At 65.6% G+C, this 453303-nt stretch carries 411 protein-coding genes, 2 tRNA genes and 7 pseudogenes (2 of these 420 cut by a window edge); 209 read left to right on the forward strand and 211 right to left on the reverse strand.

What is annotated here, in order from left to right; all coding sequences use genetic code 11:
* Together FA90_RS11735 and FA90_RS11740 are read left to right on the forward strand one after the other, a co-directional pair.
* Positions 1 to 412, forward strand: partial view of a TetR/AcrR family transcriptional regulator gene (locus tag FA90_RS11735; protein WP_051971728.1) — the 3' portion only. Its footprint begins 248 nt before the window's first position; the window shows 412 of its 660 coding nt (coding positions 249–660); its start codon lies beyond the left edge, outside the window; the stop codon is at positions 410 to 412.
* Positions 403 to 1095 (forward strand): SOS response-associated peptidase, encoded by a 693-nt coding sequence (locus FA90_RS11740; RefSeq protein WP_036168901.1) that lies wholly within the window; start codon positions 403 to 405, stop codon positions 1093 to 1095. The genes FA90_RS11735 and FA90_RS11740 overlap by 10 nt, the downstream gene beginning before the upstream one ends.
* Before the next feature lie 8 nt (positions 1096 to 1103).
* Here FA90_RS11740 and FA90_RS11745 read toward each other — a convergent pair whose 3' ends face one another.
* Positions 1104 to 2039 (reverse strand): DMT family transporter, encoded by a 936-nt coding sequence (locus FA90_RS11745; RefSeq protein WP_239700690.1) that lies wholly within the window; start codon positions 2037 to 2039, stop codon positions 1104 to 1106.
* A 166-nt stretch (positions 2040 to 2205) separates the two neighbouring features.
* Between FA90_RS11745 and FA90_RS11750 the strand changes: the two genes are divergently transcribed.
* From FA90_RS11750 to FA90_RS11760, 3 genes are all read left to right on the forward strand, one after another.
* Entirely contained in the window at positions 2206 to 2673 is a 468-nt protein-coding gene (locus FA90_RS11750; protein WP_036168903.1) for an Lrp/AsnC family transcriptional regulator, read from the forward strand.
* A gap of 113 nt (positions 2674 to 2786) precedes the next feature.
* Entirely contained in the window at positions 2787 to 3683 is an 897-nt protein-coding gene (locus FA90_RS26955; RefSeq protein WP_197065289.1) for a PEP-CTERM sorting domain-containing protein, read from the forward strand.
* Positions 3684 to 3765: 82 nt separating this feature from the next.
* The gene (locus tag FA90_RS11760) at positions 3766 to 4017 is read left to right on the forward strand and encodes a DUF3297 family protein (RefSeq protein WP_036168907.1); all 252 of its coding nucleotides are present in this window, start codon (positions 3766 to 3768) and stop codon (positions 4015 to 4017) included.
* A 155-nt stretch (positions 4018 to 4172) separates the two neighbouring features.
* Here FA90_RS11760 and gltA read toward each other — a convergent pair whose 3' ends face one another.
* From gltA to FA90_RS11795, 7 genes are all read right to left on the reverse strand, one after another.
* Positions 4173 to 5474, reverse strand: coding sequence for a citrate synthase (gene gltA / locus FA90_RS11765; protein WP_036168909.1), 1302 nt, complete (start codon positions 5472 to 5474; stop codon positions 4173 to 4175).
* Between the two features lie 45 nt (positions 5475 to 5519).
* Positions 5520 to 5786, reverse strand: a complete 267-nt coding sequence (locus FA90_RS11770) for a succinate dehydrogenase assembly factor 2 (protein WP_156116678.1) — start codon at positions 5784 to 5786, stop codon at positions 5520 to 5522.
* A gap of 184 nt (positions 5787 to 5970) precedes the next feature.
* Entirely contained in the window at positions 5971 to 6681 is a 711-nt protein-coding gene (locus FA90_RS11775; RefSeq protein WP_036168911.1) for a succinate dehydrogenase iron-sulfur subunit, read from the reverse strand.
* A 35-nt stretch (positions 6682 to 6716) separates the two neighbouring features.
* Positions 6717 to 8495, reverse strand: coding sequence for a succinate dehydrogenase flavoprotein subunit (sdhA, locus tag FA90_RS11780; protein ID WP_036168913.1), 1779 nt, complete (start codon positions 8493 to 8495; stop codon positions 6717 to 6719).
* A 3-nt stretch (positions 8496 to 8498) separates the two neighbouring features.
* On the reverse strand, positions 8499 to 8870 hold the full coding sequence (sdhD, locus tag FA90_RS26420; protein ID WP_036168916.1) for a succinate dehydrogenase, hydrophobic membrane anchor protein: 372 nt from the start codon (positions 8868 to 8870) through the stop codon (positions 8499 to 8501).
* Between the two features lies 1 nt (position 8871).
* Entirely contained in the window at positions 8872 to 9222 is a 351-nt protein-coding gene (gene sdhC, locus FA90_RS11790; RefSeq protein WP_239700692.1) for a succinate dehydrogenase, cytochrome b556 subunit, read from the reverse strand.
* 303 nt (positions 9223 to 9525) lie between these two features.
* The gene (locus FA90_RS11795) at positions 9526 to 10332 is read right to left on the reverse strand and encodes a GntR family transcriptional regulator (RefSeq protein WP_036168918.1); all 807 of its coding nucleotides are present in this window, start codon (positions 10330 to 10332) and stop codon (positions 9526 to 9528) included.
* 288 nt (positions 10333 to 10620) lie between these two features.
* Between FA90_RS11795 and FA90_RS11800 the strand changes: the two genes are divergently transcribed.
* From FA90_RS11800 to acnA, 4 genes are all read left to right on the forward strand, one after another.
* Positions 10621 to 11613: a malate dehydrogenase gene (locus FA90_RS11800; RefSeq protein WP_036168920.1), complete on the forward strand. Its 993-nt coding sequence runs from the start codon at positions 10621 to 10623 to the stop codon at positions 11611 to 11613.
* 91 nt (positions 11614 to 11704) lie between these two features.
* Positions 11705 to 12718 carry a CoA ester lyase gene (locus tag FA90_RS11805; RefSeq protein ID WP_036168922.1) on the forward strand — a complete coding sequence of 338 codons (1014 nt, stop codon included), beginning with the start codon at positions 11705 to 11707 and terminating at the stop codon, positions 12716 to 12718.
* The gene (locus tag FA90_RS11810) at positions 12703 to 13224 is read left to right on the forward strand and encodes a hypothetical protein (RefSeq protein WP_036168926.1); all 522 of its coding nucleotides are present in this window, start codon (positions 12703 to 12705) and stop codon (positions 13222 to 13224) included. The genes FA90_RS11805 and FA90_RS11810 overlap by 16 nt, the downstream gene beginning before the upstream one ends.
* 31 nt (positions 13225 to 13255) lie before the next feature.
* Positions 13256 to 15964 (forward strand): aconitate hydratase AcnA, encoded by a 2709-nt coding sequence (acnA, locus tag FA90_RS11815; protein ID WP_036168928.1) that lies wholly within the window; start codon positions 13256 to 13258, stop codon positions 15962 to 15964.
* Between the two features lie 118 nt (positions 15965 to 16082).
* On the opposite strand, the gene FA90_RS11820 is transcribed toward acnA, so the two are convergent.
* A complete protein-coding gene (locus FA90_RS11820; protein ID WP_036168930.1) occupies positions 16083 to 16781 on the reverse strand; it encodes a Fe2+-dependent dioxygenase in 699 nt (232 codons plus the stop codon).
* 13 nt (positions 16782 to 16794) lie between these two features.
* Complete coding sequence (locus tag FA90_RS11825; RefSeq protein WP_081933802.1) at positions 16795 to 19149, reverse strand: TonB-dependent siderophore receptor; 2355 nt, start codon at positions 19147 to 19149, stop codon at positions 16795 to 16797.
* A 224-nt stretch (positions 19150 to 19373) separates the two neighbouring features.
* Here FA90_RS11825 and FA90_RS11830 point away from each other — a divergent pair, with 224 nt between their 5' ends.
* The 6 genes from FA90_RS11830 (at position 19374) to FA90_RS25660 (ending at position 27108) form a co-directional block, all read left to right on the forward strand.
* On the forward strand, positions 19374 to 20633 hold the full coding sequence (locus FA90_RS11830) for a DUF2863 family protein (RefSeq protein WP_036168933.1): 1260 nt from the start codon (positions 19374 to 19376) through the stop codon (positions 20631 to 20633).
* Positions 20634 to 20826: 193 nt separating this feature from the next.
* The gene (locus tag FA90_RS11835; RefSeq protein ID WP_156116679.1) at positions 20827 to 23577 is read left to right on the forward strand and encodes a type VI secretion system Vgr family protein; all 2751 of its coding nucleotides are present in this window, start codon (positions 20827 to 20829) and stop codon (positions 23575 to 23577) included.
* Positions 23578 to 23593: 16 nt separating this feature from the next.
* Positions 23594 to 24367 carry a hypothetical protein gene (locus FA90_RS27265; protein ID WP_239700694.1) on the forward strand — a complete coding sequence of 258 codons (774 nt, stop codon included), beginning with the start codon at positions 23594 to 23596 and terminating at the stop codon, positions 24365 to 24367.
* Complete coding sequence (locus tag FA90_RS27270) at positions 24286 to 25344, forward strand: hypothetical protein (RefSeq protein ID WP_239700696.1); 1059 nt, start codon at positions 24286 to 24288, stop codon at positions 25342 to 25344. The genes FA90_RS27265 and FA90_RS27270 overlap by 82 nt, the downstream gene beginning before the upstream one ends.
* Positions 25345 to 25453: 109 nt before the next feature.
* Positions 25454 to 26839 (forward strand): T6SS immunity protein Tli4 family protein, encoded by a 1386-nt coding sequence (locus tag FA90_RS26425; RefSeq protein WP_156116680.1) that lies wholly within the window; start codon positions 25454 to 25456, stop codon positions 26837 to 26839.
* A 2-nt stretch (positions 26840 to 26841) separates the two neighbouring features.
* Positions 26842 to 27108 (forward strand): PAAR domain-containing protein, encoded by a 267-nt coding sequence (locus tag FA90_RS25660; protein ID WP_081933804.1) that lies wholly within the window; start codon positions 26842 to 26844, stop codon positions 27106 to 27108.
* A gap of 12 nt (positions 27109 to 27120) precedes the next feature.
* Here FA90_RS25660 and FA90_RS11840 read toward each other — a convergent pair whose 3' ends face one another.
* The 8 genes from FA90_RS11840 to FA90_RS11875 form a co-directional block, all read right to left on the reverse strand.
* Positions 27121 to 28821, reverse strand: coding sequence for an FAD-dependent oxidoreductase (locus FA90_RS11840; RefSeq protein ID WP_036168935.1), 1701 nt, complete (start codon positions 28819 to 28821; stop codon positions 27121 to 27123).
* Between the two features lie 81 nt (positions 28822 to 28902).
* Positions 28903 to 30285: a sorbosone dehydrogenase family protein gene (locus FA90_RS11845; RefSeq protein ID WP_051971729.1), complete on the reverse strand. Its 1383-nt coding sequence runs from the start codon at positions 30283 to 30285 to the stop codon at positions 28903 to 28905.
* Positions 30285 to 30758 (reverse strand): DUF2231 domain-containing protein, encoded by a 474-nt coding sequence (locus FA90_RS11850; RefSeq protein ID WP_051971730.1) that lies wholly within the window; start codon positions 30756 to 30758, stop codon positions 30285 to 30287. Before FA90_RS11850 ends, FA90_RS11845 begins: the two co-directional genes overlap by 1 nt.
* Before the next feature lie 188 nt (positions 30759 to 30946).
* Positions 30947 to 32146 (reverse strand): serine hydrolase, encoded by a 1200-nt coding sequence (locus tag FA90_RS11855; RefSeq protein WP_036168937.1) that lies wholly within the window; start codon positions 32144 to 32146, stop codon positions 30947 to 30949.
* The gene (locus FA90_RS11860; protein ID WP_036168939.1) at positions 32143 to 32619 is read right to left on the reverse strand and encodes a CYTH domain-containing protein; all 477 of its coding nucleotides are present in this window, start codon (positions 32617 to 32619) and stop codon (positions 32143 to 32145) included. Before FA90_RS11860 ends, FA90_RS11855 begins: the two co-directional genes overlap by 4 nt.
* A 45-nt stretch (positions 32620 to 32664) precedes the next feature.
* Positions 32665 to 33789, reverse strand: a complete 1125-nt coding sequence (locus FA90_RS11865; protein WP_036168941.1) for a M14-type cytosolic carboxypeptidase — start codon at positions 33787 to 33789, stop codon at positions 32665 to 32667.
* Positions 33790 to 33807: 18 nt separating this feature from the next.
* Complete coding sequence (locus FA90_RS11870; protein WP_036168944.1) at positions 33808 to 34176, reverse strand: hypothetical protein; 369 nt, start codon at positions 34174 to 34176, stop codon at positions 33808 to 33810.
* A gap of 198 nt (positions 34177 to 34374) precedes the next feature.
* The gene (locus FA90_RS11875; RefSeq protein ID WP_051971731.1) at positions 34375 to 34617 is read right to left on the reverse strand and encodes a KGG domain-containing protein; all 243 of its coding nucleotides are present in this window, start codon (positions 34615 to 34617) and stop codon (positions 34375 to 34377) included.
* Between the two features lie 326 nt (positions 34618 to 34943).
* Here FA90_RS11875 and FA90_RS11880 point away from each other — a divergent pair, with 326 nt between their 5' ends.
* From FA90_RS11880 to FA90_RS11905, 6 genes are all read left to right on the forward strand, one after another.
* Positions 34944 to 35999, forward strand: coding sequence for a hypothetical protein (locus tag FA90_RS11880; protein WP_036168946.1), 1056 nt, complete (start codon positions 34944 to 34946; stop codon positions 35997 to 35999).
* Between the two features lie 328 nt (positions 36000 to 36327).
* Positions 36328 to 37296: a glycosyltransferase gene (locus FA90_RS11885; protein ID WP_036168948.1), complete on the forward strand. Its 969-nt coding sequence runs from the start codon at positions 36328 to 36330 to the stop codon at positions 37294 to 37296.
* An 11-nt stretch (positions 37297 to 37307) separates the two neighbouring features.
* On the forward strand, positions 37308 to 38618 hold the full coding sequence (locus FA90_RS11890; RefSeq protein ID WP_081933805.1) for a glycosyltransferase: 1311 nt from the start codon (positions 37308 to 37310) through the stop codon (positions 38616 to 38618).
* Positions 38619 to 38626: 8 nt separating this feature from the next.
* Complete coding sequence (locus FA90_RS11895; protein ID WP_036168951.1) at positions 38627 to 39439, forward strand: SDR family oxidoreductase; 813 nt, start codon at positions 38627 to 38629, stop codon at positions 39437 to 39439.
* A 15-nt stretch (positions 39440 to 39454) separates the two neighbouring features.
* The gene (locus FA90_RS11900; RefSeq protein WP_036168954.1) at positions 39455 to 40018 is read left to right on the forward strand and encodes an HAD-IIIA family hydrolase; all 564 of its coding nucleotides are present in this window, start codon (positions 39455 to 39457) and stop codon (positions 40016 to 40018) included.
* Positions 40015 to 41250 (forward strand): glycosyltransferase family 9 protein, encoded by a 1236-nt coding sequence (locus FA90_RS11905; RefSeq protein ID WP_239700698.1) that lies wholly within the window; start codon positions 40015 to 40017, stop codon positions 41248 to 41250. Before FA90_RS11900 ends, FA90_RS11905 begins: the two co-directional genes overlap by 4 nt.
* Before the next feature lie 368 nt (positions 41251 to 41618).
* On the opposite strand, the gene FA90_RS11910 is transcribed toward FA90_RS11905, so the two are convergent.
* Positions 41619 to 42176, reverse strand: coding sequence for a TetR/AcrR family transcriptional regulator (locus FA90_RS11910; RefSeq protein WP_036168956.1), 558 nt, complete (start codon positions 42174 to 42176; stop codon positions 41619 to 41621).
* Between the two features lie 102 nt (positions 42177 to 42278).
* Here FA90_RS11910 and FA90_RS11915 point away from each other — a divergent pair, with 102 nt between their 5' ends.
* Both FA90_RS11915 and FA90_RS11920 read left to right on the forward strand, forming a co-directional pair.
* Positions 42279 to 43184 carry an SDR family oxidoreductase gene (locus tag FA90_RS11915; RefSeq protein ID WP_036168961.1) on the forward strand — a complete coding sequence of 302 codons (906 nt, stop codon included), beginning with the start codon at positions 42279 to 42281 and terminating at the stop codon, positions 43182 to 43184.
* Positions 43185 to 43617: 433 nt separating this feature from the next.
* On the forward strand, positions 43618 to 45822 hold the full coding sequence (locus FA90_RS11920; RefSeq protein WP_081933806.1) for an EAL domain-containing protein: 2205 nt from the start codon (positions 43618 to 43620) through the stop codon (positions 45820 to 45822).
* An 18-nt stretch (positions 45823 to 45840) separates the two neighbouring features.
* On the opposite strand, the gene FA90_RS11925 is transcribed toward FA90_RS11920, so the two are convergent.
* Complete coding sequence (locus FA90_RS11925; protein WP_051971732.1) at positions 45841 to 47079, reverse strand: DUF2252 family protein; 1239 nt, start codon at positions 47077 to 47079, stop codon at positions 45841 to 45843.
* 72 nt (positions 47080 to 47151) lie between these two features.
* The gene (locus FA90_RS11930; RefSeq protein WP_373994637.1) at positions 47152 to 49422 is read right to left on the reverse strand and encodes a putative bifunctional diguanylate cyclase/phosphodiesterase; all 2271 of its coding nucleotides are present in this window, start codon (positions 49420 to 49422) and stop codon (positions 47152 to 47154) included.
* On the opposite strand from FA90_RS11930, the gene FA90_RS27275 reads away from it, so the two are divergent.
* Positions 49319 to 49534 carry a hypothetical protein gene (locus FA90_RS27275; RefSeq protein ID WP_239700704.1) on the forward strand — a complete coding sequence of 72 codons (216 nt, stop codon included), beginning with the start codon at positions 49319 to 49321 and terminating at the stop codon, positions 49532 to 49534. The two genes, FA90_RS11930 and FA90_RS27275, sit on opposite strands and share 104 nt — an antisense overlap.
* Before the next feature lie 204 nt (positions 49535 to 49738).
* Entirely contained in the window at positions 49739 to 49975 is a 237-nt protein-coding gene (locus FA90_RS11935; protein WP_036168963.1) for a hypothetical protein, read from the forward strand.
* A gap of 62 nt (positions 49976 to 50037) precedes the next feature.
* Here the strand turns inward: FA90_RS11935 and FA90_RS11940 are convergent.
* Together FA90_RS11940 and FA90_RS11945 are read right to left on the reverse strand one after the other, a co-directional pair.
* Positions 50038 to 50114: transfer RNA gene (locus FA90_RS11940), tRNA-Pro, on the reverse strand.
* A 75-nt stretch (positions 50115 to 50189) separates the two neighbouring features.
* The gene (locus tag FA90_RS11945; protein ID WP_036168966.1) at positions 50190 to 52085 is read right to left on the reverse strand and encodes an MFS transporter; all 1896 of its coding nucleotides are present in this window, start codon (positions 52083 to 52085) and stop codon (positions 50190 to 50192) included.
* A 277-nt stretch (positions 52086 to 52362) separates the two neighbouring features.
* On the opposite strand from FA90_RS11945, the gene FA90_RS11950 reads away from it, so the two are divergent.
* Complete coding sequence (locus FA90_RS11950; protein ID WP_036168969.1) at positions 52363 to 52560, forward strand: hypothetical protein; 198 nt, start codon at positions 52363 to 52365, stop codon at positions 52558 to 52560.
* 36 nt (positions 52561 to 52596) lie between these two features.
* On the opposite strand, the gene FA90_RS11955 is transcribed toward FA90_RS11950, so the two are convergent.
* Positions 52597 to 53931, reverse strand: a complete 1335-nt coding sequence (locus FA90_RS11955) for a homoserine dehydrogenase (protein WP_036168971.1) — start codon at positions 53929 to 53931, stop codon at positions 52597 to 52599.
* A gap of 23 nt (positions 53932 to 53954) precedes the next feature.
* The gene (locus FA90_RS11960; protein ID WP_036168974.1) at positions 53955 to 55187 is read right to left on the reverse strand and encodes a pyridoxal phosphate-dependent aminotransferase; all 1233 of its coding nucleotides are present in this window, start codon (positions 55185 to 55187) and stop codon (positions 53955 to 53957) included.
* Between the two features lie 190 nt (positions 55188 to 55377).
* On the opposite strand from FA90_RS11960, the gene FA90_RS11965 reads away from it, so the two are divergent.
* From FA90_RS11965 to FA90_RS12020, 12 genes are all read left to right on the forward strand, one after another.
* The gene (locus tag FA90_RS11965; RefSeq protein WP_036168976.1) at positions 55378 to 55791 is read left to right on the forward strand and encodes an Mth938-like domain-containing protein; all 414 of its coding nucleotides are present in this window, start codon (positions 55378 to 55380) and stop codon (positions 55789 to 55791) included.
* Complete coding sequence (locus tag FA90_RS11970; protein WP_036168978.1) at positions 55788 to 57452, forward strand: glycosyltransferase family 39 protein; 1665 nt, start codon at positions 55788 to 55790, stop codon at positions 57450 to 57452. Before FA90_RS11965 ends, FA90_RS11970 begins: the two co-directional genes overlap by 4 nt.
* A 13-nt stretch (positions 57453 to 57465) precedes the next feature.
* Positions 57466 to 57840: a 4-amino-4-deoxy-L-arabinose transferase gene (locus tag FA90_RS11975; protein ID WP_036168980.1), complete on the forward strand. Its 375-nt coding sequence runs from the start codon at positions 57466 to 57468 to the stop codon at positions 57838 to 57840.
* 139 nt (positions 57841 to 57979) lie between these two features.
* Positions 57980 to 59134, forward strand: a complete 1155-nt coding sequence (locus FA90_RS11980; protein WP_036168982.1) for a DegT/DnrJ/EryC1/StrS aminotransferase family protein — start codon at positions 57980 to 57982, stop codon at positions 59132 to 59134.
* Positions 59131 to 60132, forward strand: coding sequence for a glycosyltransferase (locus FA90_RS11985; protein WP_197065291.1), 1002 nt, complete (start codon positions 59131 to 59133; stop codon positions 60130 to 60132). The genes FA90_RS11980 and FA90_RS11985 overlap by 4 nt, the downstream gene beginning before the upstream one ends.
* Before the next feature lie 11 nt (positions 60133 to 60143).
* Positions 60144 to 61061, forward strand: coding sequence for a formyltransferase (locus FA90_RS11990; RefSeq protein ID WP_036168985.1), 918 nt, complete (start codon positions 60144 to 60146; stop codon positions 61059 to 61061).
* Positions 61062 to 61136: 75 nt separating this feature from the next.
* On the forward strand, positions 61137 to 62177 hold the full coding sequence (locus FA90_RS11995) for a bifunctional UDP-4-keto-pentose/UDP-xylose synthase (RefSeq protein WP_036168987.1): 1041 nt from the start codon (positions 61137 to 61139) through the stop codon (positions 62175 to 62177).
* 10 nt (positions 62178 to 62187) lie between these two features.
* Positions 62188 to 63129, forward strand: a complete 942-nt coding sequence (locus FA90_RS12000) for a polysaccharide deacetylase family protein (RefSeq protein ID WP_036168988.1) — start codon at positions 62188 to 62190, stop codon at positions 63127 to 63129.
* 38 nt (positions 63130 to 63167) lie between these two features.
* Positions 63168 to 63665 (forward strand): peroxiredoxin, encoded by a 498-nt coding sequence (locus tag FA90_RS12005; RefSeq protein ID WP_275041315.1) that lies wholly within the window; start codon positions 63168 to 63170, stop codon positions 63663 to 63665.
* Positions 63666 to 63892: 227 nt separating this feature from the next.
* Positions 63893 to 65704 (forward strand): PhoH family protein, encoded by a 1812-nt coding sequence (locus FA90_RS12010; protein WP_036168991.1) that lies wholly within the window; start codon positions 63893 to 63895, stop codon positions 65702 to 65704.
* A gap of 203 nt (positions 65705 to 65907) precedes the next feature.
* Entirely contained in the window at positions 65908 to 66156 is a 249-nt protein-coding gene (locus FA90_RS12015; protein WP_156116681.1) for a hypothetical protein, read from the forward strand.
* Between the two features lie 43 nt (positions 66157 to 66199).
* Positions 66200 to 66454: a hypothetical protein gene (locus tag FA90_RS12020; protein WP_156116682.1), complete on the forward strand. Its 255-nt coding sequence runs from the start codon at positions 66200 to 66202 to the stop codon at positions 66452 to 66454.
* A 103-nt stretch (positions 66455 to 66557) separates the two neighbouring features.
* Here FA90_RS12020 and pulA read toward each other — a convergent pair whose 3' ends face one another.
* The 8 genes from pulA to rpsF all read right to left on the reverse strand — a co-directional run bounded on the left by pulA (position 66558) and on the right by rpsF (position 74956).
* Positions 66558 to 69677, reverse strand: a complete 3120-nt coding sequence (pulA, locus tag FA90_RS12025; protein WP_239700707.1) for a pullulanase-type alpha-1,6-glucosidase — start codon at positions 69675 to 69677, stop codon at positions 66558 to 66560.
* Between the two features lie 206 nt (positions 69678 to 69883).
* Positions 69884 to 70894 (reverse strand): inorganic phosphate transporter, encoded by a 1011-nt coding sequence (locus tag FA90_RS12030; protein ID WP_036168997.1) that lies wholly within the window; start codon positions 70892 to 70894, stop codon positions 69884 to 69886.
* A 24-nt stretch (positions 70895 to 70918) separates the two neighbouring features.
* Positions 70919 to 71545 carry a DUF47 domain-containing protein gene (locus tag FA90_RS12035; protein ID WP_036168999.1) on the reverse strand — a complete coding sequence of 209 codons (627 nt, stop codon included), beginning with the start codon at positions 71543 to 71545 and terminating at the stop codon, positions 70919 to 70921.
* A gap of 258 nt (positions 71546 to 71803) precedes the next feature.
* On the reverse strand, positions 71804 to 73189 hold the full coding sequence (locus FA90_RS12040; protein ID WP_036175427.1) for a replicative DNA helicase: 1386 nt from the start codon (positions 73187 to 73189) through the stop codon (positions 71804 to 71806).
* Between the two features lie 224 nt (positions 73190 to 73413).
* Complete coding sequence (gene rplI, locus FA90_RS12045) at positions 73414 to 73866, reverse strand: 50S ribosomal protein L9 (RefSeq protein ID WP_036169001.1); 453 nt, start codon at positions 73864 to 73866, stop codon at positions 73414 to 73416.
* Positions 73867 to 73915: 49 nt separating this feature from the next.
* On the reverse strand, positions 73916 to 74206 hold the full coding sequence (rpsR, locus tag FA90_RS12050) for a 30S ribosomal protein S18 (RefSeq protein ID WP_036169004.1): 291 nt from the start codon (positions 74204 to 74206) through the stop codon (positions 73916 to 73918).
* Between the two features lie 36 nt (positions 74207 to 74242).
* Complete coding sequence (gene priB / locus FA90_RS12055; RefSeq protein WP_036169006.1) at positions 74243 to 74536, reverse strand: primosomal replication protein N; 294 nt, start codon at positions 74534 to 74536, stop codon at positions 74243 to 74245.
* A gap of 36 nt (positions 74537 to 74572) precedes the next feature.
* Positions 74573 to 74956 carry a 30S ribosomal protein S6 gene (gene rpsF / locus FA90_RS12060; RefSeq protein ID WP_036169007.1) on the reverse strand — a complete coding sequence of 128 codons (384 nt, stop codon included), beginning with the start codon at positions 74954 to 74956 and terminating at the stop codon, positions 74573 to 74575.
* Positions 74957 to 75200: 244 nt separating this feature from the next.
* Here rpsF and lexA point away from each other — a divergent pair, with 244 nt between their 5' ends.
* Positions 75201 to 75848, forward strand: a complete 648-nt coding sequence (gene lexA / locus FA90_RS12065) for a transcriptional repressor LexA (protein ID WP_036169015.1) — start codon at positions 75201 to 75203, stop codon at positions 75846 to 75848.
* A 124-nt stretch (positions 75849 to 75972) separates the two neighbouring features.
* On the opposite strand, the gene FA90_RS12070 is transcribed toward lexA, so the two are convergent.
* Positions 75973 to 76698 carry a sel1 repeat family protein gene (locus FA90_RS12070; RefSeq protein ID WP_036175430.1) on the reverse strand — a complete coding sequence of 242 codons (726 nt, stop codon included), beginning with the start codon at positions 76696 to 76698 and terminating at the stop codon, positions 75973 to 75975.
* Between the two features lie 173 nt (positions 76699 to 76871).
* Between FA90_RS12070 and FA90_RS12075 the strand changes: the two genes are divergently transcribed.
* Complete coding sequence (locus tag FA90_RS12075) at positions 76872 to 77621, forward strand: hypothetical protein (RefSeq protein ID WP_156116683.1); 750 nt, start codon at positions 76872 to 76874, stop codon at positions 77619 to 77621.
* 13 nt (positions 77622 to 77634) lie between these two features.
* Here FA90_RS12075 and FA90_RS12080 read toward each other — a convergent pair whose 3' ends face one another.
* From FA90_RS12080 to FA90_RS12165, 19 genes are all read right to left on the reverse strand, one after another.
* Positions 77635 to 78876, reverse strand: coding sequence for a cystathionine gamma-synthase family protein (locus FA90_RS12080; RefSeq protein ID WP_036169019.1), 1242 nt, complete (start codon positions 78874 to 78876; stop codon positions 77635 to 77637).
* 43 nt (positions 78877 to 78919) lie between these two features.
* Positions 78920 to 80443 (reverse strand): amidophosphoribosyltransferase, encoded by a 1524-nt coding sequence (gene purF / locus FA90_RS12085; protein WP_036169021.1) that lies wholly within the window; start codon positions 80441 to 80443, stop codon positions 78920 to 78922.
* Positions 80444 to 80595: 152 nt separating this feature from the next.
* On the reverse strand, positions 80596 to 81084 hold the full coding sequence (locus tag FA90_RS12090) for a CvpA family protein (RefSeq protein ID WP_036169023.1): 489 nt from the start codon (positions 81082 to 81084) through the stop codon (positions 80596 to 80598).
* Positions 81085 to 81114: 30 nt separating this feature from the next.
* Positions 81115 to 82089, reverse strand: a complete 975-nt coding sequence (locus tag FA90_RS12095) for an SPOR domain-containing protein (protein WP_036169024.1) — start codon at positions 82087 to 82089, stop codon at positions 81115 to 81117.
* 15 nt (positions 82090 to 82104) lie between these two features.
* Positions 82105 to 83403, reverse strand: coding sequence for a bifunctional tetrahydrofolate synthase/dihydrofolate synthase (folC, locus tag FA90_RS12100; RefSeq protein ID WP_036169026.1), 1299 nt, complete (start codon positions 83401 to 83403; stop codon positions 82105 to 82107).
* Positions 83404 to 83488: 85 nt separating this feature from the next.
* Positions 83489 to 84361, reverse strand: a complete 873-nt coding sequence (gene accD / locus FA90_RS12105) for an acetyl-CoA carboxylase, carboxyltransferase subunit beta (RefSeq protein WP_036169027.1) — start codon at positions 84359 to 84361, stop codon at positions 83489 to 83491.
* A gap of 106 nt (positions 84362 to 84467) precedes the next feature.
* Positions 84468 to 85676 carry a hypothetical protein gene (locus FA90_RS12110; RefSeq protein WP_156116684.1) on the reverse strand — a complete coding sequence of 403 codons (1209 nt, stop codon included), beginning with the start codon at positions 85674 to 85676 and terminating at the stop codon, positions 84468 to 84470.
* A gap of 173 nt (positions 85677 to 85849) precedes the next feature.
* A complete protein-coding gene (gene trpA, locus FA90_RS12115; protein WP_036169029.1) occupies positions 85850 to 86650 on the reverse strand; it encodes a tryptophan synthase subunit alpha in 801 nt (266 codons plus the stop codon).
* 14 nt (positions 86651 to 86664) lie between these two features.
* Positions 86665 to 87888 carry a tryptophan synthase subunit beta gene (trpB, locus tag FA90_RS12120; RefSeq protein WP_036169031.1) on the reverse strand — a complete coding sequence of 408 codons (1224 nt, stop codon included), beginning with the start codon at positions 87886 to 87888 and terminating at the stop codon, positions 86665 to 86667.
* A 12-nt stretch (positions 87889 to 87900) separates the two neighbouring features.
* Positions 87901 to 88563, reverse strand: coding sequence for a phosphoribosylanthranilate isomerase (locus FA90_RS12125; RefSeq protein WP_036169035.1), 663 nt, complete (start codon positions 88561 to 88563; stop codon positions 87901 to 87903).
* Positions 88564 to 88578: 15 nt separating this feature from the next.
* Complete coding sequence (gene truA, locus FA90_RS12130; protein ID WP_036169038.1) at positions 88579 to 89379, reverse strand: tRNA pseudouridine(38-40) synthase TruA; 801 nt, start codon at positions 89377 to 89379, stop codon at positions 88579 to 88581.
* 27 nt (positions 89380 to 89406) lie between these two features.
* Positions 89407 to 92556 carry a FimV/HubP family polar landmark protein gene (locus FA90_RS12135; protein ID WP_081933808.1) on the reverse strand — a complete coding sequence of 1050 codons (3150 nt, stop codon included), beginning with the start codon at positions 92554 to 92556 and terminating at the stop codon, positions 89407 to 89409.
* A gap of 305 nt (positions 92557 to 92861) precedes the next feature.
* Positions 92862 to 93989 carry an aspartate-semialdehyde dehydrogenase gene (asd, locus tag FA90_RS12140; RefSeq protein ID WP_081933809.1) on the reverse strand — a complete coding sequence of 376 codons (1128 nt, stop codon included), beginning with the start codon at positions 93987 to 93989 and terminating at the stop codon, positions 92862 to 92864.
* A 248-nt stretch (positions 93990 to 94237) separates the two neighbouring features.
* Positions 94238 to 95308, reverse strand: a complete 1071-nt coding sequence (gene leuB / locus FA90_RS12145) for a 3-isopropylmalate dehydrogenase (protein ID WP_036169043.1) — start codon at positions 95306 to 95308, stop codon at positions 94238 to 94240.
* 15 nt (positions 95309 to 95323) lie between these two features.
* The gene (gene leuD / locus FA90_RS12150; RefSeq protein ID WP_036169047.1) at positions 95324 to 95971 is read right to left on the reverse strand and encodes a 3-isopropylmalate dehydratase small subunit; all 648 of its coding nucleotides are present in this window, start codon (positions 95969 to 95971) and stop codon (positions 95324 to 95326) included.
* A 51-nt stretch (positions 95972 to 96022) separates the two neighbouring features.
* Positions 96023 to 96145 carry an entericidin A/B family lipoprotein gene (locus tag FA90_RS25665; protein WP_081933810.1) on the reverse strand — a complete coding sequence of 41 codons (123 nt, stop codon included), beginning with the start codon at positions 96143 to 96145 and terminating at the stop codon, positions 96023 to 96025.
* A 104-nt stretch (positions 96146 to 96249) separates the two neighbouring features.
* The gene (leuC, locus tag FA90_RS12155; RefSeq protein ID WP_036169049.1) at positions 96250 to 97650 is read right to left on the reverse strand and encodes a 3-isopropylmalate dehydratase large subunit; all 1401 of its coding nucleotides are present in this window, start codon (positions 97648 to 97650) and stop codon (positions 96250 to 96252) included.
* A 279-nt stretch (positions 97651 to 97929) separates the two neighbouring features.
* The gene (locus FA90_RS12160) at positions 97930 to 99849 is read right to left on the reverse strand and encodes a chemotaxis protein CheA (RefSeq protein WP_036169051.1); all 1920 of its coding nucleotides are present in this window, start codon (positions 99847 to 99849) and stop codon (positions 97930 to 97932) included.
* The gene (locus FA90_RS12165) at positions 99849 to 100703 is read right to left on the reverse strand and encodes a protein phosphatase CheZ (RefSeq protein ID WP_036169053.1); all 855 of its coding nucleotides are present in this window, start codon (positions 100701 to 100703) and stop codon (positions 99849 to 99851) included. Before FA90_RS12165 ends, FA90_RS12160 begins: the two co-directional genes overlap by 1 nt.
* Positions 100704 to 101133: 430 nt before the next feature.
* Between FA90_RS12165 and FA90_RS12170 the strand changes: the two genes are divergently transcribed.
* The 3 genes from FA90_RS12170 (at position 101134) to FA90_RS12180 (ending at position 103596) form a co-directional block, all read left to right on the forward strand.
* Positions 101134 to 101598 carry a universal stress protein gene (locus tag FA90_RS12170; RefSeq protein ID WP_036169056.1) on the forward strand — a complete coding sequence of 155 codons (465 nt, stop codon included), beginning with the start codon at positions 101134 to 101136 and terminating at the stop codon, positions 101596 to 101598.
* 124 nt (positions 101599 to 101722) lie between these two features.
* A complete protein-coding gene (locus tag FA90_RS12175) occupies positions 101723 to 102367 on the forward strand; it encodes a response regulator transcription factor (protein ID WP_036169058.1) in 645 nt (214 codons plus the stop codon).
* A 437-nt stretch (positions 102368 to 102804) separates the two neighbouring features.
* Entirely contained in the window at positions 102805 to 103596 is a 792-nt protein-coding gene (locus FA90_RS12180; protein WP_036169061.1) for a Crp/Fnr family transcriptional regulator, read from the forward strand.
* 114 nt (positions 103597 to 103710) lie between these two features.
* Here FA90_RS12180 and FA90_RS25010 read toward each other — a convergent pair whose 3' ends face one another.
* The 6 genes from FA90_RS25010 to FA90_RS12210 all read right to left on the reverse strand — a co-directional run bounded on the left by FA90_RS25010 (position 103711) and on the right by FA90_RS12210 (position 112711).
* Positions 103711 to 104838, reverse strand: a complete 1128-nt coding sequence (locus FA90_RS25010; RefSeq protein WP_081933811.1) for a glycine zipper 2TM domain-containing protein — start codon at positions 104836 to 104838, stop codon at positions 103711 to 103713.
* 67 nt (positions 104839 to 104905) lie between these two features.
* Positions 104906 to 105577, reverse strand: a complete 672-nt coding sequence (pdeM, locus tag FA90_RS12190; protein ID WP_036169063.1) for a ligase-associated DNA damage response endonuclease PdeM — start codon at positions 105575 to 105577, stop codon at positions 104906 to 104908.
* On the reverse strand, positions 105574 to 108066 hold the full coding sequence (locus FA90_RS12195; RefSeq protein ID WP_036169065.1) for a ligase-associated DNA damage response DEXH box helicase: 2493 nt from the start codon (positions 108064 to 108066) through the stop codon (positions 105574 to 105576). The genes pdeM and FA90_RS12195 overlap by 4 nt, the downstream gene beginning before the upstream one ends.
* Complete coding sequence (locus FA90_RS12200; protein WP_036169067.1) at positions 108063 to 109742, reverse strand: ATP-dependent DNA ligase; 1680 nt, start codon at positions 109740 to 109742, stop codon at positions 108063 to 108065. The genes FA90_RS12195 and FA90_RS12200 overlap by 4 nt, the downstream gene beginning before the upstream one ends.
* Positions 109735 to 110847, reverse strand: a complete 1113-nt coding sequence (locus FA90_RS12205) for a ligase-associated DNA damage response exonuclease (RefSeq protein ID WP_081933812.1) — start codon at positions 110845 to 110847, stop codon at positions 109735 to 109737. The genes FA90_RS12200 and FA90_RS12205 overlap by 8 nt, the downstream gene beginning before the upstream one ends.
* A 142-nt stretch (positions 110848 to 110989) precedes the next feature.
* Positions 110990 to 112711: an ATP-dependent DNA helicase RecQ gene (locus tag FA90_RS12210; protein WP_036169070.1), complete on the reverse strand. Its 1722-nt coding sequence runs from the start codon at positions 112709 to 112711 to the stop codon at positions 110990 to 110992.
* A 684-nt stretch (positions 112712 to 113395) separates the two neighbouring features.
* On the opposite strand from FA90_RS12210, the gene FA90_RS12215 reads away from it, so the two are divergent.
* The gene (locus FA90_RS12215; protein ID WP_081934091.1) at positions 113396 to 114415 is read left to right on the forward strand and encodes a DUF535 family protein; all 1020 of its coding nucleotides are present in this window, start codon (positions 113396 to 113398) and stop codon (positions 114413 to 114415) included.
* Here the strand turns inward: FA90_RS12215 and FA90_RS26430 are convergent.
* From FA90_RS26430 to FA90_RS12270, 13 genes are all read right to left on the reverse strand, one after another.
* The gene (locus FA90_RS26430; RefSeq protein WP_156116686.1) at positions 114390 to 114566 is read right to left on the reverse strand and encodes a hypothetical protein; all 177 of its coding nucleotides are present in this window, start codon (positions 114564 to 114566) and stop codon (positions 114390 to 114392) included. The genes FA90_RS12215 and FA90_RS26430 overlap by 26 nt on opposite strands.
* A 174-nt stretch (positions 114567 to 114740) precedes the next feature.
* Positions 114741 to 115049, reverse strand: coding sequence for a protealysin inhibitor emfourin (locus FA90_RS12220; protein ID WP_051971735.1), 309 nt, complete (start codon positions 115047 to 115049; stop codon positions 114741 to 114743).
* Entirely contained in the window at positions 115049 to 116086 is a 1038-nt protein-coding gene (locus FA90_RS12225) for a M4 family metallopeptidase (protein WP_081933813.1), read from the reverse strand. Before FA90_RS12225 ends, FA90_RS12220 begins: the two co-directional genes overlap by 1 nt.
* A 116-nt stretch (positions 116087 to 116202) precedes the next feature.
* Positions 116203 to 116349, reverse strand: a complete 147-nt coding sequence (locus FA90_RS26435; protein WP_156116687.1) for a hypothetical protein — start codon at positions 116347 to 116349, stop codon at positions 116203 to 116205.
* Positions 116350 to 116463: 114 nt separating this feature from the next.
* The gene (gene ahpF / locus FA90_RS12230; RefSeq protein WP_036175445.1) at positions 116464 to 118041 is read right to left on the reverse strand and encodes an alkyl hydroperoxide reductase subunit F; all 1578 of its coding nucleotides are present in this window, start codon (positions 118039 to 118041) and stop codon (positions 116464 to 116466) included.
* A gap of 286 nt (positions 118042 to 118327) precedes the next feature.
* Positions 118328 to 118891 carry an alkyl hydroperoxide reductase subunit C gene (ahpC, locus tag FA90_RS12235; protein WP_036169077.1) on the reverse strand — a complete coding sequence of 188 codons (564 nt, stop codon included), beginning with the start codon at positions 118889 to 118891 and terminating at the stop codon, positions 118328 to 118330.
* Positions 118892 to 119077: 186 nt separating this feature from the next.
* On the reverse strand, positions 119078 to 120307 hold the full coding sequence (locus FA90_RS12240) for a hybrid sensor histidine kinase/response regulator (RefSeq protein WP_036169079.1): 1230 nt from the start codon (positions 120305 to 120307) through the stop codon (positions 119078 to 119080).
* A complete protein-coding gene (locus FA90_RS12245) occupies positions 120304 to 120975 on the reverse strand; it encodes a chemotaxis protein CheB (RefSeq protein WP_081933814.1) in 672 nt (223 codons plus the stop codon). The genes FA90_RS12240 and FA90_RS12245 overlap by 4 nt, the downstream gene beginning before the upstream one ends.
* Positions 120972 to 121790, reverse strand: a complete 819-nt coding sequence (locus FA90_RS12250; protein ID WP_036169081.1) for a protein-glutamate O-methyltransferase CheR — start codon at positions 121788 to 121790, stop codon at positions 120972 to 120974. The genes FA90_RS12245 and FA90_RS12250 overlap by 4 nt, the downstream gene beginning before the upstream one ends.
* 8 nt (positions 121791 to 121798) lie before the next feature.
* The gene (locus FA90_RS12255) at positions 121799 to 125272 is read right to left on the reverse strand and encodes a response regulator (RefSeq protein ID WP_036169083.1); all 3474 of its coding nucleotides are present in this window, start codon (positions 125270 to 125272) and stop codon (positions 121799 to 121801) included.
* 111 nt (positions 125273 to 125383) lie between these two features.
* Complete coding sequence (locus tag FA90_RS12260) at positions 125384 to 128005, reverse strand: excinuclease ABC subunit UvrA (RefSeq protein WP_081933815.1); 2622 nt, start codon at positions 128003 to 128005, stop codon at positions 125384 to 125386.
* A gap of 90 nt (positions 128006 to 128095) precedes the next feature.
* A complete protein-coding gene (locus tag FA90_RS12265; protein ID WP_036169086.1) occupies positions 128096 to 129163 on the reverse strand; it encodes an SDR family oxidoreductase in 1068 nt (355 codons plus the stop codon).
* Between the two features lie 107 nt (positions 129164 to 129270).
* On the reverse strand, positions 129271 to 130554 hold the full coding sequence (locus FA90_RS12270; RefSeq protein WP_036169089.1) for a glycosyltransferase: 1284 nt from the start codon (positions 130552 to 130554) through the stop codon (positions 129271 to 129273).
* Positions 130555 to 130739: 185 nt separating this feature from the next.
* Between FA90_RS12270 and FA90_RS12275 the strand changes: the two genes are divergently transcribed.
* On the forward strand, positions 130740 to 132011 hold the full coding sequence (locus FA90_RS12275) for a cyanophycinase (RefSeq protein ID WP_051971736.1): 1272 nt from the start codon (positions 130740 to 130742) through the stop codon (positions 132009 to 132011).
* Between the two features lie 70 nt (positions 132012 to 132081).
* Here the strand turns inward: FA90_RS12275 and FA90_RS12285 are convergent, their stop codons facing one another.
* The 3 genes from FA90_RS12285 to FA90_RS12295 form a co-directional block, all read right to left on the reverse strand.
* Positions 132082 to 133704 carry a methyl-accepting chemotaxis protein gene (locus FA90_RS12285; RefSeq protein WP_036169093.1) on the reverse strand — a complete coding sequence of 541 codons (1623 nt, stop codon included), beginning with the start codon at positions 133702 to 133704 and terminating at the stop codon, positions 132082 to 132084.
* Between the two features lie 358 nt (positions 133705 to 134062).
* Entirely contained in the window at positions 134063 to 134554 is a 492-nt protein-coding gene (locus FA90_RS12290; protein WP_036169095.1) for a DUF1854 domain-containing protein, read from the reverse strand.
* Positions 134555 to 134557: 3 nt separating this feature from the next.
* A complete protein-coding gene (locus FA90_RS12295; protein ID WP_081933816.1) occupies positions 134558 to 136840 on the reverse strand; it encodes an ABC transporter ATP-binding protein in 2283 nt (760 codons plus the stop codon).
* Positions 136841 to 137235: 395 nt separating this feature from the next.
* Between FA90_RS12295 and cphA (FA90_RS12300) the strand changes: the two genes are divergently transcribed.
* The 4 genes from cphA (FA90_RS12300) (at position 137236) to FA90_RS12315 (ending at position 144729) form a co-directional block, all read left to right on the forward strand.
* On the forward strand, positions 137236 to 139443 hold the full coding sequence (gene cphA / locus FA90_RS12300; RefSeq protein ID WP_036169097.1) for a cyanophycin synthetase: 2208 nt from the start codon (positions 137236 to 137238) through the stop codon (positions 139441 to 139443).
* Between the two features lie 115 nt (positions 139444 to 139558).
* The gene (gene cphA / locus FA90_RS12305; RefSeq protein ID WP_036169099.1) at positions 139559 to 142135 is read left to right on the forward strand and encodes a cyanophycin synthetase; all 2577 of its coding nucleotides are present in this window, start codon (positions 139559 to 139561) and stop codon (positions 142133 to 142135) included.
* 184 nt (positions 142136 to 142319) lie between these two features.
* Positions 142320 to 142721: a hypothetical protein gene (locus tag FA90_RS12310; protein WP_051971737.1), complete on the forward strand. Its 402-nt coding sequence runs from the start codon at positions 142320 to 142322 to the stop codon at positions 142719 to 142721.
* A 157-nt stretch (positions 142722 to 142878) separates the two neighbouring features.
* On the forward strand, positions 142879 to 144729 hold the full coding sequence (locus tag FA90_RS12315; protein WP_081933817.1) for a glycosyltransferase 87 family protein: 1851 nt from the start codon (positions 142879 to 142881) through the stop codon (positions 144727 to 144729).
* A 50-nt stretch (positions 144730 to 144779) separates the two neighbouring features.
* Here FA90_RS12315 and FA90_RS12320 read toward each other — a convergent pair whose 3' ends face one another.
* Complete coding sequence (locus FA90_RS12320) at positions 144780 to 146936, reverse strand: hybrid sensor histidine kinase/response regulator (protein WP_036169100.1); 2157 nt, start codon at positions 146934 to 146936, stop codon at positions 144780 to 144782.
* A 273-nt stretch (positions 146937 to 147209) separates the two neighbouring features.
* On the opposite strand from FA90_RS12320, the gene FA90_RS12325 reads away from it, so the two are divergent.
* The 3 genes from FA90_RS12325 (at position 147210) to FA90_RS12335 (ending at position 151360) form a co-directional block, all read left to right on the forward strand.
* Positions 147210 to 147518 (forward strand): hypothetical protein, encoded by a 309-nt coding sequence (locus FA90_RS12325; RefSeq protein ID WP_036169102.1) that lies wholly within the window; start codon positions 147210 to 147212, stop codon positions 147516 to 147518.
* 177 nt (positions 147519 to 147695) lie between these two features.
* A complete protein-coding gene (mutS, locus tag FA90_RS12330; protein WP_036169104.1) occupies positions 147696 to 150404 on the forward strand; it encodes a DNA mismatch repair protein MutS in 2709 nt (902 codons plus the stop codon).
* An 11-nt stretch (positions 150405 to 150415) separates the two neighbouring features.
* Positions 150416 to 151360 (forward strand): hypothetical protein, encoded by a 945-nt coding sequence (locus FA90_RS12335; protein WP_036169108.1) that lies wholly within the window; start codon positions 150416 to 150418, stop codon positions 151358 to 151360.
* Positions 151361 to 151417: 57 nt separating this feature from the next.
* Here the strand turns inward: FA90_RS12335 and FA90_RS12340 are convergent, their stop codons facing one another.
* Positions 151418 to 151960, reverse strand: a complete 543-nt coding sequence (locus tag FA90_RS12340) for a peptidylprolyl isomerase (RefSeq protein ID WP_036169110.1) — start codon at positions 151958 to 151960, stop codon at positions 151418 to 151420.
* A gap of 93 nt (positions 151961 to 152053) precedes the next feature.
* On the opposite strand from FA90_RS12340, the gene FA90_RS12345 reads away from it, so the two are divergent.
* The 4 genes from FA90_RS12345 to FA90_RS12355 all read left to right on the forward strand — a co-directional run bounded on the left by FA90_RS12345 (position 152054) and on the right by FA90_RS12355 (position 154941).
* The gene (locus FA90_RS12345; protein ID WP_036169113.1) at positions 152054 to 153175 is read left to right on the forward strand and encodes a cupin domain-containing protein; all 1122 of its coding nucleotides are present in this window, start codon (positions 152054 to 152056) and stop codon (positions 153173 to 153175) included.
* A 25-nt stretch (positions 153176 to 153200) separates the two neighbouring features.
* Positions 153201 to 153680, forward strand: coding sequence for a hypothetical protein (locus FA90_RS12350; RefSeq protein ID WP_036169115.1), 480 nt, complete (start codon positions 153201 to 153203; stop codon positions 153678 to 153680).
* Between the two features lie 262 nt (positions 153681 to 153942).
* Positions 153943 to 154233 (forward strand): hypothetical protein, encoded by a 291-nt coding sequence (locus FA90_RS25670; RefSeq protein WP_081933818.1) that lies wholly within the window; start codon positions 153943 to 153945, stop codon positions 154231 to 154233.
* Between the two features lie 75 nt (positions 154234 to 154308).
* Positions 154309 to 154941, forward strand: coding sequence for a Vat family streptogramin A O-acetyltransferase (locus FA90_RS12355; protein WP_036169116.1), 633 nt, complete (start codon positions 154309 to 154311; stop codon positions 154939 to 154941).
* An 87-nt stretch (positions 154942 to 155028) separates the two neighbouring features.
* On the opposite strand, the gene bamC is transcribed toward FA90_RS12355, so the two are convergent.
* From bamC to FA90_RS12390, 7 genes are all read right to left on the reverse strand, one after another.
* Positions 155029 to 156177 carry an outer membrane protein assembly factor BamC gene (bamC, locus tag FA90_RS12360; RefSeq protein ID WP_081933819.1) on the reverse strand — a complete coding sequence of 383 codons (1149 nt, stop codon included), beginning with the start codon at positions 156175 to 156177 and terminating at the stop codon, positions 155029 to 155031.
* Positions 156178 to 156196: 19 nt separating this feature from the next.
* Positions 156197 to 157090 carry a 4-hydroxy-tetrahydrodipicolinate synthase gene (gene dapA / locus FA90_RS12365; protein ID WP_036169118.1) on the reverse strand — a complete coding sequence of 298 codons (894 nt, stop codon included), beginning with the start codon at positions 157088 to 157090 and terminating at the stop codon, positions 156197 to 156199.
* A gap of 125 nt (positions 157091 to 157215) precedes the next feature.
* Positions 157216 to 157770: a bifunctional 2-polyprenyl-6-hydroxyphenol methylase/3-demethylubiquinol 3-O-methyltransferase UbiG gene (locus FA90_RS12370; RefSeq protein ID WP_036169120.1), complete on the reverse strand. Its 555-nt coding sequence runs from the start codon at positions 157768 to 157770 to the stop codon at positions 157216 to 157218.
* Positions 157763 to 158713 (reverse strand): tryptophan--tRNA ligase, encoded by a 951-nt coding sequence (locus FA90_RS12375; protein WP_036169123.1) that lies wholly within the window; start codon positions 158711 to 158713, stop codon positions 157763 to 157765. Before FA90_RS12375 ends, FA90_RS12370 begins: the two co-directional genes overlap by 8 nt.
* Before the next feature lie 4 nt (positions 158714 to 158717).
* Complete coding sequence (locus FA90_RS12380) at positions 158718 to 159371, reverse strand: site-2 protease family protein (protein ID WP_036169125.1); 654 nt, start codon at positions 159369 to 159371, stop codon at positions 158718 to 158720.
* A gap of 75 nt (positions 159372 to 159446) precedes the next feature.
* Positions 159447 to 160070, reverse strand: a complete 624-nt coding sequence (locus FA90_RS12385) for an L-threonylcarbamoyladenylate synthase (protein WP_036169126.1) — start codon at positions 160068 to 160070, stop codon at positions 159447 to 159449.
* Positions 160071 to 160124: 54 nt separating this feature from the next.
* A complete protein-coding gene (locus FA90_RS12390) occupies positions 160125 to 160958 on the reverse strand; it encodes a 3',5'-nucleoside bisphosphate phosphatase (RefSeq protein WP_036169127.1) in 834 nt (277 codons plus the stop codon).
* A gap of 267 nt (positions 160959 to 161225) precedes the next feature.
* On the opposite strand from FA90_RS12390, the gene pepA reads away from it, so the two are divergent.
* Entirely contained in the window at positions 161226 to 162068 is an 843-nt protein-coding gene (gene pepA, locus FA90_RS12395; RefSeq protein ID WP_036169128.1) for a flocculation-associated PEP-CTERM protein PepA, read from the forward strand.
* A 49-nt stretch (positions 162069 to 162117) separates the two neighbouring features.
* On the opposite strand, the gene FA90_RS12400 is transcribed toward pepA, so the two are convergent.
* Positions 162118 to 162993 carry an alpha/beta fold hydrolase gene (locus FA90_RS12400; RefSeq protein ID WP_036169130.1) on the reverse strand — a complete coding sequence of 292 codons (876 nt, stop codon included), beginning with the start codon at positions 162991 to 162993 and terminating at the stop codon, positions 162118 to 162120.
* Between the two features lie 160 nt (positions 162994 to 163153).
* Here FA90_RS12400 and FA90_RS12405 point away from each other — a divergent pair, with 160 nt between their 5' ends.
* The 5 genes from FA90_RS12405 (at position 163154) to FA90_RS26440 (ending at position 166483) form a co-directional block, all read left to right on the forward strand.
* Entirely contained in the window at positions 163154 to 163678 is a 525-nt protein-coding gene (locus FA90_RS12405; RefSeq protein ID WP_036169132.1) for a gamma carbonic anhydrase family protein, read from the forward strand.
* A gap of 3 nt (positions 163679 to 163681) precedes the next feature.
* Positions 163682 to 164638, forward strand: a complete 957-nt coding sequence (gene hslO / locus FA90_RS12410; RefSeq protein ID WP_036169135.1) for an Hsp33 family molecular chaperone HslO — start codon at positions 163682 to 163684, stop codon at positions 164636 to 164638.
* A 46-nt stretch (positions 164639 to 164684) separates the two neighbouring features.
* Positions 164685 to 164873: a hypothetical protein gene (locus tag FA90_RS12415; RefSeq protein ID WP_036169137.1), complete on the forward strand. Its 189-nt coding sequence runs from the start codon at positions 164685 to 164687 to the stop codon at positions 164871 to 164873.
* A 95-nt stretch (positions 164874 to 164968) separates the two neighbouring features.
* Positions 164969 to 165745, forward strand: coding sequence for a hypothetical protein (locus FA90_RS12420; RefSeq protein WP_036169138.1), 777 nt, complete (start codon positions 164969 to 164971; stop codon positions 165743 to 165745).
* Positions 165746 to 166093: 348 nt separating this feature from the next.
* A complete protein-coding gene (locus FA90_RS26440; protein WP_156116879.1) occupies positions 166094 to 166483 on the forward strand; it encodes a PAAR domain-containing protein in 390 nt (129 codons plus the stop codon).
* 28 nt (positions 166484 to 166511) lie between these two features.
* Here FA90_RS26440 and FA90_RS12430 read toward each other — a convergent pair whose 3' ends face one another.
* From FA90_RS12430 to FA90_RS12440, 3 genes are all read right to left on the reverse strand, one after another.
* Positions 166512 to 167996 carry a PEP-CTERM sorting domain-containing protein gene (locus FA90_RS12430; RefSeq protein ID WP_036169139.1) on the reverse strand — a complete coding sequence of 495 codons (1485 nt, stop codon included), beginning with the start codon at positions 167994 to 167996 and terminating at the stop codon, positions 166512 to 166514.
* Positions 167997 to 168081: 85 nt separating this feature from the next.
* Complete coding sequence (locus tag FA90_RS12435; RefSeq protein ID WP_036169141.1) at positions 168082 to 168996, reverse strand: hypothetical protein; 915 nt, start codon at positions 168994 to 168996, stop codon at positions 168082 to 168084.
* 33 nt (positions 168997 to 169029) lie between these two features.
* Positions 169030 to 169509 carry a hypothetical protein gene (locus tag FA90_RS12440; protein WP_036169143.1) on the reverse strand — a complete coding sequence of 160 codons (480 nt, stop codon included), beginning with the start codon at positions 169507 to 169509 and terminating at the stop codon, positions 169030 to 169032.
* 253 nt (positions 169510 to 169762) lie between these two features.
* Here FA90_RS12440 and FA90_RS12445 point away from each other — a divergent pair, with 253 nt between their 5' ends.
* Positions 169763 to 170479: a DNA-binding protein gene (locus FA90_RS12445; RefSeq protein ID WP_036169145.1), complete on the forward strand. Its 717-nt coding sequence runs from the start codon at positions 169763 to 169765 to the stop codon at positions 170477 to 170479.
* Positions 170480 to 170593: 114 nt separating this feature from the next.
* On the opposite strand, the gene FA90_RS26445 is transcribed toward FA90_RS12445, so the two are convergent.
* The 3 genes from FA90_RS26445 to FA90_RS12455 form a co-directional block, all read right to left on the reverse strand.
* Positions 170594 to 170839 carry a hypothetical protein gene (locus FA90_RS26445; protein ID WP_156116688.1) on the reverse strand — a complete coding sequence of 82 codons (246 nt, stop codon included), beginning with the start codon at positions 170837 to 170839 and terminating at the stop codon, positions 170594 to 170596.
* Between the two features lie 113 nt (positions 170840 to 170952).
* The gene (locus FA90_RS12450) at positions 170953 to 171357 is read right to left on the reverse strand and encodes a putative quinol monooxygenase (protein ID WP_239700710.1); all 405 of its coding nucleotides are present in this window, start codon (positions 171355 to 171357) and stop codon (positions 170953 to 170955) included.
* A gap of 98 nt (positions 171358 to 171455) precedes the next feature.
* Positions 171456 to 172034 carry a hypothetical protein gene (locus FA90_RS12455; RefSeq protein ID WP_051971739.1) on the reverse strand — a complete coding sequence of 193 codons (579 nt, stop codon included), beginning with the start codon at positions 172032 to 172034 and terminating at the stop codon, positions 171456 to 171458.
* Positions 172035 to 172315: 281 nt separating this feature from the next.
* Here FA90_RS12455 and FA90_RS12460 point away from each other — a divergent pair, with 281 nt between their 5' ends.
* The 3 genes from FA90_RS12460 (at position 172316) to FA90_RS12470 (ending at position 174249) form a co-directional block, all read left to right on the forward strand.
* Entirely contained in the window at positions 172316 to 172981 is a 666-nt protein-coding gene (locus FA90_RS12460; protein WP_051971740.1) for an OmpA family protein, read from the forward strand.
* 36 nt (positions 172982 to 173017) lie between these two features.
* Positions 173018 to 173917: a YsnF/AvaK domain-containing protein gene (locus FA90_RS12465; RefSeq protein WP_051971741.1), complete on the forward strand. Its 900-nt coding sequence runs from the start codon at positions 173018 to 173020 to the stop codon at positions 173915 to 173917.
* A 116-nt stretch (positions 173918 to 174033) separates the two neighbouring features.
* On the forward strand, positions 174034 to 174249 hold the full coding sequence (locus FA90_RS12470; protein WP_156116689.1) for a hypothetical protein: 216 nt from the start codon (positions 174034 to 174036) through the stop codon (positions 174247 to 174249).
* A gap of 81 nt (positions 174250 to 174330) precedes the next feature.
* On the opposite strand, the gene FA90_RS12475 is transcribed toward FA90_RS12470, so the two are convergent.
* The 5 genes from FA90_RS12475 to FA90_RS12495 form a co-directional block, all read right to left on the reverse strand.
* Positions 174331 to 174627 (reverse strand): hypothetical protein, encoded by a 297-nt coding sequence (locus tag FA90_RS12475; protein WP_051971742.1) that lies wholly within the window; start codon positions 174625 to 174627, stop codon positions 174331 to 174333.
* 6 nt (positions 174628 to 174633) lie between these two features.
* Entirely contained in the window at positions 174634 to 175017 is a 384-nt protein-coding gene (ftsB, locus tag FA90_RS12480) for a cell division protein FtsB (RefSeq protein ID WP_036169152.1), read from the reverse strand.
* A 51-nt stretch (positions 175018 to 175068) separates the two neighbouring features.
* A complete protein-coding gene (gene eno, locus FA90_RS12485) occupies positions 175069 to 176355 on the reverse strand; it encodes a phosphopyruvate hydratase (protein ID WP_036169154.1) in 1287 nt (428 codons plus the stop codon).
* A 102-nt stretch (positions 176356 to 176457) separates the two neighbouring features.
* Positions 176458 to 177312 carry a 3-deoxy-8-phosphooctulonate synthase gene (kdsA, locus tag FA90_RS12490; protein ID WP_036169162.1) on the reverse strand — a complete coding sequence of 285 codons (855 nt, stop codon included), beginning with the start codon at positions 177310 to 177312 and terminating at the stop codon, positions 176458 to 176460.
* A complete protein-coding gene (locus tag FA90_RS12495; RefSeq protein WP_036169164.1) occupies positions 177309 to 179000 on the reverse strand; it encodes a CTP synthase in 1692 nt (563 codons plus the stop codon). The genes kdsA and FA90_RS12495 overlap by 4 nt, the downstream gene beginning before the upstream one ends.
* Before the next feature lie 231 nt (positions 179001 to 179231).
* Between FA90_RS12495 and FA90_RS12500 the strand changes: the two genes are divergently transcribed.
* The 4 genes from FA90_RS12500 to FA90_RS12515 all read left to right on the forward strand — a co-directional run bounded on the left by FA90_RS12500 (position 179232) and on the right by FA90_RS12515 (position 182617).
* Positions 179232 to 180416, forward strand: coding sequence for a YjgN family protein (locus FA90_RS12500; RefSeq protein ID WP_051971743.1), 1185 nt, complete (start codon positions 179232 to 179234; stop codon positions 180414 to 180416).
* A 7-nt stretch (positions 180417 to 180423) separates the two neighbouring features.
* A complete protein-coding gene (locus FA90_RS12505) occupies positions 180424 to 181536 on the forward strand; it encodes a M48 family metallopeptidase (protein WP_036169166.1) in 1113 nt (370 codons plus the stop codon).
* Between the two features lie 125 nt (positions 181537 to 181661).
* Positions 181662 to 182063 (forward strand): PRC-barrel domain-containing protein, encoded by a 402-nt coding sequence (locus tag FA90_RS12510; RefSeq protein WP_036169169.1) that lies wholly within the window; start codon positions 181662 to 181664, stop codon positions 182061 to 182063.
* A 29-nt stretch (positions 182064 to 182092) separates the two neighbouring features.
* Positions 182093 to 182617 (forward strand): hypothetical protein, encoded by a 525-nt coding sequence (locus FA90_RS12515; protein WP_036169170.1) that lies wholly within the window; start codon positions 182093 to 182095, stop codon positions 182615 to 182617.
* 13 nt (positions 182618 to 182630) lie between these two features.
* Here the strand turns inward: FA90_RS12515 and FA90_RS12520 are convergent, their stop codons facing one another.
* Positions 182631 to 183974 (reverse strand): amidohydrolase, encoded by a 1344-nt coding sequence (locus tag FA90_RS12520; protein WP_036169172.1) that lies wholly within the window; start codon positions 183972 to 183974, stop codon positions 182631 to 182633.
* A gap of 360 nt (positions 183975 to 184334) precedes the next feature.
* On the opposite strand from FA90_RS12520, the pseudogene FA90_RS12525 reads away from it, so the two are divergent.
* The 4 genes and pseudogenes from FA90_RS12525 to FA90_RS12540 form a co-directional block, all read left to right on the forward strand.
* Positions 184335 to 185341 (forward strand): annotated as a pseudogene (locus tag FA90_RS12525) (methyl-accepting chemotaxis protein); the annotation flags it as partial.
* Complete coding sequence (locus FA90_RS12530) at positions 185326 to 186102, forward strand: NYN domain-containing protein (RefSeq protein WP_239700713.1); 777 nt, start codon at positions 185326 to 185328, stop codon at positions 186100 to 186102. The pseudogene FA90_RS12525 and the gene FA90_RS12530, both read left to right, overlap by 16 nt.
* A gap of 75 nt (positions 186103 to 186177) precedes the next feature.
* Complete coding sequence (locus FA90_RS12535) at positions 186178 to 186429, forward strand: AbrB/MazE/SpoVT family DNA-binding domain-containing protein (protein WP_036175489.1); 252 nt, start codon at positions 186178 to 186180, stop codon at positions 186427 to 186429.
* Complete coding sequence (locus FA90_RS12540) at positions 186423 to 186773, forward strand: type II toxin-antitoxin system ChpB family toxin (RefSeq protein WP_036169174.1); 351 nt, start codon at positions 186423 to 186425, stop codon at positions 186771 to 186773. Before FA90_RS12535 ends, FA90_RS12540 begins: the two co-directional genes overlap by 7 nt.
* A 24-nt stretch (positions 186774 to 186797) precedes the next feature.
* On the opposite strand, the gene FA90_RS12545 is transcribed toward FA90_RS12540, so the two are convergent.
* The gene (locus tag FA90_RS12545) at positions 186798 to 189947 is read right to left on the reverse strand and encodes an error-prone DNA polymerase (protein ID WP_036169176.1); all 3150 of its coding nucleotides are present in this window, start codon (positions 189945 to 189947) and stop codon (positions 186798 to 186800) included.
* 140 nt (positions 189948 to 190087) lie between these two features.
* Between FA90_RS12545 and FA90_RS12550 the strand changes: the two genes are divergently transcribed.
* Complete coding sequence (locus tag FA90_RS12550) at positions 190088 to 190948, forward strand: PhzF family phenazine biosynthesis protein (protein WP_081933823.1); 861 nt, start codon at positions 190088 to 190090, stop codon at positions 190946 to 190948.
* Positions 190949 to 191002: 54 nt separating this feature from the next.
* On the opposite strand, the gene FA90_RS12555 is transcribed toward FA90_RS12550, so the two are convergent.
* Positions 191003 to 191527 (reverse strand): MgtC/SapB family protein, encoded by a 525-nt coding sequence (locus FA90_RS12555; RefSeq protein ID WP_051971745.1) that lies wholly within the window; start codon positions 191525 to 191527, stop codon positions 191003 to 191005.
* A 166-nt stretch (positions 191528 to 191693) separates the two neighbouring features.
* Here FA90_RS12555 and FA90_RS12560 point away from each other — a divergent pair, with 166 nt between their 5' ends.
* Together FA90_RS12560 and FA90_RS12565 are read left to right on the forward strand one after the other, a co-directional pair.
* Positions 191694 to 192122, forward strand: a complete 429-nt coding sequence (locus FA90_RS12560) for a hypothetical protein (RefSeq protein ID WP_156116690.1) — start codon at positions 191694 to 191696, stop codon at positions 192120 to 192122.
* A 123-nt stretch (positions 192123 to 192245) separates the two neighbouring features.
* Positions 192246 to 192446, forward strand: a complete 201-nt coding sequence (locus FA90_RS12565) for a hypothetical protein (RefSeq protein ID WP_036169178.1) — start codon at positions 192246 to 192248, stop codon at positions 192444 to 192446.
* A gap of 33 nt (positions 192447 to 192479) precedes the next feature.
* Here FA90_RS12565 and FA90_RS12570 read toward each other — a convergent pair whose 3' ends face one another.
* Positions 192480 to 192836 (reverse strand): response regulator, encoded by a 357-nt coding sequence (locus FA90_RS12570; protein WP_036169180.1) that lies wholly within the window; start codon positions 192834 to 192836, stop codon positions 192480 to 192482.
* Positions 192837 to 192932: 96 nt separating this feature from the next.
* Here FA90_RS12570 and FA90_RS25675 point away from each other — a divergent pair, with 96 nt between their 5' ends.
* Complete coding sequence (locus FA90_RS25675) at positions 192933 to 193118, forward strand: nitronate monooxygenase (protein WP_275041316.1); 186 nt, start codon at positions 192933 to 192935, stop codon at positions 193116 to 193118.
* Positions 193119 to 193131: 13 nt separating this feature from the next.
* Here the strand turns inward: FA90_RS25675 and FA90_RS12575 are convergent, their stop codons facing one another.
* Together FA90_RS12575 and FA90_RS12580 are read right to left on the reverse strand one after the other, a co-directional pair.
* Entirely contained in the window at positions 193132 to 193683 is a 552-nt protein-coding gene (locus FA90_RS12575; RefSeq protein WP_081933826.1) for a metal-dependent hydrolase, read from the reverse strand.
* Between the two features lie 95 nt (positions 193684 to 193778).
* Positions 193779 to 196730, reverse strand: coding sequence for a pitrilysin family protein (locus FA90_RS12580; protein ID WP_239700715.1), 2952 nt, complete (start codon positions 196728 to 196730; stop codon positions 193779 to 193781).
* Positions 196731 to 196868: 138 nt separating this feature from the next.
* On the opposite strand from FA90_RS12580, the gene FA90_RS12585 reads away from it, so the two are divergent.
* On the forward strand, positions 196869 to 197705 hold the full coding sequence (locus FA90_RS12585; RefSeq protein WP_081934094.1) for a DJ-1/PfpI family protein: 837 nt from the start codon (positions 196869 to 196871) through the stop codon (positions 197703 to 197705).
* 160 nt (positions 197706 to 197865) lie between these two features.
* On the forward strand, positions 197866 to 198936 hold the full coding sequence (locus FA90_RS12590) for an AI-2E family transporter (protein WP_036169182.1): 1071 nt from the start codon (positions 197866 to 197868) through the stop codon (positions 198934 to 198936).
* A 48-nt stretch (positions 198937 to 198984) separates the two neighbouring features.
* On the opposite strand, the gene FA90_RS26450 is transcribed toward FA90_RS12590, so the two are convergent.
* The 3 genes from FA90_RS26450 to FA90_RS12600 form a co-directional block, all read right to left on the reverse strand.
* Positions 198985 to 199392, reverse strand: a complete 408-nt coding sequence (locus FA90_RS26450) for a hypothetical protein (RefSeq protein WP_156116691.1) — start codon at positions 199390 to 199392, stop codon at positions 198985 to 198987.
* 146 nt (positions 199393 to 199538) lie between these two features.
* On the reverse strand, positions 199539 to 200111 hold the full coding sequence (locus tag FA90_RS26455; RefSeq protein ID WP_156116692.1) for a hypothetical protein: 573 nt from the start codon (positions 200109 to 200111) through the stop codon (positions 199539 to 199541).
* A 35-nt stretch (positions 200112 to 200146) separates the two neighbouring features.
* Positions 200147 to 200581, reverse strand: a complete 435-nt coding sequence (locus FA90_RS12600) for a hypothetical protein (RefSeq protein WP_156116693.1) — start codon at positions 200579 to 200581, stop codon at positions 200147 to 200149.
* Positions 200582 to 201141: 560 nt separating this feature from the next.
* Between FA90_RS12600 and FA90_RS12605 the strand changes: the two genes are divergently transcribed.
* From FA90_RS12605 to FA90_RS12625, 5 genes are all read left to right on the forward strand, one after another.
* The gene (locus tag FA90_RS12605) at positions 201142 to 201753 is read left to right on the forward strand and encodes a hypothetical protein (RefSeq protein WP_156116694.1); all 612 of its coding nucleotides are present in this window, start codon (positions 201142 to 201144) and stop codon (positions 201751 to 201753) included.
* Between the two features lie 54 nt (positions 201754 to 201807).
* The gene (locus tag FA90_RS12610) at positions 201808 to 202197 is read left to right on the forward strand and encodes an NAD(P)/FAD-dependent oxidoreductase (protein ID WP_051971746.1); all 390 of its coding nucleotides are present in this window, start codon (positions 201808 to 201810) and stop codon (positions 202195 to 202197) included.
* Between the two features lie 186 nt (positions 202198 to 202383).
* A complete protein-coding gene (locus FA90_RS12615; RefSeq protein WP_051971747.1) occupies positions 202384 to 204822 on the forward strand; it encodes a TonB-dependent siderophore receptor in 2439 nt (812 codons plus the stop codon).
* 206 nt (positions 204823 to 205028) lie between these two features.
* Positions 205029 to 205991, forward strand: a complete 963-nt coding sequence (locus FA90_RS12620) for a glycosyltransferase family 2 protein (RefSeq protein WP_373994638.1) — start codon at positions 205029 to 205031, stop codon at positions 205989 to 205991.
* A complete protein-coding gene (locus FA90_RS12625) occupies positions 205984 to 207621 on the forward strand; it encodes a hypothetical protein (RefSeq protein WP_036169191.1) in 1638 nt (545 codons plus the stop codon). The genes FA90_RS12620 and FA90_RS12625 overlap by 8 nt, the downstream gene beginning before the upstream one ends.
* Here the strand turns inward: FA90_RS12625 and FA90_RS12630 are convergent.
* Genes FA90_RS12630 through FA90_RS12645 form a run of 4 tightly spaced genes read right to left on the reverse strand, consistent with a single transcriptional unit; the run spans position 207551 to position 211375 of the window.
* The gene (locus FA90_RS12630) at positions 207551 to 207940 is read right to left on the reverse strand and encodes a cytochrome o ubiquinol/quinol oxidase subunit IV (RefSeq protein WP_036169193.1); all 390 of its coding nucleotides are present in this window, start codon (positions 207938 to 207940) and stop codon (positions 207551 to 207553) included. The two genes, FA90_RS12625 and FA90_RS12630, sit on opposite strands and share 71 nt — an antisense overlap.
* On the reverse strand, positions 207937 to 208566 hold the full coding sequence (locus tag FA90_RS12635; protein ID WP_051971749.1) for a cytochrome c oxidase subunit 3: 630 nt from the start codon (positions 208564 to 208566) through the stop codon (positions 207937 to 207939). Before FA90_RS12635 ends, FA90_RS12630 begins: the two co-directional genes overlap by 4 nt.
* Complete coding sequence (gene cyoB / locus FA90_RS12640; protein ID WP_051971750.1) at positions 208563 to 210551, reverse strand: cytochrome o ubiquinol oxidase subunit I; 1989 nt, start codon at positions 210549 to 210551, stop codon at positions 208563 to 208565. The genes FA90_RS12635 and cyoB overlap by 4 nt, the downstream gene beginning before the upstream one ends.
* An 11-nt stretch (positions 210552 to 210562) precedes the next feature.
* A complete protein-coding gene (locus FA90_RS12645) occupies positions 210563 to 211375 on the reverse strand; it encodes a COX aromatic rich motif-containing protein (protein WP_036169195.1) in 813 nt (270 codons plus the stop codon).
* A gap of 259 nt (positions 211376 to 211634) precedes the next feature.
* Between FA90_RS12645 and FA90_RS12650 the strand changes: the two genes are divergently transcribed.
* The gene (locus FA90_RS12650; RefSeq protein ID WP_156116696.1) at positions 211635 to 211910 is read left to right on the forward strand and encodes a hypothetical protein; all 276 of its coding nucleotides are present in this window, start codon (positions 211635 to 211637) and stop codon (positions 211908 to 211910) included.
* A 36-nt stretch (positions 211911 to 211946) separates the two neighbouring features.
* Here the strand turns inward: FA90_RS12650 and FA90_RS12655 are convergent, their stop codons facing one another.
* From FA90_RS12655 to FA90_RS12670, 4 genes are all read right to left on the reverse strand, one after another.
* On the reverse strand, positions 211947 to 213302 hold the full coding sequence (locus FA90_RS12655) for an ATP-binding protein (RefSeq protein WP_036169197.1): 1356 nt from the start codon (positions 213300 to 213302) through the stop codon (positions 211947 to 211949).
* A complete protein-coding gene (locus tag FA90_RS12660) occupies positions 213299 to 213961 on the reverse strand; it encodes a response regulator transcription factor (RefSeq protein WP_036169199.1) in 663 nt (220 codons plus the stop codon). Before FA90_RS12660 ends, FA90_RS12655 begins: the two co-directional genes overlap by 4 nt.
* 83 nt (positions 213962 to 214044) lie before the next feature.
* Complete coding sequence (locus FA90_RS12665) at positions 214045 to 215589, reverse strand: Do family serine endopeptidase (RefSeq protein WP_036169202.1); 1545 nt, start codon at positions 215587 to 215589, stop codon at positions 214045 to 214047.
* 221 nt (positions 215590 to 215810) lie between these two features.
* Positions 215811 to 216287, reverse strand: a complete 477-nt coding sequence (locus FA90_RS12670; protein ID WP_036169204.1) for an Hsp20 family protein — start codon at positions 216285 to 216287, stop codon at positions 215811 to 215813.
* 229 nt (positions 216288 to 216516) lie between these two features.
* Between FA90_RS12670 and FA90_RS12680 the strand changes: the two genes are divergently transcribed.
* Both FA90_RS12680 and FA90_RS25015 read left to right on the forward strand, forming a co-directional pair.
* Entirely contained in the window at positions 216517 to 218448 is a 1932-nt protein-coding gene (locus FA90_RS12680) for a M61 family metallopeptidase (RefSeq protein ID WP_036169210.1), read from the forward strand.
* A 147-nt stretch (positions 218449 to 218595) separates the two neighbouring features.
* On the forward strand, positions 218596 to 219363 hold the full coding sequence (locus FA90_RS25015; RefSeq protein WP_156116697.1) for a hypothetical protein: 768 nt from the start codon (positions 218596 to 218598) through the stop codon (positions 219361 to 219363).
* Here the strand turns inward: FA90_RS25015 and FA90_RS12690 are convergent.
* Complete coding sequence (locus FA90_RS12690; RefSeq protein ID WP_036169212.1) at positions 219360 to 219995, reverse strand: CatA-like O-acetyltransferase; 636 nt, start codon at positions 219993 to 219995, stop codon at positions 219360 to 219362. The genes FA90_RS25015 and FA90_RS12690 overlap by 4 nt on opposite strands.
* 61 nt (positions 219996 to 220056) lie before the next feature.
* Entirely contained in the window at positions 220057 to 220839 is a 783-nt protein-coding gene (locus FA90_RS12695) for a S9 family peptidase (protein ID WP_036169214.1), read from the reverse strand.
* Between the two features lie 93 nt (positions 220840 to 220932).
* On the opposite strand from FA90_RS12695, the gene FA90_RS12700 reads away from it, so the two are divergent.
* Both FA90_RS12700 and FA90_RS12705 read left to right on the forward strand, forming a co-directional pair.
* Positions 220933 to 221871 carry an N-acetylmuramoyl-L-alanine amidase-like domain-containing protein gene (locus FA90_RS12700; protein WP_036169216.1) on the forward strand — a complete coding sequence of 313 codons (939 nt, stop codon included), beginning with the start codon at positions 220933 to 220935 and terminating at the stop codon, positions 221869 to 221871.
* Positions 221872 to 221989: 118 nt separating this feature from the next.
* A pseudogene (locus FA90_RS12705) lies at positions 221990 to 223395 on the forward strand (FAD-containing oxidoreductase).
* Here FA90_RS12705 and FA90_RS12710 read toward each other — a convergent pair.
* Positions 223392 to 224921 (reverse strand): DNA polymerase Y family protein, encoded by a 1530-nt coding sequence (locus tag FA90_RS12710; protein WP_036169218.1) that lies wholly within the window; start codon positions 224919 to 224921, stop codon positions 223392 to 223394. The pseudogene FA90_RS12705 and the gene FA90_RS12710 sit on opposite strands and share 4 nt — an antisense overlap.
* A complete protein-coding gene (imuA, locus tag FA90_RS12715) occupies positions 224851 to 225558 on the reverse strand; it encodes a translesion DNA synthesis-associated protein ImuA (RefSeq protein ID WP_036169220.1) in 708 nt (235 codons plus the stop codon). Before imuA ends, FA90_RS12710 begins: the two co-directional genes overlap by 71 nt.
* Before the next feature lie 583 nt (positions 225559 to 226141).
* Here imuA and FA90_RS12720 point away from each other — a divergent pair.
* The gene (locus FA90_RS12720; RefSeq protein ID WP_036169223.1) at positions 226142 to 227422 is read left to right on the forward strand and encodes a putative Na+/H+ antiporter; all 1281 of its coding nucleotides are present in this window, start codon (positions 226142 to 226144) and stop codon (positions 227420 to 227422) included.
* 38 nt (positions 227423 to 227460) lie between these two features.
* Here the strand turns inward: FA90_RS12720 and FA90_RS12725 are convergent, their stop codons facing one another.
* Positions 227461 to 227847 (reverse strand): EF-hand domain-containing protein, encoded by a 387-nt coding sequence (locus tag FA90_RS12725; RefSeq protein ID WP_239700720.1) that lies wholly within the window; start codon positions 227845 to 227847, stop codon positions 227461 to 227463.
* A gap of 244 nt (positions 227848 to 228091) precedes the next feature.
* Between FA90_RS12725 and FA90_RS12730 the strand changes: the two genes are divergently transcribed.
* The 4 genes and pseudogenes from FA90_RS12730 to FA90_RS12745 all read left to right on the forward strand — a co-directional run bounded on the left by FA90_RS12730 (position 228092) and on the right by FA90_RS12745 (position 234085).
* A complete protein-coding gene (locus tag FA90_RS12730) occupies positions 228092 to 228559 on the forward strand; it encodes a DUF86 domain-containing protein (RefSeq protein ID WP_239700723.1) in 468 nt (155 codons plus the stop codon).
* A gap of 130 nt (positions 228560 to 228689) precedes the next feature.
* A pseudogene (locus tag FA90_RS12735) lies at positions 228690 to 229279 on the forward strand (DUF2760 domain-containing protein).
* Complete coding sequence (locus tag FA90_RS12740) at positions 229276 to 231156, forward strand: Hsp70 family protein (protein WP_051971752.1); 1881 nt, start codon at positions 229276 to 229278, stop codon at positions 231154 to 231156. The pseudogene FA90_RS12735 and the gene FA90_RS12740 overlap by 4 nt, the downstream one beginning before the upstream one ends.
* Positions 231153 to 234085: pseudogene (locus tag FA90_RS12745) on the forward strand (Hsp70 family protein). Before FA90_RS12740 ends, FA90_RS12745 begins: the two are co-directional and overlap by 4 nt.
* 9 nt (positions 234086 to 234094) lie before the next feature.
* On the opposite strand, the gene FA90_RS12750 reads toward FA90_RS12745, so the two are convergent.
* A complete protein-coding gene (locus FA90_RS12750; RefSeq protein WP_036169224.1) occupies positions 234095 to 234529 on the reverse strand; it encodes a GNAT family N-acetyltransferase in 435 nt (144 codons plus the stop codon).
* Between the two features lie 215 nt (positions 234530 to 234744).
* Positions 234745 to 236280: an FAD-dependent oxidoreductase gene (locus tag FA90_RS12755; protein WP_239700725.1), complete on the reverse strand. Its 1536-nt coding sequence runs from the start codon at positions 236278 to 236280 to the stop codon at positions 234745 to 234747.
* An 84-nt stretch (positions 236281 to 236364) separates the two neighbouring features.
* Here FA90_RS12755 and FA90_RS12760 point away from each other — a divergent pair, with 84 nt between their 5' ends.
* The 3 genes from FA90_RS12760 (at position 236365) to FA90_RS12770 (ending at position 238982) form a co-directional block, all read left to right on the forward strand.
* Entirely contained in the window at positions 236365 to 236838 is a 474-nt protein-coding gene (locus tag FA90_RS12760) for a MarR family winged helix-turn-helix transcriptional regulator (protein ID WP_307171390.1), read from the forward strand.
* A gap of 82 nt (positions 236839 to 236920) precedes the next feature.
* Entirely contained in the window at positions 236921 to 237778 is an 858-nt protein-coding gene (gene yghU / locus FA90_RS12765; RefSeq protein WP_036169231.1) for a glutathione-dependent disulfide-bond oxidoreductase, read from the forward strand.
* A 187-nt stretch (positions 237779 to 237965) separates the two neighbouring features.
* Positions 237966 to 238982, forward strand: a complete 1017-nt coding sequence (locus FA90_RS12770) for an SDR family oxidoreductase (RefSeq protein ID WP_036169233.1) — start codon at positions 237966 to 237968, stop codon at positions 238980 to 238982.
* Between the two features lie 18 nt (positions 238983 to 239000).
* On the opposite strand, the gene FA90_RS27515 is transcribed toward FA90_RS12770, so the two are convergent.
* A complete protein-coding gene (locus tag FA90_RS27515; protein WP_275041317.1) occupies positions 239001 to 239135 on the reverse strand; it encodes a hypothetical protein in 135 nt (44 codons plus the stop codon).
* A gap of 225 nt (positions 239136 to 239360) precedes the next feature.
* Between FA90_RS27515 and FA90_RS12775 the strand changes: the two genes are divergently transcribed.
* Positions 239361 to 239888, forward strand: coding sequence for a PRC-barrel domain-containing protein (locus FA90_RS12775; protein ID WP_036169235.1), 528 nt, complete (start codon positions 239361 to 239363; stop codon positions 239886 to 239888).
* A gap of 89 nt (positions 239889 to 239977) precedes the next feature.
* Positions 239978 to 240418 (forward strand): GNAT family N-acetyltransferase, encoded by a 441-nt coding sequence (locus FA90_RS12780; RefSeq protein WP_036169237.1) that lies wholly within the window; start codon positions 239978 to 239980, stop codon positions 240416 to 240418.
* A gap of 20 nt (positions 240419 to 240438) precedes the next feature.
* Here FA90_RS12780 and FA90_RS12785 read toward each other — a convergent pair whose 3' ends face one another.
* The gene (locus tag FA90_RS12785) at positions 240439 to 242028 is read right to left on the reverse strand and encodes a DUF3443 family protein (protein ID WP_051971753.1); all 1590 of its coding nucleotides are present in this window, start codon (positions 242026 to 242028) and stop codon (positions 240439 to 240441) included.
* Positions 242025 to 242507, reverse strand: coding sequence for a DUF2844 domain-containing protein (locus FA90_RS12790; protein WP_036169239.1), 483 nt, complete (start codon positions 242505 to 242507; stop codon positions 242025 to 242027). The genes FA90_RS12785 and FA90_RS12790 overlap by 4 nt, the downstream gene beginning before the upstream one ends.
* 404 nt (positions 242508 to 242911) lie before the next feature.
* On the opposite strand from FA90_RS12790, the gene FA90_RS12795 reads away from it, so the two are divergent.
* A complete protein-coding gene (locus FA90_RS12795; protein WP_036169242.1) occupies positions 242912 to 243436 on the forward strand; it encodes a DUF6622 family protein in 525 nt (174 codons plus the stop codon).
* 1 nt (position 243437) lies between these two features.
* Here FA90_RS12795 and hrpA read toward each other — a convergent pair whose 3' ends face one another.
* Complete coding sequence (hrpA, locus tag FA90_RS12800; protein ID WP_036169245.1) at positions 243438 to 247538, reverse strand: ATP-dependent RNA helicase HrpA; 4101 nt, start codon at positions 247536 to 247538, stop codon at positions 243438 to 243440.
* Positions 247539 to 247591: 53 nt separating this feature from the next.
* Here hrpA and argA point away from each other — a divergent pair, with 53 nt between their 5' ends.
* The 3 genes from argA to FA90_RS12815 all read left to right on the forward strand — a co-directional run bounded on the left by argA (position 247592) and on the right by FA90_RS12815 (position 250018).
* The gene (gene argA, locus FA90_RS12805) at positions 247592 to 248905 is read left to right on the forward strand and encodes an amino-acid N-acetyltransferase (protein WP_081933827.1); all 1314 of its coding nucleotides are present in this window, start codon (positions 247592 to 247594) and stop codon (positions 248903 to 248905) included.
* Positions 248906 to 248973: 68 nt separating this feature from the next.
* On the forward strand, positions 248974 to 249246 hold the full coding sequence (locus FA90_RS12810; RefSeq protein ID WP_036169250.1) for an oxidative damage protection protein: 273 nt from the start codon (positions 248974 to 248976) through the stop codon (positions 249244 to 249246).
* 187 nt (positions 249247 to 249433) lie between these two features.
* Positions 249434 to 250018 carry a DUF4337 domain-containing protein gene (locus tag FA90_RS12815; RefSeq protein WP_051971754.1) on the forward strand — a complete coding sequence of 195 codons (585 nt, stop codon included), beginning with the start codon at positions 249434 to 249436 and terminating at the stop codon, positions 250016 to 250018.
* 91 nt (positions 250019 to 250109) lie between these two features.
* Here the strand turns inward: FA90_RS12815 and FA90_RS12820 are convergent, their stop codons facing one another.
* From FA90_RS12820 to FA90_RS12845, 6 genes are all read right to left on the reverse strand, one after another.
* Positions 250110 to 250475 (reverse strand): hypothetical protein, encoded by a 366-nt coding sequence (locus FA90_RS12820; protein WP_051971755.1) that lies wholly within the window; start codon positions 250473 to 250475, stop codon positions 250110 to 250112.
* A gap of 7 nt (positions 250476 to 250482) precedes the next feature.
* A complete protein-coding gene (gene rpiA, locus FA90_RS12825; RefSeq protein ID WP_036169252.1) occupies positions 250483 to 251166 on the reverse strand; it encodes a ribose-5-phosphate isomerase RpiA in 684 nt (227 codons plus the stop codon).
* 141 nt (positions 251167 to 251307) lie between these two features.
* Positions 251308 to 251631 carry a hypothetical protein gene (locus FA90_RS26460; RefSeq protein ID WP_051971756.1) on the reverse strand — a complete coding sequence of 108 codons (324 nt, stop codon included), beginning with the start codon at positions 251629 to 251631 and terminating at the stop codon, positions 251308 to 251310.
* Positions 251632 to 251764: 133 nt separating this feature from the next.
* Positions 251765 to 252058: a hypothetical protein gene (locus tag FA90_RS12835; protein WP_036169254.1), complete on the reverse strand. Its 294-nt coding sequence runs from the start codon at positions 252056 to 252058 to the stop codon at positions 251765 to 251767.
* 32 nt (positions 252059 to 252090) lie between these two features.
* Positions 252091 to 252354: a hypothetical protein gene (locus FA90_RS12840; protein WP_156116698.1), complete on the reverse strand. Its 264-nt coding sequence runs from the start codon at positions 252352 to 252354 to the stop codon at positions 252091 to 252093.
* Between the two features lie 137 nt (positions 252355 to 252491).
* The gene (locus FA90_RS12845; RefSeq protein ID WP_051971757.1) at positions 252492 to 252983 is read right to left on the reverse strand and encodes a phage regulatory CII family protein; all 492 of its coding nucleotides are present in this window, start codon (positions 252981 to 252983) and stop codon (positions 252492 to 252494) included.
* A gap of 82 nt (positions 252984 to 253065) precedes the next feature.
* Here FA90_RS12845 and FA90_RS12850 point away from each other — a divergent pair, with 82 nt between their 5' ends.
* Genes FA90_RS12850 through FA90_RS12860 form a run of 3 tightly spaced genes read left to right on the forward strand, consistent with a single transcriptional unit; the run spans position 253066 to position 255462 of the window.
* On the forward strand, positions 253066 to 253869 hold the full coding sequence (locus tag FA90_RS12850) for a hypothetical protein (protein ID WP_036169258.1): 804 nt from the start codon (positions 253066 to 253068) through the stop codon (positions 253867 to 253869).
* A gap of 4 nt (positions 253870 to 253873) precedes the next feature.
* Positions 253874 to 254671, forward strand: a complete 798-nt coding sequence (locus FA90_RS12855) for a hypothetical protein (protein WP_036169261.1) — start codon at positions 253874 to 253876, stop codon at positions 254669 to 254671.
* 26 nt (positions 254672 to 254697) lie between these two features.
* Complete coding sequence (locus tag FA90_RS12860; RefSeq protein WP_036169263.1) at positions 254698 to 255462, forward strand: hypothetical protein; 765 nt, start codon at positions 254698 to 254700, stop codon at positions 255460 to 255462.
* Positions 255463 to 255532: 70 nt separating this feature from the next.
* On the opposite strand, the gene FA90_RS12865 is transcribed toward FA90_RS12860, so the two are convergent.
* Complete coding sequence (locus tag FA90_RS12865; protein ID WP_036169265.1) at positions 255533 to 257605, reverse strand: TonB-dependent receptor; 2073 nt, start codon at positions 257603 to 257605, stop codon at positions 255533 to 255535.
* A gap of 193 nt (positions 257606 to 257798) precedes the next feature.
* Between FA90_RS12865 and FA90_RS12870 the strand changes: the two genes are divergently transcribed.
* A complete protein-coding gene (locus FA90_RS12870; protein WP_036169267.1) occupies positions 257799 to 258542 on the forward strand; it encodes an SDR family oxidoreductase in 744 nt (247 codons plus the stop codon).
* Between the two features lie 48 nt (positions 258543 to 258590).
* Here FA90_RS12870 and FA90_RS12875 read toward each other — a convergent pair whose 3' ends face one another.
* On the reverse strand, positions 258591 to 259337 hold the full coding sequence (locus tag FA90_RS12875) for an SDR family oxidoreductase (RefSeq protein WP_036169269.1): 747 nt from the start codon (positions 259335 to 259337) through the stop codon (positions 258591 to 258593).
* Between the two features lie 100 nt (positions 259338 to 259437).
* Entirely contained in the window at positions 259438 to 259770 is a 333-nt protein-coding gene (locus FA90_RS12880; protein WP_036169272.1) for a hypothetical protein, read from the reverse strand.
* A 40-nt stretch (positions 259771 to 259810) separates the two neighbouring features.
* Here FA90_RS12880 and FA90_RS12885 point away from each other — a divergent pair, with 40 nt between their 5' ends.
* Positions 259811 to 260878 carry a glycoside hydrolase family 43 protein gene (locus FA90_RS12885; protein WP_036169274.1) on the forward strand — a complete coding sequence of 356 codons (1068 nt, stop codon included), beginning with the start codon at positions 259811 to 259813 and terminating at the stop codon, positions 260876 to 260878.
* Between the two features lie 11 nt (positions 260879 to 260889).
* On the opposite strand, the gene FA90_RS12890 is transcribed toward FA90_RS12885, so the two are convergent.
* Positions 260890 to 262110, reverse strand: coding sequence for a YeeE/YedE family protein (locus tag FA90_RS12890; protein ID WP_036169276.1), 1221 nt, complete (start codon positions 262108 to 262110; stop codon positions 260890 to 260892).
* A gap of 59 nt (positions 262111 to 262169) precedes the next feature.
* Positions 262170 to 263141 carry an AraC family transcriptional regulator gene (locus FA90_RS12895; protein ID WP_051971758.1) on the reverse strand — a complete coding sequence of 324 codons (972 nt, stop codon included), beginning with the start codon at positions 263139 to 263141 and terminating at the stop codon, positions 262170 to 262172.
* A 97-nt stretch (positions 263142 to 263238) separates the two neighbouring features.
* Here FA90_RS12895 and FA90_RS12900 point away from each other — a divergent pair, with 97 nt between their 5' ends.
* Positions 263239 to 263985, forward strand: a complete 747-nt coding sequence (locus FA90_RS12900) for an SDR family oxidoreductase (protein ID WP_036169281.1) — start codon at positions 263239 to 263241, stop codon at positions 263983 to 263985.
* Positions 263986 to 264010: 25 nt separating this feature from the next.
* On the opposite strand, the gene FA90_RS12905 is transcribed toward FA90_RS12900, so the two are convergent.
* Positions 264011 to 264514 carry a hypothetical protein gene (locus tag FA90_RS12905; protein WP_036169284.1) on the reverse strand — a complete coding sequence of 168 codons (504 nt, stop codon included), beginning with the start codon at positions 264512 to 264514 and terminating at the stop codon, positions 264011 to 264013.
* 224 nt (positions 264515 to 264738) lie between these two features.
* Between FA90_RS12905 and FA90_RS12910 the strand changes: the two genes are divergently transcribed.
* The 3 genes from FA90_RS12910 (at position 264739) to FA90_RS25685 (ending at position 266981) form a co-directional block, all read left to right on the forward strand.
* Entirely contained in the window at positions 264739 to 265203 is a 465-nt protein-coding gene (locus tag FA90_RS12910; RefSeq protein ID WP_036169296.1) for a hypothetical protein, read from the forward strand.
* 175 nt (positions 265204 to 265378) lie between these two features.
* Complete coding sequence (locus FA90_RS12915; protein WP_051971759.1) at positions 265379 to 266356, forward strand: PEP-CTERM sorting domain-containing protein; 978 nt, start codon at positions 265379 to 265381, stop codon at positions 266354 to 266356.
* A 199-nt stretch (positions 266357 to 266555) separates the two neighbouring features.
* The gene (locus FA90_RS25685; protein WP_081933830.1) at positions 266556 to 266981 is read left to right on the forward strand and encodes a hypothetical protein; all 426 of its coding nucleotides are present in this window, start codon (positions 266556 to 266558) and stop codon (positions 266979 to 266981) included.
* A gap of 192 nt (positions 266982 to 267173) precedes the next feature.
* On the opposite strand, the gene FA90_RS12920 is transcribed toward FA90_RS25685, so the two are convergent.
* The 3 genes from FA90_RS12920 to edd form a co-directional block, all read right to left on the reverse strand.
* Positions 267174 to 267773 carry a Rhs element Vgr protein gene (locus FA90_RS12920; RefSeq protein ID WP_239700727.1) on the reverse strand — a complete coding sequence of 200 codons (600 nt, stop codon included), beginning with the start codon at positions 267771 to 267773 and terminating at the stop codon, positions 267174 to 267176.
* Between the two features lie 143 nt (positions 267774 to 267916).
* Positions 267917 to 268543: a bifunctional 4-hydroxy-2-oxoglutarate aldolase/2-dehydro-3-deoxy-phosphogluconate aldolase gene (eda, locus tag FA90_RS12925; protein ID WP_036175566.1), complete on the reverse strand. Its 627-nt coding sequence runs from the start codon at positions 268541 to 268543 to the stop codon at positions 267917 to 267919.
* A gap of 24 nt (positions 268544 to 268567) precedes the next feature.
* On the reverse strand, positions 268568 to 270493 hold the full coding sequence (edd, locus tag FA90_RS12930; RefSeq protein WP_036175569.1) for a phosphogluconate dehydratase: 1926 nt from the start codon (positions 270491 to 270493) through the stop codon (positions 268568 to 268570).
* 293 nt (positions 270494 to 270786) lie between these two features.
* Between edd and pgi the strand changes: the two genes are divergently transcribed.
* A complete protein-coding gene (pgi, locus tag FA90_RS12935; RefSeq protein ID WP_036169298.1) occupies positions 270787 to 272427 on the forward strand; it encodes a glucose-6-phosphate isomerase in 1641 nt (546 codons plus the stop codon).
* Between the two features lie 12 nt (positions 272428 to 272439).
* Positions 272440 to 273336 (forward strand): SMP-30/gluconolactonase/LRE family protein, encoded by an 897-nt coding sequence (locus FA90_RS12940; protein ID WP_036169299.1) that lies wholly within the window; start codon positions 272440 to 272442, stop codon positions 273334 to 273336.
* 88 nt (positions 273337 to 273424) lie between these two features.
* Here the strand turns inward: FA90_RS12940 and FA90_RS12945 are convergent, their stop codons facing one another.
* From FA90_RS12945 to FA90_RS12955, 5 genes are all read right to left on the reverse strand, one after another.
* A complete protein-coding gene (locus FA90_RS12945) occupies positions 273425 to 273928 on the reverse strand; it encodes a peptide-methionine (S)-S-oxide reductase (RefSeq protein ID WP_036169301.1) in 504 nt (167 codons plus the stop codon).
* 186 nt (positions 273929 to 274114) lie between these two features.
* Complete coding sequence (locus tag FA90_RS26465; RefSeq protein WP_156116699.1) at positions 274115 to 274633, reverse strand: hypothetical protein; 519 nt, start codon at positions 274631 to 274633, stop codon at positions 274115 to 274117.
* Between the two features lie 166 nt (positions 274634 to 274799).
* The gene (locus FA90_RS27705) at positions 274800 to 275210 is read right to left on the reverse strand and encodes a GFA family protein (RefSeq protein ID WP_081933831.1); all 411 of its coding nucleotides are present in this window, start codon (positions 275208 to 275210) and stop codon (positions 274800 to 274802) included.
* 111 nt (positions 275211 to 275321) lie between these two features.
* The gene (locus tag FA90_RS25695; protein WP_197065295.1) at positions 275322 to 275651 is read right to left on the reverse strand and encodes a hypothetical protein; all 330 of its coding nucleotides are present in this window, start codon (positions 275649 to 275651) and stop codon (positions 275322 to 275324) included.
* Positions 275652 to 275794: 143 nt separating this feature from the next.
* Entirely contained in the window at positions 275795 to 276235 is a 441-nt protein-coding gene (locus FA90_RS12955) for a hypothetical protein (RefSeq protein ID WP_036169305.1), read from the reverse strand.
* 958 nt (positions 276236 to 277193) lie between these two features.
* On the opposite strand from FA90_RS12955, the gene zwf reads away from it, so the two are divergent.
* Both zwf and FA90_RS12970 read left to right on the forward strand, forming a co-directional pair.
* A complete protein-coding gene (gene zwf, locus FA90_RS12965) occupies positions 277194 to 278687 on the forward strand; it encodes a glucose-6-phosphate dehydrogenase (RefSeq protein WP_036169310.1) in 1494 nt (497 codons plus the stop codon).
* 16 nt (positions 278688 to 278703) lie between these two features.
* The gene (locus tag FA90_RS12970) at positions 278704 to 279558 is read left to right on the forward strand and encodes an SIS domain-containing protein (RefSeq protein ID WP_036169312.1); all 855 of its coding nucleotides are present in this window, start codon (positions 278704 to 278706) and stop codon (positions 279556 to 279558) included.
* Positions 279559 to 279570: 12 nt separating this feature from the next.
* On the opposite strand, the pseudogene FA90_RS25700 reads toward FA90_RS12970, so the two are convergent.
* The 3 genes and pseudogenes from FA90_RS25700 to FA90_RS12980 all read right to left on the reverse strand — a co-directional run.
* A pseudogene (locus FA90_RS25700) lies at positions 279571 to 279663 on the reverse strand (NAD(P)-dependent oxidoreductase); the annotation flags it as partial.
* Positions 279664 to 279738: 75 nt separating this feature from the next.
* Positions 279739 to 280356 (reverse strand): porin family protein, encoded by a 618-nt coding sequence (locus tag FA90_RS12975; RefSeq protein WP_036169314.1) that lies wholly within the window; start codon positions 280354 to 280356, stop codon positions 279739 to 279741.
* 80 nt (positions 280357 to 280436) lie between these two features.
* Positions 280437 to 281606, reverse strand: a complete 1170-nt coding sequence (locus FA90_RS12980) for an epoxide hydrolase family protein (protein ID WP_036169316.1) — start codon at positions 281604 to 281606, stop codon at positions 280437 to 280439.
* Positions 281607 to 281753: 147 nt separating this feature from the next.
* Here FA90_RS12980 and FA90_RS12985 point away from each other — a divergent pair, with 147 nt between their 5' ends.
* Positions 281754 to 282251, forward strand: a complete 498-nt coding sequence (locus FA90_RS12985) for a GAF domain-containing protein (protein ID WP_051971761.1) — start codon at positions 281754 to 281756, stop codon at positions 282249 to 282251.
* Between the two features lie 178 nt (positions 282252 to 282429).
* Entirely contained in the window at positions 282430 to 283359 is a 930-nt protein-coding gene (tal, locus tag FA90_RS12990) for a transaldolase (protein WP_036169319.1), read from the forward strand.
* 75 nt (positions 283360 to 283434) lie between these two features.
* Here tal and FA90_RS12995 read toward each other — a convergent pair whose 3' ends face one another.
* From FA90_RS12995 to FA90_RS26965, 3 genes are all read right to left on the reverse strand, one after another.
* The gene (locus FA90_RS12995; RefSeq protein ID WP_036169321.1) at positions 283435 to 284496 is read right to left on the reverse strand and encodes a nitronate monooxygenase family protein; all 1062 of its coding nucleotides are present in this window, start codon (positions 284494 to 284496) and stop codon (positions 283435 to 283437) included.
* Between the two features lie 301 nt (positions 284497 to 284797).
* A complete protein-coding gene (locus tag FA90_RS27520) occupies positions 284798 to 286429 on the reverse strand; it encodes a methyl-accepting chemotaxis protein (RefSeq protein WP_081933833.1) in 1632 nt (543 codons plus the stop codon).
* Positions 286430 to 286697: 268 nt separating this feature from the next.
* Positions 286698 to 286874 (reverse strand): hypothetical protein, encoded by a 177-nt coding sequence (locus FA90_RS26965; protein ID WP_197065296.1) that lies wholly within the window; start codon positions 286872 to 286874, stop codon positions 286698 to 286700.
* A 6-nt stretch (positions 286875 to 286880) separates the two neighbouring features.
* Here FA90_RS26965 and FA90_RS13005 point away from each other — a divergent pair, with 6 nt between their 5' ends.
* Both FA90_RS13005 and FA90_RS13010 read left to right on the forward strand, forming a co-directional pair.
* Positions 286881 to 287645, forward strand: coding sequence for a TauD/TfdA family dioxygenase (locus tag FA90_RS13005; protein ID WP_197065297.1), 765 nt, complete (start codon positions 286881 to 286883; stop codon positions 287643 to 287645).
* A 2-nt stretch (positions 287646 to 287647) separates the two neighbouring features.
* Complete coding sequence (locus FA90_RS13010; protein ID WP_051971764.1) at positions 287648 to 289048, forward strand: MFS transporter; 1401 nt, start codon at positions 287648 to 287650, stop codon at positions 289046 to 289048.
* Here FA90_RS13010 and FA90_RS13015 read toward each other — a convergent pair.
* Positions 289008 to 289682 carry a TetR family transcriptional regulator gene (locus tag FA90_RS13015; RefSeq protein ID WP_081933835.1) on the reverse strand — a complete coding sequence of 225 codons (675 nt, stop codon included), beginning with the start codon at positions 289680 to 289682 and terminating at the stop codon, positions 289008 to 289010. The two genes, FA90_RS13010 and FA90_RS13015, sit on opposite strands and share 41 nt — an antisense overlap.
* Positions 289683 to 289839: 157 nt before the next feature.
* Between FA90_RS13015 and FA90_RS13020 the strand changes: the two genes are divergently transcribed.
* The 6 genes from FA90_RS13020 to FA90_RS13045 all read left to right on the forward strand — a co-directional run bounded on the left by FA90_RS13020 (position 289840) and on the right by FA90_RS13045 (position 299662).
* Positions 289840 to 291174 carry an efflux RND transporter periplasmic adaptor subunit gene (locus FA90_RS13020; RefSeq protein ID WP_036169326.1) on the forward strand — a complete coding sequence of 445 codons (1335 nt, stop codon included), beginning with the start codon at positions 289840 to 289842 and terminating at the stop codon, positions 291172 to 291174.
* Positions 291175 to 291192: 18 nt separating this feature from the next.
* Entirely contained in the window at positions 291193 to 294348 is a 3156-nt protein-coding gene (locus FA90_RS13025) for an efflux RND transporter permease subunit (RefSeq protein WP_036169329.1), read from the forward strand.
* Positions 294349 to 294356: 8 nt separating this feature from the next.
* Entirely contained in the window at positions 294357 to 295778 is a 1422-nt protein-coding gene (locus tag FA90_RS13030; protein WP_036175584.1) for an efflux transporter outer membrane subunit, read from the forward strand.
* A 174-nt stretch (positions 295779 to 295952) separates the two neighbouring features.
* Entirely contained in the window at positions 295953 to 296936 is a 984-nt protein-coding gene (locus FA90_RS13035; protein WP_081933836.1) for a M28 family peptidase, read from the forward strand.
* 11 nt (positions 296937 to 296947) lie between these two features.
* Positions 296948 to 297682: a haloacid dehalogenase type II gene (locus tag FA90_RS13040; protein ID WP_036169331.1), complete on the forward strand. Its 735-nt coding sequence runs from the start codon at positions 296948 to 296950 to the stop codon at positions 297680 to 297682.
* A gap of 249 nt (positions 297683 to 297931) precedes the next feature.
* On the forward strand, positions 297932 to 299662 hold the full coding sequence (locus FA90_RS13045) for a methyl-accepting chemotaxis protein (RefSeq protein ID WP_036169333.1): 1731 nt from the start codon (positions 297932 to 297934) through the stop codon (positions 299660 to 299662).
* 23 nt (positions 299663 to 299685) lie between these two features.
* Here the strand turns inward: FA90_RS13045 and hemW are convergent, their stop codons facing one another.
* From hemW to FA90_RS13065, 4 genes are read right to left on the reverse strand one after another with little or no spacing between them, the layout of a single operon-like run.
* On the reverse strand, positions 299686 to 300921 hold the full coding sequence (hemW, locus tag FA90_RS13050) for a radical SAM family heme chaperone HemW (RefSeq protein ID WP_036169335.1): 1236 nt from the start codon (positions 300919 to 300921) through the stop codon (positions 299686 to 299688).
* A 19-nt stretch (positions 300922 to 300940) separates the two neighbouring features.
* On the reverse strand, positions 300941 to 301525 hold the full coding sequence (gene rdgB, locus FA90_RS13055) for an RdgB/HAM1 family non-canonical purine NTP pyrophosphatase (RefSeq protein WP_036169336.1): 585 nt from the start codon (positions 301523 to 301525) through the stop codon (positions 300941 to 300943).
* A 52-nt stretch (positions 301526 to 301577) separates the two neighbouring features.
* Positions 301578 to 302942 carry a cell wall metabolism sensor histidine kinase WalK gene (locus FA90_RS13060; RefSeq protein WP_036169339.1) on the reverse strand — a complete coding sequence of 455 codons (1365 nt, stop codon included), beginning with the start codon at positions 302940 to 302942 and terminating at the stop codon, positions 301578 to 301580.
* Complete coding sequence (locus FA90_RS13065; RefSeq protein WP_036169341.1) at positions 302926 to 303624, reverse strand: response regulator transcription factor; 699 nt, start codon at positions 303622 to 303624, stop codon at positions 302926 to 302928. Before FA90_RS13065 ends, FA90_RS13060 begins: the two co-directional genes overlap by 17 nt.
* Before the next feature lie 200 nt (positions 303625 to 303824).
* Here FA90_RS13065 and FA90_RS13070 point away from each other — a divergent pair, with 200 nt between their 5' ends.
* From FA90_RS13070 to FA90_RS13085, 4 genes are read left to right on the forward strand one after another with little or no spacing between them, the layout of a single operon-like run.
* Entirely contained in the window at positions 303825 to 304196 is a 372-nt protein-coding gene (locus tag FA90_RS13070) for a hypothetical protein (RefSeq protein ID WP_156116700.1), read from the forward strand.
* A gap of 8 nt (positions 304197 to 304204) precedes the next feature.
* Complete coding sequence (locus FA90_RS13075) at positions 304205 to 305473, forward strand: TolC family protein (protein WP_081933837.1); 1269 nt, start codon at positions 304205 to 304207, stop codon at positions 305471 to 305473.
* Positions 305470 to 306621, forward strand: a complete 1152-nt coding sequence (locus tag FA90_RS13080) for an efflux RND transporter periplasmic adaptor subunit (protein WP_036169347.1) — start codon at positions 305470 to 305472, stop codon at positions 306619 to 306621. The genes FA90_RS13075 and FA90_RS13080 overlap by 4 nt, the downstream gene beginning before the upstream one ends.
* Positions 306611 to 309703 (forward strand): efflux RND transporter permease subunit, encoded by a 3093-nt coding sequence (locus FA90_RS13085; protein WP_036169349.1) that lies wholly within the window; start codon positions 306611 to 306613, stop codon positions 309701 to 309703. The genes FA90_RS13080 and FA90_RS13085 overlap by 11 nt, the downstream gene beginning before the upstream one ends.
* Before the next feature lie 21 nt (positions 309704 to 309724).
* On the opposite strand, the gene FA90_RS13090 is transcribed toward FA90_RS13085, so the two are convergent.
* From FA90_RS13090 to FA90_RS13100, 3 genes are all read right to left on the reverse strand, one after another.
* The gene (locus tag FA90_RS13090) at positions 309725 to 310810 is read right to left on the reverse strand and encodes a DUF4380 domain-containing protein (RefSeq protein WP_036169351.1); all 1086 of its coding nucleotides are present in this window, start codon (positions 310808 to 310810) and stop codon (positions 309725 to 309727) included.
* 51 nt (positions 310811 to 310861) lie between these two features.
* Positions 310862 to 312463 (reverse strand): DUF3943 domain-containing protein, encoded by a 1602-nt coding sequence (locus tag FA90_RS13095; protein WP_051971767.1) that lies wholly within the window; start codon positions 312461 to 312463, stop codon positions 310862 to 310864.
* A 109-nt stretch (positions 312464 to 312572) separates the two neighbouring features.
* A complete protein-coding gene (locus FA90_RS13100; protein WP_036169353.1) occupies positions 312573 to 313772 on the reverse strand; it encodes an aminotransferase class I/II-fold pyridoxal phosphate-dependent enzyme in 1200 nt (399 codons plus the stop codon).
* Between the two features lie 585 nt (positions 313773 to 314357).
* On the opposite strand from FA90_RS13100, the gene FA90_RS13105 reads away from it, so the two are divergent.
* The 3 genes from FA90_RS13105 to FA90_RS13115 are packed head-to-tail and all read left to right on the forward strand — an operon-like array spanning position 314358 to position 318810.
* Complete coding sequence (locus FA90_RS13105; protein ID WP_081933838.1) at positions 314358 to 315728, forward strand: carbohydrate porin; 1371 nt, start codon at positions 314358 to 314360, stop codon at positions 315726 to 315728.
* 15 nt (positions 315729 to 315743) lie between these two features.
* A complete protein-coding gene (locus tag FA90_RS13110; protein WP_036169354.1) occupies positions 315744 to 317477 on the forward strand; it encodes an ABC transporter permease subunit in 1734 nt (577 codons plus the stop codon).
* A gap of 19 nt (positions 317478 to 317496) precedes the next feature.
* Positions 317497 to 318810, forward strand: coding sequence for a nitrate/sulfonate/bicarbonate ABC transporter ATP-binding protein (locus tag FA90_RS13115; RefSeq protein ID WP_036169356.1), 1314 nt, complete (start codon positions 317497 to 317499; stop codon positions 318808 to 318810).
* Between the two features lie 16 nt (positions 318811 to 318826).
* Here FA90_RS13115 and FA90_RS13120 read toward each other — a convergent pair whose 3' ends face one another.
* Genes FA90_RS13120 through FA90_RS13135 form a run of 4 tightly spaced genes read right to left on the reverse strand, consistent with a single transcriptional unit; the run spans position 318827 to position 322046 of the window.
* Positions 318827 to 319273 carry a hypothetical protein gene (locus FA90_RS13120; RefSeq protein ID WP_239700729.1) on the reverse strand — a complete coding sequence of 149 codons (447 nt, stop codon included), beginning with the start codon at positions 319271 to 319273 and terminating at the stop codon, positions 318827 to 318829.
* Positions 319270 to 320016 (reverse strand): ribonuclease PH, encoded by a 747-nt coding sequence (rph, locus tag FA90_RS13125; protein WP_036169363.1) that lies wholly within the window; start codon positions 320014 to 320016, stop codon positions 319270 to 319272. The genes FA90_RS13120 and rph overlap by 4 nt, the downstream gene beginning before the upstream one ends.
* A 30-nt stretch (positions 320017 to 320046) precedes the next feature.
* The gene (locus FA90_RS13130) at positions 320047 to 320967 is read right to left on the reverse strand and encodes a PP2C family serine/threonine-protein phosphatase (RefSeq protein ID WP_036169366.1); all 921 of its coding nucleotides are present in this window, start codon (positions 320965 to 320967) and stop codon (positions 320047 to 320049) included.
* 20 nt (positions 320968 to 320987) lie between these two features.
* A complete protein-coding gene (locus tag FA90_RS13135; RefSeq protein ID WP_036169368.1) occupies positions 320988 to 322046 on the reverse strand; it encodes a serine/threonine-protein kinase in 1059 nt (352 codons plus the stop codon).
* 120 nt (positions 322047 to 322166) lie between these two features.
* Here FA90_RS13135 and FA90_RS13140 point away from each other — a divergent pair, with 120 nt between their 5' ends.
* The 4 genes from FA90_RS13140 to FA90_RS13155 all read left to right on the forward strand — a co-directional run bounded on the left by FA90_RS13140 (position 322167) and on the right by FA90_RS13155 (position 326515).
* On the forward strand, positions 322167 to 323054 hold the full coding sequence (locus FA90_RS13140) for a YicC/YloC family endoribonuclease (RefSeq protein WP_036169370.1): 888 nt from the start codon (positions 322167 to 322169) through the stop codon (positions 323052 to 323054).
* Between the two features lie 124 nt (positions 323055 to 323178).
* Positions 323179 to 323823 (forward strand): guanylate kinase, encoded by a 645-nt coding sequence (gene gmk / locus FA90_RS13145; protein WP_036169372.1) that lies wholly within the window; start codon positions 323179 to 323181, stop codon positions 323821 to 323823.
* 43 nt (positions 323824 to 323866) lie between these two features.
* Entirely contained in the window at positions 323867 to 324070 is a 204-nt protein-coding gene (rpoZ, locus tag FA90_RS13150) for a DNA-directed RNA polymerase subunit omega (RefSeq protein WP_036169375.1), read from the forward strand.
* A gap of 198 nt (positions 324071 to 324268) precedes the next feature.
* Positions 324269 to 326515 carry a bifunctional (p)ppGpp synthetase/guanosine-3',5'-bis(diphosphate) 3'-pyrophosphohydrolase gene (locus FA90_RS13155; protein WP_036169376.1) on the forward strand — a complete coding sequence of 749 codons (2247 nt, stop codon included), beginning with the start codon at positions 324269 to 324271 and terminating at the stop codon, positions 326513 to 326515.
* A 9-nt stretch (positions 326516 to 326524) separates the two neighbouring features.
* Here FA90_RS13155 and FA90_RS25025 read toward each other — a convergent pair whose 3' ends face one another.
* From FA90_RS25025 to greB, 4 genes are all read right to left on the reverse strand, one after another.
* On the reverse strand, positions 326525 to 326857 hold the full coding sequence (locus FA90_RS25025) for a response regulator (RefSeq protein WP_197065298.1): 333 nt from the start codon (positions 326855 to 326857) through the stop codon (positions 326525 to 326527).
* Positions 326844 to 328121, reverse strand: a complete 1278-nt coding sequence (locus FA90_RS25030; RefSeq protein WP_051971769.1) for a sensor histidine kinase KdpD — start codon at positions 328119 to 328121, stop codon at positions 326844 to 326846. Before FA90_RS25030 ends, FA90_RS25025 begins: the two co-directional genes overlap by 14 nt.
* A 114-nt stretch (positions 328122 to 328235) precedes the next feature.
* Entirely contained in the window at positions 328236 to 328871 is a 636-nt protein-coding gene (locus FA90_RS13165; protein ID WP_036175602.1) for a biliverdin-producing heme oxygenase, read from the reverse strand.
* A 79-nt stretch (positions 328872 to 328950) separates the two neighbouring features.
* Positions 328951 to 329517: a transcription elongation factor GreB gene (gene greB, locus FA90_RS13170; RefSeq protein ID WP_036169378.1), complete on the reverse strand. Its 567-nt coding sequence runs from the start codon at positions 329515 to 329517 to the stop codon at positions 328951 to 328953.
* Positions 329518 to 329618: 101 nt separating this feature from the next.
* Here greB and FA90_RS13175 point away from each other — a divergent pair, with 101 nt between their 5' ends.
* From FA90_RS13175 to FA90_RS27710, 4 genes are read left to right on the forward strand one after another with little or no spacing between them, the layout of a single operon-like run.
* Positions 329619 to 330227 (forward strand): hypothetical protein, encoded by a 609-nt coding sequence (locus FA90_RS13175; RefSeq protein WP_036169379.1) that lies wholly within the window; start codon positions 329619 to 329621, stop codon positions 330225 to 330227.
* 39 nt (positions 330228 to 330266) lie between these two features.
* A complete protein-coding gene (locus FA90_RS13180; RefSeq protein WP_239700732.1) occupies positions 330267 to 331730 on the forward strand; it encodes an ATP-binding protein in 1464 nt (487 codons plus the stop codon).
* Entirely contained in the window at positions 331727 to 332374 is a 648-nt protein-coding gene (locus tag FA90_RS13185; protein ID WP_036169383.1) for a response regulator transcription factor, read from the forward strand. The genes FA90_RS13180 and FA90_RS13185 overlap by 4 nt, the downstream gene beginning before the upstream one ends.
* A gap of 49 nt (positions 332375 to 332423) precedes the next feature.
* Positions 332424 to 332522 carry a VOC family protein gene (locus FA90_RS27710; protein ID WP_373994608.1) on the forward strand — a complete coding sequence of 33 codons (99 nt, stop codon included), beginning with the start codon at positions 332424 to 332426 and terminating at the stop codon, positions 332520 to 332522.
* A gap of 23 nt (positions 332523 to 332545) precedes the next feature.
* Here the strand turns inward: FA90_RS27710 and FA90_RS13190 are convergent, their stop codons facing one another.
* The gene (locus FA90_RS13190) at positions 332546 to 332770 is read right to left on the reverse strand and encodes a hypothetical protein (RefSeq protein ID WP_036169385.1); all 225 of its coding nucleotides are present in this window, start codon (positions 332768 to 332770) and stop codon (positions 332546 to 332548) included.
* A 335-nt stretch (positions 332771 to 333105) separates the two neighbouring features.
* Between FA90_RS13190 and FA90_RS13195 the strand changes: the two genes are divergently transcribed.
* The 10 genes from FA90_RS13195 (at position 333106) to FA90_RS13240 (ending at position 343805) form a co-directional block, all read left to right on the forward strand.
* Positions 333106 to 334665 carry a GGDEF domain-containing protein gene (locus FA90_RS13195; protein ID WP_239700734.1) on the forward strand — a complete coding sequence of 520 codons (1560 nt, stop codon included), beginning with the start codon at positions 333106 to 333108 and terminating at the stop codon, positions 334663 to 334665.
* 288 nt (positions 334666 to 334953) lie between these two features.
* The gene (locus FA90_RS13200; RefSeq protein WP_036169388.1) at positions 334954 to 336423 is read left to right on the forward strand and encodes a flagellin; all 1470 of its coding nucleotides are present in this window, start codon (positions 334954 to 334956) and stop codon (positions 336421 to 336423) included.
* An 86-nt stretch (positions 336424 to 336509) separates the two neighbouring features.
* On the forward strand, positions 336510 to 336884 hold the full coding sequence (locus tag FA90_RS13205; RefSeq protein WP_239700736.1) for a flagellar protein FlaG: 375 nt from the start codon (positions 336510 to 336512) through the stop codon (positions 336882 to 336884).
* A gap of 117 nt (positions 336885 to 337001) precedes the next feature.
* Positions 337002 to 339677: a flagellar filament capping protein FliD gene (gene fliD / locus FA90_RS13210; protein ID WP_036169391.1), complete on the forward strand. Its 2676-nt coding sequence runs from the start codon at positions 337002 to 337004 to the stop codon at positions 339675 to 339677.
* 37 nt (positions 339678 to 339714) lie between these two features.
* A complete protein-coding gene (gene fliS, locus FA90_RS13215; protein ID WP_036169393.1) occupies positions 339715 to 340176 on the forward strand; it encodes a flagellar export chaperone FliS in 462 nt (153 codons plus the stop codon).
* Entirely contained in the window at positions 340173 to 340517 is a 345-nt protein-coding gene (locus FA90_RS13220) for a flagellar protein FliT (protein ID WP_239700737.1), read from the forward strand. Before fliS ends, FA90_RS13220 begins: the two co-directional genes overlap by 4 nt.
* Positions 340518 to 340549: 32 nt before the next feature.
* A complete protein-coding gene (locus FA90_RS13225) occupies positions 340550 to 341710 on the forward strand; it encodes a flagellar hook-length control protein FliK (protein WP_051971770.1) in 1161 nt (386 codons plus the stop codon).
* Positions 341707 to 342084, forward strand: a complete 378-nt coding sequence (locus FA90_RS13230) for an EscU/YscU/HrcU family type III secretion system export apparatus switch protein (RefSeq protein ID WP_036169395.1) — start codon at positions 341707 to 341709, stop codon at positions 342082 to 342084. Before FA90_RS13225 ends, FA90_RS13230 begins: the two co-directional genes overlap by 4 nt.
* Positions 342068 to 342826: a flagellar brake protein gene (locus FA90_RS13235; protein WP_036169397.1), complete on the forward strand. Its 759-nt coding sequence runs from the start codon at positions 342068 to 342070 to the stop codon at positions 342824 to 342826. Before FA90_RS13230 ends, FA90_RS13235 begins: the two co-directional genes overlap by 17 nt.
* 91 nt (positions 342827 to 342917) lie before the next feature.
* Complete coding sequence (locus tag FA90_RS13240; protein ID WP_036169400.1) at positions 342918 to 343805, forward strand: SDR family oxidoreductase; 888 nt, start codon at positions 342918 to 342920, stop codon at positions 343803 to 343805.
* A gap of 26 nt (positions 343806 to 343831) precedes the next feature.
* On the opposite strand, the gene FA90_RS13245 is transcribed toward FA90_RS13240, so the two are convergent.
* Positions 343832 to 344737, reverse strand: coding sequence for a LysR family transcriptional regulator (locus tag FA90_RS13245; RefSeq protein ID WP_036169402.1), 906 nt, complete (start codon positions 344735 to 344737; stop codon positions 343832 to 343834).
* Between the two features lie 198 nt (positions 344738 to 344935).
* Here FA90_RS13245 and FA90_RS27715 point away from each other — a divergent pair.
* Together FA90_RS27715 and FA90_RS13255 are read left to right on the forward strand one after the other, a co-directional pair.
* A pseudogene (locus FA90_RS27715) lies at positions 344936 to 345046 on the forward strand (NADPH-dependent FMN reductase); the annotation flags it as partial.
* Position 345047: 1 nt separating this feature from the next.
* Positions 345048 to 345344 (forward strand): DUF1330 domain-containing protein, encoded by a 297-nt coding sequence (locus tag FA90_RS13255; RefSeq protein ID WP_036169409.1) that lies wholly within the window; start codon positions 345048 to 345050, stop codon positions 345342 to 345344.
* Between the two features lie 97 nt (positions 345345 to 345441).
* On the opposite strand, the gene FA90_RS13260 is transcribed toward FA90_RS13255, so the two are convergent.
* Positions 345442 to 346218, reverse strand: coding sequence for a class I SAM-dependent methyltransferase (locus tag FA90_RS13260; RefSeq protein WP_081933840.1), 777 nt, complete (start codon positions 346216 to 346218; stop codon positions 345442 to 345444).
* Positions 346219 to 347001: 783 nt separating this feature from the next.
* Here FA90_RS13260 and FA90_RS26970 point away from each other — a divergent pair.
* From FA90_RS26970 to FA90_RS13280, 5 genes and pseudogenes are all read left to right on the forward strand, one after another.
* Positions 347002 to 347337: a hypothetical protein gene (locus tag FA90_RS26970; RefSeq protein ID WP_197065299.1), complete on the forward strand. Its 336-nt coding sequence runs from the start codon at positions 347002 to 347004 to the stop codon at positions 347335 to 347337.
* Positions 347338 to 347418: 81 nt separating this feature from the next.
* Positions 347419 to 348579 (forward strand): annotated as a pseudogene (locus FA90_RS25710) (IS30 family transposase).
* Between the two features lie 86 nt (positions 348580 to 348665).
* Entirely contained in the window at positions 348666 to 349121 is a 456-nt protein-coding gene (locus FA90_RS26475; RefSeq protein WP_156116702.1) for a hypothetical protein, read from the forward strand.
* A gap of 185 nt (positions 349122 to 349306) precedes the next feature.
* Complete coding sequence (locus tag FA90_RS25715) at positions 349307 to 349825, forward strand: GNAT family N-acetyltransferase (protein ID WP_081933841.1); 519 nt, start codon at positions 349307 to 349309, stop codon at positions 349823 to 349825.
* 1240 nt (positions 349826 to 351065) lie between these two features.
* Positions 351066 to 351776 carry a CPBP family intramembrane glutamic endopeptidase gene (locus FA90_RS13280; protein WP_081933842.1) on the forward strand — a complete coding sequence of 237 codons (711 nt, stop codon included), beginning with the start codon at positions 351066 to 351068 and terminating at the stop codon, positions 351774 to 351776.
* 290 nt (positions 351777 to 352066) lie between these two features.
* Here the strand turns inward: FA90_RS13280 and FA90_RS13285 are convergent, their stop codons facing one another.
* The gene (locus FA90_RS13285) at positions 352067 to 352690 is read right to left on the reverse strand and encodes a TetR/AcrR family transcriptional regulator (protein WP_036169418.1); all 624 of its coding nucleotides are present in this window, start codon (positions 352688 to 352690) and stop codon (positions 352067 to 352069) included.
* 90 nt (positions 352691 to 352780) lie between these two features.
* On the opposite strand from FA90_RS13285, the gene FA90_RS13290 reads away from it, so the two are divergent.
* Positions 352781 to 353902, forward strand: a complete 1122-nt coding sequence (locus FA90_RS13290) for an FAD-dependent monooxygenase (RefSeq protein WP_036169420.1) — start codon at positions 352781 to 352783, stop codon at positions 353900 to 353902.
* A gap of 21 nt (positions 353903 to 353923) precedes the next feature.
* On the opposite strand, the gene fliE is transcribed toward FA90_RS13290, so the two are convergent.
* Positions 353924 to 354331, reverse strand: a complete 408-nt coding sequence (gene fliE / locus FA90_RS13295; RefSeq protein ID WP_036169422.1) for a flagellar hook-basal body complex protein FliE — start codon at positions 354329 to 354331, stop codon at positions 353924 to 353926.
* 188 nt (positions 354332 to 354519) lie between these two features.
* Between fliE and fliF the strand changes: the two genes are divergently transcribed.
* From fliF to fliR, 13 genes are all read left to right on the forward strand, one after another.
* Entirely contained in the window at positions 354520 to 356208 is a 1689-nt protein-coding gene (gene fliF / locus FA90_RS13300; RefSeq protein ID WP_036169425.1) for a flagellar basal-body MS-ring/collar protein FliF, read from the forward strand.
* Positions 356208 to 357212 carry a flagellar motor switch protein FliG gene (fliG, locus tag FA90_RS13305; RefSeq protein WP_036169428.1) on the forward strand — a complete coding sequence of 335 codons (1005 nt, stop codon included), beginning with the start codon at positions 356208 to 356210 and terminating at the stop codon, positions 357210 to 357212. Before fliF ends, fliG begins: the two co-directional genes overlap by 1 nt.
* The gene (fliH, locus tag FA90_RS13310) at positions 357212 to 357955 is read left to right on the forward strand and encodes a flagellar assembly protein FliH (protein WP_036169430.1); all 744 of its coding nucleotides are present in this window, start codon (positions 357212 to 357214) and stop codon (positions 357953 to 357955) included. Before fliG ends, fliH begins: the two co-directional genes overlap by 1 nt.
* The gene (fliI, locus tag FA90_RS13315) at positions 357952 to 359367 is read left to right on the forward strand and encodes a flagellar protein export ATPase FliI (RefSeq protein WP_275041318.1); all 1416 of its coding nucleotides are present in this window, start codon (positions 357952 to 357954) and stop codon (positions 359365 to 359367) included. Before fliH ends, fliI begins: the two co-directional genes overlap by 4 nt.
* A 36-nt stretch (positions 359368 to 359403) precedes the next feature.
* Positions 359404 to 359844 carry a flagellar export protein FliJ gene (fliJ, locus tag FA90_RS13320; RefSeq protein ID WP_036169439.1) on the forward strand — a complete coding sequence of 147 codons (441 nt, stop codon included), beginning with the start codon at positions 359404 to 359406 and terminating at the stop codon, positions 359842 to 359844.
* A gap of 26 nt (positions 359845 to 359870) precedes the next feature.
* Entirely contained in the window at positions 359871 to 361205 is a 1335-nt protein-coding gene (locus FA90_RS13325) for a flagellar hook-length control protein FliK (protein ID WP_036169442.1), read from the forward strand.
* A 227-nt stretch (positions 361206 to 361432) separates the two neighbouring features.
* The gene (gene fliL, locus FA90_RS13330) at positions 361433 to 361957 is read left to right on the forward strand and encodes a flagellar basal body-associated protein FliL (RefSeq protein ID WP_036169445.1); all 525 of its coding nucleotides are present in this window, start codon (positions 361433 to 361435) and stop codon (positions 361955 to 361957) included.
* A gap of 43 nt (positions 361958 to 362000) precedes the next feature.
* Complete coding sequence (fliM, locus tag FA90_RS13335; protein WP_036169448.1) at positions 362001 to 362999, forward strand: flagellar motor switch protein FliM; 999 nt, start codon at positions 362001 to 362003, stop codon at positions 362997 to 362999.
* A 38-nt stretch (positions 363000 to 363037) separates the two neighbouring features.
* Positions 363038 to 363463: a flagellar motor switch protein FliN gene (fliN, locus tag FA90_RS13340; protein ID WP_036169450.1), complete on the forward strand. Its 426-nt coding sequence runs from the start codon at positions 363038 to 363040 to the stop codon at positions 363461 to 363463.
* Between the two features lie 430 nt (positions 363464 to 363893).
* Positions 363894 to 364250 (forward strand): flagellar biosynthetic protein FliO, encoded by a 357-nt coding sequence (gene fliO, locus FA90_RS27290; protein ID WP_036169452.1) that lies wholly within the window; start codon positions 363894 to 363896, stop codon positions 364248 to 364250.
* Between the two features lie 11 nt (positions 364251 to 364261).
* Entirely contained in the window at positions 364262 to 365002 is a 741-nt protein-coding gene (fliP, locus tag FA90_RS13350; protein ID WP_051971772.1) for a flagellar type III secretion system pore protein FliP, read from the forward strand.
* 9 nt (positions 365003 to 365011) lie between these two features.
* Positions 365012 to 365281, forward strand: a complete 270-nt coding sequence (gene fliQ, locus FA90_RS13355; RefSeq protein ID WP_036169456.1) for a flagellar biosynthesis protein FliQ — start codon at positions 365012 to 365014, stop codon at positions 365279 to 365281.
* A gap of 36 nt (positions 365282 to 365317) precedes the next feature.
* Entirely contained in the window at positions 365318 to 366172 is an 855-nt protein-coding gene (gene fliR / locus FA90_RS13360) for a flagellar biosynthetic protein FliR (protein ID WP_036169458.1), read from the forward strand.
* A 690-nt stretch (positions 366173 to 366862) separates the two neighbouring features.
* On the opposite strand, the gene FA90_RS25035 is transcribed toward fliR, so the two are convergent.
* Together FA90_RS25035 and FA90_RS13370 are read right to left on the reverse strand one after the other, a co-directional pair.
* Complete coding sequence (locus FA90_RS25035; protein ID WP_081933843.1) at positions 366863 to 369706, reverse strand: PAS domain-containing protein; 2844 nt, start codon at positions 369704 to 369706, stop codon at positions 366863 to 366865.
* Positions 369707 to 369939: 233 nt separating this feature from the next.
* Positions 369940 to 371643, reverse strand: a complete 1704-nt coding sequence (locus tag FA90_RS13370) for a murein L,D-transpeptidase (RefSeq protein WP_051971774.1) — start codon at positions 371641 to 371643, stop codon at positions 369940 to 369942.
* A 112-nt stretch (positions 371644 to 371755) separates the two neighbouring features.
* On the opposite strand from FA90_RS13370, the gene FA90_RS13375 reads away from it, so the two are divergent.
* The 4 genes from FA90_RS13375 to FA90_RS13390 all read left to right on the forward strand — a co-directional run bounded on the left by FA90_RS13375 (position 371756) and on the right by FA90_RS13390 (position 377657).
* Positions 371756 to 373180 (forward strand): deoxyribodipyrimidine photo-lyase, encoded by a 1425-nt coding sequence (locus FA90_RS13375; protein ID WP_036169460.1) that lies wholly within the window; start codon positions 371756 to 371758, stop codon positions 373178 to 373180.
* 366 nt (positions 373181 to 373546) lie between these two features.
* A complete protein-coding gene (locus tag FA90_RS13380; RefSeq protein ID WP_036169464.1) occupies positions 373547 to 374950 on the forward strand; it encodes an agmatine deiminase family protein in 1404 nt (467 codons plus the stop codon).
* A 49-nt stretch (positions 374951 to 374999) separates the two neighbouring features.
* Entirely contained in the window at positions 375000 to 376250 is a 1251-nt protein-coding gene (locus FA90_RS13385) for a phosphatidylserine decarboxylase family protein (protein ID WP_036169466.1), read from the forward strand.
* Positions 376251 to 376271: 21 nt separating this feature from the next.
* Complete coding sequence (locus tag FA90_RS13390; RefSeq protein WP_051971776.1) at positions 376272 to 377657, forward strand: C69 family dipeptidase; 1386 nt, start codon at positions 376272 to 376274, stop codon at positions 377655 to 377657.
* 110 nt (positions 377658 to 377767) lie between these two features.
* Here FA90_RS13390 and flgL read toward each other — a convergent pair whose 3' ends face one another.
* The 11 genes from flgL to flgB form a co-directional block, all read right to left on the reverse strand.
* Positions 377768 to 378997: a flagellar hook-associated protein FlgL gene (flgL, locus tag FA90_RS13395; protein WP_036169468.1), complete on the reverse strand. Its 1230-nt coding sequence runs from the start codon at positions 378995 to 378997 to the stop codon at positions 377768 to 377770.
* A 21-nt stretch (positions 378998 to 379018) separates the two neighbouring features.
* Positions 379019 to 380971 carry a flagellar hook-associated protein FlgK gene (gene flgK, locus FA90_RS13400; protein WP_036169470.1) on the reverse strand — a complete coding sequence of 651 codons (1953 nt, stop codon included), beginning with the start codon at positions 380969 to 380971 and terminating at the stop codon, positions 379019 to 379021.
* A 50-nt stretch (positions 380972 to 381021) separates the two neighbouring features.
* Positions 381022 to 381969, reverse strand: a complete 948-nt coding sequence (flgJ, locus tag FA90_RS13405; protein WP_036169472.1) for a flagellar assembly peptidoglycan hydrolase FlgJ — start codon at positions 381967 to 381969, stop codon at positions 381022 to 381024.
* 13 nt (positions 381970 to 381982) lie between these two features.
* Entirely contained in the window at positions 381983 to 383119 is a 1137-nt protein-coding gene (locus FA90_RS13410) for a flagellar basal body P-ring protein FlgI (RefSeq protein ID WP_051972183.1), read from the reverse strand.
* Between the two features lie 45 nt (positions 383120 to 383164).
* Positions 383165 to 383818, reverse strand: coding sequence for a flagellar basal body L-ring protein FlgH (locus FA90_RS13415; RefSeq protein ID WP_036169473.1), 654 nt, complete (start codon positions 383816 to 383818; stop codon positions 383165 to 383167).
* Positions 383815 to 384597: a flagellar basal-body rod protein FlgG gene (flgG, locus tag FA90_RS13420; RefSeq protein ID WP_036175634.1), complete on the reverse strand. Its 783-nt coding sequence runs from the start codon at positions 384595 to 384597 to the stop codon at positions 383815 to 383817. The genes FA90_RS13415 and flgG overlap by 4 nt, the downstream gene beginning before the upstream one ends.
* A gap of 64 nt (positions 384598 to 384661) precedes the next feature.
* Complete coding sequence (flgF, locus tag FA90_RS13425; RefSeq protein WP_036169476.1) at positions 384662 to 385402, reverse strand: flagellar basal-body rod protein FlgF; 741 nt, start codon at positions 385400 to 385402, stop codon at positions 384662 to 384664.
* Between the two features lie 16 nt (positions 385403 to 385418).
* The gene (locus tag FA90_RS13430) at positions 385419 to 386945 is read right to left on the reverse strand and encodes a flagellar hook protein FlgE (protein ID WP_036169478.1); all 1527 of its coding nucleotides are present in this window, start codon (positions 386943 to 386945) and stop codon (positions 385419 to 385421) included.
* A gap of 17 nt (positions 386946 to 386962) precedes the next feature.
* A complete protein-coding gene (locus FA90_RS13435) occupies positions 386963 to 387691 on the reverse strand; it encodes a flagellar hook assembly protein FlgD (RefSeq protein WP_051971777.1) in 729 nt (242 codons plus the stop codon).
* A 25-nt stretch (positions 387692 to 387716) separates the two neighbouring features.
* A complete protein-coding gene (gene flgC, locus FA90_RS13440) occupies positions 387717 to 388118 on the reverse strand; it encodes a flagellar basal body rod protein FlgC (protein WP_036169481.1) in 402 nt (133 codons plus the stop codon).
* Positions 388119 to 388121: 3 nt separating this feature from the next.
* Complete coding sequence (gene flgB / locus FA90_RS13445; protein ID WP_036169483.1) at positions 388122 to 388544, reverse strand: flagellar basal body rod protein FlgB; 423 nt, start codon at positions 388542 to 388544, stop codon at positions 388122 to 388124.
* Positions 388545 to 388705: 161 nt separating this feature from the next.
* On the opposite strand from flgB, the gene flgA reads away from it, so the two are divergent.
* From flgA to FA90_RS13460, 3 genes are all read left to right on the forward strand, one after another.
* Complete coding sequence (gene flgA / locus FA90_RS13450) at positions 388706 to 389440, forward strand: flagellar basal body P-ring formation chaperone FlgA (RefSeq protein ID WP_036169485.1); 735 nt, start codon at positions 388706 to 388708, stop codon at positions 389438 to 389440.
* A gap of 112 nt (positions 389441 to 389552) precedes the next feature.
* The gene (gene flgM, locus FA90_RS13455; RefSeq protein ID WP_036169488.1) at positions 389553 to 389855 is read left to right on the forward strand and encodes a flagellar biosynthesis anti-sigma factor FlgM; all 303 of its coding nucleotides are present in this window, start codon (positions 389553 to 389555) and stop codon (positions 389853 to 389855) included.
* A 6-nt stretch (positions 389856 to 389861) separates the two neighbouring features.
* Positions 389862 to 390332 carry a flagella synthesis protein FlgN gene (locus FA90_RS13460; protein ID WP_036169490.1) on the forward strand — a complete coding sequence of 157 codons (471 nt, stop codon included), beginning with the start codon at positions 389862 to 389864 and terminating at the stop codon, positions 390330 to 390332.
* A gap of 136 nt (positions 390333 to 390468) precedes the next feature.
* Here FA90_RS13460 and FA90_RS13465 read toward each other — a convergent pair whose 3' ends face one another.
* On the reverse strand, positions 390469 to 391725 hold the full coding sequence (locus FA90_RS13465) for an MFS transporter (protein ID WP_036169492.1): 1257 nt from the start codon (positions 391723 to 391725) through the stop codon (positions 390469 to 390471).
* Between the two features lie 285 nt (positions 391726 to 392010).
* Here FA90_RS13465 and FA90_RS13470 point away from each other — a divergent pair, with 285 nt between their 5' ends.
* Positions 392011 to 392277 carry a hypothetical protein gene (locus tag FA90_RS13470; protein WP_036169494.1) on the forward strand — a complete coding sequence of 89 codons (267 nt, stop codon included), beginning with the start codon at positions 392011 to 392013 and terminating at the stop codon, positions 392275 to 392277.
* A gap of 47 nt (positions 392278 to 392324) precedes the next feature.
* Entirely contained in the window at positions 392325 to 392996 is a 672-nt protein-coding gene (locus FA90_RS13475; RefSeq protein ID WP_036169496.1) for an HAD family hydrolase, read from the forward strand.
* Between the two features lie 95 nt (positions 392997 to 393091).
* Here FA90_RS13475 and FA90_RS13480 read toward each other — a convergent pair whose 3' ends face one another.
* From FA90_RS13480 to FA90_RS13550, 15 genes are all read right to left on the reverse strand, one after another.
* A complete protein-coding gene (locus FA90_RS13480; RefSeq protein ID WP_051971778.1) occupies positions 393092 to 393508 on the reverse strand; it encodes a hypothetical protein in 417 nt (138 codons plus the stop codon).
* Positions 393509 to 393540: 32 nt separating this feature from the next.
* On the reverse strand, positions 393541 to 394275 hold the full coding sequence (gene motD / locus FA90_RS13485) for a flagellar motor protein MotD (protein ID WP_036169499.1): 735 nt from the start codon (positions 394273 to 394275) through the stop codon (positions 393541 to 393543).
* A gap of 10 nt (positions 394276 to 394285) precedes the next feature.
* On the reverse strand, positions 394286 to 395029 hold the full coding sequence (locus FA90_RS13490; protein WP_036169502.1) for a flagellar motor protein: 744 nt from the start codon (positions 395027 to 395029) through the stop codon (positions 394286 to 394288).
* Entirely contained in the window at positions 395020 to 395748 is a 729-nt protein-coding gene (locus FA90_RS13495) for an RNA polymerase sigma factor FliA (RefSeq protein WP_036169504.1), read from the reverse strand. Before FA90_RS13495 ends, FA90_RS13490 begins: the two co-directional genes overlap by 10 nt.
* Before the next feature lie 28 nt (positions 395749 to 395776).
* Positions 395777 to 396592, reverse strand: coding sequence for an antiactivator of flagellar biosynthesis FleN protein (locus FA90_RS13500; RefSeq protein WP_036169505.1), 816 nt, complete (start codon positions 396590 to 396592; stop codon positions 395777 to 395779).
* Positions 396585 to 398054, reverse strand: a complete 1470-nt coding sequence (gene flhF / locus FA90_RS13505) for a flagellar biosynthesis protein FlhF (RefSeq protein ID WP_036169508.1) — start codon at positions 398052 to 398054, stop codon at positions 396585 to 396587. Before flhF ends, FA90_RS13500 begins: the two co-directional genes overlap by 8 nt.
* 231 nt (positions 398055 to 398285) lie before the next feature.
* On the reverse strand, positions 398286 to 400424 hold the full coding sequence (gene flhA, locus FA90_RS13510; protein ID WP_036169509.1) for a flagellar biosynthesis protein FlhA: 2139 nt from the start codon (positions 400422 to 400424) through the stop codon (positions 398286 to 398288).
* Between the two features lie 28 nt (positions 400425 to 400452).
* Entirely contained in the window at positions 400453 to 401628 is a 1176-nt protein-coding gene (gene flhB, locus FA90_RS13515; RefSeq protein WP_036169513.1) for a flagellar biosynthesis protein FlhB, read from the reverse strand.
* 144 nt (positions 401629 to 401772) lie between these two features.
* Positions 401773 to 402324: a dTDP-4-dehydrorhamnose 3,5-epimerase gene (rfbC, locus tag FA90_RS13520; RefSeq protein ID WP_036169515.1), complete on the reverse strand. Its 552-nt coding sequence runs from the start codon at positions 402322 to 402324 to the stop codon at positions 401773 to 401775.
* A gap of 19 nt (positions 402325 to 402343) precedes the next feature.
* Positions 402344 to 403222, reverse strand: a complete 879-nt coding sequence (gene rfbA, locus FA90_RS13525; RefSeq protein ID WP_036169516.1) for a glucose-1-phosphate thymidylyltransferase RfbA — start codon at positions 403220 to 403222, stop codon at positions 402344 to 402346.
* 18 nt (positions 403223 to 403240) lie between these two features.
* Positions 403241 to 404131 (reverse strand): dTDP-4-dehydrorhamnose reductase, encoded by an 891-nt coding sequence (gene rfbD, locus FA90_RS13530; protein WP_036169518.1) that lies wholly within the window; start codon positions 404129 to 404131, stop codon positions 403241 to 403243.
* A 1-nt stretch (position 404132) separates the two neighbouring features.
* The gene (gene rfbB / locus FA90_RS13535; protein ID WP_036175643.1) at positions 404133 to 405191 is read right to left on the reverse strand and encodes a dTDP-glucose 4,6-dehydratase; all 1059 of its coding nucleotides are present in this window, start codon (positions 405189 to 405191) and stop codon (positions 404133 to 404135) included.
* Positions 405192 to 405240: 49 nt separating this feature from the next.
* A complete protein-coding gene (locus FA90_RS13540; protein WP_036169520.1) occupies positions 405241 to 406236 on the reverse strand; it encodes a fumarylacetoacetate hydrolase family protein in 996 nt (331 codons plus the stop codon).
* Between the two features lie 86 nt (positions 406237 to 406322).
* On the reverse strand, positions 406323 to 407447 hold the full coding sequence (locus FA90_RS13545; protein ID WP_051971779.1) for a phospholipase A: 1125 nt from the start codon (positions 407445 to 407447) through the stop codon (positions 406323 to 406325).
* A 164-nt stretch (positions 407448 to 407611) separates the two neighbouring features.
* Entirely contained in the window at positions 407612 to 408334 is a 723-nt protein-coding gene (locus tag FA90_RS13550; RefSeq protein ID WP_036169521.1) for a pseudouridine synthase, read from the reverse strand.
* 330 nt (positions 408335 to 408664) lie between these two features.
* On the opposite strand from FA90_RS13550, the gene FA90_RS26480 reads away from it, so the two are divergent.
* Positions 408665 to 408937: a hypothetical protein gene (locus tag FA90_RS26480; RefSeq protein WP_156116703.1), complete on the forward strand. Its 273-nt coding sequence runs from the start codon at positions 408665 to 408667 to the stop codon at positions 408935 to 408937.
* Positions 408938 to 409020: 83 nt separating this feature from the next.
* Here FA90_RS26480 and FA90_RS13555 read toward each other — a convergent pair whose 3' ends face one another.
* The 4 genes from FA90_RS13555 to FA90_RS13570 are packed head-to-tail and all read right to left on the reverse strand — an operon-like array spanning position 409021 to position 412126.
* The gene (locus tag FA90_RS13555) at positions 409021 to 410049 is read right to left on the reverse strand and encodes a S49 family peptidase (RefSeq protein WP_036169523.1); all 1029 of its coding nucleotides are present in this window, start codon (positions 410047 to 410049) and stop codon (positions 409021 to 409023) included.
* A 10-nt stretch (positions 410050 to 410059) separates the two neighbouring features.
* Positions 410060 to 410437, reverse strand: a complete 378-nt coding sequence (locus FA90_RS13560; protein ID WP_036169525.1) for a Rieske 2Fe-2S domain-containing protein — start codon at positions 410435 to 410437, stop codon at positions 410060 to 410062.
* Positions 410434 to 411093, reverse strand: coding sequence for an HAD-IIIA family hydrolase (locus tag FA90_RS13565; protein ID WP_036169527.1), 660 nt, complete (start codon positions 411091 to 411093; stop codon positions 410434 to 410436). The genes FA90_RS13560 and FA90_RS13565 overlap by 4 nt, the downstream gene beginning before the upstream one ends.
* 31 nt (positions 411094 to 411124) lie before the next feature.
* The gene (locus FA90_RS13570) at positions 411125 to 412126 is read right to left on the reverse strand and encodes an RluA family pseudouridine synthase (protein WP_036169529.1); all 1002 of its coding nucleotides are present in this window, start codon (positions 412124 to 412126) and stop codon (positions 411125 to 411127) included.
* 946 nt (positions 412127 to 413072) lie between these two features.
* Here FA90_RS13570 and FA90_RS13575 point away from each other — a divergent pair.
* The 5 genes from FA90_RS13575 (at position 413073) to glp (ending at position 421928) form a co-directional block, all read left to right on the forward strand.
* Positions 413073 to 416276 (forward strand): Rne/Rng family ribonuclease, encoded by a 3204-nt coding sequence (locus tag FA90_RS13575; RefSeq protein WP_036169531.1) that lies wholly within the window; start codon positions 413073 to 413075, stop codon positions 416274 to 416276.
* 149 nt (positions 416277 to 416425) lie between these two features.
* Positions 416426 to 417469 carry a patatin-like phospholipase family protein gene (locus tag FA90_RS13580; protein ID WP_051971780.1) on the forward strand — a complete coding sequence of 348 codons (1044 nt, stop codon included), beginning with the start codon at positions 416426 to 416428 and terminating at the stop codon, positions 417467 to 417469.
* 40 nt (positions 417470 to 417509) lie between these two features.
* The gene (gene chrA / locus FA90_RS13585; RefSeq protein ID WP_036175649.1) at positions 417510 to 418895 is read left to right on the forward strand and encodes a chromate efflux transporter; all 1386 of its coding nucleotides are present in this window, start codon (positions 417510 to 417512) and stop codon (positions 418893 to 418895) included.
* Positions 418888 to 420006, forward strand: coding sequence for a GTP 3',8-cyclase MoaA (gene moaA / locus FA90_RS13590; protein ID WP_036169535.1), 1119 nt, complete (start codon positions 418888 to 418890; stop codon positions 420004 to 420006). The genes chrA and moaA overlap by 8 nt, the downstream gene beginning before the upstream one ends.
* Positions 420007 to 420035: 29 nt before the next feature.
* A complete protein-coding gene (gene glp / locus FA90_RS13595; RefSeq protein ID WP_036169538.1) occupies positions 420036 to 421928 on the forward strand; it encodes a gephyrin-like molybdotransferase Glp in 1893 nt (630 codons plus the stop codon).
* A 7-nt stretch (positions 421929 to 421935) separates the two neighbouring features.
* Here the strand turns inward: glp and FA90_RS13600 are convergent, their stop codons facing one another.
* The 4 genes from FA90_RS13600 to FA90_RS13615 all read right to left on the reverse strand — a co-directional run bounded on the left by FA90_RS13600 (position 421936) and on the right by FA90_RS13615 (position 427515).
* Entirely contained in the window at positions 421936 to 423285 is a 1350-nt protein-coding gene (locus FA90_RS13600) for a DNA recombination protein RmuC (RefSeq protein WP_036169540.1), read from the reverse strand.
* A 146-nt stretch (positions 423286 to 423431) separates the two neighbouring features.
* On the reverse strand, positions 423432 to 423872 hold the full coding sequence (locus tag FA90_RS13605; protein WP_051971781.1) for a group II truncated hemoglobin: 441 nt from the start codon (positions 423870 to 423872) through the stop codon (positions 423432 to 423434).
* A 93-nt stretch (positions 423873 to 423965) separates the two neighbouring features.
* The gene (locus FA90_RS13610) at positions 423966 to 426500 is read right to left on the reverse strand and encodes an ABC transporter permease (protein ID WP_036169543.1); all 2535 of its coding nucleotides are present in this window, start codon (positions 426498 to 426500) and stop codon (positions 423966 to 423968) included.
* 4 nt (positions 426501 to 426504) lie between these two features.
* Entirely contained in the window at positions 426505 to 427515 is a 1011-nt protein-coding gene (locus tag FA90_RS13615; RefSeq protein WP_036169546.1) for an adenosine deaminase, read from the reverse strand.
* 648 nt (positions 427516 to 428163) lie between these two features.
* Between FA90_RS13615 and FA90_RS13620 the strand changes: the two genes are divergently transcribed.
* The 16 genes from FA90_RS13620 (at position 428164) to FA90_RS13695 (ending at position 447339) form a co-directional block, all read left to right on the forward strand.
* Entirely contained in the window at positions 428164 to 430086 is a 1923-nt protein-coding gene (locus FA90_RS13620; RefSeq protein ID WP_036169548.1) for a PrkA family serine protein kinase, read from the forward strand.
* Positions 430087 to 430360: 274 nt separating this feature from the next.
* Positions 430361 to 431632, forward strand: a complete 1272-nt coding sequence (locus FA90_RS13625; RefSeq protein WP_036169550.1) for a YeaH/YhbH family protein — start codon at positions 430361 to 430363, stop codon at positions 431630 to 431632.
* 18 nt (positions 431633 to 431650) lie between these two features.
* Positions 431651 to 433177, forward strand: coding sequence for a SpoVR family protein (locus FA90_RS13630; protein ID WP_036169552.1), 1527 nt, complete (start codon positions 431651 to 431653; stop codon positions 433175 to 433177).
* A gap of 567 nt (positions 433178 to 433744) precedes the next feature.
* Positions 433745 to 434410, forward strand: a complete 666-nt coding sequence (locus FA90_RS13635; RefSeq protein ID WP_036169553.1) for an energy transducer TonB — start codon at positions 433745 to 433747, stop codon at positions 434408 to 434410.
* An 82-nt stretch (positions 434411 to 434492) separates the two neighbouring features.
* The gene (locus tag FA90_RS13640; protein ID WP_081933846.1) at positions 434493 to 435416 is read left to right on the forward strand and encodes a MotA/TolQ/ExbB proton channel family protein; all 924 of its coding nucleotides are present in this window, start codon (positions 434493 to 434495) and stop codon (positions 435414 to 435416) included.
* Positions 435417 to 435419: 3 nt separating this feature from the next.
* Positions 435420 to 435848, forward strand: coding sequence for a biopolymer transporter ExbD (locus FA90_RS13645; protein ID WP_036169554.1), 429 nt, complete (start codon positions 435420 to 435422; stop codon positions 435846 to 435848).
* A gap of 74 nt (positions 435849 to 435922) precedes the next feature.
* The gene (locus FA90_RS13650; RefSeq protein ID WP_197065300.1) at positions 435923 to 436354 is read left to right on the forward strand and encodes a biopolymer transporter ExbD; all 432 of its coding nucleotides are present in this window, start codon (positions 435923 to 435925) and stop codon (positions 436352 to 436354) included.
* A 69-nt stretch (positions 436355 to 436423) separates the two neighbouring features.
* Positions 436424 to 437653 carry a lipopolysaccharide assembly protein LapB gene (locus FA90_RS13655; protein ID WP_036169556.1) on the forward strand — a complete coding sequence of 410 codons (1230 nt, stop codon included), beginning with the start codon at positions 436424 to 436426 and terminating at the stop codon, positions 437651 to 437653.
* 212 nt (positions 437654 to 437865) lie between these two features.
* Complete coding sequence (locus tag FA90_RS13660; protein ID WP_036169557.1) at positions 437866 to 438837, forward strand: bifunctional riboflavin kinase/FAD synthetase; 972 nt, start codon at positions 437866 to 437868, stop codon at positions 438835 to 438837.
* Positions 438838 to 438931: 94 nt separating this feature from the next.
* Positions 438932 to 441811, forward strand: a complete 2880-nt coding sequence (ileS, locus tag FA90_RS13665; protein WP_036169558.1) for an isoleucine--tRNA ligase — start codon at positions 438932 to 438934, stop codon at positions 441809 to 441811.
* 74 nt (positions 441812 to 441885) lie between these two features.
* The gene (lspA, locus tag FA90_RS13670) at positions 441886 to 442413 is read left to right on the forward strand and encodes a signal peptidase II (protein WP_036169559.1); all 528 of its coding nucleotides are present in this window, start codon (positions 441886 to 441888) and stop codon (positions 442411 to 442413) included.
* 24 nt (positions 442414 to 442437) lie between these two features.
* Positions 442438 to 443658, forward strand: coding sequence for a bifunctional phosphopantothenoylcysteine decarboxylase/phosphopantothenate--cysteine ligase CoaBC (gene coaBC / locus FA90_RS13675; RefSeq protein ID WP_036169560.1), 1221 nt, complete (start codon positions 442438 to 442440; stop codon positions 443656 to 443658).
* Positions 443659 to 443703: 45 nt separating this feature from the next.
* On the forward strand, positions 443704 to 444153 hold the full coding sequence (gene dut, locus FA90_RS13680) for a dUTP diphosphatase (RefSeq protein ID WP_036169563.1): 450 nt from the start codon (positions 443704 to 443706) through the stop codon (positions 444151 to 444153).
* An 88-nt stretch (positions 444154 to 444241) separates the two neighbouring features.
* Entirely contained in the window at positions 444242 to 445333 is a 1092-nt protein-coding gene (locus tag FA90_RS13685) for a M48 family metallopeptidase (protein WP_036169565.1), read from the forward strand.
* A 168-nt stretch (positions 445334 to 445501) separates the two neighbouring features.
* Positions 445502 to 446401, forward strand: a complete 900-nt coding sequence (locus FA90_RS13690; protein ID WP_036175657.1) for a DMT family transporter — start codon at positions 445502 to 445504, stop codon at positions 446399 to 446401.
* Positions 446398 to 447339: a DNA-3-methyladenine glycosylase 2 gene (locus FA90_RS13695; protein WP_036169567.1), complete on the forward strand. Its 942-nt coding sequence runs from the start codon at positions 446398 to 446400 to the stop codon at positions 447337 to 447339. Before FA90_RS13690 ends, FA90_RS13695 begins: the two co-directional genes overlap by 4 nt.
* Positions 447340 to 447486: 147 nt before the next feature.
* Here FA90_RS13695 and FA90_RS13700 read toward each other — a convergent pair whose 3' ends face one another.
* A complete protein-coding gene (locus FA90_RS13700; RefSeq protein WP_036169569.1) occupies positions 447487 to 447900 on the reverse strand; it encodes a T6SS immunity protein Tdi1 domain-containing protein in 414 nt (137 codons plus the stop codon).
* 208 nt (positions 447901 to 448108) lie between these two features.
* Positions 448109 to 448185: transfer RNA gene (locus FA90_RS13705), tRNA-Met, on the reverse strand.
* A gap of 127 nt (positions 448186 to 448312) precedes the next feature.
* Here FA90_RS13705 and FA90_RS13710 point away from each other — a divergent pair.
* The 5 genes from FA90_RS13710 to FA90_RS13730 all read left to right on the forward strand — a co-directional run bounded on the left by FA90_RS13710 (position 448313) and on the right by FA90_RS13730 (position 452614).
* On the forward strand, positions 448313 to 448909 hold the full coding sequence (locus FA90_RS13710; RefSeq protein ID WP_036169570.1) for an NUDIX hydrolase: 597 nt from the start codon (positions 448313 to 448315) through the stop codon (positions 448907 to 448909).
* A 25-nt stretch (positions 448910 to 448934) separates the two neighbouring features.
* Positions 448935 to 449657 carry a leucyl/phenylalanyl-tRNA--protein transferase gene (gene aat, locus FA90_RS13715; RefSeq protein WP_036169573.1) on the forward strand — a complete coding sequence of 241 codons (723 nt, stop codon included), beginning with the start codon at positions 448935 to 448937 and terminating at the stop codon, positions 449655 to 449657.
* 61 nt (positions 449658 to 449718) lie between these two features.
* Positions 449719 to 450447 (forward strand): arginyltransferase, encoded by a 729-nt coding sequence (locus tag FA90_RS13720; RefSeq protein ID WP_036169575.1) that lies wholly within the window; start codon positions 449719 to 449721, stop codon positions 450445 to 450447.
* A gap of 77 nt (positions 450448 to 450524) precedes the next feature.
* Positions 450525 to 451571, forward strand: coding sequence for a quinone-dependent dihydroorotate dehydrogenase (locus tag FA90_RS13725; RefSeq protein WP_036169577.1), 1047 nt, complete (start codon positions 450525 to 450527; stop codon positions 451569 to 451571).
* A complete protein-coding gene (locus tag FA90_RS13730; RefSeq protein WP_036169580.1) occupies positions 451568 to 452614 on the forward strand; it encodes an aldo/keto reductase in 1047 nt (348 codons plus the stop codon). The genes FA90_RS13725 and FA90_RS13730 overlap by 4 nt, the downstream gene beginning before the upstream one ends.
* A 14-nt stretch (positions 452615 to 452628) precedes the next feature.
* Here FA90_RS13730 and FA90_RS13735 read toward each other — a convergent pair whose 3' ends face one another.
* On the reverse strand, positions 452629 to 453303 hold the 3' portion of the coding sequence (locus tag FA90_RS13735) for an intradiol ring-cleavage dioxygenase (RefSeq protein ID WP_036169583.1). It continues 219 nt past the right edge of the window; the window shows 675 of its 894 coding nt (coding positions 220–894); the start codon falls outside the window, past its right edge; the stop codon is at positions 452629 to 452631.

A 453303-nucleotide genomic window follows, 5' to 3' on the forward strand; every position in this document is an offset into this window, starting at 1 on the left:
GGGCCTCGCACACGTGCGCGCGCGCGTGGACGCGCTCGCGCATCCCTTGCGCGCGCAGGCGCTGACCGATGCGCTGGTCGATTTCATGTCGGGGCTGCATGCCGAACGCGGCGTGGCGCTGGCGCTGGTCGACGCGCGCGGCCTGGACGACAGCCGGCGCGCATTGCGCGGCATGATGCTCGACAATTTGCGGGAACTGCTGGGCGCGGTGCTGACCGGCGCATCCGACGCGCATCTGGCGACGATGGCGCTGGCGGTGCTGCACGTGCTCAAGGGCGTGGCCCAGATGCCGGACGGCAGCGCCCCGGCGCCGGCCCTGCTCGACGAATACCGGCGCATGCTGCGCGCCTACCTGAAGGCCAGCGTGGAAACGACTGCGGAGCCGGACGTGGAGACGATGCGATGTGCGTGAACTACCGCCCGCCCCTGCCCGAGCAGATGGACATGGTGCTCGGCGTGCTGGTCGATTTATATCGCGACTGGGACTGGCCGGGCGAGACCTGGAAGGACTACCAGGCGCCGATCCTGCGTGCGGGCAGCCGGGGCCGGCGCGAGCTGTGCGTGGCCAGCTACGGCATGGTGCCGCGCCGCCACATCCCGGATGGCGTCAAGCCGTTCGACACCATGAATGCCCGGGCCGAATCGCTGGGCGAGCGGCGCTCGTTCGCACCGGCCTGGTATCGCACGCAGCTGTGCGCGGTGCCGATGACCTGCTTTTACGAGCCGAACTACGAAAGCGGACGCGCCGAGCGCTGGGGCATCGGCATGCGGGACGAATCGATGTTCTTCGTGGCGGGCCTGTGGCGCGAGTGGGGCGAGCCGGATGGCGGCCGTTCGACCGCTTTCACCCAGATCACGATCAACGCCGACACCCATCCCCTGATGCGGCGCTTCCACAAGCCGGGCGACGAGAAGCGTTCGCTGGTGGTGCTGCCGAATGACGAGGTCGACGCCTGGCTCGGCTGCCGCGACCCTGAACTGGCGCGCAGCTTCCTGCGGCCCTACCCGGCTGAGTCGATGAAGGCCTGGGCCGCGCCGCGCACGCCGCCGGCCCCGTCGAAGCCGGCCGGGCCGGTCAACCTGTCGCTGTTTTGATCAGATGATTATTTCTTGCGCATGCTGGACAGCGCGACGCCGGCCAGGATGACGCCGAAGCCGGCCACGTGATACAGGTGCGGGGCTTCGCCCAGCAGCGGCCAGGCGGTGAGCGTGGCGAACAGCGGGATCAGGTACAGGCTCATGCTGGCGCGCGCCGGACCGGCCACGGCCACCAGGCGGTCATAGAAATAATAGGCGCCCAGGCTCGGCACCACGGCCAGGAAACCGAGCGCCACATAGACGCGGCCATCCAGGAAGTTCGGCACGTCGCCGCTGAAGGCTTCCCAGGCAGCGAACGGCGCCAGCGCCAGCGCGCCGCCGAGAATCAGCGCCGCCAGCTTGACCGTGCTGCCCAGCGGCGGCAGCGGTACGCGCTTGTTGAACACCGTGTAGAAGGCCCAGCCGCAGGCGGCGACCACCACCCAGACGTCGCCGGCGCCGAATTCGATGCCGCCCAGCGCGCCGATGTGTCCCTTGGACAGCACCACCAGCACGCCCAGGATGGCCAGCAGCATGCCGCCCGCCTGGCCGCGCGAGACGCGCGCACGCCAGCCGAGCATCTCGACCAGCGTCACCAGCGCCGGCGTGGCCGCGAAAATGATCGCCACATTGGCCGCGTTGGTGTGGCGCACGCCGATGTATTGCGGTGCAACAGCCACGCCCATGCCGAGGCTGGCCAGCAGCAGGATGCGCGGCCAGTTGGCCAGCAGGACGGCGCGCTGCGCCCACAGTTTCGGACCGGTGCTCGGCAGCAGGATCAGGAACGCCAGCGCCCAGCGGCCGAAGGCGAGGAACACCGGCGGGATGCCGGCGCCCTGGGCCCAGCGGGCCACCACGAGGTTGGCCGCGAACAGCGCGGGGGCGAGCAACATCAGTGCGAACTCGGACGAGACGGCGCTGCCGCCGAGAGTCAATCCACCACGCGATACGGCTTGGGACACGACAAACTCCTGCTGGAAAATCAGGCCACGATATTAATGCGCCGCACAAAAAATGTGCTTCCATACACCGGCCAAAAACGCAGCCTCAACAGAAGGATCTTCTAGCGATACGCTAAAATATGGATGAGAATTTTACGGTTCCGCGAAAGCGAGGAAGGATAGCAGTATGAAAGATGGACAACTCGACGATATCGACCGCAAGATCCTGCGCACGCTCAGCCAGGACGGCCGCATCAGCAACCAGAAGCTGGCCGAAGTGGTCAACCTGTCGCCGACGCCGTGCTGGCACCGGGTCAAGGTGCTGGAAGAAGCCGGCTACGTGCAGGGCTACGTCGCCGTGCTCGACCAGCGTGCGCTCGGGGTGCCGGACACGGTCATCATCGAAGTCACGGTGGACCGTCACGATGACGAGATCTTCAAGGCATTTTCCGACGCGCTGGCCGAATTACCGGAAGTGATGGAGGCCTACCTGCTGTCGGGCGAATACGACTACCTGATCAAGGTGGCCGTCGCCGGTACCGAAGGTTACGAGCGCTTCCTGCGCCAGAAGCTCTACAAGCTGCCTGGCGTGCGCCATACGCGCTCGACCTTCACGCTGCGCTGCCTGAAGCGGGCGCCGTCCGTTACGCTGTAACAACAGCATCAATTCCGTCACTTCAGATCATTTCGCTTGAGTATTTGTTTCTGCTATGATGCAACTGGTAAATATAAGTTGCTTAATATCAAAAACATTCAAAGGAAATGACGATGATGAAAAAGCTGATGGGTTGCGCCAGCCTGGCGATCGCATGCCAGGCCTTGCCCGCGCACGCGACGCTGGTGAGCTACAACGGTTTCGCGGATGCCGCCAACCTCTCGACGGCGGGCAGCGCCAAGGCTACCAGCACCGCCGACGGCACCGTCATGCGCCTGACCAGCGCCACCGGCTACCAGGGCGGCGCGGCGTACAGCACGACGCCGATCACGCTGGGCGCCAACGCGACCTTCAGCACCACCTTCGATTTCCGCTTCACCAACCCGGGCGGCATCGCCCCGGCCGACGGCATCGCCTTCGTCCTGTCCAACAGCGCCACCGGCCTGGGCAACAATGGCTATGCGCTCGGCCTGCCGACCGCGAGCCAGGCGAAAAGCGTGGCGATCGAATTCGACACCTACAACAATGGCGCGATCGACGGCAACTCGAGCAACCACGTCGGCATCGACGTCAACGGCAACGCCGCCAGCGTCTACACCAACTCGGTGTACGGCGTCAGCAACTGCAGCACGTCCACCACCTACAAGGCGGCCGGCTGCATGGCCAACGGCGACCTGTGGAGCGTCAACATCAGCTACGACGGCAGCAAGCTGACCACCTACCTGACCGACCCGGCCAAGGGCGCCTCCTGGGTCGCCATCAACAGCTATGCGATCGACATCGCCAGCATCCTGGGCACCACGCAAGCCTACGTCGGCTTCACCGCCAGCACCGGCGGCGGCTACGAGAACCAGGACATCGTCAACTGGCAGTTCGCCAACACCACCCAGCTGGCGTCCAAGCCGGCCGCCACGGTGGCCGAGCCGTCGTCGCTGGCCCTGCTGGGGCTGGGTGCGCTCGGTCTGGGGCTGGCCAACCGCCGCCGCAATCGCCGCAAAAACGCCGCCTGAATCCCGTTTTACCGTTGTCCCTCGCGAGCGCGCGCATGCGCGCGTGCTCGCCTCCGGACCGGGAATCGTGGATAATCTTGCCATGAACGATACTACCCAAACCCCACCCCTGCCCGACCGCCTGTCCATCGACCCGAAGAGCCCGCACCACAACGCGGACGTCTTCAAGCACCCGGTCGGCATCCGCTTCAACGGCAAGGAACGCATCGACGTCGAGGAATATTGCATCAGCGAAGGCTGGATCAAGGTCGCCGCCGGCAAGACCCTGGACCGCAAGGGCAAGCCGATGCTGATCAAGCTGAAGGGTACGGTCGAGCCGTATTACCAGGACTGATTTCTCGTTTAACCGCCGAACATGCGAACGGCCGCCGGAGTGATCCGGCGGCCGTTTTTTGTTGGATCGGCGCCAGCAGGACGAACATGGCGCCGGAAACGCATCCATAAAAAAACGGGCCCGCAGGCCCGTTCATCATGGGAGAGGACAGCGAATCAACGCTTGTCCACTGCCGGCACGTCGCGGCGCTCCGAGCCCACGAACAGCTGGCGCGGACGGCCGATCTTCTGTTCCGGATCGGCGATCATCTCGTTCCACTGGGCGATCCAGCCCACGGTACGGGCCATCGCGAAGATGCCGGTGAACAGCGAGACCGGGATGCCCAGGGCCGACTGCACGATGCCCGAGTAGAAGTCGACGTTCGGGTACAGCTTGCGCGACACGAAGTATTCGTCGTTCAGGGCGATCTTCTCCAGCTCCATCGCCAGCTTGAACAGCGGGTCGTCGTGCAGGCCCAGCTCGTTCAGCACTTCGTGGCAGGTTTCGCGCATCAGCTTGGCGCGCGGGTCGAAGTTCTTGTAGACGCGGTGACCGAAGCCCATCAGCTTCACGCCCGAGGTCTTGTCCTTGACCTTCTCGATGAAGGCAGGGATGTTCTCGACGCTGCCGATTTCCTTCAGCATGTTCAGTGCGGCTTCGTTGGCGCCGCCGTGCGCCGGGCCCCACAGGCAGGCGATGCCGGCTGCGATACAGGCGAACGGGTTGGCGCCCGACGAACCGGCCAGGCGGACGGTCGAGGTCGATGCGTTCTGCTCGTGGTCGGCGTGCAGGATCAGGATGCGATCCAGGGCGCGCACCAGCACGTCGTTGACCTTGTACTCTTCGCACGGGTTCGAGAACATCATGTGCATGAAGTTCGCGCTGTACGACAGATCGTTGCGCGGGTACGCGAACGGTTGGCCGACGTTGTACTTGTATGCCATCGCGACCAGGGTCGGCAGCTTGGCGATCAGGCGGATCGCCGAGATCTCGCGCTGCTCGGGATCGTTGATGTCGAGCGAGTCGTGGTAGAACGACGACAGCGCGCCGACGGTGCCCACCAGCACGGCCATCGGGTGCGCGTCGCGGCGGAATCCACGGAAGAAGAATTGCATCTGCTCGTGCACCATGGTGTGCTTGGTGACGGTGTCGGTGAACTTGGTCTTTTGTTCAGCAGTCGGCAGCTCGCCGTTCAGCAGCAGGTAGCAGGTTTCCAGGAAGTCGCAGTTGACGGCCAGTTGCTCGATCGGATAGCCGCGGTACAGCAGCTCGCCCTTGTCGCCGTCGATGTAGGTGATGCTCGAGTTGCAAGCCGCGGTCGACATGAAGCCAGGGTCGTAGGTGAACTTGCCGGTCTGGCCGTACAGCTTGCGGATGTCGATGACGTCCGGGCCGATCGTGCCCTTGTAGATCGGCATGTCGACCGACGGGCTGCCGTCCGAGAACGACAGGGTGGCTTTGGTATCAGAGATGTTCATGGCACTTCCTTTTCTTGGAGGTGGGTCAAATTAAAAGAGGTTTTCCTATGCTTGCCGCAGGCGCTCTACCAAGGCGCGCACATGCGGCAGGTCGACCTCGCCCTCGGGTTCGCTGCGTCCCAGCATCAGGTCCATCAGCGGGTTGTCCGCCAGGTCCAGCAAGCGGGTCAGCGCATCGACTTCCTCGTCCGTCAGTTCCTCTTCGTGTGCGTCGAGGAAGCGCGTCAGGATCAAGTCGTTTTCGAGCAGGCCCCGCCGCGCGCGCCAGCGCAGGCGGGCGCGATTGGCAGGATCGGATTGATGCGTTTTCACTGGATTCCGTTGTTCGGTCAACACTATACTCTGGCTGCCGCAGCGCGGCAGTACCGTAGTTCTACTATATTTATTGCAACACTTTGGGCACCATGCCGCCAGAAATATACCTATTTAGCGACATCTGCGCCGCGCCGTAGGGTGGGCTCGCGGAACCCACCCTGCACGACCGGGCGACGCCGCCTTACAGCGCGCGGCGGATCAGCATTTCCTTGATCTTGCCGATCGCCTTGTTCGGATTCAGACCTTTCGGGCACACGTCCGTGCAGTTCATGATCGACTTGCAGCGGAACAGGCGGTACGGGTCTTCCAGGTTGTCCAGGCGGTCGTTGGTCGCTTCGTCGCGCGAGTCGGCGATGAAGCGGTAGGCCTGCAGCAGGCCGGCCGGGCCGACGAACTTATCCGGGTTCCACCAGAACGACGGGCACGAGGTCGAGCAGCAGGCGCACAGGATGCACTCGTACAGGCCGTCCAGCTCTTCGCGCTGTTCGGGCGACTGCAGACGCTCTTTCTCCGGCGGGATCGACTCGTTGATCAGGTAAGGCTTGACCGAGTGATACTGCTTGAAGAAGTTGGTCATGTCCACGATCAGGTCGCGGATGACCGGCAGGCCCGGCAGCGGACGCAGCACGATCGGCTGCTTCAGCTCGTTCAGGTTGGTGGTGCAGGCCAGGCCGTTCTTGCCGTTGATGTTCATTGCGTCCGAACCGCACACGCCTTCGCGGCAGGAACGGCGCAGTGCGATCGAATCGTCGACGTCGGACTTGATGCGCTGCAGGACGTCGAGCAGCATCTTGTCGGTGTCTTTCAGCTCGACCGTGTAGTCTTGCATGTAAGGCTTCGTATCCTTGTCCGGATCGTAGCGGTAAATCTTCAGTTGGACTGTGCGTGCCATTTGTTTTACCTAAATAATCTGTTGTACTCGAACGCTTAGAACGTACGGGGCTTCGGTTTGAAGGTGTCGACCGTCAGCGGCTTGGTCACGACCGGCTTGTACTCGAGGCGGTTGCCGTTCGAGTAGAACAGCGAGTGCTTCATCCAGTTGTCGTCGTCGCGGTTCGGGAAGTCGCTGTGGGCGTGGGCGCCGCGCGATTCCTTGCGCGCCGCGGCCGACACGATGGTCGCCTTGGCCACTTCGATCAGGTTGTCCAGCTCGATCGCTTCGATGCGCGCGGTGTTGAACACCTTCGACTTGTCCTTGAACGACACGTGCTTGCGGCGCTCGTCCAGCTTCATGATCTCGCGCACGCCTTCGTCCATCAGGGCCTGGGTACGGAACACGCCGCAGAACTTCTGCATCGTGGCGCGGATGTCGTTGGCGACGTGCTGCACCTTCTCGCCGCCGGTCGAGGTTTCCAGCGCATTCAGGCGGCCCAGCGCGTAGTCGGCGAAGTCGCCCGGCAGCGCGCGGTTGCCCTGCTCTTTCAGGTTCTGCGCGACGATGTGGTTGCCGGCCGCGCGGCCGAACACCACCAGGTCGAGCAGCGAGTTGGTGCCCAGGCGGTTGGCGCCGTGCACCGACACGCACGAGCATTCGCCGATCGCGTACAGGCCGTTGACGATCTTCTGGCCGCCGGTACCGTCCGGAGCCACGACCTGGCCGTGGATGTTGGTCGGGATGCCTCCCATCTGGTAGTGGATGGTCGGGACGACCGGGATCGGTTCCTTGGTCGCGTCGACGTTGGCGAACTTGTGGCCGATTTCCAGGATCGACGGCAGGCGCTTGCGGATCGTGTCCGCGCCGATGTGGCGCAGGTCCAGCAGCACGTGGTCCTTGTTCGGGCCGACGCCGCGGCCTTCCTTGATCTCCTGGTCCATCGAGCGCGACACGAAGTCGCGCGGCGCCAGGTCCTTCAGGGTCGGCGCGTAGCGCTCCATGAAGCGTTCGCCGTTGCTGTTGATCAGGATGCCGCCTTCGCCGCGCACGCCTTCGGTGATCAGCACGCCCGCGCCGGCCACGCCGGTCGGGTGGAATTGCCAGAACTCCATGTCTTCAAGCGGCAGGCCGGCGCGTGCCGCCATGCCCAGGCCGTCGCCGGTGTTGATGAAGGCGTTGGTCGAGGCCGCGAAGATACGGCCGGCGCCGCCGGTCGCGAACACGGTGGTCTTGGCTTGCAGCATCATCACGTCGCCGGTTTCCATTTCCAGCGCGATCACGCCGAGCACGTCGCCGTCGGCGTTGCGGACCAGGTCGAGCGCCTGCCATTCGACGAAGAATTTCGTGCGCGAGCGGACGTTGCGCTGGTACAGCGTGTGCAGCAGCGCGTGGCCGGTACGGTCGGCGGCGGCGCAGGCGCGCTGCACCGGCTTCTCGCCGAAGTTGGCGGTGTGGCCGCCGAACGGACGCTGGTAGATGGTGCCGTCCGGGTTACGGTCGAACGGCATGCCGAAGTGCTCGAGCTCATACACGACCTTCGGTGCTTCGCGGCACATGAATTCGATCGCATCCTGGTCGCCCAGGTAGTCCGAGCCCTTGACGGTGTCGAACATGTGCCAGTACCAGTCGTCTTCGCTCATGTTGCCCAGCGAGGCGCCGATGCCGCCCTGCGCGGCGACGGTGTGCGAGCGGGTTGGGAAGACCTTCGACAGCACAGCAACGTTCAGGCCGGCGTTGGACAGTTGCAGCGCGGCGCGCAGGCCGGAACCGCCGGCGCCGACGATCACCACATCGAAGTGGCGGGTGGGAATTGCAGATTTGATTGCTGCCACGATTTAAACGCTCCAGAGAATTTGCACGGACCAGACGGCGCAGGAAACCAGCCAGATGATCGAGAAGATCATCAGCACCAGGCGCACGCCGATGTTCTTGATGTAGTCCATGAAGATGTCACGCACGCCGACCCAGACGTGGTAGAAGATACCGAGCAGGGTCGCGGCGGTGAACAGCTTGAACCACTGGTGCGAGAACAGGCCGGCCCAGCCTTCGTAGCTGAAGTTGTGGGCGCCAAAGAACGAGACGAGCAGGATGACGGTGTAGATCGCCAGCACCAGGCCGGTCAGGCGCTGGATCAGCCAGTCGCCGATGCCGTAGTGGGCGCCGACGACCAGGCGGCGCGGTCCGATGTTGTTGTTATTGTTTGCCATTTCAAAAGACTCCAAACAGTTTCAGGGCCACCAGCAGGATCAGGATCACGTCGATCACCATCACCCAGCGCGCGGTGCGCTGCGAGTCGTCCTTGTCCAGGGCGATGTGGTTGTCCATGAACAGGTGGCGGATGCCGCCGATGAAATGGTGGATGTAGCCTGCGGCCAGCACCAGCACGATCAGCTTGACGAAGCCATTGCTCATGATGCCGGCAAAATGCGCGTACGTGGTTTCGGAGACCAGGCTCTGTTCCAGCAGGTACAGCAGGAACGGCAAGGCCAGGAACAGCACGAAGCCGCTGATGCGGTGCAGGATCGAGACGATCGCCGACGGCGGCTGCTTGTAGTTCATCGTGATATCCGTAATGTTGATATTACGGATCGGCTGCCCTCGCTTTTTTAGCTCAGTGATGGCTTCGGACATGCTACACCTCCCTCTAATACTGAATAGTTATCTACCCGCAATTTGGTCGCCTGGAAATCGCCGGCCGGGGCCTCTCCGACGCTTTCCGAAAAACAAAGCATTGTATCTGCTACAAGCGAAACATGCACCAGCATAGAGCTAGCTCAAAAGCTGTTCAAACGCCACACGAACTCTAGCGAACGGCAGCTGTGCTGTTGGCATGCAACGCACGCTCGGTGCGTGTGGCGTTTCTCATGACAGTTCGTTCTGGTAGTGGTGCTGCGCAGTCAGATACAAACCGCGCCGCAATTCCACCGCCTTGTCGCCATACGTGAACGACACCCGATCCACGCACAGCAGCGGCGCGCCTTCCGCGATCTTCAACAGCTGGGCATTCGCGGCGTCGGCCGCCACGGCGCGGATCTTCTCGGTCGCGCGGATCATGCGCGTGCCGAACTCGGACTCGAACAAGCCGTACATCGGTCCCTTGTATTCCGCCAGCCGCTCCGCCGTCAGGCCCTTGAACAGCTGCCCGGGCAGCCACAGCTCTTCCAGGATGGTCGGCGCGCCGTCGAAGGTCATCAGGCGCTTGATGTAGACCACCGCGTCGCCCGATTTCAGGTCGAGCAGGCGCGCCACCTCGGCCGGCGCACGGATGCGCTTGACTTCGAGGTAGTCGTGGTCGGGATGATGGGGCACGCCCTCGTCGGGCATCAGTTTCAGGAAGCGGAAGTGGGCGCGCGCCTCGTTGTGGCTGGCCACGAAGGTGCCTTTGCCCTGGCGCCGCACGACCAGGTGCTCGGCCGCCAGCTCGTCGATCGCCTTGCGCACCGTGCCCTGGCTGACCTTGTAGCGGCCGGCCAGCTCGACCTCGCTGGGGATCAGTTCGCCCGGCTTCCATTCGCCGGACTGCAGGCTCTGGGTGATCAGGGCCTTGATCTGCTGGTACAGCGGAGAGAACGTCGGCGATGGCGTCGCTCCGGAATTCACGCCACCGGCGCCGGCCGCATTGCTTGCCGCGGCGCCATTGCTGTTCGGATTTGACGGAGCTTGGTTCATGGACTGCGATTTTTTCACAAATCCCCCTCTGCGTCCAGTGCAGAGAGACCAAGATTATGTGTCTTATATAAGACATATGATATGAATTGACAGATGGATTACGCGAGGACTACACTCGCGGTCGATTGTGCGTGGGCGCGCCCGCAAGGCCACGCGCCACATGTTCAAATTGCGGATACGATTTTGGTATGATTGCAGTTTCATTCAACCGGCGTATCCTCGGCGTCGCTACTTATTTGCGTTACGTTTCCGTTTCGCTTTTCCGTTTCCCACACTTGGAGATTCATCATGGCTAAAACCCCAATGCGCGTTGCCGTCACCGGCGCGGCCGGCCAGATCGGCTATTCCCTGCTGTTCCGCATCGCCAACGGCGACATGCTGGGCAAGGACCAGCCGGTCATTCTGCAGCTGCTCGAAATCGATAACGAAAAAGCACAGAAAGCGCTCAAGGGCGTCATGATGGAAATCGACGACTGCGCATTCCCGCTGCTGGCCGGCATGACCGCGCACAGCGACCCGATGACCGCATTCAAGGACGCCGACGTGGCCCTGCTGGTCGGCGCGCGTCCGCGCGGCCCGGGCATGGAGCGCAAGGACCTGCTGGAAGCCAACGCCCAGATCTTTACCGTGCAGGGCAAGGCGCTGGACGCCGTCGCTTCGCGCGACGTCAAAGTGCTGGTGGTCGGCAACCCGGCCAACACCAACGCCTACATCGCGATGAAATCGGCGCCGAACCTGCCGGCCAAGAACTTCACCGCCATGCTGCGGCTGGACCACAACCGCGCGCTGTCGCAAGTGGCCGCCAAGGCCGGCAAGCCGGTCGGCTCGATCGAAAAGATGATCGTGTGGGGCAACCACTCGCCGACCATGTACGCCGACTACCGCTTCGCCACCGCCGACGGCCAGTCGCTGAAGGACATGATCAACGACCAGGAATGGAACGCCAACACCTTCCTGCCGACCGTGGGCAAGCGCGGCGCCGCCATCATCGACGCGCGCGGCGCCTCGTCGGCCGCTTCGGCCGCCAACGCCGCCATCGACCACGTGCGTGACTGGGTGCTGGGCACCAACGGCAAGTGGACCACGATGGGCATCCCGTCGGACGGTTCGTACGGCATCCCGGAAGGCATCGTGTTCGGCTTCCCGGTGACCACCGAAAACGGCGAGTACAAGATCGTGCAAGGCCTGGACATCGACCAGTTCTCGCAAGAGCGCATCAACAAGACGCTGGACGAGCTCAACGAAGAGCGCAACGGCGTGGCGCACCTGCTGGGCCAGTAATACCGCGCGCGCACCGCGCACGCTACATTGAGTCAAGACGTCGCCCCGGCGCAGGCCGGGGCGGCGATTCCCTTTACATTCATCCACTGACATGCACCCTTCCGAGGTTTTATTCCAGGGCCAACGCCAGCCGCTGCTGCTCCCCGTCTGCGACCATTACGCCGGCAGCGAGAAGCTCATGCGCAAGTCGATGGCTTTGCAACAAGAGCTTGGGCCCCTCTTCGACATCACCTTCGACTGCGAGGACGGCGCCAGCGCCGGCCGCGAGCGCGAGCACGCCGAGCTGGCCGCCAGCCTGCTGCGCTCCGGCGACAACGCATTCGGCCGCATCGGCGCGCGCCTGCACGACGTGGGGAGTGAGCATTTCTCGCGCGACGTCGAGACCGTCGTCGGCGCGGCCGGGCACGCCCTGGCCTACGTGGTGCTGCCGAAAGTCGAGGGCGTGGCCGACGTGCTGCGCGCCCAGGAGATCGTCAACCGCGCCGCCGCCGCGGCCGGACGCACGCCCGACAATCCGCTGCCGCTGCACGTGCTGATCGAGACCCACGGCGCGCTGCGCGAGGTGTTCCAGGTCGCCGCCCTGCCCCAGGTCGAGTGCCTGTCGTTCGGCATCATGGATTTCGTCTCAGCGCATTACGGCGCGATTCCCGACACCGCGATGCGCTCGCCGGGTCAATTTACCCATCCGCTGGTGGTGCGCGCCAAGCTGGAAATGGTTGCGGCATGTCATGCGTATGACAAAGTCCCTTCGCATAATGTGACGACCGAGATCAAGGACGGTGCGGTCATCGTCGATGACGCCCGCCGCGCCGCCCGCGAATTCGGCTTCACGCGCATGTGGAGCATCCATCCGGGGCAGATCCGGCCGATCGTCGATGCGTTCACGCCACGCCTGGAAGACGTCGACGCCGCGGCGCGCATCCTGCACGCTGCGATCGCCGCCGACTGGGGCCCGATCGCCCAGGATGGCCGCTTGCACGACCGCGCCAGCTACCGATATTATTGGACGGTGTTGCAGCGCGCGAAGCTGGCCGGCCTTGCGCTGCCGGAGACCGCGGCGGCACTCGTCAATCAACCGGAATCCATCCAATGGCCATCAACCTGAAACAACTTCTCGCCGCCTGCGCCGTCGCGCTCGCGGCCGCCGGCCTGTGCGCGCCCGCGGCCGCCGAAGACATCCACAAAACCCACCCGAAGGCCACCGAGGTCCTGAAAGCCAAGGCCAAGGCCAAGCACAAGAAGGCCAAGAAGGAAGAGGCGGAGGCCTCGCCGGTCGCCGACGACGAGCCGGAACCGGACATCACCGACACCGCCGTCACCGATTACTCGTGCGAATTGAACAACAAGGTCGTCATCTACACGAATGAGAAGGATGACGGCCACATCGCGCTGCGCTGGAAGAACCGCCTGCACCGCCTCGACCGCGTCGGCACCACCACCGGCGCCCAGCGCTTCGAGAACACCAAATTCGGCCTGATCTGGATCGGCATCCCGGCCAAGGGCATCCTGCTCGACTCCAAGCTGAACCGCCAGCTGGCCAACGAATGCAAGCCCGCCGAACCCAAGCCGATCGTCGCCGCTGCGCCGGCGCCGGCGGAAAAGAAGTCGTAAGTAACAACAAAATCCCACTGAAGGAGTCTTTATGTCTCACAATACGTTTAACACCCTCAAGGACTTCCCGCTCGCCGCGGGCCAGACCGGCCAGTTCTATTCGCTGCCGGCGCTGGGCGAAGCCCTGGGCGTGAACCTGTCGCGCCTGCCGGTGTCGATCCGTATCGTCCTCGAGTCCGTGCTGCGCAACTGCGACGGCAAGAAGGTCACCGAAGAGCACGTCCGCCAGCTGGCCAACTGGGGCCCGACCGCAGCCCGCACCGAAGAGATCCCGTTCGTGGTCGCCCGTGTCGTGCTGCAGGACTTCACCGGCGTGCCGCTGCTGGCCGACCTGGCCGCGATGCGCAACGTCGCCGCCAAGACCGGCGCCGACCCGAAGAAGATCGAGCCGCTGGTCCCGGTCGACCTGGTGGTCGACCACTCGGTCACCATCGACCACTTCCGCACCCCGGATTCGCTCGACCTGAACATGAAGATCGAGTTCCAGCGCAATAACGAGCGCTACCAGTTCATGAAGTGGGGCATGCAGGCCTTCGACACCTTCGGCGTCGTGCCCCCGGGCTTCGGCATCGTGCACCAGGTGAACCTGGAATACCTGGCCCGCGGCGTCATGAAGAACGGTTCGATGTACTACCCGGACACCCTGGTCGGCACCGACTCGCACACCACCATGATCAACGGCGTCGGCGTCGTCGGCTGGGGCGTGGGCGGCATCGAAGCCGAAGCCGGCATGCTGGGCCAGCCGGTGTACTTCCTGACCCCGGACGTGATCGGCGTGCACCTGACCGGCGCGCTGCGCGAAGGCTGCACCGCGACCGACCTGGTGCTGACCATCACCGAGATGCTGCGTAAAGAGAAGGTCGTCGGCAAGTTCGTCGAGTTCTTCGGCGAAGGCACCGCCTCGCTGTCGACCACCGACCGCGCCACCATCGGCAACATGGCCCCGGAATACGGCGCGACCATGGGCTTCTTCCCGGTCGACGAAAAGACCGTCGACTACTTCCGCGGCACCGGCCGCACCGACGAAGAGCTGGCCGCTTTCGAGAACTTCTTCAAGGCCCAGCAGCTGTTCGGCATCCCGCGCGAAGGCGAGATCGACTACACCCGCGTGGTGTCGCTCGACCTGTCGACCGTGACCCCGTCGCTGGCCGGCCCGAAGCGTCCGCAGGACCGTATCGAACTGGGCGCCGTCAAGTCGACCTTCGCCGACCTGTTCTCCAAGCCGACCAAGGACAACGGCTTCAACAAGCATGCCGAAGACCTGTCGAAAGTCTACGAGACCAGCGACGGCGTGCGCGTGAAAAACGGCGACGTGCTGATCGCCGCGATCACCTCGTGCACCAACACCTCGAACCCGAGCGTGATGCTGGCCGCCGGCCTGCTGGCCAAGAAGGCCGTCGAGAAGGGCCTGACCGTCGCCCCGCACATCAAGTCGTCGCTGGCCCCGGGATCGCGCGTGGTCACCAACTACCTGGAAGCCGCCGGCCTGCTGCCGTACATGACGCAACTGGGCTTCGGCGTGACCGCCTACGGCTGCACCACCTGCATCGGCAACGCCGGCGACCTGACCGCGGAACTGAACGACACGATCACTTCGAACGACATCATCGCCGCCGCGGTCCTGTCGGGCAACCGTAACTTCGAAGCGCGTATCCACCCGAACATCCGCTCGAACTTCCTGGCTTCGCCGCCGCTGGTGGTCGCCTACGCGATCGCCGGCAACGTCACGCGCGACCTGATGACCGAGCCGGTCGGCAAGGGCAAGGACGGCGTCGACGTCTACCTGGGCGACATCTGGCCGACTTCGCAGGAAGTCCAGGACCTGATGAAGCTGGCGATGAATTCGGAAGTGTTCAAGTCGAACTACGCCGACGTCAAGGGCAACCCGGGCCAGCTGTGGGAAGCCGTGTCGTCGGTCGAAGGCCAGGTCTACAACTGGCCTGAGTCGACCTACATCGCCGAGCCGCCGTTCTTCGGCGACTTCGAGATGACCCCGAAAGCCGCAGCGGCCGGCATCAGCAATGCGCGCGCGCTGGGCGTGTTCGGCGACTCGATCACCACCGACCACATCTCGCCGGCCGGTTCGATCAAGGAAGACGGCCCTGCGGGCAGGTACCTGAAAGAGCACGGCGTGCTCAAGGCCGACTTCAACTCCTACGGCTCGCGCCGCGGCAACCACGAGATCATGATGCGCGGCACCTTCGCCAACGTGCGCATCAAGAACAAGATGATCCCGCCGAAGGCCGACGGTTCCGCAGTCGAAGGCGGCATCACGATCCACCAGCCGAGCGGCGAACAGCTGTCGATCTACGACGCGGGCATGAAGTACATCGCGGAAGGCACCCCGACGATGATCTTCGCCGGTGAAGAGTACGGCACCGGCTCGTCGCGCGACTGGGCCGCCAAGGGCACCCAGCTGCTGGGCGTGAAGGCCGTGATCGCCCGTTCGTTCGAGCGCATCCACCGTTCGAACCTGGTCGGCATGGGCGTGCTGCCGCTGCAGTTCCTGGCCGACGACAGCGTCGACACCCTGGGCATCACCGGCAACGAGACCTTCGACCTGGAAGGCCTGGAAGGCGAGATCCGCCCGCAGATGCAAGCGGTGCTGGTGATCAAGCGCGCCGACGGCAGCGTCAAGAAGACCTCGGTCCTGCTGCGCATCGACACCCCGATCGAAGTCGACTACTACAAGCATGGCGGCATCCTGCCGTTCGTGCTGCGCCAGCTGCTGGCTGCTTAAACCGCCATCGCCCTCGCCCGCCCGCGCATGCGCGGGTGTGCGTGAGTGGCGTGGAGAAGCAAAAAGGCCGGAACCCGCAAAGGTTCCGGCCTTTTTTTATCGATGGGTTTCCAGCCGGTCAGGTCTCCGCCCACATCCTCAACAGGTTGTGATAATGCCCGGTCAGCCCCACCAGCTCCGGCGTGTCGCCCACGCGCGCGCGCAAGGCCTGGATGTGGGTGTCGAGTTCGAACAGCATCGCGCGGCGCGCATCGTCGCGCACCATGCTCTGCACCCACAGGAAGGAGGCGACGCGCTCGCCGCGCGTCACCGGCAGCACCTCGTGCACGCTGGTCGACGGATAGACGATGGCGTCGCCGGCCGCCAGCTTGACGTCGTGCGAGCCGTAGGCGTCGATCACCGACAGTTCGCCGCCGTCGTATTCGTGCGGTTCGCTCAGGAACACGGTGCAGGAGACGTCGGTGCGCACCGGCGCCGCGCCGCGCTGGCTGCGGATCGCGCCGTCCACGTGCGGCCCGTAATGTTCGCCGCCCTGGACACCGTCGACGCTGGCCGCGTAGCGGTTGAAGAACGGCGGCAGCACGCGCAACGGCAGCACGCTCGAGAAAAACAACGGATGCGCCATCAGGGCCGCGCTGACGGCCTGGCCCAGCTCGAGCGCCAGCGGCGAGCCTTCGGGCAGCTGGCGGTTGCGCTTGACCTGCGCGCCCTGGCTGCCGACGCTGGCGCGGCCGTCGACCCAGGCCGCCGCCTCGAGCTGCGCACGCATCGCCTTCACCTGAGCCGGCGTCAGCACGCCGGGGATGTGCAGCATCATGGCTGGCTCCCGGTCAGAACTTCAGGTTTGCGGTCAACATCGCCGAGCGCCCCGGCGCCACGCCGACGTAGTGCGGCGACGAGACCTTGTCGAAGTACAGCTTGTCGGTCAGGTTCTGCAAATTCAACTGCAGCGTGATGTCCTGGTTGACCGCGTAGCTGGCCATGGCGTCGAAGCGCGTGTAGCCCGGCGCCCACTTGTTGTTGTTGACGGTCGCGTAGACCTTGGACATCGTGTTCATGCCGAAGCCCGCGGTGAAGGCCTTGGTGAACGCGTAGGTCGTCCACAAGGTGGCGCTGTGGCGCGGCGTGGTCGGGAACACGTTGCCGTTGAACGGCGATGGGGCGTAGCGCGGATTGGCGGTCGTGCCGACGTTGACCGAGCCGTTGTCGGCGACGATGCCATGCAGGTAGGTGTAGCCGCCGAACACGCTCCACAGCGGCGTGATCTTGCCCGAGAAGCCGAACTCCGCGCCCTTGACTTCCTTGCGGCCGACGTTCTGCGTGGTCCCGTCAGGCGCGGTGACGCGGGCGTTGTTCATGTCGCTCTTGAAGATCGCGCCGGTCAGCGACAGGCGCCCTCCCGGCATCACGTCCCACTTGGTGCCCAGCTCGATGTTCTTGCTGCGCTGCGGCTGCAGGTTCTGGATGACGCTGGTGAGCGCATCCAGGCCGTCGCCGGCGTCGTTGCCCGGCGGCGTTGCGGACGTCGCCCAGGCGAGATACACGCTGCCGTTGGTGGCCGGCTTGAACACCAGGCCGGCCTGGTAGCTCCAGAAGGTGCTGTCGATCTCGGCGCGCGTGGCGGCCGTCGTCGTGCCCATGGTGGTGGGACCGGCGGCCGTGTCGAGCTTGCTGGTGAAGTCGTCGTAGCGCGCGCCCAGGTTCAGCTGCCACTGCGGCGTGAATTCGATCGTGTCGAAGGCATAGCCGGACTTGGTCTTGGTGGTCACGTGCGTGCGCGCGCTCGAGACGCTGCGCGTGTACACCCACGGATCGTAGGGATTCGGGTCGGCAAGCAGGGTGCAGTTGTACAGCGTGGCGGCGCCCGAGGTCGGGCAGCTCGAGGTGTTGCCGGTCAACGGGTTGTTGATGCCGGGCGCGAAGATGTAGCTGCTGCGATCGCTCGCCTCGCGGTCGAATTCGATGCCGGCGTTATAGCTGTGGTGGATGCCGGCGGTGTCGAACTTGCCGGTGAGGCTGGTCACGTTGGCGAAAGTGTTGGTTTGCGTGGTGCGCGTGTTGGCGCGGCGCCAGACGGTGCCGTAGTTGACCGTGTTGCCCTTGGAATCGTCGGGCTGGGTCCAGACGTAGTCGTTGTTCGACTTGCCGTAGCGGGTCACGTTGCGCAGTTCGGCGCCGTCCAAAGCGCCCTCCTGGAAGTTGTGGCGCAGGTCGACCGTGCCGATATCGCTCTTGGTGTCGCGGAAGTCGCGGTCCGCCAGGCCATAGAAGGTCGAGCGGTCGACGCCGAACGGCTCGCCGTTGCCGTTCCTGGCTAGGTTGCCGGTGGTGAGCGGGTTGTTGAACGGGATACCGGTGTCGGGAATCTCGTGCGTCGTCAGGTGGTACACGCTGACGATCGCCTGGTTCGGGCCACTCAGGCCGAAGGTGACGGTGGGGGCCACGCCCCAGCGCTTGCCGCCGACGACGTCGCGGCCCGGCACGTCGTTCTCGTGCGCCATCACGTTCAGGCGGAAAGCGCTGTCGCTGCCGATGTTGCGGTTGAGGTCGCCGGTGATGCGGCGGTACTTGTCGCTGCCGATACCGACCGTGGCGCGGTTGAAATCGTAGGCCTGCGCGGTCTTGCTGATCAGGTTGACGCCGCCGCCCGCCGACGAGCGCCCGCCCAGCGCCGAGTTCGGTCCCTTGACCACTTCGACCTGCTCGACGTCGAAGATCTCGCGCGATTGCGAACCCGGATCGCGGATGCCGTCGACGTAGGTGTCGGTCTGGGCGTTGTAGCCGCGGATGAACAGGTTGTCGCCGACCGGATTGCCGCCCTCGCCCGCGCCGATGGTGATGCCGGGCACGGTACGCAGCGCATCGGTCAGCGAGGTGGCGGCGGTCTGGGAAATGATCTCGGCCGGGACCACGGTGACGGATTTGGGCGTGTCGAGCAGCGGCGCGGTGAATTTCGCGTTGTTCGAAGTCTGCTGGGCCTGCTGGGCGCCGGTGACTTGCACCACGGGCACGGCCTTTTGCGCGGCGTCGGCAGCGTCATCAAAGGGGCCGGCGTGCGCGGCGAGCGGCAGGCCGAGGCCGGCCAGCATCGCCAGGGCGGAGCCAGGCAAGGCGCGGGCATGCTTGCGGCTGCGGATGAAGCCGGCGCCTTGGGCCGGGGTCGTGATGGATGTCGTGGTGGTCATGGAAGTGGTCGTGGGTCCGGTTCGTCTTTGCTCTCTCTCGCGAACCGTAACATTAATGAGAACGATTCGCATTATGATTATTGTTGACCCGTTTGACAAGCCGCGTCGCTCATCGTGCCCGTCTTGTATGAAGGCATGTGGCCGAATCAACTACAATACCGGGGATAAGGGTTTATCATGACCCTCCAACGACCGAATCACTACCAAAGAGACACCCAAGCGCTATGCGTCGCCCCTCCAAAGATTCATCCAGACTATCGGCAGAAAGCCAGCGTCTCATCAGCCTCAGCAAGGCCATCGTCCAGGCCGCCAGCCGTGTCGAAGAACGGACCTGGGAGCGCAACCTCGACGCGCAACTGCAGAAGTTACTCAAGACCAATCACCAGGAAAGCATCGACGCCGCCCTCAACGTCCTGTTCAAGGGCGACCTGGCCGTGTACGACGTGCTGATGGACGGCGTCGAGGCCGTCAGCGAATCGTCGACCATGGTCGAACAAGGCGCCGACGGCGCCGAGACCACCTGGCAAGCCCTGCTGGTCGCCGCGCCGATCCTGGCCTGGACCCGTTTCGCCATCGCCTCCGGCACGATCCCGAACGACATCCTGGGCGCGCTGACCGCGCACTTCTCGGCCCACCTGCTGGCCGAAGGCGCGCAGGCGGCGATCGCTCCGACCCTGTATTCGATCGACCAGCTGCCACGCACCCACGCCGACACCTATGCGCTGACCCACAAGCTGGCCCAGGCCGCGCACAAGAACGGCAAGAACGGCGTGAAGCCGGCCGAACCCGGCCCGGACACCTCGCAGTTCCTGGCCGACACCCGCTACCTGCTGGTGGCCGTGGTCGCGCCCCAGGGCGCCCCGCTGTTCCGCTGGCAGGAGCCGCAGCACCACGTCCACTTCGAAACCGAACGCGACGCCGCGCTCGAGCAATGGCGTGCCCAGGCCGGGCCGAACATCGGGCGCCTGCTGCCGGGCTGCGGCGTCGAGCTGCTGCTGCCGGAAGCGTATTACGTCGCCTGCCGCGAAGCCGACAAGGAGATCCGCCCAGTCTCCATCCGCGCCGCCGTGCATTACCTGACCCACACGCTTGGCGTCGAGCCGAACGACCTGCGCGCCGTGATCGCCGGCTTCGGCGACGAAGTCAACGACAACCAGGTCGACGAATACCGCGTCGGTTTCACGCTGCGCCAGCAGCCCGACGTGGTCTACGGCATCGTCTGGCCGCTGTACGGCCAGGAAGACGAGGAAGGCACGCCGATGGAAGGCCCGGCCGGCGGCGGCGAGCGTCCGACGGCGCCGATCGACGAGATCGTCAAGCACCTGAACGAGGTCGGCATCGCCCACGTCAAGCGCATCGGCGAACGTTACGTCGCCGAGTACTGCGACGACTGCGGCGCGCCCCTGTTCGCCGACCCGAGCGGCGAGCTGGTGCATGCGGAAATGCCCGAGGATACGCCGGCGGGGAATGAGCATTTTCACTAAATTCGGATCAGGAATGCCGGCTCCTTGACGGGCTGGTTTGTGCAGGAAACTAACGGATTCACGTGTCGCGTGAATCCGTTTTTTATTTAGCGTCGGATATTTATCGATATCAATGTCGAGCGGGAGGAGGTCCTTACCATTGATCTTTGCTGAACAGAGCAGCTAGCGAAATGTGCTTAGCGAGGATCGTTGAATGAATCTCAAGGACGTACTGGATTTATTTACCGGCATATCCGAAGCGAATCGTCCCATCCGCTTACGGCTGTCACAAGGACTGCGGGTACTCGACGATGTGCTGATGGTCAAGCGCCTGACCGGACGAGAGACGATGTGCGGCGGACTCGAATACAGGCTCTTGTGCCTGTCCGCTCGTGCCGATCTAGCGTTGAAAGAATTCATTGCATTACCGGCGGAGCTCCAGTTCGTGACCGATCGCGGCGACATCCGTGCCGTGTGTGGCATCGTGGCGCAAGCATCGGCCGGTCAAAGCGATGGCGGCCTTGCCACGTATGAGCTGGTGATACGCGATGCATTGGCCTTGATGGCGCATCGTACGAACACTCGGATTTTCCGCAATCGCAACGAGCTGGACATCACGCAAGTCATCCTGGACGAATGGCGCCAGAACAACCCGGTGCTGGCTAAAGCCTTTGACGTGGATTGGTCCAGCGTTTGCGGAACCTACCCCACCCGCGAATTCACGATGCAGCAGAACGAGTCCGATGCGGATTTCTTGCGTCGATTATGGAAACGGCGCGGTATCGCATGGTTTATACGTTCTGGACAAGCCAGCAATTTGCACAGCCAGGATACGCCGGCGCATGCCCTGGTGCTGTTCGATGATGCGTTCAAGCTGTCGCAAAACGCTGCTGGCGTCGTGCGCTATCACCGGGATGACGGAACCGAGCAACGCGACACTGTATTTGTGTGGAGTCCGGTACGCGTGCTCAAACCCGGCAACGCAACGCGCCAGAGCTGGGATTACCTTCAAGGGCGTCTCACGACCAACGTTACACCTTCGCGCGCTGATCAAGGCCCGTACGGTAATCGGTTCGCCGCCAGTCTCGACGACTACCTGATCGACGTACCACATGCAGGCGATGATGGCGCCGACTACCGCCGGCTCGGCGACTTGCGCATGCAGCGTCACGAATACGAATCCAAGTGTTTTCATGGCGAAGGCAGTGTACGCAGCTTGTGCGTCGGAGAATGGATCACCTTGAGCGGGCATCCGGAAATCGATACGCATTCTGACAACGAACGTGAATTCATCCTTACGTCGCTGGAAGTTGATGCGGAAAATAACCTTCCCAAGGCGGTCGAGAGCCGGGTGGAACGACTATTTTCTCTCAATCACTGGCATGACGGGCCGTCCGGCCACGCGCTACGGCAAGCCAGCGAAGAGCGACATATGCGCTATACCAATCGCTTTACTTGCATACGCCGTGGTATTCCAATCGTTCCGGCTTTCGATCCGCGCATCGACTTGCCGCGCCCACAGCTGCAAAGCGCAATTGTGGTAGGCCCGGCTGGCGAAGAAGTGCATTGTGACGAATATGGCCGGGTCAAGGTGCGCTTCCCCGGCACCAGACCGGAGGACCACGATCATGCACAAGGCGCCGGCGCCAGCGATAGCGACCGCGACTCGGCCTGGATACGTGTGTCCAGTACCTGGGCCAGCAATCAATGGGGAATGATCACGCTACCGCGCGTGGGCGATGAAGTCATTATCGATTTCCTGGGCGGCGATCCGGACAAGCCGATCATCGTTGGACAAGTCTACGGCGGCATAGCGCCGCCTCCTTCATTCAGCCATACCGGCACACTTCCTGGAAACCGATACCTGGCCGGTATCAAGAGCAAGGAAGTGCAAGGCCTGCGCTACAACCAGCTGAGGCTGGACGACACGCCTGCGCAGATCAACGCACAGCTTTCGTCGCAACACGGTCAAAGCGAGCTGAATCTGGGATGGCTCACTCACCCGCGCAACAATGGAAAAGGCAAGGCCCGAGGCGAAGGGGCTGAACTGCGCAGCGACAATGCCGTCGCACTCAGGGGTGCACAAGGCGTGCTCATCAGTGCTGCAGCAAGCCCAAAAGCCGGCGGTAAACAATTGGACCGTGCCGAACTGATCGGCTTGGTCGAGGCCATGCAAGGTGTACAAAAGCAGCTGGCCGCGCTCGCGGCGACACATCATGCGGACGATACCGACGACAAGGAGCTCAAGCAACTGGTCGAGTACCTCAAAGGCTGGGAAGCCGGCAGCAATACCGACAGTGACGGCTCGGGTCCAGGCGGCGGAGCTGTCGTAGCGGTCACAGCGCCAGCAGGTGTGGCGATGACGAGTCAGGACAACATCGCGATCGGCGCGCAGACACACGTTGACCTCGTCAGCATTGGGAATACGCAGCTGTCGGTCGGTAAAAAACTGCTCGCTCGTGTATCGGACAGTATCAGCCTGTTTGCCCATCGGCTTGGCATCAAGCTCATCACGGCCAGCGGCAAACTCGAGCTGCAAACGCATGGCGATGACATCGAACTTACGTCCGCCAAGCGCATCGTCCTGACTGCCAACGACGAAATCGTGCTGCAAGCCCCAAAGGTACGATTTGTAGCCAGAGGCGCGCAAATCGATCTCGGCGGTGGCGTCATCACGCAGCAAAGCAGTGGCGATCACACGATCAAGTCCTCGAAATTCGCACATGTCGGACCAGGCGACGGCAGTCCGGCGGGCGTAACGCTACCCGGCAGCGATCAGGCGCATGACCAGCAAACCGTGCTGCGCTGGATCGGCACCGACGAACCGATGAAAAACCAGCGTTATCGCATCGTTACCGAGGATGGGCGAACGTTGGAGGGACGTACCGATGCAAATGGCATGACTGAGCGTTTTACCAGCACGATTCCTTTTGGCCACTACACGATCGAAGCGCTCGACGATTGATTACAGGAGGAGAACAATGCCGACCGCAGAACATCCGTTACCCGCGAAACAAAACAAAGGGGCTGCGCGCAAGGCTGAAGGCTTTGCGACACCGAAGGAGGACAAGAAGCCGCAGTGCGCGCGTTTTTTGCCTACACGAGTGTTACCGATCATCTTTCTACCCGGGATTATGGGATCGAATTTGCGGATGAGTGAGCAGCGGCAGAAGGAATTGAAGCAGAAGGACAATATCGCTTGGCGACCAGATAGTCTTGGCGCATCAACCGTAGCTAAGAATGCGGATAGTTCGCCTCGCGAACGACAATTACGCCTAGACCCATTACAAACTACAGTGGACATTTATGATGCTTCCGCCCCAACCAAGATCAGCGGCGACGAAAGGAATGCAAATGTAAAGCTAAATAAATATCTTCGATCACCCCTCCTGATAGATGACCCAACTGGCGCAAAAAATGGGCGTACTGCGGTGCAAAAGGCTCGAGCAAGAGGCTGGGGCGAGGTATTTTTCGGAAGCTACGGGGAGCTGTTACAGCATCTAGAATCGCGCTTAAATAAACCTTTTTTTGAAGGCCAACTAAGGCAAGAATGGCGTGATGTTGTCAACGTTGATCCTCATTTCTGGTGTGCCGACCCAAGCCTACCTCAGCAGCCCTTGACAGAAGATGAGCTCAAAGCGGTTGTAAATAACTGCTGGTTTGCCGTATATGCTTGGGCTACAACTGGTTACAATGCAATGGGGTCAGCGCTCAGATTCTCGCCTCTCGGGTCAACAAAATCGTTGACGATTTAAAAAAACTTAACTACGAATGCGATAAAGTGATAATTGTCACTCATTCCATGGGAGGATTAGTTGGCAGAGCTTTAATCCATCCGGAATATGGAAACTTGCAGGACAAAGTTCTAGGAATCGTACACGGCGTAATGCCTGCGATAGGCGCTCCTGCAGCCTATAAAAGGATAAGAGCGGGCTTTGAAGACTCAGGCATAATGCACGGACCAACAGAAAGCCTGAGTGCCAAGGTAGCCGGCAATTACGGGGATGAAGTTACAGCGGTACTGGCAAATTCTCCAGGCGGACTGGAACTACTACCCAGCCAAGCCTACGGCAATGGATGGCTACGAGTCGTGCAAAATGGGCACGAGCTCGAAAGATGGCCAAAACAAGAAGACCCATACGAAGAGATCTACAAAGTAAAGGGAAAATGGTATTCACTTATCCGGACGGAATGGATTAATCCATCCAAATACGACCCGAGTCATGGGGGCGGAACATTCGATCGGACGTGCGAATATATTGACCAAGCTAAGGCTTTTCATCAGAAAATCACAGGCACTTATCATCCCAACAGCTACGCGCATTATGGTGAAGATCCAGAGCGGTTGAGCTTTGGCGAAGTAATATGGCAAATTAGCAGGAATTGCGCAGACATCAGTGATTGGAAGAACTGGCCTATTGTAAGCGACACAAAGCAAGGTAAGTTAGAGCTTGTTCGCTGGGATTGGAAGCATCCTGATAAGGCTTTTCCGCCACGTGTTGGAGCTGCTGTTCCCAACTCCATCTATGCCACGATTCTCCCACCCACAGCATCAGGCGACCAGACTGTTCCGACCAAGTCTGCTGAACACCAACTGAGAAGTAAAAAATTCAGGGGCATATTCCGCCAGCTTTGTTACGAACATCAGTCAAGTTACAAAGATCCCCGAGCAGTCGCATCCACTTTATATAGTATTGTGCGTATCGCTCAGACCGCAAAATGGGGCTGTTGAGGAGATCACTTCTATGATTGCGATACGATCGTATATCTTTTCTTTATTCTCTGGAATTTTGATGCTATCCGGATGTAATCACCATCAACAAAAATCAAAGAATCCGACTATGACCTCCATCTCTCCTAATGTTCAAAACATGCTCGAGAAGAACAAGACTGTCTGCTTTGGAAGATTCTTAATAGATTTACCGGAATCAGCGACAGTTGTTTGGGGCGACGTTGCTATCCCTCTTGGAATAGAGATCTACCAGAATGATGCGGCCCATGTAGAGCTTCTCGCACAAAAATTCATTGATGAACTCAACAACTCTAAAGCCATATACCACAATAACGTCTCTCTGCTCATATCCGTGGATGAAGTGAAACAACCTAAAGGAAAAATAATTACCGGATATGAGAATTCGGTATCAATTAATTCGCTAAAAATAAACGGTTACTTTACCTCGAGCGATGATGGCATAATTATAAATGCGCGACCGTTGAAGGATAAAAAGGATGTTAGCATATCGCTTATTAACAGTATGGCGCAGCGATTACGCCAACGCGCCAAGGAAAACATACCAATCAATCCAGGCAACTGCATCAATAAGGCATTTCTAGCAGATGACTTGAATCAAAACAATAACGATTTTGAGCACATCAGAATTGGATTTCGCTTAAAGGAATTTCCAGACGCTCATTTATCGATTTACGTCGCCCCTTCGAATTCCGATGACCTGGAGAGTGACTCGCTTGAAGCACAGTGGAAACGCATGAAAGAATACCCTGCCACTTCCGAATTCAAAAAGGCGCTCGCAAACACTAAATTTTTCCGTGAAAGTCCACGCCAGATATATGACTGGAAAACAGGCTATGAGGTATTGATGCGTTCACCCGATGAGGACGGTTCGTTCTCGCATCACGACTTCCAACTGAAATTCGTAGGCGTGCCGCATGATCCCTATAAACCCTACGCCGACATCCAATTCCAAACCGGCGTCGCCGACAACGCTGCCGGCGCCACCCAAGCCAGCCTGACTGACGACGAAGCGATCGCGGTTTGGGACAAGATCACCAGCACCATTCGCGTACGTCCAACGAGCGCTACACCAACCAAGACTGCAGGCACCGATACAGCACCACGACTACCGCTCGGCGAGCTCGCTGCCACCGGACGCACCTGCCCGCAAACCGGCTGGTGGGAGCCTAGCGAATCAGAAAGCATGAAAGGCGAGCGGCGCCAACACATCAAGGCCGGCGAACGCATGCCGCATGTGGTCTCGCTCGGCGAGCCATCGATCTGGCAAAAGCTCAGGAGAGAACGCCCCACCTACCGTAGCGGAACGGTATGGAAGCTGGTCAGCTACGATGACGCCGCGACCCACAACGATATGCCGATACCGAACCCGGCGATCGCGCAAGCGCCCTCATCAAGCGACATGTCGAAAGACGCATCGAACGGTACGATCGACGCCAGCGGGAATGAGAAGACGCCACCTCAACATAAAGGCTAAAGATGCCCAATGTGATTCGTGTGGGTGACCCAACTTCCCACGGCGGCAAAGTCGAAAGCGTGAGCGCAACCCATTTCACAGTAGCCGGTATCGCGGTCGCATGCGTCGGCGACAAGTGCAGTTGCCCGATCAAAGGACACGACAACTGCACGATCGCCGAAGGCGATCCGCATCACGTCATCAACGGCGTCGCGGTCGCATATGACGGCCACAAGACCACATGCGGCGCCACCTTGGGCACAACGATAGGCAACTTCAGCAAACAATAGATCAAAACAAACCTACTGCTGGGCCAAATACGCATGAATCTGCGCCACCGCCGCCGCCCCCTCCCCCGCGGCGGCCGCGACGCGCTTGGTCGATCCCGCGCGCAAGTCACCCACCGCGAACACCCCGTCCACGCTGGTCTCCAGCCCGAATGGCCCACGGTCGCGGCGCGCATCCGCGCCCGTGAGCACGAAACCTTTGGCGTCCGTTGCGACGCCGCATTCGCGCAGCCAGTCGCTGTTCGGGTCGGCGCCGATGAACAGGAACAGGCGGCGCGCGTCGAAATCGACCGGCGTGCCGTCGAGCCGGCCGCGGCAGCGCACGCGCGTCAAGCCGCCCTCGTCGCCTTCCAACCCGGCCAGCTCCAGGTGGGTGTGCAGCTTGATGTTGGCGGTGGCGGCGATGCGCTCGATCAGGTAGCTCGACATCGTCGCCGCCAGGCCCGGTCCACGCACCATCAGGTGCACTTCGGAGGCATAGCCCGCCAGGAACACCGCCGCCTGGCCGGCCGAGTTGCCGCCGCCGACCAGCACCACCGGCTCGTTGCGGCACAGCTTGGCTTCCACCGGCGAGGCCCAGTAATACACGCCGCGCCCTTCGTAGCGCGCCAGGTCCGGCAGGTCCGGCTTGCGGTAGCGCGCGCCGGTCGCCAGCACCACCGTGCGTGCGCGCAGGCAGCTGCCATCGTCGAGCTCGACCTTGAGCGGCCGCTCATGGCACAGCAGGCGCGTGGCCGGGGCCGGGATCGCGACCTCGGCGCCGAACTTCAGCGCCTGCACGTACGAGCGCCCGGCCAGCGCGCGGCCCGAGATACCGGTCGGGAAGCCGAGAAAGTTTTCGATCCTCGCGCTGGCGCCGGCCTGGCCGCCGTAGGCGCGCTGGTCGAGCACCATCACCGCCAGGCCCTCCGAGGCCGCGTACACGGCAGTCGCCAGGCCGGCCGGGCCGGCGCCGACCACCATCACGTCGACCACCTTGTCGCGATCGAGCTTGGGGAACAGGCCCAGGCAACGGCCGAGTTCGCCCAGGCTGGGATTGCGCAGTACGAAACCGTCCGGCAAGGCGACCAGCGGCCAGTCGGCATCGCTGCGCCAGTGCTGCTTGACCAGCTCGGCAGCCTCGGGATCGCGCGCCGGATCGCGCCGGGTGTAGGGATAGGCGTTACGGGATAAAAAATTCTCGAGCTCGAACAGGCCTGCGTGCGCGGCCGGGCCGACCAGGATCGGGCCGCCGGGATCGCGGTCGATCAATTGCACGCGGCGCAGGATGAAGGCGCGCATCAGGCGTTCGCCGAGTTCGGCTTCGGCCATCAGCAAAGCACGCAGCGGTTCGGCGGCCAGCACCAGCGCGTCGAGCTGCCCGACCGCGACGCCGTCGACCAGCGGCGGCCGCCCCGACAGCTGGGCAACCTCGCCGCTGAACTGGCCGGGGCCGTAGTCGACCACCTCGACGCGCTTGCCGAGCGCATCGGTGCGGCTGCACAGCAGGCGCCCGCGCAGCACCACGACCATGCCGGGCGAATCGAGGCAGGCGCGAAACACAGTGGCGCCATCCGGCCAGCTGCGCTCGACCGCGAAGCGGCCCAGGCGGCGGATCTCGTCGGCACTCAGGACGGGGTAGATCTGGTGGCCGCGGGTGGCCAGGTCGACCGCGGGACGCGGCGCCGGGTCGCCCGTCAGGCTATCGGGGATGAAATCGGGAACGTGATCGGACATCGGGCGCCTCGCATTCGTGTTGATCAAGGTCGTTATCTTTCAGACCTCATCGTAACCCGAATTCGAGGCGCCGCAACCTGCCTATTGGCGGGCCGTTTGCGTGGCTGCCTGGGCAACCTGCTGCGGCCCCGGCTGTGCAGCAGCCCCGGCTGCGCTGACGCGCCATACCGTGTCGCCGACGTCGTCGGCAATCAGCAACGCGCCGCTGCGGTCCAGCGCCAGGCCGACCGGACGGCCCTTGGCCTTGCCGTCGGCCAGGAAGCCGGTTACCACGTCGATCGGCTTACCGGCCGGCATGCCGTTGCGGAACGGCACGAACACGACCTTGTAGCCGCTCGGGGGATTGCGGTCCCAGCTGCCGTGCTCGCCCACGAACGCGCCTTCGCCCAGGCTGGCCGGCATGGCGCCATTGCCAGCGTTATTGAACACCAGGCCCAGCGGTGCGACGTGCGAGCCGAGCGCATAGTCGGGCGGGATCGCCTTGGCGACCATGTCCGGACGCTGCGGCTTGACGCGCACGTCGACGTGGTGGCCGTAATAGCTGTAGGGCCAGCCGTAGAAGGCGCCTTCGCGCACCGAAGTCAGGTAGTCGGGCACCAGGTCCGGGCCGATCTCGTCGCGCTCGTTGACGACAGTCCACATCGCCTTGCTGGTCGGCTCCCACTGCATCGAGTTCGGATTGCGCAAGCCGCTGGCAAAGATGCGCATCGCGCCGCTGGCACGGTCGAACTCGAGGATGTCGGCGCGGTTCATTTCGGCGCCGATGCCGTTTTCGGTGATGTTGCTGTTCGAGCCGACGCCCACGTACAGCTTGCTGCCGTCGGCATTGGCCAGCAGGCTCTTGGTCCAGTGGTGGTCGATCGGACCGCCCGGCAGGTCGGCGACCTTCGTGCCGGGGTCGGTGATTTTCGTGTCGCCGTCATGGTACGGGAAGCGCATCAGCGCATCGGTGTTGGCGACGTACAGGTCGTTGCCGACCAGCGCCACGCCGAACGGTGAATTCAGGTGGTCGAGGAATACCGTCTGCTGGGCCGGCGCGCCGTTGGCGCCAGGGCGCACCAGCGTGATGCGGTTGCCGCCCTTGGCCGTGCTGCCGCCGAAGCCCTGGATGATGCCCATGATGATGTCCTTGGGACGCAACACCGGCGCGGACGGGCCATTCGATTCGACGATCAGGACGTCGCCGTTGGGCAGCGCATACACGAAGCGCGGGTGCTGCAGGCCGGTGGCCAGCGCGCTGATCTTGAGCGGCGCCATCACCTGCGGCGCCTCGCCCTGCTTCCAGGCGCCCGCCGACGGGACCTTCATCGGCGGCAGCAGATAATTCCTGGGGCCCGGCAGTTGCGGTGCGTTGCCGTATTGCGCGGCCTGGCGCGCGGGGTCGCCGTGGTCGCAGGCGCTCAGCAGCAGCGCGGCGATCGCGCCCGCGATCAGCACGGCGCTTTTCTTAGGTTGGATATGCATCACGCGGCTCCGTTGTCGTTGGGGTTGTAGGTCGCGCGCAGGTGGGTGCGCGGCCAGCCGAGCCAGGTTGCCAGCAGCATCAATGCGACGACGATGCCCGACAGGATCAGGCCAGTCGGCATCACGGCGTAGGCGTCGCGGCTATGCACGAAAGCGTTGAAGATTGCCACGACGAGCGCGGCCAGCAGCACGGCGACGTGCAGGCCTGCCAGCGGCAGCGCGCGCACGTGACGGTGGTGCAGCCAGGTGATCAGGCCGGCGATGCCGGCCAAGCCGGCCATGATGCAGCCGACCGACACCAGCCATGCGGAAAAGTCGTTCCACATATAGTTGCCGCTGCGGTAGTAAGCGATATCGGTCAACAAGGCGCCGATGAAGCAAACGACAGGAAATTGCACTAGCGCGGCATAGACCGGCTGGCTTGCCAGGCCCAGGCGCGGGCCGGCGCTGGCGATGGTGGTGGGGTTATGCATGGCCAACCCCGCACTGACGTTGATTGCACATGGTATGTCCGTTCTCAGAGAGGTAATGCGCTCTACCGTATCCCTGCGGATCAAACCGTTCTGTGCTGCAGTTCGCATAGCGGCCTGCATGCGCCGACTGTTACTTTGCGCTAGAAAAGGCTACAAAGTGATACATGACTGACAATACGCGGCTCGGCTTACTTCGGCAGCGCGGCGATCACCCGTTTGCTGAACTCGGCCGTGTTGACCGCATGCGCATGCCAGCGCCAGACGACGACCAGCTCGTTCTCGGGCGAGATCACGATGTCGTTGTCGCCCGCGCCCAGCGCCGCAAATGCCGTCGATGGCAGGCCCGGCAAGTTCTTACCTTTGGTGTTGAGCCAGAACAGGTAGCCGTAGTCCGGGCCGTGTTCGCTCGGGGTGGTGGCCGCCTTGACGTAGCTCACGGGCAAGATCTGGCGTCCATTCCACACGCCGCCGCGCTGCCACAGCAGGCCGAAGCGCGCCATGTCCCACGAATCGATCCACATGCCGCCGCCCCAGCGCGTGCCACCGCTGACCGAAGCGACCGGCTTGCCGTGCAGGTCGACGTAGCTGTTGGTGTAGGGCACCCATTTCCACTGATGCGACGCACCGATCGGGTCCATCACCTCGTCCTGGAACACGTCCGGCACCGGCTTGTCGAACAGGCGCAGCAGCGACAGCGACAGGCGATTGATGCGCGTGTCGTTGTATTCGAAGTGGGTGCCCGGCGCCAGCAAGGCGCGCGGCTTGCGCTCGCCGGCGCCAAAGGCATCGTGGCCGACGAAGTCCGCGTTCTTGCCCCACAGGCTGCCTTCCCACTCGGACTCCTGCTGCAAGTGGTGTTTCCAGGTGATCGAGGCGTTGTGTGGCGAAGCGTAGCCGCCGTCCTTGATCGCCTGGCCAACCGGCTGGTCGAGGTCGGCGATCTTGCCGTCCCGCACCGCAATCGCCGCGACCGTCGAGAGCATGCTCTTGGCCACCGAATAGGTCGGGTCGACGAAATGGGTGTCGCCGAATTCCGCTACCACGTAACCCTTGTAGATCACCAGGCCGTTGGTGGCGGCGCGCTTGCTCGGCAGCGAACCGAGCGGCTCGCCGAAGGTCTTGCGCTGGTCGGAAAAGTCTTTCTCGCGTTCGGTCTCGTGCGCCTGCGCGAAGGCGACCGCCTCGCGCAGCCTGACCGGATCGATGCCGAGCCTGGCCGGATCCACGCGGGCCCAGTCGCCGGCGGGCGGATAGTAGACGCCTTGAACTGGCAACTGAAGCGGCGCTTGGCCAGGGGTGGCGCAGGCGCCCAGCAGCGCGCCGATGGAGACCGCAGCGCCCAGCGCCGCAAGGTTGGACAGCACGATGCGGCGCGAGGCAAGGGTCATGCGGAATCTTTCCAATCGGAGTATGGCAGCCGGATCAGGCTGGAATTGTAGTAGCGCTTGTCGCCGGTGACTTCGCGACCGACCCAGGCCGGGGTCTCGAACGCCTCGTCCTCGCTGTCGAGTTCGATTTCGGCGACCACCAGGCCGGCGTTATCGCCGTGGAACTCGTCGACTTCCCAGGTGTGGCCGGCGTGCTCGATGCGGTGGCGGGTCTTTTCGACCAGCGGCTGCTCGCACAGGCGCGCCAGCAGCTCGGACGCGTCCGACACCGGTATCTCGTATTCCCACTCGCCGCGGCTGATGCCGGTCGATTTGCTCTTGATCGTGATCACGGCGCGCTCGCCCTCGATGCGCACGCGCACGGTACGCACCGGGTCGGCCACCAGGTAGCCCTGGCGCATCAGCGTCGGCTGGCCGAGGCCGCGCCAGTCGTCGTTGGCCAGCAGGAACTTGCGTTCGATTTCGATACCCATCTTGCCGGCCTCCGCTCAGTTGCTCTCGGTTGCTCTCGGTTGCGCTCAGTCGTCCAGCGACTGCAGGATCGGCTGCAGCATCGCCGCGCCCAGCGCCGCGCTGCGGGCGCCGTTCCAGCCGACATGGGCGTCGGGCAGGTTGGCGTTGTCCTTGAACGGCATCTCCAGCGTCAGCGACAGGCATTTGTAGGTGTGGCCGATGTACTTCGAGGCCAGCGTCAGCAAGTCCTCGTTGTACTTGCTGGCCGCATAGCCGTAGACGTTCTGGAAGTCTGGACTGGACGCCATGTAGCGCTCGATGAAGGCGTTCTGGGCCGCCAGGCGCTCGGGCGTGAAATCGGTCAGCATTTCGCTGCCGGCCACGAAGTTGTAGGGCAGCGCTTCGTCGCCGTGGATGTCGAAGAACATGTCGACGCCGGTTTCCTCGATCTTGCGCTTGACGCACAGCACTTCCGGGCTGCGCTCGATCGACGGTGTCATCCACTCGCGGTTCAGGTTGGCGCCGGCGGCGTTGGTGCGCAGGTTGCCGCGCACCGAGCCGTCCGGGTTCATGTTCGGCACGATGTAGAACACGGCGCGCTGCAAGAGCTTGCGCGCGATCGGATTCGAATCGTCCAGCAGGCCATCCATCATGCCTTCGACGAACCACTCGGCCATCGTCTCGCCCGGGTGCTGGCGGGCGATCACCCAGATCTTCTTCTCCGCTTGCGGATTGCCGATCACGACCAGGTTCATATCGCGGCCGTCGACCGTGCTGCCGATGTCGTGCACGCGCGCGAGCGGGTTCTCGGCAACCTCGCCCAGCAGGCGCAGGTGGCGTTCCCAGGTGTAAGGCTCGAAGTAGGCGTAATAGATGCTGTCGAGCTCAGGCGTGTGCTTGACGGTCATCACCCGGCCGTCGAAGCTGGTCGGCACGCGGAACCAGTTCTCGGTGTCGTAGCTCGCCGCGACCTGGTAGCCCTCGAAGCCCTTCGGGTAAGTGGCCTGGCCCGCATTCAGGAAGCGGATCGTGCAGGCTTGATCGCGCGCGCCCTGCAGGCGGAAGTGGAACCATTGGTGGATGTCGGCGTTCGAGTCGCGGCGCAGCTTCAGGTCGATTTGATGCGGATCGGTGGCCTGGACGACCTCGATCGCGCCGGAGTCGAAATGCTGGCTGATCTTGATGGGCATGATGAATCCTTTAAAACGTCAACCTTCGAGGTCGATCAAGTCCTGAGTATAGTGCCCCATGATCTGGCGCATCATCTCGACGTTGCTACGATCGAGGATCACGGTCAGGTCGGGCTTGCGGTCGAGGTTGAAGGTCATGCTGATCTTGCCAGGCAAGACCTTGGCGTTGACCGTCAGGGCGCGCGGCACGTAGGGGCTGTCCCAGTCGGCCTGGGTGATCTGCGGCGGCGGCGGGGGCGGCTGCAGGCTCGGGTCCTGGTTCACCGGCAGGTGCTTGAGGAGCCAGAACACGATCGAGGCCGGAATGAACACGCACACGTCGGTCGAGCCCGTGGCCGAGAACTTGGCCAGCAAGAGATTGCCGACGCGGTCGCAGGACATCGACATGCTTTTGACTTGACGTATAACCGCTGATTTCACGACATTTCCTATGAGAAGGTTGGCAAAAAAGTCCCGGCGATTCTACCGCATCCCATTGGCAATTTGTGTGAAAGAAAAGTAAAACGGGGAGCCGAAGCTCCCCGCTGTTCGACAGGAGGAATGGCGCCGCCACCTTTCCCCTGTTGCCGGGCGATGCTGCCCAAATTATTGCTTGTTGCCGCGCGACGAGCTGCGCGACGACGCGTTGTTGGCCGACTGGCGGTTGCCATGGCTCATGCTGCCTGCACGGCGCGCTTCTTCCGAAGTGAACTCGTGTGCAGTGCCCTTCTGGTGAGCGGCCTTGCCGCCCTGGCTGGCGATCTCGCGTTGACGCTCCGGGTCCATCGAAGCGAATCCGCGATTTTTGGTGCCGCTGCTCTGTTTGTTGCCCTGGTTGTTCGATGCCATGATGTTCTCTCCTCGTTACATGTAAAACCGCCGCGTCCTGCGGCAGGCAGATTCCGACGTCGGCTAAGCGCCGTTGAGTCATCGGTGGGAATCATCTTATGCACGAAGGATGGGTGACACCATAGGACGTCTTCAGATGACTTTGTAGGACAATGTGAGACAGAAAATGCACATCTGAAATCTACTTCCAGTAGTAAATAACTCGTCAGTATTTCTCCTACAATCACCTGCACCGTCTTCCTATACTGAAGCCGCATCCAAACGCGCATGATGGCAGCATCAGGCGGGGTATCGCCCCGCACCATTCAGCATGCAAGGAGACGATCATGGACGCGAACCAACGCAGCGAGATCAACAACCAGACGAACAATGGCGCCAACGAAAAGTGGACGCCCGGCTCCAAGGGCAAGACCGCCGACAACGGCCAGCCGCTCGACCATACCTACCCGAACGGCAGCGGCACGCAGCAGCTGGGCAACCAGGGCATCGACACCATGGGCACCCAGCAGACCGGCGCCGGCCCCGGAGCGGCCGACGGCAGCTTCCAGCGCAGCGATGCGCTGAACCACAGCAGCGTGCCGGGCGGCTCGATGGAAACCCAGATCAATGGCGGCTCCGGCCCCGTGCAGGGCATCACCGACAGCCACCAGCGCCAGATGGAACAGAAGTCCGGCGCCTACGGCATGCTGGAACAGCCGGTCGGACATCGCCCGGCCGATTCGGGTGTCGACCTGAAACAGGAGCGCGACATGTCGCGCGACGTCGTGCGCGGCCAGATGGCTTCGCAGAACGCCAACCAGCCGGATCTGCAGGGCGGCTCGCTCGGCCCGCGCCACGGCAGCATGCAGTCGATGCAGTCCAGCCCGCAAGGCGGCAGCACGCAAGGAGGCGGCATGCCCGGCCCGCAGGGCAGCCTGCCGCCGCATGCGCCGAGCGGGTCCATGAACCGCAGCCAGGTGGGCAACTCGCAGTCGGGCGATGCGCGCAGTTTCGTATCGCAAGGCGACACCATCCCGTCGACCAATGGCGGCGGCATGGCCGGCCCGCAGGGCCATGACGGCGAGGAAGCCCAGCGCGGCAACACCCAGCTGGGCGTGACCGGTTCGCACTCGATGGCCAACCAGAATTCCGACTTCGGCGGCGTGCACGAGTCGAACGACGCCGCCGGCGGCCTGCCGCGCTCGCCGGGCAACGCCGGCGCGAATGCCGGCACCAGCACCGACCGCGCCGGCTCCCAGACCGGCGCCGGCGCGGCCGACAGCGGTCCCGCGGCGCACGACTCGAACGATGCCGCCGGCGGGTACCCGCGCAGCCCGGGCTTCGCCAATCGCCTGGCCGGCGACCAGGACATGGACGACGACACCGGGTTCAAGCGTAAATAAGCCGACGCAAGCAGGCTGAATCGAGCTGCCGCATCCGCAGCGCCTCCCACGCGCCCGCCGGGGCCGCCATCGTGCGGTCCGGCGGGCGCGTTTCATTTCCCGCCCTTCCCGCGCGCGTCGCGCGCACGTAGCCAACGCTCAGTTGACGCAGATTCAAGCCGGGCGCGTATCGCTGAACCGAGCAGCCCGGCATCGCTCCAAGTGGTCAGGTAGAACAACCACGAGCCAACGCGATGCCCTCGATGCCTTCGATGTCCTCGATGTCCCCGATGTGCCCGATGTCCACGGCGTTGCCGATACCGGCCGACACCAGCCCAGCGGTCACGCCATGCGCCGATTGAACGTCCTCACCTGGCACACGCACGGCAGCTACCTGTATTACCTGTCGCAGGCGCCGCACGAGTTCCACGTCCTGATGAAACCGGGCCGGCCGCCCGGTTATGGCGGGCGCTGCGGACCGTTTCCCTTCGGCCCCAATGTGCACGACCTGCCCGCCGAACAAGCGCGCACGCGCGCATTCGACTGCATCCTGTTCCAGGAAGACCATCACTGGGAAAAAGACCAGTTCGAGCTGCTCACGCCCGCGCAGCGCGCCCTGCCGCGCATCTACCTCGAGCACGATCCGCCGCGCGCGCATGCCGGCACCGCATCCCAGGCCTGGGTCAGCGACATCCGCCACCCGGTCGACGACCCAGGCGTGCTGCTGGTCCACGTCACGCGTTTCAACGACCTGATGTGGGACAGCGGCGCGACGCCCACGCGCGTGATCGAGCACGGGGTCATGCTGCCGGCCGGCGTGCGCTACAGCGGCGAACTCGAACGCGGATTGACGATCACCAACCACTTGGCGCGGCGCGGGCGGCGCATGGGCGCCGACCTGTTCGCCCAGCTGCGCACGCAGGCGCCGCTCGACCTGCTCGGCATGGACAGCGGCGCGCTGGGCGGCATCGGCGAGCTCGCGCATCCGCAGCTGCCGGCCTTCGCGGCGCGCTACCGCTTCCTGTTCAGTCCGATCCGCTATTCCAGCCTCAGCCTGTCCACCCTCGAGGCCATGATGGCCGGGATGCCGGTCGTCGCGCTGGCGACCACCGAGATGGCGAGCGTCGTGCGCGACGGCGAATCCGGTTTTGCGGCCCTCGATCCCGGCCAGCTGCTGGCGCCGATGCAGGCCCTGCTGCGCGATGCCGCCCTGGCGCGCCGGCTGGGGGCCAACGCGCGCCGCACCGCGCTCGAGCGCTTCTCCATCGGCCGCTTCAGCGCCGACTGGGACGCCGCGCTGCGTGACGTCACCCGCTAGCAGGAACCCACATGAAACTCAACGACCAAGTGCTGCCCGACACGCGTGTCCACGCCTTGCGCCGGATCGCCCTCATCAGCGACCACGCCTCGCCGCTCGCAGCGCCCGGCAGCATCGACTGCGGCGGCCAGAACGTCTACGTCGCCCACCTCGCGCGCGAACTGGCGCTGGCCGGCTACGGCGTGGACGTGTTCACCCGGCGCGACGCGGCCGGCCAGAAGCAGCTGGTGCGCTGGCGCGAGAACCTGCGCGTGGTCAACGTGCCGGCCGGACCGGCGCACTTCGTGCCCAAGGAGCAGATGCTGCCCCACGTCAGGGCGTTCGCCCGCTTCGCCACGCGCTTTGCGCGCCGCCAGGAGGCGGCCTATGACATCGTCCACGCCAATTTCTTCATGTCGGGCATGGTCGCCCAGCACCTCAAGCAGGCGCTCGGCATTCCCTTCGTCATCACCTTCCACGCCCTCGGCCAGGTGCGCCGCCTGGCCCAGGGCGCGGCCGATGCCTTCCCGCCCGCGCGCGTGCGCATCGAGAGCCTGCTGATGCGCCAGGCCGACCGCATCATCGCCGAATGCGCGCAGGACCGGCAGGACATGGAGCAGCTGTACGGCGCCAGCCCAGAGCGCATCGACGTCGCGCCGTGCGGCTTCGACCCCGCAGAGCTATGGCCGGCCGAGCAGGCCGAGGCGCGCCGCATGCTCGGCGTCGCGCCCGGGCGCTTCACCGTGCTGCAGCTCGGCCGCATCGTGCCGCGCAAGGGCGTCGACACCGTCATCCAGGCCACCGCCCTGCTGCGCAGCCTGCACGCCATCGACGCGCAGCTGCTGGTGGCAGGCGGCGAGGTGCATGCGGATGGCCGCCAGGGACTGGAACTGGCGCGCCTGCGTGCGCTCGCGGACACGCTGGGCATCGGCGAACACGTGCACTTCCTCGGCCAGCAGCCGCGCGCCGCGCTGCGCCACTGCTACGGCGCCGCCGACGTCTTCGTGACCACGCCCTGGTACGAGCCCTTCGGCATCACGCCGGTCGAAGCCATGGCCTGCGCGCGCCCCGTGATCGGGTCCGAAGTGGGCGGCATCAAGAGCACCGTGGTCGACGGCGGCACCGGTTTCCTGGTGCCGTCGCGCGACCCGCAGGCGGTCGCGGCCCGCCTCGCCACGCTGTACGCCAACCCTCGGCTCGCGCGCAGCATGGGCGAAGCCGGCCTGCGGCGCGCCTACCGCCACTACACCTGGCGCACCGTCGCCCAGCAGGTCGCCGCGGTCTACGGCGCCGTGCTGGACGAGGCGCGCAGCCCCTTTTTCATCGACCTGACCCAATCCTAGGAGCCCTCATGGCCGATCGCTTTGCCGACAGTCCCGACGCCGCCGCCGCATCCACCGCCGTCACCGCAGCCCCTGCCTCGCCCAGCCTGGCGGACAAGGTCGCCTTCGTCACCGGCGCAGCCAGCGGCCTGGGCGCCGCGCTGACCGACGTCCTCGCAGCTGCCGGCGCCCACATCGTGGCCGCCGATCTGCGCGCCGAGGCCCTGCAGGCGCGCATCACGTGCCTGCGCGAGCGCGGCGTGCGCGCGCACGGCCTGGCCTTCGACGTCGGCGATGCCGCCGCGGTCCGCGCCGCGGTCGACGAATGCCTCGCGCACATGGGCGGCCTGGACATCCTGGTCAACAACGCCGGCACCGACGTCACGCTGCCGATCGACGCGCTGTCCGAGCAGGACTGGCTGCGCGTGATCGGCACCAACCTGAACGGGCCCTTCCTGCTGTCCAGGGCCGCGGCCGGCCACATGCGCAGCCGCAGCGCCAACGGCGGCACCGGCGGCGGCGACATCGTCAACATCGCCTCCACCGCCGCCAAGCGCGCCTGGCCCAACGCCAGCGCCTACCACGCCAGCAAATGGGGCCTGCTCGGGCTGTCGCACGCGCTGCACGCCGAACTGCGCCCCCACGGCATCCGCGTCACCGCGGTCGTCGCCGGCGGCATGCGCACCCCATTCCTGCTCGAGCGCTTTCCCGACCTCGACGCCGCCCGGCTGCAGGACCCGGTCAACGTGGCGCGGGCGATCGTCCAGGTGCTGTTGCTGCCGCGCGAGACCGTCATCCCCGAACTGACCGTCCTGCCGATGCAGGAACCCTCCTGGCCCTGAGTCGCGCGACCGCCTATGAAAGCAGTCTTCATCGACAAGGACGGCACGCTGGTCGACGACATCCCGTACAACGTCGAGCCGCGCCGCATCCTGCTCAGCAGCGGCGCCGCGCCCGCATTACGCCTGCTGGCGCGGCTCGACTACCGCCTGTTCGTCATCACCAACCAGGCCGGGATCGCCCTCGGCCGCTTCCGGGAATCGGCCATGGAGGCGGTGCACGACCGGCTGCAGGACCTGTTGTTCCGCGAGGAGCTGACGCTGGCGGGGTTCTACTATTGTCCGCACCACCCGGAAGGCAAGGTGGCGCCCTACGCCGGCGACTGCCACTGCCGCAAGCCCAAGCCCGGCCTGTTGCTGCAGGCCGCGCTCGACCACGGTATCGACCTGCGCGCCTCGTGGATGATCGGCGACATCCTGCACGACGTCGAAGCCGGCAATCGCGCCGGCTGCCGCACCGTGCTGCTCGACAACGGCAACGAGACCGAATGGCGGCTCGGCCCGCGCCGCGTCCCGACGCGCATGGCGCCCGACCTGTATGCGGCGGCGGTGCTGATCGCCAGCCATGGAGAACAGGCATGAGCGCGCGCATGCGTCCGGGCATGAGCAACGGCATGAGTGCGCTCGCGAGTCCGCTCGTGAGTCCATGCCTGACCCCCGCCTGGCAAGCGGCGCGCAAGATCCTGTGCGTGCGCCTCGACTCGCTCGGCGACGTGCTGATGTGCACGCCCGCTTTGCGCGCGCTACGCGAGGGCGCGCCGGACCGGTCGCTGACCCTGCTCGGCTCGCCGTCCGGCGCCGCGGCCGCGCCGTTCATCCCCGAACTCGACGACGTCATCGTGTACCAGGCGCCATGGATGAAGGCCGGCGATCGGCCAGCGGAGGCGTCTCAGGCGGCGGACGCGACGGACGCAGGCATGGCGGCGAACATGGCGGCGACGCTGGCCGCACACCGCTTCGATGCCGCCGTCATCTTTACCGCCTACACGCAAAGCGCCTTGCCGGCTGCGCTACTGTGCCACCAGGCCGGTATCCCGCTGCGGCTCGCGCACTGCCGCGAAAATCCGTATGCCCTGCTGAGCGACTGGGTGGAGGAGCCGGAGCCTGCCAGCATGGTGCGCCACGAAGTGCAGCGCCAGCTCGACCTGGTCAGGAAAGTCGGTTGCCGCACTCCCGACATCGGCTTGTCGTTCGCGCCGCGCCCTGGCGACGCCGAAGCGGCGCAGGCCCGGCTGCGTTCGCTGGGCATCGCGCCCGGCCAGCGCTGGCTGCTGCTGCATCCGGGCGCCAGCGCGGCCTCGCGCCGCTATCCGGCCGATGCCTGGGCGGCGTCGATCCGCCTGCTGGCGCGCGGCACCGGGCTGCCGATGGTACTGACCGGCAGCAGTGCCGAGGTCGAGCTGGTCGAAGGCATCCGCGCCGCCTGCGGCATGCCGACGCATTCGCTGGCCGGCCGGCTCGATCTCGGCCAGCTGGGCGCCCTGCTGCGCATGGCCACGGTCGCCGTCACGAACAACACCGGGCCGGCCCACATCGCGGCGGCCGTGGGCACGCCGCTGGTCGACCTGTATGCGCTCACCAATCCACAGCACACGCCCTGGCACGTGCGCAACCGGGTGCTGTTCCAGGACGTGCCGTGCCGCTTCTGCTTCAAGAGCAGCTGCCCGGCCGGGCATCACGCCTGCCTGGTCGGGGTCGCGCCGGAGCGCGTGCTGGAGGCAGTGGCCAGCCTGCTGCAGCCGGCCCGACCGCGCATCGATATCGCCGACGAAGCGTGGCCCGACACCGAGAAACTCGATGTCAGCGCTGGCTGACCCGGGCTGTATTGCAAGCCTACGCGTTGTTGCCTACGTTGTTGCCCACGTTGTTGCCCACGTTGTTGCCCAGGTTATTACGCGCTTTGTTGGCGGCGCCGGACAAACCGCGGAACAGCTGGTGTGGTGTAGCCGGCCAAGGTCGTGCCCTCGAACGCCGTCAGCGTGCCGCCGTCGATGGCGATGCGCCTGGCCGCTTGCGATAAGCGGACTCGACGGCAGCGACAATCTATCTATGGAGGATGGGCTCAGCAAGTCGCTGCGAGTGCGAACTGTTGAGTTATATCGACGAGTTGCCAGAAACTTCGTTCAGTCTGGAACAAAATTGAGGAAATGCAATGCACTAACGGACGATTTCAGGCGCCTGTTCAGGCACACATCGCCTTCAGTTCGCGGTAGGCGTCGTCGAGCCGGCGCCCCAGCCCAATGCTATCGTCTTCGAGCCAGGCGACGGTGGCGTGTACGAACGCCGCCATGCCGGTGCGCGCTGCAAGTACCGCCTGCAGCCCGCCCACGCCGCGCGCCACCAGCGCCTCGGCCAGGGCGTCGGTCAAGGCGGCCAGCTTGGCCAGTTCGCGTTCGTACAAGGCAGGCGTGCTGAAAATGATGTCATGCCGCGGCTTCGCGAACGGCCGGTTTCCCTCCAGCAGCGTCTGCACGCCGTGGAACGCATGAAACAAGGTGTCGAGCGGCCCGGATGCAGGGGGCACCGCGGCGATCGCCTCGACCAGCGCCGCCCGCAGGATGGGCTCGCCATCGAACAGGACTTCTCGCTTGTCTGGAAATTGCCGGAAGAAAGTGCGCTCGGTCACCCCAGCGCGCGCCGCGATCTCCGCTGCCGTCGTTTGTTCGTACCCTTTTTCGCGAAACAGATCCAGCGCAGCCTGCTGCAGCCGGCTGCGCGCGTCGCCTTCGCTCTTCGCCACTTCAATCTCCTGTTGTCAGTCACTGACATCGTGATTATACTCGACCCACCGCAATGTCAGTCACTGACATCGCGTTCATCCCACCATCATGAAGGAGATACCATGCGAGTGTTTTTGACGGGAGCAAACGGCTGGGTCGGCTCAGCCATCACGCGCGAACTGCTCGGCGCCGGTCATTCGGTCGTCGGGCTGGTGCGTTCGCAACAGAATGCGCAGGCGTTCGCGGCCGCCGGCGGCACGCCCTTGCTCGGGTCGCTGAGCGATCTGGCGGTGCTGCGTAAGGGCGCCGGCGATGCCGACGGCATCATCCATACCGCTTTCGGCCTCGACCTCGCGCGCATCGCCGAATTGGCCGAGGAAGACCGCCAGGCCATCGAGATCTTCGGCGAGGTCTGCGCCGGGTCGACCCGGCCGATCGTCGTCACCAGCGGCGTGCTGCTGACGCCGCCCGGCGTGACGTTCACCGAAGACGCCAGGCCGCCGGTCGACCCCGCCTTCCCGCGGGCGTCCGAGCAGACCGCATTTGCGCTGGCCGAACGCGGACTGCACGCATCCGTGGTGAGGCTGCCGCGCTCCACGCACGGCAGCGGCGAACGCCATGGTTTCATTCCCATGCTGGCGGCCGTCGCACGCGAAAAAGGCGTGTCGGCGTATATCGGCGATGGCCAGAACCTGTGGCCTGCCGGGCACCGGCTGGACGCTGCGCGCGTATTCCGTCTTGCGCTCGAACACGGCGGGCGCAACGAATCGTTCCACGCCATCGCGGAAGAAGGCGTGCCGTTCAGGCTGATCGCCGAGGCGCTCGGACGCCAGCTTGGCGTACCGGCCAGGTCGCTATCGGATGACGAGGCGGCGGCGCATTTCGGCGGCCTGGCGATATTTGTTGGCGGGAATGGCCCGGCATCGAGCGCACGGACGCGGTCGGTGCTGGGCTGGACCCCGCGCCAACCCGGGCTCATCGCGGATATCGACCAGCCGGCCTATTTTCAGCCGACGCCGCACTACTGACCACGCCCACGGCGGCGCTCACGAACCGTGCGCCGCCGCGCCCTTCCGTCGCGCGGTTCCCGACGGATATCGCCAGCCGATCGCGCGCCGTCGCACATCCTCGCCGCAGTTGTCAACCCCGTTCACCTTTTGGAACGTGGCGCCGCACCATCTTTTTTTCCAAAAAATAGCGCGGCTGCGGTTGTTTCTTACACAAATCAGAAATATCATAATCATTACCAAACGCGCCAGAAAGAGCGCCGCCGGATCAGATGTTTTCCATCCGCTACGTCAATACATATTCATGAATTAACAGGATATAAACGTCAGAGATAGCCTCGAACGTTTGATGTGTCCGGTCTTTCCTGCGAAATAGATTGCGCTTTCCCCGCTTCTGCTGTGTCGATATCCAGCGGATTACCGCTGATGTCAAAAGCTTTACCGTATCTTTTCGATGACCACATTCCGATTTGACGTTCCCGTAAATAACGACCACGTTGCAATTCTTTCCGACGTCAATCGGTCATTCAAAGCGGACAGTGAGGAATACCGGCTTCTTCTGGTCGACGACGAAGTCAATGCCCTGACCTCGCTGTATGAATTGCTTCGCGACCGCGGTTTCCAGCTGACGGTGTCCTTGAATGGCGGCGAAGCGATCAGTCATCTGGCAACCCAGTCCTTCGACCTGATGCTGCTCGACCTGGGCCTCGAGGATATCGATGGGCATGACGTCATGGCCTACATCGGGGAGCGCAATATCGACACCGATGTCATTGTCATCAGCGGAAAGACGGATATCGATTCGGCCATCGGCGCCCTGCGCGGCGGTGCGCATGACTACGTGCGTAAACCTTACAGCCACGAGGAAGTGCTCAATACCGTGAGCAATGCGCTCAAGCAACGCGCCTTGGCCAGGGCGAATCGGACGATGGCGGATCAGCTGCAAAACTCGGAAAAGATGTATCGCTATCTGGTCGATTCATCGCCGGACATCATCTATACATTGAATTCCGAAAGTCATTTCACGTTCGTGAATGACCGCACCTGCCAATTGCTGGGCTATACCAGGGAAGAGCTGATTGGCCAGCATTATTCCAAGGTGGTGGTCGAGGCGGACCTGGAGCGGGCGCACCGCGTGTTCAACGAGCGGCGCGCGGACGAACGCGCATCGCGCAATGTCGAATTGCGCGTGAAATGCGGCGTCCACAGGAACAAGGCGCGCCGCTTCAACACCGACGTGGTGACGATTTCCCTGAACGCGACCGGGATGCATGCCCCCGGCCGCCAGTCGCGCCAGGCTCGCTTCATGGGCACGTATGGCGTCGCGCGCGACGTCACCGAGCGCAAGCAGGCCGAGGAACTGATCTACCACCAGGCCTATCACGATCCCTTGACCGACCTGCCGAACCGCACGCTTTTCAAGGATCGGCTCGGCTTGGCGATGATTCAGGCAAAGCGCTGCGATAGGGAACTGGCGGTCATGTTCATCGACCTCGACCGATTCAAGCTCGTCAACGATAATCTCGGCCACGTCATGGGCGACGAATTGCTGCAGCAAGTCGCGGCACGGCTGAAGGAATGCTTGCGCGAGAGCGACACCCTGGCGCGTCTTGGCGGCGACGAATTCACGGTCGTCCTGCCCGAATTGCGCACCCTGGACGATGCCCATGTGACGGCCGAGAAAGTCCTCGAGCGCCTGCATCGTCCATTCAACCTCGACGGCCACGAAGTCCATATTTCCGCGTCGATCGGCATTGCGGTGTATCCGCGCGATGGCCAGTCGATCGACGAGTTATTGCGCAACGCCGATATCGCCATGTACCAGGTCAAGGACCAGGGCAAGAATGGCTCGATGTTCTACGACCCGGCGATGCAGGACTTGTCGCATCAAAAGGTCGCGCTCGAACAAAGCCTGCGCAAGGCGCTGGAACGGGAAGAATTCGAAATCCATTATCAGCCGCAGGTGGACACAATGAGCGGCGCCGTGATCGGCGCGGAAGCCCTGCTGCGCTGGAACCACCCTTCGCGCGGCGTGGTGCCGCCGGCTGAATTCATTCCGTTCGCCGAAGAACACGGTTTGATGCTGCCGATCACCGACTGGATGATCGGTGCGCTGTGCCGCGACATGTCGCAATGGAGCGGCATCGGCCCGGCCGGCTTCAAATTGTCCGTGAATTTGTCGCCGCAATACCTGGGACGTGCCGATTTTCTCGACAGGCTGCAAAACAATCTGCTGTGTCACGCCGTGCAGCCCGGCCAGATCGAGGTCGACATCACCGAAAACGTATGCCTGCGCGATCCGCAGCACGCGATCGAACAGCTCAACAAGCTGGCCGCACTGGGCATTTCGGTTGCGATCGACGATTTCGGCACCGGCTATTCGTCGCTGGCTTACCTGCATCGTTTTCCGGTTCGCACCATCAAGATCGATCATTCCTTCGTGCGCGAGATCCATGACGCGGCGGGCCATTACCCGGTGGTGCTCGCGATCATCTCGATTGCGCGCGGCCTGCGTCTGAACCTGATTGCGGAAGGCGTCGAGACCGACATCCAGGCGCGCTATCTGCATGCGAATGGCTGCCTGGTCATGCAGGGACATCTTTTCTACCGGCCGATGCCGATCGCACGCTTCATCGAGACGCTGCGCACGCAGGCCTAGCCGCAACCAGCCAGCCGCTCAGGCCGGCTCGCCGTCGACCGCGAGTTCGCAGGCGCCCTGTCGGCGGCAATGCTCGAGGTAGCCGACTTCATGGTTGCCGAGCAGGTCGACCACGCTGCGCCATAGCCAGGACGGCGCGTCCAGGCTCTTGGTGTAGTTACGCCGCAATTCGGTCGCCCAGCGGCGCTGCGTGGCCGCATCCATCTGGCGCGCATGGGCGCGTCCGAGCACCGAGGCCAGGTACAGCGCGACAGCCCCCGCCTCGGTCGCGCTCAGCGATTCGATATCGATCTTGAGGTCCTGCGGCAGCAGTTCACGCACGAACGCCGCATGGCCGGCGACGCGGGTGGCGAACATGCGCTCGCCGAGGTAGGGCGAGAGCGCGCGCGCGCCCGTGACGACCCGTTCGCCGTTATCGCGCGGCATCGTGAATGCCTTGTCGCGCGGCGCCGCGGCGCGCGACGCCTCCTTGATGTCGATCAGGCAGAAATCGTCGCGGCGCGCGGCATCGCTGTCGATTTCGAGCAGGACGGCGTAGCGCAGCTTGCCCAGCGAGCTGCAGCCCTTGACCCAGTAGGCGGCGTCCAGCATGTGGATCGTGGCGTCGTCGGGACGATGCTTGAGCGAGGTCACCAGGTGGCGCAGCGCATCCTGTTCGCACAGCGCACGGATATCGTCCAGCTCGGCCGGCTCGAGCGGCCAGAAGCGGCGTCCCAGCGGCAGGTGTTCGCGCTCCCCTTCGGTTCGCTCCGCGCGCAGGTGCTTGAAGGAACGCGCCATCGCACTTTTCAGGACGATGCGCACCGGGTCCGGCTTCGGGATGCGCACCGGCGTTTCGGTGTCGCCGGCGAACGCGCTGGCATAACCGACCACCAGCTGTTCCAGCATCGTCGACGTGGTCTTGCCCGAGAGGTTGGAGCCGCGCGCGGCCGATGCCAGCGACAGTCCCAGGCGGATCAGGTCGTGCGCCGGATTGCCGATGACGGTCTGGTCGAAGTCGCGCAGCTGGATGTCGACCGCGCCATTGGCGTCGGCGACCGGTCCGAGGTTGCCGAGGTGGCAATCGCCGCAGATCCAGATCGGCGGCCCGGACGGGATCGCCTCGGCGCCGAATTCCGACAGCCAGTCGTAGAAGCGCGTCGTGGCGCCCCTGACGTAGGCGTGTGGACTGCGCGCCATCTTGCGATTGCGCAGCAGGGTGAGCAGGTCTAGACGCGCTTCCGGCGCGGCACGGTCGAAAAGCTTTTTCTTGGCCATGGACCGATTATGCAGATTTTCGCGATTTTACCGTGTTAGGCATTGCACAGAATATCGCATTGAACGCCGAATTCAGACCGCCAGCTCAGGCTCCAGGCTGGGCGCCATCCGAGGCGCCTTGTGCTCGGCCAAGCGGTCGATCAGGGCGTCCAGCGGCATCGGCCGGCCGAACAGGTAACCTTGCATGCAGGGGGCGCCGTTCGCTTCCAGGAAGCGCGCCTGCGCCGCCGTCTCGACGCCTTCGGCCATGACGCGCAGTCCGAGGTGGCCGGCCATCGCCAGGATCGACTGCACGATGGCGGTGCCGTTGATATCGTGCGGCGTGTCGCGCAGGAAGCTCCTGTCGATCTTGAGCTCGTACAGCGGCATCTTGCGCAGGTAGGCCAGGTTCGAATACCCGGTGCCGAAGTCGTCGATCGAGAAGCGCACGCCCAGCTGCGCCAGCTCGCGCATGCGCGCGGCGGTCTCGTCCAGGTCGTCGACCAGCAGGCCCTCGGTCACTTCGAGGATCAGCTGGTCCGGCGGCACGCCGGTCTCCATCAACGCGGCGCGCACCGTCGCCACGAAGTCCGGCTCGCGGAACTGGCGCGGGCTGACGTTGATCGAGAGCGGCAAGGGATAGCCGATGCGCTCCAGCTCCAGCCATGCCTTGAGCGACTGGCGCAGCACCCAGGCGCCGATCGGCACGATCAGCCCGCTCGCCTCGGCCACGGGGATGAAGACGTCGGGCGGCAGCAGCACGCCGTCGGCGCGGCGCCAGCGCAGCAGCACCTCGGCGCCGATCGGCGCGCCGTCGCGGCCGACCTGCAGCTGCAGGTGCAGCGCCAGCTGGCCCTTGTCCACCGCATGGGCCAGGTCGCGCTCCAGCGTCAGGGTATTCTCCGCCTCGGCCAGCATGGTCGTCTCGAACAGGGCCACGCCGTTGCGGCCGGCCGATTTGGCGTGGTACATCGCCGTATCGGCTTCGCGCAGCAGGTCCTGCACGGTATGGGTCGGACGCACCGGCAGGGCCACGCCGATGCTGCCGGACGACTGGTAGGTCTGGCCGTCAATCTCGACCGGGTGCGTGAGCGCGGCGCCCACCTGCCCGGCCAGCGCCAGCGCGGCGGCGGTGGCGGCGGCGCTGTCCGTGCCCAAGTCCTGGAGCAGCACGACGAACTCGTCGCCGCCCAGACGCGCCACGGTGTCGCACTTGCGCACGGTGGCGCTCAGGCGGGCGGCCACGTGCTTGAGCAGCGCGTCGCCGGTGGCGTGGCCGCGCGCATCGTTGACGCTCTTGAAGTTGTCGAGGTCGAGGTACAGCAGCGCGCCGAGGCCGTTGCCGGCATGCGCATCCGCGACCATGACGTTCAGGCGGTCCATCAACAGGCGCCGGTTCGGCAGGCCGGTCAACACGTCGAAGAAGGCCAGCTGGCGGATCGCTTCGGCGGAACGGCGCTGCTCGGTGATGTCGCGGCCGACCACCACCCAGTGCGTGATCGGTCCACCTTCGCTGGCGAACGGCACCATCTCCACTTCGACCCAGCACGGCGTGCCGGCCTTGGTGTAGTTCATCAGTTGCGTGCGCACCGGTGCGCGGCGCGCCATGGCGTCCACCAGCAGCTCGACGGCGGCCGGATCGGTGTCGGGGCCATGCAGCACGCGCATGCTGTGGCCGACGATCTCGTCGGCGCGATAACCGCTGTGGCGCTCGAAGGCGGCGTTGGCAAAGATGATCGGCTGGGTGCTGCCCTCTGCCACCTTGACGATCAGGACCATGTCGTTCAGGCTGGCCAGCGCGGCCGAGGTCAGGCCCAGTTCGCCGTTGGCCGCGTGCAGCGCCGCTTGCCCTTCTTCGAGCGAGCCGGCAAAGCCGCGTACGTCGTTGAGGGACTTCGACAGACCTTTCAGCAAGGTTCCGCAGGAAAGCGTGATGAAAACGCCCACGCAGGTGAAATTCAGCGTGAAAATGCCGACCCCTGCCAGCGAGTCCTTGGCGAAATCGGCGACGGCCAGGTCGCTGTGGCCGCTCAAGCCGAGCACCATCATCGACGCCGCGCTGAGCGCCAGCATGGCGAACGCCTCGCGCATGCCGAGCAGGATCACCGCCATGATGGGCAGGCCCATCAGGTAGCACAAGCCGAGCGCCCCGACGCTGATCATCGATCCGCTTGCGACACCGAACAGCATCGCCAGGAAGTTCCACACACGCACCCGATGCGACCACTGTTCCAGCCGGGAAATCGCAAGGATCCACGCCATGGCGATGACGTCCATCAACGCCACTGCCGGAACGCCATGGTGGATCGCAAGCGCGGCGCTGGGCACCGCGGCGACGAGTGCAACGGTGCGCACCGTCGACATCAGCGAGGTGAAAATGCGAAATCGCCACTGGCAGATATCGTCGAAGGTGATCATGATGAGTTCAGCGCGTCGAGTTGGCGGCGCCGTAATTATTATTACCAATGGGAAATAATAGCACCGGCGTTCAAAATTGCATGTACGCAATGATGTCGTTGCTTTGTAGTCCTAGTCCGACTCGATCGGCAACGAACGCACACCGACACGGTTAATTTGCCATAATGTCAACGGGCTCTTACACTGGGCCGCTCTGCCGGTCGGCGCTGCGCCGTGCACAGTGCTTAGCGTGACGCCACGCACCCGAATACAAGGAAACGAAATGAGCGAAAGAGGGAATAACACGGTTGCCGAGCTGCTGTTCGAGCTTGGCAAAGTCACGCGACGCGCAATCGATACCACGCACGGCAAGGCCGACGCGGCCGCGCTGTCGAAAATGGCGAACAGCTTGCTGGAAGCGGGCGACCAGAAAGTGGCCAACGACCTGCTGCTGGTGTTCGTCGCCGGCTTCGAGGAAGGCGATCCGCCCGAGCGGCGCTTGCATCCGGAAGACCGCTGAGCGGCACGGGACGCCGCAAACGAAAAAGGCCAGCTCGAAAGCTGGCCTCATTCAGATTCTATTGGTCGGGGCGAGAGGATTCGAACCTCCGACCACGTGCACCCCATGCACGTACGCTACCAGGCTGCGCTACGCCCCGACTCGGCCTGCAATTATAACAGAGGCGGCCGGGATGACTAGCCCTTTTGTCATGCAGCATGCCTGCTTTTGCTGATCACTTCCACTCGCCGCGCAGCGCCAGTACCTGTTCCTGCAAGAACTCCGGCGTCACCTGCTGCGGCGGGACCGGACGCCCGACCGCCAGCGCCAGGCGCGAGCGCCAGCCGCGCGCGAACGAGCGCTCGAAGACGTTGGACGGGCCGCGCGAAAACACGCTGCCCCACAGGCCGCACAGCGCCATCGGGATCACCGGCACCTGGCTGCGCTCGACGATCTTGGCGATGCCGCCGCGAAATTCGTTGAGCTCGCCGGTGCGGGTCAGCTTGCCCTCCGGGAAAATGCAGACCAGTTCGCCGTCGTGCAGCGCGTGCGCGATGTCGACGAAGGCTTTTTCCATCAGCCACGGGTCGTCCTTCGCCGGGGCGATCGGGATCGCCTTGCCGGTGCGGAAAATGAAACCGAGGACCGGCGTGTTGAAGATGCGGTGGTCCATCACGAAGCGGATCGGGCGCGGGCTGGCGGCCAGGATGACGATGGCGTCGACGTAGCTGACGTGGTTGCACACCAGCACCGCCGGGCCCGTTTCCGGGATGCGCTCGACATCGACGGTCGAGACGCGGTGGATGGTGTGGATCAGCAGCCAGGCCAGGAAGCGCATCAGGAATTCCGGCACCAGCGAGAAGATGTAGATCGCCACCACGGCATTGAGCAAGGCAGTGGTGAGGAAGATTTGCGGGATCGTAAAGCCCTGCCCGATCAGCACCATGGCCAGTCCGGCGGCTGCGACCATGAACAGGGCGTTCAAGATATTGGTGCCCGCAATCGTACGCGACATGTGCTCCGGGTCGCAGCGGGTTTGAATGAGCGCGAACAGCGGCACGATGAACAGGCCGCCAAAGACGCCCAGCAGCAGCAGGTCGGCCAGGATGCGCAGGCTGCCGGCCTGGTGCAGCACGCTGGCGGCATCGACCGGGGCCGTGTTCACGTAATGCAGGCTGGCGACATACAGATCGATGCCGAACAGCGACAGTCCGATCGCGCCGAACGGCACCAGCCCGATCTCGACCTTGTGACCGGACAGTTTCTCGCACAGCAGGGAACCGGCGCCGATGCCGAGCGAAAACGTGGTCAGCAGCAGCACGATCACGCTGTGGTCGCCGTGCAGGTAATCCTTGGCATACAGCGGGAACTGCGACAGCACCAGCGCACCATAAAACCAGAACCAGGAATTGCCGAGCATCGACAGGAACACCGTGCGGTTCTGGCGCGAATAGGCCAGGTTGCGCACCGACTCGGCGATGAAGTTGGCGCTGATCTTCAGGCCAGGTGCCGGCGCCGGCGAAGCCGGGATGCGCCAGCTGGTCGCCAGGCCGAGCAGCGCGACGCCCAAGGCGCCGAAGGCCACCATGTGCACGCCGGCCTCGCCTTGGCCGGCCAGCAGCGCGCCGATCACTTCCCCGAGCAGGATGCCGACGAAGGTCCCCATTTCGATCACACCGTTGCCGCCGATGAGTTCTTCTGCCTTCAGGTGCTGCGGCAGATAAGCATATTTGACCGGACCGAACACGGTCGAGTGCACGCCCATGCCGACCACGGCGGCGATCAGGAGCCACAGCGTATGGCTCAGCCAGCCGGCGGCGGCCACGCCCATGATGGCGATCTCGAACAGCTTGACCCAGCGCGCCAGCCTGCCCTTCTCCACCTTGTCGGCGATCTGGCCGGCGATGGCGGAAAACACGACGTAGGGCAGGATGAACAGCCCCGGTATGAGCTGGTTCAGCAGCGCCGGCGAGACATCGGTCCAGCTCCTGGCGTCGAACGTGATCGCCACCAGCAGCGCATTCTTGAACAGGTTGTCGTTGAAAGCGCCCAGGAACTGAGTCCAGAAGAAGGGGCCGAAACGCCGCTGGGTCAGCAGCGAAAACTGGCTCGGTCGTTGCGCTTGGCTCATGAAGGCGTCGTTTGTTGGTTGCAATGGAGGCGTAATCTACAGCACAACTCGGAGCTTGGAAACCTGTGTTGCCAGACCGCACGCCAAGCATCGGATTCCGATACTTCAGCGAGCAAGATCAGCCACCGCATTTAAAACGTTGCTCCGAAAGCGACCCTAGCACAACTACGAGACGGGCTGAAGAAGTAACCGGGACTGTCTTCCAGGGGGCTTGAGCCAACGCAAACTGGCCCACTGCCGGTCCTTTTGTGCACTGCAGCGCAGGTAGAATTTACGGATGAATTCTTTCAATCCATCCTCCAACCAGCGCAGCTCGCTTGATGCGCTGTTCGACAAGATCGAGCACGATCTGCTCGCCCTCACGACGGCATCGCTGGACGCGCCGGCGCCGCCGCGCCAGACGGTCGACGAATTCGCCAACGAATTCCTCGGCCACTGGTTGATGCCGCCGCGCCGGCGCCTGACTGGCATATGAGGACCACATCGGCGGCACCCGCGTGCCGCCCATGTCTCAGCTCAGTCCCTCGAGACGGATGCGCACCACCTTCCCCATCACGGCCGACAGTTGCTCGATGCGGTCGATCGCGGCGTTGACGTACTTTTCACGCGTCTGGTGGGTGATGATGATGATGTCGGTAAGCGCTTTCTCGCCCGGCTCCTTCTGCAGCACGGCGTCGATCGAGATGCCGGCTTCGGCCAGGATGCGGGTCAGGTCGGCCATCACGCCCAGCTGGTCCTTCACGGTCACGCGCAGGTAATAACTGGTGCGGATCTCGGCCATCGGCAGGATCGGCAGGTCGGCCAGTTCGCTCGGCTGGAAGGCCAGGTGCGGCACGCGCGAATACGGATCGACCGTGGCCGAACGGGTCACGTCGACCAGGTCGGCGATCACGGCCGATGCGGTCGGCTCGGCGCCCGCGCCCTTGCCGTAGTACAGCGTGGCGCCGACCGCGTCGGCCTGCACCAGCACCGCGTTCATCGCGCCTTCCACGTTGGCGATCAGGCGCGCCTGCGGGATCAGGGTCGGGTGCACGCGCAGTTCGATGCCCTCGCTGCCGTCGACCATGGTGCGGCGGGTGATGCCGAGCAGCTTGATGCGGTAGCCGAGCTGTTCGGCGTAGCGGATGTCGACCGCCTGCAGCTGGCTGATGCCCTCGATGTGCGCGCTGGCGAACTGCATCGGGATGCCGAACGCGATCGCGGCCATGATGGTCAGCTTGTGGGCGGCATCCACGCCTTCGATGTCGAAGGTCGGGTCGGCTTCGGCGTAGCCGAGTTCCTGCGCCTGCTTGAGCACGGTCGGGAAGTCCAGGCCCTTGTCGCGCATCTCGGACAGGATGAAGTTGGTGGTGCCGTTGATGATGCCGGCCACCGATTCGATGCGGTTGGCGCTCAGGCCTTCGCGCAGCGCCTTGATGATCGGCACGCCGCCGGCCACCGCCGCCTCGAACGCCACCATCACGCCCTTTTCCTGGGCGGCGGCGAAGATTTCGTTGCCGTGCAGGGCCAGCAGCGCCTTGTTGGCGGTGACCACGTGCTTGCCGTTGGCGATCGCCTTGAGCACCAGCTCGCGCGCCAGTTCGTAGCCGCCGATCAGCTCGACGACGATGTCGATGTCGGGGTTGTTCACGACCGCGAACGGATCGGCCACGACCTCGACCTCGGCGCCGAGGCCGCTGTCGGCGATGACCTTGCGCGCGCGCTCGAGGTTGCGCGCCGCGACCATCGTCACCTCGATGCCGCGGCCGGCGCGGCGGCGGATTTCTTCCTGGTTGCGCTGGAGGACGTGGAAGGTACCGGCGCCCACGGTGCCGATGCCCAATAAACCTGCTTTGATGGGTTTCATATGTTATTTGCTCAAACCATGACTCAGGCGCGCACCGCATGGCGGCGCCGGTAGCCGTCGAGGAAGCGTGCGATACGGCCGCAGGCATCCGTCAGGTCGTCGGAATTCGGAAGGAACACGAGCCGGAAATGGTCCGGGCTGTGCCAGTTGAAGCCGGTGCCTTGCACCAGCAGGACTTTTTCCTCGGACAACAGCTCACAGATGAATTGCTGGTCATCGGCGATCGGGTAGATCTTCGGGTCGAGGCGGGGGAACATGTACAGCGCCGCTTTTGGCTTGACGCAGGACACGCCCGGGATATCGGTCAGGAGTTTGTGGGCGAGGTCGCGCTGGCGCGCCAGGCGGCCGCCGGGCGCCACCAGGTCGGCGATGCTCTGGTAGCCGCCCAATGCGGTCTGGATCGCGAACTGGCCGGGCGCGTTGGCGCACAGGCGCATCGAAGCCAGCATGTTCAGGCCTTCGATATAACCTTTCGCATGGCGCTTCTCGCCGGATACCACCATCCAGCCGGCGCGGTAGCCGCACGAACGGTAATTCTTGGACAGGCCGTTGAGGGTCACGAACAGCACGTCGTCGGCCAGCGAGGCGATCGAGAGGTGCTCGGCGCCGTCGTACAGGGTCTTGTCGTAGATCTCGTCGGCGTAGATGATCAGGCCGTGCTGGCGCGCCAGCTCGACGATCTCGAGCAGCACGTCGCGCGAGTACAGCGCGCCGGTCGGGTTGTTCGGGTTGATGACCACGATCGCGCGCGTGTTCGGCGTGATCTTCTTGCGCATGTCGTCGATGTCCGGCATCCAGCCGGCCTGTTCGTCGCATACGTAATGCACCGGGTTGCCGCCGGCCAGGCTGACGGCCGCGGTCCACAGCGGGTAGTCGGGCGCCGGCACCAGCACCTCGTCGCCGCCGTTGAGCAGCCCCTGCATGCACATCACGATCAGTTCCGAGGCGCCATTGCCCAGGTAAATGTCGTCGATGCCGACCCCGCCGATCTTCTTTTCCTGGCTGTAGTGCATGACGGCCTTGCGCGGCGCGAACATGCCCTTCGAATCGGTGTAGCCGGCGGCGCCGTGCATGTTGCGGATCATGTCGCCGACGATCTCGTCGGGCGGGTCGAAACCGAACACGGCGAGGTTGCCGATGTTCAGCTTGATCAGCTTATGGCCGTCCTCTTCCATCTGGCGCGCCTGGTCCAGGGCCGGCCCGCGGATCTCGTAGCACACGTCGTCGAGCTTGTTCGATTTCAGAATCGGTCGCATTCTCACCCTGGCTGGCTTGTGGTCGCTGCTACAACGTATTTGTTGCGATGCGAAAAATTCCATTCTGCCCAAACGGGCTCGATTAAGCAACCCGACGACGCGGCCGCGCCCGGCGCAGCGGACTGCGGCTTGGCCACCATTCGGGGGTACAATACGCGGCTCGTGCCAACCCCGCGTTCGCCTTCCGACCATGAAGCTCCATACCAGCAGCACCGAAAAATACCAGACCGTCACCGGCTACGACCGCAGCGGCGTCGAGATCAACGCCCAGCGCTTCGACTACAGCGTGCTGGTCATGCCTGAAACCGCGCCGCGTCCCTGGCCCGTCACGCGCTTCGAGGACCTGAGCGCAGCGCACTTCGAGCAGATCGCCGTGGACAAGCCGGACGTGGTCATCCTCGGCACCGGCGAACGCCAGCGCTTCGTGCATCCGCGCCTGATCGCCAGCCTGTCGGGCCAGCGCATCGGCGTCGAGAGCATGGACAGCCACGCCGCCTGCCGCACCTACAACATCCTGATGGGCGAAGGCCGCAAGGTCACGCTCGCGCTGATCATCGAAGGCAAAGACGGTACGGACGGTACAGAAGGTGCGGGCGCTGCATGAACGAGCTGTACCGCAACAAGAGACTCGCCTGGACCCTGCTGATCGTTTTTATCGTCGCCCTGCTGTTCGCACTGGGCGCACGCACCCTCGTTCCGCCCGATGAAGGCCGCTACGCCGAGATGGCGCGCGAGATGTTCGCCAGCGGCGACTGGATCACCACGCGCCTGAACGGCATCAAATACTTCGAGAAGCCGCCGCTGCAGACCTGGATGAACGCGCTCACCTTCGAGCTGTTCGGCCTGGGCGAGTGGCAGGCGCGCCTGTGGACCGGGCTGTGCGGCCTGTTCGGCGTGCTGCTGACCGGCTACGCGGGGCGTCGCGTGTTCGGCGAGCGGGTCGGCTTTTACGCCGCGCTGGTGCTGGGCTCGTGCTTCTACTGGGTCGCCTGCAGCCAGATCGATTCGCTCGACATGGGCGTCTCCGGCATGATGACGCTGGCGCTGTGCGCCCTGCTGATCGCCCAGCGCGACGACGCCCCCCCCTCCGAACAGCGCAACTGGATGCTGGCCTGCTGGGCCGGCATGGCGCTGTCGATGCTGGCCAAGGGCCTGATCGGCATCGTGCTGCCGGGCGCCGTGCTGGTGGTCTACACGGTCGCGGCGCGCGACTGGAAGATCTGGACCCGGCTGCACATCGGCAAAGGCCTGCTGCTGTTCTTCGTCATCGGCGCGCCCTGGTTCGTGCTGGTCGGCCTGAAGAACCCCGAGCAGCCGCATTTCTTCTTCATCCACGAGCACTTCGAGCGCTTCCTGCTCAAGGAACACCACCGCGAGGCGGCCTGGTGGATCTTCTTCGCCCTGCTCGCCGCCGGCAGCGTGCCCTGGCTGGGCGTGCTGGTGCAGAGCCTGGTGCTGGGCGCGCGCGGCGAAGGCGCCAAGCAATTCCGCCCGCGCCTCATGGCCCTGGTGTGGGTGGCGGTCATCGTGCTGTTCTTCACCAAGTCGAATTCCAAGCTGCCCGGCTACATCCTGCCGGTGTTCCCGGGCGTGGCGCTGCTGGTCGCGAACTACCTGGACGCCGGCACCCGCCGCAGCCGCATGCTGACCGCCGGCTTGACGGCGCTGCTGGGCGTGGCCCTGCTCGTGACGGTGCCGAACATGCTCGAACTGGCCAAGCACCCGGGCGAAACCGCGCTGTACGCGGCCTACCAGCCGTGGGTGCTGGCGGCCGGCCTAGTGATGCTGATCGGCGGCGCCCTGGCCCTGTTGACCGCACGCCAGATGCAGCGCGACCTGACCGTGCTGGCGCTGGCGATCGCCGGTTTTGCCGGCACCGAGCTGATGCTGTCCGGCTTCGAGCCGATCGCCCAGGCGCGCGCCGGCACCACGATGCTGCCGGCCCTGGCGCGCGCGGGCGCGCTGGACCCGAAGACCAAGGTGTTCTCGGTCGGCATCTACGAACAATCGCTGACCTTTTACCTGAACCGCACCGTGACCCTGGTCGACTACTGGGACGAGTTCACCTTCGGCCTGCAGCAGCAGCCCGAGCTCTCGATCCCGACCATTCCGGCCTGGATCGAGGTGTGGCGCCGCGACGCCGCCCAAGGGGTGCATGACGTCGCCATCATCCGCCCCGAGCTCGTGGCCGGCCTGCAGGCCGCCGGCGTGCCGCTGCGCGTGGTCGCGGGCGATTCGCGCCGCACCGTCATCGTCAACCATTAACAGAACCACCAACATGAACCTCGCTACATTCGGCTTCATCCTGTGCGGCGTGCTGCTCAACGCCTGCGCCCAGCTGCTGCTCAAGGCCGGCACCAACGCCATGGGCGGCGCCATCCACCTGAGCGCCAGCAACCTGCTGCCGACGCTGATCAAGGTCGGCACCCAGCTGCCGATCCTGGGCGGCCTGGCCTGCTACGTCATCTCGGTATTCGTCTGGATCGTCGGCCTGTCGCGCGCCGACGTGACGGTCGCCTACCCGATGCTGTCGATGGGCTACGTGGTCTCGGCGGTCGGCGCCTGGCTGTTCCTGGGCGAGGTGATCACGGTCCAGCGCCTGGTGGCGATCGGCGTGATCCTGGTCGGCGTGACCCTGCTGGCACGCTCTTGAACCCGGCTGGACGAAAGATGACATCGGCGCAAGGCTGGCCGCGCCGCCCTCGCGCGCTGCTACAATGCGCGCTTGCCGCCGCAGCCGACCGCGCTGAGACAACCAAGAATACAACGCCAAAGAATACGACGAGCGTCCCATGACTACCGCTTCTGCCTTCCTGCCCTTCACCCGGCCCACCATCGACGAAGAGACCATCGCCGCCGTCGGCGAGGTGCTGCGCTCCGGCTGGATCACGACCGGCCCGAAAAACGCGGCCTTCGAAGCCCTGCTGTCCGAGTACTTCGGCGGCCGCCCGGTGCGCACCTTCAACTCGGGCACCTGCACGATGGAGATCGGCCTGCGCATCGCCGGCGTCAAGCCGGGCGACGAGGTCATCACCACCCCGATTTCCTGGCCGGCCACCGCCAACGTGATCATCGAAGTCGGCGCGACCCCGGTGTTCGCCGACATCGACCCGGTCACCCGCAACATCGACCTGGACAAGCTGGAAGCCGCGATCACCCCGCGCACGCGCGCGATCATCCCGGTGTTCCTGTCCGGCCTGCCGGTCGACATGGACCGCCTGTATGCCATCGCCGACAAACACAAGCTGCGCGTGATCGAGGACGCGGCCCAGGCGCTGGGTTCGACGTGGAAGGGAAAACGCATCGGTTCGTTCGGCGACCTGGTCTCGTTCAGCTTCCAGGTCAACAAGAACATCACCACCGGCGAAGGCGGCTGCCTGGTGCTGAACAACCTGGAAGAAGCACGCCTGGCGGAAAAATACCGCCTGCAGGGCGTGACGCGCAGCGGCGTGGACGGCATCGACGTCGACGTCCTGGGCGGCAAGTACAACATGAGCGACATCCTGGCCGTGATCGGCCTGGGCCAGATGAAGCACGTGGAGGCGGTCACCGCCAAGCGCGCCGAGCTGGCGCGCCACTACTTCGATTGCTTCGGCCCCGATTTCGAGGCGCGCACCGGCGCCCAGCTGCCGCTGCAGGCTTTCGACACCAGCAATTTCCACCTGTTCCAGATCATCCTGCCGGACCGCGGCCCGGGCACGCGCGCCGATTTCATGACGCGCATGCAGAAGGAACACAACATCGGCACCGGCTACCACTACGCGCCGATCCACTTGTTCACGCTGTACCGCGAGCGCGGCTTCAAGGAAGGCATGTTCCCGATCTCCGAAAAGATCGGCCGCCTGACCGTGACCCTGCCGATGTTCAATTCGATGACGAAGGACGAGGTCGAGCGCGTCGTGGCGGCGGTCAATGCGATCCTTACGGCGGAGGCGCCGGCGCAATGACGCTCATGGAAATCAAGCCGGAAGTGTCTGTCGTCATTCCGGTCTATAACGAACAAGCCGGCCTGGCCAACCTGTTCGCGCGCCTGTATCCGGCGATGGACAAGCTGGGCCTGCCCTACGAAATCATTTTCGTCAACGACGGCAGCCGCGACAACTCGGTGGCGATCCTGGCCGAGCAGTACCGCAAGCGCCCCGACGTCACGCGCGTGGTGCTGTTCAACGGCAACTACGGCCAGCACATGGCGATCCTGGCCGGTTTCGAGCAGACCCGCGGCGACATCACGATCACGCTCGACGCCGACCTGCAGAACCCGCCGGAAGAAATCGGCAAGCTGATCGAGAAGATGCGCGAAGGCTACGACTACGTCGGCTCGATCCGCCGCAAGCGCCAGGATTCGGCCTGGCGGACCTACGCGTCCAAGGCCATGAACCGGCTGCGCGAGAAGATCACCAACATCCACATCACCGACCAGGGCAACATGCTGCGCGCCTACGGGCGCAACGTGATCGACCTGGTCAACCAGTGCGGCGAGGTCAACACATTCGTGCCGGCGCTGGCCTATAAATTTTCGCGCCGCCCGACCGAGATCGTCGTCGAGCACGAGGAGCGCGCGGCCGGCGAATCGAAATACTCGCTGTACAGCCTGATCCGGCTGAACTTCGACCTGATGACCGGCTTCTCGCTGGTGCCGCTGCAGCTGTTCTCGCTGATGGGCATGGTGCTGTCGCTGGCGTCGGCGGCGCTGGTGGTGCTGCTGGTGCTGCGCAGACTGTTCGTCGGCGCCGAGGCCGACGGCGTGTTCACGCTGTTCGCGATCGCCTTCTTCTTCATGGGCGTGATCCTGTTCGGCATCGGCCTGGTCGGCGAATACGTCGGCCGCATCTACCAGCAAGTGCGCGCGCGCCCGCGCTACGTCATCCAGACCGTGCTGCAGGGCGTGCCCGGGCAGGAAGCCGACGAGATCAGCGCGCTGGAAAAGCGCAGAGTAACGAGATGATGATTGAAACCATGAACCAACCCCGCAAACGCGCCGTCGTCTTTGCCTACCACAACGTCGGCGTGCGCTGCCTGAAAGTGCTGCTGGCCGGGGGCGTCGACGTCGCCCTGGTCGTCACGCACCAGGACAGCGCCACCGAGAACATCTGGTTCGAGTCCGTGATCCAGGTCTGCGAGACCGAGGGCATCCCCTATGTCACGCCGGAGGACGGCAAGTCGCCCGACCTGCTGCAAGCGGTGCAGGCCGCCCGGCCCGACCTGATGTTCAGCTTCTATTTCCGCCACATGCTGCCGCAGGCGATCCTGGACGTGGCGCCGGCCTACAACATGCACGGTTCGCTGTTGCCGGCCTACCGCGGCCGCGCGCCGACCAACTGGGCGGTGCTGCATGGCGAACACGAGACCGGCGCCACGCTGCACGAGATGACCGTCAAGCCGGATGCCGGCGCCATCGTGGCCCAGCAGGCGGTGCCGATCCTGCCCGACGACACCGCCTTCGAAGTGTTCGGCAAGGTCACGGTGGCGGCCGAGCTGGCGCTGTACCGCGTACTGCCGGACCTGCTGGCCGGTACCGCGCCGCGCACCCCGAACGACCTGACCCAGGGCGGCTACTTCGGCGGGCGCAAGCCGGAAGACGGCCGTATCGACTGGACCCAGCCGGCGCGAGCCGTCTACAACCTGCACCGCGCGGTCGCCCCGCCCTACCCGGGCGCCTTTACCGACGTCGGGCCGCATCGCTACGTGATCGAGCGTGCGCGTTTGCATCACGGCAGCTTGCCAGGTTTGCCAGCAGGCTTGGCGGTGGTGGATAATGCGATATTCGGCGTCTGCGGCGACGGCCGCGCGCTGCGCATCCACAGCCTCCTGGCCAATGGCATGCGACTCTCCCCGGCCGAACTGCAGGCGCAACTCGCACAAACGCAAGCATAAGCATAAGTATAAGCAACCATAAGCAAGCCGGCACGGCAGGCGCTTACCCTATTCCCCAGCATTCACCAGTTCATCATGAAAAAAGTCCTCATCCTCGGCGTCAACGGTTTTATCGGCCATCACCTGTCCAAGCGCATCCTCGAGACGACCGATTGGCACGTCTACGGCATGGACATGAGCACCGACCGCATCTCGGACCTGCTGGGCCATCCGCGCATGCACTTCTTCGAGGGCGACATCACGATCAACAAGGAATGGGTCGAGTACCACGTCAAGAAGTGCGACGTGATCCTGCCGCTGGTGGCGATCGCGACGCCGTCGACCTACGTCAAGCAGCCGTTGAAAGTGTTCGAGCTGGATTTCGAGGCCAACCTGCCGATCGTGCGTTCGGCCGCCAAGTACGGCAAGCACCTGGTGTTCCCGTCGACCTCGGAAGTGTATGGCATGAGCCATGACGCCGAATTCGACCCGGAAAACTCCGAGCTGGTGTACGGCCCCATCAACAAGCCGCGCTGGATCTACGCCTGCTCGAAGCAGCTGATGGACCGCGTGATCTGGGGCTACGGCATGGAAGGCTTGAACTTCACGCTGTTCCGACCATTTAACTGGGTCGGCGCCGGCCTGGACTCGATCCACACCCCGAAAGAAGGTTCGTCGCGCGTGCTGACGCAGTTCTTCGGCCACATCGTGCGCGGCGAGACGATTTCTCTGGTCGACGGCGGCCACCAGAAGCGTGCCTTTACCTACATCGACGACGGCATCGACGCGCTGATGAAGATCATCGAGAACAAGGACGGCAAGGCCACCGGCCAGATCTACAACATCGGCAACCCGGGCAACAATTATTCGATCCGCGAACTGGCCGACATGATGCTGAAACTGGCCGCCGAGTACCCGGAATACGCCGAAGGCGCCAGGAAGGTGCAGATCGTGGAGACCAGCTCGGGCGCGTACTACGGCGCCGGCTACCAGGACGTGCAGAACCGCGTGCCGAAGATCGACAACACGAAAAACGATCTGGTGTGGGCCCCGACCACCTCGATGGCGGACGCATTGCGCGGCATTTTCGACGCCTACCGTGGCCAGGTCGCCGCGGCCCAGGCGCTGATGGACTAAGGGCCGGATCTTGGCGCCGCTGCTGGTTCTCAAGATCGACGTCGACACCTACCGCGGCACCCGCGAAGGCGTCCCCAACCTGGCGCGCATGCTCAAGTCGCACGGCGCCGGCGCGACCTTCCTGTTTTCGCTCGGACCGGACCACACCGGCTGGGCGATGCGGCGCGCGCTGCGGCCGGGCTTTTTCAAGAAGGTGTCGCGCACTTCGGTGGTCGAGCACTACGGCGTGAAGACGCTGATGTACGGCGTGCTGCTGCCCGGGCCGGACATCGGCGCGAAGACTGCAGATGAAATGCGCGGCGTCAAAGATGCCGGCTTCGAAGTCGGCATCCACACCTGGGACCACGTCTACTGGCAGGACAACGTCGCCAAACGCGATCCCGCCTGGACCGACGCCATCATGGCGAAATCGGAAGCGCGCCACGCCCAGGTGTTCGGCCAGGCGCCGCATACCCACGGCGCCGCCGGCTGGCAGATGAACGCGCATGCGTTCGCCCGCCACGACCGCATGGGCTACCGCTATGCCTCCGACGGCCGCGCGCTGCTCAACGACGACGGCTCGCTGCTTGACCCGGATGCCGGCCCCTATCGCCTGCAAGGCTTGCAGCACATCCAGATGCCGACCACGCTGCCGACGCTCGACGAGCTGCTCGGGCGCGAGATCGACGGCGTCACGATCGACGAATCGAATATCGCCGATCACCTGCTGAAGCTGACGGCGGCCAATCCGCGCGATCACGTCTACACGCTGCATGCTGAGCTTGAAGGACAAAAACTCGCCCCCATATTCGAGCGGCTATTGTCAGGTTGGAAAGCACAAGGCTATCAACTCGCCTCGATGGCCGACTATTATGAGAAGATAAAGCATGCTTCGTTGCCGGCGTATCCGCTGCAATGGGGCGAAGTACCCGGCCGGTCAGGCGAACTGGTCGTGCTCGATACGACAACATGAAGGCGGCTTCGGCCGCCTGTCTAGAACAGGAGAATTCCGTGGCCGAAAGCCTATCCGCAGCAGCTGCCGCCGTACAAGCCGCCGACGCGCACGTACCAAACTTTACCGCCGCCATGACCGGCGACCAGACGTTCGAGCTGGACGGCCGCCCGGCGAAGTACACGGTGCTGTATTTCTACCCCAAGGACAATACGCCCGGCTGCACCACGGAAGCCATGGCCTTTCGCGACCACCACGACGAATTCACCGCGCTCGGCGTGCAGGTGGTCGGTGTCAGCCGTGATTCGCTGCGCTCCCACGAGAACTTCAAGTCCAAGCTCGGCCTGCCGTTCGATCTCATCTCCGACCCCGAGGAACAGGTGTGCAACCAGTTCGACGTCATGAAGATGAAGAACATGTACGGCAAAAAAGTAAGGGGGGTCGAGCGCAGTACGTTTGTCATTGACGCTAACGGCAAAGTGGTGAAAGAATGGCGTGGCGTGAAAGTCAACGATCACGTCACGGAAATCCTCGATTTCCTGAAAAACCACTCTTGAGTCGTATGACGAGACGGCTCGGTTTTCAAACTGTTGCCGAGACTATTCCCACTATTTTGAGTCACAGTTTTACCTATCAGCATCACTCCAATCTGGCGCCGGCCGCGTCCCCGCACGGGACCGGTTCGCGCCGCGCAGCTCACCTCAAAGTTGCATCTGTCCAGCCCGGCGGAGCGTGTGCTCCGCAAGCGGCGTCCTTCCCGACTTTCTTTTAGATTGAGACCCTGATGCCACTGCCAAAAATACCGACCAAGCCGGCAACCATTCTGCTGGCAAAAGATTACCCCCAAGCCGAACCCGGCAAAACGCCTGTCCGCGCAGCCGCGAAGGCGCAAAACGACGAGGTCGAAGACCTGATCAGCGGCCCGGCCGTTGCAAGCAAGAGCACGCGCGCGCGCAAGTCCAAGGCGGCCCTGCTGGCCGAAGCGCCGGCGCGTGAAGAGACGCCGGTCGCCGCACCGGCAACGCTGCCTGCCCCGCCACGCACCGACATAACCAACAGGAAAGACGGCAAAGAAGAGAAACTGCGCGCCAAGCTGCGCGAAACCGACATGAACGAGCCGCATCCGGCCAAGCACAAGCCGGTCGAGGTCAACGTCAAGTCCCCGGCCAGCCGCAAGGCCGACAGTGCCGGCGGCGCCAAGATGTTCGTGCTCGACACCAACGTCCTGATGCATGACCCGACCTCGCTGTTCCGCTTCGAGGAACACGACGTCTACCTGCCGATGATGACGCTGGAAGAGCTCGACAACCACAAGAAGGGCATGTCCGAAGTCGCCCGCAACGCGCGCCAGGTGTCGCGCACGCTGGACGCCCTGATCGCCAACGTCGACGACGACGCGATCGAGGTCGGCATCCCGCTGGCCAAGCTGGGCAACAAGGACGCCAAGGGGCGCCTGTTCTTCCAGACGCGCCTGAACGGCGCGGCGCTGCCGGAAGGCCTGCCCTCGGGCAAGGCCGACAACCAGATCCTGGGCGTGGTGCGCGCACTCGAAGCCGACCAGTCCGGCCGCGCGATCGTACTGGTGTCGAAAGACATCAACATGCGCATCAAGGCGCGCGCGCTCGGCCTGGCTGCCGAGGATTACTTCAACGACCACGTGCTGGAAGACACCGACCTGCTGTACTCGGGCATCGTCCAGCTGCCGGACGACTTCTGGGCCAGGCACGGCAAGGGCATGGAATCGTGGCAGGAAATCCGCGGCGGCTATTCCTCGACCTATTACCGCGTCACCGGTCCGCTGGTCCCGACCCTGATGGTCAACCAGTTCGTGTTCATGGAGCCGAAAAACGGCGAGGCGCCGCTGTACGCGCAGGTGCGTGAGATCAACGGCAAGACCGCCGTGCTGCAGACGCTGCGCGACTACTCCAGCAACAAGAACAACGTCTGGGGCATCACTGCGCGCAACCGCGAGCAGAACTTCGCCTTGAACCTCCTGATGAACCCGGAGATCGATTTCGTCTCGCTGCTGGGCCAGGCCGGTACCGGCAAGACCCTGCTGGCGCTCGCCGCCGGCCTGGCGCAGGTGCTGGAAACCAAGGTCTACAACGAGATCATCGTCACCCGCGTGACGGTCCCGGTCGGCGAGGACATCGGCTTCCTGCCCGGCACCGAAGAGGAAAAGATGTCGCCGTGGATGGGCGCTTTCGACGACAACCTCGAAGTGCTGATGAAGTCGGACAACGACGGCGGCGACTGGGGCCGCGCCGCGACCCAGGACCTGATCCGTTCGCGCATCAAGATCAAGTCGCTCAACTTCATGCGCGGCCGTACCTTCGTGAACAAGTTCCTGATCATCGACGAGGCGCAGAATCTCACGCCCAAGCAGATGAAGACGCTGGTCACGCGCGCCGGTCCGGGCACCAAGATCCTGTGCCTGGGCAACATCGCGCAGATCGACACGCCCTACCTGACCGAAGGCTCGAGCGGCCTGACCTACGTGGTCGACCGTTTCAAGAGCTGGAGCCATGGCGGCCACGTGACCCTGGCGCGCGGCGAGCGTTCGCGCCTGGCCGACTTCGCGAGCGACGTGCTGTAAGCTTCGCTCCATCTCTCAAAGCCCGCGCGCCGCAAGGCCCGCGGGCTTTTTTCATGCAACGCGCATCGGCTGGGGATGAGACTGATGAAAAAATGCAAATGGAGAAAATTGGATACATTTGGGGTGCACGATCTGCTCTATATTGCTGGGTTGGGATAACGCAGTTCCCCAGCGTTTACCTCTACCTAACAGGAGTGAAGACCATGATGAAGTTCTTGTCGATCTGCGCCGCTGCGACTTGCCTGCTCGCAGCTTGCGCCCAGACCCCGAATGCCGACGGCCAGCAGCAGCGACTCGCGCGCGCGGATCGCGAAACGACGACCGGCAGCATGCTGCCACGCCGCAAAGGCGATCCGGGGGCCACGATGAGCGGTGGCCAGATCGATCCGAGCCAGATTCTGAACCCGGGCGCCAACCAGGCGCCCGCGCTGTCGGGCGGGCTCGGTCACTGACCTGCACACACTCCAACCCCGTGTCGTACAAGAAAGGAATTCGATGATTCGTCCAAGTTTGCTGTTCCCGCTCGCCTCGGCCGTGCTCGCCTGCGCCGCCCTGACAACCGGCTGCGCCGCCGATCCGACCAGACAGGGCGACACCGTCGCCGACGCGAGCTCCACCACGCTCGGCAGCTACATCCCGCGCAAGAAGTCGGCGGGCGCCGGGACAGGGAACGTCGGCACCGCCAACATGCAGTCGCTGGAAAACGACCGCATCAACGGCAACGGCGTCATCAACTTGCCGCAGAAGTAAGACCGGCAGACTTTCCACGGCGAAAAAAAGGCCGGGGCAGCGCTCCCGGCCTTTTGTCGTGCGCGTCAGAGGAGCTGGCCGCAGCCTCACCCCCCTGTCCGCATCAGTCGCCGGCGTTTTGCACGAACACGGCCGTGGTGCGCGCCGGGATCGTGAAGCTGCCGCTGGCCTTGTCGAAGGTCGACGACTTGACCACCTCGTCGGCGCCGTTGCGCTGGACGCGGTGCAGCTGCAGCTGGCGGCCTTTCAGTTCGGGCACGGCGACAGTCTTGGCGACCTTGTCGACGTTGAACATCACCACCACCGCCTTGTACTGCGCGCCGGCATACCTGCCCGGGTTGCTGCCGTCGATGCCCATCGCGATCACGCCCGGCACCTGGTTCGGGCCGACGTTATAGAACTTCAGGCGGTCGATCACGTCCTGGGCGGTGCGCAGGCGGAACAGCGAGCTGTCCTGGCGGATCTGCAGCATCTCCTCGAACCCGGCCTTGGCCTGCAGGATCGCGCGCGTGTCGGGCTTGATCAGCGGATTGGTCAGGATCGGCGTCATCATCGCCCAGTTGGCCTGGTTCGAGCCGGCTGGCGGAAGGCCGACCGCGAAGTTGTTGGACTGGTAACTGTAGTCCAGGCGATTGAACCAGTCGCCCGAGTTGTAGCCATTCGCGTCCATCGAACGCGAACGCAGCAGTTCCTGGCCGGCCTCGAAGAACGGGATGCCCTGCGCCAGCATGTTGATCGCATTGCCCAGGTTCTGCACGCGCACGCGGTCCGCCAGGCTGGTCGACTGCGGCAGGCGATAGGCGTTGATGTCGAACAGGGTCTGGTTGTCGTGCGCCTGGATGTAGTTGATCGATTCGGACGGCTGGCCGGTATAGCCCGCCGGCTGGCCGAAATAGTCGATCTGGGCATTCGTGCGCAGCGCGCCGTTGCGGTCCGTAAAGCTGTAGTTGCGCAGCGAGCCGGACAGCGTCACGCGCACCAGGTCGGCCAGGCGCAGCGCATCGTCGCGGGTCTGGGTCGACTGGCCGTTCGGGTCGAAATACGCCCCGCTGACGAAGCCCTGCTGGGCGATCAGGTCGTTGCCGGAGTCGCAGCAGCCGCCGCCGCGGATGGTGTCGCGCATGCGGTCGTTGAACGAGCCGATGCCGGTGCCGAACAGGTTGGCCTGGCGCGCCTGCACGAAGCGGGCGTCGTTCTGCACGGCGCCGAAGTTCCAGCCTTCGCCGTACAGGTAGACGTCGTGGCCGGCAGCCTTGTTGGCCGCCACCTGGATGCGCTTCATCAGCTCGAGCGGGGTAAAGCCCATGATGTCGAAGCGGAAGCTGTCGACCTTGTACGCGCTGGCCCACAGCGAGATCGAATCGACGATCAGCTTGCCCATCATCGTGTTTTCCTGGGCGGTGTCGGCGCAGCAGCTGTCGTTCAGGATGTGGCCGTCGCTGCCCAGGCGGTAGTAATAGGCCGGGACGATGCGGTCGAGCGTCGACAGCGAGCCCTGCTGCGACTGGCTGGTGTGGTTGTAGACCACGTCCATCGTCACGTGCAGGCCGGCGCCGTGCAGCGCCTGCACCATCGAGCGGAACTCGCGCACGCGCGCGATGCCGTCGTTGGCGTTGCTGGCGTAGCTGCCTTCCGGCGTGTTGTAGTGGACCGGGTCATAACCCCAGTTGAAGCAGTCGCTGTCGGCCACCGCCGCCACCGCCGCCTGCTGGTCGCTCGAGGCCGGGCCCGAGTTCGGAATGGTCGGCGTCACGCAGCCGGTTTCCGGCACGCTGGCGTAGTCGAAGCTGGGCAGCAGGTGCACGTGGGTCAAGCCCGCGTCGGCCAGCTCGCGCAGGTGGCGCATGCCGTTCGCATTGACGTCGGTGAAGGCCAGGTACTTGCCGCGGTGGGCGGTCGGCACGCTGGTGTCGGATGCCGAGAAATCGCGCACGTGCAGCTCGTACAGCGCAATGTCGGTGGGCGCATCGACGGTCTTGACGCGCTGCTGGTCCCAGCCCGCCGGCTTGAGCGCCAGGGTGTCCAGGTTGGCCACGAAGCTGCGCGTGCTGCCGGCGTTGACGCTGACCGAGTACGGGTCGGTGACGGTATTGGTCACGACCGTGTTGTTGGCCCAGCGCGACAGCACCTGTACCGTGTAGGTGTAGTAGGCCTTGTTCATCCAGCTCGAATCGGGCGCGGTGTAGCTCCACACGCCGCTGGCGGCGTCGCGCGTCATCGGCACGTGGGCCGTGGCGGCGGCGTTCGGGCCGGCATACACGTCCAGCTGGACGGCCTTGGCGGTCGGCGCCCAGACGCGGAAGGTCGGCGCGTTGCGCAGGTTGAAGGACAGGCCGAGGGTCGCGTTGGCCGCCTTGGCGCCGAACACGTCGTCGAGCATGCCGGCCGTCTGCAGCGAGGTGACCTGCAGCAGCTTGCCGCCGGCGTCATAGCGCGCGATCGCGAACTGGCTGCTGGCCAGCTGGGCGGCCTTGGCCGCATCCGCGTCCGACAGGCGCAGACCGGTGACGGCGCCGAGCCAGGCGAACTTTTGCTGGACGTCGCCCGGCAACGCGGCCACGCTCAGGTCGAAGCTGCCATCGAAGCCGGTGACGCCGCTGTCGTCCGAGGACAGGCCGCCGTTGGCTGCGTAGAACAGTTTGTAGCTGCCGTCCGTTGAAGCCAGCGGCCAGGCCAGGCTGTTGGCGGACAGCCAGTAGGCGTTGGCCTTGGACAGGTCGCCGTAGGTCAGCGCCGGCTGGTTGGCGTAGACGTTGCAGTCGCCTTCGAGCATCCAGACTTCCTGGCCCTTGTCGTAGACGTCGGCGTTCAGCTTGGCGCTCTGGTCGTTCGGACAGTTCTTGGTGCCGTTGCCGTCGGTGACCAGGAACGAGATCGCGCTCTTGCTGGCCGCCAGCGGGATGTCGACGTAGCCGCCGAAGGCATCGCTGCTGGCGAACAGGAAGCGGTCGGTGATCCAGGCCGCGCTCGGGTTCTTCGGGCCATCCCAGGAATACACGCCCCATTGCGCGACGTCGTTTTCGACGCGGTGGAAGTGCATGCGGATACTGCCGGCCGCGACCGGCGCCACAGCCGCGACGCTGCCGGTGGCTGCCAGCTGGTGCGCGCTGCGCGCCGCGACCGGGCTGCTGCCGTCGTCGCCGGCGCCGCAGCCGGCGAGCATGACCACGCTGGCGCACGCCAGCGTCAGGGCGTGCAACCCCGGCCGCAGTCGTGAAGTCAAACTACGTCTGATGAACATCGATGTCCCCTCTTCGTTCTTATTCGGACCGGCGGGCAGTGCCCGAGCGGCTTCTGCGGCCGGCGGTCGGCTGTAATATTACTACTAGCGGTAGCGAAAAGGTAAAAAGGAAACAGTTGTGCGCTGGGTTGTTGCGGAAATAAAAAAAGCGGGGCGAACCCCGCTTTCTTCAGTGCAAGCAACCTGGCTTACAGGATATGCGTGCCGATCCACCACGCAATCGCCGCCATGAAGGCGGACGCCGGGATGGTGAAGATCCAGGCCCAGACGATGTTGCCGGCCACGCCCCAGCGCACCGCCGACGCCTTTTGCGCCGAACCGACGCCGACGATCGCGCCGGTGATGGTGTGGGTGGTCGAGACCGGCACGCCGATCGCGCTGGCGATGAACAGCGTGATCGCCCCGCCCGATTCGGCGCAGAAACCGCCCACCGGCTTGAGCTTGGTGATCTTCTGGCCCATGGTGCGCACGATGCGCCAGCCGCCGAACAGCGTGCCCATGCTCATTGCGGTATAGCAGCCGATCACGACCCACAGCGGCGGCGCCGTGGCCTCGTGGCTGACGTTGCCGGCGGCCACGAGCAGCATCCAGATGATGCCGATGGTTTTTTGCGCGTCGTTGCCGCCGTGGCCCAGGCTGTACGAGGCCGCCGACAGCAGCTGCAGGCGGCGGAACCAGGTATCGACCTTGCGCGGCGGCGTCCGCACGAAGATCCACGACACCGCCAGCATCACGATCGAGCCGAGGATGAAGCCCAGCAGCGGCGACAGGATGATCCACTCGACGGTCTTGATCAGGCCGTCGCCCTTGAGCGCGTGGGTCCCGCCCTTGGCGACCGCGGCGCCGACCAGGCCGCCGATCAGGGCATGAGAGGACGAGGACGGGATGCCGTAGTACCAGGTGATGACGTTCCAGATGATGGCGCCGACCAGCGCGCCGAACACGATGTGCTGGTCCACCAGGGCAGGATCGATGGTGCCCTTGCCCACCGTACCCGCCACGTGCAGGCCGACGGTAAAGATGGCGACGAAGTTGAACAGCGCGGACATCGCGACTGCGGTCTGGGGCTTGAGCACCCCGGTCGACACCACGGTCGCGATGGCGTTTGCCGCGTCGTGGAAGCCGTTCATGAAGTCGAAGACCAGCGCTAAAAGGACGAGCAGGCCCAGCACATAAATGCTGATGTGAATTGTGTCCATCTGTTTGTTCTTATTGTTATGGCGTTACGCGTTTTCGACGATGATGCCTTCGATGATGTTGGCGACGTCTTCGCAGCGGTCGGTCACGGTCTCGAGGATTTCGTAGATGGCCTTCATCTTGATCAGGTTGCGCACGTCCGGCTCGTCGCGGAACAGCTTGGACATGGCGGCGCGCATCACGTGGTCGGCGTCCGATTCCAGGCGGTCGATCTCTTCGCAGATCGCCACCATCTTCTGGGCGTTGTCCATGTCGTGCAGCATGCTGACCGCCTGCTGGACCTTCAGGCAGCAGGCCAGGCACAGCTCGGCCAGGCGCTTGGCTTCCGGCGTCACCGCGTGCAGGTCGTACAGCGAGATGGTCTGGGCGGCGTCCTCCATCATGTCGAGGATGTCGTCCATGCGCGTGATCAGCTTGTGGATGTCGTCACGGTCGAGCGGCGTGATGAAGGTCTTGTGCAGCAGGTCGATGGTGGCGTACGTGACCTTGTCCGCCTGTTTTTCGATGCTTTCCACGGCATGGGCGCGGTTTTCCAGGTCGTCGAAATTGGTCATCAGGCCGACCATTTCCTGCGCACCCTTCACGCACAGGGCGGCGTGCTGGTTGAACAGGTCGAAAAATTTGCCCTCGGTGGGCATCAGGCGTCCAAACATGTAAATCTCCGTTCGTATTTCTCTTGGGACTTCTAAAAGCCATGGCGACATAGCACCACGGCAATATTTTTATTTAGTACTCAGTTTCTGATTTTTTTGCAGCTTGAACAACTACAAACGTATCGGGGGCCTTGGAAACCGTAGCGAGCGAAGCAGTTTCGTTCGAGAAGCAAAGCCGTACATCCGGCACGGCCGGTCCGCCGCGGCGGAGCATCACCGGACGAAAATGCGACCCGCAGCAGGTTGACGAGGCCCCTATCAATCCCCTTGGTAGATCGAGAGGGAACCGCTGTAGTTGCCAAACTTCGTGTACATACCCATCCACGTCAGTCGTATCGCCCCGATCGGGCCGTTACGCTGCTTGCCGATGATGATCTCGGCGGTGCCCTTGTCGGGCGAGTCCGGGTTATAAACCTCGTCACGATACAGGAAGATGATGACGTCGGCATCCTGCTCGATAGCGCCCGATTCGCGCAGGTCGGACATGACCGGGCGCTTGTTCGGACGCTGTTCCAGCGATCGGTTCAGCTGGGACAGCGCGATCACCGGGCAGCCCAGCTCCTTGGCCAGGCCTTTCAGGCTACGCGAAATCTCGGAAATCTCGGAGGCGCGGTTGTCGCCCGGCTTGGAACCCTGCATCAGCTGCAGGTAGTCGACGATGATCAGGCCGAGCTTGCCGCACTGGCGCGCCAGGCGGCGCGCACGCGCGCGCATCTCGATCGGGTTCAGCGCCGGGGTCTCGTCGATGAAGATCTGGGCGTCGTTCATCTTCTGGATCGCATGCGTCAGGCGCGGCCAGTCTTCGTCGTGCAGCTTGCCGGTACGCAGGCGGTGCTGGTCGAGCTGGCCGATCGAGCCGAGCATACGCATCGCCAGCTGGGTGCCGCCCATCTCCATCGAGAAGATCGCGACCGGCAGGCCGGCCTCGACCGCGACGGCCTCGCCGATGTTGACCGAGAACGCGGTCTTGCCCATCGACGGACGGCCGGCCACGATGACCAGGTCGCCCGGCTGCAGGCCGGAGGTCATCTTGTCGAGGTCGATGAAGCCGGTCGGCACGCCGGTGATCTCGCCCTGGTTTTCACGGCTGTAGAGTTCGTCGATGCGCTCGACCACCTGCGTCAGCAGCGGCTGCACCGGCAGCCAGCCCTGGGCGCCGCGCGCGCCCTGCTCGGCGATCGCGAAGATGCGCGACTCGGCCTCGTCCAGGATCTGCTTGACCTCGGCGCCTTGCGGATTGAAAGCCTTGCCGGAGACTTCGTCGGCGACGGTGATGAGCTGGCGCAGCACGCCGCGGTCGCGCACGATCTCGGCATAACGACGGATGTTGGCCGCGGACGGCGTATTCTGCGCCATCGCGTTGAGGTAAGGCAGGCCGCCCATTTCCTCGGCCTTGCCGAGCTGGACCAGGGCCTCGTACACGGTGATCACGTCGGCGGGCTTGCCCGAGTTGATCAGGCGCACCATCTGTTCGAAGATGATCCGGTGGTCGTAGCGGTAGAAATCCTCCGCATGCATGAAGTCGGCGATCCGGTCCCACGCCGCGTTATCGCGCAACAGGCCGCCGATGACGGACTGTTCTGCTTCGATGGAATGCGGTGGGATGCGGAGCGACTCGATCTGCGGGTCTGCTGGGGTATTCATGACCGTCATTATACCTTTTACGGGCAGTCGACTGAAATGATTGGTGAGTTTCCGAAAATAAAAAAGCCGGGTCGAACCCGGCTTTTTCATTCCAACAACAGCAGAGGAAACTCGAGAAACCGTAGCGAGCGGAAGCAGTGGTGGCCGAGAAGCGCAGCCGTACTTACGGTACGGCGAGCATCGCAGGCCGCCAATGCGACGCGCAGTAGGTTTATCGAGGTTCCTTAAGCGGCTTCGCCGACGACTGCGACGGTGACATCAACCACGACGTCGGTGTGCAGAGCGACCGAAACCGGGTGCTCGCCGGTGGTCTTCAGCGGACCGGTCGGCAGACGCACTTGCGCCTTTTCGACGGCGAAACCTTGCTTGGTCAGGGCTTCGGCGATGTCGAAGTTGGTCACCGAACCGAACAGGCGGCCGTCCACGCCGGCTTTCTGGGCGATGGTGACGGTCATGCCGCTCAGCTTCTCGCCTTGTGCCTGGGCAGCGCCCAGCTTCTCGGCGGCGGCTTTTTCCAGTTCGGCGCGCTTGACTTCGAACTCGGCCACGGCAGCCTGGGTGGCGCGGCGGGCCATTTTTTGCGGGATCAGGAAGTTACGTGCGTAACCGTCCTTGACCTTGACGACGTCGCCCAGGTTGCCGACGTTGACGACTTTTTCCAGAAGGATAACTTGCATTTATTTTCTCCAGTAATCTGACGATGCTTGTGTACGCGGACGACGCCGATTAAGCGTTGTGCAGGTCGGTGTACGGCAGCAGGGCCAGGTAACGTGCGCGCTTGATCGCGGTGTCCACTTGGCGCTGGTAGTGCGCCTTGGTGCCGGTCAGGCGAGCCGGCATGATCTTGCCGTTTTCCTGGATGAAGTCCTTCAGGGTGTCGACGTCTTTGTAGTCAACCTGTTCCACGCCTGCAGCGGTGAAGCGGCAGAACTTCTTGCGCTTGAACAGCGGGTTCTGCTGTTTGCGCTTGAGTTTTTCTTTGGCTTTGTTTTTGTCGAACTTTTTACCGAATGCCATTTGAGGCTCCTGTATCTAAAAACGTGCGCGCTTTATTTAAGCGACGCCACTGAAATCAATGATGTGAAACACAAGGGCTTTGCTGTTGCGGTTCTTGCGCGCCAAAAACCCCTTGAAGCGGTGCACCGCGCCGAGTTCGGCGCTGGCGAACCGGCCGGAGATTTCTCCGGCGGCGACCGCCGCGATCTCGAACTCGACCGACCGTTCCAATCCCGCTTCCATCTGCTGCGACCCGTGCTGCAGGGTGCCGCTGACGATGGGGATGCCGGCCGGGGTGTAGCGCAGGGTATCGCGTTCGGCGATGCTTGCGACCAGCAACAGCTCGTTCACTGCCCTTTCGCGCTCGCTAATCGAAATGAGCGAGAATTAAGCGTTGGCGGCCGGAGCAGCTGCCTGCTCGGCGCGGTGGCTCTTGGCGGCGTCTTCGCGCTGGACCGACTTCATCATCGGCGACGGGGCGGTTTCGGCCTTCTTCGTCTTGACGGTCAGGTGACGCAGCACGGCATCATTGAATTTGAATGCGGTTTCCAGCTCGACCAGGGTCTCGTTGTCGCACTCGATGTTCATGCAGATGTAATGTGCCTTCGGCAGATTGTCGATCTGGTAAGCCATCTGGCGGCGGCCCCAGTCTTCGACGCGGTGGATGTTGCCGCCGCGCGAGGTGACCGTGGTCTTGTAGCGCTCGATCATCGCCGGAACTTGCTCGCTTTGGTCCGGGTGGACGATAAACACGATTTCATAATGACGCATATAACACTCCTTGAGGACGTTTAAACAGATGCCCACCTCGGCGTCAGGACGAGTGTGGGAAGGGAAAGCCCGACATTATAACGCAAAAAACGTCAAGGCCCAAATGCTTTGTGGATATGCCATCCCGATTACGCCCTTTTGTCTTTAGGTCAAAAAAAACCACGAAAACCCGTGCTGCCCCTTGCGCGCCGCGCCATACTGTACAAAAATACAGCTTGTCCAGATCCAACGAAAGCAAACCCCCATGCTGAAGCTCACTGCACGGCAAGAACAGATTCTCAACCTGATCAAGGAAGCCATCGACAACACCGGCTTCCCGCCGACCCGCGCCGAAATCGCGCAGGAACTTGGCTTCCGCTCGGCCAACGCCGCCGAGGAGCACCTGCAAGCCCTGGCGCGCAAAGGCGCCATCGAGATTTCGCCGGGCACCTCGCGCGGTATCCGCCTGGTCGGCCCGGCCGCCGAAGCCGCCCCGGCGCCGCTGCCCATGATGCCGCCGCCGCACCTGATGTCCCTGCCCCTGGTCGGCCGCGTGGCCGCAGGTTCGCCGATCCTGGCCCAGGAACACGTCGAGGCCAATTATTCGGTCGACCCGGCCATGTTCTCGAGCAAGCCCGACTTCCTGCTGAAGGTCAAGGGCTGGTCGATGCGCGACGCCGGCATCTGCGATGGCGATTTCCTCGCCGTCAAGAAGGTCGATTCGGCCAAGAACGGCCAGATCGTCGTCGCGCGCATCGGCGAAGAAGTCACCGTCAAGCGCTACCGCAAGACCGGTGCGACCATCGAGCTGCTGCCGGAAAATCCGGAGTTCTCCATCATCACCGTCAATCCGCAAACCGACGAGTTTGCGCTCGAGGGCCTGGCGGTCGGCCTGCTGCGCTCCTGGCACTGAGCGGTATTCAGGCCGCAGCCGCGCCGGCCCCATGCCGGCGTATGACGCATAGTTATAACGCGTACAACGACAACGGCCCGCTAACCGCGGGCCGTTGTGGTTTGCAGGGCACAGCGCAGCGCGATCAACGCTTGGCGTCGACGTCGGGCGGCGGTGCGCTGTTGACGATGTCGTTGTGTTCCTTGACCCAGCTCTCGGTCGCAATGCGCCAGGCATTGTAATCGGCCAGCACCATGTTGCCGGCGACCTTGATGTCCTCGGCAGCGCGCTCGCCGACGTCCTTCAGGTGCGCCTCGGCGCGCTCGGTTTCTTCCTTGGTCAGCAGCGGCGCGATATCCTTGGGAATCAGTTTGGTCAGCGGCAGGGATTCGTTGAGGTGGACGACCGCGCGGTTGTGGCAGGCTTCCCAATCCTTCATCTTGGCGCTGTAGCGCTCGATGTCTTCGTTCACCTTCGACACCGAGGGAAAGCGCGGCGCCGGGCAGCGGTAAGCGCCGCCGCTCAGGTCGGCGCCGTCGTATTGCGTGAGCCAGTAGTCGATGTCGGCGCGATGCTCGCCGCGCTTTTTCATCATGTCGAGCGAGGCGATCGCCACCTTGTTGCCCTTCGCCGCCGCCTTGCCCCACCACAGCGCCGCCTTGTCGGCGTCGACCGCGCCGGCTTCGCCGTAAAAATACATCTCGCCCAAGTGCTGCTGGGCCATCACGTTGCCGGCGTTGGCCAGTTTGGTGTACTTCTGCAACGCTTCGGGATAAGCCTTCTTGGCGAACAGGGCGTCGGCGTCGGACAACTCGTCGGCCGAGGCAGTGCCGCACAGCAGGAGCGCGGCGCACAACAGGACTGTCTTCATGGCGGTTTTGCGTTTGAGCATAATTCAAGGAAATGCGAGTGTGCGGCTATCTTACGCGCCAGCAATGGTGCCGTCAGTATTTATCGGACGTCAACTTATGCATCCGGAAACAATACGGTACACACGCCTTCGCTTTGCGACTCTATACTTGCTTGATCGTTATTGATGAGGCAATGATGAACCCTTCCCGCTTTGTGAGCGCCGTCCTTATCGCCTGTGCGGTAAGCGCCGTGGCGCATGCCCAGACCGCCGAGCGCCCCGCCATCAAGGAAGGCGACAAGTGGCGCTTCCTGTCCAAGGTCGAAGAGCTCAAGAACGGCACGCTGACCTCGTCGAGCCGCGAAGTCGATGCCTGGGTGACCCGCGTCGGCTCTCATTCCTTCATCCAGGCCACCAAACCGGTCGACAGCAACTTGCCGCCGCGTGAAGCCGACATCAACCTGGACTGGAGCAGGTCGCAGATACGCGACGGCGCGGAAAAGATCGTCGGCCGCCCTTACCTGTATCCGCTCAAGCCGGGTTTGAGCTGGGACACGGACGCAACCGACCCGCATCCAGCACCGGGCGTCAAGACGCTGCGCAACAAGTTGCATTTCACGGTGCTGGGTTGGGAAGAGGTGAAGGTACCCGCAGGGTCCTTCAAGGCGCTGAAGATCGAAACGGAAGGCAACTGGTTCAGGGAATTCGAACCGGTCGGACCCCACACCAGCAGCACGACCACCGTCAGCCCGGCGGGCCAGTCGACGCTGGTCAACGCCCAGGGCGGGCGCACGCCCGACCCGGTCGGCGGACGCATGTACCGGCTGACCTGGTATGTTCCCGAGGTCAAGCGCGAGGTCAAGGTCATCGCCGAGGAATACACGCCGACGGGCGTCGTGCAGCATCGCACGACGCAGGAACTCGAATCCTACAGCGTCGACTGACCGCGCCGCTGGCTCAGCCCGCCAGCGCGCCGCCGAAGTCGGCCAGCAGGTCGGCCGGGTCTTCGATGCCGACCGACACCCTGATCAGGGATTCGGCGATGCCCATGCTGGCGCGGCGCTCCGGCCCCATCTCGAAGAAGATCGTGTGCGCGACCGGAATCACCAGCGTGCGCGTGTCGCCGAGGTTACTGGCCGGGATCGCCACCTTCAGGCGGTTCAGGTAGTCGAAGCAATCGATCCCCTCCTTGAGCTCGAACGAGAACAGCGAGCCGTAGGCGCGGAACTGGCTGCTGGCCAGTGCGTGCTGCGGGTGCGATTCCAGGCCAGGGTAGTAGACCGCGGCGACGCGTTCGTCGGCCTCGAGCATGCGCGCGAGCGCGAGCGCGTTGGCGCAGGTGCGCTCCATGCGCAGCGCCAGCGTCTCCGCGCCGACCGCGATATGGTGCGCGGCTTCCGGCGCCAGACTGGCGCCGAAATCGCGCAGCGACTTGGCGCGCAACTGGGCCATGCCCTGGGCATTCGGCGCCAGCTTGCGGAAGTTCGGCGCGATGTTCGGGTAGGCGCTCCAGTCGAACACGCCGGTGTCGGTCAGCGCGCCGCCCAGCGCCATGCCGTGCCCGCCGATCGACTTGGTCAGCGAATTGACGACGAGGCCGGCGCCGACCGCCTTCGGACGGAACAGATAGGGGGTGGTCATGGTGTTGTCGACCACGTACAGGATGCCCTTCTGGCGGCACAACGCGCCGATACGCTCCAGATCGGCAATTTGAGTGCGCGGGTTGGCGATGGTCTCGACAAAGACCAGGCGCGTGTTCGGCTGCAGCGCGGCTTCGACGTTGGCGACATCGGTCGCATCGACGAACGACACCTCGGTGCCCTGCGCCGCCACGGTGTTCCACAGGCTGTTGGTGTTACCGAACAAAAAGGACGACGACACCACGTGGTCGCCATCCTTGAGCAGCGCCTGGGCCAGCGCGCCGATCGCCGCCATGCCGGTGCCGAAGCACAGCGTGGCGACGCCGTCTTCCATCTTCGTCACTTTCTCTTCGAGTGCGGAGACGGTCGGGTTGCCCTGGCGCCCGTAGCGAAAGCCCGGCTCCTTGCCCTGGAATACCGAAGCCAGCTGGCGCGCGTCGGTGTAGCCGAACGCGACCGAAGTGTGGATCGGCTTGTGCAGCGAGTTATGCTCGATCGGCTTGCGGCGATCGTTGTGCAGGATGGTGGTGGTGAAACCGTATTCAGTCTTGTCGTTCATGGTCTAGACATCGAAAAAACGGGCGCACGCGGCGCCCGTCGGATCACTCTGCCGGCACCGCCGGGTTGAGGTTCAGCTGAGTACGCACGATGTCGTCGGACGACTTGCCGCTGCTCTTGTGGCGGTGGCTCTCCAGCGCATCCAGGTATTCCGCCGTCACGTCGCCGGTCACGTAGACGCCGTCGAAGCACGACGCTTCCACGTTGGTGATTTCCGGATTGACGTCCATGATCGACTTGCGCAGCGCATCCAGGTCCTGGTAGACCAGGCGGTCGGCGGTGATTTCCTTGCACACTTCCTCGACCGTGCGGCCGTGGGCGATCAGCTCGTCGCGCGTCGGCATGTCGATGCCGTACACGTTCGGGTACAGCACCGGCGGCGCAGCCGAGGCGAAGAACACCTTGCGGGCGCCGGCTTCGCGCGCCATCTGCACGATCTCGCGGCTGGTGGTGCCACGCACGATCGAGTCGTCGACCAGCAGCACGTTCTTGTCCTTGAACTCGGCGGCGATCGCGTTGAGCTTCTGGCGCACCGACTTCTTGCGCATCGCCTGGCCCGGCATGATGAAGGTGCGGCCGACGTAGCGGTTCTTGATGAAGCCTTCGCGGTACTCGACGCCCAGTTTCAGCGCCAGCTGGATCGCGGCCGGGCGCGAGGAATCCGGGATCGGCATCACGACGTCGATTTCCTCGACCGGGATCTCCTTGCGGATCTTGTCGGCCAGGTATTCGCCCATGCGCAGGCGGGTCGCGTACACCGAGGCGCCGTCGATCACGGAATCGGGGCGCGCCAGGTACACGTATTCGAAGGCGCACGGGTTCAGCGACGATTTCTCGGCGCACTGCTGGCTGTGCATGCGACCGTCGTCGGCGATCCATACGGCTTCGCCCGGCGCGATGTCGCGCATGTAGCGGAAACCCAGGCCTTCCAGCGCCACCGATTCGCTCGCCACCAGGTATTCCGGACCGTGCTCGGTTTCGTTCACGCCGATGCACAGCGGACGGATGCCGTACGGGTCGCGGAAGGCCAGCAGGCCGTGGCCGGCGATCTGGGCGATCACGGCGTAGGCGCCGCGGATACGGCGGTGCACCACCGACATGGCCTTGAACACGGCTTCCGGCGACAGCGAGTAGCCGTCGGCGGCCTGCTGGATCTCGTGGGCCAGCACGTTGAGCAGCACTTCCGAGTCGGAACCGGTGTTGACGTGGCGGCGGTCGATGCGGAACAGCTCTTCTTTCAGCTGGGCCTGGTTGGTCAGGTTGCCGTTGTGCGCCAGCGTGATCCCGAACGGCGCGTTGACGTAGAACGGCTGCGCTTCCTCTTCGCTGGACGAGCCGGCGGTCGGATAGCGGCAGTGACCGATGCCGGAATTGCCCATCAGCGAGCGCATGTTACGTGTGCGGAACACGTCGCGCACCAGGCCATTGGCCTTGTACATCGAGAACATGCTGCTGTGGTTGGTTGCGATACCGGCCGCGTCCTGGCCGCGGTGCTGCAGCAGCAGCAATGCGTCATACAGCAACTGGTTGACGGGGGCTTGCGAGACGACGCCGACGATGCCACACATAGTGCGCTCCTAAGAACTTACAACTAAATTTCGGGGACCTCGAAAACCGTAGCGAGCGGCCGCAGTTTCGTTCGAGAAGCACGGCTGTACATTCGGTACAGCGAGCATCGCATAACGAAAATGCAAAGCGCAGCAGGTTTGCGAGGTTCCCATCAGAACTGAACGTGCTGCGCTAAGGCAGCTGGTAGGAAAGGTTTTACGGTGCGCGCGCCGGTTTCCGCAATCGGCGACAGCAGCGCATTTTTCCAGAAATCCTGCTGGGGGATGGAGGTCATCCCGCACAATATGACGCCGGCCAGCACGATTACAATGCCCCGGCCGAGTCCGAACAAGCCACCCAGGCCACGGTCCGCCAGGCTCAGGCCGGACGCCTCGATCAGCGCGCCGATCGCCAGGGCCAACAGGCCCATCAGCACACGCGTGCCGAGGAATAGCGCAACGAAGGCAAGCATCAGCCGCACCGCTTCACCGGGAACGACGGATGGTAGCATGGGCGCCAGTTTCGCGCCGAAGGCGTTCGCGACCACGAAGGCCACCACCCAGCCGGCCAGCGACAGGATTTCCTTGACCAGTCCACGCAGGGTACTGATGATGACCGACGAGATCAGGATGAACAGGACGACGTAGTCGAAGATCGTCACAGTGGATGGCGGCGCGCGTTACGGTTGGAGTCAGAGGCCGAGCCTGGCGACCTTGGCGCGCGCCTTCTCGGCCTCGTCCCTGGTGTACGGACCGATCTTCACGCGCACCAGGCCGTTGGCCGACTTTTCCGTGGTCGAGCTGATGCCGGCCGCGCGCAGCTTGGCCTGCACCTCGGCGGCCTTTTCCTCGCTCGACATCGCGGCGACCTGCACCATCGCTTTCGGCGCCGCGGCCGCGCCTTCCGCGTCGGCCTTGGCGGCGCCCTTGCCTTCCAGGATCGCGAGCGCGCGCGCATCCTCGTGCGCCTTGGCCGGCTTGTCCTCGAGTCTGGGCTTGACCGGTTCCGGCTTGGGCTCCGGCTTGTGTTCCGGCTTGTCGGCCTTGGCTTCCTTGTGTTCGGGCTTGGGCGCCTTGTGCTCCGGCTTCGGTTCGGGTTTCGGCTCGGATTTCGGTTCCGGCTTGCGCGCCTCGGGCTTGGGCGCCTTCGGCAGCGGCGGCGGCGCGTCGATCACTTCCTCGCCCTGGTCGACGCTGTCGGCGGCGGCCACGGTCTTGGGGCGGGTGCTGGCGGACGTAGCCGGCGCAGGCGCGGCCGGCTTGGCCGCGGTGTCGGACGCGGCCGGGGCCTTGGCGGCTGCGGCATCGTCATCCGCCGGCGCGGCCGGCACCGGCAGCGGCGCCGCCTTGTCCTTGGCCGGGATCTGGATCGCGATGTCGCCGGCCAGCTGCTTGGGCTGGGAGTCGAGCAGCATCGGCAGGCCGATCGCCGCCGCCAGCGCCAGCGCGATCGCGCCGACCAGGCGGCGCCGCGCACGCTTCTTCTCGGGCAGCATAGGGTCGTTGCCCGGACGGCGGGTGGCGCCGCCGCCCGCGGTTGCGCCGGCGCTCGAGGCGCGCTTGGCGCGTGCGCGTTCGCCGATCGCGGCGTCGTCGTCCTTGCTGTAGAAACGGCCGCTGTCTTGGGCGGCGCGGTCTCGCTTGTTTTTATTGGAGAACAAGCCCATGCGATTTCAGGTCAATCAGTGTAAGGAGGATTTGCGGGCTGCCATGACGCCGGCAACGGTATAGAAAGAGCCAAAGACGACTATTCTATCATCCTGCCCAGCACGGCTCATGGCATCCGCGAACGCCGCCGCAGGATCAAGGAAGGTTTTCACCGAGAATTCGTCATCCTTGGCGCCGGGCGGACGCTTCGCTTCCAGCCTGGCGGCCAGCACGGCGGGGTCGGCCGAGCGCGGCGAATCGAGCCGGCACACGCACCAGTGGTCGATGTTGGGCGCGATGTGCTCGATGACGGCGTCGATGTCCTTGTCCTGCATGATGCCGAACACCGCGTAGGTGTAGCGGTGGTAGCCCATGTTCGACAGGTTCTGGGCCAGCGTCGCGGCCGCGTGCGGGTTGTGGGCGACGTCCAGCACCGTGGTCGGACGGCCGGCCAGCACCTGGAAGCGGCCCGGCAGCTCGACCAGCGCCAGGCCCGCACGCGTTTCCTGTGCGCCGACCGGCAATTGCATGCGCAGCGCTTCCAGCGCGGCCAGCGCGGCCGAGGCGTTGAGCAGCTGGTTGGCGCCGCGCAGCGCCGGGTAAGCCAGCGAATTGCGGCGGATCTCGCGGCCGCCGTACGCCCACTGCTGCTGGTCGCCCTGGTAGTTGAAGTCGCGCCCGATCAGCCACAGGTCGGCGCCGATGTCCTGCGCATGCTGGATCAGCGATTGCGGCGGCTGCGGGTCGCTGCAGATCGCCGGCTTGCCCGGACGGAAGATGCCGGCCTTTTCGAAACCGATTTCCTCGCGCGTGTCGCCCAGGTAGTCCTTGTGGTCGATGTCGATGCTGGTCACGACCGAGACGTCCGGCTCGATCACGTTGACCGCGTCCAGGCGCCCGCCCAGGCCGACTTCCAGGATCGCCACGTCGATCGTCGAGATCGAGAGCAGGTGCGCGATCGCCAGCGTGGTGAATTCGAAATAGGTCAGGTCGATCTCGCCGCGCGCGCCTTCGACCACGTTGAAGCTGGCGACCAGGGCGGCATCGCTGGCCATCTCGCCGTTGATGCGGGCGCGCTCGTTGAAGTCGAGGAAGTGCGGCTTGATGTACAGGCCGACGCGGTAGCCGCCGTGCAGCAGGATCGATTCGAGCATCGCGCAGGTCGAGCCCTTGCCGTTGGTGCCCGCCACCGTGATGACGGGGCACCTGAAGTTCAGCTGCATGCGCTCCTTGACGGCGCGCACGCGGTCCAGGCCCATGTCGATGTGGGTTTCGGCATGGCGCGACTCGAGCAGAGCCAGCCAGTCGGGCAAGGTGGTGGGGAGGTTTTGCATGGTGTCGTCCGTGACGCTAAAAGCAAAACTGCTGCAGGATGCGCCCGTGGGCGACGCCTGCAGCAGCCGTCTTTCAACTCAACATTTACGCGATGACGTCGGCCGGCTGGCTTTGCAGCAGGGCCAGCAGGCGCGCGATCTCTTCGCGCATCTTGCGGCGGTCGACGATCATGTCGATCGCGCCCTTGGTCAGCAGGAACTCGGCGCGCTGGAAGCCTTCCGGCAGCTTTTCGCGCACGGTGTTCTCGATCACGCGCGGGCCGGCGAAGCCGATCAGGGCCTTCGGCTCGGCGATCACGACGTCGCCCATGAAAGCGAACGAGGCCGAAACGCCGCCCATGGTCGGGTCGGTCAGCACGCTGATGAACGGCAGCTTTTTCTCGGACAGCTTGGTCAGCATCGAGGTGGTCTTGGCCATCTGCATCAGCGACAGCAAGCCTTCCTGCATGCGTGCGCCGCCGGTGGCTGTGACGCAGATGAACGGCACCTTCTGCTCGAGCGCGACCTGGGCGCCGCGCGCGAAGCGCTCGCCGACCACGGAGCCCATCGAGCCGCCCATGAATTCGAATTCGAAGCAGGCCACGACCACCGGCAGGCTCATGATCGAGCCGCCCTGCACGATCAGCGCGTCGGTCTCGCCGGTGGCGTCCATCGCGTCCTTCAGGCGGTCCGGGTACTTCTTGCTGTCCTTGAACTTCAGGGTGTCGACCGGCAGCGCGTCCTGGCCGATTTCATAGCGGCCGCCTTCGTCGAGCAGCGCGTCGAGGCGCGCGCGGGCGCGGATGCGCATGTGGTGGCTGCACTTCGGGCAGACATGGAGGTTCGCGTCCAGGTCGGCGCGGTACAGCACCGCCTCGCACGACGGGCACTTGACCCACAGGCCCTCGGGCATGGTCTGGCGTTTGGCGGCATCGGAGCGCTGGATCCGGGGGGGCAGCAGCTTTTCCAACCAACTCATGTCTTCTCCTTTGCGGCAATACTGGAATTGGGCGTAGTGTAGCCGTTCGAGTTCGGCTTGTCGAATTCTTGCGGGTAAGCTCTTACCTTCTCGACAAGCTTGAAAATCAGTCTACATGCGGGTTTCGGCGCGCAAGCAGCCCGGCGATCGCCAGGCCCAGCGCCACGCCGACCGACAGCGCGCCGATTTTCGCCATGCTCCCACAGCCGCAGTCCGTAGCGGCCCGGGCCTCGATTGGCGGCGGCGTGAAATGCATGAAGCGGGCGACGCCGCCCGGCAAACCCGTCAGCGCGTCGAGCTGGCCCGCAGCCGCCGTGAAAGTATTCTGGTCGACCTGGTAGGTCAGTCGCAGGATGTCGAGCAGAATGGCGGCGACGTCGCGCTGCTCTTCCGGGACATATTGCCAGAGCGCATCGTCAAAGCGGATCCCGGGATCGATGGGAGCGGGCCGGGTCTGCACGCGCTGGTAAGCGACGTCGCGCAGGCGTATCAGGCAGCGCAGCATGTCCTGGACCTTGGCGGGATCGAAGTCGCAGGTCTCGCCCTTGAAGTTCCAGGACGTGTACTGCGTGCCGAACGGATTGCCGCCATCGACATCGATGCCTCGCATTTCGATCGGGAACGCATAATTGCCGTCGTCGGGATCATTGAACAGGTAGACGGTGCTCTTGTGCGCTTCGGTGATCACCTCGTACCTGACATGCACGACGCGATTCTGCTGATGCCCACCCGGAATCGGAAAGGGATAGCTGCAAAAGCTGCCGAAGCTGATGATGCCGGCCGGCGCCGTCAACGGCATGCCGCCCACGACCCATTCGATGACGGCAAACCGGGTATCGACCGACAACCTGATTTTCTGGTGGCGCCGCGTCCGGCGCCAATCCCAGGCGCCCTGGCGGCACAGTCCGCTGTTTTCCTCCGTGAACTCGAACGTCCCCCGCTCGACCACGGTGGCGTCGAGCGGCACGGTTTCGATATCGAAGTTCCTCGCGAAAGGCGCGCTCTTGGACAGGGCGCCGGCTTGCATGCCGATATTGCTGGAGTCGCAGCGCCCCGCGTCGGCCAGCTTGTCTTCCATGCATTCTTCGACATTGGCTCTGTAGAACGAGCCCACGCCGCCGAAGGGTTCGTTCCAGGTGTACAGGCGGCCGCGCTCGCATCCTTCGTAATGCGTAAGCAAGACATAGCCGGTCGTTTGCAGCCAGTCGAATTGGTAGCACCAGCGATGCCGCCTGCGCACGCAGGTGTCGAACCATTGCCACGGCCACGGGCCGGGACACCATATCCGTACATCGACTTCTTTCAGGGTTGGCATTGCACACCTTCCGCCTGAGGTGACTGGACAGGTGTAAGACCGTGCATGGCGCTTATAGTTGCGTATCCCGGGCCCGCCGCGCACGACACATGCCGCGCCAAGCCGGACCGCCGGAAACGACAACGGCACCGGGGCCGTAAGCACCGATGCCGTTGTTCCGGGCCGCGTCAGGCTCAGCGCGCGTCCAGCGCCTCGCGGATGCCCGCCACGAAGGCGCGCACCGCCTGCGGCCCCTCTTCCTTGGGCGTGTTCTCCAGCTCCTGGATGATGCGGCTGCCGATCACGACCGCGTCCGCCACGGCCGCCACCTGCTTCGCGGTCTGGGCGTCGCGGATGCCGAAACCGACGCCGATCGGCAGCTTGACATGCTCGCGGATCGCGGCGACACGGCGCGCGACGTCGTCGGTGTCGATGCTGCCGGCGCCGGTCACGCCTTTCAGCGATACGTAATAGCTGAAACCGCTGCCGTAGCGCGCGACCTGCTGGATGCGCTGCGGCGTCGAGGTCGGCGCGATCAGGAAGATCAGGTCGAGGCCGTTGGCCTGCATCTCGCCGGCAAACGCTTCGCATTCCTCGGGCGGATAATCGACCACGATGGCGCCGTCCGCCCCCGCTTCTTTCGCTCGGCGGATGAACTCACTTGGACCCATGCGTTCGATCGGATTGGCATAGCCCATCAGCACGATCGGCGTGTGCTGGTTGGTCTTGCGGAACTCAAGAACGTAATTGAAGCAGTCGCGCATGCTGATGCCGTGCGCGAGCGCGCGCTCGCAGGCGCGCTGGATCACCGGGCCTTCGGCCATCGGGTCCGAGAACGGCACGCCGAGCTCGATGACGTCGGCGCCGCCCTCGACCAGCGCGTGCAGCAGCGGGACGGTGACGTCGGGACCGGGGTCGCCGGCGGTGATGAAGGTGACCAGGCCGGTCTTGCCCTGCTGTTTCAGGGTGGCGAAAGTCTGTTCGATTCTGGACATGTGGTTCTCCCCGATCAGCCGAAATTCAGGCCGGCGCGTTGGGCGACGGTGTGCATGTCCTTGTCGCCGCGGCCCGACAGGTTGACCAGGATGACCTTATCCTGGGGCAGCGTGGCCGCCAGTTTCACGGCATAGGCGATCGCGTGCGACGACTCCAGCGCCGGGATGATGCCTTCGATGCGGCAGCAGTCGTGGAAAGCGGCCAGCGCTTCGTCGTCGGTGATCGAGACGTACTGCGCGCGCTCGATGTCCTTCAGCCAGGCGTGCTCGGGGCCGACGCCGGGATAGTCCAGGCCGGCCGAGACCGAGTGCGTCTCGATGATCTGGCCGTGCTCGTCCTGCAGCAGATAGGTGCGGTTGCCGTGCAGGACGCCGGGGAAGCCGGCCGTGAGCGAAGCGGCGTGCTTGCCGCTGTCGATGCCCTCGCCCGCCGCCTCGACGCCGACCAGCTTGACGCCGGCCTCGTCGATGTACGGGTAAAAAATGCCCATGGCGTTCGAGCCGCCGCCGATGCAGGCGACCACATAGTCCGGCTGGCGCCCGGTCATCTCGGGCATCTGCACGAGGCATTCCTCGCCGATCACCGACTGGAAGTCGCGCACCATCATCGGGTACGGGTGCGGGCCGGCCACGGTGCCGATGATGTAGAAGGTGTTTTCGATGTTGGTGACCCAGTCGCGCATCGCTTCGTTGAGCGCGTCCTTCAGGGTCTTCGAGCCGGATTCCACCGGAACGACGGTCGCGCCCAGCAGCTTCATGCGGTACACGTTCTGGGCCTGGCGCTTGACGTCTTCCGCGCCCATGTAGATCACGCATTCGAGGCCGAAGCGCGCGCAGATGGTCGCGGTGGCCACGCCGTGCTGGCCGGCGCCGGTCTCGGCGATGATGCGCGGCTTGCCCATGCGGCGCGCCAGCAGCGCCTGGCCGATCACGTTGTTGATCTTGTGCGCACCGGTGTGGTTCAGGTCTTCGCGCTTGAAGTAGATCTGGGCGCCACCGGCCTGCTGCGACCAGCGCTTGGCGTGGTACACCGGCGACGGACGGCCGACGAAGTGCTCCAGCTCGTAGCGGAACTCTGCGAGGAACTCGGGATCCTGGCTGTAGCGCGCGTAGGCGTCATTGAGCTCGGCCAGCGCGTGGCTCAGGGTTTCGGCGACAAACGAGCCGCCGTAAGGGCCGAAGTGGCCGGTCGCGTCCGGCAATTGATAGTCGGGCGTCTTGAATAAGGTCTGGGTCATGATGAGTCCGGGTCAGGGTGTGGCATCGCCGGCGCGCACCGCGTCGACGAACGCAGTGATCTTGCCGGCATCCTTGATCCCCTTGCTCGCTTCGACACCGCTACTGATGTCGACCGCGAAGGGGCGTACTTGCGCCACCGCGCCAGTCACGTTGTGTACGCTCAAGCCACCACTCAAAACGACCCGAGGCGCGAGCTCTTTTGGAATAACAGACCAATCGAAGACCTTTCCTGCGCCGCCGTAGGCGTCGACCCAGGTGTCGAGCAGGAGGCCCGAGAACCAGGGGCTGGCGGCGCGGTATTGAGCTTCCGATTCTATCAAATCCTCGGCCGTGGTGTCGGGTTTGACGCGATACGCCCGCACGAACGGACGCTTGACCGCCGCGGCGATCGCCGCGCACTCGGCCGGCGTCTCGTCGCCGTGGAACTGCAGCAGCGCGATCGGCGCGGCGTCGACCGCCTGGTGCACCTGGGCCACGGTCGGGTTGACGAACAGCGCCACGCCGCTGACGAAAGGCGGCAAGGCGTGCGAAATCGAGCGCAGCCGCTCCGGCGCGATGAAGCGCGGGCTGTTCGGGTAGAACACGAAGCCGACGGCGTCGGCGCCGGCATCGACCGCCGCGCGCAGGTCCTGCTCGCGGGTGATGCCGCAGATCTTGATACGGGTACGTTGCATGATTCTCTACGAAGTCTACAGCCAGGGAAGCGGATGGGCCGGCTCTTGCGGCAGTCCCCACTTGGGATCGTAGTCGATTTTAGCAAGGTATAAACCGTCGGGCATGAAGGTCGGCGCGGCGGCGTCGCGCGAGCGCGCGTCCAGCACCTCGGCCATCCATTCCGGGCGGTTGCGTCCGGTGCCGACGTAGATCAGCGAGCCCATGATGTTGCGCACCATGTGGTGCAGGAAGGCCGAGGCGCGCACCGTGAACACGATCACGTCGCCGTGGCGCTCGATGCGGATCTCCTGCATGTCCTTGACCGGTGAATTGGCCTGGCAGCCGGAAGCACGGAAGCTGGTGAAATCGTGGGTGCCGATCAGGTGCGCGGCCGCTTCGCGCATGCGCTCGACGTCGAGCGGGCGGAACACCCAGCCGGCGCGCCCGGCCAACAGGGCCGACGGGTTGGGGTGGTTGTACAGCACGTAGTGATAAGTGCGCGAACGCGCCGAGAAGCGCGCGTGAAACTCCTGCATCTCGGGCGCCGGCGCCAGCGCGTGCGCCCAGCGCACCACGATCGACTCGGGCAGGAAGGCGTTGGTGCCGCGCACCCAGGATTGGGCCGGGCGCTGCAGTTCGGTGTCGAAGTGGACCACCTGCTCGATCGCGTGCACGCCGGCGTCGGTGCGGCCGGCGCAGGTCGTGTGCAACGGCGTGCAGGCGAACTTTTCGAGCGCGATTTCCAGCTTATCCTGGACCGTGTCGCGCGACGGTTGTTTCTGATACCCGTTCCAGGCGGTGCCGATGTACTGGACACCCAGTGCGATACGTGTCACGCAGTCAACCTCATCTCCATCGCATCTTCAAGCCAGCGCCGCGCGCATGGCGTTGGCGCGCGCCGTCTGTTCCGGGTTGCCGCCACGGATGACTTCCTCGAGCAGCTCGCGCGCGCCTTCCTTGTCGCCGATTTCCTGGTAGGCGATCGCGAGGTCCAGCTTGGTTTCCATTTCCATCTGCTGGGCGGTCATCTCGACCGGTGCGGCGGTCGGGGCAGCGACGGCGGCGCCGCCCTCTTCATGCACTTCCGGCAGCGGCAGCGCGCCCTCGCCCGGCAGGTCGAGGTCGAAACCCGGCAGGTCGAAGTGGGTGTCGAGCTTGCTCGGCTCGATCAGTTCGTGCTCGGCGTACGGCGCATCGGCCAGCGGCGCCGGGGTGGCGACCGGCAGCTCGGGCAGCGCGAACGGATCGTCGTCCAGCGACAGGTGCGGAATCGACGGCAGCGCGGCTTCGAGCGGCGCCGTAGTCGATGCCGGCGGCGTCGCCTCGTCGCCCAGGCCGAAGTCCATCGTATCCAGGTCGAACAGCGGATCCTTCAGCTCGGTGGCCGGGCTGACCTGCTCGGGCGCGGCCGGGATGCCTTCGTGCGGCTCGGTCGGCAAGTCGGGCAGGTCGAACTCGCGCGCCAGGCTGGCCATGTCGATGTCGGTGTTCGGCGCGGCTGCGGCGTGGTGTTCCTCGCCGGCCGGCGTCTCGAACTGCAGGTCGTGGTCGAAGGCCAGGTCGTCCAGCGCAGGCGCCGGGGTCCCGGCAAGCGGCGCTGCGGGCTGCGGCACCGGATTGGCGGCCGGGGCGCCGAAGTCCATGTCGAACGCGAAGTCGAGCGGCTCGTCCTCCGGCTTGGCAGCCGGGGTCGGATCGACCGTCGGCGCGACGGCGGCGGCCGGGGTGGCGGTCGGCGTCAGGTCGAAGGCGCCCATGTCGAACTCGAGGTCGGGCACGTCGTTGGCGGCGGCGATCTCGCGCGCATCGCGGGATTCGAGCGGGGATTCGAGCGGAGACTCGATCGGCGCCTGGGCCGGCGCAGCCGTCACCGGCTCGAACGACAGGCCGCCCAGGTCGAAGTCGAGCGTGTGGTCGTCGTGCGCCTGGGCCGGTTCGGCGGCCGGATGAGTGGTCGGCTGAGCCGTACCCATGGCGTCGGCGAAGTGCTGGTCGAAGCTCATCGGCGCGCGCGCGGCGTCTTCGCTGGCGGCCGCGGCGAAGGCGTCGTCGAGGTCGTGCGCCAGCGGGTCGTGCGCGGCGCCCGATTCCATCGTCGACGGCGCGAACGCCTGCGCCGCCTGGACTGCCGGCGCGGCGTCGACGGCATGCACGCTGTTGTTCGCGTACAGCGGGTTGGCCGGATCGATCGAATGGCCGAGCGCGGCGGCCTGCGCCCACTCCTCGCCCTGGCCACGGGTCAGGCTGTACAGCTCGCCGGCCTGGGTTTCGAACGCGCGCGTGTCCTTGCGCGCGGCGTAGATCTCGAGCAGCTTCAGGCGCACCGGATGGCGCTCCGGATGGGTGCGCAGCGCTTCCTTCAGGATCTCCTCGGCCTGGGCGTCGCGGCCATAGGCGATGTAGACGTCGGCTTCGGCGACCGGATCGACTTCATTGGTGTCGAGCTGGCTGGCCGAGGGGGCGAAGCTGGAGTTGAACACGCTGTTGTTGGTGTCGACGCTCTGGCCGCCGGTCTCGGCGAACAGCGAGTGCGCCGGTTCGGTCGGCACGTTCAGGATCGACGGTTCGGCGACCGCCTTGACGTCTTTCTTCTTGCGACGCTGCGCGACCAGCAAGGCCGCCAGCAGCGCGGCGATGGCGGCGCCGCCGAGCACGGTCAGGTTGTCCATGATGAAGCCCATGATGCCCGGTTCCGGCGCCGCGGCCGGGGTCGCGGCAGGCGCCGGCTTAATGGACGGCAGCTTCTTCGGTGCGGGCTTGGCCGGCTTGGCGGCCTCGGGCTGAGCCGGGGCGGCAGACGCGGCGGCCTTCCCCTGCGCCTCGGCGCCGTCCTTGCTCTTGACCGTGGCGATCTTTTCGAGGTCGCTGATATTGCGCTCGAGTTCCTTGGTGCGCGCCTGGGCGTCTTCCAGCTCCTTCTGCTTGGCGATGCGGTCCTCGGTGCTGGCGGTCGCGCCCTTGCCGGCCGGGGTGTTCGGCGCGGCCTTGGACAGGCGCAGCTGGTCCTGCGATTCGTTGGCGGCGGTCGGGCGCTCCTCGACCTTGGCGGTGATCTTGCCGCCGGCGCTCTGGCCCGCCGGCGCGGCCTTGACCGGCTCGGACGCGCCGACCTGGCCGGCCAGCTTGTTGCGGTAGGCGTTGAAGTCGGCCGCGTGCGCGACCACCGTGCCGCGCGCATCGTCTTCGCCGACGGCGTGCACGGCGTCGGCGTCCGGCACCGACAGGATGCGGCCCGACTTCAGACGGTTCATGTTGTTGCCGGCGAAGGCATCCGGATTGGCGCGGTACAGCGCCACCAGCATCATGTCGAGCGAGACGTCGACCGGCTTGAGCTGTCCGGCGATGCGGCTCAGGCTGTCGCCCGGCTTGACGCGGTAGCGCGACGGTCCGGCATCGCGGGCGGTCGGGGTGCGCACGGCCTCGCCGCTGTCGGCTGCGGCACGGCCGCGGCGCGGCCGCTCGGCCGGCTCCGGCGCAGTCTCGCCCGGCTGCGCGCCCGCCTGCGCGGGCGCGGCGGCGTCCGCGCGCGTACGCGCAGCCGGCGCGCGGTTCTCGGGCGGCGCGACCTGGGCCGACTGCGTGCCGCGCAGCTCGGCCGGGTCGAGCAGGAAGGTGTACTCGCGTACCAGGCGGCCGTTGTTCCACGACAGCTCGAGCAGCATGTCGACGAACGGCTCGTTCAGCGGCTGGCTCGAGCTGACGCGGATGAACTGGCGGCCGCCGCGCTGCTCGACGTTGAAGCGCAGCGACAGCAACGCCGGGTTGAACTCGATGTTGGCGGTCCGGAACGCGTCCGGCGACGCCAGCTTGGCGGCTAGGCCGGCCGCTTCCTCCGGCGACACCGACGTCAGCTCGATCTCGGCGCGCAAGGGCTGGCCGAGCGCCGACAGCACGGTCAGCTTGCCCAGGCCGGCCGCGTGGACCGAGGACATCAGGACCATTGCACTGGCAACCGCCGCGGTGAGCTGCTTCAACGCGGACGACTTCATCGGAAGGCGGTGGGTGGTGTGCATATTCGGAATCGAGTGAGTTGACGGAGAAAATCGCTGGGCGCGGCGGTGCCCGGAGGTCTCAGCAAAATATCATCATGCTTTATTGCATGCAAGCACTACAGGAAGAAACATTCAGCTTCCCTGAGATATGTAGACGGAGTATTCAGAGAAATGATGTTTTTTTGGGTGTATGAGTGTTAATTCGACAGCATGCGAGAAAACAAAGAAAAGCGCGCCCGCTGCATGAGCGGCGCCCCGCGTGCTCCAAAAAACGTCGCCCCGGCGCAGGCGGAACCCGGGCCGGGGCGACGATGAAGCCTTGCGGATCAGCGCTCCAGCACGATGCGCAGCATGCGGCGCAGCGGTTCGGCCGCGCCCCACAGCAGCTGGTCGCCGACGGTGAACGCCGACAGGTACTCCGGACCCATCGACATCTTGCGCACGCGGCCGACCGGGATCGTCAGGCTGCCGGTGACGGCGGCCGGGGTCAGGTCGCGCATCGAATCTTCGCGCGTGTTCGGTACGAACTTCACCCACTGGTTATCGTTCGCGATGATGTCGTTGACCTCGTCCAGCGGCACGTCCTTCTTGAGCTTGATGGTCAACGCCTGCGAATGGCAGCGCATCGCGCCGATGCGCACGCACAGGCCGTCGACCGGGATCGGTTGCGCGGAAAAACCTTCGCCGCGGCCGAGGATCTTGTTGGTCTCGGCGCCAGCCTTCCACTCTTCCTTCGACTGGCCGTTGCCCAGGTCCTTGTCGATCCAGGGGATCAGGTTGCCGGCCAGCGGCACGCCGAACTGCTTCGTTTCGTCGGCGTCCATGCCATGCTGGGTCGCCAGCACGGTGCGGTCGATTTCGAGGATGGCCGAGGCCGGGTCGTCGAGCAGGTGCTTGACCGAGCCGTTGATGGTGCCGAACTGGGTCAGCAGCTCGCGCATGTGCTGGGCGCCGCCGCCCGATGCGGCCTGGTAGGTCATCGAAGTCATCCAGTCGACCAGGTCGTTCTTGAACAGGCCGCCCAGGCCCATCAGCATGCACGACACGGTGCAGTTACCGCCGATGTAGTTCCTGACACCGCGGCCGAGCGCGTCCTGGATCACGTTCAGGTTGACCGGGTCCAGCACGATGATCGCATCGTCCTTCATGCGCAGCGTCGAGGCCGCGTCGATCCAGTAGCCGTTCCAGCCGGCCGCGCGCAGTTGCGGGTACACCTCGGTGGTGTAGTCGCCGCCCTGGCACGAGATGATGATCTCGCACTTGGACAGTTCGGTGATGTCGGTCGCGCTTTTCAGCTTGGTTTCGTTCTTCGCCATTTTAGGGGCGTCGCCGCCCGGGTTCGACGTGGTGAAGAACACCGGCTCGATGTGGTCGAAATCGCCTTCTTCCTGCATGCGCTTCATCAGGACCGAGCCGACCATGCCGCGCCAACCAACCAACCCTACTAGTTTCATCTCTATCCTTTCAGGGGGAGCTCGCCAAACCTACTGCGCGTCGCATTGGCGGCCTGCGATGCTCGCCGTACCGGATGTACGGCTGCGCTTCTCGGCCACCACTGCTTCCGCTCGCTACGGTTTGGCGAGCTCCCGTTAATCTATCGATATGCCGCCTTCAAAACGGGGCATTTACACTATCACTCTTTTGCTGCGCTTGCACGAGGGTTGGGCTTTTTAGCCCGCCTTGCGCGTTCATTAACGTTCGTTCAACGCAGTGCGTTGACCACCGCCTCGCCCATCTGCTCGGTGCCGACCTTCGTCGTGCCCGGCTCGAAGATGTCCGGCGTGCGCAGGCCCTGCGCCAGCACCGCCTTGACCGCCTTCTCGATGCGCTCGGCCTGCTCCGCCTTGCCGAGCGAGTAGCGCAGCATCATCGCGGCCGACAGGATGGTCGCCAGCGGATTGGCCACGCCCTGCCCCGCGATGTCCGGCGCCGAGCCGTGCGAGGGCTCGTACAAGCCCTTGTTGTTGGCGTCCAGCGACGCCGAGGGCAGCATGCCGATCGAGCCGGTCAGCATCGCGGCGGCGTCGGACAGGATGTCGCCGAACATGTTGCCGGTGACGATCACGTCGAACTTCTTGGGCGCGCGCACCAGCTGCATCGCGGCGTTGTCGACGTACATGTGCTCGAGCTCGACGTCCTGGTATTCCTTGTGCACCTCGGTGACGATGTCGCGCCAGAACTGGAAGGTCTCGAGCACGTTGGCCTTGTCGACGCTGGTCACGCGGTTGTTGCGCTTGCGCGCGGTCCGGAAGGCGACGTGAGCGATGCGGCGGATCTCGCCTTCGGCATAGCGCATGGTGTCGAAGCCTTCGCGCTGGCCCGCGAACGGACCGTCCGGGCATTCGCGCACGCCGCGCGGCTTGCCGAAGTAGATGTCGCCGGTCAGCTCGCGGATGATCAGGATGTCCAGGCCGGACACGACTTCGGGCTTGAGTGTCGAGGCGCCGGCCAGTTCCGGGTACAGGATCGCCGGGCGCAGGTTGGCGAACAGGCCGAGCTCCTTGCGCAATCCGAGGATGGCCTGCTCGGGACGCAGCGCGCGCTCGAGCTTGTCGTACTTGTAGTCGCCGACGGCGCCGAACAGCACCGCGTCGGCCGCCTTGGCCAGCGCCAGCGTGCCAGGGGGCAGCGGATGGCCCTGGGACGCGTAGCCGGCGCCGCCAACGTCCGCGCTCTCCATCTCGAACGATTCGCCCAGCGCGTTCAAGACCTTGACGGCTTGCGCGGTGATTTCGGGGCCGATGCCGTCGCCCGGCAGGATTGCGATCTTCATGTTCTCGTTCTCGACTCAGATGGTGTTGGCGAGCCAGGGCTGGCTGCGCAGATGGCGCTCTTCGAAGGCGCGGATGTCGTCGGCGTGGCGCAGCGTCAGGCCGATGTCGTCCAGGCCGTTCAGCAGGCAGTACTTGCGGAATTCGTCGATCGCGAACTCGAACGCCAGGTGGCCGTCGGGCGTGCCGATGACCTGCTTTTCCAGGTCGACGACCAGCTTGTAGCCGGGGAAGGCCTTGACTTCGTTGAACAGCTGGTCGACCTGGGCTTCGCTCAGCACGATCGGCAGCAGGCCGCTCTTGTAACTGTTGTTGAAGAAGATGTCGGCGAAGCTCGGCGCGACGATGGCGCGAAAGCCGTACTGCTGCAGCGCCCAGGGCGCGTGCTCGCGCGAGGAGCCGCAGCCGAAGTTCTTGCGCGCCAGCAGGATCGACGCCCCCTGGTAGCGCGACTGGTTCAGCACGAAGTCCGGGTTCAGCGGACGCCGCGTGTTGTCCATGCCGGGCTCGCCGTGATCGAGATAGCGCCACTCGTCGAACAGGTTCGGGCCGAAGCCGGTGCGGCGGATCGACTTGAGGAACTGCTTGGGGATGATGGCGTCGGTGTCGACGTTGGCGCGGTCCAGCGGCGCCACGATGCCTTCGTGTACGGTGAATTTGTCCATGCTCTTTCCTATGTGCGGCTCATTGCCGCTCGGCTGCGGCTCAGCTGCGGTTTAGCGGCCGCCCGCGCCCTGGATCGCCCGGCCGGCGCCCTGGATGTCCTTGCCCATGCCGGAGATGGTGTTGCAGCCTGCGGCGGCGATGGCGATCAGTGCGAGAGCGAATAGTTTTTTCATGCTGTTCCTGGATTTTCTGGTCAAATCGGGCCGGCGTGATCGACGCGGCCCGGCGATTGCAAACACGCGCGGCCCCTGGATGAGGCGACCGCGCACGACATACTTTACAGCGCGCGCACGTCGACGAAGTGGCCAGCGATGCCCGCGGCCGCAGCCATGGCCGGCGACACCAGGTGGGTGCGCCCGCCCTGGCCCTGGCGGCCTTCGAAGTTGCGGTTCGAGGTCGAGGCGCAGCGCTCGCCCGGATCGAGGCGGTCGGCGTTCATCGCCAGGCACATCGAGCAGCCCGGCTCGCGCCACTCGAAGCCGGCCGCCTTGAAGATCTGGTCGAGGCCTTCGCGCTCGGCCTGCTCCTTGACCAGGCCCGAGCCCGGCACCACCATCGCCAGCTTGACGTTGGAGGCTTTCTGGCGCCCGCGCACGACGGCCGCGGCGGCGCGCAGGTCCTCGATGCGCGAGTTGGTGCACGAGCCGATGAAGACCTTGTCGATGCGGATGTCCTGCAGCGCCGTGTTGGGCGTGAGGCCCATGTAGACCAGCGCCTTTTCCATGGCGTCGCGCTTGACCGGATCCTTTTCCTTGTCCGGATCGGGCACGCGGCCGTCGACCGTCGCGACCATCTCGGGCGAGGTGCCCCAGGTGACCTGCGGCTTGATCTCGGCGGCGTCGAGCGTGACCACCATGTCGAACCTGGCGCCCTGGTCCGAGTGCAGCGTGCGCCAGTAGGCGACCGCCCCCTGCCATTGCGGACCGGCCGGCGCATACGGGCGGCCTTTCACGTACTCGATCGTGGTGTCGTCGACCGCCACCATGCCCGCGCGCGCGCCCGCCTCGATCGCCATGTTACAGACCGTCATGCGGCCTTCCATCGACAACGAGCGGATGGTCGAGCCGGCGAATTCGATCGCGTAGCCGGTGCCGCCGGCGGTGCCGATCTTGCCGATCACGGCCAGCACGATGTCCTTGGCGGTCACGCCGTGCGGGAGGGCGCCGTCGACCTGGACCAGCATCGTTTTCGACTTCTTGGCCAGCAGCGTCTGCGTGGCCATCACGTGCTCGACCTCGGAGGTGCCGATGCCGTGCGCCAGCGCGCCGAACGCGCCGTGGGTCGAGGTGTGCGAGTCGCCGCACACGACCGTCATGCCTGGCAAGGTCGCGCCCTGCTCCGGCCCGATCACGTGCACGATGCCCTGGCGCTTGTCGTTCATGTTGAAGTAGGTGACGCCGAAGGCCTTGGTGTTGGCGTCCAGCGTCTCGACCTGCAGGCGCGAGGTCGGGTCGAGAATGCCCTCGCGGCGGTCGGTGGTCGGCACGTTGTGGTCGGCGACGGCAAGGTTGGCCGAGGCGCGCCACAGCGGCCGCTCGGCCACGCGCAGGCCTTCGAACGCCTGCGGGCTGGTGACTTCATGGATTAGGTGACGGTCGATATAAAGCACGGTGGTGCCATCGGCATCGGCACGCACGACATGCGAATCCCAGAGTTTGTCGTAGAGCGTTTTCAGCATGATAAGTTCCGTCGAGACGACCGCTACATGCGGGCATGGTCTTAGATTATGCCATATTTGTGCGTTGCGAAAAGGCAGGCCTTTTGCACGATTATGCCACCTCAGCGATTTACAGCCAAATTAAGTTCAGACTTCGAATCCGATTTAGAAAGAAAAAAGCCCGGACGACGAATCGTACGGGCTTTTCGTGGCTTTGTTCAGCGCCCCAACATTGAGCATCATCGCGCTACGACAGAGCATTGGGGGTCTCGAAAACCGCAGCAGGTTTGCGAGCCCCCTTTAAGCAGCCAGGCGCACTGCGGAGCGGCATCCATCCATCAGGAAGGACAAGCCCACCACCAGCACCAGCGAACCCTCGGCGGAGCGCGCCGTGCCGGTGATGCCGTCGACGTTCAGCGCCGTCATCGGCTTGATCACCAGGTCGGCGGTGCCGTCCACCGCTTCCACCGCCAGGATGTAGGGCTGGGGCGCGTTGATGACGATGCCGACGCGCTCCGAGCATTCCTCGTAGCCCAGCGACAGCGCCAGCGAACGCACCGGCAGCGGACGGCCCTGGTCCTTCAGCACCGGCGCGCCGCCGACCTGCATGAAGTTCTCCGGCAGCTCGACCACGCGCTCGACCACCGCCATCGGCAGCGCCAGCTGGGCGTTCGAGGTCGACACCAGCATGGTCGGCACGATCGACAGCTCGATCGGCAGGCGGATCGAGAACTTGGTGCCGGTGCCCAGGTTCGAGTCGATGCGGATCGCGCCGCGGTTCTTCTCGACCGCGGTCTTGACCACGTCCATGCCGACGCCGCGGCCGGACACCGACGACGCCACTTCCTTGGTCGAAAAGCCCGGCAGGAACACCAGCTGGTAGGCTTCGTCGTCGGAAGCGGCCTGGTGCTCGGAGATCAGGCCCTTTTCCATCGCCTTCTTGCGCAGGCTGGCCGGATTCATGCCGCGGCCGTCGTCCTGCAGCACGATCATGACGCTGTTGGCTTCCTGCCAGGCTTTGAGCAGGATGAAGGCCTTGGCCGGCTTGCCGGCGGCGATGCGGTCTTCCGGCCCTTCGACGCCGTGGTCGAGCGCATTGCGCAGCATGTGCACCAGCGGGTCGTACAGGCTGTCGACGACGACGCGGTCGACTTCGGTCTCGGCGCCTTCGATGGTCAGCTCGACTTCCTTGCCGAGGTCCTTGGCCAGCTCGCGCACCAGGCGCGGGAACTTCTGGAACAGGCGGCCCACCGGCTGCATGCGCGTCGCCAGCGTGGCGCGCTGCAGTTCGGCCGAGTAGCGCGAGGCGCGTTCCAGCGTTTCGGTCAGGGTCGCCATCAGCGTGGCGGCCTGGCCTTCGAACTTGAACTGCGACAGGCGCTCGAGCAGCACGGCGGCCTGGTTGGCGGCCTGCACCGATTCGCCGGCCACTTCCAGCAGCGCGTCCAGCTTGACCGCGTCGATACGGATGCTCTCGTCCTTGGCCGGGGCGCTCGCGGCCGGCTTGGCGTCGGCGCGGCGCTCGCTGCCATCCCAGCCCGGCTTGGCCGGGGCGGCGTCGGCGTGCGCGGCGGCCGGCGCGGACGCTGCCGGCGCCGGCGCTGCTGCTGCCGGGGTATCGGCGGCCGCCGCGGCCGGGGCTGCGACAGGCGCCGCCGGCGCCGCCGGCGTATAAGTGCCGGCCGGGACCACGGACATGAACATCCCTTCCCAGTCCAGGCCATCGGGGCCGGTCACGGCCGCCTGGGCCGGTGCCGGTGCCGGCGCTGCCTGCGCGGGCGCGCTTGCGGGTGCAGGCGCGGGCGCGGCGGCTTTCGGCGCGGCCTTGGGCACGTCCTTGCCGGCGATCGCATCCTTGAGCATGCGCTCGAGCTCGTCGGGCATCGACGCCAGCGCTTCCGCCGGCGTGCCGTTGTTCAGGTCGTTGAGCTGGTCGGCGACGAAACCGGACGCCACCAGCGACGCCTCGATCGCCGACGGCGTGACCGGCGCGGCGCCGGTGCGCAGCGCGTCGAACAGGTTCTCGGTCAGGTGGCAGGCCGCCACCAGCGCCGGCAGGCCCATGAAGCCCGCGCCGCCCTTGATCGTGTGGAACGAGCGGAACACCGCGTTCAGCGTTTCCTTGTTATCCGGATCGCGTTCGAGGCGCAGCAGATGCTCTTCCACATTGGTTGCCAGATCCATCGCCTCGACGACGAAATCCTTGAGCATGTCATCCATTAGAACCCCAGATCGGCGAGAAGGTCATCGACACTGTCCTGGTCGAGTGCCACGGTCGGCACCGACGGACCCGACATCAGCTCGGCCGGCTGCTCCTGCGCGGCCTGCTTCTGCGCCAGCTTTTCCTTGACCTCGGCCGGCGCGCTGTCGCGCAGCAGCTGGGCCAGCTCGTTCTCGACCGCCTTGGTGATGATCACCACCTTCTTGATCAGCTGGCCGGTGATGTCCTGGAAGTCCTGGGCCATCATGATCTCGAGCAGGCGCGCCTTTTCCGCTTCGGTCGCTTCGGACACGAGCTGGGCGAACTGGCGCGAGTCCCCGGCCAGCGCCTTGAATTCGTCGATCGACAGCTTGCCGGCGAACAGGTCCGTCCAGCGGTTTTCCATGTCCTTGGCCTGCTTGGACAGCACGTCCTGGGCCGGCATGCCCTCGTCCAGGGTATTGAGCACCTTGTTGGCGGCCTGCTCGGTCAGACTGGCGACGTATTCCAGACGGTCCTGCGCATCGACGATCTGCGACGACGCCTCGGTCAGCGCCTTGTCGTAGCCCAGCTCGCGCAGCGAGTCGTGCATGACGCGCACGATGCCGCCCAGGCGTTCGTACATGTTCTTTCCGGCGTCGTCCACCGGCTCGTCGGCCGCTACGTTGCCGACCACGGGCGCCGGCGCCGCGCTCACGGCCGGGGCCGGGGCGGAAGTGGCGGAAACCTGGTCGAACAGTGCCTCCAGGTCGTCGGTGTCGTCAGCGACAGGCTCGGGTGCCGGGGCCGGGGCGGCCGCGGGGGCTGCCGCGACGGATCGCTGCGCAGCCACTTCCTCGAATAATGCGTCGAAATCGTCAGCGGCGTCGGTCATAGTCCCTGCTTCTCCATAATGTAATGTCGCAATGATCAGTAAGGCAATCCACGCCCGCGCGCCGCATGGCGGGCGCGTCCGGGTCATTTAAATTGCCGTGTGGTATCTAAAAAAGTGCTGATTTTGCCGGCTTGCGGCGCTTTAGGTTTTGCACGAGTGTAGCAGTGTGGTTGCCGTAGGTAAATCTTTGTAGCCTGGAGCGTTGTTGATTCACGGCGTAAACGTCGTTCTGCGACCGCATTTCGTCTTATTCGTGAACATATTTACACGGCCACTGTTGTATTTTGTTATCGACTATTGCCCGGCTCGGCGCAAGCCGTCACTGGGACTAAGCGAACACATGTTTGAGTGAGATCAACTATTTATGATCGGTGAGGTCGGAAAACACGAACTACAATAAGAAGGTGTCGTGATGGGAGGAGGACTCACCATGTACCAAAAGATTCTGATCACTACCGACGGCTCGGCGGTGTCGCAGCACACCGCCTGTGCCGGCGTCAAGTTCGCGCAACAGATGGGCGCCGAAGTGCTGGCGCTGTTCGTCGCGCCGGAATACCAATATCCGGTGTATGTCGAAATCATCCCGCCTTCCTACCCCAGCGAAGAAGAATACCTGGCCCAGATGCGCCGCATGGGCGAGGACTACATGGGATCGATCATGCGCGCCGCCGAGGGCTGTGGCTTGAAGCACAGCTGCATGACCGCATTTTCGGACGCCGCCGCGCTCAAGATCGTCGAAGTTGCCAATGAGAAGCATTGCGACCTGATCTTCATGGGCTCGCACGGCCGCAGCGGCTGGGGCCAGCTGCTGCTCGGCAGCGTCACCAACAAGGTGTTGTCCCAGACCAGTAAACCTGTGCTGGTGCACCGCCTGATCCGCGAACCGGGCACGTGAGCGCCGTCATGACGGGCGCGCATGCGCGTGCCCGCGTGATGCAATTTACGCAAAAACAGCAGCGAGCGTATATACAACTGTGGTAGCGTCTGACTTATGCTCCACACGGTACCCGGGGACTCTTATGATTCGTATTGTGATTGCCGACGACCACACGATCATGCGCGAAGGCTTGAAGCGCATCCTCGACGGCGCCCTTGACATCGAGATCGTCGGCGAAGCCACCAATGGCTTCGAAGTCCTGGCGCTGGTGCGCCAGGGCGGCTTCGACCTGCTGCTGCTCGACCTGTCGATGCCGGGCCGCAGCGGTGTCGACCTCATCCGCCAGGTGCGTAGCGAAGCGCCCAAGCTGGCGATCCTGATCCTGACCATGCACGAGGAAGAACAGTATGCGGTGCGCGCGATCCGCGCCGGCGCCCAGGGCTACCTGACCAAGGAAAGCGCGGGCACCCAGCTGGTCGGTGCGATCCGCAAGGTCGCGTCCGGCCGTCCCTATATCAGTACCGAGGTGGCAGAGCAATTGGCGCTGAACATCATGGCGCCCAACGAACAGTTGTTGCACAAGCAGCTGTCCGACCGTGAGTTCGAGGTCTTTTCGCTGCTCGTCGGCGGCAAGTCGATCACGGAAATCGCCAACAACCTGCATTTGTCGGTCAAGACCGTCAGTACCCACAAGACCCGCATCATGCAAAAGATGGGCATGACCTCGCTGTCGGAAATGGTCCAATACGCCGTCGCGCACCGTCTGCTGGCGCCGATGAGAGCCTGACACCCCGGCTACAGAAGCCACAGAATAGTCTTGACCTCCGTACTGCACGCTGTGTGCCTTCCAAGCGACTGATTTTCCGGATCGGCCACCCGGCATCCTCTACCGCCGGAGCGCGAGCAGCGCCACCGGCTCTCCTCTCAAGCGAAGACGCTCCATAGGAAGTTTCCTACAAGGCGCCGTCCTGTCCTACCCCTACAATCAGCCGTTGCTGATATGAATGCCGAACTCGTGTTGGCATACTGACTCCAGCGTTTCGACTTGCTTGCGGTCCATATCCGCGTCCAGCCAGTTGGCCCGGTGCATTTCGCACCTGCCACGCTCGTGCTGCCCGGACCACGCCGCCTGAAACCTTGATCCTTCACCTGGAGATGAGTATGCAGTCCCAGCTAACGTCAGAACAACGCAATGCCGCCCAGTCGACCCTGCACTCGTCACAGATGGAAGCCGGCCGCCAGCGCCAGGGCCGCCTGTGGTCAAACCTGAAAGAGGTCTGCGACCTCCTCCACATTCCGGCTGCCGTGTCGATGAATACCGAAGAACTGCTGTTCCAGCACGTGCAGTTCAAGACGGGCCAGCGCGTGCACACCATCGGCCAGGCGTTCGACACCCTGTACATCGTCAATTCCGGTTTTCTGAAAACCGTGCTCATCGACGAGTTCGGCAACGAACAGGTGCTGAGCTTCCCCATGAAGGGCGACATGCTCGGCGTCGACGGCATCCACACCCGGCACTATGCCTCGGAAGCAGTCGCCCTGTCCGATTGCGACCTGATCCTGGTGCCGTTCAAGAAGCTGACCGCCCTCGGCCGCGTACACGCCGAGCTCGAGAACCTCATGTACGGGGTGATGAGCCGGGAACTGGTGCGCGAACAAGCGATGATCGGCATGCTGGGCGCGCTGTCGGCCGAAGCCCGCGTGGCGCGCTTCCTGATCTCGCTGGCCGACCGCTTCGCCGCGATGGGCTACTCGAGCAAACTGTTCAACCTGCGCATGACGCGCCACGAGATCGGCAGCTATCTGGGCCTGACGCTCGAAACCGTCAGCCGCACGCTGTCGGCTTTCAACGAGATCGGCCTGATCACGGTCGACCAGCGTACGATCGGCATCAAGGATCCGGAAGCGCTCAAAACTCTGCGCCGCCTGCCGCCCTCGCGCTCGCGCGCGAAGCAGAACGCCAAGCACAAGGCCGATGCCGATTCCGGCGACGGCCAGGTGCTGGCTACGGCCTGAGCCTTTGCTCCAGCTGCGCAAGCGTAAAAAAGCCGGCTTCGCGAGAAACCGGCTTCGTCGATGCCGCCTCACTTCCACGACGGCGGCATTTGTCTGGCACGGTTTGCCAGATGATCAATCGCGGGCAAGCACGCCGTCGTTGACCTTCACCTGTTCGCCTACGCGGAAGCCTGGATCGTTATCGTAGCGCATGGTCTGGGTCGAGCCGTCGCTGAAGCGCACCACGACGTCGTAGCGCTGGCCGCCATTGCGGTTGCGTTCGATCTCGCGCCCGGCGATAGCGCCGCCGAGCGCGCCCGCCACCGTCGCCGCCGTCCGACCATTGCCACTGCCGACCTGGTTGCCCAGCAAGCCGCCGACCACCGCGCCGGCGCCGGTCGCCAGCGCGCCGCCGTTACCGCTGGACTCGATCGCGTTGACCGCTTCCACGGTCGCGCAATTGGTGCAGTAGCGCGCCACTTGCTGGTCGCCGCGCCGACGGTCGCTACCGGGACCGTCGTCGCGCGGACGATCCATGCGCGGACCGCCGGCCAACAGCGGACGGCCCAGCAGCGCGGTCGACAGGCGGCCATTGGCGCGGATCGTCGCCGTCACCGGCGCGTCCGGGGCGATGCGGTCGTCGCGGCGGATCGTGTACAAGCCGCTGTATTGGCCCGGCTGCACTTCCGGCAGGAAGAACACGCCCTGGGTGCCGGCGATCTTCACGTCGACCTTCGCGCCCGGCGTGCCCATCACCGTGAAGTTGAGCTGGTTGCCCGGGCCCAGATCGTCGCTGCCGCGTACATCGAAGCGGTCGACGTGCGGCACCGTCGCAACGTTGCCGACGCGGCTGTCGTAGTTCGGCGCGCCGCGCACGATCGACTCGGCCAGCAGCTTGGTGTCGGTCATGTTATTCAGGCGCAGGTTGGCGGTCACACGGCTGCCAGGATCGAGGCGATCGTGCGGGCCGACCGTGTAGGTGCCCTGGTAGGTGCCGGGCGAGGTCTCGGTCAGGTTCAGGTTGCGCGTGGCGCCGTCGATGCGCAGCGAGGCATAGCCGCCGGGCGTGCCGTACAGCTCGAAATTCAGTTCGGTGCCTGGTCCCAGCGCGCGCACTTCATCGACGTTGAAACCGGTGATGTGCGGCTCGAGCCGGGCTGCGCGCGGGTGGTCCTGGGCCTGCACGGTCGCGGGCACCGTCACCGAGAGAAGGGGCAGTGCGGCAACCATGGCTGCGGCCAGCGTGTGTCGGGATTTAGCCATGTCGTCCTCCGAAGCAATGATGTCAATGTAGCCAGCTTACCCCTGCTGACCTCGATGAATCAGTGCGCTAGCGCACGCCGTGCACCGCTTCGCCCGAGCTGACGAAAATCCGCTCGCCCGCCTCGGCGCGCACCGTATAGCCGCCGGTAAAAGCGCCGAACGAGGGTAGGATCATGCGCGAGGGCCCGACCACGAAACACGGCAGGCGCAGCGCATCGAAACGCGTCTGCAGCACGTAGGCCGGGTGCACGTGGCCGGCCAGGATGTAGGCGTCGGCGGCCAGATCCGGGTGGTGGCAGAAGGCGAACGGCCCCACGGTCCAGGGCTCGTCGACCAGGTCGATGCCGAGCGCCGCCGCCGGGTCGCCCGCATGCTTGTCGTGGTTGCCGCGCACGAGTGTGAGCGTGAGCTCGCAGCGGCGCCGGCGCCAGGCCAGCATCGCCGCTTGCGTGCTGCTCGCGTGCGCCGCGCGCGCGTGCAGGAAGTCGCCGAGGAACAGCACGTGGTCCGCACCCGTGACGTCGATCAGGTCGTCGAGCGCATCCAGGTTTTCGGTGGTGGTCCCGCGCGGCACCGGGATGCCGGACGCACGGAACGCCGCCGCCTTGCCGAAGTGGATGTCGGCGATGACCAGCATGCGCTCGCGCGGCCACAGCACCGCCTTCTTCGCCAGCAGCACCAGCGTCTCGCCGGCCACCTCGATCTCGACACTCCCCACGATACCGAACACGGAACTCATACCTCGGCCGCCTTCTCCAGCTCGCGCAGCATGCGTGCCACGCGGTCGTTGAGCTTCTCGGTGCTGACCTTTTCGCGAAAGCGCGCCACCATCAGCGGAAACGCGAACGGCGTGGCGCGCGCGATGTCGCGGTAGGCGATGCGCCGGCCGTGCAGTTCGCGCAGCGTGTCGCGCAATCGCGTGATCTCCAGCTCCTGCTCGAGCACTTCGCGCTCGGCTTGCGTGAGCAGCAGGTTGTCGCGGTCGTGCTTGCGAAAGACCTCGAAAAACAGCGACGACGACGCCTGCACCTGGCGCATCGATTTCTTCTGGCCCGGATAGCCCTGGAAGATCAGGCCGGCGATGCGCGCCACTTCCCGGAAGCGCTGCTGCGACAGCTGGGTCGCGTTCAGGCTGTCGAGCACGTCCTCGAGCAGCTGCGTGGTGTCGAACAGGCCGACGCCCTCGCCCGTCTCGGCGTCGAACGCCGCGGCCCAGTCGACCGGCTCCGGCGCCAGCAGCTCGAACCCGTAGTCGTTGACCGCGACCGAGAACGTCGATGGCATCACCTGCCCGACGCGGTACGCCAGCAGCGAAGCCAGGCCGGTGTGCACCGAGCGCCCGGCGAACGGATACATGAACAGGTGGTAGCCTTCGCGGCTCTTCATGCTCTCGACCAGCAGCACGTCGCTGCTGGGCAGCGCCGACCAGCGTTCCTGGATCTCGAACAGGGGCTTCAGGGCGCGCATCTCCGGGCCTTCGAAGCGGCCTTCGCTGGCCAGTTTCAGCTCTTCGCGCGCGGCGTGCGCCAGCTCGGCCGACAGCGGCACCTTGGCCCCGCTCCAGCGGCTCACCGCGCCCTTGCTCGACTCGGAGCGCTTCACGAACGCCGTCATCTCGTGCACGCGCACGAGCTCCAGGATCCGGCCCGAGAACAGGAAGCGGTCGCCCGGCTTCATGCGCCCGATGAAGGATTCCTCGACGGTGCCGATGCGCCCGCCGCTGACGTACTGCACCTTCATCTGCGCATCCGAGACGATGGTGCCGATGCTCATGCGGTGGCGCCGGCCGATGGTCGCGTCGGGCACGCGGTACACGCCCTCCTCGTCCGGCAGCACGCGCCGGTACTCGGGATAGATCGTCAGGCTCTGGCCGCCGCGCGCGACGAAGTCGAGCGCCCACTGCCACTCCTCTTCGCTCAGCTCGCGGTAGGACCAGGCGGTTTTGACCTCTGCGTACAGCTCGTCGGAGCGAAAGCCCCCGCCCAAGGCCATCGTCACCAGGTGCTGCACCAGCACGTCGAACGGTTTGTTGGGCGCCTGGCGCGCTTCGATGCGGTGCGTGGCCACCGCGCGCTTGACCGCGGCCGCTTCCAGCAATTCCAGGCTGTGGGTCGGCACCAGCGTCACGCGCGACACGCGCCCGGGCGCGTGGCCGCTGCGTCCGGCGCGCTGCAGGATACGCGCGATGCCTTTGGCGCTGCCGATCTGCAGCACGCGCTCGACCGGCAGGAAGTCCACGCCCAGGTCGAGCGAGGCAGTACACACCACGGCTTTCAAGTCGCCGCGCTTCAGGCCATTCTCGACCCATTCGCGCACCTCGCGGTCGAGCGAGCCGTGGTGCAGCGCGACCAGCCCGGCCCAGTCGGGCCGTGCTTCGATCAGGTTCTGGTACCACAGCTCGGCCTGCGGACGCGTGTTGCAGAACACCAGCGTCGACCCATGCCCGTCGATCTCGTCGACCACCGGCTGCAGCATGCGCAGGCCCAAATGCCCGGCCCAGGGAAAGCGCGACGGGTTGTCCGGCACCAGCGTGTCGATGATGATCTGCTTCTTCAAACCGCCCTCGACCAGCACGCCTTGCGCTTCGCCCTCGACACCCAGCAGCACCTTGCGTGCCTCGTCGAGGTTGCCCATCGTCGCCGACACGCCCCACACCACCAGCTCCGGATTCCAGCGCCGCAGCCGGGCCAGCGCCAGCTGCACCTGCACGCCGCGCTTGCTGCCCATCAGCTCGTGCCACTCGTCGATGATGACCATGTCGAGGTGCTTGAACTGCTCGCGCGCGCCCGCGTGCGAGAGCAGCAGCGACAGGCTTTCCGGCGTCGTGATCAAGGCGCCAGGCAGGCTTTTCGATTGGCGCGCGCGCTCGGCCGAGCCGGTGTCGCCGGTGCGCGCGCCGACGCTCCATTGCTTGAACAGGTCGGGACTGGCGGCCGCCAGTTCGGAAGCGGACACGTCGAGCGAACGCTGGGTGTCGGCGGCCAATGCACGCATCGGCGTGATCCACAGCACGCGCAGGCCGGCGCGGTTGCGACGGCCCTTGTTCGCCCCGCGCAGCAGCGCCGCGAACCACACCGCGTAGGTTTTACCGGCGCCGGTGTTCGCATGCAGCAGCCCGGACTCGCCTTTGAGCGCCGCATGCCAGACCGCGCGCTGGAACGGGAACACTTTCCAGCCGCGTCCCGCGAACCAGGCGTCGACCGCGCCTTCCGCCTGCGACTTGCTCATTTGGCGGCCACCGCGTCTTCCTGGCCGGTTTCATCCACCGCCTCCACTGGACCGCTCGCATCGAGCAAACCCTTGAGCGTATCGAGCGTATCGGCCTGCTCGACCGTCTTGTCGTCGCGCCGGCGCAGGATGCGCGGGAAGCGCACGGCGATGCCGGCCTTGTGGCGCGGCGACAGCGCGATGCCCTCGAAGCCGATCTCGAACACCATCGTCGGCTTGACCGACCTGACCGGCCCGAATTTTTCCACCGTGGTCTTGCGGATCGTGGCGTCGACCTGGCGGATCTCGGCATCGGTCAAGCCGGAATAGGCCTTGGCGAACGGCACCAGCTTGCGCGCCTCGCCCTCGCCATCCCACACCGCGAAGGTATAGTCGGTGTACAGCGACGCGCGCCGGCCGCTGCCCGGCTGGGCATAGATCAGCACCGCGTCGACCGCGTACGGATCGATCTTCCACTTCCACCAGGTGCCGACGTCCTTGGTCCGTCCGACCCCGTACTGCGCCTCGCGCGCCTTGAGCATCAAGCCTTCGACGCCGCGCGCGCGCGATTCGCTGCGCAGCTTCGCAAGATCGTCCCAGTTGTCGGCCGTGACCAGCGGCGAAATGCGCAGCTGCGGCCTGGCGATGCCCGTCACCAGCGTCTCGAGCTGGGCGCGCCGCTCGTGCTGGGGCAGCGAGCGGATGTCGACGCCGTCCAGTTCCAGCAGGTCGTAAGCCAGCAGCACGGCCGGCAGCTCGCCCAGGATCTTGTTGGACAAGGTCTTGCGGCCGATGCGCTTTTGCAGGTCGGCGAAGGGTGCGGGAGCATCGGCCTCCAGCCAGATCAGCACCTCCCCATCCACCACGGTCCCTTCCGGCAGGTCGAGCGCGGCCAGCTCCGGAAAGCGTTCGGTGATCAGGTCTTCGCCGCGCGACCACAGGTAGTTCTGGCCGCCGCGCCGCACCAGCTGGGCGCGGATGCCGTCGTACTTCCATTCCACCTGCCACGCGCCCAGGCTGCCGAGCGCGGAGGGCTCGCCCTGCAGCTGGTGCGCCAGGAAGAAGGGATACGGCTGGCCGCCGCGCAGCTTGTGCTCGTCGTCCGACTGGGCCGCGATCAGTCCCAGGTACCCGGCCGCGGTCGGGCGCACCCGGCCATCGGTCCAGCCCATCAGGCGCTGCGCGATCAGCTTGGCGTCGACCGCGGCAATCGCCGCCAGCGCGCGCGTCACCAGCAGCTTGGACACGCCGACCCGGAAACCGCCGCCGATGAGTTTCACGAACAGGAAGCGCTCGCGCCAGGTCAATTCGTCCCAGTACGAAAACAGGGCTTCGCGGATGCGCTCGGGATCGGCGCCACGCAAGGGGCCGATGCGCTCTTCCATCCACACCGCCAGGCCGATGTCGCTTTCGCGCGTGGGCGGCGGCAGGATGTGGGCGATGGTCTCGGCCATGTCGCCGACCGCCGCGTGGCTTTCCTCGAACAGCCACTCGTCCAGGCCGGCGTACTCGATCGCATACTGGCGCAGCAGCTTGGTCGGCACCGCCTGGCGCGGCTTGCCGCCGGCCAGGAAGTAGACCGCCCAGGCGGCGTTTTCCGGCGCCGCGTGCTCGAAGTAGTTCTGCAGCGCCTCGAGCTTGCGGTTGGTGGCGGTGGTCTCGTCGAGTTCGGCGTAGAGGCGCGCGAATTCACGCATCGTTCGCCTCCTTGCCGTCGACGCCTTCGCCGTTTTCGCTGGCATCCGACTTGGAAGGCGGCCTGCTGTCGTGTGGACCGCCCTCCCCTTGTTCCGGCGCGGCCGAACCTTCGGCGTTGTCGTCTTCCTCGCCGTACTCGGTTTCGAACGCCTTCGCGTCCAGCCCGATCTGGCGCAGCCAGCGCACCATCACCGGGATCGAGCCGTGCGTGACCACGACCTGGGTGGCCTCGGTGGCGCGGATGGCGCTGAGCAAGCCGGGCCAGTCGGCATGGTCGGACAGCACGAAGCCGCGGTCGACGCCACGCCGGCGGCGCGCGCCCCGCAGCAGCATCCAGCCGCTGGCGAAGGCGTCGGAATAGTCGCCGAAGCGGCGCGTCCAGGTCGAGCCGGCCGCCGACGGCGGGGCCAGCACGAGCGCGCGCTTCATCTCGTCCTTGCCGGTCTCGCTGACCAGCTGGGTGTGCGGCAGCTCGACGCCGCCTTCGCGGTAGACGCGATTCAAAGGCTCGACCGCGCCATGGCAGACGATCGGCCCGATGCTGGCGTCCAGGCCGGACAGCACGCGCTGGGCCTTGCCGAAGGCATAGGCGTACAGCACGCTGGTGCGGCCCTCGTCGGCGTTGCGGCGCCACCAGCGGTTGATGTCGGCGTAGACCTCTTCCTGCGGATCCCAGCGGTAGATCGGCAACCCGAAAGTCGATTCGGTGATGAAGCTGTGGCAGCGCACCGGCTCGAACGGCGCGCAGGTGACGTCCGGCTCGACCTTGTAGTCGCCCGAGGCGACCCAGATTTCGCCGCCGTACTCCATGCGCACTTGGGCGGAACCGAGTACGTGCCCGGCCGGATGCAGCGAGATCGTCACGCCGTTGTGATTGACACGTTCGCCGTAGGCCAGGCCGTCGATGTTGATGTCGGCGCCGAGGCGCGACTTGAGGATGCCCAGGCTCGGGTTCGACGCGAGGTAGTGCCGGTGGCCCCAGCGGGCATGGTCGCCGTGCGCATGCGTGATGACGGCCCGGTCCACCGGCCGCCAGGGGTCGATGTAGAAATCACCGGGGACGCAATACAGCCCCTCCTTGCGTACTACAACCATGTCGCTCATGGGTCTCCTTTCTGATGGGGACCCTCGCAAACCTGCTGCGCGTTGCAGATTCCGTCTGCGATGCTCGCCGTACCGTAAGTACGGCTGTGCTTCTCAACCAAATCTGCGGCCGCTCGCTACGGTTTGCGAGGCCCCTGTGACTTCAAACCTTCTCGACAAAATTAACCATGAACGACCGGTGTTCGCCATCCGGGAACTCGATCGACACCTGATCGCCGGCCACCGACAGCACCACGCCTTCGCCGTACTTCGGCACCTTCACGTGGGCCCCGGCGTCGAAGGCCGGGCCGGCGGGGACTTCGGGTTCGCTCTCGTGGCTGAACTCGTCGTCGCGGATCTCGATGTCGGCCAGTTCGGCCGCCGGCGGGTTCAGGCAGTTGTCGCAGCGGCAGCATTTTTCGAAGCCTTCGACTTCGTCGCCGAAGTAGTCGAACAGCAGCTTCCAGCGGCAGGCGCCGCTGACGGCGTAGTGCACCATCTGCTCGAGGGAATCCTTGTCATGCTCCTGCTTCCTGCGATAGACCTCGGCCATCGCCTCGAACAGCTTGGGTTCCGGTTCGGTGGCGGTGACCGCGTAGGCCAGCTTGCGGCTCTGGCGCAGCAGTTTGGCATCCTTGAGCAGCTTCAGGCAGACCTTGAGATTGCCGCCGCCGTGCGCCCCGGCCAGCTCGCCCGCGACGTCGTCCACGCGCTCGGGCGTGGCGGGTTCGTTTTCCGCCAGGGTGCGCACGGCCTCGTACACGGCGCGGATCTCGTCGGCGCTCGGGTAATGCTTCACCAGGAAGAACTGCTGGATGCGCTTGTCGTCCTGCAGGAACAGCAGCGTGCACTCGGCGTCCAGGCCGTCGCGGCCGGCGCGGCCCGATTCCTGGTAGTAGGCTTCCAGGTTGGCCGGGATCTGCAGGTGCACCACGAAACGCGTGTCGGGCTTGTCGATGCCCATGCCGAAGGCGTTGGTCGCGACCATCACCCGGCGTTCGTCGTTCATGAACAGGTCCTGGTTGGCCTTGCGCTCGGCGGCCGGCAGCTTGCCGTGGTAGATCGTGACCGATTCGCCGGCTTCCTCGAGCAGGTGCAGCATCTCTTCGGCGAGCTTGACGGTGGCGGCGTAGACGATGCCCTTGCCCGGCGTCTCGCGCACCAGGCGCAGCGCTTCCTGCATCTTTTCGTCGGGATTGGTCACCTGCACGACGCGATACTGCAGGTTGGGCCGGTAGATGCCGGTGTTGACCACGTTCAGGCGCGGACGGCTCAGTTGGCGGCCGATGTCCTCGACCACCTCGTCGGTCGCGGTGGCGGTCAGCGCCAGCACGGTCGGGCGGCCCAGCGCGGCCAGCGCGGACGACATCTCGAGGTAGGCCGGGCGGAAATCGTGGCCCCACTGCGAGATGCAGTGCGCTTCGTCGACCACGAACAGCGCCACCTTCACGTCCTTCAATATGTCGATGAACTCCGGCGTGCTCAGGCGCTCCGGCGTGCAGAACACGATCTCGCAGCGGTTTTCCTGGATCGCCGCCAGCGCCGCGTGCTCCTCGGCCGCGGCCAGGCTGCTGTTGACCTGCACCGCGCGAATGCCGAGCTCCTCGAGTTTTTCGAGCTGGTCCTTCATCAGCGAGATCAAGGGCGAGACGACGATGGTCATGCCCTCCAGGATACGGGCGGGAATCTGGTAGCACAGCGATTTACCGCTGCCGGTCGGCATGATCGCCAGCGTGTCCTTGCCGTCAAGGACGCTGTCGATTACACGTTGCTGACCGTCGCGCAGGCGTTCGATGCCGAACACGTTGTTGAGCAGGCGGCGAATGGTGTTGCGGCGTACCGCAAGTGCACCCTTGTGCAGGAGTTTGGGATCGTGGGTCGTCATGATGGTTCCACTGTATGCCTGGGCTCGAGCACACGCTATAGGACGCAACCTACAGCTACCGTAGGAGGCCGATTGCAGGCGGCCACGACCGGGCATACAGTGCGGCAAGGTGGCGTCCTACAAGTCGACGGAGATCCCGCCGATAGTTTCCCTGCAGCACCTGTCCTATGATGACATCATCCCAATCGGGATTGTCGAATCGTCGAACCGGAGACCCCATCATGATCCGCATCTTCCCCACCGCCATGACCGCCGCCTACCTCGTCGTCACCAGTCTGGCCACCTGGCTGCTGTGCGAAACCGACGCGCTCAGCGCCGCCGCTCCGGTGTTCTTCCACTGAACCCCCGGCCAGCGATGCCGACGCTGTTCGTCGTGCGTTTGTTCGTCGTTCCGGGCCTGCAGCCCCGCTGCCTGCGCTCGTCCGTGCCTTGCGCACCTCCACGCAACGCTGCCTTTGCCGGCCGGCGCGTTTGCGCTCGTCCCGCCCGTTAATTCCGGATTCGTGATCCCCAGCCGAAGCCGCGGCGACATCTCTGTTTTTCAATAAATAAAGTTCCTCTCCGAATCAAAACCCCTGCCGGTTTGCGCCAGGTTTGGACTGTGTCGCGTTCGTATTGACGAGCTGGGCGCCTGATGGGATGCTGCGTCCGGCTGAATCGTCGGCCGCACGACAGGAGCACGCCATGGTCTTCGCTTACCTGGTCCGCCATTGGCTGGCCCGGCGCCACTATCCGTTTCCATCCTGGGCGGCATGCATCGCGCGCAGCCTGCGGGTGCTGCTGTTCTACCGCACCCACGCGCGCCTGGCCGCCAGCACGCTGTACCGCGACTGCCTGATTCCGGCGCACGACGACGTCTTCCACCACCTCAGCCACCGCGACTACCTGGCCAAGGGCTTGACGCTGCGCGAACGGGTGCGCTGCGTGCTGGTGCACAGCCGTTTCGAAGAGAAGACCTTCGACGCCGCCTACCGCCAGGCGGTTTACCGCGACGGCGGCCTGATGCTGTGGCGCCACGACGGCGAGGGCAAGGTGTTCACGATCCGCCTGACGATGGCCTCGCGCCTGAATGCGGAGGGCGACCTGACGCTGGTGGCCAGCACCGACGGCACCTGCCTGCACCGCCTCTCGTTCAGCTGGATGGAAGGCGGCCTCGCCGGTGTCGACCTGCCGATCTTGCCTTTCGTCGCGCGCAACCAGGGCCACCACGAGGGCGCATTCGACGCGTTCGCAGCATTCAATGCCGCGTTCCCGAACAATTCCCCGAGCTTCTTTTGCGCCGCTGCGCTGAGCGGCATCGCGCAGGCGCTCGGCATGGACGGCTTCATGGCCGTCAAGTCAGCCTGCCAGAGCGCCTACGATCCGGCCGACGACAAGCATTTCAGTAATGCCTACGACAACTTCTGGCAGACGCTGGGCGGCGTCGACATGCCGGGCCGGGCCTGGCACGTGGCCCTGCCGTTCCGGCTGCGGCCCCTGTCCGAGACGCCGTCCAAGCACCGCAAGCGGGCGGCCATGCGGCGCGCGCACTGGGCTGCGATCGCCGAGTCGGCGTGCGCGGCGATCGCCGGCCATCTCGTGCGTGCGCACTTTGACGGCGGCACGCATTCGCCTGCGCGGACGCCGAAACCCGCTCCGCCCAGCCTGACCGAGCAAACGGGTGCCTGCGAGTCTCCCCTTATTCTTCAGAGCGCGCCGCGATAAACGCAAGCAGTTCGTCGTCGGACTTGCCGAGGATTTCGTCGGGGAAGATCGCGATCGCCCCCGTCTGCGCGCGAGCGATCACGAGGACGGCGCCGGGCGCTTCTGCCTCGGCGCGAATATTTGCGAGCCATGCGTTTTTTTCAGTGTTCATATGTAGTGATGAGCAGTGATGACGGCGTCCGCCGACGTGAACCGACACGTGAGCAAACGCCTTGCCAATGGTTGAGCAGAGCCTTTGACTCTGCCGTAGCATGTTACCAATGGTCAATCCCTGTAACAAACTGACATACATTCTCTAGAAAACTTACACATTCGCTTCGTGGGCTCATCCGCTGTTATCGGGCGGGTATTGCTGCAGAATGTCGACGATTTCACCGAGCGGCTCCGGCGCCGCATCGGTATGAAAGCGCAGCTGGCGCCGCTGGCCATTCTCGATCGTCAGCGTGTACACGAAGTCCCACGGCTGCGGATGTGGCTTCATCAGCGAGGCCGGCAAATGCGCCGGATCGAGTGCGGCCACCAGTGCGTGCAGCCGCGCCGCGTCGGCGGCAGGCAAGCGCTCGAGCTCGACGCTGACGGTCTGGGCGCCGGCCGGACCGGTGAAGCCGCCCACCCAATGCAGCGACAGCCGCATCACGACATGACGCCGACCTCGCGCCAGGCGGCCTGCACCGCCGCCGCCTCGCTCGATCCGGTGCCGTACAGCACTTGCGCCGCCTTGACCGTCGCGTTGGCGGCGTCGAGGAAGCTTGCGTTGGAGCGCAGCAGCGGCAGCGCCTGGTACCAGATCGGTCCGGCCTTTTCCCAGCTGTTCACGTTCAGCTTCATCGCCGCCAGGTAGAACGCATGGTTCGGAATGCCAGAATTAGTGTGCACGTCGCCATCTTCGACATAGCCGGCCATGGTGGCGGGCTGGTCGTCGCCCGACCAGGTGACGGCCGTGTTGCCGGGCTCGGCCATCGAGCGCAGCGCCTTGCCGACCGACGGCGCCAGGATGCCGGCGCCGATCAGCCAGTCGGCCTGCTGCGGCGTCTGCTTCAAGTGCCATTGCTTGACGACCGAGCCGAACACGTCGGAGATCGATTCGTTCAGCGCCCCGCTCTGGCCTTCGTACACCAGGCCGCCGCCCGGCACCGTGTACTGGGTGACGCCATGGGTCAGCTCGTGCGCGATGACGTCGAGGGCGCCGGTGAAACCGTTGAACAGCTTGCCGTCGCCATCGCCGTACACCATCTGGCTGCCGTTCCAGAAGGCATTGTTGTACTTCTTGCTGTAGTGAACACTCGAATCGATGCGCATGCCGTTGCCGTCGATCGAATTGCGACGCAGCACCTGCTCGTAGAAGTCGTAGGTCGTGCCGGCGTTATCGAAAGCCTGGTTGACCGCGGTGTCGGCGACCGGGGCGCCGTTCTCGTCGCGTACGCGCTTGCCTGGCAGGCGGGTGCCATGGCCGGCGTCGTAGACGGTGCGGTGTTTTTCGCCGCCCGAGGCGACCAGGCCGGGCGCCGCCACGCCGCGCGCGGCGCGCTGGCCGCGGATGAAGGCGGAGCGCTCGAGCTGGTCCAGCAGCAGCTTGCGCTCGGCCTCGTCGGCATCCAACGCGAGCTTGCGCAGCATTTTGGGAGGAATGATGAAACAGCAGCAGGGATGAAGGTGCTTGTCGGCTTGCATGAAATCTCCAGCGGTTGCGAACGGAATGCTTGCCGACTCAGCGTATGCCAGTCGCACCCGCATCAGCGCACGATATGCGCCGATCTGCTGTCTTTACGCGCCGATCCGGCCTTTGTTCACGATGGCGAGGCATTGGACGGCAGTTTTTCCTGCTTGTTCTGCTTATAGAAGAACATCGCCATCGCGGCAGACGCCAGCAACAGGACCACACCCGCCATATCCACACCCACGTTCACGCGCACATCCACTTTCACGTCTTTCATCGCTTTGCCCTGATACTTGTTGTCTTGGCTCGAGCATAGCAACCCACGAAAAAAAACAGCGCCACCCTCGCGGGCGGCGCTGCCGATTCCAACCTCAAACTGGAGAACTGAAGCTTACGCCGCTTCGACCGCCACCGGCATGCGGATCAGGTAGTCGAAGGCCGACAGCGCCGCACGTGCACCCTCGCCCGCCGCGATCACGATCTGCTTGAACGGCGTCGTGGTAGCGTCGCCGCCGGCGAACACGCCCGGCACGCTGGTGCGGCCGTGGCCGTCGACCACGATCTCGCCGAAGCGCGACAGTTCCAGCGTGCCCTTGAGCCATTCGGTGTTCGGCACCAGGCCGATCTGCACGAACACGCCTTCCAGCTCGACGTGCTTGTCTTCGCCGCTGACACGGTCCTTGAAGCCGATGCCGTTGACCTTCTTGCCGTCGCCGGTGATCTCGGTGGTCTGGGCATTGACGTGGATGGTCACGTTCGCCAGGCTTTGCAGCTTGTTGACCAGCACCGCGTCGGCCTTCAGCTGGTTGGCGAATTCGATCAGGGTCACGTGCTCGACGATGCCGGCCAGGTCGATCGCCGCTTCGACGCCCGAGTTGCCGCCGCCGATGACCGCCACGCGCTTGCCTTTGTACAGCGGGCCGTCGCAGTGCGGGCAGTAGTTCACGCCGGCGTTCTTGTATTCCTGCTCGCCCGGCACGTTGACGTTCCTCCAGCGCGCACCGGTCGACAGGATCACGGTGGCCGACTTCAGCGAGCCGCCATTGGCGAACTGCACTTCGACCAGTTCACCCGGCTGCGACGGCGGGATGATCTTGGCGGCGGTCTGCTGGGTCATGATGTCGACGCCATAGTGGCGCACCTGCGCTTCCAGCGCGGCCGAGAATTTCGGGCCGTCGGTTTCCAGCACCGAGATGTAGTTCTCGATCGACATGGTGTCGTTTACCTGGCCGCCCATGCGCTCGGTGGCGATACCGGTGCGGATGCCCTTGCGGGCCGCGTACACGGCGGCCGCCGAACCCGACGGGCCACCGCCGACGATCAGCACGTCGTACGGATCTTTCGCATTCAGCTTGGCGGCGTCGCGCTCGCCGGCGCCCTTGTCCAGCTTGGCGACGATCTCTTCGATCATCATGCGGCCCGAACCGAACAGTTCGCCGTTCAGGAACACCATCGGCACCGCCATCACCTGGCGCTGCTCGACTTCCTTCTGGAAGGCGCCGCCTTCGATCACGGTGGTTTTGACACGCGGGTTCAGGATGGCCATCAGCGACAACGCCTGCACCACGTCCGGGCAGTTATGGCAGGTCAGCGACATGTACATCTCGAAGTTGTAGTCGCCGTCCAGGGCCTTGATCGCGTCGATCGTGTCCTGCTCGACCTTCGGCGGGTGGCCGCCGGTCCACAGCAGCGCCAGCACCAGCGAGGTGAACTCGTGGCCCAGCGGCAGGCCGGCGAAACGCAGCGAGGTGTCGCTGCCGGTGCGCTGGACGGAAAACGACGGCTTGCGCGCATCGTTGCCGTCGAGACGGACGGTGATCTTGTCGGCGCGCAGGCTCTGGATGGTCTGCAGCAGTTCGAGCGTCTGCTTGGAAGTGTCGCTGTCGTCCAGGGAGGCGACGAGCTCGAACGGTTGCTGCACACGCTGCAGGTAGGCGCCCAGCTGGGTCTTCAGGTCGTTGTCAAGCACGCTCATGGTCATATCCTCTGTCGTATCGTTATTCGTAAGTTCTAAAATTTCGGGCAAGACGGGGCCCCGACGCATCGATGAGTTCATCGTGCATCAATCAAATTAGACAATCTGGCGCGGCAAAATCGACTAGTTTGATCGCCTGGTTGAGGCGGGATCGTGCGGCGCGGTCAAGAAGTGGGGACGTCGGACGGCATCGCAAGAGGGCGGCCGACGTCGTGTTGCTGCGGTACTGCTACTGCTGCGGGCCGCGCCGTGAAACACAGCGGCCCGCGTCCGATCTTTATTAGATCTTGCCGACCAGGTCCAGCGACGGCTTCAGGGTTTCGGCGCCTTCGCTCCACTTGGCCGGGCAGACTTCGCCCGGGTGTGCTGCGACGTACTGGGCTGCCTTGACCTTGCGCATCAGTTCCGATGCGTCGCGGCCGATGCCGTTGTCGTGCACTTCCATGATCTTGACCTGGCCTTCCGGATTGATCACGAAGGTGCCGCGCAGCGCCATGCCTTCTTCTTCGATCATGACTTCGAAGTTACGGGCCAGGGTGCCGGTCGGGTCGCCGATCAGCGGGTAGTTGACCTTCTTGATGGCTTCCGACGTGTCGTGCCATGCCTTGTGAGCGAAGTGGCTGTCGGTCGACACGCCGTACACCTTCACGCCCATCTTGGCGAACTCCGGCTGGAAAGCAGCCAGGTCTTCCAGTTCGGTCGGGCAGACGAAAGTGAAGTCGGCCGGGTAGAACATCAGAACCGACCAGGTGCCTTTGAAATCGGCTTCGGTCAGGTCGACGAACTTGCCATCGTGGAAAGCGGTTGCCTTGAACGGTTTGATCGTGGTGTTGATGATGGACATGAATATTCCTCTTTTCGGGTTGAAAGGGCTTGGTTGAGAAGCACAGGACCACACTATACCGCGCGCTTAATTGGATGTGAAATTAATTGAACGGATTTCATCAATTGAATTTAGCTATCAGCTCTACTGAGGCTGAAGCTATCACGCCGATTGCCGCCCCAGCGTGCGCCGGGGCAGCGGCGTCTTTCAGGCCGATGCCGTGGCCGGCACCGCCACCACCAGGCACGGCAGCGTCAGGCTGAAGGTGGCGCCCTGCCCCAGCGTGCTCTGCACGGTCAGCTGGCCGCCGTGGGAAGCGGCCAGCTGGCGCGAGATGTACAAACCCAGGCCCAGCCCCTTGGTCTCGCCGGTCTTGGCGCCGCGCTCGTAGGGCTCGAAGATGCGTTCGATGAAGTCGGGCGCGATGCCCTTGCCGTGGTCGCGCACGTCGATGCGCACCTGGCCGCCGGCCCGGGTGCAGTCTTCGTCGTGCACGCTGATCTCGACCGTGCCGCCGCCGCCGTAGCGCAGCGCATTCGTCAAGAGGTTCACGACCACCTGCTCGATGCGGAACTCGTCCCACCAGCCTTCGACCGGCGCATGCGGCGCCAGCACGAAATCGGTGCCGGTGGCATGGGCCTGCAGCCCGAGATCGGCCACCACGCGCTCGAGCAGCCCGGTCAGCTCGACCCGGCCCGGCCGGATCGACAGCGTGCCGCTCTTCATGCGCGAGACGTCGAGCATGTCGTCGATCAGGCGGATCATCGACTTGATCTGGCGTTCGTCGCGCCGGATCATGGTCTCCATCTGCTCCGGCTGGAACGCGGCCATGGTGCCGCGCTTGAGCTGCAGGCTGCGCATCTGGGTTTCCAGGAACAGCGTGTTGAGCGGCGTGCGCAGCTCGTGCGCGACCAGCGACATGAATTCGTCGCGCATGCGCAGCGAGCGCTGCAGCTCGGCCTGGGTATCGTTCAACTCGCGCACCAGCACTTCCTGCTCGCGCCGGGCGCGCTCCAGGGCCGCCATCTGGCGCTGCATCTCGCGCCGCTGCTGGTCGAGCGTGACGAACACCTGCACCTTGCTGCGCATCGCGTCCGGATCGATCGGCTTGTGCAGGAAGTCGACGGCGCCCTGCTCGTAGCCCTTGAACGCATAATTCAGCTCGCGCCCGGCGGCCGACACGAACACGATCGGGATGTTGCGCGTGCGCGAGGTGGCGCGCATCAGCTCGGCCAGCTCGAAGCCGTCCATGCCCGGCATCTGCACGTCCAGGATGGCCAGCGCGAATTCGTGTTCGAGCATCAGCGACAGCGCATCCTCGCCGGACGCAGCCTGGAAGATCAGGCGCGCCTCGTCCCGGATCACGGCTTCCAGCGCGCGCAGGTTTTCCGGAAGATCGTCGACGATCAGCACTTTGCTTGGGTCGTGTGCGCTCATGGTTCCTCCCTCTCCAACATCGGCAACAGCGCATGGATCGCTGCCAGCGGCAGCACCAGGTTCGGCTTGATGCGGCGCAGCGCCTCCTGCGGCATGATCGGCACTTGCGCGTCCTGCGGGTCCTGGACCACGGTGAAGCCGCCGCGGGCGTGGATCGCGGCCATGCCGGTGGCGCCGTCGTGGTTGGCCCCGGTCAGCAGGATCGCGGCCAGGTTCGGACCGTAGGCGTCGGCGGCCGACTCCATCAGCACGTCGATGGCCGGCCGCGCGAACGCCACCGGCGGCTCGCAGCTCAGCGAGAAGGTGCGGTCGCGTTCGACCGACAGGTGGTAGCCGGGGCCGGCGAAGTAGATCGTGCCGGGCGCGATCGAGGCCTTGTCGAGCGCTTCGCGTACCGGCACCGGCAGGCGCTCGTCGAACAGCTCGGCCAGGCGGCTCTCGCGGTCGGCCGGCAGGTGCAGCATGCAGAACACCGGCAGCGTGTAGCCGGCCGGGATCCCCGGCAGCAGCGCCACCAAGGCGTCCACCCCGCCGGCCGAGCCGCCGATCACGATCGCCTCGATGCGCCGCCCGCCCAGCGCCGCACGCACCTGTGCGCGCGACAGCGCCGCCGGGTGGGCGCCGGCGCCTGTCCCGGCCCGGCTCGATGTGGGTCGGGCGCCGCTCATGCGCCCACCTTGCGGAACACGCGTTCCCGGCGGGCCAGCGGCTCGAACGCCTGGGCATGGCTGGAGAACTCGATGCTCTCCTTGCTGCCCAGGCCGAGGAAGCCACGGTGGCACAGCGATTCGTGGAACAGTCCGAGCACCCGGTTCTGCAGGCGCCGGTTAAAGTAGATCATCACGTTGCGGCAGCTGATGAAGTGGGTCTCGGCGAACACGCTGTCGGTGGCCAGGCTGTGGTCGGCGAAGGTGACGTTGTCGACCAGTGCGCGCTCGAACAAGGCGCCGCCGTAGGCCGCCGTGTAGTAGTCGGAAAAGGCGCGTTTGCCGCCTGCCTTCTGGTAGTTCTCGGTGTAGGCGCGCATGCGCTCGAGCGGCATCACGCCGCGCCGCGCCGCCGCCAGCGACTCCGGATTGATGTCGGTCGCGTAGATCTGGGTGCGCTCGATCAGCCCTTCTTCCTGCAGCAGGATGGCCATCGAATAGACTTCCTCGCCGGTGCTGCAGCCGGCCACCCAGACGTTCAGCGACGGATAGGTCTTCAGGATCGGCACCACGTGCTGGCGCAGCGCGAGGTAATACTCGGGGTCGCGGAACATTTCCGTCACCGGGATGGTCAGGAACTGCAGCAGCTGGCGGAACGCGTCGGCGTCGTGCATCACGCGCGCCTGCAGTTCGGACACGGTCGCCACTTCCATCTCGCGCAGCGCGACCAGCACGCGGCGCTTCTGCGAAGCGCCGGTGTAGTCGCGGAAGTCGTAGTTGTACTTCAGGTAGACGGCTTCGACGAGCATCCGCAGCTCGATGTCGATGTCGCTCATTGAGGTCGTCAAATGCGCTCCAGGGTCGGCATCCATACGCGCAGCAGCGAGTACAGCCGGGTCAGGTCGATCGGCTTGGCCAGGTAGTCGTTGGCGCCCGCGGCCAGGCATTGTTCCTGGTCATCCTTCATCGCCTTGGCGGTCACGGCGATGATCGGCAGGCGCGTGAAGCGCGGGTCCTGGCGGATGCGGCGCGTGGCTTCCAGGCCGTCCATGCCCGGCATCATCACGTCCATCAGCACCAGGTCGACCGCTTCCAGTTCGTTCAGCTTGGAGATGGCCTCGAAGCCGTTGCGGCCCACCTCGACCTTGGCGCCGCGCTGCTCCAGCGCGGAGGTCAAGGCGAACACGTTGCGCACGTCGTCGTCGACCAGTAGGATGGTGCGGCCCTCGAATACGCGGTCGCGCCCGCGCACGGTCTTGAGCATGTTCTGGCGTTCGGACGAGAGCTTGGACTCGACCTTGTGCAGGAACAGCGTGACCTCGTCGAGCAGGCGCTCCGGCGAGCGCGCGCCCTTGATGATGATCGATCGCGAGTACTTCGACAATTCGGCTTCCTCGTCGCGCGTCAGGTTGCGGCCGGTGTAGACGATCACCGGCGGGAACGAGCACAGCTCTTCCTGCGACATGCGCTTGAGCAGCTCGTTGCCCTGCATGTCGGGCAGCTTCAGGTCGATGATCATGCAATCGAAAATCTCGGCGCGCAACAGGGTCAAGGCTTCCTCGCCCGAACCGACCGCCGCGATGTCGACGTCGCTGTCCGAGATCAGATGGACCACGCTGTCGCGCTGGCGCTCGTCGTCCTCGACCAGCAGCACGCGCTTGACCTTCTGCGACGACTTGTCCTTGAGCTTGACGAAGACTTCTTCCAGCTGCTCGCGCGAGGTCGGCTTGAGAGCGTAGCCGATCGCGCCCAGCTGCAGCGCCTCGCCGGCATTGTCCTGGCTCGACACCATGTGCACCGGGATGTGGCGGGTGGCCGCGTTGTCCTTGAGCTGCTGCAGCACCGACAGGCCGGAGCCGTCGGGCAGGCGCACGTCGAGCAGGATCGCGTCCGGGTTCTCGCCCATCGCCAGCTCCAGGCCTTCGCCGGCGGAGTGCGCGACCAGGCAGCGGAATTCCATGTCGTGCGCCAGGCCGTACAGGATGCGCGCGAATTCCGGATCGTCCTCGACCACCAGCACGGTGCGCACGCCGGCGGCGGGCTGGCCGCGGTCGTCGGCGAAGCTCGGGATCGAAGGCTGCGGCGCGGCTTCCTCGGCAGCGGCGCTCGCACGGGCACGCGCAGCCGCCGGCACGGGCGCGGGCGTATGCGCGACCGGGGCCGGCGGCGTGGCCGCCACCGCGCCGTTGCGTGGCAGGCTTAGGGTGAAGGTGCTGCCGGCGCCCGGGGTACTGGTCACCTGGATGGTGCCGCCCAGCAGGCCGGCCAGGTCGCGCGAGATCGACAGGCCCAGGCCGGTGCCGCCGTACTTGCGCGCGGTCGAGCCGTCGGCCTGGTGGAAGGCGTCGAAGATGCGTTCCAGCTGGTCGGCGGAAATGCCGATGCCGGAATCCTGCACCGCGAACTGGACCCAGCCATCGTCGCGCGCCGTCACGCTCAGGCTGACGCGGCCGCCGTCGGTGAACTTGACCGCGTTCGACAGCATGTTCTTGAGGATCTGCTCCAGGCGCTGGCGGTCGGTGTGGATCGTGGCCGGCACTTCCGGCGCCACCTGCAGCACGAATTCGAGCTCCTTCTGGCGCGCCAGCGGCTCGAAGGTGCGCGCCATCCCCTCGATCACGCGGCGCAGCGGCAGGTCTTCCGGCACCAGTTCGAGCTTGCCGGCTTCGACCTTCGAGATGTCGAGGATGTCGTTGATCAGGTTCAGCAGGTCGTTGCCGGCCGAATAGATGGTCTGGGCGAAGCGCACCTGCTCTTCGTTCAGGTTGCCGGCCTGGTTGTCGGACAACAGCTTGGCCAGGATCAGCGAGCTGTTCAGCGGCGTCCTGAGTTCGTGCGACATGTTCGCCAGGAACTCGGATTTGTAGCGGCTGGCGCGCTCCAGCTCCAGCGCGCGCTCGCGCAGCTGGTTCTGGGCCAGGGTCAGCGCGACGTTCTTCAGGTCGAGGTTGTTGGCCTGCTCGGCCAGCTGCTCGTTGGTCTGCTCCAGTTCGGCCTGCTGGTTTTCCAGCGCCGACTGCGATTCCTCCAGCGCGCGCGACTGCTCTTCGAGTTCCTCGTTGGCGGTGCGCAGCTCTTCCTGCTGCACCTGCAGTTCCTCGTTGAGCGCCTGCTGCTCTTCCAGCGCGACCTGCAGGCGCTGGCGGTACAGCACCGCGGCCACCGACGAGCCCACCGCCGGGCCGATCAGTCCCATGAAATCCTGGTCGCGCTGGGTGACGAGGCGCAGGAAGCCGATCTCGATGATGCCCTTGATCTTGCCGTGGTTCGATATCGGTGCGATCAGCAGTTCGCGCGGCGCGGCTTCGCCCAGGCTCGACCCGACCTTGATGTAGTCCGGCGGCAGGTCGCGCAGCACCAGCGCCCGGCCCTCGTTGGCGGCCTTGGCGGCCAGCGACTCGTCCGGCTGGATCACTTCGTTATGCCTGGCCAGGCCGGGCGCCAAGCCGTAGGTGCCGATGCGGGTCAGCACGCCGTCTTCGCTGCGCACGTACATCGCCGCCACGGCGCCGTCCAGGTAGCGCGCGACGTAGTTCAGCACGCGCTCGGCCAGGCCGCTCAGCTCGTGGATGCCGGTACTCTGGCTGGCCAGCTCGGCCTGGCCGGTACGCAGCCAGTCCTGCTGGCGCAGTTCCTCGTTGTGCTGGGCCTCGTGCTCGAGGGTCTCGTTATACGAACGCGACAGGTGGGTCAGGTCGCGCCGGCCGAACATCGCCAGCAGGCCGGCCACGATCAGGCTGAAGGTCAGGAACGCCGCGACCGACCATCCGATCACGTTGCGCGACGAGGCGTTACGCTCGTGCAGCAGGTCCTCCTCGACGCGCAGGAACTCGTCGGCACGCATCCGCATTTCTGTGCTCAAGGCCTTGCCGCGTCCGCTCTTGACGATCTCGACCACGTCGGCGTTCTTGCCGCGCAGGGCCATCATCTCATCGGCGTAGGCCTGCCATTGCAGGTGGGCGGCGCGCCAGCGCCCGACGCGCTCCACCTGGGCAGGATTGTCGACCACCTGGCGGGCCAACTCCTCCAGCTCGGCGCTGACCTTGGTTTTGGCGCCCGAATAAAACTGGAGGTAATCGTTGTCGCCGGACAGCAGATAACCACGCGTGTTGGTCTGCATGTCGGAAGCCAGCTTGCCGATTTCATTGGCTTGGCCGATCACGTGTTCGGAATGCTCGACCCAGCTCAATACGTTGATCAAATAGGCGATGATGCCAACGAAGACCAGCGCGCTGAGCACGCCCATGCCCAGCGGCATGGCGACGTTGCGGGAAAGGATGCGGCGGAACTGATCGCTATCTATACTCGAAGCGGACATGCGTATGCGTTACGGTAGGAAAAAAATATCTCAAGTGTAACGCACTTATCGAAACCGGCGTGTTCTTTTGGACGTCGGGTTTCGCTTCTGAACCGGATATTTACATGCCGTTTATCGCCGTTCGGCTAAAGTTGCTGACAAGTAAGGTGCGGTTTTGCTGCCCCGCGTCCGCGCGACCTCGGCCGGCGGCCCTTCCGCCACCACCTGGCCGCCCGCCTCGCCGGCGCCCGGTCCGATGTCGATGATCCAGTCGCAGGCCGCCACCACGCGCATCGTGTGCTCGACCATGATGACGCTGTTGCCGGCCTCGACCAGCCGGTCGAGCTGCACCAGCAGGCGGTCGGCGTCGAGCGGATGCAGGCCGGTGGTCGGCTCGTCGAGGATGTACAGCGTGCCGCCGCGGCCGGCGCGCTGCAGCTCGGTGGCCAGCTTGATGCGCTGGGCTTCGCCGCCGGACAATTCGGTTGCGCTCTGGCCCAGCCGCAGGTAGCCCAGGCCGACTTCGCGCAGCACCTGCAGCGGCCGCGCCACCGCTTCCTCGTCCTCGAAGAAGGCATGGGCCTCGTCGACCGTCATCCCGAGCACTTCCGCGACGTTGCGCTCCTTGTAGGTGATTCTCAGCGTATCGGCGTTGTAGCGCGCGCCGCCGCAGGTCGGGCACGGCGCGTAGACGCTCGGCAGGAACAGCAGTTCGACCATGACGAAGCCTTCGCCGGCGCAATGCTCGCAGCGGCCCTTGGCGACGTTGAACGAGAAGCGTCCGGCGTCGTAGCGGTGGCGTTTCGCCTGCGCCGTAGAAGCGAACAGCTTGCGTACCGAGTCGAACAGGCCGGTGTAGGTCGCCAGGTTCGAGCGCGGCGTGCGCCCGATCGGCTTCTGGTCGACCCGCACCAGGCGGCGCACGCCTTCCATGCCCTCGAGGATGCGGCCCTCGAGCGGAATCTCTTCCTCGCGGTCCAGGCCAGGCTCCTCGTCCGGCTCGTCCTCGGGCGCGGCCTGGCCGAGCGCGCGCGCGACCAGCTCGACCAGCACCTGGCTGACCAGCGACGACTTGCCCGAGCCGGACACGCCGGTGACGCCGCACAGCACGCCGAGCGGGAACCCGACCGCCAGCCGGTTCAGATTGTTGCGCGTGACGCCTTCCAGGCGCAGCCAGCCGGACGGTTCGCGCCGCGCGGCGCCGGCCCGCACCAGCTGCGCGGCGTCGGCCGCATCGTCGAACAGGTAGCGCCGCGTGTGCGAGCCTTCCACCTCCTTCAAGCCCTCGGGCACGCCGCTGTACAGCACCTGCCCGCCCTTCTCGCCGGCTTGCGGACCGACGTCGACGATCCAGTCGGCGTGGCGGATCACGTCCAGCGCGTGCTCGACCACGAACAGCGAGTTGCCGGCGCTTTTCAACTGGGCCAGCGCGTCGAGCAGCGCCTCGGTGTCGGCCGGGTGCAGGCCTGCCGAGGGTTCGTCCAGCACGTAGACCACGCCGAACAGGTTCGAACGCACCTGGGTCGCCAGGCGCAGGCGCTGCAGTTCACCCGGCGACAGCGTCGGCGTGCTGCGCTCCAGCGCCAGGTAACCCAGGCCCATGGCCAGCAGCACCTGCAAACGCGCGCACAGGTCGGCGGCGATGCGCTGCGTGACGATCAGCTGCTCGGGGTGCTTGGCGGCGCGCGCCTTGCCCGAAGGCGCGGCGCCGTCGACGAACGGCGCCAGCAGGCGCGCCAGGCGCTCGAGCGGCAGGCGCGACAGCTCGGTGATGTCCAGCCCGGCAAACGTGATCGACAGCGCTTCCGGACGCAGGCGCTTGCCATGGCAGGTCGGGCATTCCTGGCTGACCATGTAGCGCGCCACGCGCTTCTTCATCGACGCGCTCTCGGTATTGGCGAAGGTCTGCAGCACGTAGCGCCGCGCGCCGGTAAAGGTGCCCTGGTAGCTGGGGGTGTCCTTGCGCTTGAGGGCCTGCTCCGTTTCCGCAGGGTTCAAGCCGGCGTAGACCGGCACGGTCGGGGTCTCGTCGGTAAACAGGATCCAGTCGCGGTCCTTTTTGGGCAGGTCGCGCCAGGGCGTGTCGACGTCGTAGCCCATCGTGACCAGGATGTCGCGCAGGTTCTGGCCGTGCCAGGCCGGCGGCCAGGCGGCCACCGCGCGCTCGCGGATGGTAAGCGAATCGTCGGGCACCATCGACTGCTCGGTCACCTCGTAGATGCGGCCCAGGCCCGAGCACTGCGGGCAGGCGCCCTCGGCGGTGTTGGGCGAAAACGATTCGGCGTACAGCAATTCCTGGCCGGGCGGATAGTCGCCGGCGCGCGAGTACAGCATGCGCAGCGAGTTGGAGAGCGTGCTGACGCTGCCGACCGAGGAGCGCGTGGTCGGCGTGCCGCGCTGCTGCTGCAGGGCCACGGCCGGCGGCAGGCCGTCGATCTCGTCGACTTCCGGCACCGGCATCTGGTGAAACAGCCGGCGCGCGTAGGGCGAGACCGATTCCAGGTAGCGCCGCTGCGCTTCCGCGTACAGCGTGCCGAAGGCCAGCGACGATTTGCCGGACCCCGAGACGCCGGTGAACACCACCAGCGCATCGCGCGGGATATCCAGGCTGACGTTTTTCAGGTTGTGCTCGCGCGCGCCGCGCACGCGCACGTAGCCGCGCGCGGCGCGGTCCTGGTCGCGGTTTTCAGCGCCGGGGCCAGGGCCGGCTGCGGCGCGGTCGTTGACGTTGCTGGTGTCCTGCTTGCGGCGCATCGGGTCTCCGGAATGCGATTGACGATGAAGCCATTACAGCGCACACCGCGGCTTGCGGCGGTGCGCTGACGCACTCAAGATGCCAGGACGTCAAGGAATCAGCCGCTGCGCGCGCAGCGCCGAGAACAGGTCGAAGAAGGAATCCTCGCTCGCCTGCCAGTCGCAAAAGCCGAGGCGGCGGCTGTTGGCCATGTCGGTCATGACCTCGATCGGACGCCCCAGGTCGAGATCGGTGTGCCAGCTTGATGCCAGGCGATCCAGGTCGGGCTCGACCAGCTTGTGCTTGCGCGCGATCTCGCGCCAGAGCTCGCGGTCGTTCGCCATCTCGGCTTCGAGAGGGCGCACGGTGCCGTCGAAGCCGGCCGCCTGCACGCCGAACCAGGCCGCCAGGCGGCGCCACAGCCAGCTCCAGCGGAAATAGTCGCCGTTGGCGATGTTGAAGGCTTCGTTGCGCGCCGCGTCGGTGTCGGCGGCCCAGCGCAGCTGCCTGGCCAGGATGCGCGCGTCGGTGACGTCGCACAGGCCGTCCCACTGCGCTTGCGAGCCGGGGAACTGGAATGGACGCCCGGTCTCCTTGCAGATCGAGGCGTACACGGCCAGCGTGGTGCCCATGTTCATCGCGTTGCCCACCGCCAGGCCGATGATGCTGTGCGGACGGTGCACGGTCCAGGTGAAGCGGTCGCGCTCGGCGGCGGCATAGACCTCGTCTTCCTGGGCGTAGTAGAAATTCTCCAGCGGCAGGCGCGGCTGCGATTCGCGCAGCGGCGTGTCCGGCAGCGTCCCCGAACTGGCGTAGGCTTCGAACGGGCCGAGGTAGTGCTTCAGTCCGGTCACCAGCGCCACGTGGCGCACGGACTTCCTGTGCGACAGCGCCTCGAGCAGGTTGCGCACCATGCCGGCGTTGACGCGGATGTTTTCAAGCTCGCTGTCCCGGCGCATCCAGGTCGTGATGAACACGTGGGTCGGGGCCACGTCCGACAGCGCATTCGCCAGCGCGGCCGGGTCGAGCAGGTCGGCCGCGACCGGGATCATGCCCGGCAAGTCCTTGGGCGGACGGCGCGCCAGGCCGTACACGGTCCAGCCATGGTTCAACAATTCATGAACGGTATGGCGACCGCCGATACCGCTGGCGCCGACGACCAGTGCGCTTCGTTGCATGGTGATTCCTTTCGCAGATTGCCCGGACAAAAGGCATTGTGACACGCTTCGCAACGGGCTGTTGCCGGGTTGCGCCGGGATAGCGATCCCGGCGTCCGGCGCAAGGGCTAGCCGCCCGGCTGGCCCGGGCGCGCCAGCGCCTCCAGCGCCCGGCACGCGTCCTCCAGGCCGGCGCCGGCCTGCAGGCGCGCACTCTGGCGCCGCGCTCCTTGCGCGATCGCGGGCGCCGCCAGCAGCGCGCGCAGGCAGCGCGTCATGCGCGCACGCGTCACGCGCGCGGCGTGCAGGACCAGGCCCGCGTCCAGCGCGGCGACGCGCGCGGCATTGTCGAACTGGTCGTGCGCCAGCGGCACCACCAGCTGCGGCGTGCCCGCGCGCAGCGCCTCGGCCGTGGTGCCGATGCCGCCGTGATGCACCAGCGCCGCCACCTGCGGCAGCAGGCGCCGCAGCGGCACGTATCCCTGCCACAGGACGTGTGAGGGCAGCTCGGGCGGCAGCTGTGCGCGGTGCAGCGTCAGGAAGATCGCGCGCAGTCCGAGCGCGCGCGTGGCGGCGGCGGCATGGCGAAAATACGCGCCCGCCTGCAGGTTGCCGGTACCGGGCGTGAACACCACCGGGGCCGCGCCGGCGGCCAGGAAGCTTGCCAGTTCCGGCGCCAGCGGCGCATCCGGCATCGAGTCCGGCGACGGGTCGTACAGCGGAAAGCCGGCCTGGTGCATCGGCTGCGGCCAGTCGGGCTGGATCGGTCCGAACCAGGACGGGAACAAGGCGATCGACAAGTCGGCCAGGTTCAGCATGTCGGGCAGCATGCTGGCGAGCGGCGCCAGGCCGCGCGCCGCGCGCGCCGCGTTCACCTCGTCCAGTGCGACCGGATCGACGAAACGGCGCACGCCCCAGCGCAGCAGTTGGCGGCGCGCGCCGAGCGGCACCCAGCGCGGCACGCGCCAGGGTCCGATCATCAGCGGATCGTGTACGCTCGGCAGGTTCGACGGCGCCAGGTAGGCCGCCGCCACGCTCAGGCGCGGATGGCGCGCGCGGCACAGGGCGGCTTCGGGCAAGGCCAGCGGGTGCACCAGCAGTACGCAATCCTCGTCCGCGGGCAAGGCATCGATGAAAGGCAGCAGGTGCGCCATCGCCGGCCGCGTCGCGCGCCAGACCACGCCGAAGCCGCGCGTCGGATGCCACAGGTCGGGGTCGCGCAGCACTTCCTCGTCGACCGGCAGCCCGGTCGAATCCAGCCCGGCCTCGACCACGTAGGCGCCGTGCTGTTCGGGCGCGAGGAAACTGACCCGGTGAGCGCGCGCGCGCAGGGCCAGCGCCATCGCCATGAAGGGGAACAGGTCGCCGGCCGAGCCCATGGTGACGACGACGTAATGGATCTGCTGGGACATATCCGGACTTTACGCGAAAACGCGTCCTGCGCCACACGTTACCGATGAGAATCTTCGCCCGCGCCCTCGCCCGCGACTGTTGTTAAACGCGCCAATGTTGCGTTTGACCGGACCGAATGGCGCGGCAAAACCCGTAAGATCGACGGGCAGGCAAGCCCTGCGCTTCCTTTCCTGACGGAGATGCCATGACCTTCCCTCGCAAGCCCCTGTACGCCGCATTCCTCCTGCTCATCTCTGCCTCCAACGCCGCGCTGGCGGCCAAGGACTATACGTATTCCTACCTCGGCAATCCCGACGATCCGAGCGTGAGCGCGAAGCCGCTGTCCTGTAGTCAAGGCAACTGCACGCCGGCCGTCGCACTGGTGGGCGGCGGCTACGACGTCGGCGAAGCGTTCCGCTGGCTGATCGCGCGCGCGGGCATCTCCAGATCCACCGGCGGGCGCTTCCTGATCATCCGCGCCAGCGGGGGCGACGCCTACAATCCCTACATCTACAGCAAGCTGGGCGACGTCGACACGACCACGCCGCGCAATTACGAAATGGTCGGCGGCGCCGACCTCGGCCTGACTTCCGTCGAGACCCTGATCATCCCCAGCCGCAAGGCGGCGGAGGATCCGTTCGTCCTGAACGTGGTGGCGCGCGCGAACGCCATCTTCATCGCCGGCGGCGACCAGGCCGCCTACTACAACCAGTGGCAGGAGACGTCGCTGAACAAGCTGCTCCAGGGCGCGATCCGCGCCGGCGTCCCGGTCGGCGGCACCAGCGCCGGCACAGCCATGCTGGGGCAATATGCGTTCGCCGCGCTGAACGACACGGTCGAGTCGACGGCGGCCTTGAAGAACCCCTTCAACCGCTACATGACGATCGACCCCTTGAACACCTCGTCGAACAAGTTCGTGCAGAAAGGCAGCTTCCTGAACATTCCCTCGCTGGCAAAGGTGATCACCGATCCCCACTTGAACACCCGCGACCGCCTGGGCCGGCTGTTTTCCTTCGTGGCGAGGATCGGCAATGGCTGCAGCGGCGGCGTCGAACAATTCGGCAGCGTGGTCGGCATGGGGATCGACGAGGAGACCGCCCTGCTGGTCTCCGGCCCGGCGGGACAAGCCAGGGTGGAACTGGCGGCCAATCCCTACAACCAGGAAAACACGACCGCTTCCTACACGGCGCAAAATTCGGCCTATCTGGTCAGGTACGCGCGCGCGCCGAGCCAGTGCGTCGACGGCAAACCGCTGGTGGACAACACCGGCATCCAGGTGTACCGGCTGAGCGCGCAACCGGCCCAGCCGTCGCCGCGCTCGGGCGCGGCGCAAACCAGTTTCAAGGCAGGCGCCTGGTTCAACCTTGCCGATTGGACGGCGCAGACCGTGCAGACCTATCCCGACGGCTCGTCGCTGAACGGACCGTACTACTACGGCACGGCGGACGGCAACGTGCTGGGCAGCCCGGTCCACTGAGCCTCGGCTCGAGCCTGAACCCAAGCCCGAGCCGCACGCGCGCACGTACCCGCACGCGCGCGCGGCCGGCTCAATGCCGCGCCAGCAGGCGTTCCGGGCGAGCGCCGGCCTGCAGGGGCGCCGCCGCGCGTTGGCGTCCGGCAGCCGCCTCGAGCTTGAACACGCCGACCACCTCCGCCAGCGCCGCGGCCTGCTGCTGCATTTCCTGGGCCGCGGCCGAGGCCTCCTCGACCAGCGCGGTATTCTGCTGGGTCATGCCGTCCATGGCGCCGATCGAGGTGTTGACCTGCTCGATGCCGGCCGTCTGTTCGAGGCTGGCGCTGCTGATCTCGGCCATGATGCCGGTCACGCGGCCGACACTCTCGACCACCTTGCGCATGGTGTCGCCGGCCTGCTCGACCAGACGGGCACCGGTGTCGACGCGGTCGACCGAATCGACGATCAGGCCCTTGATCTCCTTCGCCGCGGCCGCCGAGCGCTGGGCCAGGTTGCGCACTTCGCTCGCCACCACGGCGAAGCCGCGTCCCTGCTCGCCGGCGCGTGCGGCTTCCACCGCCGCGTTCAGGGCCAGGATATTGGTCTGGAAAGCGATGCCGTCGATGACCGCGATGATGTCGACGATTTTCTTCGACGAGTCGTTGATCGAACCCATGGTCCGCACCACGTCTTCGACCACGCGGCCGCCTTCGCACGACACTTCCGACGCGGTCTGGGCGAGCAGGTTGGCCTGGGTCGCGTTGTCGGCATTCTGGCGCACGGTCGAGGTCAGCTCTTCCATCGCCGACGCGACCGCTTCCAGCGCGCCGGCCTGCTGCTCGGTGCGCCGTGCGAGATCCTCGCTGCCGCTGGCGATGTCGCTCGATGCATGGGTGATCGAGTCGGTGCCGCTGCGCACCTGGCCGACGATGGCGGCCAGCTTGTCGCGCATCGAGCGGATCGAATACAGCAGGCTGGACTCGTCGCCGCTGCGGGTGTCGACATCGATCGCCAGTTCGCCGTGGGCGATGCGGTCGGCGATGTCGGCCGCGTAGGCCGGCTCGCCGCCCAGCTGGCGCAGCAGGCTGCGCGTGATCGCCCAGCCGATGGCCATGCACAGCACGAAGGCGAATCCGGTGACCAGGGCGACCTCCACGATCGATTGCGAGAACACGGTATCGGCAAGCGTGACGGCGCCCGCGCTTTCGGCCTGCTCGGCTTTGACCAGCACGGCGATCTCGTCCACGATGCGGCGGCGCAACGGGCTGCATTCGTTCATGAGGAACTGGCCGTAAGCGTTCATGTCGCCAGCATCGCGGTACTTGCGCGGACGATCGAGCTCGTGCGCCATCTTCAGCATGTCGGCCCGCATCTGTTCGAACTGGGGGTTGCCGGCAAAGCGCGGCGCGAGCTGCTCGAGCTGGGCCAGGTACAGGCTGCGCTGCTGGTCGAGGATGTCCAGCTCGTGCACGGCCGCTGCGGCGTCGGTGAAGATGAAGGCGTTGCGAGCCGCCAGGCCGGTCTGGTCGAGCGCTTCGCGCGCGACGTACAGCGGATCGAGGCGCTCGATCTGCACGTGTTCCATGCGCTCGACGGCATTCGACATCGCGCCCATCCGCCACAGCGAGACAGTGGCGAGCACGAGCATCAAGGCGACCAGGGCGCCAAAGCCGAGACTGAGTTTGGTACGGATCTTCAGGTTTTCGAAAGAGAACATGGCGGATGGCTCAATGAATTGATTTGAAGAAATCATATCGGTAACTGCGCGTATCAAAAAGCAGCTTGAAGTCGAGTTGCCGATTTTTCCGTTTTTGTCGCTTCCTGCGTTGCCTATCGACAACAGCGGCGTCAAATTCATTGTGTTCGCCGGGGCGCCGCGCTCGACGAGCCAGGGGCCGCGTGTGTGGCCCTCATATCCCTCAATTCTTGACGAAACTGTAAATACCTGCAGACAAATACAATACGACCGAAAGTCACCGCCAACGCCACTTGACTGGGCACGGCTTCGCGCCGACACCGCGTAAACAACGGCGGGCGGCTCTAGGCCGCCCGCACCGGCAATAGCAAATGCGTGATTACAGGAAGCGGTCGAGAATCTTGCGGCTGCCCTTGTCGATTGCAAACATGTCGCGGATCAGGAACTGGATGCCGTGGCTGTCCGTCACCAGCAGCGAGAAGGCGCCCAGGCGGCGGATGTCTTCCTCGGCCTTGAGCACGAACTCGGTGTCGCCGCGGTCGGTCGCCACCGTCCAGGTGGTCGGCGTGGCGAAACTCGACACCGACTTGATCTGCAAGACCTCGGGCATGAATTCGCGCCCATCGAGTTCCTCGGTGACCAGTGAACGGATCTCGGCCGGCATGGCTTCCAGGTCTTCGATCCAGGCCACTTCCTTGCCGCCGTCGCGCACCAGCGAGATGCCGCGCATCGGCGCCTGGACCGGGAAGGAGCGTACCGGCGCCACCCCGACGAATTCCTCGCCGTCGGCATTGGTCAGCACCAGCTTGCCGAAGGCGTCACGCCGCAGTCGAAACTCGGGTTGAAACTGAGTATTGAACGAAATAGTCATGGGTCACTCTTCCTCGCCGCCATCCGGGTCCTGGTCGACGTTGCGCGCCTGCGCTTCGTACAAGCGGTAGTAGGCGCCTTCCTTGGCCATCAGCGCGTCGTGGCTGCCCTCTTCCACCACTTCGCCGCGGTCGAGCACGACCAGGCGGTCGGCGCGGTGCAGCGTCGACAGGCGGTGCGCGATCGCGATGGTCGTACGGCCCTGCACCAGATTGTCGAGGGCCTTCTGGATTTCCTTTTCGGTTTCCGAGTCCACCGACGAGGTCGCTTCGTCGAGGATCAGGATCGGCGGGTCGATCAGCAGCGCGCGCGCGATCGAGATGCGCTGGCGCTCGCCACCCGACAGGCCCTGGCCGCGCTCGCCGACCATCGAATCGTAGCCTTGCGGCAGGCGCAGGATGAACTCGTGCGCGTGCGCGGCGCGCGCGGAGGCGATGATGTCTTCGCGCGTCGCGTCCGGCTTGCCGTAGGCGATGTTCTCGGCGATCGTGCCGAAGAACAGGAAAGGCTCCTGCAGCACCAGGCCGATGTGGCGGCGGTAATCGGCCACCGCGAACGAACGGATGTCCTTGCTGTCGAGCAGGATCGCGCCTTCCGAGACGTCGTAGAAACGGCAGATCAGGTTGACCAGCGTCGATTTGCCGGAACCCGAATGACCGACCAGGCCGACCATTTCGCCGGCCTTGATGTTCAGCGAAATGCCGCGGTTGACCGCGCGGTTGCCGTAGCGGAAACCGACCTGGCGCAATTCGATGTTGCCGTCGACCTTGTCCAGCCTGGCGGGATTGACCGGGTCCGGCACGCTCGAAACGTGGTCCAGGATGTCGAAGATGCGCTTGGCGGCCGAGGCCGACTTTTGCGTGACCGAGACGATGCGGCTCATCGAATCGAGGCGCGTGTAGAAGCGGCCGCTGTAGGCGATGAACGAGGTCAGCGTACCGGTCGTGGTCTCGCCGCGGCTGACCTGCCAGATGCCGAAGCACCAGATCACCAGCAGGCCGATTTCGGTCAGGAAGGAGACGGTCGGCGAGAACAGCGACCACACCTTGTTCAGCTTGTCGTTGACGTCGAGGTTGTGCTTGTTGGCGGCGCGGAAACGCTGCGCTTCGCGCTTTTCCTGTGCAAACGCCTTCACCACGCGGATGCCGGGAATCGTATCGGCCAGCACGTTGGTGACTTCGCCCCAGACACGGTCAATCTTCTCGAAGCCGGTACGCAGCTTGTCGCGCACGACGTGGATCATCCAGGCGATGAAGGGCAGCGGCAGCAGCGTGATCGCGGCCAGCTCGGCGTTCATCGAGAACAGGATCACGCCCGTCATGATGATCATCAGGCAGTCCGACAGGAAGTCGAGCAGGTGCAGCGACAGGAACACGCAGATGCGGTCCGAGCCGCTGCCGATCCGGCTCATCAGGTCGCCGGTACGCTTGCCGCCAAAAAATTCCAGCGACAGGCGCAACAGGTGCTCGTAGGTTTCCGAGCGCATGTCGGCGCCCATCCGTTCCGAGACGATGGCCAGGATGTAGGTGCGCCACCAGCCCAGCGCCCAGGCCAGCACCGAGGATGCCAGCAGGCCGGCCATGTATTTGTAGACCAGGCCGGTGTCGACCTGGTGGCCGGTCTGGTAGGGAATCAGGACGTTGTCGGTCAGCGGCTGGGTCAGGTACGGCGGGATCATGTGTGCGCCGGTACTTGCGAACATCAGCAAGAATCCGAGGAACAACTGGCCTTTGTAAGGCTTGGCGAAACGCCATAAACGGAACAGGGTCCAGGTCGACGGCGGCGTATGCAGCACCTTGGTGCAGATCGGGCAATCGTCCTGGTCCGCTTCGAGCGGCGCCTTGCAGCTCGGGCAAGTGTGCTGTTCGGGCGGCTGGACGGCCTTGCCCGAGACGTGGCTTTCGACCTGGTCGTGGAACCCGTCGACCACGCGGATCGCGTGCAGGTTCTGGCCGAGCGTAAAGCGCCAGGCTTTGATCAGGCCGTGGTCGTCGACCAGTTCGAGGTGGCCGACACCGGCGTGGTCGTAGTGGCGCAGCTGCAGGCCGGCCCGGTAAGGCCAGTCCTGCCAGGTGGTTTCGCCGGGCGCGCGCGCGAGCAGGCGGCGGTCGGTGACGACCAGCAGGCCCTTGGTGAAGCGTAATTTCGCATCGAGGTCAACCTCGACGCTGGTTAAAACGTTTTCCCCGGGCGCAAGCTTTTTCTCGACGTCCGCCTGCCAGTGCTCAGGCAGGAAACTGGCGGCGACCGCCAGCGGTACGGGGGGAACAAGTTGTTGAGTTGTCATGGTCTTGCCGCGTTGTGCGGCTGGGTTTCCGTCTATTAGTAATGATTGGGAATCGCGCCGCAATCGGCAGATCAGAACGATGGAACGTTGCGAGGGGGTTTGCCGTTGACAAGCGACTCGTCCGGAAGCCAAAAAACCGGAAAATCCGGTAGAGTTCGGCTGAAAGATTGGCTGCAGGTTTTTCGGAGTTCCGGCTGGAGCGTTGCGGTATGCTATCTGGGCACGAGACTGGCAGAAATCGGTTTGGCACGGTAAGCTTCGTTTCGGCAAGTATACAACATGTGCGCCGCAGAAAAAAACGGGGGCGTCGCCAGGACGGCGGCGTGCGGCGCGGCGCACAAACATAGGCAAAGCGGCGCAGTGAGTGAGCGGACACTGCGTGGCAAGAAATTTTCATGACAAATAAGAAAGACATCGAAATTCTTCGTGTAACCCACCTGCGTGGACCGAACATCTGGACGTACCGCCCCGTCATCGAAGCCTGGCTCGACATCGGCGAACTCGAAGAATTTCCCTCGAATACCCTCCCCGGCCTGTACGAGCGCCTGACCGGCTGGCTGCCCGGCCTGGTCGAGCACCGCTGCGGCGTCGGCGAGCGCGGCGGCTTCCTCGAGCGCCTGCGCGACGGCACCTGGGCCGGCCACATCCTCGAGCACGTCGTGCTCGAAGTGCAGAACATGGCCGGCATGAAGACCGGCTTCGGCAAGACCCGCTCCACGGCCGACCGCGGCATCTACAAGATGGCGTTCCGCACGCGCGACGAGATCGTCGGCCGCGCCGCCCTGCAGGCCGGCCACGCGCTGCTGCTGGCGGCGATCAACGACACGCCGTTCGACCTGAAGGCCAGCGTGGCCGAGCTGACCGAGCTGGTCGACCGCTACTGCCTCGGTCCCTCGACCGCCAGCATCGTCGATGCCGCCACCGAGCGCCGCATCCCCTCGATCCGCCTCACCGAGGGCAACCTGGTGCAGTTCGGCCACGGCGCCGCCCAGCGCCGCATCTGGACCGCCGAGACCGACCGCACCAGCGCGATCGGCGAATCGATCGCCAGCGACAAGGACCTGACCAAGACCCTGCTGGCCTCGTGCGGCGTGCCGGTCCCGGAAGGCGCCATCGTGCGCAATCCGGCCGACGCCTGGGAAGAGGCGCAGGACATCGGCCTGCCGGTCGCCATCAAGCCGGTCGACGGCAACCACGGGCGCGGCGTCTCGCTCAACCTGATGAACGAAGCCGACGTCCACGCGGCCTATGCGATCGCCTCCGAAGAAGGCGATTCCAGCGCGGTGCTGGTCGAGCGCTTCGTGCCCGGCAACGAGCACCGCCTGCTGGTGGTCGGCCAGAAAGTCGTGGCCGCGGCCAAGGGCGAGTCGCTGTGGGTGACCGGCGACGGCGCGTCGACCATCGTCGGGCTGTGCGACAGCCAGATCAACGTCGACCCGCGCCGCGGCGAGAGCGAAGAACATCCGCTCAGCCTGGTCAAACCGCAGGAGAGCGACGAGATCAAGCTCGACCTCAAGCGCCAGGGCTTCACGCCCGAGTCCGTGCCGCAGGCCGGCCAGAAAGTGCTGATCCAGTTGAACGGCAACGTCGCCGACGACGTCACCGACCAGGTGCACCCGGACGTGGCCTACATGGCCGCGCTGGCGGCGCGCGTGGTCGGCCTGGACATCGCCGGCATCGACCTGGTGTGCGAAGACATCGCGCGTCCGCTCGAAGAACAGCGCGGCGCCATCATCGAAGTCAACGCCAGCCCGGGCCTGCTGGCCCACATCAAGCCGGCCCAGGGCCAGCCGCGTGCGGTCGGCCAGGCCATCGTCGAGCACCTGTTCGCGGACGCCGCCGACGCCACCGGCCGCATCCCGCTGGTCGGCGTGACCGGCACCTCGCCGGAAGCGGCGCTGGTCACGCGCCTGGTCGGCACCGTGCTGAACCACTCCGGCAAGCACGTCGGCGTGGCCAACCGCGACGGCCTGTTCCTCGACGGCCGCCGCGTCACGGCCAAGGACGGCACCCGTTTCGACGCCGGCCAGCGCCTGCTGATCAACCGCACCGTGCAGGCCGCCGTGTTCGAATCGAACGCGCGCACCATCCTGCTCGAAGGCCTGCCCTACGACCGCTGCCTGGTCGGCATCGTGACCGACATGGGCAAGGTCGCCGAGGTCGAAGACCTGTACGTGCGCGACGACGACGCCCTGTTCAACGTGGTGCGCAGCCAGGTCGACGTGGTGCTGTCCGATGGCGCCGCCGTGCTCAACGCCGAAGATGCGCAAGTGGTCGAGCTGGCCGGCCTGTCCGACGGCGCCGTGATCTTCTACGCGCTGGAGGAGAACAACGCGGTCCTGCAGCAGCACCGCGCGGCCGGCAAGCGCGTGGTGTTCCTGCGCGACCAGCACATCGTGATGGCCGCGGGCAGCGAGGAAGCGCCGCTGCTGGGCCTGGCCAAGATCAAGCCGGCCACCGTCAAGCACCCGGCGGCGCTGCTGGCCGCGGCCGCCGCCAGCTGGGCGCTGGACGTGCCGACCGACCTGATCTGCGCCGGCCTGCGCACCCACGACGCGGCCGCGCAGGCGCAGGCGCCCGCGCGCGCGAAGGCCGCGGTGTAACGGACAGCGACACGGTAACGACGACACAACGATAACGAGGGCCCGGCACGACCGGGCCCATGCGCCGCGCAACAGCAGCGGCGCCCGCGAGAGAATACAAAAGGATCGAAGGTTTATGGAAGTATCACGCGTACGGGCCCTGCGCGGGCCCAACCTCTGGAGCCATCACACCTCGGTGGAGGCGATCGTGTCCTGCACGCCGGAGGAAGAGTCGATCGGCGCGCTGGCCGGGTTCGAGCCGCGCCTGCGCGCGCTGTTCCCGCAGCTCGGCCCGCTGCAGCCGACCGGCCACGACGACACCGTCCCGCTGGCCCAGGTGCTGGAAGTGGCGGCCCTGGCCCTGCAGGCCCAGGCCGGCTGCCCGGTCACCTTCAGCCGCACCACCGCCACGCTCGAGCGCGGCATCTACCAGGTGGTGGTCGAATACAGCGAGGAAGACGTCGGCCGCCTGGCGCTGGAACTGGCCGAACAGCTGATCGCCGCCGCACGCCAGGACCAGCCGTTCGACCTGGAAGGCGCGCTGGCCCAGCTGCGCGACCTCGACGAGGACGTGCGCCTCGGCCCCTCCACCGGCTCGATCGTCTACGCCGCCGTGGCGCGCGGCATCCCGTTCCGCCGCTTGACCGAAGGCAGCCTGGTGCAGTTCGGCTGGGGCAGCAAGCAGCGCCGCATCCAGGCCGCCGAGATCGACGCCACCGGCGCCATCGCCGAGACCATCGCCCAGGACAAGGAACTGACCAAGAAGCTGCTCGACGCGGCCGGCGTGCCGGTGCCGCTGGGCCGCACCGTGACCGACCCGGACGACGCCTGGGAAGCCGCACTGGACATCGGCCTGCCGGTCGTAATCAAGCCGCGAGACGGCAACCAGGGCAAGGGCGTGACCGTCAACGTGACCACGCGCGAGCAGCTGAGCGCGGGCTATCTCGCCGCCTCGGAATTCCGCGACGACATCATGGTCGAGAAGTACCTGCCGGGCCACGACTACCGCCTGCTGGTGGTCGGCGACAAGCTGGTCGCCGCCGCCCGGCGCGACCCGCCGCACGTGGTCGGCGACGGCAAGAGCACGGTGCGCCAGCTGGTCGACACCGTCAACCTCGACCCGCGCCGCGGCTCCGGCCACGCCACCTCGCTCACCAAGATCCGCTTCGACGACATCGCGCTGGCGTCGCTCGCCAAGCAGGACATGGATGCCGACTCGGTCGCGCCGAAAGGCAAGCGCGTCACGCTGCGCAACAACGCCAACCTCTCGACCGGCGGCTCGGCCACCGACGTCACCGACGACGTCCATCCGGAAGTCGCCGCGCGCGCGATCGCGGCCGCGCAGATGGTCGGCCTGGACATCTGCGGCGTCGACCTGGTGTGCGACAGCGTGCTCAAACCGATAGAAGACCAGGGCGGCGGCATCGTCGAGGTCAACGCGGCGCCCGGCCTGCGCATGCACATCTCGCCCTCGTTCGGCAAAGGCCGCGCGGTCGGCGAAGCGATCATGGACACCCTGTACGCCCCGGGCGACGACGGCCGCATCCCGGTCGTGGCCGTGACCGGCACCAACGGCAAGACCACCACCGTGCGCCTGATCGCGCACCTGCTGGCCAGCTCGGGCCTGCGCACCGGCATGACCAACACCGACGGCGTATACATCCAGGGCCGCCGCATCGACAGCGGCGACTGCAGCGGTCCGCGCAGCGCGCGCAACGTGCTGCTGCACCCGGACGTCGACGCGGCCGTGTTCGAGACCGCGCGCGGCGGCATCCTGCGCGAAGGCCTGGCCTTCGACCGCTGCGAGGTCGGCGTGGTCACCAACATCGGCTCGGGCGACCACCTCGGCCTGAACTACATCACCACGCTGGAAGACCTGGCGGTACTGAAACGCGTGATCGTCCAGAACGTGGCGCCGACCGGCATGGCGGTGCTCAACGCCGCCGACCCGATCGTGGCCGGCATGGCCGAGAACACGCGCGGCGACATCACCTACTTCGCCCAGGATTGCTCGCTGCCGCTGATGCAGAAGCACCGCGCACGCGGCCGCCGCATCGTCTACGTCGACAACGGCGACCTGGTCTGCGCCCAGGGCAAGACCGAGCAACGCGTCGCGCTGGCGGAAGTGCCGATCACGCGCGGCGGCATCATCGGCTTCCAAGTCGAGAACACGATGGCCGCGGTGGCGGCGGCGTGGGCGGTCGGGATCTCCTGGGATGCGATCCGCCTCGGCCTGAAGACCTTCGTCGGCGAAAGCGACAACGCGCCGGGCCGCTTCAACGTGTTCGACTACAAGGGCGCGACCGTGATCGCCGACTACGGCCACAACCCGGACGCGATCCAGGCGCTGGTCAACGCGGTCGAGTCAATGCCGGCCAAGCGCCGCTCGGTCGTGATCTCCGGTGCGGGCGACCGCCGCGACGAGGACATCCGCGACCAGACCCGTATCCTCGGCAAGGCTTTCGATGACGTGCTGCTGTACGAAGACCAGTGCCAGCGCGGGCGTTCCGAGGGCGAAGTCGTCGCCCTGCTGCGCCAGGGTTTGATCGATGCGACCCGCACCAGCCACGTCGACGAGATCAAGGGCGAGTTCGTCGCCATCGACACGGCGCTGGCGCGCTTGCAGCCGGGCGACCTGTCCCTGATCCTGATCGACCAGGTCGACGAGGCGCTGGCTCACATCGCCAGGCGCGTCGGCGAAGCGCAGGCGTGACCGGGCGCGCATAAGGACGTATGCCAGCGCTGCGGCGCCGGAGACGAACGGGCGCTGCGGCGCCCGTTTGTTTTAATGTGTACGCTCGGTCCGGTGTCGGTTAGTTGCGAATATCGCTGACGCAACGCAAGCGAGGCACGTTACGTTAGCCACCGCACGGGGCTGCCGCGCGCGATCGCATACCATGTCAGGTCACGGCGACCATCAGGACGGTAACCATCATGCCCACCGACAAGGACACCCGGCAAGACGAAGGCACGCCGCGCCGGCCCTCACGTTCTCGCAACTGCTGTACCGCTTCCTGTTCTTCGACTGGCTGTTCCGCGACGTCAGCAGCACGCGCACCCTGCTCGAGCGCCACGCCGCGCGCCAGCACAACCGCAAGATGAGCTGCTACCTGCCGGTCTACCTGCGCCGCTGGTCCTTCCTCACCGCCTTCGATTTCGGCCTCGGCCTGCTGTTCGAGAAAGTGCTGCAGGCCGGCGTGCTGTCGGCCTGGTTTTTCACCTGGTCGTGCGTGACCTTTACGGGCCTGATCGTGATCAGCGTGGCCTGGCTCATCCTGGCATACACGCGAATTCCGTAAACGCACTTGGGCAGTTGCTTAGTAATGTCTTCCAAGCAACTGATATAATGAGTCGTCAGCGACCAAACCTGCGGTTTCGCCGGCCGGCCATCCCGCTCCGTCGGTTCCGCCATCCAGATAGAGCCTTAGCTCATTCCCTTCATACATCAACGTAGCGATGCGTTTCCTGAAAATCCGACTTACCGCCTTTGAAGCCTGGCTAGACCGTCGAACGGCTTTGCTGAACCACTTACCGAATGCAAAACGAGCCGCCCTGCTCGCTCCAGTGCTGTTCGGTCTGTTTTCCGTCTGGATGGGCCAGGACATCAATTGGGACATGCAAAATTACCACTGGTATAACGCATACGCCCTGTTCAACGGCCGCCTGGATATCGATATCGCACCTGGCCAGTTCCAGAGCTATTTCAATCCGACGATCGATATCCTGTATTGGCTGATGAATCAGGCCTTGCCGCCGCCCATCGTCGGCTTTGTCATGGGCTTTCTGCATGGGTTGAATTTCCTGCTGCTGTTCGCCATCGCGCGTCAGTTGTTCGGCAGCGCGGGCACGAGCCGCCTGCCCCTGTTCCTGGCGGCGGCCGGCGTCTGCAGCGCAGGCTTCCTGTCCGAGTTGGGCAATACGATGGGGGACAATACGACGGCGTTGCTGGTGCTGTCATCCTTGTTGCTGGTCTTGCGAAAATGGCAGGGTTTGCAGAGCGGGTCCCGCGCTGCAGTCGGCATGCCGTTCCTCGCAGGCATCCTGATGGGGGTGGGGGCCGGCCTGAAACTGACCAACGCATGCTACGCCGTGGCCCTGACGCTCGCCTTGCTGTCCTTGCCGATCAACGTCGGCCGGCGCCTGACGGCGTCCATGGTGTACGGGTGCGGGGTAGTGGCGGGACTGGTCGCCTCGGCCGGCTATTGGTGGTCGATCATGTGGCGCCATTTTGGCAGCCCGCTGTTTCCTCAATTTAACAGTATCTTCCGCAGCCCATTCGCGACGCAAGTCGGCGTGGTCGATACCGTCCACCTTCCACACGGCCTGCTCGAATCGCTTTTCTGGCCCTTCATTTTTTTGGCGGACTACAAGCGCGTGGGCGAAATTCCCACCCGCCCTGTCCTGATGGCCGCGTTGTACGCCATCGCCATCGTCTTCGCCGCCACCTGGCTGGTGAAACGCTTCAACCGTCCACTCCAGCGCGTGTCCGTGCCGATGGCGCCGCAAGCCCGCTTCGTCCTTTTGTTCGGTCTGGTCGCCTACCTGGTCTGGATGAAACTGTTCAGCATTTACCGCTACCTGGTGCCGCTGGAATTGCTGGCGCCATTGATGCTGTGGCTACTGATCGAACGCATCGTCGTGCGCCGCCACGCCGCGCGTATCGGCGCCTGGCTGATTGCCACGACCGCCTTGGCCGCGTTTCCCATCATGTCCTGGGGCCATGCGAACTGGACGCATGCCGGATTCAGCGCGCAATTTCCCACGTTCGAACGGCCTTCGGCGACGATTGTCTTCACCGCCCATGGCGATCCACCGATGGGCTGGCTGGCGACCTTCGTGCCACCCGAGGTGCGTGTCATCGGGCTCGGACTGGGCGTACCGCTCGCGCCGGCCTGGGTCGACCGCATCCAAGCTGCCATCGCCGCCCGTCCGGGTCCGCATTACGTGATGGTGGCCACCGCCAAGAACGAAAAGGAAGGCGGCTTGCAGCGCAAGCTGGCGGTGGCGAATGCGCTCGGCCTGACCGCCGACGCCTCCAGCTGCGCGCGCCTGGACCGCCTGCTGCACCGGGTGCGCTTCCAGGTGCAGGTCAAGTTCGCGCCCGAGGCCGGGCACGCCTGCACGCTCGAGCTGCAGCCGCAGTACCGGGTCGACCTGGCGGCGCGCGACGCCGCGATCCTGCAGACCGCCCAGGCGAATCTGGCGGCCTTCGGCTTGCAGGCCGATGCCGCCGCTTGCCGCCGGTACCCCGCGGCGATCGGAACCGAAGCCTTCCCGTTCCGCTTGTGCCCGGTCAGCCGTCAATAAGCGGCTGTCAACGAGCCTGGCGCCGATAAGCTTTCGAAGCACGGCGCCGGTCAGGCCGGCTGCAGCGCGCTCAAGTGCCTGGCCAGCAGCGCATACAAGCCGGCGCGGTCGATCGGCTTGGCCAGGCAGGCGTCGAAACCGGCTTCCAGGTAGCGCTTGCGCTCGGCATGCAGCACGTTGGCGGTCAGCGCGATCGCCGGGCGCGTCCACCCGCGCGCGCGCAGGCGGTGCAGCGCGCTGACGCCATCCAGGCGCGGCATCTGGATGTCCATCAGGATCAGGTCCGGTGCGCTCGACTCGGCCAGGCGCACGCCCTCCTCGCCGTCCTCGGCATGGATCACCTCCAGGCCGCAGCCCTGCAGCAGGGCGCCGATCAGCAGCCGGTTATCCATCCCGTCCTCGACCAGCAGCACGCGCCCCGACAACTGCGGCGGCGCGGCTACGCGTTCGATCGCGCCGACCGACGGCACCCGCAGCAGCGTGGCGCCGTGCGCCAGCGGGGCGTGCACCGCCACCGTCATCGTGGTGCCCTGGCCGAGCGTGCTGTCGACGCCGACCGTGCCACCCATCGCCGCGGCGAGGCGCTGCACCAGGTGCAAGCCCAGGCCGGTGCCGCCGAAGCGCCGCATCACGCTGCTGTCGGCCTGCTCGAACGGCTTGAACAGGCGTTCGACCTGGTCCGGCGACATGCCGATGCCGCTGTCGCGCACCGTGCAGACCAGCATGGCGTCCTCGCCGCGGTAAGCCAGGTGCACGCTGACGGCGCCGCGCTCGGTGAACTTGACCGCGTTCGACACCAGGTTGAGCAGGATCTGGCGCCAGCGCGTCGGGTCGCCCAGCGCGGCGCTCGGCAAGGGGCCGTCGAAGTGCAGCCCGAGCCCGATGCCGCGCGCCTCGGCCTGGCCCTGCAGCGACGAGACCGCCGCCGCCGCCGCGTCGCTGGGCGCGAACGGCACCTGTTCGAGGACCAGCTTGCCGGACTCGATCTTCGACATGTCGAGGATGTCATTGATCAGCGACAGCAGGTGCTGGCCGTTGCGCACGATGATCGCGCTGAACTCGGCGCTTTCCGGGTCGGTGCTGGCGCGCTGCAGGAACTCGGCGAAGCCGATCACGGCGGTCAGCGGCGTGCGGATCTCGTGGCTCATCATGGCCAGGAAGTCGCTCTTGGCGCGGTTGGCGGCGTCGGCCTCGGCCTTCAGGCGCGCCTGCTCCTCCAGCGCGTGGTCATGCTTGCGCATCGAATGCAGCAGTCCGCTCAGCGCCGCGCACACCGCCAGCAGGCAGGCCAGGCCAGCCCCGGCCAGCTGCCAGGCATACTCGCGCCACTGGCGCAGGTACAGCGACTCGGTCACGCACACGGCGACCATCAACGGGTATTGCGGAATCACGCGCGCCGCGCCGATGCGCTTGTCGCTCACCTCCTGCAACTCGCGCCGCGGGCCCTCCATGAACGTCACGCCGTGGTCCAGCTTGCGCCGTCCGAGCACTTCGTAGGCCACGCCGCTGTTGTTGACCATGCCCATCGTGTTGTCGATGTGGGGCCAGCGCGCCATGACGGTGAAGTCGCTGCGGTACAGCGTCACGCTGGCTTCCTTGCCGAGGTTGATCTTGCTGTAGCCCTCGCTGATCCGCAGTGGCGACAGCCCGACCATCACCACGCCGAGGAAACGGCCGTCCGGCGCTTCGATGCGCCGCGTCAGGTAGAACGTCCACTCGTTGTTGCTCTTGTTGCGCACCGGCTTGCTGACGTACAGGCCACGGCTGGCGGAATCGCGCTGGGCCACGAAGAAATCGCGCTCGGCCAGGTTCAACTGCGGCGTCGGAAAACGGCGCGTGATGTTGACCACGTCGCCATCCTCGTCGAGTACGGTGGCGACGTCGATGTCGGGCACGGCCCGCTTGCGGTCGACCAGGCGCTGGAATTCGGCCGCGCCGGACAGCCGTTCGCGCAGCTCGTCGCGGTTGCTGACTTCCAGCATGCGGATGCGCTCGAGCATGCCTTCCAACACCAGGTTGGCCGCCTGCATCTGGTGTGCAGTCTGTTCGGCCAGCAGCAGCGAGGTGTTGTCGAGCTGACTGGACCATTCCTGCTCTTCGCTTTCACGCGCGTGGTACACGGAATACGAAAAAGCAGCACAGATTGTGAGCAGCAAGGCGGTGCCGATGGCGACGACGATACGCTGCGAGCGACGCGATTCAGACATGTACTTCCCGATTGAGATCCAGATTCCTTGATGACTTTCACCTTGCGGTGACGCTGAAGCAGACGTTGTTTGGGTCAGCTCATGGATTCTCGGGGAAAAATCAAACTCAGTAAATATGATACACCGACCTTGTTGCGACTTGTTGGAAACTGGCAACAAGTCAGCGCGGGCCAGGTTCAAAATTTGCTTTGCATCATCGTTTTTCTTGACATCAATAAAGTATCCGTGAAGGCAAGCTGGCACGATGCATTCATTCAACTTTTGGAGAACCTCATGACATTCCTATGGCTCGACAACGATGGCTTGCCGCGCCGTCCGCTGCGCCAGCAGCGTTTCGAGCGCCGCATCGACGACCGCACCGCCGCCGACATCGCCGATGCCTTGCGCGCGCGCGGCGTGCAGGCGGCGGCGCTGGCGATGGACCATTTGCAAGTGGACATGGACGTCGCCCTGCGCGTGCTGGCCGGCGCGACTACCCGGCGCGGCTCGCTGATGGGCATGCCGTCGCCGTATTGGCGCCAGCGCGGCGCCGGCCGCAAGCCGCTGGCGATCGGCGTGAAGGCCGAGCTGGCCGAAGCCTGATTTGCGGCGGCCTGGCGCGTCTGTTCGCCCCGGGCCGCTGCGCCGCCATTGATTGTCAATTCCGCCTTGGCGAGCAGGCTGTTGCCAAACAAGCTTTCCGCTCTCCCGGTCGAGTCCTAACGCGGTAAAATGACGGCCCTGGCCACCTTCCCGGCCTGCCGTCCCGATCTTGACCACATGAACGTTCCACGCGAAATCAATCCCGCCGCGGCCAAGGCGCTTGCCACCGCCGAGAAGCACACCCCCATGATGCAACAGTACCTGCGCATCAAGGCGGATTACCCGACGATGCTGGTGTTCTACCGCATGGGCGACTTCTACGAGCTGTTCTTCGAAGATGCGGAAAAGGCGGCGCGCATCCTCGGCATTACACTCACCGCGCGCGGCACGTCGAACGGCAATCCGATCAAGATGGCGGGCGTGCCCTTCCACGCGCTCGACCCCTACCTGGCCAAGCTGGTGAAACTGGGCGAATCGTGCGCGATCTGCGAGCAGATCGGCGACCCGGCGCTGGCCAAGGGCCCGGTCGAGCGCAAGGTGGTGCGCGTGGTCACGCCCGGCACGCTGACCGATTCCGACCTGCTGCCCGAAAAGGCCGAGCGCCCGCTGCTGGCGCTGTGCACCGTGGTCAACCGCAAGCAGGTCACGACCGGCCTGGCCTGGCTGTCGCTGGCCAGCGGCGCATTGAAACTGATGGAATTCGCGGCCGACGCCAAGGCCGCCGCCGTGCGCCTGGTGCAGGAACTCGAGCGCATCGCGCCGGCGGAGGTGCTGCGCGCCGACCTGATCGATGCGGGCGAGGACATGTTCGACACCAATCCGATCGGCCACACCCAGCGCGTGCCCGAGTGGCACTTCGACGTGGTGCATGGCCACAAGTCGCTGCTCGACCAGCTCGGCGTGTCGACCCTGTCCGGCTTCGGCTGCGACGGCCTGGGCGCGGCGTTCGGCGCGGCCGGCGCGCTGCTGCGCTATGCCCAGTCGACCCAGGGCCGCGGCCTGCAGCACGTGAAAAGCCTGGCGGTCGAATCGGAAAGCGAATTCATCGGCCTGGACGCGGCCACCCGCCGTAACCTCGAGCTGACCGAGACCATCCGCGGGTTCGAGTCGCCGACGCTGTTTTCCCTGCTCGATGGCTGCCGCACCGCGATGGGGTCGCGCCTGCTGCGCCACTGGATCCACCACCCGCGGCGCGACCAGCGCGTCGCGCGCGCGCGTCACGAGGCCATCGCCGCGCTGGCGCAGAGCGAGGCGTGCGACGAGTTGTCCAGCACGCTGGCGCACGTGCCCGACGTCGAGCGCATCACCACGCGCATCGCGCTGCTCACCGCGCGTCCGCGCGACCTGGCCAGCCTGCGCGACGGCCTGAAGCAACTGCCCGCCCTGCGCGAGGGGGTGGCGCGTTGCTTCATCCCCGGTGACTCGACGCTGCTGCGCGACATCCACGAGGCGATCGATATCCCGCACGCTTGCCTGGACCTGCTGCAGCGCGCGATCGCCGAGGAACCGGCCGCCATGGTGCGCGACGGCGGCGTGTTCGCGCGCGGCTTCGACGCCGAGCTGGACGAATTGCGCGCGCTGTCCGAGAACGCCGGCCAGTTCCTGGTCGAGCTGGAAGCGCGCGAGCGCGCCCGTACCGGCATCGCCAACCTGCGCGTCGAATTCAACCGCGTGCACGGCTTTTACATCGAGGTCACCAACGGCCAGGCCGACAAGGTGCCCGACGACTACCGCCGCCGCCAGACGCTGAAGAACTGCGAGCGCTACATCACGCCGGAACTCAAGGCCTTCGAAGACAAGGCGCTGTCGGCGCAGGACCGCGCGCTGGCGCGCGAGAAGCTGCTGTACGACCAGCTGCTGGGCGAGCTGGCGCCGCACATCGGGTGCCTGCAACGCGTGGCCGGCGGCATCGCCCAGGTCGACACGCTGGTGGCATTGGGCGCGCATGCGATCCGCCACAACTGGTGCGCGCCGCAACTGGTCGACGCGCCTTGCCTGACCATCACCGAGGGCCGCCATCCGGTGGTCGAAAACCAGATCGAGCGCTTCATCGCCAACGACTGCCGCTTCAGCAACGAACGGCGCCTCTTGCTGATCACCGGCCCGAACATGGGCGGTAAATCGACCTTCATGCGCCAGGTCGCCCTGATCACGCTGCTGGCCTACATCGGCAGCTACGTGCCGGCGCGCCAAGCAACCATCGGCCCGATCGACCGCATCTTCACCCGCATCGGCGCGTCCGACGACCTGGCCGGCGGGCGCTCCACCTTCATGGTCGAGATGACCGAATCGGCGGCGATCCTGAACGGCGCCTCCGAGCATTCGCTGGTGCTGATGGACGAGGTCGGGCGCGGCACCTCCACGTTCGACGGCCTGGCGCTGGCCTGGGCGATCGCGCGCCACCTGATCGAGGCGAGCCGCAGCTTCACGCTGTTCGCGACCCACTATTTCGAGCTGACCCAGCTGCCCGAGACGCACCCGAGCGCGGCCAACGTGCACCTGTCGGCGGTCGAGCACAAGGACAGCATCGTGTTCCTGCACGCGGTGCAGGATGGACCGGCGTCGCAGAGCTACGGCCTGCAGGTGGCGCAGCTGGCCGGCGTGCCTTCGAGCGTGATCCGCGCCGCGCGCAAGCACCTGGCGCGGCTGGAATCGCAGGCGCTGGATGCGACGCCGCAGCTGGACTTGTTCGCGGCGCCCGCTGCCGACGCCGACGTGGACGCCGATGCCGCCCTCACCGCGGCAAGCGCCCCCGAGCCGGCTTTTGTTCCGGCCCCGGCGCTGGCCCTGTTGGACACGATCGACCCGGATGCGCTGACCCCGCGCGAAGCGCTCGAACGCCTGTACGAACTCAAGCGCCTGGCTTCGACGGTCGGACCGGTATAATTCGCAGCACCATGCTGCGCATCCGTCCGCTTGCCGCCCTCCTCTTTCTTGCCCTGCTCGTGGCGGCCGGTCCGGCTGCGGCCGACGGCCAGCCCGACGAAGCCTACCGCTTCGCCATCATCGGCCACGGCTTTGCCGATACCGGCGAAGCCCACCTGCAGCGCGCGATCGAAGCCACCGCCGACAAGACGGTGGCCTTCGTCGTCGTCACCGGCATCAAGGGCAACCAGGAAGCCTGCACCGACAAGCTGTACCAGAAGCGTTTCCAGCTGATCGCCGATGCGCCGCGCGCGACCATCATGCTGCCGGCCGGCAGCGATTGGACCGAATGCAAGAACACGGCCGGCCGTTCGAACGCGATCGAGCGCCTGAACCGCCTGCGCGAACTGTTCTACGGCGAGCCCAATTCGCTCGGCATGAACAAGGTCGCGCTGACGCGCCAGTCGATGAGCCCGCGCTGGCGCAGCTACGCCGAGAATTCGCACTGGTCGGTCGGCAAGGTGCTGTATGCGACCGTCAACGTCCCGGCCGACAACAACCACTACCTGAACGAGGCCGGCCGCAACAGCGAGTACGAAGACCGGCTGGTGGCCAACCGCTTCTGGCTGCATCGCTTGTTCGCGATCGCGCGGCGCGACAAGCTGGCGGCGGTGGTGCTGTTCACGGAAGGCGACCTGAGGGCGCTGTCGCAGCCGACCGGCCTGCGCGCATTGCTGCGCGAAGCGCTGCCGGAGAACGACGGCTTCGCCGAGACGCGGCGCGAGGTACTGGCGCTGGCACAAAAGTTCTCGGGCAAGGTGCTGCTGGTCGACAGCGCACGCCTGGCCAGGGGCGCGAAACCGGCGATCGAGTGGCGCGGCAACGTCGGCCACATCTCGGCCGGGGGACAGGCGCTGGAGATGGAAGTGGATGCGGGGAGCAAGACCTTGTTCAAGGTCGAGAAGTCGGGAAAATAATCGTCGCGCCCGGCACTGCCGGACACCCCGGCGCAGGCCGGGGGGACAGCAACGCTATCAGTTCAGCGGCTGGCTGCGAAAGTGATCGCCTTCTTCGCCGTCGTCGTCGTCGCCGTGACCATGGTCATGGCCGTGGGCGCCATGCACGTGGCCGTGCTGGATTTCTTCCGCGGTCGCCGCACGCACGTCGATCACCGACAGTTCGAAACGCAGGGCCATGCCGGCCAGCGGGTGGTTGCCGTCCAGGACGACCTTGTCGTCGGCGATTTCGGTGACCGTGAAGATGGTCGGCTCGTCCTCGGCGCCGTCGGCCACGCCTTCGAACTGCATGCCGACTTCGAGTGGCTCCGGCAGGCGGTTGCGGTCTTCGACCTTGACCATGTTCGGATCGTAGTCGCCGAACGCGTCTTCCGGCTCGAGCTGGATGGTCGACGTGTAACCCACGTCCTTGCCGTCCAGCTCTTCTTCGATCTTCGGCAGCGTGTTTTCGTAGCCGCCATGCAGGTAGACCATCGGCTGGGCGCCGTCTTCGATCAGGTTGTTCTGGGCGTCGGAGAGTTTGTAGTTCACCGATACAACCGTGTTCTGGGCAATCTTCATTGCGGAATCCTTTCGTGGGTAAGGTGCGGATTATAACCTGCAGATTTTCGAGGCCTCTTGGAGATCGTAGTTTAAGCCTGGTTATAATGGCGAATGCAAAAATTACAGCTTCTCGGGGATATTACCCCAGCTCAGTTTCTTCGCGATTACTGGCACAAGAAACCGCTCCTGATCCGTCAGGCCATTCCCAACTTCAAGCCGCTGCTCAAGTTCGAGAAGCTGGCCGAACTGGCGCAGCTGAACCACGTCGAATCGCGCCTGGTCACGCTCGCCGACGGCCAGTGGGACATGCAGCACGGCCCGCTGACCCAGCTGCCGCCGCGCACCCAGCGCGAATGGACCATGCTGGTGCAAGGCATGAACCTGCACGAGCCGAAGATCGATGCGTTGCTGCGCCAGTTCCGCTTCGTGCCGGACGCCCGCCTGGACGACCTGATGATCAGCTACGCCAGCGATGGCGGCGGCGTCGGTCCTCACTTCGACTCCTATGACGTGTTCCTGTTGCAGGCGCAGGGCCGCCGCCGCTGGCGCATCGGCGCGCAACAGGACCTGTCGCTGGTCGAAGGCCTGCCCCTGAAAATCCTCGCCAACTTCGAGCCCGAGCAGGAATTCGTGCTGGAGCCGGGCGACATGCTCTACCTGCCGCCCCAGTATGCCCACGACGGCATCGCCGAGGGCGAGTGCATGACCTATTCGATCGGTTTCCGCGCGCCGTCGTTCCAGGAACTGGGCGAGGCCTTCCTGCAATTCATGGCCGATTCGATCGACCTGCCCGGCCGCTACGCCGACCCCGGCCTTCAACACGCCAAGAACCCGGCCGAGATCCCGCGCGAGATGCTGGCCAGCGTCACCGAGGAACTCAACAAGGTGCGCTGGGACGAGGAAGACGTCACCATCTTCCTGGGCGAATACCTGTCCGAGCCGAAGCACAACGTGTTCTTCACCCCGGTGGCCAAGCCGCTGACGGTCGGCCGTTTCATGGAGCAGGCGGCCAGGAAGGGCCTCAAACTCTCGCCCAAGACCTTGATGCTGTACCGCGGCAAGCACGTGTTCATCAACGGCGAGTCGTTCGCCGTCGGACGCGCGGACAAGACCGTGCTCGACGTGCTGGCCAACGCGCGCGCGCTCGAGGGCGCGATGCTCGGGCAGGCATCCGACGACGTGCTCGACGCGCTCTACACCTGGTACCAGGACGGCTGGCTGGAACTGGGCTGAAGCACTGACCAGGGAGCCACATCGGATGAACGCGCCCTCGAGCATCGGCTTCGACAGCCGCGCCGGCTTCCAGCAGCGGCTGCGGGAGCTGATGCGGCGCAGTTTCGTCACCCTCGACCTGTTCGATCCGGACCTGGCGCTGTTCCAGCTCGGCGCATCGGACGTAGATGCCGAACTGCGCCGTTTCCTCCATGCCGGCGGCTTCCTGCGCCTGGCGATGCATTCAAGCGCCCACCTGGCACGCCACGCGCCGCGCTTCCCGCGCCTGCTGCGCGACTACAGCCATCGCATCGAGTGCCGCCTGACGCCGCGCAGCCTGCGCCAGCTGACCGATTCCTTCGCGATCGGCGATGGGATGCACGTGGTGCGGCGCTTTCACAGCGCCCATCTGCGTGGCGAGGCAGCGTTTGATGCACCGCAAGAAATCGAACTGCCGCGCGCACGATTCCTGGCGCTCTGGCAGGATGCCGAGCCCGGTCTGCAGCCGACCATCACAGGCTTGTAACGACAAAATTTTGCTTAAAAACAAAGACTTGCGTTACGGTCACATCTTGTAACAAAATAAAGCTTGTTTCGTTAGACAATAGTTACAACTTGGCACGACTTTTCTATTGCGATTCAGTAAATTTGGCTATAATATCGGGTTAGGAAGGTTCCGTTGTTGTAGGCACTTTTTCCAAGTTAATAAAGCTACGAGAATTCCTAACGAGCGATAATTACCGGTAATTATTCATCGCACCACCTTTCGAATTAATTAAGGAAAAACCATGAAAAAATCTCTGCTGATCGTTTCCCTGCTGGCTGTTGCCCTGGCTGCTTGCAGCAAGAAAGAAGAAACCACCGTGACCCCGGCTGCTCCGGCTGCTGACACCGCTGCTGCTCCGGCTGCTGCTCCGGCCGCCGCTCCGGCTGCTGACGCAACCGCTACCCCGGCTGCTCCGGCTGCTGGCACCGACGCTGCTGCTGCTGGCGCCGCTGCTCCGGCTGCTTCGACCACCGAAAGCACCACCACCACCACGACCACCCCGGCTGCTGCTGCTCCGGCTGCGTCGAAGTAATCAGAGCTCTGCTCGATTCGAAAGCCGGCCTTCGGGCCGGTTTTTTTTCGTCCCGATGAACGTGAAGGAGTCACCATGCACGGCCCCGATGCCGGCAACCCTTATCCGATGCCCGGTTTCCCGCAAGTGTGCTTTCTCAAGAACGTGATCACGCGGCCGAACATCGAGGTCGGCGACTTCACCTATTACGACGACCCGGACGGCGCGCACCACTTCGAGAACAACGTGCTGTACCATTTCCCCTTCATCGGCGACCGCCTCGTGATCGGGAAATTCTGCGCCATCGCGCGTGGCGTCAAATTCATCATGAATGGCGCCAATCACCAGATGAACGGCATCTCGACCTATCCCTTCTTCATCTTCGGCAATGGCTGGGAAAGCACCCGGCCGGAACCCGGGGACTTGCCATACAAGGGCGATACCGTGATCGGCAACGACGTCTGGATCGGTTACGACGCCATGGTCATGCCGGGCGTGACGATCGGCGACGGCGCCATCGTGTCGGCGCGCTCGGTGGTGACCGGCGACGTGCCGCCGTATGCCATCGTCGGCGGCAATCCCGCGCGCGTGCTGCGCGAACGCTTCGATGCCGACAGCGTGCGGCGGTTGCTGGCGATCGCCTGGTGGGACCGCCCGCTCGACTGGATCACGCGCCATCTCGGCCTGATCCGCGCGGCCGACGTCGGCGCGCTCGAAGCCGCAAAATAAAAAACCCCGATCGCCGGCGTGGCGTTCGGGGTTGTCTGCCTGCAGGCCGGCTTGGCGCCGCCCTGCAGGCACGTGGCCTGTTACAGCTTACTTCAGTTCGCCCACCAGCAGACTCAGGATCTTGGCGCCGGTCGGCGAGGTTTCCGGCTTGCCGTCGTTGGTCTGGACCGTCACGTCGCTGCTGGTCGCGCCCTGGGCGGCAGAGACGATCACGCGGTAGCGCTGGGCTTCCTTGTTCTTGTCTTCGTTGCCGAACAGCTTGCTGAAGAAGCCCGGCTCCTTGACCGAATCCGGATCGACGTAGCGCACGAAGTAGATGCCTTGCACGCGGTCGCGGTCTTCCACGGTGAAGCCGACGCGGTCGAGCGCCAGGCCGACACGGCGCCATGCGCGGTCGAAGCCTTCGTCGACGATGACCTTGTTGCCTTCCAGCTTGGCGTGCTGCACTTCCGGCGCGGCGTCGGCGGCGGCGACCGTCGCTTCGGCTTGCTTGACCTTGTCGCCATTCAGCTTGGCCATCAGGCGCGCCAGGAATTCGGCTTCCAGGCCCGGGTCGTTCGGACGCACGGTCCAGGTCGTGGTTTCCTTTTGCGGACCGGTCAGCACCTCTTCGGCGCCACGGTGGCTGATGTAGATTTCCGTCGAACCGTCGGCGCGGCGCTCGAGGCGGGTGCGGAACTTGTCGCGCTCGCCGGTCGAGTAAGCCGAATCGAACACCTTGCCGATCGTGCGGCGGATGATGTCGACCGGGATCTTGGAGCGGTTCTCGGCCCAGTTGGTTTCCATCACGCCGGTCTGGGCGTTTTCGATTTCCACCGTGAAGCCCGAGTCGTGCCAGAACTGTTCCAGTTGCGGCCACAGCTGTTCCGGGGTCTGGCCGACCACCAGCCAGCGCTCGTTGCCGGAACGCTCCAGGCGCACCTTGTCGGTCGAGACCGGGCCGACCTGGCCGGCGGCCGGGGCAACGCCGGCGCCCACTGCGGCGGCCGGGCCGGCTGCGGCGTTGCGCTGCTGCTGGAAGCCCGAGGCGGTGGCGACACCGCGCTCCGGCACCGCGTAGCGGTTGTCCTTTTCGAGCTGGGTCAGGTCGGGCGGCACGTCGAGCGCGGCGACCTTTTTGGTCGTGGCCGACTGGTAATCCACCTTATTCGATTCGAACACGGTCGTGCAGGCGGCCAGGCTGAGCGCCATCGTGGTCAGCGCGGCGGTGCGGGTGATATTCTTGCTTTTGATCATATTCGCTAAAGCTCGTTCATCAAAGGACGCCGGCTTCGCGCAGCGCGGCGCGAACGGTGTCGTGGTATTGCGCGGACAGCGGCGCCAGCGGCAGGCGCAGCCCGGCCGGCATCTTGCCCATTTCGGCCAGCGCCCACTTCACGGGCACCGGATTCGGCTCGACAAACAGCTTGCTGTGCAGCGACAGCACGCGGTTGTTGATTTCGATGGCGCGCGCGATCTGGCCCGACATCGCCGCGGCGCACATCTCGCTCATCGCGCGCGGCGCCACGTTGGCGGTGACGGAGATGTTGCCGGCGCCGCCGCACAGCATCAGCGCCAGCGCACTGGCATCGTCGCCCGAGAACACGCCGAATGGCTTGTTGCCGGCGAACGAACGGTCGAGCTCGCGCAGCAGTTCGATGCCGCGCGCCAGGCTGCCGGTCGCATCCTTGATGCCGATAATGTTGTCGATCGGCGCCAGGCGCAGCACGGTCTCGGTGCTCATGTCGGCGACGGTACGGCCCGGCACGTTGTACAGGATCACCGGCAGGTCGACGGATTCGGCGATCGCCTTGAAGTGGCGGAACATGCCTTCCTGCGTCGGGCGATTATAGTACGGGACCACTTGCAGCGAAGCATTTGCGCCGACGTCCTTAGCGTGACGGGTCAGCGCGATCGCTTCGGCGGTCGAGTTGCCGCCGGTGCCGGCGATGACCGGAATGCGCCCCGCGACGTGCTCGACCGCCAGCTTGACCAGTTCGCAGTGTTCGTCCGGGCTGACGGTGGCCGACTCGCCGGTGGTGCCGACGATGCAGATCGCGTTCGTGCCTTCCGCAATATGCCAGTCGATCAGTTTGCGCAGGCTGTCCTTGTCGACAGTGCCATCTTCAAACATCGGCGTGACGATTGCTACTATGCTGCCCTTAATCATAATCAGTGGACCGTGCCGTTAATAAATAAAAAGCTGATTGTAGCGGATAGCCCGAGGTTATGGTTCATTCCAGCCCAAGATTAATAGCGCGGCCACGGCACTGTTACAGCTCATTTACAAATCCTTCAGGCATCCAGCCGCGCCGCCGCCGGATCGAACCGCGGCGCCGCCGCGCACAGGCGTTGCACGCGCGCCGGCCTGGGCTGGGCCGTCACGCCGTCCTCGTACGCGATGACGTGCAGGCCGGCCTGGCGCGCGAACTCGAGCAGCTCGCCGGGCGCCAGCAGGAAGGCCGGATTGGATGGTTTGCCGAAGACTTCGTTCCCCTGGCCGAAGGTTTCGTAGACCAGGACGCCACCCGGCGCGAGCGCGCGCGCGAGCCCCGCCATCAACGGCCGGTGCAGGTAGTTGGTGACGACGATGCCGGCAAAACGCCCATCCGCGAACGGCCAGGCCGCGCCGGGCGCTTCCAGGTCGTATTCGACGGTGGCGATGCCCTGCCCCGCGCCCTGGCGGACGCGCGCCAGCGCCTGCGGGTCGCGGTCGAGCGCGAGCACCGGGTGGCCCAGCGCGGCCAGCAGGCGCGCATGGCGTCCGCCGCCGCACGCCAGGTCGAGCGTCTCGCCGGGCGGCATGATGGGCGCGAAGCGCGCGACCCAGGCGGATGGTAAATCAACCATACGACAAGCCCATCGCCTCGCGCACGTCGCGCATGGTCTCCTGGGCCAGTTTACGCGCCTTGTCGCAGCCGTCGGCGACGATGGCGCGCACCAGCGACGGATCGTCCAGGTAGGGCTGGGCGCGTTCGCGCACCGGCGCCTGCTCGGCCAGCACGGCGTCGATCACCGGCTGCTTGCACTCCAGGCAGCCGATGCCGGCGCCGGTGCAGCCCTTGACCACCCAATCCTTCGTACTCGCGCCCGAATACACCTCGTGCAGCCGCCACACCGGGCATTTCAGAGGGTCGCCCGGGTCGGTGCGGTGCACGCGCGCCGGGTCGGTCGGCATGGTGCGGATCTTCCTGGTGACGCCGGCCGGGTCTTCGCGCAGCGCGATCGCATTGGCGTAGCTCTTGCTCATCTTGCGGCCGTCCAGGCCCGGCAGGCGCGACGCCTCGGCCAGCGTGACCTGCGGCTCGACCAGGATGATCTTGTGACCGCCCTCGAGGTAGCCGAACAGGCGCTCGCGGTCGATGTTCGACAGGCTGCCGGCGTCATCGAGCATGGCCTGGGCCTGCTCGAGTGCGGCGGCGTCACCTTCCTGGCGGTAGGCGGTGCGCAGCTCGGCGTACAGCCTGGCGCGCTTGCTGCCCAGCTTACTGACCGCGTCGAGCGCCTTTTGCTCGAAGTCCGGCTCCTTGCCGTACAGGTGATTGAAGCGGCGTGCGATCTCGCGCATCATCCCGATGCCGGCCGCCAGCCAGTCGACCACCATGTCCCAGGTGTGCTTCTCGATGATCGCCGGGCCGTCGTAATGCGTGGTCGGCGCGTGCCAGTCGGCCACGAAGAACAGGCAGGGCAGCTCCGACTGCATGCGGATCCAGTTCTTCAGCGCCCCATGGTAGTGACCGAGGTGCAGCAGCCCGGTCGGCCGCATGCCGGAAACGACGCGATCGGGATACATCGGCTCAGGTCAGCAGGAAGTTCAGCGGCGAGACGATCGCGTTCAGCAGCACTTCGCCGAGCACGCCGAAGATCGCCAGCCAGTAGCCGATCACGTGGGTCACGATCAGCACCAGCAGGATGATCAGGCCGTAGGGCTCGAGGCGCGCGTACTTGTAGGCGGCCTTGTGCGGCAGCAGGCTGAACACGACGCGTCCGCCGTCCATCGGCGGGATCGGCAGAAGGTTGAAGGCCATCAGCCACAGGTTGGTGGTAATGCCGGCCTGCGCCACCAGGGTCGGGAAGCGCTCGTTGACCTGGAAATGCTGCAGCAGGATGCCGAACACGGCCCAGATCACGGCCATCACGAAGTTGGCGGCCGGGCCGGACAGCGCGACCCAGGCCATGTCGCGCTTCGGGTTGCGCATCTGGCCGTAGTCGATCGGCAGCGGCTTGGCGTAGCCGAACACCGGCAGGCCCATCAGATAAAGCACCGCCGGAATGACGATCGTGCCGACCAGGTCGATGTGGGCGAGCGGATTGAAGGTGGTGCGGCCGGCGGCGTGGCCAGTGTTGTCTCCGAAGTGCCGTGCGACGAAGGCCTGGACGGCGTCGTGCATCGTGAGCGCGAAAATGATCGGAAGTGCGTAGACCGCGAGGTTGCGTATGAGTTCATCCATAAGCTGCGATTCTAGCAGAGCACGCGCCGCAAGCGCTCGCGGCGTTGGCGGCGTCCCTCTTTTTTACCGCCGGATCTACAAGCCGAACGCCGCCGGATCGCCGCGTCCCGCGCGCAGCAGCACCGGCTCCAGGCCGGTCAGGTCGACGATGGTGGTCGGCTCCAGCGTGCCGGCGCCGCCATCGATGATCAGGTCGATCTGCTTGCCGAGGCGCTCGCGCACCTCGTCCGGATCGGACAGCATGTGGTCGTCGCCGGGCAGCTGCAGCGTGGTGCCGATCAGCGGCTGGCCCAGCTCGCCCAAAAGCGCCAGCAGGATCGCGTTCTCGGGCACGCGGATGCCGATCGTCTTGCGCGACGGGTGCGACAGCCGGCGCGGCACCTCGTGGGTCGCGTCCAGGATGACGGTGTACGGCCCCGGCGTGCTGGCCTTGAGCAGGCGGTACTGGCGGTTGTCGACGCGCGCGTAGGTCGAGATTTCGGACAGGTCGCGCACCAGCAGCGTCAGATGGTGTTTCTCGTCGACGCCGCGGATCCGGCGCAGCTTCTCGACCGCGGATTTATCGTCGAGACGGCATACCAGCGCATACGCCGAATCGGTCGGGACCGCGACGATGCCGCCCGATTCGATGATCTGGGCGGCCTGGCGGATCAGGCGCGGCTGCGGGTTCTCGGGGTGGATTTCGAAAAATTGACTCATGGCGCGGAAATGCGGACGCGGTGGAGAAAGTTCAAGCCCAAGCTGGCGCCGCCTTCAGAACCAGTCATGCCACACCGGCGTCAGGCCGGCCGGCAGCGGCGGCAGCTTGTCGAATTCGACGCGCGCCTCGCCGGGGGCGTGGAAGTCGGTGCCGCGCGAGGCCATGAAACCGTAGCGGCGCGCGATCTCGGCATAGGTCGCGTACTGGTCCGGCGTGTGACTGCCGGTCACCACCTCGATGGTCTTGCCGCCCAGGCCGATGAATTCGTCGAAAAGCGCGCCTTCGGCGGTGCGGTCGAACGGATAGCGGCCCGGGTGGGCGATCACCGGGATGCCGCCGGCGCCCCGGATCCAGCCGACCGCATCGGCCAGCGTGGCCCAGCGGTGCGGCACGTAGCCCGGCTTGCCTTCGGTCAGGTATTTGCGGAAGACCTCGGACGTGCTGGCGCACATGCCGATCTCGCACAGGTAGCGCGCGAAGTGGGTGCGCGACAGCAGGTCCGGGTTGCCGACGTATTTGACAGCGCCCTCGTAGGCGTTCGGGATGCCGGCCTGCTCCAGCTGGCGCGCGATCTCGCGCCCGCGCGCGTCGCGCCCGTTGCGGGTGGCGGCCAGGCCCTGCACCAGGGCGGCGTTGTTCTCGTCGATCTGCAGGCCGACCACGTGCACGGTCTCGTTGGCCCAGGTGACGGAAATTTCGACACCCGCCACGAAGCGCATCCCCTGTTGGGCGGCGGCGGCGCGACCGGCGCCTATACCTTTGACTTCGTCATGGTCGGTGAGCGCCCAGACATCGACGCCGCCCTTGCGGGCATAAGCGGCCACGGCGGCCGGGGCGAGCACGCCGTCGGAGACGTTGGAATGGCAGTGGAGGTCGACTTTCATGATGAGCGGTGCGTGGTATCTGATTAGGCTGTGTGAGCGTTCATTGTACGCGGATCGCCAGGCTTGCGACGGGCTTGCCCAAGCTGCATCGATTGCCGTTCATATGTCCGCTGGCGCACTGTCGGCAGACTTTACATATGCACCCCGCATGAGACTGCGCAGTTTCAGCTTCTCTATTACTAACAATGAGTTACAGAACATGGCCCGGGAATTGCTTACTAAAAGTTTCGTAAAAAGACTTTTCCCACCGATCACTAAAGGAATACCGAAATGCGCGCAATCATCAAAACCCTGGTAGGCACTGCAATCACCGTGGCAGCCATGTCGGCCGCCCATGCAGATAGCCAGCTGTTCAACTGGAACCTGAACCTGCCGGGCGGGAATGCCGTCACCGGTATCAACCAGCTGGGCTTCAACGGCGACAGCTTCATCCAGAACAACGGCTTCGGCACCGGCGACAACTTCACCTTCACCGACAACGGCATCTTCAACATCACGACCAAGAACGCCGGTACGTCGATCACCAGCAACGGCCTGGGCGGCGGCCAGCTGACCGGCAACTACTTCGGCGGCACCGGTACCGGCAGCATCAGCAGCGGCCAGATCACGTTCAACGCCGGTGGCGAACTGGACATCTACTACAACCCGACCCAGACCTATGACGGCGCCGGCGCGACCGTGGCCAACCGTGACGGCGCCACCAGCGGCACGCTGATCGCCCGCTTCACCCAGGTCGCCGGTGGCGGCGGTGCGATCAATCCGGACGGCACCCCGAACAGCAACGGCCAGCTGACCCTGAATTTCGTGTCGAGCTATTTCGCACCGGGCGTGTTCACCGATGCCAACGGCAATGCGCTGATGTCCGGCTACACCATCGGCTTCGTGACCGCCAACGCGTCGCAAGACCTGGGCAACGCCTCGAGCGCCACCGCCCGCGAAGCGCTGAGCGGTTCGGCTGACACCATGAACGCCCCGCCGGCCTACTTCTACGTCAACAACGGCGGCCAGCTGAAGCTGAACACCAGCACCAGCGCCGTGCCGGAACCGGCATCGCTGGCGATCTTCGGCGCCGGCCTGATGGGCCTGGCCTTCCTGCGTCGCCGCAAGTCGTAATTGCGCGGCTGCGTCAGCGGCATGAAAAAACCGGCTTCGGCCGGTTTTTTTACGCCAAAAATTCCTCGATCATCTGCGCCAGCAATTCCGGCTGGTCGTGATGCAGCATATGCCCCGCCTGCGGCATCATCTTCGGCGTGACGTGGGCGATCTGCGCCAGGCGGCGGTCGACCTCCGCGCGCGCCTGCTCTTTCGGCCCCATCCAGCGCCACATATCGGTGTGCTCGGCTTCGATCCACAATACCGGCGCGACGATCTTGCGCCAGCAGGCCAGCACCTCTTCCGCCTGGTACAGCAGGGGCCCGGTCATCTTGTGGGCCGGGTCGCCCAGGATTTCCCAGAGTCCCTCGCCATTGCGCGCCGCCCAGTGCCCGGCCAGGAACGCCGCGCGCGCGTTGGACAGGCGCGGATTGGTCTTCTGCAGGCGCGCCGCCACCTCGTCCAGGCTGGCATACCCGCGCATCGCCGGCGGCAGCTTGACCTCGTCGAGCCATTTGGCATAACGTCCCGGCGCCTGCTCGGGTTGGGTGGCCGGCAGCCCGAAGCCTTCCAGGTTGATCAGCCTGGCAATACGGCCGGGGCGCACGCCCGCATACACGCTGACGATGTTGCCGCCCATGCTATGGCCGAGCAGATTGACCGGCGCCCGCGGCGAATAATGGTCGAGGATGGCTTCCAGGTCGGCGAAATAATCCGGGAACCAGTAAGTGTCGCTGCCGGAGCGCTCGGACAGGCCGAAACCGCGCCAGTCCGGCGCGATCACGTGCCAGTCGCCCCGCAAGGCGTCGACCACGAACTGGAACGAGGCCGACATGTCCATCCAGCCATGCGCCATGAACAGCTTGGGCGCGTCCTCCCGGCCCCAGTGGCGCACGTGCAGGCGCAAGCCGCGGATGTCGAGGAATTCGGAGCGGGACGGGGTCATGGCGGCCTCAAAATAGTACGGTCGTTCAGATTATAGCCCAAGCTTGATTTCGCGCGGTGCATCCCCATCTGCCGGGCTTGCCGGACGATGGCGGGCGCAGGGCGTACAATGTCGGCGTTTGCAAATCACCCTTCAACCCTTCCCTTTAGCGAGCACATCCATGGCGATTTACCAGTTGGGCGATGACGCGCCTGAAATCGACGCCTCGGCTTACGTTGCCGAGTCGGCCAACCTGATCGGCAAGGTGACGATCGAGGCCGGCGGCTCGGTCTGGTTCGGGGTGACGATCCGCGGCGATAACGAGCGCATCACGATCGGCGAAAACAGCAACGTGCAGGAAGGCACGGTCATGCACACCGACATGGGTTACCCGCTCGTGATCGGCAAGAACGTGACCATCGGCCACCAGGCGATGCTGCATGGCTGCACGGTCGGCGACGGCGCGCTGATCGGCATCCAGGCCGTGGTGCTGAATGGCGCCAGGATCGGCAAGGGTTGCCTGGTCGGCGCCGGCGCCGTGGTCACCGAGGGCAAGGAATTCCCGGACAATTCGCTGATCCTGGGCGCGCCGGCCAAGGTCGTGCGCACGCTGACGGAACAGGATGCACAGCGCCTGCTCGCCAGCGCCGCCGGTTATGCGGCGCGCGGGCAGCGCTACAAGACGGATCTCAAGAAAATCGGATAAAGAATGACGACTGACACCAGCAAGGACATCCTCCAGAAATTCATCTTCGACAACGCCGCCGTGCGCGGCGAGCTGATCGAAGTCTCCAACGCATGGCGCGAAATCCAGTCGCGCCATGCCTACCCGAAGGCGGTGCGCAACCTGCTGGGCGAGATGGTCGCCGCGGCCGCGCTGCTGTCGGCCAACCTGAAGTTCAACGGCTCGATCATCATGCAGATCCATGGCGACGGCCCGGTCAAGCTGCTGGTGGTCGAATGCGACGCCAGCCTGCGCCTGCGCGCCACCGCCAAGCTGGGCGAAAACGTGCAGATCGCCGACGACGCGTCGCCGGAGCAGCTGCTCAACCAGAACGGCCGCGGCCGCTTCGTGATCACGCTCGACCCGCAGGACAAGGTCCCGGGCCAGCAGCCCTACCAGGGCGTGGTGCCGCTGGTCGGCGACGACATGGCGACCATCATCGAGAACTACATGCTGCGCTCGGAGCAGATGGACACCCGGCTGTGGCTTGCGGCCGACGAGAACGTCGCGCGCGGCCTGCTGCTGCAAAAGCTGCCGCGCAACAGCAGCATCGAAGGCCAGGTCGCCCAGGCCACCGAGGAAGAAGACCTCGAGACCTGGACCCGCGCCACCATGCTCGGCCAGACCCTCAAGCGCGAAGAAATGCTCAGCACCGACGTGCAGACCCTGCTCAAGCGCCTGTTCTGGGAAGAGACGATCCGCGTGTTCGATCCGCTGCATCCGGAGTTCCATTGCACCTGCTCGCGCGAAAAGGTCGGCAACATGCTCAAGATGCTGGGCAAGCCGGAAGTCGACGAGGCCCTGGCCGAACTCGGCCGCCTCGACATCAACTGCGACTTCTGCGGCAAGCATTACGGCTTCGACGCGGTCGACTGCGCCCAGCTGTTCGCCTCCGGGCTGTCGGCCGACGCGGTGGCGCAGGCTTCCAGCGTCAAGCACTGAGTCAAGCACCAGGCGAGCACGCCCATGCGCGACGGCGGAGCGCTGGATGGACAACGGCGTGGATGGCCATGTCAGCAACGTCCATGACGACAGCGACGTCGACACGGCGGTGAACCGTTTCCTGATCGAGCGGGGCGTGCCCGGTATCCGCGTCTGCGTCGACCGCAAGAGCAAGCGCCCGGTACCGATCCCGGACCGGACGCGCGCCCTGCTGGCGCGCTTGCAGGCGGCGTGACGGTGGCGCTGCAGCCACACATGCATATCCATTTTTTGTTGCCTTAAAGACTATCTGCTCGGCATACTGGTCCGGTCCCCCTACCGGAGCCCGCCATGCCGATTCCGCGCCTCGTTCTCCCCCTCGCCGTTGCCCTCGTCTTCGCCGGTTTGGCCGCCGCCAGCCAGGCCGCGGTCCAGAACATCGACGTCGGCACCCCGCTGGCGCGTTTCGGCCTGCTCAAGCCGGGCACCCACCGCTACCTGCGCTACCTGAAGACCGGCGAGGCCACCCAGCCGATCGACATCTGGACGCGCGAGATCCGCTTCGAGCCGCACGACGGCCGGCCGCAGATGCACATCGTCCAGCGCTGGGACGGCGTGTTCCCCGCCGTGAGCACGCGCACCTTCGACTCCTGGTTCGACCTCGACACCTTCCGCCCGCACACGCACGCGCGCACGAGCGTGAACGGGAAGGACGGCAAGCCCGTGGTCGAAGGCTTCTTGTTCGCGCCGGACCGCGTCACCGGCATGCAGGACCTGGCCGGCAACACGCAGAAGGACTTGAACGTCGCATCGAGCGAACCGACCTTCAACTTCGAGACCGACATCGAATTCCTGCAGGCGCTGCCGCTGGCCGACGGCTACGAGGCGCGCGTGAACTTTTATCACCCGGGCGGTTCGACACCACCGCAGCGCTACACCTTCAAGGTCACCGGTTCGCAGACCATCGCCGGGCCGGCCGGGCCGGTCGACTGCTGGGTGGTCTTCACCGATTACAACACGCCCGGCGACGGCGCCAAGTTCTGGTTCGCCAAGGGCAGCCAGCTGATGGTGCGCCAGGAAGGTGCGCTGCCCGATGGCCGGCGACTGGTCAAGACGCTGATCGAGTAAGAGTTCTTCTGAATTATCCGGCTCAATTATCCGAAAACAGTCGGATTCGAATACGGGTTTGTCGCTGTCGAGTTCATCCGGTCCTGGCTGGGGTGACAGCCGATGCTATCTTTTTGTTGCTGAATTACGCTGTCGGTTTCTACCCACAGAAACGATCGGAAAAACCTGAATTCATCCGATGTCCATAATCAACTTGATTGGAATCAATTGGCATAAATCAACGACACGCTTCAATGAGCACCGGTGTACGAATTCGTACCCGTGGCTCTGGGATAATGTCGCTTTATGCATACGACAAACGACATTCCCCGGTCAAATTCGCAGACCATGGAGGAAAGCGTGAATAGCATGAACCAATCGAGCAACATCCAGCTGCCGGGCGGCGCCCAGCCGCGCAAGATCATCGCCCGCTACCCGATTGCCACGATCGGGTCGCGCACCCGGCGCGGCGGCCAGGTCGTCCGTGCCGACGGCAACGCCGACGACTTCTGCGTCGCCTGCGTCGGCGACCGCGTGCGTTATCCGGACGGCAGCGAGAGCGTGATCACGTCGGGCGCGGGCCACGCATCGACCTTCGCCAACCGGCCGGTCGCGCTGGTCGGCAGCCACATCGCCAACGGCGACCGCATCGTCGCGCCGGCCCAGAGCATGGGCGAAATCATCGTGGTCGAGGGCGAACAGGTGCCCGGCCTGCTCGAACCCGGCTACAAGCCGCCGCGCCTGGCCGTCCCCGGCTGAAGCCATTCCCTCCCCGCGCGCCGTTCGCTCAGGACTTGCGGCGGCGCGCGGCGGCCATCGATGCCAGTCCCGCCAGCATCACCGCCACCATCCCCGGCTCCGGCACGTCCGACGTGTCGGCGGCCGGGGCAAACGCCACCCCCTTGAAGTTCGAATCGGCCGGCGCCGTGTCGAGCGTGACGAAGGCTTCGCCCGCCGGCTTGATTAGGGCCGCCAGGTCGTCGCTGATGCCCAGCAGGTAGGTCGGATCGAGGTCGCCGATCGTGTAGTTGGTGGCGAACAGTTCGACCTGGCCGCCGACCACCGCGCCCGTCAGGCCGAGCAGGCCGGTGGTGCCCCCGGCGGCGTTGTTGGCCACCAGGTTCAGGCCGTTCGACAGCGTATAGGCCAGCGACCAGGCGCCGCTGCCGTCGGCGCTGCTGTTGACCCACTTCTGCAGGCCGCCGTCGCCCAGCGTGCTGCTGCCCGAGCTGTTCTTGGGGATGCCGCTGTCGGCCACGTACAGCACCGAGGCGGTGGCGAAAAAGTATTGTTCCGGGCTCAGGCTGATGGTCTGGCCGGCGGCGTTGACGCCGTTGCCGTTGCCGGTCGTGATCACGTACTTGCCGGCATTGCTGGTGCCGAAGCCGTTCAGCTGCGCCGGGCCGTTGCCGCCGTTGGCCAGGCCGGCCGGCAAATTGCCGGCGCTGCCCAGGGTGCCGATGAAGTCGCGGTTGCTGCCGCTGCCCTGCTTGCTGTCGACCGACACGTACAGCTGCTTGTTGACGATCTCGACGATGCGCGTGTCCTGCGCCGCCGCGCCCTTGCTGGTGTCCAGGCCGGTGACCGCCGTCGCGCTGGTCGCCCCGCGCTGGGCCACCCACACGCCGCCGGTCTTGTCGCCGCTGACGCCCTGGCCCGACAGGTACAGCGTGCTGCCGTCGACGCTCGCCACGCTGCGCGGGTTGTTGCCGTTGAAGACGCCAAGCAGCGTGGTCGAACTGTCGACCTTGCCGTTGGCGTCGATCAGCGCGGCCACGCGCGCCACCGGCGTATAGCCCTGGCCGCTCAAGCTGCCCGACTGGCCGAGCGCGGCCGGCTTGGTCGGATCGTTGACGGCGGTGCCGTAGGCGGTCGGGTTGGCGTTGAAGGCGGCCGCGTTCACGCCGTAGCCCATGATCGTCAGGTAGCGGCCGTCGCCGGAGCGCTGCAGCGTGCCTTCGGACGAGGAACCGTATTCGCCCGACACCGCGGCGTTGTTGCCGGACGCGGTCTGCGGCAGCACCAGCGCATTGACGTAGGTGGCGCTGGCCGTGCCGCTGTGGCTGTACTGGAACAGCGTCAGCGGCGCAGCCTGGTTGTCGGTGTAGCTGCCACTGACAGCGCCGCGCACGCCGTTGCCTTCGACGCTGACCACCAGGTTGCCGGGGATGAAGAACGGCGTGGCCTGGGCGCTGCCTGCGCCGGCGAGGCTCGCGGCAGCGGCCAGGGCGAACAGGGTCGGGCGAAGAACGGGACGGCGAGTCGATCGCATGGCGGGGCTTCCTGATTATCGAAAAAATAACGATAACAAGCCTTTGTGACCGGACGATGACGCCGGCCGCGCCCGCTGGCGCCGATCAGGACTGCGGCTGCGCCTGCGCCTGTGCTTGCCCCTGCGCCGGACAGGAAGCGCCGGTGATCTGCGCGCCCTCCGCGCGCGCACTGTCGAAGTCGGCGGGGGCCAGTTCCTCGCCCCAGCGCTGGCGCAATTGCTGCTCGGTCAGCGGCTTGTTGCGCGCCGCGTTCGAGGCGATCTGGTAGGCCATCGCGAGTGCCGGATCGCGCGCGCCGAGCTGGCCGGCATCGTAGGCGTTGGACAGCAGGCCGAGCGCGAACTGGTCGCACTGGGCGCCGGCGCCCTTCAGGTAGGCCAGCGCCTGCTGTTGCCATTGCTGGACCTGCGGGTCGCTGGTATCGGCCTCGGCCAGCGGCTTGCCGTTCGGCCCTTCCATGAAGAAGTCGACCTGGGCCGCGCGCTCGCCGGCGTCGGCGGCGCGCGTCAGGAAACGCATGCGCTCCTGCAGCTGCGCCGGCGACACGCGCGCGCACAAGGCGCGCACGTGCGCGCGCTCGCGTACGGCGGTCTCGCCCTCCTGCGGATCGAGGAATTCCGGCAGTGGATCCTCGGCCGCGGCGCAGGCCGAGGCCGCCTGGTAGACCTGGTAGGCGGCGTGCAGGTCGCCGGTGCGCGCGGCGGCGGCGCGTTCGTCGATGTAGGCGGCGGCATCCTTGCCGCCGAAGTCGATCGCGCGGCCGTTGCGGCCGTAGATCGGGACCGCCGGTGCGGTGACGAAATCGCTGCGCTCGGCCGGGTCGGCGCCGGCGCGCAGCATGCCGGGATCGAGCCAGCCGCCGTGGCCTGGCTGGCCGGCAGAATCGGCATGCTGCGCCGTGGCATCCGGGGATGCCGCCTGGCGCGGCCCGAGCGCCAGCCAGGCGCCGACGACGGCGGCGACCACGATGGCGGCAAGGCTGGCGCGGGACGGCGTCATTTTGCTTCAGTTCAGTTCCACCTCAGTTCCAGCTCAATTCCACAGATAGCAGTAATTGGTGCTGCGCTCCAGGTTGGCGCTCACCGAACCGGTCGAAGAGATCGTCTTGGTCCAGCCGTTCGGCGCGCTCGTGCTCGGCGTGTCGCCGCAGTTGTTGTGGACCCAGTGGATGCCGCTGCCGTCGGAATATTTCTCGCCGCAGACTTCGATCCTGGTGCCGGCCTTGAGGGCGGCCAGCGACGCCGGCATCGACGTCGAGTTCTTGACGTAGTCGGTGGCGTAAACGTTGTCCATCGCGACCTGGTAGGTCTTGCCGTCCTGGTCGGCTTTCATGTAGAGCACGGTGTGCGACAGCTGCACGCCGGACAGGGTCTGACTGGCGGCCTGGAATTTCGGGCTGGTGGTGACGGGGCCGGTCAGGAATGTGCCTTTGTTGGTCGTACAGGTGGTTTGTTCGGTTGCGAAGACGCACAGCGGGGACAGCAACAACAGGGCGAGCAAGGTCGATTTCATTTTCCGTTTTCCTCTGTTTTTGGTGTAAGTCCTGTGGATCACAGGGTGGCGGCCGCACGCTTGCCGACGACTGTCGAGCTCGGACCATCACAGAATATTATTCCTGCTGATCAGTATGCAGACACAATGTTACAAAATTATTAGCGAGGGTATTTTGCCACATGGAAATTTGACATGTCTGGATTGATTGCGCGCTGTGCCCTAAGATAAGCGCCTCATCAAAATGCGCACAACATGCGGCAGCGGAGATTCCATGGCAGAGCACGACGTAACATTTGACGCGATCCACGAAACGGCCGAGCGCCTGGCGGGCGAAGGCCGGCAGGTCAGCATCGAGACCGTGCGCGAGGAGCTGGGCGGCGGCAACCTGGGCGAGATCGGCCGCGCGCTGGCGGGCTGGCGTGCCGGCCGTCTGGAAGCGGCGCCGACGCCGGACACCGGCATTCCGGAACCGGTGGCGGCCGCGCTGGCCGGCTGGCTGCAGCGCTACGCCGAGGACAGCGGCGCGCCCGCGCGCGAAGCCCTGGCGCAATCGCAGGCCGACATCGACGCGCTGCTGAGCGCGCACGGCGAACTCGAAAACGAGCGCGAACAGCTGGAAATCGCCAACACCCAGGCCCAGGCGGCCATCGCCGACCGCGACGAGACCATCGCGCGCCTGGACGCCGAGCTGCGCAACGCCAAGCAGGTCGCGATGGATGCGCTGGTCAGCAAAGCCAAGGACCAGCTGGCGATCGAAGGCAAGGACAAGCAGATCGACAAGCTGCGCAACGAGCTCGAGCGCAACGTGACCGAGTCGGCATCCGTCTCCGATGCCCGCCTGGCGGCCGAAATGGAACTGGTGGGCGCGACCACCGCACGCGACAGCCTGGCCAATGAAGTCAAGGACCTGCGCGGCCAGCTCGATGCGCTGCACGCCGACCGCAGCAGCCTGCGCGCCGAGATCGAGATCCTGCGCAAGCGCGGCTGAACACCGTCAACCCTGGCTGCGGCGGGGTCTCCGCCAACGCAGCCATCCCGACCGGATCGCCATGGCCGCCAGAGCCAGAACAGGCCGCTCAGCGCCAGCCGCGGCCACAGCAGGTCATCCAGGCCGATCAGCAGCGACAACGGATCCCGGGCCGCCGGAGCCGAGCGGCGATATGCCCTGGCTGTCGGCCAGGAAAGGCAGCGGAAAGCCGTAGGCGAGTACCGGACAATAGACTGGCGTGCCGATGTTGCTGCATACGGCGATGACGCTGCCGGGCACCGCCAGCGAGGCGTAGGTCAAGGCGGCTGCCGCCAGGCAGACCCGGGTGCTGGTTTTGAGTCTCGAAACGATCTCGTTCAAGCGCGCCTCTGGCGAATTGATGGCTGAGACAGACTGCCAGCCGATACTGCCGCCACGCGACCACGTCCTGTCGGCACGAAGCCGATCTGGTACCTGGCGGCGGTCGGCTCAATTCAGTGCTCTTGCTTTAAAGGTGTACCGAAGCCGCCAATCGGGTGCGTCTCGAATCGCTCACCCAACCCTGAAATAAGCGGCCTGCCTGCCTGAAGCGCTGTTTTGACGGCATCCAGATTGAGCGAAGCCTTGTGACTTTCTACACTGTCCCATACCTCGGTAATCCATAAAGCGTCGCCGTCGGCAGGGTCTTCTGCAACCACGTAGCTCAGGCATCCGGGCATGGCGCGGCTGGCTTGGAGGAGGATCGGCGCCAACACGCCGCGTTGTCCCGGCTTGGCTTTGATTTTCGTAATCAGACCGTACATCGGGTTTTGCCCGGTTGCCGATGATGGCATGGACTGGCATGCAGTCAATGCCATGAGAGCAATTGCAGTGACAAGGATGCGGCGCATTTTTATCATCGGTTTCCTTGAACGTAATCGGGAATGACACATCAAGATATCACCGAAAAAAGGCTCGAAATCCGCACTTTGTCACTTGGGAAATCACTGGTATTCCCTCAGCGCTGTTCCTTGTTGATCTGCTGCAGCAGCACAAACGCTTCGTGGTCGATGGCCGGCTGGGCCTCCTCGAGCTGCCTGCTGGCCTGTACATACGCCGCGCGCTTGCGCTCCTTCTTTTCCTCCGGCGGCACCGCCGCCACCATACCGGGCATCATGATTCCGCCGCGGCTGTTGTACTTCTCGTAGATCACCTTCTTGCCGTACTGCGTGTTGTAGAAGCGTGTCATCTCGACCGCGGTGTCGGTGGAAATGGCGCGCGCCAGCGGTGTCGCCATGCGCTGATAGACCTCGGCCGGCGGCGTCCGGTCGATCTTGGCGAACACGGCTTTGCGCTGGTCTTCGCTCTGGTAATGGCTGCGCGCGGCAACGCCTTTCAGCACCTTTTCGATCTGCATCGCGCCGAGCAGGTCCTGCACGGCTTTGACGTGGGCGGGTGTGACCGCGTCGACGGGGGCCGAAGCGGCGGCGGCTGGCGCGGCGAAAGCCGGGACGGCGAAAGCCAGCGATAAGCCGAACATGGCCTGGGCTGCAAACTTCATGGACTTCCTTTCGATAAAGATCAGATCGGTACGCATGTGGCGTGGCGCTTGCGCCGCCGCGACTACATAAATTGCTTGGAGAACTGCCGAGCGCTTTCCGTAAATACACAAACTCATCTTCGCTCTCCGACCTCCTACAGCTCCCTGAGGGGTGTACCTACAAAATGGCCGAGAAAATTCAATATTATCAGCCTCGAGCGTTGTCGCCCAAAAGACAACAATAAATTGTAATTAGGAATTAATTACTTTATATGCAGGTCAAATGGACGGCAATCAATTTGTTGATGTCATAAGCAAAAACCGATGGAGAGCAACTGATGGCAAATCAAAACAATCGTGGCGACGGAGCACCGCCAAGCCATATCCACGTAGGCGCGGAAACCCACAAGAAAGGCTGGCTGCCCTGGCTGCTGCTGGCGCTGGGCGTCCTGGCGGCGCTGCTCGCCCTGAGGCGCTGCAGCAGTCACGATGACGGACTCGCCCGCGTCGCACCGGCGAGCGGGACAGCGACGATGGGCGCGCCGACCGCCGCAACCACCGCTTCGCCTGCTGGCGCGGCTGCCCCCGCAACCGCGACCGCCGCAGCGCCGGCGGGCACGTCGGGCGTCGGCCCTTATCTGGCCGGCACCGAAGCGCTGCCGCGCACCTTCGTGTTCGAAAAGCTCAATTTCGATACGGCCAAGAGCGACGTCCGCCCCGAAGATCGTAACGAGGTGAATGAATTGGCCGCCGCCATGAAGCAGTACCCGAGCTCGCGCATGCGCATCGTCGGTTATGCCGATGCCCGTGGCGCCGCCGCCGCCAACCAGACGCTCGGCAAGGAACGCGCCGACAGCGTCAAGGCGGCGCTCGTGGCCCAGGGCATCGACGCCGGCCGCCTTGAGACCGCATCGGGCGGCGAGAGCAATCCGGTCGACACCAACGCCACCTCGGTCGGCCGCGCCGAAAACCGCCGGACCGAGCTGATCGTCCTGCAACGCTAAATTTTGCTAACTATCTTTTTATAAGAGGAAAATCCCATGTCACGCACGATTACCGCACTGTTCGATACCCGCGCCGATGCCGAGGCCGGCCGCCAGCGTCTGCTCGACGCCAATCTCCATGCCGATCACGTCCGCATCCACGACAAGTCGTCGGTTGGCGAGGCGGGTTACTCGTCGCATCAGGAGCCGGGCCTGTGGGCGTCGATCAAGAACGCCTTCCTGCCCGACGAAGACCGCCACACGTATGAAGAAGGCGTGCGCCGCGGCGGCTTCCTGCTGACGGCCGACGTCGACGAACACCAGGCCGACGAAGCGGTCCGCGCGCTCGACGAGGCGCACGTCAATACCGTCGACATCGACGAGCGCGCCACCCAATGGCGGTCGGAAGGCTGGGTGCCGCCCGCCACCGCAACGACGGCCGCCACGGCGCTCGGCGCTGCCCGTGCCGGCGGCGCGATCGCTGACGACAGCCTTGCCGATGCAGCCGCTGCGACAACTCCGGCCACTGCGACAACTGCAGCCGCCGCGGCCACCGGCGACGAGGCGCGCTTCAAGGTCGTCGAGGAACAGCTCATCGTCGGCAAGCGGGAAGTCGATCGCGGCGGCGTGCGGGTGCGCTCGTACGTGACCGAGACGCCGGTGCATGAGCAGATCAGCCTGCGCGACGAGAAAGTCCGCGTCGCGCGCCATGCGGTCGATCGGCCGGCGGGCGAAGACGCGTTCCGCGAGCAATCGATCGAACTGACCGCCACCGGCGAAGAAGCGGTCGTCAGCAAGACGGCGCGCGTGGTCGAGGAGGTGGTCGTCAACAAGACCGCCGAACAGCGCGTCGAAGGCATCAGCGACACCGTGCGCCGCACCGACGTCGTGGTGGAGCAACTGGACGCATCCGGTCAGCCGCTCAAGGCGGACCAGCCGGGCTTCGACAAACGCTGAGCCGGATGGCCGGGGGTGGCGCTGCACGGCCGCCCACCCCGGCCAATCGCATTCACGGCGCCCCTGTGCACACGGCTGTGCCACACTGGAACCATCTCGAAGACAAGGAGAGCGTCATGAGCAACGAGCAAACATCCCAGGATCAGCAGCAAGGCCAGCAGGCGCAGCAAGAGAGCCAAGCGGGCAGCCAGCAGGGATCCGATACGCAATCGGCGCAGCAACAGACCCCGCCCGACTTCGACGGTTTGAAGGACAAGAAACCGGAGGAGCTGACGCCCGAAGAGCTGCGCTGGATGGCCGACACGATGCCGGGCGAAGGTCCCGGCGACTGAGGCGGCAACTGAAGCTGTAACTGAAGCCACGCGCCTGCGCGCAGGCGTCACGCGCGCGTACGCGTACGCGTGTAAATCGGGTCAGGCGTGCCCTGCCCCGTGCGGCGACGGATCGGCGCCCGGCATGTGCAGGTCGATGACTTTCATGATGGCCAGCGTCGTGTCCAGGCTCATCTCGCCGGCGCGCATGGCGTCGGCCAGCTGGACGCGCGGCAGGCTTGCGGCGGCCGCCAGGTGGGCCAGGCCGGCGGAATCCGCGACCGCACGCAGCGCGGCGGCGACCTGCTCGGCGTCGCCGCTCTCGAAGGCGGCGGCCAGGCAAGCGGCAACCGCTTCCAGGGTGTCGAGTGCGGCAAGGTTCGGGTTCTGGTCGGCCATGGCGGTTCAGTCGTTGGTGGCATGCGAAGGCGCAGGCGTCTTGCCCGGCTTCTTGCCTTTGTCTTTCTGCAGCATCGACGGCGGCGGCGGCACGGTCATCATCACGGCCGGCTTCTCGTCCTTCTTGAGCACCTGCACGAAGATCTCGTTCTGCTTGATCATGCCGAGTTCGTAGCGCGCGCGCTCCTCGACCGCTTCGGTGCCGTTTTTCAGGTCATTGACCTCGGACTCCAGCTTGGCGTTGCGCGCCTTGAGCTGGTCGGTCTTGGCATGGCTCGCGGCGAGCTGGCTTTCCAGGTCGGCGACGGTGAGCCACCCGCCCTTCCCCAGCCATAGCGGGAACTGGATCAGCAGCAGCAAGGCGACGAGGGCAAGGGTGATGATGCGCATTTCGAATAAAAAAAACCGGCCGATGCGAACACCGGCCGGCGTGCCACACGATTACTTCAGGTTGTAGAACGCGTCGCGGCCCGGGTAGGAGGCGATGTCGCCCAGGTCTTCCTCGATGCGCAGCAGCTGGTTGTACTTGGCCATGCGGTCCGAACGCGACATCGAGCCGGTCTTGATCTGCAGGGCGTTCATGCCCACGGCGATATCGGCGATGGTCGAGTCTTCGGTCTCGCCCGAGCGGTGCGAGATCACGGCGGTCCAGCCGGCGCGCTTGGCCATCTCGATCGCGGCGAAGGTCTCGGTCAGGGTGCCGATCTGGTTGATCTTGATGAGGATCGAGTTGGCCACGCCCTTCTGGATGCCCTCTTTCAGGATCTTGGTGTTGGTGACGAACAGGTCGTCGCCGACCAGCTGCACGCGGCGGCCCAGCGCCTGGGTCAGCGTGGCCCAGCCGTCCCAGTCGCCTTCGGCCATCGCGTCTTCGATCGAGATGATCGGGTAGCGGTCGCACCAGGTGCTGAGCATGTTGGTGAAGTCCTGCGCCGACAGCTTCAGGCCGCCTTCGCCTTCCAGCACGTACTGGCCGTCCTTGTAGAACTCGCTGGCGGCGCAGTCCAGGCCGATCGCGATGTCCTGGCCTGCGACGTAGCCGGCCTGCTCGATCGCCTGCATGATCAGCTTGATGGCTTCTTCATGGTTGGCCACCGACGGGGCGAAACCGCCTTCGTCGCCGACCGCCGTGTTCAGGCCCTTCGAGTGCAGGATCTTTTTCAGGGTGTGGAACACCTCGGCGCCGTAGCGCAGCGCTTCCTTGAACGACGGGGCGCCGACCGGGATGATCATGAATTCCTGGATGTCCAGGTTGTTGTCGGCGTGGGCGCCGCCGTTGATGACGTTCATCATCGGCACCGGCATCTGCATCGCGCCCGAACCGCCGAAGTAGCGGTACAGCGGCAGGCCGGCTTCTTCGGCGGCGGCCTTGGCCACGGCCATGGAGACGGCCAGCATCGCGTTCGCGCCCAGGCGGCTCTTGTTCTCGGTGCCGTCCAGGTCGATCAGGGTGCGGTCCAGGAATGCCTGTTCGTTGGCGTCCAGGCCCATGATGGCTTCGCTGATCTCGGTGTTGATGTTCTCGCAGGCTTGCAGCACGCCCTTGCCGAAGTAGCGCTTCGGATCGCCGTCGCGCAGCTCGATGGCTTCGCGCGAACCGGTCGATGCGCCCGACGGCACGGCGGCGCGGCCCATCACGCCCGATTCCAGCAGGACGTCGCACTCGACGGTCGGATTGCCGCGCGAGTCGATGATTTCGCGGCCGATGATGTCAACGATGGCACTCATGGTTTTCAGTCTCCAGAAGGTGAAAAATTCGATCGCCGCCCGCGCGCGCTGGCGCGGGGACGGCGTGGCTTCTTGCGATTCTTGTTGCGGTTCTTATTGCGCTTATTGGAAGTCGGCTTCGATGAAGCCGGCCTTCTTGACGATGCGGTCCAGCTCCACCAGCGTGGTGAGCAGCTCCTTCATGCGGCCCAGCGGCACCGCGTTCGGGCCGTCCGACAGCGCGCAGGCCGGGTTCGGGTGGGTTTCCATGAACAGGCCCGACACGCCCGCGGCCACGGCGGCGCGCGCCAGGACCGGCACGTGCTCGCGCTGTCCGCCCGAGGAAGTGCCCTGGCCGCCCGGCAGCTGCACCGAGTGGGTGGCGTCGAACACCACCGGGCAGTTCGATTCGCGCATGATGGCGAGCGAACGCATGTCCGAGACCAGGTTGTTGTAGCCGAACGAGGCGCCGCGTTCGCAGGCCATGAAGCTGTCTTCCGGCAGACCGGCTTCGCGCGCTGCTGCGCGCGCCTTGTCGATCACGTTCTTCATGTCGCCCGGCGCCAGGAACTGGCCCTTCTTGATGTTGACCGGCTTGCCCGAACGCGCGCAGGCGTTGATGAAGTCGGTCTGGCGGCACAGGAAGGCCGGCGTCTGCAGCACGTCGACCACGCTGGCCACTTCCGGGATCATCTCTTCGTCGTGCACGTCGGTCAGGACCGGCACGCCGATCTCCGTGCGCACGTCGGCCAGGATCTGCAGGCCCTTCTCCATGCCCGGACCGCGGAACGACTTGCCCGACGAGCGGTTGGCCTTGTCGAACGACGATTTGTAGATGAACGGGATGCCCAGGCCGCTGGTGATTTCCTTCAGCGTGCCGGCGACGTCCATCGCCATCTCGCGCGACTCGATCACGCAGGTGCCGGCGATCAGGAAGATCGGGTGGTCGAGGCCGACGTCGAATCCGCACAGTTTCATGCTGCATCTCCTTGCTCGGCGGCCGCGAATTTGCTCACGTTGGCCGCTTGTTGGTTGCTGTTGGCCGCCTGGTGCGCCAGCGCCGCCTTGATGAATGCCGAGAACAGCGGGTGGCCGTTACGCGGGGTCGACTTGAACTCCGGGTGGAACTGCACGCCCATGTACCACGGGTGCACGCTGCGCGGCAGCTCCATGATCTCGCACAGGTTCTCGTTCGGGGTACGGGCCGACACGATCAGGCCCGCCGCTTCGACCTTCGGCAGGTAGTAGTTGTTCGCTTCGTAGCGGTGACGGTGGCGCTCGGTCACGACGTTGCCGTAGATCTCGGCCGCCAGCGTGCCCGGGTTGACTTCGCAGGTCTGGGCGCCCAGGCGCATGGTGCCGCCCAGGTCGGAATTCACGTTGCGCTGCTCGACCTTGCCGTCGTGGTTCTGCCATTCGGTGATCAGGGCCACGACCGGCTGGTCGGTTTCCGGGTCGAACTCGGTCGAATTCGCGTTCGGCAGGCCGGCCATGTGGCGCGCGTACTCGATCAGCGCGACCTGCATGCCCAGGCAGATGCCGAGGTAGGGAATGCCGTTCTCGCGCGCGAAGCGGGCCGCCATGATCTTGCCTTCCACGCCGCGCTTGCCGAAGCCGCCCGGCACCAGGATGGCGTCGTACTTGGCCAGGTGGGCGCAGCCGGTGCCCTCGAGCTCTTCCGAGTCGATGTACTCGATGTTGACGCGCGACTCGGTATGGATGCCGGCGTGGCGCAGCGCCTCGGTCAGCGATTTATAGGACTCGATCAGGTCGACGTACTTGCCGACCATGCCGATGGTCACTTCGTGCTTCGGGTTTTCCAGCGTGTGGATGAGTTTCGTCCACATCGACAGGTCGGCCGGCGGCGCCTCGATGCCGAGCGCCTCGAGGATGATCTCGTCCAGGCCCTGGTCGCACAGCACCTGCGGCACCTTGTAGATGGTGTCGACGTCCCACACCGAGATCACGGCCTGCTCCTCGACGTTGGCGAACAGCGAGATCTTGGCGCGCTCGTCGTCGGGGATGCGGCGGTCGGCGCGGCACAGCAGCGCGTTCGGCGAGATGCCGATCTCGCGCAGCTTCTGCACCGAGTGCTGGGTCGGCTTGGTTTTCAGTTCGCCGGCCGAGGCGATGTACGGCACCAGGGTCAGGTGCACGAACGCGGCGCCCTTGCGGCCCGAACGCAGCGACAGCTGGCGCGCGGCTTCCAGGAACGGCAGCGACTCGATGTCGCCGACGGTGCCGCCGATCTCGACCAGCGCCACGTCGACGCCTTCGGCGCCGCGGCGGATGTAGTCCTGGATCTCGTTGGTGATGTGCGGGATCACCTGCACGGTCTTGCCGAGGTACTCGCCGCGGCGCTCCTTACGAATGACGGACTCGTAGATCTGGCCGGTGGTGAAATTGTTCACCTTCTTCATGCGGGTGCTGATGAAGCGCTCGTAGTGGCCCAGGTCGAGGTCGGTCTCGGCGCCGTCGTCGGTCACGAACACTTCACCGTGCTGGGTCGGGCTCATGGTGCCCGGGTCGACGTTGATGTACGGATCGAGCTTGAGCATCGTGACTTTGAGGCCGCGCGATTCGAGGATCGCGGCGAGGGAAGCGGCCGCGATACCCTTGCCCAGGGAAGACACGACGCCGCCAGTGACGAATACGAATTTGGTCATTGTGCTGAAGGTGCCGAACGGCACGCGCGGGAAATGGAAATTATACCTTAAACCGGCCAATCCTTCCTCAATACAACTTGGCAACATCCGGCGCAAACGGCCGTAACACGCGTCGGCGTCGCTTCCCCGCATCGTGTGCGGCCGAACTGCGACAAGGTTTGTTGCAAAAGTTGCAAATAACAAAAATATGTGATTACACTGGAATTTCTTGATCAACAACAAAAAATGATAATGAGCGATTCGAGCGAGGTCATGGCGCCACCAACGCCGGGGGATGAGCCGGTGTATTCCCCTGCCGCGCCGGCGCACCCGGCGTGGCCGGAGCCCGATGCGCCGGCGCTGGAATTTTCCGGCAGCGGCGCCGAGTACTTCCGCATCTGGATCGTCAACCTGCTGCTGACGGTCGCCACGCTCGGGATCTATTCGGCCTGGGCCAAGACGCGCCGGCTCCAGTACTTCTACCGCAACACCCGGCTCGCGGGCGCGAGCTTCGACTTCCACGGCGACCCGAAAGCGATCCTGCGCGGGCGCATCCTGGCGGCGCTGGTGGCGGTGGCCTACCATTACGCGTTCGGCTTTTCGCTCAACGCGGGCATCGCCGTGGTCGCCGTGCTGGTCGCCGGCATGCCGTGGATGATGCGCGCGGCGCTGCGCTTCCGGCTTTCCAACACCAGCTACCGCGGCTTGCCGTTCGGCTTTTCGGGCGGCCTGGGCAAGGCTTACGCTGTCTACCTGCTGCCGCTGGCGCTGCTGGTGCTGCCCGCGACCATGGTGGCGCTCGCGCCCCAGTCCAAGCTGGCGGGCCTGGCCTTCCTGCTCTACCTGCTGTGGCCCTTCATGCATGGCGCCATGAAGGCCTACCAGCACCGCCACCTGATGTACGGCGACCAGAACGCCGCGTTTCCCTTGTCGGCGGCGCGCCTGGCCAAGCCCTACCTGCTGGTGGTCGCGATCTTCGTCGGCGCGATCGTGGCGATGGTCGCGGTCGGCCTGGGCGCCGCCATGCTGGCCAAGGGGTCTGCGCCCAGCAGCAAGGCGGGCATGTGGGCGGCGATATCGATCGGCAGCGGCGCGCTGCTGTCTTACCTGGCGCTGCTGATCGGCGGTCTGGTGGTCCACGTGCGCATGAACAACCTGGCCTGGTCGGCCACCGCTTTCCCCGGCGTGCGCATCGTATGCGACATCAAGGCGCGCAGCTACCTGCGGCTGCAGGTCGTCAACGTGATCCTGATCCTCCTGACGCTGGGCCTGTTCCGGCCATTTGCCGCGGTGCGCACATGGCGCTACCGGGTCGCGCACCTGCACGTGCACGCGCCCGGCGGTTTCGAGCAGGCCACGCTGCATGCGGCGCGCCGCAGCCGGAGCGCGGCCGGCGACGGCTTCGCCGACTTCCTCGGCGTCGACCTTTCCTGGTGACAGACTCATGACCGACACGACCATCACACCCATGCACGATCCTCTGACCGCCCACTATTTCGACGGCCACAGCGCACGCCTGCATCCGGCCAGCCTGAGCGTGCACGGCGCCCTGCTGCGCATCGCCACGGCCGGCGCCGAGCGCAGCGTCGCGCTCGAGACCGTGCGCCTGGGCGAGCCCTTCGCCAACGCGCCGCTGGTGCTGCGCCTGCAGGACGGCGCCAGCTGCGAGGTGGCGCCAGGCCCACAGCGCCAGGCGCTGCTCGACGCGCTCGGCTACCGCAAGAGCCGGGTGGTACGGTGGCAGGAACGCTGGCCGGCCGCGCTGGCCGCGCTGGTGCTCTTGATCGCACTGCTGGCGCTGCTGTACTTCAAGGGCATTCCGGCGGCGACCGAACGCGTCGCCGCCGCGCTGCCGCCCGCGGTCGAGGTCAAGCTCGGCCAGGCTGCGCTGGCCGGCCTCGAAGCGCGCGGCCTGATCCAGGCGTCGCGCCTGTCCGAGCAGCGCATCGCCGAAGTGCAGGCGCTGCTGCCGCAGGCGCTGCCGGCGCATCCGCGCATGCCGATCCGCCTGCTGGTGCGCAATGCGCCGCAGCTGGGTGCGAACGCTTTTGCGCTGCCCAACGGCGCCATCGTCCTGACCGATGCCATGGTGCGCCTGGTGCAAACGCGCGACAACCAGCTCCTGGCGCGTGGCAAGGACGAGCTGCTCGCGGTGATCGGACACGAGGTCGGCCACATCGAGCATCGCCACACGTCGCGCGTGATGGCGTCGTCCTCGCTCAGCGCGGCGCTGTCGGCCGCGCTGTTCGGCGACTTCAGCGCGGTCGCCGCCGGCCTGCCGGCGGTGCTGTCGCAGATGCAGTATTCGCGCGCCATGGAACTCGACGCCGACGACTACGCGGTCGCGGTCCTGCGCCGCAACGGCATCGGCCCGGCGCCGCTGGGCTGGGCACTGTCCGCGCTCGAGCACCAGGATCCGGGCGCGGCATCGGCGCCGCGCTGGCTGAAGAACACGATGGGCTACCTGTCGACCCACCCGGCCACGCGCGAGCGCATCGCGCGCCTGCGCGCGGCCGCCGGCTCTGGCGATGAGGACGAGGGCGAGGACGAGGATTGAGGACCGCAGACAGACAACACGCCGGGACAGGGCGAACCCGGCCGCACGACCCCGAAAAACGTGCGCGTGCGAACCGAACTTCGCCGTACTCGCGTTATCCTTGGCCTTCCACGAAGGAGGCCAAGATGTCCTATGAAGAGCGCGACGACTACGGTATGTACAAGAACAAGAACGGCAAGGGACCGGGCCCCGAGCTGATGGGCGCCAACACGCTGATCGGCGACCACGTCCACAACCTGCAGAACGAGCACCTGGGCGTGATCAAGGAATTCATGGTCGACATGCGCACCGGCGGCATCGCCTATGCGGTGATGTCCTCCGGCCGTTTTCTCGGCCTGGGCGAAAAGCTGTTCGCCGTGCCCTGGCAGGCGCTGACCCTGGATCCCGCCAACAAGCGCTTCACGATGGACATCCCGAAGGAACGCATCGACAGCGCGCCCGGCTTCGACACCGACCACTGGCCGGACATGGCCGACCAGAGCTGGATGGGCGAGGTCCATACCTACTACGGAACGCGGGCGGCGTGAGGCGGCAGTGCGTATGGCAGTGCAACTCCATGGCGTTTGCGGCCACGCTGTCGTACGCGCTCGGCGGCGCCGTTCTGGCCGCGGACAGCTGCTCGCTCAAAGCGCCGGACCCGGTATTGCGGGCAAAAGCCTATCCTGGCCAGACGCTGGACAAGCGCAGCGCCGACACGTCGACGGAAACCGCCCAGCTGCGGCCCGGCTTGCGCCTCGCCATCCGCCAGGATGGCTGCGAGGATTACGTCACGACCCGCTTTACCCTGATCGCCGCCCACGCGCAGGCGCCGGACCGCAGCGACGAAGCCTGGATCGACTTCGCGCGCACCGAACTCGGCAAACTCCTGACGCGAGAGCCCGGCCGCTACAAGCGCCTGGACGAGTTCCTGGTCAAAGCCCGCCGCACCGCGCCGCAAGACGGCGAGCGCATCGTCTGCCGCGACGGCTCGCAACCCGTCGCGGGCCTGTGTTCCTGGGACAGCCTCGGCGGCGATGTCTTTTCGGTCAAGCGCGGCCGCACCACGACGACCATCACGGTCATGGAATACGTCAGCGCTTGAACCGGCCTGCCGCTCAGCCTTTGGGCGGCATCAGGTCGAGCAGGATCGCGGTCTCGGCCTTGATGGTGTTGACCACGGTCGGCTTGAAATCCGGCGCCCATTGCGGCGAGTGGGTGCCCGGCAGCGGTTCGCCGGCCTTCTTCGCGGCTTCCAGGCGCTTGGCGTCGACCGCGCCCACGTGCAGCAGGATCGCCTTCACGCCCGGCTGCATGCCGTACTGCGAAAAGTCTTCCGACGTCATCTTGGGCGGCATCTCCTTGACGAACTCGGGGCCGACCGCGCCCTGCGCCGCCTTGACCATGCGCTCGATCAGGGCCGGGTCGTTGTAGACCGAATCGGTGCCCGGCTCGACCTGCACCAGCGGCTCCTTCGGCGCGCCGGCGGCCATCGCCTCGCCCCTTGCTTCGCGCGCGATGCTGGCCAGCACGCGCTTGCGCACTTCCGGCTTGAAGGTGCGCACCGACAGCGACAGCTTGACCTGGTCGGGGATGATGTTGGCCTGGGTGCCGCCATGGATGCTGCCGATGGTGATCACGACCGGGTCGATCGGGTTGTTTTCACGCGAAACCAGGGTCTGCAGCGCCATCACCAGGCGCGCCGCGATCACGATCGGGTCACGCGCCTCATGCGGCACGGCGCCGTGGCCGCCCTGGCCGAACACCGTGATGTTGACCACGTCCGACGACGCGCGGAACGCACCGGCGTGATACAGGATGGTACCGGACGGCATGGTGGCGTCGTCATGGAAGGACAGTGCGTAGTCCGGCTTCGGGAAGCGCGTGAACAGGCCGTCCTTGAGCATCGCCTCGGCGCCGTGCACGGTTTCCTCGGACGGCTGGCCGATCAGCATCAGCGTGCCGCTCCAGGCCTTGCGGTTGTCCGCCATCAGCTTGGCGGTGCCGTACCAGGCCGACATGTGCAGGTCGTGGCCGCAGGCCTGCGCCACCGACACGGTGTCGCCGGCGGCGTTCTTGACCGTGACCTTGCTGGCGAACGGCAGGCCGGTCTTTTCCTGCACCGGCAGCGCGTCCATTTCGGTGCGCAGCATCACGGTCGGGCCGGGGCCGTTCTTCAGGATGGCGACGACGCCGGTGCCGGCCACGCCGGTGGTGACGTCATAACCCAAGGCCTTGACGCGCTCGGCCAGCTTGGCCGAGGTCTGGTGTTCCTGGAAACCGAGTTCCGGATTGCGGTGCAGGTCCTGGTACAGGCTTTCGATCGCCGGGTAGTTGGCGTTGAGCTGGGCGGCGAAGGGCGCCGGCAGCGGAGCGGCGCCTGCGCTCGAGGCTGCGCCTGACGCTGCGGCGATAGCGGCCGCGGACAGGGCGCGGCGCAGGAAAATGCTGGATGGTTTCATATGCTTCACATTGTTCGGGTAAGACGAAAGAGCGGCCGCCATCACAGGCAGCCTTTTTCAGGCTAACAGATACGTCGCAGTGCAACAATGTTCGATTTTTGCAATCTTGTTTGTTTGACCGTCGGCGAAACGATACAAACTGTTGTCACAAAATATTTAACAAGAATTTTATAGTTCTATAAGGCAACTCCATTCGTCAGAATCCTCCCTCTCCGGCCCGCCGCTCGAGCACGGACCCACGCTCCCGTCGGAGTTGGCGTCTTCATATGCGGCCGGCCTTCAGTCAAAAGGAAATACGATGGGATTCGTTGCAAACATGAAGATCGGCAAACGCCTTGGCCTTGGCTTTGCCCTCATCCTCGCGACGAGACCGGCGCCCTGTTGCGCGCCCTGCGCCACATGAACGACAGCCTGGTCGACATCGTCAGCCAGGTGCGCGGCGGCACCGACACCATCGCCACCGCCTCGCGCGAAATCAGCGCCGGCAACCTCGATCTCTCGAGCCGCACCGAACAGCAAGCCGGGGCACTGGAAAAAACCGCGGCCTCGATGGAAGAGCTGACCTCGACCGTGCGCAAGAACGCCGAGAACGCACGCCAGGCCAACCAACTGGCGATCGCCGCGTCGGAAGTCGCGGTCCAGGGCGGCGCCGTGGTCGGCGAAGTCGTCACCACGATGGGCGCGATCAACGCCTCGGCCAGCAAGATCGCCGACATCATCGGCGTGATCGACGGCATCGCCTTCCAGACCAATATCCTGGCGCTGAACGCCGCCGTCGAAGCGGCGCGCGCCGGCGAGCAGGGCCGCGGCTTTGCGGTCGTGGCGAGCGAAGTGCGCAGCCTGGCCCAGCGCTCGGCCGCAGCCGCCAAGGAAATCAAGGAACTGGTCAGCGCTTCGGTGACCGACGTCGGCGCCGGCGCGCGCCTGGTCGGCCAGGCCGGCGCCACGATGGGCCAGGTGGTCGGCTCGATCCAGCGCGTGACCGACATCATGGCCGAGATCACCAGCGCCAGCCAGGAACAGACCGGCGGCATCGAGCAGGTCAACGGTGCGATCTCGCAGATGGACCAGGTGACCCAGCAGAACGCCGCCCTGGTCGAGGAAGCGGCGGCCGCGGCCTCGTCGATGCAGGAACAGGCCGGCAAGCTGGCCGAGGTGGTCAGCGTGTTCAAGCTCGATCGTGCGCATGCGCTGCATGCGGCGGCGGCGGCTGCGGTGTCCGCGCCGCGCGTTTGCCTGCACCTGCACCTGCCCGCGCGCCCGCTCCTGCGCGTGCGCGCGTGGCGGCGCCGGTGGCCAGCAGCGCCGGCGCCAAGCCGGTCAAGCGGGTCGAGGCGGTGACGGCGGGCGATTGGGAAGAGTTCTGATCGCGGATTCAGGGCCACGCCGCACCACGGCTCTCGATCGAAAAAGCGCCGCCGCAAAGCGGCGCTTTTCATTGGGTGTATCGTTTATGCTTAGTGAAGTGTCCACACATGGCATCGCGTCCGTCAAGCGCGCTTACGGCGACTGGACCACACCGAACCTCAAGGGCTGGAAGGAATCGCTTCATTCGATGGCGATTCAGCCGATTCAGCAGTTCAGCTATACAACCGGCAAGAACTCAACGGATTCTGCGCTCATCATCGACGCGATGGATCTGCTTCACTCCGGCAAAGTCGACGGGTTCTGCCTGGTGTCTTCCGACAGCGATTTCACCCGTCTTGCGACGCGCGTTCGTGAATCAGGTCTGCTGGTTTACAGCTTTGGCGAAAAGAAGACGCCGGCGGCGTTTGTGGCGGCCTGCGACAAGTTCATTTACACGGAGATCCTGAGGCCAGAAGTCTTGATGACAGGAAGCCCCGATCTGCAGGTCGGAAGCGCACAAAACGCAGCGGCGATTGCTCTCGGTGAAACGCAAGCCATCGTACGCATAGCGATCGAGGCAGCGACACGGGACGATGGTTTTGCGCCTCTCGGCCATGTCGGCAATCTCATCCTGAAGAACAGCCCCGCCTTCGACCCCCGCAATTATGGCTGCGTGAAACTCGGGGAACTGATGCGCCGACTGCCTTTCGTCGAGGTCAAGGAAGTGCACAAGGACGGGTCGCCGGTCATCCATCCCTATGTCCGGTTAAAGTCGACTTGAGGCCGCCCCTGCACTGGCGATCCATTTGATATCACGATCATGATGATCTACAATGTATCTACATCGGAGGTGACTATGGAACTTTCTATTCAAAAATGGGGCAACAGCGCAGCGGTCCGGCTGCCGGCCTTGCTGCTGAACCAGCTTGGCGTGACGCTCGGCGACAAACTCAGCGCCGACATGCAGGCAGATGGCCTAGTGCTGCGCCCGGCACGCAAAAGCTATGCGCTGGCCGACCTGATGGCCCAGTGCGACCTCAAAGCCGCACCCCCTGCCGATATCGAGGGCTGGGAAGAAGCCAAACCGGTCGGACAAGAGGTATGGTAAGGCGGACCACGTTCAATCGCGGCGACATCGTACGTGTCAACCTGAATCCAACCATTGGCCGTGAACAGCAGGGCGACTTCCGCCCTGCTCTGGTGCTGTCGCCGGCCGCTTTCAATCTGATGGGCGTGGCGCTGGTCGCGCCGATCACGCAAGGCGGCGAGTTTGCCCGCTACGCTGGCTTCGCCATTCCCTTGAGCGGATCGGGTACTGAAACGCAGGGCGTCATATTGGTCAACATGGTTCGTACGCTGGATCTGACTGCGCGCCAGGCGAAAAAGGTCGAGGCGGCGCCGGACTTCGTCGTCGAGGATGCGCTGGCGCGGCTGCGTGCGATCATCGAGTAGGACCCGAATGACGACAGTGTTCGGCTAACAAAAATCCCTGCTGCGCGTATCCAGCTCCCCCAGCAGGTGCGACAGGTCCACCAGGCGCTTGGCCACCAGGTGCCTGACCTCCCCTTCCCTTTGCCACACGCCGTACACGCCCAGCAGGTGCGAGTTCAGGACTTCGCGCCGCTGGGTTTCCACCAGCGTCGGCCAGACGATCACGTTGACGTTGCCGGTCTCGTCCTCGATGGTCAGGAACAGCACGCCGTTGGCCGTGCCGGGCCGCTGGCGTACGGTGACGATGCCGCAGGCGCGCGCCAGCTGGCCATTCTGAAAGTCCATCAGCACATCGGCCGGCAGGAAGCGCTTGGCCAGCAGCTGCGCGCGCAATAGCGCGAGCGGATGGCGGCCCAGCGTCAAGCCTTGCGCGCGGTAGTCGCCGACGATTTCCTGGCCTTCGGTGGGCGCCGCCAGCACTGGCGTGTCCTCGTTCAAGGTGGCCGGGCGCAGCAAGTCCTTGCTCGGCGCGGCGCCGACCGCTTCCCACAGCGCCTGGCGCCGGTGCCCGGCCAGGCCGAGCAGCGCATTGCCGCTGGCCAGCACCTGCAGGTCGCTGCGATCGAGGTCGGCGCGCCGCGCCAGGTCGGCCACGTCGAGGAAAGGCCGGATCGCGCGCGCCAGCTCAATGCGCTCGGCGGCCTCCCTGTTCATCCCGCGCAGCATGTGCAGGCCCAGGCGCACCGGAGGCTGAGCGCGCGCCGTGTTCTCCAGATCCTCGAGCACCGACTCCCAGCCGCTGATCGTGACGTCGGCCGGGCGCACTTCGATGCCGTGGCGGCGCGCGTCCTGCACCAGCTGCGAGGGGCTGTAGAAACCCATCGGCTGGCTGTTCAACAGGGCGCACAGGAACGCGGCCGGTTCGTGGCACTTGAGCCATGAGCTGGCATAGGCCAGCAGCGCGAAGCTGGCCGCGTGCGACTCGGGAAAACCGTATTCGCCGAAGCCCTGGATCTGGCTGAAGATCTGCTCGGCGAAAGCCTGGTCGTAGCCGCGCTCGAGCATGCCGCCGACGATGCGCTGGTAGTACTTTTCCAGCCCGCCCTTGCGCTTCCAGGCCGCCATCGCGCGGCGCAGCTGGTCGGCTTCGCCGGGCGTGAAGCCGGCCGCCAGGATCGCCACCTGCATCACCTGCTCCTGGAAGATCGGCACGCCCAGCGTGCGCTCCAATGCCAGCTTCATGTCCGCGCTGGGATACGTGACCGGCTCCTTGCGCTCGCGCCGCTGCAGATACGGGTGCACCATGCCGCCCTGGATCGGACCAGGGCGCACGATCGCCACCTCGATGACGAGGTCGTAGAAGCGGCGCGGCTTCATCCGCGGCAGCATGCTCATCTGCGCGCGCGACTCGATCTGGAACACGCCCACCGTGTCGGCCGCGCAGATCATGTCATACGTCGCCTTGTCGTCGACCGGGATATCCTGCAGCTCGAACTCGGTGCCGTGGCGCTGGCCGACCAGTTCCAGGGCGCGGCGCAGCATCGACAGCATGCCCAGCGCCAGCACGTCGACCTTCATCAGGCCGAGCTCCTCGAGGTCGTCCTTGTCCCACTGGATCACGCTGCGCTCCGCCATCGTCGCGTTCTCGATCGGCACCAGGCGCGACAGCTGCCCGCGCGCCATCACGAAGCCGCCCGGATGCTGCGACAGGTGGCGCGGAAAACCGAGCAGGCGCTGCGCCAGCGACGCCCACTGCTGCGACAGCGGCGCCTGGGGATCGAGGCCGCTCTCGGCCAGGCGATTGAGCAGGTCGGCCTTGCCGTCGAACCAGTGATGCTGCTTGCAGACCTTTTCGATGATGGCGAGATCGACGCCGAGCGCGCGCCCGCTGTCGCGCAGCGCGCTTTTCGGCCGGTAGCTGATCACCACCGCCGCCAGCGCCGCCCGGGTGCGCCCGTATTTCCGGTAGATGTATTGGATAACCTCTTCGCGCCGCTGGTGCTCGAAGTCGACGTCGATGTCGGGCGGTTCGTTGCGCTCTTTCGATATAAACCGTTCAAACAATAAGTTGGCGCGCGACGGATCGACCTCGGTGATGCCCAGGCAGTAGCACACCGCCGAATTGGCCGCCGAGCCGCGCCCCTGGCACAGGATGTGGTTCGAACGCGCGAAGCGCACGATGTCGTACACGGTCAGGAAGTAGTGCTCGTAGCGCATCTCGGCGATCAGGGCCAGCTCGTGCTCGATCTGCGCCTGCACCTTGGCCGGGATCCCCTCGCGGAAGCGCCGGTGCGCGCCGGTCCAGGTTTCCAGGCGCAGGTAGCTGGCCGCCGTGTGGCCGGGCGGGACCACCTCGTCCGGGTATTCGTAGCGCAGCTCGTCCAGCTTGAAGGTGCACAGGCTGGCGATGTGCAGCGTCTCGGCCAGCGCCATCGGGCTGTAGATGTTGGCCAGGCGCAGGCGCGAGCGCAGGTGCTGCTCGGCGTTGGGCGCGAGCTGGTAGCCGCATTGCGCCACCGGCTTGCCGATGCGCGTGGCGCTCAAGGTGTCCTGCAAGGGCTTCCTCGAACGCACGTGCATGGTCACGTGGCCCAGTGCGACGATCGGCAAGCCGTGCTGCCAGCCGACTTCGTCGACGGTGGCGCGGTGGGCGTCGTCGAAGGCGCGCAGCAGCAGCGTCAGGCCGATCCAGGCGCGGCCCGGGAAGGTCGCGGCCAGCCAGGCGGCCTCGCGGTGCAGGCGGTCGACGTCGTGCGGCTCGTGCCCCGGATAGCGCGGCAGCAGGATCGCCAGGCAGTCCGGCATGCCCTTCAGGTGCGCCAGGTGGGCGGGCGGATCGTCGAAGTCGGCGGGACGCAGCAGGTAGCTACCCTTCTCGCTGCGGGTGCGGCCCAGCGTGATCAGTTCGGACAGGTTGCCGTAGCCGTTGCGGTTCTGCGCCAGCAGCAGCAGCGAAGGGGCCGGCGAACCGTCCGCGTGCTCGAGATGAAAGTGCGCGCCGATGAGGAGCGGCAGCCCTTCGCGCTTGGCCACCCCATGCGCACGCACGACGCCGGCGAGCGAGCATTCGTCGGTGATCGCCAGGGCCGAATAACCCAGCTGCACCGCGCGTTCGACCAGTTCCTCGGCGTGCGAGGCGCCCTGCAGGAAGGAGAAGTTCGACAGGCAGAAAAGCTCTGCATAGTCGGGCAACATCGCGGGGAGTCCTGGTCGTGGGGGCGGCGGCGCGGATGGCATGGGCAGATCGGTCTAAAATAGTCCTGAAAACGGACAATACTGTATAAAAACACAGTATAGCTGATCAATCTCTCATTGCGACATCGTCATTGCGAAACATGCACGTCCACTCATTGCTCTGCTTCGGCGCCGTCCCCGGTGACGGCAACCCGGCCCTGGTCATCGAAGGTGACGACGCCGATACGGCCGCGCGCCAGGCCTTCGCGCGCGCGCGCAACACGACCTGCGTCTTCATCGACCAGGACGGTGAAGATGGCATCGCGCGCGTCGACTTCTTTTATCCGCACATGCGCAGCCCGCTCTGCCTGCACGCGACGCTGGGCGTGGCCGCGGTGCTGTTCGCGCGCGCGCCGCAGGCGCAGACGCTGCCGGTGCGGACCGCAGTCAATCACCAGCACTTGCAGCTGTCGCGCGACGGCGCCGATTACTACGTGCGCATCGCCGCCCAGCCGGCGCCGCAAGTCGACGTCGACGATGGTGCGCTGGCGGCCCTGCTGGATGCACCCGGGTTCGCGGCGCGTACGCGCGCGCGCGTGGCGTCGATCGGCAGTCCCAAGCTGCTGGTCGAAGTGGCGGACCGCGAGGTGCTGTATGCGCTGCGGCCGGACCTGGCTGCGATCGCCGCCTGGGGCAAGGCGCATGGCGTCAACGGCTTGTACGTGTGGTGCCGCCGGCCCGACGGCGCGTTCGAAGGTCGCAATTTCAACCACCTCGATCCAAGGCTCGAAGACAGCGCGACCGGCGTCGCAGCCGGCGCGCTGGCGGTCGCGCTCGCCAATGCATCGGCAAGCGGACCGGCGATCGACCTGGACCTGCGCCAGGGCCGCATGAGCGGGCGCGATTGCCTGATCCGCGTGCGCCGGGTGGTCGATGAGGTGCACGACGACGTGCACGATGACATGCCCGACGACGTGCGCGGCGGCGCGCTGCGGGTTGGCGGCGCCGCGACGTTCGCCTGAGGCGGCGCCGCGCCGGACATCATCACGGCGTCATCCGCGCATCATCCGGGCGCATCATTCGGGCGTTTCCGTCTCGTCGGTTTCGTTGGCGTCCTCTTCGTGGCTTTCGTTGCGGTCCTTGACCGCCCAGCGGACCAGGGCCAGCACCACCAGCGCGCACACGGTGCTCACCAGCGCAGTCGCTTCGCGGCCCATGCCGGCGGCCATGCCGATGGCGGCGGTCAGCCAGACGTTGGCGGCCGTGGTCAGGCCCTGGATGCGGCCCTTGTCGTTTTGCTTGAGGATGGCCCCGGCGCCGAGGAAGCCGATACCCGCGGTCAGGCCTTGCATCACGCGCGACACGCCTTCCAGGTCCATGCCGGCCTGCTGCGGCACCAGCACGAACAAGGCCGCGCCCAGTGCCACCAGCATATGCGTGCGCAGTCCCGCCGTCGCCTTGGCCGATTCGCGCTCGAAGCCGAGCAGGCCGCCCATCAGCATCGCCATCAGCAGCCGCACCAGGACGCGCGTGACGTCGCCGGCATCGCCCAGGTCCGCGAACTCTTCCCGGATCGCGTTCCAACATTCCATCCACACCATGTTTTCTCCATACCTCAATGCTGCCATGATGCATTGTTGGGCCTGCGAGCGGCGCACGCTTTTGGACAAATGCATATCCAAGATCGATGGCGGATGGATGAGCTGCCGTGCCAGAATGACACCGGTCCGACGCCCCGTGCGCGCCGGCGCATCCGAAAGCTCCGTCATGAACGAGAATGCCGCCGGCACCGTCGCCGGCGTCGCCCTGCCCGGCAAGCGCCCGGGACGCCTGCCGCGTGTCGCGCGCGCGATCTACACGCTGGCCCTGCTGGGCGCGACCTTCAACCACGCGCGCATCGTGCTGGCGCACGGCCTGGGCTGGGACTACGGCGGCGTCCCAAGCTTCGTCAGCGGTTTCTGGACCGCGCTGACTTTTCTCGATCCGCTCGCCGTCCTGCTGCTGTGGCTGGCGCTGCGGGCCGGGCTGGCCGCCAGCGCCGCAATCATCGTTGCCGACGTCGCGATCAATGCCTGGGTCGGGCTGGCCTACGGCTTCGATTGGCCGGCGTTCTCGGCCCAGTGCCTGTTCCTGGTCTTCGTGGCCTGCACGCTGGGACCAATGTGGCGTCACGGAAATAGCCGCAAAATACGCTGAATTCGACGCAACACACGCCAGAAAAGCCACAGCGTCTTTTGTAAGGATGTGTAAAAATAATCATCGGCCGGCCTGTTCGCCATGTCCGCCCATTCATTGACGTCAGCCTGAGGAGAAAATCAAATGAGTTTTTTCCAACGCAACTTACGCTTCATTGCCCCCTTGCCGTGGCTGCTGCTGGCAGCGATGAAGCTGTGGCAAGCCATCCATGTCGGCGGTACGGGCCATTACGCGGTCGTGGTCCTGTTCATCGCGGTGGCGGCCGTGTTCTACGTCGGCCAGCGCCACGTGTACCTGGAGCGCAGCCAGGGCCGGCTGACCTGATGCGCAGCATGTATGCCGGCACGGCCGGCAGTCTCAGTCCTCGATCTGCAGCACGCCCTTTATCGCGTCATCGATCTGCTTGAGGGTGAACGGTTTCTCGACGTAGCCGTCGACGAGGGAATGCAGGCTGTCGGGCCGGTACCGGCCGCTCACCACCACCACCTTGATGCTGCGCTGGTAAGCCTTGGCATCCATGGCGATGCCGACGCCGTCCGGATCCGACAGATCCAGGCTCACGAGGAGCGCATCGAAGTGCACCGAATCGAGAATGTCGTAGACCATTCTGGCGCTGCCGACCGCCACGGTAACGTACTTCAGCGTCTCCAGCATATACACCAGGGTCTCGCGTGTGAGCGGGTCTTTCTCGACTACCAGAACAGAAATCGGCATTGCGGTCTTGCATGATCAGTAAATGTTGACCAACATGTTACCGATGCCTACCGGGCACACACGCCATCTGTTAAATGTTTGTGACTTCGTGTCGCTGTGCCGCCGATACCGGCGAGCCACCCGATCGTACTCGGGCCGATGAGCAACGCATCGTCCGCCGAACTGACTGCCGCGGTCAGCAATGCCGGGGGATTGGGATCGTTGGCGGGCGCCCTGCGCCCGCCCGCCGCCATCGTCGACAGCGTCGCGCGCATCAGGCAGCTGACCAGCCGGCCTTTTTGAAGGATGGGTGGCGTCAGCCCAGACGCCGGTGCGGCAGGTGCTGCAGGTGCGCCGCATGCGCAAAACTGCCGGCAAGGCTGTGCAGGTGCTCGCTGTCGAAGAATACGCCGTCGCACACGACGAAAGCGCCAACCCAGGCCGCTGCGATCACGATCAAATCGCAGCGACCGCTCTTCCACCATTTCAGCGAATGCCGCCCCAGGATCCACGGCACGCCCATCGGATTGGGCCAGTCCGCCAGCAGGTGCATGAGGCCGCCGGCAGCAAAACCAAGCACCAGCGGCGCCCAGGCAATCGCGTCAAGCGCCATCCAGGCGCCGAGCGCCAGGACGAACCAACCGATCCCCCAATGCGTCCAGCTGCGATGGGCGATCCACAGCTTGCGCTTGCGCGACCACCATGCCACCTCCAGCCAATCGGGCGCAGTACCGCCAATGGTGCCCATGAAAGCGGCGGCCAGGCTCCACACGTGCAGGGGCCCGCCGGCGCCGGCCTGTTCGACGAGCGCGGCAGCGATCACACCGGCGGCGATGCCGGTGACATGATGTGCATGATGGGAAGCCATGGTTTTGCGAGATATCCATACTGCATAAACGGGGTATCGCCACAATAACCTTTTCCCATCCGGCACAACTTAGGCTGAAACAACTTATTTCAAATCTACTGTGACTGTCCGGCGTTCGCCACCTTGGCGGCTGCTGCGGTTTCCGGATCGAGCACCACCTGCACGTAATTGTTCGTGTCGAAGTAGCGCTGCGCCGTCTTCTGCACGTCGGCCGCGGTGAGCGCGTCGACGTCCTTTTCGATGGTCACGATGCGCGCCGGGTCGGTCCCGTGCATCACCGAGAACAACAGGTTGCCGAACCAGGCGCTGTTCTCGCGCAGGTAGCGCGCGTGGCTGACGTGCCAGTTGCGCTTGTACTTGTCGAGGTCGGCCTGCTCCGGGCCCTGCGTCTTCATGCGCTCGATCTCGGCGAACAGCGCCGCGATCGCCGGCTCGACCTTTTCCGGCCCGGTCGGCAGGTTGGCGCTGATCGAGTAATGCTGGTAAGGCACCTCCTCCACGCTGCCTTGCATGCTGCCGGTGTAGATCAGTCCGAGCTTTTCGCGCAGGATGTCCATGATGCGCAGGTTCATGATTTCCATCAGCGCCGACATGCGCAGGCTCTCGGCCGGCGACCAGGCGGCCGGGCCGCTGAAGATGACCGCGACCGTGCTCTTGGGCTCGCTGCCCGCCCGCACTTCCTTCTTGATCACGCCCCTGGCGATGCGCAGGCCGACGTCGCGGTAGGCCAGCGGCAGATCCGGCGTCGGCAGCGTGCCGAGGTAGGCCGCCAGCAGCGGCTTGATCTTGTCCACATCGAAATCGCCGATCAGCACGAAGGTCATGCCCTTGGCGCTGGCAAAGCGCTGCCGGTAAATGGCCAGGCTGCGGTCGAGGTCGACCCGGTTCGCGTCTTCCAGCGTGAGCGGATGCGGCTCGTACGGGTGGCGCGCGTACAAGGTGTCGACCAGCACGTCGCCGAAGCGCGCCTCGGGCGTGGCCAGGCGGTTGCGCAGGATTTCCTGCTGCTTGCCCATGAAGGACTTGTACAGGCCCTCGTCGCGGCGCGGCGCCTGGAAGCGCAGCCACATCAGCTGGAGCATGGTTTCCACATCCGACGCGCTGCTGCCCGAAAAACCGTTGGCCGTGTCGGTGTACTCGCCCATGGTCACGCTGACGTTGGCGGTGCGGCCGGCCAGGATCTTTTGCAGATCGAACGGCGTAAAGTCTTTCAGCCCCATCGCCGAGGCGATCGCGGTGGCGTAGCGCACGTTCGGCAAGTCCTTGGGCTCGAACAGGGTCTGGCCGCCCTGGCGGTAGCCGAGCAGCATCACCTGGTCCTTCTGGAAGTCGGTCGGCTTGAGGATCACCTTGACGCCGTTGGACAGGCTCAAGCGCGTCAGGCCGATACGCTCGTCCCTGGCTTCCTCGACGATCGCCCCCGGCTTGGCGGGCCGCGCCATCAGCTCGGTGGCCAGCTGCTTTTCCACGCGCGCGCTCACCGGCGTGCGCTCGGCCGCGGCGGCCGCCGCCAGCAGCTGCGCGCCGCTCGGGGCCGGAGCGCTCTTGTCCTCGCCGCCGACGTAGAGAACGAGCTTGCCGGCGTCAAGCGGGATGGTCTTGCGCGCGAACGCGTCGACTTCCTCCAGGCCGATGGCCGGCACGATGGCCTGCGCCAGCTTGTACTCGGCCTCGATGCCGCCAATCTCTTCGCCGGTCAGGGAATTGCGCGTGTACTCGTCGACGTACTGCGACGAATCGGTGGTGTTGCGCTCGTTGTAGGCGCGCTCCAGGCCGTGCAGGATCGCCTTGCGCACGCGCTCGAGCTCGGGCGCGCTGAAGCCGTACTGGCGCACACGCTGCTGTTCCTGCAGCAGCGCGGCGATGGCCGGCCCGGCGCCGCCCGCGCCCAGCGATGCGCTGGCGGTATAGCCCTTGTAGCTCGGCGTCAGCGCGCCCACGCCGGCGCCGGCCGCCATGAACGGCGGCGCCGGCTGCTGCGCCAGCTCGCCCAGGCGCTGGCTGAGCATCAGGCCGAACATGCGCTCGACCATCTGCTCGCGGTATTCGCCGTAGGTGCCGTTCTGGGGCGCGTAGCGCAGCGGATAGCGCAGCGCCACCGAATTGGTACCGATCTCCTTGTCGGTCACCACCAGCGCCTCGGTGCCGGCCAGCGGCGCGATCTCGGGGTAGGTGCGCGCGCGTTCCTTGGCCGGATTCTTCAGGCCGGCAAAATGCGCCTTGATCAGGCGCTCGGCCTCGAGCGGGTCGATGTCGCCGACCACCACCACCGCCATCAGATCGGGCCGGTACCAGTCGCGGTAGAAGCGGCGCAGCGCCTCGGGCCTGGCGTTGCGGATCACGTCTTCCTGGCCGATCGGCAGGCGCTCGGCGTAGCGCGAGCCGTTGAACAGCTTCGGGAACAGCACCTTGCGGATGCGCTCGCCGGCGCCCTTGCCCAGGCGCGCCTCTTCCAGCACGACGCCGCGTTCCTTGTCGATGTCGGCCTCATCGAGGCGCAGGCCGTGCGCCCAGTCTTCCAGCACCGTGAAGCCCTGCTCGACGTACTCCTTGTTCTCGGTCGGCACCGGCAGCATGTAGACGGTCTCGTCGAACGAGGTGTAGGCGTTCAGGTCGGCGCCGAACTTCACGCCGATCGACTGCAGGTAGGACACCAGCTGGTGCTTCTCGAAATGGGTCGAACCCTGGAACGCCATGTGCTCGAGGAAGTGGGCCAGGCCGCGCTGGTCCTCGTCTTCCAGCACCGAGCCGGCCTTGACCACCAGGCGCAGCTCGAGCCGGTGCTCGGGCTTGCCGTTCTTCTGGATGTAGTACGTCAGGCCGTTGTCCAGCTTGCCGACCTTGACTTGCGGACCGACCGGGATCACCGCGGACGGATCGATGGCCGCGCGTGCGGTTGCCGCCACCGGTGCCGTGTCGGGCGCGGCCTGGCTCAGCGGCATCTGGGCAAGCAGCGCGGCAAGCATCGCGGGCAGCAGCGCGGCGCGCACGGGCCCGCGTTCGAGGAAACCGGGCCGGCGCAGCGGACGCTTGTGAAACTGACGCATGAGAAATGTCCTTCAAGATTATTTTCCGGAAGGATAGCACCCGTGGCGATCGATAAATGCGTGGATTCTCACGGTGACGCGGAACCAAATCGCCCCCTGCCCACTCTGCTGTCAAGGGACAGCCAAATGGAGGACGGCATGGAAGGAACGGCGCAACTCGCCGGCAAGCGGATCGCCGTGCTGGCGGCGGATGGCTACGAGCGGTCCGAGCTCGAGAGCGCGACCGCCGCGCTGAAGGCGGCCGGGGCGGCCTGCGCCGTGGTCGCGCTGCGCGCCGGGCGCATCCGCGGCATGAACGTGCAGCAGCCGGCCGACCTGCTGCGGGTCGGCCTGAAGGTCGAGGATGCGCGCGCCGCCGACTTCGACGGCCTGCTCATCCCCGGCGGCTACATCGGTCCCGACCTGCTGCGCCAGTCGGCCGCGGCGCGCGCCTTCGTGCAGGCTTTCGATGCCGCCGCCAAGCCGATCGCCGCGATGTCGCATGCGGCGCTGGTGCTGGTCTCGGCCGGCCTGGCCAAGGGCCGCACGCTGACCTCGTGGCCGGGCGTGCGCGACGACCTGGTCAACGCCGGCGCGACCTGGATCAACCGCGCGGTGGTGCGCGACGGCCGCTTCCTGTTCAGCCGCACGCCGCAGGATGCGGCCGCCTTCGCACTCGAGCTGGCGCCGTTCCTGGCCGGCGCGCCGCAGGCGGCGCTCGGGCCGCTGGACAATCTCGACGAATCCGATCCGGCCCAGCAGGCGGCCACCGAACCGCCCGACCAGTCGCTGCGCTGGCTGGCCGCGCCTTCGCTGGGCGCGATGCTGAGCCTGGCGATCCTGGGCGTGGGCGTGGTCGCGGCCAACAGCCGGCGCAAACGCGGCGACAAGAACAATGACGGCGAGACGCCGGCGTCCACACCGGCGGCAAGCCAGGCCGCCTTGTCGGCTACCGGCGCGGCGGCGGCGCCGTCGAGCACAGTTCCGGACGCCTGAGCTAGTGCTGTTCGCGCCTGCCGGCCGATCCCGGCCTGCGCCGGTGGGTGGCGCACGCGTCCGCGCTCGCGCGCATACGTGCCGCGCGGACACGCGCGCACGCTCATGCGCGCGATGCACTATCATGGCCGGAATTGTAAATATAACATTGCCAGCCTCTATGAATTCACTACCGCCCCAGTACTCGCTGCAGCAAAAAACCTTCCTCGTCCTCCTGACCATGGTCACCATCGGCTTCGGCTGGATCCTGCTGCCCTACTTCGGCGCGGTGTTCTGGGGCGTCGTGCTGGCGATCCTGTTCAACTCGCTGTACAACCGCCTGCTCAGGGCGACCAAGGGCAAGCCCACCGTGGCCGCCCTGCTGACCCTCCTGACCATCGTGGTGATCGTGATCCTGCCGGTGTCGCTGATCGGCGCCTCGCTGGTGCAGCAGGCCGTCGGCGTGTACGACATGGTCGCCTCGGGCCACATGGACTTCGGCCTGTACTTCCGCCAGATCCTCGGCGCGCTGCCGCAATGGGTGGTCAACCTGCTCGACCGGTTCGATCTCACCAGCCTGGCGGCGCTGCAGCAGAAGATGTCGGCGATGGCGTCGCAGGCCAGCCAGGTCGCGGCGCGCCAGGCCATCAACATCGGCCGCAACACGATGAATTTCCTGGTCGGCCTCACCATCATGCTCTACCTGCTGTTCTTCCTGCTGCGCGACGGCCAGATGCTGTCGGCGCGCATCAAGAACGCGGTGCCGCTCAGCCGGCGCTACAAGACGCGCCTGTTCAACAATTTCACGACCGTGATCCGCGCCACCGTCAAAGGCAACGTGCTGGTGGCGATCGCCCAGGGTGCGCTGGGCGGACTGGCGTTCTGGTTCCTGGGCGTGCAGGCGCCGCTGCTGTGGGCGGTGGTGATGGCCTTCCTGTCGCTACTGCCGGCAGTCGGCGCGGCGCTGGTGTGGGCGCCGGTGGCGATCTACTTCCTGGTCACCGGCTCGACCTGGCAAGGCATCGCGCTGATTCTCTGGGGCACGCTGGTCATCGGCCTGGTCGACAATTTCCTGCGTCCGGTACTGGTCGGCAAGGACACCAAGCTGCCGGACTACATGGTGCTGCTGTCGACCATCGGCGGCATGGCGCTGTTCGGGCTGAACGGGTTCGTGATCGGACCGGTGATCGCGGCGCTGTTCGTGGCCAGCTGGGATCTGTTCGTGTCGGCGGAAGAGTTTCATCCGGACTGAAGCGTCATCGCGAACCTCGAGCGCAAGCTGGCCTTGCGCTTGGCGGCGTCAAAATCGAAAACAATGCGCTTGCTGACTGTCGCTGCGCATGAATGGTGTGGTGAGCGCCGGAGACTGCTCCTTCTGACATTGGATCAGGACCTCGGTATAGCCCTCGACGCCGCGTTCGATCACGCCCTTCTTCCAGGCGTTTCTCAGCGCAGCGGCAAATGCGGACTCGCGGATTTGACCCGGTCCGGGTATGTCAGGGTGGCGTCGAAATTCTGAGCCTTCCTTTGGGCCCAACAATAAATACCGCTCCCTGTCGCCCAATGCGCGTAGCCAATCCGGTCTGGCCGGCGACCAGACCGGCGGCGCCTGTGGCGGGTCAATCGGCGCAGCGTGCGCCTGACGATCACTCAGCAAGATTATCGAAAGCAGGCTGACATTCAGCAGGCGTCCAGGTCGCCGACTCATTTTGGTCCCCATCTTGTTTTGGAGCGGTTCGCTGAGGAGGATTGCCGTCTCTGCTGGATGATAGCAACCGGCCCAAAACGGACGTACCAGAACTGAGCAGGACGGCAACGGGTTCACTTCCGCTTAGATCCGAAGTCGGGTCCAGGTTAGCGACCACATAAAGGAAAATTTAGGGGCTGTGTTGGAGGTTTAAGAGCCAAGAGTTCATCCTTTTTGCCATACAAATAAACACATCCGTCTGGCTCTAACTGGGCCTTTACCATACGTTTAAAGTAAGGCCCGAAGCCCTTTCCATAAATATATTCCTCCAGAACATCTACGCGCTCATGACTCAAAGTTGACTGCGATGTGCGGATCGAAAAATGCGTGTCTAAGAGATGCGTTATCTCGAAACTAGAGTTGGGAGCAACGTCTACTTCGACGATTCTATGTTGGTCATCTCTATAGGTAACAACCACGTTGTGGCTCATTCCGTTTGCAAAGACAACAATCGTAGGCGTTGAGCAACCTGCAAAAATGAACGCCGAAAGGACGCTTCCAAGCACGACCAGTAGTGTTGGTGCAAGCCGAATTTGCGAACGCCAGTACATAAGCCCCTTACTCATCCGTTTGGCATCGCACCCATGCTTGAAGTAAGCGACAATATCGGCTCTTGGCCGTTTGCGGCCGGTCGAGCCAGCGTAACATGTTGCCGAGCCGAGAAATCCTCGCAGTGTCATAGCAGGCTGCTGCGGGCCCGGAGCCACCGTTCAACCTATTTGTTGAAGATCGCATCGTACTTTGCTTGCTCCCAAGGGTTGGCAAACGGCGAGGTGGCTACTACAGCCTTGGAGTAGCCGAGTCTTTCTGCTGTGGACGTGAAAGCCAACGGCTGTCCATAACGTAAAAGTGCGATGGAATTTCCGTCTCGCGACCACTTAAATTCGAATTCAACTTTCGCTGGATCTTGTATGACAGCGATGGGACTTGTGATATCAATGGTTAACAAGGGCGTAGATTTAGCCTCGTTGATGCTCCTCCACTCAGCTTGGCTGATCGGTGGAACTCTCATGTAAAGAATGACGTCTCGCTCGATCTGCATGCTTGATGAAGCGGTGAGGTAGAGGTACGCCACCTGCCCATCGTCTTCCATGATAGCCGTACGGCCCGACGCTTCATTTTTTGAATTGAGAAACATTTGGTCAGCCACGGTTGTGGTCGAGAAGATCAATAGACCCAGCGTTGCGACGCTTCGTATGACCAGATAGGTTGATATCAACAATGAGCCTCGTGCACACAATTTCCTGTCGAAGTTACCTGCTTCATCCGCGGCAGCTAATGCATAGGATGCAGCTATACATTGAATGTATGCGCCTAGCCGGTAGCAGACGGTCGAGCCAGCATAACATGTTGCCGAGCCGACAAACTCGGCGTGTCACGCGAGGCTGCTTCCGACCCCAAACCGGACGCTCTTTGTCAGCGGCTGAAGCGAATACTATGAGCAATTGTCATTGCAGTCAAAATAAGGCAGATGCTCAGGTCAGCATAGCATTTTGCCTAAGCGAAAAACTCACTAACGATCACGAGTCCAGAAATCGACTTATGGGAGGCATGGTGGTTCAGTGTCCTGTTGCTGGGTGGACAAGCGCTCTAGGTATTGCAACGCCTGGGCAAATCCTTGCTCCCCCGAATTCGATGTTTTTTTGCTATGATGAGTGATCGACATGCCTTTCGGTCACCATGCCCCTCGCTACTCACCCTGATCGACGTTTGAGAGACCGACGCACCGATGGCGTCACCGCAAAAATCCTGCGCACGGTGTTTGCCATGCGGCGCGGCTTCGGCAACGCCGCGGCGAAGAATCTACTCATGCGCAACGGCCTCGACGAGGAGCTGATCGAACGCGTACTGGCCATCCCCGAAGACCGTCGCAGGCTGCCTCGCCGCACCGATGAAGCCCCGTCCGCGCCCGTGGATCGGCGCGAAACGGCGCACGTCGACGAAGACGAGGCCGTCACCCTCGACGCGGCCGGCATGGCGATCCTGCACCGCCTGCGCTTCGAGGCCGACACCGGCATGCATCGCATGACGAGCGCCGAGTGTCCCCCCGAATTGAAGCGCTTTGCCATGATTGGATTGGACGAGGACGGCAAGCCGGTGATCACCGCAAAGGGAAGGCAAGCGCTCAAGCATTTCGCCTGCGTGCGCGCGCTCAACAGCATTCAATGTGGCCTGGATGCGATTCCGATGAGCGAGGAGATACGCACCTGGCTGGAATCGAATCTGTTTTTGCAGCGTGTCGGTAACGACTACCGGGTGACCGAGCTTGGCAATGGCTGGCTAGAGTTCAACCGGTCGATTTCGCAGAAGCGGGCGTCATAAAGCCCTCCGAGGGCGATTTTTTCCCACGGTACAGACATCGTCTAGAATGACTGGATGATGCCAAATAGCAATTCTATCGAGATTGGAATCGTTGGCGCGGGCACGGCCGGCCTGGCTGCCGCCATTGCGCTGGCGCGTATCGGGCATCGCGTCACGGTGTTCGAAAAGCACCCCGCCATGGCGCCACTCGGCGCCGGCGTGCTGATACAACCTCAAGGCGTCGCCGCCCTTGACCTGCTGGGTGTCGGCAGCGCCTTCCGTGACGCCAGTGTTCCCGTGACGGGCCTGCTCGGCACCTGTCATCGTGACTGGACGCTTGCCGATATCCGGTATGACGACACACCGGCGCGTGGCGTAAGCCGCCTGGCGCTATCGCAGGTGCTGCTCGACGCCGCCCTTCCCCTTGGTGTCGACATCAGGTTCGGCAGCTCAGCAAGACGCTGACCCCATGTTTTCAAGCCCGCGGCGGGGGACTGTGGCGGGATGTGCTGTTTGCCGCGGGTATCCACATCCCTGGCATCAAGAAGCTGATGTATCGAAGCATTGCAGAACCGGCGAAGCGCAGCGCCAGCCCGGGCATGTTGTAGTTACGCCACGCCGAATTTGTTGCATCAAGGGAAATTGATTAGCATGCGCTTTTGCCTGGAGCGCATCACCTTGAAACTGAACCCGATTTACCGGTCCATCCTGCTCGGCCTGTACGGCGGCACGGTACTGGCCGCCCTCGCCCCCGCCGCCCTGGCGCAGACCGCCGCATCGGCAACCCCAAGCGCATCGACCACGGCCGACAACGGCATCCAAAGCGTCAGCATCGTCGGCTCGCGCCGCGTGGGCAACACCTCGGCGACCGACACCGTGGTTCCGGTCGACACGATCCCGATGACCAAGGTAGCGGAGCAAAGTGGCCAATTCGATTTGGCGCAGGTGCTGGCCAACGTCTCGCCCTCGTTCAACTCGACGCGCCAGACCGGCGCCGACGGCGCCGACCTGATCGACTCGGCGGCCCTGCGCGGCCTCGGTTCGGACCAGACCCTGGTGCTGGTCAACGGCAAGCGCCGCCACACGGTCGCGCTGGTCAACCTGTTCGGCGCGCGTAACCGCGGCAACACCGGCACCGACATGAACGCGATCCCGGTCCTGGCCATCCAGAACGTCCAGGTGCTGCGCGACGGCGCCGCCGCCCAGTACGGTTCGGATGCGATCGCCGGCGTGATCGACGTCGAACTGAAGAAGAGCCTGGGCTGCGAATCGGTGGCCGGCTTCGGCGAATACTCCAGGCACGACGGCAAGAACTGGCTGGCGTCGGCGTATTGCGGCGTCGCGTTAGGAGGCGGCGTGCTCGGCATCACCGGTGAATACTACGACCGCGGCCGCTCCAACCGCGCCGACCCGGACAGCCCGCGCATCATCGGCGACACCAAGTCCAAAAACCAGACGGTCTACCTCAACGGCGAATTCCCGCTCGGCCCCGGCAAGCTGTACCTGACCGCCGGCGCCCAGCAGCGCGACGCGTCCTCGGCCGCCTGGGCGCGCGGCGGCGTCGGCAGCGACGACATCCCTTCGCGCAATTCGGCCGCGATGTACCCGGACGGCTTCGTCCCCTTCATCAACGGCGACATCGACGACCGCTACGGCACCATCGGCTACCGCACCCGCATCGGCGAATGGGCCAGCGACTTCTCGCAGACCTACGGCTACAACCGCATGCGCTACGACATCAGCCACACGCTGAACGCGTCGATCGCCAACCTCGACCTGCTGCAAGGCGGCCAGGGCGTCAGCCAGGACAACTTCCGTGCCGGCGGCTTCGCGTTCCGCCAGCTGACGTCCAACGCCGACTTCAGCCGCTACTACGACGGCGTGCTGGGCAACGGCCTGAACACCGCCTTCGGTTTCGAGTACCGCGCCGAGAACTACCAGATCTTCGCCGGCGAACCGAACTCGTACATCGACGCCGACGGCATCGGTTTCGGGGGCAACCCCGGCAGCCAGGGTTTCCCGGGCTTCCAGCCGGCCGACGCCACCGACAAGAACCGCCACAGCGCCGCCGCCTATCTCGACCTGGAAGCGGACCTGACCGACCGCGCCAAGCTGCAGGGCGCCGTGCGCCACGAGCGCTACTCGGACTTCGGCTCGACCACGACCTGGAAACTGGCCGGCTCGTACAAGCTCACCAACGACTTCCTGCTGCGCGCATCAAGCAGCACGGGCTTTCGCGCGCCGTCGCTGCAGCAGGTGTATTTCTCGTCGACCTTCACCGACTTCGTCGCCGGCGTGCCGACCGACGTGAAGCTGGCGCCGAACGGCGGCGCGGTCGCCAACGCGGCCGGCATCCCCAAGCTGCACGAAGAGAAATCGAAGAGCTACACGCTGGGCGCGACCTGGACCCCGACCCGCAACCTGTCGTTCACCGCCGACCTGTACCACATCGAGATCGACGGCCGCATCGTGCTGTCGGGCCGCTTCGACGCCGACAACTATCCGGCGCTGGGCGCGACCCTGCAATCGCTGGGCGTGGACCAGGCGCAGTTCTTCGTCAACTCGGTCGACACCCGCACCCAGGGCCTGGACCTGACCGCCTCGCACAAGATGGACCTGGGCGGCGGCAAGCTGAACACTTACCTGGCCATGAACTTCAGCAAGACCGACGTCACAGCGGTGCATGCCCCGTCCTCGCTGGCAGGCTATGAAGACGTGCTGCTGTCCGAGCGCGAGCGCCTGTTCATCGAACAGGGCGGCCCGCGCAGCAAGGCGACGCTCGACTTCGACTACACGCTCGGCCGGCTCGAGACCGACTTCCGCATCATCCACTACGGTCCGCAGACGCTGGGCACCTTCGACGGTCCGCCGGTCCCGGACCAGCACTATGAAGCGAAGACCTCGGCCGACCTGTCGTTCACCTGGGCTTTCACCGACAGGACGAAGCTGACCGTGGGCGGCACCAACATCTTCAACGTGCACCCGACCACGCAGGATCCGAACGAGACCGACAACGGCTTCAAGTACGAGAGCGTGCAGTTCGGCCTGAACGGCGCGGCCTACTTTGCGCGCTTGTCGCACAAGTTTTGAGGCACAAGTCCTGACCGTTTTCGTTCCGACTTGAAGCATTGACGGCGCCCATATCGGCGCCGTTTTCGTTTTCGGGCACTTGGACGATATGCTATGTTGGGTCTCGCTGCTGCATGAGGTCTCTCATGAAGCGACCTGGTTCATCATCGGAGACCACGATGAGCTTACCGAACGACACCCTTGCTTCCGACAAGTTTGTCGGCACCCTGCCCGGCGCGGATACCCTTCCCTTGCTTTCCCTGCTCGTCCCCTTCTACAACGAGCAGGCGATGATCGGACATTTCTTCGAGCGTGTGATTGCCACACTCGAACGCATCGCGGGCATCCGCTTCGAAATACTGTGCGTCAACGACGGCAGCCAGGACGGCACGCTCGACGGCCTGGTCGCCGCCAGCCAGCGCGATGCGCGCGTGCGCGTGATCGACCTGACCCGCAACTTCGGCAAGGAGGCCGCGCTGACGGCCGCGATCTTCGAAGCGCGCGGCGACCTGATCGTGCCTTTCGACGCCGACCTGCAGGATCCGCCCGAAGTCATCGCCCAGCTGGTCGACAAGTGGCGCGAAGGCTACGAGGTGGTGCTGGCCCGGCGCGCCAGCCGCGCCGCCGATTCCCTGATCAAGCGCTGGACCGCCCTGTCCTTCTACCGCGTCCACAACAGGATCGCCGACGTGAGCATCCCGGAAAACGTCGGCGATTTTCGTTTGTTCACGCGCGGCGTGGCCGACTCGCTCAAGGCTTTGCCGGAATCGTGCCGCTTCATGAAAGGCCTGTTCGCCTGGGTCGGCTTCCGGACCGCCGTGGTCGAGTACCGGCGCGAAGCGCGCACGGCCGGGACATCGAAATTCTCGGGCTGGAAGCTGTGGAACTTCGCGCTGGAAGGCATCACCAGCTTCAGCACGCTGCCGCTGCGGGTGTGGACCTATCTCGGCGTATCGGTGGCGGTGTTCGCGCTGATGCGCGCGCTCTGGCTGGTCGTGCGCACGCTGCTGTACGGCGTCGACGTGCCCGGCTACGCCTCGCTGGCTACGGCGATCCTGCTGCTGGGCGGGATCCAGCTGATCGGCATCGGCGTGCTCGGCGAGTACATCGGGCGCATCTATCTCGAATCGAAGGGGCGCCCGATCTACCTGGTGCGGCGGCGTTTCGAGCGGACGGCGCCCCATGCTTGACGATGCCTCGACCGGTCGATGGGGATTCGATGCCGGCGGCGCGGCGGCGCGCCTGCGTGCGCTGCTGCAAACGCGCTTCTGGCTGGCGTGCGCGCTGCTCGGCGCGCTGGCGCTGCTGCTGCGCCTGCCCACGCTGTCGAGCCGCTCGCTGTGGCTCGACGAAACCTACAGCGCCTGGTTCGCCAGCCTGCCGCTGCGCGAACTCTCGACCCGCGCGCCGCTGTACGAGACCCATCCGCCGCTGTACTACGCGCTGCTCAAGGGCTGGAGCGTTCTGGCCGGACGCGGCGAGGCCGGCCTGCGCAGCCTGTCGGTGCTGGCCAGCGTGCTGACCGTGCTGGCGCTTCCCGCGCTCGCGCGCGTGGCGCGCCTGGGCGCGTTTGCCGAGCGGATCGCCCTGCTGGCCGGGATGCTGCTGGCGGTCAACGCCGCCAGCATCGCCTTTGCGCAGCAGGCCAGGCCGTATGCGCTGCAGGCGCTGGCGGGGGCGTTGGCGGTGTTTTGCGCGGCGATGCTGGTGCGGGTGCTGGCCGCGCCTGCGTCTGCACGCGCGTCCGCGCACGCTACCGCGCGCGCATGGCCGTGGGCGCTCGGCCTGGCCTTGGCGGCCGGCCTGACCCTGTGGCTGCACAATACGGGCGTGTTCGCCGCGCTCGGCATCTTCACCGGCATGACGCTCGGCCTGTGCCTGGCCACGCCGGGACCGCGCCGCCCGCAGGCGCTGGCGGTGGGTGCGGCGGGCCTGGGGGCGCTGCTGGTCTGGTCGCCGTTCATGCCGATGCTGTTCAAACAGAGCGCGGCGATGTCGCATCTGGCGTACTGGATCCGCTTCGCGCCGCGCGACGTCAAGTCCGCCTGGACCGTGGTCGCCGGCGCGCCGCCGCTGCATTATCCGGTCGCGCTGCTGGTGCTGACCGGCTTCATGTGGCTGTGGCGGCGTTCCCGTGCGCATTTCTGGCTGATGCTGTGCACGATGGCGTTGCCGGTGCTGGCGCTGGCCGGCTACAGCTGGCTGGTCAAGCCGGTGTTCCTGTCGCGCCTGTTCCTGTGGCTCGGACCGGCCGGCATGGTGCTGACCGCGCTCGGCGTCGCGGCGCTGCCCGCGCGCCTGCGCGCGCCCGCGGTGGCGGCGCTGCTGGCGCTGTCGGCGATCGCGGTGCAGGGCTTCTACCGCTCCCGGACCGAAGGCTGGCGCGACCTCTTGCAAGGATTCGCGCGCGACAGCCGCCCGGGCGACCTGGTGCTGGCCCTGCCCAACGAAGTGCAGATGCCGGTGGCCTACTACCTGCCGCACGGCCCCGCCGTCATCTACCTGCCCGGCGCCTTCCCGGCGATGGGGCTGGCGCGCCGCTACGTCTCGAACCCGGGCGCCCCGGCCATCGCACCGGAGGACAGCGCGCGCCTGCGCCTGCTCTTGCCCGGCCATGCGCGCGTCTGGCTGATCGAGCGCCACGCCGAGCTGTACGACCCCGATGGCCTGGTGATGCGCGAGCTGGGGCGGCGCTACCGGCTGACGCGGCGCATCGAAGGGGATGGGGCCAATATATGGCTGTTCGAGGTCACGGCGACATCGTCGTCGGATGCGGATCGATGGGCATGTCGTTCATGCGCGCATCCAGGCTGTGCATGATGATCATCGATCCGAAGATCACCAGTGCGACCACGAACACGCCGAACGCGAGCGCCATGATGTTGTTGGTGCCCTCGGGTCCGCTGGTGACGTGCAGGAACAGCAGCAGGTGCACGCCCATCTGCGCGATCGCCAGCGCGGCCAGCAGGACCGGCACGCCGCCCGGCCAGACGGCGCCGGTGCTTGAAACCCAGAACGACACCCCGGTCAGGATGATCGAGAACACCAGGCCGCCGGTGTATTTCAGCAGGTTGGTGCGCAGGTCGGAGGAGGCACCGGGCTGCTCGTCGTGGCGGCTTTCTTGCACTTCCGCTTTCATGTGAATGCTCCCAGATAGACCACGGTGAAGACGCCGACCCATACGATGTCGAGCGCATGCCAGAACAGGCTGAAGCACAGCAGGCGCCGCACCACCTTGGGCGTGAAGCCGAGCGTGGCGATCTGTCCCAGCATGACCACCAGCCAGAACATGCCGCACGCCACGTGCAGCCCGTGCAAGCCCACCAACGCGAAGAAGCCGGACAGGAAGGCGCTGCGATCGGGGCCGGCGCCATCGCCGATCATGTGCGCGAATTCGGACAGTTCCAGCACCATGAAAGTGGCGCCGAGCACCAGGGTCGCCGCGGCGGCGATGTAGGTGACCATCTTGTTGCGGTGTTCCATACCCAGGCCCAGCAGCGCGCACGAGAAGCTGGAAAACAGCAGGCAGCCCGTCTCGATCAGCACGTTGCCGCGGTCGAACAGGTCGCGCCCGGACGGCCCGCCGGCGGTGTGGTCGCGCAGGACCACGAAGGCGGCGAAAAAGGCGGCGAACATGACGATGTCGCTGAGCAGGAACAGCCACATGCCATAGGTGACGGTCACGCGCGTGGGCGCCGGTCCGCGTTGGGAGCGCGGCACCGGCCGCTCGATCGTCTGCATCGGTTCCTTCATCACGGCGCTCATGCGGCCTCCTGGGCGTGCGTCTCGTAGTGCGCAGCGTAGAAACCCGCCACGGCGTCGCCCTCGATCTCGGTTTCATCGACCCGCCGCCAGGCAAACAGCAATGCCGCGGCGACGATGCCGAGCAGGCTGGCGATCGCCATCCACCAGATGTGCCAGACCATGGCGAAACCGAAGCCGACCGCGAAGAAGGCGACGAAGAAGCCGGTGCCGGTGCGTTCGGGGACCTCGACGGCGGACGGCGCCGGCAACTCGGGCAGGCCCGGCGCCGGCAAGCCGGCGCGCTTGGTTTCCCAGAACGTGTCGAGACCGTCCACCTTGACCGGCGTGGCGAAGTTGAACGGCGGCGGCGGCGATGGCGTGGCCCACTCGAGCGAACGGCCGTCCCACGGGTCGCCGGTCAGGTCGCGCCGCTCCTCGCGCGTGCGGATGCTGACGGTCAGCTGGACGATCGTGCAGCCGATGCCGGCCAGGATGCACAGCGCGCCGCCCAGCGCGACGATCATCAGCGGCTGCCAGTTGGCCTCCGAGTAATGCTGCATGCGGCGCGTCGCGCCCATCAGGCCGAGCAGGTACAGCGGCATGAACGCCAGGTAAAAGCCGACCAGCCAGCACCAGAACGTGGCGCGGCCCCAGCCTTCGTGCAGTTTGAAGCCGAAGGCCTTGGGGAACCAGTAGTTGTAGCCGGCATAGGCGCCGAAGATCACCCCGCCGATGATCACGTTGTGGAAGTGCGCCACCAGGAACAGGCTGTTGTGGGTGATGAAGTCCACCGGCGGGATCGCCAGCAGGACGCCGGTCATGCCGCCGATGATGAAGGTGACCATGAAGCCGAGCGCCCACATCAGCGGCACCGAGAAGCGGATCGAGCCGCCGTACAGCGTCCACAGCCAGTTGAACACCTTCACCCCGGTCGGCACCGCGATGATCATGGTCATGACGCCGAAGAAGCCGTTGACGTCGGCGCTGGCGCCCATCGTGAAGAAGTGGTGCAGCCAGACCATGAACGACAGCACGCAGATGGCCAGCGCGGCCGCGGCCATCGAGCGGTAGGCAAAGATCCCCTTGCCGGAAAACGTGGCGATCACTTCGCTGAACACGCCGAAGGCCGGCAGGATCAGGATGTACACCTCGGGGTGGCCCCAGGCCCAGATCAGGTTCACGTACATCATCGCGTTGCCGCCGAAGTCGTTGGTGAAGAAATGGAAACCGAGGTAGCGGTCGAGCGTCAGCATGGCGAGCGTCGCGGTCAGGATCGGGAACGCCGCGATGATCAGCAGGTTGGCCGTCAGCGCGGTCCAGCAGAAGATCGGCATGCGCATGTAGCCCATGCCCACCGTGCGCATCTTGAGGATGGTGGCGGTCAGGTTGATCCCCGACAGCAGCGTGCCGACGCCGGCGATCTGGATCGACCACAGGTAGTAATCGACCCCGACGCCGGGCGAATAGGCCAGCTCGGACAAGGGCGGGTAGACCAGCCAGCCGGTCTTGGCGAATTCACCGATCACCAGCGACACATTGAGCAGCAGGACGCCCGATGCCGTGAGCCAGAAGCTGACCGAATTGAGGGTCGGAAAGGCGACGTCGCGCGCGCCGATCTGCAGCGGCACGACGAAGTTCATCAGGCCGACCATGAAGGTCATCCCGACGAAGAAGATCATGATGGTGCCGTGCGCGGAAAAGATCTGGTTGTAGTGCTCGGGCGGCAGGAAACCCTGGTGGGCGCCGACCGCGATCGCCTGCTGCGAGCGCATCATGAGCGCATCGACGAAACCGCGCATCAGCATCACCAGCGCCAGCAGCACGTACATCACGCCGATGCGTTTGTGGTCGACGCTGGTGATCCATTCTTTCCAGAGGTAGGTCCACCAGCCGCGCTTGGTGATCCAGGCGGCGACGCCGAGCATCATGAGCGCGACGATGCCGGCGGCGACGAGTGGGATGGGTTGGTCGGTCGGGATCGCAGACCAATCTAATTTGCCTAGCATGGGAACCGCTTTCAATGAGAGGACGAAGATCCGGGCGACATCGACGCGGCCAGGATGGTGTTGAACAGGTGCGGCTCGGCCAGCCGGTATTCGCGCGCGGGGCTGGTCCCGGGCTTGGCCAGCGCGGCGTAGCCGGCGGCGTCCAGGCTGGCGCCGCGCGCGCGCGCGCGCGCCAGCCAGGCGTCGTAGTCGGACGGCGCGACGGCGTCGACGTCGAAGCGCATGTCGGAAAAGCCGTCGCCGCTGAACTGGACCGAGCGGCCGGGGAAGGTGCCGGGATGGTCGGCCTGCAGATACAGCGTGGTCGTCATCCCCGCCATCGTGTAGATCTGGCTGCCCAATTGCGGCACGAAGAAGCTGTTCATGACCGTGCTCGAGGTCAGCTGCAGGTGCAGCACGCGTCCGGCCGGCACGACCAGGTGGTTGACGGCGGCGACACCCGCGCCCGGGTAGATGAACAGCCATTTCCAGTCGAGCGACACGACCTGGATCTCGAGCGGCTCGGCTTGCGCCGACTGCGCCGGCAGCGGCTTGGCGGGGTCGAGCGCATGCGCCGCCACCCATCCCATCCCGCCCAGGAACAGGATGATCATCAGCGGCACCATCCAGTTGACGACTTCGAGCCCACCGGAATAATTCCAGTCGAGCTTGCGCTTGGCGCGTTTGTTGCCGGCCCTGAACCACCATGCGAACACCAGCGTCAAGATGATGATCGGAACGATCAATGCCAGCATGACCAGGGTGGCGTTTTGCAGGAGCAGGTATTCGTTGGCGGCGACCGGTCCACGCGGATCGAGGACGCCGGCGGTCAAGGAGGGACTCATGTACGGTCTTTACGGCATGGTTGTTTGATATCCCTAGTATAAAATGCCAACCTCCCCGATTCGTTTCAGTTTGCCGATTATCTTGGGCCAAATATGAATAAATCGCGGCCTCTGCTTCGTAATATTTCCCCTCAGGATCAGGAAATATCTTTGGGCAATATCGCACCCGTGTGAGAACGCGCTTGCGTAGGTACGCGTTTCGTGGCAACACGGGTTTCATCTGCCGGATCTATTCCGACCCGAGGCGATATTTTGCAACTTGAATCTGCCTGATATGAATGGCCATGAGTTGGCCCGTTTCATCGGCGCGTCGATTTCAAATTACAGCCCGTTTATTTTCTCGATCGGAAAGAAAATGAAATGCGCCAGAGATGACAACATCGACGACCTTCTGTTTTACGAGTATTTCCAGAAGCCGCTGAAACTGAAAAACGTGATCGGCTTTCTGAAATACATGCCGCTGCAGAGGTCGTCGGCGGTTTCCGAGAGCCTGAAACTGAAGAATACAGTGCGAAAACGGATCGACGATCGATGAAAGCCTTACCGAGGGCGGTGCGTTGGGCCGCCATACTCAAGCTGGAAACGTCACCCTCGCCTCCAACCCGCCCAGCATTGCCGACTGTCCCAGCGCCAGCACCGCCCCATGCCGCTCGGCGATCGCCTTGATGATGGCCAGGCCCAGGCCGCTGCCGGCCGCATCGCTGCCCGGCACGCGGTAAAAGCGGTCGAACACGCGCTCGCGCTCCTCCGGCGGAATGCCCGGCCCGCTGTCCTCGACCGTGACCACGATGGCACGCGCCCCAGGGTCATGCTGCACCGACACGTCGACCGTGCCGCCGCCCGGGGTGTACTTGATCGCATTGTCGACCAGGTTGCGCAGCAGGATCATGAGCGCATCCGGCTGCCCGCGCACCTCGGCGGCATCGGCGCGCTGCAGACCCAGGTCGATGTCCTTGGCCTGGGCCACGCCGACCAGGTCGGCCACCGCGCGCCGCGCGACGCCGGCCAGGTCGACGTTCTGGGGCGGCGTCCCGGTGGCCGCGCTGGCTTCCTGGCGCGCCAGCACCAGCAGTTGCTCGACCAGGCGCGTGGCGCGCTCGATGCCGGCGTTCAGGCGCGCGACCGCGACGTCCTTGGCCTCGGCGCTGTCGGAGCGCGCCAGGCTCTGCACCTGCAGTTTCAGCGCGGCCAGCGGCGTCCGCAGTTCGTGGGCGGCGTCGGCGACGAAGTTCTGCTGGGCGTCGAAGGCGGTGCGCACACGGCCGAACAGCAGGTTCAGTTCCTGCACCAGCGGACGCACCTCGTCGGGCAGGCCGGCGTCCGACACCGGCGACAGATCGTCGGCCTGGCGCGCCGCCACCTGCCTGCGCACGCGCGCGACCGGGTCGAGCGAGCGGCTCACCACCAGCCACACGACCAGCATCAGGATCGGCATCATGACGCCGATCGGGCCGATCGTGCGCAGCGCCAGGTTGCCCGCCATCGCGCGCCGCACGGCCAGGTCCTGGGCCACCTGCACGGTCTGGTTGCTGGTCTGGATCGAGAAGATGCGGTAGGTGGTGCCGTTCGCCTTGACGTTGGAAAAGCCCAGCACGGCCAGCTGCGGCAGGCGCGCGTGCGAGGCGCTGCGGAATACGCGCACGCCGTCCGGCGACCACACCTGCACCACCATGTCGTCGCTGCCGGGCACCGGCGCATCGCCGGGCGGCGCACCGTCGTCGCTGGTGGCGAGCGGCGCGCGCGAACGCAGCGACAGCGCCATCTGCTGCATGTGGTAGTCGAAGATGTCGTTGGCGTCGTTCAGCGCGGTGCGGTAGGCGATGGCCGCCTGGGCGATCGCGGCCAGGGTGATGGCGGCCAGCAGGTACCACAGCAGGCGGCCGCGCAGCGAGTGCGTCAGCTTGGCGCGGGCGTTTTTGAGACTCATATCTTGGGAACCATGTAGCCCACCCCGCGCACGTTCTGGATCAGGTCGCTGCCGAGTTTCTTGCGCAGGCCGTGGATGTAGACTTCCACCGCGTTGCTGCTCACCTCGTCGCGCCAGCTGTACAGCTTTTCCTCCAGCTGGGCGCGCGACAGCACCGCGCCCGGACGCGCGACCAGCGCTTCCAGCACGGCCCATTCGCGCGCCGACAGCACGACCGGCTGGCCGTCCACCAGCACTTCGCGCGTGGCGGGATTGATGGAGATGTTCTTGTATTCGAAAACGGGTTCGGCGCGTCCGGCGGCGCGGCGCAGCAGCGCACGGATGCGCGCCAGCATTTCGTCGAGGTCGTAGGGTTTGAGGACGTAGTCGTCGGCGCCGGCATCCAGCCCGGCGATGCGCTGGGCAACCGAGTCGCGCGCGGTGGCGACCAGCACCGGGGTGCGGTCCTTGCGCGCGCGCATCGACTTGAGCACCTCGAGCCCGTCCTTGCGCGGCAGGCCGAGGTCGAGCAGGACCAGGTCGTAGTTCTGGTTCTGCATCAGGGCCGTGTCGGCCATGTCGCCGTCCTTGACCCAATCGACGGCGTAGTGCTCGGCCCTGAGCAGGTCGAGCACCACTTCGCCGATCATCGTATCGTCTTCCACCAGCAGCAGCCGCATCCCATCCTCCGATTCAAAACGTATGCGGATGATAACCGGTTACGATGATCGCGCAGGGAGCCTGGCGCTCCCTGCGCTGCTCATCAACCGATGCGGACCGGGAAGAAGATCCGGTTGTCGCCGCGCTGGATCAGCAGCGCCACCGACTTGCTGGAGCCCTTCACCGCATCGCGCACCTGCTGCACGCTGGTGACCGGCTTGCCGTTCACCGACAGCAGCACGTCGCCCGGCTGCACGCCGACCGCTTGCGCCGGACCGGCGGCATCCTCGATCACCAGGCCGGCGGCCACGCCCAGCTGGCTGCGCTCGCTTGGATCGAGCGGACGCAGGGCCAGGCCGAGCTTGGCGCCGTTGTCGTTGCTGGCCAGGTTGTCGCGGTCGCGCGGGGCGGCCTTGTCGTTGGCGTTGCCCAGGGTCGCGCTCAAGCGCACCGGCTTGCCGTCGCGCAGAATGTCCAGGTCGACCTTGTCGCCCGGCTTGGCGATCGAAACCACGGCTTGCAGGTCGCTGCCGGTCACGACCGGCTGGCCGTTGACCTTGCGGATCACGTCGCCGGACTTGAGACCGGCACGCTCGGCCGCGCCGCCGCGTTCGACTTGCGCCACCAGCGCGCCGTCCGGCGAATCGAGCTTGAACGAATCGGCGAAGCCCTGGTCCACGTCCTGCAGGTTCACGCCCAGTTTCGCGTGCTGCACCTTGCCGGTGGTGAGGATCTCGTCCTTGATGCGCGCCGCGACTTCGATCGGGATCGCGAACGACAGGCCCTGGTAGCCGCCGGTCTCGCTGTAGATCTGCGAGTTGATGCCGACCACTTCGCCGCGCGTGTTGAACAGCGGACCGCCCGAGTTGCCCGGGTTGACGGCGACGTCGGTCTGCAGGAACTGCACGCCGTTGTTGTCGATGGTGCGACCCTTGGCGCTGACCACGCCGGCGGTCACGGTCGACTCCAGGCCGTACGGTTCGCCGATCGCCAGCACCCACTCGCCCACCTTGGTGTTGCGGGTGTTACCCAGCGGGACCGTCGGCAGGTTTTTCGCGTCGATCTTGAGCACGGCGACGTCGGTCTTGGCGTCCGAGCCCAGCACCTTGGCGCGGTATTCGCGGCGGTCCTGCAGCTTGACCATGACTTCGTCGGCGTCGCGCACCACGTGCGCATTGGTCAGGATCACGCCGTCCTGGCTGATGATGAAGCCCGAGCCGGCGCCGTGCACCACCTGGGCCGCACCGCCGCGGCCGCCGCCGCGCTGCTGCGGCTGCTGGAAGCGGCGGAAGAATTCGAAGAACGGATCGTCTTCGTCGTCGCCATTGCCGAACTGCTGCATCTGCTGCTGCTGGCGCGACATCTTCTGGGTGCCGGTGACGCGGATGTTCACCACGGCCGGGCCATTGCGCGAGACGATCTGGGTAAAGTCGGGCAGCGCCATGCTGCTCGGATTGCCGGCCACCGGGGCCGGGGCAGCGGCGACCGGCGCCGGCTGCGTCGATGCCGTCACGGCTGCTGCAGCGGCAACCGCGTTGTTGTGTTCGACTGCGACTGCGCCCACCGCTCCGCCGATGACGCCGGCCACGCACAGGGCCAGGGTGAGACGTTTTGCGGAGATGACGGTCGTTGCGCCTTGATTCTGCATGTCGTGCTCCTTGAGAGAGGGTTAGTTCATACCAAGCTTCGTTGACGATAGTGTCGCGCAACTGGCTTAGATCACCCTTAATTCTGAGGCTGCCTGGAAAGGGAATGGCTTAGAAAAGCCTTAAGCGAAATCGGGGTCCGGACGTGAAAAGAGGCGCCGGAGCGCCTCTTTTTAAGTGGTGGGCATGGGGAGCCCACCCAACAATCATGTTTCGATGTGTGTTATGCAGCGGCCTGTTGCTGTTGCGGCTGCTCGAGCACTTGCACGTTGTCGGTGTTGCCGTTGGCGTCAGCGATCGCGATCTTGCGCGGCTTGAACGCTTCCGGCACTTCGCGCACCAGTTCGATGGTCAGGATGCCGTTGTCGAAGCCGGCGCTGACGACCTTCACGTGGTTGGCCAGCTGGAAGCGCTGTTCGAAATCGCGCTGGGCGATGCCGCGGTGCAGGAAGGTGCGCTGGGCGTCGTCCTTCTGCTTGCGGCCGACGACGTGCAGGGTATCGCGTTCGGCGACGATCTCGATTTCACTGCGGGTGAAACCGGCCAGCGCCATCACGATACGGTATTTGTCTTCGGCGACCAGCTCGATGTTGTACGGCGGGTAGCTCGGCGCGGCTTCGGCGCGCTGCTCGAGCATGTTCACCAGACGATCAAAGCCGATGGCGGAACGATATAGGGGAGTCAAATCAAAAGTACGCATGGTTGTATATCCTTAAAAGTTCAAGCGATAAGTTGACGGACCTCATCGTGAGCATCCGTTGGAACCAATCTAATGCCCACCTAAGCGCTTTTCAAGTCGCACGAAATATGTTTTTTCCCGCCATCGACAAAATTTTATTTTCATTTATTTTCAGCATGTTGCTGAGTATTTTTCTTGCATAAGGCGGTGCTACACTCATTCGTTTGCTTCCTCAACAACAGCCCGAGCCATGCACGCATCCTTCGCCGTCCGCTCCACCTCCGCCCTGACCCTGGCCCTGGCGCTCGCCTTCCCGGCCTGCGCACAGTCGACCTTCACGCCCACCAACCTGCCCCCGATCCCGGCGCCGGTCGACCAGCCCTTCCCGGGCACCGTCGTGCTGAACGTCGATGCGACCGACCTGTCGCAGCAGATCTTCCGCATGCACATCTCGATGCCGGCCAAGCCGGGTCCGATGACGGTGCTGTATCCGCAATGGCTGCCGGGTAACCACAGCCCGACCGGCCCGATCACCCAGCTGGCCGGCCTGAAGTTCACGGCCGGCGGCAAGCCGGTCGAGTGGGTGCGCGACCCGGTCCAGGTGTACGCCTACCACGTCAACGTGCCGGAAGGCGCGACCACGCTGGAAGCCGACTACGTGTACCTGTCGCCGCTCGATACCAACCAGGGCCGCATCACCATGACCGACAACATCCTCGGCGTGCAATGGAACGCGGTCACGCTGTACCCGGCCGGCTACTTCGGCAGCCGCATCCCGGTCCAGGCCAACCTGCGCCTGCCCGCCGGCTGGCAGTTCGGCACCGCGCTCGAGACCGCCGAGCGCCAGGGCGACGACGTCCACTTCAAGCCGACCGACCTGAACACCCTGGTCGACTCGCCGCTGTTCGCCGGCCGTTACTTCAAGCGCTTCGACCTCGACCCGGGCGCCAAGGTGCCGGTGCACCTGGACGTGGTCGCCGACGATGCCGACAGCCTGGCCGCGACGCCGGAGCAGATCGAGATCCACCGCAAGCTGATCCAGCAAGCGTATAAACTGTATGGCTCGCATCACTACGACCACTACGACTTCCTGTTCGCGCTGTCCGACGAATTCTCCGGCATCGGCCTGGAGCACCACCAGTCGAGCGAGAACGGCGTCAAGCCGGGCTACTTCACCGAATGGGCCAAGGGCGAAGCCGGACGCGACCTGCTGGCGCACGAGTACACCCACTCGTGGGACGGCAAGTTCCGCCGTCCGGGCGGCCAGGCCGTGGCCAACTTCAACGTGCCGTTGCAGAACGAACTGCTGTACGTGTACGAAGGCCAGACCCAGTACTGGGGCAACGTGCTGGCCGCGCGTTCGGGCCTGGTGTCGCAGCAGGGTGCGAAGGATGCGCTGGCCGCCGCCGCGGCGCGCTACGACAGCGTCAAGGGCCGCGAATGGCGCGCGATGCAGGACACGGTCTACGACCCGATCCTGAATTCGCGCCGTCCGCTCGGCTGGGGCAACTACCAGCGCAGCGAAGACTACTACACCGAAGGCCAGCTGATCTGGCTCGACGCCGACACCCTGATCCGCGAACTGTCGGGCGACAAGCGTTCGCTGAACGACTTCGCCAAGGCCTTCTTCGGCATCAACGACGGCAGCCACGTGCGCGCGCCGTACACCTTCGAAGAAGTGGTGGCCACGCTCAACAAGATCCAGCCGTACGACTGGGCCGGCTTCCTGCGCAAGCGCCTGGACGGCCACGGCCCGGGCGCCCCGCTCGACGGCCTCGCGCGCGCGGGCTGGAAGCTGGTCTACACCGACACCCCGACCGACTACGTCAAGAGCATCGACGACCGCAGCAAGGCGCTCGACCTGAGCTACTCGCTGGGCTTCGCGGTCGCCTCGGGCGGCGCGATCCGCAACGTGGTCTGGGACGGCGTGGGCTTCCGCGCCGGCCTGGCCGCCAACGCCACCATCGTCGCCGTCAACAACACGGCCTACAAGCCGGAAGTGCTGAAGAAGGCGATCAAGGACGCCAAGGGCGGCACCGCGCCGATCCAGCTGCTGGTCAAGAAGGGCGACACGTTCCGCACGGTCTCGCTCGACTACCATGGCGGCCTGCGCTACCCGCGCCTGGAACGCATCCCGGGCACCAAGGATCGTCTGGAGTCGATCTACGCGGCGCTGAAGTAATCGTAAAATGATTGTGAAGTGATCGCGCAGTGAGCGATATTGCGCGACCGGCGTGAAAAACAGCACGCCGGTTGCGCCAAGTCATAGAAGTGCGACAAAAACGTCCTAAGCTGAGCCTGCCAAACCAGAACGAATAAGGGGGCGCGCATGGCATCGATCATCAGGCGTTTGGAGCAGTGGCGCGCCGCGCGGCATCTACGCCGTTCGCCGTATCTGGCGCAGCTCGCCGATCTGCCGCCGGCCCTGCAGGGGGCCTGGCAGCACAGCGCACCAAAGGAGTACCAGGGCATCCGCACGGATGCCTTTTTTTTCGCCCGCGCCGCCGAAGGCCTGTTGCGCTTCTTCGACGCCCAGGCCTGCAGCGGGCGGCCATGCGCCCTGCCCTCCGAGGCGGCGGACTCGGTCTGGCATGCCTGGCTGCGCTGGAACCGCGCCAGCCTCGACGACTTCTGCCGCCGCCACTTCGGGCACACCATGCCGCACCTCGAGCATGCGGCGCTGGCCTCGCACTCGCTGGCCCATGCGCTGGTGGCGTGCCGCCAGCGCGAAGGCATCGCACCCGAGGAACCGCGCCCGCCGGACCTGTTCGGCCTGGATGCGCGCCTGCGCATGCCGTACGGGCACGGCTACTGGCGGCGCGGCGACGACATCGTCTACACCCGCCTCGGCCGGCTCGGCGCGGGACGCATCCGCGCGCGCGCCCATCCCGAGCTGACGCTGCCGGCGCTGGTCGCGGCCGGACTGGTGGCGGCCGCGGCGCTGCCGGCGCGGCGCCGGCTGGAGGGGGCGAACGACGGCGATATCGGGGTCATGCTGCAGGACATGGCCGATGCGTTTGCCGGCGACGACGGCGGCATTGCGGACATGGCCTGCGACAGCGGCGGCGGTGGCGACGCCGGCAGCAGCAACGACTAGCGCATGATCGCGTCCAGCTCGGCGGCGATCCGTTGCGCCAGCAGGTGGATGTGGTAACCGTCGACGAAGCCGTGGTGCGCCTGCACCGAGAACGGCACCTGCAGGCCGCGCGGGCCGTCGCGGAAACGCCCCCAGGCAAGCGACGGGATGTCGGGCGCGGCGAGCAGCATGATCGGGTGCTGGATCGAGGTGAAGTCGAGCCAGGGGATGCAGGTCACGAACACCTGGTCCTTGGCGTCGCGCGGCGACATCGTGCGGTACTTCTGGTTCAGCGCCGTCATGCTGGAGGCTTCCTCGCGCGCGCGCATGCCGCGCGCGGCGAACTCGCGCACGTCGTCGCTCCAGTCGAACTGGGCCAGGTTCAGGTCGCCATGCTGGTTGATGACCGTGAAGGACGGCACCAGGCGATCGATGCGGATCACTTCGCCCTCGAACACGCGGTAGCGGAAATTCTCGACCTGCAGCACCGCGCGCAGCACGGCGCACAGCATCACGTGAAACGGCGGCAGCCCCTCGCGCTTGCACCAGGGGCGCAGGTCGGGCAAGTCGAGCGCGAAGCACAGGTTGACCGCCGGGCTCTCCATGCGGTCGAAAAAGTCGAAGCGGTCGCGCCGCCGTTCAAAGTTCTGCATACGTCAGGGTTGATGATAACGGGCCGATATTGTCGCATGTGGCCACGCGCCCGTTATCGTCTCAGGCGGTCGCTCCATCGCCCGGCTGGTCCAGATAACGCGCGCTCCACGCCCCAATGACGTTGGCGACGTAGGCCGCATCCTCCTTGCTGGTGACCAGGTGGTCGATGCCTTCCAGCGAGACGAAGCTTTTCGGGTGCTGGGCGATGCTGAAGATGCGCGTGGCGTTGGCGGTGTCGACGGTGTCGTCGCCGGGCGCATGCATCACCAGCAGCGCGCGGCCGAGATTGGCGATCTTGTCGTGCAGCCGGTGACCGCTGGCATCGTCGACGAAATGCTTGCGGATGTTGAAGTTGCGCCCCGCCAGCCTGACGCGCGCTTCGCCCAGCTGCGCGATGGTGTCGAGGTGCTCGGCAAACAGTTTGTCGACGACGTAGTGCGGATCGCTGGGCGAGGCGATCGTCGCCACGGCGCTCGCCTCGGGAATGCGCGCGGCGGCGGCCAGGACCGCGGTGCCGCCCAGGCTGTGGCCGATCAACAGCCGGGGTGCGGCAAACTTGGCGCGCAAGAAGTCGGCGGCGGCGACCAGGTCCTCGACGTTGGACGAGAAATTCGTGTCGGCGAACTTGCCCTCGCTCGCGCCCAGGCCGGCGAAGTCGAAGCGCAGCATCGCGATGCCCTGATCGGCCAGGCCGGCGCAGATGCGGTTGGCGGCCAGCACGTCCTTGCTGCAGGTGAAGCAGTGGGCGAACACGCCATAGGCGCGCGGGGTGGCGTCGGGGGCGTCCAGCTTGGCCGCGAGTTTGCCGTGCGGGCCAGGGAAGTCGAGTCGTTCGGTGAGCATGGTTTTCGTTGCCTATCTATTTCCTGCCGTGAAGATTTGCTTGATGGCTGAGTCCGGCCGGGGTAACGTAGGATTTTACCTCCAGAGCCATTTATGCGTTTCGCCCGCCTGCTGATCTGCAACCTGACCGCGGTCATCGTGAGCGCCGCCATCGGCGCCGCCAATGTGTCGGCCGAGCCGCTCGACGCGTCGCTGGCCAAGCCGCTCTACCAGATGCAGCCGCTCGAAGCCGGACGCTACATCGCCTGGCAGCACGACGCCGAGCCCGACCTGCGCAAGCGCATCGCCGCGATCGCGCGCAAGAACATCGGCCAACCCTACCGTCTGAATCTGCTGGGTGAATTCCCGTATCAAATCCACGACGAGCTGCCGATGTTCAGCCTCGACCACAGCGACTGTACCGTGTTCGTCGAGCACACCTACGCGATGGCGCTGTCGCAATCGTGGGACGAATTCTTCTGGATGCTGCAGCGCATCCGCTACCGCGACGGCATCGTCGGCGTGGCCACACGCAACCATTACACGGAAGCTGACTGGAACGTCGCCAATCGCTGGCTGGTGACCGACGCCAGCTTTGATCTGGCCGGCCCGACCGGTCCCAGCTACACGATGACGGTCGACCGCGCGACGTTCCTGAAGACGCGCCACCACACCGACGCCGACATCCCGGTCGAAACCAGCCGCCAGGCCTATGTGCCGAAGGCGCAAGCCAGCGCCGCGATCAACCAGATGCGCGAGGGCGACAGCGTCAACGTGGTCTCGCTCCTGAGCGACGGCAAGACCATGGTCACGCACGTCGGCCTGGTGGTGCTCGGTGCGAACGGCGAACGCCACTTCCTGCATTCGTCGGAGCCGGCAGTGCGCGAAGAGCCCCTGGATTCCTTCATCGCCCGCACCGAGGCGCGCGAGGAACGCAACCGCCAGGCCGGCAAGAAAGGCTCGACGCTGCTGGGCTTCAAGTTCCTGCGCCTGAACGACGACATCGTGGTGCCGCCGATGGCGCCGCAGCCGAGGCCGGGGCACGCGTCGTGAAGGGCTAGCCGGACAGGGGCGCGTACGCCTGCCATCGGGCCAGTGCGCTCCCCCGGGTTGCCCCCTACAATGGCGCGTATAGCCGGGCGAGCGCGCCGGCGCCGACAAAAGGACCGCCATGCCTGAACCCACCGAACGATTCGACGCCATCATCATCGGCGTGGGCCAGGCCGCTTCCGCACTGGCCAATCGCCTGTCGACGGCCGGCATGACGGTTGCCATCATCGAGCGCAAGCTGGTCGGCGGCACCTGCGTGAACGTCGGCTGCACGCCCACCAAGGCGATGGTGGCGAGCGCCCGCGTCGCCCGCCTGGCCGCGCGCGCCGGCGAATACGGCGTGACCATCCCGGGTGCGCCCGCAGTCGACATGGCGGCCGTGAACGACCGGACCGGCGCCATCGTCGCCAAGAGCCGGAGCGGACTCGAACAGTGGATCGAGGGTTTGGCCGGCTGCAGGCTGATTCGCGGCCATGCCCGCTTCGAGAGCGTGCGCACGGTACGGGTGGGCGCCAGGATGCTCGAGGCCGACAAGATCTTCATCAACGTCGGCGCGCGCGCGTCCGCGTCGAACATCGCGGGACTCGAGGAGGTCGATTGGCTCAGCAGCAGCGGCATGGTGACGCTGCGCGAACTGCCGCGCCACCTGGTCGTCATCGGCGGCAGCTACATCGGCCTGGAATTCGCGCAGATGTTCCGCCGTTTCGGCGCCCAGGTGACGGTGGTGGAACGGGGTCCGCGCCTGATGCCGCGCGAAGACCGGGAAGTCTCGGACGAGATCCGCGCCATCCTGGAAGCCGAAGGCGTCGTGTTCAAGGTGGACGCCGAATGCATCGAGGTGCGTGCGCATCCGGACGGCGTTGCGGTGCTCACGCACGGCGGCAAGGAGCAGACCGTCGGCAGCCACGTGCTGGTGGCGGCCGGGCGCGTGCCGAACACGGACGACCTGGGCCTACATGAAGCTGGCGTGCGTACCGATGCGCACGGCTACATCGAGGTCGATGGGCGCCTGGCGACCAACGTGCCGGGCATCTGGGCGCTGGGCGACTGCAACGGGCGCGGCGCTTTTACCCACACGGCGTACAACGACTACGAGATCGTCGCCGCCAACCTGCTGGACGGCGAGCCGCGCTCGGTGGATGAGCGCATCCCCGTGTATGCGCTGTACATCGATCCGCCGCTGGGACGGGTCGGCTTGAGCGAGGAACAGGCGCTGGCGCAGGGCCGCGCCGTGCGCGTCGGCAAGCGGGCGATGACGCGGGTCGGACGCGCCGTCGAGAAAGGCGAAGCGCAGGGCTCGATGCGCATCGTCGCCGATGCCCACACGGACGAGATCCTCGGCGCCGCCATCCTCGGCCCGGGCGGCGACGAGGCCGTGCACATGGTGCTGGCCGCGATGGCTGGCGGGATGAGCTGCAAGCAGCTGACCAGGTGATGGCGATTCACCCGACCGTATCCGAGCTGATTCCGACGATTGCGGGGGAGTTGGGCGAGCAGCATGCGCAGGTGGGGAAGCGGCAAAGCTAGCCGAACAGGCCATGCAAGAACCACCGCGGCTCCGCATCGTCGGCGCCGATGCGCTCGCGGTACACCCAATACAGCGTGTGATCCCTGCCCTCGGCGATGAAGTAATCGCGTGTTTCCGGACCGTTCCACCAGCCGGCCTCGATGCGCTCGGGGTTGGAAGCCATGCGCAGCGGCGAGCCGTAGAACGGCCGGTGCTCGCGCATCAGCAGGGCGATCGGCTTGGCCAGCAGCCAGGTCGGGCGCGGCAGCGTCATACCGTCGGGCGGGAGCTGGGCGTTGCCGGCCTTGTCGCGGATGCGGGTTTGCGATTGCGACTGCACCGGCACCCACACATTGGCCTGCTCGGGCCGATAATCGGCGCTGGGCACGGCCTGCAGCACGTTGTCGGGGCCGAGGCGCGCGATCAGCAGCTCCAGCATGCGCACCCGGTCTTCCTCGCTGCCGCCCGGCTCGGGAAACAGCGAATCGCTCACGGGCGCCATCGGCTGCACCTGCTGCGCTTCCAGCGCCAGGCCGATCACCGGCGCGTCCAGCGCCAGCTTGGCCAGGCGTTCCTTGAGCAGGCGCACCAGGTGCTCGTCGCGCCAGGCCGGCTCGGCCAGCGCGACTTCGACGCAAGTGGGCGGACGCGCGATGCGGCCGCGCTCGTGCTCGAGCTTGAGCACGATGCGCTCGACCGCCAGCTGGCGCGCGACCAGCCAGCCGACCAGCTGCAGCAGCAGGCGCCGGCCGCCCTCGAGCAGCAGCTCGGCGTCGTCGATGCGGTCGAACAGTTCCAGGCGCGCATGGAAGGCTTCCGGCGCCTCGATCCATTCGTGCAGCTCGGGCGCCAGGCCATAGGCGGCGTCGAGCAGGTCGAGCAGCGCGCGGCCGCAGCGCCGCTGCAGGCCGGGCCGCGGCAGGCGCTGCAGCTCGCCCAGCGTGCGGCAGCCCAGGCCCTCGAACCAGTCGGCGAACGGGCGCGCCGGCGGCGCCAGCGTGACCGGCAGCCGGTCGAGGCGGCGCGCCAGCGAAGTCATACGCAGCGGCCGGCCCGCGATCGCGCGCGCGTTCGCGCCCGCACGAGCGTGTCCGCCCGCCCCCGCGCGCGCGAGCAGCCAGGCGCCGCGCGCGGTGGGCGAGCAGGACAGCGTGGCGGAAAAACCGAGCGCCGCCACGACCGCCAGGATGCGCCGGCACAGCGCGCGCACGCCGCCGAACAGGCGCAGGCTGGCGCCGACGTCGAGCAGCAATGTCGCTTCCTCCGCTTCGGCCACCTGCGGCGTGAATTGCAGCAGCGCCAGCGCCACCGCGAACAGCGCCTCGGCCTCGCGCTCGGGCGCGCGCTCGTGCAGCTGCGCCTCGGGCATCAGCATCAGCACGCCGCCGCGGCGCATGCCGATCTGGACGCCGGCCGCGCGCGCGCACGGAGACGCGGCCAGCACCCGTTCATGCTCGAGCACGACGCCGCCGGCGTCAGTGCACCAGCTGGGGCTGAAGACCTCGAGCGACAACCGGGGCAGGTGCAGGCCGATCCACAGACGCATGGCGATAGGACAGGTAGGAAGACAATGGGAGGAACAGCGGCGCATCGCGCTGCGGTCCCCGGCGTTTGACGAAATCGATCTCGATGCCGCCGGCCTGCGGCCGCAGCGCCAAGCGCAGCGGCGCCGGCGAGGCGTCCTGGCCGGCCGCCAGCGGACGCAGCATGAAGAACAGGGTCTCGCCGTACTGGGCCGCCAGGTGCAGGCGGCGCAGGGCGTCGCTGCGAATCTGGTTTTGCCAGCACAGCAAGGCGCCGCAACTGCCGCTGCGCAAGACCTGCTCGGCGGCCCACAGCACGTCGGCCGTGCGGTTGGCGCGCAGCCAGAGCAGCTGCGACGGCGCTACCCCAAGCGCGGCCAGCGCCAGCGCCTGCGGCGGATGCGGCGGCTGCAGCAGCACGATGCGGCGCTTGGCGACCGCGGCCAGGGCCGGGCGCAGCAGGCGCATCTCGCCGATGCCGGGCTGCTGCAGCAGCAGATCGACCAGCGCGCCGGTCGGCCAGCCGCCGCCCGGCAGCTGGGCCGAGAGCGCGGGGTGGCCGGTATCGACGCAGCGCATGCCGGCGCGCGCCAGTTGCGAGGCGCGCCAGAGCGACGGGTGCAAGGACTCCGGCGCAGATGTAGACTCTGAGCAATTCATAGATGATGCAAAGCAATACTGTATGTTTATACAGTACTCGCATCATCATGTTTTGGCAAGGTTTATCTTTTGGAATGCTGGGCTGAGCAGACCGGTTTTGTGCTCACGCAAGGTACTTGCCTGCGCAAGGACGCTTGCCGTGCGCGCCTTTGCACCCGGCGACCGGCGCGATCGCTACGCACGGAAGTGAATGCCGGCAGCGTATTTTCCGGCTTGTCCGGACTGGCGATGTCGTTCGGCTTCGCTCCAGCGCGCAGCCAGACGAGCTTTGCCACGATACTGACCAGGATCGCCAGCGTTCCAAACATCGCCAATAAAGCGTTAAGCATTCCACCCTCACATGACGTTGACTGAAATTGCGCAAATGCATGAGCTTTTCACGAAAAACGCCGGCGCGACGGGTGTTGAGACAAACAATGACCGCGCGGATCATGCTGGCGGCATGCGCGGTGCAGGGGCCATATGCACGAGCACGGCTACGCAGGCTGCCAATCAATGAAATAATAGCGATATTTACATTGTTGTTTCCTATCATGACTCACATCCGCAACCGCCACGACAAACCAAACGGAGCCGCCGCCGCATGACCACGACCATGCAGACCATCGGCCTGGTCCTGTTCGCGCTCGCCCTGGTGCACACCTTCGCCACCCACCTGTTCGAGGTGCTGGCGCACCGCCATCCGCGCCACGCCGGGCTGTTCCACCTGCTGGGCGAGGTCGAAGTCGTGTTCGGCTTCTGGGCCTGCGTGCTGATCGCGGCGATGGCGCTGGTCGACAGCGGCGGCGCGGCGATCGACTACGCCGAGTCGCGCCAGTACGGCGAGCCGCTGTTCGTGTTCGTGGTGATGGTGGTGGCGGCCTCGCGTCCGGTGCTCGAGGCCGTGCGCGCGCTGCTGCATATGCTCGCGCGCGTCTGCGTGCGCGTGGCCGGGGTGCGCATCGAGATGGCGCTGACCTGGCTCGGCCTGGCGCTGGTGCCCCTCGCCGGCTCGCTCATCACCGAGCCGGCCGCGATGACGCTGGCGGCGCTGTCGCTGGCGCCGCTGGTGTTCCGCCAGGGGATGCCGGAATGGCTGAAGTACGCGGCGCTGGGCGTGCTGTTCGTGAACGTCTCGATCGGCGGCACGCTCACCGCCTACGCCGCGCCGCCGGTGCTGATGGTGGCCGATGCCTGGGGCTGGGACAGCGGTTTCATGCTGGGTCGCTTCGGCTGGCGCGCGCTGATCGCGGTGCTGGTCAACGCCAGCGTGGCGACGCTGCTGCTGCGCCGGCATCTGCAGTCGCCCGCCACCTCGGCGGATGCGGGCGCCGAGGCCGCCGATACGCGACGCCCGGTGCCGCTGCTGGTGACGCTGATCCACCTGGCCTTCCTCGCCGCGGTGGTGCTGCTGGCGCATCACCCGGTGCTGTTCCTCGGCCTGTTCATGCTGTTCCTGGGTTTTACGCAGGCCTACCAGCGTTACCAGGACCCGTTGATCCTGAAGGAAGGCCTGCTGGTCGGCTTTTTCCTGGCCGGGCTGGTGGTGCTGGGCGGAATGCAGCAATGGTGGCTGCAGCCGGTCGTCTCCAGCCTGGAGCCGACCGCGCTGTTCTTCGGCGCGCTCGGCCTGACCGCGATCACCGACAACGCCGCCCTCACCTACCTCGGCTCGCTGATCGCCGGCCTGGGCGAGCATCAGCAGTACATGCTGGTGGCCGGTGCGGTCGCTGGCGGCGGGCTGACCGTGATCGCCAACGCGCCCAATCCGGCCGGCGCGGCGCTGCTGCGCCAGGGCTTCGCCGACGAATCGATCGGCACGCTCGGGCTGCTGCTGGGGGCGCTCGCCCCCACCTGCGTGGCGGCGCTGCTGTTCCTGCTATGACCTTCCTGCGCTGAGCGGCGCCGCCGACAGCGGCCGGATCAGCTGCCGCTGCCGCCGTTGCCGCCGCCGCCGCCGCCATGCTGGCGCTGGCCCATGTGCGCCTGGGCATAGGCGTTCATCTGCTCGAGCGTGATGGCGCCGGCGTGCCCGGTGTCGATCTCGTCGAAGTGGCGTGCGACCATCGGCATGCCGGCTTTCGCTTCGTCCAGGCTGAGTTTGCCGTCATGGTTGGTGTCGGCGGCGTTGAAGCGCTCGGCCATGCGCTGTGCGCGCTGTTCCGGCGTCATGCGCTGTCCCTGCCATTGGTGCTGGCCCTGCGCCGGGTCCTGCGCCTGCCGGGCGAAGGCCGGGACGGTGACGGCGAAGGCGGCCAGGGAAACAGCGACAGCAGCAGCACGATAAGCAGCACGATAAGCGGTGTTCATGAAGACTCCAGATGGGTTGAGAAACCCCATTGTGTGCGCCTCATGTATCGGAAAAATGTCCGGAGCCCGGCGTTTGATTACAAATTGTGTCCATACGTGCGGCAGGCCAGTTGCTCTTGTTGTAACGTGTGGTGGGGCTCGAATTACCTGCTGCGCTTTGCATTTCGGGACTGCGATGCTCGCGACGGTACGTCGATGCCCCTTTGATGTCTCTGTTGTTGGAAGCAAATCGAATGAGGAAGACATGGACGAAGATCTGCTGGTGAGCAAAATGGGCACCATCGAACGCTGCTGCAAGCGCGCGCGCGACGAGTACGAAAAGGACCCGACCACCTTCGTCGGCGACATCACGCGCCAGGACGCCGCCACGCTCAACGTGATCCGCGCCTGGGAGGCGGCGGTCGAGATGGGCGACTACCTGCTCGGCGAGGCGGACCTCGGCCCGGCGTACGACGAGCGCGAAGTCATCACGCTGCTGGCGGATCACGGCTGGATCGACGCCGCACTGGGCGAAGACCTCAAGCGCACCGGCGAATTCTGCCGCTCGGAATGGGATTACCAGGCCGCCCCGCTGCCGGCCCTGGTGACGATCATCAAGCGCGGCCTCGACGATTTCGACGCCTACGCACGCGCGCTGCTGGCCCGCGCCGCCCAGCAGAACAGCGCAGCCAACGATGCCGATGGCGCGCCGGCCGGCGATCCGGCCATCTGACCGGCCAACCGGCCCGCCATCCGGACAGCCACCCGAGCGCCAGAGGGCGTGTTGCCGGGTCAACGGTGCGCATAACCGATTGTGATCGAACTGGTATCATGCGCGTTTTTACAGCAGCATTCACAAGAACATGAGCCAACCGACCCAACTGCCTTCCTTCTTGAGCAGGCTGTCCCTCGCCTTCGGCGCCTTCTTCAAGACCCTGGGCGACGCCCAGTACGCCGCGCGCATCCGCGACGACCAGGTCGGCCCGATCGCCGCCCCGGCCCCGGCGCCTGCTCCCGCTCCTGCAGCGGCGCCGGCCCCGCGCCCGCTCCGGCGCCTGCCCCGCTTCGCATCGCCACGCCGGACGCCGCCCTGCAGCTGCTCGGCCTGCTGCAACGCGAAGCGCGCCTGATCGACTTCGCCAACGAGAACATCACGGTCTACGCCGACGCCGACATCGGCGCCGCCGCCCGCCTGGTGCACGAAGGCTGCGCACGCGTGCTGCGCGAGCACTTCACGATCACCGCGATCCGCAGCGAGCTCGAAGGCGCGCGCGTGACGCTGCCGGAAGGCTTCGACGCCGCCAGCGTGCGCCTGACCGGCAACGTGGTCGGCAAGGCGCCGTTCACCGGCACCCTGTCGCACCGCGGCTGGAAGGCCAAGGACGTGCGCCTGCCGCAGCTGGCCGAGCAGCATGACGCCAGCATCATCGCCCCGGCGGAGGTGGAACTGTGAACGACGCCGCGACCAACCCGACTGCCAACGACACCGCGCGCTACGCGATCGGCATCGACCTGGGCACCACGCACAGCGCCCTGTCGTACGTCGACCTGCAAGCCAGCGACGGCGAAAAGGCCGACCAGGGCGTGCTGCCGGTGCCGCAACTGAGCGCCCCCGGCACCGTCGAGGCACTGCCGCTGCTGCCGTCGTTCCTGTACCTGCCGCACCCGGACGAGATGGCCCCTGGCGAACTGGCGCTGCCGTGGTCGAACGGCCAGCCGGCGCCGGTCGTCGGCGAGATGGCGCGCTCGCGCGGCGCCGGCACGCCGATCCGCCTGGTGTCCTCGGCCAAGAGCTGGCTGAGCCACCCGAGCGTCGACCGCCGCGCCGCGATCCTGCCGCAGGATGCACCGGCCGAGGTTGAGCGCGTGTCGCCGCTCGCCGCATCGACGCGCTACCTCGAACACATCCGGCAAGCCTGGAACGCCGCGCATCCGGAGGCGCCGTTCGAGCAGCAAGCCGTCACCGTCACGATTCCGGCCAGTTTCGATCCGGCCGCACGCGAACTGACCGCCGAAGCGGCGCGCAACGCCGGCTACCACGACCCGACTCTGCTGGAAGAGCCGCAAGCGGCGCTGTACAGCTGGATCGAAGGCAGCGGCGGCGGCTGGCGCAAGCAGGTCAAAGCCGGCGATATCGTGCTGGTGGTCGACGTCGGTGGCGGCACCAGCGACTTTTCGCTGATCGCCATCCTGGAACGCGAAGGCAACCTCGAGCCGCACCGCGTCGCCGTCGGCGACCATATCCTGCTGGGCGGCGACAACATGGATCTCGCCCTGGCGCACCTGGTCGCGCGCAAGCTGCAGGCGAACGGCACCCAGCTCGACGCCTGGCAGATGCGCGCCCTGACCTACGCCTGCCGCGGCGCCAAGGAACACCTGCTGGCCGACGCGAATGCCACCACCTGGCCGATCGTGGTGCCCAGCCGCGGCTCGAAACTGATCGGCGGCTCGATCCGCACCGAGCTGACGCGCGACGAAGTCACCGCCTTCATCACCGACGGCTTCTTCCCGCGCGTGGAAGCGGGCGCGCGCCCGGCCACGCGCACGCGCGCGGGCCTCACGCAAGTCGGCCTGCCCTACGCCCAGGACGCGGCGATCACGCGCCACCTGGCCGCCTTCCTGGGCCGCCAGGCCGGCGCCACCGCCGAGCTCCAAGGTTTCAACGGCCAGGTCAACCCGGAACACACCTTCCTGCATCCTAGCGCGGTGCTGTTCAACGGCGGCGTGTTCAAGTCCGATATCCTGGCCCAGCGCGTGATGGACACCATCAACGACTGGCTGTACATGGAAGGCGCGGAAGCCGCGCGCATGCTGGAAGGCGCCGACCTCGACCTGGCCGTCGCACGCGGCGCGGCCTACTACGGCTATGCGCGCCGTGGCGGCGGCGTGCGCATCCGCGGCGGCACCGCGCGTTCGTACTACGTCGGCGTGGAGTCGTCGATGCCGGCGATTCCCGGCATGGAGCCGCCGATCACCGCGCTGTGCGTGGCGCCGTTCGGCATGGAAGAAGGCAGCGAACTCGAACTGCCGGGCCAGGAATTCGGCCTGGTGGTCGGCGAGCCGGTGGTGTTCCGCTTCTTCGGTTCGAGCACCCGCCGCCAGGACCGCATCGGCGACGTGCTCGAGTTCTGGGGCCCGGACGAGCTGCAGGAGCTGAACGAGATCCAGGCCGACCTGCCGGCCGAGGGCCGCACGCCGGGCGACGTGGTGCAGGTCAGGCTGCACGCGCTGGCGCTCGAGACCGGCACGCTCGAGCTGGTCGCCGTCGCGCGCGAAGGCCAGCGCTGGAAGATCGAGTTCGACGTGCGCAGCGCTCCCGATACGCAGTGAAGCCAGCGGCCAGCTCACCTGCCCGGACCTTGATCGGGATCGACCTGGGCACCACCAACACGGTGCTGGCCTACGCGCCGGCCGGCGCCAAGCAGGTCGAGACCTTTCCGATCCCGCAGCTGGTGGCGCCCGGCGAAGTCGCGCCAAGGCCGCTGCTGCCCTCGGCGCGCTATCACCTGTTCGAGGCCGAACTGGCGCCGGGCGAGCTGCAGCTGCCCTGGCGCCAGGACGACGTGGCCGGCCTGGCGCACGTGGCGCTCGGGCGGCTTGCGCGCTCGCTGGGGGCGCAGACGCCTGGTCGGTTAGTTGCATCTGCCAAGAGCTGGCTGTCGCACCATGGCGTCGACCGCACCGCGCCCATCCTGCCCTGGGGTGCGCCGGACGACGTGCCGAAGGTGTCGCCGGTCGCCGCCAGCGCCAGCTACCTGGCGCACGTGCGCGCGGCCTGGAATGCCCGGCATCCCGGCCAGGCGCTGGAAGACCAGGAAGTCGTGCTGACCATTCCCGCCTCGTTCGACGAAGGCGCGCGTGCCCTCACGCTGGAGGCGGCGCGCATGGCCGGCTTGACGAAGCTGCGCCTGCTGGAAGAGCCGCAGGCCGCGCTGTACGACTGGCTGCAGCGCCATCGCGACACGCTGGCCGCCGAGCTGGCGCAAACGAAGCTGGTGCTGGTCGCCGACGTCGGCGGCGGCACCACCGACTTCAGCCTCGTGCAGGTCGAACTGGACGCCGGCGGCGCGCCGAAGTTGACCCGCATCGGCGTCGGCAACCACCTGATCCTGGGCGGGGACAACATGGACCTGGCGCTGGCGCATCTGGTCGAGTCGCGGCTGGCCGGCGATGCGGAAACCGGCCAGGGGAGCCAGCCAGCCCAGCGCCTGTCGGCCAGCCGCCTGGCCCAGCTCACCGAACGCTGCCGCGCGGCCAAGGAGCAGCTGCTGGCGCCCGACGGGCCCGAGCAGGTCGGCGTGACGCTGCTGGGCGCCGGCTCGCGCCTGATCGGCGCCAGCCGCACGGTCACGCTCACGCGCGCCGACATCGAACGCCTTGTGCTGGACGGCTTCTTTCCGCTGAACGACGCGCGCGAAGGCGCCCGCCGCGCACGCGCCGGCATCGTCGAATTCGGCCTGCCCTACGCACAGGACGCGGCCATCACGCGCCACCTGGCCGATTTCCTGCGCCAGCATGCGCAGGCGGCGCGCGCCGCGCTTGGCCTGGCCGACGGCACCGGCATGCCGGTGCCCGACACCGTGCTGCTCAACGGCGGCGTGTTCCGCGGCGCGGCGCTGGCCGCGCGCCTGGCCGAGGCGCTGTCGAACTGGCGCGGCGCGCCGGTCACCGTGCTGCACAACCTCGACCCCGACGTGGCGGTGGCGCGTGGCGCGGTCGCCTATTCGCTGGCGCGCGCCGGCTTCGCGCCGACGATCGAGAGCGGATCGGCGCGCAGCTACTATCTGCTGCTGGACGATGCTGGACAACGCGAACGCGGCGCGCAGCCGGACAAGCTGCACGCCGTCTGCATCCTCCCGCGCGGCGCCCGGGCCGGCGAGGAAACCCTGCTGGCCGAACGCAGCTTCGCGCTGCGCCTGGGCCGGCCGGTGCGCTTCCACCTGGTCTCGACGGTCGCCGATGCGAACGGCCCGAGCGGCCAGCCGGTGCGCGCCGGCGACCTGGTCGAACTCGACCCGGCCGCGGTGGTGCGCCTGCCGGCCATCGCCACGGTCCTGCGCGCGCGCGAGGGCGCGCAGGCGGACGCGCAGGCACGTGACAAACGCGCGGCCGAGATCCCGGTGCAGCTGGCGGCGTCGCTGTCGGAAGTCGGCACGCTGGAGGTGCACTGTGTCGCCGAGGACGGCAGCGGCCAGCGCTGGCGCCTCGAATTCCAGCTGCGCGGCGGCGATCAGGACGAGCCCCGAGCCGGCGACGACACTGCGCTGCCGGCCAAGGTCGCGGCCAACATCGACGAGGCCATCAAGCGCATCGACCGCATCTTCGGCGCGCGCAACCAGCAGGTCGACACGCGCGAAGTGCGCCAGCTGCGCGCCAGCCTCGAACACCTGCTGGGCGCGCGCGAGCGCTGGGAGACGCCGCTGCTGCGCCGCCTGTTCGACGCGCTGACGGAACGCGCCAAGGGCCGGCGCCGCTCGAACGAACACGAACGCGTCTGGCTGAACCTGGCCGGCTGGTGCCTGCGCCCCGGCTTCGGCCATCCGCTCGACGAATGGCGCATCGAGGGACTGTGGGCGCTGTTCCCGCTGGGGGCGCAATACTCCAAGGACAGCCAGGTGCGCGCCGAGTGGTGGACGCTGTGGCGGCGCGTCGCCGGGGGCTCCCGCTGGAAGCGCAGCTGCGCCTGCTCGACGACTTCGCCTTCAACCTGCAGGCCGAGCCGGCCGAGCGGGCCAAGCGCCCCGCCACCCTGGTCGACGGCAGCGAGGACGACATGCTGCGCCTGGGCGCGTCGCTGGAACGCATCCCGGCCGCCTACAAGGCCGAGATCGGCGACTGGATGGTCAAGCGCATCATGGCGATTCCGCCCATGCCCAAACCCGACCCGAAAGCCGCCGCGACCTACGCGCGCTACCTGTGGGCGCTCGCGCGCGTGGGTGCGCGCGCGCCCCTGCACGGCAGCGCCCACGAAGTCGCGCCCAGCGATGCGGCCGGGCGCTGGATCGCCGAACTGTTGACACTGGACTGGCGGCGCATCGAGCCGGCCGGCTTCGCCGCCGCCCACCTGGCGCGCAAGACGGGCGACCGCACGCGCGACATCGACGAGGCCTTGCGCGAGCAGGTGCTGCACAAGCTGGCCGGCGGCGGCGCACCGGCCAGCTGGTCGGCGATGGTGCGCGAGGTGGTGGAACTCGACCAGGAAAGCAGCACGCGCATGTTCGGCGACGCGCTGCCGCCGGGGTTGAAGCTGCTGCGCTGAGCTCGGCTGCTATCTTTTGTAGATATCCGGCCGATTCACCTGCCAGAACAGTTTCGGATTCTCCGGCGTCGAAAATCCCAGCTTTTCATACAGCCAGGCGGCCGTCGTGGTCGCCAGCAGCAGCCGGCGATAGCCTTCCACGCCGGGATACGCCAGCATGCATTCGACCAGCCAGCGTCCCAGTCCCATGCCGCGATACGCATCGGTCACGAACACGTCGGCCATATAGGCAAACGTCGCATGATCGGTAATGAAACGGGCATAGCCGATCTGCCGGCCATCGTCGTACAACCCGAAATTGAGACTGTTCTCGACCGCCTTGCGCAGGGTCGCCGCGTCGATTCCCGCAGCCCAGGTGCTGCGGGTGAGATTGGCATGGATGACGTCGAGCTGCAGCAAGGCGGCGTCGGTCGATACCAGGTAGTTTTCTTTGGTCCAATTCATCGCTATCCCCGATCGTGCCCGCCATTGCCGCTCGTGCATGCCAGATGCAATTCCTTATCAAACGCCTCGTTCACGTCGCAATATGGCCGCCGGCTGTCGACCTTCTTGCCCGCTTCGAAATACCGCGGCGTTCGTCCCGGCACGCCTTCACGTCGTCTCATTGCATGGCGATGGTAAATATGCAAACAATGAAGCGGCCTTAGCGCAGAGTCAAGTCAAGAATTGTGATCGCGCATCCAATGCGAAGGCGCCACGCCGGCCGCACGCAAATAAGCCCCGAGGGCCTCGACTTCCGAATCGGCGGTGAACGCACCGATGTAGCCATCCGGCCGCACCAGCAGCAATTGACCAGGCCCCAGGCCATACGCCGCATGGAAATGTCCATCGGCGTCGACCAGGTCGCCGCCAGGGCCGAAGCCGTGCACGCGCAGCCCTGGCCGGCGCAAGCCGTCCAGCAGCGCCGGCGCGACGTCCCGGCCGATCAGCGTCCAGTGCGCGCCCTGCAGCAGCGCGAACAAACGGACCGGCTGGCCACCCGCCCCACGCACCGGCGCATCGGGCGCGCGCTGGCCGGCCAGCAGGCCATCCGCACGCGCCGGCCGCTCCAGCGCCAGCGGCGAGTCCGGATAGCCGATGTCGAGCTGGCGCGTCTCGCGGCCGCGCCGCAGGTCGCCGCGCCTGGCCGCATCCAGCAGGCGCGTGGCCAGGCCGAGCATCGCCGCCGCGACCGGCCGGCGCTCGGCTTCGTAGCTGTCGAGCAGGCGCTCGGCCGCGCCGGGCTCGCGCATGCCGAGCGCCGCCGCCAGCTTCCAGCCCAGGTTCCAGGCATCCTGCACGCTGGTGTTCAAGCCCTGGCCGCCGGTGGGCGGATGAATGTGGGCGGCGTCGCCGGCCAGGAACACGCGGCCGACCCGGTAGCGTTCGGCCAGGCGCGCATTCATCGAATAGGCCGAGGCCCAGGACACCGCGTGCACACGGATGTCGTCGCGGCCGCTCCTGGCGCGCACCAGCGCCTCGATGCCCTGCGCCGACAGGTCGACCTCGCCGCCATCTTCCCCCTCGAGCGGCACCGGCGCTTGCACCTGGAACAGGTCGGTGCCGAGCAGCGGACAGACCGCCACCTGGCGCGCCATCGATCCCTCGTTGAAGCGATGCCAGGCCGCGCGCGACAGGCCTTCCAGCGTCACGTCCGCCACCATGGCACGCACGCCCAGCGTCTTGCCGGGAAAGCCGATGCCGAGCAGATGCCGCACCGTGCTGCGGCCGCCGTCGGCGCCGGCCAGGTAGCGCGCGCGGACCCGCGTCCGACCCTGTGCGCCGCTCAGGACCACGCTCACGCCGGTCTCGTCTTGGGTAAAACTGTCCAGCGTCACGCCATACTCGACCCGGTGGCCGAATTCCAGCAAACGCCGGCGCAACGCGTCCTCGGTCAGGAACTGCGGCAGCATCAGCGGCGCGCCAAACGGCTCGGCCGGGGTCGGCTCCGGGGCTTCGACCACGTCCGTGTCGACGAAGCTGCCGTCCCCGGCATATTCGCGCAAGGGCGGATACGGACCGCCGCGCGCCGCCAGGCGATCGAGCACGCCCAGGTCCTCGAAGATCTCCAGCGTGCGCGGCTGGATGCCCTTGCCGCGCGAGCCGTGGAACGGCGCCTCCATCCGGTCGATCAGGCGCAAGCGCACGCCGCGCCGCGCCAGTTCCAGCGCCAGCGTCAATCCGGCTGCGCCGGCGCCGCAAATCAGTACGTCCACTTCGTTTTCCACTTCCATGGCGACTCCCCCTTTTATGTGTAAAATGCACGCAATGGAGGGCATGCTATGACAAACCGAAAGAATGTGCAAGATACACATATATCGAAACAACAGCTGCGCACGCTGCACGACGCCCTGATCAGCATCATGATCACGATGAACACGCCGCAGCGCGACGTCGAGCTGATCGAAGCCGCCGGGATCAAGCTCGACCGCGCGCTGTTCCCGCTGCTGGTCGGGATCGAGCGGCGCGGTCCGATCGGCGTGGTCGACCTGGCCGATGGCGTCGGCCGCGACCACACCACGGTCAGCCGCCAGGTCGCCAAGCTGGAAAGCCTGGGCCTGGTCGAACGGCGCGCCGCCGAGCATGATGCGCGCGTGCGCCTGGCCGTCGTCAGCGCCGCCGGCCAGGCGATGACCGAGGCGCTCGACGCCGCGCGCGAACGCAAGGCGCGCGCGATCTTCGCAGCGTGGGCGCCGCACGAGGTCGAGCAGCTGGTGGCGCTGATGCCGAAGTTCGCGCAAGCGCTGGCCCAAGCGCCTGAGCACGCACCGTAGCATCCCCGGCAAGCTTGCCAAATTTGATGCATCATCGTGACCTCAGATCGCATCAACGCATCGCATCAACAAGGAGATCACGATGTCCGGCAGCAGCTCGAACCCTTTTTCGCCCTACGTCCCGCCGCGTGTGTGGAGCCCCGCCACCCCCTCGGGCGGCGCCTTCGCCAACATCAACCGGCCGATCGCCGGCGCCACCCATGAAGCGGAACTGCCGGTCGGCAAGCATCCGCTGCAGCTGTACTCGCTGGGCACGCCGAACGGGCAAAAAGTGACGATCATGCTGGAGGAACTGCTGGCTGCCGGCCACACCGGCGCCGAGTACGACGCCTGGCTCATCAAGATCAACGAGGGCGCCCAGTTCGGCAGCGGCTTCGTCGAGGCCAACCCGAACTCGAAGATCCCGGCCCTGGTCGACCACAGCGCCGAACAACCGGTGCGCGTGTTCGAGTCCGGCTCGATCCTGGTCTACCTGGCCGAGAAGTTCGGCGCCTTCCTGCCGACCGAGCAGCCGGCGCGCGCCGAAACCATGAACTGGCTGATGTGGCAGATGGGTTCGGCGCCTTTCGTGGGCGGCGGCTTCGGCCACTTCTATGCCTACGCGCCGGAAAAGCTCGAGTACCCGATCAACCGCTACGCGATGGAAACCAAGCGCCAGCTCGACGTGCTGGACCGCCTGCTGGCCGAGCGCCGCTTCATCGCCGGCGACGAGTACACCATCGCCGACATGGCGATCTGGCCGTGGTACGGCTGCCTGGTGATGGGCGAGCTGTACGAAGCCGCCGAGTTCCTGGCGGTGCACAACTACCAGCAGGTACGCCGCTGGGCCGAGGAAGTCGGCGCGCGCCGCGGCGTGATCCGCGGCCGCAAGGTCAACCGCGTGCGCGGCAAGCCCGAGGAAATGGTGGCCGAGCGCCACGACGCGTCCGACCTGGACTGATCCAGACGCCGAGGGACGCCGCTACGGCTTCCCTCGGCAAGGCGTGTCGTCGATCCGCTTGTTTCACCAGTATTGCACGACGATACCTCGAGCATTTCGTGTTTCTCCCAGGCTAAGGAACGCTCCACGATATTGATTGCGGCTAGTATCAGTTCATCATTAAATCAACCGATCAGGAGCCTGGCCCATGGACTCGCAGCACGACCAACCCGAAGACGACATCGTTTCCTCGCGCCGCCGCTTTGTCGGCACGGTCGCGGCCGGCATCGCCGCCGCCCCTGCCCTCGCTCCGGGCGTCGCCTCCGCGCAGAACGCCACCCCGGCCGCGCGCCCGCTGACCCCGCCCAACTATCCGAAGCCGCCGTTCCCGCGCCAGCAGCAGGATTGGCCCGGCCTGGCCGGCAAGATGACGCCCAAGCCCGACCACGGCGAGACCAGCTACCGCGGCAGTGGCCGCCTGCTGGGCCGGCGCGCGCTGATCACCGGCGGCGACTCCGGCATCGGCCGCGCCGCCGCGATCGCCTTCGCGCGCGAGGGCGCCGACGTCGCCATCAATTACCTGCCGGCCGAGGAGCCGGATGCGCGCGAAGTCGTCGCCCTGATCCGCCAGGCCGGCCGCAAGGCGGTCGCGCTGCCGGGCGACATCCGCGACGAGGCCTTCTGCAAGCGCCTGGTGGACGACGCCGCGCGCCAGCTGGGCGGACTCGACATCCTGGTCAACAACGCCGCGCGCCAGCACTCGATCGATTCGATCATGGACATCACGACGGCCGAGCTGGACTGGCACTTCAAGACCAACGTGTACGCGCCGATCTGGATCACCAAGGCGGCGATCCCGCACCTGCCGCCGGGCAGCGCGATCATCGTCACCGCCTCGGTCAATGCCTACGACCCGTCGCCCAACCTGCTGCCGTATTCGCAGACCAAGGCCTCGCTGGTGATCTTCACGAAGGTCATGGCCAAGCAGCTGGCCGACAAGGGCATCCGCGTGAACGCGGTGGCGCCGGGACCGGTGTGGACGCCGCTGCAGGTGTGCGGTGGCCAGACCCAGGAGAACCTGGAAAAATTCGGCGCCGACCAGCCGCTCAAGCGCCCGGGCCAGCCGGCCGAGCTGGGCCCGGTGTACGTGTCGCTGGCCGAAGCCGCGGCGAGCTACACCACCGGCCAGGTCTATGGCGTGGCCGGCGGCAAAGGCAATCCCTGAGATTGCCGGATACGCCTTTCAGCGGTGCAGGCGCGGCAGCGGCACTGGCAGCACCAGGCCGCGCAGGCGCCGGCTGACGGCGGACAGGAAGGAACGGGTCGGAACCGGCTTGCCGAGCGAACCGGCATAGTTGCAGCGCTGGGTGAGGGGCATGTTGATAGTCTCCAATTTCTTGACAGAATAACCACATCGCATGGGGTGTTCTGTACGGCACTTCGCATAAACGCGCTGCTCAACCGTTCCAGCCTGCACATCGAACTTCATATTTTATTTTGAGAAAAAGGTTCGTCGGGTCGCGCACAATTGACTGACCTCAGATGCACGGCGTACCGTCTCCCTACCCTGAACGGGTTGATGCATCCAACACAGGAGATCACGATGAGCTATGCAGACCGCGACAAGTACGGCATGTACAAGGACACGACCGGCGCCGGTCCGGGTCCGGCCCTGATGGGCGCCGACACCCTGCTCGGCGAGGACGTCGTCAACACCCACGACGAAAAGCTGGGCGACATCAAGGAAATCATGCTCGACATGCACAGCGGCCAGGTCGCCTATGCGGTGCTGGCCTTCCACGGTTTCATGGGCATCGGCGAAAAGCTGTTCGCCGTGCCCTGGCAGGCGCTGCGCCTGGACACCGTCGGCAAACGCTTCATCCTCGACGTCGACAAGGACCGCCTCAAGGAAGCGCCCGGCTTCAACAAGGACAGCTGGCCCGACATGGCCGACATCGGATGGGCCGGCCAGGTCCACACCTTCTACGGCACCGATCCGCGCCCGGGCGCTGCGGCCATGGCGCCGGACACGCTCGGCGCCGATATGGCGAGCGGCAGCGTCGATCCGCGCCCCGGCAACGCGGGCGGCGATACCGACCTGAGCCGCATCCGCGGCAGCAACATCGGCTGAGCAGGCCGCTGGCGAGCGGCGGGCGGCGCCGATTGCGCAATCGAATGCCGCGTGCCAACATGCAGCTCCCCTCATCATGGAGAGTACGCATGGAGCACGGACTGCAGATTACCGTCGAAGCCCAGCCAAACCCGGCCGACATGCACGTCATTGTCGGCGGTTTGACCGCCTATAACGCCTTGCATGCGGGCGGCGACACGCCACGCTATTTCCTGATCACGCTACGCGACCAGGAAGGACAAGTGGTGGGCGGATTGATGGGGGCGGTCTACCTCGGCTGGACCCAGGTCTCGGCCTTGTGGATGCCCGAGGCCATGCGTGGACAAGGCCTCGGGTCGGCATTGATGGCGCGGGCCGAAGGGCTCGCGCGCGAGCGCGGCTGCCCGCGCATGTTTCTCGAAACGCTCAGCTTCCAGGCCCTGCCCTTCTACGAAAAGCTGGGCTACCAGGTGGTCAGCCGCATCGACGGTTTCCCGCCGGGCGGGGCGCGCTATGCGTTGACCAAGATACTCGCTGCGCAGCCGGACTGAACCGGCCCTGCAGCGTCCCATCAGAACGCCCAATACGGCGCGGTGTTGTTGCCTTCCATGCCGATATAAACCTTGCGGCCGAAGAAGAACGGCAGGCCCCAGTCGAAGGTGGTGGCGGCCTTGCTGCCGCTCCCCGGACCTGCGATCCAGCCCGCAGCCGTGCCATTCGGCAGCTTGTCGACGCTCTCGACCGTGAAGCTGATCGGGGTGGTGACGCTATTGTCTGCCGAAATGATGTTCGCGGTCAGGCTCAGCGGGGTCGACGGGCAGTAGAAGTCCGTGTTGAAGCTGCACTTGGGCAGGCTCGAATCGGTGAAGTACAGACCGTTCGAACCGGTATCCAGGAAGCTGTCGCCCATGGTCACGCCCTTGTACACCGTCGTCAGATTACCGTTGCGGTTGACCGCATAGGTGGTCGCGCCGCTCAAGCCGTTGTTCGACTGGGTGCCGATGCCGAACGTCAGCGTGCCGGTCGGCGGGGTGCCGCCGCCGGTGCTGACCTTCGGGTAGCTGATGATCACGCCATTGTTATTGACGGCGAACGCTGCGACCGGGTTGGAGACCTGCTGTGCCAGCGGCATCGTGGTCGACGTGCAGACGCCGCCCGTGCAGGCGTAGTAGGCGGCCGGCGCGGCGGTGGTGACGCAGGCCTGGCCGCAGTCCTGCTTGAACAGGCCAACGCCGAGCACGCCATTGGCGCCGAGCGCCTTCACGGTGCCCAGGCTGCCGCCCTTGCTGGTGCAGGCGCTCGGCGCCGGGCCGACGGAGCCGTCGCTCGCCACCTGGATCGACTGGTTCAAGGCGACTTCGGTGCCGATCTTGACGTCGGCCTTGAGCACGCTGCCCCAAGTGTAGCCGCTGACGAACTGGCCGCACTCGCCGACCGTGGCGCCCGACGCCGTGGTCTGCGCCGGCAGGCCCAGCGAAGCATCGAGCGGCGCGACGATACGCAGGCCGAACGAACCGGTGTCGACCATGACGTGGTCGATCGTCTGGCATTGCGTGGTGCCGGGTTTGCACACGGTGACGCTGACGTATGGGATGTTGATCGCGTTATTGTCGCTGCCGGCTGGACCGGTATCCATCGTCATCTGCACGGTGTTCGAGATCACCGGCGGGGTGACGTTGACGCTTGCGCTGGAGGTGGCCGAACCGCAGGTGATCGTGTAGGTCGCGGTGTAGGCGCTGGTCGCGGACCTGGTGGTCACGTCCTGGCTGCCGCTGGTCGCGATCGTGCCGGACCAGTCGCCGGATGCCGTGCAATTGGCGGCGCCGGTATCGGCCGAGATCCAGGTCAGGGTCACGCTCTGGCCGGCGGTCACGGTGGCGGCGCCGGCGGTGAGCTTGGCCGAGGCCACCGGATTGGTCGGTGTCGTCGGTGACGTCGGTGTCGTTGGTGAGGTAGTCGGGGTGGTGGGGATGGTCGGCGTGGTCGTGCCGGTGCCGCTGGACGGGGCCGAGGAACCGCCGCCGCCGCCGCAGGCGGCCAGCATCAGGCCGGCGGACAACGCCACCAGGCCGGTCAAGAAGCGGGTCGACAATGCGCGGCTCGACGATACGCGGTCCGATTGCACGCCGCCTCGGGATGACAGTTGGTCGATGGGCTTCATTGGATGTCTTGTACGTTAAAACCGGCCGGCAGTTTGGCCTTGATCCAGGCGCGGCCGGCGTAGGCGCGCATATGGCCCGTCGATTCGATAGTCACGTCGGCGCGGTCGATATGGAGCTGGCTGTGGCCCGCCATCGGACGGCTTGCCGCTGCGCTGGTCAGGGTCTGGAATTGATCGCCCAGCAGCGTGCGCAGGTCGGGAATGAAAGGACCGTTCCAGCTGACCGCGAACACCGTGCCGTCGCTGCCGACGTATTCACGCACGACCGTGCCGCTGGTCAGCGTGGTGCTGTTGACGTTGTAGTTGACCGCGCTGGCGCTGCCCGCGGCCAGTGCACGCGCGCGTACCGCCTGGCTCGATGCCGTATCGGGGAAAGAAGTGGGCGCGTGGCCAAGCGAAGCATGGCAGGCCAACGATACCGTTGCCAGCAGCCCGGTCGCCATCATGCGCAGGCCATGTTTATACGAGGATAATTTCATGTCACTGTGTCTCGTTGATGGTGGGTACTATGTGAATTTTGTTGCCGTCTGTACGTTTCAACACGACACTTTTTACCTGAACTGAATTACCTTGTCAGTATTTTTTTAATCGTGCGCAAATATCTGCCGAGGCTGGGGACAAAAAAAATGCCGATGGATCACCATCGGCAAAATATTACGGAGAGAAACAGCAGTCTCTGCACCTGCCAAGCCAACTGCGGCAGGCAAGTCATGGTAGGTCCATATCGCGCCGTGCAACATTACAAGTTGGTAGGGTTCGTCGCCGAAAAAACGCGCTTCGCGCCGTTTTCCGGCGTTTCGTCGCATGCCATCCCCACCCATCCGGCAGGCTGGCAAAGTCGCATCAACCTCAATCCCAATGCTGACTTTTCAAGGAGATCGACATGTTGATGCAATTGCTGCGCCACACCCCGCTGTTCGTCTGGGCCATCCTGGCTTTCCTGGTCGTACGTGGCGTGCTGGCGACACGCGAGCGCGACGCCAGCCTGCGCAAGCTGTTCATCATCCCCGCCGTGATGCTGATACTGGCCCTGCAGGACATCGCCATGCGCTTCGGCCTGATGGGTCCGGCGCTGGCGGCCTGGGGCGCCGGCGTACTTGCCACGGCGCTGCCGATCTGGTTCCTGGGACGCGCACGCATCGTCGCAGGCAGTACCGCAGGCAACCTGCGCCTGCGCGGCAGCTGGGCGCCGCTGTGCGTGATGCTGGCCGTGTTCGCCATCAAGTATACGGCGATCGTCGCCACCCTCCTCCAGCCGCAGCTGCGCCAGGATGCGCTGTTCGCAGCCGCACTGTCCGCCGCCAGCGGCATGTCGAACGGTTACTTCCTGGGCAGCCTGGCGCGCGACCTCAAGGCTTGGGCAGCCTTGCGCGACGCAGCGCCGGGCGCCGACCAGGTCCTGGCTTGAATCAGCGCAGCATCGACTCCCATACCTTCTGCAGGCGCTTGGACGACACCGGCATCGGCGTCCTGAGCTCCTGCGCGAACAGCGAGACGCGCAGTTCTTCCAGCATCCAGCGGAACTCGATCATGCGCGGGTCGAGGTTCTTCAGCGGCTGGTTCTTGATCGTGCGCTGGAACTGCGACGCCGCCGTCTGCCACTCCGCCATCAGCTGGGCGTCGCGGCTGGCGTTCTGGCGCATCTTCTCCAGGCGCACGTTCATCGCCTTCAGGTAGCGCGGGAAGTGCGCCAGCTGGCTGTACTCGGTCTCGGCGATGAAGCGCTTGTGCACCAGGCCCTGCAACTGGGCCTGCATGTCGGCGGCCACGCTCGAGGACAGGTTCTGCAGGCGCTTGGGCATGCCGTGGAACTCGGCCAGGATCTGCCCGACCAGGCGCGCGATCTCGTTGATCAGGAGGCCGATGCGGCCCTTGCCCTCGTCGCGGCGCTTGTTGAAGGACGCGGCGTCATGCGGCAGCGGATCCTGCAGACATGCGATGTCGATCGCCTTGTTGACGATCTGCTCGCGCAAGTCCTCGGGCGAACCGACCGACATGAACTGCATGCCCATTCCCTGCAAGCCGGGGATGTTCTTTTCGGCGAACTTGAGCTGGTCCTTGAACTGCAGCGCGAACAGGCGGCGCAGGCCGATGCGATGGGTGCGCGCGGCCACGTTCGGGTCGTCGAACACTTCCAGGTCGCAGTGGTTGCCCTTGTCGACCAGCGCCGGGAAGCCGATCAGCGTCAGCTTGCCCTGGCGGATTTCCATCAGCTCGGGCAGCTCGCCGAAAGTCCAGCCGGTGATGTTGGTGACCGCCGGCGCCGGGGCGTTCGAGGCTGCCGCAGCCGCCGGCGCGGCGCCCTTCCCTTGCGCGGGCGCGCTCGCCTGTCCCTGCGCGCGCGTGGGCGCAGGCGCAGGCCCGGACCCGGGCTTGCCGAACGCCGCCTGCGCGCGCGCCTGGCCGTTGGCCACGTCCTGCGGCGACGCCTCCGCCATACGCTGGAAACTCTGGCGCGCCTGGTTGCCCAGTTCCGCCTGCAGCGTGGCCAGGTTGCGGCCCATGTCGAGCTGGCGGCCATGCTCGTCGACCACCTTGAAATTCATCGACAGGTGGGCCGGCAGCGTCTCCAGCTTGAAGTCGGTGGTGAGCACGCGCGCGCTGGTGTGCTGGTGGATGTCCATGATCAGCGCGTCGACCAGGTCGCCGCGGCCGAAGCGCACCGGATCCGAGTTACGCTCGAAGAAGCCGGCCGCGTACTCGGGCAGCGGCACGCAATGGCGGCGCAGCTTTTGCGGCAGGGACTTGAGCAGCAGCTGCACTTTTTCCTTCAGCATGCCCGGCACCAGCCAGCCCGGACGCTCCTGCGGAATCTGGTTCAGCGCGAACAGCGGCACGCTCAAGGTGACGCCGTCGCGCGGGCTGCCCGGCTCGAAGTGGTAGCTCAGCCCCATCTCGATGCCGGTGACGTTCATGGTCTTCGGGAACAGCTCGGTGGTGACGCCGGCCGCCTCGTGGCGCATCAGTTCTTCGCGGTTCAGGAACAGCAGCTTCGGGTTGTCGCGCGAGGCGTCCTTGTACCACTTCTCGAAGCCGGCGCCGTTGACCACGTCGCGCGGGATCTCCTTGTCGTAGAAGGCCTGGATCAGCTGGTCGTCGACCAGCACGTCCAGGCGGCGCGACTTGTGCTCGAGGTTCTCGATCTCGCGGATCAGCTTGTGGTTGTGCGCGAAGAACGGCGCGCGCGTCTCGTAGTCGCCGCCCACCAGCGCCTCGCGGATCAGGATCTCGCGCGACTCCATCGGATTGATGTTGGCGTAGTTGATGCGGCGCTGGCCGTACACGACGATGCCGTACAGCGTGGCGCGCTCGCTGGCCGTCACCTGCGCGCTGCGCTTTTCCCAGCGCGGCTCGCCCCACGATTTCTTCAGCAGGTGCGCGCCGATCTTCTCGACCCACTCCGGCTGGATCTGGGCGATCGTGCGCGCGTACAGGCGCGTGGTCTCGATCAGTTCGGCCGCCATCACCCACTTGCCGGCCTTCTTGCCGAGCGTGGAGCCGGGCCAGATGTTGAACTTGATGCCGCGCGCACCGAGGTAGCCGCCGCCGCTTTGCGCGGCGCGCGACGCCGTGGCGCCTTCCTCTTCGAGTTTATAGCCGATGTTGCCGAGCAGGCCGGTGAGCAGCGCCATGTGCAGCTGGTCGTAGGTGGCCGCGGCGTCCAGCAGGCGCCAGCCCTGTTCCTTGACGATGGTGAGCAGTTGCGAATGCACGTCGCGCCATTCGCGCAGGCGCAGCTGCGACAGGAAGTTCTCGCGGCAGCTGTCCTGCAGCTGGCGGTTGCTCTTCTTGTGCTCGATCGCCTGGGCGAACCAGTTCCAGATCTTCAGGTAGCTGAGGAACTCGCTCTTCTCGTCGGCGAACTTCTTGTGCTTTTCGTCGGCCTGCTGCTGGTATTCCATCGGCCGGTCGCGCGGGTCCTGCACCGACAGCGCGGAGGCGATGATCAGCATCTCGCTCAGGCAGTGGTTGTCGACCGCGGCCAGGATCATGCGGCCCACGCGCGGGTCGAGCGGCAGCTTGGCCAGCTTGCGCCCCATCGGCGTGAGCGCGTTCTCGTCGTCGACCGCGCCCAGTTCCTGCAGCAGCTGGTAGCCGTCGGCGATCGCGCGGCCCTGCGGCGGCTCGACGAACGGGAAGGTCTCCACATCCGTCAGGTGCAGCGACTTCATGCGCAGGATGACCGCGGCCAGCGACGAGCGCAGGATCTCCGGGTCGGTGAATTTCGGACGCTGGGCGAAATCCTCTTCCTCGTACAGGCGGATGCAGACGCCGTCGGCGACGCGGCCGCAGCGGCCGGCGCGCTGGTTGGCGGCGGCCTGCGAGATCGGCTCGATCTGCAGCTGCTCGACCTTGTTGCGGTAGCTGTAGCGCTTCACGCGCGCCAGGCCCGAGTCGACCACGTAGCGGATGCCCGGCACGGTCAGCGAGGTCTCGGCCACGTTGGTGGCCAGTACGATACGGCGCGCGTTGGTGGTCTTGAAGACGCGGTCCTGTTCCTCGCTAGATAAGCGGGCGAACAGCGGCAGGATGTCGACGTGCGGCGGATGCTGCTTGCGCAGCGCCTCGGCGCAGTCGCGGATCTCGCGCTCGCCGGGCAGGAACACCAGCACGTCGCCCTGTCCCAGGCGACACAGCTCGTCGACGCCATCGACCACCGCGTCGACCAGGTCGCGCTTGTCGCGCGCCGCCTGCGCTTTCGACACGCCCTTGCTTGAATCCTGCGCGCCGGCCGGCGGCGAGACCGGGTCGCGCTCGACCGGGCGGTAGCGCACCTCGACCTTGTACAGGCGGCCCGAGACTTCGATCACGGGCACGGGTTTTTCCGGCGTGCCGAAATGGCGCGCGAAGCGGTCGGCGTCGATGGTCGCCGAGGTGATGATGATCTTCAGGTCGGGCCGACGCGGCAGCAGCTGCCTCAGGTAGCCGAGCAGGAAGTCGATGTTCAGGCTGCGCTCGTGCGCCTCGTCGATGATGATCGTGTCGTAGGCGCGCAGCAGCGGGTCGGTCTGGGTTTCCGCCAGCAGGATACCGTCGGTCATCAGCTTGACCCAGGCGCCCGGCGACAGCGTGTCGTTGAAGCGCACCTTGTAGCCGACGTGTTCGCCCAGCGGCGAGCCCAGTTCGTGGGCGATACGCTTGGCGGTGCTGGAGGCGGCGATACGGCGCGGCTGGGTGTGGCCGATCATGCCCTTCTCGCCGCGTCCGAGTTCGAGGCAGATCTTGGGCAGCTGGGTGGTCTTGCCCGAACCGGTTTCGCCGGACACGATCACGACCTGGTGGTTCATCAGCGCCTTGGCGATTTCCTGGCGGCGTCCGGAGACCGGCAGGTCTTCCGGAAAGGTGATCGGCGGCAGAGGATTGCGCACGGCCGGCTTGCGCTCGCGTGCGGGGGCGTCCGCGCGCGTCTGCGCCTGCGCGCGAGGCGGGCGCGTCTGCGGCTGCGATTGGCTTTCGGAAGATGCGGCGCGCGCCGTGTTCGGTGCAGGCTTGTTACTCTGTTCAGACATTGATTTCTTCAAGATTTGGTGCGCACGACGCGCAGCGAATTATAATGCGGCAAATGGAAAACCCTACCCTATTCGTCCAGTGGCTGCGCTCTGTCGCGCCGTATATTCATGCGTTCGGCGGCAAGACCTTCGTCGTCGCTTTTCCCGGTGAACTGGTCGCCTCCGGCGCCCTGCCGGTACTGGCGCAGGACCTGTCCCTGCTGGTCGGCCTCGGCATCCGCGTGGTGCTGGTGCACGGCTCGCGGCCGCAGGTGGCCGAACAGCTGGCGCTGCGCAACGTCGAGGGCCGCTTCCACAACGGCGTGCGCATCACCGACGGCGCCGCCATGGAATGCGCGAAGGAAGCCGCCGGCGAACTGCGCCTGGACATCGAAGGCGCGTTCAGCCAGGGTTTGCCCAACACGCCGATGTCGAATGCCCACATCAGCATCGTCTCCGGCAACTTCGTCACCGCGCGCCCGCTCGGCGTCATCGACGGCGTCGACCACGAGCTGACCGGCGTGACCCGCAAGATCGCCGCCGACAAGATCCAGACCATCCTCGAAACCGAGGACAACATCGTGCTGCTGTCGCCGCTGGGTTTCTCGCCCACCGGCGAGGTGTTCAACCTGACCATGGAAGACGTGGCGTCCGCCGCCGCGATCGCGCTGCGCGCCGAAAAGCTCATCTTCCTCACCGAGGCGGAACTGATGCGCGACGCGGCCGGCGCCGACATCCGCGAACTGTCGACGCACCAGGCCGAAGCCGTGCTGCAAGCGGGCTTCCTGCCGGCCGACGCCTCGTTCTACCTGCAGCATGCGATCAAGGCCACCAACCGCGGCGTCGACCGCGCCCACGTCGTGCCCTACCAGATGGACGGCTCGGCGCTGCTCGAACTGTTCACCCACGATGGCGTGGGTACCATGATCAGCGCCGAAAACCTGGAGAGCCTCCGTCCCGCCACAATTGAGGACGTCGGCGGAATTATCAAGCTGATCGAACCGCTCGAAGCCGACGGCACGCTGGTCAAGCGGCCGCGCGAGCTGATCGAACGCGAGATCGAGCAGTTCTCGGTCATCGAGCACGACGGCGTGATCTTCGGCTGCGCCGCCCTGTATCCCTTCCCGGAAGAGAAGATGGCCGAAATGGCTTGCCTGACCGTCAGCCAGGATGCCCAGGCCCAGGGCGACGGCGAGCGCATCCTCAAGCACATGGAAAACCGTGCACGCGCGGCCGGCATGAGCAAGCTGTTCGTGCTCACCACCCGGACCTCGCACTGGTTCAAGAAGCGCGGCTTCATCCCGGCCACGGTGGAAGACCTGCCCAAGGACCGCGCGCACATGTACAACTGGCAGCGCCGCTCGCAGGTGCTGATCAAGCCGCTGTGATGGCCGGTGCGTTTTTACGTACCGCCTTATAATCACGTTTTTCGAATATCCGAACCAGGAGCAAGAACATGGCCCGCACCGTCCACTGCATCAAACTGAACAAGGAAGCCGAAGGCCTGGCCTTCCCGCCCTACCCGGGCGAGCTGGGCAAGCGCATTTATGAAAGCGTGTCGAAGGAAGCCTGGGATGGCTGGCTCAAGCACCAGACCATGCTGATCAACGAAAACCGCCTGAACATGGCCGACGCACGTGCGCGCAAGTACCTGGCCACGCAGATGGAGCGCCACTTCTTCGGCGAAGGCGCCGACCAGGCGCAAGGCTACGTGCCGCCGACCGCCTGAGCCTTCCGACTTTCCGCCACGCGCAACGCCGATCATGAAAGCGGCGCCGGGATCCGTTCCCGGCGCCGCTTTTTTTCGTCCATCCGTCGCCGTCCGATCCTTACCAGCCTGTCATCCACGCCTGCGCATGGATCGGCGATACTTGCCGCCTCTATCTCAGCACAACCGTTCCAAGAAACCGCAAGCCATGGAGCCCACCGAACTCATCAGCGACGATGCCGCCTCCTCCAATGACGCCCTGAACCGCAAGGTGGCGCTCACCGTCGCCCTGCTGGCGTCCTTCATGGGCGTCTGCAAGATCAAGGACGACAACATCAACCAGGCCATGCAGCAGGCGCAGGCCGACAAGATCGACCACTGGGGCTTTTACCAAGCGCGCAACCAGCGCCAGGAAAACGCCCACATCGCGCTGCTGCAGTTGCGCCTGGCTGCGCCGGCGCGCCCGGCCGCCGAGCAGGCCGGCTACCAAAAAGCCATCGAGGAACTGGAAAAGCTGGAAGCCGACCAGGCGAAAAAGAAGCAGGACGTGCAGAAACAGGCGCGCGACGACCAGGCCAACTACGACGCGCTGAACTACCGCGACGACCAGTTCGACCTGAGCGACGCCGCGCTGGCGCTGTCGCTGTCGATGCTGGCGATCACCACGCTGACGCGCCAGCGCTGGCTTTACCGGGCGGCGCTGGTGCCGACCGCGTTCGGCGTGTTCTACGGCGCCGCCGGGCTGTTCGGCTTGCCGTTCCATCCGACCTGGCTCACCAACCTGCTTTCCTGAAACCGGCGGTATGCGTTAGCGTAAGGTGGCCTCGCAAAACCGTAGCGGGCATCGCAGACCGCCAGTGCAACGCGGAGCAGGTTTGGCGAGGTTACATTCCACGACATTGGCGCAGCTCGCAGCGCGCCATGAAGGTCTTGCCGTTGTCGCACTGCATCCGATAGACCTCGACCGGCCCCGGCGGCGTCACCAGGCCGGCGCCCAGGCCACCCTGGCAAGCCTGCTCGCGCGCCATGCGCTCGACCGTGGCCGAGGACACGCCGGTGTGGAACGGCAGCTTCTCGATCGGCGCCCCATCGGCGGTGCGCAATGCCGGCTCGGGCGCACGCGCGGGCGCGGATGCCTGCGCGCGCGTGGCCGGGTCGGCCGGCATGAGGCTATGGATGCCCGCGCAGCCGCTCAGCAGCAGTAACGGCAGCAACGCCAGGCACGGCAAGGTCGCGGACAGTCGCTTCATCGGCCTCTCACCCCCCGTAGGTCATGGTCTTGACGCCGTCGCCCGTGCCCAGCAGGCAGACGTCGGCGCCGCGGCGCGCGAACAGGCCGACGGTGATCACGCCGACGATGCCGTTGATGCTGGTCTCCAGCGCCACCGGGTCGGCGATGTCCAGGCCGGCCACGTCGAGGATGTAGCCGCCGTTGTCGGTCACCTGCGGCTCATTGGTGCCCTTGTTCAGGCGCAGGCGCGGCTGGCCGCCCAGGGCCTGCAGCTGGCGCGACACGGCATTGGCCGCCATCGGGATGATCTCGACCGGCAGCGGGAAGGCGCCCAGCCTGGCGACCAGCTTGGAGCCGTCGGCGATGCAGACGAAGCGCCTGGACACCGAGGCCACGATCTTCTCGCGCGTCAGCGCCGCGCCGCCACCCTTGATCATCGCGCCCGAGCCGTCGATCTCGTCGGCGCCGTCGACGTAGACGGAAATCGAGTCGACATCGTTCAGGTCGACCACGTCGATGCCGTGGCTGCGCAGGCGCGCCGCGGTCGCTTCCGACGAGGCCACCGCGCCCTTGATGCGCTCCTTGATCTTGCCGAGTTCGTCGATGAAGTAGTTGGCGGTCGAGCCGGTGCCGACGCCGATGATTTCGCCGTCGACCACGTAGTCGATGGCGGCGCGGGCCACGGCCTGCTTGAGTTCGTCCTGGGTCATGTCAATCGTGGGAGGTAGGGAAATGGCGACATTTTAACGGATGGCGGCGCACCCGCCGCAAATCGCTTGCCCTCCCGGCCGTGCGCCGAGTGCCGGCGTACGGCCGCTTGCAGACCGCTCAGTGGCCGCTGCTGTTGCCGCTCAGTGGCCGCTGCTGTTGCTGGTGGCGCTGGTGCCGGTGCTGCTGGTGCCGGTGCTGCCGGTGCCGGTGCTGCCGGTGCCGCCGGCGCCGGACGACGCACTGCCGCGGTCGGCCGCCGTCGGGGTGCCATAGGCGCCGATGCCGGTCGCGTTGCCTGTGCCGCCTGCACCCGAGCTGGTGTTGTTGTCCGAGTTGCCGACGCTGGTGGCCGCGCCCGAGGACGAGCTGCCGCTCATGTCGCTGGCGCTGGGGCCGGTCGAGCTGCAGGCCGCCAGGCCCAGGGCCATCAGGCCGCCGATCAGTACGCTTTGGTAGGTTTTCATGGTGTGCTCCGATTCGAGGTTGATGACGTCGATGTTAAGCCGGCGGCGGCCGTTTGAAATAGGATGAGTCCGTCTCACGGCGTAGGAACAGCCGTACGATCTCTTTCCATTGCCGGCCGCGCAGCCGTCCGGGTCAGCGGTTGCCGACGCCGTTGTTCACGCCGTTCGAAGCGGCGCCGGTCGGCACGTTCGGCGGCGGGTTAGCGCCGTCGAGTGTCGGCGGCGTGGCCGGCGACGCGGTGTTGGTCGCGTTGTTGCTGCCGCCCACGCCGGCGCCGCTGTCGACGCCACTGCTTGCGGTCGCGCCGGATGAGGAGCTGCCGCTGCTCAGGCTGCTGCCCGTGTCGCTGGGCATCGGCGTCGAGCTGCAGGCCGCCAGGCCGAGCGCCATCGCGCCGCCGACCAGGATGCTATGAAAAGTTTTCATGATCTTCTCCTTCGCTCAGCCGATCGGCCCGATCAGCGGTTGGCGCCGCCGGAGGTGCTGGTGGCGGTGGACGGCGCTGTCGGGGCGCCGGTGTTGGTGGCGTTGTTGCTGGCGCCCGCACCGGCATTGTTGTCGGCGCCGTTGTCGCTGCCTGCGGTGGTGGTGCCGGTGTTGGTGCTGCCGGTGCTCATCGAGCTGCCGCTGCTCATGTCGCCGCCGCTGGTGCCGGTCGAGCTGCAAGCGGCCAGGCTGAGGGCCATCAGGCCGCCGATCAGTACGGTTTGATAGGTTTTCATGATGTTCTCCGTTGGGTGGTTGTACAACTGATCTGGGGCCGCCAGCTCGTGAGCAAAATAGGATGAGGTCGCTCTATCGTGTAGGAAGAGGCGCACGGCCACTTTGCCGGCGTGCCCCTGCCGCGCCGCTTTCCATTTCAGTGTATGCCGCTCCCGGTTTCGTCGCGCAGACGCGCGCGCCACGCGCCCAGCACCGACAGCGCCGACTGGAACTTGCGCTCGATCAAATCCGCCTCGGTGGGCGTGATGATACCGTCGAGCAATGCGCTCGACACCGCCTCGGCCACTGCGCCGACCTCGCTCATCACCCGGCACACCGTCTGCGACAGATCGTCCTGGCGCGCCGATTCCGGCTGGGGCACGACGAACGCCGCCATGCCATGGCGCACCAGCAAGGCATGCAGTGGCAGATGGGCCTCCGCCACGCCCGCTTTATGGCAGCACTCGACGATCTGCGATACCTCTTCGAATGAGGGGTAGTGCGAGGCGATCGTCGGCGATAACTTGTTGCGCAACACGTTGACCGATATGTCCAGCTCCTGCGCCAGCGCATCCAGGCCGCCGGGGAACTTGCGCGCCACCGTGTAGAGCGCATCGTGCTGGTTCATGTCCAGGTAGCGTCGGGTCATGGTAATCCTCGCAGTGTTTTACCGATGCGTTCCAGCATCGTGTTCGTTATTCTGATTCTAACTTTTGACGGCGCCCTTGACCATGTTGAAGACTGCCCATTTCTCCATCGTGCTATCCGTGCTGCTCGCGCTGGCGCCTGCCCTCGATGCGGGCGCAAAACCGGGCGCCTCGTTCAGCCACGGCTTTTCGTCGCACGCTTCCAGCGGCCATGCATCGACGCCGTCATCGTCGCATGCGGCGGCGCCGAAATCCGGCTTCGGTGCGTTCAGCAGCCGGCAGGCGGCTGCTGGGGCGCCGGCGCGCAGCCCCGGCGCAGCCGATGCAAGCAATGCGGCCCCGACCCGGCCGCGCGGCGGCTTCGGCAGCTTCGGCAGCGCCCAGGGCGCGCCACGGCAGTCCGATTCGGCGCTGTCGCAGCAGCTGAGCAAACAGTCGGCGCAGGCCAGGGCGCTGGAGACGCTCGGCCAGCGCAACGCGGCCAAGGCGGCTTCGAACGCACCCCAGCCGGCCCCCCAGCCGATACCGCAGCCGATGCCGCCAAATGGCATGCAAACGCCGGCGGTCCCGCCCACGGTCGTGGTGCACCAGGGCGGCGGCGGCCTCGGCCACGTGATCGCCGGCGCCATGATCGCGCGCAGTGCCAGCGCACATGCGCACGGGGGCGGCTACGGGGGCGGCTATTACCCGGCGCCGGGTGGCCCCAACAACGGCGTCAACGGCAACGGCGCACACAGTGGCGGCACGTCGTTTTTCAGCATGCTCGTGACGTTGTGTCTGCTGGCGGTGATCGCCTGGGGACTGTGGTTCGCCTGGCGCGGCTGGCGCCGCCACCGCGCCGCCCGGCGCGAGGCCGACAAACCGAATTATTCGTTCGAAAGGAACTGAGGCCATGGCCTGGAAAGATGTGTTCAGTTACGTGCGCGGCATGGCCGACAAGCGCGGCTTCGGCGCCGCCGCCGCCGGGGAGGCAACCCGCGCCGACGACGGCCTGCCGCTGGGCGCGCGCATCGGCAGCCTGGTGAAGATCCAGCAGTCGCCGATCATCCGCGCCCAGGCCAACGGCTCGCTGATCGCCACGCTGGACGCCGGCGAGGACCGCGTGCTGGCGGTGTCGCAGCTCAAGCTGGAACCGCACACCGAGCTGTACCGCTTTTATCTGGCGATGGGCGACGATGACGGCAAGGAAAAGTTCCTGCAGGTGTTCTGCCGTCCCGACGGCGCCATCGCCGAGATCCTGTACTGCACCGGCCTGGCGCGCGTGATCCCGGAATCGCTCGAAGACCAGCGCGCCTACACCGGCGAAGCCGGCTACGGCCTGGGCGACGCCGGCTACACGCTGTGGCGCGAGCAGCTGGCCGACATGCTGTCCGAGGCCGGCCTGGCCGCCGTGTTCGGCGATCTCGACCGGATCGACTTCACCCGCGACGCGGGCGCGCGCGAGTCGGTCTTCGTGGCGCCGTTCCGCGGCCAGGAAATCCGCATCGACGACGCCCAGGGCAAGCATGGCCTGCGCCAGCAGCTGGTCACCATGCCGTACGTGCGCCAGCTGGCCGGCGGCGCACGCGAAATCTTATCGATCACGACCGAAATCGTCGACGGCGTCGATGGCGACGCCAGCCGGCGCGACATCCATGTCGACTTCGTGATCGGCATCCCGGTCGAACCGGAACGCATCACAGTGCAGTAGTACTTTTACCAACGAAAGGAACAGCAATGAGCAACGCTAGTGGATGGGGCCTGACCGCACGCCTGGTGACGAAGCATTTTGGCGCCCTGGGTAGCCGGATCGCCGAGGCGATCGCCAACTTCGACCCCGAAACCGCGACCGAGGCCGATCGCGACCGCCTGGTCGCCACGCTGCGCGACACCGCGCAATTGCTGGCGACCGCGCGCGCCCAGTTCGCCAAGGAGCACGGCGACGTGATCAACCTGCAGACGCTGATCGCCAACGACGAACGCGCCGCCGAGAAGCTGGCCGAGCGCCTGGCCGCCGGCACCATCTCCGAAGCCACCGTCACGATGTTCTGCGACGAGCTCGAGTCCAACAAGGCGCGCCTGCCGCAGGAGATCCAGGAAGAGGCCGACGCCAAGGAATACATGGACGAGCTGCAAAAGATCGTCGACGCACTGTCCAGGCAGCTGGCCGAGTTCGACGCCCAAGCCAAAAAGGCGATGCAGGAACTGGCCGCCGCCAAGGCCCAGAAGCAGCTGCAGGAAATGCGCATGGAGCGCCAGAGCCAGCTGGCCGGCTTGACCAGCATGCAGGGCAGCTCGAGCGCCTTGACCGCCCTCACCCGCCGCGCTCAGGCGGTCAGCAACGAGGCGGCCGGCATGCGCATCGTCGCCGACATCGGCCAGAAGCCGCTCGACCAGCAGGCCGAGCTCGACGCGATCCGCAAGTCGGTCAGCCAGCCGGAAGCCGGGACCGAGAGCGCGCTGGAACGGCTCAAGCGTCTCTCGAGCAAGACGCCGGCATGATCGTGGCGTCACGGTTATGCGCCGCCGCCGCGGCGCCATGCGGCAGCGGCGGCGGCATCACGAGGCGGATTCACTCGAACTTCTGCACGAATCCGACATAGACCCGCCGCGCGACGACGTGCTCGAACCCGCTCTGGCGGAAGGTGGCGGCGTCCGTCCGATCGCTGCGCCGGCTGCCATCGAAGATATCGTTGGCGTTGACCGTCAGACTCAGCGTCTTGCCCAGCTTGTGCTTCCAGCCCAGGTTGACGCTGCTGGTCGCGCCTTCGCGGCCAAGCGGCGTGATGCTGGAGGACTGGCCATGCGCATCGAGCGAGACGTCGTCGTGCGCGCCGCTCCAGGCCGCGCGCAGGTTGAGCGTGCCCGCCAGGCCGTCCTGGCGCACGATATCCGCCAGGTCCGGCGTCTCGAGCGTCACCTGGTACACGCTGGTATCCACGCCCAGGCGCAGCTGGGCGTTCACGGTCCAATCCAGCGAGCCCGAGACCCCGACCGAGCGCGCCTGGCCGCCGTTCTGCTTCGACGTGACGATCACGCTGTCGTCGATGCTGCGCGCGTCGACGACCGTAGCACGGCTGGTGCGCACAAAGGCGCCGAGATTGCCGCTCAACCGTTCCACCTGCGCATCCAGGCCGGCTTCCCATGCACTCAGGCGCTGCGGCTGCAGGCCGGGATTGCCGCGGCTGAGGTCGTGCGCATCGACGTAGGTGGTGAAAGGATCGAGGTCGCGCGGGTCGGGCCGCTGCAGGCTGCGGCGGTAGCTGAGCGTCAGGCCGGCCTTGCCGCCCAGGTCGTATTTCAGGTGCAGGCTGGGGTCGAACGTCTGCCAGTGTGCGGCCTGCGCCGACTCCACACGCACGGCCATGCGCTCCAGGCGTGCGCCCAGCAGCGCTTCCCATGCTTCATGCCGGATCTGGTCGGTGACGTAAGCGGCTTGGACCAGCGTGTTCACCGCGTAGGCGTTGGTCGTGCCGGGATCCGGCGTCTCGGCGCGCGTCAGCGGATCGAGCGCGGCCTGGTAGTTGCCGAGCTCGTCGACCTGGCCGCGCAGGTCCAGGCCCAGCCCCAGCTGCCCGCTGTCGAGCGGGCGGCTCCAGTCGAGCGTGCCCTGCGTGAGATGGCGCGCGCTGCGGCTCGCGCCGTGGCTGAATGCGGTCGCGCGCGCGGGCGCGAGGAAGACGTCGCTGTACGACTTGTCGACCAGCGCGTCCGTGCTGCTGCGCTGGAACATGGCCTTGAGCGCGCTGGCGCTGTCCTGGTGGCTGAAGCTCAGGCTGGTGCTGTCGTCGGACTGTTCGTTGGGACCGTCCGAGATGCGGTGATAGCGGGTCTCCGTGCCGTCGCCGCGCTCGCTGTTAAGCACGTCGAACAGCGGATGAGAGCGGCGCGCGTTGTGCCGCGCCGTCAGGCTGAGCGTGTCGTGCTCGCCGATCGCATCGTCGATGCCGAAGGCCGCGCTGTCGACCACGCGATGGACGAACACCTCCGAGCGCTGCGTCGTCCGGCCGCTCCGTCCTTGCAGGGGATCGCGCCAATCGACGCTCGACGCGCGCAGCTTGTCGTTGCCGTCGTGGCGCAACGCCAGGCTGGCGTGCGCGCTCAGCTGGCCGCGCGTGACGTCGCCCGAGGCGCCGAGGTTGCACAGCCCCCCCTTCGCGGTGCTGCCCTGCACTTGCCCATGCGCGCCCGGTTTGCGGTTGCGCTTCAAGACGATGTTGAGGATCGCGCCGCCGTTGGCGTTGTAGGCCGCCGATGGATTGGTGATGACTTCGATGGCGGCGATGTCGGCGCCGCTCATGGTCTGCAGCGCCAGCGCGCGCTCCTCGCCGGAGCCGGACAGCATCGCGCTCGGCTTGCCGTCGACCAGCACCGTCACCTGCTTGTTGCCCTTGACCGTGATCCGGCCGTCGGCCGTGACCGATACGTCCGGCGTCGCCTGCAGCAGATCCTGGGCGCTGCCGTTGGCCGCGCGCGGCGCGTTGGAGACGTCCACCACGGTCTTGTCGAGCTTTTTCACGACCGCTTCTTTTTTGGCGGTCACGGTCACCGTCTGGATGGGATCGAGTTCCTGCGCGGGCGCGTCCGCACTCGAGGCCAGCGCGGCCAGGCCAGACAGGAGCGCGAACAGTGTCGACTTCGGCACGGCATGTCCTTGGTGATGGAGGAAATCCATTCTAGGCAGGCGCGGCACGCCCGCATGCGCGTGTGTGACCGATGGCCGATGCGATGGGGTGAATGCGCGTATTGACCCTGCACGTTTCCGCACGCAGCGCCGGACGCGAATTTGCGGGCTGGGCTATGCTGGCCGTTCACGCAATCACCGAAGGAAGCGAACAGTGGAAAACAATATCCAGGACAAGGTCATCGTCATTACGGGCGCCAGCAGCGGGCTGGGCGAAGCCACGGCCCAGCATCTGTCGACGCTGGGCGCCATCGTGGTGCTGGGTGCGCGCCGCGTGGAGCGCATCGAGGCGCTGGCGCACGAGCTGAACACGGCCGGCGGCCGGGCGCTGGCGGTGCAGACCGACGTCACCGACGCCGCGCAGGTCCAGGCGCTGGTCGACGCCGCCATCGCCAAGTACGGCCGCGTCGACGTCATGCTCAACAACGCCGGCCTGATGCCGCATTCGCCGCTCGAGCGTCTGAAAATCGACGACTGGGACCGCATGATCGACGTGAACGTCAAGGGCGTCATGTACGGCATCGCGGCGGTGCTGCCGCACATGATCGAACGGCGTTCGGGCCACATCATCAGCGTGTCGTCGGTGGCCGGGCACAAGGTGCGCCCGGGCAGCGTCGTCTACTCGGCGACCAAGCACGCGGTGCGTGTGATCTCCGAAGGCCTGCGCCAGGAAGTCAAGGCGTACGGCTTGCGCACGACGATCATCTCGCCGGGCGCGGTCGACACCGAACTCCCGAACAGCATCACCGAAGCCGACGTGGCCGAGGGCGTGCGCAAGTTCTACGAGATCGCGATCTCGCCGACCTCGTTCGCGCGCGCGGTCGCGTACGCGATCGGCCAGCCGGACGACGTCGACATCAACGAGATCCTGTTCCGGCCGACGCAGCAGGAATACTGACCGGTTGACCGGCGGATCGACCGGTCTGCGCAGCCTGCGGCGGCTGCGTCAGCTGTACTGCGCCAGCATCCGCAGCGCTTCGTCGAACTGTCCCTTGGCCTCGGCTTCGCGAAAATACCGGACGCGTTCCACGCACACTTCGGCGGGCGTGTCCGGCGCGTGCAGCAGCGCCATCACCTCATCGGCGAAGGCGTCGAGCGGCATGCTGTTCGGGTCGTTCGACTGGCCCGGCGTGAGTTCGGTCTGCACCTGCGGCGGCACGATTTCGATCACTTCCACCTTACCCGCGTGCAGCGGGCGAATCGCGGCCGTGTACGAGTGGATCGCCGCCTTGGTCGCACTGTAGGTGGGTGCGGCCGGATAGGGAACGAAGGCCAGGCCCGACGAGACGTTGACGATGGCCGCATCGGCCTGCGCGGCCAGGTGGTCGATCAATGCATTCGTCATGCGGATCGGGCCGAGGATATTCGTCTCGATCATCTGCTCCGCCTGCGCCAGGTCGCGCCGGGTGACGATCTTTTCGGCGCTGTACACGCCGGCGTTATTGACCAGCACATTCAACTGCGGGTGCTCGGCGACGACCTGCCGGGCAAAGGCCTCGACTTCGCTTGCCGTGGTCACGTCGAGCACGTAGGCGCTCATCCGTTCGCGGCCGGCGATGGCCGCATCGAGCGCCTGCCGGCGCCGTCCCGTGACGATCACGTGGTTGCCCGCATCGTGCCAGCGCTGCGCCAGCGCCTGTCCGATGCCGCTGCCACCGCCGGTGATGAGAATCGTATTGCCGCTGTGTTTCATGCCTGTGTCCTCGTTCGTTTCAATGATGTCGAATGGGGTGCGCGTCGCGCCGGCTGATCAGCCGGAGATCGGCGCGTTCGTCAATTCATCCGTGGCTGGTTCACGCCTCGCCCAGCGCCGCAAACCAGTCCGCGTACGGCGTATTCTTCGCCATCTTGCGGTTGAAGTCCGGCGCGCCGTCGCGCCACCAGACCGGGCCGCGCTCGCCCAGGCCACGTTTGGCGGCGTCGACTTCCGCACGCGCCGCGCGTTCGGCATCGACGTCGCCTGCCTTCTTCGCCACCCCGACCTGGCGCCGCGCGCGCATCAGCCGGTCGACCAGCGCCTGGCGCACGTCGGGCGCCAGGTCCGGATTGCTGGTGCGCCAAAGCCGGCCGTCGACCACGAAATAGCGGCCGTCCGGGGTGACGGGATGTTGGCGCGGCGACGACATGGGCTTACTATACCGTCAAGCTCAACCACCACGGTGCACGATGAAGAATATCCGAGTCCGTCTCAAGCGCAGCCTGCTGCCGCTGCTGTTGTCCGCCGCCGCGTACGCGCACGCCGCCAATCCGATCGTGCCCGGCTGGTACGCCGATCCGGAAATCCGCATCTTCGCGGGCCAGTACTGGATTTTCCCGACCTATTCCGACAGCGTCGCGCCGTCCGGACAGCAAACAGACTTCACACCGGACCAGCAGCGCATGCGCGCACGCTCGGACCTGATCTGGGCGCCGTTCCTGGCGCAGACCTTCCTGGATGCGTTTTCCTCGCCCGACCTGGTGCACTGGACCAAACACCCGCGCGTGCTCGACGTGAAGGACGTGGCCTGGGCCGCCTACGCGGTGTGGGCACCGTCGGCGATCGAAAACAAGGGCAAGTACTACCTGTTCTTCGGCGCCAACGACATCAAGGCCAACGGCCAGCTGGGCGGGATCGGCGTGGCGGTCAGCGACAAGCCCGAGGGGCCGTTCAAGGATGCGCTCGGCAAGCCGCTGATCGGCGAGATCCACAACGGCGCCCAGCCGATCGACCAGATGGTGTTCAAGGACGACGACGGCCAGCTGTACATGTACTACGGCGGCTGGAAGCACCTGAACGTGGTCAAGCTGGCGCCGGACCTGAAAAGCGTGGTGCCGTTCAAGGACGGCCGGACTTACAAGGAAATCACGCCCGATCCAGAGTACGTCGAAGGCCCGTTCATGGCCAAGCGCAAGGGGATGTATTACCTGATGTGGTCCGAAGGGGAATGGACCGGGGCCGACTACAGCGTGGCGTATGCGATGGGGACGTCGCCTTCAGGCCCGTTCAAGCGCATCGGCAAGATCCTGGAACAGGACCCCGGCGTCGCCACCGGGGCCGGCCACCATTCGGTGCTCCAGCTGCCGGGGAGCGACGACTGGGTGATCGCCTACCACCGCCACCCGCTCGGCGACAAGGACGGCAACCACCGCCAGCTGGCCATCGAGAAGCTCGAGTTCAACCCCGACGGCACGATCAAGCCGGTGAAATTGACGACGCAAGGCGTGGCGCCGCATCCGCTGGCGGCCACGCCTTGAATTAAAACAGGTCAGCAGCCAGTCTGCTGCACCACCCGCTCGACTTCCAGCCCGAACAGCGGACGCAGGCGCGTGCCCAGCACGTTGCCGACGAAGGCGGCGACCAGCCACAGCCAGCCGTGCAGGCTGCCCGAGACGATGCCGCTGAAGTAGGCGCCGATGTTGCAGCCGTAGGCCAGGCGCGCGCCGTAGCCGAGCATCAGGCCGCCGACCACGGCCGCAAGCAGCGAACGCAGCGGCACGCGCCACTTCGGCGCGTAGCGGCCGGCCAGCGCCGCCGCGGCCATCGCGCCCAGCACGATGCCGACGTCCATCACCGAGGTCACGTCGTGCGACACCGGCGCCGCCAGCGCGGCGGCATTGGCCTTGGTCGACCAGTAGGTCCAGCCGGCGACGTCGATGCCGATCGAGGACGCCGCCTTGGCGCCCCACAGCGCGAACGCCGAGGTCACGCCCCACGGACGGCCCGACAGCGCCAGCGTGGCGAAGTTGAGCAGCACCAGCGCCAGCGCGCCGGCCACCATCGGCCACGGGCCGCGCAGCCAGCGCGCCGTCGACGCCGTGGTCAATTCCGGCGCCACCAGGCGGCCGTGGCGGCGCTTCTCGACCACGACGGTGACGAACGCGATCAGCGCGAACACGGCCCAGTTCAGCAGCAGCGCCGGCGCCCAGCCCAGCGTCTTGACCAGCGAGATCGGCTGCAGCTGCGGCATCGAGGTCCAGAACGGCATGTGCGCGGTGCCGATCAGCGAGCCGACCACGAACGAGGCCAGCGTGACCAGCATGCGCGTGCTGCCGCCGCCGACCGTGTACAGCGTGCCGGAGGCGCAGCCGCCGCCCAGCTGCATGCCGACGCCGAAGATGAAGGCGCCGACGATGACCGAGGTGCCGGCCGGCGACACCAGGCCGTTGACCGGCGCGCCGAACAGCGTGCCGGCGGCCAGCGCCGGGAAGAACAGCGCCACGCCGACCGCCAGCATGATCATCTGCGCGCGCAGGCCGGCGCCGCGGCCGTCGGCGATGAACACGCGCCAGGACGAGGTGAAGCCGAAGGCGGCGTGGTACAGCGCGACGCCGAGCAGCGCGCCGACCACGTACAGGGCGGCCTGGCGCGCGCTCACCGCCTGCGCGAGATACAGCGCGCCGAGCACGATGAGCAGCAGCGACACGCCCAGCGGCGTCGGGTTGATGTCGACGCGCGGACGAACCGGCAAGGTAGCAGTGTTTGACATGATGAATCGAAGCCTATCGAGATGACACGTAAACGCGTATTTTCGCGCTTTTTCAGGTTTCATGCAGACGCCGCCTGCGCGACCGGCTCCGCGCCCGCGCGCGTCGCATTCGCGTAGCGCGCGGGGGGGACGCCGATATGGCGCGCGAACGCCACGCTGAAGGTGCTGGCCGAGCTGTAGCCGACCCGCTCGGCCACCTGCGCGATGGCGCAGCCGCCGCGCCGCAGCAAGTCCTTGGCCAGCGCCATGCGCCAGGCCAGCAGGTACTCCATCGGCGCCACCCCGACCGCGCGCGCAAAGCGCTCGAAAAAGGCCGAGCGCGACAGCGCCGCTTCCTGCGCCAGCTCGGCCACGGTCCAGGCGCGCGCCGGCGCCTCGTGGATGCGGCGCAGGGCCGCGGCCAGGCGCGCGTCAAGCAGGCCGCGCACCAGGCCGGGCGAAGCGCCGGTCTCGCTGTTCGAACGCAGCGCCTCGATCAGCAGCACCTCGAGCAGGCGCGCCATCACGACCTCGCGCGCCGGCCGGTCCGATCTGGCCTCGTCGTCGAGCAGCGCCACCAGGGTCGCCAGGCGCGCCTCGCCGCGCACGTGCACGTAACGCGGCAGCAGCGACACCAGCAGTGCCGCGTCGGGCGCATCGAACACGCAGTGGCCGATCAGGAAGCGCACGTCGACCGGCGCGTCGTGGTCGCCCAGGCGCGCTTCGCCGGGGCGGGGAAACGACGGCGGGGTGGCGAAATCGCGCTCGCCCGGCGTTTCCAGGCTCGCCATCGAGAACTCGCGCGTGGCCGGCACCAGCACGAAGTCGCCGGGCTGCAGCAGCAGCGGGGCCTCGCCCTGCAGCGTCATGCGGCACTGCCCTGCGAGCACCGCGCAATACGAAGGCTGGCCGGTGTCGGGGCGGCGCACGCCCCAGCGTCCGGCCGCGCCGACGATCTTGGTGAAGCGCACCGCCGGCTGCAGCAAGCCGACGACTTCGGCCAGCGGATCGATCGTCGCCGGATTCGTCTCTGGATGCGTCTGTGGATTCATCTCTGGACTCTCGCGAAATTTTCTCGGACTTCCGATTGTAGCCCGTCCGGCGCGGCTCGGCTATCGTTCCGTTACACCCTCTACAAGGAGTCCCATCATGCAAACCGTATTGATCACCGGCTGCTCGTCCGGCTTCGGTCTCGAGACCGCGCGCCTGTTCCTGGAACGCGGCTGGAACGTCGTCGCCACCATGCGCACGCCGCGCACCGACCTGCTGCCGGCGTCCGAACGCCTGCGCGTGCTGGCGCTCGACGTCGGCAGCGAGGCCAGCATCGCCGCCGCCGTGCAAGCCGCCGGCCCGATCGACGCGCTGGTCAACAATGCCGGCATCGGCATGCTGTACCCGCTCGAAGCCACGCCGATGGCGACCACGCGCGCGGTGTTCGAGACCAACACGCTCGGTACCATTGCACTGACCCAGGCCGTGCTGCCGGCCATGCGCGCGCGCGGCGCCGGCGCGATCGTCAACGTGACCTCGACCGTGACCCTGAAACCCCTGCAGCTGCTGTCGGTGTACACGGCCAGCAAGGCGGCCGTGAACGCATTCACGGAGTCGCTCGCGCTCGAGCTGGCGCCGCTGGGCATCCGCGCGCGCCTGGTGCTGCCGGGGATGGCGCCGACGACCAACTTCGGCCAGAACGCCGGCCCGCGCATGCAAGGCGAGATGCCGGAAGCCTACCGGCCGATGCTCGACGCGGTGTTCGGCGCCATGCGCGGCCACACCGGGCCGCTGACGCAGGCCGCCGACGTGGCGGAGGCGGTGTGGCGCGCGGTGACCGATCCGAACGCGCCGATGCGCATCCCGGCCGGCGCCGATGCCGAGGCGCTGGCGGCCTCGCTCTGATCACCCCGGGTGCGGCATGCGCCCGTCATTCTTCGGGTGGCAGGCAGCCGTACAGCCGGTGGCTTTCGCGGTCGCTGCTGACGATCTGGTGCACCAGCAGGCTGCCGTCGCGCTGGCGCGCCAGGCAAAAGCGCGCCTCGTAGCTGGGCGCCGCGGCGTGGCTGCGCGGACGCGCGTCGATGTGCAGGGTGTAGACGCGGCCCGCTTCCAGCGCCGCCGATGCGCTGCGCGGCAGCGCGGCCACGCGGCCGCCGTAGGGCACGCACATCGAAAAGCTGAGCGGGAAGCTGCGCCCGGGCGGCATGCGCATCGTCCACAGCTGGCGCCGCCCGTCCGACACGCTCACGGCCTGAAAGTCGGACGTGCCGAGACGCTCCTCGCGCGGACTGATCGTGAAGCACGGTCCGCCGCGCGGCCCTTCGCGTACCTCGGCTTGGCCGACCCGGGCCTGGGCCGGCCGCACGGCGGCCATCAGGATCGCCGTCAACAGCGTTGCCAGCATGATGCCGCTCGGGTCTCGGGTGTGCATGGCTGCCTCGTGTATGAAAAAACGCAAGGCAAAGCCTACGATGGTGCGTGGGGTGGCTGTTGAGTACGCGCAAGGTCGAGCTTGCAAGCGTGCAGCGTGTCCGGCGCCGCTCCGCCCTTTTCCGGCGCCGGCGCCGGCCTGGGCCATGCCAGGCTGACCCGTGCGGCGCGCCGGCGCCGCCTTTGGTAAGCTGGGCTCATCCACATGTCTATACGAGATCGACGATGAACCTGCGCAGCCTGCTTCCTTCCATCCTGATCGGCGCCGTCGCCAGCGCCCGCTCGATGACGCCAATGGCCACGATCGCCACGGCGCGCCTGGCCGGCCGCGACACCCCGGGCACGCTCGCCCTGCTCGACCGCCCCGTCTTCAAATACGGCGCACTCGCCATGGGCGTGGGTGAACTGTTCGGCGACAAGATGAAGAGTGCGCCCGACCGCACGGTCGCCCTCGGCCTGCTCGCACGCGTGATGAGCGCCGCGATCGCCGGCGCCGCCCTGGCGCCCGAGGGCGAGGAAAAAGAAGGCGCCGCCGTGGCCGTGGCCACCGCCGTGCCGCTGGCCTACCTGACGCTCGCCGCACGCAAGCAGGCCATGGCGCGCATCGGTCAGACCCGCAGCGGCCTGATCGAAGACGCCCTCATCGTCGCGGCCGGCGCGGCGATCGTGGCGCTGGCCACGCGCGACTGATTTGTTACCGAAAATCATCTTTGAATGTCGATAAATCTTACATTCAACGTTATGCTGGCAGGTATTCAAATGAAGATCATGATCTGATACCCGGGCGGCTACCCAAATGGCATAGCGCTTGCTTTCGTGTTGGACACCCGAGCCATGCCCGGGACACACCCAACCGGAGACAACCATGCATATTTCTTCCCGCCTGCTCAAGACGAGCGCCGCGGTCCTTGGCGCGCTCGCGCTGGCAGCGCAAGCGGCCCCCGTTTCAGCCACCACCATTCTGTTCATCGGCAACAGTTATACCTACGGTGAACCGGCAGGCGCCGCACCCATCGTCCAGAATTACCAGCCGGGCACGGTCAATGACTTGAACCACTCGGGCATCGGTGGCGTGCCAGCCTTGTTCAAGGCCATGACGGTGGAGGCGGGACTGCATTACGACGTCAGCCTGGAAACGGTGCCCGGCGTCGGTGTCGATTATCACTACAACAACAAGCTCAACACTGTTCTCGGCTCCTACGACAAGGTGCTGCTGCAGAGCTACAGCACGCTGGACGCGTCCAAGCCGGGCGATCCGTCGACGCTCATCAAGTATTCCGGATTGCTCGCGCAAGCCTTCCACGACATCAACCCGAACGTCGACGTCATGCTGACCTCGACCTGGTCGCGCGCCGACCTGACCTATAAAACCAACAGCCCGTGGCTCGGCAAGCCGATCGAACAGATGGCATTGGACGTGCGCAACGGCTACAACGCCGCCGACGCCGCCTCCAATCTCATCAACGGCGTGATTCCGGTAGGCCAGGCCTGGAACCGCGCAATCGACGGCGGCCTGGCCGACGCCAACCCATATGACGGCATCGGTGCCGGCCAGATCGACCTGTGGGCGCCGGAAAACTACCACGCCAGCCCGTACGGCTATTATCTGGAAGCGTTGACGATCTTCGGCAGCGTCACCGGACTCGATCCTGCTTTGCTGGGCGCCGGCGACAGCGTCGCACGCGATCTCGGCATCGACAGCTCGACCGCGGCGGCGCTGCAGGGCTACGCATCGGCACAGCTGGCTTCGGAACAGGTTCCCGAGCCGAACATGGCCTTGATGTTCCTGACGGTGGGCGGGCTGATGGTCGTGGCGCGCCGGCGCAAGCAGTCGCAGCGTTGATGCTGCCGGGCCGGGCGATGGCTTCGAGCCAAGTTCCGGCCTTTCCTTTGTTAAGTCGCCCAATCGCTCCCAAAAACTTTCGACGTATAAATGCTGGAACAGGCGGGTTGATCTTGCTCGACCCTACGTCCTGCCCCCTCCCAAGCATGCCCTAAGCAGCCAGGCAAGAATTGCCGTTCAACGTCAACGGAGGCAAAGCATGTCGGAATTCTATAAATACTTCAAAGAAAATATGGAAGGTCTCGGGCTCACCCCACCACCGGAAAGCCTCTACGGAACGCAAGCACTTGCTATCTCGACAATCAGTGCGATCCTTGCCTACATTGACAAGTTCGGGACGAAAGTGACTGTGATGGAAATGGTGGGAGCGGGCACCAAACTGGAGAAACTGACTGTGATGGGATCATTAGGCGCTGCCTATTACGCCGGAGCACTGATCGGTAGCCTTGCAGTTGCGACAGGCCGAACATTAAGCAGCGGCACTTCGCTGGCGGATGTGCTGCTAGAGGCATCCAAATGGAAGTTAAAGCGCCCATGGCTTACATCGCTTCTGCTTCGAATGCCCGGACTCTACGATCCGACAATGTCAGATCGCACCTGTTACAAGCAATGCAAGGTGCGTTAATGAAAGACTTCGTACTGTTGCTCGTTACGGGCGCTGGAGTTTCCTTGTTCGCTTGGGCATTCTGGCACTATTTGGGGAACGATGCGGCGTGCATATTGACGACTGTCGTTCTTGTCGGCGTCGTGGCCGATAATGCCCGGCTTCGTCGCAGATTACGCGAGAAGCAAGGCGGCGCTAAAGGCATATGAAACGCTACAGTTTGAGAAGCAGTGGCCAGCGCCCGTAATCGCGCGGCAGATTCTCCACGCTGGCCGGATCGCCAAGAAAGTCCGCCAGCACCTCTTCATATAGATGCAGGCTGTGCGCGTAACGCCGCTGGCGCATGGATCGCGACGAATTCAGGTGCTTGAGCACAAAGTAATCGGCCAGCAGATCGCCCTGCGCTTCCATGTTGAAGTCTGCCAGCGTCTTGCCCGGCGCCAGCTCGTAGTCGTAGGACAGCCCGATCCGCACCGCTCCGCGCAGGCGTACCGCATACCCCAGTTGATGCTGCCACACATGCACTATCTCATGCAGGAACCAATGCACGACCGGCGGATCGCCGCGCGTGTAATCCGGGAGAAAACATGAATGGTGAAAGTACATGCTGCCGTTCGGCGTCATGCAGCAGTTCTTCGGTTGAAATGGGATGTAGCGGCGCGCATGGATGCGGACCCGCCCGTAGTCGATGGATTGGCCGAACAGCAGCGTTGCCATCGTGATTTCGCTGCGCGTCAGCGCGCGCGAACGATGTGATCCGTAACGCTGGCCATCACGATATGCCGGCGCCCATGCTTTGATGTCCTTGTCCATGCGTGGATCGTACAACAGCGACAGCAAAACAGCCCGGCAAGGCCGCGTCATGCCGTGTGCAGGCGGCGGCGCCGAACGGCAGCGCCACCCTCTTCGTCCCGCCTGCCGTTAAGCTACGCGCCAGGCGAGACCTTGCAAGGACCTCAGGCCGGCTTGCGCAGCGCAGCCGCCGACCTGGCCAGCTCGGTGATCAGGTCCCAGTCGCCATTCTTCATGGCGTCCGCCGGGGTCAGCCAGGAGCCGCCCACGCAAGCCACGTTCTTCAGCGCCAGGAATTGCGGCGCGGTCTCGATCGAGATGCCGCCGGTCGGGCAGAAGGTCACGTCCGGCAGCGGGCCGGCGATCGCCTTGAGCATGCCGACGCCACCCGCCGGCACCGCCGGGAACAGTTTCAGCTGCTTGAAGCCGGCTTCGCGCGCGACCATCACTTCGGACGGGGTCATGCAGCCCGGCAGCAGCGGCAAGCCACTCGACTTGGCCGCCTGGATCAGCGCGGCGGTCAATCCCGGCGACACGCCGAACACCGCGCCGGCGTCGCGCGCCTGGGCGAATTCTTCCGGCTGGGTCAGCGTGCCGACGCCGACGATCGCGCCTTCGACTTGCGCCATGTCGCGGATCGCCTGCAGGCCGTGCCTGGTGCGCAGGGTCACCTCGAGCACGCGGATGCCGCCGGCGACCAGGGCCTTGGCCAGGGGAACGGCGTGCTCCGGTTCGTCGATCGCGATGACCGGGATCACGCTCGCGGAGCGCATGATGTCAAGCAGGTTCATTTCGGTACTCATGGGCTGTCTGCCTTATTTCGTGGAGTTGGTTTTGCGGAACAGGAAATCTTCGTCCGAGCCGGGCATGATCTCGCCGCTGTCGGTGCCTTCGTGCAGCGGTACGGTGGTCGCGATCGGCGACGGCAGCGGGAAGTGGGCGGCGCCCTCTTCCGCGGCGCTGACCGACTTGCGGAACACGTCGAACAGCTCGCGGCCCATGCCGATGTGGCTGGACGACAGGTCGGCCGTGGCTTGCTTGCGCGCGGCCCAGATGTCGGCCGGCACCAGCGCTTCCAGGGTGCCGGCGGTCGCGTCGACGCGGATGATGTCGCCGTCGCGCACCAGGCCGAGCGGACCGCCGGCCAGGATTTCCGGCGACACGTGGATCGCCGCCGGCACCTTGCCCGACGCGCCCGACATGCGGCCGTCGGTGACCATCGCGACGTGGTGGCCGGCGTCCTGCAGGTTCGACAGCGCCGGGGTCAGCGCGTGCAGTTCCGGCATGCCGTTGGCGCGCGGACCCTGGAAGCGGATCACGGCGACGAAGTCGCGGTTCAGCTGGCCGGCCTGGTAGGCGTGCATGAAGTCTTCCTGCGAATCGAAGGTCAGGGCCGGGGCTTCGACGATGTGGTATTCCTTCTTGACCGCCGAGATCTTCATCACGGCGCGGCCCAGATTGCCCTGCACCAGTACCAGGCCGCCGTCCGGGGCGAACGGGTTGCTCGCCTTGCGCAGCACGCTCTCGTCGCCGCTCTGCTCCGGCACGTCCTTCCAGACCACCTTGTCGCCGTCCAGGAACGGCTCCTTGCAGTGCGCGCGCAGGCCGCGGCCGAGGATGGTGTTGACGTCCTCGTGGGCCAGGCCGGCGTCCAGCAGTTCGCGGATCACGAAGCCCGGGCCGCCGGCGGCCTGGAAGTAATTGATGTCGGCTTCGCCGTTCGGATAGATGCGGGTCAGCGACGGCACGACTTTGGAGAGCTCGTCGAAGTCGTTCCAGTCGATCACGATGCCGGCCGCGCGCGCGATGGCCACCAGGTGCAGCGTGTGGTTGGTCGAGCCGCCGGTGGCGTGCAGTGCGACGATCGCGTTGACGATCGATTTCTCGTCGACGATATGGCCGATCGGCATGTAGTCGCCGCCCTGCTGGGAGATCTTGACGGCGTGCCGGGCCGCGGCGGCGGTCAGCGCGTCGCGCAGCGGGGTGCCCGGGGTGATGAAGGCGGCGCCCGGCAGATGCAGGCCCATCATCTCCATCAGCATCTGGTTGCTGTTGGCGGTGCCGTAGAAGGTGCAGGTGCCGGCGCCGTGGTAGGAGGCGGCTTCGCCTTCCAGCAGCTCTTCGCGCGTGGCCTGGCCTTTCGCGTAGCGCTGGCGGATCGCGGCCTTTTCCTTGTTCGACAGGCCCGAAGTCATCGGACCGCCCGGCACGAAGATGCCCGGGATGTGGCCGAAGTGCAGCGCGCCGATCAACAGGCCCGGCACGATCTTGTCGCAGATGCCCAGGTACAGGCTGGCGTCGAACATATTGTGCGACAACGCGATCGCGGTCGACATGGCGATCGTGTCGCGCGAGAACAGCGACAGTTCCATGCCCGGCTGGCCCTGGGTGACACCGTCGCACATGGCCGGCACGCCGCCCGCGAACTGGGCCACGGCGCCGACTTCGCGCACGGCGTCCTTGATCACTTTCGGGAAGTACTCGAACGGCTGGTGGGCCGACAGCATGTCGTTGTACGAGGACACGATCGCCACCGACGGCTGCTTGTATTCGCGCAGCTTGAGCTTGTCGTTGGCCGGGAAGGCGGCGAACCCGTGCGCCAGGTTCGTGCACGACAGCGCGCCGCGCTGCACGCCCTTGATACGTGCCGCGTCCAGGTGCGCCAGGTAGGCCTGGCGCGAGGGGCGGCTGCGCTGGATGATGCGATTGGTTACCTGTTCAACTACGGGATGGACCGCCATGATCATTTCCTTGTGAATTAGATTTCTGAAATTTTACTACGAAATGCGGGAGAGCGCATTTCGGTGGGAAATTTTTATTGTTGCCAAACGGCGCGCCCGGGGCGTAGGCCCAGCGGCTGAGCGGCCTTTGACCAACACCGGAGCGTGTGCCGGCACTGCCAGCGTGCGCCGTCGGGCGCCTCGATCGTAGCAGCCGGGCGCGCCCCGGGCGCCGCTTTTATGTAGTGAATTTACGGCCGATTCCTGTATGATTCGATAATCTGCATAAAATGACATCATACCGTCCAAACACCATGCGCCAACCTCTTCTCACCAGCACCGCCGCCTACCAGGCGCTCCAGAACCATGCCGCCAAGGCGCGCGATTGGCAGATGCGCGACCTGTTCGCGCAGGATCCACAGCGCTTCGAGCGTTTGTCCGTCGAAGCCGCCGGTCTCTTCCTAGACTATTCAAAAAACCGTCTGGACGGGCGCACGCTTGAACTGCTGAAAACGCTGGTCCAGGAGCGCGGCGTCGAGCGCCTGCGCGACGCCATGTTTGCCGGCGAGAAGATCAACCTGACCGAAGGCCGCGCCGTCCTGCACACCGCACTGCGCGCCCCGCGCGACCGACAGATCACGGTCGACGGCCAGGACGTCGGCGCCGACGTGCACGCCGTGCTCGACCACGTCAAGACCTTCAGCGACGCCGTGCGTAACGGCGACTGGGTCGGCCATACCGGCAAACAGATCACCGACGTGATCAACATCGGCATCGGCGGCTCCGACCTCGGCCCGAAGATGGTTTGCCTGGCGCTGCGCCAGTTCGCCCATCCGCGCCTGACGATGCACTTCGTCTCGAACGTCGACGGGCACGACATGGACGCGGCGCTGTCGCGCGTGAATCCGGAAACCACGCTGTTCATCATCGCGTCGAAAACCTTCACGACGGCCGAGACCATGATGAACGCGAACACCGCGCGCCAGTGGTTCCTGCAGAGCGCCGGCGAAGAAGCGCTGGCCAGGCACTTCGTCGCGGTCTCGACCAACGTCGAAGCCATCAAGAAGTTCGGCATCGACCCGGCCAACATGTTCCCGTTCTGGGACTGGGTGGGCGGGCGTTATTCGGTGTGGTCGGCGATCGGCCTGCCGGTCGCGCTGTGCGTGGGCTTCGGCTACTTCAGCGATTTCCTCGCGGGCGCGCACGCGATGGACGAGCACTTCCGCAACGCCCCGATCGAACAGAACCTGCCGACCATCCTCGCCTTGATCGGCTTCTGGAACCGCGAGTTCCTGGACTGCGCCTCGGTCTCGATCGCGCCCTACCACCAGGACCTGAACCGCTTCCCGGCCTACCTGCAGCAGCTCGAGATGGAAAGCAACGGCAAGCGCGTCACGCGCGCCGGCGACGTCATCACCGACTATGAGACCTGCCCGACCATCTGGGGCGACGTCGGCACCAACGGCCAGCACGCCTACTTCCAGCTGCTGCACCAGGGCACCGACGTCACGCCGATCGACTTCATCGCCGCGCTGCGCCCGGCCCACGAGTTCCACAACCACCACGCCGCGCTGCTGGCCAATTGCTTCGCCCAGTCGGAAGCCTTCATGAAGGGCAAGACGGCGGATGAAGTCCGCCAGGACCTGGCCGGCCAACCGGCGGACGAGATCGAGCGCCTGGCGCCGCACAAGACCTTCCCCGGCAACCGCCCGAGCAACACGATCCTGATGGAGTACCTGACCCCGGCCACGCTGGGCGCCCTGGTCGCGCTGTACGAACACAAGACCTTCGTGCAGGGCGCGCTGTGGGACGTCAACAGCTTCGACCAGTGGGGCGTCGAGCTGGGCAAGGTGCTGGCCAAGAAGATCGAGGCGGAGCTCAACGGCGAGGCGCAACCGGCCCAGCACGACAGTTCGACCAATGGCCTGATCGCACGCGCGAAGGCTGCAGTTTAAAAAGGACTCAAGATGAAAACCGAAGGCTTCACCATCGTCCACGACGAAGCGATGCAGACCGGCGAGTGCCCGGTGTGGCACCCGGTCGAGTCGGCGCTGTACTGGGTCGACATCGAAGGCAAGACCGTGCACCGCCTGCACCCGGCCAGCGGCAAGCACTCGGCATGGCAGACGCCGACCGAGCCGTCGGCCGTCGCACCCGACGAGGACAACAACCTGATCGTGGCCACGCGCGCCGGCCTGCTCTACCTGAACACGGTCGACGGCAGCATCACCGAACTGGCCGCTGCGCCATACGACACCAAGATCCAGCGCTTCAACGACGGTCGCGTCGACCCGGCCGGGCGCTTCTGGGTCGGCACCATTTATGAGCCGCGCGACCATCCCCGCGCCGAGATGCACGTGTTCGAGAAAGGCCGGCTGCGCCAGGCCTCGCTAGCGGCCACGACCAACTCGAACGGCCTGGCCTGGAGCCCGGACGGCAAGACCATGTACCACGCCGACACCACCAGCCACCGCGTCGACTGCTACGACTACGACGCGCGCACCGGCACGCCCGCCAACGGGCGCAACCTGGTCACCTTCGAGGCCGACAAGACCTCGGGCACCTACGGCGGCCGTCCGGACGGCGCGGCCATGGACAGCGAAGGCAACTACTGGGTCTGCATGTTCGAGGGCGGCCGCATCCTGAAACTATCGCCAACCGGCGAACTGCTGCAGCAGATCGACTTGCCGCTGCGCTGCCCAACCTGCATCGCCTTCGGCGGGCCGGACCTGCGCACCCTGTACGTCACCAGCGCCGCCAAGGAGCGCTCGAACGCGGAACTCGAACAGTTCCCGGCCAGCGGCAAGGTGCTGGCGTTTGCGGTGGACGTGGCGGGGCTGCCGCAGCCGGAGTACCGCGACTGACGGCGCGGGTTTGGGCGCCGCCTTGGTGGCGCCTTGGAGCGCGAAGAAACCGGAACGCCTTCAAATGCTAGGCGTCCGGATTTCCCCGTCACTCCGATACCGGCCTCAAAAAACCGCCGAATTCCTTTTTGAGTAACGCCAGCTTGGGGTCGATATAAGTGGCGCAGAACGGACCACCCGCATGCTTTTCGGCGTAGCGTTGAAAGCGCTCGTCCGATGCCCTGAAGGCTCGAAACGGTAGGACATGGGTAACAAGAGGCGCATCGAATCCCGTTCCGGCTTCCGTCAGGATGCGCCGTGCAGCCTCGGCCTGGGCATCATCCATCACGTAAATTGCGCTGCGATACTTCTGCCGCATAGCGTGGTTCGAGGTGCTTGAATGCGTCCGCAAATGGATCTCGATCAGCGACCCGAGCGAGATGTTCTCTGGTTGAAACGTGAGCACCACGGCTTCGGAGAAATCGTCGTCAGGCGCATCGGCGCGGATGAATCCTTGCTCTACCTGGATAACACCACGCAGCGAAGCGAACACGGCTTCCGTGCACCAGTGGCAACCTCCACCAAAGCCAATTCTTTCCACGTCAGTAGGCATGCATCATTTTAGCTTGTAAGCTGAATTGGCGATGATGACACAGCCTGTCAAAGCTTGCCAAGCGAGAGGTTCTCATACACCGTCGAGCTTGCTGTCAAAGCTACGGATGTGGATGTCCGCTTCGGGTCGGTTGCGGCCTGTCGCGACCGTCAGCGACCGACCCAAAGCGGACGATGTGCTTTCTATTTATTGCCGCGTGGGTAGATGTTCGATCAGAACGTTGAGTGTCACGCTGTCCTCGTTGCCGTCTGCGAGTGATCGTAGGTCGACACCACTAACGATCCCGCCATGTCGGAACGCCTTGACTTGCGCTACTTCCCGGCCATCCTTGACTGTGACAGGGGCCCACTCGACGAACCCTGGCTTCATGTGCACGAGGATGGGTTCATGAGTGATCGGAAAATGCGTACCTCCCCATTCGCCAATTCGGGTATCGAACGAATGCGGTCCAGGTTGCATATCGCCGAGTAGCGCTCTATCAACTACGAATTCGGTCTTCTCACAGCCTCCTTCGTTTGAAACACAGACATATGCAGTTCCGTCACGACCGCGATGGCTGTTAGCCGCACAAGGGTCCGCGCAGTACTGGCCGCCGCGTGGTTCTAAGGTCACGCGCTCGACATGCGCAACAAAAAGCGATTCCTGTGCATTCGCCACAGTACAGGTGGCCAAAGCCAGCACTACGCCCAAGAGTGATATTTTCATGGCTCCACCGATAAAGCAAAACGAACATGACTTTCTCCTGACGAGTTTTATGGCCGCTATTGGCCGGCAGCGGACGGTCGAGCAAGGATAGCAGGTTGCTGGTCTGACAAACTCTCGAATTGTCTCCACAAGCTGCTTCCGACCAAAGCACACCTTGGCACAGCCCCTATTGGGGCGACTGTGGGAAGTGAGGAATTGCCGGATCAAGGCATACCCATTGCTGCGCATTAGCGGTATAGATGTCGAGCATGGGTTTGAAATCGGCAGTATCGTCCAATGAGGGAAATCGGATCGACGTGAATTGTGGATTTGCTTCGCTGGTCGTGAACAAGGGAGTGCCACAGTCGGCGCAAAAGCTACGGGTGGCGAGCCCACCGCTGCTTGCAGTCACAGCGTAGGTTTTCGGTGTACCGCTAACCCGAAGATCTGCGGCCATGACAACGATACCGGACGCAAAAGGTGCGCCACTGGAGAGCTGGCAATCGCTGCAATGGCAACTGATCATGGCAATAGGCTCTCGCGCACTCGTGTAGCGGATCGATCCGCATGCACATCTGCCTGAAATAGGAATTTTCATTTTATGGGTTGTTATCGATAAAATTCAACTGCATCGGCTGACCACGTAGCCGTTCGCTTCTGGCCGATTGCAGACCTGCAGCTACGTCAGCTCCCGACCTGAAGCAGACGTTCATAGATCGTGTATGACGACTACGGCCCAATCGTTCCAGTTGGTCGCACCTAACGAAGACTCGACTGCTCCACTGTGACGAGCTATCCACCATGCCTTAACGATCAAATAGTCGTCCGCACTCAGAGAGAACGGTTTCCAAGGCGGCATTCGTTGGTCTTGGTCGCATGGATCGGTTCCTGCCCGTAAAAACTCGTTTAAAAACTGGCGCGGAGGGAAATACCCAGACGTTGCAACAATGCCAAATACACCGAATCGCACAGCTTCATTGCTGAGCAGAACTTCTTTCGCTAATTTAACGCTGTCAGAGGTCATCGTCTTGAGGTTCATGCGTGTCCGCTTTTGGCCGAACTCAGCCGTCCAGGTCAGCATAGCAGGTTGACTGAGCGGAAACATCACGAACGGTCACGACAGGCAGGAACCGACCCAAAGCGGACCTAGCTCGAAATGCCAGGCGATAATGGCCTCAACACTTAGATAATCTGAATCTGAGCTGGATCTGATACGGGAATTTGCGTCTGATAATAGTACTTGTCACTACGCTGACCATTGCTATCGAAGAACCAGATGGTCACGCGTTGAGCACGCCCCTTTACCAAGATATGCTTACCAGTGGCGAACTTCGACAGGTCTCCACCGAATACGGCCTCAACCTTCATCCGTGCGGCTGGAGAAATTGCAATCGAAATGTTCCTTTGGTCGCGGTAGTCCAATTCGGAGTTGAGATACGTGACATCGTGCTGGCTCCCGACCGCTCGCACCTGCAGGGCTACCGTTGTGAATACTGGTTGAGTTGCTGATTCTGCGGCCATTGATATAACTTGCTGTGGGCTGTTCGCGGCTTGCGGAGAAGGTGTCTGGCTAGCACAACCAGTTAAAAAAAGCCCCATGAGTAGAACACTTTTGACTGTCATCGCATCGTCCTTAGCTGAGTTGTCTATGGTCCCGAACGCTAGTAAGCATCGGCCACGGCAAGAAATTGTATAGCGAACTCATGGCGTCAACTCTCACCAAATATTGCTCGTTTGGTCAGACGTGGCTGCGCTACACGGAAATGCTTTACGTTCGATTGGTTTTTTGGCGACCGACCGCTTCTGGCCGATTCCAGACGTACGACTACGTCTGCTTCCGACCCGAAGCAGACGTTCAAACTTTGTAGAGCGCATGAGTTCGGCGAAGTCCTAGCAGCGGTTTTCTACAAGTCTATGGTTTGACGTTGGTTGACGAGCTTCGCGTAGAAAGTACCTTCATCCGAGTAAGAGGATGCGAAGCTGACTTCATAATCCGCGAGTGCCCACTTCCGATCAGAAATGTCTGTGACTGTGCAGTTGCACCCAAGCGGTGACGGCAAAACGAACCCGTCCTTCAAGGTCACTCCAGCGAATTCGATCCAATTGAAACCGTCCAAAAATAGGCAGATCCTGCCGCAACTTTGGCTCTGCGGGTCAATCTCAAGATACGCTTTCAAAACGTTTCCGCGAGCCACTTCACTCATTTCATAAAGTCCTTAAAAATCCCAGAATCACTTGTGGACCGAGCGGAGTCGTTGGACATCGAAGGTCCGCTCCTGGCCTTGGATTCAACTGGTCGACGCAACAAGTTGGCTGAATCGTTCAGCGGGTGTTTGGTATTCTAAAGTCTTCCTTGGCCGCTCATTCAGTTTGCGGGCAACTTCATTGAATGGTCCGCACACCCATATCCGCCATCGGCACGCGCCACCCCTGTGCGCGCCGGCTGGCAAGGTGATGTGGCACCATATCACCTCGCTTCGCCATCCTGCGCCCTTCTTACCCGTGAGCTCACGTAGTAAAATTTCTTGCGCGATCGATAATCGTGTAGTAAATTTACAGTAACTTATTCTCGACCGATACCATGGCAATTTCCGACTTCGACCTCGTTTTCTTCGGCGGCAGCGGCGACCTCGCAATGCGCAAGCTGCTCCCCGCCATGTATGCGCGCGACGTGGCGCACGACCTGCCGGCCAGCGCGCGCATCATCTGCGTGGGACGCGAAGACCTGTCACAGGAAGCCTTCCTGCACATGATCGAAACGAACTCGAAGCCGCACATCAAGGAAAACGTGGACGAGGGGGCCTGGCGCGATTTCCTCGCCCGCATCACCTGGGTGCAGCTGGACGCCGGCAACCCCGCCAGCTACGGCGCGCTGGCCGATGCATTGCGTCCGGACACCGGCATGTCGCGTTCGACCGATACCGGCCTGACCCGGGTCTACTACCTGGCCACGCCGCCGGCCCTGTTCGCGCGCATCTGCGACAACCTGGCCAAGGCCGGGCTGGTCACGCCGGCCTCGCGCGTGGTGCTGGAAAAGCCGCTCGGCCGCGACCTCGAATCGGCCAAGCAGATCAACGCCGACGTCGGCCGCGTCTTCGCCGAATCGCAGATCTACCGGATCGACCACTACCTCGGCAAGGAGACCGTGCAGAACCTGCTGGCGCTGCGCTTCGGTAACATCCTGTTCGAGCCGCTGTGGCGGCGCGAGTGGATCAGCGACGTGCAGATCACCATCGCCGAAAAGCTCGGCGTCGGCAACCGCCTCGGCTACTACGACACCTCGGGCGCGTTGCGCGACATGCTGCAGAACCACCTGCTGCAGCTGCTGTGCATCGTGGCGATGGAGCCGCCGGCCTCGATCTCGCCGGACGCCGTGCGCGACGCCAAGCTGCAGGTGCTGCGCTCGCTCAAGCGCTTCACGCCGACCACGCTGTCGCAGAACATCGTGCGCGGCCAGTACCGCGCCGGCTACATCGACGGCCAGCAGGTGCCGGGCTACCGCGAAGAGCCGAACGCGCCGCAGCATTCCAAGACCGAGACCTTCGTCGCGATGAAGGCCGAGATCGACACCTGGCGCTGGGCCGGCGTGCCGTTCTACCTGCGCACCGGCAAGCGCATGGCCGACCGTCTGGCCGAGATCGTCGTGCGCTTCAAGCAGATCCCGCACTCGATCTTCAACCAGCCGACGTCCAGCTTCCAGCCCAACAGCCTGGTGATCCGCCTGCAGCCGGACGAAGGCCTGTCGATGAACCTGATGGCCAAGACCCCGGGCGACTCGATGCGCCTGAAGCAGGCCGAGCTCGAACTCGACTTCCGCGAGCAGTTCAAGTCGCCGCGCATGGAAGCCTACGAGCGCCTGCTGCTGGACGTCCTGCGCGGCCAGCTGACCCTGTTCATGCGCGGCGACGAGCTGGAAGCGGCGTGGGAATGGGTCGAGCCGATCCTGGACCACTGGGAACAGGACGACACCACCCCGGCGCCGTACAGCTCGGGCACCTGGGGTCCGGCCGCGGCATCCGCCCTGATCGGCCGCGACGGCCTGCAGTGGCGCGAAGAAGCGCTGCCGGAAGACTGACCGGAGCCCCCAGAACGTGCTGCTCGATTCCATCCGCACCCAGCTCGACTCGCTCTCCAAGTCGGAGCGCAAGGTCGCGCTCGCGGTGCTGGCCGCGCCCGGCGCGACGGTCAGCCAGAACATCACCGCCCTGGCGCGCAACGCCCAGGTGTCGGAGCCGACCGTGGTGCGCTTTTGCCGCACGCTCGGCTACGACGGCTGGCATGAGTTCAAGCTGAAACTGGCGCAAGGTCTGGCGCTGGCCCTGCCCGGCGCCAGCGAGCAGCCGGCCCAGGACGACCTGGCCGCCGACCTCGTCAATAAAATCTGCAGCCGCTCGATCAACACCCTGCTCGACCTGCGCAACAACATCAAACCCGAGCTGATCCAACAGGCGCTCGACATCCTGGCGCGCGCCAACAAGATCGAGATCTACGGCCAGGGCACCTCGGGCTTCGTGGCCGCCGACGCGCAACATAAATTCTTCCGCTCGGGCGTGCCGACCGTCGCCTACACCGATCCGACCATCCACTCGATCGCCGCGGCGCTGCTGCGCGAAGGCGACGCGCTGGTCGCGATCTCGCAGCGCGGCAACAACCCGGCGCTGGTGCGCTCGGCCAAGCTGGCGCGCCGCGGCGGCGCAGAGGTGATCGTGCTGGCGCCGTCGGGCACACAGCTGGCCGACATGGCCAGCCTGCTGATCCCGATCGACCTGGTGTTCGCCACCGACCCGTACACGCCGATCTCCGCGCGCCTGGCCTACCTGGTCGTGATCGACGTGCTGGCGGTCGGCCTGGCGCTGCAGCGCGGTCCCGAGTTCCGCAAGAAGATGCAGAACGCGCAGAAGGCGCTGCAGGAATTCGACATGCAGTTCGATTCCTTTATCGGGTAACTGAGCGGCTGATCAATAGCCGACCGTGAAGCGCTGGCGCACGTGCGCCGGCCGCTCGATCTCGTCGACCAGCGCGACGGCATAATCCTCGAACGACACCGTGCTGCCCTTGTCGCTGGTCGACCGCAAGGCGGGACGCGCGCTGAACTTCGCGTGCGCCCGTGCGACGGGCCGGCGTCGTCAGCGCAACGAGGTCGGGAAATTGAAGCGCAACCCCACCGTCAGCACGTCGGCGCTGGCGCCGATGTTCTTGCTGCGCCCGAAACGCTCGTACTCGGCCACCACGGCCCACTGCGGCGTGAAGTTCCACAGCGCGCCGACGCCGACATAGGGACCGATGTTGTCGTCGGTGCTCGAGGCCAGGAAAGGACCGGCGTCGAGCTTGCGCCGGCTGTATTCGACGCCCAGCTTGCCGAACACTTCCGCCTGCGGAAACATCGGCATCGGATAGCGGCCCTTGGCGGCCAGGTAGATGTTGTAGCCGCGGCTGCCGACCCGGCCGTTGACGCCGTTGGCGGCGTAGGTGAAGTCATCGGTACGGGTGTCGATGTAGCCCAGCTCGGCGCCGACCCAGGGATCGTAGTCGGCGCCGACGAACGCCTTCCAGGACGTTTCCCAGTTGGTATCGCCGGTCCGTGCGACGCCGGGCACCTTGAAATCGGTGTCGGCCGAGGAGGCGGCCAGGCCGAAGTAGTAGCGCGACGGGTTGGCCGGCTGGTTGTACCACTGGGCCTGGGCCGTGCCGAACCTGCCCATTGCGAATGCGCCGACAGCGAGCGCAAGAGCGAACTTCTTCATGACGTCTCCTTCCATGGATGGGGATGATCCGTGGATTAGACGCGCCGCATGGTGGCAGGTTCGGCAAATTCGCAGGCGGTTCAGGCTTCGCGCAAGGGCCGGAAGAAGGCGCGGATTTCCTCGGCCAGCCGTTGCGGCTGCTCGAGCGCGGCGAAGTGGCCGCCGGCCGGCATCTCGGTCCAGCGCCGCACGTCGAAGCAGCGCTCGGCCCAGCTGCGCGGCGGCATCGGGATTTCAGAGGGGAAGGCCGCCACGCCGATCGGCGGCTGCACCCGGCCTTCCGGCTTGACCGGACGCGCGCTGTCTTCGACATACATCTGGAACGACGAAAAGATGGTTTGCGTGAACCAGTACAGGCTGATGTCGGTGAGCAGCGTGTCGAGCGAAATCGACTTGTCGAAGTCGTCGCTCCAGGCGTGGAATTTCTCGGCGATCCAGGCGGCCAGCCCGGCCGGCGAATCGTTCAGTCCGGCCGCCGCCGTGTAGGGCTTGGTCGCATGCATGCGCCGGTACGCGCCCTCTTCCTCCTTCCATGCGTCCTGGCGCTTCTTCCATGCCTGTTCCTCGGGCGTGAGGGGCGGCTGCCCGTCGCCCAGCGGTGGCTGGTACGAGGTCGGGATGTAGTTCAGGTGCATCCCGATCAGGCGCTCGGGGAAGCGGATGCCGAGCCAGCTGCTGAGGTTCGAGCCGAGGTCTCCGCCCTGGGCGCCGAAGCGCTCGTAGCCCAGCTGGGTCATCAGGGCCGCCCACAGCGCCGCCGTCTCGTAAGTGCCGGTGCCCTTGTGGCCGTCGCTCGGCGAAAAGGCGTAGCCGGGCAGCGACGGGACGACCACGTGGAAGGCGTCAGCCGGATCGGCGCCGTGCGCACCCGGGTCGGCCAGCAGCGGGATCAGCTTTTCGAACTCGATGAACGAGCCCGGCCAGCCATGCGTCAGCACCAGCGGCAGCGGCGCCGGACCCTTGCCCGGCTGGTGCACGAAGTGGATCGTGCGCCCTTTCAATTGCGCGAGGTACTGCGGCAAGGCGTTCAGGCGCGCTTCCTGGGTGCGCCAGTCGAAATCGCGCGCCCAGTAGTCGAGCAGGCCGTACAGGAAGCCGGGGTTGACGCCCTGGTGCCAGCCCTGCTCCTGCAGGCCGGGGGCAAGACGTACGCGCGCGAGGCGCTGGCGCAGCTCAATCAGGTCGGCATCCGGAATGGCGATGCGAAATGGCTCGATCGACGGCTCGATCGGCTGGGTTGCGTTGCTCATGGCATCTCCGCGGCGTTGTCGCCAAAGGCTGGGCAGCCGATTGTAGGCGCGCCGCGCCCGGCCGAGCGCACGGCTCGCCGCTCCCTTACAATAGGCGCTTGGCTTAACCATCAACAGCAACCCGGCAACATCGACCGCTCATCCATCATGCACATCAATCCCGAACGCAGCACCCGTCCCGACTATGACCTGCTGGTGCGCCAGGTCGCCAGCGTCCTCGAAGGCGAGCGCGACCTCACCGCCAACGCTTCGCAGTTCTCGGCCCTGGTCTACGACACCCTCTCCGACCTGAACTGGGCCGGCTTTTACCTGACCGTGCCGAGCAAGAAAGGCGAAGGCCAGGACCTGCTGGTCGGCCCGTTCCAGGGCAAGCCGGCCTGCGCGCGCATCCCGTTCGGGCGCGGCGTGTGCGGCACCACCGCCGTCAAGCGCGAAACCATCGTCGTGCCAAACGTGCACGCCTTCCCCGGCCACATCGCCTGCGACTCGGCCTCGAACTCGGAAATCGTGCTGCCGGTGATCAAGGACGGCAAGCTGGTCGGCGTGTTCGACATCGACAGCCCGACCCTCGACCGCTTCTCGCCCGAAGACAAGGCCGGCCTGGAAGCGATGGTCGCGGCGTTCGTCGCCGCCACCGATTGCTGACCGGACTGAATCACCTGACGCTGGCGGTGCTCGAGCTCGACCGCAGCGTCGAGTTCTACATTGGCTCGCCGCGCCGTATGCCGGGATGCGCTTTCCAACTGAGGCAGCGAAATTGCGGCCCGAAACGCGCGCGGCGTTACAATCACGGGATTCGGATTCCCACTACCTTGCACGCACCATGAACCAACTCGAACAGCTCAAGCAGTACACCACCGTGGTCGCCGACACCGGTGACTTCCAGTCGATCAAGGCCTACGCGCCGCAGGACGCGACCACCAACCCGTCGCTGATCCTGAAAGCCGTGCAGAAGCCGGAATACCGTCCGCTGCTGGAAAAGGCCGTCGCCGACGCCAACGGCGCCTCGATCGACGCGATCATCGACAGCCTGCTGATCGCCTTCGGCACCGAGATCCTGAAGTACGTACCGGGCCGCGTCTCGACCGAGATCGACGCCGCCCTGTCGTTCGACACCGAAGCGACGGTGGCCAAGGGCCGCGAGCTGATCGCGCTGTACGAAAAGGCCGGCATCGACCGCAAGCGCGTCCTGATCAAGATCGCCTCGACCTGGGAAGGCATCCGCGCCGCCGAGATCCTGGAAAAAGAAGGCATCCGCTGCAACCTGACCCTGCTGTTCTCGCTGTGCCAGGCCGTGGCCTGCGCCGAAGCGGGCGTGCAGCTGATCTCGCCGTTCGTCGGCCGCATCTACGACTGGTACAAGAAATCGACCGGCACCGATTATCAAGGCGCCGACGATCCGGGCGTGCAGTCGGTCAAGCGCATCTACCAGTACTACCGCAAGTTCGGCTACAAGACCGAAGTGATGGGCGCGAGCTTCCGCAACACCTCGCAGATCCTGGAACTGGCCGGCTGCGACCTGCTGACCATCTCGCCGGACCTGCTGCAAAAGCTGGCCGACACCGAAGGCGCGGTCGAGCGCAAGCTGAGCGCCGACGCCGGTGACGACGTTCAAAAGATCGCGATCGACGAAAAGACCTTCCGCTTCATGCTGAACGAAGATGCGATGGGAACCGAGAAGCTGGCCGAAGGCATCCGCGCCTTCTGCGCCGACTCGGCCAAGCTGCGCAAGATGATCGAAGAAATGCTGTGATCGGCGTGTTCACCCGATGAAGAACGGCGGCCGCGAGCCGCCGTTTTGTTTTGCCAGGCGGCCGACGCGCGCTGTTTATCCCTGCAGCTCCTCGGCCAGCAGCCGCACCAGCGCCCCCGCCCCCATCTCGCGCGCCAGCGGCGCCCCTTGACCCGCCCACTGCGCCGCGAATTCGTGGTTGCCGGACTTCGATGCGGCCGCGTGCAGCTGCTTGGCCGCGTCGTAGGCCACCGGGTACGCTGCCGCCGGCGGGCTGCCGGGCGCGTCGCCGTGCGCGATCAGGCGGTTGAACATGCCGCGCGCCGGCCGCCCCGAGATCGCGGCCGTCATGCGCGTGGCGCAGGCGCGCTCGCTCTTCAGGTTGGCGCGGTAGGCGCCGCTCGCCGCCGATTCCGGGCACAGGATGAAGGCGGTGCCCAGCTGCGCCGCCGCCGCGCCCAGGTCCAGCATCGCCCGGACACCGGCGCCATCCATCACGCCGCCGGCGGCCACGACCGGCAAGCGGGTCTGTTTGACCAGCAGCCGCACCAGCACCGCCGTGCTCAGGCGCTCGTCGGTCGCTTCCGGGTCGAACATGCCGCGGTGCCCGCCGGCTTCAAAACCCTGGGCGACGATGGCCTGGACGCCTGCCGCCTCGATCGCGCGCGCCTCCTGCAAGTTGGTCGCGGTCGCCATCGTGAACACGCCGGCGTCGTGGAAAGCGGCGATGCGTTCGCTCGACGGCAGGCCGAAGTGAAAGCTGACCACGCTCGGGCGCGCCTCCAGCACGGTGCGGAACATCGCCTCGTCCTGGTTGAAGGATTGGTAGATTTCATCCAGCGCGGCGGGCGGCTGCGCGCCAGCCTCCGCGAACAGCGGCGCCACGTGCGCCAGCCAGGCCGCTTCGCGCGCGCCGTCGCGTGCGGCCGGCGCGTGACAGAACAGGTTCAGGTTGAGCTGCCCGCGGCTCAGGGCGCGCGTCTCCTCGATCAGCGCGCGGGCGTGGGCGGCAGTGCCGGCCCCCAGCCCGAGCGAACCGAGCGCACCGGCACCGGCGACCGCGGCCGCCATCTTCGGCGTCGACACGCCGGCCATCGGCGCCTGGATGATCGGGTGGCGCAAGGCAAGCCGTTCGAGGAAGGACTGGGTTGCATGCATGGCGGTTCCTTTCGATGACAGTCGTTGATCAAGCGTCGCGCGCGCACAAGCCGATGGGGCTGCCGAACAGCGTAGCGCAGAGCACCCGTGCGCCAGGACTCGCAGGCGCATCGTACACGGCGGTGGATAGGGTCATGTGAGCGGCCACATGCGCCAGCCGCTTTGACAACTCGCAAGGAATGGCTGGCGTCCTCATGCCCTCATTAAAACGCAGACCGGCCGCCGTGGACAACGAATAAAAAAAGCCGGGCGCCTGAACCTTCGCTCAGGCGCCCGGCTTCAGGCGTACATCAAGCCTGGATCAGGCGTAGCCCAGCGCGGGCGTGCGCGCCTGCCCCGCGCGCGCGGGCGCCAGTGCGGACGCACCGTGGCCACCCTGCTCCAGGCGGAACACGCTGACCAGCTGTTCCAGCGCGCCCGCCTGTTCCTGCAGGTCCTGGGCGGTGCCCGCGGCCTGCTGCACCAGGGCGGCGTTCTGCTGGGTGACCTGGTCCATCTGCGAAATCGCCTGGTTGACCTGCTCGATGCCGGCGCTCTGCTCGCGGCTCGCCGAGCTGATCTCGGTCATGATCGCGTGCATGCGCTGCACGCTTTGCAGCACCTCGGCCATGGTATCGCCAGCCTGCGACACCAGTTCATTGCCGGCTTCGACCTGCTGCACCGAGTTACCGATCAGCTCCTTGATTTCCCTGGCCGCCGCCGCCGAGCGCTGGGCCAGGTTGCGCACCTCGGTCGCGACCACGGCGAAGCCGCGGCCCTGCTCGCCGGCACGCGCCGCTTCGACCGCCGCGTTCAGGGCCAGGATATTGGTCTGGAAGGCAATGCCGTCGATCACGCCGATGATGTCGACCACCTTGCGCGAGGAGGAGTGGATCACACCCATCGTGTCGACCACCTGGGCGACCACGCTGCTGCCCTTTTGCGCGACGCCGGCGGCGCTGTCGGCCAGGCTGTTGGCCTGGGCCGCGTGCTCGGCGTTCTGGCGCACGGTGGCGGTCAGCTGCTCCATCGAGGCGGCGGTTTCTTCGAGCGAACTGGCCTGCTGCTCGGTGCGCGAGGACAGGTCGAGGTTGCCGCCCGCGATCTCGCTCGAGGCCTGGGCGATGGTGCCGGTGGCGCCGCGCACGTCGCCGACGATGTTGGCCAGGTTGTCGCGCATCGATTTCATCGCGAACAGCAGGCTGGAGCGGTCGCCGGCGCGGGTTTCGACCTGCACCGACAAGTCGCCCGCGGCGATGCGCGAGACGATCTCGGTGGCATAGTCAGGCTCGCCGCCCAGGCCGCGCATCAGCCAGCGCGTGATCGCAAAGGCGCCGGCCGCACCCAGTACGACGCTGCCCAGCACCAGGCCGAGGATCCAGACGCGCGACGAGGTGTAGCGCTGGTTGCCCTCGACCGCGGCGGCCTGGCCGCCATCGGTGTACATGTCGACGATCTTGTCGACGTGCGCGCGCATGGCCACCACGAGCTTGTTCGATTCGCCGCGCAGCAGGGTCTTGGCGCGGTCGTCATCGTTGGCGCGCCCGGCGCTGCGGATCTTGGCGTCCTCGGCCATGTAGCGCGCCCACATCTCCTGGAGCTGCGCATACATCTCCTTTTCCTGTGGCGTGACCTGCAGCTTGACGTAGTCGTCCTGCATCTTCTTCAGATCTTCCAGGTCCTTGGCGATGACCTGGTCGTATTTATCCATCTCGGCCTGATCGCTGGAAAGCACATATTGCAATTCACGCGTACGAATACGGGCGATCTGGGATTTGATGTCTTCGATAACACGAATACTCGGCATCCAATGCGACGACAATTTCATCGACGTGTCATTTACTTGTGCCAATTGCCAAATTGCCACCGTGCCAACAATGACTGCCAGCGCAATTACCGCTGCAAACGTACTGCCTAGTTTTCCTGCCAAAGATAATCGGGATGAAGTTTTCATTTTCTGTAAACGTTGTCGAATTTCAGCAACATGGCACAATGTTGCCGTACATCAACTATAATACAGGACAAGCCGGCTCTATGAGAAGCGGTCTGCGCGCTTGTTGAAGTTTCGCGACATTTGCGAAACAAACGAGGCGTAATTACAACTGGGGGGCACTGTAAAGGGTTCGTAATTAGGACTTTTGCTTTTTACTCTTGCAACTAAATTGGAATTAACAATGCTCTCTTTGATTGAATATAAAGACAATATTGCATTTGCAAAATCATCATTTTCCTGGGGCCGCGATCTCGATACGATTCTCGATATCCTGTCCAAGCATTTTGATGGCTTCAATGACAATGGCTTTTACGCGCACCCGGAAGAAATTGCCTTGCGCAAGGAATTGTCCAAAGTGCCAACTTTGGCCCATTTGACCGAAGGCCTGCGCGGCCTGAATGCGCATGCCGTCGTGCTGCGCGATCTCGGCCTGCAGGATCTGCCGGAAGACCGGCGCAACGGCGTCCTGTATGCGCTGACGCTCATGCTCGGCTATCCGACCTCGACCGACCAGCGCACCGGCCGCGTGGCCTGGGACGTCAAGGCGCGTCCGGTGGCCGAAGGCGGCGCGCGCTTCACCACGTTTTCCGAGCGGGTCGGCAATGCCGACATGCACACCGACTCCTCGTTCTATCCGATGCCGGAAGAGCAGTTCATCCTGTACGTGGTGGCGGCGGCGCGCTGCAATGGCGGCCAATCGCTGCTGGTGGGCGTCGAGGAAATTTACCAGACGCTGCAGGCCAGTCCGGCCGGCCGCGCCGCCTTCGAGCTGCTGAGCACGACCCCGGTGCCGTTCCGCGTGCCCGCCATCTACGCCGCCGGCGACGAGCAGGTCGAGGTGTTCACCGCCACCGTGTTCGGACCGGCGCGCCGTCCGGGCGCGCGCTGCACCATACGCTGGCGCTACGATTCGATCATGAAGGGCCTGGCCGCGCGTCCCGACCTCGACACGCCCGAGCTGCGCGATGCGATCGCGCTCATGAACCACGCCGCCGAGCATGCCGCGCCGCGCTTCGTGCACCAGCTGGCCACCGACACCCTGCTGCTGGTCGACAACCACCATATGCTGCATGGCCGCACCACCTACGATGACGAAAAGCGCCACCTGATCCGCATCCGCATTTCGGACCTGCCCAACGCCGAGCGCATCGGTCCGTCCGGCGTCGCCAGGGATTGATCATGATCGCAGCTCACCTCGCGCCGGGGCCGGCGCACGTGCAGGAACACGCCGACGGCCTGCCGCCGGCGCGCCGCCTGTGGGCGATGGCGGCGCTGATGACCGGGGTCTCGATGGCCTCGCTCGACACGGCGATCGCCAACACCGCGCTGCCGGCGCTGGCGCAGCAGTTGCACGCCGGCGCCGCCGCCTCGGTCTGGATCGTCAACATCTACCAGCTGGCGATGGTCGCCACGCTGCTGCCGTTCGCGGCGCTCGGCGAAAGCATCGGTTACCGGCGCGTCGCCACGGCCGGCCTGGCGCTGTTCACCCTGGCCTCGCTCGGCTGCGCGCTGGCCTGGGACTTGCCGTCGCTGGTCGCCGCGCGCCTGCTGCAGGGCATCGGCGGCAGCGCGATCATGGGCGTCAACACGGCGCTGCTGCGCGCCATCTACCCTGCGCGCCTGCAGGGCCAGGGCTTCGGCGTGAATGCGCTGATCGTGGCGGTCGCGTTCGCGGTCGGGCCGACACTGGCCTCGCTGATCCTGTCGTTCGCGTCCTGGCCCTGGCTGTTTGCGATCAACGTGCCGCTGGGCGCCGTGGCCTGGGTGCTGGCGCGGCGCGTCCTGCCGGACAACGACCGCTCACCGCATGCGCTGGACCGCAAGGCGGCGCTGTACAACGCGCTCGCCTTCGGCCTGCTGATCCTGCTGCTCGGCGACGCCGCCCACGGCGCCTCGGCGGCCCGCCTGGGCCTGGAAACGCTGGCCACGCTGGCCTGCTTCGCCTTGCTGCTGCGGCGCCAGCGCGGCCAGGCGGCGCCGATCTTTCCCACCGACCTGCTGGCGCGGCCGCTGTTCGCGCTGTCGGCGCTGACCGCGGTGTGCACCTTCGCGGTCCAGAGCCTGGCGTTCGTCGCCCTGCCCTTCCACTTCGAAGCCACGCTCGGCCGTTCGCCGGTCGAGACCGGCTTCCTGCTGACACCGTGGCCGGTCATGGTCGGCGTCATGGGACCGCTGGCCGGGCGCCTGAGCGACCGCTATCACTCCGGGCTGCTGGGCGGCATCGGCCTGCTGGCGCTGTGCGGCGGCATGCTGGCGCTGCTGGTGATGCCGGCGCAGGCAGGCGCGCTCGACATCGCCTGGCGCATGGCCTTGTGCGGGGTCGGCTTCGGCTTCTTCCAGGCGCCGAACATGAAAGCGATCATGGGCAGCGCCCCGCGCGAGCGCGCGGGCGGGGCCAGCGGCATCGTCGCCACCGCACGCCTGTCCGGCCAGGCGCTCGGCGCGGCGCTGGTGGCGTGGTGCCTGGTGCTGTCGCCGCTGCGCGGCACCTTCGATGCGCTCGCCATCGCGGCGGCGCTGGCGCTGATCGGCGCGCTGGTCAGCTTCGCCCGGCTCGGCCTGGGCCGTCCGGCAGCGTGACCGCCGGGGCTGCGCGCTTGCCGGCGCGCAGCCCTTCTATATAAGGATCGATCACGCACTGGCCCAGCTGCAGCAGGTCGAAGCTGGCGGGATCGAACATCCACGAGCGGATCAGCCCGTCGATCATGGTCCACATCGCCAGCGCCAGCGTGCGCGGATCGGCGCAGAGCTCGATCAGGCCCTTGTCGGCGGCCAGGCGGATGCGCCGCTCGGCGCGCGCCATCCAGTTGCTCAGGCTGTACTGGCGGCGCCGGCGCACCGCGTCCATCTCGTCGACGAACTCGACCTTCAAGGTGGCGATCTCGAACACACGCCGCGCGCCCGGATCGTCAACGGTGCGGCGCAGTACCGCCAGCAGATAATCGCGCAGGTCGGCCAGCGGGTCGGCCGATTCGGACTGGTCGAGCAGCTGCAGTTCTGCTTCGAGCGGCAGCGTTGCGCGGTCCATCATCGCGTTGAACAGCGCACCCTTGTCGTCGAAATGCCAATAGATCGCACCGCGCGTCACGCCGGCAGCGGTTGCTATATGCTGCAACGTCGTACGTGACACGCCTTGCTCGACAAATAATTGCTCAGCAGCATCCAAAATATTGTCGCGCGTGGCGGCTGCTTCTTCTTTGGTTCTACGGGCCATCAGCCGGCCTCTCCTTTTTCGCGGGGTTCAAACCCTAAACATACACTCATGATAGTATATCCGGGTTTGTTCAAAAGCCAGCGATAAAACCGTTTGCGACGCCAGCGTAGCGCCGCCGGGCGGTTTTGTACTATCTATAACTGAAGGAAGCCATTTAATGCGCTCTGCCCACTCTTCTTCCCTCTCCTTGACCAAGGTCGCCGCGAGCACCCTGGTGGCCGTCGCCCTGCTGTCGGCCTGCGGCCACAAGGACGCCGCCCCGGCCGGCGGCGCACCTGGCGGCCCCGGCGGCAAGATGCCGCCGCCGCAAGTCGGCGTGATCACCGCCAAAGTCCAATCGGTCGCGCTCGAGTCCGAACTGCCTGCGCGCGTCGAAGCCGTGCGCGTGGCCGAAGTCCGCGCCCGCGTCAACGGCGTGGTGCTCAAGCGCCTGTTTACCGAGGGCAGCATAGTCAAGCAGGGCCAGTCCCTGTTCCAGATCGACCCCGAGCCTTACCAGGCCCAGCTGAACGCCGCGAACGCCGCAGTGGTCCGCGCCCAGGCCGTGCAAGCGTCCGCCAACGCCACCGCCGAGCGCTACAAGCCGCTGGTGCAGGCCCAGGCGATCAGCGCCCAGGACTACACCAACGCGGTCGCCACCGCCAAGCAGGCCGCCGCCGACGTCAACTCGGCCCAGGCCCAGGCGCGCATCGCCAAGATCAACGTCGATTACTCGAACGTGTACGCCCCGATCAGCGGCCGCATCGGCCGCGCCCTGGTCACCGAAGGCGCGCTGGTCTCGGCCACCGAAGCGACCCAGCTGGCGCTGATCCAGCAGACCGACACGGTCTTCCTGAACATCACCGAATCGGCCGCCGACCTGCAGCGCCTGCGCAAGAACGCCGCCGACAAGGGCATGACCTCGGGCGTCCCGGTCACGGTCGTGCGCGACGACGGCACCGACCTCGGCCGCCAGGGCAAGCTGCTGTTCTCCGACATCACCGTCGACCCGACCAGCGGCCAGGTGACCCTGCGCGCCCAGATCGCCAACCCGGACCAGGATCTGCTGCCGGGCCAGTACGTGCGCGTGCGCCTGGCGCAGAGCGAAGTCCCGTCGGCCATCCTGGTGCCGCAGCAGGCCGTCACCCGCGGCGGCGCCCAGGGCGACACCCTGATGGTGATCGGCGCCGACAACAAGCCGGTCCCGCGTCCGGTCAAGATCGCCTCGCAGAACGGCAGCAACTGGGTCGTCACCGGCGGCCTGCAGGAAGGCGAGAAGGTCATGGTGGACGGCTTCCAGAAACTGCAGATGCTGCCTCCGGGCACCCCGGTGCAGCCGGTCGCCTGGACCCCGCAGAACGACAACTCGGCCACGGCCAGCGCCGGCAACGCCGCCGCGGCGCCGAACGTGAGCGGCGCCAAGGCCACCACCGTCGGCCCGTCGTCGAACACGCCGCAAGCCGGTTCGCCAGCCGCTGGCGCCGCCGCCGGCCCGGGCAACACCCGCCAGTAATCGATAGGACTCTAGTCAATGGCACGTTTTTTTATTGACCGCCCAATTTTTGCCTGGGTGATCGCGCTGTTCATCATGGTGCTTGGCGGCGTCGCCATCAAGCAGCTGCCGATCGCGCAATATCCGACCGTGGCGCCGCCGTCGATCGTCGTCAGCGTCGCTTATCCGGGCGCCTCGGCCCAGACCCTCGACGACTCGGTCATCTCGGTGATCGAGCGCGAGATGAACGGCTCGCCCGGCATGATCTACATGGAGTCGACCAGCCAGGCCAACGGCACCGGCACCATCACGATCTCGTACGAGACCGGCACCGACCCCGACCTGGCCCAGGTCGACGTCCAGAACCGCCTGTCGCGCGCGACCCCGCGCCTGCCCGCGGCCGTGACCCAGCAGGGCGTGCGCGTGGACAAATCGCGTTCGAACTTCCTGCTGTTCACCATCCTCTCCTCGAGCGACCCGAACTGGGACAGCGTGGCGCTGGGCGACTATGCCTCGCGTAACGTGCTGCCCGAGATCCAGCGCATCAAGGGTGTGGGCCAGGCCCAGCTGTTCGGCACCGAAAGGGCGATGCGCATCTGGATCGATCCGGCCAAGCTGGTCGGCTTCAACATGTCGCCGAACGACGTCAACAACGCGATCCGCGCCCAGAACGCCCAGGTGGCTTCGGGTACGATCGGCGACCTGCCGCTGGCGCAGGGCCAGCAGATCACCGCGACCGTGGTCGTGACCGGCCAGCTCAGCACCATCGAGCAGTTCGGCAACATCGTGCTGCGCGCCAACCCGGACGGCTCGACCGTGCGCCTGAAGGACGTGGCGCGCATCGAGATCGGCGGCCAGGCCTATTCGACGTCGACGCGCCTGAACGGCAAGGTCGCGACCGGTATCGGCGTGCAGTTGTCGCCGTCCGGTAACGCGCTCGAAACCGCGAACCTGATCAAGGCGCGCATGGCCGAGCTGCAGAAGTACTTCCCGAAGGGCATGCGCTACGACATCCCGTACGACTCGACCAAGTTCATCCAGGTCTCGATCAGCCAGGTGGTGGAAACCCTGGTCGAAGCGATCATCCTGGTGTTCATCGTGATGTTCATCTTCCTGCAGAACATCCGCTACACCCTGATCCCGACCATCGTGGTCCCGGTCGCCCTGCTCGGCTCGTTCGCGACCCTGTTCGCGCTGGGCTTCTCGATCAACGTGCTGACCATGTTCGGCATGGTGCTGGTGATCGGTATCGTGGTCGACGACGCCATCGTGGTGGTGGAGAACGTCGAGCGCATCATGTCCGAGGAAGGCCTGGCGCCGCTGCCTGCAACCCGCAAGGCGATGGGCCAGATCTCCGGCGCGATCATCGGCGTGACCGTGGTGCTGATCTCGGTGTTCGTGCCGCTGGCCTTCTTCGCCGGTTCGGTCGGCAACATCTACCGCCAGTTCTCGGCGGTGATGGTGTCCTCGATCGCGTTCTCGGCCTTCCTGGCGCTGTCGCTGACGCCGGCGCTGTGCGCCACCCTGCTCAAGCCGGTCGAAGCCGGCCACCACATGGAGAAGCGCGGCTTCTTCGGCTGGTTCAACCGCACCTTCAGCACCGGCGCCAAGCGCTATGAAGGCATCGTCGGCAAGATCCTCAAGCGCACCGGCCGCGCCTTCGTCGTGTTCGTGCTGCTGATCGGCCTGGTCGGCCTGATCTTCGCGCGCATGCCGAACTCGTTCCTGCCGAACGAAGACCAGGGCTACGTGATCGCCAACATCCAGCTGCCGCCGGGCGCCACCGCCGAGCGTACCGACGCCGTCCTCAAAGCCATGGAAAACTACGTGCTCAAGCAGCCCGAAGTGGCCGACATGGTGGCCGTGACCGGGTTCTCGTTCTCGGGCCAGGGCCAGAACATGGGTCTCGCCTTCATCCCGCTGAAATCCTGGGAAGACCGCAAGGGCGCCGGCCAGGCCGCGCAGGACTTCGCCAACCGCGTGACCATGCACATGGGCGCGCTGCGCGACTCGTTCATCTTCGTGGTGAGCCCGCCGCCGATCCCCGAACTGGGCCGCGGCACCGGTTTCTCGTTCCGTCTCCAGGACCGCGGCGGCCTCGGCCACGACGCCCTGCTGCAGGCGCGTAACCAGATGCTGGGAATGGCGATGAAGAACCCGGTCCTGACCGGCATCCGTCCGGAAGGCCTGGAAGACGCGCCGCAGCTGCGCCTGGACATCGACCGCGACAAGGCGCAAGCCCTGGGCGTCACGTTCGACGCGATCAATACCGCGCTGTCGACCTCGATTGGTTCGGCATACGTGAACGACTTCCCGAACGCCGGCCGCCTGCAGCGCGTGATCGTGCAGGCCGATGCGCGCGACCGCATGCAGCCGGAAGACCTGCTGAAGATCAACGCCCTGAACACCAAGGGCCAGCCGGTGCCGATGTCGGCCTTCGCCACGACGCGCTGGGTCACCGGTCCGATGCAGACCACGCGCTACAACGGCTATCCGGCGATGAGCATCACCGGCGACGCCGCTCCGGGCCACTCGACCGGCGACGCGCTGGCCGAGATGCAGAAGATGGCGGCCCAGCTGCCGGCCGGCTTCGCCTACGAATGGACCGGCCAGTCGCGCGAGGAAATCCTGGCCGGCTCGACCATCTTCGTGCTGATCGCCTTCGCGCTGCTGGCGGTGTTCCTGGCCCTGGCCGCGCTGTACGAATCGTGGTCGATCCCGGTCTCGGTGCTGCTGGTGGTGCCGCTCGGCGTGCTCGGCTCGCTGCTGGCCGCGACCATGCGCGGCATGCCGAACGACGTGTACTTCAAGGTCGGCCTGATCACCGTGATCGGCCTGGCGGCGAAGAACGCGATCCTGATCGTCGAGTTCGCGAAAGACCTGCAGGCGCAGGGCAAGTCGCCGTTCGAGGCCGCGCTGGAAGCGGCGCACCTGCGCTTCCGCCCGATCATCATGACCTCGCTGGCCTTCATCCTCGGCGTACTGCCGCTGGTGGTGGCGAGCGGCGCCGGCGCGGCTTCGCAGCGCGCGATCGGCACCGGCGTGATGGGCGGCATGATCACCGCGACCCTGCTCGGCGTGTTCTTCGTGCCGGCGTTCTTTGTTGTCATTCGCAGCTTTTTCAAGGGCAGCAAGCGGCAGCAAGACTTGAACACCCATGACGAACAAGAGAGAATTGCTGAATCCAAAACCTGATGACCACCATGAAACGACTCTCTTCCCTGCTCCCGCTGACCATGGCCCTGGTCCTGGCCGGCTGTGTGAATCTGGCGCCGAAGTACGAACGTCCGGCGGCGCCGGTCGCGGGCGCATTCCCGACCGTGGAAGGTACCGTCAACAGCGGTAACCCGGTCGCGCCCCAGGCGCCGGCCAGCATCGCCTGGCAGCACTTCTTCACCGACCAGCGCCTGCAGCAGCTGATCACGCTGGCGTTGAACAACAACCGCGACCTGCGCGTGGCCGTGCTGAACATCGAGCAGGCGCGCGCCGCCTACCAGATCCAGCGCGCCGGCCAGTTCCCCGCGATCGGCCTGGGCGCCAGCGCCAACCGCGTCAAGGCCGGCCACGATGCGCCGATCTCGAGCACCTACTCGGCTGGCCTGGCCGTGTCGAGCTTCGAGCTGGACTTGTTCGGGCGCCTGCGCAACCTGACCGAAGCAGCCCAGGCGCAGTTCCTGGCCACCGAGGAGTCGCGCAAGACGGTGCAGATCAGCCTGATCTCGCAGGTGGCCAACACCTACCTGACCTTCCTGGCCGACCAGGAGCTGCTCGACCTGACCCAGCAGACCCTGAAGACGCGCGAGGATTCGCTGCGCCTGACCCAGCTGCGCTTCGACAACGGCGTCGCTTCGCGCCTCGAACTCGACCAGGCGGTCTCGCTGGTCGAGCAGGCCCGCACCACGCTGGCCCAGGCCCAGCGCCAGCGCGCTCAGGACCTGAACCTGCTGACGCTGCTGATCGGCCAGCCGATTCCGGACAACCTGCCGCAAGGCCTGACGCTGGCCGACACCAACCTGCCGGACCTGCCGGCCGGGCTGCCGTCGGACCTGCTGGCGACCCGTCCGGACGTGCGTTCGGCCGAGCAGCAGCTGGTCGCCGCCAACGCCGACATCGGCGCGGCGCGCGCCAACTTCTTCCCGCGCATCACGCTGACGGGCGAAGCCGGCGGCATCAGCAACCAGCTCTCCAACCTGACCAGCAACGGCCTGGGCTGGAGCTTCGCGCCGTCGGTGGTGCTGCCGATCTTCGACTTCGGCCGCAACCGCGCCGGCCTCGAGAGCGCACGCGCCCAGCGTGACATCTCGGTGGCGCAGTACGAGAAGAGCATCCAGACCGCGTTCCGCGAAGTCGCCGACGCGCTGGCCGGCCAGGCGACCTACGCCGCCCAGCTGCGCGCGCAGCAGGCGGTGGCGCAGGCCGAGGCCGACCGCTTCAAGCTGTCCGACCTGCAGTACCGCAACGGCATCTCCAGCCAGCTCGACCTGCTGGACGCCCAGCGCTCGCTGTTCACCGCCCAGCAGCAGTCGATCGAAGCCAACCTGGCGCGCCTGCAGAACCAGGTGGTGCTGTACCGCGTACTCGGCGGCGGCTGGATCGAGCCGGGGCAGCAGACCGCGGCGCGCTGACCCGGCGCACGCACCCCGCACGATTGAGGTGCCCCAACCGGGGCCGGTCGGCGATTTCGGTATGATGAAATCGCAGGCCGGCCCCGGTCTTTTTTTTACGCTCGCCTGGGCGTTCATGTTGGCGTGGGCCAGCCCGTTTGCGGCCGGCCGCCCTTCGCGCCGGCGCGCCGGATCATGCGCTCCTTTCTACGAGACCACTGGAAAGCCATTGTCGTCATCCTCCTGCTGGTCGTGCTGGCGACCTTCACCGTGAAACCGGGCGCCGCACCGGTCGCGCCTTCGCTCGCCGATCGCCTGCGCGCGCACGTGCAGGCGATCGCGTCCGAGGAACACAACACCGCCAACCCGCAGCAGCTCGAACAGGCCGCGCGCTACATCGAGACCGCGCTGCGCGCAGAAGGCTACGCCATCCATCGCCAGGAATACAAAGCCGGCGGGCAGAAGGTGCGCAACATCGAGGTGTCGGTCGCCAACGTCGCGCCGCATCAAAAGCCGGCGCGCATCTTCATCGTTGGCGCACACTACGATTCCGCACCGGGTGCGCCGGGTGCCAACGACAACGGCAGCGGCACGGCGGCGGTGCTGGAACTGGCGCGCCTGCTCAAGACGCTGAGCCCGAGCCAGGGCACCGAGATCAAGTTCGTCTTTTTCGTCAACGAAGAGCCGCCCTGGTTCATGGGCAGCGAGATGGGCAGCATGCAGCACGCGCGCCAATTGCATGCCGACGGCATGAACGTGGCCGGCGCGCTGATCCTCGAAACCATCGGCTGGTACTCGCAGCAGCGCCACAGCCAGCAGCTGCCGCCGGGCCTCGAGGGACGCTATCCGGACACCGGCAACTTCATCGCTTTCGTGGGCACGCTGCAGTCGTCGCGCCTGGTCCAGCAGGCGCTGGCGGCGTTCCGGGGCGCCTCCGACTTCCCGGCCCACGGCCTGGCGGCGCCGGACTACGTGCAGGGCGTGACGCTGTCCGACCACGCGTCGTATAACCGCTTCGGCTACCCGGCGATCATGATCACCGACACCGCCTTCATGCGCTATCCCTACTACCACACCGCCGACGACACGCCCGACAAGGTCGACTACGACAGCGTCGCACGCGTGGTGAGCGGCCTGGCCCACACGATCGAAGCGCTGGCCGCCGGCCAGCAAAGCTGAAGGAGACTTCGATGAGCGATCCCGCGGATTTCAGCCAGCTCCAGCTGCTCGGCTTCGACGTGTTCGGCACCGTGGTCGACTGGCGCTCGGGCGTGGCGCGCGCCGCCGCGCCCTTCCTCGCGCGCCACGGCATCGACGCCGAACCGCACGTCTTCGCCGATGCCTGGCGCGCGCGCTACCAGCCGGCGATGGAAACCGTGCGCAGCGGCGCGCGGCCCTGGACCAGACTCGACGTGCTCAACCGCGAGAACCTCGAGGATGTGCTGGCCCGGTATGGGGTCGAGCCGGACGCCATCCCGGCCGCCGAGCTCGATGAACTGAACCGCGCCTGGGAGCGCCTCGATCCCTGGCCCGAGGCGCTCGAGGGCCTGGCGCGCCTGAAGCGCCGTTTCGCCATCGCGCCGGTGTCGAACGGTTCCATCGGCGGCATGCTGCGCCTGGCGCGCTTCGGCGGCCTGCCCTGGGACGTGCTGCTGGGCGCCGAGATGGCGCGCGACTACAAGCCCAAGCCCGAGGTCTACCTGGCCTCGATCGCCGCGGCCGGTTACGCGCCCGCCGAGGTTGCGATGGTCGCCGCCCACAACCAGGACCTGGCCGCCGCGCGCGCGCTCGGCCTCAAGACCATCTTCGTGCGCCGCCCGCACGAGCACGGCCCGCGCCAGACCACCGACCTGCACGTCGAGCAGGACTGGGACGTGGTCGCCGACAGCCTGCTCGAGGTGGCGGACGCGCTCGGCTGTCCCTGATCGGCGTTCTCCCGAACACGGGCACACCGCCTGGCCTTCGGCAAGGAACGTGCGCCGATGGTGTTCGGCTGGATCTGCAACAGCGCCGTGACCCCGGCCAGACATCGACAAGGTATGCAAAACGCGTACTTACGCGTGTCGATTCGCCACAGAACATCGAAAAAACACATAAAGTTTCCAGCTGGACATAAATGGCGAATAAACTGTTGCCATCCAGAATATCCAGCTCCGTTCGACACGCCCAGAGACATGAATTATTTCCTCCAACACCTGCGCATCGGCACCCGTCTGGCCGCCGCCTTCGCGCTGATCCTGATCCTCGCCATCATCGCCGCCGCGTCCGCGCTGCTGACCGCGCGCGCCAATGCCCAGGCCACCGCGCGCATGATGGACATGCCGCTGCATAAGGAGCGCCTGGTCTCCGACTGGTACGTGCTGACGTACTCGGCGATCGAGCGTACCTCGCTGATCGCGCGCAGCACCGACAATACCCTGAGCGCGGTGTTCGCCGAGCAGATCGCCACGGCCGTCAACAACACCACGGCCGTGATCAAGCAGGTCGAGCCGCTGCTCGATACGGCGGAGGAAAAAACCCAGATGGACACGGTGCAGCAGATGCGCGCCAAGTTCCAGGCCGCCAAGAACGCCGTGATGGAGGCCAAGAAGGCCGGCGACAACGACGCGGCCGAGCGTCTCTACAAGGAGCAGTTCCAGGCCGCCGGACGCAACTACGCCGAGTCGCTCAAGACCCTGCTCGCGACCGAGCGCCGCACCATCGACGAGATGAAGAGCTCGATCCAGACCGCCTACGACGAGCGTGCGCGCCTGGTGGAACTGATGAACGGCCTGATGATCGTGCTCGGGGCGCTGGCCGCGGTGGCGATCACGCGCAGCATCACCCGTCCGCTGGCCGACGCGGTACAGGCCGCCGAAACCGTCGCCGACGGCGACCTGAGCGGCGTGTTCGAACGCCAGCGCCGCGACGAACTCGGCGACCTGATGCGCGCCATGCAGGGCATGAACGACGGCCTGGCCAAGGTGGTGTCCGAAGTCCAGCACGGCACCCGCTCGATCGCCGGCGCCTCGAGCGAGATCGCCACCGGCAACCTCGACCTCTCCAGCCGCACCGAGCAGCAGGCCGGTGCGCTGGAAGAAACCGCCTCGTCGATGGAAGAGCTGACCTCGACCGTGCGCCACAATGCCGACAACGCGACCCAGGCCAACCAGATGGCGCAGGCGGCCTCGCAAGTGGCCGTGCGCGGCGGCGAGATCGTCGGCCAGGTGGTCGAGACCATGGGCGCGATCGACGGCGCTTCGCGCAAGATCGTCGACATCATCGGCGTCATCGACGGGATCGCCTTCCAGACCAATATCCTGGCGTTGAACGCGGCGGTGGAAGCGGCGCGCGCCGGCGAGCAGGGACGCGGCTTCGCGGTGGTGGCCTCGGAGGTGCGCAACCTGGCGCAGCGTTCGGCCAGCGCGGCCAAGGAGATCAAGGCGCTGATCGGCGACTCGGTCACCCAGGTCAACGCCGGCACGGTGCTGGTGCAGCAGGCCGGCGCCACCATCGGCGAAGTCGTCACCAGCGTGGCGCGCGTGACCGACATCATGGCCGAGATCACCGCCGCCAGCCGCGAGCAGAGCGCCGGCATCGACCAGGTTAACACGGCGATCACGCAGATGGACCAGATGACGCAGCAGAACGCCGCGCTGGTCGAGGAAGCCGCCGCGGCGGCAGCCAGCATGCAGGAACAGGCGGCGCACCTGGAGCAGATGGTGAGCCGGTTCCGCCTTGGCGCGCAAGGCGCCGCGATGGCGCCGGCGGCGCAGCCGGCCCGCGCCCGCGCAGTCCCGGCCCGCCCTGCCCCGGCTGCTGCCAAGCGCCTGGCCGCCGCGCCCGCGCCCGCACGCGCGAGCGCCCAGCGTGCGAGCGCCAAGCGCGAGCCGGCCCTGGCACAGGACGAGTGGGAACAGTTCTGAAGTAAGGCCAACCCTTCCTGGGCTTACTCGCCCAGGAACATCTCTTGCAGGTCGTTCAGGAAGCGCTGACCCAGCTCGGTGGGCTTGATCAGCTTGAAGTCGCGCGTGATCAGGCCCTTCGCTTCCGCCTCGTTGAGCGGCTTGTCGATCGCGTTGATCGTCATGCCGGTGCGCTCGCCGAACAGGTTGGGATCGAATCCTTCGCTCAGGCGCAGCGCGTTGAGCATGAACTCGAAGCCCATCTCGGCGCGCGTGATCTCGTGCTCCTCGCTGACCGCATTGCCCTGCCTGGCCGCGTCCATGAACGATTGCGGCTGCTTGTAGCGCGCCTGGCGCAGCACGCGGTGCGGGAACGACAGCTTCGAATGCGCGCCGGCGCCGATGCCGAGATAATCCCCGAAATTCCAGTAGTTCAGGTTGTGGCGCGCGCGCTGTCCGGCCCTGGCATACGCCGACACCTCGTAATGCTGGTAGCCCGCCCCCGCCATGCGCTCGAAGATCATGTCCTGGATGTCGGCGCTTTCGTCGTCGTCCGGCAGCGGCGGCGGGTATTTCGCGAACACCGTGTTCGGCTCCATCGTCAGGTGGTACAGCGACAGGTGCGGCGGCGCGAACGACAGCGCGGTGTCGATGTCCTGGCGGGCTTCGAGCAGCGTCTGGCGCGGCAGCGCATACATCAGGTCGAGGTTGAAGTTATCGAAGGTGGCGTGCGCGATCTCGACCGCCTTGATCGCCTCGCGCGCGTCGTGGATGCGGCCCAGCGCCTGCAGGTGCGCGCCGTTGAAGCTCTGGATGCCGATCGACAGGCGGTTGATGCCGCTCTCGCGGAACTGGCGGAACTTGTCGGCCTCGAAGGTGCCCGGATTGGCTTCCATCGTGATCTCGGCGTCGAGGTCGAGCGGCAGCAGCGTGCGCAGGTCCGACATCAGGCGCTCCAGGCCGGCCGCCGACATCAGGCTGGGCGTGCCGCCGCCGATGAACACCGTGTGGATCTTGCGGCCCCAGATCAGCGGCAGCGAACTTTCCAGGTCGGCGCGCAGGGCGTCCAGGTAGGCCTGTTCGGGAATCGGGCCGTTCGATTCGTGCGAGTTGAAATCGCAGTACGGGCACTTGCGCACGCACCAGGGCCAGTGGATGTACAGCGACAGCGGCGGCAGCGCGGTCAGGTTCAAGGCGCCGGGCTGCAGGTATTGCAGGGCGGCGCTGGCCGGGGTGCGCGGCGCGCCGGTCTCGGGCGCGGCTGGCTTGATTGGGATCATAAGCGGGACGATCAGCAAATTACTTGAGTTTCTTGACCAGCGCGCGCAGCGCCTGGCCGCGGTGCGACACCGCATTCTTTTCATGCGCCTCGAGCTCGGCCGCGGTCTTGCCGAATTCCGCCAGCAGGAAGTGCGGATCGTAGCCGAAACCGCCGGCGCCGCGCGCCTCGTCGACGATCCGGCCGCGCCAGACGCCATCGGCGATGACCGGCTGCGGATCGTCGGCGTGGCGGACGTACACCAGCACGCAGTAGAAATAGGCCGACTTGTCGTCGATGCCGGCCAGGTCGCGCACCAGCTTCTCGCTGTTGCGCGCGTCCGACTTGGGCAGGCCGGCATAGCGCGCCGAATGCACGCCGGGCGCGCCGCCCAGCGCGTTGACGCAGACGCCGGAATCGTCGGCCAGCGCCGGCAGGCCGGTCAGGCGCGCGGCGTGGCGCGCCTTGGCCAGCGCATTCTCGACGAAGGTGCCGAAGGGCTCCTCGGCTTCCGGCACGTTGAATTCGCCCTGCGGATGCAGTTCGAAACCGATCGGGCCGAGCAGCTGGGCGAATTCCTTGAGCTTGCCGGCATTGTTGGAGGCGAGGATGAGGCGTTGGGTCATGGTGTGTTGCGGTGAGCGAGGCGGGAAAGGCGATATTCTACCGCCGTGCGCTTCAATGCGCCGGAAACACCAGGCTCACCTCCAGCCCCGGCGCGGCGTTGCGCAGGCGGACGCGCGCCCCGTGCAGCTGCGCGATCGCGGTCACGCTCGACAGGCCCAGGCCGTTGCCCGGCAGGTGGCGGCTCTGGTCGACGCGGTAGAAACGCTGGCACAGCTTGTCGATGTCCTGTTCCGGCACGCCGGGGCCGTAGTCGCGCACCGAGACCACCGCCTCGTGCTGGTCGCGGCGTACGCCGATGTCGACGTGGACGCCGCTGCGCGCGTACTTGATCGCATTGTCGATCAGGCTCGCCAGCGCACTGGCCAGCAGGTCGCGGTCGCCGCGGATCGGCACCGGGACCTCGCCGCTGTAGCGCAGCAGCACGCCCTGCTCGTCCGCGACCAGCTCGTACAGCTCGCTCATGTCGCGCGCGATCGCCGCCAGGTCGAGCGTGTCGAAGTTACGCGTGCGCACCCCGGTCTCGGCGGCGGCGATCTGCAGCAGCTTGTCGAACAGGGAAATGACGTTGTCGATCTCTTCGATCGCCAGGCGCGCATCGCCGACCAGCGCATGCGGGTCCGCAGCCGCCTGCAGCGCGCGCTCCAGGCGCGAGCGCACGCGCGTGACCGGCGTGCGCAGATCGTGCGCGATCGAGTTCGAGACGTGGCGCACGCCTTCCATCAGCGATTCGATCCGGTCCAGCATCTGGTTGATGTCGGCGCCCAGGCGCGCGAATTCGTCGTTGCCGGTCACGGTGATCCGGCTGGACAGCTCGCCGGCGGCGATACGCGCGGCGGTGCGGCGGATGCGCCCGATGCGCGCCTCGATCAGGCGGCGGAACAGCTGGGCGCCGGCGAAGGCCAGCAGCAGCGACACCGCGACGCTGATCAGGAGCGCGTGCTCGACCACGGCACGGATGCCATCCAGCTCGCTCAGGTCACGTCCGACCACCAGGCGCCAGCCGCCGTCCAGCGACAGCACCAGCAGGCGCACCGAGACCGGCCCGCTGCCCCGGTCCATGGTGTCGAACACCAGCTGGCCGGACGCCGGCAGCACCCCGCGCCAGCGCGGCAGGTTGCCGGCGACCACGCGGCCCTGGACGTCGAGCAGGCCGACCAGTTCGGTATCGCTGTCGATGCGGTCGTGCAGCTGCTGGTCGATCTGGCGCTCGACCGCGCCAATGCCGCCGGTGCGCCAGGCCGCTTCCATGCGCCCGCCGATCATGTGGATCTTGTTGTCCAGCGAGCGCTCGAACACGCCGACGGTGCCGAAGTAGAAGATGCTGGACAGCGCGGCGATCGCCAACGCCACCAGCAGGCCGTAGCCGACCGCCAGGCGAGCGGCGATCGAACCCTTGAGGCTAAGCCGCGGCGCCATAGCCCGAGCTGCTCAACACATAGCCGGCGCCGCGCACCGTGTGGATCAGGGGCGGTTCGAAGTCCTTGTCGACCTTGCTGCGCAGGCGGCTGATCTGGACGTCGATCACGTTGGTCTGCGGGTCGAAATGGTATTCCCAGACGCCTTCGAGCAGCATGGTGCGGGTGACGATCTGGCCCTCGTGGCGCATCAGGTATTCGAGCAGGCGGAATTCGCGCGGCTGCAGGTTGATGGTCGCGCCCTGGCGCGTGACGCGCATGGTGCGCAGGTCGAGCTTGAGGTCGGCCACCTGCAGCTGGTTGACGTCGCGCGACCAGGTAGAGCGGCGCGCCAGGTTCTCCACGCGCGCCAGCAGCTCGGATAGCACGAACGGCTTGGCGAGATAATCGTCGCTGCCGGCGCGCAGGCCGCGCACGCGCTCGTCGACGTTGTTCAGGGCCGACAGGATCAGCACCGGCGTGGCGTCGCCGCGCGCGCGCAACTGTTCCAGCAGGCCCAGGCCGTCGACCTGGCCGGGCAGCATGCGGTCGAGCACCACGACGTCCCAGCGGCGCTCGCGCAGCTGGACGCCGCCCTCGGTGCCGTCGCCGGCGGCGGCCACGACGTAGCCGGCCGCGCGCAGGCTGTTGCACAGGTAGTCGCGGGTTTCCGTATCGTCTTCGATGACTAGGCAGTGTGGCATGGCGCAGAGTATAAAACCAAACGGTCCAGTATAGGCTAGTGGCGCGGCGCCAGCCATTACCGATCGTTAATCTAATCGATGCCCACAACACCGGCGGCGACCGGATTACGAGTCAGCAATGATTACGCGATCGTAATCGGCAGACCCCGGGGATAGACCTATGATCGCCTCGCTTTCGTTCATCCATCCGCGAGGTTCCCATGCGCAGCATCACTGTCTCGTCTCTTCTCGCCTTGTGCGCGCTGCTGTCGGCCTGCGTCGGGCCGGTCCCCAATGAACGCGTCGATTGGGCACACGGCGCGAGCTACGGCCGCGTGCTCGAACTCCTGACGCCGCAGGCGGCAGCGGCCAAGCTGCTCACTTGTCTGGGCGGCGCTCCGGCGCCGGCCGGCACGGCTTACGCGATGGTCCGCTACCGTCGCACCCGTCTGCAGCACAATGTCGTCGCCGCCGTGCCGGACGGCCTGGCGCTGCGGGTCGGCGACGAAGTCGAGCTGTGGCCCGAAGACTGTGACCGGGGCCATCCCGCACATGTCGGACGCGTGCTGCCGCCACTGCCGGTCCATCCTTGAGGCGCACCATGTTTCGCCTTGCCCAACTCGTGCCGGGGCTGCTGGTGGCGGCGCTGGGATTGCCGGCACATGGCCAGGCCCTGCGTCTCGACCAGGCGCTCGCGCTGGCCCGGCAGCACAACCATGATCTGCGCCTGGCGGCGATCGCCACCGACAGCGCGGCCGCCGCGGTCACAAGCGCGGCGGCCGCGCCCAACCCGGTGCTGACGCTGCAGACCATGAACATCAATCCGGCGGCCGGGATCGGCGCCGGTTCGCTGCGCAGCAAGACCGTCGACAGCACGGTGCGCGTCGACCAGCTGGTCGAGCGCGGCGGCAAGCGCCGCCTGCGTACCGCCGCGGCCGAGCTGCAGCGCGACGCCGCCCAGGCCGACCTGGCCGATACGCGCCGCCAGCTGCTACGCGACGTTGGCGCAGCCTACTACGACCTGCTGGCGGCCCAGGAGCGCGCGGCGATCACGCGCGACGCCGCGGCGCTGGCCTCGAATGCGCTCGACGCGGCCGAGACACGCCGCCGCGCCGGCGACCTGGCCGGCGCCGATACCGCGCGCCTGCGCGTCGACGCGCTGCATGCCCGCAACGACGCCGACGACGCCGACGCCGACCTGGACGAGGCCCGGCGCTCGCTGGCGCTATTGCTCGGCCTGGATGCACCCGAACGCCTGAGCGCGGTCGATTCCTGGCCGGCGATGCGCGCCGGCGGCGCCGACGCCGAAGCCGATGCCGCCGTGGAAGCGCGTGCCGACGTGGCCGCTGCGCGCGCCCGCGCCGGCGCCGCGCAGGCATCGCGCGACCTGGCCGTGGCCGGTCGCACCCGCGATGTCACGGTCGGGGTGCAGTTCGAACACTACCCGGTCAGCGCCGCCAACCCTCAGGGGACCGGCAACAGCGTCGGCGTGGCCCTGCAGGTGCCGCTGTTCGTCCGCTACGGCATGCAGGGAGAAATTCGCAGCGCCGAAGCAGCGCTCGACGCCGCCAACGAAACGCTGGAAAAGACGCGCCAGGCCGCGCGCGCCGACATCGGCCGCGCGCGCGCCCAATCGAGCGCCGCCGGCGCGCGCGTGGCGCGCTACGACAACGAGATCCTGCCTGCCGCGCGCAAGGCGCTGGACGCCGGCGAATTCGCATTCGCGCGCGGCGCCATGAGCGTGATGGACGTGCTGGACGTGCGCCGCGCCTGGCGCGCAGCCCAGCTCGAGGCCCTCGCCGCGCACGCGGAACTGGCCAAATCCCTGGCGTCGCTGGACGCCGCACTGTCGCGAGAGCATACGCAATGAATACCCGAATCACCGTTACCGCCGTCGCGCTCGCGCTGGGCGCCCTGGCTGGCGTCTTCGTCTGGCACGGTACGGCGCCGGCACGTACGGCCCCTGCCGCGCCCGCCGCCAAACCTCGGTCCGAACCCGGCCTGGTGCGCTTTGCCGCTGACGACCCGCAGCTGTCGTTCCTCAAGCTGTCCGCGGTCGACGCGCGCGCCCTTCCGCTGGCCGAGCCGGTGGCCGGCCGCATCGCCTATGACGAGGGCCGCACCAGCCGTATCGCTTCCCCTGTGCTGGGCCGCGTGACCGCGCAGCACGTGGAAGTCGGCGACAGCGTCCGCGCCGGCCAGCTGCTGGCCGAACTCGATTCGCCCGACTTGGCCGGCGCCCAGGCCGATGCGCGCAAAGCCGATGCGGACGAGGAGCGCAAGCGCCTGGCACTGGCGCGCGCCAAGGAACTGGTGGACGCCGACGTCCTGGCGCGCAAGGACTACGAGAACGCCGACGCCGACCTGCGCCAGGCCGATGCCGAAGCGCGCCGCGCGCGCCAGCGCATCGGCAACCTGCACGCCGACAGCGCAGTCGACGGGCGCTTCCGCCTGCGCGCGCCGATTGCCGGCGTGGTGGCCGACAAACAGATCAACCTCGGACAGGAAGTGCGTCCCGACCAGGCCAATGCGCTGCTGGTGATCAGCGACCTGCGCCGCGTATGGGCGATCGCCGACGTGCCCGAGCGCGTCGCAGTTCACCTGCACCCCGGCCAGCCGGTCGCGCTGGAGACCGACGCCTGGCCCGGCGAGACCTTCCACGGCGTCATCGGACGCATCGGCGTCGCGGTCGATCCGGCCACCCGCCGCGTGCAGGTGCGTTGCGAGCTGGACAATGCGGATGGACGCCTCAAGCCAGACATGTTCGCGCGCATCGCCTTCGTTCAGGATGGGGCGGCGCGCGCCGTGCCGGTACCGAACACCGCCCTGATCACCGAAGGCCTGTACAACTACGTGTTCGTCGAACGCGCCCGCGGCACCTTCGAGAAACGGCGCGTGCACGTGGCACTCGGCGGTCCCGCGCAAAGCTGGATCGACAGCGGTCTCGATCCACACGAGCGCATCGTCACCGAAGGCGCGCTGCTGCTGGGCGCGGAAAGTGCGAACCATGCTGGCTAAGCTGATCGACGCGATCTTGCGCCAACGCGTGGCGGTGCTGTTCCTGACCGCCTGCCTGGTCGCCATCGGCTGGCGCGCCCTGGACGACCTGCCCATCGAAGCCTTCCCCGACGTGCAGGACGTGCAGGTGCAGGTCGTGACGCAGCTGCCCGGTCAGGCGGCCGAGGAAATCGAACGTGTGCTGACCCTGCCGATCGAGCGCGAACTGTCCGGCGTGCCGCGTCAGACCCAGCTGCGGTCGGTCAGCATCGGCGGCTTGTCTGTCGTGACGCTCACCTTCGCCGACGGAACCGACGACTATTTCGCGCGCCAGCAGGTCAACGAGCGCCTGCAGAACGTGACCCTGCCGCCGGGCGTACAGCCCTCCCTGGCGCCGCTGTCGACCGCGGTCGGCGAGGTGTTCCGCTACGTTCTGCAAACGCCGCCCGACATGCCCGAGAACGAGGTGCGCGCGCTGCAGGACTGGACCCTGCGGCCGGCTTTGCGCGCGGTGCCGGGCGTGGCCGACGTGGTCGGTTTCGGCGGCACCGTCAAGGAATATCAGGTGCAGGTCGATCCACTGCTGCTGAACCGCTACGGCGTGACGCTCGACCAGGTGCGTCAGGCGCTATCGAACGCCAGCGCCAACGCCGGCGGCGGCCTGGTGCGGCGCGGCGACGAGGCGCTGGTGGTACGCGGTATCGGCATCTTCGAGCAAATCGAGGACATCGGCCGCACCGTGGTCAGCGCCAGCAACGGCCGCACGGTGCTGGTCGGCGACGTCGGCGAGGTCGCGATCGGCCACAGTCCGCGCTCGGGAGTGGTCGCCTTCAACCGCCAGGACAGCGTGGTCGAGGGCATCGTCCAGATGAGCAAGGGCGCCGACGCCGCCAAGGTGGTGGCGGACGTGAAAGCGGCGGTCGACCGGCTCGGCGCACGCCTGCCTGCCGGCGTACGCATCATGACCATTTACGACCGCAGCGACTTGATCGACCATACCGTGCACACCGTCGCCGAGAACCTGGTGGTGGGCGCACTGCTGGTGATCGCCATCCTGGTGGCATTCCTGGGTAACTGGCGCGCTGCGCTGATCGTGGCGGCGGTCATCCCGCTGTCGCTGCTGTGCGCCTTCATCGTGCTCGACGCGCGTGGCATCCCGGCCAACCTGATCTCGCTCGGTGCGGTCGACTTCGGGATCATCATCGACAGCGCCGTGGTGCTGGTCGAGGCGCTGCTGGTGCGCCTGCACCTGGAATCGCGCGCGACGCGAGAGCCGCGCGCGGCGCCGGACGCCACGGTGCGCGACACCGTCGCGAGCCTGGGCAAGCCGATCCTGTTCGCCAAGGCGGTGATCGTGGTGGCGTTCATCCCGATCTATACCTTCCAGCGCGTCGAGGGCAAGATCTTCGCGCCAGTCGCGTTTACGCTCAGCTTCGCCATGTTGGGCGCGCTGCTGCTGACGATGACCCTGGTGCCGGTGCTGCTGGCCTGGGCCAATCGCAAGCGGCCGCTGCGCGAGCGGCCCAACCGTTGGCTGCCTCGTCTGCAGGCGAGCTACCGCGCGTTGCTGCTGCGCGCCTGGCCGCGCCGTCCGACGGTGTTCGGCGCTTCGGCCGCGCTGCTGGGCGTGACGCTGGCGCTGGCGCCGCTGCTCGGCAGCGAATTCCTGCCCAAGCTCGACGAGGGCAACCTGTGGCTGACGATCGAATTGCCGGTCTCGAGTTCGATCGAGACCACGCGCGCGATCGAGGCACGCGTACGCGCGATCCTGCAGTCGTATCCCGAGGTCGGCAACATCGTCTCGCATGTCGGGCGCCCCGACGACGGCACCGACCCGAAAGGGCCGAACAACATGGAAATCCTGGCCGACCTGGCGCCGCACGCCCGCTGGCGGTTCGCCGACAAGGACGCGCTGGTCGCCGACATCTCGCGCCGCATCCACATGCTGCCCGGCGTCCCAACCAATTTTTCCCAGGTCATCGAAGACAACGTCGAGGAAGCGCTGTCCGGCGTCAAGGGTGAGATCGCGGTCAAGCTGTACGGCCCGGACCTCGCGGTCCTGGGGCGCAAGGCAGAGCAGGTCGCTGGCATCCTGCGTGGCATCCAGGGCGCGGCCGACGTCGAGGCGGTGCGCATCGGCGGCCAGAGCGAACTCGACGTGCAGATCGACCGCGCACGCATCGCCCGCCTCGGCCTGAACGTGGCCGACGTAAACGCCGCGATCCAGGCGGCGCTCGCCGGCATCGCGGTCAGCCAGTTCTACGAGGGCGACCGGCGTTTCGACCTGACCCTGCGCCTGCAGGACAAGGACCGCGCCTCGCTGGACGGCATCGGCGCGCTGCAGATCGCCCTGGCCGGAGGCGGCAGCGTGCGCCTGGCCGACGTCGCCACCATCGGCACGCGCCAGGGCGCCTCGCGCATCAGCCGCGAGGACGGCGAACGCAACGCCTCGGTCAAGGCCAACCTGCTCGGGCGCGACCAGGGCAGCTTCGTCGCCGAGGCCCAGCGCAAGGTGGCCGAGCGAGTGGTGCTGCCGCCCGGCTACCGCATCGCCTGGGGCGGCCAGTTCGAGAACCAGCAGCGCGCCGTCAAGCGCCTGCGCGTGATCGTACCGCTGACCGCGTTTTTGATCTTCGCGCTGCTGTTCGGCGCGTTCCGCTCGGTGGCGCGCGCGCTACTGGTGCTGGCGATCGTTCCGTTCACGCTGGTCGGCGCGCTGGCCGGGCTGGGACTGGCCGGGCTTCACTTCTCGATCTCGGCGGCGGTCGGCCTGATCGCCGTGGCCGGCATCGCGGTGCAAAACGGCGTCATCATGGTCGAGCAGATCGTCGAGCTGCAGGCGGCCGGGGGCGCGCCCTGGCCCAGCGCGGTCGAGGGCGCAGTCGCGCGCCTGCGGCCGATCCTGATGACCGCGCTGATGGCCGGCCTGGGCCTTTTGCCGGCCGCGCTGTCGCACGGGATCGGCTCGGAGACCCAGCGTCCGTTCGCGGTGGTGATCGTCGGCGGCGTGGTATCGGCCACGGTGTTCACGCTGCTGTTGCTGCCGCTGGCCTACCCCTGGTTCGCGCGCATGCGCACGGCCGCGCAGGCGAATGCGGCCTGAAAACGCCCGCTGTGCAGCGGCCTACCGCCCCGCGCCGATCCCGCCCAGCCCCAGCGCCCGCGCATGCGCACGCAGGAACGCCACGTGCGCGGCGCGCGTGTCCGGGCCGTCGTAGGGCAGCAGCGTCCAGGTTTCCGCCGCCGCCATGCGCGCGCCCGGCGCCAGCTGGCGGTACGGCGCGTGCACTTCCATCTCGAGCAGGCCTTTGCCCAGGTCGTCGGCCGGGTAGTCGTTGTACAGCTCGACCTGGCCCTGGTCGGGATGGATCGCCGCACGCGGCTGCAGCGCGAACTGGATAAGCAGCACCTGGCCGGCGTGGAAACCGGCCATCCACCCGCTCGAGGGCTGCAGCAGCATCTTGCCGTTGCGGTGGCGCCGGTCCGCTTCCGGCGCCGGCATGTCGATCGAGAACAGGCCGTCGGCCAGCGTCCAGGTCAGCGGCACCCAGTCCGGCTTGGGCTCGACCGCCTGCTGGCGCACGTCGGCGCGGCTGGCCACCGGCACGTACACGCGCGTGTCGCCGTGCGCGCGCGTGTTGAACCACAGGTCCCAGGCCACCTGGCGCTCGCGCCGGTTGACCGCGCCCACGTCCAGCTGCAGGCTGTTCGGCTTGCCCGGCACCAGGCTGAAGCGCTTGTCCAATTGCAGGCCGTTGACCGGGCTGGCCGGACCGGTGAACGCAATGCTCGCGGCGTCGGCGTGCGCGAGCGTGTAGCGCGCCAGGCTGAGGTAGGGATCGGGCGGCCACGGGGCGTGTGCGGCGGCGCGCGCGGGATTGACATCCTGGTGCGTCCACCACTGCTTTTGCGGGCCGGCCCAGATCTCGTGGCCCATCCAGCCGACGTTGGGCGCGTCGGCATCGACCCTCGCGGCCGGATCGCCGGCGGCCAGGTCGACCTTCAGGAAATTGGGCTGGCCGGCCAGCGCGAACGACAGCAGGCGCCCGCCGATGGCCTCGGTGACGGTGGCCTGGACGGCGCCGCTGTCCAGCGTGTGGGTCGGGATCGGCGCCGGGGTTGGCGCCGAAGCGGCGGGCGGCGCGGACTGGACCCCGGCCGAAGCGGTTGCGATGGCCAGCGCCAGCGAAGCGGTGCGTGTTGTCGACATGGGATCCGATGCTGAGCAGTGATGCGCCAGCTTAGCAAAATGCCGCCGGGCTTACCAGTTCACGACGCCGAAGCCCTTGGCCTCCTGGTACACGTAATACAGCCCGAGCGTGTCGCGCCGCTGGTGTCCCGCGGTGACGTCGGGGAAATCGAAGTTGCGGCGCGAGGTGATGTAGCGCAGCGCCAGCGCGTGGTTGCCGGAGATGCGCCAGGTCAGCGAGGCGTCGGCACGCACCACGCGGTCGGTGCCGCCGGTCTCCGAGTTGCTCAGGCGGCCGTTGAAGAATTCGCGTGCGGTGGTATCCAACAGCAGGTTGTTGCCCATCACCAGGCGCAGCGACACCATCGCCTCCGGCGCGAAGCCGTAGTTGTACTCGCGATCCGAGGTGCCGCGCACGGTGCCGGTCGAGGTGTAGCCCATGCCGCCCGAGGCATGGCCCTGCAGCACCAGCGCGTCCGACATGCGCCACTGGGCGTTGCTGCCGAGCGAGACCGCGGTGCTGGCCACGCGGAACAGCTGCGGCGCGATGTAGTCGTAGCTGCCGTAGATGCCGAGGATGCCGCGCAGGTCGCTTCCCGCCGCGTACGGCCCGCCGAACAGCAGGCCGCGCGTGCCGAGCGTCTCGATGCCGCCCAGGGTCGAGGCGCGCAGCTGGAAGCGGAAATAGTCGAACGGACGGCGGTACTCGTACCCGGGCTTGCCGGGCAGGCCGTAGTCGAGCAGGAAATCGACCGCGGCTTCGGTGCGCGCCGGCGTGGCCGCGGGCCCGGCCTCGGTCTTGATCGCGGTGCCGGCGCCGGCCTGCCAGCGCCAGTACAGCGCGGGGTTGTTGCTGGCGAACAGATCGGAACCGCGCCCGGGCCGCATCGACCGGTTGACGAACAGCGCCGGCGAGATCACGCCCATCGCCAGCGCGCGCTCGCCCGGGTCGAGGCCATAGCCCTGCTCCATCACCAGGTTGGCCATGCGGTACAGCGCTTCGCCCAGGAAGGTGCCGCCGAAGCTGGTGGTGATCTGGTCGTTGCGCGACGGCCGGGTGCTCTCGCCGGCGACTTCCCACACCGCGCTGCCGCCGAATGCGTAGCCCATCGATTCCCAGAAGTTCAGGCCATTGCTGCGCGCGATGTTGTAGTACACCGAGCCCTGGTACGGGTGGCCGAGCTGGTTGACCTCGAACGGGTCGCGGTCGACCACCCAGCTGCTGTGCAGGTTGCGCCGGATGGTACCGAGCGTGACGTGATAGTCCGGGCCGGCGAAGGCGTTGTCGAAGCGGTTCAGCGCGACCTGGAAGCCGAGGATCTCGAGCGCCGCCGCGCCGTAGCCCTTGTAGGCCTTGCCGTTCTTGTCGAACTGCGGCGCCGACTGGGTTTGCGGCTGCGGGCCGGGCGTGGAGACGTACGGCAAGCCGGTCTGCGGATCGAGCTGCGGGCTGGCGTCCCTGGTGCCGGCCCCGTGATCGAGCTGGGATCCGGGCTGCGCCATGGCAGGCTGCAGGCCGTCGCGCCGGGCTTGCTGGACGGCCTGCACGGCTTGTTCGAAGGTGAGGTCGGCGGCATAGCCGGATGCGGCGTGGGCGGCCGGCGCTAGGCCGGCGGCCAGCGCGGCGCCGATCGCCAGGCGCAGGCGCGCGTGGCGGGAAAGCGGGTTGTTCATCGATCGTAGCGCCCGGGCAGACGGGCGGCAATGTTGTCTGGTTGCTACGATCTTAGAAGAGAATGGCTTCCGGTGGCGCGCCGCTGAGTTGCCGGCGCGACGACCGGATTCAGGCGATATGGGCCAGCCGCCCCATCACCTCGACCACGCGGTCGATCTGCGCATGGGTGTGGGCCGCGTTGAGCATGAAGCGCAGGCGCGCCTGGCCCACCGGCACCGCCGGGAACTGGATCGAATCGACGTGGATGCCTTCTTCGCGCAGGGCACGCTGGAAGAACTGGCAGCGCTTGGCGTCCTTGACCAGCACCGGCACGATCGGGGTGCTCGTGGAGGTCAACTCGAAGCCCAGCGGACGCATGCGCTCGACGAAATAGCGCTGGTTGTCCCACAGGCGCGCGCGCCGCTGCGGCTCTTCTTCCAGCAAATCGAGCGCGGCCAGCAGCGCATTGGCCTGGTCCGGCGGCGGCGGGCAGGTAAAGCCGTAGGCCGAGCTGGTCAGGCGCAGTACGTCGGCCATCTCGCGTTCCAGCGCGACGAAGCCGCCGATCGCGCCCAGCGCCTTGCTCAAGGTCCCCATCTGCATGATGGTCGGGCTGTAGCAGCCGTAGTGCTCGGAGGTGCCGCCGCCGTTGGCGCCCAGGATGCCGGTGGCGTGGGCGTCGTCGATGTACAGGATGGCGCCGTATTTCTCGGCCAGCCCGGTCAGCTCGGGCAGCGGCGCGATCGTGCCTTCCATGCTGAACACGCCGTCGCTGACGATGATCGGGCTGATCCCGTCGGCCGCCTTCAGCAGCGACTCGAGATGGTCCATGTCGGCGTGGCGGTAGGTGTGCTTGTCGGCACCCGACATCAGGATGCCTTCGCGGATGCTGATGTGGTTGTACTCGTCGGTGAAATAGGCGTACTTGCGCCGCTTTTTCGGACGGAAGCCGTGCAGGCGCGCCAGCATGCCGGCCTTGACCAGCGTCGACAGCACGCCGATGTTGGCCATGTAGCCGGTCACGAACAGCACCGCGTCGGTCTTGTGCTTGAGGTTGCCGAGGCGGCGCTCGAGCTCGCGGTAGACCGGCAGGTCGCCGCCCAGCAGGCGCGACTCGCAGTTGCCGACGCCGTAGCGGTCCAGGCCATCCTTGGCCGCCGCCACCAGGCGCGGGTGGTTGGCCAGGGCCAGGTAATTGTTGGTGCTGAAGGAGACGGCGGCCTCGCCGTTGACCTTGAAAACCGGGTCCGGCAGGGTGTCGTGCACCGCCGATTCATGGTGGAGGGCGTGGCTTTGCAGCCAGTCGGCGATATCGCTCAGGTCGTGCATGGTGTTCGTATGGTGGATCGATGGGATTCGGGCGGGACTGGTGCGGGGATATCTCTTGCTGTGGACGCAGGTGTGACCTGTTGCCCCGTGTGAGAAGTATAGATGACCGTGCCTTGCGTAAATATTACGATGCGGTAATGTGACACCGCCGCGCAACAGCCGTCACGCGTGCGCCACAATGCTCGCTTACGATGGCGGCGCGGCCTACCGGAATACTGTTGCAGCCGTCGTTCCTGGGCGCATTTTTCCTTGACGCTAGAAAGGATGGCAACTTAGAATCCGAGGGTTTTTATTTTATGGAGCCCCTTTCATGGGCACTTGTTCGAGTGGCAGTTGTAGCCGGCGTAACGCTGGCCCGGCCCCGGCAAGATAACGTCGCGGAACCGCCTGGTTCCCGCAGGATTCCTTCCTCCTGCCGTCATCTCGCCCGAGGCAGATGATGGTATCCGCTGTCCCGGCCCGCGCCGGGCCTCCCGAATTCCGACAACAATCCATTGATGCTGCGGCCGGCTTCCCGTGCGAAGCCGGCCTCATCGCGAAAGCAAGCGCGAATGAAAGGTATGCCGTTCGACGACGGAGATACCTATGTTTCGACTGCAACACAACTTGCTGAAGCTGGCGGCCCTGGCCGCCCTCGCCGGCGTTCGCCAGGCCGATGTGCTGGCGCAAGCCCAGGACCTGGCCGCCGACACGCAGGCCGACGCGCATGCCGACACGCCGGAAGCCTGGAACGTACACGGCCAGAGCACCTATATCTGGCAACTCAAACCGTCTTTCCCCGCCCCCTACACCGGGCCGGAAAGCCTGCTGCCGCAACGCGAGACCGCTTATTCCTTCAGCGGCACCCTCGCCTTCGGCTGGCGCGCCTGGGAGGGCGGCGAGCTGTATGTCGACCCTGAGGTCGTACAGGGCAAGGCCCTGTCCGGGCTGCACGGCCTGGGCGGGATGACCAATGGCGAGCAACAGAAGACCAGCGGCACCAACCCGACCTTCTACCGCGCCCGCCTGTTCCTGCGCCAGACCTGGAACCTGGGCGGCGACCCGGTCAAGGTCGAGTCGGACATGAACCAGGTGGCCGGCACCGTGTCGAGCCGGCGCCTCGTGCTCACCGCCGGCAATTTCGCGCTGAACGACGTCTTCGACAACAACGCCTATGCCCATGACGCACGCGGCCAGTTCATGAACTGGGCTCTGCTCGACGCCGGCGCCTACGATTTCGCCGCCGATGCGCGCGGCTATACCTGGGGCGCGGCGATCGAATACATCGACGGCGACTGGGCGATCCGCTACGGCCGCTTCCTGCAGCCGGCCGAATCGAACGGGCTGCCGCTCGACAAGCGTATCTTCAAGCACTACGGCGACCAGGTCGAACTCGAGCACGGCCACAAATGGCTCGGCCAGGACGGCAAGATCCGCCTGCTGGCCTTCCGCAACCGAGCGCGCATGGGCGCGTTCCGCGACGCCCTGGCCGAGGCGCCCGACAACGGTGGCGTGCCGGACGTGGCGCGCGTGCGTACCGAGCGCAGCAAGATCGGCTTTGGCGTGAACCTCGAGCAAGGACTGGCGCAGGACGTCGGCGTGTTCGCGCGCGCCAGCTGGAATGACGGCCGGTCGGAAACCTATTCCTTCACCGAGATCGAGAACGCCTTGTCTGCCGGCGTCGGCGCCGGCGGAGCGCGCTGGGGTCGCGCCGACGACAACTTCGGTGTCGCATGGGTGCGCAACGGCCTGTCCAAAGACCACCGCGATTACCTGGCGGCGGGCGGCGTGGGCGCCTTCATCGGCGATGGCCGCCTCGACTATCGGCCCGAGCAGATCGCCGAAAGCTATTATCGGATCGGCCTCGGCCATGGACTGCAGGCCTCGGTCGACTACCAGCACGTCGTCAACCCCGCCTACAACGCGAGGCGCGGGCCGGTCAACGTAGGCTCGATCCGCCTGCACGCTCAGTTTTAGGAAACAAGGAAGCCCATGTTCGAACTGTTCACTCCCGGCCGCACCGGCCGCTCCTTCCTGGCCTCGACCCCGAACCGCTGGGACTGGGCGCTGCTGCCGATCGTGCTGGCCGTGCTGGCCGCGGTCGCCTATGGCGGCATGCAGATGGCGCGCCCGTTCACGCTCGGCCAGCCGACCCCGATCTCGCTCGACCCGAGCTACCTGCCCTACTACCTGCTGCGCACCATCCTGCGCATGTTCACGGCGCTCGGCTGCGCGCTGCTGTTCACCTTCGCCTTCGCCGCGATCGCCTCGCGCTACCGCGCCGCCGAGAAGTTCATGATCCCGCTGCTGGACGTGCTGCAGTCGGTGCCGATCCTGGGCTTCCAGGCGATCGCGATCGCGCCTTTCATCGCCCTCTTCCCCGGCAACCTGCTGGGCGTCGAATGCGCGGCGATCTTCGCGATTTTTACATCGCAGGCGTGGAACATGGCGTTTTCGCTGTACCAGTCGATGAAGACGATTCCGCCCGAGCTGGGCGAGGCGGCGCGCGTGTTCCGCCTGTCGCCGTGGCAGCGCTTCTGGCGCCTGGAACTGCCGTACGCCATGCCGGCCCTGCTGTGGAACATGATGATGTCGATGTCGGGCGGCTGGTTCTTCCTGGTCGCGGCCGAGGCCATTTCCGTGGCCAACCAGGACATCAAGCTGCCGGGCATCGGCGCCTACATCGCGGTGGCGATCGACCAGAAGAGCGGGCGCGCCATCGCCTGGGCGATCGGCGCCATGTTCGCCGGCATCCTGCTGTACGACCAGCTGTTCTTCCGCCCACTGCTGGCCTGGGCCGACAAATTCCGCTTCGAGGAATCGCAGGGCGACAGCGCCCAGCAATCCTGGCTGCTCGACTGGGGCCGGCGCAGCGTCTGGATGCGCGCGCTGACCGACCGCATGTGGGCCGCCGGCGCGCGTTCGCTCGGCTGGTTCAGCCTCAAGCCCGACAGCGACGCCGTGGCCGCGCCTGCGCCGCGGCGCCTGAACGTCAACCCGCGCCTGTGGGACCTGCTGTTCGGCGTCATCGCGCTGGCCGGCATCTGGCGCTTCGTGCTGTTCATCCACAGCCAGGTCGGCTGGGGCGAGGCGGCGCACGTGGTCGGCCTGGGCCTGATCACGCTGGCGCGCGTGATGCTGCTGATCGCGCTGGCCTCGCTGATCTGGGTGCCGGTCGCGGTCTGGATCGGCCTGCGCCCGCGCTACGCGCAGAAGGTGCAGGCGCTGGCGCAGTTCCTGGCGGCCTTCCCGGTCAACCTGATGTTTCCGCTGGTGGTCTACGCGCTGGTGCACGCGCACCTGTCGCCCAACGTCTGGCTCAGCCCCCTGATGGTGTTTGGCACCCAGTGGTACATCCTGTTCAACGTGGTGGCCGGCGCCTCGACGCTGCCGACCGAGCTGCGCCTGGCGGCCGACAACCTCGGCCTGACCGGCTGGCTGAAATGGAAGCGCGTGTACCTGCCGGCGGTGTTCCCGAGTTTCGTCACCGGCGCGATCACCGCCAGCGGCGGCTCCTGGAACGCCAGCATCGTCGCCGAGTACGTCACCTGGGGCAAGACCACGCTGGTGGCCGATGGCCTGGGCAGCTACATCAAGCAGATGACCGATGCCGGCGACTTTCATCGCATCGCGCTCGGGATCGCGGTGATGTGCGTGTTCGTGATGGTGTTGAACCGGTTCTTCTGGCGTAAGCTTTACTTGTTGGCCGAAGACCGCAGCCGTTGATCAGATTAAGGAGCTTGACATGGAAAACAACAAATTGATCGACCTGCGCGGCGTCAGCAAATCCTTCCGCAGCCCGGACGGCTCGCCACGCACGGTGCTGGAAGGCGTCGACTTCGCGCTGGCAGAAGGCGAGATCGTGGCCCTGCTCGGCAAGTCCGGCTCGGGCAAGTCGACGCTGCTGCGCATCATCGCCGGCCTGGCCCAGGCCGACGCCGGCATGACGCACTACCGCGGCCGCCCGATCCGCGGCCCGGTGTCCGGCATCGCCATGGTGTTCCAGTCGTTCGCGCTGTTCCCGTGGCTGACCGTGCAGCAGAACGTCGAACTCGGGCTGGAAGCGCAAGGCGTCGCGCCCGAGCAGCGCCGCGAACGCGCCGACGCCATGCTCGAGCTGATCGGCCTGGCCGGCTTCGGCGGCGCGCTGCCGCGCGAACTGTCGGGCGGCATGCGCCAGCGCGTGGGCATCGCGCGCGCGCTCGTGACCAACCCCGACGTGCTGCTGATGGACGAGGCGTTTTCGGCGCTCGACGTGCTGACCGGCGAGACGCTGCGCAACGACATCCTCGAACTGTGGGACGACAGCCGGATCCCGACCAAGGGCATCCTGATCGTCTCGCACAACATCGAGGAAGCGGTGATGATGGCCGACCGCATCATCATCCTGTCGAGCGACCCGGGCCGCATTCGCAATGAAATCAAGATCGGCCTGCCGCGCCCGCGCGACGCCGATTCGCCGGCGGTGCGCGCACTGATCGACGAGGTGTACGGCCTGATGACGATGCGCGCGGCGCCGGCCCCGGTGCCGGGCGTGCCGGGGGTGCCGGCTGCCGCGCGGGTCGACTACCGCCTGCCGGACACCGACGTGGCGCGCATCGAGGCCGTGCTCGACCTGCTGGCGGCCAGCCCGTACGACGGCCGCGCCGACCTGCCGCAGCTGTCCGAGGACACCGAACTGCCCGACGAGGAGCTGTTCCCGGCCTACGAGGCGATGGTACTGCTCGGCCTGGCCCACGTCGAACGCGGCGACATCGCCTTGAGCGCGCTCGGACGGCGCTATGCCGAGGCCGAGCACACGCTGCGTCAGACCATGTTCGGCCAGCAGCTGCTCGAACACGTCCCGCTGGTGGCGCGCATCCGCCAGCAGCTCGAGGACGAGCCCAACGGCGCGCTGCCGGAAGAGCCGTTCCTGGAACTGCTGGAAGAAAGCATGGAGGCCGAGGAAGCCAAGCGCATGCTGGAAGTGGCGATCGAGTGGGGCCGCTTCGGCGAGGTGTACGAGTACGATTACCACACCGGGCGCTTGAACCTGCCGGAGCCGGAGCAGGAGACCTGACGCGGCTGCTGGCACTTCAGGCCCGGCGGCGCGGCCGCCAGGTGCTCCACCCGATCAGCCACAGCAGCGCCGCCTGGATCGGCAGGCGCAGCCACAGCGCCCACAGCGGCACGTGGAACAGTTCCGGCCGTTGCAGCATGTAGATGTGGGCCGGCGTCACCGCCAGGGTCAGCAGGACCAGGCCGACGCCGGCGGCACGGCGCGCCCACGGCAGCAGGATACCGGCCGCGCCGAGCAGTTCGAACACGCCGCTGACCCATACCGCCGCCACCGGCCAGGGAATATAAGGCGGCACGATGGTCGCTTCGAGCGCGGTGGCGGCGAAATGCATGATCCCGCCCGCGAAGAACCAGACGAACACGATTCCCAGGCCGAGCAGCTGGCCGTTGCCGACCTGGCGCGTGCGCCAGGCATCGCGCCAGCTCGGCCAGCCCGGCCAGCTGGGCCCGCCCGGTGCGCTCATGCGCCGGCCAGGTCCAGCGCACCCTTCTGCAGCGCCACCAGCTCGCGGATGCCCTTGTCGGCCAGGTCCAGCAGCCGGTTCATGCCGGCGCGGTCGAACGCCGCGCCCTCGGCCGTGCCCTGCACCTCGACGAAACTGCCGTGCTCGGTCATCACCACGTTCATGTCGGTGTCGCAGCCGGAATCCTCGACGTAGTCCAGGTCCAGCACCGGCACGCCGTCCACTACGCCGACCGAGATCGCCGCGACGAAGTGCCGCACCGGCACCGCGGCGATCGCGCCGCGCGCCACCAGGCGCGAGAACGCGTCATACGCGGCGACCATGGCGCCGGTGATCGACGCGGTGCGGGTGCCGCCGTCGGCCTGGATCACGTCGCAATCCAGGTGCAGGGTGCGCTCGCCGAAGGCTTCCAGGTCGAACGCCGCGCGCAGCGAGCGGCCGATCAGGCGCTGGATCTCCTGGGTGCGGCCGGACTGCTTGCCGCGCGCCGCCTCGCGGTCCATGCGGCTGTGGGTGGAACGCGGCAGCATGCCGTATTCGGCGGTCAGCCAGCCCTGCCCTTTGCCCTTCAAGAAGCCCGGCACCTTGTCTTCGATGCTGGCGGTGCAGATCACCTTGGTGTCGCCGCATTCGATCAGCACCGAGCCCTCGGCGTGCTTGGTGTAGTGGCGGGTGATGCGAATGGCGCGCAGCTGGTCGTCGGCGCGGCCGCTCGGGCGCGCATGGGTTTGACTGACGGTCATGAAGATCCTTGGTTGGGTAAATCGAATAAACTATTTGAGCAGTTGCGACGACTTCTCGATCGCCTGGTTGATCTCGGCGATCGCTTTTTCGATGTCGTCTTCGTCGAACGGGTCGGTGTCCGAGTCGGCGCCGGACAGGCGCGTCGTCACCTCGCCCTCGGTCAGCATCTGGGTGGAGACGATGCTGGCGTCGCCGGCGTCAAGCGTGGCGCCGGCGCCCTGCCACTGGATCGCCAGCGCGGTGGTGTTGTCGGCGCGGCTGCCGGCGATCGCGGTGGCCATGGCGATCATGTCCGGCACCGCCTGCACGATCGTGTGGGTCGAGAGCTGGTGCACGATCTCGCTGTCGGGCAGCACGCCCCACAGGCCGTCGGAGCACAGCAGCAGCACGTCGCCGGGCTCCAGGCTGGACTGGCGCGACAGCTCGACCCTGGGCGGCATCGACGCCCCCAGGCAGTTGTACAGCTTGTTGCGGTCGGGGTGGGTATTGCGTTCGGACTCGTGGGCCTGGCCCTTGGCGATCAGGTGTTCGAGGTGCGAGTGGTCGCGCGTGCGCGCCAGGATCTGGCCGCGCCGCAGCCAGTACAGGCGCGAATCGCCGCAGTGCGCCCACACCGCGCAGTTGTGCTGCACCAGGCAGGCGACGATGGTGGTGCGCGGCGACTCGGGCAGTGCGCGCTCGCGCGTGTAGCGCCGGATCGCATCGTGCGCCGCCTCGAAGGCTTCCTGCAGGAAGCGCTCGGGCTTTTTCACGTACGGCGCGGCCTGGGCGCGAAACAGCGCCGACATGGTCTGCAGCGCCAGCGTGGCCGCGACTTCGCCGCGCGCGTGCCCGCCCATGCCGTCCGCCAGCACCAGCAGCAGCGCGTCGCGCGTGTAGCTGTAGCCCATGCGGTCCTGGTTGACCTTGCGTCCGCCGATCTGGCTTTGCTGGTAGACGGAAAACTGCATTGCTGTCCTTTTCGTTCGTTTCAGGCCCGGCGCTTGAAGGCGCCGAGGCGTTCGACCAGTCCGCGCCAGCCGGAGGACGCGCGCGCTTGCTCCGGCTGCGCCGGCGCATCCTTGTCATTCTCGCCGGCGCCGCCTTTGCGCGCTCCCTTGCTGCCGCTTGTGCTGGTGTTTCTGCTGCCGGCGGCAAGCGCCTGCAGGCTTTTCTGCACCGCGAACACGCTTTGCGGACGCGCCAGCGGATCGAGCGCCAGGCAGGCCCCGACCAGTTCGACCAGGGCGCTCGAGTACGCGCCGCCGGCGGCCAGCTGGGCCAGGCGCGGCGTCATCGGGTCGGCGCCGTTGTCCGGTTTGCGCGCATTGGCCGGCGTCGGCGGGGCGCCGGTCATGCAGGCATACACGGCCGCGCCGATGCTGTAGATGTCGGTCCACGGTCCCAGCGGCTGGCCTTTCGCATACAGCTCGGGCGCCGCGAAGCCGGGGGTGTACATCGGCGCCAGCGTCGGGATGTCGCTGTTGAGGGTCTGGCGCGCGGCGCCGAAGTCGAGCAGGATCGGCGTGCCATCCAGGCGCAGGTAGATGTTGGCCGGCTTCAGGTCCAGGTGCAGCAGCTTGTTGGCGTGGACCTCGCGCAGGCCCGCGCACACGCCCGCGAACGCCTGCTGGATGAAGCCCTCGGGCACGCGGGCGCCGCGCGCCGCCTGGCGGCCGATGTGTTCCTGCAGCGAGTGGCCCGATTCGTAGGCCATCACCATGTACACGGTATCGTTGCCGCGAAAGAAATTCTGCACCCGCACCACGTTCGGGTGGACGATGCGCGCCAGCGCCCTGCCCTCTTCGAAAAAGCACTTCAGGCCGATGCGGAACACCGGCAAATTCGTCTTGGAAATGCTGGGCGCCAGCTCGCCGGGCTGGCGCAGCGCGAGGGCGCTGGGCAGGTATTCCTTGATGGCGACCGCATTGCCTTCGCCGTCATATGCTAAATAAACAATACTGAACCCACCGGACGCAATTTTCTTTACAATGCGATATCCGCCAATTTCCAGCCCATCGGGCAGGGGCGCGTTATTTTGTGCAGCCATGTGGGAAGTATTCCTTGTCAAACACGGCGATTGTGTGGATAAATCTGCGCTTTGTAAAGAATAAGGGAAGCCTCTGGACAGGCTTGCCGGAAACCGGGGACTCCATTGAGCATTTCTAGCATGACAGGTTATGCGGTCGCCACCAGCGAAGGCGCTGCGGGCACGTTGACGATCGAGATCAAAAGCGTGAATTCACGCTTCCTCGACCTCCAGTTCCGCATCAACGACGAACTGCGCGCGCTGGAACCGGACCTGCGCGCGGCGATCATGGGCGCGATCACGCGCGGCAAGGTCGAGGTTCGCCTGTCGTTCGGGCGCAAGGCGAGCACCGGCTCGCAGGCGCTCAACCAGGATCTGCTGGCCGACCTGGCGCGGCTGCAGACCGAGGTGACCCGCCACTTCGTCTCGGCGCCGCTGATGACTGTTGCGGAGTTGCTGCGCTGGCCCGGCGTCGTCGAGGAAGCGCAGATCGGCCAGGAATCGCTGCAAACCGACGTTGCCGCGCTGACCGCCAAGACCATCGCCGCTTTCGTCGACAGCCGCCAGCGCGAAGGCGCGGCCCTGGCCACGATGCTGCTGTCGCGCATTGATTCGATGGAAGCGATCGTCAAGCGCATCACGCCGCTGATCCCGCAAGTCATCGCGCAATTCCAGCAAAAGGCGATCGAGCGGATGCAGGACGCCCTCGGCCTGGCCGGCCACGGCAATCCGCAGGTGCTGACGCGCCAGGAAGTATTCGAGCGCATTCGCCAGGAAGTCACGCTGTACGGCATTCGCATCGACGTCTCGGAAGAATTGTCGCGCCTGTCCGCGCACCTGAACGAGACCCGCCACATCCTGAAAAAAGGCGGCCAGGTCGGCAAGCGCCTCGACTTCATGATGCAGGAACTGAACCGCGAAGCCAATACGCTGGGCGCCAAGGCGTCGGTCAAGGAACTGGCGGACGCGTCGATGGAGCTCAAGCTTTTGATTGAGCAAATGCGCGAGCAGGTTCAGAATCTCGAATAATTATTGACGCCAGGTCGCCGTACTAACCCAGTCGTACCGAACGCGTGCACAGCCCGGCTGTTCACGCGTTTCATGTTTATCGAACCAACGTTTAGCGAACCAACAAAGTAGCAAAGGAATTAACATGCTCCCCACCGCCTTCTCCGGCAGCCTGTTCGTCGTCGCCGCCCCGTCGGGCGCCGGCAAGTCGACCCTGGTCAATGCGCTGCTCAAGCAGGAACCGGGCATCAAGCTGTCGATCTCGACCACGACGCGTCCGCCGCGCCCGGGCGAACAGGATGGCCGCGAATACCACTTCACCACCGCCGAAGACTTCGTGGCGCGCGCCGACCGCGGCGAATTCCTGGAATGGGCCGAGGTGCACGGCAATTACTACGGCACCAGCCGCCTGAGCGTGGAACAGGAGATGAAGACCGGCACCGACATCCTGCTGGAAATCGACTGGCAGGGCGCGCGCCAGGTGAAGAAGCAATTTCCGGCCGCGGCCGGCATCTTCATCCTGCCACCGTCGATCGAGGCATTGGAAGAGCGTTTGAACAAGCGCGGCACGGACGAACCGCACATCATCACGCGACGTTTGCTGGCAGCGGGCGGCGAGATCGCTCACGCTCCCGAGTTCGAGTATGCTATCATCAACGAAGAATTTAACGTTGCCCTGTCGGAACTCCAGGCGATCGTCAAAGCGACCCGCCTGCGCTTTGCCCAACAAGCCGCGCGCAACGCATCGCTGTTTGCCCAGTTGGGAATCCACGTACACCAGCAATCCTGACCTGCTCCGGCAGGCGTCAGCTATTTTTATTTAGGAGTAGACCATGGCCCGCATCACCATCGAAGATTGCCTGAAGACCGTCCCGAACCGTTTCCAGCTGACCCTGGCCGCCACTTACCGCGCGCGCCAGCTGCTGCAGGGTCACACCCCGAAAGTCGAAGCCAAGGACAAGCCGACCGTCGTCGCGCTGCGCGAAATCGCCGCGGGCAAAGTTGGCCTGGAGATGCTCAAAAAGGTCCCGATGTAAGTCGGAAATCCGATAAACCTACTGCGCGTTGCACTGTCGGTTGGCGATGCTCGCTGTACATTCGTACAGCTGCGCTTCTCAACCAACATTGCGGCCGCTCGCTACGGTTTCTCGAATTTCCTTGCGCCTGAGTTAGTCAATCCGTGGTTTGCTTCGAATCTGTTATGCTGTCCTAAACAGCGGCTGATTTTTAAGCATATGACTTTGTCTTCACCGGACTCCGTCCACTCAGGCAGTACCCCCAAGGCGAACCGGCCCGGCCGGTCCGCTGGCAAGCCGCAGGAAGCCGAACCGGCGCCCGCACCGGGCGTCGCGTCCATTACGCACCTGGCCAACAAGCTGGCCGAATACCTCACACCCGCCGAGCTCAAGAAAGTCAAGGAAGCCTACCGCTTCTCGGACGAAATGCACCTCGGCCAAGTCCGCAAGTCGGGCGAACCCTATATTTCCCACCCGATCGCCGTCGCCGAGATCTGCGCCGACTGGAAGCTTGACGCCCAGGCCATCATGGCCGCGCTGCTGCACGACGTGATCGAGGACCAGGACGTCAAGAAGGAAGAACTGCTCGAGCGCTTCGGCCCGCAGGTCGCCAACCTGGTCGACGGCCTGTCCAAGCTGGAAAAGATTGAATTCCAGAGCGTGGTCGAAGCCCAGGCCGAAAACTTCCGCAAGATGCTGCTGGCGATGGCCAGCGACGTGCGCGTGATCCTGATCAAGCTGGCCGACCGCCTGCACAACATGCGCACGCTCGGCGTCATGGCGCCGGCCAAGAAACGCCGCATCGCCGGCGAGACCATGGAAGTCTACGTGCCGATCGCGCATCGCCTCGGCCTGAACGACATCTACCGCGAGCTGCAGGACCTCTCCTTCTCGCACCTGTACCCGCTGCGCTACCGCACGCTGTCCAAGGCGATCAAGGCGGCGCGCGGCAACCGGCGCGAAGTGGTCAAGAAGATCCTCGACGCGGTCAAGGCGACGCTGGGCACGGCCGGCATCGAGGCGGAGGTGTACGGCCGCGAAAAGACCCTGTTCGGCATCTATAAGAAGATGCGCAACAAGCGCCTGTCGTTCTCGCAGGTGCTGGACGTGTACGGTTTCCGCGTCGTGGTCGACACCGTGCCCAACTGTTACGTGGCGCTCGGCACCCTGCACGCGCTGTACAAGCCGATGCCGGGCAAGTTCAAGGACTACATCGCGATCCGCAAGATCAACGGTTACCAGTCGCTGCACACCACCCTGATCGGCCCCTACGGCACCCCGGTCGAATTCCAGATCCGCACCCAGGAAATGCACCGCACCGCGGAGTCCGGCGTGGCGGCGCACTGGCTGTACAAAACCGGCGACCAGAACATGTCCGACCTGCAGCAGCGCACCCACGCCTGGCTGCAGTCGCTGCTCGACATCCAGCAGCAGACCGGCGACTCGGCCGAATTCCTCGAGCACGTCAAGGTCGACCTGTTCCCGGATTCGGTGTACGTGTTCACGCCCAAGTCGAAGATCATCGCCCTGCCGCGCGGCGCGACCCCGCTCGACTTCGCCTACAGCATCCACACCGGCATCGGCGACCACACGGTCTCGGTCAAGATCAACCACGAGGAAGCGCAGCTGCGCACCGAGCTGCACAACGGCGACATCGTCGAGATCGAAACCGACCCGAACTCGCGCCCGAGCCCGACCTGGCTGTCGTTCGTCCGCACCGGCAAGGCGCGCTCGGCGATCCGCCACTACCTGCGCACGGTCAACCTGAACGAATCGGTCGAGCTGGGCCAGGAGCTGCTGGCGCAGGCGCTGTCGCAGCTGAGCATCCGCGCCGAGCTGACCCAGGCCACGATCGAGCGCCTGCTGGCCGAATCGTCGGCCAAGTCGATGGACGAGCTGTACGCCGACATCGGCATCGGCAAGCGCATGCCGGCGCTGGTGGCGCGCCACATCTTCGGCCTGCTCGACGGCGAGGTCGACGCCCTGCCGGCCCAGGACAACGGCAACGGCGAGCTCGACCCGGTCACGATCTACGGCAGCGAAGGCGTATCGGTGCAGCTGGCGCCATGCTGCCTGCCGATCCCGGGCGACAACATCATCGGCCAGCTGCGCCGCGACCAGGGCCTGATGGTCCACACGGCCGACTGCACCCAGGCCCAGCGCCTGCGCGTGAAGGAACCGGACCGCTGGATCCCGGTCCAGTGGGGCAGCGAGCTGAACCGCCGCTTCGATTGCCGCATCCGCCTGTTGATCAACAACGAAAAGGGCATCCTGGCGCGCGTCGCCGCGGAAATCGGCGAGTCCGACGCCAACATCACCTACGTCGGCATGGACGAGGACGACGAAGCCATGATGACCCAGCTGCGCTTCACGATCCAGGTCAAGGACCGCGTGCACCTGGCCCACCTGATCCGCAACCTGCGCCGCGTCGCCGGCGTCAACCGGGTCGAGCGCGAGCGCACCTGATCCCTTCCCTCACTCGGCGTTTGCCAGCAAAGCCGCCAGGTCCTCGGACTTGAGCGGCTTTGCGAAGTGCTCGTCGAAGCCGGCCTGCAGCGCGCGCAGGCGGTCGACTTCCTGGCCATAGCCGGTCAGCGCCACCAGGCGCATCGCCCGTGTCGCCGCATCCCGGCGCAGGCGCCGCGCCACCTCGTAGCCGTCGATGCCGGGCAGACCGATGTCGACGATCGCCAGCTCCGGCCGTTCGCGCTGCGCCAGCGCGATGCCGTCGAGGCCATTGCCCGCCTCCTGCACCCGGTAGCCGTGCGCCGCCAGCATGTGGCGCGCATCCTCGTTATCCTCGATCAACAGCACCCTGGTGAGCACCTTGGCGAGCACTGCATGGGCGCCAGGCGTGCAGCCCGACCAGGCTGCGCACCAGCGACAGGCCGATGCCCAGGCCGCCCTGCGAACGGTCGAGCGACACCGCGCCCTGCACGAAGATGTCGAACAGCGTGGCCATCAGCTCCGGGGCGATGCCCACGCCGGAATCGCACACGCGCAGGCAAGCCTGGCCCTGCTGCACCTCCAGGACGATGTCGATCGAACCGCCGGCCGGCGTGTACTTGAGCGCGTTGGTGACCAGGTTGCCGACCACATGCTCGATACGCGTGCGGTCGGCCTCGACCCAGGCCGGCGCCAGGTCGCAATGCAGGCGATGCTGGATGCGCCCGGCCACGCTGGCCGCCTCGACCACCGATTCGACCACCGAGGCCAGTTCGACCGGCTGCATGTCGAGCTTGACCTTGCCGCGCGCCAGCCGGGCCAGGTCGAGCAGGTCGTCGATGCGGGTCGGGTGGCGGCCCTGGCGCACCAGGATGTCCTGGGCCTGGCGCCGGATCGCCGGCGCGGCCGTGTCCATGCGCAGCAGCTGGGCCGCGCCGAGGATGCCGCTGAGCGGATTACGCAGCTCGTGGCTGAGCATGGCGAGGAAGTCGTCGCGGATGCGTACCTGGTCCTCGGCCATCCTGCGCGCACCCTGCTCGCGCTCGAGCAGTGCGGCCCGTTCGCGCTCGGACGCGGCCAGCGCCTGGCCGGCCTCGATCATCGAGCGCTGCAGCGCGTCGAACTCGGCGATGCAGGCGCCGGCACGCGCCGCGTGCGGCACCTCGCCCCGGCTCAGCGTCGTGGCGGCGCGCGCCGCACCCTGGATCGCTTCGACCAGGCGCCGTCCGAAAAAGGCCACCGCGAAGGCCGCGCACAGCAGCGCCACCGCCATGCCGGCCGCCGCCAGCGCGACCGCGTGGCGCGCCGCGCCTTCGATCTCCGCAGCCGGCACGCTCACCGCGATCAGCCAGCCCGACATCGGCGAACGGATGAAGGCGTGGCAGGCGTCGATGCCGGCGCGGTTGGGAAAGCGGACCAGGCCGCGCTGCGCCTGGGCGGCGGCCTGCATCAGCTTGGGATTGGCGAACTGTCCCAGGCGCGCCGTGGCGCTGACGGTTTCGTCCAAGGCCTGCAGCGCCGCTTCGCGCTCGGAACGCAGCAAGGTGTGCAATGCGACGGCGGCGAACAGCGCGATCGGCAGGATGATCGCGCCGATCATGATCGCCAGGTAGGCGCGGATTTTCATTCAAACAAATCGGTCTCGCGGCCGCGCACACGGGGACGCAGCCAGGTCGTGAGTTCATTGTTCATTACGCACGAATGCGAACCTGCCGGGTCGGCTCGTGCGTACAGAAAACTGTTACGCGCGCAGGTGCGCGCGCGTGGCCAGGATGCGGTCGAACGCGTCGCAGGCGCCCCGGCAGGCATCGGCGATGTCCTCCCGCGTGCGCACGTGCGCGCGCAAGGCCTGCATGAACAGGCGCCAGCGCGGGCCGGGTCCGATGCCGTCGCCTTTCAGGTAGCGCAGCGGATGCGGCGCCAGGCGTTCGTGCAGGCGCCCGTAGAGCACCGCGCCGCCCAGCTGCGAGCCCTCGACGACGTAGCACACGCCCCAGCGGTAAGCCGCGCCGGCCTGCGCCGGCCAGGGCGCGTCCGAGGCCGCCGGCAAGCTTTCCGGGTCGATGCCGGCGTCGCGCAGGTCGGCGTCGATCAGCGCCAGGCGCGCGCGCAGCCAGGCATCCATGTCGAGCCGGACATCGGGCGCGTGCGCGGCCTGCGGGCCGTCGCCGAAACCGGCCAGCCAGCCGGCCAGCGGCGCCAGCCAGGCGCGCAGCATGCCCAGGTGCGCAACGTAGTCGGCGATGGAAGCATCGGGCGCGCCTACGGCCAAGCCGCTGTCGAGCAGGGTATGGCGGCTGTCGGTGGCGGCGCGCAGCGCAGCCAGCGCGTCCGGCTCGGTAACCGGCTGAGCAGCCGGCTCAATGGGAAGGTTCATGCGGTTCGGATCGGTGAAACCGTTCATCTTACCAGTGGGCAGGCTGGCGTGCGTGACTGCGCTGGAAACCAGCCCGGTCTCAGCCCTCGCGCGGCGCCGGATACTCGACGCTCAGGATCTCGAGCTCGTCCACCCCTTGCGGCGTGTGCAGGGTCACGACCTCGCCTTCGCGCGCCTTGGTGAGCGCGCGCGCGACCGGCGAGACCCAGCTGATGCGGCCCTTGAGCGGATCGAGTTCGTCGATGCCGACGATGGTGACGGCATGCTCCTCGCCCGCCTTGTTCAGGTAAGCGACGGTGGCGCCGAAGAATACCTGGTCGTTGCCGTGATGGACCGATGGGTCGACCACGAAGGCCGAATCCAGGCGCTTGGTCAGAAAGCGGATGCGGCGGTCGATCTCGCGCAGGCGCCGCTTGCCGTAGATGTAGTCGCCGTTTTCCGAACGGTCGCCGTTGGACGCGGCCCAGTGCACCACGCGCACGACTTCCGGCCGGTCGACGTCGATCAGCTGCAGCAACTCGTCCTTGATCGCCTTGTGGCCGGCCGGTGTGATGTAGTTCTTGGAACCGGCGGGAATGGCCTGGGCCAGCGCAAGGGCCTCGTCATCGTCCTCGTTGTCGGACTCTTTTACAAATGCCTTGTTCATCAGACCATTGTAAACGCACATGGGCGCACGTGGGCGCGCATGCGAGTACAAGGACGCGCTCGCGTGCTTACGCTTCGCATCGTTTCCCGTATCATGCGCCCATGACCCGAGTCGTCCGTAGCCGCCTGCTGACCCCGCTGGTGTACCTGGCTGCCCTGGTGCTGCTGCTCGAAGAGTGGTGCTGGGACGTCGGCATGCGCCTGGCGGTCGCATTGTCGCGCTGGCCATTGCTGCAGCTGCTCGAGCTGCACGTGCGCCGCCTGCCGCCCTGGGCCGCGCTGTGCGCCTTCGTCCTGCCCGGGCTGTTGCTGCTGCCGGTCAAGCTGCTGGCGCTGGTCGCGATCGCGCACGGGCATGCGGCGTCCGGCATCGCAGCCCTGGTCGCGGCCAAGATCGGCGGCGCCGCCGTGGTCGCGCGGCTGTACGCGCTGACGCTGCCGACGCTGCTGGACGTGCGCTGGTTCGCACGCGGCCATGGCGGCTTCATGGCGCTCAAGGCGCGCTGCATGGCGCGTTTTCGCGCGAGCCCGGCGGTGCGCCAGGCGCGCGCGCTGCTGGACGAGCTGCGCCGCAAGCTCAGGCAGGGCCGGCGCCGGTTGGCGCGCATGCTGCGGCGGCGCCACGGCGTGCCGTTCGGCAGCCGCCATGCCGGCCGTACCTCGCGCGCGTTGCGCCGCTTCATCGTACTGTGGCGCGCGCGGCGGCGCTGAGCAAGAATCAGGACAAGAACAGCAAGGACCAGGACCGACATGCAACCCGACCCGACTTCCACCGCCGTCACGCCGACGCTGGCCCCCGCCATGCAGGCCGCGCCGACCGAGATCTACCTGGTCGACGCCGATACCCTGCGCCTGGTCGACGTCAACCAGACCGCGCGCCAGAACCTCGGCTACGCGCTGGCCGAGCTGGCCGGCATGACCCCGCTCGACCTGGCGCCCTGGGTCGACGCCGCGGAACTGCAGCGGCTGCTCGGGGAACTCGGGCCGCAGGTCGGCGCCGAGGTCAATCTGCGCACCCATCACCGGCGCCGCGACGGCAGCACCTATCCGGTCAAGCTGTGCTTCCTGCGCATCGAGCGCGACGACCGCCCGCTGTTCCTGGCGGTCGGCGACGACCTCTCGCTCGAAGTCGCGGCCGAGCGCGCGCTCGAGCAATACCAGACGCGCTTCAACGCCGTGGTCAACCACACCCCCGGCCTGGTCTACCAGTTCGTCCGGCATGCCGACGGCAGCGTCGCCTACCCTTACCTGAGCGAGGGCTGCCACGCCCTGCTCGGCCTGGGCGCGGCCGAACTGCAGGCGGCGCCGGAGCGCTTCCTGGCGCTGATCCTGCCGGAAGACCGGGCGGCCTACCTGGAGACGATGCAGTCTTCGCAGGCGGACAACGCGATGTGGAACTGGGAAGGCCGGATCTGGGTCGAGGCGTTCCGGGACGTCAAATGGATCAACCTGCGCGCCACGCCGCTTGCCCTGCAGGGAAGCGCTCAAGGCGGCACGCAGTGGGACGGCATCATGACCAACATCACGGCCAGCAAGCGCGCGCAGACGGAACTGGAGCATTCGCGCGCACGCCTGGCCGAGCTGACCGACCACATCGAGCAGGTCAAGGAACAAGAGCGCGCCCGCATCGCGCGCGAGATCCACGACGACCTCGGCGGCAACCTGACGGCCATCAAGATGGCGCTGGCGATGCTGTCGGCGCGCCTGCCGGACGACGCCGCGCTGACCGAAAAAGCCGAGTACCTCGACGACCTGGTCGACCGCACCATCGAGGCCGTGCACCGCATCTCGCTCGACCTGCGGCCGTCGACGCTCGACCTGGGGATCGTCGCCGCGCTCGAATGGCAGGCGCGCGAGTTCGAAAAGCGGATGGGCATCGCCTGCTGGTTCCACAGCGTCGATGCGGATCTCGACCTCGACCCGGACCATGCCAGCGCGCTGTTTCGAATCTTCCAGGAAGCGCTGACCAACATCGCCAAGCATGCCGGCGCCACCCGCGTGACGGTCACGCTGCGGCGCCAGCGCCAGCACCTGACGCTCACCATCTGCGATAATGGGCGCGGCATCCTGCCTTCGGACCGGCTCAAGCCGCAATCGTTCGGACTGCTCGGCATGAGCGAACGCGCACGCGCGCTGGGCGGCACGTTGACCTTGTCGGCGGCGCCCGGTGGTGGCACGATGGTTGTTGTCGAGATTCTATCCCCCAAAGCATGAGCGAGAAGACCAGCATCCGCGTTTTTATTGCCGACGACCACGCCATCGTGCGCGAAGGCCTGAAACAGATCCTCGCCGAGCAGCGCGACATCGTCGTCGCCGGCGAAGCCGAGACCGGCCTGGATGCCGTCAAGCTGTTCCGCAAATCACGCTGCAACGTGCTGTTGCTCGACATTTCCCTGCCCGACCGCAACGGCATCGAAGTGCTCAAGCAGATCAAGGACGAAAAACCCGACCTGGCGGTGCTGATGCTGTCGATGCACCGCGAAGACCAGTACGCGATCCGCGCGCTGAAAGCCGGCGCGGCCGGCTACCTGACCAAGCAGAGCGCGCCCAGGGAACTGGTCAACGCGATCCGCCAGGTGGCCGCCGGCCAGCGCTACGTCAGCGCCCAGCTGGCCCAGGTGCTGGCGGCCCAGGTCGGCGACGGCTTCGAGAAGCCGCCGCACGAATCGCTGTCCGACCGCGAATACCAGACGCTGACGATGATTGCATCAGGCAAGACGGTCGGCGAGATCGCCAAGGAGCTCTCGCTGTCGGTCAAGACCGTCAGCGAATACCGTTCGCGCCTGCTGTCCAAGATGAAGCTGAAAACCAGCGCCGAGCTGACCCATTATGCGATCCGCAATCAGCTGATTGATTAGGTAGGCGAGCCAATCCCGGCTGCAGGCGCTGCGCGCCGAAGGCTGCGAGGTGCTCGAGGCGACCCAGGACTCGGCGTACGGCAAGTTCGGCTGGGTCATCGACCCCGAGGGCAACAAGGTCGAACTGTGGCAGCCGCCGGGCCAGTGAACCTGCCGGCTGGGCGGATCTGATTAGAGGGCGTTGCTCTGGCCCGGCATCGCGTCGCTGCCGCTGTCCGGCCCGCCCGGGCCGCGCGTGGTGGCGTTGCCGCCGGCGCCGGGCCGGTCGTCGCTGCCGGTTTTCGATTCGGGCGGCGGCTTGGCCGCTTCGTTCTTGCCGAGGTCGGTGCCTTCCGGCGCGGGGGTGGGCATGGCGTCCAGGTCGACGTCGCCCGGATTGACTGGCTGCTTGGCCATGGTGCGCTCCTTCCGATGCGTGGGGGATGGCTGCCATCGTAGCGCGTTTTACCACGGCGCGAATCGGCATACGGGCTGAAACCGTGTAGGACTCCTCATCGCACGCCTTCCGGCGCCAAATCGCTGGCGATCGAAATGCGATGGCAAGCTGCTGAAAGAGGCCGACGGCGCCTTGCCCTTTATATCGGCGTCAATACAAAACCCTGGACTGGGCGGTATTGCCGCTTGTTTTCGAGCGATCAAAATTTGCCGAATTCGATACCATGTCCGTAATAAAATCCAAAATTGTATCGTCCAACATGTCCAACCCTACCCCGCCGCCCGCAGGCGCATCCATGAATCCGGCGGAAATCGCGCGCGAAGCGTTCCGCCGCCTGGCCACGCGCCGTATCGCGCCGACCCCCGACGCCTACCGCGACATCTATAACGAGATCGCCGGCTTGCCCGCGCCTGCCCCCGTGCCGGCGCCGGCGCCGACGGCTGCCAATCCCGCCGATGCCGGCGCCGAAACCGTGCTGTCCGGTTTCGCCAGCCGCCTGAGCGAGACGCCAGGCGAATTGGCCGAATTCGGCGTCCGCTTCAACCGCGCGGTCAAGCAGCGCGATTGGGACGGCTACGCGCGCACGCTGTCGCAGCTGGCCGAAAAGCACTTGCGCCGCCACACGCACCCCGTAATGGCGCTGGGCACCGAAGACCCCGAAGCGAAGATGCTGCGCGACCTGCTCAGCCGCACGCTGACCTTCGCGGTCGCCTCGCTGCTGTCGGGCACGCCGCTGGCGAGCGAAGCCGAATCGCTCGGCTCGGCGGTAAAGGCGGCCCACAACGAGGATGCGCTGCAGGAAATCGCCACGCGCCTGAAGGAGCTGTGCTACCAGATCGAGATCAAGCGCGGCGATGGCGCGGAACAGCAGGAGCTGCTGCTGCGCCTGTTCAAGCTGCTGCTGGAAAACGTCAGCGAGCTGCTCGACGACGATAGCTGGATGCGCGGCCAGATCGCCGCGGTGCAGGACCTGATCGCCGGACCGCTCGATGCGCGCGCGCTGGAAGACGCCACGCGCAGCCTGAAGGACGTGATCTTCAAGCAGGGCCAGCTCAAGCACGGCATCGCCGACGTGCGCCTGACGGTCAAGAACATGATGATGACCTTCATCGACCGGCTCGGCTCGGTGGCGGCGTCGACCGGCAATTTCCAGGAAAAGATCGGCGGCTTTTCCGAGCGCATCCGCCATGCCGGCAACGTCGAGGAACTCAACGTCGTGCTCGACGAGGTGCTGCGCGAAACGAAAATCGTGCAGGCCGACGCGCTGGCCTCGCGCGACCGCATGCTGGCGGCGCATCAGGAAGTCCAGGAAGCCGAGGCGCGCATCCAGGAACTGGAAGCCAAGCTGCAGCACATGAGCGAACTGGTGCGCGAAGACCAGCTGACCGGCAGCCTGAACCGGCGCGGCCTGGATGACGTGTTCGAACGCGAGAGCGCGCGCGCGGACCGGCGCGGCACGCCGCTGTGCGTCGCCCTGCTCGACCTCGACAACTTCAAGAAGCTCAACGACACCTATGGCCACCTGGCCGGCGACAACGCGCTGCGCCACCTGGTGAAAGTGGTCAAGGACACGCTGCGCTCGATGGACGTGATCGCGCGCTTTGGCGGCGAGGAGTTCCTGATCCTGCTGCCCGAGACCGGCGTCGAGGCCGCCAGCTCGGCAATGGTGCGCGTGCAGCGCGAGCTGACCCGCCACTTCTTCCTGCACGAAAACGAGAAGATGCTGATCACCTTTTCCTGCGGCGTCGCGCTGCGCCACCAGAACGAGGACCAGGCCGCGCTGATGGCGCGCGCCGACGCCGCCATGTACCGCGCCAAGCAGAGCGGCAAGAACCGCGTCGTCATCGCCGAATGAGCTGCTGATCGCATTGCCGACGGGTCCCGCTCAGGCCGGACCCGTTTTTTTTCACCCAAAGAAAATTATTTTCAGGCTCAAGTTCGACGATTTGCCGCCGCCAAGGCCAGCGTGCTCCGGCCTAAAGCGAAAAAATCCGAAAAATATTTGATTCCAGCCCTAAACTTTTTCCGTAGAGCACCGTTACCAGCAACAACAGCGGTTTGAATGCCACGGAACAGCGTGACAGACCAAAGTGAATGAGCGGCACGTTGCTGCACCCACGTAAGACCCAGTCTGGAGAGAACCATGACTTCCGTAATCAATACCAACATTGCATCCCTGAACGCCCAGCGTAACCTGTCGTCTTCGCAAACCTCGCTGCAGACCTCGATCCAGCGCCTGTCCTCGGGCCTGCGTATCAACAGCGCGAAAGACGACGCCGCCGGCCTGGCCATCTCGAGCCGCATGACCTCGCAGATCAACGGCATGGATCAGGCGACCCGCAATGCGAACGACGGCGTGTCGATGGCCCAGACGGCCGACGGCGCCCTCTCGAGCTCGAGCGACATCCTGCAGCGTATCCGCCAGCTGGCCGTCCAGTCGTCGAACGCCAGCAACACCGCCAGCGACCGCGCCGCCCTGCAGAACGAAGTCACGCAGAGCGCTTCGGAACTGAACCGCATCGCACAGACCACCCAGTTCAACGGCCAGAACCTGCTGGACGGCTCGATGGGCACCGCGAGCTTCCAGGTCGGCGCCAACGCCGGCCAACTGATCTCGATGACCGGCGCTAACTTCACCACCAGCGCCTACGGCAACAACGCCATGACCAACAACGCACCGGCCGCCGCTGCTGCGGATCCGGTCACCGCGGGTACCATGACGATCGCCGGCAGCGCGGGCAGCAAGGACGTCGCGGTCACCGCTGGAGAAAGCGCCAAGGACGTCGCCGCCGGCATCAACGCGGTTTCGGGCAATACCGGCGTCACCGCGACGGCCCAGACCAACTCGCAGCTCAAGGCAACCGCCGGCAGCTCGTACACGATGTCGCTGAACAGCGACAACAGCGGCTCAGCCGTGACGGTTTCGTTCACGGTGGGTAACTCTGGCGGCGCCACCCCGAACGCCAACGACTATTCTCAGGCCATCAGCGCGTTCAACGCCCAGAGCTCGAAGACCGGCGTGACCGCGTCCTACGACCAGACCAACGGCGGCATCAAGCTGACCAACGCGTCCGGCAACGACATCAAGCTGAAGGCAGCCACCGGCAGCACCGCCGATGCGACGCTCGGCACCTATACGGCGAACTCGACCACGGGCGGCCTCAGCGCCCCGGCCAGCGCCGCCGCCGTCGATGCCACCGGCGTGGTCTCGAAAGGCGCGATCGAGATGGATTCGAACAACTCGTTCTCGGTCACCGACGGCAGCGGCTACGGCCTGGGCGGCAGCTCGAGCCTGAAGTCGGTCGGCAACCTCGACATCAGCACCTTCGATGGCGCGCAGCAAGCCATCAAGATCGCCGACGCCGCCCTGGCAGCCGTCAACAACCAGCGTTCGCAGTACGGCGCGATCCAGAACCGTTTCGACAGCACCATCTCGAACCTGGGCACCTCGCAGACCAACCTGTCGGCATCGCGCAGCCGCATCACCGACACCGACTTCGCTTCGGAAACCGCGAACATGACCCGTTCGCAGATCCTGCAGCAGGCAGGTACCTCGATGCTGGCCCAGGCGAACTCGCTGCCGAACGGCGTGATGTCGCTCCTGCGCGGTTAATCGGAGAACCTGTAGCAATACCACAATCGACGTAATGCGATGCCTCGGCTGGAGCAATCCAGCCGGGGATTTTTTGCTAGGGATTCATGATGAACATCTCACCGCTTGCCTCGGGCGCCACCCAGGCGCCCGCCACGCCCGCGCCGGCCGCCGCGGGTCCAACCGACCGCGCGTCCGGCGCCGCCGTGCAGCCGGCCGCCGCGACGGACAAGAAGGCCAGTCCGTCACGTGAAGAGGTCGATGCCGCCGTCAAGAAGCTGAACGATTCGATACCGGGCTCGTCGCAGACGCTGCAATTCTCGGTCGACCATGACACCAAGGAAATCGTGGTCAAGCTGATCGACCAGGACACCAAGGAAGTCGTGCGCCAGATGCCGTCGGAAGAAGCACTGCGGATCGCCAAGTCGATCGACGAATCCATGGAAAAACTGCAGGGCCGCCTGATCGACCACACCGCGTAAGGTCCGGCTTGAGAGCTGGAAACGAATGTCATCGAATTGGCATATGTTTCCGGCTCTCAAGTACGGATTAATCCTGTCGATAATCACTTAGAGTAGTGACTTCACAGGAGAATCGCGATGGGCATTAGCACTCCGGGCATTGGGTCCGGTCTCGACGTCGGCGGGTTGGTCAGCAAGCTGATGGCGGCCGAGTCGATTCCGCTGCAAACCTACGACAGCAAGACCAATTCGCTGCAAAACCAGATCGCCGCCTACGGCCAGCTGAGCGGCGCGATCGGCACCTTCCAGGGCGCGCTGTCCTCGCTCAGCCAGGCCTCGACCTTCCAGGCCCTGACTTCCACCCCGGGCGACAAGAGCATCCTGACCGCCGCCACGACCAGCACGGCGGTGCCGGGCAACTACAAGATCAGCGTCAACCAGTTGGCCCAGGCGCAAAGCCTGAACACGCCGGGCCAGGCCAGCGTGAGCGCCCTCATCGGCAGCGGCGCCGGCGCCACGCTGACTTTCGAATTCGGCAGTGTCAGCGGCGGCAACTTCGGCATCAACGGCGGCACGCTCGCGGCCCGCGCCGCCACGAGCGGCATTCCCAAGGGTTCGCTGAGCATCAACGGCGCCACCATCGCGACCGACAGCACCACCCGCAGCGCCCAGGACCTGGCCGACGCCATCAACGCCCAGAGCGACACCACCGGCGTGACCGCCACGCCGGGCCCGGCCACGACCGCCGCCGACCTGTTCGGCAGCGCCGGCGCGACCACCTTCGGCAACGTCCAGACCGACGCCAGCAGCAGCTATGCGCTGAGCGTGGCCGGCGTCAAGATCGCCACCCAGGGCGCCGGCGTCGCTGCCGGCAGCGGCGTGACCGCGGCCTCGATCGACGACACGCTCGGCGCCGACAACACCACCACCCAGGCGCTGGCCGCGGCCGGCATCACGTTCAGCGGCAAGGCCAGCGACGGTACCCTGAAATTCACCTCGGCCGACGGCTCCGACCTCGACGTCACCGAAACCGTGACCGGCGGCGTGACCGGCGGCGTGCACAACAACGGCACGGCCAACACCGGCTCGACCGCCGTCGCCAGCGGCGGCGTCAACCTGACCTCGAGCGACGGCAGCCCGATCACGATCGCCGGCAGCAACCCGGCGCTGGCCGGCTTCACGGCCGGCACCGGCGGCAGCTACAGCGGCGCCGGCTTCGCGCTGGACGGCGCCCAGACCATCAGCACGGTCAACATCGACCCCGGCAACCAGACCCTGTCCGGCATCCGCGACGCGATCAACAAGGCCAACATCGGCGTGACCGCCAGCATCGTCTCGGACGGCAGCGACAAGCCCTACCACCTGGTGCTGGCCTCGACCAAGACCGGCGCCAACGCCAACATGAAGATCATGGTCGGCGGCGCCGGCGGCGCCGATGCCGATCCGGCGCTGAGCAGCCTGCTGAGCTACGACCCGTCCGGGGTCCAGGCCCTGCAGCAGACCAGTGCGGCCCAGGACACCCTGGTGAACGTCAACGGCATCGCCGTCAAGAGCCATACCAAGGACGTCGCCGACGCCATCAGCGGCGTGACCATCACCGCCGCGCAGACCGGCTCGACCAGCCTGACCGTGGCGCGCGACACAGCCTCGGTGACCACCGCCATCAACGGCTTCGTCAAGGCCTACAACACGCTCAACTCGACGATTTCCGGCCTGACCGCCTACAACCCGGACACCAAGCAAGCCGGCGCGCTGCAGGGCGACTTCACCGCGCGCAGCATCCAGACCCAGCTGCGCGCCGCGCTCGGCAACGCGGTGCAGGGCCTGGACGGCATGACCACGCTGAGCCAGATCGGCGTCAGCTTCCAGAAGGACGGCACGCTGGCGGTCGACTCGACCAAGCTGAACACGGCGATGACGAACAACTTCAGCGACATCGCCGGCCTGTTCGCCGCGGTCGGCCAGGCCAGCGACGGCCAGATCAGCGTGGCGAAGTCGTCGGCCAAGACCCAGGCCGGCAACTACGCGGTCAACATCACCCAGATGGCGACCCAGTCGACGCTGACCGGCGCCAATCCGCTCGCCGCGACCACCACGATCGGCGCCAACACCACCTGGTCGGTGACCCTGAACCAGACCGACCCGACCACCGCTAGCAAGGTGCAGAACATCGCCATCCCGGCCGGCAGCTACAGCCCGGCCGAGCTGGCCGCCGTGCTGCGCTCGGCGATCAACGGCGACTCCGACTTCGCCAGCTCGGGCGACACCGTGGCCGCCTCGATCGACGCGACCGGCCACCTGGCCCTGTCCTCGACCAAATGGGGCAGCGGCTCGAACCTGTCGGTCGACAGCGTGACCGGCACCGGTCCCGACGTCGTGTTCGGCGGGGCCAAGGCCGATGCCGGCAAGGACGTGGCCGGCACCATCGGCGGCGTGCAGGCGACCGGCAACGGCCAGACCCTGAGCGGCGCGGTCGCCTCGCCAACCGAGGGCCTGCAGCTGACGATCAACGGCGGCGCCGCCGGCGACCGCGGCGACATCAATTTCTCGCAAGGCTACGCGGTCCTGCTGAACAACCTTTCCACCGGCTTCATCGGCACGGGCGGCCTGATCACCGGACGCACCGACGGCCTGAACACGTCGATCAAATCGATCGCGACCCAGAAGTCGGATTTCCAGGACCACCTGAACGACCTGCAGAAAATGTACACGACCCAATTCAATTCGCTCGACACCATGCTGTCGTCGATGCAATCGACCCAAAGCTACCTGACCCAGCAGCTGGCCTCGATCGCCGCCAACTCGGCGGCCTGATCCCGGCAGGCACCCTGATCAAATTGGAGAGAACCCCATGTTCGGAAACATGAAACGCGGCGTCAACGCCTACGCCAACGTCGGCCTCGAGACCGGCATCGCCTCCGCCTCGCCGCACAAGCTGATCGTGATGCTGTACGACGGCGTGCTGACCGCCCTGGCCAAGGCCAAGGGCAACATTGCCGCCGGCAACATCGCGGCCAAGGGCGCCGCGATCTCGCACGCCATCACCATCATCGACAACGGCCTGCGCGTCTCGCTCGACCTGAAGGCCGGCGGCGAGATCGCCGAGAACCTGGACGCGCTGTACGACTACATGAGCCGGCGCCTGTTCGAAGCCAACCTCAAGAACGACGTGACCATCCTCGACGAAGTGCACCGCCTGCTGTCGGACCTGCGCAGCGCCTGGGTCGAGATCGGCGACAAGGTCGGCCAGCCGCAGCCGCCGGCCGCCCAGGCCGCCGCCATGCCGCAAGCCGCCACCCTGGTGAGCGCATGATGGGCGCGCAGGCAATGAGCAGCCAGGACGTCATCTCGGTGTACGAAGCGATGGTCGGCATCACCGACCAGATGCTGGCGGCCGCGAATGCGAGCGACTGGGAGCGCCTGGTCCAGCTCGAGCACCAGTGCGCCGCCTGCGTGCGCCAGCTGAAGGCCTGCGACGCGCTGAACCGGCCCCTGGCCGCGCCCGAGCGCGCCAAGAAGGCGAATGCGATCCGCCGCATGCTGGACTCGGACCGCAAGATCCGCGACCTGACCCAGCCGTGGATGGCGCGCCTGAGCGCGATGATCAGCAACAAGACCGTCGAACGCCGCATCGCCCGCGCCTACGGCGTCTGAGCCGGCGGATTTCCCACCTCTCCGACTGAATAATGCTGCCGCGCGACACCCTGTCCCTGTCCCAGGTCGCGCGCACCGGCGCGGTGCTGCCGATCGGCGACCCGCGCCAGCAAGCCTTCCAGCGCGCCCTCTCGACCCAGCTCGGCCAGAGCATGCAGGCCGAGGTGCTGTCGCGCCTGAACGACGGCAGTTTCGTCGTGCGCGTGGCCGACCAGACGGCGCGCATGCCGCTGCCGCCCGGCGCCGAGCCCGGCCAGCAGGTGCCGCTGACGCTGGTCGCCTTGAACCCGCGCCCCACCTTCCAGGTCGATACCGGCAAGGGCCCGGCCTTTGCCGAAGCCGCGCCGGCGCCGCAGGACGGCGCCCACGCAGCGGGCGCGGGGCAAGCACCGCTGGCCTACCTCGAAGGCAAGGACGCCGCCGCCTTGAGCCGCACCAGCGCCCTGCTGGCGCAGACGCGTGCGCTGGCGCAGGTGCCGGCCGGCAGCGTCGACGGCGGCAACGCCTCGATCAGCCGCACCGGCCAGCTGCTGGGCGAGGTGATCGCCGCCGCGCAAAACGCCGGCGCGGCGGGCGCCGGCGCGATCGCGCGCGCACCGCTCCTGGGCGCGGCGACACAGGACGCCGGCCAGATCGCCGCCGCCTTGAAGGAAGGCATCGACAAGAGCGGCTTGTTCTACGAATCGCACGTGGCCGAATGGGCGCAAGGCGCACGCACGCTGGGCGAGCTGGCCGCCGAACCGCAGGCGCGCGGCATGCCCTCGCCGACCGAGCCGGCCGCCGCCCAGCTGATCAACCAGCAGCTGAGCGCCCAGGAACAGGGCCGCGTCGTGTGGCAGGGCCAGTTGACTCCGGGCCAGCAGCTGCAATGGGAGATCGAACGCCGCGAGCAGGACGGCGCCGATGGCCGCCAGAGCGGCGCCGCCGGCGCTGAAGGCGGCGCCTGGCACAGCCGCCTGCTGCTGCGCTTTCCCGGCCTGGGCGAAGTCAAGGCGCAGCTGGTGCTGTCCGGCCAGCAGCTGCACATCCGTCTCGACACGCCGCACGCCGACGCGCACGCGCGCCTGGACGCGCAGCGCGCGCGCCTGGCCAGTGCGCTGGACGCCGCCGGCACCCCGCTGGCGACGCTGGCGATCCACGGCGCGCTGCCCGCCCCCGACCTCGACGGCGGCGAACCCGAGGCCGGCCAATGAGCGGTCCCGACCGCAAGAACCCGGCGGCGCGGCGCCAGAACGCGGTCGCGCTTGCCTACACGGCGGGCGACCCGGCGCCAACGGTCGTGGCCAAGGGCCAGGGCCTGGTCGCCGACCAGATTATTGCCCGGGCGAAAGAGGCGGGGGTGTTCGTGCACGAGTCGAAAGAGCTGGTGGCGCTGCTCATGGAAGTCGACCTCGACCGCCAGATACCCCCCACACTGTATCGCGCCATTGCTGAACTGTTGGCGTGGTTATATTATATTGAGTCAGCGCAAGCTACCGGCCAGGCTCCACCGCCTGCCCCGGATACGGCGCGGCACCTCCCACCCCCATCCCCGTCCCCGGTTGGAACCGATGCAAGCAATCACTGAAGCGGAAATCGAAAAATGGCACGACTATGAAGTCGCGTCGCGCAGGGAAATCGTGGCCTTGCTGCGCCAGATCGCAGAAAAGAACCAGCTGGTGCGTCTGTTGATCAAAGGAGAAAGCGACGTCTGCGTGACCTCGTTGCTGCATGTCGACGCCGACGACGGTCTCGTCGTGTTCGACCGCTCGATCAACCGCGAACAGAACGAACGCATCGTCGCCGCGCCAAAAGTGATGTGCGAAACCTCGCTCGACAAGATCCGCATTCTGTTCCAGCTCGACGGCCTGGGCGCAATCCAGTGGGAAGGCAGCGGCGCGCTGCGTGCAGCCATCCCTTCAACCCTCATTCGGCTGCAACGCCGGGAGTATTATCGTATGGAAACCCCTGTGAGCAACCCCGTCCGCGTGACGATTCCCCTGCCTGTCGAACTCGGCGGCGGCACCGCGGTATTTCCGCTGGCCGACATCAGCTGCGGCGGCATCGCGATCCTCGACAACAAGCAGCAACTCAGCACGGCGGTCGGCGCCAGCTATCCGAATTGCCGCCTGGAACTGCCGGAGATCGGCCCGATCACGACCACGCTGCAAATCCGCAACTCGCAGGATCTGCAATTGCTCAACAACAAGACCAACCGCCGCATCGGCTGCCAGTTCGTCGACATCTCGCGCGCCAACCTGGCCGGCGTGCAGCGCTACATTACCAAGCTCGAGCGAGAGCGCAACGCGCGCGTGGCCGGCCTGGTCTGAACCGGACCTGACACGCCGCCAAGCGTGTGCGGGCGCTGCCCGATCACCGATCCTGATATGTTGGCCGAGTCAACCACATCAGGAGCCGGCGATGTCTTCTTCCCTCAAACCCCTCGACCAGCAGGTCGTCGTGATCACCGGCGCGTCCAGCGGCATCGGCCTGGCGACCGCGCTCGACGCCGCCCGTGCGGGCGCGCGCGTGGTGCTGGCGGCGCGCAGCGACGACGTGCTGGAGGCGATCGTCGCCACCCTCGAAAAGCAGGGCCATGAAGCGATCAGCGTGAAAGCCGACGTGGCCGAGCGCGCCCAGGTCGACCGCATCGCCGCCGCCGCGATCGAGCGCTTCGGGCGCATCGACACCTGGGCCAACGTCGCCGGCAACACCATCTACGGCCGCGTCGACGAAGTGTCCGAAGCCGACAGCCGGCGCCTGTTCGACGTCAATTTCTGGGGCATGGTCAACGGTTCGCTGGCCGCGCTGCCGCACCTGCGCCGGCACGGCGGCGCCCTGATCAACGTCGGCAGCGAAGGCTCCGAACTGGCCATTCCGCTGCAGGGCATGTATTCGGCCAGCAAGCATGCCGTGAAGGGTTTCACCGATGCGCTGCGCATCGAAATCGAGCACGCCGACGGCGCCCCGGTGTCGATCACGCTGATCGAGCCGACCGCGGTCAACACCCCGCTGCCCGAGCACGCGCGCAACTACCTCGAGCGCCAGCCCAAGCTGCCCACGCCCCAGCTCGACCCGCACCAGGTCGCGGCGGCGATCCTGAAGGCGGCCGTCACGCCCACGCGCGACATGAAGGTCGGCGTCATGGCCAGCCTCGACGTGGCGATGGAAAAGCTGGCCCCGGCGCTGGCCGACCGCATCTCGGTGCTGCAGATGCCGCGCCAGCAGCGCGACGAGCCGGCGCACGATGCGATGGGCGCTTTGTTCCGGCCGGGCGGCAGCGGCTTGATCTACGGACGCGGGGCTTGAACAGGCCCGGCCTCGGTCGCCCGGGTTCAGTCGAAATACGGCTCCAGGATCCCCTCGATCCAGCCGATGAAGGCGCGCACGCGCTGCGACAGGCTGCGCCGGTGCGCTACCACTAGCCATGCTGCCAGCGGCTCGGGCCGCAGGCCGGGCAGGATTTCGACCAGCGCACCGCTTTCGATATGGTGCGCCAGCGCCGAATATCCGGCCTGGATCAGCCCGACGCCCGCCAGTCCGGCCGCATGATAGGTCTGCACACTGTTTAACTGGATGGCGCCCGGCAGCGCCAGCGTCGCATAGCCGTCGCCGTCCGGGTATTCCCAGCCGGCCGGCCTGGCCCCGAGCGTGCGCGTGTAGTGCACCATCCGGTGCCCCTGGCTGCGCAGGTCGTCCAAGCTCCGGGGCGTGCCGAACTGCGCCAGGTAGGCAGGACTGGCCGCATTGACCATGCGTAGCTTGCCGAGCGGCCGGGCGATCAGGCTCTCGTCGCCAATCGGTCCCAGGCGGATCACGCAGTCGAACCCTTCCTGGACCAGGTCGACGCGGCGGTCGGTGCTGGACAATTCCAGCTCCAGTTCCGGATGGGCCGCCATCAGTTGCGGCAGCGCCGGCACCACCACGCCTTGCGCCAGTTCGGTCGGCATGTCGACACGCAGTTTTCCGCGCAGCGGCGCGCCGTCCGGCGCAAACATCGATTGCAGTTCCTGGACTTCGGCCAGCAGGTCGCGAGCGCGCGTGTAAAAGGCGCGGCCGTCTTCGGTCAGCTGCACGCTGCGTGTCGTTCGATGCAGCAGCGTGACACCCAGGCCGCGCTCGAGCTCACGGATGACGGCCGAGACGCGTCCTTTCTGCATGCCGAGGCTCTCGGCGGCGCGCGTGAAGCTCGACATTTCGGCCACACGGGCAAAGATCAAAAGGGCATCCAGGTTTTGCATTGTTCACCGATCGGGTAACAGAACGTTCTTTCCGGCGTCATTTATAACTCATTTCCGGCTCAGTAGACTGGTTGCTCAAGTCGCCGACCAGGCGATGCAAACAAAGGAGCCATCATGTCGCAACATCTTTCGACGATCAAAACGGTCGTCCTCTACCACTCCGGCTACGGGCATACCGAGCGCAGGACGGTGGCCGTCGCCGACGGGTCGCCCGACGAGACGTCGACGGGCGACCTGGAGACCGCACGTCGCTACGGCGCACGGGTCGCGGCGATCGCCGCGCAGTTCCAATCCAGCCGGGGAGACTGAGATGCCAAAAGGGTATTTGATCGGACACGTCACCATCTCGGATGCCGACGCCTATGCCGCCTACGCAAAAGCCGCGGCCGAGGCGATGGCGCCATTCACGCCAACGCTGATCGCCGCCGGACGGTACGAGAACCTCGAGGGCGAGGCCCACGAGCGGCATGTCGTGTTCGAGTTCGCCTCATTCGACGAGGCCAAGCGCTTTTACGACAGCCCGGCGTACCAGGCCGCCAAAGCGCTGCGCGCGGGTGCGGCGACGGGAACGTTCGTGCTGCTCGAAGGGATGCCTGAGAACGCCTGACAACAGCTCTTGTTTGCTCTGGCAATAACAAGCTCATACACTCGGCCGATTTGCGCTGTCGGCCAGGCGCGGTCCTCTGATGAGGTTAATCGTGCGCTCAGGGCTTGCGAAACACGATCACATGCTGGATTGGCAGCGATTCGATGCTGCGTTCCCACTTCAAGCCATGCGCCGTGGCTTCACGCCGTACCTGCAGCTCGCTCATCTTATGCAAGGGCTTGATCGCGACTGCCGGATCCTCGGCCCGATATTCGACGAAGACGACGCGCCCACCCGGCTTCAGGGCATCGACGATGCTGTCGAGCACCTCCGCAGGATAGGCGAGCTCGTGATAGACATCGACCATGATTGCCAAGTCGACGCTGGCCGGCGGCAGCTTGACGCTGGTTTCGCTGCCCAGCACCGAGACCACGTTGCGCACGCCGCGCTTTGCCTTCCGGCTGTCGAGCATGCTGATCATTTCCGGCTGCACGTCAACGGCATACACGCGTCCGCCGGGCCCGACCTGTTTCGCCAGCTGCCAGGTGTAGTAGCCGGTGCCGGCGCCGATGTCGGCCACCGTCATGCCGGGCGCCAGCGCCAGTTCACGCAGGAGCAATTCCGGCCGCTCCTCGCGTGCGCGGCTTTCGCGTTCGAGCCATTGGGCGCCCTCCCACCCCATCACGCCGGCGATCTCACGGCCCATGTAGCGTTTGCCGATGCCATCCGGGGTGGGTACGACGCGTTCATAGCGCGTATTGGTAGCCGCTGCCTGTGCCGCGGCATCGATATGAGCAGAGGATGGCAGCGGCAGAGCCGACAGGCAGGCCAGCAGGATAGGTAGCGTACGGCGAGTTTGTGAGGTGCGGCAGTTGCGCGAGCGGGTGCGGTGCATGATTGTTTCCGTAAGAAGTCGCCGCCTAAAATGGCGCCGGCAGGCATGCCGTGAATCGAAATGATCAGTGTAGCGGCGTTGGGTGCGCGACGTTCGTTGGCTGCATCAGAATTTATGGGTCATGTCGGGTTGACTGCGCAGTGGCCACAGTTGGCGAGTTTTTCTGATTGGCAACCTACTATGCTGGATCGACCGGCCGGAATCGGCCAGGAGCAGACGTACCCGGGCGGAGTGGTTAACTCAACGGGTCTTCAACTAACTGACGCAAAGCATATGAAAATCGTTACTACAAGAGATAGCGTGGCGATGGGCGATGACGTCGATGCCCCGCATGAACAGCAATTCTCATTCCCAGATTCGACGTCCGTTGAACAGGCCATCGATCAGATAGTAAAGTCCGGATACCTAGCAAGCGTGCAAGGTGGAGAAACGTGGTCCGCGGTATCTCGCGTACCCGTAGCTGTCGTGGCACAAGCATGGGGGCAAAGTCGGCCTGTTAGCTGGCGACCACAGGAACTCGGTTCACTCAAATTCGAAGGCGGCTCTATCAGGCTGCATTTCAACTACCATGCCCAGCTAGACCCCGAGATTGTTCTCGAGGTATTGAAGCGGTTGAAATTGGATTTGTCGTAGAGTTGCCGACGTGCGCATTTCGAAAACACCGATCGGCCCTGCTGTCTCCGTCAACGTCTGCTCTGGGTCGGTAGCGGCCGTTGCAATAAGTCTGCAACCGGCCAGGAGCGGACGAATGCTGCTCGCCTCACATGTCACGTAAGGAACGCAATGCGTACAGAAACGCCGGTGTTTATCGCCACGCTGTCCATTCTATGGCTCCGCTCGGACGGGTCCGAGGTGATGATTGAAGCGAAGATTGGTGCGCCATATGTGGTTGACGATCAAACATGGGCATGCCCAGCGTGCCTAGAGGGTGTTGATGGGCGTTATCCAGACATCGTAGGTGAAGGATCGTTTCAGGCGTTGTCTATTGCTATGCGACTGATCGGGAACAGGCTCGGTCATATGCTTGAGGACAACGCGCATCTTGTTTATCCAGTCGACCGTAGCGCTTGGGGCTGGTCCTCGCATGCTGCTTTCTTTGGAGCAGCCAAATTTAGCTGAGCGAATAGTCCGCTTTGGGTCTTGGATTCAACTGGTCAATGCAACACACTAAACTCTGCATGAGCAGAAGGAGTGTTGCGGATGAAGCAGAGACCTAGGATCTACTATACAGAAACCCAGAAGGCGCTCATGTGGGAGCGTTGGAAGAAGGGCGAATCGCTGCATCAAATTGCCGCGCTGTTCGATCGAAATCACTCATCGATACAGCGAATTCTTGCATAGTCTGGCGGCATTCGCCCTGCGCAAAGGCAGCGGTCAAGGTTGGCCTTGTCGCTGGCAGAGCGGGAAGAGATATCGCGTTCGTTAGCTGCTGGTCATCCGATCCGGCGAATCGCCCAACTTCTCGGACGAGCACCTTCTACAATTAGCCGCGAGATCAGCCGGAATGGCGGCCAGACGAGCTATCGAGCAAACTGTGCCGACGATGCTGCCTGGAAGCGTGCCCAACGTCCCAAGACATGTAAGCTGGTGGACAATCCTGTGCTGGCAGAAATGGTGGCCACCAAACTTCAACTACAGTGGGCACCAGAGCAAATTGCTGGGTGGCTCAAGCATACGTTTCCAGGAGACGAGGACTTTCAGGTGTCGCATGAAACGATTTATCGTAGCCTCTTCATTCAGGCACGTGGTGCGCTGAAAAAAGAGCTGTTAGCGCATCTTCGGCGACCTCGGATCATGCGCCGGTCGCGTCATCACACACAAAAAACCGACAACCACGGCAGGATCAAAGATACCGTATCGATCAGCGAACGCCCTGCCATGGTCGAAGATCGAGCGGTACCTGGCCATTGGGAGGGCGACTTGTTGTTTGGGGACCGTAACAGCCAGATCGCCACTTTGGTTGAGCGTCAGACCCGTTATGTCATGTTGGTAAAAGTCGCCAGCAAAGATACCGAAACAGTCATCGACGCATTGATCGATAACGCGCGCGAATTGCCCCAGGAACTTTATCAATCACTCACTTGGGACAGGGGTAAAGAGCTGGCTGACCATAAGCGCTTTACGCTTGCTACCGACATCGATGTCTACTTCTGTGATCCGCACAGCCCGTGGCAACGCGGCAGTAATGAAAACACCAATGGACTATTGCGCCAGTACTTCCCCAAAGGCGTCGATGTCTCAGCATACTCGCAGGCTCAACTCAATGAAATTGCCCGCAAACTGAATGAGCGGCCAAGGAAGACTTTAGAATACCAAACACCCGCTGAACGATTCAGCCAACTTGTTGCGTCGACCAGTTGAATCCAAGGTCGGTAGCAGACATAGCTGTAGGTCTACAATCGGCCAGGAGCAGTCGTTCCCATGCTCGACATACAGCACTCAACGTTATGAATCTGAAAACTGTTTCCGCTGGATGGCTTCTGCTGGTACTCTCAGCACATTTTCCTTCCGCCTACGCTGTTTGCTTTTATCCGGGAACCGACAGATCCGGATACAAGATTCCACTCAAGACGGAGGTTCGTACTGCTGAAGCAATCGTCATCGGTCGTGTGCTGTCGGAGGATCGGTTACAGGAGGACGCGGACGATCCGGACGGCGTTACGGCGTCCAACGTGACCATCAAAATCCTAAAAAGGCTGAAAGGGACTCTGTCAGGCGTCATCGTCGTCAGGAATGAAAACACATCGTCCCGTTACCCCATGTCAGTTGGCGAAGAACACATCCTGTTCGTTTCCCGTACAAACCGTGGAACTTGGATCGATAGCTGCGGGAATTCAGAGGTCATGCCGGATGGAGAGCAAGTCGTCAAGGAAGTACGGACACAACTACGGTCATTGAAATAGGAATACGTCGCCAACAGCGGTGCCGCTACGTCCGCTTAGGGTCGGTTCCAGCTAGTCGTGACAGTCCGAGAGTTTGTCAGCGCGGCAACATGCTATGCTGACTCGACCGGCTGCAAACGGCCAAAAGCTGACATTGCTGAGACCGAGCTTCTTTATCGACTAATCCAATCTCACCAACATCACACATGAGCGTCAAAATTAGGTGCTATCGCGAAACGGACAAGCTAGCAGTCGACCAAGTCGTGCGGGATGCGTGGATCGAGTTAGCCTCCGTTATGTCTGGATGGGACGAGCTCGCTCCAAGACTCGGTGCCCTTACGGCAAACGCCAATGATGTCGAAATAATGGTTGCAGAACTCAATGACAAGATAGTCGGTACGGTTGGTTACGTAGCACCTAATAAGCCAAAGCCCGATTTTTTCGCACCTGAATGGCCCATGATACGGTTCATGTCTGTCCTCCCGGCAGGTCGTGGACATGGCGTTGGCCAGGTTTTGCTCGACGAATGCATTCAGCGCGCTCGACGCGATAACGCGCAATTGATCGCACTACATACTACACCGGTAATGGAGGCAGCTCAGCATCTGTACCGGCGCGCCGGCTTTGAGATGGTACGTCATCTACCAGATATGTTTGGCGTGCCATATGTGCTGATGACTAAGCCTCTTGACGAAAGCAATGCAACGACGCAACTGAAAAACTAACACGGCTATGTCCGCTTTGGGTCGGGACCGGCCTGTCGTGACAGTCTGAGAGTTTGTCGACTCGGCAACATGCTATGCTGACTCGACCGTCTGCAACCGGCCAGGAGCGGTCTGTCGTCGTATCGACCGAACGATAGATCAAGCGAGTACAAGGATTTCAGAATGTGGTTTGTAAGAAAGACCGTAAGGGGCTTGTCGCGTACCCAGAGCAACTAGTTCGCCTGCACGCGCTGCGCCGACTTGCAGAAGTATTTCAAGTCACAGAGGCATCGCTTTCCGGTACCGATAGATTTGGTGAAGAGTTGAGAGCTGCCCCGCCCACTTTTTTTCGGTTCAACGAGTTTGACGAGCTCGACGACGATATCAAGTGGGTTGCTAACAAGCGGCTTCGTCGCGAAATGGCAGCCGGGAACTTGGTGATTCGTACCGTCGAGGATTATTGCGACCATATGGTTCAGTGCAGTTGCCTCAAGCCTGAACGAGTCGCCGAAGTCCTCAAGTTGCCCGTCGCAGCTGGGCAGAACGCCAGTCCTGCTCCTTAAGCAACTAGGGCCGTATGGATGGTTCAACGCGCGAACGTCTCCTTTGGGTCGAGAGCTGCCTGTCGTGACAGTCTGAGAGTTTGTCAGCTCGGCAACCTGCTATGCTGGCCTGAACGGCCGGGTTCGGCCACAACCGGACGGTCAACAACAAGCTCATCGTAGCCAACTTAACAGGAAAGCCATGTTTCCAGTCGATGAAATTGTCGTCACGGAGGTCGCCGGTGACCAGGCGCGAGTGCAAGCGACGAGTTCGATCCACAAGAGTCAGCTTTCCCGTCTCGGTTTCGAGGAACAGGCTGACGCAATGGCTAGACCTATTTCCGGTGTTGACGACAGAATCCATGTCTTAGTAAAGCTCGTCGAACTCGGAGCCTTGTTTTCGGCTGGACGAGATTGGAGCCCAGAAGAGCTAGTCCAGTACTACTGTGAGCAGGGCTTAATAAGCGGCCCATACCGTGTAATCGCATTGAAGAATCCTGAGCAGTTCGTGATTTCCACTCGGTAGGTGGCGAGGTCCGCTTCGGGTCGGAAGCAGACGTAGTCGTACGTCTGGAATCGGCCAGAAGCGGACGCATCTCACTGTGAGAATTGATGACTTTTCAGTACCTGCGCCGATGCTATGCTCTCGGTATGCCCCACTGCTCAGTTGTTAGCTGAACGTGGGTTGAGCCAGTAAGTCGTTTTGTTTCTCGTCCCTTATGCTGAATTATTTGCTTGCAGCTTATCTGTTGTTTGTCGCACCCACGCTTAACATGTGGCGCAGCCTGCATCCCAAGAGTAAGAAACAACCTCGCACATCAATTCTTCGTTACTGGTCTATGAGTTGGCCGGTCATCGTCATGCTGGGAATACTCTGGATAGGCGCTTGGCAGGCAGGCTACTCAGCTAGAGAAGTTGGATTTGATATCCCGCTGTCCAGCGCCGGCACCTGGGGTCTAGCCTTTGCTGTACTGCTCCTGGGCGGTCTTACCGCGGCTGGCAACGTAATCGAGCGGCGCTACACGCCCAAGCGTCGCGCCGAGAACGAACGCAAGTTGCTCGATGCAGATTTCCCCTGGCCGCAGAATGGCGCTGAAGCCCTAGTCTTTGCGCTCAGCATGTCACTCATGACTGCAGGATGGGAAATCCTCTACCGTGGTTTCATTCTGCTGCTGCTAACGCCTAGCACGGGCTTGCCCTTCGCAATTGCTATCTCCGCCTTTGCATACGGGATCGCACATGGTTACAAGTCGCCGAAACAGCTGATTGCCTCGATGGTATCGGCCTTCGTATTCACGATCGCCTATGCCTTGACGCACAGCTTATGGTGGCTGATGGTTATTCATGCGGGCTTACCGCTGAGTGCAGTTCCGGCAGCGCTTCGGGCATACCGTGGCAGCGCAACAAAGGCACTGCACACGCTGACATAGCAGAGTCAAAGCTCAATAATCGGCGCACCGGAAATAGGCCCTAAAGTCCGCTTCGGGTCGGTAGCAGACAGACACGACCATTATCCGGCACTGATACAAAAGCTCTGTTCGCAAACAAATCAATGCCCCGGCCCAAGCAAGCTCGGCTGCAAAATTCTCATACTGACAGGTCGACGCAGGCTGCCGCTTGCAGGCCAGTCCCGGGTCCACCAGTCATGATTCATGCGCATCACTCCTCTCGCGGCATGGATCGAGCTTGTGAGGGGCTTTCGGGCCATGCCCGTAAACGCTCATTCGTCGGCCTGTCCCGACAGATCCAACTGCGCCAGCGCCGCCAGCCCCTGCTCGATAGTCGCCATGAAAGCGGCGTCGGCCGCCTGCGCCGAGGCCCCGCTTGCTACCTGGCGGATCGCCTCTTCCCACGCCGTGCGCACGCTCAGTGCGACGATGCCACCCGCGAGCCGCGCCCGGCCATCCGGTTCCGGACCGCCCAGCTCGACGGCAAGGCCTGCGGCCGCTTCCTCGGCCAGTTCGCGCATGCGCGCCTTGAGCGCGGGACTGGCCTGGACGATGCGCCACCAGTCCAGCGTATGGCGGTCGACGTGATAGATCACTGGCTGCGTTTCGGTCAGCGCACGCACGCAGGCGCGTAGCACGTCGGCCGCCGATTGACCCTGCGCCCGCCCGCGCAAGGCCTGGCGCAGCGGCAGCAAGGTCAGATCGTCTTCGCGGTCGAGGATCAGCTCTTCCTTGCGTGCAAAGTAATTGAAGATCGTCATCTTCGAAACCTTGGCAGCATCGGCGATCTCCTCGACCGTCACCGCATCGAAGCCGCGCTCGAAAAACAGCGCCGTCGCCACGTCCGAGATCCGCTGCCGCGTTTCCCGTTTTTTCTCTTCCCGTACCTGCCCCATCGTCGGCTCCCTTTTCGAAAATTATACCCGGTCAAAAATTAGTAGCAATAATTTTTGACTCGGTATAAGATTTTTCAAAAGGAGGTGTCCATGAACGGTTCGAATGGCAAACAGGTATTGATATCGGGTGCGAGCTTCGCAGGACTTTCATCCGCTTTCTGGATGAGCGAATTGGGCTACGACGTCACCGTCGTCGAGCGTGCGCCCGGTGTGCGCACCGGCGGCACGGCGGTCAACATCGAAGGCGACACGGTCGATATCGCCCGGCGCATGGGCATCCTCGATGCGATCTGCGCCAATCGCCTGGACTTGCGGCGCTGGGATTTCAAGCTGGCTGACGACCGCACGGCGCGCAGTCTGATGCTGCGCGCCGACGGCTGCCCGCCCCCGGACAATGAGTATGAGATCGAACGCGACGTCCTGATGCGCATCCTGCTGGACGCGGTGCGCGGCCGTTGCCGCATCGTGTATGGCGACCGCATTGCCGCGATGACGGAAGGCGAGCGCGTCGAGGTCGCGTTCGACAAGGGCGAAGCGCGCGCCTTCGACCTGGTGCTCGGCTGCGACGGCACACGCTCGAACGTGCGCAGGCTGTGGTTCGGCGACGACGCGCAATTCCTGATGCCGCTGGATCAGTATTTTTCGATCACGATCGTCGACAAGCTGCTGATCGAGCGCGACACCGCCCAGATGTACAACGAGCCGGGCAAGGCGGTCATGCTGAACGCCTACAAGAACAAGACCGACATCATCTTCGCGTTCGCGCCGGACGCGCCACTGCAGTACGACCACCGCGACGAGGCGCAGCAGCGCAGCCTGATCGCCCGGCAATTCGAGAGCGTCGGCTGGCGCGCCTCGGAACTGCTGCGGGAAGTCGAAACCGCCCGCGACTTCTACTTCGACGCGCTGTGCCAGGTGCGCATGCCGGCATGGTCGAAGGGCCGCGTCGCGCTGGTCGGCGATGCCGCCTATTGCCCATCGCCGGCGGCTGGCCTGGGCGGCTCGCTCGCCATCGACGGTGCGGCTGGGCTGGGCGAGGCGCTGCGCGTGGCCGATGGCGACCATGCGCTGGCGTTCGGGCGCTACGACGCGGCGCTGCGCCCGTTCGTCGACGAGGTGCAGACGCGCGCGGTGCAGATGCTGGAAACGCTGGTGCCGCGCACCGAGGAAGCCATCCGCGCGCGCAACGCGAAGACGGACGGCGGTTTCTGACGCGCCAGCCGCCAGAGCGCCTCACACCTGCATGTTCATGATGTCGTGATAGGCCGACACCAGTTTGTTGCGCACCTGAAGCGTGGCCTGGAAGGAGATGTTGGCCTTCTGCATGGCGATCATGGTGTCGGACAGGCTGACCGAGTCGTCGCCGGCGGCGAAGCGCTTGCCCATGTCGTCGGCGGTGTTCTGGGCGTCGCTGACGTTTTGCAGCGCGCCCTTTAGTGCGTCCGAGAAGCTGACCTTGGTCGAGGCGTCCGGCGCGTCGGCACCGCCCACGCCGCCTATGCCCAAGCCGCCTTTCAAGCCGTCGATGCCGGGCATGCCGCCGCCCGCGCCGAGGGCAGGCGCCGCCGGCTTTTGCGCCGCCGCCTTCAGTTGCGCCATCATCGCTTCGATGCGGCTGCTGTCGATTCCGCCGATATTCATCCTGTCTCCGCTTCCCTGGGTGCGTCCTAAGATTGCACGATCCGCACTTCTGCACCCTGCCAGAATATCAGCGCCGCACCAAACGTTGCCCTTGAGCAGCGCAGTAAACATCCCCTTATTCTTTCGTTTGAATGTTGCCCTACGGCTTCATAATGGTGCCCATACCCTTTCCCCCTTCAACGTCCACCATGGCAACAGCGGAACAACTCCTCGACAGCGACATCGCAGCCCCGGCCGAGAAACCCAAGTACTGGGAAACCCCGATGGGCAAGCGGGTCGTCATCGGCGGCGCGATCGCCGCCACGCTGGCGATCGTCGCGGCGCTGTGGCTGTGGACCTCGGCGCCCGACTACAAGGTGCTGTTCTCGAACTACACCGACAAGGACGGCGGCGCGATCACCGCGGCGCTCGACCAGATGGGGGTCAAATACAAGTTCTCCGACAGCGGCAGCGCGATCCTGGTGCCGGCCGAGCGCGTCAACGACATCCGCCTCAAGATGGCGGCCCAGGGCCTGCCGCGCGCCGGCAACGTCGGCTTCGAACTGCTGGACGGCGAAAAGCTCGGCACCTCGCAGTTCGTCGAGCAGGTCAATTACCAGCGTTCGCTCGAAGGCGAGCTGGCCAATTCGATCCAGTCGCTGGCCGCGGTGAGCTCGGCGCGCGTGCACCTGGCGCTGCCCAAGCCGTCGGTGTTCGTGCGCGACCAACAAAAGCCGACCGCCTCGGTGCTGCTCAACCTGCAGCCGGGCCGCGCGCTCGACCAGTCGCAGGTCAGCGCGATCGTGCACCTGGTGGCGTCTTCGGTGCCGGAACTGCTGCCGGCCAACGTGACCGTGGTCGACCAGAACGGCACCCTGCTGTCCGACCCGGCCAGCAAGGGCGGCAAGCAGCTCGACCCGAACCAGCTGAAGTACGTCGAGGCGCTGCAGCAGAACATCGTCAAGCAGGTCGAGTCCCTGATCACGCCGATCGTCGGCCAGCAGAACGTGCGCGCCGAAGCCACCGCCGAAATCGACTTCGCCCAGGTCGACACCGCCGCCGAGATGTACAAGCCGAATTCGCCGCCGGAGCCGCAGGCGATCCGCAGCCAGCAGACTTCGGAGTCGACCGGTCCCGGCAACGGCAATCCGTCCGGCATCCCGGGCGCGCTGTCGAACCAGCCGCCGGGCGTGGCCACGGCGCCGATCGAAGGCGCCCCGGCCAACGGCCAGCAGGGCCAGCCAGGCGCCGGCGCCGGCCCGTCGCGCAAGGATTCGACCACCAACTTCGAAGTCGACAAGACCGTGCGCTATGAGCAAAAGCCGATGGGCGGCATCAAGCGCCTGACGGTGGGCGTGGTGGTCAACTACCGCCGCTCGATCGATCCGAAGACCGGCAAGGTCGTGATCAAGCCCTTGACCGCCGCCGAGATCGCCCAGATCAACGAGCTGGTCAAGCAGGCGATGGGCTACAGCCAGGGGCGCGGCGACACCCTGAACGTGACCAACGCGCCGTTCGACGGCGTCGACAAGCCGGAAGAAAAGGCGCCGGACTGGTGGAAGGACCCGGCCAACCTGCCGCTGGCCAAGGACATCGCCCGCTACGCCTTCATCGCGATGGTGCTGGCCTTCCTGTGGTTCCGCTTCGTGCGGCCGCTGCTCAAGCCGGCGATCAAGAAATTCGACGAGGCGGTCGCGATCCCGCCCGAGCCGGAGCCGGAAGAGCCGGAACCGGAACCGGAGCCGGACCCGCTCGCGGAAGCCGAACTGGCGCGCCAGGCGGAGCAGGAAAAGCAGGTGCACATCTACAAGAGCAACATGGAAATGGCCAAGGACCTGGCCAAGAACGACCCGCGCATCGTGGCGAACGTCATCAAGGAATGGTTGGGAGCTGAATAATGAGCGACAAGGACAAAGAAGCAACGCAAAAGGCGGCCATCCTGATGCTGGCCCTGGGCGAAAGCGAAGCGGCCGAAGTGATGAAGTACCTCGGCCCGCGCGAAGTGCTCAAGCTGGGCGCCGCGATGGCGCAGATGAAGGCGGTGCAGCACGAGGAAGTGCTGTCGGTGCTGGCCGACTTCAAGGAACGCGTCGACCTGCAGTCGACCGTCGGCCTGGACTCGGACGAGTACATCCGCGAGGTGCTGACCAAGGCGCTGGGCGACGACAAGGCAGCCGTGCTGCTGAACCGCATCCTCGGCGGCAAGGACGCCTCCGGCATCGAGAGCCTGAAGTGGATGGATTCGCAATCGGTGGCGGAACTGATCCGCAACGAGCACCCGCAGATCATCGCCACCATCCTGGTCCACCTCGAGCGCGACCAGGCCTGCGAGATCCTCGGCCACTTCACCGACCGCCTGCGCAACGACGCGATCCTGCGCATCGCCACCCTGGACGGCGTGCAGCCGGCCGCCCTGCGCGAACTGAACGACGTGCTGACCAAGCTCCTGTCGGGTAACGAGCACATCAAGAAATCGTCGCTGGGCGGCGTGCGCACCGCGGCCGAGATCCTGAACTTCATGAGCGGCGACCACGAAAGCTCGGTCATGGAAAACATCAAGAACTACGACAACGACATGGCGCAGAAGATCATGGACGAGATGTTCGTGTTCGACAACATCATCGACATCGATGACCGCGGCATCCAGCTGCTGCTGCGCGAAGTGCAGTCCGAAATGCTGATCATCGCGATGAAAGGCGCCTCGCAGGACTTGCGCGAGAAGATCTTCAAGAACATGTCGCAGCGCGCCGCCGAGATGATGCGCGAAGACCTGGAATCCAAGGGTCCGGTGCGCCTGTCCGAAGTGGAAACCCAACAAAAGCAGATCTTGCAGATCGTGTGCCGCCTGGCCGACGAAGGACAGATCGTCCTCGGCGGCAAGGGTGAGGATTCGTTCGTCTGATGGTGATCCCGAAAGAAGCCCAGAGCGCCTACCAGCGCTGGGAAATGACCTCCTTCGGCGACGAGCGCCCCAGCACCGTCGCCCAGCGCAGGGCCGCGCAGGAAGCCCAGGCGGCGCTCGAAGCGCGCCGCGCCGCGCAGGCCGAGCAGTTCGCGTCGGTGCAGGCGGCGATGTCCATCCCGATGCCGACCGTCGAAGAGATCGAGGCGATCCGCGAAGCCGCGCGCCAGGAAGGCTATGCCGAAGGTCACGCCGCCGGTCTCGCAGCCGGCCACGACGCCGGCTACCAGGACGGCCTGGACCTGGGCCGCGCCGAAGCGGCGGCCGAGCTGACCCACCTGCAGGACCTGGCCACCGAATTCGGCCACGCCGTCACCGCGGCCGACGCGGCGATCTCGAACGACGTGCTGGAATTGGCCCTGCACCTGGCGCGCAACATGGTCAGGACGAGCTTCGAGGTGCGCCCCGAGCTGATCCTGCCGGTCGTGCGCGAAGCGATCGACTACCTGCCGACGCTGCAGCAGCCGGCCCTGCTCATGCTGCATCCGGAAGACGCGCTGATCGTACGCAGCAGCATCGGCCATGAACTCGACAAGACGGGCTGGCGCATCGTCGAGGACGAGACCCTCGCGCGCGGCGGCTGCCGCGTCGACACCGCCAGCAACCAGATCGACGCCCAGATCGCGTCGCGCTGGCAGCGCCTCTCCCAGGCGCTGGGCAAGAACCTGGACTGGCTGGCATGACCCTCGCCTACCTGGAGACCGGCATGGACAAGCATACCGCGCGCTGGAAGTCCTATCTGAAAGACTGCGCCAACCTGGTCGACTTCGTCGAGCCGATGCAGGTGTCGGGGCGCGTCACGCGCGTGGCCGGCCTGGTGATGGAATGCGTCGGCCTGAAGCTCGCGGTGGGCAGCGCCTGCACCATCCCGACCACGTCCGGCGCGCGCATCGAGGCCGAAGTGGTCGGCTTCGAAGGCGACCGCCTGTTCCTGATGCCGCAATCCGATGTCGAAGGCGTGGTGCCCGGTTCGCGCGTGTTCCCGATCGAGCCGAGCGTGCCGGCGCCCGGCAGCGTCGACCATCCGCGCCGCCGTCCGCAGGACCGCGCGCGCCACCTGCCGGTCGGATGGGGCCTGGTCGGACGCGTGGTCGACGGCGCCGGCCGCCCGCTGGACGGCAAGGGCCCGATCGACGCCACCCACATGGGTCCGCTCAACGCGCGCCCGATCAACCCGCTCGACCGCGCGCCGATTTCGGAAACGCTCGACGTCGGCGTGCGCGCCATCAACGGCATGCTGACGGTCGGACGCGGCCAGCGTCTCGGCCTGTTCGCCGGCACCGGCGTGGGTAAATCGGTGCTGCTGGGGATGATCGCGCGCTACACCACGGCCGACGTGATCGTGGTCGGCCTGATCGGCGAGCGCGGCCGCGAAGTCAAGGAATTCATCGAGCAGATCCTGGGCGAGGAAGGCCTGGCCAGGTCCGCCGTGGTCGCGGCGCCGGCCGACTCGCCGCCGCTGTTGCGCCTGCAGGGCGCGGCCTACGCCACCGCGATCGCCGAATCGTTCCGCGACGAGGGCAAGAACGTCCTGTTGATCATGGACTCGCTGACCCGCTACGCGATGGCGCAACGCGAGATCGCGCTGGCGATCGGCGAACCGCCCGCGACCAAGGGTTATCCGCCCTCGGTGTTCGCCAAGCTGCCGGTGCTGGTCGAGCGCGCCGGCAACGGCCACGCGGGCGGCGGCTCGATCACCGCTTTTTATACCGTGCTGTCCGAGGGCGACGACCAGCAGGACCCGATCGCCGACGCCGCGCGCGGTATCCTCGACGGCCACATCGTGCTGAACCGCCGCCTGGCCGAAGCCGGCCACTATCCGGCGATCGACATCGAACAGTCGATCTCGCGCGCGATGCACAACATCACCTCGCGCGAGCACCAGCAGGCGGCGCGCACGCTCAAGCAGCTGTACTCGCGCTACGAGCGCGCGCGCGACCTGATCACCGTGGGGGCGTATGCGCCGGGCTCGGACCCGACGCTGGACAAGGCGATCCAGCTGCACGACCGCATCGAACACTTCCTGTGCCAGGAGATCCACGACAACGCCGGCATGCTGGAAAGCTTGGGGCAATTGACCTCGCTATTCGGCTGATCGACCGGCCGGCCGCGCCGATATACTTGAGTCACCATGGCCCATCCCTCCGCCCTCGACACCCTGATCGACCTCGCCCAGTGCGCTTCCGACGCCGCCGCCAAGCGGCTCGGCGCCGCGCTCAAGGCGGTCGAGGACGGCGAACAGAAGCTGCAGATGCTGGAAGGCTACCGCGACGACTACGTACGCAAGCTCGACGCGGCCCAGGTGGCCGGCATCACGCCGTTCGCCTACCAGAATTTCGTCGCCTTCATCGGCAAGCTGGACGTCGCGCTGAACGGCCAGCGCGACGTCCTCAAGCACGCCAGGAACAAGGCCGACTTCGAAAAGAAAGCCTGGCAGGAGAGCGAGCGCAAGCGCCTGTCCTACCGCACCCTGAACGAACGCGCCGCGCAGGAAGCCCTGCACGCCGAGAACAAGCGCGACCAGAAGATGATGGACGACCACGCCGCGCGCACCGCGCGCGCCCAGCGCTGACAGGCAGTACTCACCGATCGCACGACATGCAAACCACCAACCTGAATCCCGCCCTGAGCCCCAACAATGTGCTCCAGCGTAATGGCACCGCGAATGGCGCCAACATCGCCAGCGCCACCGACGGCGGCCAGTTCAGCGCGCTGCTGAACAGCCAGCTGGCCCAGGCGCCGGCCGCGCCGCAGGCGCCTGTCGCCCAGGCGCCCGCGCCCGCGCCCAAGCCGGACAGCGCCAAGCCGGTCCAGGCCGAGCAGCCCGCCCAGCCGGACCCCGCGCCCGCGCCGCAAGCCGGCCAGGACAAGACCGCCTCCGCCGACGGCGCCAAGGATGCCGACGCCAAGGACGGCGATGACGACGCCGGCAAGGCCGATGCCCAGGCGCCGGCCGACCCGGCCAGCGCCATGCTGGCCCTGCTCGCCAGCCTGCAGCCGGGCGCGAAACAGGCTCCCGCCACGCCCACCGGTGCGGCCCAGGCATTCGACAACCTGAGCGGCAACGCGGGCAAGGGCAAGCGCTTCGACGCCGGCCAGCTCAGCGCCCTGCAAGCGGCGATCAAGGCGAGCAGCAAGGACGGCGCCGGCGCGGCTGCGGCCGACGGCAAGACCTTCAGCGCCGCCACGATCAAGAACCCGGCCCTGGCCGCCGCCGGCGCCGCGCTCGGGACCGACGACAAGGCGACTGCGCTCGCGGCCGACAAGACGGCGGGCGGCGATGTGCCCGGCAAGGTCTCGACCACCCTGCTCAAGGCCGATCCGAACGTCTCGCTGGACGCCGCCGCGCTCAGCCTGCAGCAGGCGCGCGCCGCCGCCGAGCAGGCCGCCCCGGCCGCAACCCCGCTCGCGGGCGCGTTGCAGGCGGCCCAGCCGGCCGCCTTCGACGCCGCCCAGTCCGTGGCAGCGGCCGACCAGCTCAGCGCCCAGGTCGGCACCGAGGCCTGGGAAAACCAGGTCGGCCAGAAGGTCGTCTACATGGTCGGCAGCGAGGAGCAGACCGCCTCGCTGACGCTGAACCCGCCGGACCTGGGTCCGATGCAGGTCGTGCTGTCGGTCTCGAACGACCAGGCCAGCGTGACCTTCTCGTCGAACCAGCAGGAAGTGCGTCAGGCGCTCGAGAACGCCCTGCCGCGCCTGCGCGAGATGATGAGCGAGAGCGGCATCGCGCTGGGCAATGCGACCGTCAACGCCGGCACCCAGGATGGGGGCCAGGCGCGCCAGCAGGACGGCTCGCCGCGCGGCGGGCGCAATAGCGGACGCGCGCGCGGGATCGCGGGCGTGGACAGCGCGGACGGCACGGACGCGGCGCCGCGCGTGGTCACGCGCAGCATACCGCTGGGCGAGAGCGGCATGGTCGACATCTTCGCCTGATTCACCCGGCCGGCGCTGCAACGGCGCCGGCCTGTCCTTGACGCGGGCGCCCGAGCCCCACTGTTGGTCGCCTGCTATCGTTTACTTCAAGAAACAACGAGATAGCCGTTGTTCCTCCCTCTTTTCAAACGTTGCCGCTGCTCACTTTTTCCCGATAATGACATAATGATGGCTCGATCGACGAGCCTTGAGCGCAGAACCGAAGTATTTTGAAAGCGAATCCCAAGATGAAAGCTGACCCGAAAGCGGACGCAGCAGCACCAGCCGCAGGCGGCAAAAGCAAGTTGATGATGATCGTCGGCGCGGCCGTGGTCGTGCTCGGCCTGGGCGGTGGCGCCGGCTGGTATTTCATGCACGGCAGCGACGATGCCGGCGCCGAGCCGGCCAAGAAGAGCCACGAATCGAGCAGCAAGAAAAAGAAGAAGGACAAGGAAGCGCCGCCCGAGTACCTGGCGATCGAGCCCTTCACCGTGAACCTGCAGCCGGAAAACGGCGACCAGTACCTGCAGGTGGCGTTCACGCTGCAGGTCGACGGCGCCGAGCAGGCCGAACTCATCAAGAACAACATGGCCAAGGTGCGCAGCCGCGTGCTGCTGCTCCTGTCGGGCAAGAAGGCGTCCGAGATCAACACCGTCGAAGGCAAGCAGCAGCTGGCCGGCGAGATCCTGGCCGTGGTCAAGGAACCGTTCAACAAGCACGACGACGAGCAGGAAGTCTCGGACGTGCTGTTCACTTCGTTTATCATCCAGTAAGCATCCGTCACACGGAAACAGCCTCATCAACCGGTAAAGCAGCATGGCCGATAATTTTCTCTCACAGGAAGAAGTCGATGCCCTTCTCAAAGGGGTCAACGGCGATCAGGACGACGTCGCGGCGCCTGAAGACACCTCGGGAGTCCGCACCTATAACCTGGCGACGCAGGAGCGGATCGTCCGCGGCCGCATGCCGACGCTCGAGATCATCAACGAGCGCTTCGCCAGGTATCTGCGGGTCGGGCTGTTCAACTTCCTGCGCCGCAGCGCCGAGGTCTCGGTCGGCTCGGTGCGGGTCTCGAAGTACAGCGAATTCATCCGTAACCTGGTGGTCCCGACCAACCTGAACCTGATCCACATGAAGCCCCTGCGCGGCACCGCACTGATGGTGCTGGATCCGAACCTGGTGTTCCTGCTGGTCGACAACCTGTTCGGCGGCGACGGGCGCTTCCACACGCGCGTCGAGGGCCGCGACTTTACCCAGACCGAGCAGCGCATCATCCTGCGCATCCTCGACATCATCTTCGAAGCCTACGGCAAGTCGTGGGAGCCGGTGTATCCGATCGAGTTCGAGTACATCCGTTCGGAGATGAACACCCAGTTCGCCAACATCGCCACCCCGAACGAAGTCGTGGTATCGTGCACTTTCACCGTCGAGCTGGGCTCGGTGTCGGGCCAGATCCACTTCTGCATGCCCTACTCGACGATCGAGCCGATCCGCGATACCCTGACCTCCAGCCTGCAGGGCGAGGCGCTGGAAGTGGACAAGCGCTGGATCCGCCTGCTGACCCAGCAGATCCAGGTGGCGGAGGTGGAGCTGGTGGCCGTGCTCGGCCACGGCAAGGCGAACTTCGACGAGATCCTCAACATGAAGATCGGCGACGTGATCCCGATCTCGGTGCCGGAACACATCCAGGCCACCGTCGACAGCGTGCCGGTGATGGACTGCAGCTACGGCGTGCACAACGGCCAGTACGCGCTGAAAGTCGAAAAGCTGCTCGCCAACAGCGACACCTTCAACAAAGACGGCGCCGGCGCATGAAGCGCCCGGGCTGACGAGCAATACAGGAGAGAGAAACCATGTCCGATACCCAAGACGATCAGGCCGGCCTCGACGACGATTGGGGCGCGGCGATCGCCGAGCAGGCGGCCGCCGAAGCCGCCGCGCTGGCGACCCAGCAGCAGACGGCCACCGCCGCCGTCTTCAAGGATTTTTCGAACAAGGGCACCCGCCCCGACACGCCCAACGATATCGACTTCATCCTCGATATCCCGGTGCAGCTGACGGTGGAACTGGGCCGCACCAAGATCGCCATCAAGAACCTGCTGCAGCTGGCGCAGGGCTCGGTGGTCGAGCTGGACGGCCTGGCCGGCGAGCCGATGGACGTGCTGGTCAACGGCTGCCTGATCGCCCAGGGCGAGGTGGTGGTCGTGAACGACAAGTTCGGCATCCGCCTCACCGACATCATCACGCCGTCGGAGCGCATCCGCAAGCTCAACAAATGATGCGGCGCCCGTCGTTCCTGCAGGCGCCGCTGGCGCTGTTGGTATTGGCCTTGCACCTGAGCGCCTGCGCGCAGACGCCGTCATCCGCGGGCGCGCAAGGCGGACAAGGCGATACGGCCGCGCAGCATGCGCAGGCCTCGGTTGCTGCTCCGGTTGCTGCTCCGGCCGCCGCCCCGTCGGCTGCGCCGTCCAGCGCCTCCGCCCCGGCCGCGAATCCGGTGCGCGCCCCGAACGCGCGCGTCGGCGTGAGCAGCGCAGCCGGTGCGCCCGACGTGGCCGCGCCGAATCCGGCCGCGTCCAGCGCCGTCCCTGACGCAGCCGCTGCCCCTGACGCAGCCGCCGCACCGGCAGTGGCGCCCGGCAGCCCGGCGGCCCCGCCGCGCCGGCTGTCGCCGCCCCGGCCGCACCCGCCGCCACCGCGCCGGTCGTCATGCCGTCCGGCTCGCCCACCGGCAGCCTGCTGCAGACCCTGTTCGCGATGATCGTCGTGCTGGCCGCACTGGGCGCGCTGGCCTGGTTCCTCAAGCGCTACGGTCCCAAGGCGAGCGGCGCCAACGCCAACGTCAAGATCGTCGGTTCGCTCAACCTGGGCGGGCGCGAGCGCCTGCTGGTGGTCGAAGTCGGCAACCAGTGGATCGTGGTCGGCGCCTCGCCCGGCCGCGTCAACGGCCTGGCCACGATGCCCAGGCAGGAAGGCGTCGAACCGACGGCGGCCCTGTCGACGCCGGCCCCGGCCGCCGCCAACTTCGGCGACTGGCTCAAGCAGACCCTCGATAAACGGAAATGATGCGGTCAACGATGCGCAAAAAGACTCTCCTGCTGGCGGCGGGCGCCCTGGCCCTGCCGCTGGCGGCATGGGCCGCCCCGGCCATCCCCGCCTTCACCACCAGCCCGGCCCCGGGGGGCGGCACCGCCTATTCGCTGCCGGTGCAGACCTTCCTGTTGATGACGGCGCTGACCTTCATCCCGGCCGCGCTCCTGATGATGACGAGTTTTACCCGCATCATCATCGTGCTGTCGCTGCTGCGCCAGGCGCTCGGCACCCAGACCGCGCCGCCCAACCAGGTGATGGTCGGCCTGGCGCTGTTCCTGACGCTGTTCGTGATGGGTCCGACTTTCGATCGCATCTACAACGAAGCCTACGCGCCGCTGCAGAACAACACGATCCAGATGGGCGAGGCGATGGACAAGGCGGCCGCGCCGCTCAAGGGCTTCATGCTCAAGCAGACGCGCCAGTCCGACCTGGCGCTGTTCGTGAAGATCTCGCGCACGCCCGCGCTGCAGGGTCCGGAAGACGTGCCGCTGCGCGTCCTGATACCGGCCTTCATCACCAGCGAACTCAAGACCGCGTTCCAGATCGGCTTCGCGATCTTCATTCCGTTCCTGATCATCGACATGGTGGTGGCGTCGGTGCTGATGTCGATGGGCATGATGATGATGTCGCCGGCCGTGATCTCGCTGCCGTTCAAGCTGATGCTGTTCGTGCTGGTCGACGGCTGGCAGCTGCTGCTGGGATCCCTGTCCCAGAGTTTTTATTGAGGTGATGCCATGACCCCGGAAAGCGTCATCGCAATGGGCCGCACGGCCATGGAAGTCACGCTGATGGTCTCGGCGCCGCTGCTGCTGGTGGCGCTGATCATCGGCTTGGTCGTCAGCATCTTCCAGGCCGCCACCCAGATCAACGAACAGACCCTGTCCTTCATCCCCAAGCTGGTCGGCATTTTCGTCGCGCTGGTCGTGGCCGGCCCCTGGATGATCACCGTGATGACCGACTACATGCGCAGCGTCTTCAGCGGTATCCCGGGCCTGATCGGCTGACCCCGCGGCCGGCCGCGCATCGATGTTCAAGACAGCGTGATCTCGTTCACCACCGTCCAGCTCAACGCCTGGATCTTCGGCCTGCTGTGGCCTCTCACGCGCATCCTCGGGCTGATCACCGCGGCGCCGGTGTTCGGCAACACCGGTGTGCCGACGCTGATCAAGCTGACCCTGGGCGTGACGCTGGCCGCCATCGTCGCGCCCATCATCCCGCCGGTGCCGACCGTCGATCCGACCTCGTGGGCGGGGCTGCTGGTGTGCGGCCAGGAGATGCTGATCGGCGCGGCGATGGGCTTTTCGATGCGCCTGGTGTTCGCCGCGATCGAGTTCGGCGGCGAGATCGCCAGCTCGACCATGGGCTTTTCCTTCGCCAGCTTTTTCGATCCATCCTCGGCCGGGCGCACCTCGGCGATCAGCCAGTTCCTGGCGCTGGTGTCCACGCTCGCCTTCCTGGCGATGAACGCGCACCTGGTGCTGATCGAGGCGCTGGTCGAGAGCTTCTTCACGCTGCCGATCTCGGGCACCCCGATGGCGCTCACCGCGCCGCTGGAAATGGTGCGCTGGGGCGGCAAGATCTTTTCCAGCGGCCTGCAGCTCTCGCTGCCGATCGTGGCCGCGCTGCTGGTGACCAACATCGCGCTGGCGATCCTGACGCGCGCCGCGCCGCAATTGAATCTGTTCGGCATCGGCTTTCCGATCACGCTCGGCGCCGGCTTCCTGGTGATCAGCATCACGCTGCCCTACCTCGCCACGCCGCTGGAAAACCTGTTCAACCAGGGTATCGAAGCCGGCCGCAGGATTCCGCGCAGCGGCGCGCAGCGGACGGCGCCGGTGCCGGCACTGGCGGCAAGGCCAGGAGAGCGGCCCGCTGTAGGATCTCAGAACCCATAGATCGGCCCAAGAAAAAACAACCGCTTGCACACGAATTTGTGCGACTTTCGATCGCAAATTTTTGGAATGATTGAAATTTTCTCGCCGAGTGTCACAAACATCTGCTACCGACCCTAAGCGCACTGTCGCAACTGCGCCGCCGCAGACAAGATTTCGTCACTCGTCCAGTTGCGCGACAACCAGATTGCAAGTGCCGCTCCGGACAAATGCCACCAGCCCATCCCTTGGTATTGCTTGTGGCTTACGAGGTACTCGCGAGCAACCCACCAGGTAACGAGTTGGCCGGGGGGCATGGGTCGTCCTCGTGAGGAAAACACGCTGGCCGCATAGGAATATGGATCATCTGGTTCCACGTTGGGCGTGCCCACGCCGCGTGCACGCTCCCAGACAGCCGCCTTCTGCTCGGCTGACGCGAGTTGTAGCGGCTTTTGAGGACGGCCGTCAACTCCACTCAAGCCCAGCGAATACAGAGCAAGTGGGAGTCCCAACAACAGTACACTTGTGGCGCATATCAGTACCGCTGTAAAGCGGCGAATACGGTACATACAGCCCTAACTCAATGTTGCTGAAGTTTCTGAGCCACCGTTTCTGGCCGGTTGCGGACCCATGGTTACGTCTGCTTCCGACCCAAAGCGAACCTACCACATCCGCAGATCCACCATAGCACCATGATCATGGGCTCAACAGTATCTATAGGACTCTTGGCACCTCACGAGAAAGTATACGTAGCAATTCTTCTTGGTCAGCCGGTTTTACCAAGTGGTGGTCGAAGCCTGCAGCGTTTGATAACTCGCGGTCCTGCGGCTGGCCATAGCCGGTCAGTGCAATCAGGGTGGCACCTGCGGTGCGTGCGTCGGAACGCAGGCGGCCCGCTAGTTCATACCCATCCATGTCTGGTAATCCGATGTCAAGTATGAATACGTCGACATCGAACTCCTGTGCTGCTTGTAGCGCGCTTGCAGCGTCTTCGTGTACGTGTATGACGTGTCCGGCGGTTTCAAGCATGTAACCTAGCAGAGCACCAGCATCTTGATTGTCGTCGACGATCAACACGCGCAGACCGACTCCACTGTCCTCAGGCCCAAGAGTCTGTGCGCAGCCCTGGCTTTCGTCCTCTGCGGCTAGTAACGGCAGCGTTATTGTGAAGGTACTTCCCTTTCCTACTCCTTCGCTGGCGGCCTGAATACAGCCGCCATGCAGGTCTACGATGCTCCTGACCAAAGCTAGACCAAGACCCAAGCCACCCTGCGCCCGGTCTGGAGTCCGCTCGGCCTGTGTGAACATGTCGAACACCAAAGGCAATAGTGTTGGCTCCATTCCCATTCCATTGTCGGCAATGCTGATGCGCGTCTGTCCGTCTATCACGTCGAGTCCGAGTGCAATTCGGCCGTTCAGCGGCGTGTATTTGACTGCGTTGTTGAGCACGTTCGACACCGCTTGGATCAGGCGGGTGCGATCTCCCCGTACTACTGTGCGCTGTGCCGTGATTTTCAATAACAGTTCGTGGCGACGTGCTTGGATCAAGGGCTGAGCTTGTTCGATCGCACTGTTCACGACACTTTTTAGGTCGAGGCTGATCTGCTCGATCTTCACCAAGCCGCGTGTTACCCTCGACACGTCAAGTAGGTCGTCGACGATGGTGGCCATGTGCTTGACTTGGCGCGCAATAATGTCGCCGGCTTGCGCAATTCGCTTAGAATCCGCCCCAGGAAGTTTAATCAACTGCGCTGCGCTGCTGATGGGAGCTAGTGGGTTGCGTAGCTCATGGGCTAACATAGCCAAAAATTCGTCCTTGCGCAGGTTCTCGCGGCGCAGTGCGTCTTCCGCCATTTTTTGGGCATGGATATCGGTGCAAGTGCCCATCCAGCGCACGATTTCGCCGTTATCACCGCGTACCGGGAGCGCACGTCCCAACACCCAGCGGTATTCGCCACTGTGGTGAATCATCCGATATTCGATCTCATAGCTTGCGCCGGTGCGCAGCGAATGACGCCATTTTCCCCAGGCCAGCGGCTGGTCGTCTGGGTGGAACATGGCACTCCAGCCGTCGCCGTCGGCCGAGCCATGAGGCATGCCGGTGAAGCGGTACCACTGGTCGTTGAAATAATCGCAGAAGCCATCCGGCCGGGTCGACCAGACCATTTGAGGCATTACTTCCGTGATAGTACGAAATTGTGCCTCCCTAAAACGTACTGCGATCTCGCTGCGCAGGCGTTCACTGGCAGTCCTAGCACGCTCGGCGATTTCTTTGATCAAAGCCAAGTCTTCGGCTAGCCATTTACGTGCAAGCGCGTTGTTGACGAAAACGACTGCGACAAGGCCACCGTTTTCCATGACCGGCACATTGACGAAGGAACCAGCACTCCGTTCCTTGAGTGCCCTCGCTGTTTCGCTAGTACGGGAATCGTGCTCGACGTCTTCAATGGCTATAAACTTGCCCAGCTTCAGGTCATCGATGAAGGAGCCATAGTCGCGCAGATTCAGTGTGCCTGCTAGCGACCCGACACCCGGCGCGTTCCAGTCGCGTGCCACCGTGAGCGTTTCAGCCACTGGATCAATGGTGCCGTAGCCAACCCGGCTGACGCCCAATGCTTCGCCAAGAATGACAGAGGCCTGGAATATGATTTCCTCAGGCGTCCTAAGATCGCGCAGTGTGTCCGTAAGTCTGATCAGGGCGTTGCGGCGTTCATCGCTGAGCACTCGTTCGGTCACGTCTACGCCCTGTACCATGATCCCCATGACTGTACCGTCGGGATCTCGGATCGGCTGGTAAACGAAGTCGACATAGCGCTCGTTGAGTGGGCCTCCAGGCGCGGACTGGGTCGTATATTTTGCGCCATTAGCGACATAAGCGTTGCCACTGGCATACACTTGGTCGAGCAACGCGACATAACCTTGGCCGACCGCTTCTGGCAGGCTTTCGGCGATGGTTCTGCCGACGCTGTCGCGATGACCAATAAGCTTCATATAACCACTGTTGACGAACGTAACTCGGTGCTCGGGCCCAGTCAACATTGCCATGAACCCCGGTGCCTGCTCGAACAGGTTGGCGATGTAATGAAGGCTGTTGATTTGCTGCGTTTGAGCCGAAAGCTCGAACTGCATCCGGTCGACATTTGCGCTGTCAGTCATCGCCTGCGTAACATTTTCAACGTGCTGAATGATGTAGGAAACCTCTCCAACGCTGTTGAGGATAGGATAATGCATCGGCTTCCAGTAGCGCACAACAAAACCAGCTTCAGGTCGGCCTTGGATCGGCACATCGTATCGCTGGATCCGCATGACGTCGGGCTGCCGAGTCTGTAGCACGCGCAGCATCGATGCCTGCACGTTGGATGCACCGTCGCCATCAATCTGGTCAGGATTTTCAGGGAAAGCATCAAAAATGTTACGACCGACGATGTCTTCACGTAAGGCGCCGGTAGCCTCAAGATGAGCGTCCGTCACGGCAACGATCGTGAAGTCTGTATCCATTGCCATGCAGGCAGCAGGACTCTTGTTGAAGAGCACAGAAAAATCCAGACCTAATGCCATTGGTATCTCTTGGAAACGTTAGGGTAGACAGGCCTCTTCGCATGAAGCTGCCGCATGGCATAGTGACGTCAAACCACTCAGAAGTCACGAACGACGGCAATTGGCCGATAGCAGACTGCCGAAACGGCTCAGTGTATACATTAGTTGCATTATTAGCAACAAAAGGATCTATTAACGTCCCTTACCCGCACCACTCAACAAAGACACCAACCCGTCGCCGACGAAGCGATGCCTCACGTAGCAGCGCTGGTGCGACGGCTTGCCGGCCGCGACTTTCGAAGTGCGGGCCCGCTGCGGCTGGCATCCGCCACTTCGGTCGGGCGCGCGCCGGCGGCTCCGCTCAGGCGGCCGTGGCGCGCAGCCAATTCCTGCTCCAGCTTGGTATCCAGGCCGTAGATGTCGGGCGCAAAACGCGTGCTGTCGTCGCTGTCGATGATCGCGGTGGCGTAGAAAATCACCACCGGCACCGTGCGGGTCAGGTCGACGTGGCGGGTCGGCCCCGGCTGCAGCGCGCCCTGGATGGCGTCGGCGTCCCACTTGCGCTGGCCGTCCAGGACGAACTGGGCCAGCGCGGCCGGATGCTCGACCCGGATGCAGCCGTGCGACAGGTCGCGTCGGGTGCGCTGGAAGGCGCCCTGGGCCGAGGTCGAGTGCAGGTAGATGTCCATCGGATTGGGCATCGCGAACTTGATCGGCCCCAGCGCGTTCTTCGCGCCCGGGCGCTGGCGCACGCGCGCGCGCCCGGCCTTCAAGTCGGCCATGCTGGCGTTGGCCGGCACCGTCTCCATCTCGTTCTGCGCCAGGTAGTTCGGATTGTGCGCCAGCTTGGGCAGCAGTTCCTTCTCCAGGATGCTGCGCGGTACGTTCCAGTACGGGTTGAACTCGAGGTAGCGCATCTGGCCGACGAACAGCGGCGTTTCGGTCTTGACCGAGGCGCCGACCACGACGCGCATCTCCAGCGGGTCTTCATTACCGCCGTTCTGCATCGCCCACAGGCGGTAGGCCGGCAGGTCGACCAGGATCATCGGCCCCGGGCCGAAATCCGGCAGCCAGCGCAGGCGCTCGAGCGTCAGCTCCAGCTGGCGCACGCGCTGGCCTGGGGTGACGTTGAGCGCGTCGACGGTGCCGCGCCCCAGCACGCCGTCTTCGTCGATGCCGTGGCGCGCCTGGAAGTGGCGCACGCCCTGTTCCAGCTGATCGCTATAGACGCCCTCGCCCGGCGCCGGCGTGTCGGCCGGCAGATCGCCCAGCAGCACCAGGCGCTCGAACAGCGCCTGCGCCGCCGGGTAGCTGCCGCCGGACGTGACCTTGGCGGGCGGGCGCGGCAGCGCCGGATACGGCTGCTTGGCCAGCAGGCGGTACTGCGCCAGCGCCGCCTTGGCGCGCGCGTACTGCTGCAGCCTGGGCTCGGCCGCCTGCACCGCGGCGCGCAGCTTGCCGCCGGCCAGGCCGCTGCGCAGGCGCTCGACCGGATCGTACTGTTTCAGGCGCGGATCGAACGCGCGCGTATGGTATTCGGAGCGCACGCGGCCGACGCGCAGGTCGGCCAGGTAGCGCAGCATCGCCGCCGTCAGGGCCACGTCGAAACGCGCGTCGAAACGGGCCGTGGCGCCTTCGGCGGCATCGAGCTGGCGCTGCAGCGCATCGGCGCCGTAGTCGAGCGGATCGAGTCCCTGCAGCGCGGCCTGGCGCAGCACCCACAAGGCGGCGCCGGCGGTCGAGGCGTTCCACGCGGGCGCATACTTGCGCGGCGCGTAGAACCGTTCGAGCCAGCCACGCTCGTCGTAGGGTCCCGCGATCGATGCGGGCGCCTGCGCGGCCTGCGCCGCCAGCGTGTGGATGGCCGCGGAAACGGGTTGGGCAAAGGTGGATGGGGGAGCGAGCGCCGCGGCTGCGCAGAGTGCGAGCGCGGCGGCGATTTTCTGGCTGAGCTTCATGGGGTATCTTCGGACTTCGGTAACCGTGTGTTACCAATCGTCATGATACCCGGACTGCATGCCGATGCCCAGCAGTGCGCCTGACTGTTACATGCTTGCCTAGAATATAACGATGAATAAGCGACGAGCGATCTTCTGGATGCGGCGCGACCTGCGTGCGCACGACAATGTGGCCCTGCACGCGGCGCTGTCCGCGTCCGACCAGGTCGTCTGCGTATTCGTGTACGACCGCACGATCCTCGACGAGCTGCCGCGCATGGACCGGCGCGTGGCCTTCATCCACGCCAGCGTGGCCGAAGCCGGCGACGATCTCGCCAGACTGGGCGCCAAGCTGATCGCGCTCGAGGGCGATCCGAAAACCGTGATTCCCGACCTGGCGCGGCGCCTGGACGCGGGCCGCGTGTTCGCCAACGAGGATTACGAGCCCTCGGCGCGGCGGCGCGACGAGGCCATCGCCGACACCCTGGCGCGCGAGGGGCGCGCATTGCTGCTGTCGAAGGACCAGGTGCTGCTGCACAAGGACGAGGTGCGCAGCAAGTCGGGCACCCCCTACACGCGCTTCACGCCCTACTACAACACCTGGCTGCAGCGGCTCGGGCAGGACGATCAGGCGCTGCGCGACCATGATCCGGCGCCCTTGCAGGCGCACTTCGGCGCGCCGCCTGAAGGCCCCTCGAACATCCCGCTCGCGCAGCTCGGCTTCGACGAGGTCGACCTGGAGGGGCTGAGCCTGTATCCCGGCACGCGCGGCGGGCGGCGCGTGCTGGACGAATTCATCGGCAAGGCCGGCGACTACCTGGCGCTGCGCAACACGCTGGCGCTGCCGGCCACTTCGGGCCTGGACATCCACCTGCGCTTCGGCACGCTGTCGATCCGCGAAATCTTCCGCGAACTCGGGCGCCGCACCGACGTCCACGGCGCCAGCGTGGCCGGCTGGATCCGCGAAGTGTGCTGGCGCGAGTATTTTTCGCAGCTGCTGTACCACGTGCCGCGCGTCGCCGACGGCCCCTACCTGCAAAAGTACGCGCGCCTGGACTGGGTCAAGGGCGAACTCGGCAAGCAGCGCCTGGACGCCTGGAAGAACGCCGCCACCGGCTACCCGATCGTCGACGCGGCGATGACCCAGCTGAACACCACCGGCGCCATGCACAACCGCGCGCGCCTGGTGGCCGGCTCCTTCCTGGTCAAGACGCTGGGCGTCGACTGGCGCATCGGCGAAGCGTATTTCGCCCTGAAGCTGAACGACTACGACCAGGCCTCGAACAACGGCAACTGGCAATGGGTCGCGTCGACCGGCGCCGACGCCCAGCCGCCCTACCGCATCTTCAATCCCTCGTCGCAGTCGAAAACCTACGATCCGGATGCGCAATACATCCGGCACTGGCTGCCGGCCTTGAAGAACGTCGAGGCGCGCCATCTGCACGAACCGTGGAAGCGTACGGTCCCGATTCCGGATTATCCGGCGCCGATCGTGGATTACGCCGCCTCGGTCGAAGAGTGCAGGCAGCGCTACGGGGCGGTCGGCCCGGCGCCCTGACTTCTCCGCCGCACCGATAACAGCGGCAAAACCTTGCTTTCGATCCCGGCCGGGATCGTTGCCACACCTTCTTGCGGGCGTCCTGCCCGCATCGGCCGAGCGGCCGGCATCGCCGTGCCGTCGTAACGCCAAAGAGCACGTTTAGCGCCTCAACTGACAGGCTTTTAGGCCTTTGTTGAGCCTGCTCAAACGCTGTGTCGCGTGCCATCAAAATATCGCAATTGCAATTATCGCTGTGCTATTAATGCAACCTTGCTGTTGTGATCGGTTTTTTGAACTTCACGCTTGGAGGTCCCGCTAACGCCGGGTTGACGCTTTTCAAATCAGTGCTTTTTTCATCCTTCGGAGAAAATGATGTCACTTGAAATGACGAAGTCCCTCGCACCGCCGCAGTTGCCGCATCCGAAACGTCCCACGCCCTTCCAGCTGGCGTCGGCATTCAAATCCGAGCTCGGCGCCGCACCGCCGCCGCCCAGCAAAATCTACATCAACGACACGCCGCAGCCGGTCAGCGCGATCCCCGAGTACGCCGAGATGGGAGGCGTGCTGATCGCCTATCCCGGGATCGTGGCGCCGTCGCCGACGCATGCCCAGCTGGCGCCGACGGGACGGCGCGCGTTCGGCATACCGGACGAGCTGATCGTCCGCATGCAGCAGAACGACACCCCCAATCCAGTGCATATCTTCGTGCTGTGCGACGACGCCGCGATGAAGGCGGTGATCGACGCCAGCCTCGCCGCCGAAGCCGGGCGGCTGGGGCTGCACTACGATCCCAGCCACCTGCACCTGGTGCCCTGGAACACCGACACCTTCTGGACGCGCGACTTCGGCCCCTGGTGGGTGCGCAACAAGGTCACCGGCACGTATGCCATCGCCAAGCACACCTACACCACGCTGGGCGGCGGCAGCGTCGGCCTGGTCGAGGGGGCCGAGAATGTCGACCCGCATATCGGCCTGGGCATCTTCCGGCCGAACGACGACTACGCCGCCATCGCTTTCTCGGACTTCCTCAACACGCCGATCCGCGCCTGGAACGCGGCCCGCTGGGGCAAGGACAAGGCACGTCGACTGGCGCCGCTGCCGGTGCACGACTGGTACTTCACCGGCCTGCTCGACGTGGGCGGCAACTACATGGTCACCGGCCAGAACAAGATCGCCTCCTCCTACCTGGTGGCGACGCAAAACGAGCTGCCGGTCACGCAGGAAAACGAGAATACCGATCCCTCGCCGGCTGTCCTCGAGCGGCGCCTGGAATACATCCTGCAGCAGCTCAACCGCTTCATGGGCGTCCAGTCGTATCACGTCCTGTCCGACCCGACCGGCACCTACATCGGCCACATCGATTGCTGGGGCAAATTCCTGGCCGACGACAAGATTCTGATCGCGCAGTCGCAGGACGAGGCCACCAACCGTGCCTTCGACCGGATCGCGCAATCCTTCGTCGAGGATGGCTTCCGGGTCTATCGCACCATGGTGCAGGAGATGTACATCCCGGGCCCGGACAACGGCGCCACCACGGCGGCCTACACCAACAGCCTGATCCTCAACCACGCCGTCTACGTGCCGATTGCCGGCCCCGGCCATGAAAAATTCGACGAGCAGGCGCTGGCGGCCTACAAGGAAGCGCTGCCCGGCCACCAGGTCATCGGCATTGCCGGCAAGCCCGAGTTCCCGTGGCTGGGCACCGACGCCATGCATTGCCGCACCCGCGCCGTGCCGCGCGCGGTGGTGGACAACTGGCTCAAGGCCCAGGCTCCGGCTGCGCCGTGACGGCGCTTTCATTCCCGCGTCCGATTTCGTCACCTACTCTGGAACCATCATGTCCAACACGACTACCCCGTATTGCGTCGGCAAGTGGATGCCGTCCGACCAGCATGTCCTCAATACCTGGTTGAGGAAGATCCACGCCAAGGCCGAGGACCAGACCGGCCCATTGCTGCCGGCCGTCCAGCAGCTCAAGACCTTCATCGAAACCGATGCCACCGCCTACATGGCCTTCACCCAGCTGTTCGACGAAGTGCCGCCGTGGCGCCACAAGTCGCCGTCGGGGCTGCCCCAGGTGCGCGACTACGAACACATGCTCAGGCTGTTCAACGTCATCATGACCGAAGCGCCCGAATACAACGACAGCGGCGTGGTCGGTTTCCCGTTCAACGCCATCCTCGACTGGTCGATGGACACGGTCGGCGGCTACGCCGGTTTCCTGAACGAGAAAGTCAACGCCCACTTGCGCGCCATGCTGAACGAATGGGCGATTTTCCTGCGCTCGGCCGCAAGCACGAAGGTGCTGAACGACCAGGGGCCGGGCGGCTGGTTCTGCAAGGATGCGCTCAAGCACATGCCGGGTTTTGCCGAGGAATTCCAGTGCGATCCGGGCCAGCCGCACTACGGCTTCACGTCCTGGGACGATTTCTTCACGCGCCGCTTCCGCGACGGCCAGCGGCCCGTGGCCGATCCCGCCGACGATGCCGTGATCGTCAATGCCTGCGAATCCGCGCCGTATTGCGTCGCAGAGAAGGTGCAGCTGCGCGACAAGTTCTGGATCAAGGGCCAGCCGTATGCGGTGCAATTCATGATGGGGGGCGACCCGCTGGCCGGCAAATTCGACGGCGGCACGGTGTATCAAGCCTTCCTCAGCGCGCTCAGCTACCACCGCTGGCACGCGCCGGTGTCCGGTCGCATCGTCAAGACGGCGCGCATCCCGGGCACTTATTATTCGGAATTGCTGACCGCGCGCGCCGACCCGTCCGGGCCGAACGATTCGCAAGGCTACATCACCGAAGTGGCGACGCGTGCTTTGATCTTCATCGAAGCCGACAACCCCGCAATCGGCCTGATGTGCTTCATGCCGGTGGGGATGGCCGAAGTGTCGACCTGCGACATCACCGTCTTCGAGGGCCAGCACGTGAAGAAAGGCGACGAGCTGGGCATGTTCCACTTCGGCGGTTCGACCCACTGCCTGTTCTTCCGGCCCGGTGTGAAGCTGGCGTTCGACCTGCACGGGCAGCAACCGGGGCTCAACAGCTGCAATATCCCGGTGCGCTCGCGCATCGCCACCGTGCAGTCCTGAGTCCGGCAAAGGGAGGCCACCATGTGCACCAGTATCGCAGTCGGGCAGCAGGCCAGCGTCGACGGCAGCCAGCTCGTGTCCCGCAACGAGGATTGCAGCCGCGCCAGCTGGAACAAGGCGCTGATACGTCGCCCGCAGCCCGAATGGCTGGCCTTCCCGAACGCCGTCTCGGATGGTATCTGGACGCTCGGCAACGGCATGCGGGTGCCGGCGCCGGCGTCCGCCTACCCGTACACCGGCATGCCGGACGCCGGCGCGGCCGAGGAAGCGACCAGCGCCATCGGCAACCGCTTCCTGTTCGAGGAGCGCGGCGTCAACAGCATGGACTTCGCCATCTCGGCCACCAACTCGATGAGCACCAACCCGGCCGCCGCCGCCGCCGATCCCTTCGTCGCCGCCGGCCTGGCCGAGAGCATCTTGCCGACCTTGCTGCTGCCCCAGGCCGGCTCGGCCTTGCAGGCACTGGAGCTGCTGTCGGGCTACATGGAGACGGTCGGCGCCAGCGAGGCGAACGGCCTGTTCCTGGCCGATCCGTCGGCCATCTGGTACGTCGAGATCGGCAGCGGCCATCACTGGGTGGCCGTGCGCGTTCCCGCCGGCAGTTACATTGCCGTGGCGAACGCGCTGCGGGTGCATGACGTCGACTTGAGCGACACGGCCAACGTCCGCCATTCGGCCGGCTTGCTGAGCTTCGTGCGCGATCACCGGCTGCTGGCCGACGTCGATCCGCACCGCTTCGACTTCGCCGCCGCGTTCGGCATCCTCGGCCAGCCCTACGACGTCGACCGCGTGTGGCTGGCCCAGCGGCTGCTGACGCCGTCGCTCGAGCAACCGGTACGCCAGGCGCAATATCCACTGTTCCTGGCGCCGGACCGGCCGCTCGGCCCCGGCGACGTGATGCGGGTGCTGTGCGCCGGCTACCAGGGCACCGAGCTGGAGGGCATCGCCGACCGTCCCATCGGCTGGAGCAAGACCGCGGAAAGCCATGTGATGGTCCTCGACGGGGCCATGCCGGCAGGCTTGCGCGCGCTGATCTGGCAATGCGTGGGCACGCCCCTGTGCGCGCCTTACCTGCCGTTTTGGAGCGGACTCGAACACATCCCGCAAGCCTACGCGCGCGGCGACGACCGCTACGGCACGGACTCGGCCTACTGGGTCTACCGCGGCCTGTTCACGCTGGCGCAAACGGCCGGCCAGGCGGACCAGGTGGCCGCGATGTGGCTGGCGCATCAAACCGAGCTCATCGCGCAGCAAGCCTCCCTGCGCAGCCTGCTCGCCGACGACGCGGCTGCCCAGCCGGGCGTCCTCGCCGGCATCGCGCATGGCTACTGCGCCGGCGCGATTGCCGAGGGGCTGGCGCTGGCCCGCGCCACCCGCAACGGGCTCATGACCGCGCTGACGAAATGACGGTGGCGCTGCCGGTTGAGACCGGCAGCGCCGTTGGGGCGAAGCGAATTTGTCTGTTGGCCTCGAGCACGTCAGGCGACGCTGGATGAGGTCCGCGGGTTTACCTGGCGTCAGCTGATGTAGTTGAACAGCGACAGCCCCGACATCGTCTTGAACGAAATCTGCGCCGCCTGCAAGGTCTGCTGCTGCTGGGTGAACAGCGAGATCGTCTTGGCCAGGTCGTAGTTGTCGAGGTTGTTCAAGGTCTGGGTGTACTGCTCGTCGAGCGCCTGGCCGCTGCTGTCGAGGGTGTCGAGCTCGTTCAGGTTGGCGCCGACGGTGGCCTGCACGGTCAGCACGTTGCTGAGGGCATTGGCCATGTTCGAGCCGGCGGTGGCCAGGTTGTTGGCCAGGGTCGCCTTGCCGGTCGAGCCGTCGGCCGGGCCCTTCAGGGTGTCGATCAGGTTCTGCAGCGTGGTGAACACCGACTGCTTCTGGCTCGGCTGGACGGTGAAGCTGTCGCCGTCGGCGGGCGCGCCGGTGATGCTGGTCGACATGCCGCCGAAGCTGATCGTGGCGCCGGCCGTGTAGGGCTGGTTCTGCAGCACCGCGGTGGCCGGATTGGTGGTGGTGTCCATCACCGAATACGTGGTCGCGGACGGTGTACCGCCGATGGCGAAGTTGATCGCGTAATTGTGGCCGTTGAGCTGGCTGCGGTCGGTCACCGAACCCGGCGAGACGATGCCGGAGCCGGTATTGCTGGTCGATGCCTGGGTCTGGAAAGTGCCGTTGCCGGTCGGGACGGCATCGAAGATCTGGCTGCCGTTGGCCGTGACCGACATCTTGCGCGCCGAGCCCACCTGCAGCGAACGCACGCCCTGGTCGCCCTGGTAAGTCGCGCCGGTCGGGGTCTGGCTGAACGGCTGGGTGGTCGATTGATAACCCGAGAAGATGTAGCCGCCGGTGCCGTCGGTGGTGTTGGCCATGCCGATCAGGTCTTTCATCTGGCCTTCCAGCTGGGTGGCCAGCGCCTGGCGGTCGCTCTGGGTGTAGGTGGCGTTGCCGGCCGCGACGATCGAGGTCTGGATGCTCTGGATCTGCGCGGTCACGTCCTGCATCGTCTTGTCGACCAGCGACAGCGACGACTTCGCGTTGTTGCGGTTGGTCGCGAACTGCGTGTTCATCGACTGTGACTGGGTCACCTCGAGCGAGCGCGCCGACGCGATCGGGTCGTCGGACGCGGTCAGCACGCGCTTGTTGGCCGACAGCTGCTCCTGGGTCTTGGCCATCTGCGTCTGCAGGCTGTTGATCTGGCCGGTGCCGGTGGCGAAAATGGTGCTGGTGGCGAGTCGTAAGGACATGTGAGGTCTCCGCGACGTTGATTATTGAGCGATGCTGAGCAGCGATTGGAAGATCGTGTCGGCGATCTGCATCACCTTGCTCGACGCCTGGTAGGCCTGCTGGTACTTGAGCAGGTTGGCCGCTTCCTCGTCGAGGTTCACGCCCGACACGTTCTGGGCCTGGGTCTGGGCCGCCGCCAGCTGGGCGTCGGCCGCCTTCGAATTGACCTGCACTTCCTGGGTCTTGTTGCCGACCGTGCTGACCAGGCTGGCGAAGGCCGACTGGTAGGTGGCGGTGCCGTTGTCCAGGATGTTCTGGGTTTGCAGGTCGCCCAGCAGGCTGGCGTTGCGGGTGTCGCCCACGCCGGTGTTGCGCGCGATCGTGAACGTGTCGCCGTCGTTGGGCGCGCCGTTGAGCGTGAAGTGCATGCCACCCACGGCGTAGCTGTTGCCGTCGGCGTAGGGCACATTGGTGCCGGCCGGGTAGTTGACGGTCTTGCCGTCCACGCCGGTCACGCTGACCGCCTGGCCGGCCGGGAAGCCGCCGATCGTCTTGGTATTGGCGTCGTACTGGAGCGTGACCGGGGCGGTCAGGGGCGCGCCCAGGTAGTTCTTGTCGACCGAGCCTTCGCTGATCTTGCCGGTGCCGCTGTTGCTCAAAGGGACGCTGGTGGCGATCGGCGCGGCGGCCGCGACCTGCGACGGGTCGGTCAGCGCGACCTGCATGCCGGAGGCGCCGTTGATGGTCGGGCGCACCAGGAAGTTGTCGCCGGCGGCAGCCTTGCCGCTGACCGAGAACGCCAGGCCGTCGATGGTCTGCGCGCCGGTCTGCGGGAACGGCGAAATGACCGTCTTCTTGTTGTCCGACAGGCGCGTCACGTTGTAGTTGCTGCCGTCGAAATCGACCTTGTAGTCGCTGGTGGTCAGCTGGGTGGCATCGGCTACCTTGGCGCTGATCGCCGTGTTCGAGGTGATGTTGTTGTTGACGTTCTTGGTGACCTCAGCGTCCGGGATGGTAAAGAAGTCGCCGCCCGGGTTGCCGTTGGCGTCCAGGCCCAGCTTGTGCTGGTCGTTGAAGGTCTGGGCCACGGCCATCGCCACGCGCCCGAAGGCGTTCTCGGCCGGGTCGAGCGTGTTGGCGCGGAAGTCCAGCACCGCGCCGAGCGCGCCGCCGGAGAGTGCGTTCTCGGCCATCGGAATGACTTTGCCGCTGGTGACGTAGCCGACTTCGACGCGCAGCTGGTCGGTCGGCGAGGTGGTCGCGGCCAGCTGGAACGATTGCGCACCCACCACCAGCGGCTGGCCGCTACCGATCGACACCGTCAGGCTGTTGTTGTCGCCCGCCACCACGGTCGCCTTGACCTGCTTGTTCAAGTCCATGATCAGCTGGTCGCGCTGGTCGACCAGGTCGTTCGGCTGGTTCAGCTCGTTACCGGCCGACAGCTTGCCGATCTTGTCGTTCAGCGCGGCGATCTGCGACGCATAGGTGTTGATCTGGGCGATGCTGGTGGTCAGCTGGGTGTTGGTGCCCTCGCGGATCTCCTGCAGGCGCCCGTCGATGCTCTGGAAGCGCGAGGCCAGCGTGTCGGCCGCGCTCAGCAGCGCCTGGCGCGAGGGGACGCCGGCGCGGTCGCCGCTCAGGTTCTGCACCGCCGCAAAGAAGCCCTGCAGCGCCGGCGACAGCCCGGACGTCGTGTCCGACATCAGGTCGTCGACCTGGGTCGCCTGCGCCGTGTAGGTCGACAGCGCGCTGCTCGCGGTCTGCGCCGTACGCACCTGCGCGTTCAAGAAGTCGTCCGAGTAGCGCTTGACCTGGGCGATCTGGGTGCCGGTGCCGATGAAGCCGTTGGCGCCCCCCATCGAGATCTGCGTCGACTGCACCACCACCTGGCGGCTGTAGCCGTCGACGTTGGCGTTCGTGATGTTGTTGCCGGTGGTCGCCAGTGCTGCCTGGGCGGCGAACAGACCGGATTTGCCGATGCTGAGGAGGGACATGGTTGTTCTTTCTATCTACTCTGCTATTGACGGCATCGCGCGCGAAAACTTTAAGCCAGTGAATTCTTGATGATGCTGGCCAGCTTGGTCGCGTAATGCGGGTCGGTGGCGTAGCCGGCGCGCTGCAGGCCGTGGGCGAAGGTGGCGGCGTCGCCGCCGTGGGCCAGCACTTTCTCGTAGCGCGGGTTCTGGCTCAGCATCTTGGCGTAATCCTTGAAGGCGTCGGCGTGCGAGGCGTAGGCGCGGAACTTCTCGACCTTGGCGTGCGGCTTGCCGTCGACGTACTCGGTGGTGACGGCGGTGGCGACCTTGCCTTTCCAGCCCGGACCGGCCTTGATGCCGAACAGGTTATTGCTCGAGGTGCCGTCGCTGTTCTTGATCACGCGCTTGCCCCAGCCGGTTTCCAGCGCGGCCTGGCCCAGCATGAACTTGGCCGGCACGCCGGTGGCCTGCTCGGCTTCCTCGGCGGCGTCGGCCAGCTTTTCCTGGAAGGCGCGCACGTGGGCCGGCTTGCCGTCATTGTTGGTGCCGCGCGCGCTGCCCGTGACGCCGGACTTGCCGACCACGCCGTCGGTCGACATGCTGTCGGCGTCGATGTTCAGGCGCGCCGCGGCGGCGTTGCTGGTCGGTTGGCCGTCGGCGCCGATGCCCAGCGCCTGCTGGTTCATGTCCTGCAGGATCTGCTTGCCGGTCTGCTGCGTGCTCAACTGGCGCACCAGCACGTCGGCCAGGCCGATGCCGCGCTTGGCCAGCTTCTGGCTCATCTGCTGGTCGAGCATCGAGGTGTAGGTCTTGGTCTCCTGGCTGTCCATCAGCCCGTCCTGCGGCGTGGCGTCGCGCATGCTCTTCATCATCATGTTGATGTACATCGACTCGAACTGGGTCGCCGCGCCTTTCAGGGCGTCGGGCGAGCCGGTCTTGGCCGACTTCTTGAGGTCGGACAGGCCGTTGGTATCGAGTGCGAACTTGCCGGACAGGTCTTGGGTGGAGCCGAGCATAACTACCTCTTACTTAAATGATCTCGAGTTCGGCGCGCAGCGAACCGGCGGCCTTGAGCGCCTGCAGGATCGACAGCAGGTCCTGCGGCGTCGCGCCGATCGCGTTCATCGCCTTGACGACTTCGGCCAGCGAGGCGCCGCCGTTGAGCATGATGACCTTGCCGGCGTCCTTCTTGACCGAGACCGACGGGTTTTGGGTGATCGCGGTGGCGCCGCGCGAACCGGCCGGAGGCTGGCTGACCTGGGTGTCGGCGCCGATCGTCACCGACAGGTTGCCGTGCGAGATCGCGCAGGTGTCGAGCGTGACCGCGCGGTTCATCACGATCGAGCCGGTGCGCGCGTTCAGGATCACCTTGGCGGCGGCTTCGGCCGGCTTGACGTCCATGTTTTCCAGGATGCCCAGGAACGACACGCGCTGGTCGCTCGACGACGGCACGCGCACGCGGATCACGCGGCCGTCCAGCGCCGTGGCGATGCCGGGGCCGAACTTGTCGTTGACGGCTTCCACCACGCGGCTGGCGGTGGCGAAGTCGGCGCTGTTCAGTTCGAGCTTGATCTGGTTATCGGCGCCCAGGCTGGAGGCGACCGCGCGCTCGACCGTCGCGCCGGCCGAGATGCGGCCGACCGCCAGCTGGTTGACCTGGGTCGATGCACCGCCGGCCGCGGCCCCTGCGCCGCCGACCAGCACGTTGCCCTGGGCCATGGCGTAGACCTGGCCGTCGGCGCCCTGCAGCGGCGTCATGAGCAAGGTGCCGCCGCGCAGGCTCTTGGCGTTACCCATCGACGACACCGTCACGTCGATGTTCTGGCCCGGCTGCGCAAACGCCGGCAGCGAGGTCGTGACCATCACCGCCGCCACGTTCTTGAGCTGCAGCTGGGTGCCGGCCGGCAGGCTGACGCCCTTCTGCTGCAGCATCGACATGATCGCCTGCACGGTGAACGGGGTCTGGGTGGTCTGGTCGCCGGTGCCGTCCAGGCCGACCACGAGGCCGTACCCGGACAGCTGGTTCTGGCGCACGCCGCCGATGCTGGCGAGGTCTTTCAGGCGTTCCGCGTGCGCGGGCGTGGGCGCGCATGCGAGCGCGGCCAGCAACGAGCCGAACAGCACAGCGTTCGCGGCGATCAGTTTCAGGTTCGGTTTCAGGCTCATCGGCTTGAGAATCGGCTTTAGATTCGGGCGCATGGTCATCACAAATTAAAACGGTAGCATCGACTGGAAGAAGCGCGTCATCTGCGAAGTCAGCTCGGCCCGGTCGAGCTGGCTGCTGGTGCGGTATTCGACGCGCGCGTCCGCCACCAGGGTCGAGGAGACCATGTTGCCCGGCTGGATCGTGTCCGGGTTGACCATGCCGGAAATCCGGATGTATTCGATGCCCTTGTCCATCGCGATCTGCTTCTCGCCGACCACGATCAGGTTGCCGTTCGGCAGCACTTCGGACACGGTCACGCCGATCGTGCCGGTGAAGGCGTTCGAGTTGGTTTGCGTGTCGCCGTCGGCGAACTTGTTGGCGGTGGTGGCCGACAGGCTGGCGCCCAGCTTGCCCTGCAGGATGCCCGGCACGCCCGCGCTCACGCTGCCCGACTTGTTGCCGGTCGAAGCGCCGCTCTTGTTGGCCGCGGTCTTTTCGTTGATCGAAACGGTCAGCACGTCGCCGATGTGGCGTGCGCGGCGGTCTTCGAACATCGGACGGTAGCTGTTGGCGTTGAAGATCGCGCCTTCGGAAGGGGTGCCGGTGTCGGCCAGCATCGGCCGCACCGAGGTCGGCTGCTTGACGATCGACGTGGGCGGGACGCTGGAGCAGCCGGCCAGTGCCAGCGCGAGCGCAGCAAGGACGCTAGACGTTTTCATAACTGGGAAATCTTCTGCAGCATCTGGTCGGACGTGGTGATCGCCTTCGAGTTGATCTCGTAGGCGCGCTGGGTCTGGATCATGTTGACCATTTCCTCGACCACGTTGACGTTCGAGGTTTCGACGTAACCCTGCATCAGGTTGCCCGAACCGTTGGTGCCCGGCGTGGTCGCCTGCGCGGTGCCCGAGGCGGTGGTTTCCTGGTACAGGTTCTCGCCGACCGAATTCAAGCCGGCCGGGTTGATGAAGGTCGAGATCTGAATCGAGCCGATCTGGGTCGAGGCGGCCTGGCCCGGGGTGGTCACGGACACGGTGCCGTCCTTGCCGACGGTCAGCGACAGCGCATTGCTCGGCACGGTGATCGGCGGCTGCACCACGTAGCCGCTCGACGTGACCAGCTGGCCGTTATTGTCGGTCTGGAACGAACCGTCGCGGGTGTAGGCCTGGGTACCGTCCGGCATCAGCACCTGGAAGTAACCGGCGCCGTTGATCATGACGTCCTTGTCGTTGCCGGTCTGCTGCGGGTTGCCCTGGGTGTGGATGCGCTCGGTGGCGACGGTGCGCACGCCGGTGCCGATCTGCAGTCCGGACGGCAGCTGGGTCTGCTGCGACGACTGCGCACCCGGCTGGCGTACGTTCTGGTACAACAGGTCCTCGAATACGGCGCGCGACTTCTTGAAACCGTTGGTGCTGACGTTGGCGAGGTTGTTGGTGATGACGTCGAGGTTGGTTTGCTGCGCCTCGAGGCCGGTCTTGGCAATGTACAAGGAACGGATCATGGTGGAATTCTCCTGACGGTGATGGAAGTCCATCACCCACCATGAAATTATGTCCCAGCGGCAATCAAGTCAAAGCGAGGATCTGCGTGGCTTTCGAGTCGTTATTCTCGACGTTCTTCATCAGGCTCATTTGGGTCTCGAACGATCTTGCCAAAGAGATCATGCTGACCATGGCATCGACCGGCGACACGTTGCTGCCTTCGAGCGCCCCGCCGGTCAGGCCCACGGCCGGGTCGGCCGGGGCGTTGCTGCCGTCCTTCATGCGGAACAGGCCGTCGTCGCCGCGCACCATGTCGCGCGTGGGCGGATTGACCAGCTTGATGCGGCCGAGCACGGTCGCGGTGGCCGGGACGGTGGTGGTCGAGATGCCGGCGATGGTGCCGTCGCCGCCCACCGAGATCGTGGTGTCGGGCGGGATCGTGATCGGACCGCCCTCGCCCGCGATGGCCTGGCCTTTCGAATCGGTCAGCACGCCGTTCTGGCTGACCTGCAGCGCGCCGTTGCGCGTGTACGACTCCGAGCCGTCCGCCATCCGCACCGCCAGCCAGCCGTCGCCCTTGACCGCGACGTCGAGGTCGCGCCCGGTCAGCTGGATCGGGCCGGCCGTGAAGTCGGCGCCGACCGTGTTGTCGACCACGAAGGCGCGCGTCGGCAAGCCTTCGCTCTGCACCGGCACGGCGCGGAAGGTGTCGAGCTGGGCGCGGAACCCCGTGGTGCTGGCATTGGCCAGGTTGTTCGAGGTCGTGCCCTGCTGCTCGAGGATGTGCTTGGCGCCGCTGGCGGCGGTGTAGATCAGGCGGTCCATGGCTCAGCGTCCGGGATCAGCGCAGGTTGACCAGTGTCTGCAGCACCTGGTCCTGGGTCTTGATGGTCTGGGCGTTGGCCTGGTACACGCGCTGCGCCGTGATCATGTTCACCAGTTCGGCCGTCATGTCGACGTTCGAGTTCTCCACCGCCGACGATTGCAGCTCGCCCAGGCTGCCGGTGTTCGGCGTGCCGACCAGCGGCGTGCCCGAGGCCGAGGTCTCGGCCCAGACGTTGTTGCCGAGCGGCTCGAGGCCGTTTGGATTGGTGAAGTTGGCCAGCACGATCTGGCCCAGCGGCTTGCTCTGGCCGTTGCTGTACTGGCCGAGGATGACGCCGTCCTGGCCGGCCGAGAAGCGCTGCAGGTGGCCGGCGGTGTAGCCGTCCTGGGTGGTCGCCTTTTCGCTGGTGTCGGCGCCGTACTGGGTGGTGCCGGCGAAGCCGATCTTGACCGCCAGCGTGTTCTGCGAGCCGGTCGACGGGTAGATCGGCAGGTTGACCGACAGCGGCAGGGTCTGCGGGGCCATCAGCGTCGCCGACAGCGCGCCGTTCGAGTCGAAGTTCAGGTGGCCGACCGGGACCGCGGGCACCTTGACGGCGGCGGCGATGTCCTTGTCGACCTGGTCCGGGGTGTAGCCGGGCGTGTTGCCGGCGCTGGCGGCGGCGGTCTTGATCGCGTTGATGGTGTCGGCATCGGCGCCGGCCGCGGTGGCGGCGGCGACCACGGCGTTGGACGCCTTGCCGGCATAGTCGGCCAGCGCGGCGGATACGGCATTGGGATCGAGCGGCGACGCCTTGGTGGCGGCGGTCCAGGTGGCGCGCGCCGACACGGTGGCCGGGTCGGTCTGGCCGGCGGCGGCCGCGTTGACGTTGGTCATCTCGGTGCCGTCCGAGCCCGCATACACGTCCCATTTGCCGGCGTCGGTCTTGACGTAATACAGCGACAGCACGTGCGGGTTGCCCAGCGTGTCATACACGTTGACCGGGGTCTGCTTGTTGTAAGTCAGCGGGTTGCTGGCGTTGAACGGGTATTCGGTCGGCACGGTCGCGCGCGAGTCCAGGTTCATCTGGGTGTCGACCTTGGTGGTGGCGACCGGCTTGAGGTCGGCGGTGTTGATCTGCAGCGGGCTCGGCGCACCGGCCAGGATCTGGCCCGACGGGGCGACCGAGTAGCCGGTCAGGTTGGCGCCCTGGGCGTTCACCAGGTAGCCGTTCTTGTCGAGCGAAAACTGGCCGTTGCGGCTGTATTCGGTCAGGCCCGAGGCCTGCACGCGGAAGAAACCGGCGCCGTTGATGGCGATGTCGAGCGGGTTCTGCGAGGTCTCGATATTGCCCTGGGTGAATTGCTGGGCGATCCCGGCGACGCTCACGCCGATACCCGCCTGGTTGCCGCCGGCGCCGTTCAGCGAACGCGCGTAGACGTCGGCGAATTCGGTGGTCGAACCCTTGAAGCCGACCGTGCTCGAGTTGGCGATGTTGTTACCGATGACGTCCAGCGATTTCGCCGCGCCGTTCAAGCCGCTCAGGCCTTGTTGGAAAGACATGTTGTGCTCCTAATTATTTAAAGAACTTGCTTGACGTCGGACAGCGTGGTCACACCCTTGCTGGCCAGGTAGAGTTTTACGCCATCGGTGGCGCTGGTGCTGACGCTGCCCACGCTGTCGTAGGCCAGGCCGGTCGCATCCGTCAGCGACTGGCCGGCCGAGGTGGCGGTCACGGCGAAGGTGTAGTTGCCGTCCGGCAGGGTCACCGGCTTGCCGCTGCTGTCGACCTTGGTCGCATCGGGGACGCCGTTCCACACCAGCGGCAGCGTGCCGGCCTTCTGCTTGCCCAGGTCGATGGTGTCGACCGTATTGCCGCCGGCATCGTTGATGGCGATCTTGACGTCGTCGGCATCGCTGCCGAGGCTGACGCCAAGGACGCCCTTGCTGCCCGTGAGCGCGACGCTGTTGCCGCCCACCAGCACGCCGTGGCCGATCAGATTGGTCGCCTGCATCGCTTCCGAAGTCTGGTAGCTGGAGGTGAGCGAGTTGAGCGTGGTGTTCAGGGTGTTGATGCCGGTGACGGTCTGCAGCTGGGCCAGCTGGCTGGTCATCTGCGAGTTGTCCATCGGATTGAGCGGGTCCTGGTTCTGCAGCTGCGTGACCAGCAGCGTCATGAACTTGTCGGTGTCGGCCTTGACGCTGTCGGTGCCGCTGGAGGCGCCGGACGAGCCGGCCGCCTTGGCGTTCATGGTCGACATCAGGTCGTTGATGGAGGTAGCGGAAGAACCGGTGGAGGTGACGGACATGGGATTGCCTTGATGGTTAGCCGGCTTACTGGCCGAGGGTCAGGGTTTTCAGCAGCATGGTTTTGGCCGCGTTCATGGTTTCGACATTGTTCTGGTAGGCGCGCGAGGCCGACAGCATGTTGACCATCTCGTCGACCACGTTCACGTTGGGCATCGAGACATAGCCCTTGTCGTCGGCCAGCGGATTTTTCGGGTCGTACACCTGCTTGAGCGGGGATGGATCCTCGACCACTTCGCGCACCTTGACGCCGGTGTTGGACTGGTCGAGCGGGGTCGCTTCGAACACGACCTGCTTGGCACGGTAGGCTTCGCCGCTGGCGCTGGTCGCGCTGTCGGCGTTGGCCAGGTTGCTGGCGGTGGTGTTCAGGCGCATCGACTGCGCCGTCATGGCGGAACCCGCCACGTTGAAGACGTTAAACAGCGACATGGATTACTGGCCTCCCTGGACCGCGTTGAGCATGTTGCGGATCTGCTGGTTGATCATCGTGATGCCGGCTTCATAGCGCAGGCCGTTGTCGGCGAACTGGCTGCGTTCGGTGTCCATCTCGACCGTGTTGCCGTCGACCGCGCCCTGGGTCACCGTGCGGTACAGCACCGGGGTGCCGTCCGGCAGGGTCTTGCCGTCGAGCGGACCGTTGGCGATGTGCGCCGCCGCGGTCGTGGCCAGCTGGCCGTTCGGCTGGCTGGCGCGCGCCATGGCGCCTTGCAGGGCATTCGAAAAATCGATGTCGCGCGCCTTGTAATTAGGCGTATCCGCGTTGGCGATGTTCGACGCCAGCAATTCCTGGCGCTGCGAACGCAGGCTCAATGCCAGCTCGTTGAAGCGCAGGTAGCCGTCGAGTTTGCCGATCATGATGGACTCCGGGGTTTTGGACAGGATCGATCATACGGACTTGTCGGAACTTTCAGTCGGGCAATAAAAGGGGGCAAAACCGGGCTATTCGACCTTTCGATGCGCGCAGGCGGGGCCTAAGATGACGTCATCGAACAACCGGATGCCTGCATCTATTAGTCATGAGCACAATTCGCAAGCTCGCCGCCACCCTGCTCTGCTGCGCTTCGCTGGCCGGCAGCCTGGCATTCGCCCAGACCGCGGCCGCCCCTGCTGGCGCTGCCGCTGCCGGACGCCAGAACGTGAACGCCCTGCGCGCGACCGTCGAGCAATTCCTGCAGACCGAGACAGCGGGCCTGCCGGGCGAGGTCAAGATCAAGGTCGGCGCGATCGATGCGCGCACCGCGCTGGCCGCCTGCCCCGCGCCGGAAGCCTTTCTGCAGCCGGGCGCGCGCGCCTGGGGCAAGACCACGGTCGGCGTGCGCTGCACCGCGCCCAGCAGCTGGACCATCTTCGTGCAGGCGCAAGTGAGCGTGCAGGCCGAGTACGTGGCGGCGGCGCTGCCGCTGGCGCAGGGCCAGCAGATCGAACAGGCCCAGCTGGTGCTGGTGAAAGGCGACATCGCCGCGATGCCTAACGGAATCGTCACCGACGTCGGCCAGGCGGTCGGCCGCATGCCGACGGTGTCGCTGGCCGCCGGCACCCCGCTGCGCCTGGAAACGCTGCGCAGCAAGCCGGTGGTGCAGCAGGGCCAGGCGGTGCGCCTGGTGTCGAACGGCAGCGGATTTTCGGTCTCGGGCGAAGGCCGCGCGGTCAACAACGCCGGCGACGGCCAGGTGGTGCAGGTGCGCACGCCTTCGGGGAGCGTGATCAGCGGCACGGCGCACGTGGGCGGCATGGTGGAGGTCGCCTTCTGAAGCCGTATTGAAACAGCAAAAAAGACAAGCGGCGGACTAAAGTTATCGGCGCCGCCGCCGTTATCCAGGACAGATCCCGGGCTTTCTGCTCCGACCTGAGAAGGATGATGCTGTGAAAATCAACGATACACTCAAGAACGCGAGCGTGCCGGCCACGAATACGCCGGCGACGAATGCGAAAAGCAGCGACGCGGCGGCTGCAACCGCGGCGACGCCGGCGGCGACCGATACCGTGCGCCTGTCGTCGCAGGGCAAGGCCCTGGCGGCAAGCGGTACTAATCAAGTGTTCGACAGCAAAAAGGTCGAACGCATCAAGGCGGCCATCGCCGATGGCCAATTTCAAGTGAACTCGGAGAAAGTGGCAGACGGCTTGCTCGATACAGTGCGCGGCCTGCTGCATTCCCGCCAACGATAACTATTCATGGCCATTGCATCCCCCGGCGCAACCTTGCGCGACGAACAGCAATTGATCGCTTCCATCGTGGAGCTGATGAAGACCGAGCAGCAGCTCCTGGTCAGTGCGGATGCCGATGGCTTATCAAGCCTGACCCCGAAGAAACTCCAACTCGCGCAGCAAGCCGCCGGCTTGTCGCGCATGCGCCACAAAGCGCTGGGCGCGGCCGGCTTCACCGCTGGCGAAGCCGGTATGGCGCCCTGGCTGGCGGCCGGCGGCAACGGCGACCTGCGCGCGCAATGGGATCAGCTGCTCGAGCTGACGCGCCAGGCCAAGGAACTCAACCGCGTCAACGGCATGCTGGTCAACAAGCAGCTGGCCCACACCCAGGGTGCGCTCAACGCCTTGCGCGGCGAACAGGGCGGCGCCGGCAGCGTCTACGGCCCCGGCGGCCAGGCCTCGGGCTTCGGCGCGTCGCGCCGCTACGTGGTCGGCTGACCCCTTGCCGCCCTGCGTGGCCGATCCTGGGCTATAGGACGCCAATTTTCGATTCGTCTCCTGCTTACGCATTACCAGGATCCGCTCATGGCCGGTTGCAGACCTATACCGCGCTACTGGCGAAAAACAGTGAAGTTCATGCCGCCGCAGCGAGGCGCCCTTGGAGTTCCTTGTTCACTTGCGTGACCAGGAACGCAGCTACGATGGTGGTACCGACGACCACGTAGCCGACATGCGGAAAGCCTTGCAGCTTGCCGTCCGCACCCGTGCTGACGAGGTGACCGGCGATGACTGCAGCCAAGCCGCCGGACAATTGCTGCAGCGACGAGCTGATGGCATTGAATGAGCCTCGCATATGCTGCTCGGGAACCGAAGCTGCCAAGGCCTGGTAAGGGATCATGCGTGAGAAAATTCCGAGAAACATCACGACATTCACGACGATGACGACCGGCAAAGGCACGGCCGGGAGGTGCGTGTATGTCATCACCATCACGATCGTCACCGCGGTGCCGAAATAAAAGACAGGCATCTTGCCGAATCGATCGGCCAGCTTGCCGATCAGCGGACCCACGAAAATCGTGCACAGGCCCGTGATCAGATAAATCGTCGGCAAGCGGTCCAGCCCGATACCAAGGTTGTTGACGGTGAAAACGCTGCTGAATGGCATTAGCATGAAGCCGCCGGTGGCCAGCAAACAGGTCGTGGCCAGCGCTGGCAGGTGGCGCCGGTCGGTCACGGTGGCGACCAGGTGTTGCAACGCGTTCGAGCGTGCCTGCCCTTTCAGGTGAGCGTCGACCGGTTGCAGGCGCCAGGCCAGCACCACGCCGCCAATGGCGCCGATACCGACGATGAGGAAGAACGGCGCATGCCAGTTGAAATGGTTCGACAAGTAGAGCGCGACCGGGATGCCCATCACCTGGCTTGCGGCAAACGCGGTCTGGATGATGCCCATCACGCGCCCGCGCAAGTTTGGCGCAAATAGGTCGGTAGCAATGGCCAGCAGCACGGAGCCGATCACGCCGCCAAAGACGCCGGTGACGATGCGCGCTGCCAGCATCGCTTCGAATGAGCGCGCCAGGCCGCACCACAGCGTGCCGCAAATAAAACCACCATAGAAGAACAGCAGCAGTTTCTTGCGGTCGAAGCGATCGGCAAACCCTGCTGCCAGCAAGCCGGACAGGCCAGCACTGAATGCGTAAGCCGACACCACGATGCCGAAGCGCGCCGGCGAAATGCCGAGGGACGGCATGATCACGGCGCCGAGCGGCGACATCACCATGAAGTCGAGGATGACGGCGAACTGCAGAAAGGCAAGCAGGCCGGCGACGAACTTCTGGTAGCCGGTAAAGGGAACGATGGCAGGTTTATCGTGTTTGTTATCGAGGGTTGGCATGAAGTTCCTGGTTGACGTTGGCGCCCCTGCGCGCAGCGGCACGGGGGCTATGCCGCAATATACTGAAATTCGGCGTTTCGCTCATTTGCTTGCGTGAGTTGCCGGCAAAAAGGCCCTCGTCCGCTTCACTGCGGAGTGGACGCTCCAGCACCGCAAATATTGCCGTTTGCCAACCACGCGACAGAACCACGCAAGCAGGGGCACACTGTGCGCGAGGTACTGCGTCCGGCGTCGTTGGCGATCTGCTCATGCCAGCCGCGTAGCCGCCGAGCACATCAAAAGCGCGTGCACGACATCGCCAAGCCGAAGCGCAAACCGAGTGACGCCCAGAAGAGCGAGAAATCAAACTTCAGGACTATTTTCAATCGAAAGATACGTGCGCGTGTGTCGTCAGCCCTGATGGGCGGCCTCGATCCGACGAGTTCCTACGAAATGCCAGTTCAATCGCTCTGCATCCTGAACGGCATCTGGGAATCCACCGCCGAGACTGAACAAGGTGGAATCCTTATCACTGATACGAGCAACGCGGATTACATCGATCGTGCAGGCTGAGTATTGCTATTGAAATCAACCGTAAATATTCTTTTAATTAAATCCATATGACTCATCAAATCGCGCCAAAAGCTGTTTTGTTTGATATCGACGGCACGCTCATCGACAGCAATGACGCGCATACGCGAGCATGGGTGCAAACCCTTCAGCGACATGGCCGCGCCGTTAGCTACGAGCAGATCAGGCATTTGATCGGCAAGGGTTCGGACAAGGTTTTTGCCGAGCTACTTGGCATCGAATCCGACTCAGCTCTCGCGAAACAGATTACAAAAGACCGCGTGCAGTTGTTACTGAGCGATTTCATCCCGAATCTCGCCCCTACACCCGGCGCCCGACTGTTGGTGCAACGCATGAGGTCCGAAGGCCTACGTCTGGTCATCGCTTCATCGAGTGGAGAAGAGCTACCGGCGTTACTCGCGCAGGCCGGCTTGGCCGATTTGCTCGACACGGCGGTCTCGCCTGACGAGGCAAAGGAGTCCAAACCCGACGGTGACATTATCGAAGTTGCCTTACGCAAGGCTGGCGTGCAAGCCAACGAGGCTGTGATGGTGGGCGACACGCCCTACGACATCGCGGCAGCCAAGGAAGCCGGGGTCAAATGCATTGCGGTGCGCTGCGGCGGGTACTGGGACGATGCAGCCCTGTCCGACGCAGCCGCCATTTTTGATGATCCGGCAGCATTATTGCGTCAGTGGGCCGACTCGCCGCTGGCTGGCTGAACGCGATGGCAACCTTTAAGGTTTTCTGGGCTGAGTGGCATTCTGCGTCCTGCTTGCGATGATCGCGCAGCGCCGGGACCGGCGCCTTCGCCGGATCAGGCGCCGTGGCTGAACATCACGGTCTCCGTCGCCAGCGCGCTCTTGACCTCCGGATGCTGGCTGTCGGCGACGACTTCGCCGGCATAGCGGATCTGGTAGGTCTGCTCGCCCGGCGCGAACGCATAAGCGCCCGTCACGTCGATCGTGTGGGTGTGCGCCGAATGCGGCGCCAGCTCGACGTAATCGGCCAGCCCGGACGATGCGCCAACAGCGGCGCCGACATCCGTACCGACATAAGCGACCGGCTCATCGCCCGGAAACAGCCGCAGGTCGAACACGCGGCTTTTCAAACGGGTGTCGGCCGCGATCGCGCGCGGCAACCATACGCGGCGCTCGCCGCGGTTCTCGATCTTGAAAGTCACCAGCACTTTCTCGTGCCTGGCATCGACTTCCAGGCAGGCATGCACGTTCATCCTCGCTCCTCGCTGTCGGGTTGGAGCTGATTCTACTCCGGAGCGCCTGCAAGTATCGTCACGGCGACGCGCCGGTTGCGTGCGCGCCCTTCCGGGTCGTCGTTGGATGCGATCGGCCCGTTGGCGCCGCGCCCGACCGCGGCCAGTCGTTTTTCAAGCACGCCGTTCTGCGCGAACAGGCGCACCACGGTGCTGGCGCGCACCGCCGAGAGCTCCCAGTTGGAGGGAAACGCCGGATTGGCGATCGGCGTGGTGTCGGTGTGGCCTTCGACCTCGATCGCGTGCGGGTCGTCCTTGAGCACGTCGGCGACGGCCGCCAGGGTGTCGCGCGCATTGCCGGCCAGCGCGGCCTGGCCTTCGTCGAACAGCACGCTGGCATTGATGTCGATGGTCACGCCACGCCCGTTCTGCGTCACGCGCACCTTGCCGTTCTTGATCAGGGGCAGCAGCGAATCGTTCAGCTTGCGCGCCAGCAGGTCGAGACGTTCGCGGTCGCGTTTGGCCGCTTCCGCGCGTCGATGCGCGACGATGCCGGACAGCGGCAGTGCGCCGACTTCGACCGCAAAATTGCGCTGCTGCGCCGCCCCATGGCCGCCGAAGGCATCGCCGAGCGCTTCCGACAGCACCGTATACTTGCCGACGTTGACCACCGAGACCGCATACATCACCACGAAAAACGCGAACAGCAACGTGATGAAGTCGGCGTAGGAGATCAGCCAGCGCTCGTGGTTTTCAGCGTCTTCCTGGAACGGCCGGCGGCGCGCCATCGGTCTCTCCTCAACGGTCCGTCAGCAGGCAGGCCACGCGCTCTTCGATCACCCGCGTGTAGTCGCCGCTGGCGATGTCGTGGAACACGTCGCCGATGATTTCGTACTCGGCCACGCGCTCGGCGACGATGCCCTTGATCTTGTTGGCGACCGGGTAGAAGAACAGGTTGGCCAGGCCGACGCCATAAATGGTCGACACGAACGCCACCGCGATGCCGGCGCCCAGGCGCGACGGGTCGCTCAGGTTTTCCATCACGTGGATCAGGCCCAGCACCGCGCCCAGGATGCCGACCGTCGGCGCATAGCCGGCGGCGGCTTCCCAGATGCGCGCGCCTTGGCGTTCGCGCAATTCGTAGCCGTTGATCTCGGTGTCGAGCAGGCTCTTGAGCTTGTCGGGATGGATGCCGTCGACCACCAGCCGCAAGCCCTTCTGGATGAAGGGATCGGCTTTCGCCATGTATTGTTCGAGCGAGAGCAGGCCGTCGCGCCGCGCCGACAGGCTCCACAGGTGGATCTCGCGCGCCAGCTGCGGGCGGCGGTCGCGCGGGGTGCGGAACACCCAGCCCAGCATGCGCAGGCCGCGCACGAAGGCCTTGCGCTGGGTCTGCAGCAGCGTCGCGCCGAGCGTGCCGACCACGACGATGGCGAACGCGGCCGGCTGCACCAGCGACGAGAACTTGCCGCCGTCCAGCGCGTGGCCGATGGCGATGCCGGCCAGGGCCAGCGCCAGCCCGAGCAGGCTGGCTAGGTCCATGCCAGCTCCTTCAGGTAGGCACGCATGCGCGCGACCGCCTGGGTGTGCAGCTGCGAGACACGCGATTCGGACACGCCCATGACGGCGCCGATTTCCTTCAGGTTCAGCTCTTCCTCGTAGTACAGGCCCATCAGCATCTTCTCGCGCGCCGGCAGCGCGTCGATGGCGTCGATCACGGCCTGGCGGAAGTCGGTCTCCAACAGGGCCTTGAGCGGATCCTCGTCATCCTGCGCATAGCGGTCGAGGAAGCTGTCGCTGCCGCCCTCGCCGTCGGCGTCGTGGAAGTCTTCGTAATACAGCAGCTGGTGGCCGCCGGAGTCGCCCAGCATCTCCTGGTAGTCGGACAGCGACAGTTTGAGGGCCTTGGCGACTTCGGATTCGCTCGGCGGACGGCCAAGCTGCTGGGTCAGTTCGTGCATCGCGCTTTCCACCTTGCGCATGTTCTGGCGCGTCGAGCGCGGCATCCAGTCGCTGCTGCGCAGTTCGTCCAGCATGGCGCCGCGGATGCGCAGCACGGCATAGGTCTCGAACTGGGCGCCGTGGTTTTCCTCGTAGCGGTTGATCGCGTCGAGCAGGCCGATCATGCCGGCCTGCATCAGGTCGTCGACCTCGACCGACGCCGGCAGCTTCGCCTTCATCTGGTGGGCGAGACGCTTCACCAACGGCATGTGATCCGTCAGCAAAGAATTCTTGTCCGCTTTCCCTTTGGCCGTGTACATGGTTCCTAAATAATAATCAGGCTGCGCTTCAGGCGGCGCGCCCGTGCACCGCGACATTGCTGCGTGCGAAGCGGCCGGCCAGTTGGCGGAAGGCCACCGAAGCGCCCGCCAGCGGGAACGCGTCCACCACGGCGCGGCCGAGACGCGCGGCGCGGTGCAGGTATTCGTCGGCAGGCACCGAGCCCATCGACGTCAGCGTTACTGCGAGGTAACGTGTTGCCGCAGATGACATATTATCGTATACCACCTTGGCTTCGGCTTCGGTCGCGCCCGTCACCAGGATACCGAAGGGACGGCGGCCCAGGTGTTGCGACAGGCGCTTGATCAGCGCATACGCATTGGTGATCGAGGCGGCGCTGGTCGAGACCTGCACGACGATCTCGGAACTGGCCATGATCGGCACCGGGAAGCTGCCGTCCTCGGAAAACTCGCCGTCGACCATCACGATGCTGCCGGCCTGCTTGACCAGCACGTCGAAGGTCTTGGCCAGGCGGCGCGCTTCTTCGGCGCCCGTGCACGGATAGGCGCCACGGGTCATGGTCGTCACCGAAAAGCCCTGCGGCACCGGGTGGATGACCTGGTTCAGCGCGCATTCCTGGCGCGCCACCTGCAGCAGCGTCGGGCCGCGGTCCACGCCCAGGCGCTGGGCCACGCCGTAGCCGCGCTCGCAGGCGTCGACGATCATCACGTCGTTGCCGCTTTGCGCCAGCGAAGCGCCGAGGTTGACCAGCATCGCGCCCTTGTCGTCGGACGCCGTGGCGGACAGGAAGGTGACGATGCGCGGCTTGGGGCCGGACAGCATCCGGCGCAGGCCTTCGGCCTGATCGAAGTCAAAACTAGCCAACGTAAACCTCACGCAGCGAACGGTCGTTGTTCAGGTTGCCCAGGCCCGCCATCATCAGCGGCAGGTCGGCGTCCGCGATCTGCGCGGCAGCGTCGCGCTTGTTGCGGAAGGCGCGGTCGACCAGCATCGCGCGGTCGCCCAGGTGCAGGTCTTCCGGCACGCGCTGGCCGTTCGCGATGTAGTACAGATTCAGTTTCTGGCGCACCAGCACGTCCAGCACATTGCCGATCGACGCCGCTTCGTCCAGCTTGGTCATGATGCAGCCGGCCAGGCCGCTGCCCTGGTAGGCGCGCACGACTTCGTTCAAAGTCTCGTTGGTCGCGGTCGCGTTCAGGCACAGCAGGCGCTGCACGTTGGCGCCGGAATCGGTCAGCATCGCCACCTGCTCGGTCACCATCTGGTCGCGCTGCGACATGCCGATGGTGTCGATCAGCACGGTGTGCTTGTTGCGCAGTTCCTTCAGCGCGATGCGCAGGTCGGCTTCGTCCTTGACCGAGTGCACCATCACACCGAGGATCTTGCCGTAGATGCGCAGCTGCTCGTGGCCGCCGATACGATAGGCGTCGGTGGTGATCAGGGCCAGCTTTTCCGGGCCGTGGCGCATCACGCAGCGCGCCGCCAGCTTGGCCGTGGTGGTGGTCTTGCCGACGCCGGTCGGGCCGACCAGCGCGAACACGCCGCCGCGGTCGAGGATGGCGTCTTCGTCGGTCATCGCGGTGATGTTGCGCGCCAGGACGGTCTTGATCCAGCGCATGGCTTCGGTGGCATCCTTGCCGGCCGGGAGTTTATCCACGAGGTAGCGCGACAGGCTGGCCGAAAAGCCGGCCGCCAGCATCTCGCGCAGCACCACGGCCTTTTGCGGCTCGCGCTGCTGGGTCGTGCCCCACGACAGCTCGGCCAGTTGCGATTCCATCATGCCGCGCATCGCGCGCAGCTCGCTCATCATGCCCTGCATCTCGCCGGCGGCCGCGCTTGCAGCCGATTCCTTGGCCTGGGCGATCGCGGCCGACATCATCGCGGTCATCGCGGCCATGTCGAAGGCCGGCGCTTCGGGTTGCGGTGCGCGGCGGTTGGCGTAGGTTTGCGGCTGCGGCTGCGGCTGCACCGGCGCCTGCGGCGCGTAGGCCGGCGCATCGTCCAGCGCGCCCAGCGAGCTGAACGGCTGGCGCGCGGCCGGGCGCATCATCGGCTCGGCCGGGAGTTCGTCGGCGTAGCGCGCGGCCGGCTCGCGCAAGGCCGGCCCTTCGGGTGCCGGCATCTGCATCGACGGACGCGGCGCAGCCATTTCCGATTCTTCCGACGGCGAAGCCAGCGAAGCGACGTCGTCGTTGTCCAGCGCCAGGATCTCGACCACCCCATCGACCGGACGGTTCGACAGGATGACCGCATCCGGCCCCAGGGCCTCGCGCACTTTGCGCAGGGCCTCGCGTGAGGTCGGGGCTGTAAATTTCTTGACGTTCATCGTTGTTCTCCGCTTTCGCAGGCAAGGTCAGCTATCGGTTGATGAATAGCATTATTGACGATGCCATGAGGAAACGATCCGGAGAAAAGGATGGGGAAATCGCCTTATTTCCTTACGGCAGGATTTAGGGCGTCGATTGCGGCGCCACAAGGACAAACGCCCCGGCCGGGCCGGCTGGGGCGCTAAAACAGGAAGCAACAGGAAGAAACAGGAAAAAGCAGGGAAGCAGGATCAGGCGGCGCCGACCAGGCTGGTCACGCGAATCGTCTTGGTCTCGGGGATCTCCGAGTGCGACAGCACCTTCAGTTGTGGCAGTGCGCGGCGCAGGAAGCGCGACAGCAGTGTGCGCAGCTGGCCCGGCACCAGCAGCACCGGGGTCAGGCCCATCGCTTCCTGCTGCTGGGCGGCGTTGGCGGCCTGCTGGACGATGGTGTCGGCCAGGCCCGGCTCGATGCCGGTACCGTCGCCGCCGGCGCTCAGCGCTTGCACCAGCAGGCGCTCGAGACGGTTGTCCAGGGTCATCACCGACAGCTCGTTGGTGCCCGGGAACAGCTGCTGGACGATGGCGCGGCCCAGCGCCACGCGCACCTGCGCGGTCAGGTCGTTCGGATCCTGGGTCTGGCCGCCGAATTCCGACAGCGTCTCGATGATGGTGCGCATGTCACGGATGTGCACGCCTTCCAGCAGCAGGTTCTGCAAGACCTTTTGCAGCGTCGACAGCGACACGACCTTCGGCACCAGGTCTTCGACCAGCTTGGGCGCATCCTTGGCCAGGTGGTCCAGCAGCGACTGCACTTCCATGCGGCCCAGCAGCTCGGCGGCGTGGGTGGTGATCAGGTGGTTCAGGTGGGTGGCGATCACGGTGCCGGCGTCGACCACGGTGTAGCCCATGCTCTGCGCCTCTTCCTTCAGCGCCGCGTCGATCCAGATCGCCGGCAGGCCGAAGGCCGGATCGACGGTCACCAAGCCGGGCAGCGTACCGGTCGCCATGCCCGGGTTGATCGCCAGGAACTGGCCGTTCATCGCTTCGCCGCTGCCGACTTCGACGCCCTTGAGCGTGATGCGGTAGGCGGACGGTTTCATCTCCAGGTTGTCGCGGATGTGCACCGGCGGCGCCAGGAAGCCGACTTCCTGCGCGAACTTCTTACGGATGCCCTTGATGCGCTTGAGCAGTTCGCCGTTCTGGCCCTTGTCGACCAGCGCGATCAGGCGGTAGCCGACTTCCAGGCCGAGTGTGTCAACCGGGGTGACGTCCTGCCAGCTGGCTTCTTCCTGCTCGGCCGGGGTGGTCGCGGCCTGGGCCGCGCCTGCCGCACCCGCTGCGCCGGCGGCGCCGCCTTGCGCGCCCGCGGCGCCCGCCTCGGCTTGCGCCGGCGCGTTCTTGATGCGCTTCTCGACCAGGTAGCCGGCGCCGAACAGCGTGCTGCCCAGCAGCAGGAACACCAGGTTCGGCATGCCCGGGATCAGGCCCATGCCGCCGATGATGCCGCCTGTGATGTACATCACGATCGGGCGGCCGAACAGCTGGCCGACGACCTGGTCGCCGACGTCCTTGTCGCTAGCCACGCGCGAGACGACCATACCGGCCGCGATCGAGATCACCAGCGACGGGATCTGCGCCACCAGGCCGTCACCGATCGCGAGCAGCGTGTAGTTCTTGATGGCGTCGCCGAAGGCCATGTCGTGCTGGACCATGCCGACGATCAGGCCGCCGATCACGTTGATCACGGTGACCAGGATGCCGGCCACGGCGTCGCCGTGCACGTACTTCGAGGCACCGTCCATGGCGCCGTAGAATTCGGCTTCCATGGCGACGTCGCTGCGGCGCTGCTTGGCCTCGGCCTCGCCGATCAGGCCGGCGTTCAGGTCGGCGTCGATCGCCATCTGCTTGCCCGGCATCGCGTCCAGGGCGAAGCGCGCTCCGACTTCGGCGATACGGCCGGCGCCCTTGGTCACGACGGTGAAGTTGATGATGGTGAGGATGACGAACACCACCAGGCCGACCGTATAGTTACCGCCGATCAGGAAGTGGCCGAAGGCTTCGATCACCTTGCCGGCCGCGGCGCCGCCGGTGTGGCCTTCGGTCAGCACCACGCGGGTCGAGGCCACGTTCAGCGACAGGCGCAGCATCGTGGTCACCAGCAGCACCGCCGGGAAGGCCATGAAGTCGAGCGGCTTGACCGTGTACAGCGCGGTCAGCAGCACGATCACCGACATCGCGATGTTAAAGCTGAAGAACAGGTCGAGCGCAAACGCCGGCAGCGGCAGGATCATCATCGCCAGCAGCAGGATGATCAGGATCGGGGCCGCCACGGCGTTGCCTTTGGCGGCGATCTTTTGCATCCAGGGCGGCAGTTTGAAACCGTTCATCAGGTCGTTCCTCGAGCTCTGTCTTTAATTAATGCGTGGTGTTGTTTGCGCCAGGCTTTTGCGAAGCCGGGTTGAACGGGTCCATCTCCGGCGGGACCGGCAGCTTGCCCGGACGGTCCGGATACTGCTTGCTGTCGCCCTTGGCGTAGGCGCGCAGCTGGTAGACGTAGGCCAGCACTTCGGCCACCGCCGAGAACAGCTGTTCCGGAATCTCGTCGTCGATGTCGGTGTGCTTGTACAGCGCACGCGCCAGCGCCGGGGCTTCCAGCAGCGTGACCTTGTTCTCGGTCGCGATCGCGCGGATCTTGGCCGCGACTTCGTCGGTGCCCTTGGCCACCACGCGCGGCGCACCGCGCTGGCCGTCGGCGTACTTCAGCGCCACCGCGAAGTGGGTCGGGTTGGTCACGACCACGTCGGCGGTCGGGACGTTGGACATCATGCGTTTGCGCGCCATCTCGCGCTGCATCTGGCGGATCTTGCCCTTGATCTGCGGGTTGCCGTCCGATTCCTTCGATTCCTGGATCACTTCCTGGCGCGTCATCTTCAGCTTGTTGGCGTAGTGCCACATCTGGTAGGGGCCGTCCAGCAGCGCGATCGCGCCGAGCGCGCTGACCATGATCAGGAACGCCTTGGCGACCAGGCCGCCGAGATGGGCGGTGGCGGCATTGAGCGGCTCGCTGGCCAGGCCGATCACGGCTTCCTTCTGGCTCAGCACCACGTACCAGGCGACCGCGCCGACCAGCAGCGCCTTGGCCACGGCCTTGAGCAGCTCGACCAGCGAATCGGTGGAGAACAGGCGCCCGATGCCGTTGATCGGATTGAGCTTGCCGAAATTCGGCATGAAGGCCTTGGCGCTGAAGTTCCAGCCGCCGATCAGCATCGGCGCGGCCAGCATGACCAGGATCACCGCGCCGGCCAGCGGCAGGCAGGCCAGCAGCACGCCGGCGACGTCGGCGCCGATGCGTTCGATCAACACGTTCGGGTTGTAGATCTGCTCGCGGTCGAGCGACAGGCCGGAATGCAGGACGCGCGCGAGCTTGTCGACCAGGCCGCCGCCCAGCATCCACAGGCCGGCGCCGGCGGTCATCAGGACGGCGAAGGTGCCGACTTCGCGCGAACGCGGGATGTCGCCGTTTTCACGTGCCTGTTTTAACCGTCTCTCTGACGCTGGTTGGTTCTTTTCCGCGCCGCTTTCTTCCGCCATCTGGTGCCCCGGTGCCCGTCGGGACCGGCCCCGACTTTATTCAAGCTGGCATTATTCCAGATGTTGCCGTAGGGCTATACCTCGAAAAGACCGGAAAAGTCCGCGCTGTTCGGGTCTCGGGGGAGTAGCTGTGCTTGAGCAGGCTCAGGCGAAGGTCTCGGCCTGGGCCAAGGGCGTGGCGGCGCTGTCCTTGGGCGCCAGGGTCGGCGCGCCATCGAGCGGCCACGCGATCCCGATTTGCGGATCGTTCCACAGCAGGCAGCGCTCATGGGCCGGATACCAGTAATTGGTGGTCTTGTAGAGGAACTCGGCGGCCTCGCTGAGCACCAGGAAGCCGTGGGCGAAGCCGGGCGGTATCCAGATCTGCTTGCGGTTGTCGGCGCTGAGCACCTGGCCGACCCAGCGGCCGAAGGTCGGCGACGATCGTCGCAAGTCGACGGCGACGTCGAACACGTCGCCCTGCACCACCCGCACCAGCTTGCCCTGGGCATGCTGGATCTGGTAATGCATGCCGCGCAGCACGCCCTTGGCCGAGCGGCTGTGGTTGTCCTGCAAGAAGTTGACGTCCAGGCCGGTGACTTCCTTGAACTCGCGCGCGTTGAAGCTTTCGAAAAAGAAGCCGCGCGCGTCGCCGAACACGGTCGGCTCGAGCACGAGCACGTCGGGGATGGCCGTCGGGGTGGCGATGAGGGGCATGGGGCTTGACTTCAGCAGGTTATTTCAGCAGGTTCAACAGGTAACTGCCGTAGCCGTTCTTGCACAGCGGCGCGGCCAGCCGGGCCAACGCCTCGGCATCGATCCAGCCCTGGCGGAAGGCGATCTCTTCCGGACACGCCACTTGCAGGCCCTGGCGCTTTTGCAGCGTCGCGATGAAGCTGGCGGCTTCCAGCAGGCTATCATGGGTGCCGGTGTCGAGCCAGGCGAAGCCGCGGCCCATGATCTCGACGTCGAGCCGGCCGCGCGTCAGGTAGGTCTGGTTGATGTCGGTGATTTCGAGTTCGCCGCGCGCCGAAGGCTGGATGTCGGCGGCGATCGAGCAGACCTCGTTGTCATAGAAATACAGCCCGGTGACCGCATAGTTCGACTTCGGCGTCTTCGGCTTTTCTTCGATGCTCAGCGCATGGCGCCTGGCGTCGAACTCGACCACGCCGTAGCGTTCCGGATCTTGCACGTGGTAGGCGAACACGGTCGCACCGTCGACGCGCGCATTGGCGTTGTGCAGCTGCTTGACCAGGTCGTGGCCATAGAAAATGTTATCTCCGAGCACCAGCGCACTCGGGTCAGTGCCGATGAAGTCCTTGCCGATGATGAAGGCCTGGGCCAGCCCATCCGGGCTCGGCTGGACCGCGTAGCCGATATTCATGCCCCACTGGCTGCCGTCGCCGAGCAGGTCGGCGAAGCGCGCCGAGTCGTAGGGCGTGGTGATCAAGAGGATGTCGCGGATGCCGCTCAGCATCAGCGTGCTGAACGGGTAGTACACCATCGGTTTGTCGTACACCGGCATCAATTGCTTGCTGACCGCCTGGGTCACCGGGTACAGGCGCGACCCCGAGCCGCCGGCCAGGATGATGCCTTTTCGTTTTGTGATGGACATGGGGTTCTCGGCGAAAACTCAGAAGATGTGTCGAAGCACCTGGCGCACGCCCTCCTGCCAGGGCGGCAAATCGAGATCGAAGGTGCTGCGCAAGCGCCCGGTGTCGAGCCGGGAATTGAGCGGACGCCGCGCCGGCGTCGGATAGTGCGCGGTCGTGACGGGTATGACGGCCTCCGGCGTCGCCTTCAAGGGCTTGCCGGCGGCAATCGCCTCGGCGATCACGAAGCGGGCGTAATCGTACCATGTGGTCTCGCCGGCAGCGGCAGCGTGATAAATACCATACGGAAAGCCCTCGCCCTGGCGCGCGCGCGCGTGCCGGCGCACGAGCTGCGCGCTGACGTCGGCCAGCAGCGCGGCCGAGGTCGGCGCGCCATGCTGGTCGGCGACCACGTTCAGGCGCTCGTGTTCGGCGGCCAGGCGCAGCATGGTCTTGGCGAAATTGGCGCCGTGCACGCCGAGCACCCAGCTGGTACGCAGGATCAGGTGGCGCGGATTCGCCGCCGCCAGCGCGCGCTCGCCGTCCAGCTTGCTGCGCCCGTACACGTTCCGCGGGTTCGGCAGGTCGTCCTCGCGGTAGGCGCCCTCCTTGCAGCCGTCGAACACGTAATCGGTCGAGTAATGCAGCACCAGCGCCCCCAGGCGCGCGCCCTCCTCGCCCAGGATGCGCGGCGCCTCGGCATTCACCGCGAACGCGGCGGCCGGCTCGGATTCGGCCCGGTCGACCGCGGTGTAGGCGGCCGGGTTGACGATGGCGTCGGGCGCGACCGCACGCAAGCACGCGCGCAAGGCGGCGGCGTCGGCCAGGTCGCAGTCGTCGCGGCCCAGCGCCACGAGCTCGCCCAGCGGCGCCAGGGCGCGCCGCAATTCGAAGCCGAGCTGGCCGTTTTTGCCGGTGAGCAGAATTTTCAAGTCAAACTCCGTACTGCCGGCCTACCCAGTTGCGGTAGGCGCCGCTGGTCACGTTGCGCACCCAGTCCGGGTTGTCGAGATACCACCGGACGGTCTTGCGGATGCCCGACTCGAAAGTCTCGAGCGGCTTCCAGCCCAGTTCGCGCTCAAGCCTGGTGGCGTCGATCGCGTAACGGCGGTCGTGGCCGGGCCGGTCGGCCACGAACGTCATCTGCGATTTATAGGACTGGCCGTCGGCGCGCGCTTGGAACTCATCCAGCAGCTCGCACAACATGCTTACGACCTCCAGATTGGTCTTTTCGTTCCACCCGCCGACGTTGTAGACCTCGCCCACCCGGCCCGCTTCGAGCACGCGGCGGATCGCCGCGCAATGGTCTTTCACGTACAGCCAGTCGCGCACCTGGCGGCCGTCGCCGTAGATCGGCAGCGGCTTGCCGGCCAGCGCGTTGTGGATGCACAGCGGGATCAGCTTTTCCGGAAAGTGATACGGCCCATAGTTATTAGAGCAATTGGTCGTCAGCACCGGCAAGCCGTAGGTATGGTGGTAGGCGCGCACCAGGTGGTCGCTGGCGGCCTTGCTGGCCGAGTACGGGCTGTTCGGCTGGTAGCGGTGCGTCTCGCTGAAGGCCGGCTCGTCCGCCCCCAGCGAGCCGTAGACTTCGTCGGTGGAGACGTGCAGGAAACGGAACGCGGCCTTCTCGACAGCCGGCAGCGCACTCCAGTGGGCGCGCACCGCCTCCAGCAGATGGAAGGTGCCGACAATATTGGTCTGGATAAAATCTTCGGGGCCGTGGATGCTGCGGTCGACGTGGCTTTCGGCGGCAAAATTGATCACGGCGCGCGGGCGGTGCTCGCGCAGCAGGCGCGCGACCAGTTCGACGTCGCCGATATCGCCCTTGACGAACAGGTGGCGCGGGTTGCCCGCCAAGCTGGCCAGGTTCTCGAGGTTGCCGGCATAGGTCAACTTGTCGAGATTGACGACCGGCTCGTTCGAGGCGGCGCACCAGTCGAGGACGAAATTACTGCCAATAAAGCCGGCGCCGCCGGTGGTTAATATCATCGCGTGCTCCATCGAGTGGGCCGGCATGCAGCCGCTCACATCATACTTGCTATGACGCGTCCGCTTCCAGCCGCGCCACCTTCTGCTCGATCGCGCCGAACAGCGACTTGCCCTGCTCGTCCAGCATCTCGATGCGGATCGTGTCGCCGAAGCGCATAAATTGCGTCACCGCAGACCCATGCTCGATCGTCTCCAGGCAGCGCTGCTCGGCGATGCACGAGTAACCTTTTGAGGCGTCCTTGTTGGACACCGTCCCCGAGCCGACGATGCTGCCGGCGCGCACGTTGCGCGTCTTGGCCAGGTGGGCAATCAGTTGTGGGAAGTTGAACACCATGTCGACGCCGGCGTCCGGCTGGCCCACGGGGCGGCCGTTCCAGATCGAACGCAGGGGCAGGTGGACTTTGCCGCCTTTCCACGCATCGCCGAGTTCGTCCGGCGTGACCGCCACCGGCGCGAAGCTGGTCGCAGGCTTCGATTGCAGGAAGCCGAAGCCCTTGGCCAGCTCGTCCGGGATGAGGTTGCGCAGCGAAACGTCGTTGACCAGGGTGAGCAGGCGGATCTGGCGGTAGGCCTCGTCGGGCGTCGCGCCCATCGGCACGTCGCCGGTGACGACGGCCACTTCGGCTTCGAAATCGATGCCCCACTCCTCGCGCGCCAGCACGATATCATCCTGCGGGCCCAGGAAATCGTCGCTGCCGCCCTGGTACATCAGCGGCTCTTCCCAGAACGAGGCCGGCATCCCGGCGCCGCGCGCCTTGCGCACCAGTTCGACGTGGTTGACGTAGGCCGAGCCGTCGGCCCATTGGTAGGCGCGCGGTAGCGGCGCCATGCAGCGGCCCGGGTCGAACTCGAAGCTGCGCCGTGCGCGGCCGGCATTGAGTTCGTCGTACAGGAACGCGAGCTGGGGCGCGACGAAGGCCCAGTCGTCGAGCGCCGCCTGCAGGGTCGGGGCGATGCCGTCGGCGATGTGGGCGGTCTTCAGGTCGCGTGCGACCACGGCGAGCTGGCCGTCGCGCGAACCGTCCTTCAGGGTGGCAAGTTTCATGGCAAACGATGGGCGGTGGGTAGCGCGCCATTGTATTGCACTGCTGCATCGCCGTCACGCCGCGCCTGCGCGCCGCCGGCCCGCCCTTAGAACGTGCCGAGCACGCCGATGCCGGCCACGTTCTGGTAATAGTTATAGTCGATCAGGCTCTGTCCGTAGCCCGAGAACAGCTGGGCATAGCCCTTGAAGTGGCCGGCCAGCGGCCAGGCATAGCCGAGCTGCACGGCGCCGCGCCCGGTCGAGAAGTTGTGGCGCACCAGGGCCGAGTAATCGCTGCCGTTGTGGCGATAGGTGACGTTGACGTCGCCATGGCCCATGTAGTTGACGATGTCCGGATTGTCGTCTTCCGGCGCCGATTCATTGATGCGCTTCCATACGCGCCCCATCACGGTCCACCCGTCGCGCTCGAGTCCAACCTGGGCGTAGACGCGGTTCCAGCTGCGCGACAGCGTCGACGATTGTCCGTTCGATTGGTGCACGATACCCAGATTAAAGAGCCGCGCATTCATGCCGAGTACACTGAAGTTCAGCGGCGTCACGATCATCAGCTCGGGCTGGTAATTGGTCTCGCGGAACGGGCTGGAGGCCTTGTGGTTCGAGGCCTGCCAGAAGCTGTTCTGGGTATAGCCGAACCACACGTCCACCGGCTTGTTGAAGGCGTTTTCGATCAGCTTGAGCTTGAAGCCCAGCTGGAACACCAGTTCCGAGTGCGCCAGGCCGGTGCCGAGGTCGCTGATGTCGCGGAAAGGCTTGTACGGCGCATCGTTCGGATGCGCGGTGCGGGTGGCGATCAGGTAGGTCGGCGCATGTGGCCGGAAGTCGAACACGCCGCGCTTGTGCGCCGCGTCGAGCTCCCAGTAATCGGCCAGGCTGAAGCCCGACACCGGCTGCGCCGACGCATCGGACACGGCCTTGATCGGCGACTCGGCCGGCTTGGCGGGCACGACGGCCACGGGCGTACCCGGCGCAACCGGCGCAACCGGCGCCGCCACCTGCACACTGTCCACGGACGCCGCTGGCGTCGGAACGGCATTCGCGCGCGCGAGGCGGTCGTAGCAAGCAAGGCGCTGCGCGTCCTCGGCGATGTTGACGCAGCCGCCCAAGGCGGCGGGCTGGGCGGCCGATTGGGTGGCGTCAGGCTGCTGGGCCGAGGCCGCGGTCAGGTAGAGGAAAGGCAGGCAAGCAAGGAATCGGTAAGGTCGCGGCGGCATTATCGTCGTTCCGGCCGAGCAGGCGAACCTGCCGAGCCGGTCAATGTTGGCAAAATTAGAACGATGAGTGTTGCGGAAAATCGCCGGCGGCGTCGCACGACAGACTTGGCGTCCGCAGTCCGCCAGTACGGCAAGACAATGCAACGCCGCCATGGGGGATTTTGTCAGGCGCCCGCGGGTACGAGCAGGTCGAGTTGCGCCTGATCCAGGTAGCACCATTCGCCCTCGCCGAGGCCGAGCGATTCGAGCGTCAAGCCGCCGATCTGCGAGCGGTGCAAGGCCGCGCAATGGTTGCCGGCGGCCGCCAGCATGCGCTTGACCTGATGATATTTACCCTGTTCGAGCACGATCTCGAGCAGGTGCTCGCCGCGCTGCACGCAGGTGACGGCCGCCAGCGGCGCCGGTTCGTCGTGCAACTGCACGCCGGCCAGCAGCTGCTCGACCAGGGCCGGCGTCACCGGATCCTGGGTCGTGGCCTGGTAGACCTTGGGAATATGCCGCTTGGGCGAAGATTGCGCGTGGATGAAAGGACCATCGTCGGACATCAGCAGCAGGCCGGTGGTGTCGTGGTCGAGACGGCCGACCGGCTGCACGTCGCGCCAGGTGAACTGTTCCGGCAGCAAGGTCAGCACGCCGGGATGGTGGCTCGGCTTGCGCGAGCATTCGAAGTTGGCCGGCTTGTACAGCGCGATGTAGACGCGCTCGCGGTATACCCATTCTTCATCGAAGACGGTCAGCACCAAGCCATCGGTTTCGACCGGCGTCTTGTAATTGTCGTGCGTCTCGCCATTGATGGCGACGTCGCCATCCTCGATCAGGGCGCGGCAGTACTTGCGCGTGCCAAAACCTTGCGATTGCAGCACACGGTCCAGGGATAGTTTACTCATGGCCGGCACTTTAACAGAAGGCTTATCCAAGGCAAAGAAGGCTTTTCCGAAAACGTTTGCGTAAAAAAGCAAGCCGCCAAACGGTCGAGAGCAAACGTTTCAACGATAAGCAAGAACTCGTTTGACACATGTCAAGCTTCCCGTTGTCCTCATTGATAGACTGAAACCTCGTTAGGAATTGGACTACACGTTCTTCAGGTAGGACTACCACCCAACGACATGTAGGAGAAATTCTTACGAACTCAACCGTACGAGGCACACGTGCAGATCGAAAAAAAACATTGCTATAGCACTCTTCCGGCGTCCGCGGCCATACGCTGCGGCACGACGGTGGCTCAACATCACGCTTCGCTGTTTCCAACCCGGATCGCACTCGCGCGCTGGACGCGCGGCGGCGACATTCCCCACGTCCATGCCGCCGAGCAGAACATGCCGATGCGCGCCGCCTGGTACGCCGAAGCCCAGCAGCACTTCCAGAGCTGGCTCGACGCCGGCGGCTTCCATCGTGCCGACGACAGCCTCGATTGCGCGCTGGACGGGGCCGGCATGCCCTTCCCGGTCCCCGGCATCGCCAGCTGGCCCGCGGCCGATGGCGAAAAATGATAGCGGAATCATGACTCGATGATCATGTAAAACGAAAACGGCAGCTTGCGCGGCCGCTTTCGTCTGCCTTCAGCGCAGGCTCGTCAGCGCAGGCTAGGTACGGCGCCGCGGTAGATCGACTGCACCGCTCCCGCGCCGACCGAGGCGCCAAATTTCTTCAGCACCCGCTCCGGCAAGCCTTCGTGGGCCGTGTAGTCGATAATGTCCTCGGCCTTGACGACGTCGCGCGCCACCGTGTCCACCGTGCCGAACCCGTCCGCCAACCCCATGTCGACGGCCTTGGCGCCGGTCCAGTACAGTCCCGAGAAAATCTCCGGGGTTTCCTTCAGGCGCTTGCCGCGGCCGGCGCGCACCACGGCAATAAATTGCTCGTGGATTTCGTTCAACATCTCGAGTGCGTGCTGCTTCTGCTTGTCGGACTGCGGGCTGAACGGATCGAGGAAGCCCTTGTTCTCGCCGGCGGTGAGCAGACGGCGCTCGATGCCGAGCTTGTCCATCAGGCCGGTAAAGCCGAAGCCATCCATCAGCACGCCGACCGAGCCGACGATACTGGCCTTGTTGACGAAGATCTTGTCGGCCGCTGCGGCGATGTAATACCCGCCCGACGCGCAGATCTCGTCGACCACCACGTACAGCGGCTTGTTCGGATAGCCGTGCTTCAAGCGCTGGATCTCGTCGACGATGATGCCGGCCTGCACCGGGCTGCCGCCGGGGCTGTTAATGCGCAGCACGATCGCCGCCGAGCCGGGGTCGGAAAAGGCCTTGTTCAGCGCCGGGATCACGGTATCGGCCGAGCCGCTGCCTTCGGTGTCGATGGTGCCGTCGATCTCGATCAGGGCCGTGTGGCGGCCCAGCGAATCGATGTCGGAGCCACCGAAGTCGAAGTCGGAATAAGCCCAGATCGCGAAAAATGCCAGCAGGAGAAACGACAGTTTGAAGAAGATGCCCCAACGGCGCGAGGCGCGCTGCTCGCGCACGGTGGCGAACACCAGGCGCTCGAGGGTATCGCGCTCCCAGTTGTTGAACGTGGGGGACGTCCCACTTGCCGGGCCACCCGAGGGGCCGCCGGGACGGTTGTCGTTCGGGTTGTCGCTCTTGTTGTTATCGCTCATAAAACCTTGATTAGTGGGCCTCGGGAGGGCGGATGTGCTGGTCCGGCTGCCAGTAAATGCCGTCGTCGGCCTCGCGCACGCCGATCGCACGCAGCTTGGCGCCGCGGCACGGTCCGCCGGCGCACAGGCCGCTTTCCGGCACGTAGATCGCGCCGTGCGTCGCGCACATCAGGTACATCTTGCTCGACTCGAAGAACTCGCCCTTGAACCAGTCGAGTTCGACCGGGGCATGGGCGCAGCGGTTCAGGTAAGCGTAGACCTTGCCGCCATGACGGACCGCAAAGCCGGTTGCATCGCCGCCAAAGGCATGGACCGGGAAACGCACGCCCTTGCCGCCGTCTTCCAGGGCGTCGGATGCACAGACAAAGATCTCGTTCGCCTCGCTCATGCGTTATCAATAAGCCACTGATGCAGCTCAGGCACGTTCTTTGCCGAGAACACCGGACGGCATGCCTGCAGCTGCGGCACCGGGTGCGCGCCGTATTCGACGGCGATGCCCGCAGCGCCAGCGTTATTGGCCATCAGCAAGTCGTGCGTGGTGTCGCCGATCATAACGGTACGCCGCATGTCCTGGCCAAGTTCCCTTGTCAATTCTTGCAACATTGCCGGATGCGGTTTGGAAAATGTCTCGTCGGCGCAACGGGTCGCATCGAAGGTCGACAGCAAGCCGGCGGCGTTCAAAGCGCGGTTCAGGCCCACGCGGCTCTTGCCGGTGGCGACGGCCAGGAAATAGCCGAGCTGCGACAATTCCTCCAGCATGGCCGGTACGCCCTTGAATAACACCAGTTCATGGTCTTTTGTCAGGAAATGGTAGCGATAGCGCTCCACCATGCGCGGATACAGTGCGGGATCGATGTCCGGCATCGCCGCCTGCATCGCTTCCGCCAAGCCCAGGCCGATGACGTGCGCCGCGGCGGCGTCGCTCGGCACCGCCAGTCCCAGGTCCTTGGCGGCCGACTGTATACATTTGACGATGGTGGCGGTGCTGTCCATCAGCGTACCGTCCCAATCGAATACGATCAGATCAAATTGCTTTCGTGCCATGTCTCCCGGCCCCAAGCCGGCTCCTTATTTTTTACTTGGTCATCAGTGCTTGCCCCAAGCTTACCAAGAAACGCTCGCATTCCGGCGGCAACGGCACCTGTAACGTCATCGGCTTGCCGGTTTCCGGGTGCTGGAAGGTGATCTGCCAGGCATGCAAGAACATGCGCTTGAGGGCGCCGCGCGTGTCGGTTGCCTTCTGAAGCTGCTTGTTGAGGGCGAAATCGCCGTATTTCTCGTCGCCGAGGATGGGAAAGCCGCTCGACGCCAGGTGTACGCGGATCTGGTGCGTGCGCCCGGTCTTGAGTTCCGCCTCAAGCAGCGCGAAGCCCGCCCACTTGCGCAGCAGGTTGAACACCGTATGCGATTCCTGACCACCGGCCTGTACGACGACGCGGCGCTCGCCGTCCGGGGTGGTGAACTTGTGCAGCGGCGCCCGGACGTGCTGGCGCGGATTGCGCCAGTCGCCCACCACCATGGTCTGGTAGCGCTTGTCCGTTTTACCGTCGCGCATTTGCTCATGCAAATTGGTCAGCGCCGATCGCTTCTTGGCGATCAGCAACAAGCCCGAGGTTTCGCGGTCCAGGCGATGCACCAGCTCCAGGAACTTGGCTTCGGGCCTGGCCGCGCGCAGTTGCTCGATGACGCCATACGACACGCCCGAACCGCCGTGCACGGCGACGCCGGCCGGCTTGTCGATCACCAGCAGGTGGCTGTCCTCGTGCACGATGTGGAACTCGGCGCCGGGCACGGGCGTATTGCCGCCCTGCCGCTCTGCGATGCGCACCGGCGGAATGCGCACCACGTCACCGGCTTCCAGGCGGTACATCTGGTCGATGCGCCCTTTGTTGACGCGTACTTCGCCGGAACGCAGGATGCGGTAAATATGGCTCTTGGGGACGCCTTTGCAAACACGCAACAGATAATTATCAATACGCTGACCGGCTTCTTCTTCGCCGATCGTGACGAGTTGTACGCTGGCGCTGCGGCTGTCTGTCTGTGATGAAGGGGGAACAACATGGTTTTGCAAGGTCATTCGTTTTGTCTTCCCAGAAATTCTCTCTAAGTCCTTCATTTTGAATATATAATCGACAGGCGGCGGTCAAACCTCTGCGGGTGGGGGTCTGGATGACCTAGCGCGCCGGCATTTCGGCTTGCGAGGCGCTGTTGTACCGAGGGTGCAGCAGGCTCGAGCGGGCGAAAAAGCAACGCGCAGTCGGTTGTCGAGGCCCCTGGTGTAAGAATTAAAAACGATATTTTACACAGGGGCGTCTCCATCGGCCTCGCCAAAATGCAAAATCGATGGAAAAGGAATCTTGAATAACCGTAGCGAGCGGCCGCAATCTGGGCGCAGCAGCGCAACAGTTTTTCAGATTCCATAATCTGTACGCACATTCTTGTGGGCGCGCCTGGGTTGCACCGCAGTTGCAATCGGGCCGCACGCGAGACTGCAGGATTGGATTGTTTGGAATTTTAAGGATAAGTACCGGCAAGCCGGCCTCAGGGTCGGCTCGCCGGGTGATGGTGCCGATAACGCTTGTCGTTTTCCGCCCGACCCGAGACAAGGAGACTTGATAACCGTCGCGAGCGGCAGCAGTGTTGAGTGGAATGCAGTCCGGAAAGCGCCGCCGTGCATCACGGTGCGCGCCGCAAACTCCTTGCGGCCGGACCCGGCCCGGATCATGTCCCAGGCCGCGTTTCCACCGCACCGCAACCCGCGGCGGGTTGACGGTATCCCGACGGCCGGGTTCGTCGCATCGCCCGAGGCCCTCCCTTGCGCCGCCCCACCGGGCCGCGCCGGTCGAGCTGGCCGTGGCGTGTGCGTGACAATACCGTTCGGCCCCATCTGCGCCCTGTGACCGGCAATGCCGCTCACGCCCCGGGCATACCACCGCCAACACTCCCCTCCCCGCGTACATCCTTGTACCTACGCCGTCCTGACAAGACGGCATAACGGCCCACGGGTCGCGGAGTTTATAAAAATGAAACGCATGTTGTTTAACGCTACGCAGCAAGAAGAGTTGCGCGTAGCGATCGTCGACGGCCAGAAACTGATCGACATCGATATCGAGAGCGCCGGGCGCGAACAGCGCAAGTCGAACATCTACAAAGGCGTCATCACCCGAATCGAACCCTCTCTTGAAGCCTGCTTCGTCAGCTACGGCGAAGACCGCCACGGCTTCCTCCCCTTCAAAGAAGTTGCCCGCTCCTATTTCCGCGACGGCGTCGATGTCCGTAACTGCACCATCAAGGAAGCCCTGCGCGAAGGCCAGGACATCATGGTCCAGGTCGAGAAGGAAGAGCGCGGCAACAAGGGCGCCGCCCTGACCTCGTTCATTTCGCTGGCCGGCCGCTACCTGGTCCTGATGCCGAACAACCCGCGCGGCGGCGGCGTGTCGCGCCGCGTCGAAGGCGAAGAACGCCAGGAACTGCGTGAAACCATGGACAAGCTCGACCTGCCGCAAGGCATGTCGGTGATCGCCCGCACCGCCGGCATCGGCCGCAACGTCGAAGAGCTGCAGTGGGACCTGAACTACCTGATGCAGCTGTGGCGCGCGATCGAAGGCGCCGGCAAGTCGGCCCCGGGTCCGTTCCTGATTTATCAAGAGTCGTCACTGGTCATCCGCGCCATCCGCGACTATTTCCAGCCTGACATCGGCGAAGTCCTGATCGACACCGACGAGATCTTCGACCAGGCCCAGCAGTTCATGAGCCACGTGATGCCCGACATGGCGCACCGCGTAAAACGCTACACCGACGACGTGCCGCTGTTCTCGCGTTTCCAGATCGAACACCAGATCGAAACCGCCTACGCCCGCACCGTCCCGCTGCCGTCCGGCGGCGCCATCGTGATCGACCACACCGAAGCGCTGGTCTCGATCGACGTCAACTCGGCGCGCGCCACCCGCGGCTCCGACATCGAAACCACCGCCTTCAACACCAACTGCGAAGCCGCCGACGAAGTCGCGCGCCAGCTGCGCCTGCGCGACCTCGGCGGCCTGATCGTGATCGACTTCATCGACATGGAAGTCGCCAAGAACCAGCGCGAAGTCGAACAGCGCCTGAAGGACGCGCTGCACCACGACCGTGCACGCGTGCAGATGGGCAAGATCTCGCGTTTCGGCCTGATGGAACTGTCGCGCCAGCGCCTGCGTCCGTCGCTGTCGGAAGGTTCGCACGTCACCTGCCCGCGCTGCTCGGGCACCGGCCACATCCGTGACACCGAATCGTCCGCCCTGCAAGTCCTGCGCATCATCCAGGAAGAGGCGATGAAGGAGAATTCGGCCACGATCCACGTCCAAGTGCCGGTCGATGTCGCCGCTTTCCTGCTGAACGAAAAGCGCGGCGAAGTGCTCAAGATCGAGACCCGTCACCGCATCACCGTGATCCTGATCCCGAACAAGCACCTCGAGACTCCGCACTACAAGCTCGAGCGCATCAAGGTCGACGATCCGCGCCTGGAAGACGCCGCCGCCAGCTACACCCTGGCCGAGTCGGCCGACACCGACATGGCGTTCAACAAGCGCCAGAAGGAAGAAGCCAAGCCGCGCCAGGAAGCCGTGGTCAAGACCATCACCCCGGCCCAGCCGGCCCCGACGGTCGAACGCCGCGAGCCGCCCAAGCCGGTCGCCGCCGCCCCGGCCGCTCCGATCGCACCGCCGCCGCCGCCGGCCCCGCCTGCCGAGGAAGGCTTCTTCGCCAAGCTGCGCAACTTCTTCTTCGGCCGTCCGGCCCCGATCGCACCGCCGCCCGCCCCGGCCGCCCCGTCCCAACCGGCCGAACCGGCGCCGGCAGCCGCCGAGCGCGGCGAGCGCAACGGCCGCGGTCCGCGTAACGCCAACGGCCGCAACGCCAGCCGCAACGGCAACGGCAACGGCAAGGGCCGCGAACGCGACGAGCGCGAGCATGCCGCCAAGGCCGCGCCGGGCGAAGACGCCGCCAAGCCGGCCGACGCCCTCGACGCCAAGCCGGCGCGTCCGCCGCGCCAGCCGCGTCCGCCGCGTGAACCGCGCGAGCCGCGCGAACAGGTGACCGAAGCGCAAGCCGCAGCACCGGCGCGCGCCGAGCGCACCGAGCGTGGCGAACGTTCGGAACGCACCGAACGCGCCGAGCGTCCGGAACGCGCACCGCGCCAACCGCGTCCGCCGCGCGAGGGTGCTGAACGCGCCGAGCGTACCGAACGCACTGAGCGCGCCCCGGTCGAGGCCAAGCAGGAAGAGCTGAGCATCGTGCAGGCGACCAGCGCGACCACCGTCACCATCGCGACCACCGGCCCGAACGGCGAGCAGGAAGTGGTGCAGGAGCAGATCGTCAAGTCGGTCACGTCTGCGATCACGACCGTCGGTCCGAACGGCGACGAGTTCGACGAAGCCAACGGCGATGAACCGCGCCGCCGCCGCCGCCGCGGTGGCCGCAACCGCAACCGCCGCGAGCGCGAAGTCGAAGGCGTCGATGGCGACACCATCGAGACCCCGGCCTTCACGCCGGTCGCCGACGAGGAAGCCGCCAAGGTGCAGGCCGAGGCGAAAGCCGCCAAGGCCAAGCCGGAAGCCGCTGCCGCCGGCAGCCAGGGTGCGTGGCCGTTCCCGACCGCTGCGTCGGTGAAGGCTGCCGCCGACGCCGCCGCTGCCGACAAGGTCGCCGAGAAGCTGCGCGCCGAACAGGCTGCCGCCGCCAAGGCGCAGGCTCCGGTTGCCGCCACGGCAAGCGCCGAGGCTGCCCAGCCGGTCGCCTCGAGCACGGGTGCATGGCCGTTCCCGACCGCCAAGTCGGTGGCCGAAGCGACGGCGCGCGCTGCCACCGAGCAAGCCGCCCCGGTCGCACAAGCCGAACCGGCGCCGGCGGCAGCAGCGGTAGCGCCGGCAATCGCGTTCCCGACCGCCGCCTCGCAGGCAGCTGCAGCGCCGGCACCGATCGCGTTCCCGACCGCGGCATCGCAAGCGGCTCCGGCACCTGAACCGGCACCAGCGCCGGCTGCCAGCGCCCCGGCGCCGCAGGCTGCAGCTTCGGCCGACCTTGGCGACGTGCTGGCGCAAGCCGGCCTGACGCTGGCATCGACCGACCCGGAAAAGCTGCGCGCCGCCCAGGAATCCGCGGCCCAGCCGCCGGTCCGCATGGGACGCGCCCGCAAGGTCGCCCCGCCGCCGGCCGCTGAGCCGCTGATCCAGGTGGATACCCGCCAATAAGTACGTCGATCAGCGTCGACACGGCGCCGCCCTCAGCGGCGGCGCCGACAAAGGAAGCCCCGGCTTCCTTTTTTTTTTCTTACACTCAAGGTTGCGCCCCTTGCCGACCGAAGCGAGCAAACTGGGTGTTTGATTAACGCGACGTTGCCATGAGTATCATCAAGAAGATCAACCTCGGCCTGCAAGGCGGTGGTGCCTACGGCGCCTTCGCCTGGGGCGCGCTTGACCGTCTGCTGCAGGACGAACGCCTGGAACTCGAAGCGATCAGTGCCGCCAGCGCCGGCAGCATCAACGCGGTCGTGCTGGCCGACGGCTTTGCCCATGGCGGCGGCCACGCGGGCGCGCGCGCGAGCCTGGCCAAGTTCTGGAACACGCTCGGCGCCGGCGCCATGTTCAGCCCGATGCACCCGTCGCCGTTCGACTACCTGGCCGGACGCGGCAGCGTCGAGACCTCGCCCGGCTACCTGCTGCTGCAGCTGGCCTGCGCAACCCTGTCGCCGATGCAGATGAATCCGCTCAACATCAATCCGCTGAGCATGCTGCTGGCCACGCTGGTCGACTTCGAGCGCGTGCGCGCCAGCGGGCTGGAGCTGTTCCTGTCCGCCACCAACGTACGCACCGGCACCGGACGGATATTCCAGCGCGACGAGCTGACAGTCCAGCACGTGATGGCGTCGGCTTGCCTGCCGCAGGTGTTCGCGCCGGTGATGGTCGACGGCGAAGCCTGGTGGGACGGCAGTTTCGTCGGCAATCCGGCGCTCGGGCCGCTGGTCGACCCGGGCCTGGCGCGCGACATCCTGATCATCCAGAACAACCCGGTGGCGCGGCGCGAGTTGCCGCTCTCTATGAACGACGTCAACAACCGGGTCAACGAGATCGCCTTCAACATCAGCCTGGTGCGCGAGATCAGCGCGCTGCATCACATGAACACGGTGGTCGACGAGGTCGACCCGGGCCAGGTGCGCCAGCAATCGATGCGCCTGCACCTGATCAGCGGGGCCGAGCACCTGCGCGAACTGAGCATCTCGAGCAAGTTCAATACCGAATGGCGCTTCATCCAGCACCTGCACGAGGTCGGCTACCAGGCCGCCGGGCGCTGGCTGGAAGAAAACTTCCAGCACGTCGGGGTCGCCTCGACGCTGGACCCGTCGCACTTCTACGCTACTGTTCCACCAGACATCGCCTCGTTGTAACATGGGCGACCTTCCACTTCGGCGCCTGCCGATCGACGCCATGCCGGACCCGACCGCTGCCGATCTGCCCACGCCGCCCGCCTCGGCGCCTGCATCGGCGCCCGAACCGGGACCCGAATCCGTGCCATTCAGCGCCGCCCTGCGCTACTGGTTCAAGCTCGGCTTCATCAGCTTCGGCGGCCCGGCCGGCCAGATCGCGCTGATGCATGCCGAGCTGGTCGAGCGGCGGCGCTGGATTTCCGACGGGCGGTTCCTGCATGCCCTCAACTATTGCATGCTGCTGCCCGGCCCCGAGGCGACGCAGCTGGCGGTCTACATCGGCTGGCTGCTGCACCGTACGGCCGGCGGGATTGCCGCCGGGGTGCTGTTCATCCTGCCTTCGCTGCTGATCCTGGCCGCGCTGTCCTGGGTCTACCTGGTGTTCGGGCAGCTGCCGGCCGTGGCGGGCGCGCTGGCCGGGGTCAAGCCGGCGGTGGTGGCGCTGGTGCTGGCGGCGGCCTGGCGCATCGGCAGCCGCACGCTCAGGAACCCGGCGCTGGCCGCGATCGCGCTGGCCGCCTTCGTCGGGATCGCGCTGCTGCGCCTGCCGTTTCCCGCCATCATGCTGGGTGCGGCGGTGGCCGGGAGCATCGGCGGACGGGTGCGTGCGCACTGGTTCCAGCCTGGCGGCGGTGCGCACGGCGCCGCCAGGCCAGGCGCCGGGCCCGCGCTGATCGATGACGACACGCCGACGCCGCCGCACGCCCGCTTCGCCTGGCCGCGCCTGGCGGCGGTGGCGCTGGCCGGGTGCGCCCTGGTGCTGGCCGGCTGGGGCTTGCTGGCCGCGGCATGGGGCGTGGACGGCACGCTGCCGCGCATGGCCTGGTTCTTCACCAAGACCGCGCTGCTGAGCTTCGGCGGCGCCTATGCGGTGCTGCCCTACGTCGTGCAGGGCGCGGTCGACCACTACGGCTGGCTCAACGCCGGCCAGATGATCGACGGGCTGGCGCTGGGCGAGACCACGCCCGGCCCGCTGATCATGGTGAACGCTTTCGTCGGCTTCGTGGGCGGCTGGAACGGCGCACCGTTCGGCCCGCACGCGCGTGCGCTCGCGGGCGCGTGCGCGGCGGCGGTGGCGACCGTGTTCACCTTCCTGCCCTCCTTCGTATTCATCCTGGCCGGCGGTCCGCTGGTAGAGTCCACGCGCGGCAACGTCCGCATGACGGCGCCGCTCACCGCGATCTCGGCGGCAGTCGTCGGCGTGATCGCCAGCCTGGCCGTGTTTTTCGGCGGCCACGTATTCCTGGCCGACGGACGGCCGCAGTGGAGCGCGATCGCGATCGGCGCGGCCGCCACGCTGTCCCTGCTGCGCTGGCGCGTCGGCCCGGTGAAATTGATCCTCGCCTGTGGTATCGCCGGCCTCGTGCTAACCTTACGGAATGTCTGAAAAAATCATCTTGCTGAGCGACGTGCGCGCGCCCGCGCTGACGGCTCCGGCGGCGCTCGAAGCGCCGACCGGGCTGCTGGCCGACGCCCTCGGCCGCCCGCTGCACGACTTGCGCATCTCGGTCACCGACCGCTGCAATTTCCGTTGCGTGTATTGCATGCCGAAGGAAGTCTTCGACAAGGATTACGCCTACCTGCCCCATTCCTCGCTGCTGAGCTTCGAGGAGATCACGCGCGTGGCGAAGTTGTTCATCGCCCACGGCGTCGAAAAGATCCGCCTGACCGGCGGCGAACCGCTGCTGCGCAAGAATCTGGAGGGCCTGGTGACCCAGCTGCGCGCGCTCGACACGCCCTCCGGCCGTCCGCTCGACCTGACGCTGACCACCAACGGCTCGCTGCTGGCGCGCAAGGCGCGGGCATTGAGGGATGCCGGCCTGGACCGCGTCACCGTGTCGCTCGACGCCATCGACAACGACGTGTTCCGGCGCATGAACGACGTCGACTTCGCCGTCTCCGACGTGTTGAACGGCCTGGACGCGGCCCATGCGGCCGGCCTGGGGCCGATCAAGGTCAACATGGTGGTCAAGGGCGGCACCAACGACGGCCAGATCTTGCCGATGGCGCGCCACTTCAAGGGCTCGCCGTTCATCCTGCGTTTCATCGAGTACATGGACGTGGGCGGCTCGAACGGCTGGAACATGGACGAGGTCGTGCCGTCGAGCGAAGTGGTGCGCCGGATTTCGGCCGAGATGCCGCTGGTGGCGATCAACCCGAACTACACCGGCGAGACCGCCTCGCGCTGGAAGTACGCGGATGGCGGCGGCGAAGTCGGCATGATCTCCAGCGTCACCCAGGCGTTCTGCCAGGATTGCTCGCGCATCCGCCTGTCGACCGAGGGCAAGCTCTACACCTGCCTGTTCGCCACGCAGGGCCACGACCTGCGCGGCCTGCTGCGCGCGGGCGGCAACGACCTCGAACTGTCGTCGGCCATCGCGCGCCTGTGGCGCCGGCGCGCCGACCGTTATTCCGAAACGCGCACCGTCAACACGGCAGGCCTGTCGAGCCGCTCGGAGAGCGCACGGAAAATCGAAATGTCCTATATCGGCGGCTAAAAGCCGTCAAAACAACAAGCGGATACGACATGAACAAGGAATCGATCAGCGGCCTGCTCCTCGCGGGCGGGCGCGGCACGCGCATGGGCCACGTCGACAAGGGTTTGCAGCCGTTCGGCGGCTCGACCATGGCGGCGGCCGTGCTGGCGCGCCTGCAGCCGCAGGTGGCCACGCTTGCCATCAACGCCAACCAGAACCTCGAGCGCTACGCCACCTTTGGCGTGCCGGTGTGGCCCGACGATACGCCCGGTTTCCTGGGACCGCTGGCGGGCCTGGAAACCGGGCTGCGCCGCGGCACCACGCCCTACCTGTTGACGGCGCCCTGCGATTCGCCCTTCCTGCCCCCTGACCTGGCCGAGCGCCTGCTGGACGGCCTGGAGAGGCGGGACGCCGACCTGGCGGTTGCCGTGACCGAGGAAAACGGCGTGCGCCAGCCGCATCCGGTGTTTTGCCTGCTGAAAACCAGTCTGCTGCCGGTCTTGTCCGCCTACCTGGCCGGCGGCGGGCGCCGCATGGATGGCTGGTATGGGCAGATCAAGGTGGCCGAGGTGCTGTTCGAGGATGCGGACGCGTTCCGCAACATCAACACGCTGGACGAACTCCAGCGCCTCGACACGGCCGCGTCTTCCACGCATGCGCCGCGCCTGGCCGACGTCGTCAGCTGCCTGTCGGCCTACGATCCGGACGCCCTGCCCGTGCGCGACGCCCAGCGCGTCATCCGCGAATTCGTCCAGCCGATCCGCAGCACCGAACAGGTGGCGCTGCGCGCCGCGCTCGGGCGCGTGCTGGCGCACGACATCACCTCGCCGATCGACGTCCCGGCGCACGACAACTCGGCGATGGACGGCTATGCGCTGCGCGGCGCCGACCTGGTTCAAGACGGCGACACGCGCCTGCGCGTGGCCGGCACCGCATTCGCCGGCCGCGCTTTCGAAGGCGTGCCGCAGGCAGGCGAATGCGTGCGCATCATGACCGGCGCCGTCATCCCGCAAGGTTGCGACAGCGTGGTGCCGCAGGAGTTCGTGCGCGAAATCGACGAAGATGGGCAACGTTCGATCGTCATGGCGCCCGGGACCCTCCGCGCCGGCGACAACCGCCGCCTGGCCGGCGAAGACCTGAAGCGCGGCAGCGCAGCCCTGCGCAAGGGCAAGGTAATCCGCCCCGCCGACCTCGGCTTGCTGGCCTCGCTCGGCGTGGCCGAGGTGCCGGTGCAGCGGCGCCTGCGCGTCGCCTTCTTCTCGACCGGCGACGAGCTGCGCTCGATCGGCCAGCCGCTCGACGAAGGCTGCGTCTACGACAGCAACCGCTACACGATCCACGGCATGCTGCAGCGCCTGGGCGTCGACCTGATCGACATGGGCGTGGTGCGCGACGACCCGCAGGCGCTGGAAGACGCGCTGCGCGAGGCGTGCGAGAACGCCGACGCCATCATCACCTCGGGCGGCGTCTCGGTCGGCGCGGCCGACTACACGCGCACGATCATGGCGCGCCTGGGCGACGTCAGTTTCTGGAAGATCGGCATGCGGCCGGGCCGCCCGCTGGCTTTTGGACGGATTGGCTCGAACGGCCGCAGCGCTTTCCTGTTCGGCCTGCCGGGCAACCCGGTCGCGGTGATGGTCTCGTTCTACTTTTTCGCGCGCGAGGCGCTGCTGCGCATGATGGGCGCCGAGGCGCCGCTCGAGCTGGTCAAGGCGCGCTCGACGGCCACGATCCGCAAGAAGCCGGGCCGCACCGAATACCAGCGCGCCGTGCTGACGCGCGGGGCCGACGGCATGCCGGCCGTGGCGATCACCGGCGCCCAGGGCTCGGGCATCCTGCGCTCGATGTCGGAGGCGAACTGCATGGTGGTGCTGCACGACGAGCAAGGCACGGTGCAGGCGGGGGACATGGTCGACGTGCTGCTGTTCGAAGGCCTGGTCTAGACCGGCGTCATTCCTCACTGTCGAGGCCGGACGCGCCGAGCATCAGCGCGGCCGCCTCGCTCGGCAAGGCCTCGACCGATTTCAGTTTGCGCGCCATCTGGCGGCTGCGCACCTCGGCGCTTTCGATGTTCTTGGCGGCGCGCTCCAGCGTCAGCTTGGTCTGGGCCAGCACATCGCCGAACTTGCCAAACTCGGTCTTGACCGCGCCCAGCACCTGCCACACTTCGGACGAACGCTTTTCCAGCGCCAGCGTGCGGAAACCCATCTGCAGGCTGTTGAGCAAGGCCGACAACGTCGACGGTCCGGCGATCGTCACCCGCAGCGTGCGCTGCAAATCGTCGGCCAGGCCCGGACGGCGCATCACTTCGGCGTACAGGCCTTCGGTCGGCAGGAACAGGATCGCGAAATCCGTGGTCTGCGGCGGCGACACGTATTTTTCGCAGATGGTCCTGGCTTCGCCGCGCACCGCGCGTTCGAGCTCCGCACCCGCGCGCGCGACCCCGTCGGCATCGCCAGCGTCGGCCGCTTCCAGCAGGCGCTCGTACTGCTCCTTGGGGAACTTGGCGTCGATCGGCAGCCACAGCGGCGGCCCGCCGTCGACCACGCCCGGCAGCTTGATCGCGAATTCCACGCGCGCGTTCGAACCACGCACGGTCTCGACGTTCTTGCCGTACTGGTCGACGGTCAGCACCTGCTCGAGCAGCATTTCCAACTGCACCTCGCCCCAGGTCCCGCGCGTCTTGACGTTGGTCAGCACGCGCTTCAGGTCGCCCACGCCGACCGCCAGCTGCTGCATTTCGCCCAGGCCCTGGTGCACCTTTTCCAGCCGGTCCGACACCTGGCGGAACGATTCGCTCAGGCGCGTCTCCAGCGTCGCGTGCAGCTTCTCGTCGACGGTCTGGCGCATCTCTTCCAGGCGCTTGCCGTTATCCGCCTGCAGGTCGCGGATCTTGGATTCCAGCGTGGCGCGCACTTCGAGCATGCGCTGGGCATTCGATTCGGTCAGCGTCGCCAGCGAGGCGTTGACCGAATCGGCCATGCGCTTCAGGCTGCGCGCCTGCTCCTCGCGCCCGCCGGCCGCGTGCAAGTGCATCTGCTGGCGCATGGTGTCGAGCTGCTGGGCCGCGGCCGCATGGTGTTGCGCCAGGTTGGCTGACAGCTCCTGGCGCGTAGCCTGGGCGCTGGCCTGCATCTCGTGGCGCAGCTCGCGCTCGAGGCGCTCGAAAGCGAGCTGGGCAGCTTCGTCGCCGCGGCTTTCCGTGCGCGCGCCCGCACGCGTACGCGCGAGCAGCATGACTTGCAGTGCGATGACGGCCAGCAGGCCGATTGCGAGCAGGATGAATTCGAGGGTGGACATGTCGTCGGTACGGCGTTTTATTCGAGGCGCCCGCTGAGGTCGCTGAGTGCGAGCGCTCAGTGGGGGCGCTCAGTGGGGGCGCTCAGTGGGGGCGCTCAGTGGGGGCGCTCAGTGGGGGCGCTTAGTGAGGTCACTCAGCGGGTCGCTCAGTGGGGGCGATTACGCATCCAGTCGGCGGTCTGGTAGAACGAGGTCATCAGTCGCAGGCGCAAGTCGTAGTCATAGCCCATGTCTTCCAGCGCTTGCGCCATGCAGCGCAGCCACTGGTCGCGCTCGCTCGTGCCGATGGCGTACGGCAGGTGGCGGGCGCGCAGCATCGGATGGCCGTAGCGCTCGATGAACAGGTTGGGGCCGCCCATCCAGCCGGACAGGAACATGAACAGCTTGTCCCGCGAGCCATCGTTGGGTACCGGATGCATGGCGTGGATGCCGGCGAAGTCCTTCTCGAGTTGCATCAGGTCGTAGAAGCGGTCGACCAGTTCGCGCAGGCGGGCTTCGCCGCCGATGACGTCGTAAAGGGTGCGCTCCTGCTCTTGCTGCTGGTCTTGCGCGTCGCCGGTGTGTTGGGTTGCTGTGGATTCGGTCATCCAGCCATGATAGCGCAGGCGCTGCCGGCCGTGGTGCGTCCAAGGCTGAGGGGCCTCGAACGAAACCTTTACGGTCGGCAAAACCACAACAGATCAGGTCGCCTCGCGCAGCGTTTGCAGCGGCGGTTTGCGCAGCACGCCACGCAAGCCGAACCAGCCGCCGATCAGTGCGCACACGGCCCCGGCGACCAGGCCGACGGTCCACACCAGCGGATCGAAATGCCATGGGAACTTGAACTGGTACTCGGCCAGCGCCCAGCCGAGCGCCGCCGCGCCCGACGCCGCGAGCAGCCCGGACAGGCCGCCCACCAGCGCGAACTCGATGCGCTGGGCCGTAGCCAGCTGGCCGCGCGTGGCGCCCAGCGCGCGCAACAGGCCGGCTTCGCGGGTGCGCTCGGCCTGCGATCCCATCAGCGCGGCGTACAACACCAGCACGCCCGACGCCAGTGTGAACACGAACAGGAACTCGACCGCCGTCACGACCTGGTCGAGCACGTCCTGCAGCTGGCGGATGATACCGCTGACGTCGACCACGGTCAGGTTCGGGTAGGTGCGCGTGAGCGTGTTGGCCAGGCCGATGCCCTTGGCCGGCAGGTGGAAGGCGGTCATGTAGGTGGTGGGCGCGTCGCGCATCGCCGCCGGGTTGATGATGACGAAGAAGTTGGCGTGCATCGAGCCCCACTCCAGCTTGCGCAGGCTGGTCACCTTCGCTTGCACGACCTGCCCGCCCATGTCGAAGCGCATCGTGTCGCCGAGCTTCAGGTGCAGCGTACGCGCCAGCCCCTGCTCGACCGAGGCTTCGGCCACGCCGGGCGCATCCTGGTACCAGCGGCCGGCCACGACTTCGTTCTGTTCCGGCAGCGCGAGCGTGCTGGAGATATTGAATTCGCGCTCGGCCAGGCCGCGCGCGCGCTCGTCGCGGTAGGTGTCGGCGGTGACGGCGTTGCCGTTCACGGCAATCAGGCGTCCGCGGATCATCGGGTACAGCACGAGGTCGCGCACGCCGGCCTGGGTGATGCTCCTGGCCACGCCGTCGCGCTGCTCGGGCTGGATGTTGATGATGAAGCGGTTCGGGGCGTCGGGCGGCGTGGACAGGCGCCACGCGTTCATCAGGTCGCCGCGCACGACCGTCAGCACCAGCAGCGCCATCAGGCCGAGCGACAGCGAGACGATCTGCACCACGGTGGCGCCGGGGCGGCGCTGCAGCGAGGTCAGCGCGAAACGCCAGCCCTGGTGGCTGACCGCGCCGCGCAGGCCGCGCAAGGCGCGCAATGCGAGCCAGCCGATCAGGGCAAAAGCGGCCAGCCCGCCGAGGAAGCCGCCGGCGGTCAGCAGCGCCAGGCGCACGTCGCCTGCCTGCCACAGCAGCAGGCCGACGAACACCAGCGTGCCCAGACCATAGGTGGCGAGCGCGGCGGGACGCGGCGCCGCCGACTCGCGCCGGATCACGCGGTTGTGCGGCACGTTGCGCAGTTGCAGGACCGGCGGCAGCGCGAAGCCGACCAGCAACAGCATGCCGGTCACCACGCCCTGCAGCGCCGGCAGGATCGAGGCCGGCGGCGGCGTGCCCGGGATCAGGTTGGCGATCAGCGCCAGCAGCACGAAATGGGCGACGAAGCCGACCAGCACGCCCAGCAGGCTGCCGGCCAGCCCGACCAGCGCGAACTCGATCAGGAACAGCAGGCCGACTTCGTTCTGGGTCATGCCGAGGCAGCGCAGCATCGCGCAGGCGTCCAGGTGGCGCTGCATGAAGCGGCGCGCCGCCATCGCCACCGCGACCGCCGCCAGCATCGCCGACAGCAGGCTGACCAGGGCCAGGAAACGCTCCGCGCGGTCGAGTGTGGAGCGCATTTCCGGGCGGCCGTTGTCGAGCGTCTCGATGCGCACGCCGCGCACGTTGTCGGCGGCGATGCGCGCGCGCACCCAGCGTTCGTAATCGTTGACCGGCGCCAGGTCGTTGGGCGAGCGCGCCGCGACCTGCATGCGGTAGGTCACGCGCGCATAGCCATCGGCCAGGCCGGTCGCTTTCAGGTCCGCCATGGCGAGCATCACGCGCGGCGCGAAGTTCGAGAACGAGGCGCCGCGGTCGGGCTCGGAGGCGATCAGACGTGCGACCTTGAAACTCTTGTCGCCCAGCTGGATGCTGCCGCCGACCGCGATTCGCAGGGGCGGCAGCAGGTTGACGTCGACCCAGACCGTGCCCGGCGCCGGGGTGTCGCGCGTCAGCTGGCCGGCGGCCTCGCTGGCGTCGTCGGGGTTGTCGGTGACGCGCAGCTGGCCGCGCAACGGATAGCCCGGCGACACCGCCTTGACCGACGCCAGCTGCGCCTGCGAATCGTCGCCCGCGCCGGCCTGGGCCATGCTGGGAAAGGTGACGGTGTCGGCCAGCAGCAGGCCGCGCCGTTGCGCTTCGATGCGCCAGGCTTGCGGCAGCGGCTGGTCGGCGTTGATCAGCAGGTCGGCGCCGAGCAGCTGGTGGGCGTCGCGGTTCAGGCCGCTTTTCATGCGGTCGACGAAAAATCCGACCGCAGTCAGGGCCGATACCGCGACCACGAGGGCCACCAGGAGGAAGCGCAATTCGCCGGCGCGCCAGTCGCGCGCGGTCATGCGCAGGGATTGAATGAGCATGCGGTCAGTATAGCTTGTCGAAGAAGGCGTCGACCTCGGCACGATAGGCGCGCTTCTGCTCGTCCTCAAGGAAGGCAGCGGCAAAACTGTTATGGGCCAGTTGACGCGCGTGGCGCAGTTCCAGCGGCAGGGCTTCGAACGCGGCCAGGTAATTGTCGTTGACGTAGCCGCCGAAATAGGCCGGATCGTCCGAATTGACGGTCACGGCCAGGCCGGCATCGAGCAGGCGGCGCAGGTTGTGGCTGCCCATCACGTCGAATACGCGCAGCTTGATGTTCGACAGCGGGCACACGGTCAGCGGCATGCGCTCGCGCACCAGGCGCTCGACCAGCGCCGGATCGTCCAGGCAGCGCACGCCGTGGTCGATGCGCTCCACGTTCAATATATCGAGCGCGCTCTCGATATAGCTCGGGGGCCCCTCCTCGCCCGCGTGCGCGACCAGGTGCAGGCCGAGCTCGCGCGCCCGCGCGAACACGCGCGCGAACTTTTCCGGCGGGTGGCCCAGTTCGGACGAATCGAGGCCGACGCCGACGAACTTGTCGCGGAACGGCTCGGCTTCCTCGAGCGTGGCGATCGCCTCTTCCTCGGACAGGTGGCGCAGGAAGCACAGGATCAGGCTGGCGCTGATCGGCGCATCCCGGCAGGCGCGCCAGATGCCGTCGATCACGGTCGCGAACGGCACGCCGCGCGCGGTATGGGTCTGCGGATCGAAAAAGATTTCGGCGTGGCGCACATTATCGGCGTGGGCGCGGCGCAGGTAGGCCGCGGTCATGTCGTAGAAGTCCTGCGCGGTCAGTAAAACACTGGCACCCGCATAATAAATGTCGAGGAATGATTGCAGATCGCTGAAAGCGTACGCTTGACGCAACGCTTCGACCGTCGGGTAAGCGAGTGAAACGCTATTCCTTTGTGCAAGCTCAAATATCAGTTCGGGCTCGAGCGAGCCTTCGATATGGATGTGCAATTCTGCTTTTGGCATCGCCTGCAGCGCGTTGCGTAGTTGTTCTTCCAACATGATTGTCTCTCCACGATTGATGATTCAGGCTCAAGGACGCAGTGTAACGTATCGACCTAGACTGTTGGTTTCATTCAGGAATTTATGTAACCGGGACACCATACGCGTGCGACACTGCTTAGCCAGTTGGTGCACTATTCCTTTACCTTTTGAGAAGTCATGACGTGCTCAGACAAACTCGACCGCTTCTTCTTCTCGGGCTCGCCAAGACCCTGCCAGCCGGCGCCAAGACCGGCTCCGCAGACGTTTCAAAATGGCTTTTTGTCTTTTATTTTCAGACACTTAGTTTAACCGTAAAGACGCGCTCATCACTGTTTTGACTTCCAGAACTATTAAGCAGATAATAAATTTCATACGCGTAAAAGACGCTCTCAGTGGGCGCTGACAAAACCGGTGACACCATTAAAGAAATCTGCAAAACAGCAGTTTATTTTGATGGCCGATAAACCGGGTCATAACAAGAACGTCGCCCTCCGTTTTGTGTCAGATCTTTGACCTCCAAACTTCTTGGGCGAACCCCACAAAAACATTCGGGGACTTGAAAGGCCGTAAGGCTTTCCGAATTCCTGCGTCAGAACCGGGGCTTGGGCAGTTGTTTTGAACAGCTGTCGGACAGTGATCAGTGTTAGCACATTCGAGGACATTCACATGACCATTTTTGATAACTACGCAGCCCGCTACGAGCGCACCCGGGAAGAGGAATACTCTCTGTCCGAGTATCTTCAACTCTGCAAGAAAGACCCCATGACCTACGCCAGCGCGCCCGAACGCATGCTGGCCGCCATCGGCGAACCGACCCTGGTCGACACCCGGCTCGACCCGCGCATGTCGCGCATCTTCGCCAACAAGGTCATCAAGATTTATCCGGCGTTCCGCGAGTTTTACGGGATGGAAGAAGTGATCGAGCAGGTCGTGTCGTACTTCCGCCACGCGGCCCAGGGCCTCGAGGAACGCAAGCAGATCCTGTATCTGCTGGGCCCGGTCGGCGGCGGCAAGTCGTCGATCGCGGAAAAACTCAAGCACCTGATGGAACAGGTGCCGTTCTACGCCATCAAGGGCTCGCCGGTGAACGAGTCGCCGCTCGGCCTGTTCAACGAAGAAGAGGACGGCAACATCCTCGAAGAAGACTATGGCATCCCGCGCCGCTACCTGCGCAACGTGCCGAGCCCGTGGGCGGTCAAGCGCCTGCACGAATTCGGCGGCGACATCAACAAGTTCCGCGTGGTCAAGCGCTACCCGTCGATCCTGAAGCAGATCGCGATCGCCAAGACCGAGCCGGGCGACGAAAACAACCAGGACATCTCCTCGCTGGTCGGCAAGGTCGACATCCGCAAGCTCGAGGATTATTCGCAGGACGATCCGGACGCCTACAGCTACTCGGGCGGCCTGTGCCTGGCCAACCAGGGCCTGATGGAATTCGTCGAGATGTTCAAGGCGCCGATCAAGGTGCTGCACCCGCTGCTGACCGCGACCCAGGAAGGCAACTACAAAGGCACCGAAGGCTTCGGCGCGATCCCGTTCGAAGGCATCATCCTGGCCCACTCGAACGAGTCGGAGTGGAAGACGTTCCGCAACAACCGCAACAACGAGGCATTCCTCGACCGTATCTATATAGTCAAGGTGCCGTACTGCCTGCGCGTGTCGGACGAAGTCAAGATCTACGACAAGCTGCTGCGCAATTCGTCGCTGGACAAGGCGCCCTGCGCGCCGGGCACGCTGCGCATGATGTCACAGTTCGCCGTGCTGTCGCGCCTGAAGGATCCGGAAAACTCGAGCGTCTATTCGAAGATGCTCGTGTACGACGGCGAAAACCTGAAGGACACCGATCCGAAGGCGAAATCGTTGCACGAATACGTCGACTACGCCGGCGTGGACGAAGGCATGAACGGGCTGTCGACACGTTTCGCCTTCAAGATCCTGTCCAGGGTCTTCAACTTCGACAACACCGAAGTGGCGGCCAATCCGGTGCACCTGCTGTACGTGCTCGAACAGCAGATCGAGCGCGAGCAATTCCCGCCCGAGACCGAGCAGCGCTACCTGTCCTATATCAAGGAGCACCTGGCGCAGCGCTACGTCGACTTCATCGGCAAGGAGATCCAGACCGCCTACCTCGAGAGCTATTCGGAGTATGGCCAGAACATCTTCGACCGCTACGTGACCTTCGCCGACTTCTGGATTCAGGACCAGGAATTTCGCGACCCGGACACCGGCGAAAGCTTCGACCGCGAATCGCTGAACGCCGAACTCGAGAAGATCGAGAAGCCGGCCGGCATTTCGAATCCGAAGGATTTCCGCAACGAGATCGTCAACTTCGCACTGCGCGCGCGCGCGACCAACGGCGGCAAGAACCCCGCCTGGACGAGCTACGAGAAGTTCCGCACAGTGATCGAGAAGAAAATGTTCTCGAACACCGAGGAACTCTTGCCGGTCATCTCGTTCAACGCCAAAGCGAGCTCGGAAGACGCCACCAAGCACGCCGACTTCGTCGAGCGGATGGTCGAAAAAGGCTATACGCCGAAGCAGGTCAGGCTCTTGTGCGAATGGTATCTCCGAGTGCGCAAGTCTTCGTAAGGGAGGCTCGATAACCTACTGCGCGTCGCAGAGACGGTCTGCGATGCTCGCCGTACCGTAAGTACGGCTGTGCTTCTCGACCGCCCCTGCTTCCGCTCGCTACGGTTCTCGAGCCTCCGTGACGCTCACAACGGCACAGGACAAGAGCACCGTAGCAGCACTGTAGACCTGGTCCCACGGGAATCCGTGGTGCCAACCAAGATAACGCGTAGCGCGTTAAGATTAGGGCCACGGGTGGTATCCGGCCCGCCTCGAATTGAGCAGGAGGCCTGTTTTGACTTACCTCATCGACCGACGCTTGCAGGGCAAGAACAAGTCTGCGGTCAACCGCGAACGATTCTTGCGTCGCTACAAGGCGCAAATCAAGGATGCGGTGGGCCGGGCGATCAAGGGTCGCTCGATCACCGATATCGAAAATGGCGAGAAGGTTTCAATTCCCGTCAAGGATGTAAACGAACCCAAGTTCGGGCACGCGCATGGCGGCGTCTGGGAAACCGTCAACCCCGGCAACACCGAATACCAGAAAGGCGACCAGTTCAACCGGCCGCGCGGCGGCGGCGGCGGGTCGGGCCGCGGCCGCGCCGGCAACAGCGAGCAGACCACCGAAGACGATTTCATCTTCGAGCTCAGCCGCGAAGAATTCATGAACTACTTCTTCGAAGACCTCGAGCTGCCGAACATGGTCAAGACGCAGCTGACCCAGGTCGTCGAATTCAAGAACCAGCGCGCCGGCTACAATATTTCCGGCACGCCGTCGAACATCCACGTGCTGCGCTCGCTGCGCGGCGCGCTCGGGCGGCGCATTGCGATCGGCACCCCGAGCCGCCGCCAGATGGAGCGGCTCGAACAGGAACTGGAAGAGATCAAGGCGCTGGGCGCCGAGGACGACGATCCGCGCGTCCTCGAACTGAAGCACAAGATCCATGGGCTTCACACTCGGCTGCTGGCGATTCCCTTCATCGACCCGATCGACCTGCGCTACAGCAACCGGATCAAGATTCCGAAGCCTTCCACTGCGGCCGTCATGTTCTGCATCATGGACGTGTCGGGTTCGATGGACGAGAGCCGCAAGGATATCGCCAAGCGCTTCTTCATCCTGCTCTACCTGTTCCTCAAGCGCGCGTACGAAAAGATCGACGTCGTCTTCATCCGCCACCATACGGCGGCGGCCGAGGTCGACGAGAACGAATTCTTCCACTCGCGCGAATCGGGCGGCACCGTGGTCTCGTCAGCGCTGCACCTGCTGCACAAGGTCATCGCCGAGCGCTACAGCAATGGCGACTGGAACAGCTACGTGGCGCAGGCCTCGGACGGCGACAACTGGGACAACGATTCGCTGCTGTGCAAACAAATACTGAACAGCCAGATCATGCCCAAGGTGCAGTACTACACCTATGTCGAGATCACCGACGGGCCGCCGCAGAACCTGTGGGAGCAATACGGGGAAGTCGCCGCCACGCACGCCAACTTCTCGATGCAGAAGATCGTGACGCCGGCCGACATCTACCCGGTGTTCCGCGAGCTGTTTAAGAAGCAGCCTAAATAGTAGAAGCGAGGCGCCATCATGCCAAGAGATCCGAACAATCCGCGCGCCCTGCCCGACCAGTCGGAATGGACCTTCGACCTGATCGAACAGGCGCACGACGAAATTCGCCGGGTGGCCAGCAAATTTGGCCTGGACACCTACCCGAACCAGCTCGAAATCATCACCGCCGAGCAGATGATCGACGCCTACACGTCGGTCGGCATGCCGGTGTCGTACAACCACTGGTCCTTCGGCAAGCACTTTCTCTCGACCGAGAAGAGTTACCGCCGCGGCCAGATGGGCCTGGCCTACGAGATCGTGATCAACTCCAACCCCTGCATCGCCTACCTGATGGAGGAAAACAGCCTGACGATGCAGGCCCTGGTGATCGCGCACGCGGCCTACGGCCACAATTCCTTCTTCAAGGGCAATTACCTGTTCCGCACCTGGACCGATGCCGACGCCATCGTCGACTACATGGTCTTTGCCAAGAACTACATCGCCGAGTGCGAGCAGCGCTACGGCATCGATGCGGTCGAGGAAGTGCTCGATTCATGCCACGCGCTGCAGAACTACGGCGTCGACCGCTACAAGCGGCCGGCCAAGCTGTCGGTCGTGCAGGAACAGTTGCGCCAGAAAGAGCGTGAAGAATACATCCAGTCTCAGATCAACGAATTGTGGCGCACCCTGCCGCGACGCGAAGAACAGATGCGCGACGCGCCGCCGCCTCGCTTCCCGGTCGAGCCGGAAGAGAATCTGCTGTACTTCATCGAGAAGTACGCGCCGCTGCTCGAACCCTGGCAGCGTGAGCTGGTGCGGATCACGCGCAAGATCTCGCAATATTTTTATCCGCAGCGCCAGACCCAGGTCATGAACGAAGGCTGGGCGACCTTCTGGCACTACACGATCCTGCAAGAACTATATAAAGAGGGCATCGTCGGCGACGGCTTCATGCTGGAATTCCTGCAGAGCCATACCAACGTGGTGTACCAGCCGGCCGCGACCAGCCCCTATTACAGCGGCATCAATCCGTATGCACTCGGCTTTGCGATGATGACCGACATCAAGCGCATCTGCGAAGACCCGACGGAGGAAGACCGCGCCTGGTTCCCGGACATCGTCGGCACCGACTGGATCAAGACACTCGACTTTGCAATGCGCAACTTCAAGGACGAGAGCTTCATCGCCCAATACCTGTCGCCCAAGCTGATCCGCGAGTTCCATTTCTTCGCGGTGCTGGACGACGACCGCAGCGACAAGCTGACCATCTCGGCCATCCACGACGAAGCCGGTTATCGCTACGTGCGCCAGCAGCTGGCCGAGCAGTACAACCTGGGCAACCGCGAACCCAACATCCAGGTCTGGCAAGTCAACACGCGCGACGATCGGGCCTTGACGCTGCGCCATACCCAGTTCCAGCGGCGCCCGCTGAACCAGCAGGCGCACGAGGTGCTGAAACACGTGGCCCGGCTGTGGGGTTTCGACGTCCGGCTCGAGACGGTCGACCCGTCCGGGCGCGTAGTCAGCAGTCTCGAATGCCGCCGCGAGAAGCGCGCACGCTACTGACTATTAGCTTCCCTCCGCCCGCGCCGTCCGGCGCGGGCAAAATTTTTCTCTACCCCCTTCCCCAACTGATACATTTCAAATAACATTTTACTTAGCCACTGAGCGATATCAAGATTAGGTCGTCACAGACGTGCCTTACGTGGCTCAAGCGTTGATTTCTGGGGCAAGTCATCTCAACAGTACGCCCCCTCCCTGCGAACTTGGTTATAGTTGATAGAAACGCCACGCATGTCTCATATGTTATTTGCCGAGTCAAAATATTGGCTTCGGAAAATTCGGCGAACTGGGCACCCACGCCTCATCTTCCACACATCACGAAAGGGCACCACTTGACATTGCAAAAACACTAACTTAATCCTACGCTGCGATGCCTGCGGGTTCACATAATTGATGAGCTTGTTTGCTGGTTTTTACACGCAAATAGCAGCTCTTTGAAGGTATAAAAATGTATGTGCAAAAAAGAATTCGTAGGTATAATTCGCCGATGTCCCGGATGCGGCTCTTAGCTTTTTGTCGTGTTTTGTGGGTTTAGTAGCAACAAAAAAGGTTGGTATTGGAGAAAGCAGGATGAATTTTTCGCAAGAGAAGAACCCCGGGAAGAATTTAACTGGTATCGCCATTGTCATCGTTCTGCACCTGATCGTCGCTTACGGAATCATCTCCGGTCTCGGCAAGCGTATGGTCACGAAAATGTCCGAGGCAGTGGAGACCAAAATTATCGAAGACGTCAAACCGCCGCCACCGCCGGAGACGCCTCCCCCGCCGCCACCGCCGGAAATGAAGGCACCTCCCCCGCCGTTCATCCCGCCGGTTGAAGTGCAGGTGCAGACGCCGCCGCCGCAGCAGAATGTGATCGCTAACACGACCAACCAGGCGCCGCCGTCGAAGGAAATCAACCGCGCTCCGCCGGTTCCTGACGCACCGCCGGCCCCGCCGGCCAAACCGGCAGGCCCGGCAAGGACCGCGGCGGTCGTGGACTTCAATACGTGCTCGAAGCCGGAATATCCGAAATCGTCGCTGCGTAACGAAGAAACGGGTACCTCGACCATCCTGTTCAAGATTGCGGCGGATGGTTCGGTGCAGGGAGCCTCGATTCAAAAATCGAGCGGCTTCCGAGACCTGGATAGGGCCGCTATGACTGCCCTGAGCAAGTGCCGCTTCAAACCGGGAACCGAGAACGGCACCGCAGTGGAATCCTCGCAGCCTGTGCAGTACGTCTGGACGCTGGAATAACCCGAGGCGCACAACGCCTTACATCATGATTTTCGTTGTCATTTGTTCAGCGAACTGTTCATTTTAAATTTTTGGAGGAAGCATGTTTAAGAATACCCGTTTGTCCGCTACCCTGGCGGCCGTCCTGTTCTCGGTGACTGCAGCATCGGCGCTGGTGTCCGCACCGGCTTTCGCCGACGCTCCGGCATCGGCAGCAGCGAACGCCCCGGCTGCAGCACCGGCGGCTGACGCGGCAGCGCCCGCAGCGGCGCCGGCAGCAGCAGCGCCGGCCCCGGCGGCAGCTGGCGGCAACAAGGAAGAGATCGAAAACCCGTTCGGCCCGGCAGCTGTCTGGAACGGCGGTAACGTTTCGCGCGGCACCCTGATCATCCTGTCGATCATGTCGATCGGTTCGTGGTACATCATGATCACCAAGCTGCTGGATCAGATGAAGATCTTCCGCCAGTCGAAGGAAACCAACCAGAAATTCTGGAAAGCTCCGTCGATCGCTGCCGGCTCGGCGCAACTGAAGGATGGCTCGCCGTTCCGCTTCATCGCTGAAACCGGCACCAAGGCAACCCAGCACCACGACGGCGCCCTGCTCGAGCAGATCGACCTGTCGACCTGGGTGACCATGCAGATCCAGCGCGCCGTGGACAAAGTCCAGTCGCGTCTGCAGGATGGCCTGTCGTTCCTGGCAACCGTCGGTTCGACCGCACCGTTCATCGGTCTGTTCGGTACCGTCTGGGGTATTTACAACGCACTGACCAACATCGGTATGACCGGTAACGCGTCGATCGACAAGGTCGCAGGCCCGGTGGGTGAAGCACTGATCATGACCGCATTCGGTCTGTTCGTTGCAGTTCCTGCCGTTCTGGGTTACAACTGGCTGGTACGCCGCAACAAGGCTGCGATGGAAGACGTCCGTTCCTTCAGCGCAGACGTGCACTCGGTCCTGATCTCGGGCGCAATGCACACCTCGGAAGCTGCACGTGCCGCTGCTGGTACTGCTAAAAAGGTTGGCTAAACCATGGCAATGAGTGTTGGCTCCGATAGCGGAGATGAAGATGCCGTGATGTCAGAGATCAACACCACGCCCCTCGTGGACGTGATGCTGGTTCTTCTGATCATCTTTCTGATCACCAGCCCGGTCGTTCTCAAGCTGCAGAAGGTCAATCTGCCGATGGAGATCAACCAGGTTGAGAAAACCACGCCGGAAGACGTAGCCATCGTCGTCAATAAAGACGGCGAGATGTACTGGAACCAGAAGCACCTCAACAACACCGATGAATTGTTCGATTTCCTGGCCAAGGAATCGGTGAAGGTTCCGCAGCCGGCAGTGAAGATCCGTGGCGACCAGCAAACCCGCTACGAATTCATCGGCAAGGTTCTGTACACGGCCCAACGTGCCGGCATTCAGAAGGTCGGTTTCATTACCGAACCGCCTGATAAGGGCTAACCGTCGGGAAGCCCTCGGCTCGATACCGGTTCGCCGGTGTCGGGCTGGCCCCCTGAATTTGGAAAGGAAACACCATGGGTATGAACGTTGGTTCGTCCGGTGCCAAGAGCGCAGATCCGGAACCGATGATGGAAATGAACATGACGCCGTTGATCGACGTCATGCTGGTGCTGATCATCATGCTGATCATCACGATTCCGAAGCAAAACCACGCGGTCAACTTGAACATGCCGGTTGGTAACCCGCCGCCGCCGACCGAGCCGCCGAAAGTCGTCACGATCGACGTTGACTTCGACGGCACGATTCTCTGGGATAACGCTCCGGTCCCCGACCGCGCAACCCTGGAATCGAAGATGTCGGAAGTGGCCTCGATGGCCGATCAGCCGGAAGTGCACCTGCGTCCGAACAAGCTGGTCGAGTACAAGGTCGTTGCAGGCGTGATGGCTGCGGCCCAGCGTCTCGGCGTCACCAAGATCGGTGTGGTCGGTAACGAACAGTTCCAGTAATCGCATTGGCTATAATGAACACGGCAGGGTTTCCCTGCCGTGTCTATTTTGAATGAAAGAAAACCGATAATGCTCAAGTTCCGCCTCGCACACCTCGGCCTCGCACTGGCCGCACTTGGCTTTACCGCCGCCGCCCCGATCGTCGGCCTGGCTCCGGCTTACGCTGCTGAAACGCTCCGTCCGGAAGTCGGTAAGCCGCTGCAGGAAGCGCAGCAACTGATGAAGCAGGGCAAGAACAAGGAAGCCCTGGCCAAGCTGCGTGACGCCGACAAGGCCGCCAACAAATCCGCCAACGAAACCTATCTGATCGAACGCACCCGCGCCGGCGCCGCCTCCCAGGCTGGCGACTACGAGACCGCGGCCAAGTCGTTCGAATACCTGATCGGTTCGGGCAAGCTGTCCGCCGCCGAGAAATCGCAATTCTCGGAAGGCCTGATCGGCATCTACATGCGCGCCGGCGACCTGAACAAGGCCAACGCCGCGATCGAACGCCAGCTCAAAGAGCGCGACGATCCGAAGCTGCGCGCTTACCTGATGCAGAACTATTACAAGCAGGGCAATGTCGCCGCGCTGGAAACCGCTCTGCGTAACGCTGAGAAGAGCGGCCGCCTGAGCGAAGACGAGCTCGGCATGCTGGCCAACGTTCAACTGAAGAAGAACGACAAGGTCGGCTACGTCAACACCATCGAAAAACTGGCCGCCAGCTATCCGAAGCCCCAGTACTGGAACGACCTGCTGAACCGTGTGCAAGGCAAGCCGGGCTTCTCGGGCCGCCTGTCGGTGGACGTGTACCGCCTGAAACTGGCCAACAACCTGCTGAAGAAGCCGAGCGAATACATGGAAATGGCCCAGCTCGTGCTGCAGGAGAAGGCGCCGGCTGAAGCCATCAAGGTGATCGACAAGGGTTACAAGTCGGGCGCCCTGGGCACCGGTCCGGATGCGGCGCGTCACCAGCGCCTGAAGGACCTGGCCGAGAAGAGCCTGGCCGACCAGAACAAGAGCGAAGCCGCGACCGAAGCCCAGCTGAACAAGGATGCCGACTACGACGGCATGGTCGAACTCGGTTACTCGCTGGTGCAGTCGGGCCAGGCCGACAAGGGCCTGAAGCTGATGGACGCCGGCATGAAGTCGGGCAAGCTGAAGTATCCGGAACTGGCCAAGCTGCGCCTGGGCGAAGCCTACGCCGCCGCCGGCAAGAAGCAGCAAGCCATCACCACGCTCAAGACCGTGGGCGGCAACGACGGCACCGCCGACATCGCGCGTTACTTCATCATGGCGATCAACCACCCGATGGCGTAATCCGCCCTGCCCTGCCTCTGCAGCCAGCAGAGTGCAGAACGCGGTGCCCGAAAGCGCTGCCTGTCCCGTACAGGCAGCGCTTTTTTCATGCGCGCACGCACGGACGCGCACGCGCGCATGCGCGTGGCCGGCCTTGCCCAATCGGCATTGCGATGTGCAACATGGGCTTTGCCGTATAATCTGGTATTTCGCCTCGGATCACGTCTCATCCAATGAAGGTATTTCGCGGACTTCCCAACGACATCGCGCGCGCGCCCTGCGCACTCACGATCGGCAACTTCGACGGTGTCCACCGCGGCCACCAGGCGTTGTTGGCCCACGTGACCGCCAGCGCGCGCCGTCTCGGCCTGGAAGCCGCGGTGATGACGTTCGAACCGCATCCGCGCGAATATTTCGCCCAGCGCAGCGGCGATCTGTCCAAGGCGCCGGCGCGCATCGCCAACCTGCGCGACAAGCTCGAGTCGCTGTCCAACGCGGGCGTCGACCGCGTCATCGTCGAGCACTTCAACGAACACTTCGCGGCGATGTCGCCGCAGGACTTCACCGAGCGCGTGCTGGTCGACGGCCTGCACGTGAAATGGCTGATGGTCGGCGACGATTTCTGCTACGGCGCCCGGCGCGCCGGCAATGTCGCCTTGCTGGCCGAAGCCGGCAAGAAGCACGGCTTCGAGGTGCACAGCCTGCCCGCCGTGCTGCACGAATCGACCCGTATCTCGTCCTCGGCCGTGCGCGCCGCGCTCGCCGCCGGCGACTTCGAAGCGACCCGCGCCCTGCTCGGCCACCCGTATTCGATGTCGGGCCACGTGATCCATGGCGCCAAGCTCGGCCGCACGCTCGGCTTTCCGACCCTGAACCTGCGCGTCACCCATCGCCCGGCCCTGGCCGGCATCTTCGTGGTGCAGGTGCATGGCCTGGGCCCTGAGCCGCTGCCGGCCGTGGCCAGCCTGGGCGTGCGCCCGACCGTCGAGGATGCGGGCCGCATGCTGCTCGAAGTGCATATCTTCGATTTCAACCAATCCTGCTACGGCAAGCTGGTGCGCGTGGAATTCCTGCACAAGCTGCGCGACGAAGAAAAATACGTCGACTTGCCGACCCTCACCGCCGCGATCGATCGCGACGCCCAGCAAGCGCGCGCCTGGTTCGCCCGGCGCCCCGGCGCCCTCACCGCCACCGACCGAATTTGAGCGCGGTCCGCACCGCCGCCTCACGCCGCATTGCGCCGTGCGCATGACACGCCCGGCCACCACGAACAACAGCAGTTCACTTTAGAAAAACACCATGTCCGATACCAAACCTGGCCAAAAAGGCGCCAAGAAACCCGAAAGCAAATACCCGGTCAACATGACCGACACGCCCTTCCCGATGCGTGGCGACCTCGCCAAGCGCGAGCCGGGCTGGGTCAAGCAATGGCAGGACAAGAAGATCTACCAGCGCATCCGCAAGGCCAGCGCCGGCCGTCCGAAATTCGTGCTGCACGACGGTCCGCCGTACGCCAACGGCGACATCCACCTGGGCCACGCAGTCAACAAGATCCTGAAGGACATCGTGGTCAAGTCGCGCACGATCGCCGGCTTCGACGCGCCTTACGTGCCGGGCTGGGATTGCCACGGCATGCCGATCGAGATCCAGATCGAAAAACTGTACGGCAAGAACCTGCCGGTGCTCGAAGTCATGCAAAAGGCGCGCGCCTACGCGCTCGAGCAGATCGACCGCCAGCGCGCCGGCTTCATCCGCCTGGGTGTCCTCGGCGACTGGCAAAACCCCTACATGACGATGGCCTTCGGTAACGAAGCCGACGAACTGCGCGCCCTCGGCAAGCTGCTCGAAAAAGGCTATGTCTACCGCGGCCTGAAACCGGTCAACTGGTGCTTCGATTGCGGCTCGGCGCTGGCCGAGGCAGAAGTCGAATACCAGGACAAGCGCGACCCGGCGATCGACGTCGGCTTCCCGTTCGCGGAACCGGAAAAGCTGGCCGACGCGTTCGGCCTGGCGCAGCTGCCGCAAGGCGACGGCTACATCGTGATCTGGACCACGACCCCGTGGACCATCCCGTCCAACCAGGCGCTGAACGTGCACCCGGAAGTGACGTATGCGCTGGTCAAGACCCAGCGCAACGGCAAGGACGAGCTGCTGATCGTCGCGAAAGACCTGGCTGAATCGGTCCTGCAGCGCTACAAGCTGGAGGGCGAAGTCGTCGCCGAGACCGTCGGCGCCAAGCTCGAAGGCATCCGCTTCACGCACCCGCTCAACCAGGCCGATCCGTTCTACGACCGCACGTCGCCGGTCTACCCGGCCGATTACGTGACGACCGACAGCGGCACCGGCGTGGTCCACTCGGCCCCGGCCTACGGCCAGGAAGACTTCCAGTCGTGCAAGGCGCATGGCATGAAGGACGAGGACATCCTGACCCCGGTGATGGGCGACGGCCGCTTCGCCTCGACCCTGCCGCTGTTCGGCGGGATGACGATCTGGGAAGCGTCCAAGCCGATCTGCGCGGCCCTGACCGAGGCCGGCGCCCTGTTCGAACTCAAGATGTTCGACCACAGCTACATGCACTGCTGGCGCCACAAGACCCCGATCGTCTACCGCGCCACCAACCAGTGGTTCGCCGGCATGGACATCACGCCCAAGGATGGCGGCCCGAGCCTGCGCGAGACCGCGCTGGCCGGCATCGACCAGACCAAGTTCTTCCCCGAGTGGGGCCAGGCGCGCCTGCACGGCATGATCGCCAACCGTCCGGACTGGACCCTGTCGCGCCAGCGCCAGTGGGGCGTGCCGATGGCCTTCTTCATCCACAAGGAAACCGGCGCGCTGCACCCGCGCACGCCCGAGCTGCTCGAGCAGGTGGCCCAGCGCATCCAGGAACACGGCATCGAAGCCTGGCACCAGCTCGACGCGCGCGAGCTGCTCGGCGACGAAGCCGATATCTATGAAAAGAACCGCGACACGCTGGACGTCTGGTTCGACTCCGGCTCGACCCACCAGACCGTGCTGCGCGGCTCGCACAAGGACCAGTCCGCGTTCCCTGCCGACCTGTACCTGGAAGGCTCGGACCAGCACCGCGGCTGGTTCCACTCGTCGCTGCTGACCTCGTCGATGCTGAACGGCACGCCGCCCTACAAGGCGCTGCTGACGCACGGCTTCACGGTCGACGAGCAGGGCCGCAAGATGTCCAAGTCGCTCGGCAACGTGATGGCGCCGCAGAAGATCAGCGACACCCTCGGCGCCGACATCCTGCGCCTGTGGGTGGCCTCGACCGACTACACCGGCGAGCTGTCGATCGGCGACGAGATCCTGAAACGCGTCACCGAAGCCTACCGCCGCATCCGCAACACGCTGCGCTTCCTGCTGGCCAACACTTCCGACTTCGACCCGGCGACCAATGCCGTGCCGGTCGAGCAGATGTTCGAGATCGACCGCTACGCAATGGCCGAAACCGCGCGCCTGCAGCTTGAAGCGGCCGCCAGCTTCGAGCGCTACGAGTTCCATCCGGTGGTCGCACGCCTGCAGAACTTCTGCTCGGAAGACCTGGGCGGCTTCTACCTCGACATCCTGAAGGACCGCCTGTACACCACCGGCGTCGACTCCGTCGCACGCCGCTCGGCCCAGACCGCGCTGTGGCACATCGCCCATGCCTTGCTGCGCATCATGGCGCCGATCCTGTCCTTTACCGCCGAGGAAGCCTGGGCCGTGTTCGCCGGCGAGAAAGCCTTTGCGGACAGCGGCGAAACCATCTTCACGCAGACCTTCTGGCAATTCCCGGCGATCGCCGATGCCGAAGCGCTGCTGGGCAAGTACGCCCTGCTGCGCGCGGTGCGCACCGACGTCACCAAGCAGCTGGAAGAAGTGCGCGCATCCGGCGCGATCGGCTCCTCGCTGCAGGCCGAGCTTGCGGTGGCCGCCGCCGGCGAGAAGTACGATGCGCTGGCCAGCCTGGATGACGACCTGAAGTTCGTCTTCATCACCTCCGCCGCGACCGTCGACCAGGTCACGGACGCCGCCCAGGAGGCGGTGGCGGTGACCCCGTCGGATGCCGCGAAGTGCGAGCGCTGCTGGCACTATCGACGCGACGTCGGCCACGATCCGGCCCACCCAGGCCTGTGCGGCCGCTGCACCGCGAACCTGTTCGGCAGCGGCGAAAAGCGCCGCTTCGCGTAAGCAGGACGCCGCGCCCGCACGCGCGGGCGCGGCGTCTTTCCTTTTCGGCTTCCATCACTACCTGACCATCCATCATGGCCACCAAAAAGAAATCGACCATCAGCGCGGTCTCGCGCAGCGGCGGCGCCAGCACCAGCCTGGCGCCCTGGCTCGGCATCGCCTTCATCGTCATCCTGATCGACCAGATCAGCAAGATCACGATCACGCGCACCCTCATGCACGGCGAAGAAAAGCCGATCACCAGCTTCTTCAACCTGGTGCTGGCGTATAACCCGGGCGCCGCGTTCAGCTTCCTGGGCACCCAGAACGGCTGGCAGCGCTACCTGTTCAGCGCGATCGCGGTGGCCGCGGTCGGCTTCATCATCTACCTGCTGCGCCGCCACGCCGGCCAGCGCATGTTCTGCTGGGCGCTGGCATTGATCATGGGCGGCGCGCTGGGCAACCTGATCGACCGCGTCGCCTATGGCCACGTGATCGACTTCCTCGATTTCTACTGGCGCGGCGTGGGCCACTTCCCGGCCTTTAACATCGCCGACAGCGGCATCACGATCGGCGCGATCCTGTTCATCTTCGACGAACTGCGCCGCGTAAATAAACACTGAATCAACACTGAGCGAGCAATCAGCATGGACCTGAAGGGCAAGAAGATCGTCCTGGGCCTGTCGGGCGGCGTGGCCTGCTACAAGGCCGCCGAACTGTGCCGCGCCCTGGTCAAGGAAGGTGCGCAGGTGCAGGTCGTGATGACCGAGGCCGCCACCCATTTCATCGGGACGGTGACGATGCAGGCGCTGTCCGGGCGCACCGTCTACCTCGATCAATGGGACGGCCGCATCCCCAACAACATGGCGCACATCGACCTGACGCGCAACGCCGACGCGATCCTGGTCGCCCCGTGCTCGGCCGACTTCCTGTTCAAGCTGGCCCATGGCGCCACCGACGACCTGCTCTCGACGCTGTGCCTGGCGCGCCCGCACGGGGTGCCGCTGCTGGCCGCGCCGGCCATGAACGTCGAGATGTGGGAAAAGCCCCCCACTCAACGCAATGTGGCCCAGCTGAAGGAAGACGGCGTCCGCATCCTCGGCCCGGCCGCCGGCTCCCAGGCCTGCGGCGAGACCGGCATGGGCCGCATGCTCGAACCCGAGCAGCTGCTCGAGGAAGTGATCGCGGCGTTCCAGCCCAAGGTCCTGGCGGGCAAGCGCGTCCTGATCACGGCCGGGCCGACTTATGAAGCGATCGATCCGGTGCGCGGCATCACCAACCTGTCCTCCGGCAAGATGGGCTACGCGATCGCGCGCGCGGCGCGCGAGGCCGGCGCCGAGGTCACGCTGGTGTCGGGGCCGACCGCCCTGGACGTCCCGCACGGCGTGCGCCGCGTCGACGTGCAAAGCGCCCGGCAGATGCTGGACGCGGTCATGGACCGGGTCGAGGGCCAGCACGTGTTCGTCGGCGTAGCCGCCGTGGCCGATTGGCGCGTCGACAACGTCAGTCCCCACAAGATCAAGAAGGACGCCGGCGGCCATGCGCCCGAACTGACGTTCGCGCAGAACCCGGACATCCTGGCCAGCGTCGCCGCCACCACGTCGATCAACGGCTGGCCGTATTGCGTCGGCTTTGCCGCCGAATCGGAAAACCTGATCGAATACGGCGCCGTCAAGCGCGAGAAGAAAGGCATTCCTTTGCTCGTGGGCAATATCGGCCCACAAACCTTCGGGCAGGATGAGAATGCGATCGTGCTGTTCGACGACAGCGGCCACACGGCGCTGCCGCAGGCCAGCAAGCTGTCGCTGGCGCGCCAGCTGGTGTCCGAGATCGCCAAGCGCCTGGAGAAGCGCTCGCTGCTGGCTTGAGTCCGCATCCGAACTACCGAATCCCCTGCATCACCTGAATCAAGAATGAAAACCATCGACCTGAAAATCCTCGATGCGCGCATGCGCGACTTCCTGCCGGCCTACGCCACCTCGGGCAGCGCCGGCCTCGACCTGCGCGCCTGCATCGACGCCCCGCTCACGCTCGAACCCGGCCAGACCATACTGGTCCCGACCGGCCTGGCGATCCACATCGCCGATCCGGGCTATGCGGCGATGATCCTGCCACGCTCCGGACTCGGCCATAAGAACGGCATCGTGCTCGGCAATCTGGTAGGCTTGATCGACTCCGATTACCAGGGCCAGCTGATGGTCTCGACCTGGAACCGCGGCGCGTCGGCATTCACGCTGCAGCCGCTGGACCGCCTGGCGCAACTGGTGGTGGTGCCCGTGCTGCAGGTGGCGTTCAACGTCGTCGACGATTTCGATGCCAGCGAGCGCGGCGCCGGCGGCTTCGGCAGCACCGGCAAGCAGTAAACAACACCGAACAAAACCAACAACACAAAAGGGGCCTCGACAACCGTAGCTTGGTAGGTTTGCGAGGTCCCCAACCTGCGAGGAGCACATGATTTTGATTCGCCGTCTTGCAAAGCACGCATCGCCGATCCTCGGCGCCGGCTTCGCCCTGCTGCTGTCGGCCTGCGCGACCCAGTCGCCGGCGCCCGCGCCCGCCCTGCCCGGCATGCCGCCGCGCGCGGCCGAAGCACCGGCCCTGAGCCCGCAGGTGAGCGCCGAGGCCGAGACGCTGACCAAGATGGCGAACCTGCAGGACCGGCTGTACAAGGTCGCCGCGCCGCTGCTGATCCAGAATGCCGACCTGTGCCGGAACCAGACGCGCAACCTGCTCGGCTTCACGCTCAAGAACCGCTGGTCCTACCCGGGCGACTACAACGAGGCCGCGCACCGCGCCTTCGGCATGGACGATCGCCTGCAGGTGACCGGCGTGCTGGCCGGCAGCGGCGCCGCGCGCGCCGGCCTGCAGAACGGCGACGTGGTGATCGCCGCCGCCGGCAAGCCGGCGCCGACCGGCGAACGCGCGCTGAGCCAGATCGGCGGCATCTTCGGCCAGATCGTCGGCAAGAGCGCCAGCCTGCCGATGACGATCGAGCGCCGCGGCAACGAGCGCAACCTGACGATCCCCGTCACGCGCGCCTGCGCCTTCGCGATCGAACTGGGCAACGCCGACAACGTCAACGCCTACGCCGACGGTTCGCGCGTGCTGGTCACGCGCGGCATGATCAATTTCACCCGCGACGACGACGAACTGGCCTACGTACTGGCCACGACGATGGCGCACAACATCCTCGGCCACGCGGCGGCGCAGCGCAACAACGCCACGCTCGGCAGCATCATCGACAACCTCAAGGGCATCGTGCCCGACACCTCGCTGCTGATCGGCAGCGGCGGCGTCAAACCGATGCCCCCCGAGATGGACGCCGCGGCCGCGCGCCTGGGGCTGTACCTGGCCGCGCGCGGCGGCTACGACACGGGCGGCGCGGCGGCGTTCTGGAAGCGCCTGGCCGAGACCTATCCGCCGGGCGTGCTGAACGGCTATGGCGCCAACCACCCGGCGCTGGCGCCGCGCCTGGCCGCCATCGACAAGGCCCAGGCCGAGATCAAGGCCAAGCGCAGCGCCAAGCGGCCATTGACGCCTTGAATCCAGCACGCTGAACCCGGCGCCCTGAACCTGGGCGCCGCCAGATACGAACCGGGCCGCACTCGCGGCCCGGTTCTTTTGTATCATTGCAGATTCGCCATTACGCATCCCGATTCGACCGCAATACCCGGGATGCAGGCCCGCGCCGGGTCATCCACCATCGCCGACATGAACACCGCCAATCTGCTTCGCCTGGTCTCGCTCGCCGCCATCTGGGGCGGCTCCTTCCTCTTCATGCGCATCAGCGCGCCCACGCTCGGGCCGGCGGTGCTGATCGAGTTCCGCGTATTGCTGGCGGCCCTGTTCCTGGCCGCCGTCGGGCTGGTCTTGCGCAAGAAACTGCAGCTGCGCGAGCACTGGAAGCATTACTTCATCCTGGGCTTTTTCAATTCGGCGCTGCCGTTCCTGCTGTTCGCCTACGGTGCGCAGGTGCTGTCGGCCTCGCTGGAATCGGTGTTGAACGCGACCGCGCCGATGTGGGGCGCGCTGGTCGGCGCGGTCTGGAAACGCCAGGCGATCAGCGCGCGCACCGCGCTCGGCCTGGTGCTCGGCACGGTCGGCGTGGCGCTGCTGGTCGGGTTCGACCATGTCTCCGCGCGCGCCGGCGCCGGCCTCGCGACCGTGGCCGCGCTGGCCGCCGCACTGTGCTACGGCATCGCCAGCGTGTACGCGCGCTCGGCCAGGAGCGTCGAGCCGTTCGCCAACGCGCACGGCACGATGTGGAGCTCGGCCATCATGGTGCTGCCGGTGCTGCCGTTCTTTCCGTCCAGCGGCGCGCCGACGCCAGGCATCGCCGGCGCCGTGCTGGCGCTGGGCATCCTGTGCAGCGGCATCGCCTACCTGGTCTACTTCCGCCTGATCGCCGAAGTCGGCAGCGCCTCGGCCCTGACCGTGACCTTCCTGAACCCGATCTTCGGCATCCTGTGGGGCGTGCTGTTCCTGGGCGAAACGGTTGGCTGGTACACGCTGGTCGGCGCGCCGATCGTGCTGCTCGGCACCGCACTGGTGACCGGCTTCACCCCGCGCATCAAGCGTTCCGCGGGCGCCGTTGCGGCGTCGGGCAAGTGACGGCCGAAGCCTTGAGGATCGCGTTGCCGCCCGGCTACCGGGTGCAGGATGCGCTCGCCTTTCACGGCCGCGACGCGCAGGCGCTGGGCGAGCGGGTCGAGGGCACGCGCATCCGCAAGGGCGTGCTGCTGGACGGCGTGGCGCTCGTGCTCGACGTGCGCATCGATGCGGATGCGGGCGTGGCCGAGTGCCTGGTCGACATTGGCGACACTGGGGACAGCGGCGGCGCGGGCGCACCTGCCGGCGCACGCGTGTCCGCGCGTGCGCGCGAGGCCATCGCCGGCATGCTCGGCCTGCGCATCGACCCGGCCGCGTTCGCGCGGTTCATCGCCGACGATACGCTGTTCGCGCCGCTGGTTGCACGCCGGCCCGGCTTGCGCGTGATCCAGGCCGCCACCGTGTTCGAAGCCTTGACCTGGGCCATCATCGGCCAGCAGATCAACCTGCCGTTCGCGATCTCGCTGCGCCGCAGTTTCATCGAGCAGGCCGGGCGCGCGCATCCGAGCGGTTTGTGGTGCTATCCGGAAGCGGTCGACGTGGCCCGCCTCGACATCGAGCAGCTGACCAGCCGAAAGTTTTCGCGTGCAAAAGCCGAGACGCTGCTGCGCCTGGCGCGTCTTGTGGCGGACGGCGCGCTCGACCTGGCGCCGGATCTGGCGCACGCGGCGTCCGGCGACCCGGACGCCGTCAGCGCTCGGCTGCTGGCCGTCAAGGGCATCGGCCCCTGGACCGTGAATTACGCCTTGCTGCGCGGCTACGGCTACCCCGACTGCTCGCTGCACGGCGACGTGGCCGTGCGCAGCGCCATCGGCCGCCTGCTCGGCAGCCAGACCCGTCCGTCGATCGCCGAGGCCGAGGCATTCCTGCAGGCCTATCGTCCACACCGGACCATGGCGGCGGCTTACCTGTGGGCCAGCCTGGATACGAGCGCCGCTTGAGCCAGCGCCTGCCTGGCACTGCTCGAAGCCTCGCCCCCCGTCGCCCGAGACGCGGATTGTCGTCAGCTTCAAGCGCGTCAAGACCGTCCGCGAGACCGATGACCGCGGCCTGTTTCAAATCGGTGTCCTCGATGTGTTCTGGGCGCTTCAGTTGAGCAGTGGGATGCCTTCGAATTGCTGCGCGCCCTCTCCAGAGAAGCGGATCAGCTCGGACAAGGGCGCCATCGCCAGGTTGTCGCGCCCGTAACGGCCGCCCAGCGCGCTGGGAATCCTGAGACAGTACTTGCGTCCGGCGCTCAAGGGGCCGAGGATGGATTCGGCCAGGTGCACTTCGTCGGGCATGTACCAGTCGTTCAGGAATTCCTGGTTGTACGACAGGGCGTCGAGGGCGGCGCGGTCCTCGGCCACCGGTTCGCAGCACAGGTCCTGCGGCGAAATGCGCCAGTAGGCGCCGTCCTCGTCGCGGATGATCAGCTTGCCGAAGGCGTTTTCCCCCATCACCGCCACCGCATTCAGGCCGCACCAGCCCCAGGCTTCGTTGATGTCTTCCACAGTAATCATCGTTCAGCTCCGCAATCCATACAGACCACATAGAGAACACATAGAGAACATTGAAGTGTCGACGTTGTAGCCGACAATGATTCGACCGGGCTGGTCGGCGCAGGTTGCGTGGAAAAGTACGAAGCTTGCGACAGGTCGAGCGCGCCGGGAGGGGCGGCCAGAAACGAAAAAGCCGCTGATCCAGAACAGGATCAACGGCTTCGGAATTTGGTTGCGGGGACAGGATTTGAACCTGTGACCTTCGGGTTATGAGCCCGACGAGCTGCCAGACTGCTCCACCCCGCGTCTGATGCTTCGCATTATACAGAGCTTGCCCGGTTTAGGCAAACCCGCTTCCGGCCGCCCCCTGGACGGCGGCACAGCCGGGGCAAACCGGTGTAAAGTAAGGGCAAGTTCACCACCCTTTTTTTCCATGAAATTCTGCTCCGAGTGCGCGTTTCCGGTCACGGTCGCCATCCCCGAAGGCGACAACCGTCCGCGTTACGTGTGCACCAATTGCGGCACCATCCACTACCAGAATCCGAAGATGGTGATCGGCTCCATCCCCGTATGGGAACAGGATGGCGAATTGAAAGTGCTGCTGTGCAAGCGCGCGATCGAGCCGCGCTACGGCTACTGGACGCTGCCGGCCGGCTTCATGGAAAACGAGGAAACCACCGGCGAGGCCGCGCTGCGCGAGACCGAGGAAGAAGCCGGCGCCCAGGTCGAACTCGGCAAGCTGTTCACGCTGCTCAACGTGGCCCACGTGCACCAGGTCCACCTGTTCTACCTGGCCACGCTGCGCGACCTTGATTTCGCTCCCGGCATCGAGAGCCTCGACGTGCAGCTGTTCGCCGAGCACGAGATCCCCTGGGACGAGCTGGCCTTCCCGACCATCGTGACGACGCTCGAACTGTTCTTCGCCGACCGCGCGCGCATGCGCGAAGGCGAAGGCGGCCATGGCTTCCACACGCGCGACATCACGCGCCGCATGCGCGCCGACGACCCCGCCCCCGAACAACCGGACTGACCCTGCCCTTTCCACCGGACCGACCATGATCCCCTGGCTCGAGGCGAATACGCCCTTCCCCGACGTGTCCACCGCGCTGACCACCGATGCGCCCGGGCTGCTGGCGGCCGGCGCCGACCTGTCGCCGCAGCGCCTGCTGCAGGCTTACCGCAGAGGGATCTTTCCCTGGTTTTCCGAAGGCCAGCCGATCCTGTGGTGGAGCACCGACCCGCGCATGGTGCTCTACACCGACCGCCTCAAGGTCAGCGACAGCCTGAAAAAAACCCTGCGCAAGGTCGAACGCTCGCGCATCGAGGGCGGCCGTTGGGACGTGCGCTTCGACTCGTCGTTCGAAGCGGTGATGCGCGCCTGCGCCGCGCCGCGCAAGGACGGCCCCGGTACCTGGATCTCCGAAGACATCATCGCCGGCTACACCGGACTGCAGCGCATGGGCCATGCGCACTCGTCGGAAGTGTGGCTGGACGGCGAACTGGTCGGCGGCGCGTATGGCGTGTGCATCGGCCGCATGTTCTATGGCGAGTCGATGTTCGCGCGCGTCTCGGACGCGTCCAAGGTGGCGCTGGCCTACCTGGTCAGCTTTTTGCGCTCGCACGGCGTCAAGCTGCTCGATTGCCAGCAGGAGACCGGGCACCTGGCCTCGCTCGGCGCGTTTCCGGTCTCGCGCCGCGACTTTCTCGAGCATTTGCGCAAAGCCATCGATGAACCGCCGATCGCATGCTGGGAAGTTGCGCCTCCGTTGATCACCTAACGGTGCGCGCCCGCGTCTTTGGCTACAATGCTCTCAAACCTGTCGTCTCGAGAGCCTTTGCATGACGCACCTTAACGATCTGCCTTTTTCGACGCTGCAGTTCTACACCACGGCGCCCTACCCGTGCAGCTACCTCGATACGCGCCAGGCGCGTTCGCAGGTCGCCACCCCGTCCCACCTGATCAACGCGGACGTCTATTCCGAGCTGGTGCGCAACGGCTTTCGCCGCAGCGGCATCTTTACCTACCGCCCCTACTGCGACGGCTGCCGCGCCTGCATTCCGGTGCGCGTGGCGGTCGAGTCCTTCACGCCCAACCGCAGCCAGAAACGCGCCTGGAAACGCCACGGCAACCTGATCTCGACGGTGGCCAACCTGTCGTTCTCGGACGAGCATTACGCGCTCTATCTGCGCTACCAGACCACGCGCCACGTCGGCGGCGGCATGGACCAGGACAGCCGCGACCAGTACGCGCAATTCCTGTTGCAAAGCCGGGTCAACACGCGCCTGGTCGAGTTCCGCGAGCCGGACGGCACGCTGCGCATGGTCTCGATCATCGACGTGCTGTCGGACGGCCTGTCCTCGGTCTACACCTTCTTCGATCCGGACCTCGAAGGCGCCTCGTTCGGCACCTACAACGTCCTGTGGCAGATCGAACAGGCGCGCGAACTGAACCTGCCTTACGTCTACCTCGGCTACTGGATCGAGCAGAGCCCGAAGATGGCGTACAAGATCAATTTCCGCCCGCTGGAAGCGCGCATCGACGGCGTCTGGGGCGTGCTGGAGCGCTGAATGCATTTGGCTGAACGGGGAGGTGCGACATCGTAACTGCGCAGGGTAAAATGTCGCCAAACCCTACACAGCTCAACATGTCCCTGTACCCACTTGCCCGCCCCCTGCTGTTCGCCCTCGATGCCGAGAAGGCCCACAACCTGACCTTGCCCATGCTGTGCCGCGCCGAGCGGCTCGGCCTGACCGGCGCGATCAGGAAGCCGAAGCCGGACCCGCGCACGGTCATGGGCATCACCTTCCCGAACCCGGTCGGCCTCGCGGCGGGCCTGGACAAGGACGGCGCCTACATCGACGGCCTGGCCGCGCTCGGCTTCGGCTCGATCGAGATCGGCACCGTGACGCCGCGTGCGCAGCCCGGCAACCCGCAGCCGCGCATGTTCCGCCTGCCGGCCGCGCGCGCCATCATCAACCGCATGGGCTTCAACAACGGCGGCGTCGACGCCTTCGTCGCCAACGTGCAGGCCTCGCGCTTCTACCAGGAAAAGCAGGGCGTGCTCGGCCTGAACATCGGCAAGAACGCCGACACGCCGATCGAACGCGCCGCCGACGATTATCTCGAATGCCTGCGCGCGGTGTATCCGTTCGCGAGCTATGTGACGGTCAATATTTCCTCGCCCAACACCAAGAACCTGCGGCAACTGCAGGACGCGTCCGAACTCGACGTCCTGCTCGCCCAGCTCAAGGGCGAGCAGTCGCGCCTGGCCGACAAGTACGGCCGCTACGTGCCGCTGGCGCTGAAGATCGCGCCCGACGTCGACGCCGACCAGATCCGCGACATCGGCGCGGCCCTGCTGCGCCATCGCATCGACGGCGTGATCGCCACCAACACCACGCTGATGCGGCGCGACGTCGAAGGCATGCGCCACGCGACCCAGCAAGGCGGCCTGTCGGGTGCGCCGGTGTTCGACCTGTCCAACATCGTGATCCGTGCCCTGTACAAGGAAGTCGGCGACGCCATCCCGATCATCGGCGTGGGCGGCATCCTGCGCGGCCAGGACGCGGCGGCCAAGATCCAGGCCGGCGCCCAGCTGGTGCAGCTGTACAGCGGCTTGATCTACCGCGGTCCGGCGCTGGTGCGCGAATGCGCCGACGCCCTTCGCGCCCAGAAAGGAAACCGGCAATGAAAATGAACAAACTGGGCAGGACCGACCTGGCCGTCTCGCGCGTGTGCCTCGGCACCATGACCTTCGGCCAGCAAAATACCGAAAGCGATGCCCACAGCCAGCTCGATTACGCCCTGGAGCGCGGCATCAACTTCGTCGACACCGCCGAGATGTACCCGGTGCCGCCCAGCGCCGAGACGCAAGGCTCGACCGAGCGCTTCATCGGCACCTGGCTCAAGAAGAGCGGCAAGCGCGACCGCATCGTGCTGGCCACCAAGGCCGCCGGCCCGAACCCGAACCAGACCTGGATCCGCGGCGGAAAGCAAAACCTTGACGCCGCCAACCTGCGCGCGGCGCTCGACGAGAGCCTGAAACGCCTGCAGACCGACTACGTCGATTTGTACCAGCTGCACTGGCCGAGCCGCAACGTGCCGATCTTCGGTTCGAACAGCTTTGATCCTTCCAAGGAACGCCCCGGCATCCCGGTCGAGGAAACATTGGAAGCGCTGGCCGACCTGGTCAAGGAAGGCAAGATTTGCCACATCGGCGTGTCGAACGAGAGCCCGTGGGGCGTGTCGGAATTCATCAAGCAGTCCGAAATCCACGGCCTGCCGCGCATCGCCACCATCCAGAATCTGTACAACCTGACTGCACGCGCGTTCGAGACCACGCTACTGGACGAGGTGTGCTTTCGCGAAGACGTCAGCCTGCTGGCCTACAGCCCGCTCGCCTTCGGCCAGCTGAGCGCCAAGTACATCGACGATCCGAAGGCGGTCGGCCGCCTGACGATTTTCCCGCCGACCTGGAGCCCGCGCTACCTGCGTCCGGCCGTGTTCGAATCGGTGCGCGAATACGCGGCTCTGGCGCGCGCCAACGGCCTCACGCCCACCCAGATGGCGCTGGCCTGGTGCTACAACCGCTGGAACGTGGCCTCGACCATCATCGGCGCGACGAACCTCGATCAGCTCAAGGAAAACATCGACGCTGAAAGCCTGACGCTGCCCGACGAGGTGATTGCGCAGATCGATGCGATCCATGCACGCTGGACCAATCCGGGCCAGTGACCCGGCCGCGTCGCTCAGAACGACACGCCCACCGTCAGCGTGACGACGTAGCCGTTGACCGGATCGCCGCTCACGCTCGCCATCTCGAGCGTGGTGCCGTCGCTGAACACGTTGTCGCTGGCAAAGCTCATGTTGGCGAAATTGCGCGCGCTGCTGGCGTAGGCGCTGGTCGCGTAGACTTCGTTGCAGGTGGCGATCGGGAAGGCCAGCTGCGAGGTCTTCAGGCGGTTGGCGGCGCTGGTGGCCTTGGCCAGGCTCGGGTAGACCTCGAAGTGGATGTGCGGCATGCGCCCGGAATAACAGCCGGGGAACATGCTGGTGAAAGTCGCCACGCCGTTGGCATCGGTCTCCTGCACGCCGCGCAGGTAATTTTCCTTGGTCAGCCCGTTCGCATACAAGGAATAATTGCCGTCGCGGTCGCAATGCCAGACGTAGACCGCGGCCCCGCTCGCGCTGGCGCAGCTGCTGCCGACGTTGACGATCTTCAGCTGCAGCGTGATCGGGATGCCGGCCGCGGTGGCGCTGCCCGGCGCGACGCTGGCGCGGATGTCGCTGCGCACGATGCCGGACAACGTCAGGGCGTTGACGATGCCGCTGCCGTTGCTGTTGGTGCCATCGCCCGGATACGGGCCGTTGGTCTCTTCGGGGATGACGGTGCAGCTGGCGCTCGTGCCGGTCGTGCCGGTCGT

Origin of the sequence: Massilia sp. 9096, assembly GCF_000745265.1 — a bacterium.
Classification (GTDB): domain Bacteria; phylum Pseudomonadota; class Gammaproteobacteria; order Burkholderiales; family Burkholderiaceae_D; genus Telluria.

What these genes read in the sequence shown, in the direction of transcription:
- FA90_RS13635 (WP_036169553.1), top strand. Translation starts at nt 433,745, where the DNA reads ATGAATTTTTCGCAAGAGAAGAACCCCGGGAAGAATTTAACTGGTATC.
- glp (WP_036169538.1), top strand. Translation starts at nt 420,036, where the DNA reads ATGAACAAGGAATCGATCAGCGGCCTGCTCCTCGCGGGCGGGCGCGGC.
- FA90_RS12910 (WP_036169296.1), top strand. Translation starts at nt 264,739, where the DNA reads ATGAACCTGCGCAGCCTGCTTCCTTCCATCCTGATCGGCGCCGTCGCC.
- cyoB (WP_051971750.1), bottom strand. Translation starts at nt 210,551, where the DNA reads ATGCTAGGCAAATTAGATTGGTCTGCGATCCCGACCGACCAACCCATC.
- FA90_RS11895 (WP_036168951.1), top strand. Translation starts at nt 38,627, where the DNA reads ATGGCCGATCGCTTTGCCGACAGTCCCGACGCCGCCGCCGCATCCACC.
- FA90_RS12110 (WP_156116684.1), bottom strand. Translation starts at nt 85,676, where the DNA reads ATGCCAACCCTGAAAGAAGTCGATGTACGGATATGGTGTCCCGGCCCG.
- FA90_RS12790 (WP_036169239.1), bottom strand. Translation starts at nt 242,507, where the DNA reads ATGAAATTATCCTCGTATAAACATGGCCTGCGCATGATGGCGACCGGG.
- FA90_RS12315 (WP_081933817.1), top strand. Translation starts at nt 142,879, where the DNA reads ATGCGTTTCCTGAAAATCCGACTTACCGCCTTTGAAGCCTGGCTAGAC.
- FA90_RS12710 (WP_036169218.1), bottom strand. Translation starts at nt 224,921, where the DNA reads ATGCGTCTGTGGATCGGCCTGCACCTGCCCCGGTTGTCGCTCGAGGTC.
- FA90_RS25015 (WP_156116697.1), top strand. Translation starts at nt 218,596, where the DNA reads ATGGCATCGATCATCAGGCGTTTGGAGCAGTGGCGCGCCGCGCGGCAT.
- FA90_RS12255 (WP_036169083.1), bottom strand. Translation starts at nt 125,272, where the DNA reads ATGTCCGCTTCGAGTATAGATAGCGATCAGTTCCGCCGCATCCTTTCC.
- fliM (WP_036169448.1), top strand. Translation starts at nt 362,001, where the DNA reads ATGGCCGATAATTTTCTCTCACAGGAAGAAGTCGATGCCCTTCTCAAA.
- eno (WP_036169154.1), bottom strand. Translation starts at nt 176,355, where the DNA reads ATGAGTGCCATCGTTGACATCATCGGCCGCGAAATCATCGACTCGCGC.
- FA90_RS13190 (WP_036169385.1), bottom strand. Translation starts at nt 332,770, where the DNA reads ATGGCCAAGCAGCCAGTCAATCCGGGCGACGTCGACCTGGACGCCATG.
- rfbB (WP_036175643.1), bottom strand. Translation starts at nt 405,191, where the DNA reads ATGATATTAACCACCGGCGGCGCCGGCTTTATTGGCAGTAATTTCGTC.
- FA90_RS13475 (WP_036169496.1), top strand. Translation starts at nt 392,325, where the DNA reads ATGACTCATCAAATCGCGCCAAAAGCTGTTTTGTTTGATATCGACGGC.
- FA90_RS13070 (WP_156116700.1), top strand. Translation starts at nt 303,825, where the DNA reads ATGCGCAGCATCACTGTCTCGTCTCTTCTCGCCTTGTGCGCGCTGCTG.
- FA90_RS12210 (WP_036169070.1), bottom strand. Translation starts at nt 112,711, where the DNA reads ATGACGACCCACGATCCCAAACTCCTGCACAAGGGTGCACTTGCGGTA.
- FA90_RS26465 (WP_156116699.1), bottom strand. Translation starts at nt 274,633, where the DNA reads ATGAAAATATCACTCTTGGGCGTAGTGCTGGCTTTGGCCACCTGTACT.
- FA90_RS12095 (WP_036169024.1), bottom strand. Translation starts at nt 82,089, where the DNA reads ATGGGCTTGTTCTCCAATAAAAACAAGCGAGACCGCGCCGCCCAAGAC.
- FA90_RS11775 (WP_036168911.1), bottom strand. Translation starts at nt 6,681, where the DNA reads ATGGCACGCACAGTCCAACTGAAGATTTACCGCTACGATCCGGACAAG.
- FA90_RS12250 (WP_036169081.1), bottom strand. Translation starts at nt 121,790, where the DNA reads ATGAGCGACATCGACATCGAGCTGCGGATGCTCGTCGAAGCCGTCTAC.
- hrpA (WP_036169245.1), bottom strand. Translation starts at nt 247,538, where the DNA reads ATGTCTGAACAGAGTAACAAGCCTGCACCGAACACGGCGCGCGCCGCA.
- FA90_RS11795 (WP_036168918.1), bottom strand. Translation starts at nt 10,332, where the DNA reads ATGAACCAAGCTCCGTCAAATCCGAACAGCAATGGCGCCGCGGCAAGC.
- gltA (WP_036168909.1), bottom strand. Translation starts at nt 5,474, where the DNA reads ATGAACATCTCTGATACCAAAGCCACCCTGTCGTTCTCGGACGGCAGC.
- FA90_RS13110 (WP_036169354.1), top strand. Translation starts at nt 315,744, where the DNA reads ATGTTCGAACTGTTCACTCCCGGCCGCACCGGCCGCTCCTTCCTGGCC.
- FA90_RS12030 (WP_036168997.1), bottom strand. Translation starts at nt 70,894, where the DNA reads ATGGACACAATTCACATCAGCATTTATGTGCTGGGCCTGCTCGTCCTT.
- FA90_RS12855 (WP_036169261.1), top strand. Translation starts at nt 253,874, where the DNA reads ATGGCCTGGAAAGATGTGTTCAGTTACGTGCGCGGCATGGCCGACAAG.
- imuA (WP_036169220.1), bottom strand. Translation starts at nt 225,558, where the DNA reads ATGAATTGCTCAGAGTCTACATCTGCGCCGGAGTCCTTGCACCCGTCG.
- FA90_RS12135 (WP_081933808.1), bottom strand. Translation starts at nt 92,556, where the DNA reads ATGCACACCACCCACCGCCTTCCGATGAAGTCGTCCGCGTTGAAGCAG.
- fliL (WP_036169445.1), top strand. Translation starts at nt 361,433, where the DNA reads ATGAAAGCTGACCCGAAAGCGGACGCAGCAGCACCAGCCGCAGGCGGC.
- FA90_RS13060 (WP_036169339.1), bottom strand. Translation starts at nt 302,942, where the DNA reads ATGGCGCCGCGGCTTAGCCTCAAGGGTTCGATCGCCGCTCGCCTGGCG.
- FA90_RS13565 (WP_036169527.1), bottom strand. Translation starts at nt 411,093, where the DNA reads ATGGCACGAAAGCAATTTGATCTGATCGTATTCGATTGGGACGGTACG.
- flgG (WP_036175634.1), bottom strand. Translation starts at nt 384,597, where the DNA reads ATGATCCGTTCCTTGTACATTGCCAAGACCGGCCTCGAGGCGCAGCAA.
- FA90_RS11840 (WP_036168935.1), bottom strand. Translation starts at nt 28,821, where the DNA reads ATGTCCGATCACGTTCCCGATTTCATCCCCGATAGCCTGACGGGCGAC.
- FA90_RS13205 (WP_239700736.1), top strand. Translation starts at nt 336,510, where the DNA reads ATGATGAACATCTCACCGCTTGCCTCGGGCGCCACCCAGGCGCCCGCC.
- FA90_RS13090 (WP_036169351.1), bottom strand. Translation starts at nt 310,810, where the DNA reads ATGTCGACAACACGCACCGCTTCGCTGGCGCTGGCCATCGCAACCGCT.
- FA90_RS13175 (WP_036169379.1), top strand. Translation starts at nt 329,619, where the DNA reads ATGACCCGAGTCGTCCGTAGCCGCCTGCTGACCCCGCTGGTGTACCTG.
- FA90_RS12915 (WP_051971759.1), top strand. Translation starts at nt 265,379, where the DNA reads ATGCATATTTCTTCCCGCCTGCTCAAGACGAGCGCCGCGGTCCTTGGC.
- ahpC (WP_036169077.1), bottom strand. Translation starts at nt 118,891, where the DNA reads ATGTCCATCATCAACACCACGATCAAACCGTTCAAGGCAACCGCTTTC.
- FA90_RS13490 (WP_036169502.1), bottom strand. Translation starts at nt 395,029, where the DNA reads ATGGACCTAGCCAGCCTGCTCGGGCTGGCGCTGGCCCTGGCCGGCATC.
- gmk (WP_036169372.1), top strand. Translation starts at nt 323,179, where the DNA reads ATGCTCCCCACCGCCTTCTCCGGCAGCCTGTTCGTCGTCGCCGCCCCG.
- FA90_RS25670 (WP_081933818.1), top strand. Translation starts at nt 153,943, where the DNA reads ATGAAAAAATCTCTGCTGATCGTTTCCCTGCTGGCTGTTGCCCTGGCT.
- FA90_RS25030 (WP_051971769.1), bottom strand. Translation starts at nt 328,121, where the DNA reads ATGAAAATCCGCGCCTACCTGGCGATCATGATCGGCGCGATCATCCTG.
- FA90_RS13660 (WP_036169557.1), top strand. Translation starts at nt 437,866, where the DNA reads ATGAAGGTATTTCGCGGACTTCCCAACGACATCGCGCGCGCGCCCTGC.
- FA90_RS13390 (WP_051971776.1), top strand. Translation starts at nt 376,272, where the DNA reads ATGTGCACCAGTATCGCAGTCGGGCAGCAGGCCAGCGTCGACGGCAGC.
- FA90_RS12575 (WP_081933826.1), bottom strand. Translation starts at nt 193,683, where the DNA reads ATGGCTTCCCATCATGCACATCATGTCACCGGCATCGCCGCCGGTGTG.
- fliQ (WP_036169456.1), top strand. Translation starts at nt 365,012, where the DNA reads ATGACCCCGGAAAGCGTCATCGCAATGGGCCGCACGGCCATGGAAGTC.
- rpsR (WP_036169004.1), bottom strand. Translation starts at nt 74,206, where the DNA reads ATGGCATTCGGTAAAAAGTTCGACAAAAACAAAGCCAAAGAAAAACTC.
- FA90_RS11810 (WP_036168926.1), top strand. Translation starts at nt 12,703, where the DNA reads ATGGCCATCAACCTGAAACAACTTCTCGCCGCCTGCGCCGTCGCGCTC.
- FA90_RS12445 (WP_036169145.1), top strand. Translation starts at nt 169,763, where the DNA reads ATGGCAGAGCACGACGTAACATTTGACGCGATCCACGAAACGGCCGAG.
- FA90_RS13370 (WP_051971774.1), bottom strand. Translation starts at nt 371,643, where the DNA reads ATGAAGCTCAGCCAGAAAATCGCCGCCGCGCTCGCACTCTGCGCAGCC.
- FA90_RS12890 (WP_036169276.1), bottom strand. Translation starts at nt 262,110, where the DNA reads ATGTCAAACACTGCTACCTTGCCGGTTCGTCCGCGCGTCGACATCAAC.
- greB (WP_036169378.1), bottom strand. Translation starts at nt 329,517, where the DNA reads ATGAACAAGGCATTTGTAAAAGAGTCCGACAACGAGGACGATGACGAG.
- FA90_RS12995 (WP_036169321.1), bottom strand. Translation starts at nt 284,496, where the DNA reads ATGCATGCAACCCAGTCCTTCCTCGAACGGCTTGCCTTGCGCCACCCG.
- FA90_RS12455 (WP_051971739.1), bottom strand. Translation starts at nt 172,034, where the DNA reads ATGCGTACCGATCTGATCTTTATCGAAAGGAAGTCCATGAAGTTTGCA.
- FA90_RS11900 (WP_036168954.1), top strand. Translation starts at nt 39,455, where the DNA reads ATGAAAGCAGTCTTCATCGACAAGGACGGCACGCTGGTCGACGACATC.
- FA90_RS11740 (WP_036168901.1), top strand. Translation starts at nt 403, where the DNA reads ATGTGCGTGAACTACCGCCCGCCCCTGCCCGAGCAGATGGACATGGTG.
- FA90_RS11970 (WP_036168978.1), top strand. Translation starts at nt 55,788, where the DNA reads ATGAACGAGCTGTACCGCAACAAGAGACTCGCCTGGACCCTGCTGATC.
- FA90_RS13700 (WP_036169569.1), bottom strand. Translation starts at nt 447,900, where the DNA reads ATGATTACTGTGGAAGACATCAACGAAGCCTGGGGCTGGTGCGGCCTG.
- FA90_RS12845 (WP_051971757.1), bottom strand. Translation starts at nt 252,983, where the DNA reads ATGACCCGACGCTACCTGGACATGAACCAGCACGATGCGCTCTACACG.
- FA90_RS13065 (WP_036169341.1), bottom strand. Translation starts at nt 303,624, where the DNA reads ATGCCACACTGCCTAGTCATCGAAGACGATACGGAAACCCGCGACTAC.
- FA90_RS13410 (WP_051972183.1), bottom strand. Translation starts at nt 383,119, where the DNA reads ATGAGCCTGAAACCGAACCTGAAACTGATCGCCGCGAACGCTGTGCTG.
- flgC (WP_036169481.1), bottom strand. Translation starts at nt 388,118, where the DNA reads ATGTCGCTGTTTAACGTCTTCAACGTGGCGGGTTCCGCCATGACGGCG.
- FA90_RS11860 (WP_036168939.1), bottom strand. Translation starts at nt 32,619, where the DNA reads ATGGGTATCGAAATCGAACGCAAGTTCCTGCTGGCCAACGACGACTGG.
- FA90_RS12440 (WP_036169143.1), bottom strand. Translation starts at nt 169,509, where the DNA reads ATGAAATCGACCTTGCTCGCCCTGTTGTTGCTGTCCCCGCTGTGCGTC.
- FA90_RS12345 (WP_036169113.1), top strand. Translation starts at nt 152,054, where the DNA reads ATGCAAAAATTACAGCTTCTCGGGGATATTACCCCAGCTCAGTTTCTT.
- FA90_RS12415 (WP_036169137.1), top strand. Translation starts at nt 164,685, where the DNA reads ATGGACAACGGCGTGGATGGCCATGTCAGCAACGTCCATGACGACAGC.
- FA90_RS13690 (WP_036175657.1), top strand. Translation starts at nt 445,502, where the DNA reads ATGAACACCGCCAATCTGCTTCGCCTGGTCTCGCTCGCCGCCATCTGG.
- cphA (WP_036169097.1), top strand. Translation starts at nt 137,236, where the DNA reads ATGACAAATAAGAAAGACATCGAAATTCTTCGTGTAACCCACCTGCGT.
- FA90_RS12020 (WP_156116682.1), top strand. Translation starts at nt 66,200, where the DNA reads ATGATTCGTCCAAGTTTGCTGTTCCCGCTCGCCTCGGCCGTGCTCGCC.
- FA90_RS12750 (WP_036169224.1), bottom strand. Translation starts at nt 234,529, where the DNA reads ATGAATTGGACCAAAGAAAACTACCTGGTATCGACCGACGCCGCCTTG.
- FA90_RS12495 (WP_036169164.1), bottom strand. Translation starts at nt 179,000, where the DNA reads ATGACCAAATTCGTATTCGTCACTGGCGGCGTCGTGTCTTCCCTGGGC.
- FA90_RS13010 (WP_051971764.1), top strand. Translation starts at nt 287,648, where the DNA reads ATGATCGCAGCTCACCTCGCGCCGGGGCCGGCGCACGTGCAGGAACAC.
- FA90_RS11925 (WP_051971732.1), bottom strand. Translation starts at nt 47,079, where the DNA reads ATGGCCAAGAAAAAGCTTTTCGACCGTGCCGCGCCGGAAGCGCGTCTA.
- FA90_RS11990 (WP_036168985.1), top strand. Translation starts at nt 60,144, where the DNA reads ATGAACCAACCCCGCAAACGCGCCGTCGTCTTTGCCTACCACAACGTC.
- FA90_RS12940 (WP_036169299.1), top strand. Translation starts at nt 272,440, where the DNA reads ATGAAAACCGAAGGCTTCACCATCGTCCACGACGAAGCGATGCAGACC.
- flhF (WP_036169508.1), bottom strand. Translation starts at nt 398,054, where the DNA reads ATGAACGTCAAGAAATTTACAGCCCCGACCTCACGCGAGGCCCTGCGC.
- FA90_RS26970 (WP_197065299.1), top strand. Translation starts at nt 347,002, where the DNA reads ATGCGTACAGAAACGCCGGTGTTTATCGCCACGCTGTCCATTCTATGG.
- FA90_RS13430 (WP_036169478.1), bottom strand. Translation starts at nt 386,945, where the DNA reads ATGTCTTTCCAACAAGGCCTGAGCGGCTTGAACGGCGCGGCGAAATCG.
- FA90_RS25695 (WP_197065295.1), bottom strand. Translation starts at nt 275,651, where the DNA reads ATGAACCTCAAGACGATGACCTCTGACAGCGTTAAATTAGCGAAAGAA.
- FA90_RS12430 (WP_036169139.1), bottom strand. Translation starts at nt 167,996, where the DNA reads ATGCGATCGACTCGCCGTCCCGTTCTTCGCCCGACCCTGTTCGCCCTG.
- FA90_RS12850 (WP_036169258.1), top strand. Translation starts at nt 253,066, where the DNA reads ATGTTGAAGACTGCCCATTTCTCCATCGTGCTATCCGTGCTGCTCGCG.
- FA90_RS12630 (WP_036169193.1), bottom strand. Translation starts at nt 207,940, where the DNA reads ATGAAAGCGGAAGTGCAAGAAAGCCGCCACGACGAGCAGCCCGGTGCC.
- FA90_RS13605 (WP_051971781.1), bottom strand. Translation starts at nt 423,872, where the DNA reads ATGACCGAATCCACAGCAACCCAACACACCGGCGACGCGCAAGACCAG.
- FA90_RS12780 (WP_036169237.1), top strand. Translation starts at nt 239,978, where the DNA reads ATGGAGCACGGACTGCAGATTACCGTCGAAGCCCAGCCAAACCCGGCC.
- acnA (WP_036168928.1), top strand. Translation starts at nt 13,256, where the DNA reads ATGTCTCACAATACGTTTAACACCCTCAAGGACTTCCCGCTCGCCGCG.
- FA90_RS12900 (WP_036169281.1), top strand. Translation starts at nt 263,239, where the DNA reads ATGCAAACCGTATTGATCACCGGCTGCTCGTCCGGCTTCGGTCTCGAG.
- FA90_RS12670 (WP_036169204.1), bottom strand. Translation starts at nt 216,287, where the DNA reads ATGCGTACTTTTGATTTGACTCCCCTATATCGTTCCGCCATCGGCTTT.
- FA90_RS13550 (WP_036169521.1), bottom strand. Translation starts at nt 408,334, where the DNA reads ATGAGTAAACTATCCCTGGACCGTGTGCTGCAATCGCAAGGTTTTGGC.
- FA90_RS13260 (WP_081933840.1), bottom strand. Translation starts at nt 346,218, where the DNA reads ATGCACCGCACCCGCTCGCGCAACTGCCGCACCTCACAAACTCGCCGT.
- FA90_RS11870 (WP_036168944.1), bottom strand. Translation starts at nt 34,176, where the DNA reads ATGTCGATGTCCTGCGACCGCGTCGGCAATCTCTTGCTGGCCAAGTTC.
- FA90_RS13165 (WP_036175602.1), bottom strand. Translation starts at nt 328,871, where the DNA reads ATGAACCTTCCCATTGAGCCGGCTGCTCAGCCGGTTACCGAGCCGGAC.
- pgi (WP_036169298.1), top strand. Translation starts at nt 270,787, where the DNA reads ATGCGCCAACCTCTTCTCACCAGCACCGCCGCCTACCAGGCGCTCCAG.
- FA90_RS12475 (WP_051971742.1), bottom strand. Translation starts at nt 174,627, where the DNA reads ATGGCCGACCAGAACCCGAACCTTGCCGCACTCGACACCCTGGAAGCG.
- FA90_RS11930 (WP_373994637.1), bottom strand. Translation starts at nt 49,422, where the DNA reads ATGTCGACGGTGCGCACCGTTGCACTCGTCGCCGCGGTGCCCAGCGCC.
- FA90_RS12350 (WP_036169115.1), top strand. Translation starts at nt 153,201, where the DNA reads ATGAACGCGCCCTCGAGCATCGGCTTCGACAGCCGCGCCGGCTTCCAG.
- mutS (WP_036169104.1), top strand. Translation starts at nt 147,696, where the DNA reads ATGAACGTTCCACGCGAAATCAATCCCGCCGCGGCCAAGGCGCTTGCC.
- ileS (WP_036169558.1), top strand. Translation starts at nt 438,932, where the DNA reads ATGTCCGATACCAAACCTGGCCAAAAAGGCGCCAAGAAACCCGAAAGC.
- hemW (WP_036169335.1), bottom strand. Translation starts at nt 300,921, where the DNA reads ATGATCCCAATCAAGCCAGCCGCGCCCGAGACCGGCGCGCCGCGCACC.
- FA90_RS12215 (WP_081934091.1), top strand. Translation starts at nt 113,396, where the DNA reads ATGGTCTTCGCTTACCTGGTCCGCCATTGGCTGGCCCGGCGCCACTAT.
- FA90_RS13630 (WP_036169552.1), top strand. Translation starts at nt 431,651, where the DNA reads ATGCCAAGAGATCCGAACAATCCGCGCGCCCTGCCCGACCAGTCGGAA.
- FA90_RS13075 (WP_081933837.1), top strand. Translation starts at nt 304,205, where the DNA reads ATGTTTCGCCTTGCCCAACTCGTGCCGGGGCTGCTGGTGGCGGCGCTG.
- FA90_RS11975 (WP_036168980.1), top strand. Translation starts at nt 57,466, where the DNA reads ATGAACCTCGCTACATTCGGCTTCATCCTGTGCGGCGTGCTGCTCAAC.
- FA90_RS12820 (WP_051971755.1), bottom strand. Translation starts at nt 250,475, where the DNA reads ATGAAGCGACTGTCCGCGACCTTGCCGTGCCTGGCGTTGCTGCCGTTA.
- FA90_RS13460 (WP_036169490.1), top strand. Translation starts at nt 389,862, where the DNA reads ATGGCCATTGCATCCCCCGGCGCAACCTTGCGCGACGAACAGCAATTG.
- FA90_RS13290 (WP_036169420.1), top strand. Translation starts at nt 352,781, where the DNA reads ATGAACGGTTCGAATGGCAAACAGGTATTGATATCGGGTGCGAGCTTC.
- FA90_RS13650 (WP_197065300.1), top strand. Translation starts at nt 435,923, where the DNA reads ATGGGTATGAACGTTGGTTCGTCCGGTGCCAAGAGCGCAGATCCGGAA.
- FA90_RS12645 (WP_036169195.1), bottom strand. Translation starts at nt 211,375, where the DNA reads ATGAGTCCCTCCTTGACCGCCGGCGTCCTCGATCCGCGTGGACCGGTC.
- FA90_RS11825 (WP_081933802.1), bottom strand. Translation starts at nt 19,149, where the DNA reads ATGACCACCACGACATCCATCACGACCCCGGCCCAAGGCGCCGGCTTC.
- argA (WP_081933827.1), top strand. Translation starts at nt 247,592, where the DNA reads ATGGAAAACCCTACCCTATTCGTCCAGTGGCTGCGCTCTGTCGCGCCG.
- FA90_RS12075 (WP_156116683.1), top strand. Translation starts at nt 76,872, where the DNA reads ATGATGAACCCTTCCCGCTTTGTGAGCGCCGTCCTTATCGCCTGTGCG.
- fliH (WP_036169430.1), top strand. Translation starts at nt 357,212, where the DNA reads ATGGTGATCCCGAAAGAAGCCCAGAGCGCCTACCAGCGCTGGGAAATG.
- FA90_RS12285 (WP_036169093.1), bottom strand. Translation starts at nt 133,704, where the DNA reads ATGTTCTCTTTCGAAAACCTGAAGATCCGTACCAAACTCAGTCTCGGC.
- FA90_RS13725 (WP_036169577.1), top strand. Translation starts at nt 450,525, where the DNA reads ATGTCCCTGTACCCACTTGCCCGCCCCCTGCTGTTCGCCCTCGATGCC.
- FA90_RS26435 (WP_156116687.1), bottom strand. Translation starts at nt 116,349, where the DNA reads ATGAAAGACGTGAAAGTGGATGTGCGCGTGAACGTGGGTGTGGATATG.
- FA90_RS12980 (WP_036169316.1), bottom strand. Translation starts at nt 281,606, where the DNA reads ATGAGCAACGCAACCCAGCCGATCGAGCCGTCGATCGAGCCATTTCGC.
- FA90_RS12450 (WP_239700710.1), bottom strand. Translation starts at nt 171,357, where the DNA reads ATGATAAAAATGCGCCGCATCCTTGTCACTGCAATTGCTCTCATGGCA.
- FA90_RS13095 (WP_051971767.1), bottom strand. Translation starts at nt 312,463, where the DNA reads ATGAACAACCCGCTTTCCCGCCACGCGCGCCTGCGCCTGGCGATCGGC.
- FA90_RS27520 (WP_081933833.1), bottom strand. Translation starts at nt 286,429, where the DNA reads ATGAAAACTTCATCCCGATTATCTTTGGCAGGAAAACTAGGCAGTACG.
- FA90_RS26425 (WP_156116680.1), top strand. Translation starts at nt 25,454, where the DNA reads ATGACCTCCATCTCTCCTAATGTTCAAAACATGCTCGAGAAGAACAAG.
- aat (WP_036169573.1), top strand. Translation starts at nt 448,935, where the DNA reads ATGATCCCCTGGCTCGAGGCGAATACGCCCTTCCCCGACGTGTCCACC.
- FA90_RS13130 (WP_036169366.1), bottom strand. Translation starts at nt 320,967, where the DNA reads ATGCAGTTTTCCGTCTACCAGCAAAGCCAGATCGGCGGACGCAAGGTC.
- FA90_RS12635 (WP_051971749.1), bottom strand. Translation starts at nt 208,566, where the DNA reads ATGAGCGCCGTGATGAAGGAACCGATGCAGACGATCGAGCGGCCGGTG.
- rfbA (WP_036169516.1), bottom strand. Translation starts at nt 403,222, where the DNA reads ATGTCCATCACAAAACGAAAAGGCATCATCCTGGCCGGCGGCTCGGGG.
- FA90_RS12815 (WP_051971754.1), top strand. Translation starts at nt 249,434, where the DNA reads ATGGAGCCCACCGAACTCATCAGCGACGATGCCGCCTCCTCCAATGAC.
- FA90_RS12625 (WP_036169191.1), top strand. Translation starts at nt 205,984, where the DNA reads ATGCTTGACGATGCCTCGACCGGTCGATGGGGATTCGATGCCGGCGGC.
- FA90_RS13185 (WP_036169383.1), top strand. Translation starts at nt 331,727, where the DNA reads ATGAGCGAGAAGACCAGCATCCGCGTTTTTATTGCCGACGACCACGCC.
- FA90_RS12040 (WP_036175427.1), bottom strand. Translation starts at nt 73,189, where the DNA reads ATGAATACCCCAGCAGACCCGCAGATCGAGTCGCTCCGCATCCCACCG.
- flhB (WP_036169513.1), bottom strand. Translation starts at nt 401,628, where the DNA reads ATGGCGGAAGAAAGCGGCGCGGAAAAGAACCAACCAGCGTCAGAGAGA.
- FA90_RS12435 (WP_036169141.1), bottom strand. Translation starts at nt 168,996, where the DNA reads ATGACGCCGTCCCGCGCCAGCCTTGCCGCCATCGTGGTCGCCGCCGTC.
- purF (WP_036169021.1), bottom strand. Translation starts at nt 80,443, where the DNA reads ATGTGTGGCATCGTCGGCGTCGTCTCGCAAGCCCCCGTCAACCAGTTG.
- FA90_RS12880 (WP_036169272.1), bottom strand. Translation starts at nt 259,770, where the DNA reads ATGTCGTCGCCGCGCCAACATCCCGTCACCCCGGACGGCCGCTATTTC.
- FA90_RS26460 (WP_051971756.1), bottom strand. Translation starts at nt 251,631, where the DNA reads ATGAAAACCTACCAAAGCGTACTGATCGGCGGCCTGATGGCCCTGGGC.
- FA90_RS13080 (WP_036169347.1), top strand. Translation starts at nt 305,470, where the DNA reads ATGAATACCCGAATCACCGTTACCGCCGTCGCGCTCGCGCTGGGCGCC.
- FA90_RS27275 (WP_239700704.1), top strand. Translation starts at nt 49,319, where the DNA reads ATGGCGATGACGTCCATCAACGCCACTGCCGGAACGCCATGGTGGATC.
- FA90_RS11885 (WP_036168948.1), top strand. Translation starts at nt 36,328, where the DNA reads ATGCGCCGATTGAACGTCCTCACCTGGCACACGCACGGCAGCTACCTG.
- FA90_RS12385 (WP_036169126.1), bottom strand. Translation starts at nt 160,070, where the DNA reads ATGAGTCAATTTTTCGAAATCCACCCCGAGAACCCGCAGCCGCGCCTG.
- pdeM (WP_036169063.1), bottom strand. Translation starts at nt 105,577, where the DNA reads ATGAGTTCCGTGTTCGGTATCGTGGGGAGTGTCGAGATCGAGGTGGCC.
- FA90_RS13025 (WP_036169329.1), top strand. Translation starts at nt 291,193, where the DNA reads ATGGCACGTTTTTTTATTGACCGCCCAATTTTTGCCTGGGTGATCGCG.
- FA90_RS12540 (WP_036169174.1), top strand. Translation starts at nt 186,423, where the DNA reads ATGGTAAGGCGGACCACGTTCAATCGCGGCGACATCGTACGTGTCAAC.
- flgF (WP_036169476.1), bottom strand. Translation starts at nt 385,402, where the DNA reads ATGGACCGCCTGATCTACACCGCCGCCAGCGGCGCCAAGCACATCCTC.
- FA90_RS12320 (WP_036169100.1), bottom strand. Translation starts at nt 146,936, where the DNA reads ATGTCTGAATCGCGTCGCTCGCAGCGTATCGTCGTCGCCATCGGCACC.
- FA90_RS12160 (WP_036169051.1), bottom strand. Translation starts at nt 99,849, where the DNA reads ATGGATGACATGCTCAAGGATTTCGTCGTCGAGGCGATGGATCTGGCA.
- fliG (WP_036169428.1), top strand. Translation starts at nt 356,208, where the DNA reads ATGAGCGACAAGGACAAAGAAGCAACGCAAAAGGCGGCCATCCTGATG.
- rpsF (WP_036169007.1), bottom strand. Translation starts at nt 74,956, where the DNA reads ATGCGTCATTATGAAATCGTGTTTATCGTCCACCCGGACCAAAGCGAG.
- FA90_RS12175 (WP_036169058.1), top strand. Translation starts at nt 101,723, where the DNA reads ATGATTCGTATTGTGATTGCCGACGACCACACGATCATGCGCGAAGGC.
- FA90_RS12580 (WP_239700715.1), bottom strand. Translation starts at nt 196,730, where the DNA reads ATGCGTCAGTTTCACAAGCGTCCGCTGCGCCGGCCCGGTTTCCTCGAA.
- FA90_RS12695 (WP_036169214.1), bottom strand. Translation starts at nt 220,839, where the DNA reads ATGCTCACCGAACGACTCGACTTCCCTGGCCCGCACGGCAAACTCGCG.
- FA90_RS12860 (WP_036169263.1), top strand. Translation starts at nt 254,698, where the DNA reads ATGAGCAACGCTAGTGGATGGGGCCTGACCGCACGCCTGGTGACGAAG.
- folC (WP_036169026.1), bottom strand. Translation starts at nt 83,403, where the DNA reads ATGCAAAACCTCCCCACCACCTTGCCCGACTGGCTGGCTCTGCTCGAG.
- FA90_RS12785 (WP_051971753.1), bottom strand. Translation starts at nt 242,028, where the DNA reads ATGAAGCCCATCGACCAACTGTCATCCCGAGGCGGCGTGCAATCGGAC.
- FA90_RS11945 (WP_036168966.1), bottom strand. Translation starts at nt 52,085, where the DNA reads ATGAGCCAAGCGCAACGACCGAGCCAGTTTTCGCTGCTGACCCAGCGG.
- FA90_RS11960 (WP_036168974.1), bottom strand. Translation starts at nt 55,187, where the DNA reads ATGCGACCGATTCTGAAATCGAACAAGCTCGACGACGTGTGCTACGAG.
- FA90_RS26455 (WP_156116692.1), bottom strand. Translation starts at nt 200,111, where the DNA reads ATGACACTGCGAGGATTTCTCGGCTCGGCAACATGTTACGCTGGCTCG.
- FA90_RS13225 (WP_051971770.1), top strand. Translation starts at nt 340,550, where the DNA reads ATGCTGCCGCGCGACACCCTGTCCCTGTCCCAGGTCGCGCGCACCGGC.
- FA90_RS11750 (WP_036168903.1), top strand. Translation starts at nt 2,206, where the DNA reads ATGAAAGATGGACAACTCGACGATATCGACCGCAAGATCCTGCGCACG.
- leuC (WP_036169049.1), bottom strand. Translation starts at nt 97,650, where the DNA reads ATGCTGAAAACGCTCTACGACAAACTCTGGGATTCGCATGTCGTGCGT.
- FA90_RS13015 (WP_081933835.1), bottom strand. Translation starts at nt 289,682, where the DNA reads ATGGCCCGTAGAACCAAAGAAGAAGCAGCCGCCACGCGCGACAATATT.
- flgJ (WP_036169472.1), bottom strand. Translation starts at nt 381,969, where the DNA reads ATGCTCGGCTCCACCCAAGACCTGTCCGGCAAGTTCGCACTCGATACC.
- FA90_RS12260 (WP_081933815.1), bottom strand. Translation starts at nt 128,005, where the DNA reads ATGCGCCGCAAGCAGGACACCAGCAACGTCAACGACCGCGCCGCAGCC.
- FA90_RS13195 (WP_239700734.1), top strand. Translation starts at nt 333,106, where the DNA reads ATGAATCCGGCGGAAATCGCGCGCGAAGCGTTCCGCCGCCTGGCCACG.
- FA90_RS12010 (WP_036168991.1), top strand. Translation starts at nt 63,893, where the DNA reads ATGCCACTGCCAAAAATACCGACCAAGCCGGCAACCATTCTGCTGGCA.
- FA90_RS13245 (WP_036169402.1), bottom strand. Translation starts at nt 344,737, where the DNA reads ATGCAAAACCTGGATGCCCTTTTGATCTTTGCCCGTGTGGCCGAAATG.
- flgL (WP_036169468.1), bottom strand. Translation starts at nt 378,997, where the DNA reads ATGTCCTTACGACTCGCCACCAGCACCATTTTCGCCACCGGCACCGGC.
- FA90_RS12295 (WP_081933816.1), bottom strand. Translation starts at nt 136,840, where the DNA reads ATGACAACTCAACAACTTGTTCCCCCCGTACCGCTGGCGGTCGCCGCC.
- FA90_RS13610 (WP_036169543.1), bottom strand. Translation starts at nt 426,500, where the DNA reads ATGCTCATTCAATCCCTGCGCATGACCGCGCGCGACTGGCGCGCCGGC.
- rplI (WP_036169001.1), bottom strand. Translation starts at nt 73,866, where the DNA reads ATGCAAGTTATCCTTCTGGAAAAAGTCGTCAACGTCGGCAACCTGGGC.
- FA90_RS12840 (WP_156116698.1), bottom strand. Translation starts at nt 252,354, where the DNA reads ATGAAAACCTATCAAACCGTACTGATCGGCGGCCTGATGGCCCTCAGC.
- FA90_RS13040 (WP_036169331.1), top strand. Translation starts at nt 296,948, where the DNA reads ATGAGCGATCCCGCGGATTTCAGCCAGCTCCAGCTGCTCGGCTTCGAC.
- zwf (WP_036169310.1), top strand. Translation starts at nt 277,194, where the DNA reads ATGGCAATTTCCGACTTCGACCTCGTTTTCTTCGGCGGCAGCGGCGAC.
- FA90_RS13600 (WP_036169540.1), bottom strand. Translation starts at nt 423,285, where the DNA reads ATGTCCACCCTCGAATTCATCCTGCTCGCAATCGGCCTGCTGGCCGTC.
- FA90_RS12655 (WP_036169197.1), bottom strand. Translation starts at nt 213,302, where the DNA reads ATGAGTCTCAAAAACGCCCGCGCCAAGCTGACGCACTCGCTGCGCGGC.
- eda (WP_036175566.1), bottom strand. Translation starts at nt 268,543, where the DNA reads ATGAACCTGCTTGACATCATGCGCTCCGCGAGCGTGATCCCGGTCATC.
- coaBC (WP_036169560.1), top strand. Translation starts at nt 442,438, where the DNA reads ATGGACCTGAAGGGCAAGAAGATCGTCCTGGGCCTGTCGGGCGGCGTG.
- FA90_RS12775 (WP_036169235.1), top strand. Translation starts at nt 239,361, where the DNA reads ATGAGCTATGCAGACCGCGACAAGTACGGCATGTACAAGGACACGACC.
- FA90_RS27705 (WP_081933831.1), bottom strand. Translation starts at nt 275,210, where the DNA reads ATGAAAATTCCTATTTCAGGCAGATGTGCATGCGGATCGATCCGCTAC.
- rpiA (WP_036169252.1), bottom strand. Translation starts at nt 251,166, where the DNA reads ATGACCCAGGACGAACTCAAGCAGGCCGTGGCCCGCGCCGCCATCGAC.
- FA90_RS12325 (WP_036169102.1), top strand. Translation starts at nt 147,210, where the DNA reads ATGACATTCCTATGGCTCGACAACGATGGCTTGCCGCGCCGTCCGCTG.
- FA90_RS12225 (WP_081933813.1), bottom strand. Translation starts at nt 116,086, where the DNA reads ATGCAAGCCGACAAGCACCTTCATCCCTGCTGCTGTTTCATCATTCCT.
- FA90_RS26440 (WP_156116879.1), top strand. Translation starts at nt 166,094, where the DNA reads ATGAACCAATCGAGCAACATCCAGCTGCCGGGCGGCGCCCAGCCGCGC.
- FA90_RS12170 (WP_036169056.1), top strand. Translation starts at nt 101,134, where the DNA reads ATGTACCAAAAGATTCTGATCACTACCGACGGCTCGGCGGTGTCGCAG.
- FA90_RS13085 (WP_036169349.1), top strand. Translation starts at nt 306,611, where the DNA reads ATGCTGGCTAAGCTGATCGACGCGATCTTGCGCCAACGCGTGGCGGTG.
- FA90_RS12570 (WP_036169180.1), bottom strand. Translation starts at nt 192,836, where the DNA reads ATGCCGATTTCTGTTCTGGTAGTCGAGAAAGACCCGCTCACACGCGAG.
- FA90_RS12270 (WP_036169089.1), bottom strand. Translation starts at nt 130,554, where the DNA reads ATGTCCCAGCAGATCCATTACGTCGTCGTCACCATGGGCTCGGCCGGC.
- FA90_RS11805 (WP_036168922.1), top strand. Translation starts at nt 11,705, where the DNA reads ATGCACCCTTCCGAGGTTTTATTCCAGGGCCAACGCCAGCCGCTGCTG.
- FA90_RS12405 (WP_036169132.1), top strand. Translation starts at nt 163,154, where the DNA reads ATGGCGATTTACCAGTTGGGCGATGACGCGCCTGAAATCGACGCCTCG.
- FA90_RS12015 (WP_156116681.1), top strand. Translation starts at nt 65,908, where the DNA reads ATGATGAAGTTCTTGTCGATCTGCGCCGCTGCGACTTGCCTGCTCGCA.
- FA90_RS12730 (WP_239700723.1), top strand. Translation starts at nt 228,092, where the DNA reads ATGGACGAAGATCTGCTGGTGAGCAAAATGGGCACCATCGAACGCTGC.
- FA90_RS27265 (WP_239700694.1), top strand. Translation starts at nt 23,594, where the DNA reads ATGCCGACCGCAGAACATCCGTTACCCGCGAAACAAAACAAAGGGGCT.
- FA90_RS13615 (WP_036169546.1), bottom strand. Translation starts at nt 427,515, where the DNA reads ATGTTGGAAGAACAACTACGCAACGCGCTGCAGGCGATGCCAAAAGCA.
- FA90_RS12500 (WP_051971743.1), top strand. Translation starts at nt 179,232, where the DNA reads ATGAGCGATTCGAGCGAGGTCATGGCGCCACCAACGCCGGGGGATGAG.
- FA90_RS12885 (WP_036169274.1), top strand. Translation starts at nt 259,811, where the DNA reads ATGAAGAATATCCGAGTCCGTCTCAAGCGCAGCCTGCTGCCGCTGCTG.
- FA90_RS11980 (WP_036168982.1), top strand. Translation starts at nt 57,980, where the DNA reads ATGACTACCGCTTCTGCCTTCCTGCCCTTCACCCGGCCCACCATCGAC.
- cphA (WP_036169099.1), top strand. Translation starts at nt 139,559, where the DNA reads ATGGAAGTATCACGCGTACGGGCCCTGCGCGGGCCCAACCTCTGGAGC.
- rdgB (WP_036169336.1), bottom strand. Translation starts at nt 301,525, where the DNA reads ATGACCCAACGCCTCATCCTCGCCTCCAACAATGCCGGCAAGCTCAAG.
- FA90_RS25685 (WP_081933830.1), top strand. Translation starts at nt 266,556, where the DNA reads ATGTCGGAATTCTATAAATACTTCAAAGAAAATATGGAAGGTCTCGGG.
- FA90_RS11920 (WP_081933806.1), top strand. Translation starts at nt 43,618, where the DNA reads ATGACCACATTCCGATTTGACGTTCCCGTAAATAACGACCACGTTGCA.
- FA90_RS12660 (WP_036169199.1), bottom strand. Translation starts at nt 213,961, where the DNA reads ATGCGGCTGCTGCTGGTGGAAGACGATACGATGATCGGCGAAGTGGTG.
- flgB (WP_036169483.1), bottom strand. Translation starts at nt 388,544, where the DNA reads ATGATCGGCAAACTCGACGGCTACCTGCGCTTCAACGAGCTGGCATTG.
- trpB (WP_036169031.1), bottom strand. Translation starts at nt 87,888, where the DNA reads ATGACCCAGACCTTATTCAAGACGCCCGACTATCAATTGCCGGACGCG.
- FA90_RS11835 (WP_156116679.1), top strand. Translation starts at nt 20,827, where the DNA reads ATGAATCTCAAGGACGTACTGGATTTATTTACCGGCATATCCGAAGCG.
- FA90_RS11955 (WP_036168971.1), bottom strand. Translation starts at nt 53,931, where the DNA reads ATGAAACCCATCAAAGCAGGTTTATTGGGCATCGGCACCGTGGGCGCC.
- FA90_RS12460 (WP_051971740.1), top strand. Translation starts at nt 172,316, where the DNA reads ATGGCAAATCAAAACAATCGTGGCGACGGAGCACCGCCAAGCCATATC.
- FA90_RS13325 (WP_036169442.1), top strand. Translation starts at nt 359,871, where the DNA reads ATGCAAACCACCAACCTGAATCCCGCCCTGAGCCCCAACAATGTGCTC.
- FA90_RS12875 (WP_036169269.1), bottom strand. Translation starts at nt 259,337, where the DNA reads ATGAAACACAGCGGCAATACGATTCTCATCACCGGCGGTGGCAGCGGC.
- FA90_RS13560 (WP_036169525.1), bottom strand. Translation starts at nt 410,437, where the DNA reads ATGAGCGAGGCGAACGAGATCTTTGTCTGTGCATCCGACGCCCTGGAA.
- FA90_RS13720 (WP_036169575.1), top strand. Translation starts at nt 449,719, where the DNA reads ATGACGCACCTTAACGATCTGCCTTTTTCGACGCTGCAGTTCTACACC.
- FA90_RS13640 (WP_081933846.1), top strand. Translation starts at nt 434,493, where the DNA reads ATGTTTAAGAATACCCGTTTGTCCGCTACCCTGGCGGCCGTCCTGTTC.
- FA90_RS12220 (WP_051971735.1), bottom strand. Translation starts at nt 115,049, where the DNA reads ATGCGGCTGTCGCTGCATTGGGTGGGCGGCTTCACCGGTCCGGCCGGC.
- FA90_RS13415 (WP_036169473.1), bottom strand. Translation starts at nt 383,818, where the DNA reads ATGAAAACGTCTAGCGTCCTTGCTGCGCTCGCGCTGGCACTGGCCGGC.
- FA90_RS12125 (WP_036169035.1), bottom strand. Translation starts at nt 88,563, where the DNA reads ATGCAACGTACCCGTATCAAGATCTGCGGCATCACCCGCGAGCAGGAC.
- FA90_RS12505 (WP_036169166.1), top strand. Translation starts at nt 180,424, where the DNA reads ATGACCGACACGACCATCACACCCATGCACGATCCTCTGACCGCCCAC.
- FA90_RS13570 (WP_036169529.1), bottom strand. Translation starts at nt 412,126, where the DNA reads ATGACCTTGCAAAACCATGTTGTTCCCCCTTCATCACAGACAGACAGC.
- FA90_RS25660 (WP_081933804.1), top strand. Translation starts at nt 26,842, where the DNA reads ATGCCCAATGTGATTCGTGTGGGTGACCCAACTTCCCACGGCGGCAAA.
- FA90_RS11820 (WP_036168930.1), bottom strand. Translation starts at nt 16,781, where the DNA reads ATGATGCTGCACATCCCCGGCGTGCTGACGCCGGCTCAGGTGAAGGCG.
- FA90_RS25035 (WP_081933843.1), bottom strand. Translation starts at nt 369,706, where the DNA reads ATGGCATTAGGTCTGGATTTTTCTGTGCTCTTCAACAAGAGTCCTGCT.
- FA90_RS13240 (WP_036169400.1), top strand. Translation starts at nt 342,918, where the DNA reads ATGTCTTCTTCCCTCAAACCCCTCGACCAGCAGGTCGTCGTGATCACC.
- ftsB (WP_036169152.1), bottom strand. Translation starts at nt 175,017, where the DNA reads ATGCGCATCATCACCCTTGCCCTCGTCGCCTTGCTGCTGCTGATCCAG.
- FA90_RS12165 (WP_036169053.1), bottom strand. Translation starts at nt 100,703, where the DNA reads ATGACCGACGCCGCTGACGATTTCGACGCATTATTCGAGGAAGTGGCT.
- FA90_RS26965 (WP_197065296.1), bottom strand. Translation starts at nt 286,874, where the DNA reads ATGCGCATTCAGGCCGCGCAGGCCTTCGGTCAAATGGGCCAAAGTTGG.
- FA90_RS13045 (WP_036169333.1), top strand. Translation starts at nt 297,932, where the DNA reads ATGAATTATTTCCTCCAACACCTGCGCATCGGCACCCGTCTGGCCGCC.
- FA90_RS13200 (WP_036169388.1), top strand. Translation starts at nt 334,954, where the DNA reads ATGACTTCCGTAATCAATACCAACATTGCATCCCTGAACGCCCAGCGT.
- FA90_RS13495 (WP_036169504.1), bottom strand. Translation starts at nt 395,748, where the DNA reads ATGTACACGGCCAAAGGGAAAGCGGACAAGAATTCTTTGCTGACGGAT.
- FA90_RS11950 (WP_036168969.1), top strand. Translation starts at nt 52,363, where the DNA reads ATGAATTCTTTCAATCCATCCTCCAACCAGCGCAGCTCGCTTGATGCG.
- FA90_RS11875 (WP_051971731.1), bottom strand. Translation starts at nt 34,617, where the DNA reads ATGGCATCGAACAACCAGGGCAACAAACAGAGCAGCGGCACCAAAAAT.
- FA90_RS13115 (WP_036169356.1), top strand. Translation starts at nt 317,497, where the DNA reads ATGGAAAACAACAAATTGATCGACCTGCGCGGCGTCAGCAAATCCTTC.
- FA90_RS13105 (WP_081933838.1), top strand. Translation starts at nt 314,358, where the DNA reads ATGTTTCGACTGCAACACAACTTGCTGAAGCTGGCGGCCCTGGCCGCC.
- leuD (WP_036169047.1), bottom strand. Translation starts at nt 95,971, where the DNA reads ATGGACAAATTCACCGTACACGAAGGCATCGTGGCGCCGCTGGACCGC.
- FA90_RS26430 (WP_156116686.1), bottom strand. Translation starts at nt 114,566, where the DNA reads ATGAACACTGAAAAAAACGCATGGCTCGCAAATATTCGCGCCGAGGCA.
- FA90_RS12265 (WP_036169086.1), bottom strand. Translation starts at nt 129,163, where the DNA reads ATGCAACGAAGCGCACTGGTCGTCGGCGCCAGCGGTATCGGCGGTCGC.
- FA90_RS12035 (WP_036168999.1), bottom strand. Translation starts at nt 71,545, where the DNA reads ATGTTTGGACGCCTGATGCCCACCGAGGGCAAATTTTTCGACCTGTTC.
- FA90_RS12355 (WP_036169116.1), top strand. Translation starts at nt 154,309, where the DNA reads ATGCACGGCCCCGATGCCGGCAACCCTTATCCGATGCCCGGTTTCCCG.
- FA90_RS12590 (WP_036169182.1), top strand. Translation starts at nt 197,866, where the DNA reads ATGAATTCACTACCGCCCCAGTACTCGCTGCAGCAAAAAACCTTCCTC.
- FA90_RS12720 (WP_036169223.1), top strand. Translation starts at nt 226,142, where the DNA reads ATGACCACGACCATGCAGACCATCGGCCTGGTCCTGTTCGCGCTCGCC.
- FA90_RS12470 (WP_156116689.1), top strand. Translation starts at nt 174,034, where the DNA reads ATGAGCAACGAGCAAACATCCCAGGATCAGCAGCAAGGCCAGCAGGCG.
- fliN (WP_036169450.1), top strand. Translation starts at nt 363,038, where the DNA reads ATGTCCGATACCCAAGACGATCAGGCCGGCCTCGACGACGATTGGGGC.
- chrA (WP_036175649.1), top strand. Translation starts at nt 417,510, where the DNA reads ATGCCGGACCCGACCGCTGCCGATCTGCCCACGCCGCCCGCCTCGGCG.
- FA90_RS11905 (WP_239700698.1), top strand. Translation starts at nt 40,015, where the DNA reads ATGAGCGCGCGCATGCGTCCGGGCATGAGCAACGGCATGAGTGCGCTC.
- FA90_RS26475 (WP_156116702.1), top strand. Translation starts at nt 348,666, where the DNA reads ATGAATCTGAAAACTGTTTCCGCTGGATGGCTTCTGCTGGTACTCTCA.
- FA90_RS13020 (WP_036169326.1), top strand. Translation starts at nt 289,840, where the DNA reads ATGCGCTCTGCCCACTCTTCTTCCCTCTCCTTGACCAAGGTCGCCGCG.
- FA90_RS12770 (WP_036169233.1), top strand. Translation starts at nt 237,966, where the DNA reads ATGGACTCGCAGCACGACCAACCCGAAGACGACATCGTTTCCTCGCGC.
- motD (WP_036169499.1), bottom strand. Translation starts at nt 394,275, where the DNA reads ATGGCGCGCCGCCGGCCGTTCCAGGAAGACGCTGAAAACCACGAGCGC.
- FA90_RS11995 (WP_036168987.1), top strand. Translation starts at nt 61,137, where the DNA reads ATGAAAAAAGTCCTCATCCTCGGCGTCAACGGTTTTATCGGCCATCAC.
- hslO (WP_036169135.1), top strand. Translation starts at nt 163,682, where the DNA reads ATGACGACTGACACCAGCAAGGACATCCTCCAGAAATTCATCTTCGAC.
- lspA (WP_036169559.1), top strand. Translation starts at nt 441,886, where the DNA reads ATGGCCACCAAAAAGAAATCGACCATCAGCGCGGTCTCGCGCAGCGGC.
- FA90_RS13730 (WP_036169580.1), top strand. Translation starts at nt 451,568, where the DNA reads ATGAAAATGAACAAACTGGGCAGGACCGACCTGGCCGTCTCGCGCGTG.
- pepA (WP_036169128.1), top strand. Translation starts at nt 161,226, where the DNA reads ATGCGCGCAATCATCAAAACCCTGGTAGGCACTGCAATCACCGTGGCA.
- FA90_RS11985 (WP_197065291.1), top strand. Translation starts at nt 59,131, where the DNA reads ATGACGCTCATGGAAATCAAGCCGGAAGTGTCTGTCGTCATTCCGGTC.
- FA90_RS12340 (WP_036169110.1), bottom strand. Translation starts at nt 151,960, where the DNA reads ATGAAGATTGCCCAGAACACGGTTGTATCGGTGAACTACAAACTCTCC.
- FA90_RS11855 (WP_036168937.1), bottom strand. Translation starts at nt 32,146, where the DNA reads ATGACCCTTGCCTCGCGCCGCATCGTGCTGTCCAACCTTGCGGCGCTG.
- FA90_RS12975 (WP_036169314.1), bottom strand. Translation starts at nt 280,356, where the DNA reads ATGAAGAAGTTCGCTCTTGCGCTCGCTGTCGGCGCATTCGCAATGGGC.
- FA90_RS12200 (WP_036169067.1), bottom strand. Translation starts at nt 109,742, where the DNA reads ATGCGTGAATTCGCGCGCCTCTACGCCGAACTCGACGAGACCACCGCC.
- FA90_RS13645 (WP_036169554.1), top strand. Translation starts at nt 435,420, where the DNA reads ATGGCAATGAGTGTTGGCTCCGATAGCGGAGATGAAGATGCCGTGATG.
- asd (WP_081933809.1), bottom strand. Translation starts at nt 93,989, where the DNA reads ATGAAACTAGTAGGGTTGGTTGGTTGGCGCGGCATGGTCGGCTCGGTC.
- FA90_RS12380 (WP_036169125.1), bottom strand. Translation starts at nt 159,371, where the DNA reads ATGGATGAACTCATACGCAACCTCGCGGTCTACGCACTTCCGATCATT.
- fliS (WP_036169393.1), top strand. Translation starts at nt 339,715, where the DNA reads ATGTTCGGAAACATGAAACGCGGCGTCAACGCCTACGCCAACGTCGGC.
- FA90_RS13685 (WP_036169565.1), top strand. Translation starts at nt 444,242, where the DNA reads ATGATTTTGATTCGCCGTCTTGCAAAGCACGCATCGCCGATCCTCGGC.
- dut (WP_036169563.1), top strand. Translation starts at nt 443,704, where the DNA reads ATGAAAACCATCGACCTGAAAATCCTCGATGCGCGCATGCGCGACTTC.
- FA90_RS13380 (WP_036169464.1), top strand. Translation starts at nt 373,547, where the DNA reads ATGACGAAGTCCCTCGCACCGCCGCAGTTGCCGCATCCGAAACGTCCC.
- FA90_RS13140 (WP_036169370.1), top strand. Translation starts at nt 322,167, where the DNA reads ATGACAGGTTATGCGGTCGCCACCAGCGAAGGCGCTGCGGGCACGTTG.
- FA90_RS12680 (WP_036169210.1), top strand. Translation starts at nt 216,517, where the DNA reads ATGCACGCATCCTTCGCCGTCCGCTCCACCTCCGCCCTGACCCTGGCC.
- FA90_RS12240 (WP_036169079.1), bottom strand. Translation starts at nt 120,307, where the DNA reads ATGAGCGCACACGACCCAAGCAAAGTGCTGATCGTCGACGATCTTCCG.
- FA90_RS12515 (WP_036169170.1), top strand. Translation starts at nt 182,093, where the DNA reads ATGGCGTTTGCGGCCACGCTGTCGTACGCGCTCGGCGGCGCCGTTCTG.
- accD (WP_036169027.1), bottom strand. Translation starts at nt 84,361, where the DNA reads ATGAGTTGGTTGGAAAAGCTGCTGCCCCCCCGGATCCAGCGCTCCGAT.
- FA90_RS12665 (WP_036169202.1), bottom strand. Translation starts at nt 215,589, where the DNA reads ATGCAGAATCAAGGCGCAACGACCGTCATCTCCGCAAAACGTCTCACC.
- FA90_RS13255 (WP_036169409.1), top strand. Translation starts at nt 345,048, where the DNA reads ATGCCAAAAGGGTATTTGATCGGACACGTCACCATCTCGGATGCCGAC.
- FA90_RS12370 (WP_036169120.1), bottom strand. Translation starts at nt 157,770, where the DNA reads ATGGTTGATTTACCATCCGCCTGGGTCGCGCGCTTCGCGCCCATCATG.
- FA90_RS13580 (WP_051971780.1), top strand. Translation starts at nt 416,426, where the DNA reads ATGAGTATCATCAAGAAGATCAACCTCGGCCTGCAAGGCGGTGGTGCC.
- FA90_RS11845 (WP_051971729.1), bottom strand. Translation starts at nt 30,285, where the DNA reads ATGCATATCCAACCTAAGAAAAGCGCCGTGCTGATCGCGGGCGCGATC.
- FA90_RS13620 (WP_036169548.1), top strand. Translation starts at nt 428,164, where the DNA reads ATGACCATTTTTGATAACTACGCAGCCCGCTACGAGCGCACCCGGGAA.
- FA90_RS12585 (WP_081934094.1), top strand. Translation starts at nt 196,869, where the DNA reads ATGGAAGGAACGGCGCAACTCGCCGGCAAGCGGATCGCCGTGCTGGCG.
- FA90_RS11865 (WP_036168941.1), bottom strand. Translation starts at nt 33,789, where the DNA reads ATGCCCATCAAGATCAGCCAGCATTTCGACTCCGGCGCGATCGAGGTC.
- FA90_RS13465 (WP_036169492.1), bottom strand. Translation starts at nt 391,725, where the DNA reads ATGCCAACCCTCGATAACAAACACGATAAACCTGCCATCGTTCCCTTT.
- FA90_RS25010 (WP_081933811.1), bottom strand. Translation starts at nt 104,838, where the DNA reads ATGGCTAAATCCCGACACACGCTGGCCGCAGCCATGGTTGCCGCACTG.
- fliO (WP_036169452.1), top strand. Translation starts at nt 363,894, where the DNA reads ATGCCGTCCGGCTCGCCCACCGGCAGCCTGCTGCAGACCCTGTTCGCG.
- FA90_RS12290 (WP_036169095.1), bottom strand. Translation starts at nt 134,554, where the DNA reads ATGACTATTTCGTTCAATACTCAGTTTCAACCCGAGTTTCGACTGCGG.
- trpA (WP_036169029.1), bottom strand. Translation starts at nt 86,650, where the DNA reads ATGTCCAGAATCGAACAGACTTTCGCCACCCTGAAACAGCAGGGCAAG.
- FA90_RS12275 (WP_051971736.1), top strand. Translation starts at nt 130,740, where the DNA reads ATGACCTTCCCTCGCAAGCCCCTGTACGCCGCATTCCTCCTGCTCATC.
- FA90_RS26955 (WP_197065289.1), top strand. Translation starts at nt 2,787, where the DNA reads ATGATGAAAAAGCTGATGGGTTGCGCCAGCCTGGCGATCGCATGCCAG.
- FA90_RS12565 (WP_036169178.1), top strand. Translation starts at nt 192,246, where the DNA reads ATGAGTTTTTTCCAACGCAACTTACGCTTCATTGCCCCCTTGCCGTGG.
- FA90_RS12375 (WP_036169123.1), bottom strand. Translation starts at nt 158,713, where the DNA reads ATGTATCCCGATCGCGTCGTTTCCGGCATGCGGCCGACCGGGCTGCTG.
- FA90_RS13385 (WP_036169466.1), top strand. Translation starts at nt 375,000, where the DNA reads ATGTCCAACACGACTACCCCGTATTGCGTCGGCAAGTGGATGCCGTCC.
- kdsA (WP_036169162.1), bottom strand. Translation starts at nt 177,312, where the DNA reads ATGAAACTGTGCGGATTCGACGTCGGCCTCGACCACCCGATCTTCCTG.
- edd (WP_036175569.1), bottom strand. Translation starts at nt 270,493, where the DNA reads ATGGCGGTCCATCCCGTAGTTGAACAGGTAACCAATCGCATCATCCAG.
- FA90_RS11890 (WP_081933805.1), top strand. Translation starts at nt 37,308, where the DNA reads ATGAAACTCAACGACCAAGTGCTGCCCGACACGCGTGTCCACGCCTTG.
- FA90_RS13120 (WP_239700729.1), bottom strand. Translation starts at nt 319,273, where the DNA reads ATGAGCGCACCGGGCGGGCCCAGCTGGCCGGGCTGGCCGAGCTGGCGC.
- lexA (WP_036169015.1), top strand. Translation starts at nt 75,201, where the DNA reads ATGCTGAAGCTCACTGCACGGCAAGAACAGATTCTCAACCTGATCAAG.
- rph (WP_036169363.1), bottom strand. Translation starts at nt 320,016, where the DNA reads ATGACCGTCAGTCAAACCCATGCGCGCCCGAGCGGCCGCGCCGACGAC.
- FA90_RS12180 (WP_036169061.1), top strand. Translation starts at nt 102,805, where the DNA reads ATGGAAGCCGGCCGCCAGCGCCAGGGCCGCCTGTGGTCAAACCTGAAA.
- FA90_RS13030 (WP_036175584.1), top strand. Translation starts at nt 294,357, where the DNA reads ATGAAACGACTCTCTTCCCTGCTCCCGCTGACCATGGCCCTGGTCCTG.
- FA90_RS12610 (WP_051971746.1), top strand. Translation starts at nt 201,808, where the DNA reads ATGATGCCAAATAGCAATTCTATCGAGATTGGAATCGTTGGCGCGGGC.
- FA90_RS13230 (WP_036169395.1), top strand. Translation starts at nt 341,707, where the DNA reads ATGAGCGGTCCCGACCGCAAGAACCCGGCGGCGCGGCGCCAGAACGCG.
- FA90_RS12550 (WP_081933823.1), top strand. Translation starts at nt 190,088, where the DNA reads ATGCACGTCCACTCATTGCTCTGCTTCGGCGCCGTCCCCGGTGACGGC.
- FA90_RS12810 (WP_036169250.1), top strand. Translation starts at nt 248,974, where the DNA reads ATGGCCCGCACCGTCCACTGCATCAAACTGAACAAGGAAGCCGAAGGC.
- fliF (WP_036169425.1), top strand. Translation starts at nt 354,520, where the DNA reads ATGGCAACAGCGGAACAACTCCTCGACAGCGACATCGCAGCCCCGGCC.
- FA90_RS13555 (WP_036169523.1), bottom strand. Translation starts at nt 410,049, where the DNA reads ATGAGCGATAACAACAAGAGCGACAACCCGAACGACAACCGTCCCGGC.
- FA90_RS12700 (WP_036169216.1), top strand. Translation starts at nt 220,933, where the DNA reads ATGCGTTTCGCCCGCCTGCTGATCTGCAACCTGACCGCGGTCATCGTG.
- FA90_RS12985 (WP_051971761.1), top strand. Translation starts at nt 281,754, where the DNA reads ATGCACATCAATCCCGAACGCAGCACCCGTCCCGACTATGACCTGCTG.
- FA90_RS13480 (WP_051971778.1), bottom strand. Translation starts at nt 393,508, where the DNA reads ATGAACGTGCATGCCTGCCTGGAAGTCGATGCCAGGCACGAGAAAGTG.
- FA90_RS11965 (WP_036168976.1), top strand. Translation starts at nt 55,378, where the DNA reads ATGAAGCTCCATACCAGCAGCACCGAAAAATACCAGACCGTCACCGGC.
- FA90_RS13155 (WP_036169376.1), top strand. Translation starts at nt 324,269, where the DNA reads ATGACTTTGTCTTCACCGGACTCCGTCCACTCAGGCAGTACCCCCAAG.
- FA90_RS27515 (WP_275041317.1), bottom strand. Translation starts at nt 239,135, where the DNA reads ATGCCCCTCACCCAGCGCTGCAACTATGCCGGTTCGCTCGGCAAGCCG.
- FA90_RS12615 (WP_051971747.1), top strand. Translation starts at nt 202,384, where the DNA reads ATGCGCTTTTGCCTGGAGCGCATCACCTTGAAACTGAACCCGATTTAC.
- FA90_RS12555 (WP_051971745.1), bottom strand. Translation starts at nt 191,527, where the DNA reads ATGGTGTGGATGGAATGTTGGAACGCGATCCGGGAAGAGTTCGCGGAC.
- FA90_RS12420 (WP_036169138.1), top strand. Translation starts at nt 164,969, where the DNA reads ATGCCGATTCCGCGCCTCGTTCTCCCCCTCGCCGTTGCCCTCGTCTTC.
- sdhC (WP_239700692.1), bottom strand. Translation starts at nt 9,222, where the DNA reads ATGAACTACAAGCAGCCGCCGTCGGCGATCGTCTCGATCCTGCACCGC.
- fliD (WP_036169391.1), top strand. Translation starts at nt 337,002, where the DNA reads ATGGGCATTAGCACTCCGGGCATTGGGTCCGGTCTCGACGTCGGCGGG.
- FA90_RS12080 (WP_036169019.1), bottom strand. Translation starts at nt 78,876, where the DNA reads ATGAACGACAAGACTGAATACGGTTTCACCACCACCATCCTGCACAAC.
- FA90_RS13135 (WP_036169368.1), bottom strand. Translation starts at nt 322,046, where the DNA reads ATGGCTGCACAAAATAACGCGCCCCTGCCCGATGGGCTGGAAATTGGC.
- fliP (WP_051971772.1), top strand. Translation starts at nt 364,262, where the DNA reads ATGCGCAAAAAGACTCTCCTGCTGGCGGCGGGCGCCCTGGCCCTGCCG.
- FA90_RS12310 (WP_051971737.1), top strand. Translation starts at nt 142,320, where the DNA reads ATGTCAGGTCACGGCGACCATCAGGACGGTAACCATCATGCCCACCGA.
- leuB (WP_036169043.1), bottom strand. Translation starts at nt 95,308, where the DNA reads ATGAAGATCGCAATCCTGCCGGGCGACGGCATCGGCCCCGAAATCACC.
- FA90_RS13710 (WP_036169570.1), top strand. Translation starts at nt 448,313, where the DNA reads ATGAAATTCTGCTCCGAGTGCGCGTTTCCGGTCACGGTCGCCATCCCC.
- FA90_RS13545 (WP_051971779.1), bottom strand. Translation starts at nt 407,447, where the DNA reads ATGCCGCCGCGACCTTACCGATTCCTTGCTTGCCTGCCTTTCCTCTAC.
- rpoZ (WP_036169375.1), top strand. Translation starts at nt 323,867, where the DNA reads ATGGCCCGCATCACCATCGAAGATTGCCTGAAGACCGTCCCGAACCGT.
- FA90_RS13280 (WP_081933842.1), top strand. Translation starts at nt 351,066, where the DNA reads ATGCTGAATTATTTGCTTGCAGCTTATCTGTTGTTTGTCGCACCCACG.
- FA90_RS12195 (WP_036169065.1), bottom strand. Translation starts at nt 108,066, where the DNA reads ATGAGCAAGTCGCAGGCGGAAGGCGCGGTCGACGCCTGGTTCGCGGGA.
- flhA (WP_036169509.1), bottom strand. Translation starts at nt 400,424, where the DNA reads ATGAACGGTTTCAAACTGCCGCCCTGGATGCAAAAGATCGCCGCCAAA.
- FA90_RS13100 (WP_036169353.1), bottom strand. Translation starts at nt 313,772, where the DNA reads ATGCACGACCTGAGCGATATCGCCGACTGGCTGCAAAGCCACGCCCTC.
- FA90_RS12895 (WP_051971758.1), bottom strand. Translation starts at nt 263,141, where the DNA reads ATGAATCCACAGACGCATCCAGAGACGAATCCGGCGACGATCGATCCG.
- FA90_RS11915 (WP_036168961.1), top strand. Translation starts at nt 42,279, where the DNA reads ATGCGAGTGTTTTTGACGGGAGCAAACGGCTGGGTCGGCTCAGCCATC.
- FA90_RS13235 (WP_036169397.1), top strand. Translation starts at nt 342,068, where the DNA reads ATGCAAGCAATCACTGAAGCGGAAATCGAAAAATGGCACGACTATGAA.
- FA90_RS13285 (WP_036169418.1), bottom strand. Translation starts at nt 352,690, where the DNA reads ATGGGGCAGGTACGGGAAGAGAAAAAACGGGAAACGCGGCAGCGGATC.
- FA90_RS12535 (WP_036175489.1), top strand. Translation starts at nt 186,178, where the DNA reads ATGGAACTTTCTATTCAAAAATGGGGCAACAGCGCAGCGGTCCGGCTG.
- tal (WP_036169319.1), top strand. Translation starts at nt 282,430, where the DNA reads ATGAACCAACTCGAACAGCTCAAGCAGTACACCACCGTGGTCGCCGAC.
- fliJ (WP_036169439.1), top strand. Translation starts at nt 359,404, where the DNA reads ATGGCCCATCCCTCCGCCCTCGACACCCTGATCGACCTCGCCCAGTGC.
- FA90_RS13035 (WP_081933836.1), top strand. Translation starts at nt 295,953, where the DNA reads ATGCGCTCCTTTCTACGAGACCACTGGAAAGCCATTGTCGTCATCCTC.
- flgA (WP_036169485.1), top strand. Translation starts at nt 388,706, where the DNA reads ATGAGCACAATTCGCAAGCTCGCCGCCACCCTGCTCTGCTGCGCTTCG.
- rfbC (WP_036169515.1), bottom strand. Translation starts at nt 402,324, where the DNA reads ATGCCCCTCATCGCCACCCCGACGGCCATCCCCGACGTGCTCGTGCTC.
- FA90_RS13575 (WP_036169531.1), top strand. Translation starts at nt 413,073, where the DNA reads ATGAAACGCATGTTGTTTAACGCTACGCAGCAAGAAGAGTTGCGCGTA.
- FA90_RS13180 (WP_239700732.1), top strand. Translation starts at nt 330,267, where the DNA reads ATGCAACCCGACCCGACTTCCACCGCCGTCACGCCGACGCTGGCCCCC.
- FA90_RS12465 (WP_051971741.1), top strand. Translation starts at nt 173,018, where the DNA reads ATGTCACGCACGATTACCGCACTGTTCGATACCCGCGCCGATGCCGAG.
- FA90_RS12835 (WP_036169254.1), bottom strand. Translation starts at nt 252,058, where the DNA reads ATGAAAACTTTTCATAGCATCCTGGTCGGCGGCGCGATGGCGCTCGGC.
- FA90_RS12070 (WP_036175430.1), bottom strand. Translation starts at nt 76,698, where the DNA reads ATGAAGACAGTCCTGTTGTGCGCCGCGCTCCTGCTGTGCGGCACTGCC.
- FA90_RS12510 (WP_036169169.1), top strand. Translation starts at nt 181,662, where the DNA reads ATGTCCTATGAAGAGCGCGACGACTACGGTATGTACAAGAACAAGAAC.
- FA90_RS12725 (WP_239700720.1), bottom strand. Translation starts at nt 227,847, where the DNA reads ATGAACACCGCTTATCGTGCTGCTTATCGTGCTGCTGCTGTCGCTGTT.
- FA90_RS11830 (WP_036168933.1), top strand. Translation starts at nt 19,374, where the DNA reads ATGCGTCGCCCCTCCAAAGATTCATCCAGACTATCGGCAGAAAGCCAG.
- fliE (WP_036169422.1), bottom strand. Translation starts at nt 354,331, where the DNA reads ATGAATATCGGCGGAATCGACAGCAGCCGCATCGAAGCGATGATGGCG.
- flgK (WP_036169470.1), bottom strand. Translation starts at nt 380,971, where the DNA reads ATGTCCCTCCTCAGCATCGGCAAATCCGGTCTGTTCGCCGCCCAGGCA.
- FA90_RS12245 (WP_081933814.1), bottom strand. Translation starts at nt 120,975, where the DNA reads ATGAGCGGCGCCCGACCCACATCGAGCCGGGCCGGGACAGGCGCCGGC.
- FA90_RS12905 (WP_036169284.1), bottom strand. Translation starts at nt 264,514, where the DNA reads ATGCACACCCGAGACCCGAGCGGCATCATGCTGGCAACGCTGTTGACG.
- FA90_RS12560 (WP_156116690.1), top strand. Translation starts at nt 191,694, where the DNA reads ATGAACGAGAATGCCGCCGGCACCGTCGCCGGCGTCGCCCTGCCCGGC.
- FA90_RS12205 (WP_081933812.1), bottom strand. Translation starts at nt 110,847, where the DNA reads ATGAGCGACATGGTTGTAGTACGCAAGGAGGGGCTGTATTGCGTCCCC.
- FA90_RS11800 (WP_036168920.1), top strand. Translation starts at nt 10,621, where the DNA reads ATGGCTAAAACCCCAATGCGCGTTGCCGTCACCGGCGCGGCCGGCCAG.
- FA90_RS13435 (WP_051971777.1), bottom strand. Translation starts at nt 387,691, where the DNA reads ATGTCCGTCACCTCCACCGGTTCTTCCGCTACCTCCATCAACGACCTG.
- dapA (WP_036169118.1), bottom strand. Translation starts at nt 157,090, where the DNA reads ATGATTAAGGGCAGCATAGTAGCAATCGTCACGCCGATGTTTGAAGAT.
- fliI (WP_275041318.1), top strand. Translation starts at nt 357,952, where the DNA reads ATGACCCTCGCCTACCTGGAGACCGGCATGGACAAGCATACCGCGCGC.
- FA90_RS12400 (WP_036169130.1), bottom strand. Translation starts at nt 162,993, where the DNA reads ATGACCCCGTCCCGCTCCGAATTCCTCGACATCCGCGGCTTGCGCCTG.
- FA90_RS13655 (WP_036169556.1), top strand. Translation starts at nt 436,424, where the DNA reads ATGCTCAAGTTCCGCCTCGCACACCTCGGCCTCGCACTGGCCGCACTT.
- FA90_RS25715 (WP_081933841.1), top strand. Translation starts at nt 349,307, where the DNA reads ATGAGCGTCAAAATTAGGTGCTATCGCGAAACGGACAAGCTAGCAGTC.
- FA90_RS26450 (WP_156116691.1), bottom strand. Translation starts at nt 199,392, where the DNA reads ATGAGTCGGCGACCTGGACGCCTGCTGAATGTCAGCCTGCTTTCGATA.
- FA90_RS13540 (WP_036169520.1), bottom strand. Translation starts at nt 406,236, where the DNA reads ATGAAACTTGCCACCCTGAAGGACGGTTCGCGCGACGGCCAGCTCGCC.
- FA90_RS12945 (WP_036169301.1), bottom strand. Translation starts at nt 273,928, where the DNA reads ATGCCTACTGACGTGGAAAGAATTGGCTTTGGTGGAGGTTGCCACTGG.
- bamC (WP_081933819.1), bottom strand. Translation starts at nt 156,177, where the DNA reads ATGATCAAAAGCAAGAATATCACCCGCACCGCCGCGCTGACCACGATG.
- FA90_RS11850 (WP_051971730.1), bottom strand. Translation starts at nt 30,758, where the DNA reads ATGCATAACCCCACCACCATCGCCAGCGCCGGCCCGCGCCTGGGCCTG.
- FA90_RS11760 (WP_036168907.1), top strand. Translation starts at nt 3,766, where the DNA reads ATGAACGATACTACCCAAACCCCACCCCTGCCCGACCGCCTGTCCATC.
- sdhD (WP_036168916.1), bottom strand. Translation starts at nt 8,870, where the DNA reads ATGGCAAACAATAACAACAACATCGGACCGCGCCGCCTGGTCGTCGGC.
- FA90_RS12920 (WP_239700727.1), bottom strand. Translation starts at nt 267,773, where the DNA reads ATGGACAAGGACATCAAAGCATGGGCGCCGGCATATCGTGATGGCCAG.
- moaA (WP_036169535.1), top strand. Translation starts at nt 418,888, where the DNA reads ATGTCTGAAAAAATCATCTTGCTGAGCGACGTGCGCGCGCCCGCGCTG.
- FA90_RS25665 (WP_081933810.1), bottom strand. Translation starts at nt 96,145, where the DNA reads ATGAAAAAACTATTCGCTCTCGCACTGATCGCCATCGCCGCCGCAGGC.
- FA90_RS11935 (WP_036168963.1), top strand. Translation starts at nt 49,739, where the DNA reads ATGAGCGAAAGAGGGAATAACACGGTTGCCGAGCTGCTGTTCGAGCTT.
- FA90_RS13220 (WP_239700737.1), top strand. Translation starts at nt 340,173, where the DNA reads ATGATGGGCGCGCAGGCAATGAGCAGCCAGGACGTCATCTCGGTGTAC.
- FA90_RS11880 (WP_036168946.1), top strand. Translation starts at nt 34,944, where the DNA reads ATGGACGCGAACCAACGCAGCGAGATCAACAACCAGACGAACAATGGC.
- FA90_RS12335 (WP_036169108.1), top strand. Translation starts at nt 150,416, where the DNA reads ATGCTGCGCATCCGTCCGCTTGCCGCCCTCCTCTTTCTTGCCCTGCTC.
- FA90_RS12955 (WP_036169305.1), bottom strand. Translation starts at nt 276,235, where the DNA reads ATGACAGTCAAAAGTGTTCTACTCATGGGGCTTTTTTTAACTGGTTGT.
- FA90_RS12520 (WP_036169172.1), bottom strand. Translation starts at nt 183,974, where the DNA reads ATGAAACCATCCAGCATTTTCCTGCGCCGCGCCCTGTCCGCGGCCGCT.
- FA90_RS12795 (WP_036169242.1), top strand. Translation starts at nt 242,912, where the DNA reads ATGTTGATGCAATTGCTGCGCCACACCCCGCTGTTCGTCTGGGCCATC.
- FA90_RS13375 (WP_036169460.1), top strand. Translation starts at nt 371,756, where the DNA reads ATGAATAAGCGACGAGCGATCTTCTGGATGCGGCGCGACCTGCGTGCG.
- yghU (WP_036169231.1), top strand. Translation starts at nt 236,921, where the DNA reads ATGTCCGGCAGCAGCTCGAACCCTTTTTCGCCCTACGTCCCGCCGCGT.
- FA90_RS12545 (WP_036169176.1), bottom strand. Translation starts at nt 189,947, where the DNA reads ATGTTGCCCGACTATGCAGAGCTTTTCTGCCTGTCGAACTTCTCCTTC.
- FA90_RS12690 (WP_036169212.1), bottom strand. Translation starts at nt 219,995, where the DNA reads ATGCAGAACTTTGAACGGCGGCGCGACCGCTTCGACTTTTTCGACCGC.